The sequence below is a fragment of the Pseudomonas quercus genome (genome assembly GCF_012033695.1).
Lineage (GTDB): Bacteria > Pseudomonadota > Gammaproteobacteria > Pseudomonadales > Pseudomonadaceae > Aquipseudomonas > Aquipseudomonas quercus.
Genome location: NZ_JAAVJI010000001.1, coordinates 395925 through 727480, shown reverse-complemented (window position 1 = coordinate 727480; position 331556 = coordinate 395925). Strand labels below are relative to the sequence as shown.

Here is a 331556-nt window from a genome sequence, read left to right as displayed (position 1 = left end):
TCATGTCGTTGACCGTTAACACTAACATCGCTTCCTTGACCGTTCAGAACAACCTGAACAAGGCTTCGTCTGCCACTGCAACCTCGATGACTCGCCTGTCCTCGGGTCTGAAAATCAACAGCGCCAAAGACGACGCTGCTGGCCTGCAGATCGCTACCCGCCTGACCACCCAGATCAAAGGCCTGACCGTCGCCACCAAGAACGCCAACGACGCCACCTCGATCGCCCAGACCGCTGAAGGCGCGCTCCAGGAAACCACCAGCATTCTGCAGCGTATGCGTGAACTGGCTGTTCAGTCCCGCAACGACTCCAACAGCTCGGCTGACCGTTCCGCCCTGCAGTCCGAATTCGGCCAGATGAGCGACGAACTGACCCGTATCTCCACCTCTACCACCTTCGGTACAGGCATGAAGCTGCTGGACGGTTCCGCTTCCGCCCTGCAGTTCCAGGTAGGCGCCATGACCGGTTCCGACCAGCACATCGACCTGGGCATCAGCCTGGACGCTTCGGCCTCGGGCCTGGGTGTTGCCTCGGTTGCCATCACCGGTTCGGACGTCAGCGCTGCACACACTGCCATCGACTCGGCCATCACCGCCATCGACGCCGCACTGAACTCTGTGAACAACACCCGTGCCGACCTGGGTGCCAAGCAGAACCGCCTGGAAAGCACCATCAGCAACATCAGCAACATCATCGAAAACGCCACGGCTTCTCGCTCTACCATCCAGGACGTGGACTTCGCCGCTGAAACCGCTGAGCTGACCAAGCAGCAAACCCTGCAACAGGCTTCCACCGCGATCCTGTCCCAGGCCAACCAGATCCCGTCGTCTGTACTGAAGCTGCTTCAGTAAGATCGACTCGGCTGGAAACGAAAAGGGTACGCCACGGCGTACCCTTTTTGCGTTGTAGGCCATGCCCAGAATTGCTCGCTGTGGAGCCGGGTGGTTCGTCCGCTACGCGAACTCCTACAGAGGGGGGGCGCAAGCCATGGTTGCTGTGGGACCGGGTGTAGCCGAAGGCGCAGACCGGGAACGGGTCGCTACGGTACAGTGGCTGGCCTGGTTCGTCCGCTTCGCGAACTCCCACAGGGGGATTTGCGCCAGTCGTGGTTGCTGTGGGACCGGGTGTAGCCGAAGGCGCAGACCGGGAACGGGTCGCTGCGGTGTAGCGGCTATTCAGGTTCGTCCGCTGCGCGAACTCCTACAGGGGGTCCAGGCAAGTCGTGGTTGCTGTGGGACCGGGTGTAGCCGAAGGCGAAGACCGGGAACAGGCCGCTGCGGTGTAGCGGCTGCCCAGGTTCGTCCGCTTCGCGAACTCCTACAGGGGGTCCAGGCAAGTCGTGGTTGCTGTGGGACCGGGTGTAGCCGAAGGCGAAGACCGGGAACAGGCCGCTGCGGTGTAGCGGCTGCCCAGGTTCGTCCGCTTCGCGAACTCCTACAGGGGGTCCAGGCAAGTCGTGGTTGCTGTGGGACCGGGTGTAGCCGAAGGCGAAGACCGGGAACAGGCCGCTGCGGTGTAGCGGCTGCCCAGGTTCGTCCGCTTCGCGAACTCCCACAGGGGTATCTGCGCTAGTTTTGGTTGCTGTGGGACCAGTTGGAGCCGAAGGCGGAGACCGGGAACAGACCGCTGTTGTGTCGCGGCTATCCGTGAACTAGCCAGCCATGACCACGCGGTCCCGGCCTTCGCGCTTGCCGGCGTACAAGGCGCGGTCGGCTCGGTTGAACCCCTCGCTGAACGCTTCTCCTGGTTGAAGCTGGGCGATGCTCAGGGTCGCTGTCACCTTGTGGCGCACGGCGGTGTCCTGCAGCTGCTGACGAATACGTTCGGCCACGTGGCGGGCATCAACAGCGGGGGTATCCACCATGAGCAATAGAAATTCCTCTCCACCCCAACGCGCCGCCATGTCGGTGTCCCGAACGCTGTCGGTGATCACCTGAGCCACCCATTTCAATACCAAATCACCTTCGTCGTGCCCGTATTTGTCGTTGATCTGCTTGAAATGATCTATGTCCAACAACATGAGGGATACCGGAACAGATGAGGGCAATTGCCGTACCTGCTGAAGAATGCGCCGTCGCGTGTACAGGTTGGTCAAGCTGTCCCGGTTCGCGCTATGAAATTGCAGCATTTGCATGGACAGTGCGTACCCTACCAGCAAGGCCGTGGCCTGAAGGAGCAGGCAGATGGCTATAAACGTATTGATGATGCCAAACGCATTCAGCATCCCTGGGCTGATGCCATAGGTACTGCCGATGTGGTCACGAAGCGCGAAGCCGCCCACCGCGACGACCAGAATGGAAAAACTCAGGGAAAGGCGCCTGACGGGCGCGCCCTGGAAACTGAAGGTCAGCAGCGGAACGATACAGAACAGGTAAAAATAGAAGTTGCTTTCCCAACCCAGCACCCAGGTGGCAAGTGCCGCATGGGCAATGATCTCCAGGCTGATCAAAAAGCCTGCGAGTTCAAAGCGCTTTTGCCCGATGAATCTCAGGGATAGCACATAGCTCACCAGGCTCAGCCCATTACCAATCAGTAAGGGGGTCACACCAAGGGCTAGAAATAGCAGAAACAGGGCCCCGTGAATGGCAAACGCCATTCTTACAATCGGGACGATATGCATCCAGAACTGCGTCGTAGCATGCTGCAGCACGTAGGCGCGGTCACTGGGTGATAGGGTGTCCATCCAAAGTTCTCGCTGGAAATATGCAAAGAGCTGCGTATGGTCTATCGGCAGAAAAAGAGGGAGCTTGACGGTAACCCACCGGGCATTCGTCACCTTTGCGGTGTAAAACCTGGGCGTGAACAACAGGATTAAGAGCGATTGCGCACCGGCTGTTCGCCGGCGCGCACCGTAAGGAGTGCTACAGTTCTCGCTTCATATGTTTTTCGATCTGTTCAAGCGACTTCCCTTTGGTTTCCGGAAGGCAGAAGAACACAAAGATCAGCGAGCCGATGTTGATGGCTGCAAATACAAAGAACGTAGGGTTGCCCAGCGCTGAAATCGCCAGCGGGAACGTAAACGCCACCGATGCGTTGAACAGCCATTGCAACGACACCGCCGTCCCGGTCAGCAGGCCTCGTACCTGTACGGGGAACAGCTCGGACATCAGCAGCCAGTACACGGGCGAAATGCACATTTGCATGAACAGCAGAAACACCAGAATGCACGCCAGGGCCGTGTAGCTCTGAGTCAGGTTTTGAGGCATGAACTGGAGCACGCACCCTAGGGCCGCCTGCATCAGGATCACCACCACCAAACCGGTCATCAGCAAATGACGACGGCCGTAGCGGCCAATCGCCCAGATCCCGAGCAGCGTTGCAATCACAGACACCACACCGTTACCGATGGTGGCGGTCAGCGCAGCATTGGTGCCCATACCGGTGTTCTTCAAAATGATAGGCGTGTAATACATAAAGGCATTCACGCCCGTCAGCTGCGCAGTGAAGCCAAGGCCAATGCCGATAAACAACAGTTTGATCACCCAGCGCTGGCGCAATAGCTCGCGCGCTTTGGGGCGGTGACGTGCTTGCTCGTCCTGGGCTTTCATTTCGTCGATTTCACGCTGGGCTGCCTCAGGCGTGTCGCGCAATTGCTGCAAGACGTCCTTGGCCTCGTCAAAGCGGCCCTTGGACGCCAGCCAGCGCGGCGAGGCGGGTACGAAGAACGTACCAATCAACAGCAGCACGCCAGGCACCATGGCAATGGCCAGCATGTAACGCCAAATACCAGGGGTGTGCAGCACGGCCGCCATTACGGCGCTGAGCACATACGCCAGCAGCTGGCCGCTGACGATCATCAGCTCGTTACGGCTGACCAACCGCGCGCGCCGAGACGGCCCGGCGATTTCAGCAATGAACACCGGCACGGTAGCCGACCCGCCGCCGACAGCGACGCCCAAGACGAACCGAGCGGCAATCATAAGGTTGATGTTTGGGGCCAGGGCAGTGCCCAAGGCGCCTGCAATAAACAGCACGGACAGCAAGCGAAGGGTCAGCCGCCGACCGAACCGGTCGGAACAGTAACCGCTGGCCAGAGAACCTACCGCTGCACCGATGATGAGGGCTGCCGTCACCAAGCCTTCGGTGACCGGGTTCAGCCCCAGCCCCCCTTGGTCGATGGGCAGGGTCATGAACGGCAATGCCCCTGCAATGATCCCGGTGTCGTACCCGAACGCAAGGGCGCCCATGGTGGCCACCAGCACTGAAATGAAGATCAACCTGCCTGCACTGGCACGTTGCTCCGCGTGTTGCCCCGCAGCGGGCGTAAGGGTGTTTGAAACCATGAAAATGCACCATCCTCAAGCGTAGACCAGCGCTGTGCTGGCAGATCGTGGGGCATTAGGGTGGTGTCTACGGCGGTAGTTCCATGGGGCGGGCGGTGCCCGCAGGCAGGTGGCCGCTGCGGGTGCGTCAGCGGTAGCCGGAAGGAGGCACCGGGTCGTATCGGGCCCACACGCGTCGCAGTTGCCTGGCCGAACCAAAACCCGCCTGCTGGGCAATGGTTTCCAGCCCTTGCGAGGAGTGTGTGATCAGTTGCTTGGCCAAGGCGACCCGTAGCCGATGCAAGTGGTCCAGGGCACTGGCGCCGGTGTAGGTTTGAAACAAGCGCGCAAGGTGACGGCTGCTGGTACAAGCCAAGGTAGCCATACGCTCCAAGGACCAGTCATCGGCAGGGTGAGCGGCCAGTGCATCCTGGACACGATGAAGGGCAGGGTGCAGGTGGTTGCGCCCCGAGAGCCAGGGCGACAGTTGCGGGTCTGCACCCGCACGCCGCAGGTACACCACCATGTTGCGGGCAACGGCGCAGGCCAGTTGCGGGCCGGCGTACGTGGTCAATACCTGCAGCATCAGGTCAATGCCTGCCGTGATGCCTGCGCTGGTGCTCACAGGCCCATCGATCACATACAACCTGTCCTCCAGCACCTTGGCGTTGGGCGCCAGCCTCTGCAAGGTGTCACACAGCGAATGATGCGTCGTGCATTGGCGCCCATTGAGCAGCCCGGCGCGCGCCGCGTTCATGGCGCCCGCACAGATACAGGTCAGCCGTACCCCTGCAGGCGCTACGGTGCGCTGCAGCCAAGCGATCACAGCCGCGTCAGCCTGTTCAGCTTCATGGCGTAGGCCGCTGTCACACGCCGCACTGGCGCCTAGCAACACAACCATTGTGTCGGGCGCGAGGGTTTCCGGCAGCGGAGCAAGGTTACTTAAAGGTAGCCCGATCGACGTGCGCACCTCAGGCACAGGGCACACGTACTGCAAGTCGAACACCGGGCCGTCGGCGGCTTGGGAAGCCAGGCGCAATACTTCTGCCGGCCCGGCAAGGTCCAGCATCAGCACATTGGGCAGCAGCACGAACAGCACAGGAATGCTCAACGTGTCAGCCCTCCAGCGCCTGAGCCACGGTTACGATGCGTGCGAACCGGCCCTCCAGCACTAGCTCGGTACGTTCCTTTATTTGCGCAGGGGTGTAGGCGCGCCCGCTGCGTGCGTGAGTCATGGGGAAGGTGAGGGTTGCTTCACTGACGTAGTCCACTTCGAACCCGCTGTCTGACCCATGACGGGCGGTGGTCTCACAGCATTGCTCGGTACGAATACCGCTGATCAGCAGGCGGCTGACGCCGTGTCGGGCAAGCCAGGCCCCCAACCCCGTACCGGCCAAGGCACTGTGGTAATGTTTGTGGAACGTAACGGCAGGGCTGATGTTCAAGGCTTCCAGCGCCCTTACGTGCCCTGACTCCGGGGAAAATGGCCCTTGGGCCGCGTTATGGAAAATCTGGATCACCGGTATGCCTTTCGCCACCGCACCATCGATCAGGGCCTGTTGGCGTTCAAGGTAGTGGGGCAGGTCAGTTTCAGACCAGTATGGCGCATAGCGAAAAGATTCCTGAGCATCGATAACAAGCAAAGCGCTGCGGGTCATGGTAGTTCCTTAGAGGGTCTGGTAACGGGGCCAAGCGCTGTCAGTGTAGGGACTGTGCCCACACGTCAGAGGCCCGCACCGGACCCAATGCGGACCGATTCGGACATCTTTAACCGGCAGCTCCCGCTCAAGGGCAAAGGGCCCCCACGGCTACAGCCGCGCGCTGGGACAACGCCCCATGCTGCGCCCTGATCACCTCGCACAAGGCCGCGTCCTTAAGCAAAGGCAGGTCCTCAGCCACGTTAAGCAGCAGGGCTTGCACACTGGCGTGCAGTATCAGCCCGCCTGCACGGACATCACATTGCAGGCCTGCGGCCACATGGGGCAGGGCGGCCACCGCCAACTCCAGGGCCTGCTGGGCATCCTCCGCCGCCTGGCACGCGCCTTCGGTCATGCGGCGCACCGCCTGTTGGCGGTCCGGGCACTGCGCAGACGTATGGGGCAACGCCTGGATAAAGCGGCCAAACGCACGCATGTCCTGATCGGCATGAGCCGCTAGCTGAGGAAGCCTGCGCTGAGCATCGTCCAGCAAGGCGCGCGTTTGAGGTGTGCCCTGGCGCTCGTGGCTTTTGCCCAAGGCCATGGCCACCAGTGCAAGGCCCAGGTCACCGCACACCGCCGCAGTGGCACCACAGCTGGGCACGGGTTCAAGCCCCGCCAGCGCATCACGAAAGCGCGCCAGGGGCCAGGCCCATACGGTATCGCCACTCATAAAAAAGAGCTCCTTTATTGATACAACCGGCTATCCACCAAAGTGGCCGAGGGCTATTATCGCCGCCGCTCAGCCTGAGGGGTATCGGGCGACAAATAAAGACAAGGGTTTGTACGAAAGGTCGGCGAGCGAAGGCCAGGCCGGGCCGCGCAGGCAAGGAAAAAGCCAGCGAGGAAGCGGACTGGGCCCGCACTCGGGTTTACTGGTTGTAAATGAGCATTCCGAGCTGGCTTTTGACACAGCATGGCCAAGCGCAGCCACCTTCCGTACAAAGCCTAGACCAGGGGTGAAGATAGATATGAAGCAATGGGTCACAGCCAGCGTCGGCCTCGGGTGTTCAGTGCTGGGGTGCCTGCCACTGGCGGCAGCGGAACTGGACGGCACCCAGTTCGGCCTGGAACTGAAAGCCACAGCGCAGTCGGAGGGTGACCGCGACCTGGGTACGGCAGCCCACGGTGACGTGAACGGCCTGGGCCTGGATGTCCGCCCCTGGGCCTATGCCCAGCGCGGTGCCTGGAGCGCCTATGCCATGGGGCAAGCCGTTATGGCCACGGATATCGTGGAAACCGATACGCTTCAGCAGGACACCAGCGCCCAAGCCCAAGCCAGCAACAGCGACCGTGAGCCCAAGAAAAGCTACCTGGCGCTGCGGGAGTTCTGGGTGGGTTACCGAGGGCTTACCCCCTACCCAGGCGAACAGTTGAAGTTTGGCCGCCAGCGCTTGCGCAACGATGATGGTCAGTGGCGCGACACCAATATCGAGGCCCTGGCGTGGACCTTCGACACCACGCTACTGAAGGCCAACCTGGGGACCGCGCAACGCTTCAGCGATTACCGCACTGACCTGAACGCGCTGTCGCCCACCGACAAGGACCGCCTCCACCTGTTTGCCGATGCCTCGTGGCAGTGGAACCCCGGCCAATGGATAGGGGTGAGGGCGCACCATACCCGCGACAATGGCCGCTTGGACTACCCACAGGTGGGCCAGGCCCAGGACCCGCTGGACAAGACCGAAAATGGCGACCTTAGCTGGTTTGGCATCGAAGCCAGCAGCGACGCTTACAACGCGCGCCGCAACACCAACACGTGGAATTACTGGGCCAGCCTGACAGGCTTGGAAGGTAACAGGGACAAGGTCAACCGCCTGGACAGAAACGGCAGCCTGCCAGGCCAGGCTTCTACCCACGATGATGTAAACGGTTGGGCCACTGACCTGGGCCTGCGTTTGCGCCTGGACCCTAGCTGGCAAGTGGGCGGTGCCTACGCACGTGCCAGTGGCGACTACGAGCAGAATGGCCTGCAAAGCAACCGCTCCACCTTTACCGGTATCAACTCCCGGGTACATCGCTTCGGCGAAGCCTTCCGAGGCGATGCCACCAACCTTCAGGCCGCCACGCTGTTTGGTTCCCTGACCATGCAGGAAGACTACGACGCTAGCCTGATCTACCACCGCTTCTGGCGGGTGGACGGGGATAAAGGGATCACCAGCCGCGGTGTGGCAGCCTATGACAACCAGTATGACGACGCAGGCGATCTGACATCGGCCAGCAGCCTGCCGTTACGTGATGGTGAAAAAGACCTGGGCCAGGAAGTGGACCTGGTGGTCACCCGCTATTTCAAGCAGGGGCTGCTGCCTGCCTCGTTGAGCCAGTCCATCGATGAGCCTTCAGCCCTGGTACGCCTGCGTGGCGGCGTATTCAAGCCGGGCGATGCCTACGGTAGCCAGGTGGACAGCTATATGCATCGGGCGTTTGTAGATGTGATCTGGCGGTATTGACGCTTAGAGAGCCCGCCTGCTGTGCTCGCGCTGCAGGCGTTGGCGGCCTTCGCGCAAAGGCCTACGCAACGCCCAGCAACGTCAGTTCGTGGGCGGGCGAGGCCCACACGAAAGCCTCATCAGTGAGGTCGTTATGATTTCCCGCCAGTGTCACTTCAAAACGGCTACCGTCCGGGCCCAGTGTGAAGTCCTTCACGTAGGTGCGGTCGCTGGCCGCGTTGTAGCTCAGCTTCAGGGTGTGCTGCTGACCGTTGCCCAGCCCTGTGTAGCCCAGCACGGAGACGTCCAGCTGATCACGGCCAGCGTCGAAGTCGGTGATCACATCGCTATGGCCACGCAGGCTGTCAGTGGTACGGGTGAAGACAAAAGTGTCTTTGCCAGAGCCTCCCGTCAACACATCCAGGCCGGTGCCCCCTGCCAATCGATCATCTCCGCCGCTGCCAGCAAGCACATCGTCGCCTGCACCTCCCAGCAGACGGTCATCGCCGCTGCCGCCGTCCAAGGTGTCACGCCCGGCACCACCGGCAAGGGTGTCATTGCCCGCAGCCCCGCGCAGCGTGTCGTCACCGGCCAACCCGTCCAGCTGATCGTTTGAAAAATACCCGATCAGGGTATCGTTCCCCGGGGTAGGGGTATCGATTTCAAAGTCTTCAAAGCTAAGGGGTGCTTCGTTGAAAGATGTGCTGGCCGAAGGCGCAGGTGTGGGGGCACTCCCCGGAATAAAATGGCTGGCTTGCAACCCGGTGATATGACCGGCCAGCGCGATCTGAAAATAGTTACCCTCGCTGTCGGCATCCAGGCTCTGCAGGTAGGACCGGTCCAAGCGCTCGCTGTAACTCAACAGCAGCGTGCCCTGGTGGCCGCTGCCAAGCCCGGTATAGCCCAGGCTGGATACATCCAGCTTGTCTTGGCCCAGGGTGAAATCCAGGATCAGGTCGCTGGCACCACGCACGCTGTCCGAAGGTTGCGTATAGCGGAAGGTGTCTTCGCCCGCACCGCCCGTCAAGCGGTCGCTGCCATAGCCGCCTTCCAGGGTGTCAGCATACGGCCCGCCCAGCAGGCGATCGTTGCCCTCCAGGCCGTATATGAAAGTATCAGAAGGGTAGGTCGCTGCCAGCACGTCGTTACGCGCCGTACCTGCTTGGGTCAGGTGGCTTTCGTTGCGCCAGCTGGTACTGTCGGTGCCATACAGCAGGAAGGGCGCAGTACCAAGCCCGCTGAGGTAATTATCATGGGCCGTATTGAATGCAGTAAGGTCTTCGTTGCGTTCGGCGACGGCATAGGATGCATGGCCGCCGCTGATGATGTTGCTATAGATGTCAGAGCCCGTTGCCGCATCTACGGTTGTGACATCTGCATCATCTGACGACTGAATCACTACCTCGGCATTCCCGCGCTGGGTAGCATTGTTGTAGAGCGCATTACCGCTGATGGTATTGGCGCTGCTGCCTACAATGGCTATGCCCGCCGCCCCATTGTCATGGACCTGAACATCGCTCACCCGGTTGATGTCAGTGAGTTTGAGTTCAATACCTGCGTCGCCATTGCCGGCAACCTCACCGCCGGTGAGGGTGACACGCTGATCAAGGCTTTCCACGTGCTGGCCCTGAACCAGAATGCCACGCCCGCCATTTTCCAGGGCGTCGTTGTCTGCCAGCGCAGTACGGTAGTTGTTCAGCAACACCGTGAACCCATTGCGGCCATTGCCTTCGCTGGTGTTGTCTACAAAACCGCCGCTGTCTACATAGGGCTGGCTGGCCACCAGGTCTGCAAAAAAGCCATCCAGGCCATTGTCGGTGGCGCTGCTGTCCGTCACGCTCAACCCAAGGGTGCCGTGCTGAGCATTTAAACCATTGCCGCTGAAACTCACAAACGCCACACCGCTGACGGTGACCCCGGTTGTGGTGGTAGTGTCCCAGGGGCCGGCGCCGGTCGAGAAACCCTCCACACGTCCGGTGTTGTGCTCCCGGTTACCATGAAGGGTAAGGTTCTTGAGGCCGATGTCATGGGCGTTATAGCCACTGGCGACCAGGCCGGTCAGCGGGCGATTCCAGCCATCGGCCAACTTAAGGTGAGTGGCTTCAGTACTGTCGCCTTCCAAGGTGACACCGCTCTTGAGCAGCAGGCCGGGGCTGGAACCTTGGGAGCTGTCCCCTGTGATCAGGTAGGTGCCTTGGGCCAGATGAACCTGACCGCCTGTCTGCGCGGCGGCATCGATAGCCGCTTGAATGGCCTGAGTGTCGTCAGTGGAGCCATCGCCCACAGCTCCATAGTCACGGGCTTCGTAGATGAAAGGCATGGCAGGTCCTGAGCACAAGAGAAAGGTAGGGGCTATAACGATAGCTCACCCCTCAGCAAGCTGCAGGTCATGAGGAAAGAGGAACAGCAAAAACCCCGGCTTGGAAACAAGCCGAGGTTTGCGTACCGCCTTTTGCTAACTGTGGCCGCGGCTCAAGCGTTAGCCTGCAGCGCGGTCAGCCATCGGCGCTTCCTGAGGTGGTTGCATGCCTGCAGCACGCCAGCGCACATCCGTAATGCCGAATTTTTCGGCCATGGGTTTGGACGTGCGTTTGATCTTGTCGTGACGGTGGCGGGGGATATGGCCCACCCCTGCATCACAACTTGCCCAATGCCAGGCTTCGGCGTTGTCCATGCGGTCGAGGCGAATTACAAAGTTTTTGGCTACACCGTGAAGGCAGTAGTCGATGACGAAAAGCGTAGGGCTAGGCATGTGCAATCGATCCCGTTAATCATTACCGACATAACGGAGCATTCAAAGGCGCGCAAAATTCCATCGGATTTACTAAACGGTGTTTGCCGCTCCGATATACGGCCTTTTCAGCCCAGCACATGGCTGCGTACCAGCAGCGCAAACGCCGCTAACAGGCCCATTATGGCAAAGGCCTTTTGCAGCACTACCCCGCCCAGGTAGGGGGCAAGCAAGCGGCCTATGACCAGCCCTGTGGCAGCGCCCCCTGCAAAGGGTAGGGCAACCTCCGCATTGGCAAGCCCGGCGGCCAGGTTCGCGCCACCGGTTACAAGCGCTACCAGTGAAATGACTGCCAAAGAGGTGGCTACCAAACTGTTCATCTGAAGGTCGGTGTAGCGTTTTAGGGCGGGGACGATGACAAAACCCCCGCCTACCCCCAGCAACCCGGACAACAGCCCCGCCAGCGCACCCGTACTGGCCAGCGCCTTGGCGCAAGAGGGTGTCCAGTGCAGGCGACCGCTGCTGGCATCCAGCCGGCAAGGGCAGGGTGACTGGAACCTGGGGACGCTGCCCGCGCCGCGCCACAACCGGACACTCACCCAGGCCTGTACAGCGGCAAAGCACACCGCCAGAGGTACAGCCGGTAGCCTGTGGCTGAGCCATACGCCCAGGGGCGCGGTCACGATGCCGCACGCGCCGATCAGCCCGGCGGCCCGGTAGCGCACGATCCCTTGACGCAGCCCTAGCAGGGCACCGATGGCCGAGGACAAGCCGATGGCAAGCAACGCAATGGGCGCGGCACTGGGAATGCTCAGCCCCAGCCCTAGCACTAACAGGGGTAAGGCCAGTACGCCGCCCCCCGCGCCAGTCAGCCCCAGCATCAGGCCCGCAGCAGCGCCCAACACCCCACTCAAAGGCGTCAGCAGATCCGGGTTCACTGCGGGCCCTTGAGTTGATTCAACGGGATACGCAGGTAGTGCACACCCTGGGCATCGGCGGGGGGCAGCTGGCCCGCGCGCAGGTTGACCTGAACCGCCGGCAGCATCAACGCCGGCATGGTCAGCTGGCGATCGCGTGCCCGGCGCCGGCTTACGAACTGCGCCTCGGTCACGCCCGTATGCACCTGAACATTGTTGGCTCGCTGCTCTGCCACCGTGGTGCGCCATACGAGTTCGCGACCGCCAGGCCGGTAGTCATGGCACAGCAGCACGTGCGTCTGTTCGGGCAGGCACAGCAGGCGTTGAATGGACTGATAGAGGGCCTGGGCATCGCCGCCGGGAAAATCGCACCGGGCTGTGCCATGGTCCGGGCTGAACAGGGTGTCGCCTACAAATACCGCCGGGGCGTCCGGGGCCCCGACCAGGTAGCTCACACAGCCCGCGGTGTGCCCTGGTGTGGCGATCACCTGCACCGGTATCGCCCCGACGGCGAAGGTTTCGCCATCGGTAAACAGCCGATCGAAGGCCTCGTCGCCCGGCTCGCCAAACCACGGGCTGAAGGTTGCCTGCATGGCCGTGATGGATGCGCCAATGCCTATCTGCCCGCCCACAGCTTGCTTGAGGTAGGTGGCGGCGGACAAGTGGTCGGCGTGTACATGGGTTTCCAGTATCCAGTCCACTCGCGCATTCAGCTCGCGTACCCGGGCGATCATCTGGTCCGCGCTGCGGGTAGAGGTGGTGGCCGTAGGGGCATCGTAGTCAAGCACGGCATCGATCAGCGCGCACACTGAGGTGGCCGGATCGAACAACAGGTAACTCAAGGTTGAGGTAGCAGGGTCGAAGAAGGGTTCGACACGGTAGACAGCGGTAGTCAGGTCATTCATTACAACACTCCGGCGCTGCTGAAAGGCAGTAGCAGACGCATGGGACTGTCAAGATCCGTGCCAGCACTCCATACGATCTTGAACCCTTGCAATCCCTTGAGATCACCCGAACTTACCCATCGGCACTGCCATTAAATGGCAGTCGGTGGCAGTGTTTGGCAGGCAGTGGCAGTATATCCCTACACACGTTGGCACACACGGACCCCCTATTGGCCACTTTCGATCCGCTTGCCTTGGGTGCTTACCTTGAGCATGACCCCCAGCCAGCCATTGTGCTGGCGCCGGACTACCGTATCATCGCCGCCAATAGCGCCTACCGGCGGCAGTTCGGTGAACGGGGCACGGCACCGATCGGCCAGACCTGCCACCAGGTGTCCCATGGTTACAGCGTGCCCTGCGACCGCGCGGGTGAGCAATGCCCCATGCGCAAAGCGCGGGACACCGGGCTGCCCGAGCGCGTGCTTCATGTTCACCACACGCCCCGCGGGCCAGAGCATGTAGATGTGGAACTGCGTCCATTGCTAAGCCCGCAGGGCGAGGTACTGGGGTATGTAGAGCGCCTGCGCTCCTTGGCTGTAGCCTCCGCTCAACCCAGTGGCCGAGGGCTGGTAGGGCGAGCGCCCCGCTTCCAGCAGGCACTGGCTGACCTGGAACGGGCAGCACCTTCACAGATACCCGTATTGCTGCAGGGGGAATCAGGCACTGGCAAAGAGCTGTTTGCCCGCGCCCTGCATGCGGCCAGCCCCAGAGCCCATGGCCCGCTGGTGGTGGTCGACTGCACCGGCTTGAGCGAAACCTTGTTTGAGAGCGAGCTGTTTGGCCATGAGAAGGGGGCCTTCACCGGCGCCAACCAGCGCAAGGCAGGGCTGGCGGAGTCTGCCCATGGAGGCACGCTGTTCCTGGATGAAATTGCCGAGGTGCCTCTGGCTACCCAAGCCAAGCTGCTGCGGCTGATCGAATCCGGCAGCTTTCGACCGGTAGGCGGGGTACGTACCCTGCATTCGGATTTTCGCCTGGTAGCGGCCACCCACCGGCCGCTGGGCGAGATGGTCAATGCTGGCACCTTCAGGCAGGACCTCTATTATCGGATCAATGCCTTCACCTTACGGCTGCCAGCACTGCGAGAGCGGGTAGAAGACCTCCCGCTGCTGATTGAAAGCCTGTTGCGCCGCAGTGCCCAAGGCAAGCATTGGCAGGTGGCGCCAGACGCCATGGCCTGGCTGTGCGCTTACCCCTACCCAGGCAATATCCGGGAACTGCGCAATGTATTGGAGCGGGCGCAGTTGCTGGCCAGCGATGGCGTGATACGCCGACGTGACCTGCCCGCCGATTTTACGCCGCCTCCGGTATCGGCGCAGCACAACGACCGAGAGGCCCTACGCCTGGCGCTGGCCAGCTTCAACGGCTCGCGCAAAGCGCTGGCCGCTCATGTGGGGCTGAGTGAGAGAACCTTATACCGACGTTTGAAACACATGGGCTTGTGAAGGCCAGGTCAGAACTCCACCGGCGTGTTCAGCAGCAGCACACCGTCCCGCGAGGTCACCAGCCCACTGGCCACCAGCAGAGGCACCAGGCGGTCATGCAGCCCGGGCTCGACGAATCCCTGAACCGCATTGACGTCCAGTTCCCCGGTGGAGGGCAGTTCGCCCTTGGTGTAGGACAGCCACGCTTTCTTGAGTGCCAACAACACATCACTTGCGCTGGTTGACGCAAAGCGGCGGTGTACCTGAGCGCCGCCGAACACGAAGGTATGTGGCTGGGTATAGCCGGCATCGAAGCCGCCACTGTCCTTGCAACGAATACAGGCGCAGGCGCCTTCTCCAAAGGCGTTGCGCAGGTATACGTTGAAATCAGCCACAGGCTTGAGCGACAAGCGCTTGTCTACGTCAAAAAGGTCGGCAGTAGGAGTTTCGAGCGCAGCCAAGAGGCCTCCGAAGGGTCGTATTCAAAGCCTGCTACCTTAGCAGAATGCGGTGCTTGGAGGGTCAGCCTGGCGCAGGCGAAGGTGTACCCGCTGCATCCATTCATCTGTGATGGCGCACACCAAAGGAATTTGTAGCGCCAGCGGGGCTCGAACTTGACACTATAAAACGTCTTCGAGTTGCTCTATGACTGCCTTGCAAAACCTTGCGCGCTCGAGCGCCCAGCTTGTACCTGTCACCACACCGGCCCGGGACCTTTACCAGGCGCTGATGTACCGGCCCGACGCTGACACCCTTGGCGCCGCCCGGGAGTACCTTAATGAACGGCTGGAAGAGGCCGCTCAGGTGCCTGGTGGGATGCCCGAACAGGTGGACCAGCTAGAGCAGTGGGTAGCGCAGAACGCCGCTGAAGTCGCAGAGCAGTATGCGGCGTATCTCAAGGGCCGCCACGAGGGCGCACCTCGGCGGTTCTTCAGCAACCGGTCCCATGCCCTGTTCTTTCTGCGCTCGGTAGCCCCCACCAAGCTGGTGGATGGTGCCTGGTTGTATGGCACGCTGGGGCACTGGGCGGACGGCCGTTACCACGGGTTGATCCGTACTTACCTGGAAGAACTGGGGGACGGCGAGCCAGCCCAGAACCACGTGGTGTTGTACCGCAAGCTGATCGCAGACCTGGAATGCGAGCCACAGGGCGACCTGGAAGACAGCTATTACGTTCAGGGGGCCATCCAGCTGGCACTGGGTGCGTTGGGAAAGGACCTGATTCCAGAAATCATCGGCTTCAATCTGGGCTATGAGCAACTGCCCCTGCACCTGCTGATCACTTCGTTCGAGCTTAATGAGCTGGGCATCGACCCTTACTACTTCACGCTTCATGTGACCATCGACAATGCCAGCACGGGCCATGCCCAGAAAGCCGCGCAAAGCGTATACGAGCTGTTGCCGGTCATGGACCGTGAACGCTTCATGCAAAGGGTACGCGCAGGCTACCAGCTCAACGAACTGGGTAGCGGTACGGCATCTACCATTGCAGCGTTCGACCTTGAAGAAGAACTGGTGGCGATGCTTGAGCGCAAGCAAGCCTTTGCCCAGCATATGCACTCCGATTATTGCAAGATCGAAGGCCGTACCGTGAACCAGTGGCTGGCGGAGCCGGACGGTATTCGCGCCTTTTTGGGTGCGCTGGAGCGTAAAGGCTGGATCAAGCGTAAGGCAGACCCAGCCGAAAGCCGGTTCTGGCAACTGATCGAAGGGCCAGGCGCTGCGATGTTTGGTGTGTTCAGCGGCTATGAAAAGCAATTGATTGCAGACTGGATTGCCGATGGCTACACGTCGGAAACCGCGCAGCGGCGAGGTGCCGATAACCCCTTCCGGCTCAAGTTCCGGCAGCACCCTTTGGCCACGTCACTGGCCCAGGCCGGCGGCCCCAGTGTAGAAGAGCGGGCCGAGGTACAGGCCGCACTGGCACAGCCGGGCCCAACACCGAGGCTCGAACGTTTGCTGCCGTTCCTGGCACCGCAGCATCACGCCACGCCAGCAGGCCTCTACGCGACGCGCCTGTTTGTGAGAGAAATGGCAGGTGAGCCGGGGATTGCGCGATGACCATGGTTGAAACCTTCCAGGCGCTGCCCCAAGCACAGTCAGGTTCGGCCTTGGCCGCGCTCGGCGCCTACCTGGCCGAGCAGCACTATCATTTTATTACCCCCACACCATTGACTCACCAGCGCAACCTTGACCGCCTGCCGGGTATGGCGCAGGACTTGCGCGGTGCCTTTGGTTGGAACCGTCCTTTCAAGGCAGGCCTGTTACCGCCTCAATTGCTGAACGCTTTGGTCGATGAAGGCGCTGTTACTGAAGATGCACCTGGTGCTTACCGCAGCCAATGGCGCTGCTCCAGCCTAGGAAATGATCGGCTGTTCCACTCCGGCTATCCCACGGACGCCCCAGACGCTGTCTTTTTCGGCCCAGACACTTACCGATTCGCCCGCTGCATTCAGGCGCACCTCTCAAGCCACGCACAGACGCCTCGTCGCGCAGTAGACATTGGCTGCGGCAGCGGCGCAGGGGCCTTGGTAGTGGCTAGAGCCTGCCCCCAGGCCCAGGTGTGGGGCACGGACATCAACCCCAAAGCATTGCGCATCACCGCCCTGAATGCCGCCCTGGCTGGTGCAACCAACCTTCAGGCTGTCGAGAGCAACGTGCTGCGTGAAGTGGAGGGGATGTTCGACCTGATTACTGCCAACCCACCCTATATGCAGGACCCAAAAGGCCGTGCCTATCGGGACGGCGGAAGCGGGCTGGGCAGCGCCTTATCATTGAGAATACTGGCTGAAGCTGTTCCACGGCTGTCGAGCGGGGGCACGCTGCTGCTTTACACCGGCGTCGCTATCGTAGATGGCGAGGACCCTTTCCTGGCCGGCGCCCGTGAGGTGCTTCAGGGTTTCAACGGCAGGTGGCAATACGAAGAACTAGACCCGGACGTGTTTGGCGAAGATTTGGAGCTGGAAGGCTACGCCACGGCTGAACGCATCGCGGTGGTCCTGCTCACCGTCAACGCCGCCTGAATGGCGAGGGAGGAGGGTTCACGGCACGCACACTGTGAAACGGCCGGCACACCCTCCGCCATACGCCGTACACTTACCGCCCTGCTCTTAATCGTACTGCCTCCTACATGCCTGTCCGTTCTTCCTTCTACCGTCGCATCATCGGCGCTATAAGCGCTTTCTGGCCCTCCCGCCAACCCATTAGCCTGCGTGAAAAATGCCGAGCTAGCCTGGGCGCAACCTTGGGCACGCTGGTGGTGGCGCTACTGGCGGCGGCCTGGGTTGAGGGCCTGCTGGCTCACCAGCACAGCCTATTATCCTTGGCGCTGGTGGCCCCGTTGGGTGCCAGCGCGGTGCTGGTGTTTGCCGTACCGTCCAGCCCTTTAGCACAACCTTGGTCAGTGGTGGGCGGCAATACCCTGTCGGCCCTAGTAGGCATCGCCTGTTTCAAGTGCATACCCGATGCCTCACTGGCCGCTGGGTTGGCGGTAGGGTTAGCCATGGGTGTGATGTTTGCCTTTCGCTGCTTGCATCCCCCCGGCGGTGCGTCGGCCCTGTTGATGGTGTTGATGGGCTGCGACCGTTTTTCCTTTGCGATAAGCCCAGTGCTATTGGACTCCCTGCTGCTAGTGGGCAGCGGGTTGCTCTACAACAACTTGACGGGGCGTTCATGGCCCCATGTGCCTCGCCCAGCTGCCATCAGCGAGACCACACGTTTGCACCGTGCCGACCTTGATGCCGTGCTGGCTCGGCATAACGAGCTGCTGGATATCAGCACCGATGACCTGCAAACCTTGCTTGAGCAGGTCGAGTCCATGACCTATCAGCGCACGTTGGGCCATGTGCGGTGCGCGGATGTCATGTCGGCTACGCCTTTGACCGCGCGGGTGGACATGACGCTGGCGGAGGCCTGGGCGGTAGTACGCAAGCATCGCATCAAAGCGCTTCCGGTGGTGGATAGCCGCCAGCACGTGCTTGGAATCGTGACCGTGGCTGACTTCATGCGCCAGATCGACCTGGAGGTGCACGAAGGCTTGGGCCAGCGCCTGCGTGCGCTGGTTCGTCCTCAGCCCGTGCAGGTTCGGCAGGTGGGCCAGATCATGACACGCACCGTACGGGTCGCTAGCTACGATCGCCTGCTGATCGACCTGGTACCTGTGTTCTCTAAGAACGGCCACCGGCACATTCCTATCATCGACGAATCGCAGCGCCTGGTCGGGATCATTACCCAATCCGACCTGGTGCGTGCGCTGTACACGGCGGTTCGCGCTTGAGCCAGTGCTGTCACTGGCTGTGTGCAGGGCCCTAGAGCCGCAGGCTTTCCGGCCCTGTAACCAAGGCCTGGATGCGGGTGCCGGTCGCTCGCTCCTCATTGCTGAAGGCGTCGTAGTTAGCCAGCGAGCCGAACCGCAGGCCGGTCAAGGCCTCAAGGCTGGCCACACTGCACCGGTACGTGCGCACGGGGCCGAATACCAGGTCCAGGTCCTCTAGCTCACGGCGTTGGTCGATGAGGTAGGCACTGGCCGACGGCTTGCCGTCGTCGCCCAGGTACGCCACCACCTTCCAGAACGCCTGAGGAATTTTCACACCCCGGTACACCCGGTCGCTGTCCCTCAGCACGGGCCCCGAAAACACGGAGGCTCGCGCCTTCCAGCGCTGGGTGTTGTCCAGGATGTAGTCTTCCAGTTCAAGCCATGTTTTCTGATTGAACGCGCTCATCTGTGGCGAGCAATTGGTGAAGTGGAAGGTATCCCGGTTGGCGACCTGGGCATCATCGCCCCAGTTTGGGTCCTGTCGGCGCACCAGGTGGCCGCGGTCCAGGCCATTGCCCGCGTACAGTTCATCACCGGCCTGGGCACTCACGGGCAAGCGGCCATCGTAGGCCCAGGTATCCCGCGTTCGCGGCACCTCCACATGAGCATTGCCATCGATGTTAACCCCCACGCACAACGCAATGCGGCGGGTGCTCATGGTGACCGAAAAATGCGTGTAGTCCAGGCGCGTTTCGCCGTTGCCTAGCCCATATACCGCGGTGGCCAGTGCCTCGCTGACCGTCGGCCAAGGCACTTGGAAGCCACCTAGAAATCCTTCGTCGTAGCCCGTTCGCCCCTGCAGGTCTGAGGCCGGCGTGACCCTAGGTTCGGCGCGGGCACCTTGCAACGTGGTAGGGAGGGCTTGGCCGCGCAGCGGGCGAAGGTCGGCCAGGCGGGGGCGGTAATCGAGCAGGGTAGGCGGTGAGCGGTCGGCCACGAGCCGTTCCTCTTGAGCGGGGCGATGGACTACTCCAGCACAGGCGTATTACAGCCTGATGGCATCGTCTGGGAGCCGTGGCTGCAAGCAGGTAATATGGCCGCTTGACCATCGATACCAGGGTGCCCTTTGAACACCATTGCCTACATGACCGGCTGCCTGATGCTCACGGCGGCCACCTTGGCTCAAGCCGACGACACCCTGCGGTGCAACAGCGCCCTGATTTCCGTGCATGACGGCATGGCTGAGGTACTGCGCAAATGCGGCGAGCCGGCAAGCCGTGCGGCGACTGGCGCCGTCCGTATCAAGGCCGGCTACGGCAGGTGGGTAGAGCTGCCCACCGAACGCTGGACCTATGGCCCCGACTCAGGGATGTACCATTACCTGAAATTCGAAGGCGATGAACTGGTGAGCATTACGGGCGACCGTGGTTGACCCGGCTGTCGCTGCGCTGGGCGTTCCAACCGCTGGCAGCTACAGTGTAGCCAACCCCGCCTGCCGCCTGAGAACCCCTATGCGCCTGATCCCTTTGCTTGCACTGCTGGTTTCGACCGCCACCCTGGCCGATGCACCGCCAGGCATGACGGAGCGGGTACGCGGAACGCTGACGACCTTCGATGCCCACCATGTGGAAATGACCACCACCACAGGCCAGCCATTGAATATCGCGCTGACGCCAAAAACCGCATGGCGCAGCGTAGCCATTGCCTCACCCAAGGACATTGCCCCGGACAGCTACATAGGCACGGCGGCGGTGGCACAGCCGGACGGTACGCTCAAGGCCCTGGAAGTCCATGTATTCGCCCCCGCCCTGCGTGGGAGCGGGGCCGGCCATCGGCCTTGGGAAGGGGCAGATGGCAACAAGGCGACCATGACCAACGGCACGGTGGGCACGCTGAAAGTAGCCGATGGTCAGCGCCTAACGGTGAGCTACCCGGAAGGCGAGAAAACCGTGGTGGTGCCAGACGGGGTACCCATCGTCCGTATTGACCCTGCCGACGCCACAGCGCTCAAGGCAGGCGCTCATATTATCGTCACCGCTGCACCCGATGACCAAGGCAGTGCAGTGGCCCAGTCGGTGATGGTGGGCAAGGATGGGCTGGTGCCGCCCATGTAGCACTGGGGGTGGTTCGAATACCTGGGCCCATTCTTTACTTGAACAACGACCCGCTGTGCCCCTAAGGTCAAAGCCCTCCATAGCCTCAAGTGACATGCACCCGATGATCGATTTTCATAACGTCACCGCCTTCCAGCAGCAGACCCGAGTGCTGGAGGGCTTTTCCCTGCACATTGGCGCTGGGGAAAAGGTGGCCATTCTTGGCCCCAATGGCGCTGGCAAGAGCACCTTGCTCAAACTGATTACCCGCGAGCTGTATCCGCTGGACCGTGAGGGTAGCCACCTGAAACTGTTCGGCAAGCAGCACGTGAACCTCTGGGAGCACCGCAGCAAGCTGGGCTTCGTTTCCCAGGACCTGCAAGACGATTACACCCCGCAAACCCTTGCCCTGGACGTTGTCACGTCGGGCTTCTTTGGTGCCATTGGCGCCCACGGGCACTTGCAGCCCACTGAGGCGCAGCGTAGCGAAGCGCTGGCGCTGCTGAGCCAGGTGGAAATGACAGGGCATGAGCACACCATGTTCCAACGCTTGTCTACCGGCCAACGCCGTCGTTTGCTGCTGGCCCGAGCCCTGGTGCATCAGCCCAAGGCGCTGATCCTTGACGAGCCTGCCAATGGCCTGGACATGGGCGCTAGCCTGGCCATGCTCAACCTGCTGCGGCGGTTCTGCGGGCCGGAGCACGCCATGATTATCACCACCCACCACCTGGATGAAATCATTCCAGAGATCGAGCGGGTGGTGCTGCTAGATAAGGGGCGCATTGTGGCAGATGGCGACAAGGCCGAGGTGCTGACGAGCGAGCGGTTGTCTGACCTGTACCAGGTCGAGCTGCGGGTGAGCCAGCAGGACGGTTGGTATCGCTGCTGGCACGCCTGAAACCTGTGTCGGACCTGGCGAAGCCAGGGAACAAGCTGAAGCCTTACCTAACGACAGCTACCGATCCAGGTCAGTGGCCGTATGCCGCTCTGCCTGTTGCTCGCGCTCGTCACCCCACAGGCGGTTCACACGCCGCCCGCGCTTGACCGCTGGGCGTTCGGCGATCTCGTTGGCCCAGCGCACCACATGGGTGTACTCATGCACCGCCAGGAACTCAGCCGCCGAATACAGGTTGCCGCGCACCAGTTCGCCGTACCAGGGCCACACGGCAATGTCGGCAATGGTGTAGGTGTCACCGGCCAGGTAGGGCCGCTCAGCCAGGCAGCGGTTCAACACATCCAGTTGACGCTTGGCTTCCATGGTGAAACGGTCAATGGGGTACTGCAGTTTTTCTGGCGCGTAGGCGTAGAAGTGGCCGAACCCGCCGCCCAGGTAGGGCGCGGCGCCCATCTGCCAGAACAACCAGTTCAGCGTCTCGGCCCGGCTGGCGGTGTCCGTGGGCAAAAAGGCCCCGAATTTCTCTGCCAGGTGCAACAGGATCGAACCGGACTCGAACAGGCGAATGGGCGTGTCGCCGCTGTAGTCCATCAGGGCTGGAATCTTAGAGTTGGGGTTTACGTCCACAAAACCGCTGGAAAACTGATCACCCTCGGAAATGCGGATCGGCCAGGCGTCGTATTCCGCGCCGGTGTGGCCCAAAGCCAGCAATTCCTCAAGCAGCACCGAGACCTTTACACCGTTGGGCGTGGCCAGGGAGTAGAGCTGAAACGGGTGCCGGCCTTTGGGCAAAACCTTGTCATGGGTAGGGCCGGCAACCGGGCGATTGATACTAGCAAAGTGGCCACCGGACGGGGCCTCAGGGGTCCAGACCTTGGGTGGGACGTAGGGGCTGTCGCTCATGCAATCATCTCCGGCAATAGGTGAACGGTGAGGGTTTAGGCCGCGCTACCGGCCCGTTCGTTCTACGCTCGTTGCGCCCAGGCGAGAATTTCACAAAAGGTACAGCCTCGGGTAGCGGCGTGTAAGGCGCCGCCAGGTGTGAGTGATCACCGCCTTTACTGATGTTTTTTTCCGCGTCGTTTCACCGCTTCGTATTGTGCCGCGCTACGCTACACCTCACACTCGGGTCTTCCCAAAGGAGCCAGCATGACTCTCGAACGTCGGCACAATGTCCTGGTGGAGGGCGAAGGGCCTGTAACCTTTGTTTTTTCCCATGGCTTTGGCTGCGACCAGAGCATGTGGCGCCAGCTGGCGCCTTCATTTACGGGCCGCTGCCGCGTGGTGACCTACGACCTGATGGGTGCGGGCGGCTCAGACCTTTGCGCCTACGACCCGGCACGCTACAGCACCCTGGGCGGCTACGCCGCAGACCTTAACGCACTGATCGCCCAGTACGGGCGTGGCCCGGTCGTCACGGTAGGGCATTCGGTCAGCGCCATGATCGGTGTATTGGCAGACCGTGCAGCCCCTGGCCAGATCGCCGGGCACGTCATGGTCGGTCCCTCACCCTGTTACCTCAATGAGGGCGACTACCAGGGGGGCTTCGACATGGCTGACATTGAAGCATTGTTCGAGACCCTTGATAGCAACTACCTGGGTTGGTCCCGCAGCATGGCCCCGGTGATCATGGGTGCGCCCGGCCAACCGGCCCTGAGCGAAGAGCTGACCGATGCCTTTTGTCGCACCGACCCTGACATTGCCAAGCAGTTTGCCCGCGTGACGTTCCTGTCCGACAACCGCGCTGACGTACAAGGGTTGGCAACACCTACGTTGATCTTGCAATCAGCCGAAGACATTATCGCCCCGCCGCCGGTGGGGGACTACCTGCACCGCGTAATGCCTAACAGTACGTTGTGCCTGATCGACAATGTGGGCCATTGCCCTCACCTGAGTGCTGCACCGGCCTGTGCACAGGCCATGGATACCTTCCTGCGCGCAAGGTCTCTCCTGTAAATGGCCGTGCTCGCTGAACACATCACCGAAGACGTGCTGTTCGAGTCCGCCGCGTGTGGGTTGATACTCACCCGTGACAACGGTGAAGTGGTACGTGCCAATAAGACCTTCTGCACTTGGTTGGGTTATGACGAACCGGCGCTGCTCGGCCGCCGCTTCCAAGACCTGCTGACGGTGGGTGGCAAAATGTTTCACCAGACCCACTGGCTACCCCTGATGCGCATGCAAGGCTCGGCCCGTGAGGTGAAGCTGGAAATGCTGACACGCCATGGAAGCCGAGTGGTGGTGCTGCTCAACGGCGTGCGCCGCGAGACCGAAGGTGAGTACTTCCACCACTTGGCCCTGTTCGAACTGGCTGACCGCGACCGGTACGAGCGTGAAATACTTCACGCCCGTAAACTGGCCGAAGACGCCTTGCAGGCCAGAACGGCGGTGGAAGCGGCCCTGCGCGATGCACAAAGCGAGCTGCAGGCAGCCTATGAGCGGGCTCAGGACCGCGCCGAATTCGCCGAGCAGATGGTCGCCATCGCCAGCCATGACCTGAAGACCCCGCTCAGCGCCATTCTTATGGCCGGCGACTTGCTGAGGCGCTCGCCAGGGCAGGCGCGGCGGCATGCGCTGGCACAGCTCATTACCCAAGCAGCGGGGCGAGCAGACCGGCTGATCCGGGATTTTCTAGACTTTACCCTCATCCGTGTAGGCAAAGGCATTCGCCTGACCGTTGAAAGCAACGACCTGCACCAAGTGGTGGCCGGTTCCCTGGACGAGCTGCGGGTGGCCTTCCCTGGTGCCCGGTTTGAACACGTTACCCACGGCAACGCTACCAGCCTGTTCGACAGTGACCGCATACGGCAGCTGGTCGGTAACCTGGTGGCCAACAGCGTGGCCTACGGGATACCTGAAGGCCTTATCACGGTGCGTACGGCTGTTACGAACACTGACCTGCGCCTCTCGGTCCACAACTGGGGCGCCCCCATCCCCGAAGCCCTGCACGGGTCCCTGTTCGAGGCCATGTCCCGTGGCATCAAGGGTGGCGATGCACGCAGCGTAGGGCTGGGCTTGTTCATCGTGCGCGAAATCGTCAGGGCTCACGAGGGCGACATCCAGATGGCGTCTACCCTTGACGCAGGCACAACGTTTCTGGCCCGCTGGCCAGCGAAGCGAGACGCTTGAGCCGGTGGCCCTGCCACTGGCTATGGCCTGGTCCTTTTGCAAGGAATCCCTGCTATGAAATGTGTGATAGCCCCTGACGCCTTCAAAGACAGCCTGGGCGCCGCTGAGGTGGCGCAAGCCATTGCGGACGGCATACGGGATGTGTTTCCTACGGCCCAGTGTGTACTGTGCCCCATGGCCGATGGCGGGGAAGGCACATTGTCAGCCGTGCTGGCAGCGGCAGGCGGCGAGCCTCGGCAATGCGAAGTGACAGGGCCCCTGGGGCAACCCTTGATGGCCACTTGGGGTTGGCTGGCCGCTACCCACACTGCTCTTATCGAACTGGCCGAGGCCAGCGGCTTGCAGCAAGTGCCCCGGCAGCAGCGGGACGCCTGCGCCAGCACCACGCGCGGCACGGGCGAGCTCATCAAGCGGGCGCTGGACGACGGCGCTACCCACGTGGTGTTAACGGTGGGCGGCAGTGCAACCAATGATGGGGGCCGTGGCCTGCTGGAAGCCTTGGGCGCCCGGTTCCTGGATGCTCAGGGCAACCCTTTGCCACACGGGGGGCTGGCCTTACAGAATTTGGCACAGATTGACCTGAGCGGTTGGGACAAGCGCCTGGCAGGGGTAAGGTTCGAGGTCGCCGCAGATGTAGACAACCCCCTGTGCGGCCCCCACGGTGCAACCTACACCTTCGGTGCGCAAAAGGGGGCAAGCCCGGCTCAGCAAGCGGCCCTGGAACACGCCCTGAGCCACTATGCCGACCTCACGGCGGCCACCCTGGGGTCAGACCTGCGTCATACACCCGGTGCAGGCGCCGCCGGAGGCACTGGCTTCGCCGCCATGGCGTACCTGGGTGCAAGCATTCGGCCCGGTGTAGAGGTAGTGGCCGCGCTCACACGCCTGGCCGAGCACCTCCAGGGTGCTCACCTGGTGATCACGGGCGAAGGCTGCTTCGATGCGCAAACCCTCAGAGGCAAGACACCATTTGGCGTGGCGCGGCTGGCCTCGACATACGGCGTTCCGGTGCTGGTGCTGGCAGGCACCCTGGGCAAGGGGTATACCGACCTGTATGAACAGGGCATCACGGCGGCGTTTTCCCTGGTGTCTGGCCCGATGACCCTGGAAGACGCTTGCCGGGATACCCCCAGGCTGTTACGTGAGCGGGCCGGGGACATGGCCCGGCTGTTGAGGCTTGGCACGGCCATGGCCTCGCACGGCAGTGTTGGCCAAGCCTAGGCCGATGATCGGCCTGGGGCGCTGCCAGTGTTGCGTGCGGGCTTCTCGCCCTTTACCCTAGCGCGCACTCGCCTGCGGTGCTAGCCGATGGCCATCACCTAGCCCGCAACCCGCCAATGATGCCTAACCTGTGAACCCCCGCCAGATGACGCCGCGTGCTCGCTTTATCGAGGGGCCCATCCGTACCCATATGGTGCGCATGTGCACTACCACGGCCTTGAGCCTGATGGCCCTGTTCGCCGTGGACATACTCACGCTGGCTTACGTGGCGCAGCTGCACAACCCGGTGGCGCTGGCCGCAGTGGGCATCGGCAAAACCCTGATCTTTATCAACAGCAGCCTGGTCTCCGGCCTCGTGGTGGCCTGTGGTGCGCTCATGTCAGCTCGGGTTGGCCGTCACAGGGCCGCCAGCCATGCCCGGCTGGCCACACATATGCTGATCATGACGGCAGTATTGTCGACCGGCATCGCCGTGATCGAGCTTGCAGTGGCTCGGCCCGCAGCGCTCTGGCTTGGGACCGACCCGACCGTGTTGCAGGCCGGGCGGCTGTTTATCGGGTTGGCTGTACCCGCCACGGTCTTCAATAGCGTGATGCAACTGTGTGCGCAGCTGTTACGGGCACACGGCCATAGCCGCCTGGGCATGGGCGTGGTGCTGACGGGCGCGTTGGTCCTGGCCATTGCCGACCCTGTGCTGATCTTCGGGTTCGGCCTGGGGCTGGACGGCGCGGCCATGACCTACGGGCTGGCGGCCGTTGTGGCCTGTGCGGCAGGGCTTTACGGTGTGGCCACGCGGATTGGGCTGTCATTCAGCGTCCGGCCCAGGTTGTTGATGCTCCATACCCGCCGTGTAGTAAGCCTAGGGCTGCCTGCCATGCTGGGTAACCTGGCGACCCCGCTGTCGATCATTTACCTGCTGATGACCTTGGCGACATTCGGTGCACCGGCGCTGGCCGCCATGGCGGTGATCGATCGCTTGCTGCAGTTCAGCTACTGCCTGTATTTCGCGCTCCCCAATGCCCTGTCCCCCGTGCTGGCCCAAAACCTGGCAGCGGGCAAAGACGAAAGAGCCGCACTGGCCATCGCCTTTACACGTCGGCTGGTGATCCTCTATGGTTCGGCCGTCTGGGCGGGGCTGGCCGTGGCAGCACCGCTGCTCAATCACCTGTTCGACCTGCCCCTGGGCGCACAGCAGTTGCTAAACGCCTTCTGCCGTGCGGGTGCAGGGTTATGGATTGGCGTTGGCCTGGATTTCATCGCGCTGTCAATGTTCCTCACCATGGGGCGACCGTGGTGGGTGGCGGCCTTTGCATGGCTCAGGGGCACCCTGGGAACGCTGCCGTTTGTGTACCTGGGCAGCCAGTACTACGGCAGCAGGGGGGGCTTGTTGGGTATGTGGGTGGGCAATGCATTGGCCGCCACCCTTGCCATTGCCACAGCCCACTTCATGGCCAAGGCCTTTTTTGCGCGTCGCGCTTTATCCGCTTCAAGCCCCTGATGGAGTCATATGGCAACGAAGGACCTTAACAGCGCAACCGAGCCCACCGCGGCACCTAAGCGACGCCGAGCGCCCAAGGGAGAAATGCGCCGGGCTGCCTTGCTGGATGCCGCCACCCAGGTGTTTGCCCGGGACGGCTACCTGGCGGCGTCCATGCGGGATGTGGCCGAAATCGCCGGCATCACCACCGTGGGCCTGCTGCATCATTTTCCCAACAAGACCGCCCTGCTGCAGGCCTTTTTGGAGCGGCGGTCCAAGCGGGTGGTGGAGCGCCTGGCCGACATGGTCAACGAGCCAACGTTGGACGGTTATCTGCGTTTTCTACGCATGGCCATGGCCATGAGTGTCGAAGATGAGCAGGAATGTCGCGCCTCGGTCATGCTCAATACCGAAAGCCTGCCGCAGGGGCATCCCGCCTGGCAGTGGTACAGAGACAGTTTCAAGGCAACGCACCAGCATGCCCAGGCACACTTGGCGTCTTTGGTCGCGCAAGGGGAGATTCGCGAAGGCGTAGAGGTAAAAGCCCTGGTGCAGGAAATCTTTTCCGTAATGGATGGCTTGCAGATCCAATGGCTCAAGGGGCCGAAAGAGGTGAAGGTAATGGCCGTGTTCGACCATTACCTTCAGCGGTTGGAGCGTGACCTGCGCCCTGTGAGCGGTTGAACAGCGTTGGCAGGGTCAGGCCAGTAGGCAACGCGCGCGCCTGTGGGCGTTCGCGAAGCGGACGAACCGGACGGCCGCTACTCCGTGGCAACCTGTTCCCGGCCTCCGCCTTCGGCTACGACCGGCCCCGCAGCAGGTAGCGCAGTGCACGCCCTTGTGCAGCACTATCAGTAGGTCTGTGAAGCACTCACCTGCACGGCTTTGCGCAGTGGCACCGGCAGGGGGTTACTGTCCCGCGTGGTCAGTTGCTCGGGGTACAGGGTAACCAAGGTACGTACCAGCGCCAGGTTCTCGGAGTCCGTACCCACGCGGATCTTGAACTTGCCGGCATCCACGTTCCAGCTGTCGGTGCTGTCCACGTAATACGCCAAGGACCGTGAGTCCACCGGGATGCTGACCGTCTTGCTCTCGCCCGGCTGCAGGTACACCTTGGTAAAGCCCTTCAGCTCTTTCTCAGGGCGATCAACAGAAGGGTCCACCGGCTGCACATACAACTGGGCCGTTTCAAAGCCCGCCTTGTCGCCGCTGTTAGTGATAGTGAACTTCACGTCGATGGTGGCGCCAGGCGTCAACACGTTGGTAGACAGCTTCAGGTCGCTGTAGTCGAACGTGGTGTACGACAAGCCATAGCCGAACGGGTACAGCGGCTTGGCGTGCTTCTTGTCGTAACCCCGGTAGCCCAGGTACAACCCTTCGCTGTAGGTCATCTCCGTTTGCGCGTTATCGCCACGGTACAGGGTGGGGTCCGAATAGGAGGCGTAGCTGGGGTTGTCCTCGATCTTCTTGTCGATGGTCATTGGCAGCTTGCCCGACGGGTTCACCTTGCCGAACAGAATTTCCGCCAAGGCCTGCCCACCTTGCTGGCCAGGGTACCAGGCGTGCAATGAAGCACCGACCTTGTTCGCCCACGGCTGCATGTTCAGCGTGCCGCCACTGTGCAGTACAACCACCGTATTGGGGTTGGCCTTGGTGGCGTAGGTGATGAGGTCCGACTGGTACTCGGGCAGGTCAAAACCGTGGTCGATGGATTCACCTTCGTATTCGGCCGTGTTACCGACCGCGATCACTACAGCGTCATAGCCTGCCAAGTCCGCCGGCGGGCGCAGCGACGCCCAGCTCATCTGCACGCCGGTCAGGCCACCGAGCACGGGCATGTAGTCGCCACGGGTGCGACGGTATTCCAGCTTGACCGTGTACTCCTTGCCTGCAGTGAGCTTCGAGGTCTTGCCTGAGTGGGCTACGGTGTCCAGCAGGTCCCACGACAGGGGCACACCATCGCTTTCCGAGACCAGCTCATCGTTCACCCACAACTTGTATGGGCCGTCTGCGCGCACCTTGAAGACCTGCTCGCCACTGACGGTGGGTTTGATCTTGGAGGTGAAACGGGCGGAGAACGCCCCCGCAGTAGGGCTGAAGCCGGACACGGCGGTGGTGCCTGCGTTGGTCACGTTGGTGCTAGTCGCCCAGTCCAGGTTGATGCCCGGCTCTACGCGGGTCAGCACCGGGTCACCGGCCAGCTCGGTATTGCCGAAGTATTCGGCTTTCACACCGCTGTTGCTGATGCCATTCTTGCCCGTTGCTGGCTGGTACCACACCGATGCCTTGGGGTTGAGGCTCATCTGCGACAGGTAGGTCACGTTCGAGCTACTGGAGGCCAATTGCTGTAAGCCACTGAGCTCAGTGACGTAGGTGTTGGGCGGCGAACTGGGCGTGCCAAAGGGCGACGCCGGTGCTTGCAGGGCCAGGTCCCCAATAACGGCAATTTTCGCAGTGCGTGCCAGCGGCAGCAGAGGTTTGGCGCCGTCTGTCTTTTCGTTGCGCAGCAGCACGATGGCTTCGCGGGCCACGTTCAGCGAGGCCTGCTGCCCGTATTCGGTGTGCGTCAGGGTTTGCGCGGCGTTCAGCTTGGTATCGAAGCCGTAGCTGACCATGCCACGCAGGTTGCGCTTGACCTTGTCATCGATCACGTTCTGGGTCAGCTGGCCGCTCCACAGGTACGGCAACAGCTTGGCTTCGGTGAATTGCAGCCCCGAAGGCATATCAATGTCGGTGCCCGCCCACGCGCCCTTGAAGGCGTCCGTGATGGAGTTGAAGTCGCTGATCACGAAGCCCTGGAAGCCCCATTCACCTTTGAGCACATCCGTGATCAGGTGATGGTTCTCGCACGCGAAGTCACCATTGATCTTGTTATAGCCACACATGATGGACGCCACATTGGCGTTTTTGACCAGGGATTCGAAGCCGGGCATGTACAGTTCGCGCAACGTGCGTTCGTCCACCTTTACATCCAGGTAGTGACGGTTGGCTTCTTGCTCGTTGGCCAGGAAGTGCTTGCCGCCGGCCTGAATGCCTTGGGCCTGGATGCCGTTTGCGATAGCGGGAGCCAGTGCTGCGCCCAGGAAGGGGTCTTCGCCGCTCACATATTCGGCAGCACGGCCGCCGAAGGGGGTACGGAACAGGTTAAGGCCTGGGGACAGCATCTGCTGACCGCCCGCAATGCGCGTTTCATAACCGATGGCCAAGCCGAACTCCTTGGCTCGGTTGAGGCTCCAGGTTGCCGACAGCGCCGTCTGCGAGGGGTACTGCGCACCGAACGTAGCATTGTTCACATGCACACCCATGGACGAGTCGTAGGCTACGGTGCCGCCCATGCCCCATTTGGTCAGCTTGGGGATCATATGGCCGTCGTCGACACGGGTGAAGTTGATTTTCTCGGCCGTGCTCATATTGTCCAGCACCGCGCTGACGCGGGCTTCCACGTCGTTGCCAGTCTTGGGGGTCACAACGGTGGCCCCATGGGCCTGCGCTACGCTGAGCGCCAACAGGCTCAAACCCAGGGTCTGTTTGAAGGTGTGCAAAGGTAACGTCCTTTTAAGTGAGGCCGGGAGTGGCTGGGGCAGGGTGGTCATGGTTGTTGGGCCTGGGCAGGGGCATCGTCGGTGACGACTGGCGCGTCCAGCACGGTGGCAGGCCCGGCCTTGCTGGCGGGTGCAACCTTGCTGACACCAGACGCCTGGTCACGCTTTGCTTCCACGGCTTCGCGCACGGCCTGGCCTGAAGTGGCCGCTACATCAGTAGCAGCGCCCGCGGCCAGCACAGTAAGACTTTGCGCGCACAACAGTGCCACGCTTAAAACAGACAGCAAGGGTCTGGTCATCGATAAGTTCTCGATTGATAGAAGGCAAGTTTTAGAAAGTGGACAGAAGCGGCTGGCGTAAAGTTATAGCTGAGCCGATGCCTAAGTCCGATGATGCCGGGGAAAGTTCACGCCTTGCAAAATTTATTTAGCGGTGCTGGTGGGCATTCGAAAAAAAACACTTCAACCCTGCAGGCAGGGAGGCCAAAACCGAAGCTCGCCTGGCGCTTAAATAGCGATAATTCAGATTTAATTGGCGTAGAAAACGAGAAAAATGATTAAATCTGGTAGCTTTAATCATTTTTTATCTCTTAATTAGCATAATAAATCTTCGGTTAAACCTAGTTGCAATTAGGTTTTATGGTCTGTTATCCTCCCACAGCGCACTGCTCCAGCCTCTTTAAAACATAGGCCATAATGCTCTATTCACAATAAAACTAAATTTCTTTGACGCCATAAATAGTTTAAATAAACATGAGTTTTAACAGCCGTTTTGGAAACTTTTCCGGCACCTTATGTGCAACGAATTCACTAGAACATTGCTGTCTCGTACATCGGTCATTTCAATAGTAAGTCGTTAACGTATGGCTGCTCCAGAGCGGTGTGCCGGCTATACGCAGCGGCCACTGCGGGCAACTGGGGAGCACGTTTACCTCGGCCGTAAGCGCCAGGTTATGGCGGCCAAGGCGGCCATGATCCCGCAGGTAACCCAGAACACGGCCCGCATGCCGTAATGTCCCCCGACAAAACCGCCAGCCAGCGGCCCAAGAACTTGCCCTACGTACTGGCACGACGTGGAGTAGCCCAGTACTCGGCCTGCGACCTGGTCAGGCACGGCATGGCGAATAAGGCTGGCAATACAGGGCAGCAACCCGCCCAGTGCCAGGCCCATGGCAAAGCGTAATGCCACCAGTTGCCAGCCCTGGGTGACCAGCGCCTGGGGAATGAGCAGTAGTGCCGCAGCCGCAAGGCAGCCGCTGAGTACGGGCCAAGGGCCTATGCGGTCAGCCAGGCGCCCCAGCCATGAGGTGGACAGCAGGCTGCCCAATGCGCCGGCAGACATGGCCAGGCCCGCCATCCAGGTGACCTGGCTCACCTGCAGTTGCTGGAAATACACCGTGATGATGGGCTCGATCGACAGGGTGGCGAACATCAGCGCCGCTGCCGTGGCCAGCAGCGTGACCACCTGCTGGTTGAGCACCACCGGTGGCGTGGGGGCCTGCCTGGCGGCGGCGCGCTGCGCGGGTGATTCCTTGAGCAGAAACGCCGTGGCCAGAAAGACCACAAAAATGGCAGCACCGCAGAAGAAAAAGGTGTTGCGAATGCCGATCAGCGGGGGCAGGGCGCCGCCCAGCAACGGGCCGGCCAGGTTACCCGCCATGATGCCGGACGACAGCACGCCGAGTGCCCAGCCGGATCGTGCCTTGGGCGCCTGGGTGGCTACAAGGATGGTAGACCCGGACGCGTATCCACCGAGTACACCTGCCAACAGGCGTAGCAGGACCAGTTGCCAGGCGGTCTGCGCCAGGCCGATCAACGCCATGGCCACAGCCATGCCGAGGCTGGCTCGGATCAGCATCAGTTTGCGCCCGTAACGGTCGCCCAAGCGGCCCCAGAGCGGGGCGGTGAAGGCAGCAGAAAAGAAGGTGGCTGCGTAGGCGGCGCCCGACCATTGGACGATGGCGCCAGGGTCTTGAATGCCCAGATGCTCTACGTACAGGGGTAGAAAAGGCAGCAGCAGGGTCATGGCCACAAGGGTGGTAAATGAGCCGAATACGCACACCCACAGGTTGCGTTGCCAGTAGGGGTCCATAGGCCATCACCCGTCGAGAGGAATTGAGCTACGGTAACCCTCGGCTAAGAATAAATAAAATTCATCTCTAGCATGAGCGGCATTCCAAACAGGAATGCGCTAGGAGGCGCTTAGGTTGAAGCCGGGTAAGCCGGGCCTCTACGCACCCGGATAGGGCCATGAAAAGGGCCGTCTGGCAGGCAGGTGGCCTGCCCTTGGGTAATGACGACCACCTGCTGATGCGCCAGGGCAACGGCAACCGCCCTCACGGGTTCCATCAAGGCCCGCCAGGCGCCTTCTTCGGTGGCTAGCGAGCGGGCCACCTCCGAAGGGCACACTGACGAGGCCGGGCTGCGCGCGGCGAGCATGGCCAGCATGCGCGCTTCGATCAGCCCGGCCATGCTCACTGAGCGCTGAATTTGAACAGGGTGGTCTGAGTGTAGGTGTGCTTGGGGTCCAGGCGTGTGCTGGGGAAGTTTGGCTGGTTGGGTGCATCGGGGTAGTGCTGGGTTTCCAGCGTGAAGGCTCCCCAATGAGGGTAGGTTTTACCGCCTTTGCCGGTGAAGCCCTTGAGGAAGTTGCCGGTATACAACTGAACACCTGGTTCGGTGGTGTACAGCTGCAGGCGACGGCCTGAACCAGGGTCCATCACGTCCGCGGCAAGCTTGCCCAGGTCGCCAGCGCTGTCCAGTACCCAGTTGAAGTCGAAGCCCCCTTGTTTGGGTTCGGCGAACTTCAACTGCTCATGGTCGTCGCGGATATGCTTGCCAAAGGCTACAGGCCTGGTGAAGTCCAGCGGCGTACCCGCTACAGGTGCCAGCTCACCGGTGGGGATCAACGTGCTGTCGATGGGGGTGTATTTAGCCGCATACAACGTGGCGACCTGGTTGAGGATATCCCCTTCGCCCGCACCCGCCAGGTTGAAATAGCTATGGTTGGTGAGGTTGAGCACGGTGCTGCGGTCTGTGGTGGCCTTGTAGCGAATGCGCAGTACGTTGTCCTCATTGAGGCTGTACTCCACCTCCACGTTCAGGTTACCGGGGAAGCCCATTTCGCCGTCAGCGGAGTGGTAGCTCAGGGTGACACCTACCCAGCCTTTCTCATCAGTCTCCCGTGCCTTCCATACGTGCTTGTCAAAACCTTTAGGGCCCCCATGCAGCGCATTAGGGCCGTCGTTCACTGGCACCTGATACTGCTTGCCATCCAGGCTGAACTGCCCCTTGGCCAAGCGGTTGCCGAAGCGGCCGATGGTCGCGCCGAAGTACACGTCCCCGTGTTCCTGGTAGCCCTTCACGTCATCGAAGCCAAGTACCACATCGGCTAGCTTGCCGGCCTTGTCCGGCACAAGCAGGGATTGCAGCGTGGCCCCGTAGGTCAGGATGCTGGCCTGCATGCCGTGGCCATTGCGCAATACAAAGCGTTCTACCGAAGTACCGTCTTCCAAGGTGGCGAAGTTGGCGTGTTCACGGGTGAGGCCAGCGGCCTGTGCGGAACTGGCCGCCAGCCCAAAGGCCATGGCCAGGCCAAGGGCTTGGCCGGTGCGCGCGAGAAGGGGTGTCATGGGGCATCTCCATACGATTGTTGTTATTGATGAGACAGGGGTCGCAGGTGCGACCTCCTTGAATATAGTCATACCAATTTCAACGGCAAGTGAATGTTCAGCAAGATTAAAGGGGGTTGAAGTGCAAATAGTAATATTATTTAATGCTGAAAAGTGACCAGCCTGCCCTGGTGGGCACGACTGACAATAACAACAATTACACACCGGAGGCGCCATGCAATGGCAGCCTGTATCGCCTGATCGTTTTTTACTGGCCGAAGGCCCCTTCTGGGATGCACCTGCCCAGGCGCTCTATTTCGTGGACATCGCCGGCCAGCTGGCCTGTCGCCTGGATGCCAGTGGCCTGCGCCGCTGGGCCCTGCACGCGCCGGTGTCAGCATTCATCCCCACCACTGCCGGTGATGCGCTGGTGACACTGCCTAGCGGCGTCCACCGGCTGGACCTGGCCTCTTCCACAGACCAGCCTGCACTGCAGTTGTTCAGCAAAGTGGACCCTGTGAGCGGCAACCGCCCGAATGAAGCCCGCTGTGACCGTACAGGTCGCCTATGGCTGGGCACCATGCAAAACAACCTGGGGCCAGCGGCAGAAGACATCCCGGTGACCCACGACAGCGGTAGCCTGTTCCGAGTGGACGCCAGTGGCGGGGTTACCACAGTGCTGGAGCGCCTGGGCATCCCCAATACGCTGGAATGGAGCGCAGATGGGCGCTTTCTTTACCACGCCGACAGTAAGGCAGGGCAACTCTACCGGTATCACCTTACCCCTGATGGCGCGCTAGGCGAACGCGAGCCTTGGGCAGCGGACGGCCCCGGCACCCCAGACGGCTCGGCCCTGGACAGCGAAGGCTACCTATGGAATGCACGCTGGGGCGGTGGCTGCTTGTTGCGGTTTGACCCGGATGGCCGTATCGACAGGCGAGTGGAGTTGCCCGCCAGCCATCCCACCAGTTGTGTCTTCGGCGGGCCTGACCTGCGTACGCTGTATGTCACGTCTGCAATGCCAGCTCAGGGCCGTGCGCCCATGGATGGCGCCGTATTCAGCGCCGTTATGGACGTAGCGGGCACAGCCTGTACCCGATTCACGATGAACCCTCTACCCGGTAACCCAGCGCCGGTCGCTAAGTGACACTTCGTTACAACGCGCTCGGAGCAGTGTGCTTGACTGAACTTGCGGTACTCGGCCTTGCCGGTGCCGTTCGGCTTTTCTAACAAGAACAAGGAGTAAGCCATGCCCCTGATCAAAGGGTTTCGCGTCTTTTGTGGCGCTGTAGCAACCACCGCTGTATTAGGCTGGGCCGGGCAGGCGCTCGCCGCTGACCCGGTCAAGATTGGTTTCCTGGTCAAGCAGGCGGAGGAACCCTGGTTCCAGACTGAATGGGCCTTTGCCGAAAAGGCCGCCAAGGAAAAAGGCTTTACGCTGCTCAAGATTGCCGTACCTGACGGCGAAAAAACCCTGGCCGCCATCGACAGCCTAGCCGCCAACGGCGCCAAAGGCTTCGTCATCTGCGCACCCGACGTATCGCTGGGCCCTGCCATCGTGGCCAAGGCCAAAGCCAACGACCTCAAGCTGATGACCGTGGACGACCGTTTCGTGGATGCCAAAGGCAACTTCATGGAGGACGTCCCTTACCTGGGCATGGCCGCCTTTGAAGTGGGGCAGAAACAAGGCCAGGCCATGGCGGGTGAGGCCAAGCACCGTGGGTGGGACTGGAACGACACCTACGCGGTCATCAACACCTATAACGAACTGGACACCGGCAAGAAGCGCACCGATGGCTCGGTGGACGCCTTGAAAAAGGCTGGCCTGCCGGACGATCACATCATCTTTGCGCCGCAGAAAACCCTGGACGTGCCCGGCAGCATGGACGCGACCAACTCCGCACTGGTCAAGCTGCCATCAGCCGCCAAAAACCTCATCATCGGCGGCATGAACGACAACACCGTGCTGGGCGGCGTGCGCGCCACCGAGAGCGCCGGGTTCAAGGCCGCCAACGTAATCGGTATTGGCATCAATGGCACCGATGCCATTGGCGAGCTGAAAAAACCGGACAGCGGGTTCTTCGGTTCCATGCTGCCTAGCCCGCACATCGAAGGCGAGCGCACTGCGACCATGGTGTACGAGTGGGTGACTACTGGTAAGGAACCGCCAAAATACACCGCCATGGACGAAGTCACACTCATTACACGCGCCAACTTCAAGCAAGAGCTTGAGAAAATCGGCCTGTGGAATTGAACACGGCAACGAGGAGCGTTCCCATGTTGTCGACCCTTGCAAATGCGCGCCCCGCCGAAGCCCTGTCGTTCAGGGGTATTGGCAAACAGTTCCCTGGGGTGCGTGCCCTGGCTGATATCAACTTCACGGCATACCCCGGGCAGGTGCATGCCCTGATGGGCGAGAACGGCGCAGGCAAGTCGACCTTGCTGAAGATCCTCGGGGGGGCGTACACGCCCTCCGAGGGCGAGTTGTGCCTGGGCGAACGCAGCCTGAAGTTCCGCAATGCCGCCGACAGCCTGGCTAGCGGCATTGTGGTCATCCACCAGGAACTGCACCTGGTGCCGGAAATGACCGTCGCGGAAAACCTGTTGTTGGGCCATTTCCCCTCACGCCTGGGTATCGTGAACCGCCGGGCCATGCATACGCGTGCCAAGGAGCTGCTTCGTGGGTTGGGTGACGAGATTCACCCTCAGACCCGCTTGGGCGACCTGTCCCTGGGCCAGCGCCAACTGGTGGAAATCGCCAAGGCGTTGTCCCACGACGCCCGGGTGATTGCTTTCGACGAACCCACCAGCAGCCTGTCTGCTCGCGAGATTGACCGGTTGATGGACATCATCCAGCGGTTGCGGGACGAGGGCAGGGTGGTGCTGTACGTGTCTCACCGTATGGAAGAAATCTTCCGTATCTGCGACGCGGTGACCGTGTTCAAGGACGGCCGTTATGTGCAGACGTTCCAGGACATGGCGGTGCTGACGCATGACAAGCTGGTCACCTGTATGGTGGGCCGGGATATCCAGGACATCTACAACTACCGGGAGCGCCCCCACGGGGCCGTGGCCCTGGACGTGAATAAACTGATGGGGCCAGGCTTGAAAGCGCCGGCCAGCTTCACCGTGCGCCGCGGGGAAGTACTGGGCTTCTTTGGCCTGGTGGGTGCCGGGCGCACCGAGCTGCTGCGCTTGCTGTCTGGCCTTACACCGGCCACAAGCGGCACCGTGCAGCTCGATGACAAGCGCTTGAAGCTGGCTACGCCACGGGATGCCATTCAGGCGGGCATTCTGCTGTGCCCTGAAGACCGCAAAAAGGAAGGCATCGTGCCGCTGGCCAGCGTTGGCGAGAACATCAACATTGGCGCGCGCCCTCGTCATGCTCGCTGGGGTTGCCTGCTGCGGGGCCGCTGGGAGCGCGACAACGCCGTCAAGCAGATTCGTGCCCTGAACGTAAAAACCCCTTCGGCCGACCAGTTCATGCTCTACCTCTCAGGCGGCAACCAACAGAAAGCCATTCTGGGGCGCTGGCTATCCTTGCCCATGAAGGTGCTGCTGCTGGATGAACCCACGCGCGGCATTGATATCGGTGCGAAGTCAGAGATCTACCAGATCATCCATAACCTGGCGGCCGACGGTGTGGCCGTGATCGTAGTGTCCAGTGACCTGATGGAAGTGATCGGCATCTCCGACCGGGTGATTGCCATGTGCGAAGGCGTAATCACTGGCGAACTGCCCCGCACTCGGGCAAACGAATCCAGCCTGCTGCAACTGGCCCTGCCCGGCGCTCATCGGGCCATAGAACAACAAGAGGTGAACCATGGCTAGCGTACCCCAAACCCCTTTGATCTCCGCCCACCGTTTGAACATGCGTCGTTTTCTGGACGACTGGGTCATGCTGCTGGCGGCCATCGCCATCTTTGCGTGTTCCGCTATCTTTATCGACAACTTCCTGTCGCCTCTGAACATGCGCGGCCTGGGGCTGGCCATTTCCACCACCGGTATTGCCGCCTGTACCATGCTGTTCTGCCTGGCGTCTGGCCATTTCGACCTGTCAGTCGGCTCGGTGATCGCCTGTGCTGGGGTGATCGCGGCCATCGTGATGCGTGACACCGACAGCGTAGCGCTGGGGGTAGGCGCCGCGTTGGGCATGGGGCTGATCGTGGGCCTGATCAACGGCATCGTGATCGCCAAGCTGCGGATCAATGCGCTGATCACTACACTGGCCACGATGCAGATCGTGCGGGGCCTGGCCTACATTTTTTCCAACGGCAAAGCCGTGGGTGTGATGCAGGAAGACTTCTCGGTGTTTGGCAACGGCCAGTTGTATGGCGTACCCGTGCCGATCGTGATCACCTTGGTGTGCTTCCTGTTCTTCGGCTGGCTGCTGAACTACACCACCTATGGCCGTAACACCATGGCCATTGGGGGTAACCAGGAAGCAGCCCGCCTGGCGGGTGTCGCCGTAGACCGTAACAAGATCATCATCTTTGCAGTGCATGGCGTGGTGGGTGCGCTGGCCGGGGTAGTGCTGGCTTCGCGCATGACTTCTGGCCAGCCCATGATCGGCCAGGGTTTCGAGCTGACCGTGATTTCTGCCTGCGTGCTGGGCGGTGTTTCCCTGGCCGGGGGCATTGGCATGATGCGCCATGTGATCGCCGGGGTGCTGATTCTGGCGATCATTGAGAACGCCATGAACCTGAAAAACATCGACACCTTTTACCAGTACGTGATTCGTGGGACCATCCTGTTGCTGGCAGTCATTATCGACCGCTTGAAGCAGCGCTAAGACCGTTCAGGGCCGGGCTGCAGTAGCGCAGGTCGGCTTCCCCTCAGCGGGCCTCCAAGGCCCGCCTGATCACATCCCCCAATTGCACTTGCGAAAACGGCTTGGCCAGCCGCAACACGTCTGGCATTTGGCCGAGGGCCACGTCCGCATAACCAGAGATCAGCACCACCGGAAGCTGGGTGTAGCGGGCCTTGAGCTGTTCGGCCAACTGTGCGCCTGTCATATGGGGCATGGCATGGTCAGTGATCACCACGTCGAAGGATTGCGTTTCAAGCAGCGCCATGGCCTCCCTGGCCGAATGCGCCGGCTGCACCTGATGGCCCAGGTCTCTTAGCAGCTCCACGGTATTGGTCAACACCAGTTCGTCGTCATCCACTGCCAGCACGTGCAGCGCCAACGGCGCACTAGGCTCAGGCGCTAAGCTGAGTTCGACCGCAGCCTGAACCCCGCAGGGTGGGGCTGTTTCCGGCAGCCAGATTTCGGCGGTAGTGCCTTTACCTGCTTTACTGCGCATGCGCAGCGTGCCGCCGCACTGTTCGGCCAGCCCAAGGACCATACTCAAACCCAGGCCTGTGCCTTTGCCCACGCCCTTAGTGGTGAAGAAAGGTTCTGTGGCCCGCTTGAGCGTTTGTTCATCCATGCCCTCGCCGCTGTCTGCCACACACAGGCACCAATAGGCACCGGCCTTCAGGGCGCCCTGGCTGTCATTCAAGTAAGTAGGGTGGGCACTGATGACAATTCGCCCCTGGCCGCCCATGGCATCGCGGGCATTGACTGCCAGGTTGAGCAAGGCGGCCTCCAGCTGGTTGGCGTCGGTATGTACCCAGGCGGGCGAACAGCCAACTGCCAGGTCCAGTTCGATGGTGGCGCCCAAGGAGCGCTGCAACAGCTCACTCATGCCTGCAACCAGTTCACCCAACTCGACGGGTTCGGCACACAGCTCCTGACGCCGAGCGAATGCCAGCATCCGGGCGATCAGGTTGGCCCCTCGCTCGGCACCGGCCTTGGCGTTGTCCAATAGCCGCAACAGGGGCGGGTTGTCTGGCATGCGCCGGCGCAGCAGTTCTAGGCTGCCCAGCACGGCCATGAGCAGGTTGTTGAAATCGTGCGCAATGCCCCCGGTCAGGTTACCCAACGCTTCCATTTTCTGGGCTTGCTGGAGGGCCTGTTCCGTGCGGCGAGTATGCTCCTGGCTGATACGAAGCGCCTCGGTACGCTCCGCCACCCGAGCCTCCAGGTCACGACGGAAGCGCTCCTCGGCTTCACGTCGGCTTATTTCGGCACGCGCCCGTTCAATGTGCGCCCAGGAACGCTCGGCCACTTCGCTGAGCAATGATAACGCCTGGGAGGTCCACACCCGCGGCACGCGATCATTGATCGCCATCAACGCGGTCAGCCTGCGGTCTTTCACCAGCGGCATGCACAGGGTAGAGACCAGGCCCAGCTGACGGTAAATGGCGCCTTCGGCAGCATTCAACTGCGTGGTAGCGTCTTCCAGAATAAGAGGCAGCCCCGCACGCAGGTTATTAACGGCCAATGCGCCAAAACTGGACAAGCGATAGTGGCCAACGATGCTTTGTGCACCGGACGCAGCCCATTCGCCTCGGATGGTGAAACCGTCCTCGTCTGCATCCAGGTCGGCATAGGCACACACCGAGATCCCCAAGTGCTCGCCCAACAGGCGGGTGGTGATCGCCATGATCGCGTCGGCGTCAGTGGTGCGGGCCGTTTCCCTGCCCAGCGCATCCAGGAACTGCAGCCGGCTTTCATTGCTGCGCAAGGTGTCTTCAGCCTGCTTGCGGGCGCTGATGTCGGTGGCCGCACCGAACCACTCCAGTACGTCGCCACGCTCGTCACGCAGGGGCACGGCGCGTGAGTGCACCCACCCTTCGCTGCCATCCAGCCGGCGAACCTGGTGCTCCATATCGAAGCTGCAGGCGTGGGCTATGCAATAGTCGATAGCGGCCCGTACCCGTGGCAGGTCTTGGGGGGCCACATAGGTTTCCAGCCAGGCCCTGGTGGGTTCGGTGTTGTCCTGCAGCAAGCCTTGGCCATCCAGTTGCCACATTTCGCGCCAGTCTGGCGATACGCGGTAGGTAAGGTCTGCCGTGGCATTGACCAAGGCACGTAGCCGTTGCTCGCTGTGTTGGATGTGGCGGCGGCCAAGTACCCGCTGAGTCGTTTCCACCACAATGGCAATCACGCCGGCAGGCTGGCCGCTTTCGTCACAGACTGGGGAGTAGTCCAGGTCCATCCACACCTGTTCGGGCTGCCCGCTGCGGTGGAGGGTCAGTTCCTGGTCCTTGTAGGCCAGGGTGCCGCCGGCCAGCCCTACACGCATCACGTTGTCATTGAAGTCGGCCACTTCCGGCCAACCCTTGCGCACTTCCGAGCCCAGCAGGCGCGGGTGCCGCCCCCCTGCGAACACTGAATAAGCGTCGTTGTAGATCATGATGCCTTTGTCGCCCCACAGCAGCACGATGGGCACCGGAGACGCCAGCAGCATGGCCGTGACGGTCTTGAGGCTCTGCGGCCAATCGCAGGGGCGCCCAAGGCCGCTGGCGGTCCAGTCATAGCGACGTATCAACTCGCCCAACTCGCCGCCACCGCGCAGAAAAGGGGGGCTTGAGGAGCCGGGCTGCACGCTGGGTGGTGGGGTCATCGAAGCAAACATCCCTTGAAGGCCGGAAAAAAACACGCGGTGAACCACCCAGGCATGACCGCCGTGATGTCCATTTAATACATTCGTACTGCGCTTATTAGACATAGGAGCAACAGCCCTACACGCCGTTCCGTCGGAAGTCGCCTATGCTGTGCCAACTATAGAGCCTTATACGGGTCAAAGGGTTTCGCTGAAGCGACTCCGGCATGACCGAACGGTAGGCGTCCAGATCTCAGACAGGAGCAGTGCATGACCCAGGTTTTCGATATTCGCGACTACGGCGCCAAAGGCGACGGTAGCACCAACGACACCGTGGCGATCCAAAAAGCCATTGACGCTGCGGCTGCCGCAGGCGGCGGAAAGGTGTATGTACCCTCCGGCACCTGGCTTGTGTCTGACAGCGATGCCTCTGGTAACGCACTGGCTTTGAAGACCAACGTTAGCCTCACAGGCGACGGCGCAGGCCAGACGGTGTTGAAGCTTGCAGAGGGTGCCAGCGCCGACACAGCTTCGTTGCTGGGCGTGAATGCTGGCAGCAACGTGCGCGACGCCAGTGTCAGCAACCTGACGTTGGACGGCAGCCAGGCGGGCGGCAGCGGGACGATCAGCGGCTGGTCACAGGCCGGTGCTGGCAGCGTCACTAACCTGGTGGTGGACACAGTGACGGCCAAAGGCTTTAGTGGCAGTGGGTTCGACCTCACAGACCCGGCCGTGAACCTGACCGTACGCAACAGCACTGCCACGGGTAATGCGCTGGACGGCTTTACCCTGGGTGGTAACCTGCCTGCCCTTACATTCCAGGACAACCGCGGCGTGGATAACGGCCGTAACGGGATTGATGCCACCGTAGGCAGCGAAGCCTTGTCACTGGCCGATAACGATGCCTCAGGCAACGGTGCCGACGGTATCTACCTTCACAATGAGAATGGCGCCGATACCGGCTTTGCCAGCATCATCGGTGGTGATGTACACGACAACGCAGGCGACGGCGTGCGCGTGCGGGGCGTGGAGTTCGGGGGTGTCTACCGCCTGGACATTCACGAAAACGGTGGGTCCGGCGTGAACCTTCAGGGCACCACCCACGTGGAAGTGTCCGACAACGTGATACACAGCAACGCCCAGACGTCAGATGTGGCTGAAGTGGCCATACGCGCGCAGGGTGCCGACAACGGCAGCCAGAACTTCGTGTATGACAACCTGATCACTGGCAGCGCAGGCTCTACCTGGGGCGTTGCGGAAATCCCGGCCGACGGTTCGGGCGTGGATGGCAGCGTGGTGTTTGGCAACGTTATCAATGGCACCCAGAACGGCGATATCAACGCGCCGGGCAGCAACAGCCAGGTGTACAGCAACAGTGACGTGCTGATCCTGCGGGGCAGTGCTTCGGCAGACAACCTGGTAGGCAGCCGCTCGGATGAACTGATCAGCGGTGGCGCCGGCAATGACCGTATCGACGGCGGCGCGGGTAATGATGTGATCGTGGGCGGTGCTGGCGTGGACCAGCTGACCGGTGGCCTGGGCAGTGACGTGTTCCGCTTCAACGCTGTGAGCGACAGCTACCGCACGGCCACTACCTCTTATAGCGACCGCGTGACCGACTTCAACGATGCCACTGACCGCCTCGACCTGACCGCGTTGGGCCTTACGGGCATTGGCAACGGGCATAACGGCACCGTCAAAGCCACGTACAACGCCAGCACTGACACCACCTACCTGACCAGCTTCGATGCGGCCGCCGATGGCAACCGCTTCCAGTTGGCCCTCAGTGGCAATCATGTGAATACCCTGGGGACTAGCAACTTCTTCTCGCTTACCACAGGCACCTCCCATAACGACACGCTGGTCGGCACTAGCGCTGACGATACCTTGGTGGGCGGAGCGGGGCGTGACACCCTCAATGGCGATGGCGGTGCCGATCGCCTGTACGGTGGTACGGGCGGCGATACCCTGATCGGCGGCACAGGGGCTGACACCTTCGTGTACACCAGTGAAGCCGACAGCTACCGTAACGACGCCAGCGGCAGCTATGCCCAGCGTGACCTGATCGTGGACTTCAACAGCAATGCCCACGACCGCATCGACCTCACCGCATTGGGTTTCACGGGCCTTGGCAACGGCCATGACGGCACCTTGAAGGTGGTCTTGAACCTGGCGGGCGACTACACCGCGCTCAAGTCGCTGGATGCTGATGCCAACGGCAACCGGTTCGAGATCCTGCTCAAGGGCAACCACCTGTACGATCTCACCGCCACTAATGTGCTGTTTGCCAACCCGGACCCTGACCGCACGGATTCCTCCCAGCCACTGACCCACCTTGATGTCAAGGGCACTGCGGATGCAGACACGCTGTATGGCGATTGGGGCAATGATTCCCTGATGGGCTTGGGCGGCAATGACACCCTGGCAGGCAGCGTGGGCGATGACCTGTTGGTAGGGGGGGCGGGCAGTGACCGGCTCACAGGCGGCGCGGGCTCGGATACCTTCCGCTACGACGCTGTCAGTGACAGCTATGTTGGGGCTGCCGATCTGATCACGGACTTCACCACGGGCCGTGACCAGATCGACGTTTCAGCATTAGGCTTCACAGGGTTGGGGAATGGCGCCAACGACACACTCAAGGTGACCTACAACAGTGACGCCGACCGGACCTACATTCGTAGCAACCAGGCAGACAGTGAGGGCCACAAGTTCCAGGTCACGCTGCAAGGCGACTACAGCCACACCTTGAGCAACGACGCATTCGTGTTCGCCCCTGAGCCTTCGGCACAGGTGGAGCTGGTAGGCGCTGCGCACCCTGAGCATACCGCTTAAGCAGTACCTGGCGGCGTAAAAAGCCGGCCCAGGGAGGCGTTACTGCTTCCCTGGGCCGGCTTTTTTTGTGGGCCGTGCCGTTAGCGAGCGGTTTGCTCGATCAGCCCACGTACACGGCGGGCCAGGCTGTCCACTGAAAACGGCTTGGTCAGCACGTGCATGCCCTGGTGGGCAGGGCCGTTTTCAAACACGCTGGACTCTGCATAGCCGGTAATGAACAACACTTTCAGGTCAGGGCGCTGTACCCGCGCAGCATCGGCCATCTGGCGCCCGTTCATGCCGCCTGGCAATCCTACATCGGTGATCAACAGGTCGATCTTTGCAGCAGAGTTGAGAATCTGCAGGCCAGCGCGCCCGTCTGCCGCCTCAATGGCGTGGTAGCCCAAGTCCTCGAGCACCTCACTCACCATGATTCGCACGGTGGGCTCGTCATCCACGATCAAAACGCTTTCACCCACCTGCGCCCGCGGCAGCGCCGACTGAGGCGTGACCAGGGCCTCCTGTACTTCACCTAAGTGCCGTGGCAGGTAAAGGGTCACTACGCAGCCACTGCCCGGCTCTGTGTGAATACGCGCCTGGCCGCCGGACTGGCGGATAAAGCCATAAATCATTGACAGGCCCAGGCCTGTGCCCATGCCAATGGGCTTGGTGGTAAAGAACGGTTCGAAGGCTTTGGCCGCCACGTCTGGCGCCATGCCAGTGCCGGTGTCGGAGACTGCCAATGCCACATATTCACCCGCCGCCAGGTCAAACGTCTGCGCACCGCGTTCGTCGATACCACGGTTGCGGCTGCTAATGGTCAACGTGCCGCCGTCCGGCATGGCATCTCGGGCATTGATGCACAGGTTCAGCAGGGCATTTTCCAATTGGTGTGGGTCGATCAACACACTCCACAAGTCAGGGTTCAAATCGCTAATGATGGACACAGAGGGCCCCATGGTGCGCGATATGAGCTCTTCCATGCCTCGGATCAGGCGGTTGACGTGGGTGGCCTTGGGCGCCAGGGTCTGCCGGCGGGAAAACGCCAGCAGGCGATGGGTGAGGGCGGCAGCCCTTCGTGAGGCGCCCTGGGCGGCGTTGATGTAGCGATCCAGATCCTGAGTGCGCCCCTGCTTAATTCGGCCTTGCAACAATTCGAGGCTGCCGGAAATGCCGGTGAGCAGGTTGTTGAAGTCGTGGGCGATGCCGCCTGTAAGCTGCCCCACGGCTTCCATTTTCTGGGATTGACGCAGCTGCTCTTCAGAGCGGAGCAGCTCATGGGTGCGCTCGGCTACCAACTGTTCGAGGCGGGCATTGAGTTGTTGAAGCTGGTGCTCAGCACGGTGGCGCTCGATGGCCGTGCGTGTGCGCTCCCCCAACTCACGGGTGAACTCGATGTCCTCCTGGCCCCAGCCCCGAGGGTGGCGGCAGGCCGTGAACATCATTGCCACCAGCCGTTCGCCTTCCATCAGCGGCACATTCAGGAACGACCGTACACCCAGTTGGTGAAACCGTTCCTGCCCCGTGATTCGGGTGTCCGTCTCCACGTCATTGACGGCGATCACCTCGCCCTTGAGCAGGTCGGCCATATACGTGCCGAGGATGCTGACATTGTGAGCGCCCACCAGGGAACTGCGACCATCGCTGGACCAGTCACGCTGCACATCCACGGTGCCAGGCTCTGCACCCACCAATGAGTACCCTGCGCGGTCCGATTCCAGCACATTGCCGAGGATTTCTGCCGCTGTGCCTGCAATGTCGTCCGGGCTGTCCATGGTGCGCAGGCGGTCACTGAGGTGGAGCAGCCCTTCCCGACGCTGTGCCGCACGCCTTATCTCGCTCACATCTTGGAAGATGACCATGAAACGGTCGCCTGGGAGTGGGTGCAGGCGGCCTTCATACCAGCGTCGAACGTCGTTAAGCGGGCGGATGAAAGGGCAGGACTGCCCCGTTTCGGTCACACGCGCCGCGTCGGCGATCCAACCGGGCGCCAGGTTGGGAAACAACTCACGAAGTGTACGCGCCCGTACTGTCTCTGCAGGGCGATCAAGCAATTGGCAGCATGCCGGGTTTACGTCCAGAAAGTGCCAATCCACGGCTTGACCGGCAACGTCCCGAACCACCTCAGCCAGTGCGAAGGCTTCATCGAAATGCTCGAACAGCCCGCGCCAGTGGCGTTCGCTTTGCTCAAGCGCCTGCTCGGCAAGCCGCCGTTTGGAAATATCACTGAACAGTACCGACACGCGGTGAAGTTCGGGTGCACCGATGCGCGCGGCTTGTACCATGAAGTGCCGCCCCAGGGCGCGCGCTTCGTTTTCAAACTGAACCGGTTCCCCCGTCAAGGCTACCTTGCCATAAGCCTCGAAAAAGTGTGCATCGTGATCAGGGACCAGGTCGCGCATCCATTGGCCTTCAGGGTTGTGAAGGCCAGTGTGCTTTTCAAATGAACGGTTCACGCTGAGGAAGCGGTAATTATCGGCCACGCCCTGGCTATCGAAATGCACTTCGATAATGCAAAAGCCGATTTCGCTGGCATCGAATACGTCGCCTTTAAGGCTGTCCAGCTCCGCACGAAGCGTTGCATTCTCTGCCAGAAGCTGGTCTCGGGTGCCCTGCGCCGCGCGAACGTCCATGTATGCTCAATGACTGCTATGTAAAGGGATCTGCTCCCTGGAGTCGGTAGGGCCACTGTCCAGGCCCACCATTTCGTCGTAGACGGCAGGCTGCACAAGGTACAGCGGCACAGTGTCCGGCACATCTACCAACAATTTGCGTGCTTGATCCACAGAGGCAACATGCAGGGTGTCACCGTCGGCATTGAGTACACGTTCCGAGGTGCCACCCACTGTGGCATGAAGCGTATACGAACCGCCTTCCACAGAGACCAGCCTGAGCTCTTCCACTTGGCCTGCTTTCACGCTGCCAGCCACTTCATTAACCTTCATGCTGTTCTCTCCAATATCCAATAGTAGGTACTGTCTATTCGAGAGGGGCACCGCTTGTGAGTTCAGTGGCCATCACACGGTAATCCGCCACTATTGTGCAGGCACGGAGACGCTACCGCTAGTACCCGCTGCCGCACCAGGTAGCATTAGGGCACAACCCCCAGCGCATGGGGGCTAGGCGGGCGTTAGTAGTACCGGTCAATGACATGGATGCCAGAGCCGGATGTGCGGGTTTGCCAAGCTTGCGTCAACGTATTGAGTACCTGGCTTACAAAGTGGCGATCTGCGGCAGCTTTCTTCCCAACATACCCAAGCCCACGCCGATAGGTCCGCAGCCTGGCGCACATGGCCGGGCGCTGCTGTTCGAACTGCGTTTCTTCACTCAAAGGCCCTAAGGCTTCTACGTGCACGTTGCCAGCTTCACACACCCAGAGGATATGGCTGTCGTTACGGTCCTTGCGTACGGCCAGCAGTTGGGCCAATTGGTCAACAGTCGGCTGGTTGTTCAAATTCATGATGAAACTCCTTCTCGACAAGAGGCTTGGAAGCGCTTCAACGGGTCATGTAGTGGGGCGCGATCTACACTACACAGCAATTTTTGGCATGCAAAACCGTTACCGCGCCAATACGCAGGCAACAAACAGGGTGGGTGGGGGTGTATAGCTTGCCAGGCTTGGCCATTGTCACTGACTAAGCGCCGTCAAACGGCTTTATGAGCCATTACCTAAACACGTGCCGGGATACGTGACCGACAAATCGCCGTTACTACACAGGCTTTTGGCCTATGAGATGGCTGCATCATGCTCAAGGGTTTCAAGCCCGTCAACCATTATGTAGTGTTAATTTACAAGCACTACATATTGTCCGACAATCTCTGTTCTGCATGCCTTGAGGTTGCCACTTGCATAGGCAGGAGCCGTTATTTGCGGGATGATAGCCACCCTCAGGGAGGCCCCAATGGCACACAAGCTCAAACGCTATGAACACCTCGCCGAACAGATCGCCGACATGATTCGGGCAGGGGTGCTGGCCGTCAATGAACGGGTGCCTTCCGTACGGCAGGCCAGCGAACGCTACGGCGTAAGCCCGGCAACCGTCTTTCGCGCCTATTACCTGCTTGAAGACCGCGGGTTGATCCAGGCACGGGAGCGCTCTGGTTATTATGTACGCCCGCAGGGGCGGCCACGCCTGGCAGAAACAGCTCAGCCTCACCTGCCTTCGGCGGCTACCGACGTAGGCGTCAGCGAGCTGGTATTTTCGGTGCTGGGCTCCCTGCGGGACCCTGCCACGGTGCCGTTCGGTTCTGCCTTCCCAGGCCCTGGCCTGTTTCCCCTCGGGCCCCTGGCACGGTCCATGGGCCGCGCAGTGCAACGGTTGTCGCCCCATGCCATCATTGCGGACATGACCGCCGGCAACCCGGACCTGGCCAGGCACATCCTGCAGCGCTACCGGCTGAGTGGGGCAACGCCTGCGGCGTCCGAGCTGGTCATCACCAATGGCGCCATGGAAGCGCTGAACCTGTGCCTTCAGGCTGTTACCCAGCCGGGTGACCTGGTCGCCATCGAGTCCCCAGCCTTTTATGCCTCGCTGCAGGTGCTGGAGCGCCTCAAGCTGCGCGCCGTGGAAATTCCCGTACGGCCAGGCGCCGGCATGGACCTGGACGCGCTCGCACACTCACTGGACTGCCTGCCTATAAAAGCGTGCTGGCTGATGAGCAATTTCCAGAACCCCATGGGCGCCACACTCGCAGAAGCGGACAAGGTGCGGCTGTGCGACCTGCTGGCCCGCCAGCAAGTGCCTCTGATCGAAGACGATGTGTATGCCGAGCTGTATTTCGGCTCCACACCACCACGGCCGGTCAAGAGTTTCGACCGCGAGGGATGGGTGATGCACTGCAGTTCGTTTTCAAAAAGCCTCGCGCCGGGTTACCGGGTAGGTTGGGCTGCGGCAGGGCGTTTTGCCGACAGTGTTACCCGGCTAAAGCTGATGACCACCTTGTCCCCTTCAGTGCCTGCACAGGCGGCGATCGCTGACTACCTTCAACATGGGGGATACGACCGTCACCTGCGCAAGTTACGGCACGCGCTGGAGGACCAGCAGCGCGCCATGCTAGATGCAGCTGCCCGGTACTTTCCCGCGCAAACCCGAGTCACCCAGCCAAACGGCGGGTATTTCCTGTGGTTCGAATTCCCTCGCCAGGTAAACGCCCTTGCGCTGTTCCACGATGCTTTCGCCCAAGGCATCAGCCTGGCGCCTGGGCCCATGTTTTCAGCCACTCAGGGCTTTGGTCATTGCATTCGCCTGAATTACGGCAACCCTTGGGACAGCCGCTGCGAGGCGGCGATGGAAGCCCTAGGCAAACTGCTCGCGCAACAGGTGGCGGCGCTGCAGTGAGGGCTGGCCATGTTCTTTCGTTGCACATGTCACAAAAGCTTACGATGGGCCTGGCGGGTTCATGGCGCCTGTGCCAGCGTACGCCATCGGGGAGGCCGTGCAATGCACTCCATACCACGCTCGCTATCATTACAGTAGGGTTAACTTGATGTCTGACCTTGAGCTTGAATCCAACGCTGCCCCCGCACGCCAGCCCAGTGAGGCGTATAGCCTGCTGGATACGTTCCGCCATGCCTACGACCGAGGGGTCGGTACTACTGACGGGCACCCTTCCTATACGGTGGACCAGGCGGGCGCCCAGATCGACCGGTACGGCTATCAATTCCGTGACAAAGACGGCGATGGCGCTGTGGTGCTGAGCTATAGCTTCACCGAGGTGCGCCCAGCCGATTTCGATAGCAGCCGCGGTGACTTTATCGCCTTCAATGACCAGCAGCGTGCCCAGACCAAACTGGCGCTGCAGGCCTGGGCCGATGTCGCTAATGTGAAGTTCACCCAGGCCCTGACTGGCGGCGACGGGCACCTGTCCCTGGCCAGCTATTCCACGTCTGCCAGTGAAGCGGCCTACGCCTTTTACCCCAATGGCACTAGCCGGGAAGGGCAGTCCTGGTACTGGGTAAGCGACAGCTATCAGGACAATGCCAACGCAGCGACCAACAACTATGGCGGGCAGACGCTGCTGCACGAAATCGGCCATACCCTAGGGCTGGGCCACCCAGGTGATTACAACGCCTGGGACGGCGTACTTAGCTATGGTGATGATGCACCCTACGCGCAAGACTCACGGGGCTATTCGGTGATGAGCTACTGGGACGAGTTCAACACCCATCAAGACTTCCACAACGCCTACGCCTCCGCGCCACTGATGGATGACATTGCCGCTATCCAGCAGCTGTACGGCGCCAACCTGCAAACGCGGTCCGGTGGCACCGTTTATGGGTTCAACGCCAACAGCAACCGTGCCGAAACCATGGCCACTACGGATCATGACACGCTGATTTTCTCGGTATGGGACACCGGCGGTATCGACACCCTGGATTTCTCTGGCTACAGCATGGACCAGCGTATCAACCTGCAAGCCACCAGCTTCTCGGACGTGGGCGGGCTGATAGGCAATGTGTCCATCGCTCAGGGTGTGATAATCGAGAAGGCCTTTGGTGGGGCGGGTAATGACTACCTGATCGGAAACGACGCTGCCAATGAACTCAAAGGCAATGAGGGCAATGACCTGATCGCCGGAGCCGGAGGCGCCGATAAGCTGTGGGGCGGGGCGGGCGCCGATACGTTCGTCTACACGGCGAGGGAGGATTCGGCCAAAGGCGGTTCAGACAGGCTGATGGATTTCACGACTGGAGAGGACCGCATTGACCTGTCCGCCTTGGCAGGAGATGGCGGGCAGGCCATTCACTTCGCCGCGACGCTAGACGGTACAGCTGGCGCCGCGGTGCTCAAAGACACCGGCTACGGTACACGTTTGGCGGTGGACTTCGATGGCGACCACGGTGCCGACTTCGTCATTCGGATATTGGGCGAGGCTCATGTCACCGATGTGGTGGTGTAATAAGCTCAGGGCCTGTGCGTTGGGCGTGGCCTGCTGGGCAATCAGCGCCACGGCCCCGTGCACAGCTAGCAGCTTGGCACCTGTGCCCGTGCCAGCGCTGGCAGGCACGTGGCAACTGTTCGAAGCGCACACCCCACAGCAGCCCTGTACCCTGACGCTGGTAAGCGACGGCAAGGTTAGGGGTACAGGCTGCGAAGCCGTATGGCTAGGTGAGGCCGTGACGGCCTGGGCCAGCAAGCCCGACGGTGTCGCGTTTGCCAGCGGGGCTAAACGAACCCTGTTGTTGCTTACCCCGGTGGGTAAGGGCCGCTATGGCGGGAACACCCGGCAGGGTGTCCCCCTATGGCTTGAAAAGGTACCGTAGAACTGCGCTAGCCGTTGCCTTAACTTAGTTCGCGGGCAAACCGGTCCACCGCATTCACAACCTGCCGTGCCCCCTCCTGAATGTCCACAATCACAGCGCCCGCCTGGTTGGCCAATGCCAGGCCTTGCTGGGCCTGTTCACTGCTCAGGCTGATGTCGCGCACGGCATCGTCCACCAGTTTTTGGTTCTGCTGCACAACAGTGACAATTTCCTCGGTCGCAGTGCTGGTACGGCCTGCCAACTGCCGCACTTCATCAGCAACCACCGCAAAGCCCCGCCCTTGATCGCCAGCACGTGCCGCTTCAATGGCAGCATTGAGCGCCAACAGGTTGGTCTGTGCAGCGATGCTGCCAATGGTTTGCACGATCGTGGTAATGGCGACCGATTGCTTGCCGATGGCCTCGATGACGTTGGCCGCCGATTGCATGTCATTGGAAATGCGCTCCATGGTACCCACGGTCTCGCTCACCACAGACGCGCCACGCTGGGCGGTCGCATCGGTTTGCTGGGAGATGTCATAGGCCACGGTGGCGGCTTCCCGCACCTCGGCCTCACGGCGCACCTGGTCGGTCACGACGCTGGCGAATTTCACGACCTTGCAGAGTTTGTCCTGGGTGTCGTACACAGGGTTATAGGTCGCTTCGAGCCATACCTCGTTACCGCGGCTGTCCACGCGTCGAAAACGGCCGGCCATGAACTGCCCTCTATTGAGCTGAGCCCAGAACGCCTGGTAGTCGGGCGAGCTGGTTTCTTCGCTCATGCAGAACATACGGTGGTGCTTGCCTCGCAGCTGTTCCAGGGTATAACCCATGGTTTGCAAGAACCGGTCGTTGGCGTTTACCACGGTGCCATCCACATTGAATTCGATCACCGCCGTGGACCGTAGCAGCGCGTCTATAAAGGCCGCGTTCTGCTTGGCGACTTCCAATTCCTTGCTGACGTCATAGGCGTACCCCTGAATGTGAGACAGGCTGGCGTCCAGGTTGCGTATGGGTTGCCACTGGAAGCGCAGCCAGGCCAGGGTGCCATCGGCGCGCAAGTAGCGATAATCGTCAGCCACCGTTTCAAAGTTGGCAATGGCCGTGCGGAATCGGCGGTAGCAAGGCAGCTCCAGCACATACCGAGGGATGATCTCCATCATCGGGCGGCCCTGAAGCTGCTCGGCCCGGTAGCCGACAGTACTGAGAAAGCGGTCGTTAAACGCTGTGAAATTGAAATCGGCGTCCAGGGTCACGGCAATCATGCTCGAACGCATGCTCTCCTGAAGCTGGCGTAGCTGGTGCAGCTCAGCAGCCTGTGCAGCCAGCTGCTGTTTGAGGTGTGTATTGAACATGGCATGAACTCCTGTGCTTGCCATCGTATCGACACGCACAGGAGGTTCTTTAGGCCTGGGATCCACCTCACGTCGGGTTGAACGTGGCGTCCCGCGTATTCACATAAAGGGCGTACAAGGAGTGAGAGCTGGTCATGAAGAGTCGGTTACCTGCAGTGCCGCCAAAGCACAGGTTGGGGCAGCGTTCAGGCAGGTGGATATGGCCAATAGCCTTGCCTTGGGCGTTGAACACCCGCACCCCATCCAGCATCTCCGGCTTGGCTTCCCGCGCCCCGTTGCTGCCCCAGCCGCACCATAGGTTCCCGTCCTCATCACAGCGCATGCCGTCCAATGCACCGTACTCCAAGGCCTCAATGTGTTTGCGACGTTCGCCTAGGGTGCCGTCGGCATTGACCGCATACGCCCATATCAGCCGGTTGGGCTTGGCTCGCCCCTCGACTACGTACAGCGTGCGCTCGTCTGGCGAAAAGCACAGGCCATTGGGGCCTGCAAAGTTGTCGATCACCCGTGTGACCTTGAGGGTTTGCCCATCGATGCGATACACCGCGTCTGGCAGCTCTGGCGTGATCTTGTGACCCTCATAGTTGTTGCCGGTCTGGAAGGGCGGGTCGGTGAACCAGATCGAACCATCTCGTTTGACGACGACGTCATTAGGTGAATTGAAGCGCTTTCCCTCGAACTGGTCCGCCAGCACGGTAATGCGGCCGTCGTACTCCGTGCGAGTAACGCGGCGGCCTTCGGTGGAGGTGGTCGATCCTTCACAGACGATCAGCCGGCCCTGTCGGTCTCGGGCCAGGCCATTGGAGAAATTGGAGTTGTAACGGTACACGCCCAGGGAGTCGCTGATCTCGTCCCACCGCATGATGCGGTTGTTTGGCACATCGCTGAACAGCAGGTAACGACCGTCGCCGGACCATACCGGGCCCTCTGGCCAATGAAGGCCTGTGGCAAGGCGCTCTACACCGGCATTGAACACGCGGTAGCTCATGAAGCTGTCGTCGAGTACTTCGATCAACGGATCGGGGTAGCGTTGGCTGATCGCCTCAGCGGCGGTGCTGGCCCGTGACAAGGCGGCAGCGCCTACTGCAGTGGCGGCGGCCAGCGTGGCGGACTGCTTCAAAAAAGAACGGCGTGAACCTGCCAGCACCGTGCCCGACGGCACGTCGTTTTTACCCATCTTTGTTCTCCAGCTATTGTTTTTAGGGTGTAGCCGAACCTTAGCATGTCAGTTATAGGATGTCTCATAACATGAAAAGAGCAGACAGCTTTATGATGTGAAACCGGCGCCTGTCGTTAAAACGATTCAAGCCTCGGGGAAGAAGGTCGACATAGAGGTCATACAACACTGACAACAATCTGCCCCCTTGAGGCCCTCATGTCGCTACGTAACTTGAACATTGCTCCCCGCGCTGCGCTCGGGTTCAGCCTTATTGCGCTGATGGTGGCCCTGCTCGGGGTGTTTTCGCTGGCCCGAATGTCGGGCATTCGCGAAAGGGCCGTGGCGATTGAAACCAACTGGGTTCCCAGCCTGCGTATCGTGGACACTATCCGGGAGAACATGCTGCGTGTGCGCACCATTTCGCTGCGGGTGGCACTGGACCCTGACCCTACAAGTATCGACACCTACGTCAGCCAATACGAGGCCCGCAATAAGGCGTTGATGCAGAACATCGCCGACTACGAAAGCTATGTGGATACGCCCGAAGAACGGGCGCTGTATGACAAGTTCAAGGCTGATTTCTCCGCCTACCAACGCGGTATGGCAGACTCCTTTGCATTGGCACGCCGCGGTGACCGCGAGGCATTGAACCAGCTACTGCTAGTCACTATGAAGCCGGTGGTCGATGGTACCGGTGCTCAATTGGCCGCGTTAGGCGACGTTTATGGCAAGGGCATAGAGCGTGAGGGGGAAGCCTCCGCAGTTGAGTACCGTCAGTCTCGATGGGTGGTGGCGCTGGTGATTGCGGCTGCAGCCCTAATCACGGTAGTGCTGGCCTGGTGGCTGACCCGCAGCATCGTTCTGCCACTGAGGCTGGCGGTACAGGCGGCGCAGCAAGTGGCCGAAGGCGACCTTACCGGCCGTATCGATGTACAGGGGCGCGACGAGGTCAGCCAATTGCAGGGTTCTCTGGTTCAGATGCAACAACGTTTGCGCGACACACTTGGTGAGATCTCGACCTCCTCGACTCACCTGACCACTGCCGCGCAGGCTTTGAACACTATCACCGAAGACGCAGAGCGAGGCTTGCAGCAGCAGAACAACGAAATCGAACAAGCCGCCACAGCCGTCAATGAAATGAGCGCAGCCGTAGATGAAGTGGCACGTAACGCGGTGTCCACGTCTGAAGCCTCCAAGGCCTCTAACCAGGCGGCGCAGCTGGGTCAGGACCGGGTATCGCACAGCATCACAGCTATTGAGGACCTGTCGGGCGATGTAGAGGCTACATCGGGTGTGGTGCAACGCTTGGCGGACCAGTCCCAAGAGATCGGCAAGGTACTGGACGTGATTCGCGCCATTGCTGAACAGACTAACTTGCTAGCCCTTAACGCCGCTATTGAAGCGGCGCGGGCGGGTGAATCTGGACGCGGCTTTGCCGTGGTGGCCGATGAGGTCCGTGCGCTGGCGCATCGGACGCAGAATTCCACACAGGAAATCGAGCAGATGGTGTCTGGCATGCGCCAAGGCGCTAGCCAGGCGTTGGCCTCCATGACCGCCAGTACCACCCGGGCCCAAAGCACGCAGGCGCTGGCTCAGAGCGCAGGCCGCGCATTGGAAGACATCGCTAGCGGGATCGGCCAGATGTATGAACGTAACCTGGTGATTGCCAGTGCTGCCGAGGAGCAGGCGCAGGTGGCAAGAGAGGTCGATCGCAACCTGGTAAACATCCGCGACCTATCCGTACGGTCCGCCCAGGGTGCACACCAAACCAGCGCCTCCAGTCATGAACTGTCCCGGCTGGCCTCGAACCTGAACCAAATGGTAGGGCGGTTCAAGCTGTAAATATGAGCGCTTCCAGCACTTACGGCCTGGCTCACACTACGTGTAGGCAATGGCTTACATGACGGTACGGCAAATCGCTCTGGCCTGGAGACCTTTACCCCCTTAATCTACGCACATCCAAACGGCGCCACGGATAAGGCGCTGGGTATCATGGAAGATCGACCACAGGCCTTGGAGGCCGCCGACAGGACGTCGGATGGTCTGGAATAAAAAACCCGCTTCGGCGGGTTTTTTGTTGCCTACGCCATAGGGTACGCACCCGTTCAGGCCTCGCTACCTTCGTCTGTAACGGGTGCGGCGCTATCCTCCCCAGGCGCTTGCTGCGTAGAGAGCAGCCGCGTGGCTTGGCTACCCAGTAGCGAGCCCGCCTGAAAATACCCCATGACCGTACTGACGCTGCGATGCTCCGTCATGGCCATGACCTCACCTAGCGGCACACCCTGCCGGCCGGCCTCTGTGACAAACCCCGAGCGTAGGCTGTGGGCCGCCCAATCACCTTCCAAGCCGGCCAACTGGGCACGACGGCGAACGATACGCGCTACCTGATCACCTGACAGGCCTGCCGTGCTGACCTTGCCACCCTTGAGCACGCGCCGGAACAGCGGCCCGGATACCGCTGGCGCTGCTACAAGCCAAGCCGCCAAGGCGGACGCTGCGGGCCCCTGCAAGGGCTTTTCCCGCCGGCTGCCGCCTGTATTGGTTTTAGTGGCGCCCAAGGTATAGAGCCACGTATCAGCGTCAAGGCGGCGCACGTCGCCTATCTGCAGACCTACCACTTCAGAGCGCCGCCGACCGCCACCGCTCCACGCCAGCAGTAGCAAGGCCCTGTCACGCAAGCCGCGCACACCATCGGTACAAGTGGCGAGAAGGGCTTGCAAGGGTTCAGCCACCATCGCTGTTTTCTTGCGAACGGCAAGGCCTTCACGCGCCTGTGCTTTACGGGCCTCCCTGAGCAAGGTTTTAAGTGCGGCTGCGTCGGTGGGGCTTTCCCAGCCGTGAAGGCGGTGCCATTTGCCCATCACGGCCAGCCGGTGGCTGACCGTGTTGTAGGCCAGGGGCCCGGGCTTGGTTTTAACCCCCGCAGCGACCAAGGCTGCGTCGACATCTGGCGGTAGGAGATGAGCCCACGCCCCATCGCCTAAAGGGCGCGCGAGGTGATCCAGCACAAACTGCACTGTGACCGCAGCAGACAGTGGATCGCTTTCAAGGCCGCGACCATACCGGAGCTTTAACCAAACTGCCCAATAGGCCAGCGCGCTGCGGTAGCTGCGTACGGTGTTGGCCGCCGTGCCTGCTGCGATGAAGGCCTGGGCTGCCGCTGAGGCTTCTTGGGCCAATACGTCTGCCATAAGCACAGGGCTAGAAAGCAAAGACGGCTTAAGTGTATTATTCATTACGTTCAACGTATTTTAATTTAATATATGTGCGGTTTAGGTCGGATAACATTCTATTATCAGACCCAATATAGCTTAGGGGGGTTGTTCATGGCGACAGGTGTACCAGAGGAGGAGGTATTTGCTGCGGCAGATGCGGTGTTGAGCCGTGGCGAACGGCCGACAGTGGAGCGGGTACGCCTGGAGCTGGGGAGAGGGAGCCCGGCGCGCGTGGGCGCGCTGCTGGACCAGTGGTGGGAACAGTTGGCCACGCGCTTGCGGGGTGAAACGCGCTTGCCTGAACTGCCCACTGAAGTGGCGCAGGCATGCCTGGCCCTGTGGCGCCAAGCCACAACGCTGGCTCAGGCGGTGGTAGAGCACTCCATCTCGGAGCAGCGCCAAGTATTGGCGCACGCGCGCGAACAGGTCGCTCAGCAGGAAACGCAGGCTCGCCTCGCAGTCGCCCAAGCGCGACAACAAGCCGAAGAAGCCATCACAGCACGCCAAGGCATCGAGACACGGTTGGCGGACCTGACCCAACTGCTGGACCAGCGCCTTGCTCAGATAGACGACTTGCACGAACAGCGGGAGGCGTTGCAAGCCTCGCACGAAGGCCTGCAGGCACAGGTTCACAGCCTGCAAGATCAGCTGCAGCAAGCGCAGGCCCAGGCAGAGCAGGCCCGCGTGGCCCAGGAAACCTACGTTCGAGGTGTCGAGGACCGGGCCTATCGTGAAGTTGACCGGGCTCGTGAAGACAACAAGGCGCTGCAAGCGGAGCGCAGAGAACTCCAGAAGCAGTTGGAGACCCTTCAACGTCGGCTTGAGCATGCCCGTACCGCCTTGAGCGAGGCCTCGCAACAGGCCGCCTCGGATCAGGCACGGGCGCAATTGACGGCGGAGCAAGCCCAGCAACAGCGCCAGGCCTTGGAAGCGCAGCTGTCCGTGCTGCAACAGGCACTGGAAGCCGCGCGTGACAGCGCGGTTTCGCAGCAAGCCCGCGCAGAAACACTGGCTCAGCAGCTCGCGCAACTTCAGGCCGCGCCCCTTCGCAAGCCCCGTGTCAAAAAGAACCCGACCGCCCAATAAAGAAAGCAAGGCGTTCGCAGCAGTGAAAAAGTCGAGCTAAGCACTCGTGCCACTATGTAATCATAGTGCCCTTAGTGCACTCACCAGAGAGGACCCGGATGGCACGCGTTGGAATCAGCAAGCTGGTCGTGGAAAAGGCACGCAACGCCTTGAAGGCGCGGGGCCTGAACCCCAGCATCGACGCGATCCGCATTGAGCTGGGTAATACGGGCTCCAAGAGCACGATTCACCGCTACCTCAAAGAGCTTGATCAGGCAGAAGGCACCTTGGCCGAGGGCACGGGGTCGATCAGTGAAGAGCTGACGGCGCTGGTCAATAGCCTCGCCGCCCGGTTGCACGACGAAGCCCAGGCCCGCATCGATTCGGCGGAGGAGGCGTTCGACGAACATCGACATCGTTTGCACGCACAGGCCGCGGAGCAGGCCAACAGGGCAGAGGGTCTGCAAACGGCACTGGTTCAGAAAGACGAAGCGTTGGCATCGGCGCTGGGGCAATTGCAGGCTACCCAGGCCGAGCTGCACGCAAAGCAGGCCGATAATGCTGGGCTAACCCAGGCCTGCAAGGACCTGGAGGCGCGGCTCGCCGACAAACAACAGCACGCAGTGGCGCTGGAAGAGAAGCACGCCCAGGCGTTGCAAGCGCTGGAGGCCTACCGTGTGTCTAGCCAGGCACACTTTGCACAGGCCCAGCAGCAGCATGATACTCAGCTTCAAGGCCTTCACACCGAACTGCGCCAGGCCCAGCGCACCACGGTTGAACAACAGGGTGAACTGACACGCTTGAACCGCGATAATGAGCGCCTGCAGTCTGCATTGGCTCAGGCCGAACAACGTGGCGCGTCCCTGAGCGCGCAGAGCGAGCAACTCCAGGCACAGGTCACGCACCTGTCTACGGCCCATGGCCAGGCCCAGGGGGCGAGGGAGGTGCTGGCCAGCCAGCTCGCGGACGTGCAAGCAGCGTTACGTGCCGCCGAAGACCGCTTGCAGGCGCAGGCACGTGAATTGACCGAGGCCCACGTGAGGCAACACCTGGCCGAGCAGGCACTGCTTGAATCCAAGGCACAGGCCACGGCCGAGCTTGGCCAGGCCGCGCAAAAAAAAACCACCACCCCAAAGGGTAGTGGTTAAACGTTATCACCAAAGGACGAAGTGGAGACGCGCCGGGCCGGGCTGTTCAAGCGGCGGGGGATGCCTGACAGCCTGCGAGAGCTGTCGGCCCGGCAACATCATTCTTCGAGAAAGACAGTAGCACTGCATACGCGTATTGATGAATCAGAGGTATCGATAGCGATTATCAGCCTGATGCATGGGCTTGCCTTACCCCTGAACCCGCTACCGTGTCGAGAATGGGTGCGGGCTTTAACCGGTGATACATCGTTCAAAAAACAAGCGTGTTTGAGGCTTGGCCCTCTGCAACCCCTACGCGAACAAGCGCTAACTTTTGAACAAGCGCAACTTACCCGCCAGTACTTAGAATTGGTTACAGACCAGAACCATTTCAGAACTATCTGATACTCATAGCGGGGCCAACCCCCTACAGTGCTGGCCGGATCAAAGGCAGGCATTCAAACGGGGAAATATTCTCCTGGGTTCCCAAGGCTCAGTCTTCAAGCTAAGCTCTGAAAACGGAGCATTTCCGAGCCATGCCTTCCGGCAAACTCCCTCGCGGCGCGCCCTCAAGCGTGCCATGAATAGAAACTTTCGAGGCCTGGCTACATGAAAACTTGCCTGTCACATTGTTCGTTCGATTGCAGTTGCCTTAGTGCGCAGCCTGGCCACTTCGTTGATAAAGCAGGTGCTATGTGAGCAAGGAGGCCACACCTATTCGGGTCATGTTGCTCGATGACCACGAACTATTGCTGTTGGGCGTCAGCCATTCGTTGGCCAGGCAACGCGGGATCGAAGTAATCGGCGCTTACACCACTAGCCGGAACCTGCTTGAAGGGTTGCGGCAGACCGAAGCCGATATCGTTATCCTCGACTACTCCCTGGGCCCGGGAGAGGTGGATGGCATCAACCTCATCAAGGTAATTCGAAACCGGTACCCAGCTACCCGCATCATCGTACTGTCGTCCTTGCATACGCCGTCCACCGTTGCCTTGTGCCTGCGCTGCGGTGTGGCGGGCTTTGTAGGGAAGGACCTGAATGCGCGCACGCTGCTGACTGCGATCTTCACAGTGATGGAGGGCGAGCAATACCTGGACGAAGCCATGCGCCAGGCACTGCAGTGCACCACGGTTACCCTCCACCCTCTGCACGCCACGGAGGATGCAGATGAGCCTATTGCGGCGCTTGTGAGCACCGCTAGCCTGACCCACCGCGAGCGCGAAGTGCTGCGCTGCTGCCTGGATGGCCTTTCGGTTACCGACATCGGCCGCAAGTTCTCACGCAGCATAAAGACCATCAGCGCCCAGAAGCAGTCCGCTTACCGAAAGCTGGGGCTGCGCTCGGACAACGAGCTGTTCAAACTGCGCACCCAGCTGGAAGGCCGCTAGCATGAGCTGGCGTGCGGTCGCCTGCGCCGTTGCCGTGGCGTACGGGGCCATCGCCCAGGCAGGCGTGCTCACTCAAGGGGAGGAGGCATGGGTCCGTGCTCACCCTGTGGTGAGGTATGCCATCGACCCCTACTGGCCCATGGAGTATTACGACAGCAAGGGCAGGCACCAAGGCCTTACCCGCGAGTACATCGACCATATCGAGCGCACCACAGGCCTGGTGTTCGAAGCAGTACCGAGCCAAGACCTGCAGCACAGCCTCCAGATGATAGAGCAGGGCGACCTGCAGGCCGTTTCTGCCGTTTCGGTGCGGCTACTCGATGATGCCGTGCGTCAACGGCTGCTGTTCAGCGACCCTTACTTCGTAGGGGCTTCGGTGATCATTACCAAGGCAGCAAGCCCTATCGCTTACAGCCCTGCCAAGCTCAAAGGGCTGCGGGTGGCTGTGAAGGGCGGCGGTGGCTACGAGCGCTACCTGAGGCGCAACTACCCCAGCATCGAGTTGCTGCTGCTTAACGACCCTGAGGCAACACTGGCAGCGGTGGACGAAGGCCTGGCCGATGCTGCCATCGGGCTGGACCAAGTACTACGGCCGGTAATCAGGCGCAAATATCTCGATCAGTTGCACCTGTCCGGCATCATCGCAGACATGCCTGCCATTGTGGCCATGGGCGTTACACCCTCCGAGCCCATGCTTCGCGAGATCATCAATAAAGCGCTGGCTAGCCTAACGTCGCGGGAAACGGACCTGATGGAAGCCCGCTGGATTGCAGGCACAGACTTCGGCGCCCCTTCCTGGCCAAGCGTGTTTCACTATTACCGCTGGGAGTTGTTGGGCCTGACCGTCTGTGTGCTCCTGCTAGCGGCCTTTGCCCGGCAGGCGGTAATGGCCCGGCGTAGCGCCCAGCGCAGCGAAGGGGTCAAGGCGGCGTTCCTGGCCATGATGAGCCATGAAATTCGTACGCCTATGAATGCCATTCTGTCCTCTATCGAACTGCTCCAGCGCACGCCCCTTGGGACGCATCAGGAGCAGTTGGCGGCCATGGCTGGCAATTCGGCCGTGAACCTGCTGGAACTGCTGGACAACGTACTGGACCTTTCGCGCCTGGAGGCCAAGCGTGTGACGCTAGACGCCAGGCCTACGGACCTGTGGGCATTGGCTGAAACGGTTGCACAGGTGCACCGGGCAGGGGCCATGGCCAAAGGGGTCCTGTTGCAGCTGCACTGCGAAGGCCCGCCCCAGCCGGTGGTGCTCATAGATGCCGTGCGCCTGCGGCAAATCCTGAACAACCTGCTGTCCAACGCGGTGAAGTTCACTGCCCAAGGGCAGATTGACCTTTACCTTGACGTGCAGGCTGAGGTGCCGCTTCTCCGGCCGTCGACGTTGACGCTGAAGGTGTGTGATACCGGTGTCGGCATACCAACGGATAAGCAGAACCAATTGTTCCAACCCTTTGTGCAGGCAGACAGCTCTACCAGTCGCCGCTATGGGGGCAGCGGCTTGGGCCTAGCCATCTGCAGGGACCTGGCAGTACTCATGGGCGGCGACATCAGCCTGGCCAGCGTGCCAGGGCAGGGCACTCAGGTACAGGTGACGCTGCCGGTCGCGCCCGTGGACGCCGTGCCAGCGCCTAGCGAACCTGCACCCGCGCCTGCCCTGGGCACACTGCCGACACCGGATGCCTCCACAGTGCTGCTAGTGGAGGACCACCCTGTGAACCAACAGGCCATAGGGCTGCAACTTGAAGCACTGGGCTATCGCTACCAACTGGCTGAAGATGGGCCTGCGGCCCTGGCTGCGCTCACACTGCCTCATACGTTCGCAGCCGTATTGCTCGATTGCCAGCTGCCTGGCATGGATGGCTATGACGTTGCTAGGCATATCCGAGCCTTGGAGGCCCGGAACAACCGTGAGCGGCTACCGCTACTGGCCATTTCTGCCGCTAATGACGACCTTCACCGTAGCCGCGTGTTCGACAGCGATATGGATGGGAGCCTGAGCAAGCCCCTGAAACTGGCGGAATTACAAGCCTTGTTAGCGTTATGGGTGCCGCCGCCAGGCTTGCCGGACAAACCGGAGCCGCCACAGGCCTTACGCGCGCTGTTTCTGGACAGCACCCAGGCGGACTTGCTCGAACTCGAAGCGGCCATGGGCGAAGGCGATCGGCTACGGGCTGCCCAGCGCGCCCACCGCATCCGTGGCGCCGCGCTCATGGTAGGGGCCACTGAGCTGGCGGTACTGGCCGGCGAATGGGAGGACGCGACGCCTGATACCCCTCCGACCCCTGCGGACCTTGCCAGGCTGCGGGCGGCGTTAACGCGCTACGCTAACGCCTGACCTGTTGGCCTACAGCTTGAAGCGCATCACCGTACCGTTCAGGGCTACCGCCAGGCGGGACAAATCGTTCCCCGCCGCTGCCGTCTGCTCGGCACCGGCGGCCGTCTGAGCCGACAGGTCCCGAATGCTCACTAGGCTGCGATCCACTTCCCTGGCCACTTGAGCCTGCTCTTCTGTCGCCGAGGCAATGTTGAGGTTACGGGCGTTGATCTGGGCAATGGCGGAAGTGATGTCCTCCAGCGCAGCGCCCGCAGCCTGAGCCACTTCAACGCTTACGCGGGCGCGTTCACTGCTTTCGGCCATGGAGCTGACGGCCTTGTCAGTACCGGCCTGAATCGCCACCACCATGTCTTCGATCTGCGCCGTGGATTGCTGGGTTCGATGGGCCAGCGCACGCACTTCATCGGCCACGACAGCAAAGCCTCGGCCAGCTTCTCCGGCGCGTGCGGCTTCGATGGCCGCGTTCAGGGCCAGCAGGTTGGTCTGGTCGGCTACCCCGCGGATCACTTCCAGCACGCCACCAATGCTGCGTACCTGGTCGGCCAGCGAGTCCAGTTCGCCCGCCGCCCGGTCCACAGACCCTTGCAGGTCGTTGATGGAGTTAACGGTCTGCTCCACTTGGGCATGGCCCTGTTCAGCCGCTGTGCTGGACGTACGCGCGGCTTCAGACGCGAGCACGGCGTTATTGGCCACTTCATCCACGGCTGCCGACATCTGGTTCATGGCGGTCGCCGACTGGGCAATTTCATCGTTCTGACGCTGTATGCCACGCAGGGCATCGTCCGTGACTGCAGCCATTTCCTCGGAGGTGGAGGCCAGCTGGTTGGACGAATCGCTCAGCTCAGTCAAGGTACGGCGCAGGTTGGCCTGCATCTGGCCCAGCGCTGCCAGCAGTCGACCAGGTTCGTCGGTACCGTCAGGTGCCACGGCCTGGCTGAAGTCGTTATTAGCGATACGCTCGGCAACGCCCAAGGCTCGGCCAATAGGTGCCACCAGGCTACGCGTGAACAGCACAGCCAAAGCAATGGTTGCCGCCAGTGCAAGAAGCACCACAATGATCGTCACATCCTTGGCTTGCTCATAGGCGGCTGTGGCATTGCCATCTTCGCGTTTGACCTTGCCATCGATCAGCTCATTGAGCGTTTGAATAAGCTCCTGCACCTTATCAGCGGCCTGTGTCATTTCCCCTGTGCTGTTAGTGAGCGCAAGGATGGTGCTTTCGTCCCCGGCACGCACTGCGGCCAGGTAGCGATTGTGGACGTCCAGGTAGGCTTGCACCGCCTGGCGCAGGCTGGCATAGGTGGCTTTGCCTTTCTCGCTGACTAACAGGGGGTTGAGCAGGTCCAGGCTATTGTTCAAGTCGTTACGCGCCTTCTGCACACGGTCTTCGGCAGTGGCGGCGCTGGCGCTGTCCTTGGCCATGCGCAGGCTGCCATTGTACAGGCGGATAGCGATCAGGTCGTTCCGGGCCTGGTCAATGGCCTGAACGCTGGGCAGCACATTGGTCTGAAGTACCTTTTGCGAGGCTCTGATGGCAGAGACCTGCCCAAGGGAGAACAGGCCAAAGCCAAGGATCAGCACGGCGAAAAAACCAAAGCACAATAGCGACCGCTGGGCGATACGAACTTTACGTAGGAACATGGAAACCCCCGACAATGGATAATTCATTATCGGCTGAACCGCTCAATCTTTAGTGCGGCCCCGTGCCATTACTCGTGAAGGCGGCGTTATGGCGAGGGCTTTTCTACTTGCGAAGCCAAGTAAGCGACCAGGTCACTGAGTTTCTGATCGCTGCCGATCCACCAGAAATTCATGCGGGTGCCAGGCACCACCGCCTTGGCATCGTCGATGTAGGCTTTGAGTTTCTCCTCGTCCCACACAATGCCTGAAGCCCGCATGGCGTCCGAATATTGGTAGCCTGGCGCCGCACCCGCCTGCCGGCCTACCACGCCCGTAAGTTGAGGGCCAAAGGCCGGCTGCGCGCCGGGGCCGATGGCATGGCAGCCGCTGCAGCGGGATTTGAAAATGGCTTCGCCACTCTCCGCATCGCCTTGGGCAAAGGCCATCGGAGCGATGCCCAGGAAAAGGGCAACGGCCAGGTAACGAGAAGAATAAAAGGGCATTGCAGGGTCCACAGCGTGATACGTTCGACAGCACAAGGGTGGGCGATACAGTGCCATAAATAGAGCCGATACGCTCGCAAGGCAAGCCACTCGGCCTCGCGGCGTCTTGTCGCAGCCTGGCCGCAGGGGTCTATTCTTTCCCTTACCCTGGCGCCGCCAGGGTTGTCACGCACAATAAGGCACATTTTTTATGATGGGTGTTCGTTTTATCAAAGGCTCTACCACCTTGGCCCTGCTGTATGCCGTAGCAGGGTGTAGCCATGACACGGTGTCCAACGTGACGGCACCGGGCGCGCAGAAGGCGCCCGACACGCGTGCACTGGATGCGGGGGCAGCACTGCTGCAAAGTCGCCCGCCGATCGATGCGCTGAACGCCTACCTGGACGGTTTCCACTTCTACAATGGCCACCCCGGTGCTCAGATGGAAGCGCATCACTATTGCGCCATTCTCAATGAAGAGGTGATTCAGTGCGTGATCTACGACGGTAACCAGAAAGACGCCAAGCTGATGGGCGTGGAATACATCATCAGCGCTCAGCTGTATGCAAACCTGCCAGCCGCTGAAAAGCCTCTTTGGCATAGCCATGTGCACGAAGTGAAATCTGGCCAGTTGGTTGCCCCAGGCCTGCCCGCACCGGCCGAACATGCCTTGATGGATAAGCTGGTGAATACTTACGGGAAGACCTGGCATACCTGGCACACCGACCTGGACAAGACGCTGCCACTGGGCGTGCCTCAGCTGATGATGGGGTTTACGGCCGACGGGCAAGTGGACCCTGCATTGGTGGCCCAGCGGGATCACCGCCTGGGTATAGACAGCAACCGCTTAAAGGCTGACCGTGCCGACATCCCTGCGCCACCGGTAAACCCGGCAGCCGATGCCTGGCAGCATGGGAAGGTCATCCAACTGACCGACCCTACGGGCCAGCAACAGGGCGCCATGCATCATGGCCCGGTGGGGGTACCGGTACCACCGACGCAAAATGCTCATACCATTAAGCCCTGATACAAGATCTTAGCTGCCTTCGCTTTCGTGCGGGCCGACCTACGCGGCCCGACCTACGCGGCCCGACCTGTTCGTAGTGCGATAAAGGCTGTATTGCTCCGCTTGGGCACTGGCGGTGACGCCTGTGTAGCAGAGCGGGCCTCGCCTATCGAGTTGCCATATTGATCATTTGCCCTGCCAACGCAAGCGTCAAAAAGCCCATCAGCATGGCGGGAACATCTTTTTTCAAGAATGTTTCTTGTGATTTATCCAGAGTGCTCCGCAAGACCTGTGATTGTTCCTTAACCAAGTTGATTTTTTCTAGCATCGCTTCCAGGCTATCTGCAGGGTTATCTAAATTCCACTGGGGTAAATCCTGAAGATTAGTATTTCGGCTGTTTTTGATTTGATCGATAATTCCTGTATCGCGATGCATATCCCCAAATAGCTTCATATGTATTGCAAGCGCAATCACCTCGCGGGCCAGGCCAAGCAAGGTATTAGTTTCGCGCCCCGGCTGAATGTTGCAACATAAGCCTGCCCGCAGAGTAGATATTATTGGCTACGGCCAGGAGAAGCATGTACTTGTAGCCATTGACGGCCGCTCCGGCAACGTCTCTGATTCCAAGCTCAGCCCTCGGTTTGTGTATACCGCTCAATGCGGCAACCTGCTCGTTCAGATGATCGAGTTGGCTTTGAAGCTCTGTTATCGTCAGCATCCTGAGGGCTGCGGTGCCTCCCGTAGTACAAGGCAGCAGGGGCGTAGAAAACCCCTGAGCTTTTGCAAGCTCTTCTACCGCACGAGGTACAACGTAATGCTCTTTTTCAGCCAACTGCTGTAGCGTTTTTATATGATCAGGCAGTTGGTTTATGAATCGCCCGGGATCAGCTGAATTCTGCACGTCCAGCATGGAATTGATCACCTCCTGACTGCCCTGCTGAACGGGGCTTAGTGGTGGGCTGTCAGCCGATGTACGGCTAGTAAATTCTGCCCCTTGCATGGGCCGTGTTGAGAGAGAGAGTTGCGGTAAAGGCATTTGCGCACCTGTGTTACGTACAGTATTTGAAAGGATAATTTGGCAAAAACACGCCGAACCCGGTGTGTGGTTGAAAAGATCTCCTGGTTCCAGAATAAAAATTAGATGCGCAGACACGTGATGACCATAGGCATCATGAATTAACCAAAGGCCACCTTGCCTCAACCCGGCCTGCGGCAGGATGGCAGACAGCGCTCTAGAAGCGTGCCAGACGGTAAGGCACTGTGTCGGGCAGTTGAGCAGAAGGAGCGTTGGCTGTAGCCAGCTGGGCGATCAGATCAGCCGTGATCGCCGCCTGGGTAAGCCCCAGGTGTTGGTGCCCGAACGCTAGCAATACCCGGCCATTTTCCACCTGGTCTATAACGGGTAGGGAGTCTGGCAGTGAGGGGCGACAGCCCATCCAGGGTGTGGCCCCTTCAGTGCTGAGTGCCTTTTTGAACAGCCCTTGGCTCAAGCGGTGCAACTGCCAGGCACGGGCCATACGGGCGGGTTGCTTGAGGCCGGCGAATTCGACCGTGCCCGCCAGGCGCAGGCCCTTGTGCATAGGCGTCATGATGAAGCGCCTTTCAAACGAGGTGACGGCGAAGGGTAGCCGTTCCTGTTCGCCGGGCAGCATGAGGTGGTAACCCCGTTCTGTATCCAGTGGCACGCGGATGCCCGTCAAGGCCTTCACCAGGGGGGCCGAATGGGCCCCACAGGCGATCAATACCCGGTGTGCATGCACGCTACCGGCGCCGGCCCTGAGGGTAATACCTGTGGCGGTCAACGCGCCGCCCAGCACCTCGCATTGCCGGAATTGAACGCCCACCGCGCGCGCTGCAGCCGCCAGGCCGCACACCACTGCATACGGGTCAAGCATGTGAGCCGTTGCCGGGAAGAACAACCCACCTTGGAGGTGTTCACTTAGCTGGGGTGCCGACAACCGAATCGCTTCGCGGCCCCAAGGCTCCACAGGCACGCCTTGCTCCTGAAACCGGGATGATAGCCCCTGCACAAGGCCGTGGGATTCGGGCCGCTCATAGACCAGCAGCGAGCCATCCTCCTTCAGCAGCGGCAACTGCCCAATCGGCCCCAACACACGCTGCCAGGCAGCCAGGCTGTGTTCGTTCAGGGCGCGCAGGCCGGCCACTGTGCGGGCGAAGGGTGCCGATCGCAGGTTCAGGAGCAGACGCAGGAACCAGGGCAGGGCACGTGGGAGATGGCGCACATCCAGCCGTAATGGCCCGAGTGGGTCCATGAGCATGGCAGGGAGGCGCTTGACGATAGACATGTCTGCAATAGGGAACACTTGCTCGGTGGCCAGGTGGCCTGCGTTCCCGAAGGAAGCGCCAAGCCCCGGGGCCTGCTTGTCCAGTACGGTAACGCGCAGGCCTTGGCGGGCCAGTTGCAGCGCACAGGCCACACCAATGATCCCAGCGCCCACTACGGCCACGTCGATGCCTGGTGCACCCTCGCAGCCCTTTGCGCCCATCGCAGCACCTGTCGTCATGGCAGCTCCTCTAGCGTGCCAGCTCAGCAGACCAGGCGGCGTACCAGTGTTTGAACAACTGGTACTGGTGCTCCGCGTACCCCCGTTGAGCTTCAGTCAAGCCATCGGTTTCATTGAAGTGCAACGCGTAGCGGGTATCGCCGTTCAAAACCATCAGGTATTTGTAGTAGAGCACCAGGTCTGTGCCCTCATCGAAGGAAGACAGCACCTGCAATGCAGCCTCCAGTTCCAGCGCCAGGCGGCGCGCACGCGCATCGCCCTGGGCGGCCTGCCTGCTCAGCGCAACCAGCTGAAGCACCTCGCGCGGCAAGGCGTTGCCGATACCTGTGATCGCCCCGGAGGCCTGGCAATTGACAAAGCCGTGCACCACTTGGGTATCCACCCCCACCATGAGGCAGACACCGCTGCCGCCGGAGGTAATGTGCTCTGCGGCATAACGCAGGTCCGTGGCGCCGCCAAACTCCTTGAAACCGACCAGATTGGGGTGCAGGCGACGCAACTCGAAAAACAGTTCGGCCCGGGTAGCAAAGCCGTAATAGGGGCTGTTGTAGATAACGGCAGGGAGGGCAGGCGCGGCGCCTAGCACGGCGCTGAAGTGGGCACGCTGAGCCGCCAACGATGTGCCACGAGACAGCACCCGCGGAATGACCATCAACCCCTGGGCGCCCACCTGCGCGGCATGGGCCGCATGGGCGACCGCTTCACGGCTGTTGACCGCACCGGTGCCTACCACCGTGGGCACGCCAGCGTCTACCAGCCGCGCCACGCCTTCCTGCCGTTGGGCCTCTGTCAGCAACGGCCAATCGCCCATCGAGCCGCAATACACCACCGCCCGCATGCCGACATCGACCAGCTCGCGGCCTTTTTCAACCAGGGCGGAAAAATCCGGCTGGCGCGCCAAGGTGCAGGGCGTCATCAAGGCCGGGATGCAGCCGCTGAAAATCGTGGTATCCATCAACATGCTCCAGGTGTGTAAAGCCGGGTTCAAAGGCCCCAGGCAAATGGGTCGGCGTCATCTATCAGCAGGGTGCTATCGGCCGTCATATAGGCTCGGCCTGTGATAAACGGGAGGATACGGTCGCCATCCTCTTGGTAATACGCCTCGAACTGGCTACCAGTGATGCTGGCCTGCACCCAGCGTTCACCAGGGGCCAGCTTGCCATCGGCCGCCAGGCAGGCCAGCTTGGCGCTGGTCCCGGTGCCACAGGGCGAACGGTCGTAGGCCCTGCCAGGGCACATCACGAAATTGCGGCTGTCCGCCACAGGGTCGCTGGCAAACAATTCCACATGGTCGATTTTTGCACCACCTTCTCCTTCAAGGCCTTGATCATCCAGCGCCTGGAGCATGGCCCACGTGAGCGCTGTCAGCGCTTCAACGTTCTTCAGCGTCAGTACCTGCCCATGTTCGGCTACCAGGAAAAACCAGTTGCCGCCCCAAGCGATGTCCCCCTTGAACCGCCCATAGCCGGGCACATCCACAGACACGTTTGCACGGTAGCGGTAAGCAGGAACATTACGGACCGTGACGCCCCCATGTTCGTGGAGGGTGGCCGTTACCGGGCCTACGGGTGTGTCGAGGGTGTGCAGGCCAGGGGCGATCCGCCCTAGGTAGTGGAGGGAGGCAATTACCCCGATGGTGCCGTGCCCACACATGTTCAGGTAGCCGGCATTATTGAAAAAAATCACCCCACCCAGGGCACCTGCCGTAGTCGGTTCACACAGCAATGCGCCCACCAGTACGTCGTTGCCTCGTGGCTCCAGCAAACAGGCACGGCGCCAGTGATCGTGGTGGTCACGCAGGTGGTCCCGGCGCAGGGCCAGCGTCTCACCCAGGGGAGTAGGGAAGCCGTCCAGTACCAACCGGGTCGGCTCACCGCCTGTGTGGGAATCGATCACATGTACCTGTTTCATAGGGATCACTCGCCCGTTGATTCAGGCACAAGCGTGGCAACGTTGTGGCCATTCAGCTTGATGCCTTTACCGTAGGTGGATGACGAAATCAGCACATTCGGCACTCGACAGGCTTGCGCTATAGCCTCAGGCTGAACAGTCCATGCCATAACTGAGAAGCTCCCATGACGACAGAGGCCATAAGTGCCTGGAAACAAGCCAGCCATGGCCAGGCCGTCCGAAGCCTGGAGGCGTTGCTGGCAAGCCTGGCGCCCCTAGGGCCTTTGCTGGATGTGATTCCCAATGCTGCGATCTTTATCAAGGACCAGCAGGCCCGCTACCAGTTGGTTAACCGCGCCTTGGTGGAGCGATGCAACGCAAGGGGTGCTCATGAGCTATTGGGAAAAACCAGTGCGCAGGTATTCCCGGCCCAGCTAGGGCCCAGCTATACAGCCCAAGACAAAAAGGTGCTGACGCACGGAAGTGTGCTCGAACGCCAACTGGAACTTCACTTGTATGGCAGCCGGGAACCGGGCTGGTGCCTGACGCATAAATGGCCGCTCAAAGATAATGGCGGCACCATCATAGGCCTGGCGGGCATTTCGTTGGACCTGCACTCGGCACGCCAGACACATCCAGCTTATGAACGGCTAGCATTGGTAGATCGCTATATTCACGAACACTTTGACCGCCCGGTCACCTCACGGGAACTTACTCGAATCGCCGGCTGTTCCGTGGCTCAACTGGAACGGTACTGTAAAGCCGTGTTTCAGCTAACACCTAGGCAACTGATCCAAAAAGCCCGGCTCGAACACGCGCGCTTGTTGCTCAAGGCCGAGCTGCCTATTGTTGAGGTGGCGCTGCAATGCGGGTATACCGACCACAGCGCTTTTACTCGACAATTCAAAGCGTTAACGGGCGTTACACCCCGCCATTACCAGCGCAAGGTACGGTGAAGCCAGCCTTGTCCGTTGGCCATTCGTCGGCACATAGGGGGAATGGCACCCCTAAAAAGGGAATTTCAGCAAAAGCCCGAAGGTCAAGAACTATGACCGTTGAACATTTCCTGGAGCCAAAAAATGACCATCGAAGCCGATACGCTGGAACAACTTACCCGTAGGTTGCAGCAACATGGAATGAAACTTGTTTCAGACATTCACTTCACTCGTGCGCCTTATCGCCACAATCATCGCTGGGTATGTATCGTCGAGTAAGCTCGCAACTAAGATTTCCACTAAGTTGCGTTAAACCTTAACTTTCAAATCCTTTACTGAATGAGCCCTTTGTTCATCCAGAGAGTTGTAGTACGTGTTTTGAGTGGTACTTAAGCTATTGTGGCGTAAGTCTGCCTGCAAATCCTTCATGTCCCTGTGTTTGGCATCGAACGTGGCTGAAGTATGCCGTAACCAGTGCAAGGAAGCCGACCGGAGCTGGTCGATCTCATCATCGTTCCATCCTTCACGTTTCATACGTAGCAAGGATTGGTCAAATACCTCCTGTAGCAGTAGCCTCACATGCCTGTCGGAGAGCCCCGCACGCCCCTTGAGCGTGCTGATCAGCGGCAGTTTTTCATGGGGTGAGGGCAGGGCGGAGAGCTGCCGATACTGGCGGTAGCGGACCAGATAGGTCTGCACGTAGTCATCCCGTACGCTGATCTTGGCCGACTTGTTGCCTTTGCCCACAACATGCAGCCACCAGTGCCCGCGGCTATCCCGACGAAAATCCCCCATGGTTGGGGTCCAGTTGTCCCGCCCAACCAAGTCGGACACGCGCAAGTACATAGCGTAGAGGGTCGCTACGATAAACAGGGTGCGTTCGTGATCCGTATTTTCCTGGGCCATGATCTCAGCGGTTTCAATCACCACATTCCATTGCAGTTGCGTCAGCGACCGGGACGCGACATCCACGGTATTACGCTGTTTGTAGATCGACTTCTGCTTCACCGCGTGGAACGGGTTGACCTCTGTAAGCCCCTCGTCGATAGCATGCTGAAAAAAGCTGCCGCACACCGCAAACACCTGCGCGACTGAACCTTGGCTCATTCTATAAACAGGAGAGGGCAAGGCCGTCATGGTTTCGCTGGCGATCTTACGTTCACGCTTGGCTACCGTTACGCTAAACGGGCGCCAGGCAGGGTTGGGCTCGAACGTGTCTGAGTCCAGCTTCTTGCGCCCACCGATGCGATTGAACCGGGCCTTCACCACAGGCCCCACCCAGTCCGCGGAGGGGGAGAGGCAAAATTCCATGAACGCTTCGGCATCTTTACGGCGAAGGTCCAGCAGAGGCTTCTTGGCTATCAGCAACGCCCACAGCAAAAGGCGCTCAACGTGAGTACGATAGGACGTGAACGTCGCTTCATTGCCAGCGTAGGACTTCAGAAAACTACGCGCCGCCTGGTAACTTTCAAGGGGCCGGGCACTGACAGGGCAGTTGTCTAGAAAGTTGACCACCTGGGGACGTTCTGCAGACATACCCATGAAGTGAAGGTCCAGAAACCGGTCGTAGGTTTCAAACAGCGGCTGGGGGCGGGTGGCCATGATCGAGCGCTCAAACGTATAGACAGACGCAAGCGTGCCCGAATTTGTGCAGAGGTGCAATATCCGGGTCTGGCAGTTATCGGATATTGCATGGGTGGTAGGGGGGTGCCTATCCAGAACCTGGCGTTTAGCGCCGGTAGGCCATAACCCCTCTATAAAGTGCGTTTTATAGCAGGGCAGTGCTTGGGCATCGTGCTGCGGTAGGGCTAGGCTGGCGCTCAAGCAACTGGTCCACGGCGTGCCGTAGTGCTAACGCAGGGCTCAGCCGTTGGTATTGATCAGCCAGGCGCGCTGCAGCGGCTTTGAAGCCTGGCCGATGCAGAACCTGCTGCGCCGTGGTGGCAAGCTGGGAAACACTCGGGCGGTCCGTTTTCAAGTTGATACCTGCGCCTGCCCAAGCCACACGGGCGGCGACTTCAGCCTTGTCTTCGGAGAGGCCAGCCACCACTAGGGGCACCCCATAGCGTAGCGCCTGTTGCACGCCGCCATAGCCACCGTTTGTGACCATCAGGTCGGCATAAGGCAATACCTGCTCATAGGGGAGATAGTCAGTGCAGTAGGTGTTGGGGCCAGCACTGGCCAGGACGTGATCGCCACGCTTGCCTGCACTGGCGATGACCAAGGCATCCAACCCAGCCAAGGCCTCCAGGGCCGGGTACACCAGTGCCGAGAGGTCGCGCGCTACGGTACCTTGGGTCACGAAGATAACCGGCCGCCCGGCCTGTTTCGCCCGTTTTACCTCAGGCCACCAAGATGGCGCGCAGAAGGCCTGATCGGGGCTTGGCGCCGTTCCAATCATGCGTATGGAGGCCGGTAGCTGGGCTTGGTCGTACTCCAGGCCTGGCACGGTCATTTGCAGGAAAAGGTCCGGCAACAGCGTGGTGGCATCCAGGAAAGCATGGGCTGTTGGCGCTGCACCTAGGGTGTTAAGGGCCCTGTCCATGGCTTTTTTAGAGCCTTGCAGGGCCTGGTCCAGCGATGCACGCAAACCCGCATAGTGCTGCCGCTCTGCCGGCGTCTGGGCCGGCGGCAGGCCTGGGCCGAAGGGTGCCAGATGGCCTGCGCTCAGCATCAGCGGTGTGATGCCCAAGGCAATAACACCGAGGGGCCGCGTACCGGGCATGCCCAGCTGGAACGGCCACCCACCCGTGAACATGTGGTTGGTGATCAGCACCGCCGGCTCCGGGCGTTCGTTTAGCACCGCCTGGATTGTTCTCGCCTGATCCACCATGGGGTCTACAAACAGCACGCGAAAATCATAATCCAGCAAGGCCGGCCCAGCGGGAATACTACGGCGTTCGGGGAATGTCTGGTTCACATCCGTGGCGTCGTAGTTTGCGTTACCCTGCAAGGCAACGTGGCGTATGCCTTGCGCTTCCACCAGTGACTTGGCCCTGGAGCCGGTGATGAACGTAATGTCGTAGCCTTGCCGCTTAAGGGGTGAGACTAACGACAGCAAAGGCAGCACATGGCCTGTCTGGGGTGTGGTCGCAACTATAATCCGTGGCATGGGTATCCTTAGGTAAATGCGTGACCGGCTACGGTGCATCAGCTGATCCATGAATGTACGCCGGCTGTGCAGCCCACCGTAGACGCAAACCTTTACAAGTCAATGTTTGCAGTGGCGCGTGTGGAGAGCGTCGCATGTCTGGACGGTGGATGCGTGCCAGCGATCAGAAGGCTGCAAAAACCTTGCCTAGGGTCGGCCTGAGTCGGGGTGGCTTGGTTAAGGGCATGAGGTTAATGGGCTTCTACCTGGGCTGAATTCCGACAGTCGAGGCTGTAATATCTTGTTACTCGTAATGCACATTATGTTAAATTAATAATTATTGGTAATGGTCTCTTGCTAACAGCCCCCACCGATCTGTGGCCTTTTCTTCAGAAAATTAGAACTGCAGCCCCATTAACACTCACCACTGATTCTCTCGATGAGATCTTCAAATCGCTGCAGGTTGGTCCTGTCGCGCGCTTGGCACTGGCGGCTGCTATTTACGCACTGAAATATGCCGGCCACAGCCGTACCGAGATTGCTAAGATGTTAGGAATTTCAGAGCTGACTTTGAGATGCCACTAGAATCATCTTCAGCCTTGAACCTGAATGTTCTCGCCCTGTCTGAAGTCTGGGGCGGCGCGTCTGAAACCTTCCAAACACCCGGACTAGGGCCATCTGCACCCCGCAACCGCGCAAGCATCGTTCCCAAAAACCAAAAGGTGTCATGTAACATCCTAGGCTCGCGTATAGTAGATTCAAATGATCTGACTCCCCCGTCCATTCTGCAATCCGAGGTGAAGCTATTTCCTTCATCTGTTGCTGCCAAGGCCTCTTTCCTGCATGACGATTTCACAGTTCTCCATTCCCAATGGAGCCATCAAGAAGAATTTAAAACGCATTGTCGACCACTGGATAGTCGTCAGTGTAATACTCAGTGGCGCCGCTACACTCTTCGGCTTTGCTATCTTGTCCACTTACCTGAGCGCAATCGGTCTTCCTGGACTTTTCCCCTCTGCGCTGGCCACTAAGGCCGCTCTCATACCCTGGATGCTGCTGGTCGGACTTCTGGTCGTCGCCTACATGTTCGTGCTTACTCTGAACTCCTCCATCTTCGCATCCGGAGCCACGCTGTTTAACAAGCAACCCTATGCCCAGATAAAAATGGTCCGGATGCTTGTGCTGCCGCTATTGGTTGGAATCATGGTACAGATGATCACCATCGTTTTAGAGATTCACCCGTTGATTGCCGTTTTGGCATCGGCCTTGGCGGAGACCATGGTGTTCATCATCCTGATGCGTAGGGAAGACTTCAGTACGGCAATCCATGTCGCGGGGTATTTGGCCCAACCTGAACGGGCCAAGACTTGGCAGGCCCGCTACGGTGCTTTACTTACGCTGTTCATCGTGGTGTTTTCAACGGTACTGTCAGCAGTGTTCCCCGTACAGCTGGTGTTATCGACCTACCCTACTCCCGGCGATTTTGGCAGCACAATCAAGCTCACCGTGCTGGCCATTTTGGTTTCCTGCTTGGCACAGGCTCCAGCCGTAGTCTTCTTTGCATTTGGGAACAACTTGTTAGCGAAAGTGAGAAATACCTCGGCGGTACTCATGATCCTCACAATCGTTACGCTGAGCATTGCACCTCGGACGTTCCCGGCCATGGTCTACCGAACTGCGTATTTGATGGGTGTTAGAGAGACAACAACCACGTCCTTTCTCATCACCGATACGTACTCAGTAGAGCGTTTCGATTCCGATTGGGGTGAAGTGACTGTCGACAAGGATCGGCCAGTGGTTCGAGGCTTCCCCCTACTCAGCCTGGGCGACTTTCTTATCCTGTGCCCAGCCAAGCTGGTCAACACGGAGCTGTCCCAATGGCCTTTGCGCTCCGCCGCATGCTTGGTGACCGACACCAAGACCGCAAGGCGCGTCCCCGAGAAGATGGCAAAGAAAAGGTGGGACATCATTCGGATGTACAACGCGTGATCCTAGCGTAGGGGGTTTGTCGCCATGCTAGGACGAAGCCCCTTGGTACTAGCCTTTGGATAACACCGAAAAATCCAGTTGGGCTTTGGCCAGCTGGCTTATTTTTCCACTAATTTCATTGCGGGCTTTGGCTTGCGATGTACCCTCGCTGGCGAGGCGCGCTATGTGCGTGATCTTCTGGTTTATACCCTCAGCCATCACGCTCTGTTCTTGCGCTGACGCAGTCATCTAAGTACTAGCAGCCATCTAAGTACTAATCCCGATGTGATTGATCTGGCGAGCGATCGACTGCAGAGCCGTGCGCACCGCATCTATGTCATCGCACGCCCACAAGGTGGCGGCGGCGCCTTTTCCATTGCACTGATGGCGGTGCGACCGGCCTCCCGAAGCGACATGATCATAATCATGGATCTGCCCCTTGGTATTTCTGGTTCATGAGGCCAGTGCTCTAATCATATCGGCGACGACTGCAAACCTTCGGCCAGAATCTAACGCACGCGTCGCTTTAATCGCCGCATTGAGCGCAAACGAATTTGTCTGCTCTGCAATCCCATGGATGGCGTCGGTGATGCCACTTATGAATTCGACCGTATTAGCCGTCGTATTGACTTCGCCGCCGACTTCTTTCAAGCAGGCAGCCAACCCCTAGGCGATCTATTTTCCGCAATGCTCTGCCAGTTCTACCCTGACCGTTAATATGTACTCAACGACCCTATCCGACAATGGCTTCAAGGGACAAACGCTGATACGGTAAGAGGGGCAAGCCAGGGTGCATGTTACATTCGGTCGGCACGTCTGCTTTGAGTCCCCCTGAGCCGAGACAAAACCTATCCAGCCGCAAACCTAGCTCAACCCGACGCCGTGATAAGGCGACAATGTAATCCGAATGCCCCGGTCTGAACTGAACTACTTCGACCCTGCCATGCTTTGTGTCCCAACGGATGTTTCAAGTGGGTGACTGCGACGTTTAAGAACGTTTTTCTAACATTTTCGGCCTCAAACCCTTCATAGGTCATTCAGCTTCACTAAGCACCAATGTCTTCAAAAATGATATTTTTGCAATCGACGGCGAAACGCTTCCTCGGACCCCTCCATAATGTCCAAGACGGCCGATGACGTCTCTTTCCGATCGAGGCCGCCTTGAGCCCTCACTCGCCCCTTTCCTTGATGCGAGTCCAAGGCAAATACAAACTCAGCATCAGCGTTCACGGGCAGGTTCGCGTTGTGGGTCGCTAGTATGAGCTGACGCGCCTGTTTTGCTTGGCGCAGCAACGGCACGAGCTCCTTGTAGATGAAACTCGCGTCCACTTCGTCTTCGGGTTGATCAATTACTATAGGGCCGTCCCCCATCACCAGCAGCATATGAAGGATCGCAGTATTACGCTGACCTTCGGATAGCTGGCCACCCTCCAGATTCCCCACTAGCGTTTTATCGGCCCGGTAAAGCTCAATGTCTACGACATCCGGGATCCGGCTCAGGCAAAAGTTTTGCCAAACCTCATCCTGCTTGAATAGATAGTCACCAATTTCACCCTGGAACTGCTTCAACACTTCAGGGCCACTCTCGGGGTGCCTCAAGACGCCCTTAATGTGCTCCCAAGGAGAAACGGGCTTGTTCGGTTCAGCTAGAAAACTGTTTAGCAGCTCAATACCAATGGTGAACCACTCCTTGCCGATGCGAGTGCGCCTATCCGGCTCAATACTCATCCAAAGGGTTTCAAAGGCCGGCTGGTAAGCCATTGGTCTTACTGAAACCCGTATCGATCCTCCCGTTTTGCTGGTGAGCTCGGTGGCAGCTGCCACGCGACGTTGGGTCTGCGCTTCCCAGACAGCAAATAGTTGCGCTAGGGATGCGTCCAAGGCTTTCTCGGTACCGTCCAAGACATGGCGCTGGCGGTTCTTTTCATCGAGAGCAAGCTGCTTGGCCTGCTTGCTACGATCAAGCTCTTGCAGGCGGCTCACGTCCTGCGGCTGAATGCCCTTCTTCGCACAGGCATCAATAAACGCCCGTTGCGCGGTGTCGAGGGCCTGAATTGCCTCATGCCGCTCCACGTTTTGACCGAACAGCGTCTCGGTCTCGGCGGCCAATTCACCTAGAATGACGGAGAGCTTCTCCTTGAATCGACTACGTAATGCCTCAGCCTCTTTTGCGTGACCGGCCATCCAGTTGGAGTAAGGCCAGGCCTCGGCAACGACGGTCTCATTGACAGGAACAGCATCCAAGGACGTGCCGGCTGTCCTGAGGATATCGAAATCAGCATCCGCACGATCACGGAGGTCTTGAAGGAATCGCTTTGCGCGTTGCGCTTGCTGGTACGCGAACGCCTCTTGTTGCACGTCCTTACGTGCCTGCCACTGACGTTCAAGCTCCACCAGCTCCTGTGACAGCGTGACGACCTGTTCGGTGATGGCATTGACCTGACTGCGAGCTGCAAACAGCCTTTTGATCTCAGCAATGAGCGTGCGCTCTTCTCCGGCCAACCTGTTCAGCTCGTCGATGCACGCCTCGTCCAGCATCATCAGCAACTGAGGTTGACCGTTTGGGGCGGTGAGGTCGCTCAGTTGTTGCTGGCTGTAGAATTGAACTGGAATATGGCGCAAGTACGTCGAAAGGTCGTGGGCCTCACCTTGGATGAGGGAAATCCCTGCTGCAGGTGAGAATTGAAGTGTATCGACCTGGCCGGGGATGCCTTCCCATTCAACCTGAATCACAGCACTGTCCAGCAGCGTATCTTTTGCCCGATTCGCCTTGGTAACCGTTTTCTCCGAGAGTGAGCCCCCCCTGCTCACGAGCAAACATCATCCGAAGCAATTCCAGGATTGTGGACTTGCCCGTACCACGAGCGCCAATCAACGTGTTCAAGTTCGGGGAGAAGACCAGTTGCTGATCTTGGAGATAGCGCGTGTTGGATACGCTGATCGAGCGTATGCGGGGGTGCCGTTCCAAATCACTGGGGCGACTGTCCTCAAGGCAAATTCTGGAATCTGAATCAAGGAACGCCTGTTTCAGTGCGGCAATCGATGGCTTCGAACACTTAACCCAGCTGTGACGGTAGCCCAGGGAGTTTGCCTTTGGGCTTCCGTGCTCATCCGTCTTGAGTGACTTGGCATCCGACGACCGCACGAACGCTGGCTGTTGACCTGGCCGTGACCACTGAGGATTACTGCCATTCAAGATGCTGGCGGTTTTAGGCCCCAGCGGATACTGAGTGACCTCGACGGCATACAGGTCGGGATTTTCATAGTCTGGACGATGTGAGGCGTCGGCAAACATTCCGTCATTTTGGTCGGCATGAGCAGGAATGACGAGCCCGCCATATTCCTTCTGAACAATGTCGATCAACTCCGCGAGGCTCACGGTACTGTTACGGTGACGAAGCGGGCGAGGCTCACCACGATCAAACCGGTCGGGCTCCGCGAGCCCGAGCTTGGTCAGCACCCGATTGACCTCAATCAAGTCTTGAGCATTGCTCGTCGTCTCAAACAGGCAAAGGACGTGGTACCCGATGTCCACCTCAAAGCCAGGGAAGAACGAAATCGGCGGCCGACCCACCTCTCTTGCGACCGATTTGTTCTGCCTCAGCAAATGGGTCAAAAACCAGTCATTAGGGTCAGGCTGCTCAGAGAAATTGTGATCCGTCAGGCCGATGATCTGCAGTTCGAGTTGATGGCACCGGCGAAGGAAGATCCGAGCCTTGTCTTGAATACCTTCTTCAGAGATCACCCCATTGACTTTGGGCCGTCTGGGGTTGCCAAGCCGCAGGTCAACGTCGTCCCAGTTCTTGCTGTCCTCAGGAGTCTGAACCTGAAAGTCAGCCTTGAACCACCGCATCCCTTGATAATCACTCACTGCCCTACTCCATTGAATTCTATATGCCAGACTTGCTTTTTGCAGCAGCGGCAACACCTATCCTCCGGGTGTCCGATTAAAAAACCCAGCCCCGGTCAGCGTGGTGCTTCTCAATGAATTCGGAACTTGGCGCCAGTTCTGGCTTTGAGGGCAAGCGCATTTTTTTGAGATGCAGGTCTACTGAGATCACTTTATCAAAGGCAGTGTATGGTTCTTCCATCATCTGAGGGTCAGCGAATCGGATACGGTGCTCCAAGTCGATGGTGATCCAGTCGTTGTCGAATAATGAGTGATGTAGGCTGTTTAGGAGGATGCCATTTCTGACGTCCAGGCGATGCTCGGGCGCGCAGACTGACCATGGAACGATGTGACACGCCTCTAATCCCTGTACGAAGGTGGCTTCCGTAAATGCACAGCGGAAGTCGTAGCATCTCAGGAGCGCATCGCGAAACATCACCTGAGCCATGCCGCGCGATTTCACCAGCCGCATGACCGCCCCTGAGCTGCTGGGGTTCGTCGCTAGCTCATCAATCAAACTGCCATATACGCTGCCATCTGCTGCGAACGCAAAAGGGTTTTCGATGGACTGCCAGGCAAACCCAAATACAGCCTCAAGCCCTTCCGCCAAGCGGTTGAGGTCGTATGCCGAGAAACCGGAACCTATCTGGCCTTTTCGATCAGTTACCAAAATCGTCAAGGGAAGAAGCTTTTCCGTCAGGCAATGTTCTTGGATCAACCCAAGAACGTACCTTATTGGGCGGTGATGAATGCCAATGGCGGCAGCTAACTCCCCGTATGTGATAGAGCGGCGAGCCCTCGCGTGCTCTATCAGCACATTCCAGGCATAAAAGGCGCGTTGGGCTTGATTCACCAATTTGAGATTTCCTATGTCCATATCGGGGGTTAAATGATGACAAGGTACCGAAGGGAACGCAGTCCCAGACCTATACGTGGCGTAGCCGGCTCTTGCCTAGAAAATTTGAATATCGCTGGGCGCTTGAATCTGATTCAAGCGTGACCTGCTCAAGAAGAGGTAAGAAGCCTCCACACTGTCGGCTAGTAGGCTGTCATTACGCGATCGTGACCCACTACCTGGTGATGGTCAGGGACAACTGTTCTTCTTCCGTAAAAAACTCATTCGATCTCCGTGCAAGCCCACCTGCTACCCAGCGTATCGGACGGCATCTACAGCAACTGCTGTCATCGCTCTGACCCGCCACATACGTTCTCCAGGGAAGCGGTCACCTTGCTGATTGCAATTGTGATCCAAATCGAACAGCAGGATAAAGCGTTTGCCGGAAGGCTGGCAAGGGGCCAGTACTAATAGAGATTCAGCCTCATAGGCAGGCATTCAGAGCCAACCGTTGCGATAAACAACGCAAGTCTACTCGACTGAAAATTGATGGGCTTATACGGCGGATACATCGCAAGCGGTTGTTTCTGACCCACTTCATCCGTCACCACGCCAGCAACCAGGCAGTCTTTACGGACGACCTTTTAGACCGCTATGTCAGGTCTTAAGCCAAGCCCCAGACCTTCCACCATGCCTTTGAGTATTACCGTGCCCTGCCCCAGTCCATTGCTCAGAATGAGCAATTGATGGCCACCCCGCTCACGCTTCCCGTGCTTGCGGTGGGTGGTGGTGGCAATGGCGGCTTCGGCGCCCTGCAACCCGACAACATCCGCCGCTATGCAAGCCATGTCGAAGCGCACGTATTGCCAGGCTGCGGCCATTGGGTTCCTGAGGAATGCGCACCCGCGCTGAACCCGTTGGTGTCTTCCTTCCTGAATCGCCAATAACAAGGGGCTTTGCCATGTCTAGCAACGTACGCGGTATAGACCATATTGGCATCACCGTCCCGAACATTGAGGCAGCTACACAGTTTCTGCGGAAGGCGTTCGATGCGGCGGTCGTCTACGACACTGTGATCCATGGCCAGCCTCAGCGCTCACCCGATGAGCTTGCCGCTACAGTGGCGCTCGATCAGGGGCTAAGAGTCATGGCGACCCGCATGATCCGTATGGGGAATAGCGCCAACATCGAGCTGTTTGAGGTTGAGGGTGCGGCCCCAGGTGTCGAAGGGCTGGCCGCAATCGGGCTTCATCACTTCGCCGTTTATTGTGATGACCTATCTGCAGCCCTGAGCCGGGCCTTGGCAGCCGGGGCGACTCCACTTCGCGGGCCTAACGCCCTGTTTGGCTCGGAACAGGGGCCTGGGAATGCTATGCGTTACGTGCGGGCGCCCTGGGCCTCTCTCATTGAGCTGATTTCAATCCCGGCAGGCACGCCAACGGGGCACGAATCAAACCGTTGGCACCCCGACTGACCTCGGGTGAAATAGCTGCTTTCAACTGTTCGCAGCCCCGTTCAGCCTTGACCATTCTCTATCAATCGCTCAAGCCCCACCCCCGCGCTCTCCGCCACGGCAACCAGCCGCTTCTCTTCCCACCCTTCCCTTGCGGCGGCCGACAACCCCAGCATGGTCACCGCCACATAATCCACCACCGGGTCGGGCACCGGAATGCCGGAAGCCTCAAGGAACGCCGTCACCCTAGCCCGATTCTCGTCTGCAATGTGCTTGGCGGCGGTGCCCCATTCCGTGGTGCTGGCCTTGGCATGTTCGAGAATAAAGCAACCACGGCGCTGGGGATGCGCGGCGTAGGCCTGGGCGGCTGCCCGCAGCATTTCAAGCAACGCCACCTGGGGTGGCGTGCCTGGCACTAGAATACGGTCCAGCGGCACCACCGTGGCGGAGTAGTGCTTCAAAGCATCGTTGAAGAACGCGCCCTTGCTGCCAAAGGCCGTATAGAAGCTAGGTGCCGTGATCCCCATCGCCTCGGTCAGCGAAGCGACGCTGACATGCTCATAGCCGTGCTCATGAAACAGGTGCCGCCCCACCTGGATGGCGTCTTCAAGGGCGAATTCGCGGGGGCGGCCTCGACCACGCTTATTTACGTTATTGGTCATTACAGAAACCATTTACTTTGGGAGATCCTAATACTATAGTGGCTGATAACGTAAATAGCCACGCCGCATCTTCTTCTACGTATGCGGTGATCGGTTCATCTATTCAAAAGGCGCCTATGCAAACCTCTTCGTCTCCCGACCTGTCTGAAGCCAAGCCTGCTGCAAGCGACAGGCTCCCCATAGCAGCATTGACGGGCCTCGCGGCCAGCGGCTTTCTTTGTATTGTCACTGAAACGCTGCCCGCCGGTCTGTTGCCCAGCATCGCCGCTGGCCTGCGTGTCTCGGAGGCCATCGCGGGGCAACTGGTCGCGGTTTATGCCCTAGGCTCGTTATTGGCGGCTATTCCCCTCACGAGCCTAACCCAAGGTATGCGCCGTAGGCCTGTCCTCCTGGCCACCATCCTGTGCTTTGTGATCGGCAACACCTTCACGGCAATGGCCGAGTCCATAGGGGTAGTGCTGGTTGCGCGCTTTATCGCAGGCTGTGCGGCAGGGCTTGCCTGGGGAATATTGGCGGGGTACGCGCGTAGCCTGGTGCGCCCGGAACAGACCGGGCCGGCCATGGCCGTGGCAATGGTGGGTGTGCCTTTGGCGCTCTCGCTGGGCGTGCCCTTGGGCACGTTTCTGGGGAGCCTGGTGGGGTGGCGAGGATCGTTCCTGGTGCTGTCGGCTTTAAGCGTTATGTTGATCGGGTGGATTATTGTGAAAGTACCCGATGCGGCAGGCCGTTCAGGCGATAACCGCCTCTCGCTGCTTCGCGTTATTAAAACCAAAGGCGTCGCACCGATCCTGCTCGTCATCCTGACCTGGATGACCGCCCACAACATCCTCTACACCTACATTGCACCGTTCTCGACCACCTCCCAATCAAGGGTTGATCTCGTGCTGCTGGCTTTCGGCATCAGCTCACTGATCGGCATAGGCCTGGTGGGAAAGCTGATTGACCGCCTGCTTCGCCTCATGGTGCTGGGCGCAATTGGCTCGTTCACGTTGACGGCTGTGCTCCTGAGTGTCGCGGGAGACCAGAGCCTGGCCCTCTATGCAGGCGCCGTGGTCTGGGGGCTGGGCTTTGGTGGGGCCGGCGCCATGATGCAGACTGCATCTGCGGATGCCGCAGGCGACGGTGTGGACCTGGCCCAGGCCATGGTTACCACGGCATGGAACCTGGCCATCGCGGCTGGTGGCGCGCTTGGCGGCGCACTGCTTACCCAGGGGGGTGCTGCCATGCTGCCGCCTGCCGTAGCCGCCCTTGCAGGCCTTGCCTTTGTCATAGCGCTGGCGGGCCGTCGCTATGCTTTCCCTCCGGGGAGTCGTGCTTAACCCATTACCGCCGTGACTGCTTCGTGGAATAATCCCAACGCGCCCTCACCTATTGGCACTCGTCCAGCATGGCCCAGGCAACACCTCCGGATCTCACCACCACTGCCCACTCGCTGCTGCCCCTATCGCGTACCTACCCGCAAGGGCTGAGCATTGAGCCCCATGCCCATGCCTGGGGGCAACTGCTCTACGCCGAGCACGGCCTGGCCTGGGTGGATACACCGGACACGGCACTGCTGGTACCGGCACACCGGGCGGTGTGGATACCGCCCCATGTTCCCCATGGCATTCGCGTGGTCCATAACCTGGACATGCACAACCTCTACCTGCGCCGCGAGATTGCTGAGCGTATGGGGGCTCAGCTGACCGTGGTGGAGGTTTCGCCTCTGCTTCGTGAACTCATCAAGCGCAGAGTGAACCTTGTCCCCCATCCGGAACGCGATTACCAGGACGCGCTCGATACGTTTCTCATGGTGGAGCTACGCCGCGCGCGTTTCACCCCCATGCGAGTGCCCATGCCAGCCGGTGGCGATCGTCGCCTGCGCAGCCTTTGCGAACAGGTGTTACGCGCCCCGTCCCTAGAGATCTCGTTCGAGACGCAGGCCGAAGCAGTGGGTGCCAGCACGCGGACGCTGGCCAGGTTGTTCAAGGCAGAGCTGGGCGTGAGCTTTATGGACTGGAGGCGCCAGGTGCAGTTGGCGTATGCCTGTGCTCGCCTGTTGGAGGCCGTTGCCGTGAACACCGTGGCGGTCGAACTGGGCTACAACTTGAGCAGCTTTAGCGAGATGTTCAAGCGTTTCGTGGGTGTGGCGCCCTCGGCCTACGCTGCCGCCCAAATCACCGAACCTGACAAGGCTGTCTGAAAGGCGAAAACATTTGGCAGGCGGGACACCGCCCTCCGCTTTAGGCTCAGTGTACTTACATTCAGAGGCCTCCACCGTGAAAGCACTGCAATTCACTGCCACCGGCAGCGTCGACAACCTCACCCTTGCCGAGCTGGACGTTCCGCACCCTGCCCCTGACGAAGTGCTGGTGCGTGTCAAAGCCGCTGGCCTTAACCCCAGCGACGTTAAAAACGTGCTCGGCCGATTTCCCTACACCACCTTGCCACGGGTACCAGGCCGGGACTTTGCTGGCGTAGTCGAGCAAGGCCCTGCGGAGCTGATCGGCAAGGCCGTATGGGCTACGGGCAAGGGCCCAGGGTTTCTGCGGGATGGGTCCCATGCTCAATACCTGACCGTACCGGCCAGCGGAGTTGCCTTGATGCCCACCAGCCTTTCATTCGCACAGGCCGCTGCCATAGGCGTTCCGTTTACAACGGCCTATGACGCGATAGAACGGACGGGGGTCAAACAGGGCACCACCTGCCTGGTGATAGGCGCCAATGGTGCCGTAGGCAGCGCTGCCATAGCCCTGGCTGCCCTTCGAGGTGCTCAGGTGGTAGCTGCCGTGCGCCGTGAGGACCAGGCGCACGCGCTGCAAGCTCAAGGCTATCAAACACTTCTTTTGAACACCGGCGACTCCCTGAGCGCACAGGTGAACGAGGTATTCCCCGGTGGCGTGGAAGTGATTTTCGATACCACCGGCTTTTGGTTACCCGCCTCTGTCTCGGCCTTGGCAAACTTCGGGCGCATCGCGATCATCGCCGCGCCAGCCGACGGCCAGGTGGATTTCCCTGCGCTTGCGCTGTACCGCAAAGGCGGTGTGCTCATAGGCGTGAACTCCTTGCTCTATGACACCACCCAATGTGCGCCCATGCTGACCGACCTTGGCCGTGACTTCGATCAAGGGCTGCTACACGCGCCACAGGCCATCCAGCAGGTCAGCCTTGACGACGGCATTGCTGCGTACAAGGCGATAGAGGCCGGTAGCAGCGAAAAGGTGGTGCTTATTCCGTAGGGTTGGAGACGCTAGGGATGCGCTTTACGTCGGGCATCCTTGGCCTCCTGCCGGGTTAGCGTGTCGCCTACAGCACAATGTAATCGTTACGCTGGGTCACCCCCCGATGGGTGCCCTCTATCAGGTGCACATACCGCCCACCTATTTCATCAATCGGCAGGCAGTCGTCTACATCCAGAACGGCATCGGTGTGTGCTTTTTTCCAGGTGCTCAACATCTGCTGGCGCCCTTGTTCGATGGCGCCTTTTTTACTATCGGCCACCACCAGCAGGTAGTGATGCGCTTCGCCGAAGGCCCGGCTTTCATAACCACCCAAGTTGATAAAATAGAGCCTCGGCGCCCCCGCACAAGGTGCCAGGGCACTGAACGCCACCTTCCACTGGGCGACACCGTCCACCGCCATCCAGGCATCGATGTGCACCCCCTTGGCACTTCCGAACCAGCCTTCGCGTAGTGCAGGGTAGGCGTCTTGCAGGGTGGTAGCCACCACAAAGACCACGTCGTGCACTTCGATTTTAGCCTTGGGGTGCTTGCCGCCTAGCATCACCACAAAAAGCGTCTTTTCCCGTTCATTGGCCGTGTGCACCGTTCACCTGCAGGTCGGATGTGTTAACCCGACCCGCTATATCATTGGCGCCGGTGCCATTGCAACGCTGAGTGTGACAGGCCGGAGGTATTGCTATGGGCTGTGGCGCCACGGCGCTCAGGTCAAGGGGCTTCTGCCGGCTGACCAGGCTCACCTTCCGCAGCCCGCTCTGCCTGCTCCCGCCCTGCCCTTTGGCTGAGTTCGTGGAACTGAAAATACAGGCTCGGTACCGTACCGCTTGCATTCTGCCTACCTGGCTGGCGGGCTGTTTGCGCGATGCTGCTGAGGCCACTGGCATACGCCCCGGCCTGCGTGATAGCGGACTGGGTGGCCTGGTGGGCCGCTTTGCCCGTTTCGGCCAGGTAGCTCAGCCCCTTGCCGGCCGCGCTGCCGGCCGCTTCACCCACCATGCCCGGCAGTGTGAGGTTCGCACCGGTGAGCACGCCGGTGCCGCTGGCGTAGCCGGTAGCGCCTTTATCTAGAAAATTCCACGCCTTGTTGATACCCAGGAAGGCGGTGAGCACCAAGTTGAGCCCTACAATCTCCTTGAAGGTCTGCACCGCCTTTTGCATGTCGGCATCAGGGTTGAGGGCCAGCTTGAGCATCTCGGACGTGCACCACATGCCGTCGGCGGCGTAATCAGCCTTGCCGACCATGCTTTCCATGAGCACCACCAAGGCGGCGCTGATCCCACCTGTCAGCACCACCAGGCCCATTTTGGGATAAAAGTCCGGGTCTTCTTTGCGAGGCACGCTGGGCGGCTCAACCCCTACCCGCCGAGCCTCTGCTGTGTCATGAACCTGCTTGATTTCACTGCTTTTACTGCCCAAAAACGTCAGGCTTGAATTGAGAATGTCCGTGACGGCATGGTCTTTTTTGAACACGTCTACGGCTAACTTGACCTCCCGGGCCATCTGTTCGCCCCGGCTGAAGTGGTCTGCAACCGCGTGGCGGTCTACTTCGTCGATTGCCGGTGCACCTGTGCCTGCCTTAGAGAGCTTTTCCTTGGCCACTTTGATCGCGGACCAGATAGCGTCCCGATTGAACACGCCAAGGGTCGCACCGCCGGAAACCACGGCGGTGGCCATACCGAAGCCTACGCTCTCCAATAAGTGCTCGTTATGGGCAAAGGTTGGCTGCGCAACCAACACGTTGGCCAAAAACGTCACGAAGTAACGGTTGAGCATATGGTCAATGTTAGTGCGGTTGTTGGTCAGCTCATTCATCATCAAGCCGGCCATAAACACGGCATTCTTGGTGAAGTGGGCAATAAGGGACGCGCTGTAAGGCTTGTCGCCACTTACAAAGGCCACGGCCAAGGGCAACGGTGCCAACGTCAGGAGCATGGCCGGGCTGGCCGTCAGGCGGCTGACCAGCGACCTTCCTGTAGAGGCCCCCTTTTCCAGGGTTTGCAACTCTTTGTCTATGGACTGGTAGAGGTCTGAGAGCTCCTTGCGCACGGCCTCTGGCAGGCCTGAACGCGCCAGCACACCCGGCAGTTCTTTATTGTGCGCTCGCCAAGCTTTGATCTTCCCTGCGGCGTTACCGTCCACTACGGCACCCAACAGTCTGCGGTCAGCCTCGCTTAGCTGGGCAGTGGGCTTGTCCATCAGCGCCTTCAACCCGCCGGCATTTGCCCTGGTCAGCGAGGGTTGAGCGCTGAGGAGGCGAATCTGTTCTTCGGTGAGCTGTAGCGAGCCGTTGGCCAGGGCCCCACGCAGCTTTTCATCGAAAGACGAGGCATACCCGCCTTCTAGGTCACTGCTGATGTTCGCCGGCAGTGGGGTGTTGAGGACTATGGCCATTTGTGCTTCGTTAAGCTCGATCACCCTATGGTTCAATAAAGCCTGCAGCTCCCTGGATGAGAGTTGCGGGGCTGATCGGCGCATGATGCTCAATATCGCTTTATCGTCCATGGGCGCTACCGCCCCGTAGGCATCGAACTGGCGCGCCAAGTTAAGCCCACCCTTAAACAGCGCCTGAGCAAGGCCCGTTTTGTTCTTGGCCGATGGGCCTGCCTCAGCCAACGCCGTATCACTGCCCTCTTTCGCTGGTATCACATGTTGGCGGCGCAATTCCTCAAGCAGAGGGGTGACAGCGTTACTAAGCTCGTCCAGCTCCTGCCGGGTAGGCAGATGCGGACAATGGCGCCCCAGTGTCGCCAGTGTGTCAGGCACGCCGGCGAGGGCCCCAAGCACCTCTGCATAGGGCTGCAACGAGGCAGCCATCGGTTCGGGACGCTGACTCAGCTCATCAGTGAATGCGTTGGCACGGTGCTTGGCCATACGTAGGAAAGTGCCAAGCATCATGTAGGGCAAGGTGCCTTCAGGCTGCTGGGCCAGCTGTTGCGCATCCAGGTGCGCCAGTGCCATCAGGTCCACGAGGGCCACCGCTGCCGATGGCGCATGGTGGAGGCAGTGGCTGACGGTTTGGTGAAAGCGTGCCTGCAACAGGTTTGTGTGCCCCTGCTGCCAGTCCCTATGGGCTGGTTGGTTGGCGGGAGTGTTTTCACAGTGGCTTTTGCATGTTTCGAGCACGGCGAGTAAAGCCTGCTGCTGTTCAACGGAAGTCAGTGCCTGCCCGCCCCTGTCCGTCTTGGCGGCGTCTGCGAGGCGCCCGCTCAGCCTTACGACATCTCCAGGCGAAACCCGTGGTTGGGCCAGCTGTTGCTGAAGCTGCGCAAGGAGCTGGTCGGTAGCGTACTGGGGTGCATCAGCGGTGCGCCCGAGTAATGGGCCTACCTCACCTGAGGTCATGAATGCCCGTGTTCGTGCCTGCCGTGGGGTTTCCTCGCCGCGCCCAGGCTCAAGGGGTGCACCTGACACAATGGGCCCTGCAGCGATAAGGCGGGTAACGGTAGGCGGCATGAATCAACTCTCCTTTGGGCCCATTTTAGAGGCGGTGCAAGACAGCCCTAGGTGGGCCCAGGGTTGATTGCAGTTCCATGACAGCCGGTCTGGCAACCATTTGAAGGGTTGTGGGAGGGAGGATGCCAAAGCAGGTTCTTTAGTCCGCCTGCCCTACCTGATGCGCCAAGTCCTCATTGCTGAACAAGTAGCCTCTGTTCACCATCGTAAAATTTGAGCGGGCCTCAATCAGTTTTTTGGGAGAAACCAGGGTGCGGGCACGCGCCTGCTTATCGCCCAGGCTCGCGCGCTGAGCTGCGCGGCCCAGGTTCTTTTGCAAGGTACCGTGCGCATCACGCGTAAACCCCATCGGGGTGGACGAACCTACGGGCGTGAAAAGGGCCGCGACCAACTCATACCCGCCTTGGGCACCCGGTTTAACGTCGATGGTCAGCCGTCCCAGCGGTGTCTTGTCTGGGTTCAGTACATTGATCCCATATTGAGCCTGTCGCTTGTCCTCCCCCTGCGTACGGCTGAGTGGCAAAGTTTCCCCCCTCAAAGCAGCCGCCGCCGTTGAAGCGATAACGCTATGGTCGATCGTCTCAGCGAGGGCCGCTGAATGCTCCTGCGCAAAGCGCTCTAGCGCCTCGATATCGGCCGTGCGGACCGTGCCAGGGCCGAGTGAAACTGGAAACTGCGTACCTTCGGTGCGTGCGGGCGTACTCGTTGGCGCCAGCGGCTGCAGCGGTGTTGGCGAATACTGCGACGCTAAGGTGGGTCTAAGCGTGTTCATGTCTACCTTTTGCTAATACAGCCCTATGGCTAATCACCGTGAGTGGCAAGCCAGGCTTAAGCGTTCCATGGCTGACACCCTTCAAGCGGGAGATAGGGCCACACGCGGGGTACTGTTCGCATTTACAAGGTCTAAATGCGCTTCCCACTCACCCATAGGCCCCTCTTGCAACCCACCTCACCGCTTCAGCAGCACCGCCGCCCGCACCCGTTGCCGGCCAAAGGCACTCATGCGCTGGAATTCTTCGTGGCTTACCGGCAAGTGCTGGCAGGCCAGGTGGTCACGCTGGCGGCTGTGGTCCACATCGGGGTCATGCAAGTACACAAACTCTTCATCGCAGCCGGTCACCATCACCCAGTGTGGGGCTTTGAGCCGTGTGAAGCGGTAGCTGCTGATCAATACCACTGGCTTGTAGCCCGCCTGGAGGGCGGCGTTCACATCCAGGCTGGGCTGCGTCAGTTGTTCCACGCCGGTACCGGCCAGTGCCTCCGCGAAGCCCTCTTCCACCAACTGCATCACGGCTTTCTTCTCGGCGCTGCGCACCCCCTCCAGAAACAGCGGGCCGGCCTGGCTGAGCACCAGGCGCACCGCAAACCCTCGTTGCCAGGCGGCCAATGCCAGGCCCTGGGGGCTGCAGCCACCGTGGCCAGCAGTCATGAACACGGTGGTCGCTTCACGCCAGATCTGGATCTCCTCCTTGCGCTCCAAAAGGCGCTGTTTATCCAGCGCGCCCATGGCCATCAGCAGGCAAGCGGCGCCACAGGTGAATTCCGTGGTCTGCGGGTAGTAGGGCACCTGGCGGGCGGGTGGCGGTGCATCACGCACAATGCGCTTTTCGTAGCGCAGGGCCTGGGCATGGTCCTCGTAATAGTCCTCCACCACCGCAAAACGCCGGTAGCCATTGGCTTCATACAAACCGATGGCGGCCTGGTTGTCGGGGCGCACTTCCAGGCGTAACCAGGCGCAGTTGCAGGCCAGCGCCCTGGCCTGTGCTTGGGCCAGCAACTGTTGGCCGAGCCCATGGCCTTGCCAAGCGGGGCTCACTGCAATGGAGTACAGGCGCCCCAAGGAGGTGCCACGGTGAAACAGCAGCAAGGCATAGCCGGCTAGCTGCCCTGCCTGCTCGGCAAGGATGAGGCTGGCATTGGCCCGGCTCACCATCCAGTGAAATTTGCGCGGGCTGAGCCGGTCCAGCGCAAAGCATTGCTGCTCCAGCGCCACCAGCGCGTCGATATCGGCCACTGATGCAAAGCGAAAATCAAAAAGCATGGCTACACCGTAATGTTTGAGTAACGAACCGGGACAGGGCACAAAACCCGTGATTTATTGAAGCGGCGAGTTCTTCAACAGGGATCGATTACTCATGTCAGCGGTGCAAGCCAACAGGGCCGAAGTATTGGACAAATCCGAGCGTTGTACAATCGCCCTCGACGATCAACCTCCCGGCAAGCCCCGAAGCGGGCGCCGCCTGCTGATCGTGGTCGAACGAAGGGAAGACTGGGCCAGTTACCTACCTAGCGAAAGCCTGATGCTGGTTCAGGATTACCTGGAACACACCGATGAAGTGGCGGGGCGCACCCAGGTGATCAACCTGTGCAGCAGCTACAAGTACCTGGGCCAGGGCTATTACTGCTCATTGCTGGCCGAGGCCCGCGGGCACAAGGTGATACCTTCGGTGCGTACCATCAGCGAACTGTCGCGCAAAGCGCTGTACAGCGTGGGCCTAGACGACTTGGGGCGCCCACTCGAACGCGCCCTGGCCAACCACCCTTACGGCGGCACAGAGGCCTTTACCCTTACCCTGTACTTTGGCAAAACACCTATTGAGCCGCTGCAAACAGTGGGTCGTCAGCTGTTCGAAGCGTTCCCCTGCCCCGTGCTGCTGGTGGAATTTCGCCGTGCTGACACTTGGCAAATTGCAGGCATCAAAGCCGGCTCGCTGCACAAGTTGCGTGACGAACAGCAGTACATGTTTGCAGACGCTTTGGATGCGTTCAACCGCCGCACCTGGCGCCAGCCGGATTCCAAACGGGTGGCACGCTTCGACCTGGCTATACTCCACGACCCCGCCGAAGCACTGCCGCCCTCCAATGCCGAGGCCCTGAGCCGCTTTATCGTGAATGGCAAATCCCTAGGCATCGACGTGGAACTGATCGAGAAGAAGGACTACGCCCGGCTGGCCGAATTCGACGCCCTGTTCATCCGTGAAACCACCCGGGTCAACGACCATACCTACCGGTTTGCCAAAAAAGCTGAAAGCGAGGGGCTGATCGTCATTGACGACCCCTCCTCTATCCTGCGCTGCACCAACAAGGTGTACCTGGCCGACCTGCTCAAGCGCCGCAAGCTGGGCATGCCCGCGACGGAAATATTGTACAAGGACCGGCCCCAGGAGCTGGAGCGGGTGGGCCGGCGCCTGGGCTTTCCCTTGGTGCTGAAAATACCCGATGGCTGCTTTTCACAAGGCGTGATCAAGGTGGCTGACGCGCAGGCGTTAACCTCCGCCGCCCAGAAACTGTTCGAACATTCCGTGCTGCTGCTGGCCCAGGAATATTGCTATACCGAGTACGACTGGCGCATTGGCGTGCTAGACGGCGAAGCGCTGTATGCCTGCCAGTACTTTATGTCCAAAGGGCACTGGCAGATCTACAACCACAAGGCCGAGGCTAGTGAAATCAACGGCAAGTGCCGCGCGGTGCCGGTAGCTCAGGCCCCGGAAGCCGTTGTGAAGCTGGCAGTGGACACGGCTCGGCTGATCGGCGACGGGCTCTATGGTGTGGACCTCAAGCAGGTGGGCGAACGGGTGATGGTGATCGAGGTGAACGACAACCCCAACCTGGACGCTGGTATTGAGGACGCGGTACTGGGCGACCAGCTCTACCGGCGTGTGCTGCACGCCTTCATTCAGCGCCTTGAGGCCAAATACCGCAACAGGGCAAACTGAACCATGATCGAAGGCTACCGTATAGAACAGGGGGCCTTGCGCCAGGCCCCTGTGGACCAGTCGACCGTATGGTTAGGCATTGCGCCCGATGACAGCGAGCGGTCAACGCTTCAGCAGCGGCTGGGCATCAGTGCCCAAACGCTGGACGCTTCCCTGGACCCGGATGAAGTGGCCCGTATCGAGATCAGGCCCGATCACCTGTTTCTGATTTGGAAACGGCCTGAAAGCTTCGATGGCCGCGCGTTCAATGTGTCTTCTTTCGGCGTGGTGCTCAGCGAACAGCGGCTGGCGGTGATCTGTGCCAGCCACTCCCTGCTTTATGGGTTGAACCAGGCAGCTGAGATGAGCAGCCCGTTGGACGTGCTCATGGCGCTGCTGGATGAAAGCGTGCACCACTACCTGGGTCACCTGCGCGTGGTCAAGCAGGTAGCCCGGGAGCTGCAGCAACGGTTCACAGGCCCTTTGGATAACCAGCACCTGATGCAGATGTATAGCCTGAGCGAGAGCCTGGTCTATTACGTCAACGCCATTCATAGCAATGGCGCGGTGCTGAGCTTGCTACGCAGCCATGGTCAGAAGCACGGCTTCGGCCCCGATCAGCTGACGGCGCTGAACGACCTGATCATTGAAAACGACCAGAGCTACCAGCAGGCCAGAATCCATGCCCAGGTGTTTGCCAACCTCATAGAGGCGCGAGGCAACCTGGCCAACAATGGCATGAACCTGGCCTTGCGCAACCTCACGTTGATCAACGTGGTGTTCCTGCCCCTGAACCTGATCGCCGGCATCGGGGGTATGTCCGAGTACAGCATGATGACGGCAGGCACGCCATGGTGGGTCTCGTTCCCGGCGCTCCTGGCGGGCATGGCGCTGCTGGGTGGTGGAATGGCCGTGGCGCTCAAGCGGATGGCCTGGTAAGGCCGGCTCAAACCGCTGCTTGATAAGGACGCCTTACCCGATACCAGATGGCGTACATGGCTGGCAGGAATACCAGCGTCATCACCGTTCCCCCCAGCGTACCCCCTATCAGCGTGTACGCCAACGTCCCCCAGAACACCGAATGGGTCAATGGAATGAACGCCAATATGGCGGCCATCGCTGTCAACAGTACCGGGCGTGCACGCTGCACCGTGGCCTCCACGACGGCATCGAATGGCGCCAGCCCTTCCTTCTGGTTGTGATCGATCTGCCCGATCAGGATAAGCGTGTTGCGCATCAGAATGCCGGACAACGCAATCAGCCCCACCAGTGCATTGATACCGAACGGTTGGTTGAACAGCAGAAGGGTGGGCACCACGCCGATCAGGCCTAACGGTGCCGTGAGAAATACCATGGCCATAGCCGACATCGACCGCACCTGCACGATGATGATCAGCAAGGTGATCGCGACCATGATCGGGAACAGCGGAACCAGGGCGCTCGTCGCCTTGGCCGACTCTTCGGTGGACCCACCCTCTTCAATGCGATAGCCCTCCGGCAGCGTCTCCTGGATCGGGCGCAGCTGCGTCAGGATCTGGGCGGATACCTCCGGCGGCTGCAACCGTTCGGCGATGTCGCCACGCACAGTAAGGGTGGGCAGCCGATCCCGGCGCCGCAACAGTGGATCTTCCATGCGTACTTCAACCTTCCCTACCTGCGATAAGGGAATGCGTTGGCCACTGGCGCCCACCAGGGTAAAGCCTTCGATGCTGGCTGGGTCCAGCCTTACGTGGCCTGCGGCGCGGGCCACCACTTGAACGGTGCGAATGTCTTCACGAATGTCCGTAACTGGCACGCCAGACAACAGGAACTGCAGTTGCTGGGCCACAGCGCTGGAACTGAGCCCGACCGCCTGCAGACGGTCTTGGTCCAGGGAAAAATGCAGCGTAGGCACGCGCGAGCCCCAGTCCAGGTTAACGGTACGCAGCAGCGGGCTGCTCTGCATCACCGCTTCCACCTGCGCCGCAATCCCACGCAGCACCTGAGGGTCCGGCCCCATGACGCGGAACGCTACCGGGAACGGCGAATAGGGGCCAAACACCAACTGGGTGACCCTCACCCTGGCCTCAGGCGCCAGGCCTTGGGCGATTGCCTCTCGCAGCTTCAGCTTGAGCGCGTCCCGTGCCTCCTCACTGCCGGCCAGCACAACGATTTTGGCGAATGAAGGGTCTGGAAGCTCTGGGGCCATAGCCAAATAGAACCGTGGCGCGCCTTGCCCGATATAGGACGTGACGACTTTTGCGGCCGCTTGCTGACCAAGCCATGCCTCAATTTTTGCGGTGGTAGCACTGGTCTGTTCAATCGCGGTGCCATAGGGCATCTGCACTTCAACCAGCACTTCGGGCCGGTCGGAGGTCGGGAAAAACTGCTTCTTCACCTGCCCCATCCCCAGTACCGCAAGCGCGAACACCAGCATCACGGTACCTGCGACCGCCCACTTCCAGCGAATAACGCGGCCCAGGACGTTGCGAAAACGATTGTAGTGCGGGGTACGGTAGATGGCGGTGTGCCCACCTTGGACCGCTTGGATCGCCGGCAGCAGCTTAACGCCCAGGTACGGGGTGAACACGACGGCCACTACCCAGGAGGCTATCAAAGCTATGCCAACGATCCAGAACATGTTGCTGGTGTATTCGCCTGCCGTGGACTGGGCAAAACCGTTTGGCATGAACCCTATTGCCGTTACCAAGGTGCCCGCCAGCATAGGGGCGGCGGTATGGCTCCAGGCATAAGCCGAGGCCTTGAGCCGGTCGTACCCCTCCTCCATTTTCACCACCATCATCTCGATGGCGATGATGGCATCATCCACCAGCAGGCCCAGCGCCAGAATCAAGGAGCCTAAGGTAATGCGGTCAAAGTGCTTGCCGGTAGCGTCCATGACCATAAACACCATAGCCAAGGTGAGGGGAACGGCCGCAGCAACCACAATCCCTACTCGCCAGCCCATGCTCACGAAGCACACCACCATTACTACCAGCAGTGCCACAAAGAATTTGACCATGAACTCATTCACGGCGGCGCTGATGTTCACGGACTGATCGGTAACCTGGCCCAGCGTCATGCCCAGAGGCAGGCCTGCATTGATGAGTGCAGTTTCATTGGCCAGCGCCTTGCCCAGCGCCAACCCGTTCCAGCCCTCACGCATCACTACACCCAGGACCAGTGCAGGCTCACCCTGGTTGCGTACAAGGAAGGTGGCGGGGTCCTCATAGCCACGCTCGACGGTGGCAATGTCGGCCAGCTTCACGGTTCGGCCATTGGCTACGATTGGGGTATTGCGCAGGGCATCGAGCGTGTCAAAGGCACCGTCGAGTCGTACTACCACCTGAGGGCCGCGTGTATCAATCGACCCTGCCGGAGTCAGCCTGTTCTGGTTGTTCAAGGCGTCGAAGACAGCCTGGGGTGAAATGCCCAGGGTGGCCAGCCGTTCATGGGAAAACGATACGAAAATCCGCTCGGCCTGTTCCCCAATGATAGTGACCTTCCCCACGCCAGGCACCTTCAGCAGGCGCTGACGTAAAGACTCGGCTTGGCGTACCAGCAGGCGTTGCGGCTCGCCTTTGGCCTTGAGTGCAAACAGCGCAAAGGTGACGTCCGAGAATTCGTCGTTGACCATCGGGCCTATAACGCCTGCCGGCAACGCACTGGAGGCATCGAAAAGCTTCTTGCGTGCCTGATAGAACGCGCCCGGCACCTGAGCTGGCGGGGTTTTGTCCTGGAGGTACAGGACGGTAAACGCCAGGCCTGGGCGGGTATAGGTTTCAGTGCGGTCGTACCACTTCAATTCCTGTAGCCGCTTCTCCAAGGGCTCGGCTACTTGGTCCTGCATCTCCTGGGCCGTGGCCCCCGGCCAGGCAGAGATAACGGTCAGCTGCTTGACGGTAAAGGGAGGATCTTCGGCGCGGCCCAGCTTGAAAAACGAGAGTGTACCGGCAATCGCTATCAGAATGATCAGGAACAGGGTGATCGACCGTTCACGCACGGCAAGCGCTGACAGGTTGAACCGGCTGGCGCTCATGGACGGTCCCCAGCCAGGCTGTGTAGATCTTGCTGCGCCATAAGCACCTCTTCACCCTCATGCAACAGGTGCGGCCCCAGCGCTACAAGCTGTTCACCGGCCTGCAGGCCATTAACCCTGGCGGTATCGTCGCCCAGGCCGAGCACCTGCACTGCCCGCCAATGGACCTTGGAGGGTAGCCCCGAGACAACCCACACCCCGGGCCCGTTGCCAACGTCATGAAGCGCCGCGATCGGTACAGCGAGTGCACCCGAGGCTACCCCAGCCAAGCTGATGCTCAGTGTCACGGTAGCGCCCAGCGGGGCGCTGGCTGGCGCCCCTTCCAGCACGTAGCGGGCTTCATAAGTACGGGTGGCAGGGTCTGCTGCATCGGAAAGCTGGCGCAATTGGGCTGAGGTTGCAGCCCCGCTGTCGCTGAACAGGCGTGCGTGCGCCTGGCTGCCGAGGGCCGGGCGCAGGGTTTCAGGTAACTGAACAAGGGCCTCGCGCCTGCCGGCCTTGGCGAGTTTCACCACGGGCTGGCCTGCGCTCACGACCTGGCCTGGTTCTGCCAGGGTTTCCACGACTACGCCATCCGCATCTGCCACAAGTGTGGCGTAGCGGGTTTGATTCTGAGCGACTGCTAACTGTGCCAGGGCAGCGTTCAAGTCCGCCTGGGCGGTTTGGGCCAGTGCCTTGACCTGGTCGTACCCGGCCGCAGAGACAGCCCCTGCTGCCACCAAGTTGCGGTTACGACGTTCGTCTTGTGCGGTTTGCGCAGCACGCGCCTTGGCCGCTGAGACTGCCTGCTGCTGCGCTTGGGCTTGCAGGTCCAGGTCCGCCGGGTCCAGTCGCAGCAGTAGCTGGCCACGTTTCACCCGTTGGCCTGCATCTACAAGCCTTTCCAGTACCTTGCCGCTGACTCGAAAGCCGAGGTCGCTCTGCTCGCGGGCGGCCACCACGCCGGTGAATGAGCGGTGCAAACCTTGTGCAGGCGTCGCCGTCGCCACCCGTACCAACGGTGGCTGAGTGCGCGGGTCACGTGTCTTTGGCGAGCTGTCGCAGGCGGCCAGCATCAAGGGCAGGAGGCACACACACAATGAACAGGCGCGTATAGGGCGCATGGGACTCCTCATGGGAACAGGCAGAAAGGAATCCGATTTTGATACTAGTGACTTGTTTCGTCAATGGTCACAGCTAAGGTGCCAGGCTTCTCAGGATGAGGGCAGGCAATTGCTCGCAGGCGGCCGCAGCACCTTCCAGGTTGTACTGCAATTGCACAGGGCTGATATAGGGCTGCATCACCAGATAGATGGCCTGGCTGGCGTCATCCAGTGGCGTTTTACGCTCGAACTCGCCCGCCTCTCGGCCTTCGATCAGTATCACCCGGATCAGTTGGTGCAGGCGTTCCCCGTGAGCAGCAGCTGAAGGCCAGTTATCGCGGGCAGCAACGGCAGCAATGTCATACAGCTTGCGGTCTTGAAAGAAGAGCTCGCTACCGGCCTCTACCAAGGCTTGAAACAATCGTCGAAGCTTCTGGGATGGGGTTTTGGCCTCACCTACAGCGCGGTCAACCACCGCCTGGATCAGGGCTAGCCGGTTGGCGCAGATCATGGCCCCGATGGCCTGTTTGGAATCGAAAAACTTGTAGATATAGGCTTTGGAAAAGCCAATGGCCTTGGCGAGATCAGATACCGTGGTTTTCTCGTAACCATAGTGGCTGAAGTGCTGAGTGGCGGCTTCCACGATCTGGTCGCGTACGCTGTGATCCACCGGGCCACGTGTCTGGGACGTCTGAGTAGAGGTAGTCATTTATTGAGCTTAGTCAGGTCAGTATGAATTGACAACGAGTGACTCATTAGTAATATCGTCACGCTTTTACACATTTCTAGTCTGTCGGCCGTTATTAACGCCTGCCCCGGTCCAGTGGCGAGTCAACTGGGTGTCATGTTGCATTAAAGATCGCTCTAGCCTGCACGATACAAGCTACAGCACCTGCCCCTGCTTTTGGGCATGTGCCTCGATGCCCATCCTCGGAGTAACAACAACAGTGAATAACCTGTCGCTTAAGTCAAGCCTCGGCCTCGCCATGGCGTTCGCCTCAACCCAGTTGTTAGCCGGCGGCTTTGCCATTAACGAGCAAAGCATCAGCAGCATGGGCACCGGGTATGCGGGCCATTCGTCATCGGCAGAGGATGCAACGACAGTAAGCGGGAACCCGGCGGGTATGGCACGCCTGAAGCGTGAACAGGTGACCCTGGGCGCGGCCGCCATTTATGCCAAGACGGATATCGACCATTCGAAGGCGACGTTGGGTGGCAGCAATGACGGCGGAATCCGTCGACCTGTCCTTCACTCACGTGCTTAACGACCGCTGGACGCTCTACGGCGGAAGCACCTGGACCCGTTGGAGCCGTGTGCAGGCCCTGACCATCGATAACACCGGCAGCCGCACGGCCACGGCCTTGGGGCTCAATGAGATTTCCGAAGACCAGCATTGGCATGACACGTGGGCACATGCTGTAGGTGCCGCGTACAAGCTGAACGCACAGTGGACCTTGCGCACCGGCTTGAGTGTGGACCAGTCGCCGACCAACAACGTGGACCGCTCCCCACGTATTCCTACAGGAGACCGCCGCGTCTTCAGCGTGGGAGCCGGATACAGCCCCACGGCCGACCTTACCCTGGATGTGGCGTATGCCTACTTGAAGGAAGAAAGCGTGGACATCGACCTGGCGAGCCAAAGCAAAGGTGCTTACAGCGCTACGTACCGCAGCAGCGCGCATACGTTTGGCGGTTCGATGACCTACAGGTTCTAAGGGGCAGCGCGGGGGCAGCGCGGGCGCAGCGCATTGGCATGAAACAGGACGCGTGTGAATCAGGGGCGCAGCGAGAGCTCAGCGCGCGCCTCCCGCATGAAGATCTCCAATGTCTTGGGCCCTACTCCTTCAAACCCCAATAACCACTGCTCGAACCCGGCAAGGTTCAGGGTGTTGTGACGCAGGGCATGCAAACGTGCCTCCAGCCCTTGCGCCAACTCAGCACCCAGCAAGCGCAGCCGCCGGGCCGTGGATTCATCATAACGGGCGTAACCTGCCTGGCCGAGGAGCCGCACTAATTCCCGGTGAGAACAGGCGGCCAATTTACCAGGCGTGGTCAGGCCATGGCCCTCCACCAGTGTGCGGTATGCCTGGACCGCCACTGAGGCACGGATGCGTTTGCCCACCAAGAAGCTGGCCAGCAACCATTGATACAGCCCATGGGGCTGGCGTACATCGATGCCCAGGCTTGCTGCGGTGACCGGAAGGGTTTGCCCTTTACTCATCCTTTTAGGCCCTCTCTACCTGTTTTGATGCAGCGTTGTGAATCGCCGCCGCCACGGCCCGCACCGTGTCTTCAAGTGCACCGTCATTGCGATACAGCGCCCAGCCTTGCTGTTCGAACGCTCGCTCGAACGCCTGCGTGCTGGCCACATGCGCCTCAAAGGTGCGCAATACGGTACTGCCCAGCCCCCGCGATCGGGCAGCCGCTCGCGCCCATGACACGTGCGGGTCCGTGATCAGGCCCACGTGCATGTCCGGCACCTGTACCGATTGGGACAGGTTCAGCTGCAACGCCTGAGCAAAGGGCACCGCGCGGCGAAAGGCGGCGTCGGACGGGTACCAGCGGTCGATCAGCATGACGCTGTCCGTAGGCTGAGTGGCCAGCACGTGACGGGAAATCCACGCCCGGCTGTGCGCCAGGCGTTGGCAGATGTCCAGTTCCAGCACCTCAGTGGGCGCCCTGGCCATGCGATTAACCAGCGCCATGGTTTCACCCCTGTAGGGGTCCAGCTTGCTTTCGCATAACCGGATAACCTTCAAACCATCGGCCCGCAGGGTACGGGTAACCGCTTCGAGCACCGTGGTCTTGCCGGTGCCCTTGGGCCCGTCCATGCATACGAACAGCGCGCGTTTCATCGTTACTCAACCGTCAAGAAGTGGATCGCCCAGTGCGGCTGCCCGCGTAATGCCTGGAACAGGCATGGCAGGCTACCACTCAATATCCCCATAACCTCACGGAGCCGAATGATGAAAACGATTCAGGCCGGTGTATTGAGTGTGGCTTACCAAGAAATGGGCCCGGCCCATGGCCCAGCCGTTGTGCTGTTGCACGGTTTTCCCTATGACATTCATGCGTACGACGCGGTGGCCAAACGCCTGGCCCAGGCAGGCTGCCGGTGCATTGTGCCCTTCCTGCGGGGGTATGGTGGCACGCGCTTCCTGTCCTCGGCTACCCTGCGGTCAGGAGAGCAAGCGGCACTGGGTGCAGACCTGCGGGCGCTGCTGGAGGCGCTCGCCCTGGAGCGCGCCGTGCTGGCTGGGTACGACTGGGGGGGCCGGGCAGCCTGCGTAGTGGCTGCGCTCTGGCCGGACCGTGTGGCTGGCCTGGTGAGTTGCGAACCGGGTTATAACATTCAGGACATCGCACAATCGGGGCACCCTGCTTCCCCCGAAGCTGAGCACCGGCTGTGGTATCAGTACTACCTGCACGGTGACCGAGGTTATGCCGGGCTGGAAGCCAACCGGGACGCCTTCACTCGATTGCTCTGGGCACAATGGTCGCCCACGTGGCACTTCACTGACCAGCAGTTCGGCGCGTCAGCTGCCTCTTTTCACAATCCCGATTTTGTAGACGTCGTCACCCACTCTTACCGCCACCGTTTCGGCCTGGTGGAAGGCGACCCTTGCTATGGCGATATCCAGCGAAAACTGGCACGGCAACCGACCATACCCGTACCTGCAGTAGTGCTGACCGGCATGAGCGACGGTGTGGCCGCGCCTCAAGACGAGCAGGCAGCACTGGCGAAATTCACCGGGCCCGTGCGGCGCGTACGGCTTGAAAACGTAGGCCACAACGTACCTCAGGAGGCACCAGCGGCCTTTGCCGACGCTGTGCTAAGCCTGACAGCGGGCCACTAAAGAGTCGCTATGGCGTACCGGGGTCTGCAAGCGGCGCCGGCTCATCCAGCAGCTCGGCCAGCGCGTCTGCCAGTTCGTCGTCCATGGCATCGATACTGTCTTCTGCGTCGTCCAGGTCGTTGAGAGGCGACTCGTCGGCGTACCAGCGCCACTGCAGCAGGCTCGTGGGTAGTGCACGATGGTTATGGCTGGGAGATAGGTTCATGTCATTGGGGCCTTGTACGGGGTACGAAGATACCCTATCAGACCTCAATAACCAGGCGCTTGTTCACGCGTTGGGCGCACCTACTGGCCGGCCTACCGCTCCACCTGCCGATTCCACCGGGCATTCCAGGCCGGGCGTGCCTTGTTTACCTGGTCCCAGTCGATGGTCACGGCGGTCTGTAGGTAGGTGCGCATGGCCTCGACCTGGGCGCGGGTGCGCTCGGTGGTGGGCGTGTCCGGGTTCGAAGGGATCTGATCACCCTGCTCCAGGGCCGTGGCCTGGGCTTGGGCGCTAATCATGAACTCGGCGAGCTGCTGGGCCAGTTCGGGCTGGTCGTTGTTGGCCACCACACATTCCGCCTGGTTAAGCACTACACCGCCTTCCTTGGGCGCCGCGTAGGCCACTGGAATGCCTTTGAGCTTGAGTGCGGCGACCTGGGTAGGCGTCAGCGGAAACAGCGCAGCCTCGTTGGTCTGGACCATTTCCGACAGTTTGGCCGAGTTGGGAATGTACTCCAGCACATTAGGGCCAACCGTGTTGGGCCAGGCCTTGAAGCCCGGCTCAACGTTTTGTTCGGTACCTCCCTGCAGGCGGTTGAACATCAGAAACCCGTGCAGGCCGAACGTGGACGATGGCAGGGATTGCACCACCACCTTGCCCTTGTATTTCGGGTCGGCCAGGTCAGCCCAGGACGTGGGTGGCGCCCAGCCGTTCTCTTCGAACATGCGTGTGTTGTAGGCAAGCCCGGTGATGCCCAGGGTCACCGCCACAGCACTGTCCTTGATACGCGCATTGGCGGGCAGGCGCGATAAGGTGGGGTTGGGCTGCAGGGTGCTGCACATGCCCATGTCAATGGCCCGGTACATGATGCCATCGTCCAGCAGCATCACGTGCACCGGCGGTTTCTGAGGGCTGGCTTGCACCTTGGCCAGGATATCGGCCGAGGTGCCAGGCACGATCACCACCTTGGCATGGTGTTGCTGTTCGAAGGCCGGCAGAATCTGGTCGGCATACAAGCGCTCCATGGTGCCGCCATTCATGCCCAGGTACAGCGTTGGGTCTGCCATGGCCGCAGCCGGTAAACCGCCAAGTGCAGCCAGCAGAGAACGTAAACGTGTCATGTCAGAAGGTTCCTGTGTGGTGAAGGGACGTGAAACGACCAATGGAAAACGCGGCCAGGCTGTGAGCAGGCTCGCCGGCCAGAATGCATTGAGCCAAGGCTTCGCCGGCAGCCGGCCCGATCTGAAAACCTGCGCCTGCGAAACCGAAGCCATGCAACAGGCCTGGGCATGTGAGGCTGGGGCCTAGCACAGGCTCATTGTCGGGCAGGTAGCCCTCAGTGCCGCTCCAGCTGCGAATCGCCTGGGCCCCGGCCAAGGCCGGATAGAGTTCGGTGGCATTGCGCAGGATGTTCAGGATGGCGGCCTGCCCGGTACGTGCCTTGTCAGGCCCTTCGGCAAACCCCCGCCCGCCGCCCAGCACGCAATTGCCCCGTGCAACCTGGCGGGCGTAGATACCGCCCCCTTCCACGCCGGTGCTGGCGGTCATGAACAGGGGCAGCGGCTCGGTCACCAGCATGGCAGGGTGGTGGGTAACCATGGGCACAGGCTCGCCAAACTGCGCCGCCAATTCACCTGCCCAAGCCCCTGCGCAGTTCAACAGCCAGGGGGCGGTAAACCACTGCCCAGCCTGGCTGCGAACCTGGAACTGGGCCGCGTTGTGTGTCACTTCGGCTAACAGGGTCTGCTCATGCAATTGCGCGCCTTGGCGCTGGGCAGCACGCGCAAAGGCCGGGGATACCAGGCGCGGGTTGGCGTGCCCGTCGTCAGGGCATAACGAGGCGCCGACCGCCACATCGCCTACCCATGGGAAGCGCCTGCGCAGCTCGGCCCGGCCCATCACCTGCAGTCCCAGGCCGAACGGCTCAACGGCCAGGGCATAGGCCTGCAAGGTCGCAAGGTCCGCTTCACTGCGAGCCAGTTTCAGGTGCCCGGAGCGGGTGTATTCCCCGTCGGTGCCTACCCAATCACCAAGCTGCCCCCAGATGGCATGGGCGCGGCAAGACAGTGGCAGCTGTGACAAAGGCCGCCCCTGGCGGCGCACGCCGCCATAGTTGACACCGCTGGAACGCGACCCACAGAAGTCTCGCTCGATCAGGGTAACCCGGCGGCCCGCACGCGCCAGGCACAGCGCCGCGCTGCTGCCGACAATGCCGCCCCCCACAATGATTACGTCCGATGCCACAGGTGTCATGGGCCTATCTCCAGGTCGAACGGCAACGGTTTGAGTGGGGCCTGCGCCCGCAGCCGGCCCACTTGCTCCGGAGGGCGCCCACTCTCGCAGGCGATCAGTTCAACGGTTGCAACCCCGCACACCCGGCCTTGGCAGCGCCCCATGCCCGCCCGGCAGGTCGCTTTCACACGGTTCACTTCCCAGTGCCCAGCGCGCACTGCCGCGCGCACCTCGCCTGCCGTCACCTGCTCGCAGCGGCACACCACGAGGTGGTCTGGCGCCTGGGCAGCCCAGTCAGTGGGGAACGGAAATGCCGTTTCCAAGCCGATACGAAAACGCTGCAACCTGGCCAGTGCGGCCAAGTGGTGGCTGCGCCGTTTGCCATCAACGGGCAGGCCGAGGTCTTCCAACACGGCCATTGCGGCCAGCTCGCCGGTAATTTCCGCACCGTCAGCGCCAAGAATCCCTGCGCCGTCACCGGCCAGGTAAACCCCGCTTACACTGGCCCGCCCCAGTTCATCCCGGGTGGGCAACCACGCCCGGTTCAACGGGCTCCAAGCAAAGCTACAGCCCAGCAGGTCGGCCAACTGTGTTTCGCTGCGCAAGGCGTGGGAAAACCCTATGGCGTTGCACGCCAGTTCATGGCGCTGGCCCTGCATTGCCCAACGCACGTGGGTGACCCGTTCGGTGCCCTCTACCCCCAGCAAGGTGACGCCTTGGTGGACGGGTACCTGCCTGGCCATCAGCCAGGCGCGGTAATACAGCCCTTTGGCAAAAGTGATGGGTTGAGTGAGCAGGCGCGGCGCGGCCTTGACCTGGGCCTGGAACGGCGAGGTGTCCAGCACGGCGGCCACGGTGGCGCCGGCTTTGGCGTACTGGTACGCGACCAGGTAGAGCAAAGGGCCGCTCCCGGCCAGCACCACGGCGTCGCCAATGGCGCAGCCCTGGAACTTGAGCGCCACCTGTGCGGCCCCCAAGGTGTAGACCCCGGGCAAGGTCCACCCGGGGATCGGCAATACCCGGTCCGTCGCCCCGCTGGCAATAATCAGCCGATCGAACCGTTGGCGCCCCGCCAGGCTACCCTGGCGCAGGGTGTCCAACACGCCGTGCTCGCCATTCCATACCAAGGTGTCCGGCTGGTAGTCCAGGTGTGGACGCAGTGACTCCAGGGTATGGTGGATGGACCGCGCCTTGGAGGCTTCGAAACCATACAAGGTGTCGGCGCTACGGGTGAAGTTGGCGGGCGGCTGGCGGTAGATCTGCCCCCCGCCGCGCCCGCCTTCATCGATCAACAGAGGGCGTACGCCTTGGGCCACTAGCGCCTGGGCGGCCCGCACACCGGCAGGCCCCGCCCCCACGATCACAATGCGTTCGCTCATAGCACACGCCCCGGGTCGCGGCTGACGGCAAGGCCTGGCCCTACGAACGTGGCACAGGCCCGTACGCGTCGGCCGTCACCTAGCCGTACCCAGCAGTCCTGGCAGGCGCCCATCAGGCAGAAACCCGCCCTGGGTTCGGCGGTGAAGTCACTTCCCCGTACAAAGCTGCTCTGGGTGAGGATGGCGGTCAACACCGTATCCCCTGCCAAGCCTTGGGCCGGTAGGCCATCGAGGGTGAACAGCACCGGTTCGCGGTCCTGTTCAGCGAGGCGTTTGAACAAGGGTGTGTTCTGGTTCTGCTTCATGATTTGCCCACCAACACGCGATCCAACCCGTACACGCGGTCCAGCACAAGCATGGTGACGGCGGTGAGTGCGATCACTAGGGCCGAAATGGCCGCCATCATGGGGTCGATGGACTCAGTGGCATACACGTACATTCGAACCGGAAGTGTCTGGGTGGCAGGCGAGGTGATGAAAATGGACAGCGTGACCTCATCGAAACTGTTGATAAAGGCCAGCAGCCATCCTCCAGCCACCCCAGGCAGGATCATGGGGAAGGTAATGCGCCAGAACAGGGTCATACGGCCCGCCCCCAAGCTCTCGGCTGCCTGTTCGGCGCTGCGGTCCACCCCAATGGCGGTTGCGATCACCAGCCGCAGCACATAGGGCGTGATCACCACCACATGGGCCAGCACCAGCCAAGAGAAGCTTCCGTTGACCCCCAGCAGCGCAAACAGGCGCATCAGGGCCACGCCTAGCACCAGGTGGGGAATGATAATGGGTGACAGCAGCAGGCCGTTGATCACGCCCTGGCCGGGAAAGCGATAACGGGTAAGGGCCAACCCCGCCGGCACGGCGATCAGCGTGGCCAGGGTCGCGGAGAGGGCTGCCAGCTTCAAGCTGTTGGCGAAGGCTGTGATGAAGTCTGCCCGCTCGAACACCGCCGTAAACCACCGCAGAGAAAATTCCTTGGTAGGCAGGCTGAGCGTGTTTTCCGGGGTGAAGGCCACCAGGCAGACCACCACCAGCGGTGCCATCATGAACACCATCACCAGTGTATTGAACGAGAGCGCCAACGGGCCATTCCGGGTCATGGCTATACTCCTAACCTGCGGTTGTAGCGACGTTCAACGAGGCGGTTCCAGCTCAACATCACCACCAGGTTGATCAGCAGCAGGGTCACCGCAATGGCGGCACCCATGGGCCAGTTCAGCTCAGCCAGGTACTGGTCATAGATCAGGGTGGCGACCATTTTGAGCCGGCGACCGCCCAACAGGCCGGGAATCGCGAAAGAGCTGGCCGACAGGCCGAAGACAATCAGCGTGCCGGACAGCACACCGGGCATGATCTGGGGCAGGATAATGCGGCTGAAGACGGTCCAGTGGCTGGCACCCAGTGACAGCGCGGCGTGCTCGGCCGTGGCATCGAGCTTCTGCAATGACGTCCACACCGGAATGATCATGAAGGGCAGCATCACATGCACCAACCCGATGATCACAGCGAAGGGGGTATAGAGCAGTTTGAGCGGCCTGCCGCCCAGCGCCACAATCGCCTGGTTGACCACCCCCTCGTTGCCCAGCAGCAAGCTCCAGCCGAAGGCACGCACCACCACCGAAATCAGTAAGGGTGTCAGCACCAGCACCAGGAAAATGGAGCGCCAGGGTGCTTTCATGCGGCTGAGCACTAACGCTTCCGGCACGCCGATCAGCACGCACAGAGCCGTGACCAGCGCGCTGATCCAGAAGGTGCGCAGAAAGATTTCGTAGAAAAAGGGATCGGTGAACAGGCTGGTGTAGTGCTCGGCGGTGTACTGGTCGCCTTTGATACCAGTGGTGTAGTCGAACACGTTCACAGACAGCACCAAGGTCAACAACAAGGGCAGCACCATCAGCACTGCAAACAGCAACACGGCCGGGCCGGTGAGGCTATAGCCCCGGCGCACATCGGTGAACAGCGACCCGCTCATGCGTTCACCTCATCGGTTTCCAACACGCGCAGCATCTGCGGTGACCAGTCCAGGCCCACTAGGTGATCAACCGCCAACGGCGCCGTGCCGTCATTGGGGCGTATCACCGACAGTTCGCCCAAGTCCGTTGCAATGCGATACAGCCATTGGCTGCCCAGGAAGAAGCTCGCTGTTACCCGCCCCTGCAAGCGCCCTGCTCCAGAGGCCAGCAGGTCGATTTTTTCCGGCCGAAGGCTCAGGGCCAGGCGCCCGTTGGCCTGTACCTGGGGCATGCCGGTTTCGGCAGGCTCGCCTGGCAGCAGGTTGGCCTTGCCTACAAAGTCGGAAATAAACCGTGTGCGGGGGTGTTCGTATAGCCGGTAGGGTGCATCCACCTGGGTAATGCGCCCTGCTTCCATCACCACCACTCGGTCGCTCATGGACAGCGCCTCCGCCTGGTCATGGGTCACCATCAGCGTGGTGATGCCGACGGCCTGCTGAATGCGGCGGATCTCAAACTGCATTTCTTCGCGAAGGTGGGCATCCAGGTTGGACAACGGCTCGTCCAGGAGCAGTACTGGCGGCTCTATCACCAAGGCCCTGGCCAAGGCCACGCGCTGGCGTTGGCCACCGGACAGCTCCCTCGGGTAGCGGGCCGCATGCTGAGTCAGGCGCACCAGCGCCAGCGCCTGGGTCACACGTGTTGCCAACTCACCAGCCGGCACCTTACGCATGCGCAGCCCAAACGCCACGTTGTCGCTCACCGTCATGTGAGGAAACAGCGCATAGCTCTGGAAGACCACACCTAATTGCCGAGTAGCGGGCCGGGCGTGGGTGATCTCGCGCTCGGCCAGCCATACCGCGCCGCTGGTGACGTCGGTAAAGCCGGCGATCATTTGCAGGGTAGTGGTTTTGCCGCACCCAGACGGGCCAAGCAGGGAAACGAACTCACCCTGGTCAACGGCCAGGTTCAGCCCAGCAACGGCCTCAATGGCGCCATAGCGCTTGCACAATTGGTCCAGACGCAGAAAAGCCATGACGAAGCTCCATCGCAAGCCAGGCTCCATACGGAGCAGGCAGTGTTGAGGGCAGGCGCCAACGGCAAAGGTGAGGTAAACCGGGACGTTGGCGCTCGTGTGGGTAACGGCGGCCGATATTGTGTGTTTCGCCCTATGGACAGCAGAGTAGGCCAATGCCTAGCATGCGGCCAAACAGTGATTTCACTGAGCGTGGTTTATTTTCAAATGATTCCACTGAATGGAATATCCAGAGGTAAATATGAAATTCCCTTCCGAAGAGTCGAATCCTGACGAGCCTGAAGCCGGTGTCAGCGCGGTTTCTCGGCTGTTTGCGGTGTTGCGGGCATTGGGAAACGGGTCGGCAGACGGCGAGCGCGTTAGCCAACTGGCTGCCCAGGTGGGCTTGTCCCAGCCCACCACTCACCGCTTGCTGCGTGGGCTGGTCAGTGAGGGGATGGTGGAACAGTGCCTACGTACCAAACGGTACCGGCTGAGCCTGGCGTTCTTTGCGCTCGCCGCCAAGGCGGGGCAAGCGGGCAACCTGCGTGATGTGGTACGGCCCAGCCTGCTCCGGCTGTCGGCCTCCCTAGGGGATTCATTATTTCTGCTGGCACGCGCAGGCTTTGACGCGGTATGCCTGGATAGAAGTGAAGGCCCTTACCCCATCCGCACCTTCACTGGCGATGTAGGCGGCCGGATCGCGCTGGGCGTGGGGCAAGGCAGCCTGGCGATCCTGGCTTTTTTGCCCGATGAAGAGCGCGATGAGGTGATTCGCTACAACCTGCCCCGGCTGCGCGACGTTCACGCCTATGACGAAGTAAGCCTGCGCATGGAAATCGACGCGGTACGCGCCCTGGGCTATGCAGGCCGCAATACCGGTGCCCTTGAAGGCATGGCCGGGGTGGCCGTGCCGGTGCTCAATACCGAGGGGCACGCCGTGGCAGCCTTGAGTGTCGCCACCATCACCGACAGGCTGGCGCCGTCACGCATGGCCATGGTGGTGGAATTGCTCAAGCGCGAGGCCAAGGTAGTTTCAGGCCGTATCAACCCCTTCGACCCTGCCCTGCGCCGGCCCTCACAAGTGTTTGGCTAAGCCGCAGCGTTTTCCGTTAGGCCGCGTATACTGCCGCGTTTGAAACCCTTGGCAATGCTTCTTATGAAAAAACTGTTGCTCGTTCTGCTGTCAACCCTGCTCCCCGCTCTACCCGCGCTCGCTGAGCCACCGGCCACGTTCAGTGAGGCAAAAGTGATCGCCAGGGAAAAGGTGTACATGGACCAAGGGACCAGCCAGATGGGCGAACTGTACTGCGGTTGCCAGTGGACATGGGTGGGCAAGTCCGGTGGGCGAGTAGACGCCGCGTCCTGTGGCCTGAAGGCCCGGGAGCAGGCAAACCGCTCACAGCGCACCGAATGGGAACACATCGTGCCCGCCTGGACCTTCGGCAACCAGCGCCAATGCTGGCAACACGGCGGCCGTGAGCACTGTGTGAGCGACGACCCGGTATTCCAGGCCATGGAAGCCGACCTGTTCAACCTGTACCCGTCCGTGGGCGAAGTGAACGGGGACCGTAGCAACTTCAATTACGGCATGGTCTCTGGCATTGCGCCCGAATACGGCCAATGCAAGACCAAAGTGGATTTCAAAGCTCGTGTGGCCGAACCACGGGATGACGTCAAAGGGCTAGTGGCTCGCATCACCTTCTACATGTTCGATCGCTATAACCTGAGCATGTCCCGCCAACAGCAGCAACTGCTGATGGGCTGGAACGCGCAGTACCCGGTTACCCCCTGGGAGCAGGAACGTGACCGGCGAATCACTGCCATCATGGGCCATGCCAACCCATTCGTGACCGGGCAACGCACCTGGACACTAGGGTACAAGCCCACCGGTGACGGGCTGGTAAGCCCTGTGCCGGCGCGCCCTTCGAATGCGCCTGCCGCTGCTCCTGGCACAGGCACTGTTCCACTGGCTACCCCGGTAGTTGCCAACAAGCGCAGCCACCTCTACCACCTACCCACCGGGTGCCCCAGTTATGACAAGGTGGCACCCAGCAACCGGGTAACGTTCGTAACGGAGGCACAAGCCGTTGCTGCGGGGTATCACAAAGCGGGGAATTGTCAGTAACCTCGCGCCGCCAAACACCGGCTTTGAAGCGGCCTGATGGGCCGCCAGGTATTATGACCCGTTGGCCGACTTCGGACAGCCGGGCTGATGGCGGTGCATCTGAGGCCGATACACTGTAATTCAGATTCCCTGCTGCGTTGGTATTTGTTCATGAACACCCCCCATGACGTTGTCGACCTCCAAGCCCTGCTGGATTGCATTCAGGAGTTCATTGTGGTCAAGGATGGCGCAGGGCGATGGCTGTTCTGCAACGAGACCGCCTTGGTAGCGTACGCAATGAGCGGCTTTGCCTACCACGGCCTCACAGACGTTGAGCTGATGGCTATCCGGCCGCAGTTCGCTGACGCCTTTGCCTATAACCTGGCCACTGATGCCAAGGCATGGCATAACCGCAGCCCTACGGTCATTGAAAAGTCGTTCATGGGCACCGACCACCGCATCAACACCTGGGAAGTGGTCAAGACGCCCTCGTTCAACCCGGACGGCAGCCGCTACCGGCTGGTGATCGTGAGCCGCAACATTACCGAACGCAAGCTAGCCGAAAACGCCCTCCACGCCAGTGAAGAGCGATTCAAGAACCTGGCTTACCTGGACCCGCTAACGGGCATTCCCAACCGGCGCGGTATTCTGGACATGATCGCCCTGGCGCTGAACACCGCCGAAGCGGGATCTCAGGGTGCTGGCAGCGGCGCACTGCTGTACCTGGACCTTGACCGTTTCAAGCTGATCAATGACACACTGGGCCACGAGGTAGGCGACGACCTGCTCATAGCCTTTGCCGGCCGAGGGCGTAGTTGCCTGCGCGAGCAGGACCTGTTCGGCCGCATCGGGGGCGATGAGTTTGTGGTGTTCCTGCCTGATACCGACCCTGAAGCGGCCCTCAGTGTCGCACGCAGGCTATGCGAAGCCTTGAGCCGCCTGTGGCACCTGGGCATCCACCAGATCCACACGTCCTCTTCCATCGGCATCGCTTTTACGCCAGAAGCTGGCACCGACGTGCACACCTTGCTGCGGCACGCCGATGAAGCGCTGTATCGTGCTAAACGGGCGGGACGGTCGCAGATCAACACCTGGCGCCATGAAAGCTGAATCATGGCGCCCACTCACGCACGCCCCTGTCAGTGTTAGCCCTGGTTGCTTTCCATGGTCTTGCGGTACAGCTCGATAAAGGGCGCTTCGGCAGGGTCGATACGGTCCATGCCAGCTGCGACCCGGTGCCAGTAGGGGTATTGGGGCGCAATGCGGCTTACCTGTTCCAGTTCGGCCAGGTCTTGTTCGCTCAATACCAGGTCCACTGACTTCAAGTTGTCTTGCAGCTGTTCTACGGTGCGCCCTGCTGTAATCACGCTGGTGACGCCTGGGCGATCCTTGAGCCAGGCCAGGCATACGCGTGCCGGCGAGCAGCCATGGCGTTCACCGATGGCGATCAAGGCTTCGATGATGTCGTAGGCCCGTTCGCGGTCGTGCACATAGGGTTCTGGCCAGTCATTGCCCTGGCGTGTGCCTTTAGGGGTCGGCTTGCCTCGGCGTACGGCACCGGTCAGCAGCCCCTCGCCCAGTGGCCCCCATACCAAGGTCGCGAAACCTTGGTCCAGGGCCATGGGCAGCAGTTCGTATTCGGCTTCACGGGCCTCAGGGGTGTAGTAGATCTGCTGCGACACCGGCGCCTGCCAGCCATTGAGGCGTGCACTGCCCAAGGTTTTCATCATTTGCCAGGCGGCGTAGTTCGAGGTACCGAAGTAGCGGATCTTGCCGCTTTGCACCAGATGGTCCAGCGCTGCCAAGGTTTCCTCGACTGGGGTCACGCCGTCCCAATTGTGGATCTGGTACAGGTCGATATGGTCCGTGCCCAGGCGCTTGAGGCTGGCCTCACAGGCGCTGATGAGGTGGTAGCGCGAGGCGCCGCTGTCATTGGGGTTATCGCTCATGGGGCTACGCGCCTTGGAAGCCAGAACGATGGATGAGCGGCGCGCGCCCAGTGCCTTGCCAACGATTTCCTCGGCCAGGCCGTGGGAGTAAAGGTCAGCGGTATCGACCATGTTCACACCAGCGTCGAAGGCCAGTTCGAACATGCGGCGGGCTTGGTCGACGTCTACGCTTCCGGTTTTCTCGAAAGCGCCTCGGCCACCAAAGGGCACGCTCCCGATGGTCAGTTCCGAAACCAGTACACCAGTGTTCCCCAGCGGGCGGTATTTCATCGACAGTGCCTCCTTCAGCAAAAACAGACAAAGCGCGGGTTGCCGCGCCCTGCATACCGACGGGCTGCTGATTGGAAACGTTCAACTTTGCGTAGAGGGGTTCAGGTGGCCGTGCTGCCCTGCCCCAGGATTGCTGCCAATAGCCCTGGGAACCGTTCCTCCAGCGCTTCACGCCGAAGCGCATTCATGTGGGTAGTGCCCACGCTACGGGTGTGCACCAGGCCGGCCTCTCTCAACACCCTGAAATGGTGCGACACACTGGATTTTGGCCGCCCGCCGTCCAGCTCACCACAACTGGCCTGGGCCACCCCAGCCAGGTGGCGGACGATTTCCAGGCGCACGGGGTCGCTCAGGGCATAGAGCACGCGCTCCAGCACAAAGGCGTCAGGTTTGGGGTGTGTGTAGGCTCTCATGGGCCGCATGATAACGGGGGGCTTCAACAAAGGCTATATTTCGAATACTATCGAACAATCGTAGTAACCACTGCCCGGAGATATTCATGTCAGCGCTGTTCACACCCTACACCCTCAAGGATGTAACCCTCCGCAACCGCATTGCCATCCCGCCCATGTGCCAGTACGTGGCCGAAGAAGGCGTTATCAATGACTGGCACCACGTGCACCTGGCCAGCATGGCGCGGGGCGGCGCTGGCTTGGTAGTGGTCGAGGCCACTGCCGTGGCGCCGGAAGGTCGCATCACGCCCGGTTGCGCAGGCATCTGGACCGACGAGCAGGCCCAGGCGTTCATTCCAGCCGTAAAGGCTATCAAGGCCGCGGGCGCCGTTCCTGGCATCCAGATCGCCCATGCTGGCCGCAAGGCCAGCGCCAACCGCCCGTGGGAAGGTGATGACCACATCCCCGACAGTGACAGCCGTGCCTGGGAAACCATTGCCCCGTCTGCCATTGCCTTTGGCGCCAACCTGCCCAAGGTGCCCCGCGCCATGTCCCTGGATGACATCGCCCGTGTGCAGCAGAATTTCGTAGATGCGGCCCGCCGCGCCCGTGACGCAGGCTTTGAGTGGATCGAGCTGCACTTCGCCCACGGCTATCTGGGCCAAAGCTTCTTCTCTGAGCATTCCAACCAGCGTACCGATGCCTATGGTGGCAGCTTCGACAACCGTAGCCGCTTCCTGCTAGAAACCCTGGCCAAGGTGCGTGAAGTATGGCCAGAGAACCTGCCCCTCACGGCCCGTTTCGGCGTGATCGAATACGATGGCAAAGACGAACAGACCCTGGCCGAATCCATTGACCTGGCACGTCGCTTCAAGGACGGTGGCCTGGACCTGCTGAGCGTGAGCGTAGGGTTCACCATTCCAGACACCAACATTCCCTGGGGCCCGGCCTTCATGGGGCCGGTGGCAGAACGTGTACGCCTTGAAGCCGGCTTGCCGGTGACATCCGCTTGGGGCTTCGGGGATCCTAAGCTTGCAGAGGCAGCGGTCACCAACGGCCAGCTGGACCTAGTCTCCATTGGCCGTGCGCACCTGGCCGACCCACATTGGGCGTACTTCGCCGCCAAAGAGCTGAATGTGGACAAGGCGTCATGGACCCTGCCCGCACCGTACGCTCACTGGCTCGAACGCTACCGCTGAGCGCACGGCGCCTACGTGAAGGGCCCGGCCGATGGTGCAGCCTTAAGGTATGATGCTGCCTTCATACCTGCCCTTCTCGAGCCCTATGTTCACAACACACCACTGGGTCAGCCCGCCACCTGATGCACTTGCCGACCAAGTGCAACAGTTGGCCATCGACCACCTCACCGTACTGGGCAGCGCTGCACTGGCGCCCAGCAATCCGCTTTACCCGCTGTACCAATATGGGCTGGGGTTGGAGATACACCACTACCTTCAAGCCCTGGGTACTGCCGCCACTCATGCGCCCGAACTGCTGCTGGCACTTTCGCCTGAGAACCCTGAGCAGGTGCTGGGCTTCGCGCTGTTCGTGCCAGCCACCGGCGCTGTAGAAGCCTGCACCCTGCTGTACCTTGTGGTAAGGCCCGACCATCGCCGCCTGGGCATCGGCCGCCAGTTGCTCGAGAGCGTGACCGCGCGCTACCCCCATGCCGAAGCGCCATGCCTTGTTCAAAGCAGCAGCTGGTTTGAAGCAGTGGGGTGGCATGTGGTGGGTGCCAGTGGCCCACACGTGTTGCTCAATACGCGACCTGTGCGCACCGCAGGCACGGTGCACCGGCTGGACGTGGCCCCGCTCTATCGCACGCTGGAAGTGCAACAGATCCACGCTTACTTGCTTCAGCAGAAGGGCCGTAAGGCGATGGTGGACGCCGAGAAGCAGCGCGATTATCGGCTGGACCAGCTGGAGCGACACGCGGCAGCCTATGCTCGCCAGGCCAGGGAGCATCGGCCGCCACGTTAAACCGGGCGGCTTGGGTTCCGTCTGAAATATGTTTGTGCGAAGGTCAGGCAAGGCGAAAGCAGGCGAGGAAGCGGAGTTTACTGGTTGTAAATGAGCATTCCGAGCCTGCTTTCAACGCAGCATCACCGAGTACGGACATATTACAGGCAGAACCTAGCGCACCAAGTTGCCCTTGGCCAGATTAATCAGCTCCTTCGCACGCCCGTCCATTACTGCCCGTAGCATGAACAGGCCAAAGCCCTTCACATTGGCCGCTGTGATCTCGGGCGGCATGATCAGCTCCTGCCGCTCGCTGACCACATCGACCAGCACTGGGCCGTCATGGGTAAAGGCTTCGGTCAATGCACCCTCCAGGTCCTGCGGCTTCTGGACCCGGATCCCCTTGATGCCCATGCTACGGGCAAACGCGGCGAAGTCCGGGTTTTTCAGGTCACAGCCCACGTCAACCAGCCCGCTGGCCTTCATTTCCATTTCCACAAAGCCCAGGGTGCCGTTGTTCAGCACGATGACTTTGACAGGCAGGTTGGCTTGGCTAAGGGTCAGGAAGTCGCCCATCATCATGCTGAACCCGCCGTCCCCAGACAGGGACACCACTTGCCGCCCTGGGTGGCTGGCCTGGGCGCCGATGGCCTGGAGCATGGCATTGGCCATGCTCCCGTGGTTGAACGAGCCGATCAACCGGCGCTTGCCGTTCATTTTTAGGTAGCGCGCGGCCCAGGCCGTGGGTGTGCCAACGTCGCAGGTGAAAATGGCATCCTCGGCCGCCAGTTCACTCACCAGCCGGTTCAGGTATTGCGGGTGAATGGTAGGGCTGTTGGGGCCACTCTCTGCCAACTCATCCAGGTTCTTGCGGGTGCTTTCGTAATGGGCGATGGCTTTATTGAGGTGGCTGCTGTCCGTATGCTCTTCCAGCCGTGGCAGCAACTGCTGGAGGCTGTGCTTCACATCACCGAGCACACCGATTGCCAGTGGGCAGCGGTTACCCAGCGCTTCAGGCTTGAGGTCGATCTGGGCAATGCGGGTGTGTTCGGGGAAGAACTGCCGGTAAGGGAAATTGGTGCCCAGCATCAGCAAGGTGTCGCAGTCCTTCATGGCATGAAAGCCCGAAGCAAACCCGATCAGCCCAGTCATGCCCACGTCATAAGGATTGTCGTACTCCAGGTATTCCTTGCCCCGCAGGGCATGCACGATAGGTGCCTTCAACAGCTTGGCCAAGGCCACTACTTCGTCATGGGCGCCGGCGCAACCAGCGCCGCACAACAAGGTGATGCGTTCGCCGGTGTTCAGGAACTCCACCAGCTCGCCCAACTGGTCCAGTGCCGGCACCACCACCGGCGCTTTAGGCGCCAGCCATTTGGCCACGGGTGCATCCAGCGGCGCGAGCGCCACATCCCCAGGAATGACCACCACAGCCACCCCGCGACGGCTGATAGCCACCCGCATGGCCCGCTCCAGGATCTGCGGCAGCTGCTCAGGCTGGGACACTAGCTCCACGTAGTGGCTGCAGTCCTTGAACAGGGACTCCGGGTGGGTAGCCTGGAAATAGTCGATACCGATCTCACTGCTGGGAATGTGCGCGGCAATGGCCAACACCGGCACCCCACTGCGGTGGCAATCGAACAGCCCGTTGATGAGGTGCAAATTGCCTGGCCCGCAGCTGCCTGCACAGACCGCCAGCTCCCCTGTGAGGTGGGCCTCTCCACCGGCTGCAAACGCACCCGCTTCTTCGTTACGCATGTGCACCCAGTCCAGCCCGCCCAAGCGGCGCATGGCGTCGGTGAACCCATTGAGCGAGTCACCAACAACGCCGTAGACGCGCTTGACCCCCGCCTGCTTGAGGGTGTTGACCATGTAATCGGCAGCGGTTGCCATTGAGGCACTCCTTGAGGAATTGGATTCAAGGTGTGAGTCCCTCCAGGTGCGAGTGTTCAAAGCGGATGACTAACAAAAATGTCACACGCCCGTTTCAGGAAATGCGCTAGGCCGGTAGCTGCCCACGCTGGCTGGCGCAGCCACCCCTGCTACCGCTAGCCTAAGGCGATCACCATCGTCCATGGGGCTTGGAATGAAAGACACTACGCACACCGTTCAACCGGCCGATGCCGAGGCCCGCCGAGCTGTCAAACCAGTGATCTGCTACCCCACCGAGGCTCTGCCCCGGCCACGGCTTGAGCATTACCAAGCCCTGCGACCCTGGCTCAAGCGGGTAAACACGGTCACCATTGCCCCCCGCAGCGCCAGCACCTGGCACGTGCCTGCCGGGCATTTCTGCCGCCTGGTGTGCATTGAAGGCCCTCAGGTGGGCGACCTGAACCTGTTCAACGCGCACAACCTGAAAGAGCGGCTGTACACCGGCAAAACCCGTGCATTGAATGGCACCCACGTGAGCACTGGGGACCAGTTGTTCTCCAGTTTCCCTTACTTGCGGCCCATGGCGACCCTCACCCACGACACCCTCGGCTGGTATGGCGTCGATGCATTCGGCGGGGCTGTCCATGACGTGATCGGTACACGCTGTGACCCCTACACCCACAACCTGCTCAGTGGGGGGCACTACCACCACTGCTGCCATTCCAACCTCACCCGGGCGCTGGCCGACGCGACAGGGCTGGCCTTTGAGGGGGCTGAAGCCCACGTACACGATGTGTTGAATGTATTCATGTGCACTGGCTTCACACGGGATACGGGCCAGTACTTCATGAAAGCTAGCCCAGTACGGCCAGGCGACTACCTGGAGTTCTTTGCTGAAATCGACCTTCTTGGCTGCATGTCGGCCTGCCCCGGTGGGGACTGCTCGTCCGAGCATTCTTCCGACAACGTAGCCTGTTACCCGATGCAGGTTGAGGTGTACGCACCCGAACGGCTACCCGAGGGCTGGCGGGCGCCTCAGGCGAATGGCTATGACCGTACCCATGGTTGTTGAGTGACCAACTGCGGGGCCTGGCAGGCATTACGGCCCCGTACCAGGCTGGAGCCACACAGCGTTCGAACAGAATGCCGCCGAGGGTTTCCATATCCTTGCGCCTGAGTGGAAGCGGCCTGTTCTGCCGCCCACACCGGGCCTACCTTGCGCGGTCACCTCGGGCTGGTTCGCCCAGGCAACCGCCATTTCGACTGACCCTATAAAGGACTGTCATGACCTACTTCGCTTCCAACGACCGTTACGACCGCATTCCCTATCGCCGTGTAGGCCGCAGCGGCCTGGTGCTGCCGGCCCTATCCTTGGGGCTGTGGCACAACTTTGGCGACAGCACCCCCATCGACCGCCAGCGTGCGATGCTGCGCACGGCCTTTGACTTGGGTATCAATCACTTCGACCTGGCCAATAATTACGGCCCGCCCTATGGCAGTGCCGAAATCAATTTCGGCCGGCTGCTGCGTGAAGACTTCCACGCCTATCGGGACGAATTGATCATTTCTTCCAAGGCCGGGTGGGACATGTGGCCTGGCCCCTATGGCCAGGGCGGCGGCTCGCGCAAATACGTGCTGGCCAGCCTGGACCAAAGCCTGAGACGCATGGGCCTGGACTACGTAGATATCTTCTATTCGCACCGTTTCGATGCCGACACACCCCTGGAAGAAACCGCCAGTGCCTTGGCTACCGCCGTTCAACAGGGCAAGGCGTTGTACGTAGGGATCAGCTCTTATTCAGGCACTAAAACCCGCGAAATGGCCGCGCTGTTGGCGGAATGGAAAGTGCCGCTGCTGATTCACCAGCCCGCTTACAACCTGCTCAACCGCTGGGTGGAAAAAGACCTGCTGGATACCACGGAGGAACTTGGTGCAGGGGTGATTGCTTTCACACCCTTGGCCCAAGGCTTGCTCACCGACAAGTACCTCAACGGCACCCCGCAAGACTCACGGGTCAACCAGCCAGGCGGGCAATCCCTCCAGGCCGGGCACTTGTCTGAGGAGAACCTGGCCCACGTGCGCGCGTTGAACGACATCGCCAAGAAACGCGGCCAAAGCCTGGCCCAATTGGCACTGGCCTGGACCCTGCGCGACCCGCGCGTGACCAGTGCGCTGATTGGCGCAAGCCGCCCGGAACAAATCATCGAAAACGTAGCTGCGCTGGACAACCTGGACTTCACTGCCGAAGAGCTGGCCGACATCGACCGCTTCGCTGTGGAAGGCAAGATCAACCTTTGGGAAAAACCCTCCTCAGCCGTTTGACGCGAGCTTGTAAGGCTGTGCGGTAATGCGCCTTCCTTCACACTTGCCTTAACGAAACCTCACAGCAATCCTGCCGCCCTTCATGGTGGCAGCCAGCTGCCGTGGCAGGTCGGCCACCAGGAATTCCCGGGGGTGGCCGACCACTTCATTGAATGGAATACCAAAACCTACCAGCGCCAGCGTGCGCTCGTTGGCCCCTTTTTCGGGGATTGCTGACGTGGTGTTACGCGCGGCCGCCATGATCGACCCTCCTTCAACCTGCTTCAAATGCTGTCAAAAAAGGTATCGGCGCATTGGTGAAAACCTTCAGGCCGATCATCGGGTTATAGTGCTCACCTCAACGGGTTTCAGCAGGCTCGCCTTCATGTTCAACCACCCTGGTACGGTTGCCACCCTGGCGTACAACGGCCTGTGCACCTTCGAATTCGGCATCGCGGTGGAGGTGTTCGGCCTGGCTCGGCCTGAATTCAGCTTTCCCTGGTATCGCCATCGCGTGGTGGCCGCCGACCCCGGCCCGCTCCGCGCCATGGGCGGTATCCACCTAATGGCCGAAGCAGGCCTGGAGGGGCTTGAAGAGGCTCATACTGTGGTCATCCCAGGCTGGCGTAACCGTGATGAACCGCCCTCCGATGCGTTGATTGCGGCACTCCAGGCAGCACATGCCCGGGGCACGCGCCTGCTGTCCATCTGTTCAGGGGTGTTTGTACTGGCAGCCGCAGGCCTGCTTGACGGTCTGCGTGTCACCACCCACTGGCAGTACGCGGATGAACTGGCCAAGCGCTACCCCGCTGTGGAGGTCGACCCAGGTGTACTGTACATAGATGCCGGCCAGGTCATCACATCCGCTGGTAGTGCTGCAGGCATCGACGCCTGCCTGCACGTGGTGGCGCGTGACTTTGGTACCGCCGTGGCCAACCGGGTGGCCAGGCGGTTGGTAATGTCGCCACAGCGTGCGGGCGGGCAATTGCAATTCATACCTACGCCTGTGGCCTGCGATGGCCACCATGCCCTGTCGCAGGTACTGGACTGGGCACAACAGCAGCTTGATCAACCGCTGACCGTGAAGGCCCTGGCTGGCCGTGCACTGATGAGCGAACGGACGTTTCTACGAAGGTTCACCGAAGCTACCGGCCTGACGCCCAAAGCCTGGCTTCAACAGGTGCGGCTGTCACGTGCACGTGAGCTGCTCGAAAGCACCGCTCTGCCCCTGGAGCGCTTGGCCGAGCACTGTGGGTTTGGCTCGGTAGAGGCGTTGCGCCTGGCTTTTCGCAAGCATATCGGCCTAGCTCCGTCGGCGTACCGCGAGCGGTTCGGCTGCATTCCTTCAGGGAACACGGTGCGTGAATTACGTGTCGACTAGGAATGCTGGTAAACCCGAAGGAGCTGTACATGACTACCTATAAAAAGGCGATAGCCGGCCTGTTTCTCGCCACGTCGATGATGACAGCCCACGCCCTGGCTGCTGACACCACCGGCACAGGCAAACCCGATACCGGCGTGCATAAGGAAATTCGATCAGGTGCCGCGGAAACGCCCACTGACGTAAAAGGCCAAGGGGGCGGCATCCTGGACTCGGGCCCGGTAAAAGTGCGGCCTGAGGATCAGAAAGGGGGAAAGGCAGACAAGATGTACGACAACCAGTATGAGACCAACAAGACCAAGAAAAAGGCTGAATAACTTACCTTCATTGCCTAAAGTACTTCGCCCGCTTCGCAGGCTCCTACACAAACATGCCATGCATGGCATTTGTAGGAGCCGGTGCCAGCCGGCGAACAGGCCTAGGGTCAGTTACCCCTGCCTTGGAGCAAGGCTTTCAAGACCCCTTCTAGCTCGGCCGCCTGAAAGGGTTTGGCAATCACTGGAACGCCAGGAAAGCGCGCCATCACATCGTCCGGGGTAAAGCCAGAGGCGAAGGCAAATGGAATACCGCGAGTTGCCAGCGCATCGGCGACTTCGAAGCTGGGCGTTCCATTAAGGTAGACGTCCAGCAGTGCCACATCGAAGGCCCCGCTCTGGGCCAGCCACACGGCTGTGTCCATGGTCTGCGCCATTTGCACACCGTGAGTGATTCCCACCGCTTCCAGCAAAGCCTCAAGGAACAGGCTAACCAGAGTATCGTCTTCCACCACCAATACCCGAAGGTCCCGAATACGGTCTGCCCAAGGGGCATCGGCTACGCTCATAGAAAAAACTCAGCTTCTGCGAAAACAAGTAAACCTCGCCGTAACGCTACGGGGGCAAACGGTTTTTGTCGAGTGTTTGAATGATCGAAGCGCCTGTCCCGCGTGCCTTTTTCTACTCGTGGAACGCTTCCACCAGCACCCGTTCACCGGCAAAGAAGCTGTCAGCCACCAGGCGCAGTGGCTGCACGTCCATGTCGCAGGTGCCGCTGGCGATCAGTTGCTGGAAGTGCCGGTACATAGCCGGGTACTCGGCTTCTGCGGGCAGTGTTTGCCTATGGCCGTCAATGCTCAGCGCAGCGCCGCCCTGGTCAAGGCGTAGCACGCTATCACCTGCATCCAGTTCGATGCGCCACAGTTCGTCATGGCCATGATCGAAGTCTAGGTCGGCCGTGACCGGCAGGCCGATGGCATTACGCATGCGCAAGGTCGCGGCAATGGGCGATTGGCAATTTTCGGGAACCTGCAACTGGGCGTTCTCCACGAACAGGGGTGTGGCCAACACATCGGTAACAATGGACAAGGCATTGATACCCGGGTCGAACACCCCTAGGCCGCCGGCCTGCCAGATCCAGGTTTGCCCAGGGTGCCATTTGCGCACGCTTTCCTTCCAGGTCACGTGCACCGCCTTCAATGTGCGCTCGGCGAGCCAGGCCTTGGCTGGGGCCACCCCAGGCGCGAACCGCGAGTGCCAGGCAAACAGGCCCGTCACGCCGGCCTCGGTTGCCTGGTCGACCAGTGCCAACGCCTCACCCAGGCTGGCACACGGGGGTTTTTCCACCAATACATGCTTGCCGGCGGCCAGTGCCTCGCTCACCAGCCCGTAACGCCCCTGGGGCGGGGTACAAAACGCGATGGCATCCAGGGCCGGCCCTGCACTGAGCATCTGGGCCAGCGAGCCGAAGTTGGCGACCCCTGGGCACGGCTGGCCTTGAGTGGCCACCGCACACAGGGAGAACGCGGGGTTGGCCTGGATGGCGGGCACATGCTGGTCCTGGGCAATCTTGCCGTAGCCAACCAGGCCAAGACGAATCGGCTGCATCGAACACTCCTGTCTTGTTGTTGTGGAGGTGATTGAACAGGCGTGATGGTAGCCGGTCTGCCGCCGGGGTGCATGGGGTTAATAGCGGGGTTTCACCGCTTTCCATTCGGGCTTGTAGCGTTGCATCTGGCGCACATCGTCACGCTGGCGAATGCCACAGCCCAGAAACTGGTCATGTAGCTTGGCCAACTGGTCAGCGTCCAGTTCGACCCCAAGCCCTGGTGCCCGGGTGATGGCCACGCAGCCGTCTTCGATAACCACCTTGCCCCCCTTGATCACCTCTTCATCGGGCTCCTGCCACGGGTAGTGGGTGTCGCAGGCGTAACCCAGGTTGGGGGTGGCCGCCGCCACATGGGTCATGGCCATGAGGCTGATGCCCAAGTGGGAGTTGGAGTGCATGGACACACCCAGGCCGAAGGTGTCACACATCTTCGCCAGATGCTGGGTATCGCGCAGGCCACCCCAGTAGTGGTGGTCGGCCAGCACAATCTGCACGCTGTTCAGGGGCACGCTACGGCGGAATTCATCGAAGTCCGTCACCACCATGTTGGTCGCCAGTGGCAGGCCAGTGCGTTTGTGCAATTCGCTCATACCCTCCAGGCCAGGGGTGGGGTCTTCGTAGTATTGCAGGTCGTCGCCCAGCAGCTCCGCCATGCGAATGGCGGTTTCCAGCGACCAGTTGCCATTGGGGTCAATGCGCAGCGGGTGATCCGGGAATGCCTTCTTCAGCGCCTTGATACAGGCCACTTCGTGTTCTGGCGGGAGCGTGCCGGCCTTGAGCTTGATACTTTTGAAGCCATACGCCTCGATCATGCGCGCTGCCTGGGCCACGATCTGGGCTTCGCTCAAGGCCTCGCCCCAGTTGTCTGCCGCGTAGGGAGACGCCACATGCTGGGCATACTTGAAGAACAGGTAGGCGCTGAACGGCACCCGGTCACGCACAGCGCCGCCCAGCAGGTCCACCAGTGGCAGGTTGAGGGAGCGGGCCTGCAGGTCCAGGAAGGCCACTTCGAAAGCCGAGTAGGCGTTGCTCACAGCTTTGCTGGCGTGAGAACCAGGGGCCAGCTCAGCGCCAGCCAGGCTGGCCGGCTTGTGCGAAGCGACAGTGGCCTGCACCACTGTGCGCAACGCATTGAGGTTGAAAGGGTCCAGGCCAATCAGCTGGCTTTGCAACGCTTGCTGGATGGCCAGGGCCGGGGCGTCGCCATAGCTCTCCCCCAACCCTATGTAGCCGTTGTCGCTTTCCACCTCAATGATGGAGCGCAAGGCCCAAGGCTCATGGACACCGCTGGCATTGAGCAGTGGCGGGTCGCGGAACGCAATGGGGGTTACAGTGACACGCGTGATCTTCACAGTCCGAACTCCTGGTTCAAATGAATGATGGCCGCCTTTACACGGACACAGGCGCAGCCTTGCCCCCGGTCAGCGATTGCTTGCCAGACCCCGGCTTGCCACGGGCGAAGAGCACCACCACGGCAGCCACTACCGAGGTGATTGCCAGCCCATACAGGCCCCCTTGGATAGACCCGGTGGTTTGCTCCAGAAAACCAAAGGCCGTAGGGGCCACAAAGCCACCGAGGTTGCCGATCGAGTTGATCAGCGCAATCACCGCGGCGGCGATCCGGGCGTCCAGATAACCTTGGGGCAGTGGCCAGAACAGCGCAGAAGCTGCCTTGAAACCGATGGCAGCAAAGCAGATCGCGACAAAGGCAAACACCGGGCCGCCGGTAGTGGACATGAACATCCCCAGCGCGGCGATCAGCAGGGTGAGCGCACACCAGGCCTGCTGGTGGCGCCATTTGGCCGCCAAGCCGGCGAACCCGTACATGGCCACAATAGAGATCAGCCACGGAATGGCATTGAGCAGGCCCACTTGGAAATCGCCCAGGCTGCCCATCTTTTTGATCATGCTGGGCAGCCAGAAGGTGGCGCCGTAAATGGTAAGGGCGACCGAAAAGTAGATGAAGCAAAACACAATGATCTGTCGGTCGGCCAAGAGCCGCAGGATCGACGGACGCCCGCTTTGCTGCGCTTCGCGCGCCGCTTGCTCCTGAGCGATGGTAGTGGTCAGCGCGTGCTTCTCTTCGTCGGTAAGCCATTTGGCTTCATGGGGATGGGATTGCAGATGAAGCCAGACAAACCCGCACAACACCACCGATGCGGCGCCTTCGATCAGGAACATCCATTGCCAGCTGTGCAGCAACGGCAAGCCCAGGCTGAGCAGGCCACCTGAAACAGGGCCGGAAATAACCGAGGCGATGGCCGAGCCGCTGAGAAATACCGCCATGGCTTTTCCGCGCTCCGCTGCCGGTAACCATTGGGTAAAGTAGTAAATGATGCCGGGGAAGAACCCCGCCTCCGCGGCCCCCAGAATAAAACGCAGCACGTAGAAGCTGGTTTGCCCCTGTACGAACGCCATGGCCATGGCCGCGATGCCCCAGGTGAGCATGATCCGGGCTAGCCAGGCGCGTGCCCCATAGCGTTGCAGCAGCAGGTTGGATGGCACTTCGAACAGGGCGTAGCCCACGAAGAACAGCCCGGCACCCAGGCCATACGCCGCTGCACCGATGCCCAGGTCCGTTTCCATGTGGCTTCGCACAAACCCGATGTTCACCCGGTCGATGTAGTTGACGATGAACATCACCACGAACAGTGGCAATACGTGACGCTTGACCTTGCTCGCCGCCCGGGCAAGCGCGTCGGCTGGAATGGCGCGATGGGGCTGGTTCACTGGGCATCTCCCGCTATTGTTTTTGTGGGTAGGCCGCACCGCTGTGGATGCACCCCTGATGATGGACCAGCGCATTGTTGCGGTCTAATCTAGTTTGACTCTTGATTGATACCTGGAATGAATCAGTGTTTGAACTCGCCCAATTGCGTTGTTTCACCGCCGTGGCCACTGAGCTCAACTTTCGCCGGGCGGCCCAGCGGCTCAACATGACCCAGCCCCCCCTCAGCCGCCAGATCCAGTTGCTGGAGCACCAGCTGGGCGTCGCGTTGCTAAGTCGCAATACGCGCACAGTAGCGCTCACCGCTGCTGGCCGAGCGTTCTTTGTTGAGGCCCAGAGCCTGCTGGAGCGGGCGGAAATGGCAGCGGTGTCGGCACGGCGCTTCGCAGCGGGGGACATCGGCTCAGTCACCATTGGTTTCGTTGGCAGTGCGGTGTATGAATTCCTCCCTCGGGTGATCGCCGAGGCTCGCGAGCAGCAGCCCCACATCAATATTGCGTTGACCGAAATGAACACTGCACAGCAGCAGGAAGCCTTGCGCGCGCGGCGTATCGACCTGGGCATCGCCCGCGCCCCGTTGAACGAGCCAGGTTTCGTAAGCGAACGGTTGGTACGCGAGCCCTTCGTGCTGGCCGTAAACCACGCTCACCCTTTGGCTACCCGTCCGGCGGTCGCCGTCAACGACCTGCACGGGGAACCGTTTCTGATGTATTCCCACGCCGCCTATGCCCCGTTCAATGAGCTGCTTACCGGCATGTTCAGGTCTGCCGGGGTAACGCCAGACTACGTCCAATGGCTAGGCTCTTCGCTCACCATTCTGGCACTGGTAAACGCTGGGTTAGGGCTGGCCCTGGTACCCCGCTGCGCGACAAACGTCGTGTTCAAAGAGGTGGTGTTCCACACCATGAACCTGGGTGACGGCGTGCAGAGCGAGCTGCACCTGATTGGCCGGGCCGACAATGACAACCCTGCCTGCAAGATGCTGCTGGAGGCCATCCGGGCCGCGGTCTGAGCTGTTAGGCAGTTTGGGTAAAGGTTTGTGTAACAAGGCCGATACCTTTGCAGGCCGCCCTTGTGCCGTGCGGCCGGTCATGACGCGTTTATGGCAGCCCGCCCGGATGGAACCCTTTACATGCAAGAAGTCCCCACCCATTACGCCAACTTGCGTGTGGCGCGCAACGCCCCGCCTGAAGTGATACGCGCCGCTTACAAAGCCCTGATGCAAAAGCACCACCCTGACCGCAACCCTGGCGATGCAGAGGCTGAGCGCATCGTACGGCTGTTGAACACGGCCTATGCCGTACTCAATGATCCCAAGCAGCGGGCACAACACGACGCCTGGATCTCTACCCAAAAAGCACAGCGCCTGCAGGCTCAGCTCAAAGCGCTGGGTTCAGCCCCCCAGGCGGAGCAAGCGGTTGGGGTGCGCAAGCGCAGCCGTGTATGGCTGGTGGTGGCCCTGGCAGTGGCGCTGGCCTTTGCTTTGGGCATGGGGCTGGCCATACAACTGACCAGCCAGGCAAGGCCTGCCGTTTCATCTCAATGGCGCCGTTGAGCCCTATGATCGGGAATTAACCGCTAGGCGACGAGTCTATGACCATTACCCGGTATTCCCAATCACTTGGGAGCCTCACCTAAGGCTGATTCGACGCATAGCGAGGAACTAACGATGCCATTGCCCCACCAAGACGACATTCACTCGCCTGCTTGGCGAAACATGCTCGAAGGCGTGGACAGGGCAGCCGACTATGTGGAGATTCGCGAAAGCGCTGCCCGCGCCACGGGCTACCTACGGTGCCTTACTGACTTTGGCCTGGTTAACCTGGGCCAGCACAAAGCCATGGCTGAGCGTATCGATACGGTATCCAATCGGCGCTTGGCAGCACTGCGGCATGCTGCCAGGGGTTCAGCAGATCCGTGGTAACACCCAGCGACCTTGAGTGAGCCCATAGGCTGTGTACGAAACGTTCTGACGTGAAGGTCAGGCAAGGCGAAAACAGGCGAGGAAGCGGAGTTTACTGGTTGTAAATGAGCATTCCGAGCCGGTTTTCAACGCAGCATCACCGAGCGTCAGGACTTTTCGAACATAGCCTAAGTTAAATAGTGTGTGCTGGGTCAAGAACAGCGCACCACCGCCGATATGCTTTTCACGAAAAGAGGATATCGGCCATGCAACGCAACACTCACCACAGCATTACTTCTCCCTCGCCCCTTATTGTGCTCCGGTCCGAACGTGCGCTGGTCGCTGCCGCCTGTGCTGGCGTCTGCGGCTGGGCGGTATCCCTGGCTTGGCTGTGGCTGGCTTGAGCATGCGCCTTTCAGTCGCTCAGTGGTTTTCCCTGGCCTTGTGCGTGGGGCTGTTCATGCTGGTGGATGGCGAGCTGTGGCGGGGACTGGGCGTTTAACTAACGCGCCTGCGCCACTGTCTCTCTAACCTGACACCTCCAGGCTGCGCAGGGCTTACGCCAATCACAGGCTCCCGCCTTCACTCCCTACCCGTTGCAACTGCCCTGCTTTATCCAACCGGTAACGGTCATAGTCCGCTGCTAGGATCAACGTCCCGTTATAGTACGCTGCGGCCTCCGCTCTCAGCGCTTCAAAGGTCAGACCAGGCCGGCCGGCTATCTGGTAGCGCGGGCTGAAATGGGTCAACACTAGATTGGGCAGCCCTGCTGAGGCGGCAAAACGGGCGACCGTCGCTGCACTGCTGTGCCCATGGTGTTCCTTCCCGCACGCCACCGCCTGGGTGTAGGTTGCCTCATGCACCAGCACCTGAGCCCCTTCGCAGGCTTGCCCAAGTAGCGTGGGTTCGGCATTGTCCCCTGCCACCACGATGCACTGAGGTGGTTGCCCAAAGCGTAGATAGTCCGTGGGTGTTAGCACTCGGCCCTGGTGGTACACCGCTTCGCCTCGCATCAACGCCCCCCACGCAGGGCCGCGCGCTACCCCATCGGCCGCCAGCCGCGCACGGTCCAGCGTGGGCCGGGCGGCGGCCTCCGTGAATCGGTAGGCATACGAAGGTACACGATGAGCCAAGGGCGTAGCGCTGACGCTAAGGCCTGCAGCGCTCCACGGTGGGCCCGTTACCAGGCCTGGTGTGGCGTGAAAGCGCAAGGGAAAGGGCACGTGTGTTTCGGTAAGGTCGAACGTGCTGATCAACCAGGCCTCGATGCCGGCCGGTGCAATGATGTCCAGAGGCTCGGTACGTCCCTGCAGGCCAGCACTGGCCAACAACCCAGGCAGGCCATAACAGTGATCCCCGTGCACATGGGTAATGAAGATTGCGCCCAGCTGTCGAAGGGACAAAGGCGTGCGCAGCAACCGATGCTGTGTACCTTCGCCACAGTCCACCAGATACCAGGCCTTGCCTTGGCCCGCTAGCACGGCCAGGCCACTGACGTTGCGGGCCCGGGTGGGGGTGCCAGAGGAGGTCCCAAGAAACATCAGTTCCATCAGAAGTCCTTTCAAAAAAACGTTGGGCCATGAAACCACATTCAGTGCCCGCTAGGCTTGATCCTTAAGCGTTGGTGTTCACACAGGGACGGCTGGCGTGCTTAGGCCATGGCGAGCATCGAGCCAGTGACGCGCCGAACAGGGTGCAATTTTCCTGAACTTTGCCCGCCCTTGCGCTTTCCCAAAACCATGGCGCCCAGCAAAGGGCCACCTGCCCACCCCTTCTACAGGAGCTCCCATGAGCAGCAAACGTGTACTGATCATCACCTCCAACACCGGCATCGAGCGCGACGAGCTGGTCAAGCCGCTGGAAGCCCTTAAAGGCGCTGGCTTGAACGTGACCCATGCCTCGGTTGAGGGCGGTACTACCCAGACCTTCGTACAGGACACGGAGAAGGACAAGACCGTGGAATCCACGGCAAAACTGGCAGGCCTTAAGGCTGAGGACTTCGACGCTTTGGTGATCCCCGGCGGTACCGTCAACGCCGACACCCTACGCCAAGACAAGGATGCTCAAGCGCTGGTAAAAGCCTTTGCTGACGCAGGCAAAACCGTTGCCGCTATCTGCCACGGCCCTTGGCTGCTGATCGATGCCGGTGTGATCGAAGGCAAGACCTTAACGTCTTACCCCAGCGTGAAAACTGACCTGCTCAATGCCAAGGCTGCAGGGTGGAAAGACACTGAAGTGTTTACCTGTGGTGCTAACGGCTGGACCCTGATTACGTCCCGTACCCCGGATGACCTGCCTGCATTTAACCAGGCCATCATCAAAGCCGTGCAAACCGCTTAATAGATTTCCGTTTTACTTTGCCCGCGAAAGCGGGCTTTTTTTGGCATAAAAACCTCCTAAAAAGTAAACGATACTTATAACTGACTGCTATACCTTTAATGCCCTTTCATTTAATACCTATCTGGTGCATTTAAAGCGAAGCGGTAGTTGTATGCGTCTTATCTTATTACCATTGATCGGCCAGTAAGGCCTATAGGGAACAAACCCTATTGCCCTGCATGTCCTACATTATGTCCCACTTCAGGGGCATCCAAACTTGATACTAGGAGTGCATCATGGCCAAGACCGGAAATAGCAATCCAGGCAACTTTGCGAACGATAAGGAAAAAGCAGCCGAAGCCGGCAGAAAAGGCGGACAGGCGTCCAGCGGAAATACATCCACTACGGGCAAGTCCTCCGACAGTCAACGCAAGGGCGACCAAAGCAGCAATAGCCGCCGAGGTTGAAGGATGCTCCATGCAGGGCAGCCTGGCTGCCCTCCTTCCTTATAGGTATTTACCCGCATTGCCGCTTCGCTTGATTGACCCTCGCGCCTCCCCCTGTTATAACGCCGCCCCAGATTCGCCCTGGCCAATGCCAGCGTCCGCCGCTCTGGCCAGTGGTCACCTGACCATCTGTCCGCAAATAGCGAAAACCCGCGTTCCAAAGCCTGTCCCGTGCCGGGAAGCCTGAACTTTCCCGCTTCGCTGGTTTCAGTTCATCGTCACGATATCCGGGTTTCTGGGTCGCCTCCTGCAGACGCCTGGCTTGCCCCTATCGGATCACAAAACTGACCCCATTGCGCGATAACAAACAGGACCGCGGCCATGACGGATAACACCGTTGCAGTAAATCCGGAACACACCACACCAGGCATTGCCAACGTCCAGCGGTTGAGCTTGTTCGTTTTTGCTTTGTTCTTCATCTTTGGTGGCATCACCAGCCTCAACGATATCCTGATCCCTAAACTCAAGAGCCTGTTCAGCCTCACCTACGCTGAAGCCATGCTGGTGCAATCCTCATTCTTCCTGGCCTATGTGATCGCCTCGATCCCGGCTGGCTTGCTGATTGCCCGCATCGGCTATATGCGGGCCGCGGCCATTGGTTTGGTGACCATGGCAGCCGGCTGCGTATTGTTCATTCCTGCCGCACTGGTTGGCCTGTTCGGCGCATTTCTGATCGCGCTGTTCGTATTGGCCATTGGCGTGACCATTGTGCAGGTCGTGGCCAACCCGCTCATTTCGCTACTGGGTGACAAAGGGACAGCCCACAGCCGGGTAACCTTTGCCCAAGCCTTCAACTCGTTGGGTACTACAGTGGCCCCCTACCTGGGCGCTATGTTGATCCTGGGCACGTTGAGCCAGGTAGACCCCGCCACCTTGTCAGGCTCAGCACTGGCAGCGTACCTGGCCGAAGAAGCCAAAGTGATCAGCAATACCTACGCAGGCATTGCATTGGCGCTGGTCCTGGTGGCCCTGCTGGTATGGCAGCAGCGCAAGCAGCTGCCCTTCTCCGGCGCCAGTGAAGGGGCCAACCCCCTCTCGGCACTGAGCCTGCTCAAACAGCCCCGGTTTGCCTTCGGTGCCGCCTGCCTGTTCTGCTACGTAGGCGCAGAAGTCGCCATCGGTAGCCTGCTGACCAACTTCCTGATGCAGGACTCTACCTTCGGCTTCAATGCCGAGCTGGCAGGCAAGCATGTGGCCTATTACTGGGGCGGGGCGATGGTAGGCCGGTTTATCGGCGCGGCGCTGTTGCGTACCTTCGCACCTGGCAAAGTGCTGGCCTGTGCAGCCGTGATGGTAATGGTGTTGATTGCCAGCGCGGCCACCACCCATGGCGCCCTGGCGGGCTGGTCGATCCTGGCCATCGGCTTGTTCAACTCGGTAATGTTCCCCACGATTTTCGCCCTGGCGTGCGAAGGCCTCGGCAAGCGTGCCGCTGAAGGCTCGGGCTTGATCTGCTGTGCCATTGTAGGCGGGGCCATTGTGCCGCCGCTGACGGGCTATGCGGCGGACGTGACCACCCTGGGTATGTCCCTGGCAGTACCCGCTGTTTGCTATGCCGTGATTGCGGCCTACGGTTGGTATGCACGGCGCCCTGCTGTGGTGTGACACGCGTGCGGTGACCTGGAAGGCAGCCTTTGACAGGCTGCCTTTTTTATTGGCCGCTATTCATGGTTTTGCTGCACTGCGCACCACATTGACAGGCTCGACACCGCCTCATAGGATATCTCATAGGATGTCGTACAAATGCAGCCTGCGCCGTTTCGGTAGGTAAAACCGGTAGTACGGTCAATAAAAATAACAACGGAAGCCACTACACATGACAACACAGGTCCCTCCTCACGTTCAGGCAACCGCGCGCCCGCTTGCCCAGGAACAATCGTACGTAAGCAAATACCGTTGGGTTATTTGCGCGTTGCTGTTTATAGCCATTGGCATCAACTATATCGATCGGCAGATGATCGGTATTTTAAAGCCCACTTTGGCCGCTGAACTTAAATGGTCTGAAACTGATTACGCCAGTATCGTTTTCTGGTTCCAATGCGCGTATGCCATTGGCTTTCTAACATTTGGCCGCTTAATCGATAAAGTGGGTGTACGGATAGGTTATGCGCTGGCTTTTACAGTGTGGACACTGGCCAGTATCGGCCACGGCCTTATCAGTACCGTCACCCAATTTGCCGTGGCCCGGTTTACCCTAGGGTTTGGTGAGTCCGGTAGTTTCCCTGCCAGCCTCAAGGCTGTTTCGGAGTGGTTTCCGCAGAAAGAACGCGCGCAGGCAACCGGCATCTTCAACGCGGGCACGGCCATGGGGCCGATCCTCACCCCGCTATTGGTGCCTGCCATTACGCTGGCTTGGGGCTGGCGCACGGCATTCATTGCCATTGGTATCGTCAGTTGCCTGTGGCTATTCGCTTGGCTACTGATGTACCGGCGCCCCCACGAGCACCCCGGCGTCAGCCCAGCGGAACTGGCCTACATCCAGTCAGACACAACGCCGGTATCGGCCAAGCCCGCTGCCCCTGTGAAAATCTCTTGGTTCAAGCTGCTGACCTTCCGGGAAACCTGGGCCTATGCCGCCGGCAAGTTTCTCACCGACCCGGTGTGGTGGCTGTACCTGTTCTGGCTGCCAGACTTTTTAGGCAAAACCTACGGGCTGAACCTTAAAAGCTTTGGCCCACCCCTGATCGCCATTTACCTGCTGGCTGACCTGGGCTCTGTGTTGGGCGGCTGGGGCTCTTCACGGCAGATGAAGAACGGCCGCACGGCCAACGCCTCGCGCAAGACCACCATGCTGGTCTGTGCCTTGGCGGTGATCCCAATCGTGAGCGCACAGTTCGTGTCTAGCTTGTGGCTGGTCGTGGGCATCATTGGCCTGGCGGCCGCCGCGCACCAGGCCTGGTCCGCCAACCTGATGACCTTGCCCTCGGACATGTTCCCCAAGGAAGCCGTGGCCTCGGTCATTGGTATCGGCGGCATGGCCGGCGCCATGGGCGGTATGCTGATGACCACCTACAACGGCTATATCCTGGAAGTGTTCAAGTCTTACCAGCCGATCTTCATCGTGGCCGGTAGCGCCTACCTGATTGCCATTGCAGTCATTCATACGCTCACGCCACGCCTCAAACCGGTCACGCTGGACCGTATTGCGGTGAGCTGACCCTCCCGTTTCTCCCCCTACGGCCGCGTCATGACCTGACGCGGCCTTTTTGCTGACAGGCTGCACAGCCGGCGTGCGCACGTGACCTTCTGCCCAGCGAAGCGGTCCAACTGGCGCCTACGCATGCCCTGGAGCCTTCATTGATGTCGCGCCTGCACCTTTTTGCCGCTTTTCCGGATCAGGCCCGCCGTGCCATCGCGTTGGTATGGGGAACCTCCCGAGGTTTGTTCATCGGCCTGGTCATCGCTACGCTGATGGCGGGCATACTGCCAGCGGTCGCAGCCTGGATAGGGCAACGTATCGTGGATGCCGTGCTTGACGCCATGGCGATGCACGCACGCTTGGGCCAGGCCCCGCTCTGGCCGGTGCTGCGGTATGTGTTGGCTGAAGCCGGGGTGCTGGCACTGCTGGCCGGCACCCAACGCGCGCTGTCCGTGCAGCAATCCCTGCTGCGGGTTCAGCTGGGCCAGAAAGTGAACCTGCTCATCCTTGAAAAAGCCCAGACCCTGTCGCTGCTCCAGTTCGAGGACTCTGAGTTCTACGACAAACTGGTTCGCGTGCGCCGGGACGCCTCCACGCGCCCCTTAGGGCTGGTGGTCAAATCCTTGGGCCTTGTGCAGAACATGGTGGCGCTGGGCAGCTTTGCGGTGCTGCTGGTGCAGTTTTCACCGTGGGCGCTGGCGATACTGGTTTTGGCCGCCTTGCCCGTGTTTTTTTCAGAGACGCATTTTTCCGGGGATGCCTTTCGCCTGTTTACCCGGCGCGCACCCGAGTCGCGCCAGCAAAGCTACATCGAGGCTTTGCTGTCCCAGGAAGCCCATATCAAGGAAGTTCGCCTATTCGGGATCGCTCCGCTATTGCTTCAGCGCTACCGGGATACCTTTGCTCGGCTCTATGCCGAAGACCGGCGCCTCACATTGCGCCGCGACGGCTGGGGGTTCGTTTTAGGGTTGCTGGGCACCTCGGGCTTTTACCTGGCCTACGCCTGGGTGGTGCTGGACACGGTCCACGGCACGACCACCCTGGGCCAGATGACCATGTACCTGGTGTTGTTCAAACAGGGGCAAGCGGCAATCGGTGCCAGCCTCAGCGCCATTGGCGGCTTGTATGAAGACGGGCTGTACCTGACCAACCTGTACGATTACCTGGCACAACCGGTGCCTGTAGCCGGTGGCACCTTGACCGAAGGCGTGCGGCCTGGCGATGGCGTACGCTTCGAAGGCGTGGGTTTTACCTACCCCGGCGCCACGCGGCCTGCGCTCAGGGACATCCATTTCAAGGTAGCGCCGGGGCAGAGCCTGGCCCTGGTGGGCGAAAACGGTTCGGGCAAAACCACCCTGATCAAATTGCTCACCCGCCTGTACAGCCCTACTACAGGGCGCATCCTGCTCGACGGCAGCGACTTGCAACACTGGGCGCCTGATGCCCTGCATCGCCGCATCGGGGTCATTTTCCAGGACTACTTGCGTTACCAGATGAAAGTGGGTGAAAACCTGGGGGTCGGTGACGTAGGCGCCTTCAATGACGAAGCGCGCTGGCACGAAGCAGCCGCCCAGGGCCTGGCAGCGCCCTTTATTGAGCACCTTCCCCAGGGCTACCAGACGCAACTGGGTAAATGGTTCCTGGGGGGCCAGGAACTGTCGGGCGGGCAATGGCAGAAAATCGCCTTGTCCCGCGCCTACATGCGCCGCGATGCCGACCTGCTTATCCTGGACGAGCCCACGGCGGCCTTGGACGCTGCGGCAGAAGCTGCCGTGTTCGAGCGCTTTCGCACCTATGCCCAAGGCCGTATGAGCGTACTCATTTCCCACCGGTTCTCTAGCGTGCGAAATGCCGGGCATATTCTGGTGCTGGAACAGGGGCACATCTTGGAACAGGGTAGCCATGAAAGTTTGATGGCACAGGGCGGCCGGTATGCGGGCCTGTTCACCCTGCAGGCCGAGGGTTACCGGTAGACGTGCCTGCCGGGCGCTGCCAGACTGTGCGCACTTTTCAATGCATCACTGCTCTGAGGGCCGAATGCCGTCACCTCCGATGCCCCTGCCTCCTGATGTTCACGGTATGCGCCCTGCGCGGGTCATTCGGCTGACCCTGTTGTTCACATCGGGCATCATCGCGATCATCGTGGCGTTAGAGGCAGTGCGGTTATGGCATGACTACGGTCGTGCCCTCGATGAGGCACGTATCTCAGCGGCCAACTTGGCCCATGCCACCGAGCAGCATGCCGAAGGCGCCTTGCGCCAAGTGGATTCGATGCTCGGCGGCATCACCGAACGTATCGAAGGCGACGGCCTGGATAACCTGAACGCGCAGCGCCTGCATGGCTTGCTCAAGCGCCAGGTGGGCCTGCTGCCACAGCTGCATGGGCTGTTTATTTATGGCCCGGACGGCAGTTGGCTGGTCACTGACAAGGACTCGGTTGCGCCAAACGCCAACAATGCCGACAGGGAATACTTTGCCTGGCACCGCGACCATCCCGACCCTGGACTGCACATCGGGCCCGTGATCACCAGCCGCTCTACTGGGGAGCAGGTGATTCCTGTTTCACGACGCATCAATCACCCGGATGGCACCTTTGCCGGCGTGTTCCTGGCGACTTTGCGGCTTGATTATTTCCAGGATTTCTACGCCAGCTTCGAAATCGATGCCCATGGCATCTTTGTACTGCTGCTGGCGGATGGAACCCTGCTGGCCAGGCGGCCTGTGTTGCCCTCGGCCATCGGAATCAACTTAGGCAATAGCCCGGTGTTCGCGCAGTACCTGCCCTACATGGACAACGGAACGGCCGACTTCAATTCACCCCTTGACGGCGAACGGCGTATCTACGGGTTCCGGCGCGTCAATGGCTACCCACTGGTTGTGCAAGCAGCGCTTTCCCGTCAGTCTGCCCTGCAACCTTGGAAAGTGGACCTATTCAAGACCTTGCTCGTGCTGGGTGTGCTGGGGTGCGGCATCGGGCTGTTCGGCGCGGCGCTGATGCGCGAATTCAAGCAGCGCATGGCCGTGGAGCAGGCGCTAAGGTCTGCCCAGGAAAGCCTCAACCAGATGGCCTTCCACGACGGCCTTACCGGCCTTGCCAATCGTCGCAAACTGGACATTGCGCTGATCGACGAGTTGAGCCGTGCGCGGCGCCTGAACTACCCGGTTGCCATGCTGATGCTAGACCTGGACCGGTTCAAGCTGTTCAACGACCGCTACGGCCACCCGGCTGGCGATGACTGCCTCAAGGCCGTGGCTGGGGTACTGTCGGCCACGGTTCGGCGTACCAGTGACCTGGCAGTTCGGTATGGAGGCGAGGAGCTTGCCTTGCTGCTGCCCAACACCCCTTTTGAAGGCGCGTGCAAGGTAGCCGACGATGTGCTGGAAGGCATACGTGCGCTGGGCATTGTCCACCACGATAACGACCGTGGCATCGTCACGGCCAGCTGTGGTGTGTATGTGTGTGAGCCGGCGCTACAGGACACTTCCCCAGCCGCCATCATCAAAGGTGCAGACGCCCTGCTCTACGCCGCCAAGCATTCAGGCCGCGACCGCTGGCGAGCGACCGGGGGTGGTGCGCTTATGGCCTCTGACGGCACCGCCTGAAAACACTGGCTCAGGAGTTAAGCACCTGCGCTAGGAAGGGTGCCGTTCTGCTTGCTTTGCTCCGTGCCACGGTCTGAGGCGTGCCCTGTGCCACCAACGTTCCCCCGGCGGTGCCCGCGCCAGGACCTATATCCAGCACCCAGTCGCTGCCTGCCACTACACGCATGTCGTGCTCCACCACGATCACGGTATGGCCAGCCTCCACCAGGCGATTGAGCTGTACCAGCAGGCGGTCCACATCCTGGGGGTGCAAGCCCGTAGTGGGCTCATCCAATACATACAGCGCCGCCCCTCGCGCGCTGCGCTGCAGCTCGGTGGCCAGCTTGATGCGCTGCGCTTCACCGCCCGACAGTTCCGTCGCAGGCTGGCCCAGCCGCAGGTAGCCCAGGCCGATGTCCTGAAGCACGTCCAGCGAGCGACGCACGGCCGGCTCGTTCTTGAAGGCCTCACAGGCCTCCTCCACTGTCAGCTTCAGCACCTGGGCGATGGACAGCCCTTGCCACTGCACCGCCAGGGTTTCGGGGGTATAACGGTCACCGTGGCACACCGGGCATGGGGCATAGACGCTGGGCATGAACAATAGCTCCACGCTGACCATACCCTCGCCCTCACACGTTGGGCAGCGCCCCTTGGCCACGTTGAACGAGAACTGGCCTGCGTCAAAACCCTGAGCTTGTGCCTGGGGCGTGGCAGCGAACAGCTTACGTACATGATCGAACAGCCCGGTGTAGGTGGCCAGGTTGGACCGTGGTGTACGCCCAATGGGCTTCTGGTCCACCGGGACCAGGCGGCGTAGGTGCTCCAGGCCCTCTACAATACGGCCCTCTACCGGCAGGGTTGGCTCATCATCCAACCCCTGCTCCTCTTCAGGTGCGGCGGCGGTCGCCTGCCCCAAGTGCTGGCTGACCAGCTCAAGCAAGGCCTGGCTGACCAGGCTGGACTTGCCAGAGCCGGACACGCCCGTCACAGCGGTCAGGCAGCCCAGTGGAAAGCGCACATCCAGGCCATTGAGGTTATTGCGTGTAATGCCTTCGAGCGTCAGCCAGCCTTGAGCAGCCCGCGGCGCCCTGGCTTCCGGTGCCTGACGGTCGAACAGGTAGGCGGCTGTTCGAGAGTTAGCCACGTGGGCCAGGCCAGCGGGCGGGCCGCTGTACAGCACCTGGCCACCGCGCTCGCCGGCGTCCGGCCCCACGTCCACTAGCCAGTCGGCACGCCGCAGGGTGTCCAGGTCATGCTCGACCACGAACACCGAATTACCCGCCTGTTTCAAGCGCTCCAGTGCACCTAGCAAGGCCTGGCTGTCCGCCGGGTGCAGCCCCGCCGAAGGTTCGTCCAACACATAGATAACGCCGAACAACTGAGAGTTGAGCTGGGTAGCAAGGCGCAGGCGCTGTAGCTCACCGGGTGACAACGTTGGAGTGCTACGTTCCAGGTCCAGGTAGCCAAGGCCTAGCTCTATCAAGGTGGCCAGCCGTTCAAGCAACTCGTTAGCAATACGCTGCGCAGCCAGGCGCTTTTCCACCGACAGGTTTGGGGTATGGCGTACTTCCTTGCCTGAGGCGTGCTCGCTCCCCCCTTTGGCTACGCGCGCATCGCGCCCTGCCTTCACCTGCGCGGGCGTCAGGGTATCGCCCTGTTCTTCGCCCTGTGTCAGGTAGGCGGGGCTGGCCACAGGGCCCAGCACATCGGCCAGGCGTTGCAGGGGCAGGCGCGACAGTTCGGCAATGTCCAGCCCTGCGAACCGCACGCTCAGGGCTTCGGGTTTCAAACGCTTGCCGTCGCACACCGGGCACGGGTTGGCGCGCATGAACTGCCCTACCCGTTTGCGCATCATTGCGCTCTGGCTATGGGCAAAGGTATGCAGCACATAGCGCCGAGCGCCTGTAAACGTGCCTTGGTAGCTAGGTTCAGCCTCGCGCTTGAGGGCTTCGCGGGCCTGGGCCGGCGAAAGGCCCGCGTACACCGGCACGGTGGGCGTTTCTTCGGTGAACAAAATCCAGTCCCGCTGGGCTTGTGGCAGGTCCCGCCAGGGGATGTCCACGTCATAGCCGAGCGTTACCAGGATGTCGCGCAGGTTCTGGCCCTGCCAGGCCGTGGGCCAGGCCGCCACCGCACGCTCGCGGATGGACAAGGAAGGATCGGGCACCAGCGATGCTTCGCTCACATCGAACACGCGCCCTAGCCCATGACAGTGGTCACAGGCACCTTGCGGTGTATTGGCGGAAAAGTCCTCGGCATACAGCATGGGTTGGCCCGCAGGGTAACTGCCAGCGCGCGAATACAACATGCGTACCAGGCTCGACAGCGTCGTTACGCTGCCTACCGACGAGCGGGCATTAGGCGTACCACGCTGCTGTTGCAAGGCAACAGCAGGTGGCAAGCCTTCAATACTGCCCACATCCGGTACACCGGCCTGGTCGATTAAACGGCGCGCATAAGGGGCCACCGACTCGAAATAACGCCGCTGGGCTTCTGCATAGATTGTGGCGAAAGCCAACGACGATTTGCCGGAGCCTGATACCCCGCTAAACACCACCAGGGCATTGCGGGGTACGTCCACGTCCACGTTCTTTAGGTTGTGCTCACGGGCGCCGCGCACCCGCACGAATCCGCTGCCCAGGTCTGCCCGGGGCGCTTCAGGCGTGGAAGTCATTTGAGGTCCTTGCTGTACTTAACGCCTGTTCGATCCTTAGGAGGGCGGGATCGTTCAGCGCTAGCGCAAGGCAACAATGGCAGGCTGGAAGCAGGTGTCACACAGAGGGCAGCAGCGCCTGGCGCCTATTACAGCGCCGGATCCGTCGGCCAAAACGATGTCATGCCGTTTGGGCTCAGGGCTTGATAGGCGCCTCTGAGGCGGTGGTCACCAAGTGGGTGCGGGTGGCCTTGCGCGCCTCGCTCACCATGAACTGAGGCGTGGCTGCACAGCGGTATTTCACCCCTCTGCTCACTGGCATGGTGGCCATGGTTTCCAGGCATTCTGCACGTGAGGCATAGGTCGTAGGCTTCTGCTCATCCAGGCAGCCTTCAGACGCTGTACACATGCTCATTACAACTACGAAAACACTCATCATTTGGCAACACTCCTTTGCGAGGCCAGGCCAGCCGGATAGGAAAACTGGCGCGATGATGCACATGCCTCAAAGGGGAAAACAATGGGCGGCACACTACCAGTCGTCGGTAATGTGGCGATTTGCCAACAGGTTGGCACTTGCATTTATATCTACTTGATTTACATGAACTATTCCAAAGTGCCACTAATCGATAAAGGTTCTCTTTTCGGCCCTTTTCAGCGGTTTTCCGCCGTCAATTCACCGACAGTGGCGTTTTGCCCACTCTCAGCAGTTTTCTGAAAGAAACCTGACATAAATGCCAGGTAAAAATGCCCCAAAAAGAGGCAGATTCCGCCGTCACCGGGGCAGCAGATTGCTCACTGTAGACGCCAGCCTGATGGCCAGTGCTTTCGCTTGCGCAGCTACGTCAGTTACAGCGGTGCTTTCCCACCACAGGCCGCGCAACGGTGGGCCAAGGGAGAACAGCACAGAAGAGGCCTGCCCTGCCGCATCCCTGACCGCCCCGCCATCATCGGCATCGATACCCAGTGCCAAGGGGCCGGGCTTCACGAGCCCTTGGGCAAGCAATCGCTGGGGCAAAGGTTTGGCGACGCGTCGCCAATCGTATTCGATGCCACTGGAATTGATGACGGCCGCGCCCTCTATAAGGCAAGTGGCGGCTTCGCCTCGGCGCCTGAGCGCCAACTGCACCCCTTGGGTGGTGGACACCACGCTTTGCAGGCTCGCCGCTTCGATGCTTAGCCTGCCCTCTGTACGCAGTCGCTGCAGCAACGCAGCGCCTTGGGGCGGTGAGCGATGATGATGGCTTTCCCACCAGGGCCGCAGGTGGCGCACGAACTGCCGTTGGTGAAATTCGCTAGCCTGGTGCCATAAACGGCCCACATGGGCCCGTACGGTGTCCAGAGGCGCCTGCCAATCCACGCCCTGCTCAGCAGCAAGCCGGCAGTGGCGCCGCAGTTCCGTTGACAACGCACGGGGTGTGGCAGGGCCTTCCCAGTGGGCTAGAAAATCTTCCCAGTCCGGTGGCTGTCGGCGTGGCTGCGGCAACAGGCCATGGCGAGAGAACACCTGGATCGGCCCCTGATGCCCCGCCTGCTCCAGGGAGAGCAACGCATCGATCATGGTCAGGCCGGCACCTACGATTATTACCCGCCCGTCCTTGGGCAAGGCGGCCATGGCCTGGATATCCCACGGGTCCAGGCCGCTGAATGCAGCGTTGCCTGTGCGCTGGGTACGTACAGCCGTAAAGACGCCCGTGGCTAGCACCACCCTGGCAGCCTGCCATTGCACGCCGCCTTCCAGTACAAGCGTTGCGCCCTGCTCGTTGATACACAGGTCCACCACTTCGGCCTGCGCGTGCTCCAGTGTGGAACCAGGGCTCGACGCCAGCGCCTCGGCCAGCCGCTGCCGGGCATAGGTGCCAAATACCTCGCGTGGGGGAAACAACTGGGCGACCGGCACCTGCTGAAGTGCAGACTCTGGCCACCCGCCGCCGTCGATGTAAGCCGTCAGCCAGTGGGTGAGGTCATCGGGAGCATCCGGGTCGATACTCATGCGTGCCGCGTTGCCGTTGAGTGTATGGCTCAGCGCTACCGCGCTGTAGGCCTCACCACGGCCTACTTGGGCACGGGGTTCACAGATCACGATACGCCGAGGCCCAGGCCTGTGCAGCAGTTGCATGGCCAGCAACGCACCGCTCAGGCCACCGCCCACGATCGCCACATCAGCATACCGGCCCCCGTCAGCACCTAGCTGGATCCCGCTCATGGCACCACTTCCTTGAAAGACCAAAGGGCCATGGTACACCGGGCATAAGTGCGGGGGATGGCGTTAAGGCGCGCCGAATACCATGGTCCAGTAAATACCGTTCTGGCTGGCGGCCATGGCGGTATAGCTAGCGCCTACCTGAGTAAACAGCGGGTTCATCAGGTTGGCACAGTGGCCGGGGCTGGCCAGCCAGCCGGCCATGGCCGCCGTGGGTGAACCTTGCCCGGCAGCGATGTTTTCGCCCACCTGGCGACCGCGGTAGCCAGCCGCCTTGGCGCGGTCGTAAGGCGTGTCTCCCTGAGGGCCGGCGTGAGCAAAGTAATTGCCCAAGGCCATGGACTGGCTGTGCTGCAAGGCCGCTGAAGCCAGTGCCGGGTTCCAGGCCAGGGGCTTGGCGGCACTGAATCGCTGAGCGCCGCACAGGCGTGGCTTCGCACGAGCGGCATTGACTTGGGCGAGCAAGGCTTGAGCCGCAGCCTTAGGGTCGTTCAAACCGGCGTCAAGCAGCGGCCGCGCCAACATCACCTGCCAATGCGTACCCACTTGGCTCACGCCAATGTCGGTGTATTGGCGGTCCAGCAACGCCGCACAATACCCTGCACGTAGCTGAGCAAGGGCCGCCAGGTTGTTGTCCGGGCCGTCGAGCCGGATGGCTCGGACGGCAGCGGCCTGATAGCCGTTAGCTTTCAGCCCGTCTCGCATGCCGCCCGCATACCCAGGCGCCAATGCCAGCTTTGGGTTGAGCGTCAAGGCGGGCACAGGCGTAGCAGGCAGCCTTGGGCAATCCGCAGGGCGCGCACGGTAGGCATTGATCAGCTGAGCCAGGCTAGGTGTCGCGGCAGCCTGCACCACTGGGGCGGCCAATAGGCAAGGCAGCAGGCATAACGGTGTCAAACGTACGTTCAGAGACATGGAGCGCATCACCGGCCGCTGCGGTGCATATCGATATGAGGAATACCATCTTCCAGGTAACTGTCGCCCTGGGCGATAAACCCATATCGCCCGTAATAGGCTTGCAGGTGCGCCTGGGCGGACAGGTAGAGCGGTTGGCCTGGCCATAGCCGTTCGCAAGCGGCGATTGCCTGCTCCATCAGCTGATGGCCCAACCCTCGGCCGCGCCCTTCAGGCGCAGTGAGCACCCGCCCAATGGCAGCGGGCGCCTCGGCACAAGGTGCCAGCAGGCGAAGGTAAGCGACAAGCCGGCCTTCTTCATGGGCCAGCAGGTGGTGGGTGTCGCCTGCCAGGTCTCGGTCGTCGATGTCTTGGTAAGGGCAATGCTGTTCCACGATGAACACTTCGCAGCGCAGGCGTAGCACATCGTACAGCGTTGCTTTATCGAGATCATGGTGATGAAGGCAGGTCCAGGTAACGGGCATGGCAGTGTCCAAGGCTTAAAGCGCCTATAGTGGCAGCTTGGAGCACTTGGACAAACCCTTTCATCCCATAAGCATTGGCGGTCAGCGGCCTCGGCTCAACCCCCCAAGGCGTGAAGAAATAGCCTGCATCCCCTGCCCCAGCTCGCGCAGGGCACTGGCGTCGCGGGCGCCTTCTTCGCTGGCCGTGTGAATACGCACCGCCAGTTCATTGATTTCGTGGGTCACATGGCTTTGCTGCTGGGCAGCCACGGCGATTTGCTGGGCGCGCTGCACAATGTCATCAAAGCTGTTGACCGTGGTGCCGAGCGTCGCGCTCACACCCGTGGCCTGGTGCACCGCCTCCTGGGTACGTTCGGCACCCCTTTGCATGGTGCTCACGGCCATTATCGAGGCCTGGCGCAGCTGGGTCATCATCTCCTGAATCTCGTTGGCCGAGGTTTGCGCACGGCCTGCCAGGGTACGGACCTCATCAGCCACCACGGCGAAACCACGCCCTTGCTCGCCTGCACGGGCAGCTTCGATAGCCGCGTTCAAGGCCAGCAGGTTAGTCTGCTCGGAAATGGACTTGATCACGTCCAGCACGCTGCCTACCCGTTCGATGTCCGTGCCCAGGCGGGTAATGGCGCTGGCTGCGCTATTGATGTCACCGGCCAGTACCTGAATGGACTCGCTATTGCGTTGCACCTGGTGCTGCCCGCCTTGAGCATCGAGCAGCGAGCGCTTAGCGGTCTCCGAACAGTCACTAGTGTTACGGGCCACCTCATTAGCGCTGGCCGACATTTCGGTCACCGCCGCCGCCAAGAGCGTATTGTCTTCGCGCTGAGCCTCGGCCCGGTCGGCCAGGCCATGGGACAACTGCGCAAGGGAATTGGCCTGGCTCTCCAGCGATACCGATTCGTCCGCAATACGTTTAAGCATCTGGCGCAGCGATCCCGCATATTTGTTCACCGCTGCCCGCAGGGCGCCCAACTCATCTGCCCGGCGGATGTCCAGCTCTGCGCCGCCTTGGCTGCCTTCACCCAGGCGCTCGATCTGCACGGTGGTTTCCTCCAGTTGAGCCAGCAGGCGCCGGCCTGCCAACCAGGCCAACCCCAGCAAAATAGCCAGCAGCGGCAACAGGAACAGCATCAGTTGTTGGGTGATCGCGTCGGCCAGGCCAACCACCCGGGCTTGCGGCGTGATTAGCCCAATCCGCCATCCGGTACCGTCCATGGTTTGCAGCGTTACGTAGGCCGGGCCACCTAGGCGGCCGTCATGGTTCACGTACAGCGTGGTGGTTTGGGTGCCTTGGTTTGCCAAATGGTCTACCACCGGCTGCAGCCACCCGCTGGTTTTCGCCAGGCCTGCCAACGTGGGCAGCCCCGCCTTGTCGGCCTTGGCATCTGGGAAAAACAGCACATTACCGGCCCGGTCTACGGCGAAGGCATAGCCGCCAGTAACATTGCCTTGGGTACCCAGAAAATCGGCCAGCCCATCCAGCTTCAGGTCCAAAGTAGTCACGCCGGCAAACGCGCCCTGCACCTGATAGGGCACGCTGCAGGTGGTCATGGCCACGCCGCTGACCGGGTCCTGATAAGCGTCTGACCATACGCAGCGGCCAGCGGGTGCGGTGCGGGCACCGGTGTACCAGGCTTCGGCCTGGTAAGGCGCTGCCTGGGGGCTGTTGTATTCTTCGGAAAAGTCCAGGCCGTTGCTGGCGTTGCGCGCCCAGAAAAAGCTACGGCGCTGCACCTGCGGTGTAAACAGGCCTGGCTCCGGCCACAGGCCGCCGCCCGCAATAGCGCGATCACCTTGGCTGTCGATAACGCCCGGCAGGTTGGCTTTCACCAGTGCCTCGTCATGGGGCAGGCTTTGCGCCAGGTGCGCCAGGGCTGCCGTAGTGCCTTCGATGCGGCTCAGTTGCAAGGCCAACTGTCGGGTAATGGCACTGGCTGACTGCTCTGCCGCCTCCGTCCCCGCCGCGATCAGCCGTGGCTTGCCGCCAATGGCCATCACGCCATAGATAGCCACCGCCGTGAGCACCAGCAAGGCCAGAATGCCGAAGGTCATGCGCCCGGCAATGCGCGTAGGGATAAGCGCCATGGGATGTTTCCAGATAGAAGGGGCTATTAGCTGTTACGGCTGGGTCAGGAAATAATTGAGGCAGGGACCGTAGTAGAGAGGCTTGGAAGCTGACGAGCGGGCATGACCCGCGCCTGTGGGCTTTCCGTGCACGCCTATGCAGGGATTATCAAATGATATAGCCTTCGCACATCAAATGACCGGATATGTGGTAAACCCCATGGACATTTCATCTCGCCTCTACCACCCTTCACCCACACCTCGTGCCGGCTTGTGGCAGGTGCTGGGTATTCCCGAGCGTGGCGAAACCCTCTACCAAGCACTGCGTGAAGGGTTTTCAGTAAGCGTGCTTGAGCATTTGTCCACCGCCATCGGTGTCGGCAAAAGTGCGCTGGCTACCTATGCGCTCATTCCGTCGGCCACCTTCCAGCGCAGGCTTAAAAGCAAGCGCTTCACCACTGAGGAAAGTGATCGCCTCTATCGGTTGGCGCAGATACTGGGCTCAGCCCTTGCGTTATTCGAAGGAGATGAAGCTGCAACCCGCCACTGGTTATGCGAACCGGTGCGCGGGTTGGGCGGGCGACGCCCCATTGAGATGGCCGCGACCTCCGCCCAGACCACGGCGGTGCTTGACCTGATCGGGCGCCTGGAGCACGGGGTTGTGGCGTAATGTTGCTATACCGCTTGGTCAAGCATAGATGGCGTGAGCAGGCCTTCGATGGCGAAGGGGCCAAGCGCTACGGCGGCCGCTGGAACAGTAAGGGCAAAGCCTGCGTTTATGCTGCTGGCAGCGAATCGCTGGCGCTCCTGGAGGTGCTGGTACACCTGAAGGACGCTGGCATTGCACAGCACTATGTAATGTTTGAACTGCAGGTTGAGGACAACGTGGTCCTTTATGCAGACGTACCCGAACTGCCGGCAAACTGGCGTATGGAGCCTGCGCCTTTGGAAACGGCTGAGTATGGGGATACTTGGCTCGCCTCTGGCCAAAGCCTGGCACTTGGCATCCCCAGCATCATCGTACCCCGTGAGTGGAATTACCTGCTCAACATCCACCACCCAGCGTTCGAAGGCGTCGCTGCCACAGCCCGTCAACTTGACTTTGATCTGGACACGCGGCTGGCCTGACCCTTCCGAGGGCTTCGCAGGCTGGCGCCTACTCCCACAGGGTTCATAGGAGGGTCCAGTTAATGCATCCTGATGGAGGCCCCGTGTGGGACGGGTCGCAGCCGTAGGCGGAGGCCGGGAACCGGTATACGCAGGCACAGGGGTGTCGGGCCCTTACACGAAAACAGGCCGCGCGCCCGTGTGGCTGCCCTACTTCAGCGCCTACTCTAAGTTACGTCCCAACCCTTCCAGGTGCCCAGCCCATCTGCCACGGGCAAACGCTTCGAAACCTGACCTCCTGGCCAGCTGGCCAACGACGCCATCGACCTGAGCATCGAGGCTGGTGATATCCATGCGCTGCTGGGTGAGAACGGGGCGGGCAAGAGTACCCTGATGAAGATTATCTACGGGGTCACCCAGCCGGACAGTGGCGCCTTGATCTGGGAAGGCCAGCCGGTGCACATGCGTAACCCGGCGCAAGCCCGTGCTTTGGGCATCGGCATGGTGTTCCAGCATTTTTCCCTCTTCGAAACCTTGACCGTGGCGCAAAACATTGCGCTGGCCATGGGGCCAGACCGGAACCCCCGCCAGTTGGCGCCCCTTATTCGAGACGTCTCGGCACGCTTTGCCGACACCTACGCGTACCGGCGCGCGCAGGATGTTAGTGCGTGAGGCAAAGGTATCAGGCGGCGGGCCGACGGCCTATCACCAAGGAGAAGGCTGCCAACCCCAATAGAACGCTGCAGCTGCGACTGAACACTTGCTGGGCGATGGGCCGCACCAACCAGCGACGCAGGTGCAGCCCGAGCAGGGCATAGAGGGCAATGGCTACCCACTCCAGCAGGAGAAATGCCAGCCCCAACTGCAGGAACTGGCCTGCAAACGGTTGCTGAGCATCGACGAACTGAGGCAGGAAGGCTGTGAAGATAAGGATTGCCTTGGGATTACCCGCCGCGACCAGGCACTCCTGCCGCGCCATTGGCCAAAGGCTTTGTGAGTGTGCAGCAGGCTCGGCTTCAGCCAACAGGCCGTTACTGCGCCAAAGTTGCCAGGCCAGGTACAGCAAGTACGCAGCGCCGCCCCATTTGATCCCCGTAAAGAGCACAGCAGACGTCTGGATCACCGCTGCCAGGCCCGCCGAGGCCAGGCCGATCATCACGGCAAAGGCCAGCAAACGGCCCGTACCTGCAGCGCAGGCCTGGAAGAAGCCACGGTGCGTTGCATTATGGATGGACAACAGATTGTTAGGGCCAGGAGCCAGGTTCAGTACAAAACACGCAGGTATAAACAGCGCCCAAGTCGACAGTTCTAGGTCCTTTTTTCCGTGGTAATGAAGTCACAGCAAAACCTACCACAAGCCGGGGCATCAGGCGGGCCAAAACCGCCGCCCAGCACACTCAGGCTTTGCAACCGTGACTAAACATTACACAATTGCGGCTTTTTTCCAGTGGCTGCCCTGTTTCCTGACCCAAGGGGTGGCCGTGCCTGAAGCCTTGCTCACGGAGACCCCGAATGAATCAGCAGGCCACTGCCGCCCCTCTCACCCCCGCCGCTGAGGCGCGTTGGGGGCGCAGCGACACCACCTGGATGCTGGGCCTGTTCGGCACAGCCATTGGCGCAGGTACGCTGTTTTTGCCCATCAATGCGGGCGTGGGTGGCTTCTGGCCCTTGCTGGTACTGAGCCTGTTGGCGTTCCCTATGACGTTCTTCGCCCACCGCGGCCTAACCCGGTTTGTACTGTCGGGCCGTGACGGGGCCGACATCACCGGCGTGGTAGAAGAGCATTTCGGCAAAAAAGCCGGCACGCTGATTACCCTGCTCTACTTCTTTGCGATTTTTCCCATTCTGCTGATCTACAGCGTAGCCCTCACCAATACCGTGGGCAGCTTTTTGGAGCACCAGTTGCATGTGACGCCCCTGCCCCGGGCGGCCCTGGCTGCGCTGCTGATTGTGGGTTTGATGATCGTGGTGCGCTGCGGGGAAGCGGTGATCGTGAAAGTGATGAGTGTGCTGGTGTACCCGTTCATCGCGGCACTGGTGCTGCTAGGGCTGTTCCTGGTCCCGCACTGGAACGGCGGCATTCTGAGCACTGCCACAGAAGTGCCCAGCGCGAGCGCCTTCCTGCACACACTGTGGCTGGCCATTCCCGTGATGGTGTTCTCGTTCAACCACTCGCCTATCATTTCGGCGTTCGCCGTGGACCGTCAGCGCGCCTATGGGGACCAGGCCGAACGTCGGTGCAGCCAGATCTTGAGCCGCGCCCACGCGCTGATGGTGATCACCGTGATGTTCTTCGTGTTCAGCTGCGTGCTGGTGCTGTCCCCGGCGCAGCTGGCTGAAGCCAAGGCTCAAAACCTGTCGATTCTGTCTTACCTGGCCAACCACTTCAGCAACCCCACCATCGCGTTTGCCGCACCGATTATTGCGGTGGTTGCCATTGCCAAATCCTTCCTGGGCCATTACATCGGGGCCAGCGAGGGCCTGCGTGGCTTGCTCAACAAGCGCGCCAACAGCACCCCTGGCAAGGCGCAGGATCGCGTAGTGGCCGTGTCCATGGCAGTGGTGTGCTGGGCCGTCGCTACCCTCAACCCCAGCATACTGGGCATGATCGAAACCCTCGGGGGCCCGGTGATTGCCGCCATTCTGTTCCTGATGCCCATGTATGCCATACGGCGCGTCCCTGCCTTGCGGCGCTATGCCGGGCAGTGCTCGAACCTGTTTGTGGTGGTAGTGGGCCTGGTGTCCATTTCGGCCCTGGTGTACTCGCTGGTGCAGGCCTAAACGCCGGTGTCGGGCAACTGACCGCGCAGCACGCCCATGGCGGCCTCCGCCTCTCGCAGCTGGTCGGCAGACGCTTGGGCCCACTGCTGCGTGAGGGGCGCCAGGTCTGCTTCCTCGGCCACACGCAGGCACCATTGGTGGTGATCGTGCCAGGCACCTAGCGCAGACTGCACGGCTTTCAGCGATTTGCCCGCTTTAGGCGACAGCGGCGACAGATCGTTGAACGCTTCTACCAGGTAGCGGGTACGTTTAACCAGAATACGGATCTCGTGCCGGTCATGGCCGTCTTCGGCCAACGCCTTGCGCAGCTTTTCAACGTGCTTGTGCAGCGTTTTTTCTACTTTACGTTTAAGGGGCTTGTCGGCGCGGGCCACTGTCATGGCACGAAACGCCTGAGGCCATTCGTCCAAGGCCTTGAGCAAGCGTTCCAGTTGGGGGCTGTGTGCCACCGCCCGGTATTGATCGGCCAACCGCTCACGGCGCCGCCGTGCGGCGGTGGGCAAACCTTTGTGCTCAAGCTCCTGAGCGATTACCTCAAGATCGCGAGGTGGCGTTGTCAGGCGCCCGATGGCGGCAGCCGCCTCTTTGAGGGGGAGCATCGCTGCCTGCCGGCGTACCGGAATCAGCAAGCTTCGAATACGGCGCACCGCAATGCGCAGGTCATGCAGCGCTTCGGGATCCGTGCCCGCCACTAGACGGGCACGGGCGTTAAGAATCCGAACTTCCAGGTGCAAGATTTCGGCTACGAATGTGTCGACAAACGTCATGTGTCCTACTCGGCGGGTGGTTGGGAAGCCAGCGCTTCGCTGGCGCGCTCTCAACAGACCACCGAGCAGGACAGGTGTTGCCAATTACCGCTTACACAAGGGTTTCAACCTGTTGCACGCCAGCCAGGCTTAGAACTGCCAGTCCAGCGACAGCCCTACCCCGTGGGTCTTGTCACGCGCACCTAGCAGGCCGTTGTAATCGAAGTTCAGCCGTGCCTCCCGGTTCAGGGCCAGGCTAGCGCGGGCGCCTACCACAGCGGCGTTGCGGTCCATGGATACAGCCTGTACGGCAAAGGCCGTAGCACCACCGGTGAAGGCCAGGTGCTGCTTGGCCGAGGTGTCGCTCAGGTTGTGCTGCCAGCCCAAGGTGCCTGACACGTCCAGGGTCTGGGTGTCAGTGAGGTTGAACCGGTTGCCTGCCCGCATACCCAAGGTCGACAGCACAGCATCGCGGGTATCGTCTCCGCCCTTCAAGGCAGCATCGCCGCCTTTTTCAGTGAAGCTGTCGTTGTCCAGGTGAACGTAGGCCAGGTTGGCAAAGGGCTCAAGGGCCAGCGGCTGGAGGTTGAGCCTGTACGCCGCCTCAGTGAAGACCTGGGTGGATTGGGCGTCGCGCTTGACCTTCAGGCGCTCAGGCGATGCGCCCAGTTGCAGGTCCCGTTTGACGTCGATGCGATGCCAGCTGTGAGACGCACCTGCCGTGATGCGCAAAGGACCCTGCTGCTGGCCGATATAGGCGCCCACATGGTAGCTGTCGGCCGACGCCTGCGAGTGGGTGCCGTCGCCCAGCCCCAGCGAGGTATCACTGTAACCGGCCATGGCACCCACCCGGGTGTGGTCGGCGACCAGCGCATCCACGCCAGCCAGCAGGCCACCCAGCGAGGCCGTGGAACTGGCCGTACCGCTGCTGCCGGTGTTGGTGCCCCAGGCGCCCAGCGCTTTGACCCACACATTATTGCCCTCATGGCCAGGTTCGGGTTGCTCATACAGCCCGTCGACGCGCAAACGGTCGCTTACCGCCTCCCGTACCTGCCGGCTGTCCTTGATGAGCTGGGTGCCGATTGCCGGGTGTACCTCACCGGACAATTGGGTGTAGGCACGGCGTGCTGTGGCAGTGTCGGGGCTTGACAGTACCTCCTCGTAGACCGGGTTACCCTGCCCCAGCTGTTCAGCAGCCGCTGCGACGCGGGCCTGGTTGGCGGTATAGGCGGCACTGGCAAAGGTGTCGGCATTGCGCTCGACGGCCAAGGCGACACCGGTGGGGCTGTAGGTCAGGTTCCCGTCCAGGAAGGCGTAGTTATCCAGCACGGTTGCGAACTGGCCCTGTACGCCACCGGCGGCCTGTAGCACAGTGAATTCCCGGCCCAGCACGCTGCTGATGGTAGGGGTGCCCAGGGCGGTGGCGCTGTTTTCCAGGGTCAAACCCATGGTGGCGCCCGTGACCGTGGCCTGCCCGCCTGCTATAAGGCGGTCACTGCCGGTGGGCGACAGCTCTACCGCGTAGAGAGCGCCCGGCGCCAGGGTCGCGTCCCCTGCCACCTGCAAGGTGCCGATGGAGTTGCCGGGCGCTACGGTACCACCGCGGTTGGCGGTCAATGACGCTACCCGGCCATTACCGCCCAGTACGCCGGTGTCGTTCACGGTCACGGCAGAAGCCAGGGAGCCGTTGATCGCCAGCCGGCCTCCATTGACGAGGGTTGGGCCACTGTAGGTGTTGGTGCCGGTCAGTACCAGCGTGCCGATGCCTTGCTTGGTGAGGCCACCATGCCCCGTAATGTCGTTGCTCCAGACGTCCCGCCCGCACTGGGCACCGCTGCAGGTACGCTGTGTAGGCTTGCCAGCGTCCACCACGGCACCTACACCGGGCAGGTCAGCCACGAACTGGCTGTCGCCATAGGCCCCGTCGATACGGAACTCGGCCGGTATATCCGCCTCGGTCACGAATTGGCTCGGGCCATTGATGGCCTTGCCCAGGTTGATCATGCCCCACCCGTAGAGCGCATCCACGCCTGGCGCGCCCAGGTCGGTGGCAGTGGTTTTCAGCACCTCGGCCACTTGTGCTCCGGTCATGTAGGGGAAGCGCTCCATCAGCACGGCCATGCTGCCGGCCACATGAGGGGCGGCCATGGACGTGCCGTTCTTGTTTGCCCAGCCAACGGTCAGGTCCTGAAGGCTGGTGCCATTGAGTACCGAACTGTAGATTCGCGTACCCGGCGCAGACACACAGAAACTAGCGGTGTAGCCGCAGCGCGAGGAAAAGGTACTGAGGGTATAAGGCGTTGTGGCAGCCGCCGCGGCGTCCGGGTTCTGCTGCAGGGCGGCGACCGTCAGCCAGTTGGGGGCGATGGCCGGAACGAAATAGCCCAGGCCGGCCATGGCGTCGGGATTGTTCAGGTTGTAGTCATTGCCCGCTGCGAAAATAGTCACCACGCCACTGCGCGCCGCGTCGATGGCGCCTTGGTAGGCACCGCCCGGCCGGGTGCCCAGAATCTGGCGGATCTGGTCGAACTGCGCTTGCGCGTCTTGCACGGTAAAGTGCGGGAATGCGGGGTCTCGCCCGCCTTGATCGAACCGGTCGGTGATGCCGATGCCCCAGCTGTTGTTGATGATGCGGGCGCCACTGTCCACCAAGGCTTTCCACCCGGCCTGGTACACCGCACCGTCGTTGCCGAGCACAATGCCGTCTTCCGGGCCGGGGTCACCATTGTCAGCGCTGATGATCTGGGCGTTGAACGCCACACCGTGCATGGGCCCACCGTCCCGGTTGCCACCGGCAATGCCACCCACGTGCGTGCCATGGTTGCCCAGGCGCCCATTGGAGTCTGGGGTGGGGGTGCCGTCATACCGGAACGCATCACCGGCCTTCACCGGTATGTAGGGGTCGGTGTACTCACGGATGCCGCTGGTTACCAAGTTGGTGACCTTACCTGGGCTGGCAAACTCCGGGTGAGGCGCATACACCGGCTGGTCGAAGATACCCAGCTTCACACCACTGCCGGTGTAACCGGCGGCATAGGCCTGGTCGGCGTTGATGGCGCCCAGGCCCCACTGCGCTTTGAATTCAGCGCTGCGCCAGCTGGCGGGATCACCGGCCTGGCCGGCTTCCACATAGGGTGCCGCCTGCGCCACCCCTAAGGTAGCCAGGTAGCAGGCCATGGCACCGAGGGATGCACGGTTGGCCGCACGAACGGCATGGGCCAGGGAACGAACAGTTGAGGCTTTCATAGCAATCACTCTCCTTTATGAGCACGCACAAGCCCCCGCGCGGAGGCCGCCTTGGCCGCCGCGTTGCTGGTTAGCCAGCTAGGGGTAGGTAACTATCAGAATTGCCAGTTGAGGCTCAGGCCCACGCCATGGCTTTTTTCACGGCTGGCCAATTGGCCGCTGTAGTCCAGGCTGACGCTCGCCGCCTGGCTCAAGGCCAGGCGGGCATGAGCACCCACCAGCGCGGCATCGCGTACCAGCGGTGAGCTTTCGATGCCGAAGGTGCTGCCGCCCGAGGCAAAGGCCAGGTGCTGCGCTGACTCGGTATCGCTCAGGTTGTGCTGCCAACCCAGGCTACCGGACAGGTCGACCTTTTGATGGTCATTGACGGCGATAGAGGTGAGCGCACGTACCCCAAAGGTGCTGAGCACGGCGTCACGGGTGTCGCTGCCCGAAGCCAGGGCGGCTGCATCCCCTTTTTCAGTGAAGCTGTCGGTATCCAGGTGCACATAGGCAAGGTTAACGAACGGTTCCAGCGCGGCGGCTTGTAGCGGTACTCGGTAGGCCGCCTCAGTGAACACTTGAGCCGTTTGCCCGTCGTGCTTGGTTTTCTCCCGGCCGCCGGCACCGTCAACCTGCACGTCGCGCTTGGCATCGATACGGTGCCAGCTGTAAGCGCCCCCCAGGGTCAGGCGCAGGGCGCCGATTTCATGGCCCAGGTAGGCCCCCAGGTGGTAGCTGTTCACGGATGCCCTGGCGTGGGTGCCTGAGCCCATGTTCACCGAGGTGTCACTGTAGCCGCCTACAACGCCCACGCGGGTAGCGTCCGCGATGCTGGTGTCCATACCTGCCAGCAGGCCGCCCAATGAGGAGGTGTAGCCTGCGGTGTCATGCCGTGAATCTGTGGTGCCCCATGCGCCTAGGGCTTTAAGCCACACGTTGTCCTGCGCCGCCCGTGTGGTGTCGTCGCTGAACGCACTGGCGCCCAGGCGTTCGCCCACCGCGTCTCGGACCGCACGGGTGTCGTTGAGCAGTTGGGCAGTAATGGCGGGATAGAGCTCGCCCGACAAGGACTGAAGGCTGTCGCGGGCCACTGCAGCCTCAGAGGACAGCAACAGGTTTTCATAGATCGCATTCCCCTCCCCCAACGCCTCGGCAGCCGTGGCGACTGCGGCTTGGTTAGGCGTGTGCGCGACGCTCGCGAAGGCGGCTATGCGCTCGGTCGTCAAGGCAATGCCATTGGCCGTGTAGGCCAGTTGGCCACCCAGGAACGCATAGGGGGAACTGACCGCCGCAAATTGGCCAGTTACCCCACTGGCCGCCTGCAATACGGTGTATTGGTGGCCGATCAGGGTTTGGCCTGGCCGGGTATTCAACGCCCGAGGCGTTGGGTCCAGGGCTAGGGCCATGTTGGCCCCGGAGACCGTGGCGCTACCCGTAGCCACGAGGCGGTCACTGGCGGTGGGCGACAGTTCGACGGCGAAGGTGGAACCCGGTTCGAATGTCACATTGCCGTTCACCTGCAAGGTACCGATGGAGTTCCCCGGTGCCACCTGACCGCCGCTCAACGCCGTCAGGTTACCCACCTGCCCATTGCCGCCAAGTGTGCCGCCAGCATTGACGCGTACTGCAGAGGCCAGGCTACCGTTCACGGACAGCACACCCCCGTTGACCTGAGTGTCACCGCGGTAGGTGTTGGCCCCGTCCAGGATGAGCCGGCCTGCGCCGGATTTGATCAGGCTGCCCTCATACTGGCGCTGTGCAGCCGCGGCTGCACGGGCCATGCCCACGGCATAGTCGGCCTGGTCCTGTTGGCTGGCGGTGCTGGCAATGCCATTGCGCCAGCCTTTGCTGTCCAGGGTTTGCTGCCAGGCGGCCTGCTCGATGGCGTCTTCGCCTTGTCGCTGGATCAGCGCCTGGTCAGAGATGGCATTGCTCCAGATATCCACCTGGCCTGCCCCCAGGTTGGCGTTGAAGGTGCCCAGCAGCTGGCCAGGGCCGCGCATCGCCCGCTCCAGGTTCGCCACGCCCCAGCCCACCGTAGCATTGGGTGCTTGGGTCACCGAACCATCGAGCTGGGTGGCGGTGGTGAGCAGCACCTGCAAAGCCTGCTCATTGTTCATATAGGGGTAGCGCTCCATGACCAGCGCCAGGGCACCCGTGGCATGGGGGGCGGCCATGGAGGTACCAGACTTGAGCGCGTAACCCCCGCCCGGCACGGTGCTGTTGATCAGCCGGCCAGGGGTGGTGATGCACCAGTATTTGGCAGCGCCGCACTGGTTGTAGCGCTGGGCATTGGCGCTGTCCAGGCCAGACACGGCCAGCCAGTGGCCTTCTAGGTCGGGTTCGAAATACGGCAGTGCGGCCCGCACGCTGGCATTGGCGTAGCCGGTATTGCCAGCGCTGAACACGTTGATCACGCCCTTGCGCGATACCGCAGCGGCTTCATCCAGCCAGGTGCCCCGGTTGTAGTGCTGGGCATAGGCGGCATGCAGCCCTTCCAGGGTGGCATAGGTCACGTCTGGCGGCTGGCTGCCCCAGCTATTGTTGATGGCACGCACGCCAGCATCAGCCAGGGCGCCGTACGCGGCCCGAAAGTACAACGGGTCGGGGTTGGGCCCGAACAGGAAGCTGTCACTCTGGTTGGTGTTGGCCACATACACCTGCGCGTTGTACGCCACGCCATGCATGCCCACGCCGTCGCGAGCCGCGCCCATGGTCCCGGTCACGTGGGTGCCGTGAGTGTCGTTGTTGGGGTTGATGGCACCGGTCACGCTGAAAGGCGACCCGTCCACATAGGTGCCTGTGGCGGTCACTGCGTGGTAGCGACCAGGGCTTGCTTCGGGGTGTGTAGGATCGAAACCTGAGTCCAGCGCACCGATTTTCACACCTTGCCCGGTGATCCCGGCTGCATATGCCTGGTCGGCCTGAATGCGACCCAGCCCCCAGTCACTTTGAAACTCTGCCGAACGCCAACTGGCTGCGTCCCCTAACTTTCCTTGTTCCACATAGGTGGCATGGGCTGAACCCACCAACGTGAACGACAGTGCGCAAAGTGCGCCGGTAGTGACGGGTTTAACGGAATAACGCACAGCACGGACAGCTTTGAGCCTTCGCATCCTTGCACACCCTTTAAACAGTTAGCTCCCTATTGAGCGTTTCAGCAACATAGTCGGGGGTGAGGGTTATGGCAAATAATTATTTCAAGATTGATACAATCCGAAGCCCGTACACACGGCTGTTGGCAGGTATACACCTGAATGATAGTGGTTCTGGAGCTACTTTAAGGCGAACTAACCACGTGGTTAAGAACTTCAAAGGCGATATCGATATAGTGGCACTTTAGTTAGAGTGTCCTGCATGACTTATCAGTCAAGTTCCACTATTTGCTAATGGATAACAGATTACCGCTTCAGCAAACGTTCGGCTGGACGAACGCTCTTTTACAGGGGTGGCTACCCAGATATTTGACTAAACACCCCCAGCCCTGTACCACTGCGCTTATGGCAAACCTTCCAGCCACCTTAGTGTGCAGCGACCGCCCCCAATGAACAGCCTCCCCCAGCCCTACCACGCCTTGATTATCGGTGCCACGGGCACCCTTGGCAGCGCGTTTGCCGAATGCCTGAATCAAGACCCACACTGTGCCGGGGTGGTGGGGCTAGGTCGCTCCACCACACCTCCCCTGGACCTCGGCCTACCGAACACCATTATGGCTGCTGCCGCACAACTGGCTGGCCAGGCGCCCTTCGACCTGATCATCCTGGCCACCGGTGTGCTCCATGGTGAAGGATTCATGCCAGAAAAAACCCTTGAAGCCCTCAACCAGGAGCAGTTGCTGGCCACCTTCCAGGCCAACGCCTTGGGGCCAGCGCTGGTTTTGCAGCAGTTCCTCCCCTTGCTCTCGGCCAACGGTGTAATGGCCGTACTGTCTGCCAAGGTAGGCAGCATTGAAGACAATCGCCTGGGCGGTTGGTACAGCTACCGCGCCTCCAAGGCCGCGCTCAACATGCTGGTCAAGACCGCCGCCATCGAAAGCGCCCGGCGCTGGCCCCACAAGCGTCTGGTAGCCCTGCACCCCGGAACCGTTACTTCGCCCCTGTCCCGCCCCTTCCGCCGCGAAGCGCGCGCGCCTCGGGAAGCCGCCGCGGACATGTTGCAGGTGCTGGACGCTCTGCGCCCGGAAGATCACGGTGGATTCTTCAGTTACAGCGGGGAACGGTTGCCTTGGTAAGGTGATCGACAGCAGTGGTAACCTGCCTGCCTGCCTCACTCACTTGAATGGATGGAGCCTTTGCACATGCGCTTGACCTTTGCCTTATCCCTGCTGGCCACCGGCGTACTGGCTGCCACGCCCATGGCCCAGGCGGCGACCTTGATCTACTGCTCCGAAGCCAGCCCGGCAGGCTTTGACCCAGCGCAATACACCTCGGGCACCGAGTTCGATGCAGCGGCCGAAACGGTTTTCAACCGGTTGGTGCAGTTCAAGCGTGGGGGTACCGAGCTGGAACCAGGGCTGGCGACGAGTTGGGACGTCACCGACGAGGGCAAAACGTACACGTTCCACCTGCGCCAAGGGGTAAAATTCCACACCACCCCCTATTTCACACCTACCCGTGAATTCAACGCCGACGACGTGCTGTTCACCTTTGAACGCATGCTGGACAAAGCCCAGCCCTTCCGGAAGGCCTACCCTAGCGAATTCCCGTATTTCACAGACATGGAGCTGGACAAGAACATCACCGGCGTGAAAAAGCTGGACGACCATACCGTGGTGTTCTCGTTGAAAAGCACGGACGCGGCCTTTGCAGCCGACCTGGCCATGAGCTTTGCGTCTATCCAGTCTGCCGAGTACGCCGCGCAGCTTTTGAAAGCGGGACATCCTGAGCAATTGAACCAGATGCCAGTGGGTACAGGCCCCTTCGTGTTCAACCGTTACCAGAAGGACGCCGTGATTCGCTACAAAGGCAACACGGCCTATTGGAAACCTGAAGACGTGAAGCTGGACGACCTGATCTTCGCCATCACACCCGATGCCGCCACACGGTTGCAGAAGCTCAAGGCGGGCGAGTGCCAGGTCAGTGGTTATGCCCGCCCGGCAGACCTGGTGGAAATCAAGAAGGACGCCACACTCAAGGTGTTGGAGCAGCCTGGCTTCAACGTAGGCTTCCTGGCCTACAACACCCAGCACCCGCCGCTGGATAAACCCCAGGTACGCCAGGCGCTGGACATGGCCATCAACAAGAAGGCCATTGTCGATACCGTATTCCAGGGCGCTGGCCAAGTCGCTCAGAACGTAATGCCGCCGACCCAGTGGTCTTACGACACTACCGTGAAAGGCACGCCCTACAACCCGGAAAAAGCCAAGCAGCTGTTAGCGGCTGCCGGTGTGAAACCGGGCACGGAGATCGCGCTCTGGGCCATGACCGTGCAGCGTGCGTCCAACCCCAATGCACGGCAATCGGCTGAAATGATCCAGCAGGACTGGGCCAAGGTCGGCATCAAGGCAAAGATCGTCAGCTATGAATGGGGCGAATACATCAAGCGGGCCAAGGCCGGCGAACACGACGTGATGACCTATGGCTGGACCGGTGACAATGGCGACCCGGACAACTGGCTGGGCGTGCTGTACGGGTGCAGCGCCATCGGTGGCAGCAACTACGCCCGCTGGTGCAATAAGGACGTGGACAGCCTGCTGCAGAAGGCCAAGGCCCTCACGGACCGCAACGAGCGTACCCGGCTGTACGCCCAGGCACAGCAGATTATTCACCAGCAGGTGCCGGTGAGCCCCATGGCCCATTCAGTGGTATCGCAACCTATGAGTACCAAGGTACAAGGGTTCAAGATCAACCCGTTTGGGGTGACCGGGTTCTATGGTGTGAGCGTGGACGAATAGCCTTTGGGTGAATGTTCCCGGGCTTGTGCCCGGTCCCACAGGGATCGGGCGTTACTTGTATCAGGTGTTAATCACCCGGCCGGGGTGCTGAATCTCGATAAGGGTGATGCCCATGAGCTGAGCCTGATCCATCACCTCCTGAGGTGACGCATCTGCCGCTGGCATCAGCAAACTGTTTTCAGCATCGCCGTAGTGAATTTCCAGCAGGCGCAGGGCCGCTACCTCCACGGGTAGCTGGGCCTGTTCATATTCCAGCTCCTGCTGGCGAGGTTGTTCGTTGTAGAGGTAAGTCACACGGTGGCGGTAGATCACGGCATCATCGGTATCAGTGTTCATGTGCTGCTCCATCATGATAATAAACAGGGCTAACCCTGGCGCAGGCGCACCCAGGTCGGGGCATGGTCACTGGCATGGGGCTGGTCGCGTACCCACCGGTCTACACCAGCGTCTTGCAGCCGGGAGGCCAGGTCTTGGCTCAACAACAGGTGGTCGATGCGCAGGCCCTTGTCATGCTGCCAATGCTGGCGGAAGTAATCCCAGAAGGTAAACACCTGCTCCTCAGGAAACCGGGCGCGCAGCGCGTCGGTCCAGCCCTGCCCCAGCAGCCGCTGGAAGGCCTCGCGGCTTTCGGGCTGCAGGAGTGCATCCTTGCGCCAGGAGGCAGGGTTGTAGACGTCGAAATCAGTGGGCACCACATTGTAGTCACCCGCCAGCACCACCGGGTGCCCGCTGTCCAGCAGGCCCTGGGCGTGCCGTATGAAGTGCTCGAACCAACGTAACTTGTAGTCGAACTTGGGGCCAGGCTGAGGGTTGCCATTGGGCAGGTACAGGCAGCCTACCACGATGCCCTGCACAGCGGCTTCCAGGTAGCGGCTTTGAGTATCGTCTTCCAGGCCAGGCAGGCCCCGGCGTATCTCCAGGGGTTCACTGCCACGGGCCAGGATGGCCACACCATTCCAGCGAGCCTCGCCCTGCCAAAGCGCCCCATAGCCTGCCGCCTCGATGGCCTGCTGAGGAAACGCCTCCTGCCCGGCCTTCAATTCCTGCAGGCACACGATGTCCGGTGCCTCCTTGTCCAGCCACGCGAGCAAAGCGTCTTGACGCGCGCGAATCCCATTGATGTTGAACGTGGCGATTTTCATGGCAGGTCCCTTGGGCTTTGAAATGGGACAGGTGCGTGCCAAGTAGGTTTTATGGATAGACCAAAATGCTATTTCACCCCGTACAGGTTCCCGCTTAGGGTAGGCAGCACCGGTCCACCGGACGTCTTGCTGCTCATTCATTGACATCGAGGTTCGTGTGACCACGCCAACGCCACCGCTATACCCTGCTGCCATTCTTCGAGACGACAACGAAGCCCTTGACGTAGCCCGTGACTTTGCCGCCTATGCGGCCACAGACGCTTCAGCGCGCGATGCCCAGCGGCGCTTGCCCTGGCCGGAACTGGAACGCTTTACAGCCAGTGGGCTGGGCAGCATTGCCGTACCCAAGGCCTACGGGGGCCCCGGCGCAAGCCACTGGACCATCGCCCAGGTGTTCAGGCTTATCAGTACCGCCGACCCCGCACTGGGCCAAATCCCGCAAAACCACTTTGGCATCCTCCGCGTCATTGAGCTGGCTGCCGAGCCTGCCCAGCGCCAGCGCTTGCTGTGCAGCGTGCTGGAGGGCCATCGCATTGGCAATGCTGGCCCGGAACGCAACAGTGCGCATACCTTGGCGATCCGCGCCCGTGCGCTGCGGGAGGGGGATGGCTATCGGCTAAGCGGTGAAAAGTTCTACTCCACCGGCGCCCTGTTTGCGCACTGGATCACTGTCAAAGCCTTGGATGATAACGGCGAACAGGTGATGGCGTTCGTGCCGGCAGGCACGCCGGGGCTACAGGTGGTCGATGACTGGTCCGGCTTCGGCCAGCTCACCACGGCCAGTGGCACCGTGCTGCTGGACAACGTGTTCGTACCGGCACACAACGTTGTCGCTAACGGTGCCTTGAGCCATCGCCTTAATACCCAGGGCGCCTACGCGCAGCTGATCCAGGCGGCCATTGATGCTGGCATCGCCCAGGCGGCTGTGGCCGATACCATTGCGTTCGTACGTGAGCGCGCTCGCCCTTGGCCGGATGCCAAGGTAGAAGCGGCGCGCCTGGAGCCGCAGTTGATCAATGAGGTCGGCCGGCTGCAGGTGGAATTGCAGGCTGCCGACGCCCTGCTGGAGCGTGCTGCCCGCACACTGGATGAGGTGGCCAGCGCGCCAGTGACTGCGGATTCGGCCGCCCGGGCGTCCATCGCCGTGGCCGAAGCCAAGGTATTGACCACCGAGATCGCCCTGCTGGCGAGCGAGAAGCTGTTCGAGCTGGCCGGTAGCCGTGCCACCCTCGCCCAGCACAACCTTGACCGCCACTGGCGCAATGCACGGGTGCATACCTTGCACGACCCGGTGCGCTGGAAGGCCCATGCCGTAGGCAATTACCATCTCAACGGCACCCACCCTGCCCGCCACGCGTGGATCTGACCCATGAATATCGCCACTGTTATTGCTGATTCTGCTGCCGCTCAGGCGGCGGTCATTCGTACTGACGCCGAGGCATTGGCGTGCGCTGAGCGGCTTGCCCAGCAGTTTGACCAAGGCGCTGCCGAGCGCGACCGTGAGCGTCGCCTGCCCTATGCCGAACTGGCGGCATGCTCGGCGTCTGGGCTATTGGGCATTACGGTGCCACGCCGTTTCGGGGGCGCCGAGGTGTCCAGCGCGACACTGGCCAAGGTTATCGCGCGCATTGCCCAGGCCGATGGCTCCTTGGGGCAGATCCCTCAAAACCACTTTTATGCACTGGAGGTGCTGCGGGTAAACGGCAGCCAGGCCCAGCAGGCCCGGCTGTTCAACGAGGCGTTACAAGGCCACCGTTTCGGCAATGCCCTGGCCGAATTTACAGGTCGCGATTCTCAGCAGCGCAGTACACGCCTGCTTAAAACCCAAGAAGGTTGGTGGGTACAGGGGCAGAAGTTCTATGCCACCGGCGCGTTGTTCGCCGACCGAGTGCCCACTTCCGTTATCGATGAACAGGGTGTGCAGCACCTGGCCTTTCTACCGAGGGCTGCACCCGGGTTGCAGGTGATCGACGACTGGTCTGGCTTTGGCCAGCGTACAACCGGCAGCGGCAGTGTGCGGCTGGACAACGTCCCGGTGGCGCCCAACGACGTGGTGCCTTTTCAGGCCGCCTTCGAGCGGCCCACCAGTGTGGGCCCGTTCGCCCAGATTCTGCATGCCGCCATCGACATCGGCATTGCCCGGGGTGCCTATGAAGCCACCTTGGCCTTTGTACGCGAGCGCGCCCGCCCCTGGCCGGATTCGGGGGTAGAGGCCGCCCATGACGACCCCTTGACCCTAAGTGACATTGGCCGGGTTGCTTTACGCCTGCATGCTGCCGAAGCGGTGCTGGAACGTGCCGGGGGCTACCTGGACGCCGCCCGGGCCGCCCCTGATGCGCAGAACGTAGCAGCGGCCTCGCTGGCCGTGGCGACTGCCCGCGCGTTGGGCACCGATATCTCGCTGCTGGCGGGCAACAAGCTGATCGAGCTGGGCGGCGCTCGGGCTAGCCTGGCCGAAGACGGCCTGGACCGGTTCTGGCGCAACGCACGGGTGCATACCCTTCACGACCCGGTGCGCTGGAAATACCACGCCATCGGCAACTACCACCTTAACGACCAGTTGCCACCGCGCACAGGTTACCTCTGACAGGAGCGGCCAATGGCGCGCAAACAGGTGCTGCTCAACGCGTTCAACATGAACTGCGTGGGCCATATCAACCATGGGCTGTGGGCCCACCCCCGAGACCGCTCCAGCGATTACCACAGCCTGGACTACTGGACCGAACTGGCCCAACTGCTGGAGCGCGGCTTGTTCGATGGGCTGTTCCTGGCCGACATCGTAGGGGTGTATGACGTCTACGAAGGCAACGTGGACCTCACCCTCCGTGAAAGCATCCAGCTGCCGGTGAACGACCCTTTGATGCTGGTCTCCGCCATGGCCGCCAGTACGCGCCACCTGGGCTTCGGCGTCACCGCCAACCTGAGTTATGAAGCGCCGTACCTGTTCGCCCGGCGCCTGTCCACGCTGGACCACCTTAGCCGGGGCAGAATCGGTTGGAACATCGTGACCGGCTACCTGGACAGCGCAGCCAGGGCCATGGGCCGGCCGGGCCAGGTGGAGCACGACCGTCGCTACGACCAGGCCGATGAATACCTGGACGTGCTGTACAAGCTCTGGGAGAGCAGTTGGGCGGACGATGCCGTGATCGGGGACCGGGAGCGCCGTGTCTATGCCCGCCCTGAGCGGGTGCGCCCCGTACATCACAACGGCGAGTTCTACCAGGTGGAGGGCTATCACCTCACCGAACCGTCCCCTCAGCGCACGCCCGTGCTGTTCCAGGCCGGCGCTTCGGCACGGGGCCTGCGTTTTGCCGGCCAACACGCCGAATGCGTATTTATCATGGGCCAGGACCGGAACAGCGTGCGCAAGCAGGTGAGCGCGATCCGTCAGGCCGCGCAGGCGGCAGGCCGCGACCCTGAGGCCATCAAGGTATTTATGGGGATCACCGTGGTGGTGGGTGCTACCGAACAACACGCCAAAGAGAAACATGCTGAATACCTGCGCTATGCCAGCCCCGAGGCGGGCCTGGCACATTATGCAGCGTCAACCGGAATCGATCTGTCACGGTATGGCCCGGACGAACCCATCCGCGCCCAGAAAACCAACGCCATCGAGTCTGCTGCCAAGGCGCTTACCCATGGAGGCGACTGGACCGTACGGCGGATACTTGAACAGAATGCCTTGGGGGGGCGCTACCCAGCGTTGGTGGGCAGCCCAAGTGCTGTTGCCGAACAAATGCTGGACTGGGTGGATGACACTGGGCTAGACGGCTTCAACCTGACCCGTACGGTAACGCCTGAAAGCTATGAGGACTTCATTCGCTGGGTAATGCCAGAACTGCAGAACCGGGGGCGTTACAAAACTGCGTATGCTCAGGGCAGCCTGCGTCACAAACTGTTTGGCGCAGGCTCACGCCTACCCGTGCAGCACCCTGGTGCAGCCCACCGGTTTGTGTAAGGCATACAGGAAGCGCCTGAGCGCGCTATCCTGCCTAGGCTCAAGGTAGTAGCAATAACAAAACGCCAGTTATTCGCTGGCGTTTTCGTTTGAAACCAATGGGCGCGGCGTCAAGGTGTCTTGCTCAACTCTTCAGCTAAAACAGCTTTCATCACTTGATAGGTGAGGTTGCCGATTGTCCAAGGCTTGGGCAGGAAGGTGATGTCGTCACCGATGTCTGCTGTTTCAGGTGTTTCATGGCCCGACATTACAATGATGGGCAGTGCCGGCCATTCGGTATGCACTTGCCGAGTGAGCTGTGCACCGTCCATCGTACCGGGCATACGGATGTCCGTAATAAGCAAATTGACGTTTACCCCTTCACCAAAGGCCTTCCAGGCATCGTCGGCCGTTTCGTAGTCCACCGTGGCAAACCCCTCCGACTCGAGGATCTCGCACACGAATTCGCGAATGGTAGGTTCGTCTTCAACAACCATGACCAAACCTAGACTCACTTTGTTGTCGGGCGCAGAGATGGAAGATGGGGAATTGAGCATCATGGTGTCCTTGGCAATGATCTTGGGCTTGGCTGCCCATACTCCCTTCGTCACTCAGAATCAAAGATGATTCAGTCACCCGACCCACCCCATTCGACGAACGGTAGTTTTGCCAGCGCCTTTCAGAGCAATTACTTACGCAAGTTTCCCACCTGGCGACGTCATTGCACGGCGGTGTGAGCCATAGGCCAGCACGCATTAATGTGGCTGCAGACCGCTTGTCAAAGCAAGACGGTGCTCTCATGCTGCACAGGCCTCCCTATGGAAACGCCTGCTATGAACATCATCAATGCCCGCCTGCGTCATGCCCAAGGTTTGCATACGGTCGAGTGCCTTGATGGCCGGATTGCCCGCGTCACACCCCAGGCCGACCTCCTCGGCTTGCAGCCGGGCAGCCTCGACGCCCAAGGCCTGCTTTTGATCCCGCCCCTGGTGGAACCTCACATCCACTTGGACGCGGTGCACACGGCCGGGCAGCCGCGTTGGAACTTGAGCGGTACGCTGTTCGAAGGCATCGAATGCTGGAGCGAGCGCAAGGCCACCATTACCCATGAGGACACCAAGGCGCGTGCTCACAAGGCCATTCGCCTGCTGGCCGAACATGGCATTCAGCATGTGCGCACCCATGTGGATGTGACCGACCCTACCTTGGCCGCCTTGGGCGCCTTGTTGGAGGTACGTGAAGAAGCCCGTCACCTGGTGGACCTGCAGATCGTCGCCTTCCCGCAGGAGGGTATCGACTCGTTCGCCAATGGCCGTGCGCTGATGGAGCGGGCCATTGACATGGGGGCTGATGTGGTAGGCGGTATTCCTCACTTCGAACACACGCGGGAACAAGGCGTCAGTTCCCTCCGCTTTCTCATGGACCTGGCCGAACGCCGAGGCTGCTTGGTGGATGTGCACTGTGATGAAACCGATGACCCTCATTCACGCTTCCTGGAAGTGCTGGCCGAGGAAACCCGTACTCGCGGCATGGGCAGCCGGGTGACGGCCAGCCACACCACTGCAATGGGGTCCTATGACAATGCGTATTGCTCCAAGCTGTTCCGACTGCTGCGCCTGGCTGGCCTGAGTTTCATTTCCTGCCCTACCGAGAGCATTCACCTGCAAGGGCGCTTCGATACCTTCCCCAAGCGGCGTGGTATCACGCGCATTGCTGAGCTGGACCGTGCGGGGCTGAACGTGTGCCTGGGCCAGGATTCGATTCAAGACCCCTGGTATCCCTTGGGCAACGGCAACATTCTGCGGGTGCTGGACGCCGGTTTGCACATTGGCCACATGATGGGGTTCGAGGACCTGCAACGGTGTCTGGATCTGGTCACCGACAACAGTGCCCGCGCGTTGGCTTTGGGTGACCGTTATGGCATCCAGGCCGGCCGGCCGGCCAACCTGGTGCTGCTGGATGCAGAGAACGACTACGAGGCCGTGCGCCGGCAAGTGAAGCCACGCTGGTCGATACGCAACGGCACCCTGCTGATGAAGCGCGAGCCTGAGCGGGTCGAGCTCCTGGTCTAGAAGCCTGGCCAGGTTCGGGGCCAGAAACTTTGCCCCCCTGTTGGCGGTCTGTCAGGGGACTGTTTTTCGGAGCCCTACCCCTGTGCCTCGTTTCCTTGCCGCCCTGCTGTGCGCCCTGCTCGCCTTCCCTGTTTTCGCCGACGCGCCCGCTGCCGACCAGCAGCCGGCTGAAAAGGAGGTGTTGGTAGAAGGCGGTTTGCTGGGCACGCTCACTTCCAGCCTTGACGATGTGCAGGACAAGCTGGACCTCAACGATCACCTGGTAGACACCTGGCGGGTGCGCACCGACCGTGCTGCCGCAGAGGCCAGCAAGCTGTTCGACCCCCAGACCAACGTGTCTGGGCTGTCCCTGACGCGGGACTTTCTCATCCTCAGCCTGACCTGGATCGCGACCTTCTTTGTGCTGTACACGCTTGCGCGGGTAATGTGGTCACGGGTAGGGAAACGTGGTTTCCTCCACCGGCGCCAGCGCCTGCAAGGCGTACTGGGCTATCTGCTGCGCTTTACCGTCCCGGCGTTGCTCAGCTTCGGCCTCACACTGCTGGTCAGCCGTCATCTGGTGCCGTCTGACGCCCGCGCCCTGGCGCTGTGCCTGGCCTATGCCACCAGCAGTGGCCTGTTCTCCACCACCATGATCCTGTGCGCCGTCACCCTGTTCAACGTGGGCCACAAGCGCACCGCTGTGCATGCATTACGCCGAAGCGCACCGCGCCCCTTGTTCGTGATCGGGTTTCTAGCGGCCTTGGGTGATGCCCTCACCAGCCCCCAGATCGCCCGGCAACTGGGCAGCAACCTCACTGGCAGTATTGCGGTGGTGGTAGGGCTGGTGGCCACGGTGGTGTTCGCCGTACTGGTGCTGCGCATACGCCGCCCCGTGGCCCACCTGATCCGCAACCGCAGCTACCCTCAGCGTCGTGACCACCGGGCTGTGCAGGAAACCCTGCGGGTGTTTGCAGCGGTATGGTATTTGCCGATTCTGTTGATGATTCTGGTGTCGGGCATTCACCTGATCGGTGCCGGTGAGCAGAGCCAACAGGCCCTGCAACGGGCGTTGATGAGCACCGTGCTGCTAGTGGGCGCTGTTTTCGTCAGTACTCTGATGCACCACGTGCTCAAGCCACAGACCGCCACCAACCCGGACCACAGCCGCCCGTACGTGGAACTGTTCCGCAGCCTGGGCCATGCCCTGTCCCGGATCGTGATCGCCATTGTTTTCATCGAATTGCTGGCGCGCACCTGGGGCGTGTCAGTCTTGGAGTTTGCTGCACGCAACAGTGTAGGCCGAGCCATCAGCAACTCCCTAAGCAGCATCGGTTTGATCCTGCTGGTGACCTGGCTGGTCTGGGTGGTGATCGATACGGCCATCCAGCAGGCGCTCAAGCCCGCGATCGGCAAGCGTGCGGCTCGCCAGCCCAGCACACGCATCAAGACCATCCTGCCAATGCTGCGCAACGCCACCAAGATTGTGCTGGTGGTGATCGGCACCATCACCACCATGGCCAACCTGGGAATCAACGTGGCACCGTTGCTGGCCGGTGCGGGGGTGGTAGGCCTGGCCATTGGTTTTGGCTCGCAGCAATTGGTCCAGGACGTGATCACCGGGCTGTTTATCCTTATTGAAGACACCATCGCCATTGGCGATTGGGTGGTGCTGGACTCAGGCCATGCGGGCACCGTGGAAAGCCTGACCATCCGGACCCTGCGGCTACGCGACGGCAAGGGGTTCATACACTCGGTGCCCTTTGGCCAGATCAAGGCCGTCACCAACCAGTCCCGCCAGTTCGCCAATGCCTTTTTCTCGGTGCAGGTGACCTATGACAGCGATGTGGACACGGCGCTGGCCCTGATACAGCAGGCTGCTGACCAGATTGCCGAAGACCTCTTGCTCAAGACCAACCTGCAAGGCCCACTGCAGGTATTCGGCGTGGACAAGATGGACCTCAATGGCATTACCCTTACGGCACAGTTCCGCACCAGTTCCGGTGGCCAATACGCCGTAGGCCGCGCCTTCAACGAAAAACTCAAGAAGCTGGTAGATGGCGTGGACAACGTGCGTTTTGCGCAGTACTACCTGCCCCCTGTGCCGGTGAAGGCATAACGCAGTAGCGCACAGACCTGCGGGGCTATTACCATGGCAGCCCCGCCTGCTGCTGTAGAGAGACCCATTCGATGGCCACAACCCTGCTGGTGCTCAACGGCCCCAACCTGAACATGCTCGGCACCCGTGAGCCCGCCGTGTATGGCAAGGACACCCTGGCCGACGTGGAAGCCCAATGCCGTGCCGCCGCCCAGGCCCATGGCCTGGAGCTTGAGTTCGCCCAGACCAACCATGAAGGCCAGATGATCGACTGGATACACCAGGCCCGCGGCAGGGTTGCCGGGATCGTGATCAACCCAGCGGCCTGGACCCACACCTCTGTTGCGCTGCACGATGCCCTGGCTGCGGCAGAAGTACCGACGATTGAGGTGCACATCTCCAATGTGCACAAGCGTGAAGCTTTCCGCCACCACTCCTATGTGTCCCTGGTGGCCATAGGCGTGATCGCGGGCCTGGGCACTCATGGCTATACCTTGGCCATCGAGCATTTCGCCAAGCTGCTGAAGTGACGCTGGGGCAGCTGCCCGGCCAAATGGCCTTGCGGCGCCCTTCCCGCCTACCCGACCTCGGGACCGCACGATGACCCTACCTGCCGCTCCACCGCCTCGTGAATCATTGCGGCACAAATTGCTCAAAGGCGGCGCAGAACCCGACCCGCGTTTTACCCTGGCCAACGAACGCACGTTTCTGGCCTGGATACGCACGTCTCTGGCGCTCATGGCCGGCGGCATTGCGGTTGAAGCCTTCACAGCCCAAGTATTTGCGCCCGACGCCCGCAAGGCGTTGGCGGTGCTGTTGCTCATGCTAGGCCTGTTGCTGAGTGCCAGCGCTGGGGTTCGCTGGCTGAACGTGGAGCGCGCCATGCGCCATGGGCACCCGCTACCCGTTCCACTGATGGTCCCGCTGCTGTCACTGGGCGGTGTGTTAGCCACTGCGGTGCTGCTGGCATTCATTGCGCTGCACCCGGCATGAACCTGCTAAGCCGCCCCCATGCCGATGTGGGCCTGCAGCCAGAGCGAACCTGGCTGGCGTGGCGGCGCACATTGCTGTCACTGGTGGGGGCAAGCCTCTTGTTCCTGCGCTGGGTCCCCCACCATGGAGCCTTTGCCTTCGTACTGGTAGGGGTGGCGCTGGCCGCTGCCCTCGGCATTGGCGCTCGTCAACAGCGGCGTTACCACCAGGGCATTGCGGCTATCAACAGCGGAGCGCCTGCTGCGCCCATCCTTGAGGTGTTTGCCTTAGCCCTGGCCTGTGCGGTGCTAGGGCTGCTAGGGCTGTATGCCGTACTGGTTTTGTAGGGGCGCCTCACGGCGCCACCGTGTTTTTTTGGCTAGGCCGGATCGTTCGCTTCGCGTTCGGCGTCGGCCTCGAATAGCCTGGCCAGCTCTGCACGGGCTTCCTGGTTGCTCTGAATAATCTTGGCATCATCGTCATAGACCCGATGCTGCTCCTTGAGCACCGCCTGGTCATGGAGCTGGAAGCGCTTGATACGGGTTTGCGCCTGGGCTTCGCTCAGGCCCAGCCCAATCAGCGTGCGGCGGCTCATTTCCAGGCTGGAATAAAAGGTTTCCCGCACGGAGTCCGCGCCCAGGTTAGTCAGTTTGTGCACATGCTGGCGGTTGCGGGCGCGAGCAATGATCTTAAGGTGCGGGTACAACCGCTTTACCAACTCGGCCGTCTTAATGTTGGTGTCTGGGTCGTCCGTGGCAATCACAAAGTATTCCGCTTGGTCCACCTTAGCCGCCCGCAGAATCTCGGCACGCAACGGGTCGCCATAGAAGACTGGAAGCCCGGAAAAGCTGCGCGACAGCTCAATACTTTCAACCGACGTATCCAGGGCCACAAAGGGGATTTTCTGAGCGCGAAGTATACGCGCAACGATCTGCCCCATTCGCCCCATGCCGGCAATCACCACACGTGGCGCATTGGCATCGATGTTGCGGTATTCGTCCGGGACTTCCACAGGTTTTTCCGGGCGCTTGAGCAACCGCCCAGCGGCCAGCAGCAGCAATGGCGTAACCGCCATGGACAAGGTAATGGCAAGCACCAGCAGGTCGTGAAGGCGGTCATCGAACAAGCCACTGTCCCGGCCCAGCTTGAAGACAACGAATGCGAATTCACCGCCGGTGGCTAGTACCAGCCCCAGGCGTAATGCCGAACTTCCTGACAAGCCGCCAGCATAACGGCCAAGAGCCGCCAGGAGCGGTAGTTTCAGCCCTAGCAGCAACAGCGTAAGGCCCACCACGGTTACCGGCTCGGACAGCAGCAGCCCAAGGTTGGCGCCCATACCGACGCTGATAAAGAAAAGCCCCAGGAGCAGGCCTTTGAAAGGCTCGATCTGGGCTTCCAGTTCATGCCTGTACTCAGAGTCGGCCAGCAGCAACCCGGCCAGGAAGGCCCCCAGAGCCATGGATACGCCTACCTGGTCCATTAGCCAGGCAGTACCGATCACCACCAGCAGCGCAGTGGCCGTGGACACTTCTTGCAGCCCGGTCTTGGCGACAGCGCGGAACACGGGCCTCAGCAGGTAGCGCCCACCCACCACGACCACGGCGATGCTGCCTAGCACACGCAACCCATGTTCCAGGCTTGGAGGCTGGTGGCTGGCTGCGCCGCCCGCCAGGATAGGTACCAGGGCGATCAAGGGGATGGCGGCAATGTCCTGGAACAGGAGAATGGCAAACGCTAACCGCCCATGAGGGGCATTCAGCTCATGGCGTTCGGCCAGGCTTTGCAGACCAAAGGCCGTGGAGGATAACGCAAGGCCCAGGCCCAGAATGACTGCGCTGTTGAGGGGCAGGGAAAAGCCGAACAGCGCTACAGCGCCGATCACACAACCGGTGACCACCACCTGTGCGAGCCCTACACCAAACACAGCCTTTCGCATGACCCATAAGCGCTTTGGGGACAGCTCCAGGCCAATGATAAACAGCAGCAATACCACGCCAAGTTCGGACAGGTGATTCAGGCTCTGGCTGTTGCCCACCAACCCCAGTACGGCGGGGCCTATGGCGACCCCTGCCAGCAGGTAGCCCAGTACAGCACCCAATTGAAGCCTTTTGGCCAGCGGGACCGCCAATACAGCGGCCAACAGGAACACCACAACGGCGCCCAGCAGATTGCCGTCATGCGGCATGCGATACCTCTCTTAGTACAGTTCCGATTTAGTACGGTTCCAGCGTATGTTGGCACGCGCCTTTTACGGCGCGAGGTGTCTAGCTCTCTGGGCGACCTATGTGTTTGACCACTTCGAAGATCACCTTATTGATATCGAAGGGCTTGTCGAAGACAACGTTGAACAGGTCGGGGCTGGCTCGCCCAATGCTGCCTTGGGCTCCGCTCATCAGGAACACAGGCAAGTCAGCGAAAGCAGGGCGCTGGCGTACAGCGCGGGCAAACTCCAGGCCATCCATCACTGGCATCATGAAGTCGGTGATCACCAGGCTGGGGCGCTCGCGGTCCAGTACCTCAAGCGCCTTGCGACCGTTGCCCGCCTTGACGACCATGTAGCCCTCATCCTCCATCGCAAACCCGAGGATATCGGCGATCAAATACTCGTCGTCGACTATCAGGATTGTCGTCATTTTCGGATTGGCTCAATCAACATCAGTGACTTCTCGGTGAGGCGCTGCCCGTCAGCACCGCCTCTACCTGTTTGAAGGCCTTCGTGAACTCCAGGCCCTGGGTGCCGATCACCACCTCGAACAACGAGGGGTCGTACAGGCTGTCCCTGACCTTAAGAATGGTCATCATTCGCTTAAGTTCAGACGCGTATTCAACGAAGCGCAGTACCAGGATGTTGTCTACCACACTGGACATGTCCGGCACGGGCGATCGGATCTCCGGGCCGATGATGCCTTGCATCTCGGACGTGACCAGCACCGTTACCCCTCGCGAACGCAGCTCACACGTAAGGCTGCTGAAAAAATCGCTCAAACGCGCCGGGTTGGTGGTCACGCGGGTCATGCCACCCAGGCTGTCGATCAACAGCCGCTTGATGCCATGGGTTTCGACTTCAGCCAGCACCCGTTGCCCCAAACCGTCAAGCAACCCCTCGGTAGTGGGCTGCCAGCAGATATGAAGCGCACCACTGCGCTGCATGGCGTCGAAATCCAGCCCCAGGGATGCGGCTTTGATCGCCAGGCGCTGGGGGGTTTCGTAAAAACCGAAATACAACGCGGGCGCCTCGGGGGTGGCCTGGGCTAGAAACTGAATACCCAGGGACGTTTTCCCGACGCCTGGAGGCCCCATGGCAATGGTTGCAGAGGCACGGGCAAAGCCACCGCCTATGATCTGGTCCAGGCTGGGAACGCCGGTGCTCACACGCGTATTGTCCGCTTGGTCAGGGCCGGACGGGGTGCTGTACAGGCTCTCAAGGCGCGGGTAGATCACCAACCCGTCGTCAGTGATTTCGCAGTCATGCAACCCTGAGAGGGCCCCACTGCCGCGGGTTTTGCGTAACTGTATACGGCGTACGGAACGCACCCCTTGAAGTTCTTCGCCCATTTCGATCACGCCATCGACCATGGTGTGCTCGGGGCTACCGTCATCCAGCCTTGAGCTGGTGAGGAACAGCACGGTACAGCCGGCAAACGCCGCATGCCCTTGAAGCTCGGCAATGAATTTCTTGGTGTCCAGCTGTGACTCGGCCTTGGTGCGCGCGTTGAGCAGGCCGTCCACCACCAGTACCGTTGCCTTTTGACGGGCAATCTCGCGACGCAACAACTTGACCACTTCCTCTAGCCCTTCATTTTCAAGAGTGTCGAAGGCACTGACGAACTGAATCTGATCACCAATGAGCGAGCGGTCGAAAAATTTGAGCGTAGAGAGGTACTGGAACAGTCGTTCGTGAGACTCGGACAACAAAGTGGCAACCAGTACCTTCCCGCCGTTTCGGGCATGGTTGAAGCTGAGTTGGTTGGCCAGGATAGTCTTGCCCGACCCTGGGCGCCCCTGCACGATATAGGAGGCCCCAGCGACCAGCCCTCCCTTGAGCAATGCGTCAAGGCCTGCTATTCCAGTCGCGAGGCGTTTTAGCTGTTCCAATATCAACCTGCCTGTAAGTAATGTACTGCTGTTCCGGTCCGGCGTAGGCGCCTGCCCGCCGGTGTGAGATAGGTGAATTCTATACCGTGCTACCCGGCCACATATAGTAGTACTGCACGTGCAGATGGAATAGGTGGGAGTGGGTGGTGTACACGGTTTGGCCACCTGGGCGTCATTAAGAGCAAGTGCCAACATCCGGCCCAACTAACCCGGCGCTGGGCAGTCTCAAAACCACATCCCGTTTTGAATGAGTCCTGATGAGTTTTATCACTGCAATTGCCATATTGGGGGCGGTGCTGCTCTTGCTGGCCCTGGCTTCGGCCTACCTGCGCTGGCTGCCGGTCACCACCAGTGCTGTGTGCCTGCTGGTTGGGCTAGGTATCGGCCCTGTGGGGCTGGGTATCGTCAACCTGGATATTCGTGAGTCTACCCACTGGCTGGAGCGGCTGACCGAAGGTGCCGTACTGTTTTCGCTGTTTGGCACAGGCATCAAGCTGCGCCTCACGTTCGGGCGAAGTGCTTGGCGATGTGCGTACCTGCTGGCCGGGCCGGTGATGGTTGCCTCAATCGTCGGTGTAGCGGTGGTGGCCCACTTCGCCCTTGGGCTGGACTGGGGCGTGTCCATGCTGATCGGGGCCATGCTGGCGCCTACGGACCCGGTATTAGCCAATATGGTGCAGGTGAACAGCGCGCAGGACTTCGACCGTGTTCGATTTGGCTTGTCTGGCGAGGCCGGCCTCAACGATGGTACCGCGTTTCCCTTTGTACTCTTCGGCCTGCTAATGATTGGCCATGGAGGCTTCGAGGGCGGCTGGGTGACCCACTGGGTGCTCAAGGACGTGATCTGGGGCGTTGCAGGCGGCCTGATCATTGGTTACGGGCTAGGCCGGCTGGTCGGCCAACTGATGATATTTCTGCGTGTCCGCCATCAGGACAGCACCTTGTCGCCCAATGACTTCCTGGCGCTGGCGCTGATTGCCCTGGCCTACTCCATTGCCTGGTACCTGGGCGCCTTTGGTTTCCTTGCTGTCTTTGCCGCAGGCCTAGGGCTTCGCCAGGCCGAGGCGCAGTCCACCGGTTCGGACGTGCCTTCCGAACACCTGACCCACACGATTACCGGGCACCATGAGTTGCCTCCCGAACACGCCCTTGCTGGTTCGGTAGACGAGTTGGCCCCTCCTCAAGTGGCCGCAGGCGTGATGATGAGCGACATCATGGCCTTTGGCAGCCTGATCGAACGTTCCATGGAAGTGATGCTTATTACCTTGCTCGGCGCCCTGCTGTGGGGGTACTGGGATTGGCGTGGCGTAGGGCTGGGCCTGGCACTGTTTGTGGTCATTCGCCCTTTGGCCGTATGGGCGCTGGGCGGGAGCCGGGCATTGCTGAGCGGGCACCAGCGAGCCTTGCTGGGTTGGTTCGGCATCCGCGGCATCGGCTCCATCTATTACCTGTGCTTTGCGCTGCAGCACGGGCTAGGTGATGAGGTGGCCCGTACCTGCACCAGCCTCACATTGACCGTAGTTGCCCTGAGCATCGTATTGCACGGCGTGAGCACCCAGCCTCTGCTGGACCACTATGAGCGGCGCAACAGCAAAGCGGTAGATTAGGCACTGAGCAGTTTTGCAACGTCCTGGTAGGTCGATGTACGGGTAAATCGGGTTTCGTTCAGGTAGGGGCCGAAATCTTCTTCGCCGTACCCGGCCACCCACACCCCGGCTGCCAGCCCTGCCTCCACGCCAGCATGGCTGTCTTCTATTAAGAGGCACTGATGGGGCGGTAGCTGCAGCACCTTCGCTGCCTCCACGATAAGCCCCGGTGCAGGCTTCCAGGCCTGAACCTCGTACGCGCTCACGATGCGGCCGTGGAAGTACTCAAGCAGGCCAGCTGTACCCAGGCAGGTTTCAATTTTGACACGCGGCCCATTGGAGGCCACGCACTTGGGCACGTGCAGGCTGCGCACAAATTCCAGCGCGCCGGGCATGGGCGCCATGCCTTGGGCAAAGCGGACCAGGCTATCTACACGAAATTGGCGCATGAAGGGCTCAGCTTCAAAGCCAGGATATTCCTCGGCCAGGCGGGCCGCGAATACTGCAAACTGCACGCCTCGGAAACGATCGAGCACTTCGTGTTCAGGCAGGTCGATACCTCGGCTGGCCAGCATTTCCCACAATAACCGGGCAGCAATGCGTTCGCTGTCTACCAGTGTGCCGTCTGAATCGAAAATCACGCCTTTGATGTCCACACGCAGTGCTCCCTGTATTGGCCAGGAGGGTGTGACAACGCAATGGGAAGTCCGTTGCGTACCCCGCCTTCACCACACACCTTGGGCGTTAATGAAAGTCCCGGCTCCGCACCTCCAAGCCAGACAACAAGCGCGTCATGTCTATCAAGTTGCGTGCCACCAGGTGGCAGACCTCTCCCTGGCGCTCAAACCGGCCTTGCACCTGTAGCAACCGGGCGCCGACCAGTGCCTTGCGCTGGCGCTCGGCCAGGTCGCGCCAGACGATCACGTTGACCATGCCGAATTCGTCCTCAAGCGTTACGAACGTGACCCCACTGGCCGTGCCGGGACGCTGCCGGCTGGTCACCAAACCCGTCACGCTAACGGAGCGGCCATGGGCCAGTGTGCTGAGTTCCCGTGAGCTACGGCACCGCCAAGGCTTGAGTGACCCGCGCAACAATGCCAAAGGGTGGGTGCCAAGGGTAGTGCCTATGGCCGCGTAATCGGCCAGCAGGTCCTCGCCCACGGTGGGCATTGGCAGCAGGACGTCGGGCTCTGGCAGGGGCGCTATGCCTGAGAACAGCGGCAGTTGCTGCTCGACGCTGGCCACGTCCCAGCGTGCACGGTGGCGGTGCCCAGCCAGCCCTTGCAAGGCACCTGCATCGGCCAGTTGTTCACAGCTGCGTTGGCACAGGGCGGCCCGGGTGGCCAGGTCCTGAAGGCTGCTGAACGGTGCACAGGCCCGTGCCTGGCTGATGCGCAAGGCCGCGCTTGCCTGGAAGCCCCGGATCATCCTTAACCCCATGCGGATGGCAGGCTGAGCCCCACTGCCCGCTTCCAGCGTACAGTCCCACTCGCTATAGCGCACATCCACAGGGTGCACCTGAACCCCGTGACGGCGGGCGTCCTGGAACACTTGGTCGGGGCTGTAGAACCCCATGGGCCAGCTATTCACCAAGGCACAGGCGAACGCTGCAGGCTCATGGCACTTCAACCAGCTGCTGGCATAGGTGAGCAAAGCAAAGCTGGCTGCGTGGGACTCGGGAAACCCATAACTGCCAAAGCCTTTGATCTGTTCAAAAACGCGTTGGGCGAAGGCCTCTGTATAGCCATTGCGCAGCATGCCCTCGCGCAGCCTTACCTGGTGAGCGCCCATCCCGCCATGGCGCTTCCAGGCCGCCATGGCACGGCGCAGCTGGTCAGCTTCGCCCGGGGTATAGTCCGCTGCCACAATGGCGAGCTGCATCACCTGCTCCTGAAACAGCGGCACGCCCAACGTGCGCTGGAGCACTGCCTCCAGGGCTGGAGAAGGATAATCCACAGCTTCTTCGCGGTTACGCCGCCGCAGGTAGGGATGCACCATGTCCCCTTGGATGGGGCCAGGGCGCACGATGGCCACCTCAATCACCAAGTCGTAAAAATTCTGCGGCTTAAGGCGCGGCAGCATGGCCATTTGCGCACGTGACTCGATCTGGAATACCCCCACGGTGTCGGCACGGCCAATCATCTCGTAGGTGGCAGGGCAGCCCTTGGGGAGCGTTGCCAACGTATAGTGCTCACCTCGGTAACCTTTGATCAGGTCGAAACACCGACGCAGGGCACTGAGCATGCCCAGGGCAAGCAAGTCCACCTTGAGCAACCCGACCTGGTCCAGGTCGTCCTTGTCCCACTGGATCACTGTGCGGCCTTCCATGGCGGCGTTTTCCACAGGCACCAGCGTATGCAACGGGTGCTCGGAAATCACGAAGCCGCCGGGGTGCTGAGACAGGTGGCGGGGAAAACCGATCAACTCTCCGGTGAGCACTAGCACCCTGCGCAGGATCGGGTTCTCTGGATTGAACCCGGCTTCGACCAGGCGTTCAGGCGATGGCAGCGTGTCACTATGGCGCCCTGCACACGCGGCCAAGGCACTGATCTGGTCGGGAGGCAGCCCGAGGGCCTTGGCTACATCACGCAGGGCACCGGCCGCACGGTAGGTGCTAGCGATGGCGGTGAGCGCTGCACGGTCACGGCCATAGCGGCTGAACACATACTGGATGACTTCTTCTCGCCGGTCGTGTTCGAAATCCACGTCGATGTCGGGGGGCTCATTGCGCTCGCGCGAAATGAAACGCTCGAACAGCAGCTGGGTTTGCGCAGGGTCAATGGCCGTGATGCCCAGTGCAAAGCACACGGCAGAATTGGCCGCCGACCCCCTGCCCTGGCACAGAATGCCCTTGCGCCTGGCAAAGTCCACAATGTCGTGCACGGTCAGAAAGTAGGACGCGTAGGCCAGGTCGGCGATGATCGACAGCTCTCGTTCGATACTCTCCAGCACAGCCGCCGGCGCACCGGATGGCCAGCGCCGGGCCATACCGCGTTGCGTCAGTTCACGTAGCCAGCCGTCTGGGGTATGACCGGCCGGCACCACTTCGTGAGGATAGTGATAGCGCAACTGGTCGAGGTTGAATGTGCACTGCTGGGCGATGCACAGGGTTTCTTCAAGCAGTGCGGGCGGGTACAGCTCGGCCAGTTGCGGCAGGCTGCGCACGTGCCGCTCGCCATTGGGAAATAGCCACGCGCCCGCCTGGGCTACCCCCAGATGGTGGCGGATGGCGGTGAGGGTGTCCTGCAAGGCTCGGCGGCCCCGCGCATGCATGTGTACATCACCACTGGCTACGCAACGAACACCTAGCTCATGACCCAAGCGTTGCAGGGCTGCCAGCCGTTGCGCATCGTTCACGCCACGGTGCAGTTCCACTGCTAGCCATAGCCGGTCGCCAAATAGCGCCTTCAGCCATTGGCCATGGCTGACCTGGGGCGCTGAAGGCGGTAACCAGAGCGCCAGCAGCCCAGCCAGGTCTACACCGTGGTAATCGGCAGCCAGGGCCTGATAGGTGCCTTTTCCCGCGCGCCGCCTGGCCAGGGTGATCAAGTGACACAGCGCTTGGTAACCGGCCATATTTCGCACCAGCAACACCACGCGGGCGCCGTTATCAAGCATGAACTCACTGCCTACTATCAAGGGTAACTGGCAGGCCTGCGCAGCCTGCCAGGCACGTACAATCCCGGCCAGGGTGCACTCATCGGTAATGGCCAAGGCCGAGTAGCCCAACTGCTTGGCACGGGTGAACAGCTCAAAGGCCGAGGAGGCGCCGCGCTGGAAGCTGAAGTTTGACAGGCAATGCAGCTCGGCATAGCGGGTCATCCAAACCACCCTTGCAGCCACCAGGTGTCTTCACCCAGTGCTTTGTAGGCCCAGGCCTGCCGACCACAGGCCAGCCGTAGGCGGTAATAGTCGCGGCGCACATCTTTACCGTCCCACCAGCCGCTTTCTATTCGCTCCGGGCCTGCTACCCACTCCCAGCGGGTGTCGGGCAACAGCTCTGCCGAGGACAGCAACCAGCCAGGGCGCAAAGGCGCCGCCGGGTCGAGCGTAGCGACCGTGGCATAGTCTTCAACCGACCACGCATGCTCGGGCCGGTGATCGGCGTGGGCGCGCAGGCTACCTACGGCAGCGTCGCCTAGCCGTGCACGCAAACGCTCGCATACGTGTTCCCAATTTTGCGTAGCGGCTGACCGTGTGTCGAACAGCCCCTGAACCTTGGGCACATACGCCGGCAGCTCCAAGGCCAGCAAACGCATACTGCGCACGGGGCGGGTCACCTGCACAGGCTCCAGGCGCCCGCGTGCCAGCTCGAACAGCAGGCCAGGGTTACGCTCCGGCGACAACAGCCCTACAGGCACTGCCGTGTCGCTGCCCTCGGCGTGCTCCAAATGCACCACGAACCGCTGAACGCCCCCATCCCGTGCGGCCAGGTACACCCCCAGGTCATCGACCAGGCGTCGCAGAGGAAACAGTAAGGCTTGTGTGGATTCCACATCGAAATTGAACTCGACGCGGCTATCGAACCGTTCAGGTAACGCGAAGTACTCAAGGGCCAGAGGGTGCAGGCCCTGAATCAAGTCCAGCTGGCGCACGACCTGAGGAGGGAACCTACGGGCCAGTGCCGTGCGTTCCAGTGCAAGCAATTGCCCCAGCCTGCGAAGGCCCATGCGCATCAGGGACGTGCTGTGAGCCTTGGCCAAGCCAATACGGTCTACAGGCATGTCTGCCAACACCGCCTGCAAATGGCTAGGTGAGGTAATGGCCGCACCGTCCTGCAGGTTGGCCAGCATGCGCGCGGCCACGGGGTTGGGGGCCAGGGTGATGCGGTGCGTGAACCCCATGGCGCCCAGTTCGTTTCGCAAGCGTGCTTCGAACGCCGGCCACGGGCCAAAAAGCCCCATTCCGGAGCCGACCTCGATCAATAAGGCACGGGGGTAATGCAGGCTGACCTGGGAACTGAAGCCGTAACCCCACGCAGCCAACAGTTGGAGGGCCTGCTCCACTTGGGCCAGGTTGTAGTCGACAAGCTGGAAATCATGGCTCAGGGCCTGTGCTGTACTCAGGCTTTGGCCTGGGCGCAACCCCAGCGCCCGAGCCGCTTCATTCACCGCCTGCAGCACACGCCGTTGTGCCGGGCCATTGGCGAGCGCCAAGGGTAGTGTGGGGTTAGGCCGGCCCCGCAGCGCGACGTCCAGCGCCAGTTGGGGGAGCAGGACACAGGCCCAGAGCATGGCCATTTCAACCGCAGCTCGACCAGGCAACTGAGCGCGCCGAGGGCAACCCACCTCGGCATTTGAGGACCGTCCAGCGGGCAGGCGACAGTGTGATCGCAATGCGCAGGGCCGCTGGCGATGGGTTAATGGCCGCCTGGCTGCCACGCAATGCAAAGCCCAACGCCTGGCCAGTTTCAGCGGCAACCTGAAGGCGCCGCAGCGCCCGTTCATCTGCTTGCCCAACCCAGCACACCACTGCCGCACAGCTGCCTGAACGCAGGCATTGCTCGGCTGCCCACAGGGCCTCTTTGCCCTGGGCACTTACCAACGTGATGCCTTGAAGGTTCACCCCGGCCGCTAGCCAGGCCTGTGGGTATGGCACGAGAGGCGGCGAAACCAGCACGACCCGCTCACCTGCAGCCGTGAGCCGGGCCAGTGTGGGCCATAGCAGGTTCAGTTCACCGCTCCCGGTAGCGGGTATGAGGATTTCACTCAAAGCATTGGCTGGCCAGCCTCCCAGGGGCAAGGCACTGTCCAGTTGAGCATGCCCCGTAGGTTGGACAGGGCAACAGGTTGTCTCGCCGGAGGCAGACCGCCCTTTCCACACGCGGCGGCTATCGAGCAGCCCCTCCAGGCTGACAACCGTGTTGCTCACCGCCGAACCAACCCACAGAAGATACCTTCGATCACGAAGTCCCGATCCAGGCCTACCACAATAGGCTGGTAGGCAGGGTTACGGGGCAGCAGACGGATACCTTGTGCGTGCTGCTCAAAGCGTTTGATGGTGACTTCACCCTCCAGCCTCGCAACGACGATCTGCCCGTTTCGCGCCTCGGCCAAGCGCTGCACGCCCACCAGGTCGCCGTCCAGGATACCGTCTTCCACCATCGAGTCCCCGTGCACCTCCAGCAGGTAGTCAGGTACGCGGGAAAAGAGCCGCACGTCCAAGGCGAGGCAATCGTGCAGGCCAGCATCCGGATCGATAGGCCGGCCTGCCGCAACCCGGCCTACCAGCGGCACTTGCACCAACTCGGCCTGACCGGCCTGGCTTTTCAGGCGGATGCCACGTGCCTGGTGGGCCTGGACTTCGATATGCCCGGCTTCGGCCAGTGCCTGTATATGCTTGCGCGCCACACTGCGCGAGGCGAACCCGAACGCCTGACTGATTTCAGCCAGGCTTGGGGGTTGGCCCTGTAGCGCGATGCGCTCGCGGATAAAGGCCAGAATGGCGCGGCGACGAGGAGTAAGGGTTGTGGTTTTCATGGAGTACATTTGTACTCCAGCCACCTGATCTTGGCCAGCTCTTTTTATCGGCCCAGGCACGCCTGGGCTTTGGGCGTGTGTCGGGCTTTGGTCAGCACCACTGTGGAAGGCTGGCAGATAGCGGCATGTGCCGTACAACTGCACAACGCAGGCAGGCCAGCCTTTGCGGCCCAGGGGGTACGGGCTGGCTGGGCATACAACCGCCGCAGTGCAGCAAGGGACAGCCCTGAAATACGTTGCAACCAGCGCACGTCTTCTGCGGCAATTGCATGGCCCTCCAAGGCCTGGCGCAGTGCGCATTCGCGCAACGCCTGGTCAGGGTGGCAACGCTCCAGGAACAGTTTCAAGTAGGCGCCTGCCCCTGAAAATGGCTGGAAAAGCACGCAGCACAATTGCTCCTCGCTCATGCCGTATCGCTCTTCCACATGGCGCCGCAAGCGGCACTCCTGATTGGCCATGGCGCGCTCACCCAGGCAGGCCGTACGCAGGGCAGCCAGTTTTCGAGCAGGCACGCCCTCGCGGCGAAGCTGCTCGAGCCTGGGCCTCAACCAGGCGCCAAGCCCGGCGGCATAGTGGTCACCCTGGTAGTAGCAGACACTTAGTGCGGTAAGGTGCGCGCCGAGCAAGGCGTCTTCGCAGCCCATGAGCCCATGCCGCACCGAGAACGGATCAAGGTGCATGCCCAGGCATTCCGTAGCCAGCTGCCAGCGCCGCTTGTGCGTAGGGGGTAGGAACTCATGCACCGATAAAGGCATGGGCACATTAACGGACAGCCGCCCGCCGGAGGCCCGCCCTTTGTAGAGCCCAGCCAGGCGCGGCAACCAGGTGGGGCATGGCACACGCTCATGAACGCCAAGCGCGCCCGCCGACCTTAGCAGGCGCCGCGCGTGCAGGCCCTGACGCAATAGAAAACGTTTTGGCTGGGGAGTAACCCATAGGTCCCCTGGCGCGCCTTTCTCCAAAGCACTCCACAGCCAGTGGGCTGATGCCAGCAGGCAAACGTCACGGGGCTGTGAGGACGCTTGAGCGGCGCCACCCAGGGTGATATGCAGCAGTGCCAACCCCTGCTGGCCTCGGCCTTGGCTGACCATCATGCGCTCGTAGGGGAAAAGCCCCGTATCGCTGACACCTAATACCTCTACACGCGGGTCTTCGATCAGAAACAAGGTCGCCATTACCCGTTCAATATTGCCATCGTCTACAGGGGTCAACCCTGGCATGGCGGGAATCACTACCTTGAGCCTGAAGGTCTGGTTCCGCGCCTCGGCCAGCAACAGCTGCACGCCTCGCAGCAACGCCAGTGCCAGCAGGCCATCGCGCTCACCTGAGCACAGCACCACCAGCCGGGCCTTGGCCAACTCAGGGAAACGGTGGCTGATATGTTCTGCAAGCCGCAGCATGGCCAGGCGTTGCCCCTCTCCCTGCGTATTGACCAGGCGTTGCAATACCTGCCGATAGATGCTTTCCAGGGCTTGCTTGTGCATTTCGGTCATGGGGTTCCTCCTTCGCAAGCCGCCCAGGTCCGGGCGGTCATTTGGCGCTGCGAAGGATAGCCCTGAGGGTGTAGGCAGGCAGCTTGCCACAGAGGCAGTTTAGCGAAGGGGAATTCCTGACAACCTGTAGGAATGCCCTGAAAAGGTTAACCATTCCAGGGCATGCGAGGCGTTGGAGCCGGGAAGCACAACGCCACTACTGTGCGGTGATTTCCAGCACAGCCCGCCCGCCGCAGGGGCAATCGTCCATGTAGCGGTGGGCCTGCACAAACTGCTCGAAGGGGAAGACACGAACGGCCTGGGGCGACAGTACCCGGTCCGCCGTCAACTGGTTAATCTGCATCAGCGCCTGGCTGACCGCCTCGCTATCCTGTGCAATACCCAGCTCCGGCTTGCCCGTAAAGTTACCCAGGCAGTGCACGTGGAACTGAATGTTTTTCTGAAACGCCGCACAGGCGGGGAATGGGGTCTGGTTTCCCCCTTGCAAGCCATAGAGGATCAGGCTGCCGCGTGGTGCCAGCACATCTCCCATCATGGACATCTGCGGGCCACCGAGGCCGTCGAAGACCATGTTCACGCCTTTGCCATCGGTGTATTTATTGATCTGCATGAGCAGGTCCTGCTCATCGGTCACAATCACCTTGTGGGCACCCAGGGCCAGCAACGGCTCGCGCTGAGCCTCATTGCGCGTCGCCGCAATCACCTTCACGCCCAGTGCATTGCCCAACTGCACAAAGGCAGGGCCCGAGCAGTGGCTGGCATCGGTGATCAGCGCCGTTTGCCCAGGCTGGGTACGTGCCAGCTTCACATAGGCAAACCAGGCCACAAGCAGCGGCGTGTAATGGACCGCTGCCTGGGCAGGTGTGAGCAGCTCGGGGTAGCGCGTAAGGGCTGCTGCCGGCATGAGTACGCACTCACCACAAGCCGGGTATTCGTTGGCACTGGTCGCGGGAAAGCTGGCAACACGGTCACCGGGCTTGAAACCCTCTACGCCCTCGCCTATCGCGCTTACAACGCCCGCCATCTCCTGGCCGATACCTGCCGGCAAACGGGCCTGCGAAGGCGCCAGGTTCTGCCGCCAGAGCACGTCGAACCAGGAAATACCGATGGCTGAAACCCGCACCTGCACTTCGCCAGGCCCAGGCAGCCGCGTCTCCAGCGCTTCGCACTTGAGCACTTCGGCAGGGCCGAACTTGTGAAAACGGATTGTGCGGGACATGACGAACCTCGTCTGATCACTTCTATTACCACGTAGGTTATCCGGGCTTTACCCGCATCGCTACCGGGGGACATTGATAGTCAACATGCCTAATATTGATCCCCGATTCAATGGGTATGACGCAGGATTAATAAATCCCGTGCACCTTGGGAACCAATCCCCGTACTATTCCACCGCCCCATAACCTGCCAGAGCGATGCAGATGAATCGCAACGACCTTCGCCGTGTCGATCTGAACCTGCTGATTGTCTTCGAAACCTTGATGCACGAGCGCAGCGTCACGCGAGCTGCAGAAAAGCTCTTCCTAGGGCAGCCTGCCATCAGTGCGGCCCTTTCGCGGCTGCGCAGCCTGTTTGACGACCCTCTGTTTGTGCGCACAGGCCGCAGCATGGAGCCGACGGCACGGGCCACCGAAATTTTCGCCCTGCTCTCGCCTGCCCTGGACTCCATCTCTACCGCTGTGAGCCGGGCGGCCGACTTTGACCCGGCCACCAGCACCGCTGTGTTCCGTATCGGCCTGTCTGACGACGTCGAGTTTGCTTTGCTGCCGCAACTGCTCAAACGGCTGCGCGCCGAAGCACCCGGTATCGTGCTGGTGATACGGCGGGTCAATTACATTCTGATCCCGGCGCTGCTGGCCTCTGGGGAAATCTCCGTAGGGGTCAGCTATACCAGCGAGCTGCCTGCTAACGCCAAGCGCAAGGTGTTGCGCCGTAGCCGGCCCAGGCTGTTGAGGGCCGACAGCATGCCTGGGGCCATGAGCCTGGACGACTTCTGCGAGCGGCCGCACGCGCTGGTGTCCTACGCCGGTGACCTGAGCGGCTTTATCGACACCACCTTGGAAAAACTGGGCCGCAAGCGCCATGTGGTGCTGGCGGTGCCGCAGTTCAACGGCCTGGGCACCCTGCTGGCGGGCACCGATATCATTGCCATCGTGCCGGACTACACCGCCGACGCCCTCACCGCCGCCGGCGGCCTGCGCGCCGAAGACCTGCCGCTGGACATCCAGACCTTCGAGCTGCACATGGCCTGGCGCGGCGCCCAGGACAACGACCCAAGTGAACGCTGGCTGCGGGCGCGGTTGCAGATGTTTTTTGGGGATCCGGAGAGTCTGTAGCGGCCGTCTGGTGGGCTGTTTATCTGATCATGTCTGCCTTTTCATAGACTCTGGAGATCCATCCATCGATCGTTTCCCGAGAAGTGGTGTAACTCATCCTTCCGCGCTACTGATCGCCCTCCCCGGCTATGGTTGATCAGCAGAACACCAAGACTGATCACGTAAGGATTATTCCTGACAATTGAGTCAATACATCCGGGAGCACACCATGCCTGCCAGCCACGTAATCACTACCCTTACCTCCAAAGGCCATGTCACCCTACCCAAAGCCGTCCGCCAACTGTTGGGCTTGAATACCGGCACTAAAGTCGCGTTCGACGTCCGTGGAAACGAGTCATGATGAGCCGAGTGGAAGCCGACCACGAAGACCCGGCCATCGGCGCATTCCTGGATCTGTTAGAGGCTGACATTCGCAATGGGTGTAACATCACCACGCTACCGGCCGACCTGGCGCAAGCCATGCTTGCCAATGCTCAACACCCTGTAAATCTGGATGAAGAAATTGACGAACCACCTGATCATGGTGGCAGTGCCAAGCGACCCGGCCCGTGATGAATTTTACCAGGGCAATACGTTGGGTACCGCTTACCGCCATTGGCGACAGGCAAAAATTGGACAGCGTTTGAAGCTGTTTTCCGCTACGACTTAAAGTCCAAGGTGATCGTCTACGCCTGGGTCAACGATGAAAAACACTCTAGGCTCTGCGGGTAGCAGATCCGATCCCTAGGCTGTATTCGAGAAAATGTTAGGCCGTGGCAACCCACCTGCGCAATGTTGTGGGCGACCCTGCCGTGGATAGTGAACAGGGTTTCTTTGGTAATCCACCAGGCCAGCCACGTCGGCCTGTGTCGCCTACAACGCGAGCGCCCTGCTTGCCCCCCCTGCGCTGAACCATCTCTCCCCTTGGCCAGTCCGACTACCAGGACGTTAAACCGAGTGCATTTGGGAGCTTTGGCCGATGGCAACACAGGATTCCCGGCCGTTGGATAGGCAAGTAACCGCGGCGGACGTGCTTCCCGAGCAAGCCACGCCCGTACACGTACTGCACATCCTGACCGTTAATACACACAAGGGCTTCAGCCCCTTGAACCGCCGCTTTGTATTGCCTGAGCTGCGCGACGCCGTTCGGGCCACGTCTGCAGACGTGGTGTTCTTGCAGGAGGTGCTGGGGGTTCATCGGCGCCACGGGGAACGTTACGACAACTGGAGTGATGTGCCCCAGTATGAATTTCTGGCCGACAGCATGTGGCCTGTATTCGCCTATGGGCGTAATGCGGTATACCCCGACGGCGATCACGGCAATGCCCTGCTGTCGAAGTTTCCCATTCTGCATCACCAGAACCATGACGTGACGGTGGCCGGGCAGGAAGAGCGCGGGCTGCTGCATTCGGTATTGGCTGTGCCCGGCCAGCCACCGGTACACACCATTTGCGTGCACCTGGGGCTGCGTGAGCAGCAGCGTCACCAGCAACTACTGTTGTTGTGCCGGCTGCTCGAAGCACTACCGGCCGGGGAACCTGTGATCGTGGCAGGCGATTTCAACGACTGGCGCCAGCAGGCTGACAAGCTGCTGGCCAACTGCGGGCTGAAGGAAGCCTTCGCCCAGGCCTATGGCGCGCCGGCCCGCAGCTTTCCGGCCCGTTGGCCGCTGTTGCGCCTGGACCGCATTTACCTGCGCAATGCCACTGCCCGTGCGCCACAGGCGCTGTCGCGTAAACCGTGGTCGCACCTGTCTGACCATGTCCCCCTTGCTGTGGAGGTTCACCTATGACCGAGCAATGGCGCAGTGACAACCAGATCCAGCTATTGATCAATGGTGAGGAGTTCTATCCCAGTGTGTACCAGGCCATTGCACAAGCCCGCGAAGAAGTGCTGATCGAAACCTTTATCCTGCGCGATGACAAAGTGGGCCTGGAACTGCAGAAGGTGCTAGTCGAGGCCGCTGCCCGAGGTGTTCGGGTGGAGGTACTGGTAGATGGCTATGGCAGTGCGGACCTGTCACCTACCACACTCAGCGCCCTGTCCGAAGCAGGCGTGCGAGTGCTGGCCTTCGACCCAAGCAAGCCCACGCTGGGCATGCGCACTAATCTGTTCCGCCGCCTGCACCGCAAGATCGTGGTCGTGGACGGGGAAATTGGCTTCGTTGGCGGGATCAACTTCTGCGCCGACCACTTGGGTGATTACGGCCCCATGGCCAAGCAAGATTATGCCGTTCAGGTGCGCGGGCCGATCGTGGCGGACCTGCACAGGGTGTCGCTGGAGTTGATGGACCAGACCAGCAAGGTGTCACGCTCGCCTAAGCCCTGGCTGACCGAGCGCGTGCCTCTGGAACCCGACAGCGCCAAGGCCAAAATGCTGGTAAGCATCCGTGACAACAATAGCCATACCAATGACATCGAAGACCACTACCTGAAGGCAATCGAAAACGCTCAAGAGCGCATCATGATTGCCAACGCCTACTTTTTCCCGGGCTATCGGGTGTTGCGCGCGCTGCGCAATGCGGCCCGCCGAGGTGTCAAGGTCACACTGATGCTGCAGGGCATGCCAGACATGCCCCTGGTGCGCCTGTGTTCCCGGCTGCTCTATAACTACTTGCTACGCGACGGTGTGAACATTTGCGAATACACCACCCGGCCTTTGCACGGCAAGGTAGCGGTGATCGACCGCCGGTGGTCCACCGTAGGCTCCAGTAACCTGGACCCTCTAAGCCTGTCCTTGAACCTGGAAGGCAACCTGGTCATTGATGATGCTCCCTTCAATGAGCGCCTTCATGATCACCTGGCCTACCTCACAGAGCACGAGTCCAAGCGCATTACGCTTCAGCGTGTGTTGCGTGGGTACTGGTGGCGTGCGCCTTTGATCTTCCTCAGCTTTCACTTCTTGCGCCACTTTCCGGCCTGGATAGGCCTGCTGCCGGCCCACTCGCCGCGGCTCAAACCGTGGACGCGAGTGAACGAAAACACGCCGAATACGGCCAGCCTCAATGCGGAAAAAAGCGTATGACCCGTACTGTCGACCCCGCTGCAGACCCACAGGGTTCAGGCCCGCGCACCAAACCTCGTTCCCGTAAATGGGTATGGGCCAAGCGCCTGATGACCTGGAGCTGTTTCATCGCAGTGCCAGTGCTGCTGTTCATGTTGGTGCGTAACCTGGACTGGCAAGAGGTGACCCATGCGCTGAAGTCCTACAAGCTCACCACGTTGCTGTTAGGTGCAGGCATCGCATTGCTCAGTTACCTGGTGTTCAGCAGCTATGATCTGCTATCGCGCCATTACACAGGCCACAAGTTGCCGGCCACCCGTGTATTGCCACTGGCGTTCGTGTGCTACGCCTTCAATCTCAACCTCAGCTCCTGGGTAGGCGGTATAGCCTTGCGCTATCGGCTTTATGGCAAATCTGGCCTGAGCGTCGCGACCATTACCAAAATATTGAGCCTCGGGTTGGTCACCAACTGGCTCGGTTACCTGCTGCTGGGCGGGGTCGTTTTTGCCATGGGGCTACCCGCATTGCCTGACAGCGTAAAGATCGGCACCACCGGGTTGCGGCTGATCGGCGTCGCCATGGTGGTCGCCGGCATCGCCTACCTAGTGGCCTGTCGCTTTGCCACCCGCCGCACCTGGACGGTACGCAAGCAGGAAATTACCCTTCCCAGGTTCAGGTTTGCAGCGTTACAGGCGCTGACAGGCGCCTGTAACTGGGCATTGATGGGTGCGTTGATCTATACCCTGTTGCCAGACAAAGTGGACTACCCGACCGTACTGGCCATCTTGCTCATCAGCAGCATCGCCGGTGTGATCACCCATATCCCAGCGGGGCTGGGCGTGTTGGAAACCATCTTTATCTCATTACTCCAAGGGCAATACTCAAAGGGCGCACTGCTGGCTGCCTTGATCGCCTACCGTGCCTTGTATTTCCTCATGCCGCTGGCCATTGCCTGCGTGCTGTACCTGATATTGGAGCGTCAGACAAAACGCAACAGTGCTTCGCCCGCGACCGAAGAACACACAGGCACCTCTACGCATCCTTCGCCAGCGGATTGAGTAACTGCCCTACGCGCCTGGCCAGGTCTTCCAGCTGAAACGGCTTGGTAACGATCTCCATGTTAGTGCGCAGAAAAGCTGGGGCCAGGGCAGACTGTTCGGCATAGCCTGTAATGAATAATACCGGCAGCTTGGGCTTGATCGCCCTCGCTGCCTCAGCCACCTGCCGCCCGTTCAGCCCCCCAGGCAGGCCAATGTCTGTAATGAGCAGGTCCACACGTGGCAGGCGCCCTAGTGCAGCAAGCCCAGCAACGCCATCTTCTGCACCTACCACCTCGTACCCCAGCCCTTGCAAGGTTTCCATGAGCAAGTCTCGGATCGTTGCCTCATCATCAACCAACAGGATGCAGGCACCTTGTATGGCACGTACGGCGGCTTCCTTAGGTTGCTCAGGCACAGGCAACGACACGGACTCCGCATAGCGCGGCAGATAAATACTCACACAGGTGCCCTCATCAGGCACTGAGTGAATGCGTACCGCACCCCCGGATTGGCGAGCGAACCCATAGACCATGGACAACCCTAGGCCCGTACCCTGGCCCAAAGGCTTGGTGGTGAAAAAAGGATCGAACACCCGGGCCAGTACGTCCGTGGACATGCCATGCCCGGTATCAGTCACACTGATGACGACGTACTCACCCGGTGCCAACTCGTCTTCTGCCAAGGTGCTTGCGGCCTGTACATGCCCTTGGCAACCCAACGTCAGCGTACCCACACCTGCCATGGCATCTCGCCCATTGATGCATAGGTTCAGTAGGGCGCTTTCCAACTGGTTGGGGTCGGCCAGAACACACCAGGCTTGGTCGCTGGCTACGCGTTCCCAATGAATGTCGGGGCCCAGGGTTTGCCGTATGAGGGTCTCCAGGCCCTCTACCAATGTGCTGACAACAATAGGGCGCGCATCAAGGGTTTGCCGGCGCGCAAACGCCAGCAACCGATGGGTCAATGTGGCCGCCCGGTCTGCAGCACCTTTGGCTGCAGTGATATAACGGCCTAGCTGCTCAACACGCCCTTGTTCAAGGCGGCGCGTCATCAGCTCCAGGCTTCCGGAAATGGCGGTGAGCAAATTATTGAAGTCGTGAGCCAGCCCGCCTGTCAATTGGCCCACCGCTTCCATCTTCTGGCTATGACGCAGCAGCTCTTCGGTCTGCTCCAGCGCAGCAGCGCGCTCACGCTCCACGGTAACGTCGCGGCCAACGGCATTGAAAAAACCACCCCCAGGCACTGCCGCCCAGTTGATCCAGCGGTAGCCGCCGCGCTTATGGCGTAGCCGACAGTCCATGTCACGCAAGGGGCGGCCGGCTGCCAGGTCCAGGGCGGCCTGTTCGCAGACCGGTACATCATCGGGGTGCAACAACTCCAGCACACTCGTGCCCAACAATTCAGCTTCGGGCCGACCTAGTACGGTTTCCCAGGCAGGGTTGGCTGCCGTGATCGTCAGGTCTCCAAGGGTAACCAGCATGATATCGGTGGACAGCTGCCAAAGCCGGTTGCGGTCGGCCGTACGCTCGGCTACCTCTCGCTCGAAGCGTTGCGCCAGCCCCCGTAATTCCCGTTCGGCCAGCACTGTAGCGGTGGTATCCATCACAGTACCCAGCACGCCCACTACCGCACCCCCTTCGTTACGCAGCGGGCTAAAGCAGAAGGTGTACCAGGTAGGTTCACGGCGACCGTGGCGCTCGCCCGGCAAGCAATGATTCTCGCCATAACAGGCTTCACCGGCCATGGCGCGCTTCACCATGGGCGTCAGCCGGGGCCCTGCCAGTGGCCATAGCTGCGCGAAGCCCTCTCCAATCACCGGGGCACCTTGGCCGAGCAAGGGGGCGAACGCGTCGTTATAGAACGTGTGCTGCGCTTCGCCCCAGATCAGGCACTGGGGCAGGCAAGATTCAAGCAGGCTCACCAGCGAGCCGCGCAGTGTGGGTGACCACTGGTCCCAGGTTCCCAAAGCGCTCAAGTGCCAGGGGTAACCCTGGATACGGTTGCTCATGACCCCTGAGGAATACGGAAATGGCAATGACGTTGAATAGGCCATGGGCTGCTCTGTACACGAAGACGAATACCATTCTTGACCATCGCCCCGATAACCGCAACGGATCGGATCCACTCATAGGTTTCGCTGCCAATCCACAGCCTTTTCCCACAGGGCCTATCTGTAATGCACACCTCCCTATTACTGGGGCGGTTCATAGAATGGCCTCACCCCCAGTACTCCCAGGAGTGGTTATGTCACGGATTGACGCTCGATACCCCACCTTTGCCAAAGTGTCCCTGACCTTATGCGCAGCCGTTCTTCCCATGGTCGTTGGCTTGGGCCTGACGCTGGACCTGGCCAAACGCTCGCTGCAAAGTGAAAACAGCCGGGTAGGCCAAGCAGCCGTAGCAAAACTTGATCACATACTGAATCAAGCCAGTAGCACAGCACAGGAGGTGATGGCGCATGCCGGCCAACCCTGTGAGGTTGCCCATAATCTGCTGCATCAGCGAAAGGCAGCAAACCCGTGGCTGGCTGCCATATCGCTAAATGACGCAGGTACCCCCTACTGCACGACACTGGACTGCACCGGCACCCCGCTTCGCGAGTGGCAGACCCCGACACTCGCCTCACCAAGTCACAGCGGCCTGCGCTTGGAAGTCACCAATGGGCAGGGATACTTGGTACTCTCCGCTGAAAAAGATACTCAAGGTGTGTCTGTCATGCTGGACAACCGCCTCATTCTGCAGCAATTGGAATTAATCAGCGGAACAGTAGAGGTGGCGCTCAAAGTGAATGACGTGTTCCTCTGGGATGATGGCTCAACGCTGCACGGCGAACTCAAAGAGGATCGTGGCTACCATGCGTTAACGTCGTCCCCAGGATATGGGTATACCATCTATAGCAGTGTCTCCGGGGAAGACGTATTGCGCCTGGTCACCAACCGAGTCATTACGGTGCTAGGGCCCATTTCGATGCTCTCCATCATCAGTGCAGGCCTGTGTTACTGGGCCCTGACCCGGCCGCGGCGCTTTAAAGCCCAGTGAAGCGGAAGCCGAGCCGTGCGGCTGCTCAAGCCGTACGGCCTGTACCCTTGGCGTGCCCCTTCACAGGTTATGAAAAAAGTAAGACATGACCCGTCCATGCACGGCTCCGGCCACGTGGCGGATGTAACAAAAGGACGAACAGAAGCAGTTGTGTGTTTCGCGTACCCGACTATGCTGCTGGCTTTTGGCGAACCGCCCCCGAGCTTAGGGTTGCGTTCATGACAGGAGCCTGACCATGTCATCACCCTTGATGTCGCACAGGGTACATCAGTGGTTAGTGGTGACTTTGGTTGCCTTACTACCCATTTTGCTGGGCGTGCCCATGCTGGGTTGGCAGGTGGAAAGCGATCGCCAGGCCCAGTCCCAGCGGGAAGCCAAACTGGCAATAGAGCGCTTCGATACCCTCTTCGATAATGCAGCGGGCGCTGCCCAGGCATTGGCACCTGTTGTGGGGCAGCCTTGCAGCCAAGCCTCTCTAAGCTTGCGCGAACAGGTCACCGGCAATCCCTATGTACGATCCACCAGCCTGGTAAACCAGGGCCGCGTATATTGCAGCTCGCTGTATGGCGCCTTCAACGAGCGCTTTTCCCTGGACGGTTACAGTGAGGGCCGGCTACGCCTGTTCGAGGCTGATACGGTAACACCGGGGCGCGCATTGCTGGTCTATCGGCAGGCCACCTCAACGGGGGCCGCGCTGGCCACAGTCGACGGCCAACACCTGGCCAACGTACTGTCCGTACCGGAGGGGGATGGGCACATGCTGCTAGGCGTAGGCCCCGCCTGGATGACGGCGCAAGGCGTTGTATCACGCAGGGCAATCACTTTCCTGTCTGGGGAAGCCAAAGCTGCATCTGCTCGTTACCCCTACCGCGTGATAGTGGGTTATGAAACATCGGCTACGTGGTCCCGGTTGTTGCAGGAATACCCAACCCTGGGCTTGTTGGGCCTGCTAGGGCTAGGCGCAGGCCTTGCTTGCCGCTGGCAGCAACGGCGCGCGCGCTCACCCAAGCAGGACATGCTAAGGGCGCTTGCTGCAGGCGAGTTCGTGCCCTTCTTTCAACCGGTCGTGAGTAGCAAGACCGGCCAATGGACAGGGGTTGAAGTGCTCATGCGCTGGCATCACCCGCGTGAAGGCCTGGTTCGGCCAGACCTGTTTATTCCCTATGCCGAAACCTGCGGGCTGATTGTACCTATGACACGAAGCCTGATTCGTCAGACCGCCGCCGTGCTGGCCCCCGTGGCAGGGTCTGTCGGCGATGGGTTTCACGTAGGTATCAACCTGGCGGCGGCGCACTGCGATGACCCTACTCTGGTCGACGACTGTCGAGCCTTTCTCGCCGCATTCCCGCCAGGCCGTGTGCAACTGGTGCTGGAGCTCACAGAGCGCGAACTACTCAGCCCGGAGCCCTCTGTGCTGGCACTGTTTTCAACGCTTCGTGCCATGGGCATCAAGATCGCGCTGGACGACTTTGGCACGGGGAACTCCAGCCTGTCCTACCTTCATCAATTCCAGGTCGACTATTTGAAGATCGATCAGAGCTTCGTGGCCATGATCGGCAACCAGGCCCTTGGCCGGCACATTCTGGACAGCATCATTGCCCTGTGTGGCAAGCTAGGCCTGGATGTGGTGGCAGAAGGGGTCGAAACCCAGGAGCAGCTCGACTACCTGGCCAACCAAGGTGTGGCCTACCTGCAGGGCTATCTGTTCGCCCGGCCAATGCCGGCCCCTGTGTTTGTCGAACAGCTTGCTACGACCGCCCAGCAAGCAGCCGCTACGGCACTGGCGCCTACCCCCTTGCTGAGGTAACGTGCGGGCCGCCCCTCCCCAGCCTGTTCTCTAGAGGTCTTCGTGTCCCGAGGCATTGCCGTATCTGTTCTGGCGTCTTCGCTGTTTGCGTTGATGTATTACTACACCTCCCTGCTGAACCCGCTCACAGGTGAAGAAATTTTCGGGTGGCGCATGCTGCTCACCCTACCCTGTGTGACCGCGTTTCTGTGGGTGACCGGGGATTGGCGCCTGGCAAGGAAGGTTGTGCAGCGCATTGCCCAGAAACCCATCCGCCTGCTGGGTTCCATGGCCACGGCTGGTTTGATGGGCGTGCAGCTGTGGCTTTTTCTCTGGGCACCGCTGCACGGGCGTAGCTTGAACGTCTCCATGGGCTATTTTTTGTTACCGCTGGCCATGGTGCTTACCGGCAAGCTGCTGTGGGGCGAGTCCTTGTCTCGCGCGCAAACGCTTGCTGTCGGGCTAGCGGCCGTCGGTGTGGGCCATGAGCTGTTGCAGCACGGTAGCTTTGCCTGGGAAACCTTGCTGGTCACCCTGGGTTATCCCCTGTATTTCATCCTGCGCCGATGGTTGCGTACCGACCATTTAGGCGGCTTGTGGACTGACATGCTGCTGATGATTCCCGCGGCACTGTATTTCGTGGTAACAGGCCCTCTGACCACCGCTGACGTGGCCCGCCACCCTGCCCTATGGGGCCTGATTCCAGGGCTGGGGATCATCAGCGCCCTGGCCTTGGTCAGCTATGTACTGGCAAGCCGCACACTGCCCTTTAGCCTGTTCGGGCTGCTGAGCTATGTGGAGCCCGTACTGCTGGTCGCGGTGTCGTTATTGTTAGGCGAAACCATTGCTCCTGAGCAATGGCTAACGTATGCAGCCATTTGGATGGCGGTAGGCGTGCTGGTACTGGAGGGTGGGCGCCACCTTATCAGGCGAGGCTTGGGTTAGGCTGTGCACGAGTCGCACACAGCCTAAGGACTTATCGCTACCAAAGGGATATTTCACTCCACGCTGCTTTCAAAGCACAATGCGCGGCCTTATGGACAGGTCGCTTCAGTTTGAAGAGAATGTACCTTCATGCCACCGACCCCGAGCGCGCCGTTGTCCCGCGCCATGCCCAATACCCCTGACTGGCTTATCTGCGAGCACTGCGACACGCTCTATCGCCCTGTGGCCCTGCGCCGGGGCGAAACCAGCCTGTGCCTGCGGTGTGGCGCCGTACTGGCACGTGCACGGCGGCTGTCGGTCCAGCAGCAACTGGCCTTGGCACTCACAGCCGCCATCCTCTTTATCTTCGCCAACGCCTTTCCAGTGATTTCCATCAGCCTTGAAGGGCTAAGCAACGCCGCCACGTTGTTCGAATCGGTACAGGCCCTCAACCACGGGCGTATCACCCCTATGGCAGGGGTGACCTGCCTCACCATCATCCTGGCCCCGCTGCTGCAAGTGACCTTGCTGTGCTGGATACTGTTATTCGCATGCCGAGATCAGGTAGCCCCTGGTTTCGCCTTGTGCATGCGTACCCTTGAGCACTTGCGCCCTTGGAGCATGTTGGAGGTATGCCTGCTGGGTATCCTGGTGGCCATCATCAAGTTGGGCGGGATGCTAGACGTGCATGCGGGTGTAGGGCTCTGGGCCCTGGCGATGCTGACAGTGCTGCTGATCACCCTCAGCGGCAAAGAGGTTCGTTATCTGTGGTCGCATTTCGAGGGCCGGTTGTGATGAGTGACCTGCCGTACGCCAAAGACGCCGGCCTGGTGCTCTGCCACACCTGCAGCAAGGCCTGTGCAGCCCCCCTTACGCGATGCCCGCGCTGCGGGGCTTCACTGCACCCTCGCAAACCCAATAGCCTCGGGCGCACCTGGGCTTTCCTGATCGCGGCGTTCATTTTGTACATCCCGGCCAATCTGCTTCCGGTGATGAATACCAACATGTTCGGCAATGCCAGTGAAAACACTATCATGAGCGGGGTCATCGAGTTCTGGGAGGGTGGTTCCTGGGATATCGCGCTGTTGATCTTCTTCGCCAGCGTAGTGGTGCCTTGCCTCAAGTTCTTTGCATTGGGGCTGCTACTGGTGACCGTACAACGCCGTAGCCAATGGGCCATGAAGGAACGCTCGAAGTTGTTTCGCTTCATCGAATTGATCGGCTACTGGTCGATGCTCGACGTGCTGGTGGTGGCGCTGGTTACCGCGTTAGTACAATTCAATTCACTAAGCTCGATTGAAGCCCGCTTGGGCATTCTGTTTTTCGGCCTGGTGGTGGTGCTTACCATGCTGGCTGCCATGAGTTTCGATCCCCGGTTGATCTGGGACGCAGAGGTAAAAGATGACTGAGCAAGCACACCCGGCCGAGCCTGAAGGCGTGTCTCCCCCCGCCGTGCGCAAGCGCCGCTTCAATGTTTCGCTGGTGTGGCTGGTGCCCATTGCCGCTGCCGTGGTGGGGTTGACCATGCTGATCCATGACAGCCTTTCCGCTGGCCCGCAGATCACCGTTCAGTTCCAGACGGCAGAAGGCCTTGAGGCGAACAAGACCCAAGTGAAGTACAAGAACGTCGTCATTGGCCGGGTCACTGATATCGAACTGGCGTCAGACCGTACCCATGTGGTGGCCAGCGTGGCACTCAATGCGTCGGCCTCCAGCTTTACCGCGGCTGATTCCAGCTTCTGGGTCGTACGGCCGCGTATCGGGTCCAAGGGTATTTCTGGTGTAGACACCTTGCTTTCAGGCGCGTTTATTGGGGCAGACGCTGGCTCTTCGAAAGAAACACGCAAAAGTTTCGTAGGGCTCGAAACCCCTCCCGCCATCACCTACGGGCAGCAGGGCCGCAGGTTCACACTTCATACCGAAGACATGGGGTCGTTGGATATCGGCTCTCCTGTGTACTACCGTCGCATCCAGGTCGGCCAAGTGATCTCCTACGCATTGGCGGACGACGGTAAAGGTGTAGACGTGCAAGTCTTCATCAACGCCCCCAATGACCGCTACGTGACGTCAGACTCTCGTTTCTGGAATGCCAGCGGCGTCGACGTTACCTTGGGCGCCAATGGGCTGAAGGTGAACACGCAGTCAGTGTCCGCCATTCTTGCCGGGGGCATCGCTTTCGTTGAGCCACGCTGGAGCCCGGATGCCACACCTGCCCTTGAGCACGCCCAGTTCCAGTTGTATGGGGACCAGGATTCCGCCCTTGCCCCACCCGATGGTGAGCCCCGCTACATCCGCATGCGGTTTGACCAGGCCATGCGAGGCCTGGCTGTGAGCGCACCAGTGGAATTCCATGGGGTAAACATTGGCCGGGTGGTTTCTGTGGACCTGGACTATGACACAGACAAGAAAACCTTCCCGACCATGGTAGGCGCCGTTATCTATCCAAGCCGCCTCGGCAAGGCTCATGACAAGATACTGGCCCAGTTGGGAGGCGAAGACGATGCGCGTTCTGCACAGGTGATGGCCGCCTTCGTTCAGCAAGGCCTACGCGCTCAAGCACGTACCGCCAACCTGATTACAGGCCAGCTGTATATCTCACTGGACTTCATGCCCAAGGCGGCGGCAGTGAAGTTCGATATGGCGGCCCGCCCCCTGCTTATTCCTACGGTTCCAGGCAGCCTGGACAAGCTGCAAGAGCAGGTGCAGGCCATTGTCGACAAGTTCAGCAAGCTTCCCATGGACCAGATCGCCAACAACCTCAATGGCAGTTTGAACGAAATGAGCAAGACGCTGCATCAGGTAAACACCACCATGCTGCCTCAACTGGATGAAACGCTGAACCAGACCCGCAAAACCCTGGCGGCGGCTGAACAGACCCTGGGCGAGGATTCACCCCAGCGCCAGCAACTGGGCGATACCTTGGGTGAACTGGAACGCACGGCCAAATCGGTCCGGGCGCTCACAGACTACCTGGGTCGCCATCCCGAGTCGCTGATCCGTGGGCGTACCCGCGAAGGCCAGCCTGATGCCCTACGCAATACCTCTCCAACTTCCAGGGAATCCGAAGCCCGATGAATGCCAAGCCCTTACGCGCCCTGGCGCTGGTTATGCCCCTGGCCCTCGCCGCCTGCGCCTCCGAACCTACCGGGTACCACACCTTGCTCGCGCCCCAGGCGGTGCCCGATCGCTTGCCCGTAGCCGCGCCCGCCTATCAGTTTGAAATGCAGCAGGTACGCATGCCGGTTCAAGTGGACCAGCCGCAACTGGTGGTGCGTCAGGGCCAGGGTAGCCTGGCGATCCTCGAGAATGAGCGGTGGAGCGGGCCTTTGGCTGACGAGTTTCACGATGCACTTACCCAACGCCTTGAACAGCGCCTGGGCACACGAGACATTGCTGGCCTGCCACGCACCCCGGGCGTACCGGTGCTATCCCTGCGCGCCGATGTAAGACGGTTCGATACCGTAGTAGGTCAATACGCCCTGGTGGATGTGGTATGGAGCCTTAGCCTGACGGACACTACCACTAAACAACGCAATCACCTGACCTGCTCGACCTTGCTGCAACAGCCGACTACGGGGGGTTTGAATGAGCTGGTGCTCGCCCATCAGCAATTGATTGATCGATTGGCTTCTACTATTGCAGGTACCGTTAGCCATTGGGTAACTACACCTTCGAGCGGTTGCCCCAGTGCTGCTCCTGGTGCCGCCTGAACCCAGACCACACTTAGCGCTAGCGCAGACACAACGCTTTACACCACTGCGCTCTCCAGAAACAACGAGCCCGGCCAAGGGCCGGGCGGGTTCGTGCAGCCTAGAGGCTGTTAGCTGACAAAATTGAGTTGGCGTTCAGCGCCATCCTGAGCAACGGTATTGAGCTGACGTTCAGCGCCATCCTGAGCAACAGTATTGAGCTGGCGTTCAGCGCCGTCTTGAGCCACGGTATTAAGCTGGCGCTCGGCGCCATCCTGGGCAATCATTTGGGTGTAAGAGGTGTCAGCAGTGCTGGTGATATGATCAAGCGGGTGGTTGGCCTGAGAGCGTGCAAAGGCACTGGTGCTGGCCATCAGGGTAAGAGCAATACTCAGAACAAGGCGGGTTTTCATGATGCGTTTCCTTTAAGAAGCGTGCAATTGAGTTCGTAAGCGCAATGCTACGCTGCCCACCGAAATACAGAACTTCATTGACGCGATGGTAGGAATCACCAAAATCGATACAACCTGAGGGATCTTTTGAAGGCCTTACTGTATATTTTTGCCGAGCTGCGATTCTTAGCATGAGTAATTAATAAAGCTCACAGTCGCGCAATAAACTACTGCAAAATCCAAAAAACCATCGAAATTCGCAACTTTTCTTACCTGTACTCAGCTAGGCTTTTGGCTACTCCCACCTGGACAGTAGCGCGATGCTTTCTCAACCATTGTCTTCTACGGCCCCAGCCCGTGCTGCAGCGATTTCAGCCCGAATCGATCGTCTACCGTCCACAGCTACCCTATGGCGGCTGATCGCCTTGCTATCGATCGGGGGATTCTTCGAGCTGTATGATTTGTTTCAGACTGCGTATATCAGCCCTGGGCTGTTTGATGCGGGAATTTTCAAGAAAGGGGCAGACGGCGCTTTTGGGGTGTCGGATCAGGCGGCCTTCGCCTCTTCGACCTTTCTAGGCTTGTTTCTGGGGGCCAGCGTGCTGAGCCCTATTGCCGACCGATTTGGCCGGCGTGCCATCTTCACCTTCGCACTGGTGTGGTACACCCTGGCCACTCTGCTCATGGGCCTGCAAAGCAGTGCCATGAGCATCATTGTGTGCCGCTTCCTGGTTGGCATCGGGTTGGGCATTGAACTGGTGACGATCGACACCTACCTCAGCGAACTGATGCCCAAACGCATACGTAGCGCTGCATTTGCCTTCGCTTTTTTCGTGCAGTTTCTCTCGGTACCTGCGGTAGCGTTGATGTCGTGGTGGCTGGTGCCCCAGTCGCCACTTGGCATTGCCGGCTGGCGCTGGGTAGTGCTGGCCAGCGCGGTTTTCGCACTGTTTATTTGGTGGCTACGTAAACGCCTTCCTGAGTCACCACGCTGGCTTGCACAGCACGGTCGCCTGGACGAAGCGGAACAAGCGTTGTCCGCCATTGAGGCCAAGTGCGAGCGCGACCTGGGCAAACCCCTGCCCGCGCCTGAAAACCAAGCGATCAAGGTAGAACCCAAAGGCCGTTTCAGGGACATCTGGCAGCCGCCGTACAGGCGCCGCGCAGTCATGCTGGTGGTGTTCAATATTTTCCAGGCCATTGGCTTCTTCGGCTTTGGCAACTGGTTACCTGCCCTGTTGAACGGCCAAGGCATGGCCACGGCGCACAGCCTTGGCTACGCCTTTATCATCACCCTGGCGTACCCACTGGGGCCTTTGCTGTGTATGGGGCTTGCAAACCGGCTGGAAAACAAATGGGGAATCGTAGGCTCTGCGTTGTGCACTGTTATTGCAGGGTCACTGTTTGCCTTCCAGTCCTCCCCCTTTGGTTTGGTGGCGTGCGGCATCTTGGTGACCTTCGCAAACGCCTGGCTAACGTTCAGTTACCACGCCTACCAGAGCGAGATGTTTCCTACGCACATTCGCGCACGTGCCGTAGGCTTCTGCTATTCCTTCAGTCGATTGTCGACGGTGTTCAGCAGCTTGTTGATCGGGTTCTTCCTGGAGCACTGGGGCACGCCGGGCGTGCTTGCTTTCATCGTGACCAGCATGCTGATTGTGATGATTACCATCGGCACGTTCGGCCCTCGTACCCGCAACCTTGCGCTAGAAGACATCGCACATTGAAGCCGTGGCAGGCGGGATACGCCCCCTGCCACGCTGGAACCGGTCAAGAGCTGCCAGGTGGAATACCGTCTTTATTGAAGTCTTTCAGGCGCTCTTGTTCTTCGGGCGTCGAATGAGCTGGCGTATCCTCCTGCGTCTGCTCGGGTTTCACAGGTTTGGGGGTTTGTTCGGTCATGATTGCCTCCTTGGGGTATAGGGCGTTGATCCCACCATGCGCACAGGAGTTCCCTATGGTTAATAACCCAGCAGAATAAGCAAATTCGATATCGTTATAGTCCGCTATAAGCTTTCTGGTTATGCTGCCCTCCGATTGAGTTATAGGCACTGGGTGGCTTCGGATGGATGCAGGCTTCATAGGGTTTACAATCGCCGGTTTGGCGGTGGGTTTTATTGTAGGCATGACAGGTGTCGGGGGCGGCTCCTTGATGACCCCCATCTTGTTATGGTTTGGCATCAACCCTGCTACGGCGGTTGGCACAGATTTGCTCTACGCTGCAATAACCAAATGCAGCGGCGTGTGGGTTCATGGCCGCAACCGCAACATAGACTGGCCTATCACTGGCTGGCTTACGCTCGGGAGTGTGCCTGCCGCCGCCCTTACGCTAGTTATACTCAATAGCCTTCACAGTGATACCCAGGCGCTCAACGGCATCATCAAAACGGCCCTGGCGTATGTGCTATTTCTAACTGCGCTGGCGATCCTTTTCCGCTCACGGCTGCTGGCTTTCGCCAACCGACACGCAGGCGATCGCTACAGCCTAGGGCCACGTACGCTTAACGCCTGTACTGTAACCACCGGTGTAGTGTTGGGTGCAATGGTATCCCTTACCTCCATTGGCGCTGGGGCATTGGGTACGGTGGCCTTGTTCATGCTTTATCCCGTTTTACCGACACGCCGGCTAGTAGGCACAGAAATCGCTCATGCTGTACCACTTACCTTGGTTGCTGGGTTGGGGCATGCGGGTATGGGCAATATGGATTGGTCATTGCTGGGGCACTTGCTGATAGGCTCATTGCCAGGCATTTACCTAGGAAGCCACCTTTCTGGTCGCATACCAGACGCTATTCTGCGGCCGTGCCTGGCAGTAATGCTGGGCCTGATAGGTTTCAAGCTGCTTAACTAAAGCGAGCGCAGTATCCACCCCAACGTCCGCCAAGGATACTGCTCCCCCAGTACGCTAGCGGCACAACCCGGGTCATGCATAAACGAACGATCGGCCTGGATGGCAAGCTGTATGCTATGGCAGTGAGGGCATCGGATCATGTCCGCATCCAGCGCCCATTGCCGCCCCCAATCGGCCAGTTCTTCACCCATACGCTGATGAACGGCGCGGCCGTCGTCATTACTGAACTTCACTCACGCCCTCCTTGACTGTCAGGTACTGTCCGCTATCCACGCGCAGCCTATATTAACGCGATGAAATCGCCTAGCGAGGCGGTCTAATCGTCATCAGGCTAAGCGCTAGCGTGCTTTATCGTTATGGGAGAAGAGGAACCGAATTCAGGCAAGGCGCATGTTCGGTTTTCGGTGCGAAAAGGGCACTGCCGTAAATGCTCGGGGCGCGCAGCTCGAGCACTTCAGACGATACGGCTTCCTTGGGAGCGGCCTCGCGATACAACGAGGTGAAGCACAGCGGGCCGCTTTACACTGTAGGCTTTACAGGCAATCTTTAGCCATATCGGTCCAGCCGTTCGTGCCTGCCCATTCTGGCGGCAGGAACACTTGAACACGCGCGCCTTTATCGGTGCGGTCGATCTGAGCCGTGGCAGGCGACGCTGTGTAGGCCGCTTCTACAGTAAGCTTGAGCCCCGTCGACGTTTCTTCCTGTCGCAGGCCTGGGCGGAAAGTACCCCACTTTGGCGCCAGGCATTGGGCATAGCTTTCTGCCGACTTGGCGGTAGTCGCATCAAGTGGCGCCCTGGGATCAACGGCTTTCCCGGCACACCCAGCTACTACCACCATTGCTGTCATTATCATCAGCCGACGCATCTCGTTCCCTCACTCTCAATGGTTTTTATGCACCTTGGTCAGCAACTACGCCTGACCACTCTGCCGTATTCTGATCTGCTTTTTTCTTATATATCTGCTGCTGTTATACAAGCTGACAGCGGCGCATTATGCCCCTACACGCATTCACAAGGGCAATGAAATGGACGGTATCATCATAGTCGCCATTACAACCGTTACCTTAGGCTCGTTCGTATGGGTGATGTACCTGATCCATAAGGAGAGCCGTTGATTCACCTACGCGGCCATCTCTCCAGGTGCTGCTCGCCAGCAAACCATTCCTGATTCGCTTTCAATTCCTGGCGCAGCTCACCTACCAGATCGGAAATGGCCCGAATAGTCGTTAACGGCGCCAGGTCTACCCCTACTACCAACAGGTCGATATTGCCATTGGCAGGGTCGGTCACCTCAATGGTGACCGTACTGCCCTCATGCGGCATGCAAACGCAATGCAACGGCAGGAAGCTGGACTGTATGATCTTGAGTACTTCGTGCTTCGGAATCACCTGCATTACTCCCCTGGCGTGTCGCACGAACCTACCGCTATACCGTTTCTAACCCACATGAGAGTGTTTGGCAGGCGAGCCGTTCCGTAACGGGCGAGCCCCTGCATGGTAAAATTCAAACCCGCGCAACAAAAAGGCCGGTTGCCTTTACAAAGGCAACCGGCCGTTCAAGCTCGCCTGAGTAATGGACTCAGGCAGGTGCAGAGGTGCGAATCAGATGGTCGAAGGCTGCAAGCGATGCCTTGGCGCCCTCACCCATTGCAATGATGATTTGCTTGTACGGCACAGTGGTAACGTCACCGGCTGCGAAGATGCCAGGCAAATCGGTTTCACCCCGTGCATCTACCATGATTTCACCACGGCCAGACAACTCGATGGCACCTTTGAGCCAATCAGTGTTAGGCAGCAAACCAATTTGCACGAAGATGCCTTCAAGCTCGATCTTATGCAGGTCACCGGTCTGGCGATCCTTGTACGTCAGCCCATTTACCTTTTGCCCGTCACCGTTGACTTCAGTCGTCAAGGCGCTAGTGATGACCTTAACGTTAGGCAAGCTGGTCAACTTGCGCTGCAGTACAGCGTCGGCACGCAAATGGCTGTCGAATTCAATCAAGGTTACATGGGACACGATACCGGCCAGATCGATGGCTGCCTCGACACCCGAGTTACCGCCTCCAATGACCGCTACACGCTTGCCCTTGAACAAAGGGCCATCGCAATGCGGGCAGTAGGCAACGCCACGGTTACGGTATTCTTGCTCACCGGGGACGTTCATCTCTCTCCAACGTGCGCCGGTTGCCAGGATTACGGATTTGGCCTTGAGCGAAGCACCCCCTGCGAAGCGCACCTCATGCAGGTCTCCGTTGCGGCCAGGAATCAGCTGTTCAGCGCGCTGCAGGTTCATGATGTCCACGTCGTACTGCTTGACGTGCTCTTCCAGTGCCATGGCCAGTTTCGGGCCTTCCGTTTCCTTCACGGAGATGAAGTTCTCGATGGCCAGCGTATCCAGCACCTGCCCACCAAAGCGCTCGGCCGCTACACCCGTGCGGATGCCCTTGCGCGCTGCATACACTGCTGCAGCGGCGCCAGCAGGGCCGCCCCCGATCACGAGCACATCAAAGGTGCCTTTAGCATTAAGCTTTTCGGCTTGGCGGGCGCCGGCGTTGGTATCCAGCTTTGCCAGGATTTCCTCAAGGCCCATACGGCCTTGGCCGAATGGTTCACCGTTAAGGTAAACGCTGGGCACCGCCATGATCTGGCGCTGATCTACTTCGGCTTGGAACAGGGCACCGTCGATAGCCACGTGCTGAACGCTTGGGTTCAGCACTGCCATGAGGTTAAGCGCCTGCACTACATCCGGGCAATTCTGGCAAGACAGCGAGAAATAGGTTTCGAAACGGAATTCACCTTTCAGAGCAGCAATCTGCTCCAGCGTGTCGGCGCTCGCCTTGGACGGGTGGCCACCTACCTGCAACAGGGCCAGCACCAGCGAGGTAAATTCATGCCCCATGGGAATGCCAGCAAAACGCAGGCTGATAGTGCCATTGGGGCGGTTAACGCTAAACGAAGGCCGGCGCTCGTCGCTGCCGTCGTCGCGCAATGTGATCAGCGAGGACAAGCCTTCGATTTCTTTGAGCAATTCCAGCATTTCACGGGATTTCGCACCGTCGTCGAGCGAAGCGATCAGCTCGATCGGTTGGGTGACCCGTTCCAGATAAGTCTTGAGCTGGGATTTAAGTGTGGCGTCCAACATACGGGCGATTTCCTTTGAAAAACGTTTATTCGGTCCAGAAACGACAACGCCCAGGCGAAAGCGCCCGGGCGTTGTCGTGGGCGACGATGCTGCTTAAGAACGGCGGCGCACCGCCATAAACCGTTTCACGGTTTAGATCTTGCCAATCAGGTCAAGGGACGGCGCCAGAGTGGCTTCGCCTTCTTGCCATTTGGCTGGGCACACTTCACCGGGGTGAGCTGCGATGTACTGGGCTGCCTTGACCTTGCGCAGCAGTTCCAGGGCGTCACGGCCGATGCCGCCGTCGGTGATTTCAACGACTTTGATCTGGCCTTCCGGGTTGATCACGAAGGTGCCACGGTCTGCGATACCGGCGTCTTCGATCAGCACGTCGAAGTTGCGCGAGATCAGGTGAGTCGGGTCTGCGATCATCGGGTACTGGATCTTGCGAATGGTGTCCGAGGTGTCGTGCCAGGCTTTGTGAGTGAAGTGGGTATCGGTAGACACGCTGTAGATTTCAACGCCCAGCTTCTGGAACTCAGCGTAGGTGTCTGCCAGGTCGCCCAGTTCAGTGGGGCATACGAAGGTGAAGTCGGCCGGGTAGAAGAACACCACAGACCACTTGCCCTGAAGGTCTGCTTCCGTGACGTCGACGAATTTGCCGTTGTGGAAAGCTTGAGCTTTGAAGGGTTTGATCTGGCTGTTGATGATAGGCATCGGTGAATCTCCTTGGTAGATGAATCTGACTGGGTGAATCCTAACGCTGAATTCGATAGCTTGCTCATTGGCAATACACATGCTGGCCATTGCTTTTGCCTATGGCAAGGCGAGCCTGTTGTAGGTGCCTCGCGTGTAAGCGAGGCGGCGGAAGCTTTGTATACCAGTACCGACTGTCCGTAAAGCCTATTACGAGAGCAGGATCCAAGTACATGAAGCGGCCCTGTATAATGTTTTTCCAAACTTTTACGCTGCGGGCTTGGCACTCATACACCACCTCAACGCGTCGATTTTTCAGGGGTTTGCAATCGTATTTTCCTACACGGTGGTTGAACGTGCTCGCAGTAAGGTAGACGCGCTGCAGGGTCAGCCCCGAACCGCTCAACGGCAGACCTTTCCACTCTTGGTGACCCTAGTACTGCGAAAGGAAGACCAAGATGCCTATGAATTTATTAAATGCATTGGTGGCAAAGGCGCTCCCCATCCGCCTGACTCGCAAAGAAACAATCACTCTGGAATGGGCCGGCCGTGGAAAAACGTCGTGGGAGATCTCTCGAATCATTGGGTGCAGTGAGTCCACCGTCAATTTCCACATTGGCAATGCACGTCGAAAATTTGGAGTTAGATCTCGACACCTGGCGGTGTTGCTCGCCCTGCAAAACAACCTGATCGACGTTTCAGCCTACACGTTTCATAACCAAGACAAGGACTGTAACGGTGTTGAGCATTGCGATCGCTGATGACCACCCTGTAGTACTGAATGGCATACGGCATGCACTTGAGGCAATGCCGGGTCGTTTCCAGATAGTGGCCGAAGCGCAGAACGCAGATGAACTATTGAAAAGCCTCCGTGGGAGGTCCTGTGATATGGCGCTGGTGGACTGGTCCATGCCCTCGGGCGCCCAACCTGACGGCCATGAAATGCTGAACACGCTGGGTATACGTTATCCATCGCTGATTGTAGTGGTGATGACGACTTCACTGCAGCCAGCCCTGCTCGGTGCCTGCTTGGCCGCTGGCGCCAAGGGCCTCTTCGATAAGCGGAGCGACCCCGCTACCTTACCTTTACTATTGATCCGTTCAGCCCAGGGTAAAACCTGCATAAGCCCAGGGTTTGAATCCATACTGGCCCAGCACTACCAGGCGAGGCGGTATTGGGGCGTGGATAACAGTGACCTGCTGACCCCCCGTGAACGGGAGGTCATTGGCTTGGGCATGAAAGGCATGACCGGGCGCCAGATTGCTACCCAGCTAGGCCGTAGCGAAAAGACTATCAGCCGGCTGCGGCGCTCGGCTCTCGATAAGCTAGGGCTTGAGGCGCACGCTATACCCTCAGGCGGCTATTGGCCGACTGCCGTACGCATGGTCACGAACTCTTCCGCAGACGTAGGGTGAACGCCAATGGTGTCGTCGAACATGGCTTTGGTAGCACCCGCCTTCAAGGCAATACCCAACCCCTGAATGATTTCTCCTGCTTCCGGACCTACCATGTGGCAGCCTAATACCTTGTCAGTATTAGCATCCACGATCAGCTTCATGTAGATGCGCTCCGGATTATCGGAAAGCGTGAGCTTCATGGGGCGGAAGCGGCTTTCGAACAGCTTGACCTCATGCCCGGCCTTACGTGCCTGCGCCTCTGTCAATCCAACAGTGCCGATTGAGGGCTGGCTGAAAACGGCAGTGGGAATATTGTCATAGTCCACAGGGCGGTACTGATCCGGCTGATACAGGCGGCGCGCTACCGCCATGCCTTCGGCCAGCGCTACAGGGGTGAGCTGAACGCGGCCAATCACATCCCCTAGCGCCAGAATGGAAGGTTCGGCTGTCTGGAACAGGTCGTCCACTTTCACGAAGCCCTTCTCGTCCAACGCGACCGCAGTGTTCTCGAGGCCCAGGTTGTCCAGCATGGGGCGGCGGCCCGTGGCATACAGGATGCAATCAGCCTCTAGTACTTGGCCGTCTTTCAGGGTCGCGAACAGTACATCGCCACACTTATCGATACGCGCAATATCGGCATTGAAGCGCAGGTCGATACCTTTCTTGGACAACTCTTCAGCAAGGTGGCTGCGCACGCTGTCGTCAAAGCCCCGCAGGAACAGATCGCCCCGATACAACTGAGTGGTGTGTGCACCAAGGCCATGGAAAATACCGGCAAACTCAACTGCAATGTAACCCCCGCCCACTACGATAACGCGCTTGGGCAAGGTTTCGAGGAAGAAGGCCTCGTTGGAACTGATGGCGTGTTCTTTACCAGGGACATCTGGAATAGCCGGCCACCCACCGGTCGCAATCAGTATGCGTTCGCAGCTATAGGCAGTGCCAGCTACATCGACGGTGTGGGGGTCCAGAATGCGTGCGTGGCCGTCTAGCACTTTCACGCCGCTTTTGCTCAGCAGGTTGAAATAAATGCCATTAAGGCGTTCGATCTCTTTGTTCTTGTTGGCGATCAGCGTGGGCCAGTCAAACGTCGGGGTGCCCATATGCCAGCCAAAGCTTGTAGACGTAGCGAAGTCTTCGTGAAAATGTGCACCGTAGACCAATAGTTTTTTAGGGACGCACCCTACGTTGACACAGGTTCCGCCAAGGTAACGGCTTTCTGCCACAGCCACTTTGGCCCCGAAGCCCGCCGCGAATCGTGCAGCTCTAACGCCACCGGACCCGGCACCAATCACAAACAGATCAAAATCGTAAGCCATGTACACGCTCCTGATACAAAAACGCCGCCATTGTGAGCAATGGCGGCGCTTGGGTCCAACGGGACTGATATTACAGCTGGCCCTGCTTGTAGAAGTTCTCGAAGCAATAGTTGGTCGCGTCGATGTAACCCTCTGCGCTGCCGCAGTCGAAACGCTCGCCTTTGAACTTGTAAGCTAGCACGCAGCCGTTCTGGGCCTGCTGCATCAGGGCGTCCGTGATCTGGATTTCACCACCCTTGCCAGGCGGGGTGTTCTTGATCAGATCAAAGATGTCTGGGGTGAGAATATAGCGACCGATAATAGCCAGGTTTGACGGCGCATCCTCAGGCTTGGGCTTCTCTACCATCGCGTTCACACGGTAGATATCGTCACGGATCATTTCGCCTGCAATCACACCGTACTTGCTGGTTTCCTGAGGGTCCACTTCCTGAATGGCAACAATGGAGCAACGGAACTGGTTGTACAGCTTGACCATTTGCTGCAGCACACCGTCGCCTTCAGGGTTGACGCACAAGTCATCCGCCAGCACCACAGCAAAGGGCTCGTCACCGATCAAAGGCTGGCCACTGAGGATGGCGTGCCCCAGCCCTTTCATTTCGATTTGGCGGGTGTAGGAGAAGGTGCACTCATCCAGCAGCTTGCGAATACCGACGAGGTACTTTTCCTTGTCAGTGTTTCGGATCTGGTTTTCCAGCTCATAGCTGATGTCAAAGTGGTCTTCCAGGGCCCGCTTGCCGCGCCCCGTCACGATGGCGATCCCGGTAAGGCCGGCTTGAAGTGCCTCTTCAACCCCGTACTGGATCAGCGGCTTGTTGACTACCGGCAGCATTTCCTTGGGCATGGCTTTGGTAGCCGGCAAGAAGCGGGTGCCGTAGCCGGCCGCCGGGAACAAGCATTTCTTGATCATGAAAGGTCCTTGATTCTTATGCATTACGTACAGGTTCGGCGCAGTCTAATCACGTGCACCGAAGCTTACAATGAGCGCTTCGGCGCAGCTGCTGCATCAGTAGAAAAAAACCTTTCGCGTTAGTTCCGCTTCGCTGGTGTGATCATCCGGAGATGCAGTGGGTGGCGGCTTTCTGTACATCCTTGAAACGCAAGGGAAGGTTGGACAGCCGCTCATGAACTTTCACGGTGCTCCCGCCAGAACGCTCCTGGATATCAACCACTGCAGCCGGGCCTGTCGACAGCTTGCTAGGCACCACCAACTTGTAGCCGCTACCGCTTTTCTCAACCGTCACGGGCCCACGGGTTTCAGACAGCGTGTGAACAAGGCACTCACTGTAATCCTTCGGGTCCTTCCCGGACATGACATCCATGGTTTCATGCGTCTGCTCGATTTCATTAACGGTGGCACAACCACCTACTGCAAGCAGCGCCAGCAACAACCCGGCTACCTTCATGTTGACCTCCAGAAAAGAAGCTAGGACCGCCACCTGCATAGATGGTTCGCAACGCCCGTGCTTGGGGGCCAAAGGGTCTACGTGCTATGGTTGCTACCTTGTCGAGATCCGGAGCCAGCATGAAATTCGTACACCAGCGCGAACACCTCAACGAAGACGACATGGTCGTGATCGAGTGCTCACAGCGCTGCAACATCCGCCTGATGAGCGATGCCAATTTCCGCGCTTTCAAGAACGGCGCACGGCATACGTATCATGGAGGGGAATTCGACCGCTTCCCTGCGCGTATCACCATTCCCAGCACAGGCTACTGGAACATCACGCTCGACACCGCTGGCAGCAAATTGAACAATGCCGCCAAGAAGGCGCCTTTCAAACACGCCATCAAATTGATCCGCCGCTCTCCTTCCTCTTTCAGCTAAGGCGCTCCCATGGCCCGCTACGTTATCCATTACACCCTCGACGGCCAACGGCGCTGGGATTTCGCCCAGCTTGAACATGGCACACCGCAAGAGGCGCTCGCCGCGTTGGTACTCATCCACGGGCAGGATCAGGCAAATAGCCTCGGCGACATTCGCGTGACCAAAGCCCTGTGACACGAAGCCGCTTCACTGTGCGGCTTCACTCGGTGCGTGACCCAGATCAATGCCAAAGCTAAAGGCAGGGACAGGCTAGAAATAAAGTCCCCCGGCCCGCTGGTGTGGTGCTAAGGTTTTCTGACCGGCCCGATCGGAATGCGCCTTCAGCAAAAGGAATTTGCATGATGCAGAGGTCCGCACCATGAACAAAATGACGTTTCCCAATGCGTGCCAAGTGATGCGCTGGCATTTCCATCCCATTGGCTTCGAGGGCAACATGGATGCGCCCGGAAGCATGGTGGCGCGGCTGTTTGACCGCGCTACAGGGGAAACCTTGATCGCGGTTGCCGGTATCCCTTGTGCCGCCGTGATGAATGCTGCAGATGTGGAACGCATGATAGAGGCTGTTGAGGTGGAGCTCGAAGCTTTTGTTCCGCCGCATTACCTAAGCGTGTGCGGATAAGCTAGCAGCACCTTATCAGGACTGAACTCTTCGGTCCTCGAAGCCACATTCGCCGCTCACCGCTTGAGCCACAGCACTCACCTGCCCAGGTATTTCGCTGCTTGCGTCTACACACCAATACACAGCCTGCGCTGCTCGGGTGATGCCAACATAGGCCAGGCGCAAGGCCTCGTCAGCTTGGGTACTGTCATAAGGCGTGCTATCCGCAACGCGCCCGATTCCCGCCAATGTGTACAACCGGTTGCGGTGTTCCAAACCTTTCCTGGCTACGGAGTCGCCCAGCAGAATTACCACGTCAGCCTCCAGCCCTTTGGATGCGTGAATGGTCATGCATCGTAAACGGGCATTGGTAGATGAGCTGTGACCATGTGCCTTCAATAATGCGCGCATGCCTGAGTTACCGCTTGGATCGTCCCGTGCACTCCTAAACAAGACCAGTACGGTCTGGTTTGATTTGATATGAGAATCAGCCAGTTGCACCACGTTACTCATGTCTTTGGTGATGATTTGCACCTTCGTTCCCGTGGTATGGGTGATCGAACCCTTGCCTGCTACGGACCTGACGTTTCGAACAATATGCTCTGCTGCATCAACAATTTGCGTGGTACTTCTGAAGTTATCTCTAAGCATCAACCGACGAGAAGCGGGTGCAGGAAAAACGTCTTTGAACCGTAGAAAATACTGCACGTCGCTACCGCGCCAGCCGTAGATAGACTGCCAGTCGTCTCCCACACACATCAGGCTCGCAGGCAGCTCGGGGTCTCGTCGATAGCGATCGCGCAACGCGGCCTGCAACCAGGTTGCGATATAGGGGGAAACGTCCTGGAACTCATCCACCATCAAGTGCTGTAAAGCACTAATCTGGCTTGATGCCAACGCAGCCAGGGCGTGGCTCTTGGTTGAAGTAAACGTAGCAAACAGCCGGTTATACGTGACTACAGGAGGAGACTGTTCCCCTAAATAAACTTCTAGTGCAGGCCAGAAGCGTGAAAGGATTTGGAAGAACAGCCCATCTTGGCCAGCGAACAGAGCGCTCGATGCCTCTTTAGCCTCTAACCCTATGTTCTCCATAAAGGTAGCGGTTGAAAGCATCAGGTCTAGCAGGGGCTGAGCATGGCGCTCACCCGAAAGGCAGTAGGTAACGCTGGTATTAGGGGGCTCGAAAAGCGCTTCAAGCTCTGAAGCTTTTTCTATCCATATCAGAGGCTTATCAAAGAAAGCTTGAAACAATGTTCGCTTTACCAACCACTGGCTACCGATGCTAAGCCCTGCATCATCGCCCTTACTACGTGCAGTGGACGTGTCCGGCCCCAGCATCACCCAGGCCTCCAGGGCTGGCAGGTAACCATGACAGTGGAAGGTTTGGCCCAGCAGGCTGTGAGCGCTCTGAACAGGTTCAATGCCTGGGTGTGGCCAGTGCCCAGCTTTACGCCACTGCTGCTCGATCAACTGGGTCAGTTTCAGGTCCCGCTTGGCTGCGGGGATAAGCCCTGCCAAGCGCCGTTGCACATCTGGATGTTCAGGAGCAAGCCTTGGCAAAGCGCGCGCTTCGGCGACTAGGGTGTGCACAAAGCCTTTGAATACAGGATCGGCCATACACAGCTTGTTGAAACAAGCGGTAAGATGTTGGCGCTGCACATCGCCTATTTTAAGTTGCAGCGGGTTGTCATCCGTTTTGTGCCCACCCAGGCTTTCGAAAGCTTGAACCTCAGCCCATCCAGGTAGTGTTCGCGCCCACCCTAGCGCCATGGCATGAAAGGTTGTCACACACCGTCGAGCTTCAGTGGGCTCTAGTGTCTGGCCCCATAAAGAAAGGAAATACGTCAGGCGACGGATGAAATCTTCCCGGGAAGCCCGAGTAAAGGTCACGACGCTGATTTCTGCCAAAGGAACGCCCAGGTAGCAGGTGAGCAGAACAATACGCAGCACTAGGCTACTGGACTTTCCAGAACCTGCCCCGGCGACCACACAGGTAGCGTGAGCGTCGCTGAAAATCACCTTCCACTGGGCGGCTGTGGGGTGAGTACCTTCTGGCAGCAAACGGGCCGCATCGGCCCTCATGCGTTTGCGTACTGCTGGCGTGATGACAAGGCGGGCTTCCCCAAACATGGGCGCACTGGGGGCGCCCTCTGAATGAGCACGCTCAGTCACCGGCGATGGCCGGCTAGCAACCGCTGGGGCACAGCGCGGCGGATCACGATCACGCAGGGGCGCATTGCCAGGGGCTCCTAGAGGAAGCTCAGTCCATGTATGGAAAAGGCCTTTCCATAATTCACGTAGTTTCGAGATCAAGGGGTTTTATTTCTTAAAAAACAGTTGGTTGCTTAACTAATCTAGAATTTTTATAGCGCTTAAACTGGGCGTTGAAAACCCGGCCTAGGCCGGGTTTGGGGTTTAGTTCGAGATGGCGGTGTCTACCAGCTGCTGGGCTTCAGCCACCAGTTGTTTAAGGTGGTCGTCCCCCTTGAAGCTTTCAGCGTAGATCTTGTAGATATCTTCCGTACCGGAAGGCCTCGCTGCAAACCAGCCATTAGCCGTCATCACTTTCAACCCACCAATGGCCTGGTCATTCCCCGGCGCTTTGCTCAAAACGCGCTCGATGGGCTCGCCGGCCAATGAAGTTGAGGTAATCTGCTCGGCGTTTAGTTTGCCCAAGGCCGCCTTTTGCTGCGGGCTGGCTTTGGCATCTACACGCGTAGCAAAAGGCTCGCCCAGGTCTGCCACCATGTCACGGTACAGCTGGTGAGGATTCTTACCTGTTTGTGCGGTCATTTCAGCGGCCAGCAAGCCGGGGATCAGGCCGTCCTTGTCGGTACTCCACACCGTGCCGTCGCGGCGCAGGAACGAAGCCCCTGCACTCTCCTCCCCGCCAAACCCTAGAGAACCGTCGAACAGGCCAGCGGCGAAGTACTTGAAGCCCACGGGCACTTCGAACAGCTCCCGTTTCAAACGGCTCGCCACCCGATCGATCAAGCCGCTGCTCACAACGGTTTTGCCCACGGCGGCGTCCGCACGCCATTGGGGGCGATGACGGAACAGGTAATCGATGCTCACAGCCAAGTAGTTATTGGGGGCCAGCAAGCCACCACTGCGGGTGACGATACCGTGGCGGTCATGGTCCGGGTCGCAGGCGAAGGCAACGTCGTAGCGGTCTTTCAAACCGATAAGGCTTTGCATGGCGTCCCGCGAAGAAGGGTCCATACGCACCTGACCGTCCCAATCCAGGGTCATGAAACGGAAGGTCGGGTCCGTGTAACGGTTGACCACGTCCAGGTCGAGCCTGTAATGCTCGGCAATAGCTGGCCAGTAATGCACCCCGGCACCCCCAAGTGGGTCTACACCTAGTTTCAGGCCTGCTCCGCGAATGGTATCGAAATCAATGACATTGCCCAGGTCTGCCACGTAGGTGTTGAGGTAGTCATGGCGATGAGTGGTGCTGGCGTTGAGCGCGCGCTCGTAAGGCATGCGCGCTACGCCCTCCAACCGACTTTCGAGCAGCTCATTGGCTTTCGCTTCGATCCACTTGGTTACATCGCTGTCGGCCGGGCCACCATTAGGGGGGTTGTACTTGAACCCACCACTCTGTGGCGGGTTGTGAGAAGGCGTGATAACCACCCCGTCGGCCAGGCCCGAGGTACGGCCACGGTTGTAGCAGATGATGGCATGGGACAGTGCAGGCGTAGGCGTGTACTCGTCATCTGTGGCCAGCATCACGTCAACGCCATTGGCGGCAAACACCTCAAGGGCGCTGATACCGGCTGGCGTGGACAGGGCATGGGTATCGATCCCCAGGAACAATGGCCCATCAATACCCTTGGCCTTGCGGTACAGGCAGATCGCCTGGCTGATGGCGAGTACGTGGTCTTCGTTGAAGCTGTTGTCGAACGAGCTGCCGCGGTGGCCGGAAGTGCCAAATGCCACGCGATGGGTAGCGACCGACGGGTCGGGCTTGCGTGAAAAATAAGCAGTGACCAGGCTAGGGATATCGATCAGCAAATCGGCGGGTGCCGGCTTGCCCGCGAGCGGACTGTGCGTCATGCAAAACCTCGAGTGGGTATCAAACAGGGTCAGTTTACCGACCCTTCGACCGCCCTGCGACGAGAATGATCCTTGCCCCAGGCAAGCATAGGGGAACCCTGGGTTATACGGGCTCGGCAGCCGGCCACCAGCTCGGTAACAGTTGCTGGACCCGTGCCTGCCCGTAGCGGTCATCGATCAGCACTACCGTCCCTACGTCGCTTTCGGCACGAATCACCCGGCCCGCCGCTTGTACTACCTTGTGCAGGCCTGGATACAGGTATACGTAATCATAGCCATTGCCGAAGCGCGCCTGCATCCGCTGCTTGAAACGCTCGTTGACCGGGTTTACCTGCGCCAGGCCCAGCGTGGCGACAAAGGCGCCTATCAAGCGCGCACCTGGCAGGTCGATCCCCTCACCAAAGGCCCCGCCCAGCACGGCGAAGCCTACACTCTGCCCCGCTGCATCAAAGCCATCGATAAAGGCCTGGCGCGCCGCCTCGTCCATGCCCCGCTGCTGGCACCGCACAGGCAGCGAGGGGTAGCTCTCAGCCAACCGGCCAACAACCTGATTGAGATAGTCAAAGCTGCTGAAAAACGCCAGGTAATTGCCCGGCCGGCAGGCGTATTGCTCTGCAATGATTCGCGCCACACTGGCCAAGGACTGCTGCCGGTCGGCGTAACGGGTGGACACATCGGCGGCCAGCCGTACCTGCAGCTGGCTAGCACTGAACGGTGAGGCCACTTCCACCCAGGCCCATTTATCCGGCAACCCCAACAGGTCGGCAAAATAGTGGGCCGGTTTCAGGGTAGCCGAAAACAGCACGCAACTGCGCGCACGGGCAAGCCTGGGTGCCAGTACCGGGGCGGGAATCACATTGCGCACATTCAGCCGCCCAGATAGCCGCTTCTTTGTAGCGGTGACCTCCAGGTCGCACACATAGGCCTCGCCGAACAGCTCGGCAATGCGCGTGAACTGCAGGGCCTGAAAGTAGAACTCCAGCCAGGGTGCAGGCACCGATGCGGGCTCCAGGTTCAGCCGCTCGCTCACCAGGCTGATGCAGCGCTGCAAGGCACTGAGCCACTGCGTGGGTACGTTGGCCTGACTGTGGTACCCCTCACCCTGGGCTTTCACCAAGGCGGACCAGTGCTGGTTAAGGGTACGCAAGGCTGCAGTAGTGCCCGCCAGCGGCGCATCTTTCAAGGTTTTGATCACGCGCTGGTCAAGGCTGGCGCTATACATGCTCCGCGCCCGGTCCACCAGGTTATGGGCTTCGTCCACCAGCACGGCGTAGGTCCACTCATGGGCCTGGGCAAGTGCATACAGCCAACCGCTCAGGTCGAAGTAGTAGTTGTAGTCACCTATGATCACATCGGCCCAACGGGCCATTTCCTGGCTCAAGTAATACGGGCATACCTGATGGGCCAAGGCCAGTTCGCGCAGCGCGGCGCGGTCCAGCATGCCGCGGTCGGCGGCGGCGACCCTGGCTGCAGGCAGGCGGTCGTAGAAGCCCTTGGCCAAGGGGCAGGCGTCGCCATGGCAGGCAGTACCGGGGTATTCGCACGCCTTCTCCCGAGCGGTGAGCTCCAGCACGCGCACAGGCCGTGTTCCCGCCTGCGCTGGCTGCAACTGATGGAGTGCATCCAAGGCCAACCGCCGGCCCGGTGTCTTGGCCGTCAGGAAGAAGATACGCTGCACACCCTGCCGAGGCATGGCCTTGAGCAGCGGGAAAAGCGTGCCTAGGGTTTTGCCAATGCCGGTCGGTGCCTGGGCCAATACACAGCGGCCCAGGCTTGCCCCTTTGTAGACAGCCTCAGCTAGCTGCCGCTGGCCTGGCCGCATGGTTGCGTAAGGGAACGCCAGGGTATCGAGAAAGCCGTCGCGGCGCGCCTGGTGGGCCTGCTCACGGGCGGCCCATGCCAGAAACGCCTCGCATTGCTGCACGAAGAACGCCTTGAGCGCCTCAGCGGTATAAGCGGCCTCGAAGCGTGTTTCCCGCTCCATATCCACATGCCAGTACACCAACGCCACATTCACGGAGGCCAAACCCTCGGCCTCACACAGCAGCCAGGCGTATACCTTGGCCTGGGCCCAATGCAGCGCTCGATGGTTGGCAGGCTGTCGGGCCAGATCACCCCGGTGCGTCTTGATTTCTTCCAGGCATTTGCGGCCTGGGTCAAAACCATCGGCGCGGCCTCGTACCTTCAAACCTTTGTATTCTCCGGCCAGGGTCACTTCGCGCCGGTACTGTGCATCCCTGCGGTCCGTGACCTGCTGGTGGCCCAGTACGCCCTCCAAGGCGCTGGGCGAAGGGGTGAAGCGCAAGTCCAGGTCGCCTTCGCGAGCGGTGAACTCACACAAGGCGCGTACGGCTACCGTCAGCGTCATGCGGGCTGGACGACCTCGGCGCCGGCGTCCCAGCGTACGTGGCAGACCTTGACCGGCAAGCCATGGGCGTTGCAGAACGCGATCCAGCGCAGTTGGTTATCCTGCAACCGGTCCCCTGGCCCTTTGACCTCAATCATCTGGTAGGTGGCCCGAGCAGGATAGAACTGAATCAGGTCTGGCATGCCCGTGCGGTTGGCTTTGGGGTCTTGGAGCAGGCGCTCGAAGCACGCACGCAAGTGAGCCGGTGGAATACAGGCCAACGCAAGCTCAAGCAGCGGCTCGGAAATCGCCCCCCAGTGCACGAACGGGTTGGCCAGGCCCAGTTTGGCGCTGAAACGTTCCAGAATCGTGGTGCGGTAGGCCCCTGTTTCAAGCTCGCCCAGGCAACCCTGGATCAAGTCACCTCGCCGGCGGCTGAAATCCGGCTGGTGCAGGTCCAGTGGGCCGGATTGAAAAGGGTGGAAAAAGGCGCCCGGCACGGGGGCGAACAGCGCCGGCCAGCACAACAGGCCAAACAGCCCGTTGAACAGGGTATTTTCCACGTAGGCCACGGGCGCTTCGCTGGCCTGCAATGCTTCAGCGACGGCCCGCTCCACACTGGAGTGGCGAGGCAGGCACAGGTCGATACGCTCCACGGCCGAGGGCCCACGCCGTACCTTGACGGCTTCCCCCAAGGCGCGACGCAGCCGTGGCAGCATTCGCTCAAGGCCTTGCACCTCCGCCGGGCTTTCGGGTGCCTGCATGGCCTGTTCGGCCAGCGCCAGCGCCTCCATGAACTGCTCGCTACGCTCCAGCACCCTCAAGCGCCGCAGGCGGGCACCCGGCCACGTGCACTGGCCATACAATTCAAGCGCCAACGGCCAGTCCGCACTGCGCTCGCACTGCTGGCCCAGGCGGAACAGCAGTTTCTGCTGCCGGCCGGCCAGCCAAGGGTTGTCGGACCCCAAACCTTGCAGGGTCGGTAGTAGCTCGCCCGTTGTGGCGCCCTCTTCCAGTGCCTGCGCACAGGCCGCCAGGCTCATGGCGATGTGCAGGTCGTCGCGGTGGCGAATGGCGCGGGAGCTGAGAGGGAAATCCACCTGTTCAAAGCGCTGGATGCCCAGCTCGACCAGCACGAATTGCGACCAGTCCTGGCGCAGGTTGCCGAAGAACAGCATGCGCAGACGTTCGCAAAGCGACCGTACGCTCAGCACCCACACCGCGTCTTCACAGGCGGGCCACCACCCTTGCAGCGGTTCACAACGGTCATGCAAATGTGCCAGCGCGTCGAACCACTGATCCTTGCGTCCGGCGGCAGGCAAGCCATGCTCCGCGAAGCCTGTGCGCAATTCGGGCTTCCCGAACAACGAAAACAGGTCACCTAGGGTCAATGGAGCATTGTCCCTAAGCCAGCCTTGCGCCAATAGCGGCGCTGCCGCATGGGCAGGGTCGCCGATTTCCACATAGCTGAGTTTGTCCCTACGGAAATGCTCACCTTTGCGCATGATCAGCCGCACCAACAAGGCACGGGCATTTTGCGGAAGGCCCTTGAAACCCTCCAGGAACTCCCGCTCAGCGGTGTCGAGCACATCGGCATAGCGCTGGCCGAGCCATGCCAGGGCCTGTTCGAAGTTATGCAGGTAATAGAACGGGTTTTCGAGAGGGGTCACGCCAGCCGGTCCAGGTCACTTTGGGGCTGGTTATACATACAGCCGCCTTCAGCTTCAACCGTCATCCGCCGACCGGTGCCGAACACGAGGCATTCACGGTTTGAGAGCAAGCCACTGGCCCTGTTACCCTCGGTGTTCTTTTGCAGCCCTGGACGCAACCATGCTCACCGCTTTGCTGTTTGACCTTGATGGAACCCTGACCGATACCGACAAGCTTCACCTGTTGGCGATTCAGCAACTGCTGTGGGAAGAAGATGGCCGTGCTTTTACCGAAGCAGACTTCGATGTGCTGTGCGCTGGCCGGGCTAACGCCGAGATGTGCGCCCTGTTGTTCCCGGACCGCAGTGTAGAAGCGCACCGCGACTTTGCAGACCGCAAGGAAGCCCGTTTCCGTGAGCTGTCCACCTCCCTGGAGCCGATTGCCGGGCTGACCGACCTGCTGGCCTATGCGACCACTCACAGCATTGGCCGCGTGGTCGTGACCAACGCCCCTCGGGCCAACGCCACCCATATGCTGGCCGCGCTGGGCCTTGAGGGCGCCTTTGCCAGTGTGGTGGTGGCAGAGGAACTGGCCCGCTCCAAACCTGACCCGCTCCCCTACCTCACTGGGTTGGACAGGCTGGGCGCCGCGGCCGACAGCGCCATGGCCTTCGAAGACTCGATCCCAGGCCTGACGGCGGCCAAGGCGGCCGGCCTGTTCACGGTCGGGCTGGCGACCAGCCAGAGCGCAGCCACCCTGCTGGCCGCGGGTGCAGATTTGGTGATCGATGACTTCACCGATGCCCGGCTGTGGCAGGCCATTGAAGCGCGGCACGGCGTGGCGCTGACACGGTGACCGTTGGTGCCCGGGCTGCGCCCAGTCCTACACCGGCCTAGCGCAGCAGGAAATTTCCAGGCCCCGGCTCTGGGCCATTATCGATCAGCGGCACTTCGGCTTCGTCCTTGAGGTTCACGCCTGACAACCCGCGCTTGCAGGCTTCGCGCATCAGGTAAGCCAGCTTGTGCAAGGCCGTGGCATAGCTCAGGCCCTGCGGCCGCACATTGGAAATGCAGTTGCGTGCCGCATCGGTCAGCCCTGCTCGAGGCGCATAGGTAAAGTAGAGCCCCAAGCTGTCCGGGGAGCTGAGGCCTGGCCGTTCGCCGATCAGGTTGACGACCATACGGGCACCCAGCCGCTGTGCCACCTCGTCTGCCACCGCCACGCGGCCCTGTTCGACGATCACCAAGGGTGCCACCTCCCAGCCCTCCTCCTGAGCAAGCCGCTGTAGCCGCGAGACCATCGGCGCGGCATGACGCTGTACGGCCAGTGAGGACAAGCCATCGGCGATCACGATAGCCAGGTCACACCCCTGCCCTCTATTCGCCGCAACAGCCTCCAGCGTTGCCACACTGTCAGCACTCAGCTGGCGGCCCAGGTCTGGGCGTTGCAGGTACATCAGGCGGTCACTGGCCGCACTGTGGAGCTCAATCACCTGGCCTTCCAGTTCACCTACAAGCGCGGCCACCTCCAGCGGCACATGGACCGCGTCCCTGGCCTGGGCATGGGCAAACTGAAAGGCCAGGTGGGCAGCCGTAGGCAGGCTGGTTCCGGCCCGGCCCAGGGCAATTCGGGCAGGGGTCAGGGCGCGCAAGGCCTGCCAAGGGTCCGCTGAAACTGGGCTGCGAGGCGTGTCGGTCATGCCATTCCCCTATCGAATATGGGCCAGCGCGCCAGCAAAGGCCGTAGGCATGCGTGTGCCAAGGCGCCACTCGGCGCCTTGCTGGCCCAGGATACCGGTGTGTGCCAGCCAGGCTTCGAATTCCGGCGCAGGCCGCAGGCCCAACACCTGGCGTACATAGAGCGCATCATGGAACGAGGTGGTCTGGTAATTGAGCATCACATCATCAGACCCGGGGATACCCATAATGAAGTTCACCCCTGCCGTGCCCAACAACGTCATCAGGGTATCCATATCATCCTGATCGGCCTCGGCATGGTTGGTGTAACAGATGTCGCAGCCCATGGGCACACCCAGCAATTTGCCGCAGAAATGGTCTTCCAGGCCGGCGCGGATGATCTGCTTGCCGTTGTAGAGGTACTCGGGGCCAATGAAGCCGACCACAGTATTGACGAGAAAGGGGTTGAAATGCCGTGCGACAGCATAGGCACGCGCTTCGCAGGTCTGCTGGTCTACCCCATGGTGGGCATTGGCCGACAAGGCGCTGCCTTGGCCGGTCTCAAAGTACATGAGGTTGTTGCCCACGGTACCACGCTTGAGGCTCAGCCCCGCGTCGTAACCTTCCTGAAGTACCTTCAGGCTTACACCAAAGCTGGCATTGGCCGCTTCGGTGCCGGCAATGGACTGAAACACCAGGTCCAACGGCGCGCCACGCTCAATGGCAGCAATCGATGACGTTACATGGGTGAGCACACAGGCCTGGGTGGGGATCTCGTAGCGCTGTATCACCCCGTCCAGCATCTTCAGCAGTTCGATGATGGCCGGCAGGCTGTCACTGGCCGGGTTGATACCGAACATGGCATCGCCGTTGCCGTACAACAGCCCGTCCAGCAAGCTGGCGGCGATTCCGGCAGGGTCGTCCGTAGGATGATTGGGCTGCAGCCGGGTCGACATGCGCCCTGCCAGGCCGAGGGTGCCACGAAAGGCCGTCACCACACGCAGCTTGCGCCCTACCAGAATCAGGTCCTGCACCCGCATCAACTTGGACACCGCCGCCGCCATCTCTGGCGTAAGGCCTGGGGCCAGCGCCGCCAGCACCTGGCCGGTGGCGCTTTCGCTGAGCAGCCAGTCGCGAAAGCCGCCCACGGTCAAGTGCCGCACCGGCGCGAAGGCCTGGGCGTCGTGGGTATCGATGATCAGCCGGGTGACCTCATCGGTTTCATACGGGATCACCGCCTCATCAAGGAACTGTGTGAGCGGCACATCAGCCAACGCCATTTGGGCCGCAGCGCGCTCCGCATCGCTGGCAGCGGCGATGCCGGCCAAGGCGTCACCGGAACGTGCCGGGCTGGCCTTGGCCATCAGGCTGCGCAGGTCATCGAATTGCCAGGTCATGCTGCCAATGGTCTGGCTGTACATCGTTCACACCTCGTTAGCTACGACATTGAGCTTAGGTGTGCGACCCCGCACAAACGTGCAGAACATCGCACCTAGTACCATCAATGCCAGAAAGACCAGGGCCACCTGGCCGTTGAACCAGATCATCGCCACCAGGCACACGACAGCCAGGGCTAACGCAATGCCGGGTATTACAGGATAGCCGGGGGCCCGGAAGCTGCGCTCCAGGCCAGGCTCGCTGCGGCGCAGCTTGAACAGGGCCAGCATGCTGACGATGTACATCACAATAGCGCCGAACACCGACATGGTGATCATGGCGGCCGTGAGGCTCATACCTTGCAGGTTGATCAACCCGTCGCTGAAGATGGCCGCGATGCCTACAACGCCTCCGGCAATGATTGCGCGGTGTGGCGTCTGGAATCGGGACAGCTGGGCCAGGGCCGGAGGCAGGAAGCCTGCACGCGCCAATGCGAAGAACTGGCGCGAGTACCCTAGAATGATGCCGTGGAAGCTCGCCACCAGGCCGAACAGCCCGATCCATACCAGCATGTGCATCCAGTTGGAGTTATCACCTACAACCGCCTTCATGGCCTGGGGCAAAGGGTCGTTGATGTTGGAGAGCGTGCGCCAGTCACCCACGCCGCCCGCAAAAATCATCACGCCGATGGCCAGCACCACCAGTGTGAGGATGCCCGCGATATAGGCTTTGGGGATGGTGCGCTTGGGGTCTTTGGCTTCTTCGGCCGCCATGGCTGCGCCTTCGATGGCCAGGAAGAACCAGATGGCGAAAGGAATGGCTGCGAATATCCCGGCCAGTGCACCGGTGCTGAAGGCGTCCTGCCCTGCCCAGCCGCCCAGCGCGAAATTGGCGAAACTGAAGCTGGGCGCTACCACGCCCATGAACACCAGCAGCTCGGCCACGGCCAGCACGGTGACCACCAGTTCAAAGGTAGCGGCAATGCTGACCCCCAGAATATTGAGCGTCATGAACACCAGGTACGCGCCCACCGCCGCCCACTTTGGCTCCAGCGACGGGAACTGCACATTGAGGTAGGCGCCGATTGCCATGGCAATGGCGGGCGGTGCAAACACGAATTCGATCAGGGTGGCCAACCCCGCAATGGTACCCCCCGTAACACCGAACGCACGCAAGCTATAGGCAAAGGGGCCACCAGCATTGGGAATGGCCGTGGTGAGCTCGGTAAAACTGAAAATGAAACAGGTATACATCACGGCGACCAGCAACGTGGTGACTAGAAAGCCCAAGGTGCCTGCTGTTCCCCACCCATAGCTCCACCCAAAGTATTCGCCGGATATAACCAGGCCCACGGCAATGCCCCACAGGTGCAGGGTGCCCAGGGTGGGTTTAAGGGTGTTCGCGCTCATCAGTCACCTTCCTGTGTGTTGGCCGACGTGGTTGTTCCTGAGCATAGCTAGCACGCGGTTACAAAACTTGACCGCAGGCGACGGTGCCCAGGCGCCTGCGGTCAAATCGCTTGCGCCGCCCGGCTACGGGGCATTACAAGGCGCCCATGCACTAGGCTGGGGCTAAAATTGGGCGCGTTAGGGGCCGTAGGCAGGAATGGGTTTTGCTTGAGAACCGATACGCTCACTTAACTGGTAACCAACTGTGACGCATGCCCTTGCCCAGTCCTCCTTGCCCGGCGCCCACCCTCATCAGGGCGTGTTGTCAGCTGCCGCCAGCGGCCTTGACGCGTTCATCACCGAGCATGGGGGCGACCTGGACCGAGTATTGGGCCGGGCCGGCGTAGACCCAGAGCAACTGGTGCATCCCACCATGAGCCTGGCGCTGCCCAACTACTGCCAGGTACTGGAAGAAGCGGCACGCCAGACCGGGTGTGAACACTTTGGCCTACGCTACGGCGAGCAATTCAAACCTCAGGCGCTGGGGTTGCTGGGTTACGTTGGGCTATGTTCACCCACCCTGGAAGCGGCCCTGGCCAACTTCGCCGCAGCCTTCCCCTTCCATCAGCACGACACCTTGATACAACTGGTAGACGCTGGCGACTGTTACCGCTTCGATTACCGGATCACCCATGCCGCTATCCATGAACGGCGCCATGATGCCGAACTGACCATGGGCATGGCCATGAACCTGGTCAGGCATGTGCTAGGGCCGGGCTGGGCGCCGCGCCGCGTACTGCTGGAACATAGCCGCTGGGATAACGGTGAACAGCATCGGGTTGTGTTTGGTGCAGACGTGGCGTTCGACCAGCCCTGCAACGCCTTGGTGATTCCCAAGTCAGACCTTGCCGGGCGGGTGATGCCAGGGAGCGATCCGGTGCTGCTGATGCTGGTCAGGGATGCCATCCGCCAACTCAGTGGCTTGCCCTCCAATGACGGGCTGCCAACCCAGGTTGAAACCGAGATTGCCGCCCAGCTACCCGGCGGCGAGCCTTGCCTGGAGGCGGTGGCCTTGGCTGTCGGCCTGGCACCCACGGCACTGCAACGGCGGTTACGCGATCACCAGTGCAGCTTTACCGAACTGGTCGAGCGTGTTCGGCGCCAGCTGGCACAGCGATACCTGCGCGAAGGCCTCACCTCGGTCACCCGGCTGGCCGCGTTGCTGGGCTACTCGGAAACCAGTGCGTTCTCTCGTGCCTTTCGCCGCTGGCACGGGGTTAGCCCGCGGCAATGGCGCCTGATCAAATAATCACCGTTCTACGCCCAGCCGTTGGTGCCACTCGGCAATGGACTCTTTCGGATACTGGTCAAACGCCTTATCACCAGGCTTGGTAGCGACCTCTACCCAACTGGCCTTGGAGTCCAGCAGTAAATGAGTGTGCTCAGGCGGCACTGGCAGCTCAGTATCAATCGCGCTGGCAAACGGATGGATCAGTTCAGGCCACTCTGGGCTGAACAGCCACAGCGCACTGGCGCAGAGCTTGCAAAAATGCCGCTCCGCACTGCTGGTTGTGTAGCCGCCTTGGCCATCGGGCATGCGTGCATGGTAAACACTGATAGCCTCTTGACCGGTTACCTGCAGCGTTCGGGCGTCACCCCCCAGGTTGATGGCATACCCACCTCCGCCCTGGGTCTTGCGGCAGATGGAGCAATAACAGCGCTGATAGGGGTACGGGTGAGCGCTTTCAAGCTGGAACTTCACAGCGCCGCAGTGGCAGGAACCTTCGAGATGCATGGCGTTCTCCGATAGAGTTTTGAGGGCTAATGCCCCGCTGCAGGTGTGTTCAGGTAACGTGCACTGCCACTGACAAACAGCAGCAGCACGATCAGGCTGGCCAAAGCCCATGACAGGCTAACCCAATGGGCAAGCAGCCCGATGGTGGCCGGGCCTAGCAGGATACCCGCGTAGCCCAGCGACACCATGGCCGGCACCGCCGCGCTTTGGGCCATCCGTTGCTGGCGGCCCACTGCAGAAAAGAGCACGGGCACGATGTTCGAACAACCCGCCCCTACGAGGGCGAAGCCCACCAGCGAGGCCGCCCAGCCTGGCACCAGCACGGCGATGGCCACCCCTACCGCAGCACAGGCCCCTCCGAACAGCACCACGCGAGCCCCGCCCAGGCGATTGACCCAGGCATCCCCGGTCAGCCTGCCGATGGTCATGGTGAGTGCAAAGGCGGCATAGCCCAAGCCGGCCAAGGCAGGGTCCATGTCGCGCACCGACACCAGAAACACCGCGCTCCAGTCCAGCACTGCGCCTTCGGTGAGAAACACGATAAAACACAAGGTGCCCAGAAACAGCACTATGCCCTTGGGTACCGCAAACAGAGGGCCATCGCGCTCAGAGCCCTGTGCTAGCAATGCATGGCCCGCGTACCCGAGCCCTATCAGTACCAGTACCACGACGACACCCGTGGCAGAAAGGGGTGTGAGCCCCAGGCTGAGCAATGCCGTCATACCTGCGGCACCCGCAATGCCACCTACGCTGTACATGCCGTGAAAGCCGGACATGACAGCTTTGTCACCGGCTTTCTCGACCAGTACGGCCTGAATGTTCATAGCGCAATCGAGCAGGCCCATGGAGGCGCCGAACAGTGCCAGCGTAAGCCCCAGCGTCAAGGCACTGGGTGCCACCGCCAATAAGGGAAGGAGTAAACAAAGCAACAGCGCAGCGAGCACGATGGTCCAGCGGCAACCCCGGTGGGCGGTCAGGTAACCGGCAAAGGGCATGGCGAGAATGGAGCCGCCCCCCAGCCCTAGCAACAGCACGCCCAACGTGCCGTCGTCCAGGCCGGCACGTGCCTTGGCCAGCGGCACCAGCGGTGCCCAGGCAGCCATCACAAAGCCTGCAATGAAAAAGGCGACACGGGTAGACACACGTTGCGGGCGCCCTACCGGAGCGGCAACAAAAGCAGTACTGGCAGTCATGAAGTCATGGATCCGGCATGGAAGACCGCCCTACCTTGCCGACCGTGGTAGGTAAAAGCAAGGTGATAGCGCTGCGTGAGAAAGGTTTCCCACACGGCGCCAGCCTGCGCCTGTCAGGTGATAGGCGCGGGGTTGAACAGCACAATGTCATTGTGAAGCTTGTGCTTCTCGGCCCAGGTCTGTTCACGGCCGCTGGCCACGTCCAGGTAGTAGTGGAACAGCTCCCACCCTAGCTCCTCGATGGTTGCACGGCCGGTGGCAACCACACCTGCATCGACGTCGATCAGGTCTGGCCAGCGTTGGGCCAGCTCCGTGCGAGTCGATACCTTTACCACAGGGGCCATGGCCAAGCCATAAGGGGTACCCCGGCCGGTGGTGAACACGTGGAGGTTCATGCCTGCAGCCAACTGCAAGGTGCCGCACACGAAATCACTGGCTGGGGTAGCGCAGTAGATCAGGCCTTTGCCCGTCACGCGTTCACCTGGCCCCACTACGCCATTAATGGCCGAGCTGCCTGACTTCACGATGGAACCGAGGGATTTTTCAACGATGTTGGATAACCCGCCCTTCTTGTTACCGGGGGTGGTATTGGCACTGCGGTCTGCGGCACCCTGGTCGAGGTAACGGTCATACCAATCCATCTCCCGTACAAGCGCCTGCGCCACCTCAGGGGTCTCGGCCCGTGAGGTCAGCATGTAGATCGCATCCCGTACCTCGGTGACTTCGGAGAACATCACCGTGGCACCGGCGCGAATCAGCAGGTCCGAGGCAAAGCCCAGCGCTGGGTTGGCAGTGATGCCGGAGAAGGCATCGCTGCCTCCACATTGCATGCCCAATATCAGCTCAGAAGCCGGTACGGTTTCACGGCGGCGCAGGTTGAGCTTTTCCAGGCGGGTTTCTGCCAGTGCCATGATCTGCTCGATCATTTCCCCAAACCCGTGGCTGGCGTCCTGCAAGCGGTACAGCCACGGCTCGCTCAAGTCCACAGACGGGTCATTGTCATGCATCACCTGCCCGGCTTGGAGCTTCTCGCAACCCAGGCTGATTACCAAGGCTTCACCGCCCAGGTTTGGGTTGCGTGCCAGGTTGCGCACCGTGCGAATAGGGATATAGGCATCCCGGGCATTGATGGCTACGCCACACCCATAACTGTGGGTCAGGGCGACCACGTCGTCTACGTAGGGGTAGCGCGGCAGCAGCTCGTTGCGAATGCGCTTAACGGCGTGGTCCAGCACACCCGTCACGCACTGTACGGTGGTGGTGATGCCCAAAATGTTTCGGGTCCCTACCGTGCCATCGGCGTTGCGGTAGCCTTCGAACGTAAAGCCCTCAAGCGGCGGCAGCGGCGAAGGCACGGCATCGGACATGGGCAAGCTGCCCAGCGGGGGCGCCGAAGGCATCGCCAGCTGTGTCTCCTTGACCCAACTCCCACGCCGCAGGCCCTCGAGCGCATAGCCGATGACCTGCCCATAGCGCCGTACCTCTGCGCCTTTGGGAATATCCACCAACGCCACTTTATGGCTTTGCGGGATACCTTCAACCGTGGTCAGGCCGTCCGGGAAAACGCTGCCTTCGGCAACGCCCTGGTCGTTCACGACCACCACCACGTTGTCCGCCGGGTGCAAGCGCACATAGCGTGGGGAGTCGGAGTGTTCAATCAACTGCGTCATGGGGTTAGCCCCTTGTAATGTCGTCATCAGGCTTGCACAGGTTGCGTTTCAGTCAGTGGCCGCCCTTCGCTGTCGCGCAATTGCACGCGGCGGATAGGCCCCACGATCACCAGGTAGCTGAACACGGCCAGCAGCGCATTGGCGCCCACATAGACCAGTGCCCATTTGAAGGACCCGGTGGTTGAAATCAGATAGCCAATCACGATGGGCGTGGTGATGGAGGCAATGTTACCGAACATGTTGAACAAGCCGCCGCTGATACCGGCGATCTGCTTAGGCGACGTATCGGACATCACAGCCCAGCCCAAGGCACCGACGCCTTTGCCGAAGAAGGCCAACGCCATCAGTGCCACCACTAGCCAGTCCAGCGCTACGTAGTTGCACAGCACCATGGTGGTGGACAGCAACAAGCCGCACACGATAGGTAGTTTGCGAGCAAAGGTCAGGGAATGGCCACGGCGCAGCAGCCAGTCCGAGATCACCCCGCCCAGCACGCCACCGATAAACCCGCATATAGCAGGAAGCGAGGCGACAAAGCCGGCTTTGAGAATGGTCATGCCACGCTCCTGTACCAGGTACACCGGGAACCAGGTCAGGAAGAAATAGGTGATACCGTTAATGCAGTACTGGCCCAGGTAGATGCCCAACATCATGCGGCTGGACAGCAGCTGGCGAACGTAGCCCCACTGCGGGCCGCTTTTCTTTTTGCCAGCCTGGTCCATATCTACCACGCCACCGTTGTCAGCGATGTGGCGGTATTCCTGCTCTCCGATCAGCGGGTGCTGAGCAGGGTTGTGCAGGAATTTCATCCAGACCGCTGTAAACAGCACGCCCAAGCCGCCCATTACGATGAACACATGCTCCCACCCCCAAGCGTGCACGATCCAGCCCATGAGCGGGGCGAACAACACAGTGGCAAAGTATTGTGCGGAGTTGAAGATCGCCGAGGCTGTCCCCCGCTCAGCCGTAGGAAACCAGGCGGCCACGATCCGGGCATTACCGGGGAACGACGGTGCTTCGGCGAAACCCACCAGAAAACGCAAGGTAAACAACGCCATCACCGCCGTGGCGACCGGCATAAAGCCTACAAACCCCTGAAGAATGGTGAACAGCGACCATGTGAAGATACTGAACGCATATACCCTTTTGGAGCCGAACCGGTCCAGCAGCCAACCACCTGGGATTTGCCCGGCGACATAGGCCCAGCCAAACGCCGAGAAGATGAAGCCAAGAGTAAGGGCATCGATGCCAAGGTCTTTCTGAATGGTGGAGCCGGCGATCGAAATCGTTGCGCGGTCGGCGTAGTTGATCGTCGTGACCACGAACAACAGAAACAGAATCAGATAACGCACATGCGTTTTCTTGTTGGCATGCATGCTGGACACTCCCACTTTTTATCGTTATGCGGGCTACCACCTCAGGCGGGTGGCAGATAGTGCTACGTTATCGTACAAGATGAGATTTAACTAGCCCAGATTCGCAGGTTTCTTGTTCAGCACCGGGCCATTACCTGGCTTTATTAGGTTAGGTTGTCCGACAGCTGATTTATATCTTGAAAAAACGCTGTCGCTGAAGGCAAGCCAGACATCGTTCTTACAGATCGGTTCCCGACTTTTTTCTGGACAGCGATGAAAGGCAGGGATAAGGTTTCTCTACCGAACGGCGCCATGGAGGCGTCGCGGTGCAATTGGACTGCAAGCGAGGTGGCGTTATGAGAACCAGGTGCTGGCTGGCGCTCGTTATGAGCTATCCACTGGTAAGTGGCTGCGCCCATGGCTCTGCCTTGGAGTACACCGCTTTCTCGGAGGGCGGCGGCGTGCCTCAGGGCGACTATGCAGGCCTGACGAAATTCACGCTGGCTCGCACACTGCTCCTAGTGCAGGCTGACAAAGCAGGGGTTGCGTCAGTGAGCGCGGTGCCCTCTGAAGCAGCAGGCGAAGGCACGGACTACGGCGTGAAACCATTGCATAGCCCAGGCAAGTTCGCACTTCAACTCACCAAGCTCCCCAACTCCAACCTGGTTCGTTCCGTTAGCCTAGGCGTACCCGCCAGCCCTGCGGGCCTAACACTACCTCAGGTCACGCCTGCTCTGGATGAACCTGCTGTGGGTGCAAAAGCACCCAATAAGGGACTTTCCATGGCGCTGGATATGCAGTCACTGCTCCGGGACCCACAACCAGGGCCGTTATCCCGTGCCGGCGTGGCAAGCAGCAACCACCGCACCCTTGCCTTTGAAGTGGCGTTCGATGGCGTGCCTGCTGACGCCATTCCCACGCGCCAACTGGACTTGCACCGGGCTGGCAACCTGTATTTCTATTCAGCCTGCCGTACAGCCACCCTTACCTTTCTGACACCGCCATTCACAGGGCAGCGGTTCACGGTCACTATTGCCGACCCCAACTACGTACAGACCATTGCCTTGGCGCCGGGGCAACGCGTAAGCAGCCATGTGGGCTGCGGGGTGGACGTTACCACGCCTGTAGCAGGTGGCAGCCAAGGTGAAGCAGGTAATCCCCTACGCCTTACGGCGTTTGACCAGCAGAGAGTGCAGGCTCAAAACCTTATAGCGGCCTGGGTTACCCGGCCCGTGGAAAGCGTCGAGCGTGCATTAGCGGCCACAAGCTCCAAAGGCGCAGGCAAGACCGGGATACGTAGGGCAGGTCGCACCCCTAACCGCCCGGAAGTGGCCAAGGTGCCCAACCTGCAGCGCCCAATTGATACCAACGCGGTCGACAAACCTCAGAATGCCTTGCGCAATACTGAAATCCGCTTGCCAGCGACAGACAAGCGGCAGTCTTTCACTTTCTAAAGGCCATAGGCTCACGCTGGGTCAGTGAGCGGCTGCTCCGGCTTCAGGTTGCCAGACTGATCACTGTCGCCCTCATCCTGCTGCGGCTCGGTGCCGTATTCGTCGTAGTCATCCGGCAATTGTGTAGGCTGGTACACGGGCTGTTCTGGCGTGGTCATGGCTGCTTCCTTTTTGATAGGTATTCATGGCTTTGAGGGACGAGGAGCCGCCTGGGTTCATTCGCACGCTAATGCGATGGCCGCGCCGATTCCCTCTACACTGGTGTAAGGCCACTTTCAGCATGTCGCAACCTGGAGCCCGCATGACACAAACCACCCGAGGCACAGACGCCCTGTTAGAGACGCTGTACGCGGGGATCATCGAGGCACATGCAACCATTCGCCCTGCCGTAGCCGTGACCCCCCTGGCCTACAGTGAGCGCTTCTCGGCAGCCACTGGCTGCCAGGTCTACCTCAAATGCGAGCATCAGCAACACACCGGCTCGTTCAAGTACAGGGGTGCCTATAACAAGCTTCGACTGCTGTCCCGTGAAGACAGGGCTCGGGGCGTAGTCGCGGCCACTTCAGGGAACCACGGGCAGGCGGTAGCGCTCGCCGCCAGGCTGGCTCAGGTCAGCGCCACTGTCTATACCTCTGCAGGCACGTCGCCCTACAAGCTGGAAGCCATGCGTGCACTTGGCGCAACGGTGGTTACCGTACCGGGCGAGTCGCTGGAAGCTGAGCTGGAGGCCGTGCGGCAGGCGGCCTTGCAAGGCAGGCCTTATATTTCTCCTTATAATGACATGGACGTGATCGCCGGCCAGGGAACCGTTGGGGTTGAAATACATGAACAGCAGCCACAGGTGGACGCCGTGTTCGCCGCCATCGGCGGCGGCGGCCTGGTCTCCGGCATCGGCACAGTGCTGTCCCGGCTCAACCCCAACGCCCAGATCATCGGTTGCTGGCCGGAACAGTCGGCAGCCATGTACCACTCGCTCAAGGCAGGGCACATTTACCCCGTCCCACAGGGCGACACTTTAGCCAGTGGGTCTGCTGGCAATATCTACCCAGGGGCCATTACATTCGATCTGTGCCAGCGCCTATTGAGCCGCAGCGTATTGGTCACCGAAGAAGAAATCCGCTGGGCAATGAAAGCGGTCGCTGTCGACGAGCATTGGATCATCGAAGGCGCTGCGGGTGTGTCCTTGGCAGGTGCTTTGAAGGTAGCCCGGACGATGCCAGGCAAACGCTTGGTGGTCGTCCTGTGCGGGCGAAATGTGGACTGGCCTGTGTTCCTGAAAGCTGTGTCATGAGGGTGGGAACTGAGTACCAGGCCTCATAAGTGTGAGGCCAGGGAACTCATACACCTCCTAGAACATGGCCTCGACTTGCGTCAGCACCGCCCTGTCCATCTGCCCCGTGTGCACGTGCAAGGTCACATAGCTTTGCAGCATGTCCAGCTTGGCATTGAGCAGGTCACGGCGTGCTTCGAACAGGCGCTGCTGAGCATCCAGGATGTCCACGGTAGAGCGTACCCCGCCCTGGAAACCCTTCTCCGTGGAAACCAAGGCGCGCTGGTTGGACTCTACGGCCCGCTGGGTAGCGCGGCACTTGGCATAACCGGCTACCACGCCTGCATAAGCGGTTTCCACGTCTTCAGATAGCTGCTGGCGCTGGGCGTCGGCGTCTGCCTCGGCCCCTGCCAATGCCTCGGTTGCGCGGCGCACCGACGCACTGGTAGACCCACCTCGGTACAGCGGAATATCCAGGGCCAGGCCAACGTAATAACTGTCTTGCCGAGGCGACAATTCCTGGTACTGCGAGTTTTCACGGCGTGTGAGCTGTGACGTAAGCGACAGCGTCGGGTAATGCCCGGCGCGCTCGGATTGCGCCTGGGTCTCAGCCACTTTCACCTGTGCCATGCGGGCAGCCAGCTCAGGGCTGGCATCTCTGGCCAGGTTGGTCCAGTACGTGAGGTCATGGGCATCGGTCAGCGGGTTGAATTCTGGAGGCATTTCCCGCATGGGCGTGATCTCCAGCAATGGCAGGCTGCCCCGGCCGGAAAGCGTGCGCAAGGCGGCGATACGCTGAGCCTGGTTTTCAGCCTCTTGAGCTTCTACCAAGTCGTAACGCGCACGGGCCTCGTCTACATCAGTGATTGCACCCTGCCCCTTATCGAAGAGGCGCTGGCTTTGCTGGACCAAGCCGGAGATGGCCGCTTTTTGCTGGGCGATCAACTTGAGCTCGTTTTCTACCCGGGCAACTGCGAAGTAGGCTTTGGCTACGCGGTCGAACAAGGCCTGGCTGGCGACATCATATTGAACCTCGCCCAACTCGCCGCGGGCTTTGCCTTGCTCGTAGGCAGCCCAGCGGCCCTTATCGTAAATAGGCTGCTGGGCAATCAAGGACATACTGTTGGACTGGTAGTCATCACTGTCTACATAGCTGGAGTCCGTCCCGCCGTCGGTTCGCCCACCCTTGCCATACCGGCCGCTCAGGGAAAGCTGAGGTAACAGCCCGCCTCTACCAATCGCTTCCTCGTTTTGGGCGGCTCGATGGGCAAAGTCGGCCGAGCGCATGACCGGATCATTCAAGCGAGAAGCGTCGTACAGCTGCAACAGTGTCAGGTGATCGGGCTCAGGGGTTTGTGCCTGGGCCGATACGGCCAGGCACAGCAACGCAAGCGCAGGCCAGCGGTTCCTCATCATTCTTCCTTGAAAGCGGCAAGCAAGCGCTCGCGCAAAGGCTTCATCAAATAGTTGACCAAGGTGCGCTCACCCGTGATCACCGTCACATCGGCCATCATGCCAGGCTTGACCGGCAGGCCACTGGCTTGCAGCTTGGGCAACGTGTCGGTCGGCAGGTTGACCTTGGCCGAGAAGTACGGCTGATGCGTTTGCTCATCGATCAGCTGGTCAGCGGACACGGTGGCTACCGTTCCCGTCACCGTTGGGGTGTCCACGCGCTGCAGTGCGGTGAAATGCACCTGAACCGGCAGGCCAGGGTGGAGCTTGTTCGCCAGCATCGGCGGGAAGCGTGCGGTAATCGCCAGAGGTGTATCCCCAGGAACGACCTCCATCAATGCCTGCCCTGCCGTAGCCACGCCACCGATGGTATGCACCTTCAGGTTCATCACTTCGCCACCCACAGGCGCATGCAACGAACCGTTGTCCACTTCGAATTCCAAGGCACGGATCTGATCGGCATAGCCAGACGCTTCGGCTGCCACATCGCTCAGCTGGCTTTCAGCATCGCGCCGAAACTCTTGTTCCTGCTGCATCGCTTTGAGCTTGCTCTCATTGATGGACTGTTCGGTCTTGCCGATGTCCCCAATGGACGAAGCAATCTGGCCCGACAGCTGTGCAGTGTTGCGCTCGGCTTCAAACAGCTTGGCACGCGGCACATACCCTTCCTTGGCCAGGTCGCGCAGCCCCGTGAGCTCCTCCTTCTGAAAGCTCATCTGCGCATCGTAATTGCCCTTCACCTGTTGATACGCGCGCAGTTGCTGGCTTAGCGACGCCACTTCGTGGTCCACGATACCCTGGCGGCTAGCCAGTTCGGACTTGCGGGTCTGGAACAGGTTCTGCTGCAGCGCCATGGCCGCCTTTGCCCGCGGGTCGTCGGCGTGCGCCAGCAGGTCTTCTGGCCACACGATACTGTCCTGGCGCAAGCGCTCCGCAGTCAACCGGGCTTCGGTCGCCCGTGCGGTCAACAATTTGCCGAGAGTCACTTGCAACTGAGACCGGGCCTGTACCGTATTCAACTGCACCAGCAGTTGGCCAGCGGTCACCTGATCGCCTTCGCTGACCAGAATTTTTTCCACCACACCCCCCACCAAGGGCTGGACGGTTTTACGTTCCCCCGACACCACCACGGTGCCCTGCCCGACCATGCCTTGATCCAGCGGCGCCAGAAAGGCCCAGAGGAAAAATCCGCCCAGCGCAATCAACAGGAACCACAAGCCCTTGCGCGCAGTACCTGCCGCATCGGCATTGGCCGTGTCATTAGCCAAGGGAGTCACCGGCGCCAGTGGGCGCCGCGCCGTTACATCACGCATCAGAACGCGCCTCTTTTACCGGGGTAGGACCGCTAGCAGGCGGCAGAACCGCTTTGAGCACTTGATCGCGGCTGCCGAACAGCTGCTGGCGACCGTCGGCCAGTACCAGAATCTTGTCGACCACACCTAGCACACTGGGCCGGTGCGTGATCATGATGATAGTGCTACCCGCCGTTTTAAGGGCGCGCAACGCGTGCACAAGCGCTTGCTCACCGGCTTCGTCCAGGTTGGAGTTCGGCTCGTCCAGCACAATGAGCGCTGGCTGACCAAACACGGCGCGAGCCAAGCCTATACGCTGCTTCTGGCCACCAGACAGGCCATGCCCCCCTGGGCCCAGCACGGTGTCGTAACCTTGGGGAAAGCGCAGGATCATTTCATGGATACCTGCATGGCGCGCAGCCTCAATGATCGGCTCTGAGGCCAGGTCTCCAAACCGGGCAATGTTCTCGGCGATACTGCCATCAAACAGCTCGATATCCTGAGGCAAGTACCCAAGGTGTGGCCCCAGCGCTTCGGGCGCCCATTGATCCAAGGGTGCACCGTCGAGGCGTACGGCGCCTTCGACCGTGGGCCAGATACCGACCAGCGCACGCGCCAGCGTGGACTTGCCCGACGCGCTCGGCCCAATCACCGCCAGTATTTCGCCTTTAGCCAGCTGGAAGTCCACACCCCGCACAATGGCTTCCTGTGCGCCCGGGGCTTTTATCTGAAGCTTTTCTACCTTGATAGCACCCGTGGGCGGTGGCAATGCCATGGGCGGAACTGCTTCGGGTTCTTCTGCGAGCAGGTTGCTCAGGCGCTGGTAGCTTTGGCGCGCCCCGACGAATTGTTTCCAGGACCCGATGGCCACTTCCACAGGCGCCAGCGCACGGCCTAGTAACAGCGACATGGCAATCATCATGCCCCCGGAGATCTGCCCTTCCAGTACCAACAAGGCCCCTAACCCCAAGGACAGCGACTGTGCGGCAATACGCACGAACCGGGTCATGGCGCTGATGCGCGCGCCCCGGTCGCTGGCAACCGCTTGGGAAGCAATCATGCCTTGCTGCAACCAGCTCCACCGCTTGCGCAACGCTGGCAGCATGCCCATGGCTTGAATCACTTCGGCGTTATGCAAGCTGCTGTTCACGTACAGGTTGGCTTTCATGGCCAACCCATTGGCCTGCGCCAGGCTGGGGCGGGTAGAAAGCTCCCCCCATAGCGCCAACCCTACCAGGGTGAGGGCCACCACCAGTGACAACACCCCGAACCAGGGGTGGAACAGAAAAGCGATCACCATGAACACCGGCAGCCACGGCGCATCCAGCATGGCCAGCAACCCCTGGCCGGTGATGAACTGGCGCACCTGCGTGAGGTCGCTGAACACCTGGGCGGGGTTGCTATCGGCCTTGCGCAAGCTTCGGGAAAACGCAGCATCGAACAGGCGCTGTGCCAGCCCGGCATCGATACCCGCACTCATACGAATCATGACCTGCCCGCGCAACCATTCGATGACCCCGCTGAGCATGAACAGGCCCATGGCAATCAGGGTCAGCATTATCAGCGTCGTTTCGTTACGGCTGGTGAGTACGCGGTCGTACACTTGCATCATGTACAGGGAAGGCACCAGCACCAACAGGTTGATCACCCCGCTGAACACCGCCAGTGACCAGAAGACCCGACGGTACTTAAGCAAAGCGGCGTCGATATCATTGCGGGGATCAAGTGTCAGGCGCATCAAAAGTGTACCGAGTGTGAAAACCGAGTCTCAGACCATGAATAAGCGAAGTCATTCCGCCATCATTGGTCATTTCCTGTCTTTTTCATGCTTCCTGCCCAGCCTCGGGAGCGCACGGGGGCAGACTGGTATAAAAGTTGGCGGAACGCAAGGTTCAGACAATGAATACGTCTGATGCGGCGGTTTCTTGACGGAATTATACTATTGGCCAAAAAAACCCCGGCGCCATTACAGCTACCGGGGTTGAAAACGAACATGAGGCCACTTGAACGTTATCGATTGATACCCAAACCGTTTGAGAGATCTGTATCGCCAGACTTGGCCGACCCTGCATCAGAGTGTGCCCGGTCAGTGGCAGAGGCGTCAGTGGCAGAGTCAGAGGCAAACGTGGTAGCCCGAGCGCTCGGCTGTTGTGGCGCCGAAGGGTCTTTAGCCACGCTATCCTTGTTCGACACCTCAGCTCCAGGTTGGCGTACGCTGTCTACAACCGCGTGCGCTTCAGTAGACACGGCCGCTTTGACCTCTTTCGCCTTGGCCTTGGCCTGGTCAGCAAGCTGGTCACTGGTTTTGCCCATCAGGCGATGTTCCTGCCGCGTGACTGGCAACATAGCCCCAAACGCTGCGCCCAGCGCCAGGCCTACGGCTGCCAGTACCAGGGGCTGTTCCTGAAGCAAGTGCTGCAGTTGCCCTTTAGCTTGGGTACCGGCTTCACGGGCTTGCGCAGTGAGGTCTTCAGCATTTCGACCAAGGCGTTCGCTGCCATCAGCCAAGCGGTCGGTGGCACCATCACGCCAGGTTGAAGCTTTGTCCTTGAGCGCAGACGTGTGAGTGGTCACGCTGTCTGCCGCTGCTGAGGCATGAGCCGTCACACTCCCGGCCACGGCAGAGGCTTTAGAACTTACCGTATCGGCCGCGCTGTGGAGGCTGTCTTTGACGCCATCCACGGCCTGCTCCACTTTACTGGCTGCTGCGCTGGCACGGTCCAGCAAGCTTGGGCCTGTGTTCACACGGGCAGGGGCAATAGGCCGGTTCTGGTTCATGGCCAACCAGGCTAGGCTCAAACCTGCGAGCACGGTAGGAATCGGATTGTTCTTGACGGTAGTGCCCAGGTTCTGAAAAAACTCACCACCATTGCCTTTGGTGTAGGTGAGCGCTTGGTCAAACAACTGGCCAGGGCTCATCTTGCTTTCCAGTGCGTCCACAATGTTACTGATGCTGGCGCGCTGCTGGTTGATTTCGTGTTCAAGCGTTTCCGGGCTCTTATGAGACTGCGCTGTGATCGAGGAAGTCATGGCATTTTGCTCCGCAAGGTTTGCTGGTCTTTATCCAATGCATCGAGAGTGCGGTCAGGGCGCAGGTTGGACGCCTCGAATTGCTTCTTGCCGGCTTGGACCATCACTAAACCGATCACCACTACAATCCCACCTACGATCAGCGCGGCCGCCCACGGCTGTAGTACGGTGCTCAGGCCATAGACAGCAGCCATAAGCAACACGATAAAACCTGCCAACAGCACGATGGCTCCACCGGCTACGGCGGCGACGCCTGCTTTCAAGGTGGTGATGTTGTGTTCCATCTCCGCCTTCGCAAGCGCTAACTCCTTGCTGAACAGCGCTGGCACCTCATGGGTGAGCTGGCGCAACAGCCCAATGACACTCACGTCCCCTTCCGGCGCATGCACAGTGGTTTCAAGGCGAACCTGACCAGGCTGGCCCAGGGGTGTGCCCGATGGCGTAGTGCGGGTTTCGAGTGTCATACCAAGCCTCCTTTGTTCAAGGGGTCAACTGGGGTGTCAAGGGTGGGATAGGCGGCAGCGGCACCCAATGGGTCCGCTGCAGGCCGAGGTGCTACAGAAGGCTGGTGCGTGTCGGAGCTGCTAGGTACGGACGTCTGGTAAGGATCAGAAGCACCGTAAGCTTCTTGCGGCGTAGGCGCAAAAGCGCTCAGGCCGTTATCGTGATCGGCGTGGGATGTTGTACTTGCTCCACTAGACGATGCGCGCAAGAAGCGCGACAGCGCAAAGCCCACGGCCACCGTACCGGCGAGGAACAAAGCCGGGTTTTCCCGCGCCACGCGGGCACCTTCTTGTAACAGCTGCTCTGCGCTCTTGTTGCGCATGCGGTCGGCGAAAGCGCCCAAGCTGCTGGCCGCGTCTGCCAAGCCTTGTGCCAGGCCTAAGGTGTCATGCCCCTCCATGGCTGAAGCAGCTGACTGCGCACCCTCCACCAACCCTTCGATCTGGTCGGCCGCCATGTCCCGATAATGCTCGTAGTGTTGCGTACCCTGCTCTTTGAGCTCGCCAACTGCCGATCCTGCCTCTTCGCTCAGGTTATGCAGGTGCTCCTGCGCACGGTCCGCGCCCTTCGGCGTCGGTGACTGATCCGGGATGCTCATCAATGTCGCTCCTCAAGATATGGACGATGGGGTGTGCCTTCGCAGTACTGCGAAGCTGCAGTGCCCTACCCTATTGAGGACGCATCAAGGCCAAGCGGAGTTCAGTGGAATCGAGCCCGTGTGACTGACCGGTCGTCAGCTTTCGCGCACCATTAACTCAAAACCTAAGTCATGGTGGCCGGCTAGCGGCGCCTTGCCATCCAAGGCATCCAGCAGCAGGCAGGCAGCCTGTCGCCCCACGTCAGCCCTAGGCGTACGGATGGACGTTAGCCTTGGAACCATATGTGCCGAAGCTGGCAAGTCGTTGAAACCCACTACGGAAACGCGCCCTGGAATGGGCACGCCCAACCGCTGCGCTTCAAACAACGCACCTTGTGCAAGGTCGTCATTGCAGAAAAACGCCCCGTCCACGTCGGGGTGGCGCTCCATTAATTGCCTGAACAGGTCGGCCCCCAACGCAATGGAGGATGGCGACGCCGACATCATTTCCAAGGCAGGGTCATACACGCCGGCGGCGTAAAGGACTTTTCTAAAGCCATTTGCACGTTGCACCACCCGTGGGTCCAGCTGAGCGGCCACGTAGGCCAGCCGCCGCCGGCCACAATTAAGCAGGTGCTCGGCAGCCGCCGCGCCAGCCTGCTCTTGAGAGAAGCCCACACAGGCCGCTTCAGCATCGCCACTAAGCTCCATCATGTGTACACAGGGTACGCCGGCCACCGCCAGTAACCGCCGTATGGCATCCCCTTGATGAACGCCCGTCAACAGCATGCCGCAGGGCTGATACGCCAAGTAGTTGCGGATCAGCTTCTCCTCTTCTTGCTCGTTGTAATGGTAATTGCCGATCAGCACTTCAATGCCACGTGGTCGCAACACCTCATGGATGGCCTCAAGCGTGTCGATGAACAAGTGGTTTGAAAGGGAGGGAATAAGCACAACGACCGAATGGCTGCGCGCTGAGGCCAGTGCCCGAGCAGCCGGGTTCGCGACGTACCCCAAGCGCGTCGCCGCTTCCTGTACCCGCGCAACCAGTGCTGGGGCTACCGTAGTCACACCGCGCAGGGCGCGGGAAGCCGTGATGGGCGAGACGCCAGACAGGCGAGCGACGGCCTCAAGGGTAGGACGGCCAGTGGTACGAGTGCCGGTACGGGTCATGAAATAGGATTTCCAGGTAGGGCCACGCAAGGACGCGCAGTGTAAGAATTTACGCTTGCCAATTACAGGAATTTGGCTAAGGTAGCGCTGTCTCAGGTGGCAGGCAATGCGCGAACGGCCGTCACCTGTGGTCGAAGCTGTCATGTCGCTTTGGCAATTCCAACAACAAGACTGGGGTGTGGCGTCCACCGGTTTGCGGCCTGCAAACCCAAGACAGCGCTACCCCACTGGAGGTACTGATGGTTTCCCCCCTCAGCGCGCTGGTCGTGATGGGTGTGTCCGGCTGTGGTAAAAGCAGCGTAGGTGCAGCAATCGTCGCCCGCAGCGGCGGCCGCCTTATCGAAGGTGACGCCTTTCACCCGGCAGCCAACATTGAAAAGATGAGCGCTGGCATTCCTTTGGACGACCATGACCGTGCTGGCTGGCTTGAGCGCCTTGGCCAGGAACTGGTGGTATGGGTCGCCAAAGGCGAGCGCCCCGTGCTGACCTGCTCGGCACTCAAGCGGGCCTACCGGGATACCTTGCGCGCCGCCGTCCCCGAACTCGGGTTTGTCTTTCTGGAGCTGACGCGCGAAGAAGCGGCTTATCGGGTGTCCCATCGCCCGGGGCACTTCATGCCCGCCAGTTTGATCGACAGCCAGTTTGCTACCCTTCAATCGCCGACCGGTGAGCCCTGCACGCTGACGGTTGATGCTGCCGAGCCCATTCCAGAACTGGCCGAACAGGTGGAGGGCTGGCTGCGCGAGAGCGGTGCCGCCGACCACAGCCAAGGCGGTTGCAGCACGGCGGGAAGCCCCTCCTGCGCCCTTGACAACACCACTACGAGGCCTTGACCCATGTTCGGTTTGCCCCTTGATACCTTTTTGTTGATAGACGCGCTGGTCACCATCGTGGGCTTGATCTTGCTGATCACTAAGCTCAAGGTCCACCCTTTCGTTGCCCTGACGTTGGCAGCAGGCTTTCTTGGGCTGACCTCGGGTATGCCAGTGGCCAAGGTGATGAAGTCCTTCCAGGATGGCTTCGGCGGCGTGCTTGGCTTTGTCGGCATCGTGCTGGCGCTGGGGACCATGCTCGGCAAATTGATGGCGGACTCCGGCGGTGCCGACCAGATTGCGCAAACCCTGATCCGGTGGTTTGGCGTGCGCTATGTGCACTGGGCAATGATGTTCTCAGCCTTTCTGGTGGGTATTCCGCTGTTCTTCGAAATCGGCTTTGTATTGTTGATTCCATTGGTGTTCATCGTAGCGCGTCGCTCAGGCGTCTCTATTGTGAAGGTGGGCATTCCGCTACTGGCCGGCTTGTCAGTGGTCCACGGGCTGGTACCGCCCCATCCAGGGCCATTGCTGGCAATCGGCGTTTTTGGCGCTGACATTGGCAAGACAATCTTCTACGGCCTGCTGGTGGGCTTGCCCACGGCCATGATTGCCGGCCCTCTGTTCGGTGCATTCATCTCACGTTACGTCCCCGGCAACCCCTCCCAGGAATTGATGGACCAGATCGCTAAGGAATCCTCAGCCCGCGACCTGCCCTCCTTCGCCGTCACGCTGGTGACCGTGTTGTTACCTGTGTTCCTGATGCTGCTCAAGACGTTCGCCGACGTGGTCTTGCCGGCTGACCATGTCATTCGTGTGTGGATGGACTTGATTGGTCACCCGATCACCGCCTTGCTAGCGGCCCTGTTACTGGCGTTTTACACCTTTGGCTTTGCCCGTGGCTTCACACGCCCACAGGTACTGAAGCTGCTGGACCAGAGCCTGGCGCCCACGGCCGCCATCATTCTGATCGTTGGCGCCGGTGGCGGCTTCAAACAGATGCTGGTCGACACCGGTGTCGGTAACGTCATTGGCCAGATGGCAGTGCATGCACAGATCAATCCGTTGCTGCTGGCCTGGTTGGTGGCAGCGGTGATTCGTATTGCCACCGGCTCCGCTACGGTCGCAACGATTACGGGGGCAGGCATTGTAGCGCCTGTGGTCACGCTTATTCCTGACGTCAACCGTGAGTTGCTGGTGCTGGCCACCGGTGCGGGCTCTGTGATTTTGTCCCATGTAAACGATGCAGGCTTCTGGTTGGTCAAGCAGTACTTCAACATGACCGTTGAGGAGACCTTCAAGACCTGGAGCATGATGGAGACCATCCTCTCGATCGTAGGCATTGTGCTGATCCTGCTGTTGTCAACAGTCGTCTAGCCTGCCCTAGACGCATCCCCCTAACAGGGCTGCAACCTTCTGTACAGGTGCAGCCCTCGCTTTTTTAACCGTTCGTCGCTTTTGGGGCACCTTCCATCTTCATGAAGTACCTAAGTCATGTGCCCTCACCCTGGAGACGAACATGATGACGAACCGAATCGCTACGCTGGTACTGGCTGTTGCACTGGGTGCAGGTAGCACCCTCGTTTTGGCTGACACCAGCACAGGCACCACTCATCCGGCGCCTGCTGGCAGCTTACCTGCCGATAAAGGTGGCGCTACCGGTACTGGAACAGGGACGATGCCTAACCGCAATACGGACGGGTCAACCACACCAGCCACGCCAAGCAGCCCCACTGATGTGTCCACCCCGCACGCCGGCGATACCAAGCCAATCAATGGCAAGACCGGCATGGGCGGTACAGGGTCTGAAGGTGCCGGTGGTACCAAGTAAGGGGAAGCCTGCATGATTGATCCTAAAGCGCCTGAGCAGCCTGACACCGAAGCAGACCCAAGCACGGCCGAAGGCAACCCATTCAGCCCGGACTTTGAGCCTGACTGCGACGAAGAGAAACTGATCAAGCCCAACGATGCGGACATCGATACCGACGGCGGCTAGCGCACAGCGCTAGCACGCTAGCTGTAAAGGCCCTGGCCCGCCCTACTGCCCTTGCATTGCGAGGGCAGTATCATTTCCGGACGGCCCAGTTGCTTGCTTCTGGTTCAGTCGCTTGCCCTTGGTTAAGGCATCACGGGGGGCACATACTCCAGCGTACTGCCCAAGGCCCACAGCAACGTCAGCACCAGTGGCGCATGCACCAACAGTTGCACGAACGAGAACCCGATCAGCTCTCGGGCCTTAAGCCCTAGCACGCCCAGCAACGGTAGCATGTAAAAAGGGTTGATGAGGTTGGGCAACGCCTCAGCTGCGTTGTAGACCTGCACGGCCCACCCCAAGGGGTAATGCAGGTCGTTAGCTACCTGCATTACATAGGGCGCCTCAATGATCCATTTGCCGCCGCCTGAGGGAATGAAGAATCCCAGTACCGCCGAGTACACACCCATCAGCAATGCATAAGTGTCATGGCTAGCCACCTGCACAAAAAACGCAGAGATGTGGTGCGCGACCGTTTGCCCCTCACCTCCTTTGACCGTGGTCATGATTGCAGCAATGGAGCCGTACAGCGGGAACTGAATAAGCACGCCTGTTGTGGTGGGTACCGCACGCGCCACGGCATCCAGAAAGCTGCGTGGCCGCCAGTGCAGCAGCGCACCGAGCATAATGAACAGGAAATTGTAGGTATTGAGCCCGGAAATGGCGGTGATTGCAGGTTTGCTGGAAAACTCGCGCAATAACCAGCCTGCTGCCAATGCAACCAGTATCAGCGTGAGCACAGGGCTGTATTCCAGCCACTCGCCTGGGCGCTCGCGCTTGGGAAGGGCTGGCAAGCTGAAAGCAGGGTCAATGCCACAGGCACGGGCGCCTTTGGCCGTGCCAGGCCCCGGTGCCGTGACATACGCAATGCCCAGCGACACCAGCACCAGCGCCAGCAGCAATACACCGGACTGCCACAGGAAAATGGTCTGGGTGAACGGGATGACACCTGTGATTGCGAGAATGGAAGGCGGCAGGCTGGCTGGATTAGCCTGCAACTGCGCCGCCGAGGATGATAACCCCAGCGCCCACACGGCGCCTAAGCCCAGATAAGCGGCGGCGCCGGCGGCGCGATAGTCCATGTGCAGGTCTTCACGCCGTGCCAAGGCACGTACCAGCAACCCGCCGAAGACCAGGGACAGCCCCCAGTTGAGCAAGGATGCCACCATGGCGATCAAGGCAACCCAGGCCACGGCGGTACGGCCATTGCTGGGCACGCGGGCCAACCGCTCGATCAACCTTGCCGCCGGCGGGGAGCTGGCAACCACATAGCCGCCAATCACTACGAACGCCATTTGCATGGTGAAGGGAATCAGGCTCCAGAACCCGTCACCGAACGCAGCCGCCGTGGCGGCAGGCGTCCCGCCGATGCCTAGGGCAGCGATTGCCACCACAATGACTGCCAGGACCGCAAAGACGTAGGCATCGGGGAACCAGCGCTCGGCAATGTGCGAGCAACGCAGGGCAAACCTGGCGAAGAAACTGTCTTGCAAAGTAGGTGGCATTGTACGAAGTACCTTTTTTATTGTGGTTTTGGTAAAGCGGCACATCCGTAACTGGGGTCAGAACACCATTTCCGGGACCTCGTTCGGCACAATGAGTTTTCCCGCTGTTTTAGCCACAATCTCTTCCACACTCACGCCAGGGGCACGCTCGCGCAGAATAAAGGCTCCGTCTTCGATTTCTAGCCAAGCCAGGTCCGTCAGCACTTTGCGAATGCACCCTGCGCCGGTCAAAGGAAGGCTGCAACGAGGTAACAGCTTGGACTCACCGTCCTTGGAAGCATGGGTCATAGTGACGATGATGTTATCAGCACCGGCCACCAAGTCCATTGCACCTCCCATGCCCTTTACCAGTTTGCCTGGGATCATCCAGGACGCGATATTGCCTTGCACATCCACTTCGAAAGCCCCTAGCACGGTAAGGTCCACATGGCCGCCGCGGATCATTGCAAAGGACGTGGCGGAGTCGAAGATGGAGGCGCCGGTACGTGCCGTTACGGTCTGTTTGCCAGCATTGATCATATCGGCATCCACCGTCGCCTCGGTGGGAAATTCGCCCATACCCAGCAAGCCATTTTCAGATTGCAGCATCACGTCCATGCCGTGGGGCACATAGTTGGCTACCAGGGTAGGAATACCGATGCCCAGGTTCACGTAAAAGCCGTCCTGCAGTTCGCGCGCAACGCGCTGCGCCATTTGTTCGCGAGTCAAAGCCATGGTCAACACTCTCCACTCACTGCCGTTAGGCCTTCAAGGTGCGTTTTTCAATACGCTTTTCAAAGGTGCCCTGAATGACCCGGTCCACGAAAATGCCGGGGGTATGAATCTGGCTAGGTTCCAATTGGCCAGGCTCGACGATTTCTTCAACCTCTACGACGGTGATCCGCCCTGCCGTGGCCGCTAATGGGTTGAAGTTCTGCGCTGTATGGCGGTAAACGACGTTGCCGAAATGGTCGGCCTTCCAACCTTTGACGAGGGCGAAGTCACCGGTGATGGCCTGTTCGAGAATGTAGTGGCGTCCGTTGAATTCTCTTACCTCCTTGCCCTCGGCAACGGGCGTCCCGTAGCCGGTGGCAGTATAGAAGGCCGGAATGCCGGCACCGCCCGCCCGCATCTTCTCCGCCAGCGTGCCCTGGGGGGTAAGCTCTACTTCCAGCTCACCATCGAGCAACTGCCGTTCGAACAGCGCATTTTCCCCCACATAAGACGCGATCATCTTACGGATCTGCCTGTCCTCCAACAGCACCCCAAGCCCGAACCCATCCACGCCACAGTTATTGGAAACAACCGTAAGGCCACGAACCCCCAAGTGCTTGATGTGGGCGATCAGGTTTTCCGGAATACCACATAAGCCGAAACCGCCCGCGAGCACGGTCATGTTGTCGGTAAGCCCCGCAAGGGCCTCTTCGTAGGTGTAAACCCGCTTGTCGAGCCCTGCCATGGGGTTGCCCTTCTTGATGTTATTGAAGGCCTATCTTCCGTCCGCACAGGCGATTTGTTAATTTTGTTTTCTAGCCGCTATTAATTTGGAAAGCTAATGAATCCCCGTCAGCTGAGGGCCTTTGTGGCCGTTGCGCAAACGCTGAATTTTGCTCAGGCCGGTGAACGGGTTCATTTGTCCCAACCCGCCCTAAGCCTGACCATCAAAGCATTGGAGGATCACTTGGGCGGCCCGCTGCTGGTACGCAGCACTCGCCGGGTAAGCCTGACCCCTGAAGGCGAAACACTGCTGCCGTTGGCCCGCCAGTTGCTGGCAGACTGGGATAACACTGAGGAACTGTTGCGCCAGCACTTCACGCTTCAACGTGGCAGGGTATCGGTGGCCGCCATGCCCTCCTTCGCCAGTAACCTACTGCCCACAGCCCTGCAGCAGTTCAAGCACCGCCACCCTAGTGTCAATGTGGCCGTGCATGACGTGGTCAATGAACAAGTCGTAGAAATGGTTCGGCAACGGCGGGTGGAGCTGGGCATCGGCTTTGAGCCCGAGTCCACCCGTGCGTTGGTGTTTGAACCGTTATTCATGGACCGCTTCGTAGCGGTGGTCCCTAGGGATTCCCCTTTGGCAGGCCTGCCTTGCGTCACGTGGGCGCAGTTGCTGGAAGCAGATTTCATCACGCTGCAACGGCCGTCTGCGGTGCGCCTGCTACTGGAGGCGGACCTTCGCGAACGCCACGGGCGCCTGACAGTGGCCTTCGAGAGCCACCAGCTCAGCACTGTGGGGCGCATGGTGGCCTGCGGCCTTGGCGTGAGCGCGGTACCGGCACTCTGTGCGCCGCAGATGAGTGCGTCTGGCGCCCAATGCCTTCCTCTGGAGGAACCTCGCATTGAAAGACGAATCGGATTGATTCGACTGGCCGACCATCAGCTCTCCAGCGCAGCGCAGGCGCTGCATGAGGTGCTGATGACGACCGCCGAGCCTTGATCACCTTCTTCCAGGAGACCGCTTTATGCAGCCTGTACAGCTTGCCGGCCATGCCCTGCCACCGATCGGCCAGGGTACGTGGCACATGGGCGAAGACCCTGATCGGCGTCAAGATGAAATTGCCGCCCTTCGCCTGGGCCTTGAGTTGGGCCTCACCGTGATCGACACGGCCGAGATGTACGCCGACGGTGAATCCGAACAGGTGGTGGCGCAGGCCATTCGGGGCGTGACCGACCCGTTTTATCTGGTCAGTAAGGTATACCCTCATAACGCTAGCCGCGACGGCGTGGTAAAGGCCTGCGAACGCAGCCTTAAACGCCTGGGTGTGGAGCACCTTGACCTGTACCTGTTGCATTGGCCTGGCCAATACCCCCTTGAAGACACCCTGGAGGGGTTCGAACGGCTGCGTGACGCGGGCAAGATCGCCGCGTGGGGGCTGTCCAACTTCGATGTACCCGACCTTCAAGGTGTAGCGTTGAACGGGTGTGCGACTCAGCAGGTGCTCTACAACCCGGAAGCCCGTGGTGTCGAATTCGACCTGTTACCGTGGGCCGAGCAGCGAGGCATGCCGGTTATGGCTTACTGCCCCCTCGGGCAAGGGGGCCGGTTTCTGGACCACCCTGCCTTGCAGCGGATCGCCGCGCGGCTAACCGTCACGCCCGCAGAAGTGTGCCTGGCCTGGGTCATACGCAGTGGTCACGTGATGGCGATTCCCAAAGCGGTTGACCCTGTTCATGTTCGCTTGAACGCCCGAGCGGCCCAGTTGACGCTCGCACCGGAAGACCTGGCAGCACTGGATGCAGCCTTTCCCCCGCCCGGGCGCAAGCAGCGCCTGAGAATGGTGTAGCTTCGGCCAATGCGCTGTCATGCCCCATCGTTGTCGTCACCATCCTCTACCAGGCCCCAGTCCCGGTGGCGCGGCCTGGCGGCAGGCTGCGGCGCGGCCGGTGCGCTGGTTCGCTCGCCTGGGCTGTCGTCATGCAGCTTGAGCCGCAGGCGCAGGTTGTTAGCTGAATCAGCGTTACTGAGCGCCTCCTCCTCACTGATTGCACCTTCGATCACCAGGTCGAACAAGGCCATGTCAAAGGTTCGCATGCCCAGGTTCACGGACTTTTCCATAATGCCTTTGAGTTCCAGGAATTCGCCCCGGTGGATCAGGTCACGAATGGTGGGCGAACCCAGCATGACCTCGACGGCCGCACGGCGCTTGCCGTCCACCGTCTTGACCAGCCGCTGGGAGACGAACGCCTGCAGGTTGTTGCCCAGGTCCTGGAGCAATTGCGCCCTGCGGTCTTCAGGAAAGAAGTTGATGATCCTGTCCAACGCCTGGTTAGCATTGTTGGCGTGCAGCGTCGAAATGGCCAAGTGCCCAGTGTCGGCAAAGGCTAGCGCATGCTCCATGGTTTCCTGGTCCCGGATCTCTCCGATGAGAATGACATCCGGGGCCTGGCGCAGCGTATTTTTCAAGGCCGCCCGGAAGCTGCGGGTATCGACACCTACTTCGCGCTGGTTGACGATGCACTTCTTGTGGCGATGGATATACTCCACGGGGTCTTCGATCGTAATAATGTGGCCGCTGCTGCTACGATTGCGGTGGTCAATCAACGCTGCAAGGGAGGTGGACTTGCCGGAACCCGTAGCGCCAATGAACAGCACCAGGCCGTGTTTGCGCAGAATCACATCCAGCAGTACCGGTGGAAGCTTCAAGTCATCGAATAATGGGATATCCAACTTGATGTTGCGGGCTACCAACGACACTTCGTTGCGCTGTTTGAAGATGTTGATCCTGAAGCGCCCCACGCCTGCCAGCGACAGCGCCAGGTTCATTTCCAGCTCACGTTCGAAGTCCGCCTGTTGTTCGGCATCCATGATGCTGGCGGCGACCTGCGCCACCTCGCCGGGCTTCAAGGCTTCACTGGTCAAAGGGCGTAATACGCCATTGAATTTCGCACAGGGCGGCGCACCCGTGGACAGATACAGGTCGGAGCCATCCTGGGTTGCCAGGAGTTTTAGCAGGGCTGAAAGATCCATGGGTGAGAGTCGCCTGTAATACAGTGGGAACAGAAAGCGCAATTGCGTGTAGCTTGGCCGGTAATGGCCCAGCGGCGCAAATCCAATGGTACGTAAAGGTAGGCCGATGACAGTTAACCCTTTAGCCGCAGCGCTTGCCAGCGGAGCCAGTGACGGCAGCGCCGACAATGCCGCCAGGGCACCGGCGGTGTGGCCGCCTGCGTTGCGTATGGCGATAGACATTGCCCTGGCCGCCCCGGTGCCCACGGCCGTGCTGTGCGGCAACCAGTTCAATGCGCTTGCCAATGCCTCCTTCTGGGAGGCACTAGGCTTGTCGCCAAGCAATCAGGGGCAGGCGCTGCTTGAGCGCTGCCCTAACTTGATGGGGCGCCTGCGAGTGGCATTCCAGGCCGTTGAGCGAGGCGAACCCGCACTCGTCAGCGACCTGGGCGCCTCCTCAGGCCTTGCACTGCGCGTCAACACCCAGGCCACCGTGCACCTCGCCCCTCTGCGGGATGACGCCGGCAGTATCGTGGGCGCGCTCTGCAGCCTGCTGGTTACACCCAAGCTACCCTTGGCCGATCCAGTGATGGAAGCGCGCCTGGCCGAGCAGCAGCGTGCCACACGCGCTTCCGAGGAGCGTTTGCGGCTGGCCCTGGATGCCACCCATGCCGTGGGCACCTGGGACTGGTACATCCGCGAAGACCGTTTCATCGCCGATGCCCACTTCGCCAACATGCACAACGTAGACCCTTCGCCGGCTGGCCAGCGCCCTATTGGCGACTACCTCACGGCGGTACACCCTGAAGACCGTACTTTTGTAGCCCGGCAGATAAAGGTGTGTGTACACGGTACAGGCGAGTTCGCCGAGGAATACCGCCTGCTCCAGCCAGGCGGGCACTGGCGCTGGGTGTTCGCTCGGGGCCGTTGCTTCCGCGATGACCATGGCCGCCCTGAGCGACTCATTGGCGCCTCCATAGACATCACCGAGCGCAAACTGGCAGAGCAAGCGCTGCGCGAGCTCAACGAAACGTTGGAACAGCGCGTGGCGGAGCGTACCCGAGCACTGGCCGACGCCAACCGTCGGCTGCTTGCCGAGGCACAGGAACGCGAGCGGGCAGAAGAATTGCTCCGCCATGCCCAGAAAATGGAGGCGGTGGGGCAATTGACCGGCGGCATCGCGCACGACTTCAATAACATGCTCACAGGCATCATGGGCAGCCTGGACCTGATGAACCGCTACATTGCCAAGGGGCGAAGCAGCGAGATCGGCCGCTTTGCCGATGCAGCCCTGTCTTCGGCCCAGCGTGCTGCAGCCCTTACCCACCGTTTACTGGCGTTTTCCCGCCGCCAGTCACTGGACAGGCAGCACGTGGACCTCAATGCGTTGGTACATTCCCTGGAGGACCTGCTGGCCCGTACCACAGGAGAACACATCGAACTGCGCCTGGCGCTCGATGCCCAGGCGTGGGCCGTGCACACCGACCCGAACCAGCTGGAAAGTGCTTTGCTGAACCTGGTTATCAATGCAAGGGATGCCATGCCTGACGGCGGGCGCCTGGTCATTGCCACCGAAAACAGAGGATTCGACGCACCTCGGGAAAACTTCCCCATGGAGGCTATGCGGCCAGGCCAGTATGTAACGTTGTGCGTGAGGGACACCGGCAGCGGGATGTCCGCCTCCACCCGCGCCAAGGCCTTTGACCCCTTCTTTACCACTAAACCAACAGGGCAAGGGACCGGCTTGGGCCTGTCGATGATCTATGGGTTTGCCCAGCAAAGCGGCGGGCACGTGAGTTTGCAGAGTGAGCCGGGCGTGGGTACTGAAGTGTGCCTGTACCTGCCTCGTTACCTGGAACCTCTAGCGCTACCGGTCGCACCCGAAGCCGAAGCTCAGGCCCCTTTGGCCCAGGAAGGTGAAAGTGTGCTGGTGGTTGAAGACGATCCCGCTGTGCGCATGCTGATTCTCAATGTGCTGGACGAATTAGGCTACCGAGGCCATCCCGCCGCCGACGCCGATGTGGCCATACCGCTGCTGGATTCAGCCTTGCGTATTGACCTGCTGGTCACCGATGTAGGGCTCCCAGGCGTCAATGGCCGGCAGCTTGCGGAGATCGCCCGACGCCGTCGGCCCGGCCTAAAGGTACTGTTCATGACGGGGTATATCGATAAGGCGGCTGATCGTGATGCCTACCTGGAGGAAGGCATGGACATCCTGGGCAAGCCCTTTACGTTGGAAACCCTGGCCAGCAAGTTACGTTTGATGATCGGGGAGTGATCTGGGGCCGACCGCAGGTTCGGCCTTCATAAAGCGAGTATCATGCTCGCCCCTCCCCATCGTGTTCTTTGCCCTATGAAAGCCCAGGCTCGCCACATTCTCGTTCGTACTGCAGAAGAAGCTGAGGCCTTGCGCCAGCGCTTGGCCAAGGGCGAAGCCTTCGATGTACTGGCACGGAAGCATTCAACCTGCCCGTCCGGCAAGCGGGGCGGCGACTTAGGCGAAGTGCGTCCAGGCCAAATGGTACCTGCGATCGATCAAGTGATTTTCAAAAAACCACTGAGGGTCGTGCATGGGCCGGTTAAAAGCCGCTTTGGCTATCACTTGGTGCAGGTGTTTTACAGGGACTAAAAAACCCGCAGGCAATTGCCGTGCGGGTTTTTGAAAAACAGAAGGAGTGTCAAGCGCTGGCGGCAGCGTAGCGGCGCTGCTGGGCGGGCTGTAAAACCTGGCTGGAAGACAGGTCCCTGCGCAGGCCTGCAATCAAATTGGAAATAGCGCGGCTGCTGTTCAACTCACGTAGGTTGATACCCGTAACCGTAAAATCGGAACGGTCGGCGCCTGCACCAAAGACGCGCACGGTGAGCTTTTGATCAGCACTCTGAGTGCACTGGCAGCGCTGGGGCAAAAAGCTGCTTTCAATAATGTTACGTAATTCTAGTGTAGACAGCATCGTGGCTCTCCCTAACGAGGTATTGCCCCAAACATTCGCTCGCGGGGTTCAAAACGAGCCCACACCTACGAGTGACCGATTCATCATGATTCGGCGCTTGAAAGCTTCACCACATCAAGCAGCTTTCGCGCCGAGATACAGACCATCTGTCCGATCTTTAAAATCAACCAGTTAGCGCATGATTCTAAGAAAACCTATAAAAGCTGCCGTGCAGAACGCATGAATAGCGCGCAGCCGTGCTTGCAACCTGCACGATCGGCCCTGTTCGAGTGCGCTGAACTTCATCCGAAATACATGAGTCGATTAAAGACTTCACACCTTGATAAGCAGGTTTGCCCATGCCGCGTGCTATCTGGAAAGGCGCTGTCAGCTTTGGCCTTGTTCACATCCCTGTTGCGCTTGTCTCGGCGACCGCTTCTACAGGAATCGATTTCGATTGGCTGGATAAACGCAGCATGGACCCTGTGGGGTACAAGCGAATCAACAAGGTGACGGGTGAGGAGATGGAGCGTGAGAACATCGTAAAAGGTGTTCAATACGAAAAAGGCAAGTACGCGGTACTTAGCGAAGACGAAATCAAAGCCGCGCACCCGGTTTCCACCCAAACCATTGACATTATCTCGTTCGTAAAGAGGGATCAGATTCCCTTACCCAACATAGACACCCCTTACTACCTAGCCCCTGATCGGCGCGGGGAGAAAGTGTATGCCCTGCTGCGCGAAACCTTGCGGCAGACCGATAAAGTCGCGCTCGCACTGGTGGTGTTGCATACACGGCAGTACCTGACTGCGCTCATGCCCCTGGAAGACGCGCTCGTATTGGTGAAACTGCGATGGCCGTCCGATGTTCGTGGCTTGGACATTTTGGAACTTGGCCCTGAAACCACTGACGTGGAGCTTAAGAAAGGTGAACTGGATATGGCCAAGCGCCTCGTGGCAGACATGAGCGGTGAATGGACGCCTGAGGATTACACAGACCAGTTTGAAGCCAAGATCATGGCACTGGTAGAGCGCAAGGCTAAAGAGGGCAAGATCGAGGCGGTGGAAACGGTTGAAGCTACGCATAAGGAAGGCGCGGACGTGATCGACCTTACCGAATTGCTCAAACGCAGCCTGAGTGGTAAAACTGGCAAGCCTGCGACAAAGGCTGGGCAGGAAAAGCCAGCCGCTTCGAAGCCTGCCAAATCCAGAACACCTCGCAAGTCTCGCAAGGCGTCTTGAAAGCGGGTGCATCCGGTTGTCGCGCAAGCTTGCCACAGGCGGGTGCCTTGAGGATGATGCCATTGAAGCTAGAGGCAGCCAGGGGTCCCGTTATTCACGCAATGGAGGCGTAGCAGCACATGAACATTGGCAGTACCAACGAACAGCTCAGGCGTGACCTTTCAGGTATCGCCTCCGATCTGAAATGGTCCATTGTAGAGCTTGCCAACATCGCACAACGGCTTGAGCAGAGCACCCACAAGAGCGATGCCCAGGCACTGTTGCGCATGATCGGTGTTTTCAAGGAGGGAGAAACCCGATTGGGCAAGCACGCCGAGGATCTGGCCCAAGGGCGGCTGGCGGTAACCGTGCCCCACATCAGTTCAAGCACTGACACGGCGAAGTGATCGGCGCCTCAAGCGCTAGGTATCGCGGACACACAGTGTTAAAAATCCAGCCTGGTGCGGAACCCTTAAGCGCTCGGCGGTCATAGGCTTGCAGGTGAACAGCTAAGGACAAATTGCCATCGTGGAGTTCAATGCAGTGACTGAAGGGCCCTTGTCAGCAGAACCAGCCCGCATGAAGGTATTGATCGCCGAAGACGATGAGCTGCTCAGGTGGATTGCCGAAGAGGTGGTAGAGCAGCTTGAACTGGCCGTTGTCAGCTTCGAAAGCGCTGATGAAGCAATGCGTCACATGCGTGCCAACCCCGAAGACGTTGCTATTGTGGTGACCGACTACGTCATGCCAGGTGAACTTGATGGCTGGGAATTTGCCAAGCTGGTCTGCAAGAAGTGGCCCGATATTCCTGTCATCCTTACCACGGGTTCTGCCGGCGAAAGCGAAGGCAACATCCGCTTTTTGCAAAAGCCTTGGCAAATCGGTGAACTTACTGACCTTCTCCGCTCTAGCATCCTGAGCATTCAACGGCGTAAACAGCGCTGAGTTTTGCAAATCGCTGGGCCGGGGCTGCCGGCCTTTGTTGTGCCTAGGCTCATACCAATGCCCGAAGGCTGAGCACCTTGCGTCTGAGCCGCCAGTCGGCGCCCATGCGCTGCCTGCCCTACCTATGCCACTGCGTCTTCACACAAGCGGACGATGCCTTATTTAGCACCTCCTTCAAGCACGTACTGAGTAGCACTTCTCGTTACCTGCTAGCGCAACCTTCTCTTGCACATGTTTGATGTGGCTGATGGCAATGTCGGGAGGCCTGCGCCTGACAAAACGCCAGAGGGCCCAGGCCTTGAGCCATATGTTCTGAATGTCAAAGCCCTCACTCAACATCAATTCGGGTACCGGCTGCGCATAGGTAGGTACCGCGTGCTATTCGATTGGGAAGGCTCGGTAAAAATCGTCAATATCGAAGAGGTGAGCAAACGCGATGAGCATACCTACTAACGTGCAAATCATTAATGGCCCTGATGGCGCCCCCGCCTTTGTGGTCATCCCCTACGCCCAGTACGTCAAGGATCACCCGATCGAGGACCTAGTACCCAATGAAGTAGTCGGGTACATGGTGAAAGAAGATCTAACGCCTATTGCCGCTTGGCGCAAGCACCTGGGCCTGTCGCAGGCCGAGGTTGCTGCTCGAATCGGCATCCCAACCCGCGTATGCCCAAGAGGAGCAGGCTGCAAAACCGCTTAAGGCTACTCGGGTGAAAATCGCAGCGGCGCTGGGTATTGCAGAGTCTCTTCTAGATATTCAGTGAAACCCAGGCTTTAGTTGTCGGGATTATAGGTCGCTATCCCAGGACACTTTCGTTTAGGGTTTGCGGTCAGCCCTTTTGTATTTCCTCCCGTCAAGGGCGGGCTGTGGATCAAGGCGCCGAGTGTTACAATCAAGCACATCAAGGACGCACTGAAGGCCTTGGGCATTCGCCCCAGGCGACAGTACGACACCCGGCACACCTACGCGACCCTGTGCTTGATGGCGAGCATGAACCCCGCCTTCATCGCAAACCAGCTAGGCCACAGCGTAGAGATGTTGCTCTCCACCTATGCCAAATGGATCAGCTCCGCGTCGGATTGGCGCGAGCTTCACAAGCTACCGGCACGAATCGACATTGGCCCAAAATTGGCCCAAGAAGCTGGATAGCTGCAATTACCACCGCTCAAACCCACGCAGGATAAGCACTTGATCTCCACCGCCAACATCACGATGCAGTTCGGCCCAAAGCCGCTGTTCGAGAACGTCTCGGTCAAATTCAACAACGGCAACCGCTATGGCCTGATCGGAGCCAATGGTTGCGGCAAGTCCACCTTTATGAAAATCCTGGGTGGTGACCTGGAACCCAGCGGCGGGCAGGTCATGCTCGAGCCCAACGTACGCTTGGGCAAACTGCGCCAGGATCAGTTCGCCTATGAAACCTTTTCGGTAATCGATACCGTCATCATGGGCCATGAACAGTTGTGGAAGGTCAAGGCTGAGCGTGATCGCATTTACTCGCTTCCGGAAATGACCGAAGACGACGGCATGGCGGTGGCTGAACTGGAAACCGAATTCGCTGAAATGGACGGCTACACGGCTGAATCGCGTGCGGGTGAGCTGCTGCTGGGCCTTGGCATTCCTCTGGAGCAGCATTTTGGCCCCATGAGCGAAGTGTCCCCGGGTTGGAAGCTGCGAGTGCTCTTGGCTCAGGCCTTGTTCTCGGACCCAGACGTACTGCTGCTGGACGAACCCACCAACCACCTGGATATCAACACAATCCGCTGGCTGGAAACGATTCTAACGGCGCGTAACAGCACCATGATCATCATTTCCCACGACCGTCACTTCCTCAACAGCGTCTGCACCCATATGGCAGACCTGGACTATGGCGAGCTGCGGCTGTTCCCAGGCAACTATGATGAATACATGACGGCGGCCACGCAGTCGCGCGAGCAGTTGCTGTCGGACAACGCTAAGAAAAAAGCTCAGATCGCCGAACTGCAGACCTTTGTCAGCCGCTTCTCGGCCAACGCCTCCAAGGCCAAGCAAGCCACATCGCGCGCCAAGCAGATCGACAAGATCCAGCTGGCTGAGGTCAAGCCCTCTAGCCGTGTGAGCCCGTTCATCCGCTTCGAACAAAACAAGAAGCTGCACCGCCAGGCTGTCACTCTCGACAACCTGGCCAAAGGCTTCGATGGCAAGCCGCTGTTCGAACGCCTTGGCTTCCAGATCGAAGCCGGTGAGCGCGTGGCAATCATCGGCCCCAACGGTGCAGGAAAAACCACCTTGCTGCGCATGTTGATGGGTGAATTGCAGCCGGACAAAGGCAGCATCAAATGGACGGACGCGGCTGAACTAGGCTACTACGCCCAGGACCATGCCTCGGACTTCGAACGTGACGACACCCTGTTCGACTGGATGGGCCAGTGGACCCAGGGCGGCGAGCAGCTTGTACGCGGCACGTTGGGCCGGATGCTGTTTTCCAGTGACGAGATCACCAAGTCCGTGAAAGTGATTTCCGGTGGTGAGCAAGGCCGTATGCTGTTTGGCAAGCTGATTCTGCAAAAGCCAAACGTGCTGGTGATGGACGAGCCTACCAACCACTTGGATATGGAATCCATCGAGGCACTGAACCTGGCGCTGGAAAACTACCCTGGCACACTACTGTTCGTCAGCCATGACCGTGAGTTCGTGTCCTCTCTGGCCACACGTATCATCGAAATCACGCCCACCGGCATTGTGGACTTCAGCGGCACTTACGATGAGTACCTGCGCAGCCAAGGCGTGGTGTAACCCATAAGCGCTTGGGCGAGAAAAGGGTCAGGCAACTTTCAATTTTCTCGCCCGCTGGCGATCATAGGTACGCCCCTTCAGCTTGTGAGCGCACTATGACGTCCCCTTCCGGCACCCTTCCCCCCTCATCTGCCGGTATTACTGCGCAGATCCTCTCCATTGTTTTCTACACCTTTGTCGCCTTTTTCTGCATCGGCTTACCCATCGCGGTTTTGCCTGGCTATGTGCATGACGTTCTGGGCTTCAGTGCAGTCATCGCAGGTGTGGTTATAGGCGCCCAATACCTGGCCACATTGCTGGTGCGCCCCCTGGCTGGCCGGCTGGCAGACAACCTGGGCACCAAACGCACCATCACCTATGGCTTGTATGCGATGGCGGGTAGCGGAGCACTGACGTTGATTGCCACACTGTTTCACGGTTGGGCCGATGTCAGCCTTGGTGTGCTGGTGGTGGCGAGGCTTTTGCTCGGTACAGGTCAGGGGTTGATCGGGGTGGGTACCAGCAGCTGGGGCATCAGCCAGGTGGGGCCTGAACATACCGCCAAAGTCATTTCATGGAACGGTATCGCCTCCTATGGGGCTATCGCAGTCGGCGCACCGTTGGGTGTAGTCATGACTAGCGACCTGGGCTTCCATACTTTAGGTATTGCGCTGTTGATGCTGTCGGGTATAGCCCTGTTCATGCTGCGAAAACGGGCGTCGGTGCCGGTTACACGGGGGGAGCGCTTGCCGTTCTGGTCGGCTTTTGGGCGTGTGGCCCCTTATGGCGTAGGGCTGTGCCTAGCGTCCATTGGCTATGGCACCCTCACCACCTTCATCACGCTCTACTACCTGGAACAAGGGTGGCAAGGCGCCGCGTTTTGCCTCACCGCGTTCGGGGCGTGCTTCGTGCTGGCGCGGCTGCTGTTCATCAACGCCATCAACCATTACGGAGGTTTTGCAGTGGCTTCGGCTTGCCTGGGGGTAGAGCTGATAGGCTTTGTATTTCTGTGGCTGGCGCCCTCGCCCATATTCGCCTTGATCGGTGCGAGCCTGGCAGGCTTTGGTCTTTCGCTGGTTTATCCAGCCTTGGGTGTGCTGGCCATCGCTCAGGTACCCCCTGGTAGTCGCGGCGCTGGCCTAGGTGCCTTTGCTGTGTTCTTTGACATCGCATTGGCGATTGCAGGCCCTGTGATGGGTGCACTGGCTGCAAGCACGGGGTATGCCTCGATCTTTCTGTGCGCAGCAGGGTTGGCCATCATGGGTTTGGCACTGGTAGGTTGGCTGTCAAAGGCCAGCGAACGCCATTAATCCTGCTGGTCGGCCGTTTGCAACCCTGCACGGCTTGGCTGCCCGAGCGCCTGAGTGAAAAACCGTCCTGCTTCGTCGATCAAGCTTCGGTGGATACCCGCTCTGTCCACCCCTTGCGCATCCTTGCACAAGGCGGGAATTTCCCGCTCTTGCTCGGCCGTGCAAGGGGCCATGAACACAAAATGGCCGGCACCCGCCAAGGGGTGGTAGCGCGCTTTGGTGGGCAGCTTGCGAGCGAGCGCTTCGGCGTTCTTGTCCACGGCAACCAGCTGATCGTTGTCGCCCGCATAAATCAAGGTGGGCACATGGACGGTTGCCAGCGACTGGCGGCCAAACATGAGGCTCAAAGGGGCCATCAGCAACAACGCATGGACCCTAGGGTCTGCCTGTGCGCTGAGGTCTTTGCGATCCGCCACCAGCTCCCCGTGGCCCTTGCAGGCGTCCTTGTCATAGGGCCGTTCGATGCAGTACAACTTAAGGCGCGACAGCTCCGGGCGGGCGCCCGATAGAATCAGCGCTGTCTCTCCGCCTGCAGAGTAACCAATTACCCCTACTTGCTTAGCGTTTACAAACGGCGAGAGCATGGGTTCGTCTAATGCGGCGGAGATCGCAGCCGACACCTGCAACGGGCGGCCGTAGAGATTGCTCAGGGTACCCAAGCGGCTTTGGTCAAGGTAATTGTCACCTGGGTGCAACACGGCAACCACGACAAAGCCTTTCGCGGCGATTGAGGTGATGACATCGTGCAGGGCAAGAGGGGTGCCCGTATTGCCATGGGACAACATGAGCAAAGGGAACCGACCAATGGCTACAGCAACATCTTCAGAAGCACTTACCTGGAAACCATCGAGCCGAGCGCTGTGCACCCCATCTGCGGCGGCTGGGTAGAATGCATAGGCATGCATGGGATTGCCGTCGAGCGGGTCAAGGAAGGTGAGCCGGTGCACGCCCACGCCATAGTGAGCCCGTGGTCCCGCTTGCACGTGCATCGAGGGCAGGCTGAATAGCATGACCAGCCCCAAAACGACCCACAAACGCCCCATATTAAGGCCCTCGCTCCTTCCAGGGGGGCGCTCTGAACGCTACCCCTTCCATCTTGCCAATCGTGTGGGTGTACAAGCACATGTTGCGCCAAGCGGCGGTACGTCCAAACCTACGCGATACCTTATGTTATTACCGACTACGTAAGTTGAACCCAAGTTCAGCCGTTATCCCTGAGCGGTGGCCCAGTCGACCCAGTGGAATTGCCATGTGAGGAGGATGATCACGCCGAAGGCGATTCGGTACCACGCAAATACTGCGTAGCTATGGCTGGCAATGAATTTGAGCAACCCTTGCACGGCGATCATGGCGAACAGGAACGACACTGCAAACCCCAGTGCGAACAGGGGCAGATCAGCAGGCTGAAACAGGTGCCGGTATTTATAACCTGAGTACACCGCCGCGCCTACCATGGTTGGCATTGCCAGAAAGAACGAAAATTCCGTCGCTGCTGTACGGGACAGGCCGAAAAGCAGACCCCCGATGATGGTAGAACCTGAACGGGACGTGCCGGGAATCATGGCAAGGCACTGTGCACAGCCAATTTTCAATGCATCAACCCACGACATGTCATCTACATTATGGATGCGCACGGGGTGGTCACGGTGCTCAGCCCACAACATCACCAGCCCCCCTGCAATCAAGGCCACAGCCACAGTGATTGGGTTGAAGAGGTAATGGTGTATGAAATCCGAAAACAGCACGCCCAGTACCACTGCAGGCAGGAAGGCAATGAACAGATTAGAGGTAAACCGCCGCGCTTTAGGTTGCGTGGGCAGCCCGATGACGACAGCACGTATTTTGGCGTGAAATGCCCAGACGACGGCCAGAATCGCGCCCAGTTGAATGATGATATTGAACGCCATGGCGCGCTCGCCGTTGAACTCCAGCAGGTCCGCTACGATGATCTGGTGCCCAGTACTGGAAATGGGCAAGAACTCAGTCAACCCTTCGACAATACCCAACACCATGGCCGAAGCGGCCGTCCACATATCCATCCACATTCCTCCGAAAAATGTCGTTCCAGAAGGCTGCACGCTCAGCCTGGAATCCAGTAGTCAAACGAAGCAAGTTCCTGAGTTTTTTCAACAATTTCCTTGCAACATCGCCTTCGCGCGGCGATTCTGACTGAACCTTGACGGCAACGCCAGCGCCGCTTCTTTGCGCGCACGTTCAACCTTGGCCGTACGGCATTTTTCCGATAAACGCTTTACACCTTTAACGTCATCCTGTTAAACGCTGCTCGAACCTGAACAGGGCTTAAATGAAAACAGTGGTACTGACCGGGCCGGAATCGGTAGGTAAAAGCACGTTGGCCGCTTACCTTCAACTCACCTACGGCGGTGTGCTGTGCCATGAGTATGTGCGCGAATTCGTAGATGCCCATCCACGTGATACCACCTTGGCAGATGTACCGGTAATTGCGGCCCGCCAACTGGCCCGCGAAGATGCCGCCAGGGCAGCGGCGCCTGAATGGCTTTGGCTAGACACCCACCTGTTGAGCAACCAGTTATGGAGCCAAGTGCTGTTTGGTGAGAGCCCTCACTGGTTGGAGCCAGCATTGCTGGCTCGGCACTACGACCTCCACCTGTTGCTCTCGCCCACAGGCATCGACTGGGTAGCCGATGGCCAGCGCTGCCAACCCGCGCTGGCAGATCGCTTACGCTTTTTCAACCAGTGCCTTGATTGGCTCGACAGTCACCATCAACCTTACACAGTGATCGAAGGTGACTGGCCTACACGCCTGGCCAAGGCTAAGGCCGCTGTGTCGCAATTGGCCCTGCCAACGGCTGGCAGGCCTTAAGCCAGGCCACGGCACACCTCCATTGCGCACTATTGCAAAAAATTGTTACCACAGTTGTGACTTGTAGGCCGCGTACGGGCATCAGTATTTCAACTGCCGCCCCTGTGACTACGGCGGCCCTGCCACCCTGGCATGCCCTACAAGAGAGCCCCTACCCCATGGACGCAATGCTGCGTGTCAACGAAGCCCTTCTGATCGCCGGCCATGCTTTCGAACCTTTCCACTGTGTGGCCTGGACACAACAAGACGGTGACGGTGCCCTTAGCCTGACTGTAGTGGACGACCACACCAGCCATAACCTTTGCCGCGCGCAATTGCCTGCCAGCGCTTATTCCGACCCTTGCCGATTGGCCACTGCGCTGGAGGAAGTTCGTGCAGGGCTGTCCCGCCACGGGTACAGCCTCCAGCCTTGGACCATGCCAGGGTCACCACGCTGAGCCGGGCGGCCATGGGCGGTGTGGGAACCGCCCTATGAACTCGATCGACTGGCAACGGGTATTGCTGGACAAGCAGACACTGGCGTTCCTATGGGAAGTCGCGGGGCGAACACTGCTGGCGTATGCCGTAGTGTTCGTATTCCTCAAAATTGCCGGGCGGCGCGGTGTCAGGCAGCTGTCACTGTTCGAATTGGTCGTCATCCTCACGCTAGGGTCAGCTGCAGGGGATGTCACCTTCTACGACGATGTACCGGTGCTGCCGGTTCTCACCGTTTTCCTGGTCATGACGCTGCTGTACCGCCTTACAACGTTCGCGATCGAGCGCAACCGGCGGTTTGGCGAATGGCTGGAAGGCAAGGCGATTCTGATCATCAAAGACGGTGCCTTCGAACGGGAAACCTTGGACAAGGCGAACGTAACCCACGATGAATTCCTGATGGAGCTGCGACTGCACGGTGCGGAACATCTGGGGCAGATTCGGCTGGCGTTCCTGGAGGTCAATGGTGACGTAAGCCTGTATTTCTACGAGCGCGACGAGGTGCGCCCAGGCTTGTCGATTCTCCCGCGCGCGTTCTGCACGCCTACCGAGCAGCCCACCGCCGGTGGCCTGTATGCCTGTGAGCACTGCGGGGCCGTAGAGCAACTGGCCGGTCACCAGCGGCTCGCCTGCCCGCGGTGCACGCACCGGCTGTGGAGCCCTGCCCTGACACGGCCCAGAGCCTGAACCCCGCTATAAGGTGTCAATATGCACGTAGTCGGCGCCCAGGGCCTGCGCCAACTGCTTGCCTTTACCCACGCGCACCGCGCCTAGCTCGATGTCTACCAGCAAGGTATCGCACCCCAGGCTATCGATCCCTTCCAAGCGTTTGACCCTGCCATCGGTGATCACCACGCAGCGCGCGCTGTGACCCTGCTGGCGCGTTAGCCAGGTGCGTGCCTCCCCCAGCGCCTGGTGCAAAGGGGTGCCCCCGCCCGCGCCTAGCTGATCAAGCCAGGGATGAAGCGCGGCAGAGGCTTTCACAGCATGCCGCTCCCAGCGGGCACCTGCACCGCTGGCGGTGAGCAGCGCCAGCCGGGCGCGTTGCCGGTAGGCTTGGTCAAACAAGGCCTGCAAAAACCCCTTGGCACGTGCCAATGCACCATTGCGGCGGGTAGAGGCGGACGTATCCACCACTACCAGCCATAACGGTGGCACCGGCGCCCGGCCGCTTTGCCAGCGCAGGTCCGCACGTGCCCTGGGCCGGCCCTTGGCAAAGGTAGGCACCCACGCAATGCGCTGGGACGGGTGCTGGCCACCCGTACGCCCACCTGAGGTACTTACGGCCTGTGTGCGCTTGGCCCCCGCTCGGCCGGAGTGAGGGCTCAGGACTTTTTTGGCCACCCCGGCAAGCCTGTGCGCGGGCCGGTGCTCACCGGCTGGGCGGGTAGTTGCCCCCAATCCCCGCTTTGCCCTTGCGCCTGCTCAGGCGGCTTTTCAGGTGCAGGGCCCTGCCCGCCTTGTGACGGCGGTGGCGGTGAAGGCGGTGCGGGCACCTGCCGACGATGACGCAACGCAAACTCTGCCACTGCGTCGATATCCGCGGCAGCGATATGGTCGCCACCGCGCCAGGCAGCGTGTGCACGGGCGGCGCGCAGCCATACAAGGTCTGCCCGCAGCCCATCGACGCCGGCCTGGTGGCAGGCCTCGCTAATGGTCTGCAAAGCGTCACTGTCCAGGGGCACCTGATTCAACCGGGCACGGGCCGCCTGGCAGCGCTGCGCAAGGCCGGTTTGCTCTGCCTGCCATTGGGCGCAGAAGGCTGCAGGGTCGCTGTCATAGGCCAGCCGGCGCAGAATAATGGCTTGGCGGTCTGCCGGTTCCGGGCGATGGTCCAGGGCTACGTTCAGGCCGAAACGGTCTAGCATCTGCGGCCGAAGCTCGCCTTCCTCAGGGTTCATGGTGCCGATGAGCACGAACCGGGCAGCGTGTTCGTGGGAGATGCCGTCACGCTCCACGCGGTTCACCCCGCTGGCGGCCACGTCCAGCAGCAAGTCTACAAGGCCATCCGGTAGCAGGTTCACTTCGTCCACATACAGCACACCGCCATCCGCCTTCGCCAGCACCCCAGGCGAGAATCGCACCTGGCCCTGGCCCAGCGCTGCGTCCAGGTCCAGCGTGCCGGCCACCCGGTCTTCACTGGCGCCCAGCGGCAGGGTCACAAAGGGCGCGCCGTCCAGCAGGTCGGCCAGCCCACGGGCCAAGGTGCTCTTGGCCATGCCACGTGGTCCCTCGATCAATACACCACCAATCTTGGGGTCGATGGCCGCCAGGTACAGGGCCAGCTTGAGCCGCTCAGCCCCTACCACGGCCGCCAGCGGATAATGAAACGCCATGTCAGCCCTCTTCTTCACTGTCCAACAGCAGGTCTTCCAAAGCCTCACGGTAGGCGCCCGGCTGTTGCCAGAGGCCACGCTGTTGCGCCTCCAGCAGGCGTTCGGTCATGTCTCGCAAGGCATCAGGGTTGTGTGCCTGTAGAAACGCACGTGTGTGTGCATCCAACAGGTAGGCGTCGGCCAGCAACGCGTATTGGTGGTCATCGATCAAGCCTGTGGCCGCATCGAAGCCAAACATATTGTCCAGGGTGGCGGCCATTTCGAACGCCCCTTTATAGCCGTGGCGTTTCACCCCTTCGATCCATTTGGGGTTGGCTGCTCGAGACCGGATCACGCGATTAAGCGCTTCCTTGAGGGTGCGGATGCGCGGCACATCGGCTTGGCTATGATCGCCGTGGTAACTGGCTGCTTCCTGTCCGCTTTGCTGCTGGACCGCAGCCAGCATGCCGCCCTGAAACTGGTAGTAGTCGTTGGAATCGAGCAGGTCGTGCTCGGTGTTGTCCTGGTTGTGCAGCACGGCCTGCACCGTACTCAGGCGCAGTGCCAGCGCCGGTCGCGCTGCCGTGCCCTCGTCGGCACCGCCATAGGCATACCCGGAATGGTTAAGGTAGGCGTCGGCGAGGTCGCTTCGCTCAGCCCATTGCTGTGATTCGATCACCCCTTGCACGCCCGCCCCGTAGGCGCCTGGCTTGGCACCGAACACCCGCCAGCCCGCCTGGCGGCGAGCCTCTTCGGCACCGGTGCCTGTAGCGATCAGCTGCGCGGCTTCACGCCGTACACGGGCGGCCAGGGGGTTCATGTCTTCAGGCTCGTCCAGCCCGGCCACGGCCTGGACCGCAGCATCGAACAGTTTGATAAGGTTGCCGAAGGCATCGCGGAAAAAGCCCGACACCCGCAAGGTCACGTCGACTCGCGGGCGATCCAGCAGGCTCAGCGGCAGAATCTCGAAGTCGTCCACGCGCTGGCTGCCGGTAGCCCATACCGGCCGCACACCCAGCAAGGCCATGGCCTGGGCAATGTCATCACCCCCGGTACGCATGGTGGCCGTGCCCCAGACCGATAACCCCAGGTTGCGCAAATGGTCCCCTTCGTCCTGAAGATGGCGTTCCAACACCAGGTTGGCGGAGGCAAACCCCAGGCGCCACGCCGTGGGGGTGGGCAGGTTGCGTACGTCCACGCTGTAGAAATTGCGGCCTGTGGGCAGTACATCCAGGCGGCCACGGCTAGGCGCACCACTAGGGCCTGGCGGCACGAAACGGCCTTGGAGGGCGGCAAGCAACGTGGCAATTTCTGCCGGGCCACAGGCGTCCAGCGTAGGGGCTACCTGGGCAACCAGGCCCTGGAGAACAGCCGCCGTGGTCTCCCAGGCCGGCTCTGGCGGGCAGGCCCAGTGACCGGCCAGGGCTTGCTCGATCACTTGGGTGGCCAACAGCTCCAGCCGCTCCCGGGTATCTCCAAGCGTTCGCCAAGGGCTGCTGTCCACATCGGCCAGCATAGCGGGGCGTGGCCCCTGCCACGGATCGCCAAAGGCACAGTCCAGAGGGTCGAACCCAAGGTTAAGCGCGGCAGCCAATGCCCTGGGCAAGCTGGCCTCAGCGCCCTTCCCCGTGCCCCGCGGCACGCGTAGCAAGGCGCTCAGGGTGTCAGTACGCAGGCGCCCGGCAGGCGACTCCCCGAACACATGCAAGCCGTCTCGGATCTGCGACTCCTTGAGGTCGCACAGGTAGGTGTCCAACCTAGGCAGCCACGCGTCGGCATCCTTCAGGGCGCTTTCCGCCAGCCCCAATTCGTGGTCGAGCCGGGTTTCACGCACCAGCGCCAGGATCTCGCCCTGCAGCTCCACGGCACGACGAGGGTCGAGCAACTGTGCTTCGTAATACTCGTCTGCCAGCCGCTCCAGGTCCCGCAGCGGGCCATAGCTTTCGGCCCGGGTCAGAGGCGGCATCAGGTGATCGATAATGACGGCTTGCGTACGGCGCTTGGCCTGGGCCCCCTCGCCCGGATCATTGACGATAAAAGGGTAGATATTGGGCAGCGGCCCTAGTAAAGCGTCTGGCCAGCAACTGTCGGACAGGCCAACGCCTTTCCCAGGCAGCCATTCCAGGTTGCCGTGCTTGCCCACGTGGATCACGGCATGGGCCCCGTAGGCTTGGCGCAACCAGAAATAGAAGGCCAGGTAGCCATGGGGCGGCACGAGGTCCGGGTCGTGGTACACCGCGCTGGCATCGAGCTGATACCCACGGGCCGGCTGAATACCTACAAAGGTGTTACCAAAGCGCAAGCCCGCCACCATCAAGCGGCCGCTGCGGAACATGGGGTCCGCCTGGGGGTGGCCCCAGCGAGTAATCACCGCGTCCTGGCAGCTGACCGGCAAGGCCTGGAAGGCGGCGGTATAGGCCTCCAGGCTCAGGCTCTGCCCACATGGGCGTTGGTCGTTCTGATCGAGGTCGTTGGTGACGCCTCCCAGCAACGCATGAATAAGGGCTGTACCGGTGTCAGGCAGTCCGCTGACCGGGTAACCCTGTGCCTGCAGGGCTTGCAGAATGTTCAAGGCGGCGGCGGGTGTGTCCAGCCCCACCCCATTGCCGATGCGGCCGTCGCGGGTAGGATAGTTGGCCAGGATCAACGCCACCCGCTTGTGGGCTGCGGGCGTACGGGCCAGGGCCACCCAACGGGCCGCCAATTGGGCCACAAAGGCCATGCGCTCGGGATGCGCGCGGTAACACACCACATCGCTCTGGCTACGCTCGCTGTGCCAGGCCAGGTCCTTGAAGCTGATTGGGCGGCTGATGATTCGCCCGTCCAGCTCCGGCAGGGCCACATGCATGGCCAGGTCCCGCGCACCCAGGCCTTGGGCACTGTCTTCCCACATCGGCTGGTTGTCCTGGGCACAGATGGCCTGGATCACGGGGATGTCGCGTCGCAGTGGGCGTTGCTTGGGTGCGTCCGGGCTGGCCAGCGCGAACCCCGTGGTGTTGATGACCAGCGCCGCCTCGACCTCGTCCATCCAGGCCTGTAACTGCGCCAGGCACTCTGGGTCCTTGAGGCTGGCTACCGCCACCGGCATGGGGTTCAGGCCGACATCGGCCAGCACCGTACAGAAGGTGTCGATGAACCCAGTATTGGCCGCCTGCAGGTGTGAGCGGTAGAACACCAGGGGCACTACGGGCGCTCCAGCGGCCCACCTGGCTTGCCACTGCTCAAGGGTAGCCGTGGCCACCCCTGGCTGGTACAGGCTGACACGGGGCAAGGCTGCCGGTGGCTGCCAGGGCATTGGCCGCTCAAGCACGCCCGGAAACAGCATGGCGGCCAGGTAGCCATACAGCGAATGGGCATTGCCCATGGCGCCCTGGCGCAGGTACTGCCAGAGGGTGTTGGCCACCTCGGCAGGCACCGTGCTCAGCGCACTCAGCTCGGGGTCTGGCCGGTCATCGCCCGGCACCATCACCAGTTGCACGCCCTGCTCGCCCAGCTGCAACAACTGCTCCACGCCGTAGCGCCAATAACTGGCGCCACCGTGCAACGACAGCACGATGAGCTTGGCATGGCGCAGTACGTTGTCCACGTACAGGTCCACAGAGGCGTGGTTCTGTACCTGCATAGGGTTGGCCAGGCGCAAGCTGGGGTAGTCTGCCGGCAAATGCCTGGCGGCTTCGGCCAGCAGCGCCAAATGGGAATCGCCGCTACACAGGATCACCACATCCGCTGGGCTCTGGCCCAGGTCGGCAATGCTGTCATCGGGAACGAAGCCACCGGGTTGGGTGCGCAGCAGGTGCATGGGGTCAGCCTTGCAACGCGGTGTTCAATTGAGCGCGCAACAGGTCGCCATCCAGGTTCTGGCCAATGAGCACCAAACGGCTTACGCGCGCTTCCCCTGCAGCCCAAGGGCGGTCGAAGTGGCGGTCGAAGCGGCTCCCTACGCCCTGCACCAGCAAACGCATGGGTTTGGCCGGGATAGCCGCAAAGCCCTTGACCCGCAGCACGTCATGGCGCTGCACGACGTCTCCCAGGGCCGCCATCAGTACCGCTTCTGGTGCTTCGGGTAGCTCAACCCAGATGGAGTCGAAGGCGTCGTGGTCATGGTCGGCTTCCTCGCCATCATGGTGCGTGTCGTGGTGGGTCAGCCGGCTGTCGATATGGGCTTCGGACTCGGCCCCCAAGCCCAGCAGCACTGCAATCGGCAACTGGCCGGCGCTGGCCTCTACCACTTTCACGGCGGCAGGCAGTTCTTCGCTTACCTCGGCACGTACGCGCTCCAGGCCCGCGGCGTCGATCAGGTCCACCTTGTTCAGGATCACCAGGTCAGCGCTTGCCAGCTGGTCTTCGAACAGCTCATGCAACGGAGATTCGTGGTCCAGGTTAGGGTCTTGCTTACGCTGGGCATCGACCGCATCCGGGAACGCCGCAAAGGTGCCAGCCAGCACCGCGGGCGCATCCACCACGGTGATCACCGCGTCTACGGTGCAGGCGTTGCGGATTTCTGGCCACTGAAACGCTTGCACCAACGGCTTTGGTAGCGCCAAACCGCTGGTTTCGATCAGGATGTGGTCCAAGGTGCCCCGGCGCTGTACCAGCTCGCGCATCACGGGGAAGAACTCTTCCTGTACCGTGCAACACAGGCAGCCATTGGCCAGTTCGAACACGCGCCCTACGGCCTCTTCTTCGGTACACCCGATGCTGCATTGCTTGAGCAGGTCGCCATCGATACCCAGCTCGCCGAATTCGTTGACGATCACGGCAATGCGACGGCCTTCGGCGTTGTCGAGCATGTGGCGGAGCAAGGTGGTTTTGCCCGAGCCCAGAAAGCCGGTAACGATGGTAACGGGAAGTTTGCTGAGCGTTTTCATGGGTGCCCCTGACACGACGGCGGACAGGCGCGAAAGCACTGCAGGCAAGGCCTGCGAGCAGGTTCGCACCGGATCACCCCGCCCGGTTGAATGGAAAAATCGGTACGAGGCAGGTCTCCTGGCTCACGGCGCCACAGGCCAAAGGCACTGTAGCGGCCTGGCGCCTTCCCGCGCAGCGCGCAGTGGCATCGGCCAAGCTTTTCCGTTCACAGTTGCGGGGGCAGCCGCGGCTTGTTACCGCGTTCCCATCTTAGCTTTGCCCGAGAAATCATTCCCAGTAAAGCACCTCGAACGGGCAAGCCTACGCAGTGCCGGGCGCAAGGTCAATCAAGGGTGGCGTGCGCCGTACACCCAGAGGCTGGCTGCACTGGCAGCCCAAAGAGCTTGTCGAACACCCACTGAAAGCCATAGGCATACACGAAGAAGAACGCGAACAAGCCCAAGTCAGCGAGAAAAGCGACGGCCAGCGTGACACCCAGCCCGTACGCCATGATGGGTGTGAGCATCACCACAAGGCCGCCCTCGAAGCCCACGGCATGCAACAGCCGCCTCAGGGGCGTACGTTCGCGCCAGCCACGGCGCCGCTCAAGCGCTTCGAACAGGTGGTTGAACACCATGTTCCAGGCCAAGGCTACGGCGCTGAGCGCCACCGATAGCACCGTAGAGTGCCCTATGCCTTGCCCGAACAAAACGGACAGCGCAGGCGCCACGAACACCAGCGCGCCGGCTTCGTACAACACGGCCTGAACGATCTTGCGGGGTATGCCTTGCATGACAAAAGCTCCTTGAACAGGGCATTGAGCTTCGTGGGTTGAGGCGGTGCGTGCAAGCCAGTAGATTTAAACCACCCTTAACGAGGCTAACCAGTGTTTGCTCAGCTTCCTCTCACTGCCCTGCGCGCTTTTGAATCCGCCGCTCGCCTAGGCAGCTTTGCCGCTGCGGCCGATGAGCTGAGCGTCACACCGGCGGCTATTTCCCATCAGGTCAAGTCCCTGGAGCAATGGCTGGGCACGCTGCTGTTCGAACGCACCGGCCAAGGCGTACGGCTAAGCGAAACCGGCCGGCGCCTTCAGGCCGGGCTGCACCAGGCATTCGTCGGGTTACACGCTGCTGTGCAACCACTCTTGCCAGACGAAGCGGCCAATACACTGGTTATTACGACCACCCCAGCGTTCGCCAGCTTGTGGCTGATTCCGCGACTGGGCGACTTCTACGCCCGTTGCCCGCACTTGAATGTGCGGGTCGAAACGTCGGATGCCCTGACCGACCTGGCGCGGGATGCGTCAGTACACCTGGCGATACGGGCCACCTTTCGCCCAGAGCCGGACCTGCACCAAGTCACGTTATTGGAGGAACATTTTGCCGTGTATACCCCCCACGGCTGGTCCCCCTCCGTGGCCCAGGCGCCGGTGCTGATTGAAATGCCTTGGGCCAGTAGCGTGCCTGGTACCCCGGACTGGCCTCAATGGTGCGCCCTCGCCCAACACCCGCATTGGCTGTCTCGCCCTGGGCGCCGCTCCTATGCCGATGAGCAGCATGGGCTGCTGGCCGCCATCTCTGGCCATGGGCTGGTGCTGGCCAGTGATGTACTGGTAGCAGACAGTGTGAATAAAGGGTTGCTGCAACCTTACCTGCCACACCTGCGCCTGCCTGCGGCGACCTATCGGCTAAGCTGCCTGCCTGGCCGGGAGCGACTGCCAGCGGTAAGGATGTTTATGGAATGGGCGCTGGATGTTGCGAAGGGGTTCCCGGCGTAATCACAGCAAACCATGGGCGCTTTGTTCCCAGGCTTGGGCTGGGCCTACAACAGGGTTCAGCGTTGTACCTATTGTTCGTGACTCGGAAAGACTCCCTTTCACAATCTGAATCATTGTGACTGATAGTTATCTTCGAACCATTCGATTCGTCGATAGTCCTGCGCCCCGCCATGATCCGCCCCATTCCTGATAAACAAACTGGGCGGGCCTCCTGTGGAACAGTCATTCAAACCTTTGCACTACCCTCTTGCTGTACTGGCGCTTGCGGTGCTTGCCGCCTGCAGCAAGGCGCCAGAGACCGCACAGGCGCCTCAGGCCCCCAAGGTGAGCGTGGCTGAAGTGCTGGACCAGCCTGTGAACGAGTGGGACGAGTTCACAGGGCGCCTGGAAGCACCTGAAACCGTTCAAGTGCGCCCACGCGTGTCCGGCCAGATTGATCGCGTAGCCTTTAACGAAGGCGCGCTGGTCAAGAAAGGTGACCTGCTGTATCAGATCGATCCCCGCCCGTTCCAGGCGGAAGTGAACCGCCTCGAGGCTCAGTTGCAACAGGCCCGCGCCAACGCTGCCAACAGCGAGAGCGAAGCCAGCCGTGGCGAACGCCTGCGCAGCGCCAATGCCATTTCAGCCGAACTGGCCGATGGTCGCAAAAGTGCCGCACTGGCTGCCCGTGCAGGTGTTGCAGCCATTCAGGCCCAGCTTGAGCTGGCCCGCCTGAACCTAAGCTTCACCCGTGTGGTTGCGCCCATCAGCGGCCGTGTGGGCCGTGCCGAGATCACTGCCGGCAACCTGGTAACGGCGGACAGCAGCCTGCTCACCAGCCTGGTGTCCACGGACAAGGTGTATGCCTACTTCGACGCCGACGAGCGTGCGTTTCTCAAATACAGCCAACTGACCCGCGAAGGCCGCGTGAATGACGCAGCGCCGGTGTACATGGGCCTGTCCAATGAAGACGGCGACACGCACCTGGGCCAGCTCAACTTCCTGGACAACCAGGTCAACCCGCAAACCGGCACCATTCGTGGCCGTGCAGTGTTCGATAACCGGAACGGCGACTACACCCCTGGCCTGTATGCTCGCCTCAAGCTGGTGGGCAGCGGTGTGTACGAAGCCGTGCTGATCAAGGACGAAGCCGTAGGCACGGACCTGGGCAAGAAGTTTGTGCTTGTGATGGACAAGGACAACAAGGCGACCTACCGCACGGTAGACCTGGGGCCCAAGCTTGAAGGCCTGCGTATCGTGCGCAGCGGCCTGGCCAAGGGTGACCGGATTGTGGTGAACGGCCTGCAACGGGTTCGCCCCGGCTCCACCGTAGACCCACAAACCGTGCCCATGGCCAGTGACCAGACCCTGGCTGCCCTGGCCAGCCAGCGCCAGGCGCTGGAGGCCAGCAACCCGCCCACCCCGCCTCATCAGCAGAACGTGGCCACCACTGCCACCTCTCGCGGCTAAAGGATCAGCGCCATGACCTTCTCAGGCTTTTTCATCAAACGGCCGATCTTTGCGGCTGTGCTGTCGTTGCTGATCCTGATCAGCGGCGCCATCGCCCTGTTCAAACTTCCTATCAGCGAATACCCGGAAGTGGTGCCGCCCACTGTGGTGGTGCGGGCCAACTTCCCTGGCGCCAACCCCAAAGTGATCGGTGAAACCGTTGCCTCGCCCCTGGAGCAGGCAATCACCGGCGTAGAGAACATGCTGTACATGTCCTCCCAGGCCACTGCCGATGGCAAGCTCACCCTGACGATCACCTTCGCCTTGGGCACCGACCTGGACAATGCCCAGGTGCAAGTGCAAAACCGCGTGACCCGCAGCGAACCCAAGCTGCCCGAAGAAGTGACGCGCATCGGTATTACCGTGGACAAGGCGTCTCCGGACCTCACCATGGTGGTGCACCTCACCTCGCCCGATCAGCGCTACGACATGCTGTACCTGTCCAACTATGCCGTGCTGAACATCAAGGATGAGCTGGCGCGCCTCAATGGCGTGGGTGATGTGCAACTGTTCGGGATGGGCGACTACTCCCTGCGTGTCTGGCTGGACCCGAACAAGACCGCTTCGCGCAACCTGACCGCCACGGACGTAGTGAATGCCATTCGTGAGCAGAACCGCCAGGTTGCCGCGGGCCAGCTGGGTGCACCACCGGCCCCCAATGCCAGCAGCTTCCAGCTGTCGATCAACACCCAGGGCCGCCTGGTGACCGAGGAGGAGTTCGAAAACATCATTGTGCGGGCCGGTGCCGATGGCCAGATCACTCGGCTGCGTGATATCGCCCGCGTAGAGCTGGGTTCCAGCCAATACGCCCTGCGCTCGCTGCTCAACAACCAGCCTGCGGTGGCGATACCGATCTTCCAGCGGCCTGGCTCCAATGCCATCGACATTTCCAACCAGGTGCGAAGCCGCATGGAGGAGCTCAAGCAAGGCTTCCCTGAAGGCATGGACTACAGCATCGTGTATGACCCGACCATTTTCGTGCGGGGCTCCATCGAGGCGGTGATTCACACCCTGTTCGAAGCCTTGATCCTGGTGGTGCTGGTGGTGGTGCTGTTCCTGCAGACCTGGCGCGCTTCCATCATTCCCTTGGCGGCTGTACCGGTGTCGCTCATCGGCACCTTCGCGGTGATGCACACCTTTGGCTTCTCACTCAATGCACTGTCGCTGTTTGGGCTGGTGCTGGCCATCGGCATCGTGGTGGATGACGCCATCGTGGTGGTGGAGAACGTGGAGCGCAACATCGAGCTGGGGCTGGAACCGGAGGCGGCCACCCATCAAGCCATGTCCGAAGTGACAGGGCCGATTATTGCTACTGCGCTGGTGCTGTGCGCCGTGTTCATCCCGGCGGCGTTTATCTCGGGCCTTACCGGACAGTTCTACAAGCAGTTCGCGCTCACCATTGCCATCTCCACGGTGATCTCGGCATTCAACTCGCTTACCCTCTCCCCGGCACTGGCTGCTGTGTTGCTCAAAGGTCACGACGCGCCTAAGGACCGCTTCTCGCGGATACTGGACCGGTTATTCGGCGGCTGGCTGTTCCGCCCCTTCAACCGCCTGTTCGAGAAGGCCAGCCATGGCTATGTTGGCACCGTGCGCCGGGTGATCCGTGGCAGTGGCATTGCATTGATCGTGTACGCAGGCTTTATCGTGCTCACCTGGTTTGGCTTCGCCCATACACCCACCGGGTTTGTACCGGCTCAGGACAAGCAGTACCTGGTGGCCTTTGCGCAACTGCCCGATGCCGCCAGCCTGGACCGCACCGAGGACGTGATCAAGCGCATGTCGTCCATCGCCATGGAGCAACCGGGCGTGGCCAATGCCATCGCGTTCCCAGGCCTGTCCATCAACGGTTTTACCAATAGCCCTAACAGCGGCGTGGTGTTCGTGGCCCTCAAGGACTTCGACGAGCGTACCGACCCGAGCGAGTCGGCGGCGGCCATTGCAGGCGCCTTGAATGGCAAGTACGCGGCTATCCAGGAAGCATACATGGCCATCTTCCCACCGCCGCCGGTCCAGGGGCTGGGCACCATTGGCGGGTTCCGGGTGCAGGTAGAAGACCGCGGCAACCTAGGCTATGACGAGTTGTTCAAGGAAACCCAGAACGTTATTGCCAAAAGCCGCAGCGTGCCGGAGCTGGCCGCGCTGTTCACCAGCTACACCGTGAATGTGCCTCAAGTGGACGCCAACATCGACCGTGACAAGGCCAAGACCCATGGCGTGGCTATCAGCGATATCTTCGACACCTTGCAGGTGTACCTCGGTTCGCTGTACGCCAACGACTTCAACCGCTTTGGCCGCACCTACCAGGTGAACGTGCAGGCAGACCAACGCTTCCGCCTGGATGCCGAGCAGATTGGCCAGTTGAAAGTGCGCAACGACCGTGGCGAGATGATCCCACTGTCTACCCTGATCAAAGTTGAAAACTCCGCCGGGCCCGACCGTGTGATGCACTACAACGGTTTCGTGACGGCTGAAATCAACGGCGCTGCTGCCCCAGGCTACAGCTCGGGCCAAGCGCAGGCCGCCATGGAAAAACTGTTGCGCGACGAGTTGCCCAACGGCATGACCTATGAGTGGACTGAACTGACCTACCAGCAGATTCTGTCGGGCAACACGGCACTCTTCGTGTTCCCGCTGTGCGTGCTGCTGGCCTTCCTGGTGCTAGCCGCCCAGTACGAAAGCTGGAGCCTGCCGCTGGCGGTGATCCTGATCGTGCCCATGACACTGTTGTCGGCCATTGCCGGGGTAATCATTGCGGGCAGCGACAACAATATCTTTACCCAGATCGGCCTGATTGTACTGGTAGGGCTGGCCTGCAAGAACGCCATCCTGATCGTGGAGTTCGCCAAGGACAAACAGCTTGAAGGCCTGGACCCACTGGCGGCCGTACTGGAAGCCTGCCGCCTTCGCCTGCGCCCCATTCTCATGACGTCCTTCGCCTTCATCATGGGTGTGGTGCCGCTGGTGCTCTCCAGTGGCGCTGGTGCTGAAATGCGCCATGCCATGGGTGTAGCGGTGTTCTCGGGCATGCTGGGGGTGACGTTCTTTGGCTTGCTACTCACGCCCGTGTTCTTCTTCCTCATTCGTCGTTTCGTGGAGCGCCGCCAGCAGAGGCGTGCTACCCACGGTGCTTCTGCTCGCCTGGAGACGCAGCCATGATGTCGCTGACCCGTTTCACACCGACCTTGCTGGTGCTGGCGCTGGCAGGCTGCGCTGTAGGCCCGGATTACAAGGCGCCTGCCTCGGCGCCGGCCAACCTGACTGAAGTGCCTCAGGGCGCTGCCCACTACGACCGTTCGCGATTCGAACGGCTGTGGTGGCAGCAGTTCGACGACCCTGCCTTGAACCAGCTTGTGACCCAGGCACTGGACGGCAACCGTGACCTGCGCGTGGCGTTCGCCCGTGTAAAGGCTGCGCGCGCCATCCGTGACGACGTGGCCAATGACAACCTGCCCGTGGTAACGGCCGGGGCCAGCAGCCAGGTAGGCCGAGGCCAGGTGCCGGGGCAGACTGACAAGCGCGTGAATGTCGAACGTTATGACCTGGGCCTGGACATGGCCTGGGAGGTGGACCTGTTCGGGCGGATTCAGCGCCAGCTGGAAGCCAGCGACGCACGGGAAGGCGCTGCCCAGGCACAGCTTGAGCAACTGCAGGTGACTATGATTGCCGACCTGGTCGACGCTTATGGGCAACTGCGCGGGGCTCAACTGCGCGAACGCATTGCACAGGACAATATCGCCAACCAGTCCGCTTCACGGGACATTACGGTAAAGCTGCGTGACCTGGGCGTGGGCGATTCCTTCGACGTGGTGCGCGCCGAAGGCCGGCTAGCCGGCGTTGAAGCCGCCATTCCCTTGCTGCAGGCTGAACAGGCCCGGGCGCGCCACCGGATCGCAACCTTGCTGGGCCAACGCCCGGATGCGCTAGCCCTCGACCTGGCGCCGCATCCGCTCCCCGCCATCGCCAAGGCCCTGCCGATCGGAAACCCCGGTGAGCTGTTGCAGCGCCGCCCTGATATACGTGCGGCGGAGCGTGAACTGGCGGCAGCCACTGCCAATGTGGGCGTGGCTACAGCAGACCTGTTCCCTCGCGTAAGCCTGAGTGGTTTTCTGGGCTTTACCGCCGGGCGCGGTTCGCAGATCGGGTCGGCCGCTGCTCAGGCCTGGAGCCTGGGGCCTAGCATCAGCTGGGCGGCCTTCGACCTGGGTAGCGTTCGTGCCCGCATCCGGGGTGCCAACGCCGATGCTGAGGGTGCGTTGGCCACCTATGAACAGCAGGTATTGCTGGCTTTGGAAGAGTCAGAAAACGCTTTTAGTGACTACGGCAAACGTCAGCAGCGGTTGGTATCCCTGATTCGGCAGAGCGAAGCCAGCCGTACTGCAGCCGAGTTGGCAAAGGTCCGGTATCAGGAAGGCACTGCTGACTATCTGGTACTGCTCGATGCGGAGCGGGAGCGGTTGGTGGCCGAGGATGCCCAGGCCCAAGGGGAAGTGGATCTTTACCATGGGGTGGTCGCGATCTATAAGGCGCTGGGGGGCGGGTTGAGTGATACAGGCCCCGGTGTGGCCCTTCGTTGACCTGAATGTATTGCTGATATTCGAGGGCTGTGCCCGCCCCGCCTTCTTTAGGAAGGGTGGGCCACCCCGCGAACCGAATGCACAGCCTGTTAGATAGGCGTCGCTTGGTCGTGGTCACCCAAGGGGGCGCCACGGTGGCCGCCGGCAATGCGCTTGGCTTCATCCACCGCAAATTTCAGGATTTCGCACGCAGGGCCCGGATCATCTTCCCGGCGCTTGGACTTGTGATTGAGTTCCTTGCCGTCGCTATCCATGACCCATATCTCGGACTGGTACTCGCGCTCCCCCAGTTGGCGCACTACCGCACGGATGCTGGTGCCGTTATCCAGCACTTCCGTATGTTCCTTGGGCGAATGATCGGCGCCCATCCAGTCTTCGTGTTCGTGTCCGTGTGCCATGAGGTTTCCCTATTGTCTGGGTTCTATCGGTATACAGAATGACCGATGGCCACAAGGATGGTTCACTGATGGCCTTTCAACTGGACGAGGGTGCGGCAACTGGGGAAAGCGCCATACGCAGTTTCTGCACAAGATCCTCTTCGCGGAATGGCTTCTGGACAATCAGGTATTCGTCGTCCAGGCCACCCACTTCGGCATAACCGGTGATGAATACCACCGGCAGCAGTGGGTAGCGCTCACGTGCTTCCCTGGCCAGCTCCGCCCCGGTTGCGCCTGGCATGGCATAGTCGGTCAATAGCACATCGACTTCACCGTCCAGCCGTTCCAAGGCCTGGGTGGCACTGTCTGCCTCCAGCACACTGTAACCCAGGGCGTCGAGCAGCATCGCTGTCACCTGCCGCACGTTGGAATCATCGTCGACCAGTAACACCCGATGGCGCAGGCCATCTGGCGGCAGCAATGTGTCGGCCTGTGTCACCTCAGGCAAGTTCAACCCTGGGGTACGCATGCCAGGCAGGTACACTTTTACGGCAGTGCCTTTGCCCACGGCGGTCTCGATGGCCACGCCGCCGCCGGACTGCTTCGCAAAGCCAAAAACCTGCGCCAAGCCCAGACCCGACCCCTTGCCCACGTCCTTGGTGGTGAAAAACGGCTCGAAGGCTTTGGCATGAACGTCTGGCGGCATGCCATGCCCGGAGTCCTGGATCGTCAGAACCACATAGTCGCCCGGTTCAGGATCTTCGGGGCGAGTGGCGGCCTGGGTAACGGTTTCGTTGGCCGTGATCAACCGCAGCGTGCCGCCATTGGTCATGGCGTCACGGGCGTTGATCGCCAGATTGAGGATGATCATCTCGGTTTGAGTGGCATCGACCAAGGCATTCCACAGCGCAGGGTCTTTCTCGGTTTCGATCCAGATACTGCCGCCCAGGGTGCGTTGAAGCAGGTCAAGCATCCCCGAAACGGTATCGTTGAGGCTGACGGCCGCCGGTTCCAGCCGTTGCCGGCGAGAGAAGGCCAGCAGTTGGCTGGTCAAGCGGGCGCCGCGCTCGGCGGCTTCCTGAATGCTGTGCAGGCGGCTGTCAAAGCGGGCGTAGTTGGCACGCCCCAGGTCCCGAATCAGGAAATTGGCGCTGGCCAGAATCACCGTCAGGAGGTTATTGAAGTCATGGGCCACGCCGGCGGTCAATTGCCCGACGGCCTCCAGGCGTTGCATCTGCTGCAACGCTGCCTCAATTCGCTCCCGCTCACGAATCTGCTCGCGCAGCCGGTCATTGGTAGCTGCCAGCTCATCCAGCACCATACGCTCGCTGGTGATGTCACGTGCGACGGCATACATCATTCCCTGGTCCGGCACGATCGTCCAGGATAGCCACCGGTAGTCCCCGTCAGCATGGCGCATACGGTTAACGAAGCGGCTGGAAACGATGCCGTCCGTGACCTTTCTGACTTCCTCACCTGTAGCACCTAGGTCATCCGGGTGCACCAGGTGCCACAGCCCCAGCTGTGACAAGGCGTCCCGAGGCCAGCCCAGGGTGCTTTCCCAGGCAGGGTTCAATGCCGCGGGCTGCATGTCGAAGTGCAGCACTGCCAGCAGCTCACGGGACAGTTCCCAGGTTCGGTCACGCTCTCGGGTGCGTTTCTGTACACGGTCGCCCAGCAGGTCATTCAGGCGCTCCAGCGACTCGGTCGCCTCTTTCTGCGTGGTGATGTCCTGCAACACGCCGCTGAACCGTACGCACGCCCCGTTCAGGAAATGGGACTGGCCGCTGCTGGCGAACCAACGCTCAGCGCCACTGGGCAAATTGACCCGGTACTCCACATGGTAGGTGTGATCCTGCCCTGCTTCGAGGGCTTCGTTCACCCTGCCAGTGACCTCAGCCAGGTCCTGCGGGTGGATGGTCGAATAGAACAGCGGCAGGGTAACAGATACGGTGGGCTCCAACTCGTACATGACGCGCATGCGCTCGTCCCAGTTCAACACCCCTGTACGGGGGTTCAGCTCCCACGTGCCCATGCGGGCCGCTTCGATTGCTATGCGGGCGCGCGCCTCGGCCTCATGCAGGTTAAGCTCGGCCAACTCTCGCTGCCGACGCTCGTGAACCTCTGCCAAGGCACGCTTGACAGCGGTTGGCAGCAAGGGAAGGCTTTGCTTGAGTACGTAGTCTGTGGCGCCTTGGCGCATCATTTTTACGGCGTGCTCTTCACCGAACACACCTGAGATGAAAATGAACGGGACTTGAGGTGAAATTTCACGCGCAATGCCCAGCACCTGTTCGCCCGACGAGCCTGGCAGCACCACATCGCTGAGCACCAGGTCGAATGTGTGCGCCCGCATCATATCGGCCACGTTACTGTGGTGGTGGACCAGGTATGGCTCGAATTGCAGCCCGCTGCGCTCCAGGGCAAACAGTGTAAGCTCGGCGTCGCGATCGCTGTCTTCTATGAGCAACAGCTTGAGTGGCGCAGGGGTGGGCACGGGGCAATATTCTCGGCGTAGGGCGGCAGGTCAGTTCACAGGGCGCCGCTTAAGGCGCAGCGAACCTGGCGGTGGCTCGTTCAGTACTGCCCAGAAAATACCCAGGTCTGAAATGGCGGCCACGAACTCCTTGAATTCGACCGGCTTCACTACGTAGGCGTTCACTCCGAGGGAATAAGCGCTGGTAAGGTCCGGCTCTTCCCGGGAAGAGGTCAGCATCACAATAGGAATGCTGCGCAGCCCCTCATCGGCCCTTACGGCTTTAAGCACTTCCAGCCCGTCCACCTTGGGTAGCTTCAGGTCCAAAAGCAGCACTGCCGGGTTACCCTCCGGGCGGTCGGCGTAGTGATTGCGACGGAACAGGTAGTCCAGCGCTTCGGCACCATCGCGGTGCACGATCACTTCGTTGGCCAACTGGCTTCGCTCCAGCGCAACCAGGGTCAATTCCAGGTCGCGAGGGTTGTCTTCCACCAGAAGAATCGGTTTGAGCATGTCTTACCTCTTGAATAAATGCGGGGGCCGTTTCTATTGCTTGTCTGGCAGGGCAAAGTAGAACGTCGCCCCTTTGCCGAGCACGCCTTCGGCCCATACCCGTCCCTGGTGGCGCTCAATGATTCTGCGCACGCTGGCCAGGCCGATCCCGGTACCTTCGAATTCTTCCATGCGGTGCAGGCGCTGGAATACCCCGAACAGTTTGCCGGCATAGGCCATGTCGAACCCGACGCCATTGTCCTTCACATAGATGACCGTCTCGCCAGTCTGCTCCCTACGCAGGGCGCCGACTTCAATAACTGCCGCTTCCTGTTCCCGCGTGTACTTGATGGCATTGGACAGCAGGTTGCGCAACGCCAGGTGCAGAAAAGCGGCATCACCCAGCACAGCAGGCAACGGCAAGATGTTCCAGACAACGGTACGGCCCTCGTAATCGGGCACCATTTCTTCCCGGATAGCCTCAACCAAAGCGCCCAGGTTGACGTCCGAATGCCGTAAGGCAGCACGCCCCATCTGCGAAAAGCTCAACAGGTTGTCCACCAGCGTGCCCGCAAAGCGGGCAGAGTCGCTGATGTGCTCAAGGAAACGCAGCCCTCGATCAGACAGCTTGTCACCATCGAAATCTGTCAGCAGCTCGGTGTAACCGGCGATGTGCCGCAGGGGGGCTCGCAGGTCATGGGACACGCTGTAGGAAAAGGCTTCCAGCTCCTTGTTGGACTTCTTCAATTCACCTGCCATGGCCGCCAGCTCTTCGGCCTTGCGCAGCACGATCCCCAACACCGCCGTACGCAGCTCGACCACGGCCTCTACCGCCAGAGGGTCCCAGGGCTTGGAGAAACCCCTGACCTCTTCCTGCCACTGCTCGAAACTGTTGCGCGGGCTGAGCGCGCCACTTGGCGCCACGCTCTTTTCCGGGCGCCCTGCCCAGTTGACGGTGCGGGCCTGTTCCGGCCTGAACCAGATCAGGTAATGGTTATGGATCTTGGAAATGGCAACGGCCAGCAACCCCGCAGCGTGCTCAGCAATGGCGCAGTGGCTGGGCACATCCCGGCCTACGTTGTCGCTATGGAACACATCATCGGCGCCTTCGCGACCCAGCCAATGGACTAGCGCTTCGATCGCCGGCTGAGGCGGCGTTTGCCCGACGAGTTCACAGCGGCCTTCACTGATGATGGCAGCACCTGCAGCCTCCACAAAACCCAGGAAGGTATCAGGCACTGTGAGCAGGCCCTCTGGCACACTGTCGCGGTCCGCCATTGCAGAGAGCAGTTGCACCACGTGCTGACGAAGGCCCAGCAACCGTTGAGTGTCAGCATGGGCCTCTCGCGCTTCGATCTGTAAAGACAACACATTGCCTAACAGCTCACAGGCCGTGCGCACCTGTACATCGACCCTTCGTGTATGAGCATGATGACAAGCGATCAACCCCCACAGCTTGCCACGCACCACGATGGAGATGGACATGGAGGCCTGCGTGCCCATGTTGCGCATGTACTGAAGGTGAACTGGCGAAACGCTTCGTAATGCCGAATAGCTCAGGTCCAGCGCTTGGGACGTTTTTGGGTTCAGGGCCGGCACGATTCGAGACGGCGTATAATTGGCACTCTCGATCACACGGATGCGATTGGTGGAATACAGTGCGCGAGCCTGAGCGGGGATGTCGCTGGCTGGAAACGACAAGCCCAGGTAGCTGTCGTAGCCCTCCTCTCGCTCCTCCGCCAGCACAGAGCCGCTGCCAGTGGCGTCGAAGCGGTAAGCCATGATCCTGCCAAAGCCTGTAATGCGACGAACCTCGGCGACTGCACGGCGGCACAGGCCCTGAACATCTTCCAGGTCCTGGAGTTCAGCGACAAAAGAGCGCACAAGGGGGTAGAGCTGGCCATAAACGGCTGTCACGTCCGAAGCGGGTTCAAACTCCGCGATCAACACCGAATCCCAACGGTGCAGCAACATGGCATAGGGGCCGTGCTGGCTTGGGGTAGCGAATGTGACGTCACCCAAGTGAAACGGATGCGGATCTGCTGCAGGCAACGCGGCCAAACGAGCCTGAAGGAGCTCAGGCGCGGTGATCAGCTCGGTCAGGCTGCGGCCCAGCAGATGAGGCGGTGACACCTCCAGCCAGGTTTCGACGTTTTCGCTGACCTGCAGCACGTGGAAGCTTAAAGGGTCCACCACCAGCAGGAAGCCATGGGGCTGGATGCTTCCTGGAATCTGGATCGGCTCTTGTGCGCATTGCTCGATGGCGGCGGCAAGGGCCTGTTCCGATTCACGTATGGTCACTGCATGCTCCGGGGCAACGGCACTGATAAATTGGACAATACCTTAACAGACTTGTACAAAAACCTGCACAGGTCGAAGGTTCAATTTGCCGTTGTAGGGCCAAAAAAAGCCTTTATATAAAACTTGGCCCAAAAGGCCTGCGCCTTGAGCATGTTGGATCCTCCGTTCATATAGGCTTATTGATGACGGAAGTAAGGCTGGCTAATGAGAGGTGCGACTCCGATCTATTTTAGGCCTGTTCGCATCCAGTGTTGTCAAGGGCTTGGAAAAGACCTGCCACGACACAGGTGGCAGGCCTAGCATTGGAACGACTACAAAATCGGTTTCCCGCCAGTTACGCCAAAGCGAGTGCCAGAGATGTAGCTGGACTCGTCTGATGCCAGCATGACGTAGATAGGCGCCACTTCCACAGGTTGGCCTGGCCGCCCCAGAGGCGTTTGCGAGCCGAATTCAGCGACCTGGTCTTCAGGCATGGTGGCGACGATCAGCGGTGTCCAGATAGGGCCAGGTGCAACGCTGTTGACCCGGATGTTCTTCGGCCCCAGCATCTGGGCAAGGCCAGCACTGAAGTTGGAGATGGCGCCTTTGGTGGCCGCGTAAGCCAGCAAGGTGGGCGTGGGGTTGTCGGAGTTCACGGACGAGGTATTGATGATGGAACCCCCAGCTTTCATGTGGGGTACTGCCGCCTTGCAGATACGGAACATGGCTGTAATGTTCACATCAAATGTGCGAACCCACTCCTCGTCCGGAATCTCCTCCAGGCTTTCGTGGGTCATCTGGAAGGCGGCGTTGTTCACCAGCACATCGATACGGCCGAACTCGGCCACGGCCTTGTCTACCAGGGCGGTGCAGGTGTCTTTCAAGGAAAGGTCTCCTGGCACCAACACGCACTTACGCCCGGCCTCTTCCACAATACGCTGCGTGTCCTGTGCGTCTTCATGCTCATTCAGGTAACCAATGACCAGGTCGGCGCCTTCGCGGGCGAAGGCGATCGCCACAGCGCGGCCGATACCGCTGTCACCACCGGTGATCAGGGCGACTTTACCCTCCAGGCGTCCTGAGCCTTTGTAACTGGTTTCACCGCAATCCGGCAGTGGGTCCATCTTGGCCTGGCTGCCTGGAACAGGCTGAGGCTGCTTGGGGAATGGTGGGGTTGGGTACTGTTTCACTGCGCATCTCCCATGGTCGAGTAATAGGGTTGCGACTACCTGGGAAGCTGCACGGTTCATTTGGATTTCCGCCACCCCACCTTCGGACACACCGCCGGCGCCTGCCGGAAACACTCGTGTTTTGTCCATGCCCTTGCCAGCAAGCAGAAGGGTGTATATATTCTTGGCCTGACGCCGATAATGCTTCTGCTTCAAGGGTTTATCGGCATCGCTCCACCATAGCGCTACCGCCCGAATGGCGAAATTGGTAGACGCAAGGGACTTAAAATCCCTCGCCCTTTGGGCGTCCCGGTTCGACCCCGGGTTCGGGCACCATCGTGATTTCCAGGGTTTCATGGCCTTTTAGAACGCTCTAGACCATGCGCTTTCGGTCCGCAAAAACCATTTGGTCCGCAATTATCCTTTCCGGCGCTTCTTGCTAGTCCCCTGCTCTTCTTAAGCTATAGGATGCAGGCTCCGCTATATGAGCCTGAGGGTTAACTGTGCACGCCTGAAGAAGAACACTTCGTACCCTTCTTGCCTGAATGCCTCTAGCCGGCTAAACAGCCGATATTGCAAATTCAGCGATTCCCATAGGTCGACCCCATTATCAACCCCTATCGCTAAGCGCACGGCCCGATCCCTCTGCGGAAATGGACTGCTCGGTACAGGGTCTAGGTCAAGTCATGCAGGTCTCGCTGAAGTGCCTGGCTCAAAGACCATTCAGAAAATCTTGCTTTCAAACCCTGCCGTTGCGGTGTGCAGCACATAGGGCCAACTAGGTAGCTTTGGGCCTTGGGAAAGGAAGCAAGCCTGAGCAATGGCCAAGTCACCCCGTCTGTTGAATACTGCAAACGTAATACACCATCGCAAATGGTTAAGCGAAGCCAAAAATCGTTCGGGTTTCCAATGAAGTAGCCAGGCGCCCAGTCCGACTGACCTTTGGTCAGGACGCTACCGATCATTGGCCTTCCATCACTTATTTCCACCCCCGCCTTGAGCCAGGTCTCCTGATCGAGCCTGAGCATAATGCCCGCTTGATCATAAAGCTCACGAAAATCGGCATTGATTCTGACCTGAGCTGTAAAGTTTCCTGTAGTGGGAAACCCTAAGAAATGCCCGCTGTCACGTACGAATCCATAATGGGTTTCACGCCAAAAGTCACTCTGGACGTCGGTAACTATCTCCAAGGAGCTATCAGTCAGGACCTGGTAAAAGTTTGGTTTATTCAGCCAGTGAGCCGCTTGCCACATTGCCCCCTCAACGTTCTGAGAGACTGCTTCAACCTGTTTCTTATCCACTATAACCACTCCATTGACAGTTGGAGTGCAGAATGAAATCACACCCTTCACATGACCTCTAGCCTTGAAGGCTGTATTGGGAAGAGGTAGGTAGCTTTTTTGCGGATATTCGGCTGCCAAGTGCCGTGAGGGCGCTATTCGATGGTTGCCATGCTGCTGAGCCTGCAGTGCAGCCGTGGGACGTGCAAATATTCCCAGCGCCAAGGACTGCCCCAAACGGCTTGCCGGAAAAATCCGCCACAATAAGAAAAGCCCCGCAAACCTAAGGTCTGCAGGGCTTCAATAATGGAGGCCGAGGTCGGAATCGAACCGGCGTAGGCGGATTTGCAATCCGCAGCATAACCACTTTGCTACTCGGCCTCAAAACACCCAACAGTAAACTGCCTGATGTTAAAACTGGAGCGGGAAACGAGACTCGAACTCGCGACCCCGACCTTGGCAAGGTCGTGCTCTACCAACTGAGCTATTCCCGCATCGTGTTGACGGGCGCCATTCTATCGAAACCATATCCCCCGTCAAGCCTTTGATTCAAAAAAAGTTTTATTTCTTAACATCGGTACTCAGATGAGGAAGCGCCGCGCGCAGGTAATTGATCATCGACCAGAGGGTAAGCGCCGCGGCGATCAACAATAAGGCATAGCCTACCAGCACGATGAAGGTAAGCGCTGGCGGATTTCCGAGCAGGATGATGAGCGCCACCATTTGTGCAGCCGTTTTCCATTTACCAAGGTTGGACACTGCCACATGAGCACGCGCGCCCAGCTCTGCCATCCATTCACGCAGCGCCGAAACCACGATTTCGCGGCCTATGATCACGGCCGCTGGGAGGGTAAGCCAGATAGTGGCGTGGTTCTCCACCAACAGCACCAAGGCTACTGCCACCATCAGCTTGTCGGCCACAGGGTCCAGAAAGGCACCGAAGGGGGTGCTTTGCTCAAGACGCCGGGCCAGGTACCCATCGAGCCAGTCTGTAGCGGCAGCCACGGCAAACACACTGCTGGCTGCCAGGTAGCTCCAGTTATAAGGGAGATAGAACAGCAGTATGAAGATCGGAATCAGCGCAACGCGCAGAAGGGTCAAGAGATTAGGAATATTCATTGGCACGACTGGCAGCGGGTTGAGCTGCCATTCTACTCGCTGTGCAGGTTGGCATAAATCAACTCGGCCAGCTTTTTACTGATGCCAGGTGCTTTGGCAATTTCATCGATGCTGGCCCGGCTCAGCTCCTGAAGGCCACCAAAGTGTTTGAGGAGGTCGCGCCGGCGTTTGGGCCCTACCCCATCGATACCTTCCAGCGTAGAGGTTCTACGCGCCTTGCCGCGGCGAGCGCGGTGGCCAGTGATCGCAAAACGGTGCGCCTCGTCCCGTATCTGCTGGATAAGGTGCAAGGCGGGCGAGTCGGCCTTGAGGGTGAATTCGTTTGCAATGTCATTCAGGTAAAGGGTTTCGAACCCGGCCTTGCGGGTCACGCCCTTGGCAACACCGATCAAAATAAGCTCGGGCACTTCCAAGGCCTGCAATACTTCACGCGCCATGTTCAACTGGCCCTTGCCACCGTCCACCAGCAATACGTCCGGTAGCTTCCCCTCACCACTCTTGATCTTGCTGAAACGCCGGGTGAGCGCTTGATGCATGGCGGCATAATCGTCACCACCGGTCACGCCCTCAATGTTGTAGCGCCGATAGTCCGACTTTATAGGGCCTTCAGGGCCAAACACTACGCAAGAGGCCACCGTGGCTTCGCCGCTGGAATGGCTGATGTCGTAGCACTCCAGCCGCTGCGGCGGTTCGTCCATGCCCAGTACGTCGGCAAGGGCGTCGAAACGGGCCGTGACGTGCTGCCGGTTCGCCAGGCGGGCTGCCAAAGCCTGATCGGCATTGGTAACGGCCAGTTGCTGCCAGCGCGCACGCGTGCCTCTCACCCGATGACTTACCGCGAGCTCACGCCCGCGCAAGGTACTCACGGCCTCGATCAGCGCTTCTATGTCCTCAGGCAACGTATTGACGATGATCTCTGCCGGCAACTCACGCTCAGAGCTACCCAGGTAATACTGCGAAAGAAACGCAGACATCACTTCATCCAGCGACTCTTCAATACCAACCTGGGGGAAGAAATTCTTGCTGCCCAGTACCCGACCGCCACGCACGCTGATCAAATGTACGCACGCACCGCCTGGGTTGGTGAACGCAGCAACCACATCCACATCACCCGTCCCCCCCTCCATGCTCTGCTGATCCTGAACGCGACGGAGCACTGCGATCTGATCACGCAACTCGGCCGCTTTCTCGAAATCCAGATCCAGTGCTGCCCGCTCCATACTGCCGGACAACTCGTTGGTCAACTGGTGGCTGCGCCCCTCCAGAAACATGATCGAATGGCGTACGTCCTCGGCGTATTCAGCACCCTCCACAGCCCGTACACAGGGTGCCTTGCACCGTTTGATCTGGTATTGAAGGCACGGCCGGGTGCGATTTTTAAAGTAGCTGTCTTCGCACTGGCGAACCTGGAAGGTTTTCTGCAACAGGCTGAGGCTCTCACGGATCGCCCCTGCACTGGGGTAAGGCCCGAAATAACGACCTTTTCCCTTTTTTGCGCCGCGGTGAATGCTGAGCCTGGGAAACTCGGCATTGGAGAGGTACACATAAGGGTAAGACTTGTCATCGCGCAGAAGAATGTTGTACGGCGGCCGCCACTCTTTGATCAAGGTCTGCTCAAGCAGCAGCGCCTCGGTTTCATTGGCAGTGATCGTCGTTTCCACTTGGGCTATATGCCCCACGAGTGCAGCGGTCTTGGGCGCCAGCCCTGTTTTGCGGAAATAACTGGCAAGGCGTTTTTTAAGGTTGCGCGCTTTACCCACATACAGCAGGCGGCCACCTTCATCGAACATCCGGTAGACGCCAGGGCGCCCGCTACAGGTCGACAGAAAAGCGGCTGGATCGAAGAGTTGAGTCATGTTTACGCGTTGGCGTCGACCATGCCGTGGCGAACGGCCAGCAATGTAAGTTCGACGTCGCTGGTAATGGAAAGCTTTTCAAAGATGCGGTACCGATAGGTATTCACGGTCTTCGGAGAAAGGCATAACTTGTCAGAGATGTTCTGCACCTTCTGACATCCCACGATCATGAGCGCAATCTGGATTTCGCGCTCAGACAACAGATCGAAGGGCGATGACGTGGTTTGCGGCTGGAACGATTTGAGCGCCAGCTGCTGGGCGATCTGTGGGCTTATATAGCGCTGGCCGGCAAATACCAGACGGATCGCCTGGACCATTTCGGTCAAGCCTGCGCCCTTGGTAAGGTAACCGGCCGCACCTGCCTGCAACAGGCGCGTGGGGAATGGATCTTCCTCGCACACCGTGACCACCACTACCTTTAGATCAGGATGGCTGCGCAACATTTTGCGCGTTGCCTCAAGCCCGCCTATCCCCGGCATTTTCACGTCCATCAGCACGACGTCCGGCCCCAGGTCTCGCGCTGCTTTGAGCGCTTCCTCGCCTGACTCCGCCTGGCCGACCACCTGAAGCCCGTCGATATCGGACAGCATTCGAGTAATGCCTGTGCGTACCAGATCGTGATCATCGACCACCAGCACCCTAATCAAGCAGACACCTCTCGTTACGCTTTACGTTCAGAACGGTACATTAACAAAGATCCATCCGTCACACCTAGGCCTAAATGAAAACAACGTTGCTAACCTTAACGCCCGCGCTTGCGCTCACTATCAGTACCCGGCGTGATTGTTGCCATCGCCTCAACCATGGCCGCCACTGCTGCCCGAACCTTGGAAGGCAACGCGCGAAAGCTCGCCAGCAGGCTAGCTTCGTCATCGGCCAGCCCACCTCCCTGGTGAACGTGGCGTTCGCCGGTCAGCACGTAGAGTACGTCCACCTCGTGGCCTGCAATGGCTACGAGGTAATCCGCCCTAGGCCAGCGCTCGCCACTTTCGTACTTGCCCTGCGCATTAGGCTCAACCCCGCCGATTTCACCAAACGCCCGCTGCGTGAGCTTCAAACGCTCACGCTCCTCCCGGATCCGGGGACCTATTGAAGTCATTTGAATGTATAATCCTTTGCGCAACATCCGTTTGGGTTGCTTACCATAACGCTATTAAATCAAACAAAACGGACTTGAACTATGCACGGTATACGGACTGCCGCACAAGCCAGAGCCTGGCTGGATCGGCAAGGAAAATCGGTTCAACAGTTTGCACGGGAGCACAACGTGGATGCGGCCACCACCTATCAGGTGCTGTCAGGGCGCAAAAAGGGGCGGCGCGGGGAGGCGCACAAAGTGGCTGTCTTGCTCGGCATGAAGGAAGGCATCATTCCCTCAGATACCGAGCCGGCCAGGCGAGTGCTTCACAGTACGCCCAGGTGATCGGCAATCCAGGGCAAGGCGGTTTCGCAGGATTGGCTCACTTTAAGTGCCAGCAAGGCATCGGCCCGGGTCCTCCCCAGATTGATCGCCAGCAGAGGCTTGCCTTGCCGGGACATTTCCAGGCAAAGACGATAGCTTGAATACGCCATTAATGACGACCCCACCACCAGCATAAGGGCGGCCCGCTCGGCTGCCTGCCAGGCAGCCTGAGCAACACGAGGGCACACACCGTCGCCGAACAGGACCACGTCCGGCTTGAGCCGATCCCCGCCGCACGCGGGGCAACTGGGCAAGGTGAAACGCTCCAGAAAGTGCGTAGCCAGGTGAGCATCTCCGTCTGGCGCCAGTACAGCATGCACCTCTTGAAGCGCCGGATTGGCAGCCTCCAATGCCTCCTGCATGCAGCTACGCGGCAGCCTTGCGCCACAGTCAAGGCACATCACACGGTGCAAGTTACCGTGAAGCTCAATGACATGGCGACTCCCCGCCCGGTCATGAAGGCCATCTACATTCTGGGTGATCACCGAAACAATATGACCGGCCGCTTCAAGGCGTGATACTGCCAGGTGTGCAGCATTGGGCCGAGCGGCGTCGACGCCTTGCCACCCCACCATCGCCCGTGCCCAATAGCGCTTACGCGCCTGAACCGAACTGACAAACTCTTGGTGCATCATGGGCGCATTGCCACGGCGGACGCCTTCGGCGTCACGGTAATCCGGAATGCCGGAAGCCGTGCTGATACCAGCGCCTGTCAGCAACACAATAGGCTGGCCTGCAAGGTGCTCGCACAGCACTGAAAGGGCCTCGTCGGCCTGGGTAGTGTCCATCGCAACCTCCGTTACAGCCAAGGCGCCTGGCCAAATGGGTGATACAAGGTTAAACCAGCCGGAGCGCGCCTGGATGAATTGCGACGAATACCCTGGAGTGAATAAGTACTGGCAACACTTGCAGGCCTACCTGCGGGTTTGACTCGATGGTAGATGTAGCCGAAGCTGTCGACCTTGCCGCAGCGGACCTTCGAATGACCCGCGTTACACGTTTTTTGATAGCAGCCTGCAGTGCCATGGTCATTGGGCTAGGGTTCTGGCATGCCTCTACACCTGCACCCGTATCACTACCTGCAGCGACCGAGCATGGCTACGCCAGTGCATTGCATGCGGCACGCGCAGGTGCCCCAGGCGCAGCTCGCTTGCTGTATCAGCAGCTGGACCGAGCGGACCTTACGCCTTCCGGCCAAGCCGCCCTCTTTGCCGTATTGCCAGATTACCCTAGCCCAAGGGCATTAAGGTTCGCACGGGCGGGCTTGCAGGCCTCCAGCCCCGTGGTGCGCCGTGCGGCTGTCCAGGCGGTGGCAGGTTTGTTGCCGGTCGCCGAGCAGGCGCAGGTGCTTGGCCCCTTGCTCGATGATGCAGACGAAGGCGTGCGACAGGCTGCGGCTATGAAGCTGCTATCACTTGGCATTCCGCAATCGGGCGCCTATGGCGATCGACTCGATCTAGTGCTGGAGGGCTACGCCAGAGACCTTGAAAACCAAGCGTCCGACCCGGCTGCGCAACTGCAACTGGCAACGCTGCGCCTGCAGCAGGGTAAGCCTGCTCTAGCTCAAAGCTGCGCACACGCCGTGTTGGCCTTGCAGCCTGATAACCTGCAGGCCCGGGTGATATTAGCCAAAGCGCTTGATCGCTTGGGCAGCCCTGATGAAGCCCGGGAAACCTTGGCCGAACCCTTGCGAGAGCAGCCTGACAATGCGTTCCTGCAGCACGAGCTTGGGCTGTGGCTACTTAGCCATGACCAACCAGCCTATGCGTTGCTGGCGCTGGCCAAATCCGTAGAGCGTGCTCCCCAGAACGCCACTTACCGCCTGGATCTGGCCTTGAGCCTGCACCGCCTGGATCAGCCAGAAGCAGCACAGGCCCAGCTGGACCAGTTAGTGCGCCGGCACCCAGCCAACCGCAAAGCCAGGGTGCTGTTGATCGAGTACTGGAAACAAGCCGGCCAGCTGCAGAATGTACAAGTTCTGCTCGCTGAGCTAGAGCAACAGAACCCAGATGATCCGTTGCTGGATCAAGGGCTCTAAAGGCGGGCGAGGAATCGCAGAGGCACCGCGTTATGCCAGCTCTTTGCGAATAGCGGCCTGTAGATCGTCCAGCTCAAATGGCTTGGCGAGCACAGGTGCACGCTGAGCGATAGGGTGCACGCTGTCCCGAATCTCCTTGGGATACCCACTTATGAAAATCACTTTGAGTTCAGGCCGCAGCTTCACTGCGGGCTCGGCAATGTCCACACCTGAGATCCCGCCTGGCAGCCTGTAATCGGTGATCATCAGGTCCAGATGCGGCTTGCGCGCCAGAATGTCGAAGGCTTCTACACCATTCTCTGCTTCCAGAACGTGATACCCCTCCCCCTGAAGATAGTCGCGAAGGATCTGGCGTATCACCGCCTCGTCTTCAACGATCAGCACTACGTCTTGCGCATCTCCACTCATTGCATTGCCTATGTAAGATTGTCTCGGGCTGCCCATGTGACCTCAGCCCCCAAGAGAGGTTGCGTTGTCACGCGGCCTGGCCGGCGCGTGGCAAATGGACGGTGAATACAGCGCCTTGGCCCAAGGTGCTTTGTACGCTGATGTGGCCACCATGCGCGGCAACGATCTGCTCGGAAATGAACAGGCCTAGCCCTAGACCCGCGATCGCATGGCGGTTGGACGCACGCTCGAACTGCTGGAAAATCCGGCGCTGGTCCTCTTCGCTGATGCCAACACCGTGGTCACGTACGTGTACACGCGCCCACTGCGCATCGGTGTCGACCCAGACCTCCACCGCACCTTGGCCACCGTAGCGCAACGCATTGGTCAACAGGTTGGCCACCACCTGCTCTATCCTGAATTCGTCCCAGTGGCCCTCTACGGCAGTCGGGGTTTGGCAGTCGATTGTCATGCCAGCGGCAGTGGCCTGGGGTATGAAGCGGTCAACCACGCTGTTCACCAGTTCGCACAAGTCAAACGCCTGAGGGCGAATAGACAGTTTGCCCGTACGTATGCGCGCCACATCGAGCATGTCCTCGATCAACCGGATCAGGCTTTTGATCTGGCGCTCATCCCGCTCCACCATGCCCTGCATCTTGTCCAGGGAAAACGCCGCAGCGTTACCTTTGGCAAGGTGCATCTTGCGCAACTGGGTTTCCAGGATCAGCCCATTGAGCGGTGTACGCACTTCATGGGAGACCACCGACATGAAGTCATCACGCATGCGAACTGCGTGTTCGAGTTCTTTCTGGGTGGCTTGCAACTGCCCTAGCAGCACTTCCTGCTGTTGCCTGCTGCGCTCCAACGCTTCCAGTTGCTCGTTAAGGGTTTTGCGCTGGCGATACAGGTCCACGAATACGCTGACTTTGCTTTTTACTGCCAACGTGTCGAGTGGCTTTTGCAGGAAGTCGACCGCGCCCGTCTCATACCCCTTGAACGCGTAATTGAGTTCCCTGCCCGCCGCAGACACGAACACGATCGGAATATGCTTGGTTTTTTCCGTGCCACGCATCAACTCTGCCAACTCGAAACCATTCATGCCAGGCATCTGCACATCCAGGATGGCCAAGGCGAATTCGTGCTGCAGCAACAGGTGCAATGCGTCATCCGCGCACAAGGCTTTGTACACCTGGCGGTCGCTGCGGCTTATCAGCGCCTCCAAGGCCACGAGGTTTTCAGGGAGGTCATCGACGATCAGCAACTTTGCGGGCGCCTGGCTCAACATTCGCCCGCTTCCAGGCCAGCCAATAGGCTTCCAATACGGTCCAGGGTAAGCACATGATCGGGGCGAAAAAGGCTTAATGCGGCTTGGGGCATAGTTGAAATCCGAGCTTCGGCAGGGTCCTGCACCACGGTGAGGCCGCCCGCCTGGGCAATGCGGGAAAGCCCGCTGGCGCCATCCTGGCTTGCGCCTGTCATGAGCACCCCCACCAGGCCAGCCCCATAGGCATCGGCTGCTGACTCGAACAGGATGTCGATCGAAGGACGAGAGAAATGCACCCGTGGCTCCTGGCTTAGCGAAAAACTTCGGTCTCGCTCAATGGAGAGGTGATAGCCGGGGCCTGCCACGTAGATCATACCGGGCTCAAGGGGCGCCTTGTCCTGGGCCTCCTGAACGGGTCGGCGCAGCCGGCGTTCGAACACACTGGCCAATTGGCTGGGCTGGTTCTCGGGCAAGTGCAATACCGCGACGATCGGTAGACCAAAGGCAGCAGGCAAATAGCCGAATACACTCAGCATTGCCTCAACGCCGCCGGCGGACGCGCCCAACACTACAGCTTCACAAGCTTGTCTCACGCTTGCAGCCCTCACAATTTGCGATAGATTCTTTCGGGCCGAGAGAGCGCTTCGAACCGGCCGGCATAGGCAGTGAAATCAAGGGTTTCCTTGGCGCCCAGCATTAGAAAGCCCCGATGGCACAAAGACTCGTGGAACAACCCGAAGGCTCGATCCTGAAGTTTTTTATTAAAGTAAATCAATACATTGCGACAGGATACCATGTGCGTTTCGGAAAAAACGCTGTCCGTAGCCAGGCTATGGTCGGCAAAGGTCACGTTCTCACGAAGCGAGCTGTCGAGAATCGCGTGATCATAAGCGGCCGTATAGTAGTCCGAGAAGCTACGTTTTCCGCCGGCACGGTGGTAGCTCTCGGTATACGCCCGAATGGCCTCAAGGGAATAGATACCCTGCTTGGCCCGCTCCAACGACGTAGGGTTGATGTCTGTGGCGTAAATCAGCGAACGCTCCAGCAAGCCTTCCTCACGCAGCAGAATGGCCAGGGAGTACACTTCCTCCCCTGTACTGCAGCCAGCAATCCAGAGTTTGAGGGAAGGATAGGTTTCCAGCACCGGTACCACATTACGGCGAATGGCCAGGAAGTGCTCCGGGTCTCGGAACATTTCGCTGACCGGGATAGTGAGGTACTGAAGCAGTTCAGAGAACATGCCGGGCTCATGCAGCATTCGCTCCTGCAAACGGGACACGGTCTCGCATTCGAACTGGCCCAACGCGTGGAGCAGGCGCCGCTTGACAGACGCCCCTGAATAATCCCGGAAGTCGTAGCTGTATTTGAGGTAGATCGCCTCGATCAGCAATTTGATTTCGATATCCAGGGTACGGTCACTGCTTGTCAACGAAATACCCCTTTGAACGCTTGGCCACTCATACACACTTAAATGCGCTCCAATTGAGGCAACCACACCCGTATCAGCGAGAACAAACGGTCAAGCTCAATGGGCTTGGCCAGGTAATCGTTGGCACCCGCATTGATGCAGCGATCCTGGTCATCTTTCATGGCCTTGGCCGTGACAGCGATGATGGGCAGCTTGCGCCAGCGTGGGTCCTTCCTGATTTCCCGTGTGGCTTCGAAACCGTCCATTTCCGGCATCATCACGTCCATCAGTATCAGGTCGATTTCAGCCACCGCATTCAGGCGTTCAATGGCCTCACGGCCGTTGCGGCCTATTTCGACCACAGCCCCTTTCTGCTCCAATGCGCTGGTAAGGGCGAAGATGTTCCGCACGTCATCATCCACTACCAGTATCTTGCGGCCTTCAAACACCTTGTCCCGGCTGCGCGCCGTTTTAAGCATCTTTTGCCGTTCATGGGACAGCTGCGACTCTACTTTATGCAGGAACAAGGTGACCTCATCAAGCAGGCGCTCCGGAGAGCGTGCACCCTTGATAATGATCGAGCGCGAATACTTGAGCAGCTCGGCCTCCTCTTCACGAGTGAGGTTGCGGCCGGTGTATACGATTACGGGTGGGAACGATCGAATCTCATCCGTAGACATGCGCTTGAGCAAATCGTTGCCCAGCATGTCCGGAAGCTTGAGGTCGATGATCATGCAGTCGTAGATGTTGTCACGCAGCAGGTCGAGCGCCTCCTGAGCGTACCCGACGGCTGTGATTTCGATGTCGTCGTCACCGATCAGCCGGGCAATGCTGTCGCGCTGAAGGTCGTCATCTTCGACCAATAGAATGTGCTTGAGCTTTTGTGTGAGCTTGGCCTCAAGCCGGGCAAACACAGACTTCAACTCTTCACGCGACGTCGGCTTCACGGCATAGCCCACAGCCCCCATGTGCATCGCCGCTTCCACCCTGTCTTCCACGGAAATCACGTGAACCGGAATATGCCGGGTGGTGGCCTGCTCTTTAAGCCGCTGGAGCACGGTAAGGCCGGAATGGTCTGGAAGGCGCATGTCCAGCAATACCGCATCTGGCAGGAACTGCTCGGCCAGCATATAACCCTCGTCAGCCCCGTGGGCAACCAAGCACCGGTAGTTAAGCTCGTGGGCCAAGTCATACAGAATGCGTGCAAAGCTGGGCTCATCCTCTATCACCAGAATGCAGCGCTGAGCTGAGGATTCCAGGTCTCGGTCATCAGGGAACCGAGGGATACTGACCGACGGCGGCGTGGGTGCAGGCAGGGGTACAGGTGCAACAGGCGCCGGGGCGCTGGCGTGCCGATGAGCCGCAATGCTCGGGACAGGAGCAACGGCGGCACCCGCTTCATAGTTCGTAGGAAGCACCAATGTAAAGGTACTTCCGCCGCCTAGCGCACTGCTCACACTGATGGTACCGCCCAGCAACGTTGCAAGGTCCCGCGAGATAGACAGCCCCAAGCCCGTGCCTCCGTAACGCCGGCTGGTGGTGCCATCGGCCTGGCGGAAGGCTTCGAAAATGACCTGTTGCTGGGCGGGTTCAATGCCGATACCCGAGTCGCGCACCACGAACGCCACACTGTCATCGCTTTCACGGGCAATGGTAAGGCGCACTTGCCCTTGTTCGGTGAACTTGATGGCGTTGGAAAGCAGGTTCTTGACGATCTGCTCCACCCGTTGCCTGTCCGTAAACAGGGAAGCCGGTGCTTCGTCCTCAACCACAACCTGAAAATCCAGGCCCTTGTTTGCCGCTACCGGCTGGAACAAGCCTCTAAGGCTATCGGCTAACCGCGGCACACTGGTCGTTTCCGGGCGTACATCCAGTTTGCCGGCCTCCACCTTGGAGATGTCCAGAATATCGTTAATAAGGTTAAGCAGGTCGTTACCCGCCGAATAGATGGACTCGGCAAATTTCACCTGGTCCCCACTCAAGTTGCCATCAGGGTTTTCAGCCAACAACTTGGCCAGGATCAGCGAGCTATTGAGCGGCGTGCGAAGCTCGTGAGACATGTTGGCGAGAAACTCGGATTTGTAGCGGCTGGAACGCTGAAGCTCGTCCGCCCGCTCCTCCAGTTGTACCTGGGCATGCTTGAGGGCATCTCGCTGGTTTGCCAGCGCTTCGGTGCGCTCAGCCAGCTGTTCGTTGGTCTGTTCCAGCTCGGCCTGCTGGGTTTCCAGGTAGGCCTGAGACTCTTTAAGTACTCTTGACTGCTCTTCAAGCTCTTCGTTGGCGGTCTTGAGTTCTTCCTGCTGAACTTGGAGTTCCTCGTTGAGCTGCTGGGTTTCGGCCAGCACTTCCTGAAGACGTTGACGGTAGCGCGCCGCTTCCACAGAAGTACCGATATTTCCGCTCACCAGTTCGAGGAAGGCGATATCACGGTCTGTGAGGGGGCGAAGAAAGCCCAGCTCCAGCACCGCATTGACCTGGCCATCGTCCAAGGCTGGCAATATAGCCACAGCGCGCGGCAGCCCCTCGCCCAAGGCGGAACTCACCTTGAAATAATCCGTGGGCACGTCATCCAGCCGATGCAGGCGACCTTGCTGGGCAGTCTGCCCTACAATCCCCTCAGCCCCGCGTATGACATGGTCTCGCCCCTCCTGCTCACGGGAAAACCCATAAGTGGCGACACGGCGAAGATTGCTCTGCTCATCCCGTACATATAAAGCGCCCACTACAGAGCCCAGGTAGCGCGAGCAGAATTTCAGCACATTGCTACCCAATGCCTGCAAAGTAAGCTGGCCGAGCACCTCTTCAGCCAACTCGGTCTGCCCATTGCGCAACCAGGCCTGAACTTCGAGGCGTTCAGCGCTCAGGCTCTGGGCGTCGAGAATCTCGCCGTATTGGTGGGACAGGTTGATCAGATCACGGCGGCCACGGTAGGCCAGCAGGCCACTGAGTACCAGTACAAAGCTCAGGTAGAGTGCAATGGCTGTCCATGTGGTACGTGTGACCTCCTGGCTGCGCTCCAGCCGAAGTTGCTGTTCAGTCGCAACGAACGCCTCATATTCGGCTCGGATTTCATCCGTAAGGCGTTTGCCCTGGCCGGCTTGTATGGCGCTGCGGTAGTCCTGGCCCTGCCGGCGCATGGCAATCATTTCGGCACCAAACGCGTTCCAGGCATTCTGCAGGCCCTGCAGGCGGTTAAGCCTGTCCACCTGCTGCGGGTTATCACTGACCAGCGCCTTTAGCCCTTCGAGTTCGGTAGCAATACGCGGCTTGGCCACCTCGTAGGGGTCCAGGAAATGCTCGTCACCGGTCAGCAAAAACCCGCGCATGCCGGTTTCCATGTCTACCGACAGCTTTATAGCCTGGTTGGCGTTATTGATCACCCTGTCGGTATGGTCAACCCAGCCGATCACATTCAACAAATACGCCAGCAATCCGGCGAACACCAACATGCTGAGCACGCCGACGCCCAATGGCAGCGCGACGTTGCGCATGAGAATCTTGCGAAAAGCAAACTCATTGAGGGAAAACGCTTTGGTCATATCCATGGCCCGGTTGGAGGACAACAGCGGAAGTTTGCCGGAAATTTCGTGCGAGGTCCTCATCTACACAGCTTTCTGGGCGCCGAATGGCTGAAATAGCTTAGTGGGCAACACAATTTAACGTAGGATAGCGCCCGCGACGCGCGCCAGGCTCTACAGGCACCGCGACAATGTCCAGGCTCATTGGCCATTGCCCCTGATTGCGTCGCCTGCACCTTACCTAACCTACGGAATGTATCCATGTCTTCATCCGACACCCCTACCATCCTCGTGGTCGAGGACGATGATATCGTTCGCATGCTGATGGTGGACGTGCTTGAAGAGCTCGATTTCCAAGTACTGGAGGCCGATGGGTGGGACCCGGCCTTGGCGGCGCTTCAAGGTGACAACCCTGTCGACCTGCTGGTAACAGACGTAGGGTTGTGCGACGCCGCTGACCGCACGGGCCTGGACCTGGCCCGCGAAGCACTGCTCCTGCGCCCAAACATTCCCGTGCTGGTTGCCAGTGGCTACGGTAATACGCTGGAGCTTCCGGCCGGTGCGCAGTTGCTGAGTAAGCCGTTTACCATCGATAGCCTCCGCGACACGGTCAATGCCCTGCTGGTACAGCGCTCCACCCGCCCTCTATAATCCCCACCTTCTATAAACCTTGTACAACGCATGGACAGCACCTGCTGTCCATGCGCCCCCTCCTCGCCTTTCACTACTGCCTACCAACTCCTTCCCTATTGTCGCGTTGAATGGCCTTGCCGGCCAGTTCAGCATTTAGTCGTTGGCTATTTCGAAAAAAGGAAGGCACCTAGCATTACAAAGCCTCTTATAGGATCCATACTAACAAACTATTGAATTTAAACGGATTTTTAGAATTTTCATCTAAGAAAAACTGTAAGCGTACTTTCAACACGTCAATGCTCTGTCGGAAACTATGAATAGGCGTCAAAATTAGTACTGGCCGGTCACATAAGAGCAAATTTCAACCACTATTTGCTTGGATCCCCATTTTTAACAGGCTACACTCGGGTAGGAATTTTCTTATACAAGCTTTATAAGCGAGGGTAGGATCATGTTAAATATCACCGGCAGCCTGGTCTACGATACGCCGGTCATGAGAAGGCTCGTGACCGTTACGCCTACGCTCAAGCCTGCCCTACGCAAGGTGGCTGATTTCATCCTTCGCAACCCTATGCGCTCTGCGACCATGAACATCGACGAAATCGCCTTGGCAACCGGCGCCTCTACTGCAGCCGTAAACCGGCTGGCCCATGCCATTGACCTCGCGGGCTTTACTGGCCTGCGGGCGGCGCTGGTTGAAAACCTGCTGGCATTGATATCCCCCGCTGACAAGGTTCGACAGGAACTCCATCAGCGCCCTGGGGGCGCGTTTGCCCTGGACCTTCAAGTAAGGGTATCGAAAGGCAACATGGACGCCACCTTGGCCGCTAATGCCGAAGCGACCTTCAGCAGCGTGGCAGACGCCTTGGTCAAGGCAAACCGCCTGTACACGCTCGGGTTCGGACCTTGCCACCACCTGGCAGGGCTGGCGGCTACGGCCTTCCTACCCGTGTGCCATCAGATATTGTCCCTCAGTACCGACGGCGGCAGCGAAGCAGCGGCCTGTCGGCTGGCAGGTATCGGCCCCTCGGATGTACTGCTGGCAATTGCCTTGCCACCCTACAGTGAAGAGGTCACTGCCTTGGCGCGGTATGCCCTCAGCCGAAAAGCTCAAGTGCTGGCGATTACGGACTCACCCGCGTCGCCTTTGGCGCGGCACGCTAGCTTTACCTTATATGCCCCAGGCAATCACCCTGTACTAGGTGAAAGCACGGCTAGCGCGCTCAGTATCATCGAAGCGCTGGCATCCAGCATCCGTCACCGCTGCGAGGGCAAGGCAAGCCAAGCCATGCGACAGGCACAAGAGGCTATCAATAGCCTTCGCTTCAAGGGCAGCAAAGGCTAAGGCTTGCGACACCTCTTATAAGGCAGGTTTAGAACATGTTGCCAATCCTGCTTGCGATTGGCGACTATGGTGCACCATAACAATGAGCAGGCCGCGTCATGACCAGAGCCGCCCGCAGCACAGACCCTTCATACGAGCTGATGGATGACCATGAAGGGTTATCCATTATCTATCGCCAGCATGGGTTTCCTTGCCCACTGGTGAGGTGGCACTTTCACAAGGAATACGAACTGCACCTGATCACCGCCAGCTCAGGGAAAGTATTCATTGGGGATTACATAGGCAACTTCACGCCTGGGAGCCTGTTTCTTACAGGGCCCAACCTTCCTCACAACTGGATCAGCCAAGTGGAGGAATGCCAGCACTTTCCCCAGCGGGACATGCTGGTGAACTTCACCGATGTATTGTTCGAGTCCGCCCATGCTGTGTTTGCCGAGCTGAAAACCCTCGCCCCGCTGCTGGACAGAGCCCGCTACGGCATCGAATTCAAGGACAAGGCCCTGATACATGAAGCGGACCGGTTGATGGCATTGATCGCCCAAACTACCGGGGTAAGCCGCCTGGGGTATTTTCTGGTGCTGATGGAAGCCCTCGCCAATACCCATGACTACGCCCTGCTGTCCGCGACGAGTGCGGCAGCGCTTGCCGATGACAGTAATATGGAGCGTACCAATCGCGCGGTGGACTATATTTTTGCGCACTACGGCCGAGAGCTGTGCCTGGAGGAAGTTGCGGACCACCTGAACATGAAGCCGACTTATTTCTCTCGCGTGTTCAAGCAATCCACCGGGCGAAGCTTTGTAGAGTTTGTGAACCGGTTACGGATCAGCAAATCCTGCGAGCTGCTTGCCGATGGCCATACCCCTGTCACCGACGTCTGTTTCGAATCCGGCTTCAATAATATTTCCAACTTCAATCGTCGCTTCCAGCAGCTCAAGGGCATGACGCCTAGCGATTACAGGCGCCTGGCCGTACAGAGGCTCACTGAGCAAAACCTTCAAGTGTCCGCGCTAGGTTGATGATAAGCGGCCAGAATCCCCCAACGCGTATTCAGGGGTGAGCTACGCTAATCATAGGCATTGCAGCGTTGCTACCAGAATGCTTATCTCGCCTGAGCCCGTTGCTTGAGGGACTACCATGAAGAATGTTGCCCAATTGCTTCATTTGCCCAGATTTCCAGGCTTTGGCTTGGTGTCCGATACCTATGATCAAGGCCGGCCTGGCTACCCGCCAGCTATCAAGAAGTGGCTGGCCGATGAAATGCAGATCAAGAACCAGACCAAGGTCCTTGACCTTGGCTCAGGGACGGGCAAATTCACACGCCTGCTGGCTGAACTCCGGGCCGATGTGACTGCTGTGGAACCAGAAGCCAGCATGCGGGCCCGTTTCGAACGCAATGTACCCTCAGTGCCTGTACTGGATGGTGTTGCAGAAGACCTGCCGCTCGCCTCCGGCAGCATGAATGCCGTGATCTGTGCCCAGTCCTTTCATTTGTTCGCCAGCGAGAAGGCCATGGCAGAAATCCATCGTGTGCTTAAACCGGGTGGGCACCTAGGGCTGTTCTGGAACGTGCGCGACACCCGTGTGGGGTGGGTCGGCGAGCTGGCCAACATCGTCAATCGTTATGCCGGTGAGCAGCCTCGCTACTACGATAACCGTTGGCGCGAGCCGTTGCTGGACGGTATCAAGCGAGGCTATGCACCCCTCAGGGAAGCCACCTGGCAGCACCTGCACACTGGAAGCCCTGAGGACGTTATCGTACGTCGGATAAAATCCATCAGCTTCATTGCGGCCCGCCCAGAGGACGAAAAAGCCAAGATCATCGCCGAGGTGCGCGAACTGATCGCACACCATCCCGAGCTGGCCGGCAAAGCGGAAGTCAGCGTGCCCTATGAAACGCATGCGGTAAGGACGGTGAAAATCCTGCCCTAACCGACTTAATGTTCTGTTTTTTCCTCCACGCGCTGCGCAATAAGAGGCCCCAGTGACAGCACGCCCCACGCCAATACCGTGCTAAGCACTGCCGTGGCCTCTCGGCCAAGCCCTGCAGCTGTACCAATAGCTGCCGTCATCCAAAGGCCAGCAGCCGTGGTAAGCCCCTTTACATCGTGGGTGTTGAGCTGGCTACCCTTCAGAATCGTCCCGGCGCCTAGAAAACCGATACCTGCGACAATGCCTTGCACAACCCGGCTTAAAGCATCGGCCTCTGAACCCGCCATTTGCGGGACCATCACGAACAGCGCAGCGCCGATAGACACCAGCATGTGGGTCCGCACGCCAGCCGCCTTCCCTTTCTGTTCCCGCTGAAACCCCAGGATACCGCCTAGCAAGGCTGCGACCAGCAACCGAGCCGTGACCTTGGTCAACTGCTCCACATCGGCAATGTCAGCGAATTCTTCCTGCAAGGCCGTTACCACTTCATTCCACCCGTTCATGCGAGCACCCGTTACAATGATGCGGTTCGACTCTACCGGCGAGGGCAAGTGCCCGATCAGGTGCACATTTGCGCCGCTATCTTGAGTAACCTACCGTTCGGTTATCGCACTTATTCATAGGCTACCGCCAAGGCAATATTGACGCCTGATAGGGCGGCTGATATTCCTGTACCACCCAGTTAGTTTTGCCCCCGGCATTGTAACGACGGCCCGCGTGATAATAAAAACAACGGAGACAACCATGGCCAGCCATGACACTCATTCCCAAGGTTCACATCAGACCAGGAAAGCGACCGCCAGCGGCTGGGTCGGTTCTGCACTGGAATACTACGATTTCTTCATCTATGCCCAGGCGGCAGCCCTGATCTTCCCGCAGATCTTCTTTCCCTCCAGTGACCCAAAGATTGCCATTGTCGCGTCGCTGGCGACGTATGGCGTAGGTTATGTGGCCCGGCCCATCGGTGCGCTGGTACTGGGCCATTTGGGTGACACCCGTGGGCGCAAGAACGTGCTGTTGATGTGCATGTTCCTGATGGGCTTCGCCACTATGGCAGTAGGGCTATTGCCCACGTACAACCAAGTGGGGTTCCTGGCACCCACGTTGCTGGTGATTTTGCGCCTGGTACAAGGTTTCGCTGTGGCTGGCGAGATCTCCGGAGCCAGCTCCATGATCATGGAACATGCGCCCTTTGGTCGACGCGGCTACTACGCCAGCTACACGTTGCAAGGTGTACAGGCCGGGCAGATCTTCGCTGCAGCTATCTTCCTGCCCTTGGCGTACTTCATGCCGGATGACGCGTTCAACAGTTGGGGCTGGCGCATCCCTTTCCTGCTGTCGGCTGTTGTACTGATCGCTGGCGTGATCATTCGCCGGGAAGTACACGAGACCCCTGCGTTCACCCAAGCTGAAGCTAAAGGTACGGTGACCAAGTCACCTGTAGCAGAAGCCTTCCAGAAAAACTGGCAGAACATGGGCCTGGTGATGTGCATGGCCTTGATGAACGTTATCCCCGTGGTAGCGACTGTATTTGGCGCGGCCTACGCCGTTCAGCCGGCCTACGGCATTGGCTTTTCCAAGAGCGTTTACTTGTGGATTCCTGTGGTGGGCAACTTGGTTGCCGTGCTGGTGATCCCTTTTGTAGGCAACTGGTCAGACAAAGTAGGCCGTCGCCCGATGATCATCGGTGGCGCGTTAAGCGCAGGGTTGCTGTCCTTTGGTTACCTGTATGCCATCAGTATTCACAGCGTACCGCTGGCGTTCGGCATGTCGCTGCTGATGTGGGGCGTGGTGTATCAAGGTTATAACGCTGTGTTCCCAAGCTTTTATCCTGAGCTGTTCCAGACACGCTATCGGGTCTCTGCGATGGCCATTTCCCAGAACGTAGGCACGATGATCACGGCGCTGCTTCCTGCCTTGTTCGCAGCCGTGGCGCCTCCTGGGTCAGACAATATTCCTTTGACCGTGGGCAGCATTGCCTTTGCTGTCACGGCTGTTGCAGCACTGGCAGCCTACACAGCGCGGGAAACCTACCGCATTCCTATGGAAGAACTGGGAAAGCGCAATGCCGTACCGCTTGAAAAACGCGACTACGACGCCATGCGCGCCCAGGCCGCCCCGCCGGTCTGACACTTAACGTGCAACGCGTTGAAACGCCGGGAACTACCCGGCGTTTCCTTGTACGGCTCACACATGCGCAGCGCGGGGGGCTACGGACCGAACATGGGCAATGAACGCGTCTGCTGGAAGGGGTCGCCCCAGCAGGTGGCCTTGAAGCGAATCACATCCCAAGCGGGTCAGAAACGCTCGCTGCGCCTCCGTTTCTACCCCTTCGGCCACGATGCGCAAGCCCAGTGCCTGCCCAACCGCTACAATGGCAGACACGATCGCCGCGTCCTCACTGCCCTGGTGAAGGTCGCGCACAAACCCTCGATCGATTTTCAGCTCGCTGGCAGGAAGCCGCTTGAGGTACATCAGGCTCGAATAGCCGGTGCCGAAATCGTCGATCGCAATATCTACCTCCCTATCAGCCAACTGTTGCAGGATGGCCATGCTGGCTTCTACGTTCTGCATAGCCGTGGTTTCCGTGATTTCCAGGGTGAGGTTGCGCGCGCAAAGGCTACTGTTGGCCAGCGCGTGCGCCACGCTGTCTACCAGCCCACCATACCCAAATTGCACGGCCGACAGGTTGACCGCCATACGCCATTGCGTATAGCCCAATCGATACCACTCGGCCATCTGCCGACAAGCTTCGCCTAGCACCCATTCGCCGATGGAGACGATCAGCCCGGTCTTTTCGGCTAGGTCGATAAAGGTATCTGGCCCCAGCAAACCTAGCTGCGGGTGCTGCCAGCGCAGCAAAGCTTCGGCGCCCACGGCATGACCACTTATGGCATCGAACTTGGGTTGATAAAACAGGCGAAATTCACCTCGCGCCGAGGCCGTGCGCAAGTCCTGGATCAAGTCAAGCTGGCGACGTGCGTTGCTCTTCATGGACGCATCGAAAAAGCAGTACATGTTCTTGCCATTGTGTTTGGCGTGATACATGGCCGCGTCGGCGTTGACCAGCAATTGATGCGGGTCGGCCCCGCCCCCGGGGTACAGCACCACGCCTATGCTGGCCGATACCCGCAAGCTGTGTTCACTCACCCAGAAGGGCTCGGCCAGCAACAGCACCTGCGCCGCCGCTGCCGCCACTGCATCCCCTGCGCGACGTAGCGGAACCAGCAGCACGAATTCGTCTGCCCCCATACGTGCCAAGGTAGCCTGCGCAGACAGGCCAGCGCACAACCGCCTGGTGACCGCCAGCAACAGCTGGTCCCCCATGTAATGACCAAACGCATCGTTGATAGGCTTGAACCCGTCCAGGTCGATAAACATCAATGCGAAGCACGTGGAATGCTGGTGGGCCTGTTGCATGGCTTGTGCGATACGGTCGCTCAGCAGAATCCGATTTGGCAGGCCCGTCAGGTTGTCATGCAAGGCCAGGCGGGTGAGTTGCCTGTTGGCTGCCGTCAATGACTGGGCAAGGTCGGCAGTGCGCGCCTCAAGGCGCGCGTCCAGTACGGACGTCAGCAAGGCGATGGCCAGCACGGAAAACGTGGTCACGATCACCAGGTAAACCAGGCCGTCGCCGTTGAGGTTCAGCCTCTCAAGGGCACCGCATACGCTGCCCATCGGAAAACGCGCCGCAGCCATGCCGGTGTAATGCATCCCCACGATGGCCAGGCCCAGCACTACCGCTGCCCCGGCACGGGCCACACGCACGTAGGGCACATGACGGCGTAGCCGGTAAGCGATGATCAACCCCACCGCAGATGCGCCTACGGCTATCAACAAGGAAGCTGCAAACAGAACCGCATCATAGGTGATGCTGGGGGACAGCCGCATGGCCGCCATGCCCATGTAATGCATACCGGCCATACCTGCGCCCAGCACCGCAGCGCCGACGGCCAGCTGCGGCCAGGGCAATGTAGCGCGGCTCGTCAGCCACAACGCGAAGCCTGCGCTGCCAACGGCAATGAGTAACGACAAGAGCGTAAGCGCCAGGTTATAGCCCAATTCGATCGGCAACTCAAAGGCCAGCATGCCGATAAAATGCATCGACCAGATGCCTGTGCCCATGGCCAGGGAACCGCCTGCCATCCATAGGTGTGCAGACCGGCCACGGGCACTGGCGATGCGCCCTGCCAGGTCGAGTGCCGTATACGCAGCCAGTATCGCGACCAGGCATGACACGGCGACCAAAGGAGCAGAATAGGTTCCAATGAGCATAGGGTCTACCAGACAATCTCGATTGGAAAACCTCGCAGTCCCTCATGAAGGGAACAGAGACTAACGTATGGAAGGCACACCTAAGCCGTGAAGCACAACGCGTGCTAGTATCATAAAGCCACTAGCCAGGTGCCGAATAGCTGCATAAACGTTAAGAATTGTACATGATAAGCCTGGCTGTACATGTTTATATGGCTGCGCGCCGGCTGTGATCATCCAGGGGGTTGCCTGAATAATCGCTCCATCCGCCAGAAGCAACCTTCTTCACCCACCACCTGCAACCCCATCCGGGCGTAAAGCCGCTGCGCCGGGTTGTCTTTGAACACCATCAGCCTCAGCCGTGGCAAATGGCGCGCCGCCGCTAGCTCTGTTGCGTGGGCTAGCACAGCTTCACCAACGCCCTGCCCCCGCGCTTGTTCCACCAGGTGCAATTCGCGTATGTACAAGGCGCGCGGGTCTGCGCTCAAGCTCACGAAACCTACCGGCAAGGCGGCCCGGCGCAGCAGGTAGTTTTCCCGCCATGCCCAGCCAGTGTCGAAATCAATGTCTCGCCACAGCAACCCATGGCGGGTGTAGTACGGCATCATGGTGCAACGCGCCAGGCTTCGCGCAAATGCAAGCTCAGCGTCGCCTGCCGGTAGAAACTCCAGGTCCATGGTGTGCTCCACAGCAACATCAGTACGGGCACAGTGGGCATTGCAGCCGTGCCAAGGCTCACGTAAGCTCCAGACCACCTCAGGAGACACTAACATGCCACACGCCTTGCACACGACCCTTCGCCCTGCCTCGTTGGCCGGCGTAGCCGTGTGTGCCGCACGTGGCTATGACGCTGCGTATTTTGGCTATTGGTTTAGCCCTATGCGCGCCTGATCCCCTGATACAGGCGCCCCACTCTCGGGTCGCCTGGCAACGTTTTTCGAAACCCCCGGTCGGCCTTCCGATCGGGGGTTTTGCTTTTTCGGCTTTGCACTTTCAACCGTAACGTCTGGAGTTCACACCATGTACTACGCCCTCTACCGCAGCGTTTCCTCTTACACCTGGCGATTTAGCGAACCCCGTTCGGTACAGCCCGCCGCCTCCGACCGGTCCACCCAAGGTGGCGAAACCCTTGCCCGCTCCAGCCGGCGCTTACGAACACCCTCGACACCCCGCTTGCGTGCCTGACACGCAGCGGGCGATAAGGATTGCACATGAATACCCAGGTCACCCCTTCGAACCTCACCACGTCCCGCCTCACCCCCTTGCCTACCGTTGAACCCTGCCAAGGCATCGGCCAGCGGTTGCCGACGGCTTTCGAACTTCGGCAGGCTTTGCCCCCAAGCCCCTCGCTGCAGGCACGTATCAAGCATCAGCGCCAGCAAGTGCGGGACATTCTCGACGGCCACGACGCCCGCCTGCTGGTGATTGCTGGCCCCTGCTCCCTCCATGATCCTGAAAGCGCCCTTGAATACGGTGCGCGGTTGGCCACCCTGGCCAACGCCCTGCAGGATGAGCTGCTGATCGTAATGCGGGCCTACATCGAGAAGCCGCGTACTACGGTAGGCTGGAAAGGCCTGCTATACGACCCGCGCCTGGATGGCAGTGATGACATGCTGCTGGGCCTTACTCTGTCACGGGAGCTGATGGTGGGCTTGGCCGAACTGGGCCTACCCTTGGCCGGCGAGCTGTTGCAGCCCATGGCCACCGCCTATTTCGAGGACCTGCTGACCTGGGGGGCGGTAGGTGCGCGCACTACTGAATCCCAGGTGCACCGCGAGATGGTCAGTGGCCTGTCTTTGCCCGTAGGGTTCAAGAACGGCACTGATGGCGGCTTGGCCGTGGCGTGCGATGCCATTCGCAGCGCGGCGCACCCGCACCGTCACTTCGGCCTGGACTTGCACGGCCATCCGGCCATCCTGCGCAGCGAAGGGAACCGGGATTGTCACCTGGTGCTGCGTGGCGGCCATGGCGGCCCCAACTACAGCGAACAGCACCTGGCACACGCACGCCTGCGATTGCTCAACGCCGGTGTCAATCCTCGGCTAATCGTAGACTGCAGCCATGCCAACAGTGGCAAGAACCCTGCGCTGCAGCCGAAGGTGCTGGCGGACGTGCTGCGTCAACGGCGGGCCGGGAACCGGGACGTGGTAGGGGTGATGCTTGAGAGCCATCTGTTCGAAGGGGCTCAACGCCTGGAGGGCGACTTGCGCTATGGGGTATCGGTCACCGACGGCTGCCTGGGCTGGGAAGCCACCGAGGCTGCGCTGCGAGCGGCCTGCAGGCGAGCCTGACGTCATGGGCTAGCCTGCAAGGCTGGCTCAGGGTAGGCTGTTGCGTTCATTTACGGAGGAACCTGTACCATGGCCAAAGCCACCGCACGCCACATCCTGGTATCCAGCGAAGACAAGTGCAACGAACTTAAAGCCCAGATCGAGGGCGGCGCAGACTTCGCCGAAATTGCCAAGGCCAATTCCAGCTGCCCGTCCAGCCGTCAAGGTGGCGACCTTGGCTCCTTTGGCCCAGGCCAGATGGTCAAGGAATTCGATACTGTGGTCTTCAGCGCACCGGTGAACACCGTGCAAGGCCCGGTGAAAACCCAGTTCGGCTACCACCTGCTGGAAGTGACCAGCCGCCAGGACTGACCCTTCGCCGCCTTAAAAAACGGTTCGCCTGGCGCGAGCCGTTTTTTTTCCAGGCGTGGACGTGCATGATGGCAGCCGGACATTTTTGCAGACCCGCTCAAGGCAGCCAATGCGAACGGTTTTCCACCTGTTAGGCGGGGCATTGGCCTTGCTGGCCTCGGCCCATGCCTTCGCCATTCCCCAGCCGGCCCTGACCGTCTATGGGGAACCGCCCAAGTACCCTGCCGGGTTTCAACACTTCGACTACGTAAACCCCCTGGCCCCCAAGGGGGGCAGCTTTCGCCGTTCCGCCACGGATATTGGCCAGTTCGACCACCTGATGCCTTATATCGACACAGGCATTGGGGTTTCTCAAGTCGATGGCCTGGTGTACTCACCCCTGGCCACACGGTCCCTTGATGAGCCCTACACGGTCTACGGGCTGGTGGCCAAGGCCATGGAATTGAGCGACGACGGCCTGAGCCTTCGCTTCTACCTCGACCCCCGTGCCCGTTTTGCGGACGATACGCCCATCACTGCTGAAGACGTGCGCTACAGTTTCAACCTGCTCATGACCCAGGGCAGCCTGCGCTACCGCGCGCAGTTTGCAGACGTGGCTCAGGTGGTGGTAGAGGGCGAACGCCAAGTGCGTTTTGATTTCAAGAACCGCGACAGTCGTACCCTGCCATTGGAAGTCGCGGCCTTGCCGGTGTTTCCCGAGCACTGGTGGAAAAGCCGGGATTTTGCCAGTGGCGGCGGCTTCGAGCCGCCTCTTGGCAGTGGGCCTTACCGGGTAGGCAAGGTGGATAACGGCCGCAGTATCACGTTTGAGCGTAACCCGAGCTGGTGGGGCAATGACCTACCCGTTAACCGCGGCCTCTACAATTTCGACACCTTCAGCGTGGAGTATTTCGGCGACATCGAAGTGGCCCGCCAGGTACTGCGGGGCGGTGGGTTCGACTACAACCGCGAGTTCTCCGCCACCGCGTACACCATCGGCTACGCCAGCCCTGCCTTGGAGGACGGGCGCCTCCAACGGGCGCACCTGGCCCCAAAAGGCCTGCAGCCAGCCCAAGGTTACGTATTTAACCTGGCCCGCCCACTGTTTCAGGACAGGCGTGTGCGCCGGGCATTAGCCCTGCTCTGGGACTTTGAGTGGAGCAATCGGCAGCTCATGCGCAGTATGTACATCCGCCAGCAAAGCTTCTTTTCAAACAGCCCACTGGCTGCGACCCAGCCGCCTACCCCAGCAGAGCTGCACGTGCTCGAACCCCTGCGCGGCCAGGTGCCGGATGAAGTGTTTGGGGCAGCGCTCCAAGCCCCGAAAACGGATGGCACTGGCATTACCAGGGACAAGCAATTGCAAGCGTTGCAGCTGCTGGCCGACGCAGGGTGGCACCCGGAGGGTGATCGGCTGGTCAATGCCAAGGGTGAGCCTCTGCAGTTCACCTTCCTCAATACCCAAAGCAGCCTTGAGCGCCTGCTGCTGCCTTACAAGCGTACGCTGGCACAGATCGGCATCGATTTGCAGATCCGCCGCATCGACCCGTCCCAGTACCTGAACCGGCTGATGGCCCGGGACTACGACATGATTATCGCCGGTTACCCGGTATCGGCATCGCCAGGGCTTGAGCTGGTCAACTATTTCGGTTCGGCTGCTGCGACCGATACCGGCTCGGGCAACTACATGGTGCTGCGCGACCCCGCCGTGGACCGGCTGATCGAAGGCGTCGTCAAAGCCACCACGTTCGACGACATGGTCACCTATGCCCACGCTCTGGACCGTGTACTGCAGTGGAACGACTACTGGATTCCCAATTACTACCCGCCGGGAACCTCCACGGTGTGGTGGAACCGGTTCGGCATTCCCAAGGTTCAAGCGGCCTACGATGAGGCGCCGGAAACCTGGTGGGAGGTCAGCCCCACGGCGTTGACCACTGAGCAGATGGCGCAGAAGGTGCGCCCATGACCGTCTATATCTTGCGGCGCCTGTTGCTGATTATTCCTACCTTGGTTGTCATTCTGCTGGTGAATTTCGTGATCGTGCAGGCGGCGCCCGGTGGGCCAGTGGAGCAGGCCATGGCCAGGTTGCAAGGGGTAGGCGCCACAGGCACAGGGGGCGGTGGGGGCGACAGTGCACAAGGCAGTTCCCGCGCCAGCCGGGGCCTGGACCCGAAAATGATCCAGGCCATCGAGCGCCAGTACGGGTTTGACAAGCCTGCCCCCGAACGGCTGTGGCTGATGCTCCAGCACTATGCCGTGTTCGACTTTGGCAACAGCTTCTTTCGCGGCGCCAAAGTCACTGACCTGATACTGGAAAAAATGCCAGTCACCCTGTCGCTGGGGTTCTGGGCCACGCTCATTACCTACCTGGTGTCTATCCCCTTGGGTATCCGGAAGGCGGTTCGCCATGGCAGCCCTTTTGACGTCTGGAGCAGCACGGCGGTCGTCGTCGGATACGCCATGCCCTCCTTCCTGTTCGCCATGCTGCTGATCGTCGTGTTTTGCGGGGGCACGGGCTTGAACTGGTTTCCCGTACGCGGCCTGGTGTCGGACAACTTCGATGCGTTGTCCCCGCTGGGGAAAGTGGCCGACTACTTCTGGCACCTGGTGCTACCCGTGCTGTCCCTGGTGATCGGAGGTTTCGCCAGCCTGACCATCCTGACCAAAAACGCCTTTTTGAACGAGGTCACCCGCCAGTATGTGGTCACTGCGCGCGCCAAAGGCGTTAGTGAGCGACGGGTGCTGTACGGCCATGTGCTGCGCAATGCCATGCTGCTGGTGGTAGCCGGCCTGCCCCAGGCGTTTATCAGCGTATTTTTTGCCGGCTCGCTGCTGGTGGAAGTCATTTTCTCGCTCGATGGCCTGGGCCGCATGAGTTATGACGCCGCCGTGTCACGTGACTACCCGGTCGTGTTCGGCTCGCTGTTTCTGTTCACGCTGTTCGGCCTGCTGATCAAGCTGGTCGGGGACCTGTGCTACACCCTGGTCGACCCCCGTATCGATTTTTCGAGGAACACCTGATGCGCCTGTCCTCGTTGGCGCAGCGGCGCCTGAAACGCTTGCGCGATAACCGCCGGGGCTGGTGGTCCTTGTGGTTGTTCATGGCCTTGTTCGCGCTATGCCTGGGGGCTGAAGGCGTGGCCAATGACAAGCCGCTGATACTCAAGGCGGGCGGTCATTACTACTTCCCCGTGTTCAAGCGTTACACCGAGCAGCAGCTGGGCGGTGTGCTGCCCTTCCAACCCGACTATCGCAGCCAGTACGTTCGCCAACTTGTGGCGGACCGGGGCGGCTGGATGCTTTTTCCACCCATTGCGTTCGGCCCCGACACGCCCAACTACGACCTCACCACGCCGGCCCCTAGCCCGCCTACAACGATGAATTGGCTGGGTACCGACGATCAAGCCAGGGATGTACTGGCTCGGGTGCTGTACGGTGCGCGAATCTCGATCCTGTTTGCCGTGGCGTTGACCGTGCTCAGCGCGCTGATCGGGGTGGCTGCTGGGGCCTTGCAAGGTTACTACGGTGGGTGGGTAGACTTGTTCGGCCAGCGTTTGCAGGAGGTGTGGTCCGGGCTGCCGGTGCTGTACCTGCTGATCATCCTGTCGGGCTTCGTAGAGCCAGGCTTCTGGTGGCTGCTGGGGATCATGACCCTGTTTTCATGGCTGGCTCTGGTGGATGTGGTACGTGCCGAATTCCTGCGGGGGCGTAGCCTAGAGTACGTAAAAGCCGCCCGTGCGCTGGGGCTGTCAACGCGCAAGGTCATCGTGCGGCATATCCTGCCCAACGCCATGAACGCTACCCTCAGCTACCTGCCTTTTATTCTCACCGGCGCCATCACCACGCTCAGTGCCTTGGACTTTCTGGGCTTCGGCATGCCTGCAGGCAGTGCCTCCCTAGGTGAGCTGATCGCCCAGGGCAAGGAGAACCTGCAAGCGCCTTGGCTAGGGCTCACAGCTTTCTTTTCCCTGGCGCTCATTCTCTGCCTGCTGGTGTTTATTGGCGAAGCGTTGCGCGACGCTTTCGACCCCCGTGCCTGAACCGGAACCTGCCATGCCTGAACCTTTGATCGACATTCGCGACCTGTGGATCGCCTTCAACGGCCAGCCCGTAGTGCGTAACCTGTCCCTGCGCCTCCACGCCGGGGAATGCCTGGCGCTGGTGGGCGAATCCGGTTCGGGCAAGTCCGTGACGGCCAACGCCATCTTGCAATTGCTGCCCGCCAATGCCTGCCACAGCCAAGGCAGTATCCGCTATCAAGGCCGGGAACTGCTGGGCGCTGATGCGCAGACCCTGCAGGAGATTCGTGGCAATCGCATTGCCATGATCTTCCAGGAGCCCATGACATCGCTGAACCCTTTGCACACAGTGGAACGGCAGATTGGCGAAACGCTGCTTGTCCACCGGGGCGTCGCGGGAAAAGCGGCCAAGGCGCGGATTCTGGAACTGCTGGGGCTGGTCGGGATCGCCGACCCCCTGTCGCGCCTTAAAGCCTACCCTCACCAGTTGTCTGGCGGGCAACGCCAGCGGGTGATGATCGCCATGGCCCTGGCGTGCGAGCCAGACGTGCTGATCGCTGACGAGCCCACCACCGCCCTGGACGTTACGGTGCAACGCAAGATCCTGACGTTGCTCAAGTCCCTACAGCAGCGGCTCGGCATGGCATTGCTGCTGATCAGCCACGACCTGAACCTGGTGCGCAGCATTGCCCAGCGCGTATGCGTGATGCGGGGCGGTGAGATCGTGGAACAGGCCGCCTGTGAGGACCTGTTCAACGCCCCCCAGCACCCATACAGCCGCTTGTTGCTGGGCGCCGAACCTGCTGGAGAAGCCCTGCCACTGGACACCCACGAAGCCGTACTGGACGTGCGGAACCTGAAGGTCTGGTATGCACTGGGCGGTGGATGGCTGCGCAAGCCCTGGCAGCACATCAAGGCCGTGGACGGCGTTAGCCTGAGTGTGCAGCGCGGCAAAACCTTAGGCATTGTGGGTGAGTCCGGCTCAGGCAAGTCCACCCTTGGGCAGGCCATCCTTCGGTTGATCGACGCTGAAGGCCAGGTCACCTTCGAGGGCCAGGCGTTGCACACGCTTAACCAGGCGCAGATGCGGCCCTGGCGCAAGAAAATGCAAGTGGTGTTCCAAGACCCTTACGGCAGCCTCAGCCCCCGGCTGTCTGTGGCACAGATCATTTCCGAGGGGTTGGAAGTGCACCTGAGTTCCACTGCCCAACAGCGTGATGAACTCGTCGCCCACGCACTGCGCGACGTGGGCCTGGACCCAGAGACCCGCCACCGCTACCCCCATGAGTTTTCAGGAGGCCAGCGCCAGCGCATTGCTATTGCCCGGGCGCTGGTGCTCAAGCCGGCACTTATCCTGCTTGACGAGCCTACGTCCGCACTGGACCGCACTGTGCAAAAGCAAGTGGTTGCCCTACTGCGCCAGTTGCAGGAACGCCATGGCCTGACCTACCTCTTCATCAGCCATGACTTGGCCGTGATTCGGTCATTGGCTCACGACATCATCGTGCTCAAGGATGGCCAGGTGGTAGAACAAGGGCCCAGCCACGCCGTGTTCGAAGCGCCACAACACCCGTATACCCAGGAATTGCTGGCAGCTTCTGCCTTGGCGCCCTTACCCTGAAACCGCTACAGTAGCGGCCGCGCCGTTGCTAGCGGCCTATGCCCACCGCCGGATGCCGCCATGACTGCCTCTACCCCTGAACACCCACCGCTCACGCCTGCGCTTGTGCTGCTGTTCGCCTTTTGCTGCGGCGCCATTGTTGCCAATATCTATTACAGCCAGCCCATCATTGAGCTGATTGCACCGGCCATTGGGCTGTCGGCGCATGGGGCCAGCCTGGTAGTGTCCCTGACCCAGGTGGGCTATGCCCTGGGGTTGTTCCTCTTGGTGCCACTGGCAGACCTGCTGGAAAACCGCCGGTTGATCCTCGCCACGGTGGTGCTGTCGGCACTCAGCCTGCTGGGGGCGGCCTTCAGTGTACGAGCAGACGTTTTCCTGGCCATTTCGCTGTTGATCGGCTTCAGCTCGGTGGCCGTACAGATGCTGATTCCCATGGCAGCGCACATGGCACCTGAAGCCAGCCGTGGGCGCGTGGTGGGCAACATCATGAGCGGCCTGATCTTGGGAATTCTGCTGGCACGGCCCGTTGCCAGCGTAGTAGCTGACCACTTGGGCTGGCGGGCTGTGTTTATCGTGGCCGCGGGCGTGAGCGTTGCGATCCTTGCCTTGCTGGCCTTTACCCTGCCACGCCGTCAGCCTGCCCACAGTGCCAGCTACGGCGAACTCCTGCTGTCGATGCTGCAACTGCTCAAACGTTTTCCCGCCCTTCGCGAGCGAGCACTCTACCAAGCCTTGATGTTCGGCGCGTTCAGCCTGTTCTGGACGACGGTGCCGGTTGAGTTAACGCGAGTGTACGGCCTTAGCCAGACCCAGATCGCATTGTTCGCCTTGGTGGGTGCCATTGGTGCGGTAGCGGCGCCCATTGCCGGCCGGCTGGCCGACGCAGGCCACGGGCAGGCTGCCACCTTGCTGGCTTTAATACTTGCGCCGCTGGCATTCCTGGTAGGGTGGCTGCCCAAAGGCGTGATAGCGCTAGCCATCACGGGGCTGGTATTGGACTTTGCCGTACAGATGAGCATGGTCACGGGCCAGCGCATCATTTATGAATTGGACGCCAGCAGTCGCGCGCGCTTGAACGGTCTATACGTGACCAGCATCTTCATAGGCGGGGCACTGGGCTCGGCGTTTGCCAGCAGCCTGTACGAGCGTGCCGGTTGGGGCGGCATTGTGGCGCTGGGTATGGCGCTGCCTGCCCTAGGGCTGGCGATCTTTGCACTGCGGTGGCGGCGGCATTCATAGGGCGCCGTGCAACTGCGCCTTCAGGAACTCCACCAGCGCCTGTACCGCACGGGCGCCTTGCCGGTGCTGCGGGTAGAGCGCTGACAAGGCCAGGGCTGCTGGCCGGTAGGTATCCAGCACGCGCACCAGGTGGCCTGCCTGCAGTGCATCGCGGACAATGAACAATGGCAGGTAGGTAACCCCCAAGCCACTGATGGCAGCTTCTCGCAGTACTTCGCCGTTGTTGGCGCGCAAACGCCCGGTCACGTGTATCACCTGCGACTGGCCCTCGTGCTCGAACCGCCACTGGCACACGCGGCCATGACCGTAGGGCAGGCAAGCGTGCCTGGCCAGATCACCTGGCGTGCCAGGGGTGCCATGGGCGGCCAGGTAATCGGGGCTTGCTACCCACACCCGTTCAACCTGGCCGATGCGCCGGGCGATCAGGCTCGAATCCTCCAACTCACCAATGCGCAACGCCAGGTCAAACCCTTCTGCGATCAGGTCCACAGAGCGGTCGCTCAGGTCCACTTCCACGGTCACCTGCGGGTAGCGCTGCATGAACAGCGGAAGCAGGCCGGCCAGGTGTTCTACTGCAAAGGACAATGGGGCGCTAAGGCGTACCGTTCCCCGGGGCTGGCCTTGGGCACTGGCAATACTTTGCTCGACCTGCTCCACCTCGTTCAGCAGCCTGAGCGCCGCCTCGTGGTACGCCTGGCCCAGGGGTGTGACATCCAGGCGCCGTGTGGACCGGTTCAGCAGGCGCACGCCCAGCCTTGCCTCCAGTTGCATTAGGCGCCGACTCACGAGTTGCTTGGATACCCCCAACTGGTCGGCGGCCGCTGTAAAGCTGCCGGACTCCAGCACTTGGGCGAACAGCCGCATGTCTTCGAAGGGGTTCATAAAGGCACCATTGTCAACCTGAGCGAGACAGTATTGCCCGGCTAGCCCGCTTAATACAGCGTTCCTACACCGGTAATATGGCCCCTACTGTCTCTATCGGAGTTGCCCAACATGCTAGCACTGCGAAAATCCAGCGACCGTGGCGTGGCTGACCACGGTTGGCTCAAGTCTTTCCACACCTTTTCCTTCGCGTCCTACCGCAACCCACGTGAACAGGGTTTCTCGGACCTGCTGGTCATTAACGATGACCGCGTGGCACCGGCCAGAGGCTTTGGCCAACACCCTCACCGGGACATGGAGATCTTTTCATACGTACTGGAAGGCGAACTGGCCCACGAAGATAGCCTGGGTACAGGTTCGGTGATACGCCCAGGCGACGTGCAGCTGATGAGTGCTGGCACCGGTGTCACCCATAGCGAATTCAATCACTCGGCCAGCGCGCCCGTGCATTTTTTGCAGATCTGGATTGTACCGTCTGAGCAAGGGGCTGCCCCTCGTTACCAGCAGCAACACTTCACACCTCAGGAAAAACGCGGCCGCTTGCGCCTAATCATTTCGCCAGAAGGTGCAGAGGGTTCCCTGACTGTGCGTCAAGACGCGCGGGTGTATGCGGGGCTATTCCAAGGGGATGAACGCGCCGAGCTGACACTGGCCGAAGAGCGTTACGCTTATGTTCACGTTGCCCAAGGCAGCGTGACCCTCAACGGGCAGGTACTGGTCGAAGGTGACGGTGTGCGGGTGCGAAATGAACGCACCCTAACCCTGACCGATGGCCAGAACGCTGAGGTACTGGTGTTCGACCTAAGGCCCAACGAATTACCAGGCCTGTAACTCGGCCCATACGCCCACCCGCACAGCAAAGCAACTCGACAGGCTAACTGCGGTCAGCTTCATAACCAGCACGGTTACGGAGCCGGCCGTAGGCCGGTCCGCTAATCGACTCATCGTCGACCAAGGACCCAAACCATGCAAGTACCCTCCACCCTGTCACCTGCTGATCGCGAAGCGCGCGACCGCCTGAGCACCGACACCATTCGCACCCTGAGCATGGACGCGGTGCAAAAGGCCAACTCCGGCCACCCAGGCACCCCCATGGCCCTTGCGCCTGTGGGCTATACCTTGTGGAGCCGCTTCCTGCGCTATCACCCCAAGCATCCCGATTGGCCTAACCGCGACCGCTTTGTGCTGTCAGCCGGGCATGCGTCCATGCTGCTGTACTCCCTTCTGCACCTGGCCGGTGTGGTGGAGATCGATGCCGATGGCAAGCCCACGGGCCAGCCTGCCGTGAGCCTGGAGGACATCAAGCAATTCCGCCAGATGTCGTCCAAAACCCCAGGGCACCCTGAATACCGCATGACCACAGGGGTTGAAACCACCACAGGCCCCCTGGGCCAGGGCTGCGCCAACAGCGTGGGCATGGCCATGGCCGGCCATTGGCTGGGCGAGCGTTTCAACCGCCCTGCGGGCACCTTGTTCGATTATCGGGTGTTCGCGATCTGCGGTGACGGCGACATGATGGAGGGGGTCAGCAGTGAAGCGGCTTCCCTGGCGGGCCACCTGAAACTGGGCAACCTGTGCTGGCTGTACGACAACAACACCATTAGCATTGAAGGGCACACCGAGTTGGCGTTTAGCGAAAACGTCATCACCCGGTTCCAGGGCTATGGCTGGAAGACTGTACACGTCACAGACGCCAACGACACAGCAGCCCTGGCAAACGCCCTGGAAGGGTTTGATGGAAAAGGCGACGCACCGCTGTTGATCGTGGTGGACAGCGTGATCGGCTACGGCGCCCCCAACAAACACAACACCGCGGCTGCCCATGGCGAGCCCTTGGGGGAAGATGAAATTCGCCTGGCCAAGACCGCCTATGGCTGGAACCCTGATGCACAGTTCAGCGTGCCAGACGATGCCAAGGGCTGGCTTGAGGCGCTGCTCATCGAGCGCAACCAAAGCACTTACGAGGCCTGGGAGGCCAGCCTGGCTGCCCTCCAGCAACAAGCTCCCGCCTTGGCTGAGGATCTGAAGCGCATGCGCGCCGGAGAGATGCCTGAAGGTTGGGAAGCGGCCATCGAACCGTTCCCCACGGACGCCAAGGGCGTAGCAAGCCGCCAGTCCGGCGGCAAGGTCCTTAATGCCTATGCTCAGCGTATCCCTTGGCTGCTGGGCGGCTCGGCTGACCTTTCACCTTCCACCAAAACCAACCTGACGTTTGACGGTGCGGGCAGCTTCCAGGCTGGGCACTATGCAGGCCGCAACCTGCACTTCGGGGTGCGCGAGCATGCCATGGGTGCCATCGCTAACGGTATGGCGCTGTGTTATGTGCGCCCTTATACCTCGACCTTCCTGGTGTTCAGCGACTACATGAAGCCGCCCATTCGCCTGGCTGCGATCATGGAAGTGCCGGTAGTGTTCGTGTTCACCCATGACTCCATCGGGGTGGGTGAAGACGGCCCTACTCACCAACCCATTGAGCAACTGGCCCAGCTACGGGCAACGCCCGGGGTATTGACCCTGCGCCCCGGTGATGCCAATGAAACAGCCCAGGCCTGGAAAGTGGCATTGCAGCAGACCCACAGGCCCTCCTGCATCATTCTCAGCCGTCAACCTCTGCCTACCCTCGACCGTGAACGCTTCGCCAGTGCTGACAACGTGGCCAAGGGCGGCTACGTATTGGCAGACAGCCCTGCCCCTAAAGTGCTCCTGCTGGCAACGGGCAGTGAATTGAGCCTGGCCGTGGAGGCTTACGAGCAGCTTAAGGCCCAGGGTGTCGACAGCCGCGTGGTGTCCTTGCCGTGCTGGGAGCTTTTCGAAGAACAGGACAAGGCCTATAAGGACAGTGTATTGCCGCCTTCGCTTACGGCGAGGGTCGCCATCGAACAGGCAGGCCCCATGGGCTGGGACCGTTATGTCGGCAACACCGGCGCCAAGGTGGTCATGAGCACCTTCGGCGCCTCGGCGCCCATCGGCAAACTGCAGGCCAAGTATGGCTTTACCGTGGAGAACGTGGTGAAACTGGCCAAGGAACAGATCGGGTAAACCCACGGTCCAGGGCCGCCTCCGGCTTGACGGTAGGCGGCCCGGCCGCTTGTGGGAGCTCGCGCAGTGGGCGGATGGAGAGTCGCCGTAACGCTGCAACCTCCATGCTCTAGGTTCCCGGCCTCCGCCACTGGCTTCGGCCGGTCCCCCAGCGCTATTGTCTAAGGCCGATTAGGGCAATGACGCACTGACCACACGCAACGCCAACCCTTCGTACGGGTCGAGCGTGATGGTAAAGGCCCCGTCCTCACTCAAGTCCCCTTCCACTCGCTCGTTGATGATGTCCACGACCGGCCCCGGTGCGATACCTGGCAGGTGCAGGGTTTCCACCAGAGCCTCACTGCCAAAGTTCAATGCGGTGATCTGCGTACCCCGGCCAGCGGGCAGCTCATGAACCATAATCAGCAACGAAGGGTGTTCAGTGTCGGGCACCAGGATCTGCTTACTGGCTGCAATGTCATAGGCACGGCGCACCGCGAGGATTTTCTTGAGCTGAGACGCAAAGGAATCCGGGCGTTGCAGTTGGTCCACGATGCTGCCGTACAAGCTGCGGGCCTTTGGCATACCCCCTGTGGACACTGTTGCAGTAGGGTCAAGATCCACCAGGTCATAACCCCCCCGGTGAATCCAGCGTGTATCGCCGTCTTCCATCAGGTGGGCTACCTGATCGGCGGGCAATGGCAATGCACCGGCCAAATCCCAGCCGGACAAGGCGAACACGCCCGGCTGCATGGCGTTGTACATCACCAGCAGCAGGTGAATGTGCTGGATGCGCTGAATGTCCTCTGCCGTCAGCGTATCCAGGTCGCGAATGCCCAGGGCGGCGGTGATGATGCTGGCCGTTGTGCAAGACACGCCATTGGTCACGAACTTGAGGTTGTAGGGGGCATGTTCACCCGCCAGCCGCTCGTACATTTCTTCGCGGATGTGTTCACGCAAGATGTTGCCGGGGAATGTCTGCCCTTGGTACATGAACTGGTCATGGGCATGCAGCGTCCAGAAGTGCACCAGCTCCAACGTCAGTTCATCGTGGTTCTGCAAGGCATGGATCAAAGACGCAGGGTCTACGTTGAAGCGGTGCATTTCCTTGAGCATCAGCCGCAGGAATTCCGTGCGGCCTGTGAGCAATGCATGCTGGTAGGCCGGCCGGGTGATGAAGTCGTAGGACAGGTCAGCCCCGCCATGGGACATGGCCGCAATGTCGTCGATGGTAAGGTTCAGCTCCTGGAAGCTGAAGCCGCCGGCCTTGCGAATGGCGCCCCCCAGCAGCTGGTTGCCGTTGACCGACAAGGGATGGCTTTCAGACCAGGCATTGCCTTCTGGCCGGCGTTCTACACCCAGGAAGCCGTTGGCATCCAGGCGCAGCACGCGGGCGCCCACCACGTCGATGGCGTGCAAAGCGTCACCAATAATCATTTGCTGTGCGGTAAAGCTGGGGTCCAGCCAGTTCAGCGAGGGCTGCCCTTCCTTGAAGTAGTGCAGGTACACCCAACGCCGTGCCTTACCGTCTACACCCACGATAACAGGCGTGGCGCTCCAGTCGGTTTCTTTAACCCCCGGCTCAAAGAAGATCACCCGCTGTAGCTGCCCTACGATGTAGTGCTTGTCTCGCAGGGTGTCCACCAGGGCAGGCGACAGGTTCACGGCGTCACGGCCTGCCGGCACCTCAGGCAACAGGGCCCAGTCCTCTTCCCGTATTTCCACCATGTGGAACAGGCCGGGGTATTCTTCATAGGCCATCTCCGCCAGGCGCCAGTCTGCGCCTTTGCCCGTATGAGAGGGAATTGCGTCCTCGATCACTACGGCGTTGTGGGCTGCAGCCAGGCGCGCCAGCCCTACCAGTTCAGCCTCTGTGCCTAGCGAGGGGTCGATCTCAAAGCTGATACGGTCAAAGTTGCCGTCAATGGTGGGTGTGTGGGTGCGCCCACGAAGGCCACCTGAGAGCTTGAGCGGGCCATTATGAATGCCCTGAATGCCAATCTCAGACAGCGCATGCCACAAGGTTTCATCACCCAGCGCCTGCAACACCGAGCCGCCCTCGCGGGTCACGATGGAGGCGGGGTAGGCCGTGAACCAAACCGACGCAATGGCAGTAGCATCCCGCGGACGGGCCTGGGCGAACGGCCGCTGCCATAAACGGGCCTGGCCCGAATACAGCTTGGCACGCTGTTTGGCGGCGTTGAGCATGGAATGCTCCACCAGCCAGCGCACGTGATCCGGATCGGGGGTGGTGGTCATAGAGGTACCTTCCGTTGCAGTGGATTAGGTTCAGAGTGCGAGGCACGACGAACGTTGCATCGGGGCTGTTGCCCTGAGCAACGGTTACCGACGGTTGCACCCTGCAGGCATGGCAGTCATGATTCGTGCCTTGGCCCTAAGAATTGCCGGAGCACAGCGAGCCCGCATGCATCACAGCCACTCCCCCCTTCCTCTTGCACGACGAAGCCCGGTCATAGTGGCGTTGCTACTGATCGTGATCATCGTGCTGTCGTTGGTAGGCTTCGATGTCTGGCAGAGCTGGACCTTGCGCAACCAGACCCTCAACGCGGCCGCGGCCAATGCTTCCAACATGGCGCGCTCCATGGCCGAGCATGCCGGGCATACGTTCGAAGAAGCCGATACCGTACTGATTGGCCTGGTGGAGCGGATGCAGGCCGATGGCGTGAGCGACGATGTGCATCGTCAGCGCCTGCATCGCCTGATGAAACGCTTGACCGGTTCGCTCACTCAGCTCCACGGCTTGTTCATCTACGCCGCTGACGGCCACTGGCTGGTTACCTCTAACGATGACTACCCAGAAGGTGCCAACAACGCTGACCGGGACTACTTCGTTTACCATCGCACCCATACCGACCTCTCCGCTCACATAGGGCCGGTGATCCGTAGCCGCTCCACCGGTGAGCTTGTCGTCACCCTGTCACGGCGTATCAATGATGCCGAGGGCCGGTTTGCGGGTGTTGCATTGGCTACCCTCAAGGTGGATTACTTCAGGCGCTTCTACGAAAGCTATGCGTTGGACCCCAACGGCGTGATCAGCCTGGTGATGGCCGATGGCACTGTGCTGTTGCGTCGCCCCTACGATGAAACCCTCATCGGCTCCAGCCTCGCCCACGGTGTCGTGTTCTCCCAGCTATTGCCGGTTACCCACGAGGGTACTCGCATGCTGACCTCCATCGTTGATCGCGTGGAGCGGCTCTACGCTTACCGTCAGGTCAGCCAATACCCCTTGGTGGTACTGGCGGCTGAATCCAAGTCCTTTCTGCTCGCCAACTGGCGCAGTAACCTGCTGCACACCGCGTTGGTGATTCTGTTGTTGCTCTCGGCCACAGGCGTGTTTGGGGTGATGTTGATTCGTCAGATACGGCAGACGGCGTTAACCGAGGCTGAATTGCGAGACGCCCATGCAGCCTTGGAACTGATGGCCATGCAGGACAGCCTTACGGGCCTGGCTAATCGGCGGCAACTGGAGGATGCCCTGCCCCGGGAAATTGGCAGGGCGCGCCGAGAGGGCAGCCCCCTGGGGTTGATCATGCTGGACATCGATCACTTCAAGGCGTTTAACGACCTTTATGGTCACCCCGCTGGAGATACCTGCATACGTGAAGTTGGCTTGGCACTACTTGCTTGCGTTGGCAGGGCGGGTGACCTGGTGGTGCGGTACGGTGGCGAGGAGTTGCTGGTACTGCTGCCCCAATGCGACCTGCCGGGCACGGTGCGCGTGGCCGAGCGCATGGTGGAGGCCGTGAGAAACTTGAACATCCCTCACGGCGGCAGCCCCTACGGCCACGTGTCTATCAGTGCAGGCGCCTATGTCTGGCAGGATACGGAGCTTCCAGCCCGCCCGCAGGCATTGGTTGAAAGCGCCGACGCTGCGCTGTACCGCGCCAAGGCACAGGGCCGGAACCAGGTGTATCCTGGGGCGCCTGACGCCTGATCACTTTACGCCTGCACCACCCGTAATTGCCCCAGTTCCAACAGGCTGAAGTACCCCTCGCTCCAGCCGGCCGTGTCGATGTGCCACACGTTCCCCAGCCGTCGCGGGCGCTGCAAGGGGGTGTGGCCCACCACCACGGCACGCACGTCGCGAACCTCGCTCTCATCACGCGCCTTGAGGCGCGCGCGAGACCATTGGAAGGTTTCCTCAAGCTCGATCGCATAAGGCAGGGCACCCGACAGGTAGTCACGCAGCGTGGTCCAGCTTGAGAACGGGCAGTGAGCATGCACCATGCCTACCAGCCCTTGGGCGGTCTCGATTTCCAAGGCGACGGGCAGCTGGGCGAAACGCTCGGCGTATTCGCGCTGTTGCGAGGCTGGGCTGTCCATGAACCAGGCGCCACCACTGCTGAGGTAGTCACGAGGGTCCAACTGCGGGTCTTGGTCCACGTACTGGCGAGTGAGCACTTCGTGGTTACCCTGCACGGCGTGGAACCAAGGCTGGTTCAGCCATTCCAGCGCCCTTGGGCTCTCAGGCCCCCTGTCGACCAGGTCGCCTACACTGAATAACCGATCACGCTTTGGATCGAAGCGTGCGCGCTCCAGCGTGGCCTCCAGCCGGCTGAAATGCCCATGAATGTCGCCTACCGCATAATCGCGGCCTTGGGTGTTAGGCCCGTAGTGTTTGAATCGCGCCATGGCGTGCTCCTAGGCCGGCTCGGTCAGTGTTCTGCATTGAGCACCAGCGAACTGCGAATTTCCAGCACCGCACCTACGTTAGCCTGGTATCCCGCTGGCGTGCCTGCATAGGACAACGCCCAAGCCTTGGCTGGCCCTGCCGCGGCTACCAAGGTTTGCGTGATAACTGGGCCGCCGTTAAGCGTAATGGTGCAGGTGGTTTCTGCAGCAGGTACATCATTGAGGGTGCTGGCTTTCACGCGTGTGCATGCGCTTTGATAGCCGCCTTGGGAAAAGTTCTTTTGTACAACAGTGCGCATTTCCAACACCACGCCCGCTACATTGACCACGTGCCCAGGTTCGACCGGGCTTTGGCTCAGTTCTACCACCATGGCAGGGTCGCCGTTTGCATCGGGTTTCACTGCACGTTGGCGAATGACTTCACTGCCTGCTTCAACTGGAATGGGTTCTACCTGCCAACCCGGTGGCCAGTCGACAACTACCTCGCCCGCCATGGCCGTTCCTGCCAAGACAAGGAGAACACTCAGGTGTATAGCGAAGCGCTTCTGCATGAAAGCGACCTGCCCGCAAAAAGCCCACAGTCTCGCAGCCACCGGAGGTTTCGTACAGCACCCTTGGGCATCAATGAAGCACCCCGCCGAATCAGGAGGCGCGCAGGGGAACCTTTATCCTGACGGCTACCTCCCTACTGTACCCCTGACAAAAGAGGCAGCGAACATGATTCCCCAAACCCAAGGCACTGAAGAGCAAGGCCCCAGCGGCGTCCCCTTCGTAAACGACCCGGCCAAGCCCGCCAATGGCGGCAAAGGCCTGAATGATCCGTTCAATGAGGACCCCGGCTCCGACCTGGATGACGCGCCGGTGCCTCTGATCGATGAGGACGAGCAACCAGAGTAAGCACACCCTTGCAGCGGCCAATTCCCCGGAACAGACACTTCGGGGAACTGCCAGCGCTCCGGTTGGGTCGGTATCTTCTGTACTTACCCGAGGCCTACCAATGGAGCTGATCCCTGAGTCCTGGCTGGACCGCATCCCCTTGCCCTGGCTAAGCACCCTGATCGCCGCACTGGCCGCTGTGTTGTTTGTGCTGTTGATTCGCTGGCTGGGGTTAGGCCTGCTGCGCCGCGTGGCCCGCCGCATGTTGCTGGCCAGGCAGCTGATATCCAAATCTCGCCGCCCTTCTCTCTGGCTACTACCCCTGCTGGCCTTGCAGTCTGTGTGGACCTCTGCACCGGATGACTTGCTACTTATCAATACCGTCCGCCATGTGAACGGGCTGTTGGTCGTAATGGCCTTCACTTGGCTTGGGGTGCGCTGTGTGGCCGCAGTCGCCGACACTATCGCCATCCGCAACCCGCTGGATATCGAGGACAACCTGACAGCGCGGCGCATCCAAACCCAGGTACGCGTACTGGTACGTTGCCTTAACGTGGTCGTCATTCTGTTTGGCACAGGCCTGATCCTGATGAGCTTTCCGGCCGTTCGCCAAGTCGGCACCAGCTTGCTAGCCTCCGCTGGGCTGGCCGGGCTGGCAGCAGGTTTTGCGGCAAAACCTGTGCTTGGCAACCTAATCGCTGGGCTGCAGATCGCCATCTCCCAACCTATTCGCCTGGATGACGTGGTGATCGTGGAAGGCGAATGGGGCCGCATCGAAGAAATCACCGGCAGCTATGTGGTGGTGAAAATCTGGGACGAGCGCCGGCTTGTCGTGCCGCTGACCTACTTTATCGAGAAACCGTTCCAGAACTGGACCCGTAGCGCCTCAAGCCTGATCGGGTCGGTTTTCCTGTGGGTGGATTACTCCATTCCACTGGAAGCGTTGCGTACGCAGGTGAAGCTGATCTGCGATGAGATCCCCCACCTGTGGGATGGCCGCGTTTGCGTGCTACAGGTAACCGACACCAGCGAGAAGTCCATGCAGTTGCGCATCTTGATCAGCTCTCAGGACTCATCCCGCAACTGGGATGCCCGGTGCCACGTGCGCGAACGCCTGATTACCTTCATCAACCACGAATTTCCTCAATGCCTGCCTCAGCTGCGCGCCGAAATACAGACGAAGACGATCCGCCCCGATGCTCATCAGCCCATCAAGACTGAGGAAATCGAGCGTCAACCACCGGTATGAATGTTGTTCTTATGAGGGGCCCGCTGCGCGGACACTGAGGCGTAGAGATCGATTACAGCGTTTGTTCGGTTGCCGCCATGGACTGAAGCACGACGGTTTTCTGTGCATCGGTCAGGTGGTCCCAATACTGGGTTTTGACATACATGCCAAGGCCGCCAGCAATGTACAAGCACAGCACCACGATGGTCAGAATAGCCAGCGGTGACGTGCCTGATTCGGCGTCATCCGCAGTGGCTGAGGACGTGAACAGGTCCTGGATGCGTTTGAAGAAGTGAGTCAAGTAGAGCAATACTTGGCGACCCATGATGATCGTTCGAACCTCGCTTAAAGACGGAAATAAGTTAAGTGGCAGGCCTGGCGAACCCCATAAGTCTGCCGGCTGTCAACAGTTGTATGATAACTGAATGTGAAGTAACCAAATAGTTAGCCTGCTTGGCATTACGACGAACGTCATGCGGCAATCCGCCTCACCCCCCTTTATTTGCCGGGCCTAGGCGCCCTTCGCACACGGGAGACTCCATGCATTATCGCGTATTGGGCAACACCGAACTCAAGGTCAGCGCCATTGCGTTGGGTACCATGACTTGGGGCGAACAGAACACTCAGCAGGAAGCCTTCGAGCAGATCCGCCTGGCCAAAGACGCTGGGGTAACCTTTATGGATACCGCCGAGATGTATCCCGTACCACCTCGCGGCGAGACGTATACCAAAACCGAACAGATTATCGGCAACTATTTCCGCGAGCATGGAGACCGAGCGGACTGGGTACTGGCCAGCAAGGTTGCTGGCCCGGGCCGCATGGACCATATTCGCGATGGCAACCCGCGCCTGGACCGCAAAAACATCATAGCGGCCCTGGATGCCTCGCTTAAACGCTTGAATACGGACTACCTGGACCTCTACCAACTGCATTGGCCAGACCGCAAAACCAACTTCTTCGGCGTCTTGGGCTACCAGCACGATGCCGACGATGTGTTTACCCCTATCGAGGAAACCCTTGAGGTGCTCGATGAGGTGGTGAAAGCCGGCAAAGTGCGCCATATCGGCCTGTCCAACGAAACCCCGTGGGGCACTCAGCGTTTCCTGCACCTGGCGCAAACCCGTGGCTGGCCGCGTGCAGTGTCTATCCAGAACCCCTACAACCTGCTCAATCGCAGCTTCGAGGTCGGCCTGGCAGAGATCGCCCTGCGCGAGTCCATCGGCCTGCTGGCGTATTCACCGTTGGCGTTTGGCGTGCTGTCGGGTAAATACCTGCAAGGCGCTCGCCCTTCCACAGGCCGCCTGACGTTGTTCGAGCGTTTTCAGCGTTACAACAACCCACAAGCGGAGGCCGCTGCGACTGCCTATGTGGCGTTGGCCCGCGAGCATGGGTTGGACCCTGCGCAAATGGCGTTGCAGTTCGTAACTGAACAGCCCTTTGTGACCAGTAACATCATCGGCGCTACCACGCTTGAACAACTGCGCAGCAACCTGGGCAGCATCGACGTGAAGCTGAGCGACGATGTACGTGCAGGCCTTGAGGCCATCCACAAGCAATATCCCAACCCAGCGCCGTGATCCCATGCCCGGTGTCGCATGCGGCGCCGGGCCAGCCGACAGAACCATTCGCTGTATCGCCGCGTCGTAACAGAACACCAACACGACGAAGGCTTATTCCATGCACCTGCCCCCCCACGCCCGCTTCAAACCCTATACCCATTCGGCAGGCGGTTGGGGGTCGGCCCACTCTGTAGCTAACATCCTGTTTCGTGAGCGAATTCCTGCCAAAGCCGCTTTGGCGTTGTTCAAGCAAAACAAACCTGATGGCTTCTCGTGTGTGAGTTGCGCCTGGGCCAAGCCAGATAATCCCCACTTGCTGGAGTTCTGCGAAAACGGCGCCAAAGCCACGGCCTGGGAGCTGACTTCGCTGCGCGCTGATGAAGACTTCTTCAGCAAACATACCCTGGCCGAATTGCGAACCTGGCCAGACTACGACTTGGAGCAGCGCGGCCGGCTGACCCGCCCCATGCGCTACGATGCCGCTACGGATACCTACAAGCCCGTTCCCTGGGCCGAAGCCTTCGCTGCCATCGGGCAAACCCTCAAGGCATTGCCGCGTGAGAGCGTTGTGTTCTACGCCTCAGGCCGGGCCTCGCTGGAAACCTCGTTCATGTACCAGCTGATGGCCCGGTCGTACGGCAATAACCACCTGCCTGACAGCAGCAACATGTGCCATGAAAGCACTTCAGTGGGCTTGCAGGAAAGCATCGGTGTCCCCGTGGGTACCGTGACCCTCAATGACTTCAAGCACACCGATTGCTTCCTGTTCTTTGGCCAGAACGTGGGCAGCAATAGCCCGCGCATGCTTCATCCTTTGCAGGAGGCTCGTAAGCGTGATGCCCAGATCATCACCTTCAACCCGCTGCGTGAACGGGGGCTGGAGCGCTTCGTCAATCCTCAGAACCCCCTGGAAATGCTAGGCCCTGACTCTACCCCCATCAGTACCCAGTACCACCAGGTGGCGCTCGGCGGAGACCTGGCCGCCATGGCCGGTATGATCAAGGCATTGCTCGCGCTGGAAGCTGAAGCCGTAGCTGCCCATAAACCCAGTGTGCTGGACCATGCCTTTATCGCTGAACACACCACAGGGTTTGACGCCTTGGTGCAACAAATCGAGGGTTACTCCTGGGCTGAGCTGGAGCGCCGCTCCGGGCTGGGCCGCAGTGCACTGGAAGCCGCCGCCCAGGTGTATGCGCAAAGTGAGCGCGTCATGGGCGTGTATGGCATGGGCCTGACCCAGCACCGCCATGGCGTGGCCAACGTACAAATGCTGGTCAACCTGCTGTTGCTTCGCGGGAACATAGGCAAGCCTGGTGCCGGTATTTGCCCTGTACGCGGGCATTCCAATGTGCAAGGCCAACGTACCGTGGGTATTACCGAAGACCCTAAAAAAGTGCCTGGCGAACTCATCCAGCAGGTGCTGGGCGTCACCGTGCCGGAAGAGAAAGGGTTCTGCACGGTAGAGGCGTGCGAAGGGCTGCTGGATGGTCGCGTTAAAGGCTTTATTGGGCTGGGCGGCAACTTCATCCGTGCCGTACCTGATACCTCTCGTTTGGAACCCGCTTGGCAGCAACTCGACCTCAATGTGCAGATCGCCACCAAGCTCAATCGAAGCCACCTGTTGCCCGGTGCAAACATGTGGCTGTTGCCGTGCCTGGGGCGCATCGAGATCGATCGCCAGAATGGTGTGGAGCAGCAATGGGCCATCGAAGACAGCACAGGCTGTATCCATGGCTGGCATGGCCACAGTGAGCCGGCCAGCGAGCATCTGCTGTCTGAACCGGCCATCGTGGCAGGCATCGCCGAGGCCACACTGGAGGCAAATCCCAAGCTCGACTGGAACGCCTGGCGCCAGGACTACCGCAAAGTGCGGGAAGCCATCGCGGCGGTGTATCCCGACATCTTCCATAACCTGGAAGTGCGCATGGCCGAGCCTGGTGGTTTTCATCGCCCCTTGGCGGCTACCAAGCGGGAATGGAACACAGAGAGTGGCAAAGCGCAGTTCACCCTCATGCCTACCTTGGATGCCGACGATGACGTCAATGCCGGTACAGGCCGCCGTGACGTGCTGCAGCTGATGACTATGCGCAGCAATGACCAGTTCAATACCACTATTTATGGCTACGACGACCGTTTCCGCGGTGTGAACGGCACCCGTAAAGTGCTGTTCATGAACACCAACGACATCGCGCGCCTGGGCTTCGTGGCGGGCGACTGGGTCAAGGTCACCACGGCAGTGGAGACTGCCGTGCCACGGGTAGTGGGGCCCCTGCAAGTGCTGCCCTACGACATTCCCCAAGGCTGCTGCGGTGGCTATTATCCGGAGTGCAACCCGTTGGTGCCGCTGTGGCATCACGCTGAAAAAAGCAAAGTGCCTGCGTCCAAAGCTATTCCAGTGACCTTGATGAAAGTGCCTGTGGAGGCCGGGGCCGTGCCGATTGACTTGAAGCGCGCCTAGGGCTCACGGTAGGTATATGCGCCAGTCCGTGGCTGGCGCTGCCCTTCAGTGACGTGTACAAGCCTAGGCGTTGAGGTTGATTACCCCTGCCCCCTCGATATTGACCGTAACGCCCTGCACCTCGATGGTCCCATCCTGTTTAAGCCTGAGCACACTCTTTCCCACTTCGAGGG

Annotated in this window: 290 protein-coding genes, 3 tRNA genes, 9 pseudogenes and 1 riboswitch (1 of these 303 only partly in view); of the genes and pseudogenes, 145 read left to right on the top strand and 157 right to left on the bottom strand. The window is 60.3% G+C overall.

From position 1 onward, the window contains the following. The first annotated feature begins 2 nt into the window (after positions 1-2). Entirely contained in the window at positions 3-851 is an 849-nt protein-coding gene (locus tag HBH25_RS03205; protein ID WP_168081387.1) for a flagellin domain-containing protein, read from the top strand. Between the two features lie 800 nt (positions 852-1651). On the opposite strand, the gene HBH25_RS03200 is transcribed toward HBH25_RS03205, so the two are convergent. The 5 genes from HBH25_RS03200 to HBH25_RS03180 form a co-directional block, all read right to left on the bottom strand. Next, positions 1652-2683, bottom strand: a complete 1032-nt coding sequence (locus tag HBH25_RS03200) for a GGDEF domain-containing protein (protein WP_168081385.1) — start codon at positions 2681-2683, stop codon at positions 1652-1654. Positions 2684-2861: 178 nt separating this feature from the next. Beyond that, positions 2862-4283, bottom strand: a complete 1422-nt coding sequence (locus HBH25_RS03195) for a sugar porter family MFS transporter (protein ID WP_168081383.1) — start codon at positions 4281-4283, stop codon at positions 2862-2864. Between the two features lie 127 nt (positions 4284-4410). Next, positions 4411-5373 (bottom strand): GlxA family transcriptional regulator, encoded by a 963-nt coding sequence (locus HBH25_RS03190; protein ID WP_168081381.1) that lies wholly within the window; start codon positions 5371-5373, stop codon positions 4411-4413. A gap of 4 nt (positions 5374-5377) precedes the next feature. Continuing rightward, a complete protein-coding gene (locus HBH25_RS03185) occupies positions 5378-5920 on the bottom strand; it encodes an isochorismatase family protein (protein ID WP_168081379.1) in 543 nt (180 codons plus the stop codon). Between the two features lie 127 nt (positions 5921-6047). Then, positions 6048-6632 (bottom strand): cyclodeaminase/cyclohydrolase family protein, encoded by a 585-nt coding sequence (locus tag HBH25_RS03180; protein WP_168081377.1) that lies wholly within the window; start codon positions 6630-6632, stop codon positions 6048-6050. Positions 6633-6930: 298 nt separating this feature from the next. On the opposite strand from HBH25_RS03180, the gene HBH25_RS03175 reads away from it, so the two are divergent. Next, entirely contained in the window at positions 6931-8409 is a 1479-nt protein-coding gene (locus HBH25_RS03175) for an alginate export family protein (RefSeq protein ID WP_168081375.1), read from the top strand. Between the two features lie 61 nt (positions 8410-8470). On the opposite strand, the gene HBH25_RS03170 is transcribed toward HBH25_RS03175, so the two are convergent. The 4 genes from HBH25_RS03170 to HBH25_RS03155 form a co-directional block, all read right to left on the bottom strand. Next, positions 8471-10708, bottom strand: a complete 2238-nt coding sequence (locus HBH25_RS03170) for a M10 family metallopeptidase C-terminal domain-containing protein (RefSeq protein WP_168081373.1) — start codon at positions 10706-10708, stop codon at positions 8471-8473. A gap of 159 nt (positions 10709-10867) precedes the next feature. Next, complete coding sequence (locus HBH25_RS03165; protein ID WP_168081371.1) at positions 10868-11140, bottom strand: DUF6555 family protein; 273 nt, start codon at positions 11138-11140, stop codon at positions 10868-10870. A 107-nt stretch (positions 11141-11247) separates the two neighbouring features. Continuing rightward, on the bottom strand, positions 11248-12057 hold the full coding sequence (locus HBH25_RS03160) for a sulfite exporter TauE/SafE family protein (protein ID WP_324616848.1): 810 nt from the start codon (positions 12055-12057) through the stop codon (positions 11248-11250). Beyond that, a complete protein-coding gene (locus HBH25_RS03155; RefSeq protein ID WP_168081369.1) occupies positions 12054-12941 on the bottom strand; it encodes an MBL fold metallo-hydrolase in 888 nt (295 codons plus the stop codon). Before HBH25_RS03155 ends, HBH25_RS03160 begins: the two co-directional genes overlap by 4 nt. 188 nt (positions 12942-13129) lie before the next feature. Between HBH25_RS03155 and HBH25_RS03150 the strand changes: the two genes are divergently transcribed. Then, a complete protein-coding gene (locus tag HBH25_RS03150; protein WP_420708417.1) occupies positions 13130-14425 on the top strand; it encodes a sigma-54 interaction domain-containing protein in 1296 nt (431 codons plus the stop codon). Positions 14426-14433: 8 nt separating this feature from the next. Here the strand turns inward: HBH25_RS03150 and HBH25_RS03145 are convergent, their stop codons facing one another. Continuing rightward, complete coding sequence (locus tag HBH25_RS03145) at positions 14434-14865, bottom strand: hypothetical protein (RefSeq protein ID WP_168081365.1); 432 nt, start codon at positions 14863-14865, stop codon at positions 14434-14436. Positions 14866-15049: 184 nt separating this feature from the next. On the opposite strand from HBH25_RS03145, the gene HBH25_RS03140 reads away from it, so the two are divergent. From HBH25_RS03140 to HBH25_RS03130, 3 genes are all read left to right on the top strand, one after another. Then, entirely contained in the window at positions 15050-16465 is a 1416-nt protein-coding gene (locus tag HBH25_RS03140; protein ID WP_168081363.1) for an iron-containing redox enzyme family protein, read from the top strand. Then, the gene (locus tag HBH25_RS03135; protein ID WP_420708416.1) at positions 16462-17427 is read left to right on the top strand and encodes a methyltransferase; all 966 of its coding nucleotides are present in this window, start codon (positions 16462-16464) and stop codon (positions 17425-17427) included. The genes HBH25_RS03140 and HBH25_RS03135 overlap by 4 nt, the downstream gene beginning before the upstream one ends. Positions 17428-17534: 107 nt before the next feature. Beyond that, positions 17535-18680: an HPP family protein gene (locus HBH25_RS03130; protein WP_168081361.1), complete on the top strand. Its 1146-nt coding sequence runs from the start codon at positions 17535-17537 to the stop codon at positions 18678-18680. A gap of 31 nt (positions 18681-18711) precedes the next feature. Here the strand turns inward: HBH25_RS03130 and HBH25_RS03125 are convergent, their stop codons facing one another. Continuing rightward, entirely contained in the window at positions 18712-19656 is a 945-nt protein-coding gene (locus HBH25_RS03125) for a DNA/RNA non-specific endonuclease (protein WP_168081359.1), read from the bottom strand. Positions 19657-19803: 147 nt separating this feature from the next. Here HBH25_RS03125 and HBH25_RS03120 point away from each other — a divergent pair, with 147 nt between their 5' ends. The 3 genes from HBH25_RS03120 to HBH25_RS03110 all read left to right on the top strand — a co-directional run bounded on the left by HBH25_RS03120 (position 19804) and on the right by HBH25_RS03110 (position 21650). Next, positions 19804-20091, top strand: coding sequence for a DUF2845 domain-containing protein (locus tag HBH25_RS03120; RefSeq protein ID WP_168081486.1), 288 nt, complete (start codon positions 19804-19806; stop codon positions 20089-20091). A gap of 79 nt (positions 20092-20170) precedes the next feature. Continuing rightward, the gene (locus tag HBH25_RS03115) at positions 20171-20773 is read left to right on the top strand and encodes a hypothetical protein (RefSeq protein WP_168081357.1); all 603 of its coding nucleotides are present in this window, start codon (positions 20171-20173) and stop codon (positions 20771-20773) included. Between the two features lie 103 nt (positions 20774-20876). Next, positions 20877-21650 (top strand): ABC transporter ATP-binding protein, encoded by a 774-nt coding sequence (locus HBH25_RS03110; protein WP_168081355.1) that lies wholly within the window; start codon positions 20877-20879, stop codon positions 21648-21650. 57 nt (positions 21651-21707) lie between these two features. Here HBH25_RS03110 and yghU read toward each other — a convergent pair whose 3' ends face one another. Beyond that, the gene (gene yghU, locus HBH25_RS03105; protein ID WP_168081353.1) at positions 21708-22550 is read right to left on the bottom strand and encodes a glutathione-dependent disulfide-bond oxidoreductase; all 843 of its coding nucleotides are present in this window, start codon (positions 22548-22550) and stop codon (positions 21708-21710) included. 246 nt (positions 22551-22796) lie between these two features. Between yghU and HBH25_RS03100 the strand changes: the two genes are divergently transcribed. From HBH25_RS03100 to HBH25_RS03080, 5 genes are all read left to right on the top strand, one after another. Further along, a complete protein-coding gene (locus HBH25_RS03100; protein ID WP_168081351.1) occupies positions 22797-23603 on the top strand; it encodes an alpha/beta fold hydrolase in 807 nt (268 codons plus the stop codon). Beyond that, positions 23604-24776 carry a PAS domain-containing sensor histidine kinase gene (locus tag HBH25_RS03095; RefSeq protein WP_168081349.1) on the top strand — a complete coding sequence of 391 codons (1173 nt, stop codon included), beginning with the start codon at positions 23604-23606 and terminating at the stop codon, positions 24774-24776. 54 nt (positions 24777-24830) lie between these two features. Further along, the gene (locus HBH25_RS03090; RefSeq protein WP_168081347.1) at positions 24831-25997 is read left to right on the top strand and encodes a glycerate kinase family protein; all 1167 of its coding nucleotides are present in this window, start codon (positions 24831-24833) and stop codon (positions 25995-25997) included. 130 nt (positions 25998-26127) lie between these two features. After that, positions 26128-27495: an MATE family efflux transporter gene (locus tag HBH25_RS03085; protein ID WP_168081345.1), complete on the top strand. Its 1368-nt coding sequence runs from the start codon at positions 26128-26130 to the stop codon at positions 27493-27495. A 9-nt stretch (positions 27496-27504) separates the two neighbouring features. Then, positions 27505-28158 (top strand): TetR/AcrR family transcriptional regulator, encoded by a 654-nt coding sequence (locus HBH25_RS03080; RefSeq protein ID WP_229631782.1) that lies wholly within the window; start codon positions 27505-27507, stop codon positions 28156-28158. Positions 28159-28325: 167 nt separating this feature from the next. Here HBH25_RS03080 and HBH25_RS03075 read toward each other — a convergent pair whose 3' ends face one another. The 5 genes from HBH25_RS03075 to HBH25_RS03055 form a co-directional block, all read right to left on the bottom strand. Continuing rightward, on the bottom strand, positions 28326-31067 hold the full coding sequence (locus HBH25_RS03075; protein WP_168081343.1) for a beta-glucosidase: 2742 nt from the start codon (positions 31065-31067) through the stop codon (positions 28326-28328). Then, complete coding sequence (locus HBH25_RS03070) at positions 31064-31303, bottom strand: hypothetical protein (RefSeq protein WP_168081482.1); 240 nt, start codon at positions 31301-31303, stop codon at positions 31064-31066. The genes HBH25_RS03075 and HBH25_RS03070 overlap by 4 nt, the downstream gene beginning before the upstream one ends. A gap of 640 nt (positions 31304-31943) precedes the next feature. Next, positions 31944-33107, bottom strand: a complete 1164-nt coding sequence (locus tag HBH25_RS03065; protein ID WP_168081341.1) for an MFS transporter — start codon at positions 33105-33107, stop codon at positions 31944-31946. 110 nt (positions 33108-33217) lie between these two features. Beyond that, positions 33218-33487 (bottom strand): DUF3253 domain-containing protein, encoded by a 270-nt coding sequence (locus tag HBH25_RS03060; RefSeq protein WP_168081339.1) that lies wholly within the window; start codon positions 33485-33487, stop codon positions 33218-33220. Positions 33488-33489: 2 nt separating this feature from the next. Then, positions 33490-34602: an aldose epimerase family protein gene (locus HBH25_RS03055; protein WP_229631811.1), complete on the bottom strand. Its 1113-nt coding sequence runs from the start codon at positions 34600-34602 to the stop codon at positions 33490-33492. A gap of 259 nt (positions 34603-34861) precedes the next feature. Between HBH25_RS03055 and HBH25_RS03050 the strand changes: the two genes are divergently transcribed. The 4 genes from HBH25_RS03050 to araH all read left to right on the top strand — a co-directional run bounded on the left by HBH25_RS03050 (position 34862) and on the right by araH (position 39418). Then, the gene (locus HBH25_RS03050; RefSeq protein ID WP_168081335.1) at positions 34862-35773 is read left to right on the top strand and encodes an SMP-30/gluconolactonase/LRE family protein; all 912 of its coding nucleotides are present in this window, start codon (positions 34862-34864) and stop codon (positions 35771-35773) included. Between the two features lie 102 nt (positions 35774-35875). Continuing rightward, positions 35876-36880 (top strand): substrate-binding domain-containing protein, encoded by a 1005-nt coding sequence (locus tag HBH25_RS03045; protein ID WP_168081333.1) that lies wholly within the window; start codon positions 35876-35878, stop codon positions 36878-36880. Between the two features lie 23 nt (positions 36881-36903). Next, positions 36904-38457, top strand: a complete 1554-nt coding sequence (araG, locus tag HBH25_RS03040) for an L-arabinose ABC transporter ATP-binding protein AraG (RefSeq protein ID WP_168081331.1) — start codon at positions 36904-36906, stop codon at positions 38455-38457. Beyond that, positions 38450-39418 carry an L-arabinose ABC transporter permease AraH gene (gene araH, locus HBH25_RS03035; protein WP_168081329.1) on the top strand — a complete coding sequence of 323 codons (969 nt, stop codon included), beginning with the start codon at positions 38450-38452 and terminating at the stop codon, positions 39416-39418. Before araG ends, araH begins: the two co-directional genes overlap by 8 nt. 43 nt (positions 39419-39461) lie before the next feature. Here araH and HBH25_RS03030 read toward each other — a convergent pair whose 3' ends face one another. After that, entirely contained in the window at positions 39462-42080 is a 2619-nt protein-coding gene (locus HBH25_RS03030) for an ATP-binding protein (protein ID WP_168081327.1), read from the bottom strand. A 249-nt stretch (positions 42081-42329) separates the two neighbouring features. Here HBH25_RS03030 and HBH25_RS23490 point away from each other — a divergent pair, with 249 nt between their 5' ends. Further along, positions 42330-44891 (top strand): M10 family metallopeptidase C-terminal domain-containing protein, encoded by a 2562-nt coding sequence (locus tag HBH25_RS23490; RefSeq protein ID WP_168081325.1) that lies wholly within the window; start codon positions 42330-42332, stop codon positions 44889-44891. 80 nt (positions 44892-44971) lie between these two features. On the opposite strand, the gene HBH25_RS03020 is transcribed toward HBH25_RS23490, so the two are convergent. The 3 genes from HBH25_RS03020 to HBH25_RS03010 form a co-directional block, all read right to left on the bottom strand. Continuing rightward, entirely contained in the window at positions 44972-47503 is a 2532-nt protein-coding gene (locus HBH25_RS03020; protein WP_218585483.1) for a response regulator, read from the bottom strand. 6 nt (positions 47504-47509) lie between these two features. Beyond that, the gene (locus HBH25_RS03015) at positions 47510-47815 is read right to left on the bottom strand and encodes a DUF6482 family protein (protein WP_168081323.1); all 306 of its coding nucleotides are present in this window, start codon (positions 47813-47815) and stop codon (positions 47510-47512) included. A gap of 185 nt (positions 47816-48000) precedes the next feature. Next, positions 48001-48330 (bottom strand): hypothetical protein, encoded by a 330-nt coding sequence (locus HBH25_RS03010; RefSeq protein WP_168081321.1) that lies wholly within the window; start codon positions 48328-48330, stop codon positions 48001-48003. Between the two features lie 442 nt (positions 48331-48772). Between HBH25_RS03010 and HBH25_RS03005 the strand changes: the two genes are divergently transcribed. The 3 genes from HBH25_RS03005 to HBH25_RS02995 all read left to right on the top strand — a co-directional run bounded on the left by HBH25_RS03005 (position 48773) and on the right by HBH25_RS02995 (position 52134). Further along, positions 48773-50209, top strand: coding sequence for an aminotransferase-like domain-containing protein (locus HBH25_RS03005; protein WP_168081319.1), 1437 nt, complete (start codon positions 48773-48775; stop codon positions 50207-50209). A 148-nt stretch (positions 50210-50357) separates the two neighbouring features. Further along, complete coding sequence (locus HBH25_RS03000; RefSeq protein WP_168081317.1) at positions 50358-51770, top strand: serralysin family metalloprotease; 1413 nt, start codon at positions 50358-50360, stop codon at positions 51768-51770. 82 nt (positions 51771-51852) lie between these two features. Continuing rightward, entirely contained in the window at positions 51853-52134 is a 282-nt protein-coding gene (locus HBH25_RS02995; protein WP_324616853.1) for an AprI/Inh family metalloprotease inhibitor, read from the top strand. Between the two features lie 19 nt (positions 52135-52153). Here the strand turns inward: HBH25_RS02995 and HBH25_RS02990 are convergent, their stop codons facing one another. After that, a complete protein-coding gene (locus HBH25_RS02990) occupies positions 52154-53467 on the bottom strand; it encodes a methyl-accepting chemotaxis protein (RefSeq protein WP_168081313.1) in 1314 nt (437 codons plus the stop codon). A gap of 67 nt (positions 53468-53534) precedes the next feature. Beyond that, the gene (locus tag HBH25_RS02985) at positions 53535-54644 is read right to left on the bottom strand and encodes an SMP-30/gluconolactonase/LRE family protein (protein WP_168081311.1); all 1110 of its coding nucleotides are present in this window, start codon (positions 54642-54644) and stop codon (positions 53535-53537) included. A gap of 198 nt (positions 54645-54842) precedes the next feature. Between HBH25_RS02985 and HBH25_RS23665 the strand changes: the two are divergent. Both HBH25_RS23665 and HBH25_RS23660 read left to right on the top strand, forming a co-directional pair. Next, a pseudogene (locus HBH25_RS23665) lies at positions 54843-55613 on the top strand (MCP four helix bundle domain-containing protein); the annotation flags it as partial. Further along, positions 55605-56468 (top strand): methyl-accepting chemotaxis protein, encoded by an 864-nt coding sequence (locus HBH25_RS23660; protein WP_420708420.1) that lies wholly within the window; start codon positions 55605-55607, stop codon positions 56466-56468. The pseudogene HBH25_RS23665 and the gene HBH25_RS23660, both read left to right, overlap by 9 nt. A gap of 263 nt (positions 56469-56731) precedes the next feature. Here the strand turns inward: HBH25_RS23660 and HBH25_RS02975 are convergent, their stop codons facing one another. After that, complete coding sequence (locus HBH25_RS02975) at positions 56732-57862, bottom strand: site-specific integrase (RefSeq protein ID WP_178088802.1); 1131 nt, start codon at positions 57860-57862, stop codon at positions 56732-56734. A 90-nt stretch (positions 57863-57952) separates the two neighbouring features. Here HBH25_RS02975 and HBH25_RS02970 point away from each other — a divergent pair, with 90 nt between their 5' ends. The 4 genes from HBH25_RS02970 (at position 57953) to HBH25_RS02955 (ending at position 63759) form a co-directional block, all read left to right on the top strand. Continuing rightward, positions 57953-58927, top strand: a complete 975-nt coding sequence (locus tag HBH25_RS02970; RefSeq protein WP_168081307.1) for a DNA-binding protein — start codon at positions 57953-57955, stop codon at positions 58925-58927. A gap of 98 nt (positions 58928-59025) precedes the next feature. After that, a complete protein-coding gene (locus tag HBH25_RS02965; protein ID WP_168081305.1) occupies positions 59026-60054 on the top strand; it encodes a DNA-binding protein in 1029 nt (342 codons plus the stop codon). A 674-nt stretch (positions 60055-60728) separates the two neighbouring features. Next, positions 60729-61421 carry a response regulator transcription factor gene (locus HBH25_RS02960; protein ID WP_324616847.1) on the top strand — a complete coding sequence of 231 codons (693 nt, stop codon included), beginning with the start codon at positions 60729-60731 and terminating at the stop codon, positions 61419-61421. A gap of 1 nt (position 61422) precedes the next feature. Then, on the top strand, positions 61423-63759 hold the full coding sequence (locus tag HBH25_RS02955; RefSeq protein ID WP_168081303.1) for an ATP-binding protein: 2337 nt from the start codon (positions 61423-61425) through the stop codon (positions 63757-63759). A gap of 9 nt (positions 63760-63768) precedes the next feature. On the opposite strand, the gene HBH25_RS02950 is transcribed toward HBH25_RS02955, so the two are convergent. Further along, the gene (locus HBH25_RS02950) at positions 63769-65400 is read right to left on the bottom strand and encodes a methyl-accepting chemotaxis protein (RefSeq protein WP_168081301.1); all 1632 of its coding nucleotides are present in this window, start codon (positions 65398-65400) and stop codon (positions 63769-63771) included. 86 nt (positions 65401-65486) lie between these two features. Then, on the bottom strand, positions 65487-65882 hold the full coding sequence (locus HBH25_RS02945; protein WP_168081299.1) for a c-type cytochrome: 396 nt from the start codon (positions 65880-65882) through the stop codon (positions 65487-65489). A 190-nt stretch (positions 65883-66072) separates the two neighbouring features. On the opposite strand from HBH25_RS02945, the gene HBH25_RS02940 reads away from it, so the two are divergent. After that, positions 66073-66888 (top strand): OBAP family protein, encoded by an 816-nt coding sequence (locus HBH25_RS02940; RefSeq protein WP_420708415.1) that lies wholly within the window; start codon positions 66073-66075, stop codon positions 66886-66888. 145 nt (positions 66889-67033) lie between these two features. Here the strand turns inward: HBH25_RS02940 and HBH25_RS02935 are convergent, their stop codons facing one another. The 5 genes from HBH25_RS02935 to HBH25_RS02915 all read right to left on the bottom strand — a co-directional run bounded on the left by HBH25_RS02935 (position 67034) and on the right by HBH25_RS02915 (position 71304). Continuing rightward, positions 67034-67363, bottom strand: a complete 330-nt coding sequence (locus tag HBH25_RS02935; RefSeq protein WP_168081297.1) for a hypothetical protein — start codon at positions 67361-67363, stop codon at positions 67034-67036. A gap of 4 nt (positions 67364-67367) precedes the next feature. Continuing rightward, positions 67368-67778 carry a hypothetical protein gene (locus HBH25_RS02930; RefSeq protein ID WP_168081296.1) on the bottom strand — a complete coding sequence of 137 codons (411 nt, stop codon included), beginning with the start codon at positions 67776-67778 and terminating at the stop codon, positions 67368-67370. A 322-nt stretch (positions 67779-68100) separates the two neighbouring features. After that, on the bottom strand, positions 68101-69393 hold the full coding sequence (locus tag HBH25_RS02925; protein WP_229631781.1) for an FAD-dependent oxidoreductase: 1293 nt from the start codon (positions 69391-69393) through the stop codon (positions 68101-68103). Between the two features lie 10 nt (positions 69394-69403). Further along, the gene (locus tag HBH25_RS02920; protein ID WP_168081294.1) at positions 69404-70348 is read right to left on the bottom strand and encodes a dihydrodipicolinate synthase family protein; all 945 of its coding nucleotides are present in this window, start codon (positions 70346-70348) and stop codon (positions 69404-69406) included. 29 nt (positions 70349-70377) lie between these two features. Next, positions 70378-71304, bottom strand: coding sequence for a 4-hydroxyproline epimerase (locus HBH25_RS02915; protein WP_168081292.1), 927 nt, complete (start codon positions 71302-71304; stop codon positions 70378-70380). A gap of 164 nt (positions 71305-71468) precedes the next feature. Here HBH25_RS02915 and HBH25_RS02910 point away from each other — a divergent pair, with 164 nt between their 5' ends. Next, a complete protein-coding gene (locus tag HBH25_RS02910; protein WP_168081290.1) occupies positions 71469-72239 on the top strand; it encodes an AraC family transcriptional regulator in 771 nt (256 codons plus the stop codon). Between the two features lie 123 nt (positions 72240-72362). Continuing rightward, positions 72363-72497, top strand: coding sequence for a hypothetical protein (locus tag HBH25_RS23485; RefSeq protein WP_267874353.1), 135 nt, complete (start codon positions 72363-72365; stop codon positions 72495-72497). Between the two features lie 30 nt (positions 72498-72527). Here HBH25_RS23485 and HBH25_RS02905 read toward each other — a convergent pair whose 3' ends face one another. Both HBH25_RS02905 and HBH25_RS02900 read right to left on the bottom strand, forming a co-directional pair. Beyond that, the gene (locus HBH25_RS02905) at positions 72528-73820 is read right to left on the bottom strand and encodes a tyrosine-type recombinase/integrase (RefSeq protein WP_178088801.1); all 1293 of its coding nucleotides are present in this window, start codon (positions 73818-73820) and stop codon (positions 72528-72530) included. Between the two features lie 166 nt (positions 73821-73986). Next, positions 73987-75330, bottom strand: coding sequence for a nucleotide disphospho-sugar-binding domain-containing protein (locus HBH25_RS02900; RefSeq protein ID WP_168081288.1), 1344 nt, complete (start codon positions 75328-75330; stop codon positions 73987-73989). An 822-nt stretch (positions 75331-76152) separates the two neighbouring features. On the opposite strand from HBH25_RS02900, the gene HBH25_RS02895 reads away from it, so the two are divergent. Next, complete coding sequence (locus tag HBH25_RS02895; RefSeq protein ID WP_168081287.1) at positions 76153-77298, top strand: hypothetical protein; 1146 nt, start codon at positions 76153-76155, stop codon at positions 77296-77298. Positions 77299-77730: 432 nt separating this feature from the next. Here the strand turns inward: HBH25_RS02895 and HBH25_RS02890 are convergent, their stop codons facing one another. The 4 genes from HBH25_RS02890 to HBH25_RS23560 all read right to left on the bottom strand — a co-directional run bounded on the left by HBH25_RS02890 (position 77731) and on the right by HBH25_RS23560 (position 82019). Beyond that, the gene (locus tag HBH25_RS02890; protein WP_281361108.1) at positions 77731-77928 is read right to left on the bottom strand and encodes a methyl-accepting chemotaxis protein; all 198 of its coding nucleotides are present in this window, start codon (positions 77926-77928) and stop codon (positions 77731-77733) included. A gap of 411 nt (positions 77929-78339) precedes the next feature. Next, positions 78340-80010 (bottom strand): ATP-binding protein, encoded by a 1671-nt coding sequence (locus HBH25_RS23015; RefSeq protein WP_178088800.1) that lies wholly within the window; start codon positions 80008-80010, stop codon positions 78340-78342. Continuing rightward, positions 79997-81148 (bottom strand): AAA family ATPase, encoded by a 1152-nt coding sequence (locus tag HBH25_RS23565; protein ID WP_178088799.1) that lies wholly within the window; start codon positions 81146-81148, stop codon positions 79997-79999. Before HBH25_RS23565 ends, HBH25_RS23015 begins: the two co-directional genes overlap by 14 nt. 76 nt (positions 81149-81224) lie before the next feature. Next, positions 81225-82019 carry an HNH endonuclease gene (locus tag HBH25_RS23560; RefSeq protein ID WP_168081283.1) on the bottom strand — a complete coding sequence of 265 codons (795 nt, stop codon included), beginning with the start codon at positions 82017-82019 and terminating at the stop codon, positions 81225-81227. A 728-nt stretch (positions 82020-82747) separates the two neighbouring features. Between HBH25_RS23560 and HBH25_RS02875 the strand changes: the two genes are divergently transcribed. Continuing rightward, the gene (locus HBH25_RS02875; protein ID WP_168081281.1) at positions 82748-82948 is read left to right on the top strand and encodes an alpha/beta fold hydrolase; all 201 of its coding nucleotides are present in this window, start codon (positions 82748-82750) and stop codon (positions 82946-82948) included. A 14-nt stretch (positions 82949-82962) separates the two neighbouring features. Then, positions 82963-83475, top strand: a complete 513-nt coding sequence (locus tag HBH25_RS02870) for a VOC family protein (protein WP_168081279.1) — start codon at positions 82963-82965, stop codon at positions 83473-83475. Between the two features lie 41 nt (positions 83476-83516). Here HBH25_RS02870 and HBH25_RS02865 read toward each other — a convergent pair whose 3' ends face one another. Then, the gene (locus HBH25_RS02865; RefSeq protein ID WP_168081277.1) at positions 83517-84116 is read right to left on the bottom strand and encodes a TetR/AcrR family transcriptional regulator; all 600 of its coding nucleotides are present in this window, start codon (positions 84114-84116) and stop codon (positions 83517-83519) included. Positions 84117-84232: 116 nt separating this feature from the next. Here HBH25_RS02865 and HBH25_RS02860 point away from each other — a divergent pair, with 116 nt between their 5' ends. The 3 genes from HBH25_RS02860 (at position 84233) to HBH25_RS02850 (ending at position 87334) form a co-directional block, all read left to right on the top strand. Further along, positions 84233-85435, top strand: coding sequence for an MFS transporter (locus HBH25_RS02860; protein ID WP_168081275.1), 1203 nt, complete (start codon positions 84233-84235; stop codon positions 85433-85435). 68 nt (positions 85436-85503) lie between these two features. After that, entirely contained in the window at positions 85504-86298 is a 795-nt protein-coding gene (locus HBH25_RS02855) for an AraC family transcriptional regulator (RefSeq protein WP_168081273.1), read from the top strand. Between the two features lie 76 nt (positions 86299-86374). Then, on the top strand, positions 86375-87334 hold the full coding sequence (locus HBH25_RS02850) for a quinone oxidoreductase family protein (RefSeq protein WP_168081271.1): 960 nt from the start codon (positions 86375-86377) through the stop codon (positions 87332-87334). A 67-nt stretch (positions 87335-87401) separates the two neighbouring features. On the opposite strand, the gene HBH25_RS02845 is transcribed toward HBH25_RS02850, so the two are convergent. The 4 genes from HBH25_RS02845 to HBH25_RS02830 all read right to left on the bottom strand — a co-directional run bounded on the left by HBH25_RS02845 (position 87402) and on the right by HBH25_RS02830 (position 92828). Beyond that, positions 87402-87878 carry a DUF1543 domain-containing protein gene (locus HBH25_RS02845; RefSeq protein WP_168081468.1) on the bottom strand — a complete coding sequence of 159 codons (477 nt, stop codon included), beginning with the start codon at positions 87876-87878 and terminating at the stop codon, positions 87402-87404. Positions 87879-88042: 164 nt separating this feature from the next. Continuing rightward, the gene (locus HBH25_RS02840; protein ID WP_168081269.1) at positions 88043-90787 is read right to left on the bottom strand and encodes a HopW family type III effector protein; all 2745 of its coding nucleotides are present in this window, start codon (positions 90785-90787) and stop codon (positions 88043-88045) included. 139 nt (positions 90788-90926) lie between these two features. Further along, complete coding sequence (locus HBH25_RS02835) at positions 90927-91559, bottom strand: hypothetical protein (RefSeq protein WP_168081267.1); 633 nt, start codon at positions 91557-91559, stop codon at positions 90927-90929. A 177-nt stretch (positions 91560-91736) separates the two neighbouring features. Next, positions 91737-92828, bottom strand: a complete 1092-nt coding sequence (locus tag HBH25_RS02830; RefSeq protein ID WP_168081265.1) for a peptidase C39 family protein — start codon at positions 92826-92828, stop codon at positions 91737-91739. 94 nt (positions 92829-92922) lie between these two features. Here HBH25_RS02830 and HBH25_RS02825 point away from each other — a divergent pair, with 94 nt between their 5' ends. Both HBH25_RS02825 and HBH25_RS02820 read left to right on the top strand, forming a co-directional pair. Continuing rightward, positions 92923-94503 (top strand): RimK family protein, encoded by a 1581-nt coding sequence (locus HBH25_RS02825; protein WP_168081263.1) that lies wholly within the window; start codon positions 92923-92925, stop codon positions 94501-94503. Positions 94504-94506: 3 nt separating this feature from the next. Continuing rightward, positions 94507-95421, top strand: coding sequence for a magnesium transporter CorA family protein (locus tag HBH25_RS02820; RefSeq protein WP_168081261.1), 915 nt, complete (start codon positions 94507-94509; stop codon positions 95419-95421). Positions 95422-95428: 7 nt separating this feature from the next. Here HBH25_RS02820 and HBH25_RS02815 read toward each other — a convergent pair whose 3' ends face one another. From HBH25_RS02815 to HBH25_RS02805, 3 genes are all read right to left on the bottom strand, one after another. Beyond that, positions 95429-98500, bottom strand: a complete 3072-nt coding sequence (locus HBH25_RS02815; protein WP_168081259.1) for an efflux RND transporter permease subunit — start codon at positions 98498-98500, stop codon at positions 95429-95431. Beyond that, complete coding sequence (locus HBH25_RS02810; protein WP_168081257.1) at positions 98497-99603, bottom strand: efflux RND transporter periplasmic adaptor subunit; 1107 nt, start codon at positions 99601-99603, stop codon at positions 98497-98499. Before HBH25_RS02810 ends, HBH25_RS02815 begins: the two co-directional genes overlap by 4 nt. A gap of 73 nt (positions 99604-99676) precedes the next feature. Next, complete coding sequence (locus tag HBH25_RS02805) at positions 99677-100291, bottom strand: TetR/AcrR family transcriptional regulator (RefSeq protein ID WP_168081255.1); 615 nt, start codon at positions 100289-100291, stop codon at positions 99677-99679. Positions 100292-100502: 211 nt separating this feature from the next. Between HBH25_RS02805 and HBH25_RS02800 the strand changes: the two are divergent. After that, a pseudogene (locus tag HBH25_RS02800) lies at positions 100503-101298 on the top strand (OmpP1/FadL family transporter). 59 nt (positions 101299-101357) lie between these two features. Here the strand turns inward: HBH25_RS02800 and HBH25_RS02795 are convergent. Beyond that, positions 101358-101804, bottom strand: coding sequence for an HhH-GDP family DNA glycosylase (locus HBH25_RS02795; RefSeq protein ID WP_168081253.1), 447 nt, complete (start codon positions 101802-101804; stop codon positions 101358-101360). Positions 101805-101808: 4 nt separating this feature from the next. Beyond that, positions 101809-102438: an AAA family ATPase gene (locus tag HBH25_RS02790; RefSeq protein WP_168081251.1), complete on the bottom strand. Its 630-nt coding sequence runs from the start codon at positions 102436-102438 to the stop codon at positions 101809-101811. A gap of 108 nt (positions 102439-102546) precedes the next feature. On the opposite strand from HBH25_RS02790, the gene HBH25_RS02785 reads away from it, so the two are divergent. Beyond that, positions 102547-103440, top strand: a complete 894-nt coding sequence (locus tag HBH25_RS02785) for an alpha/beta fold hydrolase (RefSeq protein WP_218585482.1) — start codon at positions 102547-102549, stop codon at positions 103438-103440. A 7-nt stretch (positions 103441-103447) separates the two neighbouring features. Here the strand turns inward: HBH25_RS02785 and HBH25_RS02780 are convergent, their stop codons facing one another. The 8 genes from HBH25_RS02780 to HBH25_RS02745 all read right to left on the bottom strand — a co-directional run bounded on the left by HBH25_RS02780 (position 103448) and on the right by HBH25_RS02745 (position 110240). Continuing rightward, positions 103448-103645 (bottom strand): hypothetical protein, encoded by a 198-nt coding sequence (locus tag HBH25_RS02780; protein ID WP_168081247.1) that lies wholly within the window; start codon positions 103643-103645, stop codon positions 103448-103450. A gap of 92 nt (positions 103646-103737) precedes the next feature. Continuing rightward, the gene (locus HBH25_RS02775; RefSeq protein WP_168081245.1) at positions 103738-104766 is read right to left on the bottom strand and encodes an ABC transporter substrate-binding protein; all 1029 of its coding nucleotides are present in this window, start codon (positions 104764-104766) and stop codon (positions 103738-103740) included. Between the two features lies 1 nt (position 104767). Next, a complete protein-coding gene (locus tag HBH25_RS02770) occupies positions 104768-105898 on the bottom strand; it encodes an NAD(P)/FAD-dependent oxidoreductase (protein WP_168081243.1) in 1131 nt (376 codons plus the stop codon). Then, positions 105895-107256: an FAD/NAD(P)-dependent oxidoreductase gene (locus tag HBH25_RS02765; RefSeq protein ID WP_168081241.1), complete on the bottom strand. Its 1362-nt coding sequence runs from the start codon at positions 107254-107256 to the stop codon at positions 105895-105897. The genes HBH25_RS02770 and HBH25_RS02765 overlap by 4 nt, the downstream gene beginning before the upstream one ends. Next, positions 107253-107561, bottom strand: coding sequence for a (2Fe-2S)-binding protein (locus tag HBH25_RS02760; protein ID WP_168081239.1), 309 nt, complete (start codon positions 107559-107561; stop codon positions 107253-107255). The genes HBH25_RS02765 and HBH25_RS02760 overlap by 4 nt, the downstream gene beginning before the upstream one ends. Then, positions 107558-108352 carry an ABC transporter permease gene (locus HBH25_RS02755; RefSeq protein WP_168081237.1) on the bottom strand — a complete coding sequence of 265 codons (795 nt, stop codon included), beginning with the start codon at positions 108350-108352 and terminating at the stop codon, positions 107558-107560. The genes HBH25_RS02760 and HBH25_RS02755 overlap by 4 nt, the downstream gene beginning before the upstream one ends. Positions 108353-108354: 2 nt before the next feature. Further along, on the bottom strand, positions 108355-109224 hold the full coding sequence (locus HBH25_RS02750) for an ABC transporter permease (RefSeq protein WP_168081235.1): 870 nt from the start codon (positions 109222-109224) through the stop codon (positions 108355-108357). Next, the gene (locus HBH25_RS02745) at positions 109221-110240 is read right to left on the bottom strand and encodes an ABC transporter ATP-binding protein (protein ID WP_168081233.1); all 1020 of its coding nucleotides are present in this window, start codon (positions 110238-110240) and stop codon (positions 109221-109223) included. Before HBH25_RS02745 ends, HBH25_RS02750 begins: the two co-directional genes overlap by 4 nt. Before the next feature lie 241 nt (positions 110241-110481). Between HBH25_RS02745 and HBH25_RS02740 the strand changes: the two genes are divergently transcribed. The 3 genes from HBH25_RS02740 (at position 110482) to HBH25_RS02730 (ending at position 113436) form a co-directional block, all read left to right on the top strand. After that, entirely contained in the window at positions 110482-111315 is an 834-nt protein-coding gene (locus HBH25_RS02740; RefSeq protein WP_168081231.1) for an IclR family transcriptional regulator, read from the top strand. A 63-nt stretch (positions 111316-111378) separates the two neighbouring features. After that, positions 111379-112347 carry an endonuclease gene (locus HBH25_RS02735; protein ID WP_168081229.1) on the top strand — a complete coding sequence of 323 codons (969 nt, stop codon included), beginning with the start codon at positions 111379-111381 and terminating at the stop codon, positions 112345-112347. 150 nt (positions 112348-112497) lie between these two features. Next, positions 112498-113436 (top strand): sensor domain-containing diguanylate cyclase, encoded by a 939-nt coding sequence (locus tag HBH25_RS02730; RefSeq protein ID WP_168081227.1) that lies wholly within the window; start codon positions 112498-112500, stop codon positions 113434-113436. A 35-nt stretch (positions 113437-113471) separates the two neighbouring features. Here the strand turns inward: HBH25_RS02730 and HBH25_RS02725 are convergent, their stop codons facing one another. Both HBH25_RS02725 and HBH25_RS02720 read right to left on the bottom strand, forming a co-directional pair. Further along, positions 113472-114545 (bottom strand): aldo/keto reductase, encoded by a 1074-nt coding sequence (locus tag HBH25_RS02725; RefSeq protein ID WP_168081225.1) that lies wholly within the window; start codon positions 114543-114545, stop codon positions 113472-113474. A 101-nt stretch (positions 114546-114646) separates the two neighbouring features. Then, positions 114647-114967 carry an ArsR/SmtB family transcription factor gene (locus HBH25_RS02720; protein WP_168081223.1) on the bottom strand — a complete coding sequence of 107 codons (321 nt, stop codon included), beginning with the start codon at positions 114965-114967 and terminating at the stop codon, positions 114647-114649. A gap of 77 nt (positions 114968-115044) precedes the next feature. On the opposite strand from HBH25_RS02720, the gene HBH25_RS02715 reads away from it, so the two are divergent. Both HBH25_RS02715 and HBH25_RS02710 read left to right on the top strand, forming a co-directional pair. Beyond that, positions 115045-116136 carry an NADH:flavin oxidoreductase/NADH oxidase gene (locus HBH25_RS02715; protein ID WP_168081221.1) on the top strand — a complete coding sequence of 364 codons (1092 nt, stop codon included), beginning with the start codon at positions 115045-115047 and terminating at the stop codon, positions 116134-116136. Positions 116137-116221: 85 nt separating this feature from the next. After that, positions 116222-116917 carry a GNAT family N-acetyltransferase gene (locus HBH25_RS02710; protein WP_168081219.1) on the top strand — a complete coding sequence of 232 codons (696 nt, stop codon included), beginning with the start codon at positions 116222-116224 and terminating at the stop codon, positions 116915-116917. A 153-nt stretch (positions 116918-117070) separates the two neighbouring features. Here HBH25_RS02710 and poxB read toward each other — a convergent pair whose 3' ends face one another. Next, on the bottom strand, positions 117071-118789 hold the full coding sequence (gene poxB, locus HBH25_RS02705; protein WP_168081217.1) for a ubiquinone-dependent pyruvate dehydrogenase: 1719 nt from the start codon (positions 118787-118789) through the stop codon (positions 117071-117073). A 193-nt stretch (positions 118790-118982) separates the two neighbouring features. Between poxB and HBH25_RS02700 the strand changes: the two genes are divergently transcribed. Continuing rightward, entirely contained in the window at positions 118983-119840 is an 858-nt protein-coding gene (locus HBH25_RS02700; RefSeq protein WP_168081215.1) for an urea carboxylase-associated family protein, read from the top strand. Positions 119841-120052: 212 nt separating this feature from the next. After that, positions 120053-121090, top strand: a complete 1038-nt coding sequence (gene mgrA / locus HBH25_RS02695; protein ID WP_168081213.1) for an L-glyceraldehyde 3-phosphate reductase — start codon at positions 120053-120055, stop codon at positions 121088-121090. 48 nt (positions 121091-121138) lie between these two features. Here mgrA and HBH25_RS02690 read toward each other — a convergent pair whose 3' ends face one another. After that, the gene (locus HBH25_RS02690; protein ID WP_168081211.1) at positions 121139-121330 is read right to left on the bottom strand and encodes a hypothetical protein; all 192 of its coding nucleotides are present in this window, start codon (positions 121328-121330) and stop codon (positions 121139-121141) included. A 124-nt stretch (positions 121331-121454) separates the two neighbouring features. Between HBH25_RS02690 and ftrA the strand changes: the two genes are divergently transcribed. Continuing rightward, positions 121455-122450 (top strand): transcriptional regulator FtrA, encoded by a 996-nt coding sequence (ftrA, locus tag HBH25_RS02685; RefSeq protein ID WP_168081209.1) that lies wholly within the window; start codon positions 121455-121457, stop codon positions 122448-122450. A 29-nt stretch (positions 122451-122479) separates the two neighbouring features. Further along, positions 122480-122767, top strand: a complete 288-nt coding sequence (locus HBH25_RS02680; protein ID WP_168081207.1) for a hypothetical protein — start codon at positions 122480-122482, stop codon at positions 122765-122767. Between the two features lie 107 nt (positions 122768-122874). Here HBH25_RS02680 and HBH25_RS02675 read toward each other — a convergent pair whose 3' ends face one another. From HBH25_RS02675 to HBH25_RS02660, 4 genes are all read right to left on the bottom strand, one after another. After that, on the bottom strand, positions 122875-123273 hold the full coding sequence (locus tag HBH25_RS02675; RefSeq protein ID WP_168081205.1) for a response regulator: 399 nt from the start codon (positions 123271-123273) through the stop codon (positions 122875-122877). A 112-nt stretch (positions 123274-123385) separates the two neighbouring features. Continuing rightward, positions 123386-124312, bottom strand: coding sequence for a Gfo/Idh/MocA family protein (locus tag HBH25_RS02670; protein WP_168081204.1), 927 nt, complete (start codon positions 124310-124312; stop codon positions 123386-123388). Between the two features lie 78 nt (positions 124313-124390). Beyond that, on the bottom strand, positions 124391-125665 hold the full coding sequence (locus HBH25_RS02665) for a glucarate dehydratase family protein (protein ID WP_168081202.1): 1275 nt from the start codon (positions 125663-125665) through the stop codon (positions 124391-124393). Positions 125666-125702: 37 nt separating this feature from the next. Then, entirely contained in the window at positions 125703-127043 is a 1341-nt protein-coding gene (locus HBH25_RS02660; protein ID WP_324616846.1) for an MFS transporter, read from the bottom strand. A 125-nt stretch (positions 127044-127168) separates the two neighbouring features. Here HBH25_RS02660 and HBH25_RS02655 point away from each other — a divergent pair, with 125 nt between their 5' ends. The 4 genes from HBH25_RS02655 (at position 127169) to HBH25_RS02640 (ending at position 129348) form a co-directional block, all read left to right on the top strand. After that, complete coding sequence (locus HBH25_RS02655) at positions 127169-128053, top strand: LysR family transcriptional regulator (protein WP_168081198.1); 885 nt, start codon at positions 127169-127171, stop codon at positions 128051-128053. Between the two features lie 120 nt (positions 128054-128173). Beyond that, positions 128174-128596 carry a J domain-containing protein gene (locus tag HBH25_RS23050; RefSeq protein ID WP_218585481.1) on the top strand — a complete coding sequence of 141 codons (423 nt, stop codon included), beginning with the start codon at positions 128174-128176 and terminating at the stop codon, positions 128594-128596. 114 nt (positions 128597-128710) lie between these two features. After that, the gene (locus HBH25_RS02645) at positions 128711-128965 is read left to right on the top strand and encodes a hypothetical protein (RefSeq protein ID WP_168081196.1); all 255 of its coding nucleotides are present in this window, start codon (positions 128711-128713) and stop codon (positions 128963-128965) included. A gap of 245 nt (positions 128966-129210) precedes the next feature. Continuing rightward, a complete protein-coding gene (locus HBH25_RS02640; RefSeq protein WP_168081194.1) occupies positions 129211-129348 on the top strand; it encodes a hypothetical protein in 138 nt (45 codons plus the stop codon). 162 nt (positions 129349-129510) lie between these two features. Here the strand turns inward: HBH25_RS02640 and HBH25_RS02635 are convergent, their stop codons facing one another. Beyond that, positions 129511-130494: a ribonuclease Z gene (locus HBH25_RS02635; RefSeq protein ID WP_168081192.1), complete on the bottom strand. Its 984-nt coding sequence runs from the start codon at positions 130492-130494 to the stop codon at positions 129511-129513. Between the two features lie 238 nt (positions 130495-130732). On the opposite strand from HBH25_RS02635, the gene HBH25_RS02630 reads away from it, so the two are divergent. From HBH25_RS02630 to HBH25_RS02605, 6 genes are all read left to right on the top strand, one after another. Then, positions 130733-131284, top strand: a complete 552-nt coding sequence (locus HBH25_RS02630; RefSeq protein ID WP_168081190.1) for a type 1 glutamine amidotransferase domain-containing protein — start codon at positions 130733-130735, stop codon at positions 131282-131284. A 275-nt stretch (positions 131285-131559) separates the two neighbouring features. Next, positions 131560-131730, top strand: coding sequence for a con-10 family general stress protein (locus tag HBH25_RS02625; RefSeq protein WP_168081188.1), 171 nt, complete (start codon positions 131560-131562; stop codon positions 131728-131730). Between the two features lie 360 nt (positions 131731-132090). Continuing rightward, a complete protein-coding gene (locus tag HBH25_RS02620) occupies positions 132091-133374 on the top strand; it encodes a sugar MFS transporter (protein WP_168081186.1) in 1284 nt (427 codons plus the stop codon). 211 nt (positions 133375-133585) lie between these two features. Further along, the gene (locus HBH25_RS02615) at positions 133586-134926 is read left to right on the top strand and encodes an MFS transporter (protein WP_168081184.1); all 1341 of its coding nucleotides are present in this window, start codon (positions 133586-133588) and stop codon (positions 134924-134926) included. Between the two features lie 143 nt (positions 134927-135069). Continuing rightward, positions 135070-136881, top strand: coding sequence for an ABC transporter ATP-binding protein (locus HBH25_RS02610; protein WP_168081182.1), 1812 nt, complete (start codon positions 135070-135072; stop codon positions 136879-136881). A gap of 79 nt (positions 136882-136960) precedes the next feature. Further along, positions 136961-138511, top strand: a complete 1551-nt coding sequence (locus HBH25_RS02605; protein ID WP_229631780.1) for a sensor domain-containing diguanylate cyclase — start codon at positions 136961-136963, stop codon at positions 138509-138511. Between the two features lie 10 nt (positions 138512-138521). On the opposite strand, the gene HBH25_RS02600 is transcribed toward HBH25_RS02605, so the two are convergent. From HBH25_RS02600 to HBH25_RS23655, 7 genes and pseudogenes are all read right to left on the bottom strand, one after another. Beyond that, the gene (locus tag HBH25_RS02600; protein ID WP_168081180.1) at positions 138522-141164 is read right to left on the bottom strand and encodes an excinuclease ABC subunit UvrA; all 2643 of its coding nucleotides are present in this window, start codon (positions 141162-141164) and stop codon (positions 138522-138524) included. A 175-nt stretch (positions 141165-141339) separates the two neighbouring features. Then, complete coding sequence (locus HBH25_RS02595) at positions 141340-141582, bottom strand: hypothetical protein (RefSeq protein WP_168081178.1); 243 nt, start codon at positions 141580-141582, stop codon at positions 141340-141342. 336 nt (positions 141583-141918) lie between these two features. Continuing rightward, positions 141919-143349: an FAD/NAD(P)-binding protein gene (locus HBH25_RS02590; protein ID WP_168081176.1), complete on the bottom strand. Its 1431-nt coding sequence runs from the start codon at positions 143347-143349 to the stop codon at positions 141919-141921. Positions 143350-143412: 63 nt separating this feature from the next. Beyond that, complete coding sequence (locus HBH25_RS02585; protein ID WP_168081174.1) at positions 143413-144270, bottom strand: CAP domain-containing protein; 858 nt, start codon at positions 144268-144270, stop codon at positions 143413-143415. Beyond that, positions 144270-144725, bottom strand: a complete 456-nt coding sequence (locus HBH25_RS02580) for a GNAT family N-acetyltransferase (protein WP_168081172.1) — start codon at positions 144723-144725, stop codon at positions 144270-144272. The genes HBH25_RS02585 and HBH25_RS02580 overlap by 1 nt, the downstream gene beginning before the upstream one ends. An 81-nt stretch (positions 144726-144806) precedes the next feature. After that, positions 144807-146273: a methyl-accepting chemotaxis protein gene (locus HBH25_RS02575; protein WP_420708419.1), complete on the bottom strand. Its 1467-nt coding sequence runs from the start codon at positions 146271-146273 to the stop codon at positions 144807-144809. After that, a pseudogene (locus HBH25_RS23655) lies at positions 146250-146717 on the bottom strand (cache domain-containing protein); the annotation flags it as partial. The gene HBH25_RS02575 and the pseudogene HBH25_RS23655, both read right to left, overlap by 24 nt. Positions 146718-147006: 289 nt before the next feature. On the opposite strand from HBH25_RS23655, the gene parS reads away from it, so the two are divergent. From parS to HBH25_RS02560, 3 genes and pseudogenes are all read left to right on the top strand, one after another. Next, positions 147007-147456, top strand: a complete 450-nt coding sequence (gene parS, locus HBH25_RS02570) for a type II RES/Xre toxin-antitoxin system antitoxin (RefSeq protein WP_168081168.1) — start codon at positions 147007-147009, stop codon at positions 147454-147456. After that, entirely contained in the window at positions 147456-147914 is a 459-nt protein-coding gene (locus tag HBH25_RS02565; protein WP_168081166.1) for an RES family NAD+ phosphorylase, read from the top strand. Before parS ends, HBH25_RS02565 begins: the two co-directional genes overlap by 1 nt. Positions 147915-148199: 285 nt before the next feature. Further along, positions 148200-148520 (top strand): annotated as a pseudogene (locus tag HBH25_RS02560) (ATP-binding cassette domain-containing protein); the annotation flags it as partial. A gap of 55 nt (positions 148521-148575) precedes the next feature. On the opposite strand, the gene HBH25_RS02555 reads toward HBH25_RS02560, so the two are convergent. Next, on the bottom strand, positions 148576-149199 hold the full coding sequence (locus HBH25_RS02555; protein ID WP_168081464.1) for a LysE family translocator: 624 nt from the start codon (positions 149197-149199) through the stop codon (positions 148576-148578). 206 nt (positions 149200-149405) lie between these two features. On the opposite strand from HBH25_RS02555, the gene HBH25_RS02550 reads away from it, so the two are divergent. Further along, complete coding sequence (locus HBH25_RS02550; RefSeq protein ID WP_168081164.1) at positions 149406-150674, top strand: serine/threonine transporter; 1269 nt, start codon at positions 149406-149408, stop codon at positions 150672-150674. Here the strand turns inward: HBH25_RS02550 and HBH25_RS02545 are convergent. The 3 genes from HBH25_RS02545 to eprS all read right to left on the bottom strand — a co-directional run bounded on the left by HBH25_RS02545 (position 150671) and on the right by eprS (position 157764). Next, positions 150671-151441: a CHAD domain-containing protein gene (locus HBH25_RS02545; protein ID WP_168081161.1), complete on the bottom strand. Its 771-nt coding sequence runs from the start codon at positions 151439-151441 to the stop codon at positions 150671-150673. The genes HBH25_RS02550 and HBH25_RS02545 overlap by 4 nt on opposite strands. Positions 151442-151570: 129 nt before the next feature. Then, positions 151571-154666, bottom strand: a complete 3096-nt coding sequence (locus HBH25_RS02540; RefSeq protein ID WP_168081159.1) for an autotransporter domain-containing protein — start codon at positions 154664-154666, stop codon at positions 151571-151573. Positions 154667-154761: 95 nt separating this feature from the next. Then, entirely contained in the window at positions 154762-157764 is a 3003-nt protein-coding gene (gene eprS, locus HBH25_RS02535) for an autotransporter serine peptidase EprS (RefSeq protein WP_168081157.1), read from the bottom strand. Positions 157765-158192: 428 nt separating this feature from the next. Here eprS and HBH25_RS02530 point away from each other — a divergent pair, with 428 nt between their 5' ends. Beyond that, positions 158193-158879 carry an SDR family NAD(P)-dependent oxidoreductase gene (locus HBH25_RS02530; protein WP_168081155.1) on the top strand — a complete coding sequence of 229 codons (687 nt, stop codon included), beginning with the start codon at positions 158193-158195 and terminating at the stop codon, positions 158877-158879. 66 nt (positions 158880-158945) lie between these two features. Continuing rightward, positions 158946-160541, top strand: a complete 1596-nt coding sequence (locus tag HBH25_RS02525; protein ID WP_168081153.1) for an ABC transporter substrate-binding protein — start codon at positions 158946-158948, stop codon at positions 160539-160541. Positions 160542-160601: 60 nt separating this feature from the next. Here HBH25_RS02525 and HBH25_RS02520 read toward each other — a convergent pair whose 3' ends face one another. Beyond that, positions 160602-160877 carry a hypothetical protein gene (locus HBH25_RS02520; RefSeq protein WP_178088796.1) on the bottom strand — a complete coding sequence of 92 codons (276 nt, stop codon included), beginning with the start codon at positions 160875-160877 and terminating at the stop codon, positions 160602-160604. Positions 160878-160906: 29 nt separating this feature from the next. Further along, positions 160907-161683 (bottom strand): exodeoxyribonuclease III, encoded by a 777-nt coding sequence (locus HBH25_RS02515; protein WP_168081151.1) that lies wholly within the window; start codon positions 161681-161683, stop codon positions 160907-160909. A gap of 157 nt (positions 161684-161840) precedes the next feature. Between HBH25_RS02515 and HBH25_RS02510 the strand changes: the two genes are divergently transcribed. From HBH25_RS02510 to HBH25_RS02500, 3 genes are read left to right on the top strand one after another with little or no spacing between them, the layout of a single operon-like run. Then, a complete protein-coding gene (locus HBH25_RS02510; protein ID WP_324616844.1) occupies positions 161841-163049 on the top strand; it encodes an SfnB family sulfur acquisition oxidoreductase in 1209 nt (402 codons plus the stop codon). 3 nt (positions 163050-163052) lie between these two features. Then, entirely contained in the window at positions 163053-164270 is a 1218-nt protein-coding gene (locus tag HBH25_RS02505; protein ID WP_168081149.1) for an SfnB family sulfur acquisition oxidoreductase, read from the top strand. A 12-nt stretch (positions 164271-164282) separates the two neighbouring features. After that, positions 164283-165641 carry an LLM class flavin-dependent oxidoreductase gene (locus tag HBH25_RS02500; RefSeq protein WP_168081147.1) on the top strand — a complete coding sequence of 453 codons (1359 nt, stop codon included), beginning with the start codon at positions 164283-164285 and terminating at the stop codon, positions 165639-165641. Between the two features lie 110 nt (positions 165642-165751). Here the strand turns inward: HBH25_RS02500 and HBH25_RS02495 are convergent, their stop codons facing one another. After that, entirely contained in the window at positions 165752-166231 is a 480-nt protein-coding gene (locus HBH25_RS02495; protein ID WP_324616843.1) for a response regulator, read from the bottom strand. A gap of 222 nt (positions 166232-166453) precedes the next feature. Here HBH25_RS02495 and codA point away from each other — a divergent pair, with 222 nt between their 5' ends. From codA to HBH25_RS02470, 5 genes are all read left to right on the top strand, one after another. Further along, entirely contained in the window at positions 166454-167692 is a 1239-nt protein-coding gene (gene codA / locus HBH25_RS02490) for a cytosine deaminase (protein WP_168081456.1), read from the top strand. A gap of 82 nt (positions 167693-167774) precedes the next feature. After that, on the top strand, positions 167775-169790 hold the full coding sequence (locus HBH25_RS02485) for a mechanosensitive ion channel domain-containing protein (RefSeq protein WP_168081145.1): 2016 nt from the start codon (positions 167775-167777) through the stop codon (positions 169788-169790). Between the two features lie 71 nt (positions 169791-169861). Continuing rightward, positions 169862-170299, top strand: coding sequence for a type II 3-dehydroquinate dehydratase (gene aroQ / locus HBH25_RS02480; RefSeq protein WP_168081143.1), 438 nt, complete (start codon positions 169862-169864; stop codon positions 170297-170299). Positions 170300-170369: 70 nt separating this feature from the next. Beyond that, positions 170370-170762 carry a YidH family protein gene (locus HBH25_RS02475; RefSeq protein ID WP_168081141.1) on the top strand — a complete coding sequence of 131 codons (393 nt, stop codon included), beginning with the start codon at positions 170370-170372 and terminating at the stop codon, positions 170760-170762. Then, the gene (locus tag HBH25_RS02470) at positions 170759-171088 is read left to right on the top strand and encodes a DUF202 domain-containing protein (RefSeq protein WP_168081139.1); all 330 of its coding nucleotides are present in this window, start codon (positions 170759-170761) and stop codon (positions 171086-171088) included. The genes HBH25_RS02475 and HBH25_RS02470 overlap by 4 nt, the downstream gene beginning before the upstream one ends. Before the next feature lie 32 nt (positions 171089-171120). On the opposite strand, the gene HBH25_RS02465 is transcribed toward HBH25_RS02470, so the two are convergent. The 3 genes from HBH25_RS02465 to HBH25_RS02455 all read right to left on the bottom strand — a co-directional run bounded on the left by HBH25_RS02465 (position 171121) and on the right by HBH25_RS02455 (position 174839). Continuing rightward, a complete protein-coding gene (locus tag HBH25_RS02465; RefSeq protein WP_168081137.1) occupies positions 171121-172926 on the bottom strand; it encodes a monovalent cation:proton antiporter-2 (CPA2) family protein in 1806 nt (601 codons plus the stop codon). Positions 172927-173005: 79 nt separating this feature from the next. Further along, on the bottom strand, positions 173006-173374 hold the full coding sequence (locus HBH25_RS02460; RefSeq protein ID WP_168081135.1) for a response regulator: 369 nt from the start codon (positions 173372-173374) through the stop codon (positions 173006-173008). Between the two features lie 22 nt (positions 173375-173396). Next, the gene (locus HBH25_RS02455; RefSeq protein WP_168081455.1) at positions 173397-174839 is read right to left on the bottom strand and encodes an ATPase domain-containing protein; all 1443 of its coding nucleotides are present in this window, start codon (positions 174837-174839) and stop codon (positions 173397-173399) included. A 254-nt stretch (positions 174840-175093) separates the two neighbouring features. On the opposite strand from HBH25_RS02455, the gene HBH25_RS02450 reads away from it, so the two are divergent. After that, positions 175094-176443, top strand: a complete 1350-nt coding sequence (locus HBH25_RS02450) for a cation:proton antiporter (protein WP_168081133.1) — start codon at positions 175094-175096, stop codon at positions 176441-176443. Here HBH25_RS02450 and HBH25_RS02445 read toward each other — a convergent pair. From HBH25_RS02445 to HBH25_RS02415, 7 genes are all read right to left on the bottom strand, one after another. Next, on the bottom strand, positions 176440-177078 hold the full coding sequence (locus HBH25_RS02445) for an HAD family hydrolase (RefSeq protein WP_168081131.1): 639 nt from the start codon (positions 177076-177078) through the stop codon (positions 176440-176442). The two genes, HBH25_RS02450 and HBH25_RS02445, sit on opposite strands and share 4 nt — an antisense overlap. Positions 177079-177166: 88 nt before the next feature. Continuing rightward, positions 177167-180244 carry an error-prone DNA polymerase gene (locus tag HBH25_RS02440; RefSeq protein WP_168081129.1) on the bottom strand — a complete coding sequence of 1026 codons (3078 nt, stop codon included), beginning with the start codon at positions 180242-180244 and terminating at the stop codon, positions 177167-177169. After that, a complete protein-coding gene (locus HBH25_RS02435) occupies positions 180241-181656 on the bottom strand; it encodes a Y-family DNA polymerase (protein ID WP_168081453.1) in 1416 nt (471 codons plus the stop codon). The genes HBH25_RS02440 and HBH25_RS02435 overlap by 4 nt, the downstream gene beginning before the upstream one ends. A 7-nt stretch (positions 181657-181663) precedes the next feature. After that, positions 181664-182293, bottom strand: a complete 630-nt coding sequence (gene imuA, locus HBH25_RS02430) for a translesion DNA synthesis-associated protein ImuA (protein ID WP_168081127.1) — start codon at positions 182291-182293, stop codon at positions 181664-181666. Continuing rightward, positions 182290-182910: a transcriptional repressor LexA gene (gene lexA, locus HBH25_RS02425; protein ID WP_168081125.1), complete on the bottom strand. Its 621-nt coding sequence runs from the start codon at positions 182908-182910 to the stop codon at positions 182290-182292. The genes imuA and lexA overlap by 4 nt, the downstream gene beginning before the upstream one ends. A 35-nt stretch (positions 182911-182945) precedes the next feature. Beyond that, positions 182946-184394: a hypothetical protein gene (locus tag HBH25_RS02420; protein WP_168081123.1), complete on the bottom strand. Its 1449-nt coding sequence runs from the start codon at positions 184392-184394 to the stop codon at positions 182946-182948. 196 nt (positions 184395-184590) lie between these two features. Further along, positions 184591-185613 (bottom strand): zinc-dependent alcohol dehydrogenase family protein, encoded by a 1023-nt coding sequence (locus tag HBH25_RS02415; RefSeq protein WP_168081121.1) that lies wholly within the window; start codon positions 185611-185613, stop codon positions 184591-184593. A gap of 202 nt (positions 185614-185815) precedes the next feature. Between HBH25_RS02415 and HBH25_RS02410 the strand changes: the two genes are divergently transcribed. The 6 genes and pseudogenes from HBH25_RS02410 (at position 185816) to HBH25_RS02385 (ending at position 190770) form a co-directional block, all read left to right on the top strand. Continuing rightward, positions 185816-186730, top strand: coding sequence for a LysR family transcriptional regulator (locus tag HBH25_RS02410; protein ID WP_168081119.1), 915 nt, complete (start codon positions 185816-185818; stop codon positions 186728-186730). Between the two features lie 208 nt (positions 186731-186938). Beyond that, positions 186939-187282: pseudogene (locus HBH25_RS02405) on the top strand (type II toxin-antitoxin system PrlF family antitoxin). Beyond that, positions 187251-187454, top strand: a pseudogene (locus HBH25_RS02400) (type II toxin-antitoxin system YhaV family toxin); the annotation flags it as partial. The pseudogenes HBH25_RS02405 and HBH25_RS02400, both read left to right, overlap by 32 nt. A 234-nt stretch (positions 187455-187688) precedes the next feature. Beyond that, complete coding sequence (locus tag HBH25_RS02395; protein ID WP_168081117.1) at positions 187689-188501, top strand: endonuclease/exonuclease/phosphatase family protein; 813 nt, start codon at positions 187689-187691, stop codon at positions 188499-188501. Further along, entirely contained in the window at positions 188498-189733 is a 1236-nt protein-coding gene (gene clsB, locus HBH25_RS02390) for a cardiolipin synthase ClsB (protein ID WP_168081115.1), read from the top strand. The genes HBH25_RS02395 and clsB overlap by 4 nt, the downstream gene beginning before the upstream one ends. Beyond that, entirely contained in the window at positions 189730-190770 is a 1041-nt protein-coding gene (locus HBH25_RS02385; RefSeq protein WP_168081113.1) for a lysylphosphatidylglycerol synthase domain-containing protein, read from the top strand. The genes clsB and HBH25_RS02385 overlap by 4 nt, the downstream gene beginning before the upstream one ends. On the opposite strand, the gene HBH25_RS02380 is transcribed toward HBH25_RS02385, so the two are convergent. Then, positions 190745-192805, bottom strand: a complete 2061-nt coding sequence (locus HBH25_RS02380) for a hybrid sensor histidine kinase/response regulator (RefSeq protein ID WP_246231493.1) — start codon at positions 192803-192805, stop codon at positions 190745-190747. The genes HBH25_RS02385 and HBH25_RS02380 overlap by 26 nt on opposite strands. A 191-nt stretch (positions 192806-192996) precedes the next feature. On the opposite strand from HBH25_RS02380, the gene HBH25_RS02375 reads away from it, so the two are divergent. From HBH25_RS02375 to HBH25_RS02345, 7 genes are all read left to right on the top strand, one after another. Then, positions 192997-193791: a CSS-motif domain-containing protein gene (locus tag HBH25_RS02375; RefSeq protein WP_168081111.1), complete on the top strand. Its 795-nt coding sequence runs from the start codon at positions 192997-192999 to the stop codon at positions 193789-193791. A gap of 235 nt (positions 193792-194026) precedes the next feature. Continuing rightward, positions 194027-195598 (top strand): EAL domain-containing protein, encoded by a 1572-nt coding sequence (locus HBH25_RS02370; protein WP_168081109.1) that lies wholly within the window; start codon positions 194027-194029, stop codon positions 195596-195598. A gap of 42 nt (positions 195599-195640) precedes the next feature. Beyond that, positions 195641-196522: an EamA family transporter RarD gene (gene rarD, locus HBH25_RS02365; protein WP_168081107.1), complete on the top strand. Its 882-nt coding sequence runs from the start codon at positions 195641-195643 to the stop codon at positions 196520-196522. 165 nt (positions 196523-196687) lie between these two features. Continuing rightward, positions 196688-197296: a paraquat-inducible protein A gene (locus HBH25_RS02360; protein WP_168081449.1), complete on the top strand. Its 609-nt coding sequence runs from the start codon at positions 196688-196690 to the stop codon at positions 197294-197296. Beyond that, positions 197296-197910 (top strand): paraquat-inducible protein A, encoded by a 615-nt coding sequence (locus HBH25_RS02355; protein WP_168081105.1) that lies wholly within the window; start codon positions 197296-197298, stop codon positions 197908-197910. The genes HBH25_RS02360 and HBH25_RS02355 overlap by 1 nt, the downstream gene beginning before the upstream one ends. Beyond that, on the top strand, positions 197903-199576 hold the full coding sequence (locus tag HBH25_RS02350; RefSeq protein ID WP_168081103.1) for a PqiB family protein: 1674 nt from the start codon (positions 197903-197905) through the stop codon (positions 199574-199576). The genes HBH25_RS02355 and HBH25_RS02350 overlap by 8 nt, the downstream gene beginning before the upstream one ends. After that, positions 199573-200211 carry a PqiC family protein gene (locus HBH25_RS02345; RefSeq protein ID WP_168081101.1) on the top strand — a complete coding sequence of 213 codons (639 nt, stop codon included), beginning with the start codon at positions 199573-199575 and terminating at the stop codon, positions 200209-200211. The genes HBH25_RS02350 and HBH25_RS02345 overlap by 4 nt, the downstream gene beginning before the upstream one ends. A gap of 110 nt (positions 200212-200321) precedes the next feature. Here the strand turns inward: HBH25_RS02345 and HBH25_RS02340 are convergent, their stop codons facing one another. Further along, the gene (locus HBH25_RS02340; RefSeq protein ID WP_168081099.1) at positions 200322-200603 is read right to left on the bottom strand and encodes a hypothetical protein; all 282 of its coding nucleotides are present in this window, start codon (positions 200601-200603) and stop codon (positions 200322-200324) included. A gap of 299 nt (positions 200604-200902) precedes the next feature. Here HBH25_RS02340 and HBH25_RS02335 point away from each other — a divergent pair, with 299 nt between their 5' ends. Continuing rightward, positions 200903-202309: an MFS transporter gene (locus HBH25_RS02335; RefSeq protein WP_168081097.1), complete on the top strand. Its 1407-nt coding sequence runs from the start codon at positions 200903-200905 to the stop codon at positions 202307-202309. Between the two features lie 43 nt (positions 202310-202352). Here HBH25_RS02335 and HBH25_RS23480 read toward each other — a convergent pair whose 3' ends face one another. Further along, positions 202353-202484 carry a hypothetical protein gene (locus HBH25_RS23480; RefSeq protein WP_267874352.1) on the bottom strand — a complete coding sequence of 44 codons (132 nt, stop codon included), beginning with the start codon at positions 202482-202484 and terminating at the stop codon, positions 202353-202355. A 163-nt stretch (positions 202485-202647) separates the two neighbouring features. On the opposite strand from HBH25_RS23480, the gene HBH25_RS02330 reads away from it, so the two are divergent. Further along, the gene (locus HBH25_RS02330; protein ID WP_168081095.1) at positions 202648-203433 is read left to right on the top strand and encodes a sulfite exporter TauE/SafE family protein; all 786 of its coding nucleotides are present in this window, start codon (positions 202648-202650) and stop codon (positions 203431-203433) included. On the opposite strand, the gene HBH25_RS02325 is transcribed toward HBH25_RS02330, so the two are convergent. From HBH25_RS02325 to ahpC, 5 genes are all read right to left on the bottom strand, one after another. Next, positions 203430-203666, bottom strand: a complete 237-nt coding sequence (locus HBH25_RS02325; RefSeq protein WP_168081093.1) for a PAAR domain-containing protein — start codon at positions 203664-203666, stop codon at positions 203430-203432. The two genes, HBH25_RS02330 and HBH25_RS02325, sit on opposite strands and share 4 nt — an antisense overlap. A 300-nt stretch (positions 203667-203966) precedes the next feature. Next, the gene (locus HBH25_RS02320) at positions 203967-204287 is read right to left on the bottom strand and encodes a hypothetical protein (RefSeq protein WP_168081091.1); all 321 of its coding nucleotides are present in this window, start codon (positions 204285-204287) and stop codon (positions 203967-203969) included. 263 nt (positions 204288-204550) lie between these two features. Next, on the bottom strand, positions 204551-204823 hold the full coding sequence (locus tag HBH25_RS02315) for a DUF1652 domain-containing protein (RefSeq protein ID WP_324616842.1): 273 nt from the start codon (positions 204821-204823) through the stop codon (positions 204551-204553). Between the two features lie 190 nt (positions 204824-205013). After that, complete coding sequence (ahpF, locus tag HBH25_RS02310) at positions 205014-206576, bottom strand: alkyl hydroperoxide reductase subunit F (protein WP_168081087.1); 1563 nt, start codon at positions 206574-206576, stop codon at positions 205014-205016. Positions 206577-206708: 132 nt separating this feature from the next. Further along, positions 206709-207272, bottom strand: a complete 564-nt coding sequence (gene ahpC / locus HBH25_RS02305) for an alkyl hydroperoxide reductase subunit C (RefSeq protein ID WP_168081085.1) — start codon at positions 207270-207272, stop codon at positions 206709-206711. 437 nt (positions 207273-207709) lie between these two features. On the opposite strand from ahpC, the gene HBH25_RS02300 reads away from it, so the two are divergent. Both HBH25_RS02300 and HBH25_RS02295 read left to right on the top strand, forming a co-directional pair. Beyond that, positions 207710-208012, top strand: a complete 303-nt coding sequence (locus HBH25_RS02300; protein WP_168081083.1) for a response regulator transcription factor — start codon at positions 207710-207712, stop codon at positions 208010-208012. Then, positions 207990-208667 carry a response regulator gene (locus HBH25_RS02295; protein ID WP_168081081.1) on the top strand — a complete coding sequence of 226 codons (678 nt, stop codon included), beginning with the start codon at positions 207990-207992 and terminating at the stop codon, positions 208665-208667. The genes HBH25_RS02300 and HBH25_RS02295 overlap by 23 nt, the downstream gene beginning before the upstream one ends. Here the strand turns inward: HBH25_RS02295 and gorA are convergent. From gorA to HBH25_RS02280, 3 genes are all read right to left on the bottom strand, one after another. Next, positions 208613-209968 (bottom strand): glutathione-disulfide reductase, encoded by a 1356-nt coding sequence (gene gorA, locus HBH25_RS02290; protein WP_168081079.1) that lies wholly within the window; start codon positions 209966-209968, stop codon positions 208613-208615. The genes HBH25_RS02295 and gorA overlap by 55 nt on opposite strands. 70 nt (positions 209969-210038) lie before the next feature. Further along, positions 210039-210875, bottom strand: coding sequence for a UTP--glucose-1-phosphate uridylyltransferase GalU (galU, locus tag HBH25_RS02285; protein WP_168081077.1), 837 nt, complete (start codon positions 210873-210875; stop codon positions 210039-210041). 142 nt (positions 210876-211017) lie between these two features. After that, positions 211018-211371: a hypothetical protein gene (locus tag HBH25_RS02280; protein ID WP_168081075.1), complete on the bottom strand. Its 354-nt coding sequence runs from the start codon at positions 211369-211371 to the stop codon at positions 211018-211020. 119 nt (positions 211372-211490) lie between these two features. Between HBH25_RS02280 and HBH25_RS02275 the strand changes: the two genes are divergently transcribed. From HBH25_RS02275 to HBH25_RS02265, 3 genes are all read left to right on the top strand, one after another. After that, positions 211491-211793, top strand: a complete 303-nt coding sequence (locus HBH25_RS02275) for a DUF1883 domain-containing protein (protein ID WP_168081073.1) — start codon at positions 211491-211493, stop codon at positions 211791-211793. Between the two features lie 9 nt (positions 211794-211802). Beyond that, positions 211803-211967 carry a hypothetical protein gene (locus HBH25_RS02270; protein ID WP_168081071.1) on the top strand — a complete coding sequence of 55 codons (165 nt, stop codon included), beginning with the start codon at positions 211803-211805 and terminating at the stop codon, positions 211965-211967. Positions 211968-212151: 184 nt separating this feature from the next. After that, a complete protein-coding gene (locus HBH25_RS02265; RefSeq protein ID WP_168081069.1) occupies positions 212152-212412 on the top strand; it encodes a DUF1652 domain-containing protein in 261 nt (86 codons plus the stop codon). 15 nt (positions 212413-212427) lie between these two features. Here the strand turns inward: HBH25_RS02265 and HBH25_RS02260 are convergent, their stop codons facing one another. The 4 genes from HBH25_RS02260 to HBH25_RS02245 form a co-directional block, all read right to left on the bottom strand. Further along, a complete protein-coding gene (locus HBH25_RS02260; RefSeq protein WP_229631800.1) occupies positions 212428-214473 on the bottom strand; it encodes a UvrD-helicase domain-containing protein in 2046 nt (681 codons plus the stop codon). 333 nt (positions 214474-214806) lie between these two features. Then, positions 214807-216450 (bottom strand): phosphoglucomutase (alpha-D-glucose-1,6-bisphosphate-dependent), encoded by a 1644-nt coding sequence (pgm, locus tag HBH25_RS02255; protein WP_168081065.1) that lies wholly within the window; start codon positions 216448-216450, stop codon positions 214807-214809. A gap of 103 nt (positions 216451-216553) precedes the next feature. Further along, positions 216554-218818: an ATP-dependent DNA helicase gene (locus tag HBH25_RS02250; RefSeq protein ID WP_168081063.1), complete on the bottom strand. Its 2265-nt coding sequence runs from the start codon at positions 218816-218818 to the stop codon at positions 216554-216556. Next, the gene (locus HBH25_RS02245; RefSeq protein WP_168081061.1) at positions 218815-220467 is read right to left on the bottom strand and encodes a VRR-NUC domain-containing protein; all 1653 of its coding nucleotides are present in this window, start codon (positions 220465-220467) and stop codon (positions 218815-218817) included. The genes HBH25_RS02250 and HBH25_RS02245 overlap by 4 nt, the downstream gene beginning before the upstream one ends. Positions 220468-220627: 160 nt before the next feature. Between HBH25_RS02245 and HBH25_RS02240 the strand changes: the two genes are divergently transcribed. Then, positions 220628-221302, top strand: coding sequence for an HAD family hydrolase (locus tag HBH25_RS02240; protein WP_168081059.1), 675 nt, complete (start codon positions 220628-220630; stop codon positions 221300-221302). 37 nt (positions 221303-221339) lie between these two features. Here HBH25_RS02240 and eutC read toward each other — a convergent pair whose 3' ends face one another. From eutC to eat, 3 genes are read right to left on the bottom strand one after another with little or no spacing between them, the layout of a single operon-like run. After that, positions 221340-222146 carry an ethanolamine ammonia-lyase subunit EutC gene (eutC, locus tag HBH25_RS02235; protein ID WP_168081057.1) on the bottom strand — a complete coding sequence of 269 codons (807 nt, stop codon included), beginning with the start codon at positions 222144-222146 and terminating at the stop codon, positions 221340-221342. 9 nt (positions 222147-222155) lie between these two features. Then, positions 222156-223544, bottom strand: a complete 1389-nt coding sequence (locus tag HBH25_RS02230; protein ID WP_168081054.1) for an ethanolamine ammonia-lyase subunit EutB — start codon at positions 223542-223544, stop codon at positions 222156-222158. 3 nt (positions 223545-223547) lie between these two features. Beyond that, on the bottom strand, positions 223548-224909 hold the full coding sequence (gene eat / locus HBH25_RS02225; RefSeq protein WP_168081052.1) for an ethanolamine permease: 1362 nt from the start codon (positions 224907-224909) through the stop codon (positions 223548-223550). A 244-nt stretch (positions 224910-225153) separates the two neighbouring features. Here eat and qhpR point away from each other — a divergent pair, with 244 nt between their 5' ends. Beyond that, positions 225154-226197 (top strand): AraC-like transcriptional regulator QhpR, encoded by a 1044-nt coding sequence (gene qhpR / locus HBH25_RS02220; RefSeq protein WP_168081050.1) that lies wholly within the window; start codon positions 225154-225156, stop codon positions 226195-226197. On the opposite strand, the gene HBH25_RS02215 is transcribed toward qhpR, so the two are convergent. From HBH25_RS02215 to HBH25_RS02200, 4 genes are all read right to left on the bottom strand, one after another. Beyond that, positions 226198-226683 carry a GFA family protein gene (locus HBH25_RS02215; RefSeq protein WP_168081048.1) on the bottom strand — a complete coding sequence of 162 codons (486 nt, stop codon included), beginning with the start codon at positions 226681-226683 and terminating at the stop codon, positions 226198-226200. 26 nt (positions 226684-226709) lie between these two features. Then, positions 226710-227876: an MFS transporter gene (locus HBH25_RS02210; RefSeq protein ID WP_168081046.1), complete on the bottom strand. Its 1167-nt coding sequence runs from the start codon at positions 227874-227876 to the stop codon at positions 226710-226712. 113 nt (positions 227877-227989) lie between these two features. Beyond that, a complete protein-coding gene (garD, locus tag HBH25_RS02205) occupies positions 227990-229546 on the bottom strand; it encodes a galactarate dehydratase (protein ID WP_168081044.1) in 1557 nt (518 codons plus the stop codon). Between the two features lie 26 nt (positions 229547-229572). Then, the gene (locus HBH25_RS02200) at positions 229573-230922 is read right to left on the bottom strand and encodes an MFS transporter (RefSeq protein ID WP_168081042.1); all 1350 of its coding nucleotides are present in this window, start codon (positions 230920-230922) and stop codon (positions 229573-229575) included. 365 nt (positions 230923-231287) lie between these two features. Here HBH25_RS02200 and HBH25_RS02195 point away from each other — a divergent pair, with 365 nt between their 5' ends. Further along, positions 231288-232355, top strand: coding sequence for a hypothetical protein (locus HBH25_RS02195; RefSeq protein ID WP_168081040.1), 1068 nt, complete (start codon positions 231288-231290; stop codon positions 232353-232355). Positions 232356-232366: 11 nt separating this feature from the next. On the opposite strand, the gene HBH25_RS02190 is transcribed toward HBH25_RS02195, so the two are convergent. After that, complete coding sequence (locus tag HBH25_RS02190; protein WP_168081038.1) at positions 232367-232513, bottom strand: hypothetical protein; 147 nt, start codon at positions 232511-232513, stop codon at positions 232367-232369. Positions 232514-232656: 143 nt separating this feature from the next. Between HBH25_RS02190 and HBH25_RS02185 the strand changes: the two genes are divergently transcribed. Then, positions 232657-233646: a threonine/serine dehydratase gene (locus HBH25_RS02185; RefSeq protein WP_168081036.1), complete on the top strand. Its 990-nt coding sequence runs from the start codon at positions 232657-232659 to the stop codon at positions 233644-233646. Between the two features lie 57 nt (positions 233647-233703). Here the strand turns inward: HBH25_RS02185 and HBH25_RS02180 are convergent, their stop codons facing one another. The 7 genes from HBH25_RS02180 to gntR form a co-directional block, all read right to left on the bottom strand. Further along, a complete protein-coding gene (locus HBH25_RS02180; RefSeq protein WP_229631778.1) occupies positions 233704-235038 on the bottom strand; it encodes a TolC family outer membrane protein in 1335 nt (444 codons plus the stop codon). Continuing rightward, the gene (locus HBH25_RS02175; protein ID WP_168081032.1) at positions 235038-236390 is read right to left on the bottom strand and encodes an HlyD family type I secretion periplasmic adaptor subunit; all 1353 of its coding nucleotides are present in this window, start codon (positions 236388-236390) and stop codon (positions 235038-235040) included. The genes HBH25_RS02180 and HBH25_RS02175 overlap by 1 nt, the downstream gene beginning before the upstream one ends. Then, positions 236383-238107: a type I secretion system permease/ATPase gene (locus HBH25_RS02170; RefSeq protein WP_168081030.1), complete on the bottom strand. Its 1725-nt coding sequence runs from the start codon at positions 238105-238107 to the stop codon at positions 236383-236385. The genes HBH25_RS02175 and HBH25_RS02170 overlap by 8 nt, the downstream gene beginning before the upstream one ends. A 272-nt stretch (positions 238108-238379) precedes the next feature. Further along, positions 238380-239399 (bottom strand): DUF3618 domain-containing protein, encoded by a 1020-nt coding sequence (locus HBH25_RS02165; RefSeq protein ID WP_168081028.1) that lies wholly within the window; start codon positions 239397-239399, stop codon positions 238380-238382. Then, the gene (locus HBH25_RS02160) at positions 239396-239863 is read right to left on the bottom strand and encodes a phage holin family protein (protein WP_168081026.1); all 468 of its coding nucleotides are present in this window, start codon (positions 239861-239863) and stop codon (positions 239396-239398) included. Before HBH25_RS02160 ends, HBH25_RS02165 begins: the two co-directional genes overlap by 4 nt. Next, positions 239860-240501, bottom strand: coding sequence for a hypothetical protein (locus HBH25_RS02155; protein WP_229631777.1), 642 nt, complete (start codon positions 240499-240501; stop codon positions 239860-239862). Before HBH25_RS02155 ends, HBH25_RS02160 begins: the two co-directional genes overlap by 4 nt. A 135-nt stretch (positions 240502-240636) precedes the next feature. After that, entirely contained in the window at positions 240637-241653 is a 1017-nt protein-coding gene (gntR, locus tag HBH25_RS02150; RefSeq protein WP_168081024.1) for an HTH-type transcriptional regulator GntR, read from the bottom strand. A gap of 239 nt (positions 241654-241892) precedes the next feature. Between gntR and HBH25_RS02145 the strand changes: the two genes are divergently transcribed. From HBH25_RS02145 to HBH25_RS02130, 4 genes are all read left to right on the top strand, one after another. Next, positions 241893-242486: a gluconokinase gene (locus tag HBH25_RS02145; RefSeq protein ID WP_168081022.1), complete on the top strand. Its 594-nt coding sequence runs from the start codon at positions 241893-241895 to the stop codon at positions 242484-242486. A 3-nt stretch (positions 242487-242489) separates the two neighbouring features. Further along, positions 242490-243842: a GntP family permease gene (locus tag HBH25_RS02140; RefSeq protein ID WP_168081020.1), complete on the top strand. Its 1353-nt coding sequence runs from the start codon at positions 242490-242492 to the stop codon at positions 243840-243842. A 142-nt stretch (positions 243843-243984) separates the two neighbouring features. Further along, positions 243985-244296 (top strand): hypothetical protein, encoded by a 312-nt coding sequence (locus HBH25_RS02135; protein ID WP_168081018.1) that lies wholly within the window; start codon positions 243985-243987, stop codon positions 244294-244296. Positions 244297-244308: 12 nt separating this feature from the next. Beyond that, entirely contained in the window at positions 244309-244461 is a 153-nt protein-coding gene (locus tag HBH25_RS02130; RefSeq protein WP_168081016.1) for a hypothetical protein, read from the top strand. A gap of 122 nt (positions 244462-244583) precedes the next feature. Here the strand turns inward: HBH25_RS02130 and HBH25_RS02125 are convergent, their stop codons facing one another. The 3 genes from HBH25_RS02125 to HBH25_RS02115 are packed head-to-tail and all read right to left on the bottom strand — an operon-like array spanning position 244584 to position 247440. Next, on the bottom strand, positions 244584-246002 hold the full coding sequence (locus HBH25_RS02125) for a short-chain fatty acid transporter (protein ID WP_168081014.1): 1419 nt from the start codon (positions 246000-246002) through the stop codon (positions 244584-244586). Between the two features lie 57 nt (positions 246003-246059). Continuing rightward, the gene (locus HBH25_RS02120; protein ID WP_168081012.1) at positions 246060-246716 is read right to left on the bottom strand and encodes a CoA transferase subunit B; all 657 of its coding nucleotides are present in this window, start codon (positions 246714-246716) and stop codon (positions 246060-246062) included. Between the two features lie 25 nt (positions 246717-246741). Then, positions 246742-247440: a CoA transferase subunit A gene (locus tag HBH25_RS02115; protein WP_168081010.1), complete on the bottom strand. Its 699-nt coding sequence runs from the start codon at positions 247438-247440 to the stop codon at positions 246742-246744. Positions 247441-247536: 96 nt separating this feature from the next. Between HBH25_RS02115 and HBH25_RS02110 the strand changes: the two genes are divergently transcribed. Together HBH25_RS02110 and HBH25_RS02105 are read left to right on the top strand one after the other, a co-directional pair. Beyond that, positions 247537-248421, top strand: a complete 885-nt coding sequence (locus HBH25_RS02110; protein ID WP_168081008.1) for a LysR family transcriptional regulator — start codon at positions 247537-247539, stop codon at positions 248419-248421. Between the two features lie 25 nt (positions 248422-248446). Next, entirely contained in the window at positions 248447-249268 is an 822-nt protein-coding gene (locus HBH25_RS02105) for an aldo/keto reductase (protein WP_168081006.1), read from the top strand. Positions 249269-249285: 17 nt separating this feature from the next. Here HBH25_RS02105 and HBH25_RS02100 read toward each other — a convergent pair whose 3' ends face one another. Further along, entirely contained in the window at positions 249286-250452 is a 1167-nt protein-coding gene (locus HBH25_RS02100) for a PilT/PilU family type 4a pilus ATPase (protein ID WP_168081004.1), read from the bottom strand. A gap of 106 nt (positions 250453-250558) precedes the next feature. On the opposite strand from HBH25_RS02100, the gene HBH25_RS02095 reads away from it, so the two are divergent. Both HBH25_RS02095 and HBH25_RS02090 read left to right on the top strand, forming a co-directional pair. After that, positions 250559-252709, top strand: coding sequence for a hybrid sensor histidine kinase/response regulator (locus tag HBH25_RS02095; protein ID WP_168081002.1), 2151 nt, complete (start codon positions 250559-250561; stop codon positions 252707-252709). A 75-nt stretch (positions 252710-252784) separates the two neighbouring features. Then, positions 252785-253060: a peptidylprolyl isomerase gene (locus tag HBH25_RS02090; protein WP_168081445.1), complete on the top strand. Its 276-nt coding sequence runs from the start codon at positions 252785-252787 to the stop codon at positions 253058-253060. A gap of 49 nt (positions 253061-253109) precedes the next feature. On the opposite strand, the gene HBH25_RS02085 is transcribed toward HBH25_RS02090, so the two are convergent. Further along, positions 253110-253382: a DUF1652 domain-containing protein gene (locus HBH25_RS02085; RefSeq protein WP_168081000.1), complete on the bottom strand. Its 273-nt coding sequence runs from the start codon at positions 253380-253382 to the stop codon at positions 253110-253112. 338 nt (positions 253383-253720) lie between these two features. Between HBH25_RS02085 and ku the strand changes: the two genes are divergently transcribed. From ku to HBH25_RS02055, 8 genes and pseudogenes are all read left to right on the top strand, one after another. Beyond that, on the top strand, positions 253721-254602 hold the full coding sequence (gene ku / locus HBH25_RS02080) for a non-homologous end joining protein Ku (protein WP_168080998.1): 882 nt from the start codon (positions 253721-253723) through the stop codon (positions 254600-254602). A gap of 119 nt (positions 254603-254721) precedes the next feature. Next, positions 254722-254988, top strand: a complete 267-nt coding sequence (locus HBH25_RS02075; protein ID WP_168080996.1) for a hypothetical protein — start codon at positions 254722-254724, stop codon at positions 254986-254988. A 172-nt stretch (positions 254989-255160) separates the two neighbouring features. After that, the gene (locus tag HBH25_RS02070; protein WP_168080994.1) at positions 255161-255526 is read left to right on the top strand and encodes a response regulator; all 366 of its coding nucleotides are present in this window, start codon (positions 255161-255163) and stop codon (positions 255524-255526) included. Positions 255527-255829: 303 nt separating this feature from the next. After that, positions 255830-255979: pseudogene (locus HBH25_RS23180) on the top strand (type II toxin-antitoxin system RelE family toxin); the annotation flags it as partial. Then, positions 255963-256290 (top strand): annotated as a pseudogene (locus tag HBH25_RS02065) (helix-turn-helix domain-containing protein). The pseudogenes HBH25_RS23180 and HBH25_RS02065, both read left to right, overlap by 17 nt. Positions 256291-256325: 35 nt before the next feature. After that, positions 256326-256719, top strand: a pseudogene (locus tag HBH25_RS23650) (site-specific integrase). Further along, positions 256716-258302, top strand: a complete 1587-nt coding sequence (locus tag HBH25_RS02060) for an ABC-F family ATPase (RefSeq protein WP_168080992.1) — start codon at positions 256716-256718, stop codon at positions 258300-258302. Before HBH25_RS23650 ends, HBH25_RS02060 begins: the two are co-directional and overlap by 4 nt. Positions 258303-258397: 95 nt before the next feature. Beyond that, positions 258398-259591 (top strand): MFS transporter, encoded by a 1194-nt coding sequence (locus HBH25_RS02055; RefSeq protein ID WP_168080990.1) that lies wholly within the window; start codon positions 258398-258400, stop codon positions 259589-259591. On the opposite strand, the gene HBH25_RS02050 is transcribed toward HBH25_RS02055, so the two are convergent. Beyond that, on the bottom strand, positions 259588-260634 hold the full coding sequence (locus HBH25_RS02050) for an alpha/beta hydrolase family protein (RefSeq protein ID WP_168080988.1): 1047 nt from the start codon (positions 260632-260634) through the stop codon (positions 259588-259590). The genes HBH25_RS02055 and HBH25_RS02050 overlap by 4 nt on opposite strands. A 165-nt stretch (positions 260635-260799) precedes the next feature. Further along, the gene (locus HBH25_RS02045) at positions 260800-261630 is read right to left on the bottom strand and encodes an undecaprenyl-diphosphate phosphatase (RefSeq protein WP_168080986.1); all 831 of its coding nucleotides are present in this window, start codon (positions 261628-261630) and stop codon (positions 260800-260802) included. Positions 261631-261896: 266 nt separating this feature from the next. On the opposite strand from HBH25_RS02045, the gene HBH25_RS02040 reads away from it, so the two are divergent. The 3 genes from HBH25_RS02040 (at position 261897) to HBH25_RS02030 (ending at position 263597) form a co-directional block, all read left to right on the top strand. Continuing rightward, positions 261897-262436, top strand: coding sequence for an AAA family ATPase (locus tag HBH25_RS02040; RefSeq protein WP_168080984.1), 540 nt, complete (start codon positions 261897-261899; stop codon positions 262434-262436). Between the two features lie 158 nt (positions 262437-262594). Further along, positions 262595-262873, top strand: coding sequence for a hypothetical protein (locus tag HBH25_RS02035; protein WP_168080982.1), 279 nt, complete (start codon positions 262595-262597; stop codon positions 262871-262873). Between the two features lie 34 nt (positions 262874-262907). Next, entirely contained in the window at positions 262908-263597 is a 690-nt protein-coding gene (locus tag HBH25_RS02030) for a DUF421 domain-containing protein (RefSeq protein WP_168080980.1), read from the top strand. A 6-nt stretch (positions 263598-263603) separates the two neighbouring features. Here HBH25_RS02030 and HBH25_RS02025 read toward each other — a convergent pair whose 3' ends face one another. The 5 genes from HBH25_RS02025 to HBH25_RS02005 form a co-directional block, all read right to left on the bottom strand. Next, complete coding sequence (locus tag HBH25_RS02025; protein ID WP_168081443.1) at positions 263604-264146, bottom strand: VWA domain-containing protein; 543 nt, start codon at positions 264144-264146, stop codon at positions 263604-263606. A gap of 89 nt (positions 264147-264235) precedes the next feature. Next, positions 264236-265246, bottom strand: coding sequence for a magnesium chelatase ATPase subunit I (locus tag HBH25_RS02020; RefSeq protein ID WP_168080978.1), 1011 nt, complete (start codon positions 265244-265246; stop codon positions 264236-264238). 1 nt (position 265247) lies between these two features. Beyond that, positions 265248-269024, bottom strand: coding sequence for a cobaltochelatase subunit CobN (cobN, locus tag HBH25_RS02015; protein ID WP_168080976.1), 3777 nt, complete (start codon positions 269022-269024; stop codon positions 265248-265250). Positions 269025-269028: 4 nt separating this feature from the next. Next, positions 269029-270093, bottom strand: a complete 1065-nt coding sequence (cobW, locus tag HBH25_RS02010; protein ID WP_168080974.1) for a cobalamin biosynthesis protein CobW — start codon at positions 270091-270093, stop codon at positions 269029-269031. Positions 270094-270184: 91 nt separating this feature from the next. Then, positions 270185-270398, bottom strand: a riboswitch (cobalamin riboswitch). Between the two features lie 18 nt (positions 270399-270416). Continuing rightward, entirely contained in the window at positions 270417-270866 is a 450-nt protein-coding gene (locus HBH25_RS02005) for a PACE efflux transporter (protein ID WP_168080972.1), read from the bottom strand. Positions 270867-270959: 93 nt separating this feature from the next. Between HBH25_RS02005 and HBH25_RS02000 the strand changes: the two genes are divergently transcribed. The 4 genes from HBH25_RS02000 to HBH25_RS01985 all read left to right on the top strand — a co-directional run bounded on the left by HBH25_RS02000 (position 270960) and on the right by HBH25_RS01985 (position 277915). Beyond that, positions 270960-271850 carry a LysR substrate-binding domain-containing protein gene (locus HBH25_RS02000; protein ID WP_168080970.1) on the top strand — a complete coding sequence of 297 codons (891 nt, stop codon included), beginning with the start codon at positions 270960-270962 and terminating at the stop codon, positions 271848-271850. A gap of 213 nt (positions 271851-272063) precedes the next feature. Further along, positions 272064-273299: a multidrug efflux RND transporter periplasmic adaptor subunit MexE gene (gene mexE / locus HBH25_RS01995; RefSeq protein ID WP_168080968.1), complete on the top strand. Its 1236-nt coding sequence runs from the start codon at positions 272064-272066 to the stop codon at positions 273297-273299. A gap of 12 nt (positions 273300-273311) precedes the next feature. Further along, positions 273312-276497 carry an efflux RND transporter permease subunit gene (locus HBH25_RS01990; protein WP_168080966.1) on the top strand — a complete coding sequence of 1062 codons (3186 nt, stop codon included), beginning with the start codon at positions 273312-273314 and terminating at the stop codon, positions 276495-276497. Further along, on the top strand, positions 276497-277915 hold the full coding sequence (locus HBH25_RS01985; protein WP_168081441.1) for an efflux transporter outer membrane subunit: 1419 nt from the start codon (positions 276497-276499) through the stop codon (positions 277913-277915). Before HBH25_RS01990 ends, HBH25_RS01985 begins: the two co-directional genes overlap by 1 nt. A gap of 89 nt (positions 277916-278004) precedes the next feature. Here HBH25_RS01985 and HBH25_RS01980 read toward each other — a convergent pair whose 3' ends face one another. The 5 genes from HBH25_RS01980 to HBH25_RS01960 all read right to left on the bottom strand — a co-directional run bounded on the left by HBH25_RS01980 (position 278005) and on the right by HBH25_RS01960 (position 284730). After that, entirely contained in the window at positions 278005-278313 is a 309-nt protein-coding gene (locus tag HBH25_RS01980) for a hypothetical protein (RefSeq protein WP_168080964.1), read from the bottom strand. Between the two features lie 76 nt (positions 278314-278389). Continuing rightward, on the bottom strand, positions 278390-280789 hold the full coding sequence (locus HBH25_RS01975) for a response regulator (RefSeq protein WP_168080962.1): 2400 nt from the start codon (positions 280787-280789) through the stop codon (positions 278390-278392). Positions 280790-280819: 30 nt separating this feature from the next. After that, positions 280820-281281, bottom strand: a complete 462-nt coding sequence (locus tag HBH25_RS01970) for a response regulator (protein WP_168080960.1) — start codon at positions 281279-281281, stop codon at positions 280820-280822. Positions 281282-281314: 33 nt separating this feature from the next. After that, on the bottom strand, positions 281315-283555 hold the full coding sequence (locus HBH25_RS01965) for an ATP-binding protein (protein ID WP_168081439.1): 2241 nt from the start codon (positions 283553-283555) through the stop codon (positions 281315-281317). 317 nt (positions 283556-283872) lie between these two features. After that, on the bottom strand, positions 283873-284730 hold the full coding sequence (locus HBH25_RS01960; RefSeq protein ID WP_324616851.1) for an SDR family oxidoreductase: 858 nt from the start codon (positions 284728-284730) through the stop codon (positions 283873-283875). Positions 284731-284959: 229 nt separating this feature from the next. Here HBH25_RS01960 and HBH25_RS01955 point away from each other — a divergent pair. Continuing rightward, positions 284960-285045: transfer RNA gene (locus HBH25_RS01955), tRNA-Leu, on the top strand. A gap of 338 nt (positions 285046-285383) precedes the next feature. On the opposite strand, the gene HBH25_RS01950 is transcribed toward HBH25_RS01955, so the two are convergent. The 7 genes from HBH25_RS01950 to HBH25_RS01920 form a co-directional block, all read right to left on the bottom strand. Then, positions 285384-285962 (bottom strand): DUF1349 domain-containing protein, encoded by a 579-nt coding sequence (locus HBH25_RS01950; protein ID WP_168081435.1) that lies wholly within the window; start codon positions 285960-285962, stop codon positions 285384-285386. A gap of 334 nt (positions 285963-286296) precedes the next feature. Further along, a tRNA-Cys gene (locus tag HBH25_RS01945) sits at positions 286297-286370 on the bottom strand. Between the two features lie 37 nt (positions 286371-286407). Next, positions 286408-286483, bottom strand: a tRNA-Gly gene (locus HBH25_RS01940). A 67-nt stretch (positions 286484-286550) separates the two neighbouring features. Beyond that, a complete protein-coding gene (gene pgsA, locus HBH25_RS01935) occupies positions 286551-287108 on the bottom strand; it encodes a CDP-diacylglycerol--glycerol-3-phosphate 3-phosphatidyltransferase (RefSeq protein ID WP_168080958.1) in 558 nt (185 codons plus the stop codon). Positions 287109-287140: 32 nt separating this feature from the next. After that, positions 287141-288964, bottom strand: a complete 1824-nt coding sequence (gene uvrC / locus HBH25_RS01930) for an excinuclease ABC subunit UvrC (RefSeq protein ID WP_168080956.1) — start codon at positions 288962-288964, stop codon at positions 287141-287143. A 2-nt stretch (positions 288965-288966) separates the two neighbouring features. After that, a complete protein-coding gene (gacA, locus tag HBH25_RS01925; RefSeq protein ID WP_168080954.1) occupies positions 288967-289611 on the bottom strand; it encodes a response regulator transcription factor GacA in 645 nt (214 codons plus the stop codon). Between the two features lie 95 nt (positions 289612-289706). Then, positions 289707-290063: a helix-turn-helix domain-containing protein gene (locus tag HBH25_RS01920; RefSeq protein WP_168080952.1), complete on the bottom strand. Its 357-nt coding sequence runs from the start codon at positions 290061-290063 to the stop codon at positions 289707-289709. An 81-nt stretch (positions 290064-290144) separates the two neighbouring features. Here HBH25_RS01920 and HBH25_RS01915 point away from each other — a divergent pair, with 81 nt between their 5' ends. Beyond that, positions 290145-290387 carry a DNA-binding protein gene (locus HBH25_RS01915; RefSeq protein ID WP_168080950.1) on the top strand — a complete coding sequence of 81 codons (243 nt, stop codon included), beginning with the start codon at positions 290145-290147 and terminating at the stop codon, positions 290385-290387. On the opposite strand, the gene HBH25_RS01910 is transcribed toward HBH25_RS01915, so the two are convergent. Further along, a complete protein-coding gene (locus tag HBH25_RS01910; protein WP_168080948.1) occupies positions 290369-291214 on the bottom strand; it encodes an NAD-dependent protein deacetylase in 846 nt (281 codons plus the stop codon). The two genes, HBH25_RS01915 and HBH25_RS01910, sit on opposite strands and share 19 nt — an antisense overlap. A 194-nt stretch (positions 291215-291408) precedes the next feature. Here HBH25_RS01910 and HBH25_RS01905 point away from each other — a divergent pair, with 194 nt between their 5' ends. After that, on the top strand, positions 291409-292464 hold the full coding sequence (locus HBH25_RS01905; RefSeq protein WP_168080946.1) for a tetratricopeptide repeat protein: 1056 nt from the start codon (positions 291409-291411) through the stop codon (positions 292462-292464). A 30-nt stretch (positions 292465-292494) separates the two neighbouring features. On the opposite strand, the gene HBH25_RS01900 is transcribed toward HBH25_RS01905, so the two are convergent. From HBH25_RS01900 to HBH25_RS01880, 5 genes are all read right to left on the bottom strand, one after another. After that, the gene (locus tag HBH25_RS01900; protein ID WP_168080944.1) at positions 292495-292872 is read right to left on the bottom strand and encodes a response regulator; all 378 of its coding nucleotides are present in this window, start codon (positions 292870-292872) and stop codon (positions 292495-292497) included. A gap of 67 nt (positions 292873-292939) precedes the next feature. Then, entirely contained in the window at positions 292940-294136 is a 1197-nt protein-coding gene (locus HBH25_RS01895; protein ID WP_168080942.1) for a hybrid sensor histidine kinase/response regulator, read from the bottom strand. Next, positions 294130-294726, bottom strand: a complete 597-nt coding sequence (locus HBH25_RS01890; protein ID WP_324616850.1) for a chemotaxis protein CheB — start codon at positions 294724-294726, stop codon at positions 294130-294132. The genes HBH25_RS01895 and HBH25_RS01890 overlap by 7 nt, the downstream gene beginning before the upstream one ends. Continuing rightward, positions 294720-295544, bottom strand: a complete 825-nt coding sequence (locus HBH25_RS01885) for a CheR family methyltransferase (RefSeq protein ID WP_178088794.1) — start codon at positions 295542-295544, stop codon at positions 294720-294722. Before HBH25_RS01885 ends, HBH25_RS01890 begins: the two co-directional genes overlap by 7 nt. A 38-nt stretch (positions 295545-295582) precedes the next feature. Then, on the bottom strand, positions 295583-299062 hold the full coding sequence (locus HBH25_RS01880; RefSeq protein ID WP_168081433.1) for a response regulator: 3480 nt from the start codon (positions 299060-299062) through the stop codon (positions 295583-295585). Between the two features lie 240 nt (positions 299063-299302). Between HBH25_RS01880 and HBH25_RS01875 the strand changes: the two genes are divergently transcribed. From HBH25_RS01875 to HBH25_RS01860, 4 genes are all read left to right on the top strand, one after another. Next, positions 299303-299692 (top strand): response regulator, encoded by a 390-nt coding sequence (locus tag HBH25_RS01875; RefSeq protein ID WP_168080936.1) that lies wholly within the window; start codon positions 299303-299305, stop codon positions 299690-299692. 433 nt (positions 299693-300125) lie between these two features. Further along, positions 300126-301019, top strand: coding sequence for a MurR/RpiR family transcriptional regulator (locus tag HBH25_RS01870; RefSeq protein ID WP_168080934.1), 894 nt, complete (start codon positions 300126-300128; stop codon positions 301017-301019). Positions 301020-301117: 98 nt separating this feature from the next. Then, positions 301118-302038, top strand: a complete 921-nt coding sequence (locus HBH25_RS01865) for an AraC family transcriptional regulator (RefSeq protein WP_168080932.1) — start codon at positions 301118-301120, stop codon at positions 302036-302038. A 118-nt stretch (positions 302039-302156) separates the two neighbouring features. Further along, the gene (locus HBH25_RS01860; RefSeq protein ID WP_168080930.1) at positions 302157-302951 is read left to right on the top strand and encodes a class I SAM-dependent methyltransferase; all 795 of its coding nucleotides are present in this window, start codon (positions 302157-302159) and stop codon (positions 302949-302951) included. A 5-nt stretch (positions 302952-302956) separates the two neighbouring features. On the opposite strand, the gene HBH25_RS01855 is transcribed toward HBH25_RS01860, so the two are convergent. Continuing rightward, positions 302957-303454 carry an MgtC/SapB family protein gene (locus tag HBH25_RS01855; protein WP_168080928.1) on the bottom strand — a complete coding sequence of 166 codons (498 nt, stop codon included), beginning with the start codon at positions 303452-303454 and terminating at the stop codon, positions 302957-302959. A gap of 241 nt (positions 303455-303695) precedes the next feature. Here HBH25_RS01855 and HBH25_RS01850 point away from each other — a divergent pair, with 241 nt between their 5' ends. Continuing rightward, a complete protein-coding gene (locus HBH25_RS01850) occupies positions 303696-305081 on the top strand; it encodes an MFS transporter (protein WP_168080926.1) in 1386 nt (461 codons plus the stop codon). Between the two features lie 57 nt (positions 305082-305138). Here the strand turns inward: HBH25_RS01850 and HBH25_RS01845 are convergent, their stop codons facing one another. Then, positions 305139-307226, bottom strand: coding sequence for a putative bifunctional diguanylate cyclase/phosphodiesterase (locus tag HBH25_RS01845; RefSeq protein ID WP_168080924.1), 2088 nt, complete (start codon positions 307224-307226; stop codon positions 305139-305141). Between the two features lie 212 nt (positions 307227-307438). Then, complete coding sequence (locus HBH25_RS01840) at positions 307439-307882, bottom strand: GNAT family N-acetyltransferase (RefSeq protein ID WP_168081431.1); 444 nt, start codon at positions 307880-307882, stop codon at positions 307439-307441. Between the two features lie 343 nt (positions 307883-308225). Between HBH25_RS01840 and HBH25_RS01835 the strand changes: the two genes are divergently transcribed. The 8 genes from HBH25_RS01835 (at position 308226) to HBH25_RS01800 (ending at position 316708) form a co-directional block, all read left to right on the top strand. After that, on the top strand, positions 308226-308390 hold the full coding sequence (locus HBH25_RS01835) for a hypothetical protein (RefSeq protein ID WP_168080922.1): 165 nt from the start codon (positions 308226-308228) through the stop codon (positions 308388-308390). Positions 308391-308416: 26 nt separating this feature from the next. Next, positions 308417-309496 carry a 3-deoxy-7-phosphoheptulonate synthase gene (locus HBH25_RS01830; protein ID WP_168080920.1) on the top strand — a complete coding sequence of 360 codons (1080 nt, stop codon included), beginning with the start codon at positions 308417-308419 and terminating at the stop codon, positions 309494-309496. Positions 309497-309565: 69 nt separating this feature from the next. Beyond that, positions 309566-309847 carry a peptidylprolyl isomerase gene (locus HBH25_RS01825; RefSeq protein ID WP_003417019.1) on the top strand — a complete coding sequence of 94 codons (282 nt, stop codon included), beginning with the start codon at positions 309566-309568 and terminating at the stop codon, positions 309845-309847. 109 nt (positions 309848-309956) lie between these two features. After that, positions 309957-311795 carry an extracellular solute-binding protein gene (locus HBH25_RS01820; protein WP_168080918.1) on the top strand — a complete coding sequence of 613 codons (1839 nt, stop codon included), beginning with the start codon at positions 309957-309959 and terminating at the stop codon, positions 311793-311795. Continuing rightward, positions 311792-312850, top strand: a complete 1059-nt coding sequence (locus HBH25_RS01815) for a microcin C ABC transporter permease YejB (RefSeq protein ID WP_168080916.1) — start codon at positions 311792-311794, stop codon at positions 312848-312850. Before HBH25_RS01820 ends, HBH25_RS01815 begins: the two co-directional genes overlap by 4 nt. Next, positions 312847-313869 (top strand): ABC transporter permease, encoded by a 1023-nt coding sequence (locus HBH25_RS01810; RefSeq protein ID WP_168081429.1) that lies wholly within the window; start codon positions 312847-312849, stop codon positions 313867-313869. The genes HBH25_RS01815 and HBH25_RS01810 overlap by 4 nt, the downstream gene beginning before the upstream one ends. Positions 313870-313882: 13 nt before the next feature. Beyond that, positions 313883-315469, top strand: coding sequence for an ABC transporter ATP-binding protein (locus HBH25_RS01805; protein ID WP_168080914.1), 1587 nt, complete (start codon positions 313883-313885; stop codon positions 315467-315469). 60 nt (positions 315470-315529) lie between these two features. Continuing rightward, complete coding sequence (locus HBH25_RS01800) at positions 315530-316708, top strand: MFS transporter (protein WP_168080912.1); 1179 nt, start codon at positions 315530-315532, stop codon at positions 316706-316708. Here HBH25_RS01800 and HBH25_RS01795 read toward each other — a convergent pair. After that, positions 316703-317590, bottom strand: a complete 888-nt coding sequence (locus HBH25_RS01795) for a LysR family transcriptional regulator (protein ID WP_168080910.1) — start codon at positions 317588-317590, stop codon at positions 316703-316705. The two genes, HBH25_RS01800 and HBH25_RS01795, sit on opposite strands and share 6 nt — an antisense overlap. A 111-nt stretch (positions 317591-317701) precedes the next feature. Here HBH25_RS01795 and HBH25_RS01790 point away from each other — a divergent pair, with 111 nt between their 5' ends. Then, positions 317702-318421 carry a pirin family protein gene (locus tag HBH25_RS01790; RefSeq protein ID WP_168080908.1) on the top strand — a complete coding sequence of 240 codons (720 nt, stop codon included), beginning with the start codon at positions 317702-317704 and terminating at the stop codon, positions 318419-318421. A gap of 135 nt (positions 318422-318556) precedes the next feature. Further along, positions 318557-320629 carry a transketolase gene (gene tkt, locus HBH25_RS01785; RefSeq protein ID WP_168080906.1) on the top strand — a complete coding sequence of 691 codons (2073 nt, stop codon included), beginning with the start codon at positions 318557-318559 and terminating at the stop codon, positions 320627-320629. 171 nt (positions 320630-320800) lie between these two features. Here tkt and treS read toward each other — a convergent pair whose 3' ends face one another. After that, positions 320801-322867, bottom strand: a complete 2067-nt coding sequence (gene treS / locus HBH25_RS01780; protein WP_168080904.1) for a maltose alpha-D-glucosyltransferase — start codon at positions 322865-322867, stop codon at positions 320801-320803. A gap of 118 nt (positions 322868-322985) precedes the next feature. Here treS and HBH25_RS01775 point away from each other — a divergent pair, with 118 nt between their 5' ends. Beyond that, a complete protein-coding gene (locus HBH25_RS01775) occupies positions 322986-324563 on the top strand; it encodes a sensor domain-containing diguanylate cyclase (RefSeq protein ID WP_218585480.1) in 1578 nt (525 codons plus the stop codon). Positions 324564-324568: 5 nt separating this feature from the next. Here the strand turns inward: HBH25_RS01775 and HBH25_RS01770 are convergent, their stop codons facing one another. Next, positions 324569-325261, bottom strand: coding sequence for a metallophosphoesterase (locus HBH25_RS01770; RefSeq protein ID WP_168080891.1), 693 nt, complete (start codon positions 325259-325261; stop codon positions 324569-324571). Positions 325262-325284: 23 nt separating this feature from the next. Beyond that, a complete protein-coding gene (locus HBH25_RS01765; protein ID WP_229631776.1) occupies positions 325285-325755 on the bottom strand; it encodes a DUF4946 domain-containing protein in 471 nt (156 codons plus the stop codon). A 223-nt stretch (positions 325756-325978) separates the two neighbouring features. Between HBH25_RS01765 and HBH25_RS01760 the strand changes: the two genes are divergently transcribed. After that, complete coding sequence (locus HBH25_RS01760) at positions 325979-326158, top strand: hypothetical protein (RefSeq protein ID WP_168080887.1); 180 nt, start codon at positions 325979-325981, stop codon at positions 326156-326158. Positions 326159-326258: 100 nt separating this feature from the next. Further along, positions 326259-327386: a mechanosensitive ion channel family protein gene (locus tag HBH25_RS01755; RefSeq protein ID WP_168080885.1), complete on the top strand. Its 1128-nt coding sequence runs from the start codon at positions 326259-326261 to the stop codon at positions 327384-327386. A 52-nt stretch (positions 327387-327438) separates the two neighbouring features. On the opposite strand, the gene HBH25_RS01750 is transcribed toward HBH25_RS01755, so the two are convergent. Then, the gene (locus tag HBH25_RS01750; RefSeq protein ID WP_168080883.1) at positions 327439-327690 is read right to left on the bottom strand and encodes a hypothetical protein; all 252 of its coding nucleotides are present in this window, start codon (positions 327688-327690) and stop codon (positions 327439-327441) included. 215 nt (positions 327691-327905) lie between these two features. On the opposite strand from HBH25_RS01750, the gene HBH25_RS01745 reads away from it, so the two are divergent. Together HBH25_RS01745 and HBH25_RS01740 are read left to right on the top strand one after the other, a co-directional pair. Next, entirely contained in the window at positions 327906-328943 is a 1038-nt protein-coding gene (locus tag HBH25_RS01745) for an NADP(H)-dependent aldo-keto reductase (RefSeq protein ID WP_168080881.1), read from the top strand. A 100-nt stretch (positions 328944-329043) separates the two neighbouring features. Next, a complete protein-coding gene (locus HBH25_RS01740; RefSeq protein WP_168080879.1) occupies positions 329044-331383 on the top strand; it encodes an FdhF/YdeP family oxidoreductase in 2340 nt (779 codons plus the stop codon). 63 nt (positions 331384-331446) lie between these two features. Here the strand turns inward: HBH25_RS01740 and tssI are convergent, their stop codons facing one another. Further along, positions 331447-331556: the 3' end of a type VI secretion system tip protein TssI/VgrG gene (gene tssI / locus HBH25_RS01735; RefSeq protein ID WP_168080877.1), read on the bottom strand. Its footprint extends 1726 nt past the window's final position; only the last 110 of its 1836 coding nucleotides appear in the window; the start codon falls outside the window, past its right edge; the stop codon is at positions 331447-331449.

Bases quoted from the DNA above. Each gene is read 5' to 3' on its own strand.
- HBH25_RS03205 (WP_168081387.1), top strand. From the start codon at position 3: ATGTCGTTGACCGTTAACACTAACATCGCTTCCTTGACCGTTCAGAAC.
- HBH25_RS03200 (WP_168081385.1), bottom strand. From the start codon at position 2,683: ATGGACACCCTATCACCCAGTGACCGCGCCTACGTGCTGCAGCATGCT.
- HBH25_RS03195 (WP_168081383.1), bottom strand. From the start codon at position 4,283: ATGGTTTCAAACACCCTTACGCCCGCTGCGGGGCAACACGCGGAGCAA.
- HBH25_RS03185 (WP_168081379.1), bottom strand. From the start codon at position 5,920: ATGACCCGCAGCGCTTTGCTTGTTATCGATGCTCAGGAATCTTTTCGC.
- HBH25_RS03180 (WP_168081377.1), bottom strand. From the start codon at position 6,632: ATGAGTGGCGATACCGTATGGGCCTGGCCCCTGGCGCGCTTTCGTGAT.
- HBH25_RS03175 (WP_168081375.1), top strand. From the start codon at position 6,931: ATGAAGCAATGGGTCACAGCCAGCGTCGGCCTCGGGTGTTCAGTGCTG.
- HBH25_RS03170 (WP_168081373.1), bottom strand. From the start codon at position 10,708: ATGCCTTTCATCTACGAAGCCCGTGACTATGGAGCTGTGGGCGATGGC.
- HBH25_RS03165 (WP_168081371.1), bottom strand. From the start codon at position 11,140: ATGCCTAGCCCTACGCTTTTCGTCATCGACTACTGCCTTCACGGTGTA.
- HBH25_RS03155 (WP_168081369.1), bottom strand. From the start codon at position 12,941: ATGAATGACCTGACTACCGCTGTCTACCGTGTCGAACCCTTCTTCGAC.
- HBH25_RS03140 (WP_168081363.1), top strand. From the start codon at position 15,050: ATGACTGCCTTGCAAAACCTTGCGCGCTCGAGCGCCCAGCTTGTACCT.
- HBH25_RS03135 (WP_420708416.1), top strand. From the start codon at position 16,462: ATGACCATGGTTGAAACCTTCCAGGCGCTGCCCCAAGCACAGTCAGGT.
- HBH25_RS03130 (WP_168081361.1), top strand. From the start codon at position 17,535: ATGCCTGTCCGTTCTTCCTTCTACCGTCGCATCATCGGCGCTATAAGC.
- HBH25_RS03120 (WP_168081486.1), top strand. From the start codon at position 19,804: ATGACCGGCTGCCTGATGCTCACGGCGGCCACCTTGGCTCAAGCCGAC.
- HBH25_RS03115 (WP_168081357.1), top strand. From the start codon at position 20,171: ATGCGCCTGATCCCTTTGCTTGCACTGCTGGTTTCGACCGCCACCCTG.
- HBH25_RS03110 (WP_168081355.1), top strand. From the start codon at position 20,877: ATGATCGATTTTCATAACGTCACCGCCTTCCAGCAGCAGACCCGAGTG.
- yghU (WP_168081353.1), bottom strand. From the start codon at position 22,550: ATGAGCGACAGCCCCTACGTCCCACCCAAGGTCTGGACCCCTGAGGCC.
- HBH25_RS03100 (WP_168081351.1), top strand. From the start codon at position 22,797: ATGACTCTCGAACGTCGGCACAATGTCCTGGTGGAGGGCGAAGGGCCT.
- HBH25_RS03095 (WP_168081349.1), top strand. From the start codon at position 23,604: ATGGCCGTGCTCGCTGAACACATCACCGAAGACGTGCTGTTCGAGTCC.
- HBH25_RS03090 (WP_168081347.1), top strand. From the start codon at position 24,831: ATGAAATGTGTGATAGCCCCTGACGCCTTCAAAGACAGCCTGGGCGCC.
- HBH25_RS03080 (WP_229631782.1), top strand. From the start codon at position 27,505: ATGGCAACGAAGGACCTTAACAGCGCAACCGAGCCCACCGCGGCACCT.
- HBH25_RS03075 (WP_168081343.1), bottom strand. From the start codon at position 31,067: ATGACCACCCTGCCCCAGCCACTCCCGGCCTCACTTAAAAGGACGTTA.
- HBH25_RS03065 (WP_168081341.1), bottom strand. From the start codon at position 33,107: ATGGACCCCTACTGGCAACGCAACCTGTGGGTGTGCGTATTCGGCTCA.
- HBH25_RS03060 (WP_168081339.1), bottom strand. From the start codon at position 33,487: ATGGCCGGGCTGATCGAAGCGCGCATGCTGGCCATGCTCGCCGCGCGC.
- HBH25_RS03055 (WP_229631811.1), bottom strand. From the start codon at position 34,602: ATGGCCTTTGGGCTGGCGGCCAGTTCCGCACAGGCCGCTGGCCTCACC.
- HBH25_RS03050 (WP_168081335.1), top strand. From the start codon at position 34,862: ATGCAATGGCAGCCTGTATCGCCTGATCGTTTTTTACTGGCCGAAGGC.
- HBH25_RS03045 (WP_168081333.1), top strand. From the start codon at position 35,876: ATGCCCCTGATCAAAGGGTTTCGCGTCTTTTGTGGCGCTGTAGCAACC.
- araG (WP_168081331.1), top strand. From the start codon at position 36,904: ATGTTGTCGACCCTTGCAAATGCGCGCCCCGCCGAAGCCCTGTCGTTC.
- araH (WP_168081329.1), top strand. From the start codon at position 38,450: ATGGCTAGCGTACCCCAAACCCCTTTGATCTCCGCCCACCGTTTGAAC.
- HBH25_RS03030 (WP_168081327.1), bottom strand. From the start codon at position 42,080: ATGACCCCACCACCCAGCGTGCAGCCCGGCTCCTCAAGCCCCCCTTTT.
- HBH25_RS23490 (WP_168081325.1), top strand. From the start codon at position 42,330: ATGACCCAGGTTTTCGATATTCGCGACTACGGCGCCAAAGGCGACGGT.
- HBH25_RS03020 (WP_218585483.1), bottom strand. From the start codon at position 47,503: ATGGACGTTCGCGCGGCGCAGGGCACCCGAGACCAGCTTCTGGCAGAG.
- HBH25_RS03015 (WP_168081323.1), bottom strand. From the start codon at position 47,815: ATGAAGGTTAATGAAGTGGCTGGCAGCGTGAAAGCAGGCCAAGTGGAA.
- HBH25_RS03010 (WP_168081321.1), bottom strand. From the start codon at position 48,330: ATGAATTTGAACAACCAGCCGACTGTTGACCAATTGGCCCAACTGCTG.
- HBH25_RS03005 (WP_168081319.1), top strand. From the start codon at position 48,773: ATGGCACACAAGCTCAAACGCTATGAACACCTCGCCGAACAGATCGCC.
- HBH25_RS03000 (WP_168081317.1), top strand. From the start codon at position 50,358: ATGTCTGACCTTGAGCTTGAATCCAACGCTGCCCCCGCACGCCAGCCC.
- HBH25_RS02990 (WP_168081313.1), bottom strand. From the start codon at position 53,467: ATGTTCAATACACACCTCAAACAGCAGCTGGCTGCACAGGCTGCTGAG.
- HBH25_RS02985 (WP_168081311.1), bottom strand. From the start codon at position 54,644: ATGGGTAAAAACGACGTGCCGTCGGGCACGGTGCTGGCAGGTTCACGC.
- HBH25_RS23660 (WP_420708420.1), top strand. From the start codon at position 55,605: ATGCAACAACGTTTGCGCGACACACTTGGTGAGATCTCGACCTCCTCG.
- HBH25_RS02975 (WP_178088802.1), bottom strand. From the start codon at position 57,862: ATGAATAATACACTTAAGCCGTCTTTGCTTTCTAGCCCTGTGCTTATG.
- HBH25_RS02970 (WP_168081307.1), top strand. From the start codon at position 57,953: ATGGCGACAGGTGTACCAGAGGAGGAGGTATTTGCTGCGGCAGATGCG.
- HBH25_RS02965 (WP_168081305.1), top strand. From the start codon at position 59,026: ATGGCACGCGTTGGAATCAGCAAGCTGGTCGTGGAAAAGGCACGCAAC.
- HBH25_RS02955 (WP_168081303.1), top strand. From the start codon at position 61,423: ATGAGCTGGCGTGCGGTCGCCTGCGCCGTTGCCGTGGCGTACGGGGCC.
- HBH25_RS02950 (WP_168081301.1), bottom strand. From the start codon at position 65,400: ATGTTCCTACGTAAAGTTCGTATCGCCCAGCGGTCGCTATTGTGCTTT.
- HBH25_RS02945 (WP_168081299.1), bottom strand. From the start codon at position 65,882: ATGCCCTTTTATTCTTCTCGTTACCTGGCCGTTGCCCTTTTCCTGGGC.
- HBH25_RS02940 (WP_420708415.1), top strand. From the start codon at position 66,073: ATGATGGGTGTTCGTTTTATCAAAGGCTCTACCACCTTGGCCCTGCTG.
- HBH25_RS02930 (WP_168081296.1), bottom strand. From the start codon at position 67,778: ATGCTGGACGTGCAGAATTCAGCTGATCCCGGGCGATTCATAAACCAA.
- HBH25_RS02925 (WP_229631781.1), bottom strand. From the start codon at position 69,393: ATGACGACAGGTGCTGCGATGGGCGCAAAGGGCTGCGAGGGTGCACCA.
- HBH25_RS02920 (WP_168081294.1), bottom strand. From the start codon at position 70,348: ATGGATACCACGATTTTCAGCGGCTGCATCCCGGCCTTGATGACGCCC.
- HBH25_RS02915 (WP_168081292.1), bottom strand. From the start codon at position 71,304: ATGAAACAGGTACATGTGATCGATTCCCACACAGGCGGTGAGCCGACC.
- HBH25_RS02910 (WP_168081290.1), top strand. From the start codon at position 71,469: ATGACGACAGAGGCCATAAGTGCCTGGAAACAAGCCAGCCATGGCCAG.
- HBH25_RS23485 (WP_267874353.1), top strand. From the start codon at position 72,363: ATGACCATCGAAGCCGATACGCTGGAACAACTTACCCGTAGGTTGCAG.
- HBH25_RS02905 (WP_178088801.1), bottom strand. From the start codon at position 73,820: ATGGCCACCCGCCCCCAGCCGCTGTTTGAAACCTACGACCGGTTTCTG.
- HBH25_RS02900 (WP_168081288.1), bottom strand. From the start codon at position 75,330: ATGCCACGGATTATAGTTGCGACCACACCCCAGACAGGCCATGTGCTG.
- HBH25_RS02895 (WP_168081287.1), top strand. From the start codon at position 76,153: ATGACGATTTCACAGTTCTCCATTCCCAATGGAGCCATCAAGAAGAAT.
- HBH25_RS02875 (WP_168081281.1), top strand. From the start codon at position 82,748: ATGGCCACCCCGCTCACGCTTCCCGTGCTTGCGGTGGGTGGTGGTGGC.
- HBH25_RS02870 (WP_168081279.1), top strand. From the start codon at position 82,963: ATGTCTAGCAACGTACGCGGTATAGACCATATTGGCATCACCGTCCCG.
- HBH25_RS02865 (WP_168081277.1), bottom strand. From the start codon at position 84,116: ATGACCAATAACGTAAATAAGCGTGGTCGAGGCCGCCCCCGCGAATTC.
- HBH25_RS02860 (WP_168081275.1), top strand. From the start codon at position 84,233: ATGCAAACCTCTTCGTCTCCCGACCTGTCTGAAGCCAAGCCTGCTGCA.
- HBH25_RS02855 (WP_168081273.1), top strand. From the start codon at position 85,504: ATGGCCCAGGCAACACCTCCGGATCTCACCACCACTGCCCACTCGCTG.
- HBH25_RS02845 (WP_168081468.1), bottom strand. From the start codon at position 87,878: ATGCTAGGCGGCAAGCACCCCAAGGCTAAAATCGAAGTGCACGACGTG.
- HBH25_RS02840 (WP_168081269.1), bottom strand. From the start codon at position 90,787: ATGCCGCCTACCGTTACCCGCCTTATCGCTGCAGGGCCCATTGTGTCA.
- HBH25_RS02835 (WP_168081267.1), bottom strand. From the start codon at position 91,559: ATGAACACGCTTAGACCCACCTTAGCGTCGCAGTATTCGCCAACACCG.
- HBH25_RS02830 (WP_168081265.1), bottom strand. From the start codon at position 92,828: ATGCTTTTTGATTTTCGCTTTGCATCAGTGGCCGATATCGACGCGCTG.
- HBH25_RS02825 (WP_168081263.1), top strand. From the start codon at position 92,923: ATGTCAGCGGTGCAAGCCAACAGGGCCGAAGTATTGGACAAATCCGAG.
- HBH25_RS02820 (WP_168081261.1), top strand. From the start codon at position 94,507: ATGATCGAAGGCTACCGTATAGAACAGGGGGCCTTGCGCCAGGCCCCT.
- HBH25_RS02815 (WP_168081259.1), bottom strand. From the start codon at position 98,500: ATGAGCGCCAGCCGGTTCAACCTGTCAGCGCTTGCCGTGCGTGAACGG.
- HBH25_RS02810 (WP_168081257.1), bottom strand. From the start codon at position 99,603: ATGCGCCCTATACGCGCCTGTTCATTGTGTGTGTGCCTCCTGCCCTTG.
- HBH25_RS02805 (WP_168081255.1), bottom strand. From the start codon at position 100,291: ATGACTACCTCTACTCAGACGTCCCAGACACGTGGCCCGGTGGATCAC.
- HBH25_RS02795 (WP_168081253.1), bottom strand. From the start codon at position 101,804: ATGAGTAAAGGGCAAACCCTTCCGGTCACCGCAGCAAGCCTGGGCATC.
- HBH25_RS02790 (WP_168081251.1), bottom strand. From the start codon at position 102,438: ATGAAACGCGCGCTGTTCGTATGCATGGACGGGCCCAAGGGCACCGGC.
- HBH25_RS02785 (WP_218585482.1), top strand. From the start codon at position 102,547: ATGATGAAAACGATTCAGGCCGGTGTATTGAGTGTGGCTTACCAAGAA.
- HBH25_RS02780 (WP_168081247.1), bottom strand. From the start codon at position 103,645: ATGAACCTATCTCCCAGCCATAACCATCGTGCACTACCCACGAGCCTG.
- HBH25_RS02775 (WP_168081245.1), bottom strand. From the start codon at position 104,766: ATGACACGTTTACGTTCTCTGCTGGCTGCACTTGGCGGTTTACCGGCT.
- HBH25_RS02770 (WP_168081243.1), bottom strand. From the start codon at position 105,898: ATGACACCTGTGGCATCGGACGTAATCATTGTGGGGGGCGGCATTGTC.
- HBH25_RS02765 (WP_168081241.1), bottom strand. From the start codon at position 107,256: ATGAGCGAACGCATTGTGATCGTGGGGGCGGGGCCTGCCGGTGTGCGG.
- HBH25_RS02760 (WP_168081239.1), bottom strand. From the start codon at position 107,561: ATGAAGCAGAACCAGAACACACCCTTGTTCAAACGCCTCGCTGAACAG.
- HBH25_RS02755 (WP_168081237.1), bottom strand. From the start codon at position 108,352: ATGACCCGGAATGGCCCGTTGGCGCTCTCGTTCAATACACTGGTGATG.
- HBH25_RS02750 (WP_168081235.1), bottom strand. From the start codon at position 109,224: ATGAGCGGGTCGCTGTTCACCGATGTGCGCCGGGGCTATAGCCTCACC.
- HBH25_RS02745 (WP_168081233.1), bottom strand. From the start codon at position 110,240: ATGGCTTTTCTGCGTCTGGACCAATTGTGCAAGCGCTATGGCGCCATT.
- HBH25_RS02740 (WP_168081231.1), top strand. From the start codon at position 110,482: ATGAAATTCCCTTCCGAAGAGTCGAATCCTGACGAGCCTGAAGCCGGT.
- HBH25_RS02735 (WP_168081229.1), top strand. From the start codon at position 111,379: ATGAAAAAACTGTTGCTCGTTCTGCTGTCAACCCTGCTCCCCGCTCTA.
- HBH25_RS02730 (WP_168081227.1), top strand. From the start codon at position 112,498: ATGAACACCCCCCATGACGTTGTCGACCTCCAAGCCCTGCTGGATTGC.
- HBH25_RS02725 (WP_168081225.1), bottom strand. From the start codon at position 114,545: ATGAAATACCGCCCGCTGGGGAACACTGGTGTACTGGTTTCGGAACTG.
- HBH25_RS02720 (WP_168081223.1), bottom strand. From the start codon at position 114,967: ATGCGGCCCATGAGAGCCTACACACACCCCAAACCTGACGCCTTTGTG.
- HBH25_RS02715 (WP_168081221.1), top strand. From the start codon at position 115,045: ATGTCAGCGCTGTTCACACCCTACACCCTCAAGGATGTAACCCTCCGC.
- HBH25_RS02710 (WP_168081219.1), top strand. From the start codon at position 116,222: ATGTTCACAACACACCACTGGGTCAGCCCGCCACCTGATGCACTTGCC.
- poxB (WP_168081217.1), bottom strand. From the start codon at position 118,789: ATGGCAACCGCTGCCGATTACATGGTCAACACCCTCAAGCAGGCGGGG.
- HBH25_RS02700 (WP_168081215.1), top strand. From the start codon at position 118,983: ATGAAAGACACTACGCACACCGTTCAACCGGCCGATGCCGAGGCCCGC.
- mgrA (WP_168081213.1), top strand. From the start codon at position 120,053: ATGACCTACTTCGCTTCCAACGACCGTTACGACCGCATTCCCTATCGC.
- HBH25_RS02690 (WP_168081211.1), bottom strand. From the start codon at position 121,330: ATGGCGGCCGCGCGTAACACCACGTCAGCAATCCCCGAAAAAGGGGCC.
- ftrA (WP_168081209.1), top strand. From the start codon at position 121,455: ATGTTCAACCACCCTGGTACGGTTGCCACCCTGGCGTACAACGGCCTG.
- HBH25_RS02680 (WP_168081207.1), top strand. From the start codon at position 122,480: ATGACTACCTATAAAAAGGCGATAGCCGGCCTGTTTCTCGCCACGTCG.
- HBH25_RS02675 (WP_168081205.1), bottom strand. From the start codon at position 123,273: ATGAGCGTAGCCGATGCCCCTTGGGCAGACCGTATTCGGGACCTTCGG.
- HBH25_RS02670 (WP_168081204.1), bottom strand. From the start codon at position 124,312: ATGCAGCCGATTCGTCTTGGCCTGGTTGGCTACGGCAAGATTGCCCAG.
- HBH25_RS23050 (WP_218585481.1), top strand. From the start codon at position 128,174: ATGCAAGAAGTCCCCACCCATTACGCCAACTTGCGTGTGGCGCGCAAC.
- HBH25_RS02645 (WP_168081196.1), top strand. From the start codon at position 128,711: ATGCCATTGCCCCACCAAGACGACATTCACTCGCCTGCTTGGCGAAAC.
- HBH25_RS02640 (WP_168081194.1), top strand. From the start codon at position 129,211: ATGCAACGCAACACTCACCACAGCATTACTTCTCCCTCGCCCCTTATT.
- HBH25_RS02635 (WP_168081192.1), bottom strand. From the start codon at position 130,494: ATGGAACTGATGTTTCTTGGGACCTCCTCTGGCACCCCCACCCGGGCC.
- HBH25_RS02630 (WP_168081190.1), top strand. From the start codon at position 130,733: ATGAGCAGCAAACGTGTACTGATCATCACCTCCAACACCGGCATCGAG.
- HBH25_RS02625 (WP_168081188.1), top strand. From the start codon at position 131,560: ATGGCCAAGACCGGAAATAGCAATCCAGGCAACTTTGCGAACGATAAG.
- HBH25_RS02620 (WP_168081186.1), top strand. From the start codon at position 132,091: ATGACGGATAACACCGTTGCAGTAAATCCGGAACACACCACACCAGGC.
- HBH25_RS02615 (WP_168081184.1), top strand. From the start codon at position 133,586: ATGACAACACAGGTCCCTCCTCACGTTCAGGCAACCGCGCGCCCGCTT.
- HBH25_RS02610 (WP_168081182.1), top strand. From the start codon at position 135,070: ATGTCGCGCCTGCACCTTTTTGCCGCTTTTCCGGATCAGGCCCGCCGT.
- HBH25_RS02605 (WP_229631780.1), top strand. From the start codon at position 136,961: ATGCCCCTGCCTCCTGATGTTCACGGTATGCGCCCTGCGCGGGTCATT.
- HBH25_RS02600 (WP_168081180.1), bottom strand. From the start codon at position 141,164: ATGACTTCCACGCCTGAAGCGCCCCGGGCAGACCTGGGCAGCGGATTC.
- HBH25_RS02595 (WP_168081178.1), bottom strand. From the start codon at position 141,582: ATGATGAGTGTTTTCGTAGTTGTAATGAGCATGTGTACAGCGTCTGAA.
- HBH25_RS02590 (WP_168081176.1), bottom strand. From the start codon at position 143,349: ATGAGCGGGATCCAGCTAGGTGCTGACGGGGGCCGGTATGCTGATGTG.
- HBH25_RS02585 (WP_168081174.1), bottom strand. From the start codon at position 144,270: ATGCGCTCCATGTCTCTGAACGTACGTTTGACACCGTTATGCCTGCTG.
- HBH25_RS02580 (WP_168081172.1), bottom strand. From the start codon at position 144,725: ATGCCCGTTACCTGGACCTGCCTTCATCACCATGATCTCGATAAAGCA.
- HBH25_RS02575 (WP_420708419.1), bottom strand. From the start codon at position 146,273: ATGACCACCTGCAGCGTGCCCTATCAGGTGCAGGGCGCGTTTGCCGGC.
- parS (WP_168081168.1), top strand. From the start codon at position 147,007: ATGGACATTTCATCTCGCCTCTACCACCCTTCACCCACACCTCGTGCC.
- HBH25_RS02565 (WP_168081166.1), top strand. From the start codon at position 147,456: ATGTTGCTATACCGCTTGGTCAAGCATAGATGGCGTGAGCAGGCCTTC.
- HBH25_RS02550 (WP_168081164.1), top strand. From the start codon at position 149,406: ATGAATCAGCAGGCCACTGCCGCCCCTCTCACCCCCGCCGCTGAGGCG.
- HBH25_RS02545 (WP_168081161.1), bottom strand. From the start codon at position 151,441: ATGACGTTTGTCGACACATTCGTAGCCGAAATCTTGCACCTGGAAGTT.
- HBH25_RS02540 (WP_168081159.1), bottom strand. From the start codon at position 154,666: ATGAAAGCCTCAACTGTTCGTTCCCTGGCCCATGCCGTTCGTGCGGCC.
- eprS (WP_168081157.1), bottom strand. From the start codon at position 157,764: ATGCGAAGGCTCAAAGCTGTCCGTGCTGTGCGTTATTCCGTTAAACCC.
- HBH25_RS02530 (WP_168081155.1), top strand. From the start codon at position 158,193: ATGAACAGCCTCCCCCAGCCCTACCACGCCTTGATTATCGGTGCCACG.
- HBH25_RS02525 (WP_168081153.1), top strand. From the start codon at position 158,946: ATGCGCTTGACCTTTGCCTTATCCCTGCTGGCCACCGGCGTACTGGCT.
- HBH25_RS02520 (WP_178088796.1), bottom strand. From the start codon at position 160,877: ATGAACACTGATACCGATGATGCCGTGATCTACCGCCACCGTGTGACT.
- HBH25_RS02515 (WP_168081151.1), bottom strand. From the start codon at position 161,683: ATGAAAATCGCCACGTTCAACATCAATGGGATTCGCGCGCGTCAAGAC.
- HBH25_RS02505 (WP_168081149.1), top strand. From the start codon at position 163,053: ATGAATATCGCCACTGTTATTGCTGATTCTGCTGCCGCTCAGGCGGCG.
- HBH25_RS02500 (WP_168081147.1), top strand. From the start codon at position 164,283: ATGGCGCGCAAACAGGTGCTGCTCAACGCGTTCAACATGAACTGCGTG.
- codA (WP_168081456.1), top strand. From the start codon at position 166,454: ATGAACATCATCAATGCCCGCCTGCGTCATGCCCAAGGTTTGCATACG.
- aroQ (WP_168081143.1), top strand. From the start codon at position 169,862: ATGGCCACAACCCTGCTGGTGCTCAACGGCCCCAACCTGAACATGCTC.
- HBH25_RS02475 (WP_168081141.1), top strand. From the start codon at position 170,370: ATGACCCTACCTGCCGCTCCACCGCCTCGTGAATCATTGCGGCACAAA.
- HBH25_RS02470 (WP_168081139.1), top strand. From the start codon at position 170,759: ATGAACCTGCTAAGCCGCCCCCATGCCGATGTGGGCCTGCAGCCAGAG.
- HBH25_RS02465 (WP_168081137.1), bottom strand. From the start codon at position 172,926: ATGCCGCATGACGGCAATCTGCTGGGCGCCGTTGTGGTGTTCCTGTTG.
- HBH25_RS02460 (WP_168081135.1), bottom strand. From the start codon at position 173,374: ATGACGACAATCCTGATAGTCGACGACGAGTATTTGATCGCCGATATC.
- HBH25_RS02450 (WP_168081133.1), top strand. From the start codon at position 175,094: ATGAGTTTTATCACTGCAATTGCCATATTGGGGGCGGTGCTGCTCTTG.
- HBH25_RS02440 (WP_168081129.1), bottom strand. From the start codon at position 180,244: ATGACCCGCTATGCCGAGCTGCATTGCCTGTCAAACTTCAGCTTCCAG.
- HBH25_RS02435 (WP_168081453.1), bottom strand. From the start codon at position 181,656: ATGCTCTGGGCCTGTGTCCTGCTCCCCCAACTGGCGCTGGACGTCGCG.
- lexA (WP_168081125.1), bottom strand. From the start codon at position 182,910: ATGTACTCCATGAAAACCACAACCCTTACTCCTCGTCGCCGCGCCATT.
- HBH25_RS02420 (WP_168081123.1), bottom strand. From the start codon at position 184,394: ATGACCGAAATGCACAAGCAAGCCCTGGAAAGCATCTATCGGCAGGTA.
- HBH25_RS02415 (WP_168081121.1), bottom strand. From the start codon at position 185,613: ATGTCCCGCACAATCCGTTTTCACAAGTTCGGCCCTGCCGAAGTGCTC.
- HBH25_RS02410 (WP_168081119.1), top strand. From the start codon at position 185,816: ATGAATCGCAACGACCTTCGCCGTGTCGATCTGAACCTGCTGATTGTC.
- HBH25_RS02395 (WP_168081117.1), top strand. From the start codon at position 187,689: ATGGCAACACAGGATTCCCGGCCGTTGGATAGGCAAGTAACCGCGGCG.
- clsB (WP_168081115.1), top strand. From the start codon at position 188,498: ATGACCGAGCAATGGCGCAGTGACAACCAGATCCAGCTATTGATCAAT.
- HBH25_RS02385 (WP_168081113.1), top strand. From the start codon at position 189,730: ATGACCCGTACTGTCGACCCCGCTGCAGACCCACAGGGTTCAGGCCCG.
- HBH25_RS02380 (WP_246231493.1), bottom strand. From the start codon at position 192,805: ATGGCCTATTCAACGTCATTGCCATTTCCGTATTCCTCAGGGGTCATG.
- HBH25_RS02375 (WP_168081111.1), top strand. From the start codon at position 192,997: ATGTCACGGATTGACGCTCGATACCCCACCTTTGCCAAAGTGTCCCTG.
- HBH25_RS02370 (WP_168081109.1), top strand. From the start codon at position 194,027: ATGTCATCACCCTTGATGTCGCACAGGGTACATCAGTGGTTAGTGGTG.
- HBH25_RS02360 (WP_168081449.1), top strand. From the start codon at position 196,688: ATGCCCAATACCCCTGACTGGCTTATCTGCGAGCACTGCGACACGCTC.
- HBH25_RS02355 (WP_168081105.1), top strand. From the start codon at position 197,296: ATGAGTGACCTGCCGTACGCCAAAGACGCCGGCCTGGTGCTCTGCCAC.
- HBH25_RS02350 (WP_168081103.1), top strand. From the start codon at position 197,903: ATGACTGAGCAAGCACACCCGGCCGAGCCTGAAGGCGTGTCTCCCCCC.
- HBH25_RS02345 (WP_168081101.1), top strand. From the start codon at position 199,573: ATGAATGCCAAGCCCTTACGCGCCCTGGCGCTGGTTATGCCCCTGGCC.
- HBH25_RS02340 (WP_168081099.1), bottom strand. From the start codon at position 200,603: ATGAAAACCCGCCTTGTTCTGAGTATTGCTCTTACCCTGATGGCCAGC.
- HBH25_RS02335 (WP_168081097.1), top strand. From the start codon at position 200,903: ATGCTTTCTCAACCATTGTCTTCTACGGCCCCAGCCCGTGCTGCAGCG.
- HBH25_RS23480 (WP_267874352.1), bottom strand. From the start codon at position 202,484: ATGACCGAACAAACCCCCAAACCTGTGAAACCCGAGCAGACGCAGGAG.
- HBH25_RS02330 (WP_168081095.1), top strand. From the start codon at position 202,648: ATGGATGCAGGCTTCATAGGGTTTACAATCGCCGGTTTGGCGGTGGGT.
- HBH25_RS02320 (WP_168081091.1), bottom strand. From the start codon at position 204,287: ATGATAATGACAGCAATGGTGGTAGTAGCTGGGTGTGCCGGGAAAGCC.
- ahpF (WP_168081087.1), bottom strand. From the start codon at position 206,576: ATGTTGGACGCCACACTTAAATCCCAGCTCAAGACTTATCTGGAACGG.
- ahpC (WP_168081085.1), bottom strand. From the start codon at position 207,272: ATGCCTATCATCAACAGCCAGATCAAACCCTTCAAAGCTCAAGCTTTC.
- HBH25_RS02300 (WP_168081083.1), top strand. From the start codon at position 207,710: ATGCCTATGAATTTATTAAATGCATTGGTGGCAAAGGCGCTCCCCATC.
- gorA (WP_168081079.1), bottom strand. From the start codon at position 209,968: ATGGCTTACGATTTTGATCTGTTTGTGATTGGTGCCGGGTCCGGTGGC.
- galU (WP_168081077.1), bottom strand. From the start codon at position 210,875: ATGATCAAGAAATGCTTGTTCCCGGCGGCCGGCTACGGCACCCGCTTC.
- HBH25_RS02280 (WP_168081075.1), bottom strand. From the start codon at position 211,371: ATGAAGGTAGCCGGGTTGTTGCTGGCGCTGCTTGCAGTAGGTGGTTGT.
- HBH25_RS02275 (WP_168081073.1), top strand. From the start codon at position 211,491: ATGAAATTCGTACACCAGCGCGAACACCTCAACGAAGACGACATGGTC.
- HBH25_RS02270 (WP_168081071.1), top strand. From the start codon at position 211,803: ATGGCCCGCTACGTTATCCATTACACCCTCGACGGCCAACGGCGCTGG.
- HBH25_RS02265 (WP_168081069.1), top strand. From the start codon at position 212,152: ATGAACAAAATGACGTTTCCCAATGCGTGCCAAGTGATGCGCTGGCAT.
- HBH25_RS02260 (WP_229631800.1), bottom strand. From the start codon at position 214,473: ATGAGGGCCGATGCGGCCCGTTTGCTGCCAGAAGGTACTCACCCCACA.
- pgm (WP_168081065.1), bottom strand. From the start codon at position 216,450: ATGACGCACAGTCCGCTCGCGGGCAAGCCGGCACCCGCCGATTTGCTG.
- HBH25_RS02250 (WP_168081063.1), bottom strand. From the start codon at position 218,818: ATGACGCTGACGGTAGCCGTACGCGCCTTGTGTGAGTTCACCGCTCGC.
- HBH25_RS02240 (WP_168081059.1), top strand. From the start codon at position 220,628: ATGCTCACCGCTTTGCTGTTTGACCTTGATGGAACCCTGACCGATACC.
- eutC (WP_168081057.1), bottom strand. From the start codon at position 222,146: ATGACCGACACGCCTCGCAGCCCAGTTTCAGCGGACCCTTGGCAGGCC.
- HBH25_RS02230 (WP_168081054.1), bottom strand. From the start codon at position 223,544: ATGTACAGCCAGACCATTGGCAGCATGACCTGGCAATTCGATGACCTG.
- eat (WP_168081052.1), bottom strand. From the start codon at position 224,909: ATGAGCGCGAACACCCTTAAACCCACCCTGGGCACCCTGCACCTGTGG.
- HBH25_RS02215 (WP_168081048.1), bottom strand. From the start codon at position 226,683: ATGCATCTCGAAGGTTCCTGCCACTGCGGCGCTGTGAAGTTCCAGCTT.
- HBH25_RS02210 (WP_168081046.1), bottom strand. From the start codon at position 227,876: ATGACTGCCAGTACTGCTTTTGTTGCCGCTCCGGTAGGGCGCCCGCAA.
- garD (WP_168081044.1), bottom strand. From the start codon at position 229,546: ATGACGCAGTTGATTGAACACTCCGACTCCCCACGCTATGTGCGCTTG.
- HBH25_RS02200 (WP_168081042.1), bottom strand. From the start codon at position 230,922: ATGCATGCCAACAAGAAAACGCATGTGCGTTATCTGATTCTGTTTCTG.
- HBH25_RS02195 (WP_168081040.1), top strand. From the start codon at position 231,288: ATGAGCTATCCACTGGTAAGTGGCTGCGCCCATGGCTCTGCCTTGGAG.
- HBH25_RS02190 (WP_168081038.1), bottom strand. From the start codon at position 232,513: ATGACCACGCCAGAACAGCCCGTGTACCAGCCTACACAATTGCCGGAT.
- HBH25_RS02185 (WP_168081036.1), top strand. From the start codon at position 232,657: ATGACACAAACCACCCGAGGCACAGACGCCCTGTTAGAGACGCTGTAC.
- HBH25_RS02180 (WP_229631778.1), bottom strand. From the start codon at position 235,038: ATGAGGAACCGCTGGCCTGCGCTTGCGTTGCTGTGCCTGGCCGTATCG.
- HBH25_RS02175 (WP_168081032.1), bottom strand. From the start codon at position 236,390: ATGCGTGATGTAACGGCGCGGCGCCCACTGGCGCCGGTGACTCCCTTG.
- HBH25_RS02170 (WP_168081030.1), bottom strand. From the start codon at position 238,107: ATGCGCCTGACACTTGATCCCCGCAATGATATCGACGCCGCTTTGCTT.
- HBH25_RS02165 (WP_168081028.1), bottom strand. From the start codon at position 239,399: ATGACTTCCTCGATCACAGCGCAGTCTCATAAGAGCCCGGAAACGCTT.
- HBH25_RS02160 (WP_168081026.1), bottom strand. From the start codon at position 239,863: ATGACACTCGAAACCCGCACTACGCCATCGGGCACACCCCTGGGCCAG.
- HBH25_RS02155 (WP_229631777.1), bottom strand. From the start codon at position 240,501: ATGAGCATCCCGGATCAGTCACCGACGCCGAAGGGCGCGGACCGTGCG.
- gntR (WP_168081024.1), bottom strand. From the start codon at position 241,653: ATGACCCGTACCGGCACTCGTACCACTGGCCGTCCTACCCTTGAGGCC.
- HBH25_RS02145 (WP_168081022.1), top strand. From the start codon at position 241,893: ATGGTTTCCCCCCTCAGCGCGCTGGTCGTGATGGGTGTGTCCGGCTGT.
- HBH25_RS02140 (WP_168081020.1), top strand. From the start codon at position 242,490: ATGTTCGGTTTGCCCCTTGATACCTTTTTGTTGATAGACGCGCTGGTC.
- HBH25_RS02135 (WP_168081018.1), top strand. From the start codon at position 243,985: ATGATGACGAACCGAATCGCTACGCTGGTACTGGCTGTTGCACTGGGT.
- HBH25_RS02130 (WP_168081016.1), top strand. From the start codon at position 244,309: ATGATTGATCCTAAAGCGCCTGAGCAGCCTGACACCGAAGCAGACCCA.
- HBH25_RS02125 (WP_168081014.1), bottom strand. From the start codon at position 246,002: ATGCCACCTACTTTGCAAGACAGTTTCTTCGCCAGGTTTGCCCTGCGT.
- HBH25_RS02120 (WP_168081012.1), bottom strand. From the start codon at position 246,716: ATGGCTTTGACTCGCGAACAAATGGCGCAGCGCGTTGCGCGCGAACTG.
- HBH25_RS02115 (WP_168081010.1), bottom strand. From the start codon at position 247,440: ATGGCAGGGCTCGACAAGCGGGTTTACACCTACGAAGAGGCCCTTGCG.
- HBH25_RS02110 (WP_168081008.1), top strand. From the start codon at position 247,537: ATGAATCCCCGTCAGCTGAGGGCCTTTGTGGCCGTTGCGCAAACGCTG.
- HBH25_RS02105 (WP_168081006.1), top strand. From the start codon at position 248,447: ATGCAGCCTGTACAGCTTGCCGGCCATGCCCTGCCACCGATCGGCCAG.
- HBH25_RS02100 (WP_168081004.1), bottom strand. From the start codon at position 250,452: ATGGATCTTTCAGCCCTGCTAAAACTCCTGGCAACCCAGGATGGCTCC.
- HBH25_RS02095 (WP_168081002.1), top strand. From the start codon at position 250,559: ATGACAGTTAACCCTTTAGCCGCAGCGCTTGCCAGCGGAGCCAGTGAC.
- HBH25_RS02090 (WP_168081445.1), top strand. From the start codon at position 252,785: ATGAAAGCCCAGGCTCGCCACATTCTCGTTCGTACTGCAGAAGAAGCT.
- HBH25_RS02085 (WP_168081000.1), bottom strand. From the start codon at position 253,382: ATGCTGTCTACACTAGAATTACGTAACATTATTGAAAGCAGCTTTTTG.
- ku (WP_168080998.1), top strand. From the start codon at position 253,721: ATGCCGCGTGCTATCTGGAAAGGCGCTGTCAGCTTTGGCCTTGTTCAC.
- HBH25_RS02075 (WP_168080996.1), top strand. From the start codon at position 254,722: ATGAACATTGGCAGTACCAACGAACAGCTCAGGCGTGACCTTTCAGGT.
- HBH25_RS02070 (WP_168080994.1), top strand. From the start codon at position 255,161: ATGAAGGTATTGATCGCCGAAGACGATGAGCTGCTCAGGTGGATTGCC.
- HBH25_RS02055 (WP_168080990.1), top strand. From the start codon at position 258,398: ATGACGTCCCCTTCCGGCACCCTTCCCCCCTCATCTGCCGGTATTACT.
- HBH25_RS02050 (WP_168080988.1), bottom strand. From the start codon at position 260,634: ATGGGGCGTTTGTGGGTCGTTTTGGGGCTGGTCATGCTATTCAGCCTG.
- HBH25_RS02045 (WP_168080986.1), bottom strand. From the start codon at position 261,630: ATGGATATGTGGACGGCCGCTTCGGCCATGGTGTTGGGTATTGTCGAA.
- HBH25_RS02040 (WP_168080984.1), top strand. From the start codon at position 261,897: ATGAAAACAGTGGTACTGACCGGGCCGGAATCGGTAGGTAAAAGCACG.
- HBH25_RS02035 (WP_168080982.1), top strand. From the start codon at position 262,595: ATGGACGCAATGCTGCGTGTCAACGAAGCCCTTCTGATCGCCGGCCAT.
- HBH25_RS02030 (WP_168080980.1), top strand. From the start codon at position 262,908: ATGAACTCGATCGACTGGCAACGGGTATTGCTGGACAAGCAGACACTG.
- HBH25_RS02020 (WP_168080978.1), bottom strand. From the start codon at position 265,246: ATGGCGTTTCATTATCCGCTGGCGGCCGTGGTAGGGGCTGAGCGGCTC.
- cobN (WP_168080976.1), bottom strand. From the start codon at position 269,024: ATGCACCTGCTGCGCACCCAACCCGGTGGCTTCGTTCCCGATGACAGC.
- cobW (WP_168080974.1), bottom strand. From the start codon at position 270,093: ATGAAAACGCTCAGCAAACTTCCCGTTACCATCGTTACCGGCTTTCTG.
- HBH25_RS02005 (WP_168080972.1), bottom strand. From the start codon at position 270,866: ATGCAAGGCATACCCCGCAAGATCGTTCAGGCCGTGTTGTACGAAGCC.
- HBH25_RS01990 (WP_168080966.1), top strand. From the start codon at position 273,312: ATGACCTTCTCAGGCTTTTTCATCAAACGGCCGATCTTTGCGGCTGTG.
- HBH25_RS01985 (WP_168081441.1), top strand. From the start codon at position 276,497: ATGTCGCTGACCCGTTTCACACCGACCTTGCTGGTGCTGGCGCTGGCA.
- HBH25_RS01980 (WP_168080964.1), bottom strand. From the start codon at position 278,313: ATGGCACACGGACACGAACACGAAGACTGGATGGGCGCCGATCATTCG.
- HBH25_RS01970 (WP_168080960.1), bottom strand. From the start codon at position 281,281: ATGCTCAAACCGATTCTTCTGGTGGAAGACAACCCTCGCGACCTGGAA.
- HBH25_RS01950 (WP_168081435.1), bottom strand. From the start codon at position 285,962: ATGTGGCAAGCGGCTCACTGGCTGAATAAACCAAACTTTTACCAGGTC.
- pgsA (WP_168080958.1), bottom strand. From the start codon at position 287,108: ATGAATATTCCTAATCTCTTGACCCTTCTGCGCGTTGCGCTGATTCCG.
- uvrC (WP_168080956.1), bottom strand. From the start codon at position 288,964: ATGACTCAACTCTTCGATCCAGCCGCTTTTCTGTCGACCTGTAGCGGG.
- HBH25_RS01920 (WP_168080952.1), bottom strand. From the start codon at position 290,063: ATGACTTCAATAGGTCCCCGGATCCGGGAGGAGCGTGAGCGTTTGAAG.
- HBH25_RS01915 (WP_168080950.1), top strand. From the start codon at position 290,145: ATGCACGGTATACGGACTGCCGCACAAGCCAGAGCCTGGCTGGATCGG.
- HBH25_RS01910 (WP_168080948.1), bottom strand. From the start codon at position 291,214: ATGGACACTACCCAGGCCGACGAGGCCCTTTCAGTGCTGTGCGAGCAC.
- HBH25_RS01905 (WP_168080946.1), top strand. From the start codon at position 291,409: ATGACCCGCGTTACACGTTTTTTGATAGCAGCCTGCAGTGCCATGGTC.
- HBH25_RS01900 (WP_168080944.1), bottom strand. From the start codon at position 292,872: ATGAGTGGAGATGCGCAAGACGTAGTGCTGATCGTTGAAGACGAGGCG.
- HBH25_RS01895 (WP_168080942.1), bottom strand. From the start codon at position 294,136: ATGTTGAGCCAGGCGCCCGCAAAGTTGCTGATCGTCGATGACCTCCCT.
- HBH25_RS01880 (WP_168081433.1), bottom strand. From the start codon at position 299,062: ATGACCAAAGCGTTTTCCCTCAATGAGTTTGCTTTTCGCAAGATTCTC.
- HBH25_RS01875 (WP_168080936.1), top strand. From the start codon at position 299,303: ATGTCTTCATCCGACACCCCTACCATCCTCGTGGTCGAGGACGATGAT.
- HBH25_RS01870 (WP_168080934.1), top strand. From the start codon at position 300,126: ATGTTAAATATCACCGGCAGCCTGGTCTACGATACGCCGGTCATGAGA.
- HBH25_RS01865 (WP_168080932.1), top strand. From the start codon at position 301,118: ATGACCAGAGCCGCCCGCAGCACAGACCCTTCATACGAGCTGATGGAT.
- HBH25_RS01860 (WP_168080930.1), top strand. From the start codon at position 302,157: ATGAAGAATGTTGCCCAATTGCTTCATTTGCCCAGATTTCCAGGCTTT.
- HBH25_RS01855 (WP_168080928.1), bottom strand. From the start codon at position 303,454: ATGAACGGGTGGAATGAAGTGGTAACGGCCTTGCAGGAAGAATTCGCT.
- HBH25_RS01850 (WP_168080926.1), top strand. From the start codon at position 303,696: ATGGCCAGCCATGACACTCATTCCCAAGGTTCACATCAGACCAGGAAA.
- HBH25_RS01845 (WP_168080924.1), bottom strand. From the start codon at position 307,226: ATGCTCATTGGAACCTATTCTGCTCCTTTGGTCGCCGTGTCATGCCTG.
- HBH25_RS01840 (WP_168081431.1), bottom strand. From the start codon at position 307,882: ATGGACCTGGAGTTTCTACCGGCAGGCGACGCTGAGCTTGCATTTGCG.
- HBH25_RS01835 (WP_168080922.1), top strand. From the start codon at position 308,226: ATGTACTACGCCCTCTACCGCAGCGTTTCCTCTTACACCTGGCGATTT.
- HBH25_RS01830 (WP_168080920.1), top strand. From the start codon at position 308,417: ATGAATACCCAGGTCACCCCTTCGAACCTCACCACGTCCCGCCTCACC.
- HBH25_RS01825 (WP_003417019.1), top strand. From the start codon at position 309,566: ATGGCCAAAGCCACCGCACGCCACATCCTGGTATCCAGCGAAGACAAG.
- HBH25_RS01820 (WP_168080918.1), top strand. From the start codon at position 309,957: ATGCGAACGGTTTTCCACCTGTTAGGCGGGGCATTGGCCTTGCTGGCC.
- HBH25_RS01815 (WP_168080916.1), top strand. From the start codon at position 311,792: ATGACCGTCTATATCTTGCGGCGCCTGTTGCTGATTATTCCTACCTTG.
- HBH25_RS01805 (WP_168080914.1), top strand. From the start codon at position 313,883: ATGCCTGAACCTTTGATCGACATTCGCGACCTGTGGATCGCCTTCAAC.
- HBH25_RS01800 (WP_168080912.1), top strand. From the start codon at position 315,530: ATGACTGCCTCTACCCCTGAACACCCACCGCTCACGCCTGCGCTTGTG.
- HBH25_RS01795 (WP_168080910.1), bottom strand. From the start codon at position 317,590: ATGAACCCCTTCGAAGACATGCGGCTGTTCGCCCAAGTGCTGGAGTCC.
- HBH25_RS01790 (WP_168080908.1), top strand. From the start codon at position 317,702: ATGCTAGCACTGCGAAAATCCAGCGACCGTGGCGTGGCTGACCACGGT.
- tkt (WP_168080906.1), top strand. From the start codon at position 318,557: ATGCAAGTACCCTCCACCCTGTCACCTGCTGATCGCGAAGCGCGCGAC.
- treS (WP_168080904.1), bottom strand. From the start codon at position 322,867: ATGACCACCACCCCCGATCCGGATCACGTGCGCTGGCTGGTGGAGCAT.
- HBH25_RS01775 (WP_218585480.1), top strand. From the start codon at position 322,986: ATGATTCGTGCCTTGGCCCTAAGAATTGCCGGAGCACAGCGAGCCCGC.
- HBH25_RS01770 (WP_168080891.1), bottom strand. From the start codon at position 325,261: ATGGCGCGATTCAAACACTACGGGCCTAACACCCAAGGCCGCGATTAT.
- HBH25_RS01765 (WP_229631776.1), bottom strand. From the start codon at position 325,755: ATGGCGGGCGAGGTAGTTGTCGACTGGCCACCGGGTTGGCAGGTAGAA.
- HBH25_RS01760 (WP_168080887.1), top strand. From the start codon at position 325,979: ATGATTCCCCAAACCCAAGGCACTGAAGAGCAAGGCCCCAGCGGCGTC.
- HBH25_RS01755 (WP_168080885.1), top strand. From the start codon at position 326,259: ATGGAGCTGATCCCTGAGTCCTGGCTGGACCGCATCCCCTTGCCCTGG.
- HBH25_RS01750 (WP_168080883.1), bottom strand. From the start codon at position 327,690: ATGGGTCGCCAAGTATTGCTCTACTTGACTCACTTCTTCAAACGCATC.
- HBH25_RS01745 (WP_168080881.1), top strand. From the start codon at position 327,906: ATGCATTATCGCGTATTGGGCAACACCGAACTCAAGGTCAGCGCCATT.
- HBH25_RS01740 (WP_168080879.1), top strand. From the start codon at position 329,044: ATGCACCTGCCCCCCCACGCCCGCTTCAAACCCTATACCCATTCGGCA.